Source organism: Streptomyces sp. BR1 (assembly GCF_052373795.1).
Taxonomy (GTDB): Bacteria; Actinomycetota; Actinomycetes; order Streptomycetales; family Streptomycetaceae; genus Streptomyces.
This window is the reverse complement of record NZ_CM126252.1, coordinates 902,939-1,364,311: the sequence shown is the minus strand read 5'-3', so window position 1 is coordinate 1,364,311 and position 461,373 is coordinate 902,939. Positions and strand designations below refer to the sequence as shown.

397 protein-coding genes, 1 tRNA gene, 3 rRNA genes and 5 pseudogenes (2 of these 406 only partly in view) are annotated in these 461,373 nt (G+C 70.2%); 186 read left to right on the top strand and 220 right to left on the bottom strand.

The features are described from left to right. A protein-coding gene (locus tag ACT1U9_RS06060) for a type I polyketide synthase (RefSeq protein WP_444537344.1) crosses the window boundary here: on the top strand, window positions 1-5,705 show its 3' portion. Its footprint begins 625 nt before the window's first position; only the last 5,705 of its 6,330 coding nucleotides appear in the window; the start codon falls outside the window, past its left edge; its stop codon occupies window positions 5,703-5,705. A 104-nt stretch (window positions 5,706-5,809) separates the two neighbouring features. Here the strand turns inward: ACT1U9_RS06060 and ACT1U9_RS06055 are convergent, their stop codons facing one another. The 3 genes from ACT1U9_RS06055 to ACT1U9_RS06045 form a co-directional block, all read right to left on the bottom strand. After that, complete coding sequence (locus tag ACT1U9_RS06055) at window positions 5,810-6,724, bottom strand: ACP S-malonyltransferase (protein ID WP_444539020.1); 915 nt, start codon at window positions 6,722-6,724, stop codon at window positions 5,810-5,812. Between the two features lie 251 nt (window positions 6,725-6,975). Further along, window positions 6,976-7,824 carry an ABC transporter permease gene (locus ACT1U9_RS06050; RefSeq protein WP_444537343.1) on the bottom strand — a complete coding sequence of 283 codons (849 nt, stop codon included), beginning with the start codon at window positions 7,822-7,824 and terminating at the stop codon, window positions 6,976-6,978. Continuing rightward, window positions 7,821-8,795, bottom strand: coding sequence for an ABC transporter ATP-binding protein (locus tag ACT1U9_RS06045; RefSeq protein ID WP_444537342.1), 975 nt, complete (start codon window positions 8,793-8,795; stop codon window positions 7,821-7,823). The genes ACT1U9_RS06050 and ACT1U9_RS06045 overlap by 4 nt, the downstream gene beginning before the upstream one ends. A 428-nt stretch (window positions 8,796-9,223) precedes the next feature. Between ACT1U9_RS06045 and rfbD the strand changes: the two genes are divergently transcribed. Genes rfbD through ACT1U9_RS06015 form a run of 6 tightly spaced genes read left to right on the top strand, consistent with a single transcriptional unit; the run spans window position 9,224 to window position 14,890 of the window. Beyond that, complete coding sequence (gene rfbD / locus ACT1U9_RS06040) at window positions 9,224-10,129, top strand: dTDP-4-dehydrorhamnose reductase (protein ID WP_444539019.1); 906 nt, start codon at window positions 9,224-9,226, stop codon at window positions 10,127-10,129. Further along, window positions 10,126-10,740: a dTDP-4-dehydrorhamnose 3,5-epimerase family protein gene (locus tag ACT1U9_RS06035; RefSeq protein WP_444537341.1), complete on the top strand. Its 615-nt coding sequence runs from the start codon at window positions 10,126-10,128 to the stop codon at window positions 10,738-10,740. The genes rfbD and ACT1U9_RS06035 overlap by 4 nt, the downstream gene beginning before the upstream one ends. Further along, window positions 10,737-11,804, top strand: coding sequence for a glucose-1-phosphate thymidylyltransferase (locus tag ACT1U9_RS06030; RefSeq protein WP_444537340.1), 1,068 nt, complete (start codon window positions 10,737-10,739; stop codon window positions 11,802-11,804). Before ACT1U9_RS06035 ends, ACT1U9_RS06030 begins: the two co-directional genes overlap by 4 nt. Continuing rightward, window positions 11,801-12,787, top strand: coding sequence for a dTDP-glucose 4,6-dehydratase (gene rfbB / locus ACT1U9_RS06025; RefSeq protein ID WP_444537339.1), 987 nt, complete (start codon window positions 11,801-11,803; stop codon window positions 12,785-12,787). The genes ACT1U9_RS06030 and rfbB overlap by 4 nt, the downstream gene beginning before the upstream one ends. Then, window positions 12,784-13,428, top strand: a complete 645-nt coding sequence (locus ACT1U9_RS06020) for a thioesterase II family protein (RefSeq protein WP_444537338.1) — start codon at window positions 12,784-12,786, stop codon at window positions 13,426-13,428. The genes rfbB and ACT1U9_RS06020 overlap by 4 nt, the downstream gene beginning before the upstream one ends. Before the next feature lie 58 nt (window positions 13,429-13,486). Further along, entirely contained in the window at window positions 13,487-14,890 is a 1,404-nt protein-coding gene (locus ACT1U9_RS06015; protein ID WP_444537337.1) for a class I adenylate-forming enzyme family protein, read from the top strand. A 93-nt stretch (window positions 14,891-14,983) separates the two neighbouring features. On the opposite strand, the gene ACT1U9_RS06010 is transcribed toward ACT1U9_RS06015, so the two are convergent. From ACT1U9_RS06010 to ACT1U9_RS05995, 4 genes are all read right to left on the bottom strand, one after another. After that, window positions 14,984-16,645, bottom strand: a complete 1,662-nt coding sequence (locus tag ACT1U9_RS06010; RefSeq protein ID WP_444537336.1) for a flavin monoamine oxidase family protein — start codon at window positions 16,643-16,645, stop codon at window positions 14,984-14,986. 207 nt (window positions 16,646-16,852) lie between these two features. Then, window positions 16,853-17,560, bottom strand: coding sequence for a 4'-phosphopantetheinyl transferase family protein (locus ACT1U9_RS06005; protein WP_444537335.1), 708 nt, complete (start codon window positions 17,558-17,560; stop codon window positions 16,853-16,855). After that, window positions 17,557-18,480, bottom strand: a complete 924-nt coding sequence (locus tag ACT1U9_RS06000; protein ID WP_444537334.1) for a metallophosphoesterase family protein — start codon at window positions 18,478-18,480, stop codon at window positions 17,557-17,559. Before ACT1U9_RS06000 ends, ACT1U9_RS06005 begins: the two co-directional genes overlap by 4 nt. After that, on the bottom strand, window positions 18,461-21,490 hold the full coding sequence (locus ACT1U9_RS05995) for an AAA family ATPase (RefSeq protein ID WP_444537333.1): 3,030 nt from the start codon (window positions 21,488-21,490) through the stop codon (window positions 18,461-18,463). Before ACT1U9_RS05995 ends, ACT1U9_RS06000 begins: the two co-directional genes overlap by 20 nt. A 516-nt stretch (window positions 21,491-22,006) precedes the next feature. On the opposite strand from ACT1U9_RS05995, the gene ACT1U9_RS05990 reads away from it, so the two are divergent. Further along, window positions 22,007-23,599 (top strand): acyl-CoA carboxylase subunit beta, encoded by a 1,593-nt coding sequence (locus ACT1U9_RS05990; RefSeq protein WP_444537332.1) that lies wholly within the window; start codon window positions 22,007-22,009, stop codon window positions 23,597-23,599. 128 nt (window positions 23,600-23,727) lie between these two features. On the opposite strand, the gene ACT1U9_RS05985 is transcribed toward ACT1U9_RS05990, so the two are convergent. Further along, window positions 23,728-25,254: a helix-turn-helix domain-containing protein gene (locus tag ACT1U9_RS05985; protein ID WP_444537331.1), complete on the bottom strand. Its 1,527-nt coding sequence runs from the start codon at window positions 25,252-25,254 to the stop codon at window positions 23,728-23,730. 469 nt (window positions 25,255-25,723) lie between these two features. Here ACT1U9_RS05985 and acnA point away from each other — a divergent pair, with 469 nt between their 5' ends. Next, the gene (acnA, locus tag ACT1U9_RS05980) at window positions 25,724-28,438 is read left to right on the top strand and encodes an aconitate hydratase AcnA (protein WP_444537330.1); all 2,715 of its coding nucleotides are present in this window, start codon (window positions 25,724-25,726) and stop codon (window positions 28,436-28,438) included. A gap of 861 nt (window positions 28,439-29,299) precedes the next feature. On the opposite strand, the gene ACT1U9_RS05975 is transcribed toward acnA, so the two are convergent. Next, a complete protein-coding gene (locus ACT1U9_RS05975; RefSeq protein WP_444537329.1) occupies window positions 29,300-33,352 on the bottom strand; it encodes a polymorphic toxin-type HINT domain-containing protein in 4,053 nt (1,350 codons plus the stop codon). A 304-nt stretch (window positions 33,353-33,656) separates the two neighbouring features. Here ACT1U9_RS05975 and ACT1U9_RS05970 point away from each other — a divergent pair, with 304 nt between their 5' ends. Then, window positions 33,657-34,187, top strand: a complete 531-nt coding sequence (locus ACT1U9_RS05970; protein WP_444537328.1) for a hypothetical protein — start codon at window positions 33,657-33,659, stop codon at window positions 34,185-34,187. 100 nt (window positions 34,188-34,287) lie between these two features. Then, the gene (locus tag ACT1U9_RS05965; RefSeq protein ID WP_444537327.1) at window positions 34,288-35,880 is read left to right on the top strand and encodes an FG-GAP-like repeat-containing protein; all 1,593 of its coding nucleotides are present in this window, start codon (window positions 34,288-34,290) and stop codon (window positions 35,878-35,880) included. Between the two features lie 362 nt (window positions 35,881-36,242). On the opposite strand, the gene tnpA is transcribed toward ACT1U9_RS05965, so the two are convergent. After that, the gene (tnpA, locus tag ACT1U9_RS05960; protein ID WP_444537326.1) at window positions 36,243-36,668 is read right to left on the bottom strand and encodes an IS200/IS605 family transposase; all 426 of its coding nucleotides are present in this window, start codon (window positions 36,666-36,668) and stop codon (window positions 36,243-36,245) included. Window positions 36,669-36,718: 50 nt separating this feature from the next. On the opposite strand from tnpA, the gene ACT1U9_RS05955 reads away from it, so the two are divergent. After that, window positions 36,719-37,918: an RNA-guided endonuclease InsQ/TnpB family protein gene (locus ACT1U9_RS05955; protein WP_444539018.1), complete on the top strand. Its 1,200-nt coding sequence runs from the start codon at window positions 36,719-36,721 to the stop codon at window positions 37,916-37,918. A gap of 264 nt (window positions 37,919-38,182) precedes the next feature. On the opposite strand, the gene ACT1U9_RS05950 is transcribed toward ACT1U9_RS05955, so the two are convergent. From ACT1U9_RS05950 to ACT1U9_RS05935, 4 genes are all read right to left on the bottom strand, one after another. Beyond that, window positions 38,183-39,121 (bottom strand): FG-GAP repeat domain-containing protein, encoded by a 939-nt coding sequence (locus ACT1U9_RS05950; RefSeq protein WP_444537325.1) that lies wholly within the window; start codon window positions 39,119-39,121, stop codon window positions 38,183-38,185. A 253-nt stretch (window positions 39,122-39,374) separates the two neighbouring features. Next, window positions 39,375-40,337: an FG-GAP repeat domain-containing protein gene (locus ACT1U9_RS05945; protein ID WP_444537324.1), complete on the bottom strand. Its 963-nt coding sequence runs from the start codon at window positions 40,335-40,337 to the stop codon at window positions 39,375-39,377. A gap of 228 nt (window positions 40,338-40,565) precedes the next feature. Then, window positions 40,566-41,501, bottom strand: a complete 936-nt coding sequence (locus ACT1U9_RS05940) for an FG-GAP repeat domain-containing protein (protein WP_444537323.1) — start codon at window positions 41,499-41,501, stop codon at window positions 40,566-40,568. Between the two features lie 154 nt (window positions 41,502-41,655). After that, window positions 41,656-45,507, bottom strand: a complete 3,852-nt coding sequence (locus ACT1U9_RS05935) for a GH92 family glycosyl hydrolase (protein ID WP_444537322.1) — start codon at window positions 45,505-45,507, stop codon at window positions 41,656-41,658. A 538-nt stretch (window positions 45,508-46,045) separates the two neighbouring features. Here ACT1U9_RS05935 and ngcE point away from each other — a divergent pair. The 10 genes from ngcE to ACT1U9_RS05885 all read left to right on the top strand — a co-directional run bounded on the left by ngcE (window position 46,046) and on the right by ACT1U9_RS05885 (window position 59,744). Next, window positions 46,046-47,497, top strand: coding sequence for an N-acetylglucosamine/diacetylchitobiose ABC transporter substrate-binding protein (gene ngcE / locus ACT1U9_RS05930; RefSeq protein WP_444537321.1), 1,452 nt, complete (start codon window positions 46,046-46,048; stop codon window positions 47,495-47,497). 58 nt (window positions 47,498-47,555) lie between these two features. Then, window positions 47,556-48,482, top strand: a complete 927-nt coding sequence (locus ACT1U9_RS05925) for a carbohydrate ABC transporter permease (protein WP_188272558.1) — start codon at window positions 47,556-47,558, stop codon at window positions 48,480-48,482. Then, window positions 48,479-49,396: a carbohydrate ABC transporter permease gene (locus tag ACT1U9_RS05920; RefSeq protein WP_444537320.1), complete on the top strand. Its 918-nt coding sequence runs from the start codon at window positions 48,479-48,481 to the stop codon at window positions 49,394-49,396. The genes ACT1U9_RS05925 and ACT1U9_RS05920 overlap by 4 nt, the downstream gene beginning before the upstream one ends. A gap of 217 nt (window positions 49,397-49,613) precedes the next feature. After that, window positions 49,614-50,813 carry an ROK family transcriptional regulator gene (locus tag ACT1U9_RS05915; protein ID WP_444537319.1) on the top strand — a complete coding sequence of 400 codons (1,200 nt, stop codon included), beginning with the start codon at window positions 49,614-49,616 and terminating at the stop codon, window positions 50,811-50,813. A gap of 120 nt (window positions 50,814-50,933) precedes the next feature. Next, entirely contained in the window at window positions 50,934-52,049 is a 1,116-nt protein-coding gene (locus ACT1U9_RS05910) for an ABC transporter substrate-binding protein (RefSeq protein WP_444537318.1), read from the top strand. Window positions 52,050-52,267: 218 nt separating this feature from the next. Further along, the gene (locus ACT1U9_RS05905) at window positions 52,268-53,056 is read left to right on the top strand and encodes an ATP-binding cassette domain-containing protein (RefSeq protein WP_444537317.1); all 789 of its coding nucleotides are present in this window, start codon (window positions 52,268-52,270) and stop codon (window positions 53,054-53,056) included. Further along, a complete protein-coding gene (locus ACT1U9_RS05900; RefSeq protein ID WP_444537316.1) occupies window positions 53,053-54,393 on the top strand; it encodes a sugar ABC transporter permease in 1,341 nt (446 codons plus the stop codon). The genes ACT1U9_RS05905 and ACT1U9_RS05900 overlap by 4 nt, the downstream gene beginning before the upstream one ends. A gap of 178 nt (window positions 54,394-54,571) precedes the next feature. Continuing rightward, the gene (gene dxs, locus ACT1U9_RS05895; protein WP_444539017.1) at window positions 54,572-56,521 is read left to right on the top strand and encodes a 1-deoxy-D-xylulose-5-phosphate synthase; all 1,950 of its coding nucleotides are present in this window, start codon (window positions 54,572-54,574) and stop codon (window positions 56,519-56,521) included. A 152-nt stretch (window positions 56,522-56,673) separates the two neighbouring features. Then, the gene (locus ACT1U9_RS05890; protein WP_444537315.1) at window positions 56,674-58,149 is read left to right on the top strand and encodes an amino acid permease; all 1,476 of its coding nucleotides are present in this window, start codon (window positions 56,674-56,676) and stop codon (window positions 58,147-58,149) included. A 50-nt stretch (window positions 58,150-58,199) separates the two neighbouring features. Next, a complete protein-coding gene (locus ACT1U9_RS05885; RefSeq protein WP_444537314.1) occupies window positions 58,200-59,744 on the top strand; it encodes an ArnT family glycosyltransferase in 1,545 nt (514 codons plus the stop codon). Here the strand turns inward: ACT1U9_RS05885 and ACT1U9_RS05880 are convergent. Next, window positions 59,741-60,127: an NTP pyrophosphohydrolase gene (locus ACT1U9_RS05880; RefSeq protein ID WP_444537313.1), complete on the bottom strand. Its 387-nt coding sequence runs from the start codon at window positions 60,125-60,127 to the stop codon at window positions 59,741-59,743. The two genes, ACT1U9_RS05885 and ACT1U9_RS05880, sit on opposite strands and share 4 nt — an antisense overlap. 159 nt (window positions 60,128-60,286) lie before the next feature. Here ACT1U9_RS05880 and ACT1U9_RS05875 point away from each other — a divergent pair, with 159 nt between their 5' ends. After that, window positions 60,287-61,444: a hypothetical protein gene (locus tag ACT1U9_RS05875; protein ID WP_444537312.1), complete on the top strand. Its 1,158-nt coding sequence runs from the start codon at window positions 60,287-60,289 to the stop codon at window positions 61,442-61,444. Between the two features lie 128 nt (window positions 61,445-61,572). Here the strand turns inward: ACT1U9_RS05875 and ACT1U9_RS05870 are convergent, their stop codons facing one another. From ACT1U9_RS05870 to ACT1U9_RS05850, 5 genes are all read right to left on the bottom strand, one after another. After that, complete coding sequence (locus ACT1U9_RS05870; RefSeq protein WP_444537311.1) at window positions 61,573-63,711, bottom strand: 3-hydroxyacyl-CoA dehydrogenase NAD-binding domain-containing protein; 2,139 nt, start codon at window positions 63,709-63,711, stop codon at window positions 61,573-61,575. Next, window positions 63,708-64,934: a thiolase family protein gene (locus tag ACT1U9_RS05865; protein WP_444537310.1), complete on the bottom strand. Its 1,227-nt coding sequence runs from the start codon at window positions 64,932-64,934 to the stop codon at window positions 63,708-63,710. Before ACT1U9_RS05865 ends, ACT1U9_RS05870 begins: the two co-directional genes overlap by 4 nt. 207 nt (window positions 64,935-65,141) lie before the next feature. Further along, window positions 65,142-66,428, bottom strand: a complete 1,287-nt coding sequence (locus tag ACT1U9_RS05860; RefSeq protein WP_444537309.1) for an HRDC domain-containing protein — start codon at window positions 66,426-66,428, stop codon at window positions 65,142-65,144. 213 nt (window positions 66,429-66,641) lie between these two features. After that, on the bottom strand, window positions 66,642-67,304 hold the full coding sequence (locus ACT1U9_RS05855; RefSeq protein WP_188272546.1) for a LuxR C-terminal-related transcriptional regulator: 663 nt from the start codon (window positions 67,302-67,304) through the stop codon (window positions 66,642-66,644). Window positions 67,305-67,653: 349 nt separating this feature from the next. Beyond that, complete coding sequence (locus tag ACT1U9_RS05850; RefSeq protein WP_444537308.1) at window positions 67,654-68,298, bottom strand: DUF3000 domain-containing protein; 645 nt, start codon at window positions 68,296-68,298, stop codon at window positions 67,654-67,656. Window positions 68,299-68,388: 90 nt separating this feature from the next. Between ACT1U9_RS05850 and hemE the strand changes: the two genes are divergently transcribed. After that, window positions 68,389-69,453, top strand: coding sequence for a uroporphyrinogen decarboxylase (gene hemE, locus ACT1U9_RS05845; protein WP_444537307.1), 1,065 nt, complete (start codon window positions 68,389-68,391; stop codon window positions 69,451-69,453). Window positions 69,454-69,459: 6 nt separating this feature from the next. On the opposite strand, the gene ACT1U9_RS05840 is transcribed toward hemE, so the two are convergent. Together ACT1U9_RS05840 and ACT1U9_RS05835 are read right to left on the bottom strand one after the other, a co-directional pair. Next, the gene (locus tag ACT1U9_RS05840) at window positions 69,460-70,836 is read right to left on the bottom strand and encodes an FAD-dependent oxidoreductase (protein WP_444537306.1); all 1,377 of its coding nucleotides are present in this window, start codon (window positions 70,834-70,836) and stop codon (window positions 69,460-69,462) included. Window positions 70,837-70,850: 14 nt separating this feature from the next. Then, on the bottom strand, window positions 70,851-71,870 hold the full coding sequence (locus tag ACT1U9_RS05835) for a DUF4349 domain-containing protein (protein ID WP_444537305.1): 1,020 nt from the start codon (window positions 71,868-71,870) through the stop codon (window positions 70,851-70,853). A gap of 152 nt (window positions 71,871-72,022) precedes the next feature. On the opposite strand from ACT1U9_RS05835, the gene hemG reads away from it, so the two are divergent. Both hemG and hemQ read left to right on the top strand, forming a co-directional pair. After that, the gene (gene hemG / locus ACT1U9_RS05830; protein WP_444537304.1) at window positions 72,023-73,453 is read left to right on the top strand and encodes a protoporphyrinogen oxidase; all 1,431 of its coding nucleotides are present in this window, start codon (window positions 72,023-72,025) and stop codon (window positions 73,451-73,453) included. A 4-nt stretch (window positions 73,454-73,457) separates the two neighbouring features. Beyond that, window positions 73,458-74,171, top strand: a complete 714-nt coding sequence (gene hemQ / locus ACT1U9_RS05825; RefSeq protein ID WP_188272541.1) for a hydrogen peroxide-dependent heme synthase — start codon at window positions 73,458-73,460, stop codon at window positions 74,169-74,171. A 76-nt stretch (window positions 74,172-74,247) separates the two neighbouring features. Here the strand turns inward: hemQ and ACT1U9_RS05820 are convergent, their stop codons facing one another. The 5 genes from ACT1U9_RS05820 to ACT1U9_RS05800 all read right to left on the bottom strand — a co-directional run bounded on the left by ACT1U9_RS05820 (window position 74,248) and on the right by ACT1U9_RS05800 (window position 79,876). Next, the gene (locus ACT1U9_RS05820; protein WP_444537303.1) at window positions 74,248-75,846 is read right to left on the bottom strand and encodes an alpha/beta hydrolase; all 1,599 of its coding nucleotides are present in this window, start codon (window positions 75,844-75,846) and stop codon (window positions 74,248-74,250) included. Window positions 75,847-75,970: 124 nt separating this feature from the next. Beyond that, the gene (locus ACT1U9_RS05815; RefSeq protein WP_444537302.1) at window positions 75,971-76,717 is read right to left on the bottom strand and encodes a TIGR04222 domain-containing membrane protein; all 747 of its coding nucleotides are present in this window, start codon (window positions 76,715-76,717) and stop codon (window positions 75,971-75,973) included. A gap of 74 nt (window positions 76,718-76,791) precedes the next feature. Further along, complete coding sequence (locus ACT1U9_RS05810) at window positions 76,792-77,574, bottom strand: DUF4142 domain-containing protein (RefSeq protein ID WP_444537301.1); 783 nt, start codon at window positions 77,572-77,574, stop codon at window positions 76,792-76,794. A 180-nt stretch (window positions 77,575-77,754) separates the two neighbouring features. Beyond that, window positions 77,755-79,023, bottom strand: a complete 1,269-nt coding sequence (locus tag ACT1U9_RS05805; protein ID WP_444539016.1) for a DUF692 domain-containing protein — start codon at window positions 79,021-79,023, stop codon at window positions 77,755-77,757. A 127-nt stretch (window positions 79,024-79,150) separates the two neighbouring features. Then, on the bottom strand, window positions 79,151-79,876 hold the full coding sequence (locus tag ACT1U9_RS05800) for a peptidyl-tRNA hydrolase (RefSeq protein WP_444537300.1): 726 nt from the start codon (window positions 79,874-79,876) through the stop codon (window positions 79,151-79,153). Window positions 79,877-79,946: 70 nt separating this feature from the next. Between ACT1U9_RS05800 and ACT1U9_RS05795 the strand changes: the two genes are divergently transcribed. From ACT1U9_RS05795 to ACT1U9_RS05785, 3 genes are read left to right on the top strand one after another with little or no spacing between them, the layout of a single operon-like run. Continuing rightward, a complete protein-coding gene (locus ACT1U9_RS05795; RefSeq protein ID WP_444537299.1) occupies window positions 79,947-80,624 on the top strand; it encodes an AIM24 family protein in 678 nt (225 codons plus the stop codon). Between the two features lie 5 nt (window positions 80,625-80,629). Next, window positions 80,630-81,448, top strand: coding sequence for an ABC transporter ATP-binding protein (locus tag ACT1U9_RS05790; RefSeq protein ID WP_444537298.1), 819 nt, complete (start codon window positions 80,630-80,632; stop codon window positions 81,446-81,448). After that, complete coding sequence (locus ACT1U9_RS05785; RefSeq protein WP_444537297.1) at window positions 81,445-82,113, top strand: ABC transporter; 669 nt, start codon at window positions 81,445-81,447, stop codon at window positions 82,111-82,113. Before ACT1U9_RS05790 ends, ACT1U9_RS05785 begins: the two co-directional genes overlap by 4 nt. 16 nt (window positions 82,114-82,129) lie before the next feature. On the opposite strand, the gene ACT1U9_RS05780 is transcribed toward ACT1U9_RS05785, so the two are convergent. After that, the gene (locus ACT1U9_RS05780) at window positions 82,130-83,017 is read right to left on the bottom strand and encodes a polysaccharide deacetylase family protein (protein WP_444537296.1); all 888 of its coding nucleotides are present in this window, start codon (window positions 83,015-83,017) and stop codon (window positions 82,130-82,132) included. A 532-nt stretch (window positions 83,018-83,549) separates the two neighbouring features. Here ACT1U9_RS05780 and ACT1U9_RS05775 point away from each other — a divergent pair. The 4 genes from ACT1U9_RS05775 to ACT1U9_RS05760 all read left to right on the top strand — a co-directional run bounded on the left by ACT1U9_RS05775 (window position 83,550) and on the right by ACT1U9_RS05760 (window position 89,777). After that, window positions 83,550-84,908, top strand: coding sequence for an MFS transporter (locus ACT1U9_RS05775; RefSeq protein ID WP_444537295.1), 1,359 nt, complete (start codon window positions 83,550-83,552; stop codon window positions 84,906-84,908). After that, a complete protein-coding gene (locus tag ACT1U9_RS05770; protein ID WP_444537294.1) occupies window positions 84,905-86,788 on the top strand; it encodes an alpha/beta fold hydrolase in 1,884 nt (627 codons plus the stop codon). The genes ACT1U9_RS05775 and ACT1U9_RS05770 overlap by 4 nt, the downstream gene beginning before the upstream one ends. Window positions 86,789-87,145: 357 nt before the next feature. Beyond that, window positions 87,146-89,074 (top strand): RiPP maturation radical SAM C-methyltransferase, encoded by a 1,929-nt coding sequence (locus ACT1U9_RS05765; RefSeq protein WP_444537293.1) that lies wholly within the window; start codon window positions 87,146-87,148, stop codon window positions 89,072-89,074. Window positions 89,075-89,102: 28 nt separating this feature from the next. Beyond that, window positions 89,103-89,777, top strand: a complete 675-nt coding sequence (locus ACT1U9_RS05760; RefSeq protein WP_444537292.1) for a DUF5825 family protein — start codon at window positions 89,103-89,105, stop codon at window positions 89,775-89,777. Between the two features lie 7 nt (window positions 89,778-89,784). Here ACT1U9_RS05760 and ACT1U9_RS05755 read toward each other — a convergent pair whose 3' ends face one another. The 4 genes from ACT1U9_RS05755 to zapE form a co-directional block, all read right to left on the bottom strand. Further along, window positions 89,785-90,651: a PPK2 family polyphosphate kinase gene (locus ACT1U9_RS05755; RefSeq protein WP_444537291.1), complete on the bottom strand. Its 867-nt coding sequence runs from the start codon at window positions 90,649-90,651 to the stop codon at window positions 89,785-89,787. 59 nt (window positions 90,652-90,710) lie between these two features. After that, window positions 90,711-92,087 carry an alkaline phosphatase PhoX gene (locus ACT1U9_RS05750; protein WP_444537290.1) on the bottom strand — a complete coding sequence of 459 codons (1,377 nt, stop codon included), beginning with the start codon at window positions 92,085-92,087 and terminating at the stop codon, window positions 90,711-90,713. A 185-nt stretch (window positions 92,088-92,272) separates the two neighbouring features. Next, the gene (locus ACT1U9_RS05745) at window positions 92,273-92,698 is read right to left on the bottom strand and encodes an OsmC family protein (protein ID WP_444537289.1); all 426 of its coding nucleotides are present in this window, start codon (window positions 92,696-92,698) and stop codon (window positions 92,273-92,275) included. 52 nt (window positions 92,699-92,750) lie between these two features. Then, window positions 92,751-93,821: a cell division protein ZapE gene (gene zapE / locus ACT1U9_RS05740; protein WP_444537288.1), complete on the bottom strand. Its 1,071-nt coding sequence runs from the start codon at window positions 93,819-93,821 to the stop codon at window positions 92,751-92,753. A 36-nt stretch (window positions 93,822-93,857) separates the two neighbouring features. On the opposite strand from zapE, the gene ACT1U9_RS05735 reads away from it, so the two are divergent. From ACT1U9_RS05735 to ACT1U9_RS05700, 8 genes are all read left to right on the top strand, one after another. Next, a complete protein-coding gene (locus ACT1U9_RS05735; protein WP_444537287.1) occupies window positions 93,858-94,622 on the top strand; it encodes a pyrimidine reductase family protein in 765 nt (254 codons plus the stop codon). A gap of 161 nt (window positions 94,623-94,783) precedes the next feature. Then, entirely contained in the window at window positions 94,784-95,269 is a 486-nt protein-coding gene (locus ACT1U9_RS05730) for an indole-3-glycerol phosphate synthase (RefSeq protein ID WP_444537286.1), read from the top strand. 203 nt (window positions 95,270-95,472) lie between these two features. Next, window positions 95,473-96,867: a UDP-N-acetylmuramate--L-alanine ligase gene (gene murC / locus ACT1U9_RS05725; protein ID WP_444537285.1), complete on the top strand. Its 1,395-nt coding sequence runs from the start codon at window positions 95,473-95,475 to the stop codon at window positions 96,865-96,867. Between the two features lie 13 nt (window positions 96,868-96,880). After that, window positions 96,881-97,294 (top strand): peptide-methionine (R)-S-oxide reductase MsrB, encoded by a 414-nt coding sequence (gene msrB / locus ACT1U9_RS05720; RefSeq protein WP_444537284.1) that lies wholly within the window; start codon window positions 96,881-96,883, stop codon window positions 97,292-97,294. Window positions 97,295-97,905: 611 nt separating this feature from the next. Next, a 16S ribosomal RNA gene (locus ACT1U9_RS05715) occupies window positions 97,906-99,431 on the top strand. A 280-nt stretch (window positions 99,432-99,711) separates the two neighbouring features. Further along, a 23S ribosomal RNA gene (locus ACT1U9_RS05710) occupies window positions 99,712-102,832 on the top strand. A 77-nt stretch (window positions 102,833-102,909) separates the two neighbouring features. Continuing rightward, window positions 102,910-103,026: ribosomal RNA gene (rrf, locus tag ACT1U9_RS05705) — 5S ribosomal RNA — on the top strand. Together the 16S, 23S and 5S rRNA genes form the textbook arrangement of a ribosomal RNA operon. Window positions 103,027-103,162: 136 nt before the next feature. Next, window positions 103,163-105,424: an ATP-binding cassette domain-containing protein gene (locus tag ACT1U9_RS05700; protein ID WP_444537283.1), complete on the top strand. Its 2,262-nt coding sequence runs from the start codon at window positions 103,163-103,165 to the stop codon at window positions 105,422-105,424. Window positions 105,425-105,479: 55 nt separating this feature from the next. Here ACT1U9_RS05700 and ACT1U9_RS05695 read toward each other — a convergent pair whose 3' ends face one another. Together ACT1U9_RS05695 and ACT1U9_RS05690 are read right to left on the bottom strand one after the other, a co-directional pair. Then, window positions 105,480-107,165: a hypothetical protein gene (locus ACT1U9_RS05695; protein WP_444537282.1), complete on the bottom strand. Its 1,686-nt coding sequence runs from the start codon at window positions 107,163-107,165 to the stop codon at window positions 105,480-105,482. Window positions 107,166-107,295: 130 nt separating this feature from the next. Then, window positions 107,296-107,682, bottom strand: a complete 387-nt coding sequence (locus tag ACT1U9_RS05690; protein WP_444537281.1) for a VOC family protein — start codon at window positions 107,680-107,682, stop codon at window positions 107,296-107,298. 105 nt (window positions 107,683-107,787) lie between these two features. Between ACT1U9_RS05690 and ACT1U9_RS05685 the strand changes: the two genes are divergently transcribed. The 3 genes from ACT1U9_RS05685 (at window position 107,788) to ACT1U9_RS05675 (ending at window position 110,688) form a co-directional block, all read left to right on the top strand. Then, the gene (locus ACT1U9_RS05685; RefSeq protein ID WP_444537280.1) at window positions 107,788-108,423 is read left to right on the top strand and encodes a nucleoside/nucleotide kinase family protein; all 636 of its coding nucleotides are present in this window, start codon (window positions 107,788-107,790) and stop codon (window positions 108,421-108,423) included. Between the two features lie 83 nt (window positions 108,424-108,506). After that, window positions 108,507-109,466: a hypothetical protein gene (locus ACT1U9_RS05680; RefSeq protein ID WP_444537279.1), complete on the top strand. Its 960-nt coding sequence runs from the start codon at window positions 108,507-108,509 to the stop codon at window positions 109,464-109,466. Window positions 109,467-109,539: 73 nt separating this feature from the next. Further along, complete coding sequence (locus ACT1U9_RS05675; RefSeq protein ID WP_444537278.1) at window positions 109,540-110,688, top strand: M24 family metallopeptidase; 1,149 nt, start codon at window positions 109,540-109,542, stop codon at window positions 110,686-110,688. On the opposite strand, the gene treZ is transcribed toward ACT1U9_RS05675, so the two are convergent. Continuing rightward, window positions 110,689-112,440, bottom strand: coding sequence for a malto-oligosyltrehalose trehalohydrolase (gene treZ, locus ACT1U9_RS05670; RefSeq protein ID WP_444537277.1), 1,752 nt, complete (start codon window positions 112,438-112,440; stop codon window positions 110,689-110,691). A gap of 117 nt (window positions 112,441-112,557) precedes the next feature. Between treZ and ACT1U9_RS05665 the strand changes: the two genes are divergently transcribed. Continuing rightward, the gene (locus ACT1U9_RS05665) at window positions 112,558-113,907 is read left to right on the top strand and encodes a GH1 family beta-glucosidase (protein ID WP_444537276.1); all 1,350 of its coding nucleotides are present in this window, start codon (window positions 112,558-112,560) and stop codon (window positions 113,905-113,907) included. Between the two features lie 41 nt (window positions 113,908-113,948). On the opposite strand, the gene ACT1U9_RS05660 is transcribed toward ACT1U9_RS05665, so the two are convergent. After that, window positions 113,949-114,908 (bottom strand): GNAT family N-acetyltransferase, encoded by a 960-nt coding sequence (locus ACT1U9_RS05660; protein ID WP_444537275.1) that lies wholly within the window; start codon window positions 114,906-114,908, stop codon window positions 113,949-113,951. Between the two features lie 158 nt (window positions 114,909-115,066). Here ACT1U9_RS05660 and ACT1U9_RS05655 point away from each other — a divergent pair, with 158 nt between their 5' ends. Next, window positions 115,067-115,615, top strand: a complete 549-nt coding sequence (locus ACT1U9_RS05655) for an FHA domain-containing protein (protein ID WP_444537274.1) — start codon at window positions 115,067-115,069, stop codon at window positions 115,613-115,615. A gap of 128 nt (window positions 115,616-115,743) precedes the next feature. Beyond that, window positions 115,744-116,223, top strand: coding sequence for a GNAT family N-acetyltransferase (locus ACT1U9_RS05650; RefSeq protein ID WP_444537273.1), 480 nt, complete (start codon window positions 115,744-115,746; stop codon window positions 116,221-116,223). Between the two features lie 58 nt (window positions 116,224-116,281). On the opposite strand, the gene lpdA is transcribed toward ACT1U9_RS05650, so the two are convergent. Next, entirely contained in the window at window positions 116,282-117,718 is a 1,437-nt protein-coding gene (gene lpdA / locus ACT1U9_RS05645; RefSeq protein WP_444537272.1) for a dihydrolipoyl dehydrogenase, read from the bottom strand. Window positions 117,719-117,810: 92 nt separating this feature from the next. Here lpdA and ACT1U9_RS05640 point away from each other — a divergent pair, with 92 nt between their 5' ends. Then, window positions 117,811-118,725, top strand: coding sequence for a LysR family transcriptional regulator (locus tag ACT1U9_RS05640; RefSeq protein ID WP_444537271.1), 915 nt, complete (start codon window positions 117,811-117,813; stop codon window positions 118,723-118,725). On the opposite strand, the gene treY is transcribed toward ACT1U9_RS05640, so the two are convergent. Further along, entirely contained in the window at window positions 118,705-121,098 is a 2,394-nt protein-coding gene (gene treY / locus ACT1U9_RS05635) for a malto-oligosyltrehalose synthase (RefSeq protein WP_444537270.1), read from the bottom strand. The two genes, ACT1U9_RS05640 and treY, sit on opposite strands and share 21 nt — an antisense overlap. An 81-nt stretch (window positions 121,099-121,179) precedes the next feature. On the opposite strand from treY, the gene ACT1U9_RS05630 reads away from it, so the two are divergent. Continuing rightward, on the top strand, window positions 121,180-122,475 hold the full coding sequence (locus tag ACT1U9_RS05630; RefSeq protein WP_444537269.1) for an MFS transporter: 1,296 nt from the start codon (window positions 121,180-121,182) through the stop codon (window positions 122,473-122,475). Here ACT1U9_RS05630 and glgX read toward each other — a convergent pair. Next, the gene (gene glgX / locus ACT1U9_RS05625; RefSeq protein WP_444537268.1) at window positions 122,429-124,549 is read right to left on the bottom strand and encodes a glycogen debranching protein GlgX; all 2,121 of its coding nucleotides are present in this window, start codon (window positions 124,547-124,549) and stop codon (window positions 122,429-122,431) included. The two genes, ACT1U9_RS05630 and glgX, sit on opposite strands and share 47 nt — an antisense overlap. 378 nt (window positions 124,550-124,927) lie before the next feature. Here glgX and ACT1U9_RS05620 point away from each other — a divergent pair, with 378 nt between their 5' ends. Next, window positions 124,928-126,163, top strand: a complete 1,236-nt coding sequence (locus tag ACT1U9_RS05620; protein WP_444537267.1) for an SAV2148 family HEPN domain-containing protein — start codon at window positions 124,928-124,930, stop codon at window positions 126,161-126,163. A 90-nt stretch (window positions 126,164-126,253) separates the two neighbouring features. After that, window positions 126,254-126,976 (top strand): 3'-5' exonuclease, encoded by a 723-nt coding sequence (locus ACT1U9_RS05615; protein WP_444537266.1) that lies wholly within the window; start codon window positions 126,254-126,256, stop codon window positions 126,974-126,976. An 84-nt stretch (window positions 126,977-127,060) separates the two neighbouring features. Here ACT1U9_RS05615 and ACT1U9_RS05610 read toward each other — a convergent pair whose 3' ends face one another. Then, window positions 127,061-127,972: a phosphotransferase enzyme family protein gene (locus ACT1U9_RS05610; protein WP_444537265.1), complete on the bottom strand. Its 912-nt coding sequence runs from the start codon at window positions 127,970-127,972 to the stop codon at window positions 127,061-127,063. 65 nt (window positions 127,973-128,037) lie between these two features. Here ACT1U9_RS05610 and ACT1U9_RS05605 point away from each other — a divergent pair. Together ACT1U9_RS05605 and mgt are read left to right on the top strand one after the other, a co-directional pair. Further along, window positions 128,038-128,359 (top strand): annotated as a pseudogene (locus ACT1U9_RS05605) (sugar ABC transporter substrate-binding protein); the annotation flags it as partial. A gap of 86 nt (window positions 128,360-128,445) precedes the next feature. After that, window positions 128,446-129,645, top strand: a complete 1,200-nt coding sequence (gene mgt, locus ACT1U9_RS05600; RefSeq protein WP_444537264.1) for a macrolide-inactivating glycosyltransferase — start codon at window positions 128,446-128,448, stop codon at window positions 129,643-129,645. Between the two features lie 184 nt (window positions 129,646-129,829). Here the strand turns inward: mgt and ACT1U9_RS05595 are convergent, their stop codons facing one another. Further along, the gene (locus ACT1U9_RS05595; RefSeq protein WP_444537263.1) at window positions 129,830-132,103 is read right to left on the bottom strand and encodes an MMPL family transporter; all 2,274 of its coding nucleotides are present in this window, start codon (window positions 132,101-132,103) and stop codon (window positions 129,830-129,832) included. 412 nt (window positions 132,104-132,515) lie between these two features. On the opposite strand from ACT1U9_RS05595, the gene ACT1U9_RS05590 reads away from it, so the two are divergent. From ACT1U9_RS05590 to ACT1U9_RS05570, 5 genes are all read left to right on the top strand, one after another. Then, window positions 132,516-133,718 (top strand): S8 family peptidase, encoded by a 1,203-nt coding sequence (locus tag ACT1U9_RS05590; RefSeq protein WP_444537262.1) that lies wholly within the window; start codon window positions 132,516-132,518, stop codon window positions 133,716-133,718. 76 nt (window positions 133,719-133,794) lie between these two features. Further along, window positions 133,795-134,343, top strand: a complete 549-nt coding sequence (locus ACT1U9_RS05585) for a DUF1697 domain-containing protein (protein ID WP_444537261.1) — start codon at window positions 133,795-133,797, stop codon at window positions 134,341-134,343. Further along, a complete protein-coding gene (locus tag ACT1U9_RS05580) occupies window positions 134,336-134,827 on the top strand; it encodes a nuclear transport factor 2 family protein (protein WP_444537260.1) in 492 nt (163 codons plus the stop codon). Before ACT1U9_RS05585 ends, ACT1U9_RS05580 begins: the two co-directional genes overlap by 8 nt. A gap of 42 nt (window positions 134,828-134,869) precedes the next feature. Further along, on the top strand, window positions 134,870-135,496 hold the full coding sequence (locus tag ACT1U9_RS05575; RefSeq protein WP_444537259.1) for a mycothiol-dependent nitroreductase Rv2466c family protein: 627 nt from the start codon (window positions 134,870-134,872) through the stop codon (window positions 135,494-135,496). A gap of 197 nt (window positions 135,497-135,693) precedes the next feature. Beyond that, entirely contained in the window at window positions 135,694-138,309 is a 2,616-nt protein-coding gene (locus ACT1U9_RS05570) for a fibronectin type III domain-containing protein (protein ID WP_444537258.1), read from the top strand. Window positions 138,310-138,448: 139 nt separating this feature from the next. On the opposite strand, the gene ACT1U9_RS05565 is transcribed toward ACT1U9_RS05570, so the two are convergent. Then, entirely contained in the window at window positions 138,449-139,732 is a 1,284-nt protein-coding gene (locus tag ACT1U9_RS05565) for an MFS transporter (protein ID WP_444537257.1), read from the bottom strand. 84 nt (window positions 139,733-139,816) lie between these two features. Between ACT1U9_RS05565 and ACT1U9_RS05560 the strand changes: the two genes are divergently transcribed. Then, window positions 139,817-140,800, top strand: a complete 984-nt coding sequence (locus tag ACT1U9_RS05560; protein WP_444537256.1) for a DUF5937 family protein — start codon at window positions 139,817-139,819, stop codon at window positions 140,798-140,800. Between the two features lie 35 nt (window positions 140,801-140,835). Here ACT1U9_RS05560 and ACT1U9_RS05555 read toward each other — a convergent pair whose 3' ends face one another. The 11 genes from ACT1U9_RS05555 to ACT1U9_RS05505 form a co-directional block, all read right to left on the bottom strand. Continuing rightward, window positions 140,836-141,591 (bottom strand): sirohydrochlorin chelatase, encoded by a 756-nt coding sequence (locus ACT1U9_RS05555; RefSeq protein WP_444537255.1) that lies wholly within the window; start codon window positions 141,589-141,591, stop codon window positions 140,836-140,838. 5 nt (window positions 141,592-141,596) lie between these two features. Continuing rightward, complete coding sequence (locus tag ACT1U9_RS05550) at window positions 141,597-142,523, bottom strand: ABC transporter permease (RefSeq protein ID WP_444537254.1); 927 nt, start codon at window positions 142,521-142,523, stop codon at window positions 141,597-141,599. Next, window positions 142,510-143,298 carry an ABC transporter ATP-binding protein gene (locus tag ACT1U9_RS05545; RefSeq protein ID WP_444537253.1) on the bottom strand — a complete coding sequence of 263 codons (789 nt, stop codon included), beginning with the start codon at window positions 143,296-143,298 and terminating at the stop codon, window positions 142,510-142,512. The genes ACT1U9_RS05550 and ACT1U9_RS05545 overlap by 14 nt, the downstream gene beginning before the upstream one ends. A 36-nt stretch (window positions 143,299-143,334) precedes the next feature. Then, a complete protein-coding gene (locus ACT1U9_RS05540; RefSeq protein ID WP_444537252.1) occupies window positions 143,335-144,450 on the bottom strand; it encodes an aliphatic sulfonate ABC transporter substrate-binding protein in 1,116 nt (371 codons plus the stop codon). A gap of 237 nt (window positions 144,451-144,687) precedes the next feature. Beyond that, the gene (locus ACT1U9_RS05535) at window positions 144,688-146,025 is read right to left on the bottom strand and encodes a sulfate adenylyltransferase subunit 1 (RefSeq protein ID WP_444537251.1); all 1,338 of its coding nucleotides are present in this window, start codon (window positions 146,023-146,025) and stop codon (window positions 144,688-144,690) included. Next, entirely contained in the window at window positions 146,026-146,964 is a 939-nt protein-coding gene (gene cysD / locus ACT1U9_RS05530) for a sulfate adenylyltransferase subunit CysD (RefSeq protein WP_188278697.1), read from the bottom strand. Next, window positions 146,961-147,530, bottom strand: a complete 570-nt coding sequence (gene cysC / locus ACT1U9_RS05525; RefSeq protein ID WP_444537250.1) for an adenylyl-sulfate kinase — start codon at window positions 147,528-147,530, stop codon at window positions 146,961-146,963. The genes cysD and cysC overlap by 4 nt, the downstream gene beginning before the upstream one ends. Next, entirely contained in the window at window positions 147,527-148,249 is a 723-nt protein-coding gene (locus ACT1U9_RS05520) for a phosphoadenylyl-sulfate reductase (protein WP_444537249.1), read from the bottom strand. Before ACT1U9_RS05520 ends, cysC begins: the two co-directional genes overlap by 4 nt. After that, complete coding sequence (locus ACT1U9_RS05515; protein ID WP_188278700.1) at window positions 148,246-148,425, bottom strand: hypothetical protein; 180 nt, start codon at window positions 148,423-148,425, stop codon at window positions 148,246-148,248. Before ACT1U9_RS05515 ends, ACT1U9_RS05520 begins: the two co-directional genes overlap by 4 nt. Then, window positions 148,422-150,119, bottom strand: coding sequence for a nitrite/sulfite reductase (locus ACT1U9_RS05510; RefSeq protein WP_444537248.1), 1,698 nt, complete (start codon window positions 150,117-150,119; stop codon window positions 148,422-148,424). Before ACT1U9_RS05510 ends, ACT1U9_RS05515 begins: the two co-directional genes overlap by 4 nt. 114 nt (window positions 150,120-150,233) lie before the next feature. Next, window positions 150,234-150,317 (bottom strand): putative leader peptide, encoded by an 84-nt coding sequence (locus ACT1U9_RS05505; RefSeq protein WP_310591794.1) that lies wholly within the window; start codon window positions 150,315-150,317, stop codon window positions 150,234-150,236. A gap of 177 nt (window positions 150,318-150,494) precedes the next feature. On the opposite strand from ACT1U9_RS05505, the gene ACT1U9_RS05500 reads away from it, so the two are divergent. Next, the gene (locus ACT1U9_RS05500) at window positions 150,495-153,104 is read left to right on the top strand and encodes an NACHT domain-containing protein (protein WP_444537247.1); all 2,610 of its coding nucleotides are present in this window, start codon (window positions 150,495-150,497) and stop codon (window positions 153,102-153,104) included. Here the strand turns inward: ACT1U9_RS05500 and ACT1U9_RS05495 are convergent. The 3 genes from ACT1U9_RS05495 to ACT1U9_RS05485 all read right to left on the bottom strand — a co-directional run bounded on the left by ACT1U9_RS05495 (window position 153,101) and on the right by ACT1U9_RS05485 (window position 156,913). Further along, window positions 153,101-153,664 (bottom strand): GNAT family N-acetyltransferase, encoded by a 564-nt coding sequence (locus tag ACT1U9_RS05495; protein ID WP_444537246.1) that lies wholly within the window; start codon window positions 153,662-153,664, stop codon window positions 153,101-153,103. The two genes, ACT1U9_RS05500 and ACT1U9_RS05495, sit on opposite strands and share 4 nt — an antisense overlap. Before the next feature lie 43 nt (window positions 153,665-153,707). Continuing rightward, window positions 153,708-154,958: a GAF domain-containing protein gene (locus tag ACT1U9_RS05490; protein WP_444539015.1), complete on the bottom strand. Its 1,251-nt coding sequence runs from the start codon at window positions 154,956-154,958 to the stop codon at window positions 153,708-153,710. Between the two features lie 320 nt (window positions 154,959-155,278). Further along, window positions 155,279-156,913, bottom strand: coding sequence for an acyl-CoA dehydrogenase family protein (locus ACT1U9_RS05485; protein ID WP_444537245.1), 1,635 nt, complete (start codon window positions 156,911-156,913; stop codon window positions 155,279-155,281). A 17-nt stretch (window positions 156,914-156,930) separates the two neighbouring features. Between ACT1U9_RS05485 and ACT1U9_RS05480 the strand changes: the two genes are divergently transcribed. Beyond that, on the top strand, window positions 156,931-158,100 hold the full coding sequence (locus ACT1U9_RS05480; RefSeq protein WP_444537244.1) for a YihY/virulence factor BrkB family protein: 1,170 nt from the start codon (window positions 156,931-156,933) through the stop codon (window positions 158,098-158,100). A gap of 70 nt (window positions 158,101-158,170) precedes the next feature. On the opposite strand, the gene ACT1U9_RS05475 is transcribed toward ACT1U9_RS05480, so the two are convergent. From ACT1U9_RS05475 to ACT1U9_RS05460, 4 genes are read right to left on the bottom strand one after another with little or no spacing between them, the layout of a single operon-like run. Then, window positions 158,171-162,001: an SAV_2336 N-terminal domain-related protein gene (locus ACT1U9_RS05475; RefSeq protein WP_444537243.1), complete on the bottom strand. Its 3,831-nt coding sequence runs from the start codon at window positions 161,999-162,001 to the stop codon at window positions 158,171-158,173. After that, window positions 161,991-163,010, bottom strand: a complete 1,020-nt coding sequence (locus ACT1U9_RS05470; RefSeq protein ID WP_444537242.1) for an AAA family ATPase — start codon at window positions 163,008-163,010, stop codon at window positions 161,991-161,993. Before ACT1U9_RS05470 ends, ACT1U9_RS05475 begins: the two co-directional genes overlap by 11 nt. A gap of 15 nt (window positions 163,011-163,025) precedes the next feature. Continuing rightward, window positions 163,026-164,765, bottom strand: coding sequence for a VMAP-C domain-containing protein (locus tag ACT1U9_RS05465; RefSeq protein ID WP_444537241.1), 1,740 nt, complete (start codon window positions 164,763-164,765; stop codon window positions 163,026-163,028). Continuing rightward, a complete protein-coding gene (locus ACT1U9_RS05460) occupies window positions 164,765-165,199 on the bottom strand; it encodes a CU044_2847 family protein (RefSeq protein WP_444537240.1) in 435 nt (144 codons plus the stop codon). The genes ACT1U9_RS05465 and ACT1U9_RS05460 overlap by 1 nt, the downstream gene beginning before the upstream one ends. Before the next feature lie 82 nt (window positions 165,200-165,281). On the opposite strand from ACT1U9_RS05460, the gene ACT1U9_RS05455 reads away from it, so the two are divergent. Beyond that, complete coding sequence (locus ACT1U9_RS05455) at window positions 165,282-166,004, top strand: helix-turn-helix domain-containing protein (RefSeq protein ID WP_444537239.1); 723 nt, start codon at window positions 165,282-165,284, stop codon at window positions 166,002-166,004. Here the strand turns inward: ACT1U9_RS05455 and ACT1U9_RS05450 are convergent. From ACT1U9_RS05450 to ACT1U9_RS05420, 7 genes are read right to left on the bottom strand one after another with little or no spacing between them, the layout of a single operon-like run. Further along, window positions 165,944-166,336: a VOC family protein gene (locus tag ACT1U9_RS05450; protein ID WP_444537238.1), complete on the bottom strand. Its 393-nt coding sequence runs from the start codon at window positions 166,334-166,336 to the stop codon at window positions 165,944-165,946. The genes ACT1U9_RS05455 and ACT1U9_RS05450 overlap by 61 nt on opposite strands. Before the next feature lie 57 nt (window positions 166,337-166,393). Continuing rightward, a complete protein-coding gene (locus ACT1U9_RS05445) occupies window positions 166,394-167,890 on the bottom strand; it encodes a hydrogenase large subunit (RefSeq protein ID WP_444537237.1) in 1,497 nt (498 codons plus the stop codon). Further along, entirely contained in the window at window positions 167,890-169,662 is a 1,773-nt protein-coding gene (locus ACT1U9_RS05440; protein ID WP_444537236.1) for a proton-conducting transporter transmembrane domain-containing protein, read from the bottom strand. Before ACT1U9_RS05440 ends, ACT1U9_RS05445 begins: the two co-directional genes overlap by 1 nt. Window positions 169,663-169,679: 17 nt before the next feature. Further along, window positions 169,680-170,342, bottom strand: a complete 663-nt coding sequence (locus ACT1U9_RS05435; RefSeq protein WP_188278712.1) for a hypothetical protein — start codon at window positions 170,340-170,342, stop codon at window positions 169,680-169,682. A 6-nt stretch (window positions 170,343-170,348) separates the two neighbouring features. Beyond that, window positions 170,349-171,317, bottom strand: coding sequence for a respiratory chain complex I subunit 1 family protein (locus ACT1U9_RS05430; protein WP_444537235.1), 969 nt, complete (start codon window positions 171,315-171,317; stop codon window positions 170,349-170,351). Continuing rightward, a complete protein-coding gene (locus tag ACT1U9_RS05425; RefSeq protein WP_444537234.1) occupies window positions 171,314-173,227 on the bottom strand; it encodes a proton-conducting transporter transmembrane domain-containing protein in 1,914 nt (637 codons plus the stop codon). The genes ACT1U9_RS05430 and ACT1U9_RS05425 overlap by 4 nt, the downstream gene beginning before the upstream one ends. Beyond that, window positions 173,224-173,697 carry an NADH-quinone oxidoreductase subunit B family protein gene (locus ACT1U9_RS05420; RefSeq protein WP_444537233.1) on the bottom strand — a complete coding sequence of 158 codons (474 nt, stop codon included), beginning with the start codon at window positions 173,695-173,697 and terminating at the stop codon, window positions 173,224-173,226. The genes ACT1U9_RS05425 and ACT1U9_RS05420 overlap by 4 nt, the downstream gene beginning before the upstream one ends. Before the next feature lie 184 nt (window positions 173,698-173,881). Here ACT1U9_RS05420 and ACT1U9_RS05415 point away from each other — a divergent pair, with 184 nt between their 5' ends. From ACT1U9_RS05415 to ACT1U9_RS05380, 8 genes are all read left to right on the top strand, one after another. Next, window positions 173,882-175,390, top strand: a complete 1,509-nt coding sequence (locus tag ACT1U9_RS05415; protein WP_444537232.1) for a hypothetical protein — start codon at window positions 173,882-173,884, stop codon at window positions 175,388-175,390. Between the two features lie 41 nt (window positions 175,391-175,431). Next, on the top strand, window positions 175,432-175,854 hold the full coding sequence (locus tag ACT1U9_RS05410; protein ID WP_444537231.1) for an ArsR/SmtB family transcription factor: 423 nt from the start codon (window positions 175,432-175,434) through the stop codon (window positions 175,852-175,854). A gap of 285 nt (window positions 175,855-176,139) precedes the next feature. After that, complete coding sequence (rsgA, locus tag ACT1U9_RS05405) at window positions 176,140-177,261, top strand: ribosome small subunit-dependent GTPase A (RefSeq protein ID WP_444537230.1); 1,122 nt, start codon at window positions 176,140-176,142, stop codon at window positions 177,259-177,261. 173 nt (window positions 177,262-177,434) lie between these two features. After that, window positions 177,435-178,865, top strand: coding sequence for an AlkA N-terminal domain-containing protein (locus ACT1U9_RS05400; RefSeq protein ID WP_444537229.1), 1,431 nt, complete (start codon window positions 177,435-177,437; stop codon window positions 178,863-178,865). 12 nt (window positions 178,866-178,877) lie between these two features. Next, window positions 178,878-179,471 carry a TlpA family protein disulfide reductase gene (locus ACT1U9_RS05395; protein WP_444537228.1) on the top strand — a complete coding sequence of 198 codons (594 nt, stop codon included), beginning with the start codon at window positions 178,878-178,880 and terminating at the stop codon, window positions 179,469-179,471. A gap of 82 nt (window positions 179,472-179,553) precedes the next feature. Further along, window positions 179,554-180,651, top strand: a complete 1,098-nt coding sequence (locus tag ACT1U9_RS05390; protein ID WP_444537227.1) for a calcium:proton antiporter — start codon at window positions 179,554-179,556, stop codon at window positions 180,649-180,651. 154 nt (window positions 180,652-180,805) lie between these two features. Beyond that, window positions 180,806-182,647 (top strand): asparagine synthase (glutamine-hydrolyzing), encoded by a 1,842-nt coding sequence (gene asnB, locus ACT1U9_RS05385; RefSeq protein ID WP_444537226.1) that lies wholly within the window; start codon window positions 180,806-180,808, stop codon window positions 182,645-182,647. Between the two features lie 57 nt (window positions 182,648-182,704). Continuing rightward, entirely contained in the window at window positions 182,705-183,160 is a 456-nt protein-coding gene (locus tag ACT1U9_RS05380; protein WP_444537225.1) for a MarR family winged helix-turn-helix transcriptional regulator, read from the top strand. 121 nt (window positions 183,161-183,281) lie between these two features. Here the strand turns inward: ACT1U9_RS05380 and ACT1U9_RS05375 are convergent, their stop codons facing one another. From ACT1U9_RS05375 to ACT1U9_RS05365, 3 genes are all read right to left on the bottom strand, one after another. Next, on the bottom strand, window positions 183,282-183,653 hold the full coding sequence (locus ACT1U9_RS05375) for a PPOX class F420-dependent oxidoreductase (protein WP_444537224.1): 372 nt from the start codon (window positions 183,651-183,653) through the stop codon (window positions 183,282-183,284). An 18-nt stretch (window positions 183,654-183,671) separates the two neighbouring features. Next, the gene (locus tag ACT1U9_RS05370; RefSeq protein WP_444537223.1) at window positions 183,672-184,154 is read right to left on the bottom strand and encodes a DUF456 domain-containing protein; all 483 of its coding nucleotides are present in this window, start codon (window positions 184,152-184,154) and stop codon (window positions 183,672-183,674) included. A gap of 158 nt (window positions 184,155-184,312) precedes the next feature. Next, the gene (locus tag ACT1U9_RS05365; protein WP_444537222.1) at window positions 184,313-185,293 is read right to left on the bottom strand and encodes a helix-turn-helix domain-containing protein; all 981 of its coding nucleotides are present in this window, start codon (window positions 185,291-185,293) and stop codon (window positions 184,313-184,315) included. 402 nt (window positions 185,294-185,695) lie between these two features. Between ACT1U9_RS05365 and ACT1U9_RS05360 the strand changes: the two genes are divergently transcribed. The 3 genes from ACT1U9_RS05360 (at window position 185,696) to ACT1U9_RS05350 (ending at window position 189,856) form a co-directional block, all read left to right on the top strand. Then, on the top strand, window positions 185,696-187,270 hold the full coding sequence (locus ACT1U9_RS05360) for a protein phosphatase 2C domain-containing protein (RefSeq protein ID WP_444537221.1): 1,575 nt from the start codon (window positions 185,696-185,698) through the stop codon (window positions 187,268-187,270). A gap of 28 nt (window positions 187,271-187,298) precedes the next feature. Further along, window positions 187,299-189,041, top strand: coding sequence for a pyruvate dehydrogenase (locus tag ACT1U9_RS05355; RefSeq protein WP_444537220.1), 1,743 nt, complete (start codon window positions 187,299-187,301; stop codon window positions 189,039-189,041). A 356-nt stretch (window positions 189,042-189,397) separates the two neighbouring features. After that, on the top strand, window positions 189,398-189,856 hold the full coding sequence (locus tag ACT1U9_RS05350) for an ATP-binding protein (protein ID WP_444537219.1): 459 nt from the start codon (window positions 189,398-189,400) through the stop codon (window positions 189,854-189,856). Here the strand turns inward: ACT1U9_RS05350 and ACT1U9_RS05345 are convergent. Both ACT1U9_RS05345 and ACT1U9_RS05340 read right to left on the bottom strand, forming a co-directional pair. Beyond that, window positions 189,853-190,917, bottom strand: a complete 1,065-nt coding sequence (locus ACT1U9_RS05345) for a DUF2637 domain-containing protein (protein WP_444537218.1) — start codon at window positions 190,915-190,917, stop codon at window positions 189,853-189,855. The two genes, ACT1U9_RS05350 and ACT1U9_RS05345, sit on opposite strands and share 4 nt — an antisense overlap. 194 nt (window positions 190,918-191,111) lie before the next feature. Beyond that, the gene (locus ACT1U9_RS05340) at window positions 191,112-191,948 is read right to left on the bottom strand and encodes a (2Fe-2S)-binding protein (RefSeq protein ID WP_444537217.1); all 837 of its coding nucleotides are present in this window, start codon (window positions 191,946-191,948) and stop codon (window positions 191,112-191,114) included. Window positions 191,949-192,073: 125 nt separating this feature from the next. On the opposite strand from ACT1U9_RS05340, the gene ACT1U9_RS05335 reads away from it, so the two are divergent. Continuing rightward, a complete protein-coding gene (locus tag ACT1U9_RS05335) occupies window positions 192,074-192,838 on the top strand; it encodes a GntR family transcriptional regulator (protein ID WP_444537216.1) in 765 nt (254 codons plus the stop codon). 147 nt (window positions 192,839-192,985) lie between these two features. Here the strand turns inward: ACT1U9_RS05335 and ACT1U9_RS05330 are convergent, their stop codons facing one another. Together ACT1U9_RS05330 and ACT1U9_RS05325 are read right to left on the bottom strand one after the other, a co-directional pair. After that, the gene (locus tag ACT1U9_RS05330; RefSeq protein WP_444537215.1) at window positions 192,986-193,753 is read right to left on the bottom strand and encodes a hypothetical protein; all 768 of its coding nucleotides are present in this window, start codon (window positions 193,751-193,753) and stop codon (window positions 192,986-192,988) included. Window positions 193,754-193,943: 190 nt separating this feature from the next. After that, complete coding sequence (locus tag ACT1U9_RS05325) at window positions 193,944-195,620, bottom strand: PucR family transcriptional regulator (RefSeq protein WP_444537214.1); 1,677 nt, start codon at window positions 195,618-195,620, stop codon at window positions 193,944-193,946. A gap of 258 nt (window positions 195,621-195,878) precedes the next feature. On the opposite strand from ACT1U9_RS05325, the gene ACT1U9_RS05320 reads away from it, so the two are divergent. The 5 genes from ACT1U9_RS05320 to ACT1U9_RS05300 all read left to right on the top strand — a co-directional run bounded on the left by ACT1U9_RS05320 (window position 195,879) and on the right by ACT1U9_RS05300 (window position 202,752). Continuing rightward, complete coding sequence (locus tag ACT1U9_RS05320) at window positions 195,879-196,769, top strand: FAD binding domain-containing protein (protein ID WP_444537213.1); 891 nt, start codon at window positions 195,879-195,881, stop codon at window positions 196,767-196,769. A gap of 2 nt (window positions 196,770-196,771) precedes the next feature. After that, entirely contained in the window at window positions 196,772-197,365 is a 594-nt protein-coding gene (locus ACT1U9_RS05315; RefSeq protein WP_101390754.1) for a (2Fe-2S)-binding protein, read from the top strand. A 5-nt stretch (window positions 197,366-197,370) separates the two neighbouring features. Continuing rightward, window positions 197,371-199,764: a xanthine dehydrogenase family protein molybdopterin-binding subunit gene (locus ACT1U9_RS05310; RefSeq protein WP_444537212.1), complete on the top strand. Its 2,394-nt coding sequence runs from the start codon at window positions 197,371-197,373 to the stop codon at window positions 199,762-199,764. A gap of 320 nt (window positions 199,765-200,084) precedes the next feature. Continuing rightward, window positions 200,085-201,542: an NCS2 family permease gene (locus ACT1U9_RS05305; protein WP_444537211.1), complete on the top strand. Its 1,458-nt coding sequence runs from the start codon at window positions 200,085-200,087 to the stop codon at window positions 201,540-201,542. A 58-nt stretch (window positions 201,543-201,600) separates the two neighbouring features. Then, window positions 201,601-202,752 carry an XdhC family protein gene (locus tag ACT1U9_RS05300; RefSeq protein ID WP_444537210.1) on the top strand — a complete coding sequence of 384 codons (1,152 nt, stop codon included), beginning with the start codon at window positions 201,601-201,603 and terminating at the stop codon, window positions 202,750-202,752. Window positions 202,753-202,906: 154 nt separating this feature from the next. On the opposite strand, the gene ACT1U9_RS05295 is transcribed toward ACT1U9_RS05300, so the two are convergent. After that, window positions 202,907-203,890: a DUF5937 family protein gene (locus tag ACT1U9_RS05295; RefSeq protein ID WP_444537209.1), complete on the bottom strand. Its 984-nt coding sequence runs from the start codon at window positions 203,888-203,890 to the stop codon at window positions 202,907-202,909. Window positions 203,891-203,945: 55 nt separating this feature from the next. On the opposite strand from ACT1U9_RS05295, the gene ACT1U9_RS05290 reads away from it, so the two are divergent. After that, window positions 203,946-205,265 (top strand): MFS transporter, encoded by a 1,320-nt coding sequence (locus tag ACT1U9_RS05290; protein ID WP_444537208.1) that lies wholly within the window; start codon window positions 203,946-203,948, stop codon window positions 205,263-205,265. Here the strand turns inward: ACT1U9_RS05290 and tsaA are convergent. Further along, a complete protein-coding gene (gene tsaA / locus ACT1U9_RS05285; RefSeq protein WP_444537207.1) occupies window positions 205,226-205,693 on the bottom strand; it encodes a tRNA (N6-threonylcarbamoyladenosine(37)-N6)-methyltransferase TrmO in 468 nt (155 codons plus the stop codon). The two genes, ACT1U9_RS05290 and tsaA, sit on opposite strands and share 40 nt — an antisense overlap. 204 nt (window positions 205,694-205,897) lie before the next feature. On the opposite strand from tsaA, the gene ACT1U9_RS05280 reads away from it, so the two are divergent. From ACT1U9_RS05280 to ACT1U9_RS05265, 4 genes are all read left to right on the top strand, one after another. Continuing rightward, entirely contained in the window at window positions 205,898-206,938 is a 1,041-nt protein-coding gene (locus ACT1U9_RS05280; RefSeq protein ID WP_444537206.1) for a ketoacyl-ACP synthase III family protein, read from the top strand. A gap of 90 nt (window positions 206,939-207,028) precedes the next feature. Beyond that, window positions 207,029-208,024 carry an FAD-dependent oxidoreductase gene (locus ACT1U9_RS05275; RefSeq protein WP_444539014.1) on the top strand — a complete coding sequence of 332 codons (996 nt, stop codon included), beginning with the start codon at window positions 207,029-207,031 and terminating at the stop codon, window positions 208,022-208,024. Further along, window positions 208,021-208,881: a hypothetical protein gene (locus ACT1U9_RS05270; protein WP_444537205.1), complete on the top strand. Its 861-nt coding sequence runs from the start codon at window positions 208,021-208,023 to the stop codon at window positions 208,879-208,881. Before ACT1U9_RS05275 ends, ACT1U9_RS05270 begins: the two co-directional genes overlap by 4 nt. Continuing rightward, window positions 208,878-209,147 (top strand): phosphopantetheine-binding protein, encoded by a 270-nt coding sequence (locus tag ACT1U9_RS05265; RefSeq protein ID WP_444537204.1) that lies wholly within the window; start codon window positions 208,878-208,880, stop codon window positions 209,145-209,147. Before ACT1U9_RS05270 ends, ACT1U9_RS05265 begins: the two co-directional genes overlap by 4 nt. Here ACT1U9_RS05265 and ACT1U9_RS05260 read toward each other — a convergent pair. The 3 genes from ACT1U9_RS05260 to ACT1U9_RS05250 are packed head-to-tail and all read right to left on the bottom strand — an operon-like array spanning window position 209,113 to window position 211,740. Beyond that, window positions 209,113-209,400 (bottom strand): muconolactone Delta-isomerase family protein, encoded by a 288-nt coding sequence (locus tag ACT1U9_RS05260; protein ID WP_188278740.1) that lies wholly within the window; start codon window positions 209,398-209,400, stop codon window positions 209,113-209,115. The two genes, ACT1U9_RS05265 and ACT1U9_RS05260, sit on opposite strands and share 35 nt — an antisense overlap. A 52-nt stretch (window positions 209,401-209,452) precedes the next feature. Next, a complete protein-coding gene (locus tag ACT1U9_RS05255; protein WP_444537203.1) occupies window positions 209,453-210,700 on the bottom strand; it encodes an MFS transporter in 1,248 nt (415 codons plus the stop codon). Then, window positions 210,700-211,740 (bottom strand): ketoacyl-ACP synthase III family protein, encoded by a 1,041-nt coding sequence (locus ACT1U9_RS05250; protein WP_444537202.1) that lies wholly within the window; start codon window positions 211,738-211,740, stop codon window positions 210,700-210,702. Before ACT1U9_RS05250 ends, ACT1U9_RS05255 begins: the two co-directional genes overlap by 1 nt. Window positions 211,741-212,283: 543 nt before the next feature. Here ACT1U9_RS05250 and ACT1U9_RS05245 point away from each other — a divergent pair. The 6 genes from ACT1U9_RS05245 to ACT1U9_RS05220 are packed head-to-tail and all read left to right on the top strand — an operon-like array spanning window position 212,284 to window position 218,381. Next, window positions 212,284-213,246 (top strand): chlorinating enzyme, encoded by a 963-nt coding sequence (locus ACT1U9_RS05245; protein WP_444537201.1) that lies wholly within the window; start codon window positions 212,284-212,286, stop codon window positions 213,244-213,246. A 45-nt stretch (window positions 213,247-213,291) separates the two neighbouring features. Next, a complete protein-coding gene (locus tag ACT1U9_RS05240; protein ID WP_444537200.1) occupies window positions 213,292-214,923 on the top strand; it encodes an amino acid adenylation domain-containing protein in 1,632 nt (543 codons plus the stop codon). A gap of 19 nt (window positions 214,924-214,942) precedes the next feature. Further along, the gene (locus ACT1U9_RS05235) at window positions 214,943-215,215 is read left to right on the top strand and encodes a phosphopantetheine-binding protein (RefSeq protein ID WP_444537199.1); all 273 of its coding nucleotides are present in this window, start codon (window positions 214,943-214,945) and stop codon (window positions 215,213-215,215) included. Between the two features lie 3 nt (window positions 215,216-215,218). After that, the gene (locus ACT1U9_RS05230; RefSeq protein WP_444537198.1) at window positions 215,219-215,998 is read left to right on the top strand and encodes a thioesterase II family protein; all 780 of its coding nucleotides are present in this window, start codon (window positions 215,219-215,221) and stop codon (window positions 215,996-215,998) included. Then, a complete protein-coding gene (locus ACT1U9_RS05225; RefSeq protein ID WP_444537197.1) occupies window positions 215,995-217,161 on the top strand; it encodes an acyl-CoA dehydrogenase family protein in 1,167 nt (388 codons plus the stop codon). The genes ACT1U9_RS05230 and ACT1U9_RS05225 overlap by 4 nt, the downstream gene beginning before the upstream one ends. Further along, window positions 217,158-218,381, top strand: coding sequence for a benzoate/H(+) symporter BenE family transporter (locus ACT1U9_RS05220; RefSeq protein WP_444537196.1), 1,224 nt, complete (start codon window positions 217,158-217,160; stop codon window positions 218,379-218,381). The genes ACT1U9_RS05225 and ACT1U9_RS05220 overlap by 4 nt, the downstream gene beginning before the upstream one ends. A gap of 18 nt (window positions 218,382-218,399) precedes the next feature. On the opposite strand, the gene ACT1U9_RS05215 is transcribed toward ACT1U9_RS05220, so the two are convergent. Next, on the bottom strand, window positions 218,400-219,380 hold the full coding sequence (locus ACT1U9_RS05215; RefSeq protein ID WP_444537195.1) for an aromatic ring-hydroxylating oxygenase subunit alpha: 981 nt from the start codon (window positions 219,378-219,380) through the stop codon (window positions 218,400-218,402). A 328-nt stretch (window positions 219,381-219,708) separates the two neighbouring features. Between ACT1U9_RS05215 and ACT1U9_RS05210 the strand changes: the two genes are divergently transcribed. Both ACT1U9_RS05210 and ACT1U9_RS05205 read left to right on the top strand, forming a co-directional pair. Next, a complete protein-coding gene (locus ACT1U9_RS05210; protein WP_444537194.1) occupies window positions 219,709-221,025 on the top strand; it encodes a cation:proton antiporter in 1,317 nt (438 codons plus the stop codon). A gap of 106 nt (window positions 221,026-221,131) precedes the next feature. After that, entirely contained in the window at window positions 221,132-223,198 is a 2,067-nt protein-coding gene (locus ACT1U9_RS05205) for a UvrD-helicase domain-containing protein (protein WP_444537193.1), read from the top strand. A gap of 4 nt (window positions 223,199-223,202) precedes the next feature. On the opposite strand, the gene ACT1U9_RS05200 is transcribed toward ACT1U9_RS05205, so the two are convergent. Next, a complete protein-coding gene (locus ACT1U9_RS05200; RefSeq protein ID WP_444539013.1) occupies window positions 223,203-224,501 on the bottom strand; it encodes a phosphatase PAP2 family protein in 1,299 nt (432 codons plus the stop codon). A 340-nt stretch (window positions 224,502-224,841) separates the two neighbouring features. Further along, window positions 224,842-226,026: a CorA family divalent cation transporter gene (locus ACT1U9_RS05195; protein ID WP_444537192.1), complete on the bottom strand. Its 1,185-nt coding sequence runs from the start codon at window positions 226,024-226,026 to the stop codon at window positions 224,842-224,844. A 183-nt stretch (window positions 226,027-226,209) separates the two neighbouring features. On the opposite strand from ACT1U9_RS05195, the gene ACT1U9_RS05190 reads away from it, so the two are divergent. After that, complete coding sequence (locus ACT1U9_RS05190; RefSeq protein WP_444537191.1) at window positions 226,210-227,361, top strand: winged helix DNA-binding domain-containing protein; 1,152 nt, start codon at window positions 226,210-226,212, stop codon at window positions 227,359-227,361. Window positions 227,362-227,376: 15 nt separating this feature from the next. Here the strand turns inward: ACT1U9_RS05190 and lysA are convergent, their stop codons facing one another. Then, window positions 227,377-228,708, bottom strand: coding sequence for a diaminopimelate decarboxylase (lysA, locus tag ACT1U9_RS05185; RefSeq protein ID WP_444537190.1), 1,332 nt, complete (start codon window positions 228,706-228,708; stop codon window positions 227,377-227,379). Window positions 228,709-228,723: 15 nt separating this feature from the next. Next, the gene (locus tag ACT1U9_RS05180) at window positions 228,724-229,173 is read right to left on the bottom strand and encodes an SAV_915 family protein (protein WP_444537189.1); all 450 of its coding nucleotides are present in this window, start codon (window positions 229,171-229,173) and stop codon (window positions 228,724-228,726) included. 206 nt (window positions 229,174-229,379) lie between these two features. Between ACT1U9_RS05180 and ACT1U9_RS05175 the strand changes: the two genes are divergently transcribed. The 4 genes from ACT1U9_RS05175 to ACT1U9_RS05160 all read left to right on the top strand — a co-directional run bounded on the left by ACT1U9_RS05175 (window position 229,380) and on the right by ACT1U9_RS05160 (window position 233,964). Further along, window positions 229,380-230,297, top strand: a complete 918-nt coding sequence (locus tag ACT1U9_RS05175) for a LysR substrate-binding domain-containing protein (RefSeq protein ID WP_444537188.1) — start codon at window positions 229,380-229,382, stop codon at window positions 230,295-230,297. Window positions 230,298-230,415: 118 nt separating this feature from the next. Further along, window positions 230,416-230,598, top strand: coding sequence for a 4-oxalocrotonate tautomerase DmpI (gene dmpI / locus ACT1U9_RS05170; RefSeq protein WP_188278755.1), 183 nt, complete (start codon window positions 230,416-230,418; stop codon window positions 230,596-230,598). A gap of 73 nt (window positions 230,599-230,671) precedes the next feature. After that, window positions 230,672-232,360, top strand: a complete 1,689-nt coding sequence (locus tag ACT1U9_RS05165) for an AMP-binding protein (protein ID WP_444537187.1) — start codon at window positions 230,672-230,674, stop codon at window positions 232,358-232,360. Continuing rightward, the gene (locus ACT1U9_RS05160) at window positions 232,357-233,964 is read left to right on the top strand and encodes an AMP-binding protein (RefSeq protein WP_444537186.1); all 1,608 of its coding nucleotides are present in this window, start codon (window positions 232,357-232,359) and stop codon (window positions 233,962-233,964) included. Before ACT1U9_RS05165 ends, ACT1U9_RS05160 begins: the two co-directional genes overlap by 4 nt. Window positions 233,965-233,973: 9 nt before the next feature. Here ACT1U9_RS05160 and ACT1U9_RS05155 read toward each other — a convergent pair whose 3' ends face one another. Both ACT1U9_RS05155 and ACT1U9_RS05150 read right to left on the bottom strand, forming a co-directional pair. After that, window positions 233,974-234,738 (bottom strand): TIGR04222 domain-containing membrane protein, encoded by a 765-nt coding sequence (locus ACT1U9_RS05155; RefSeq protein ID WP_444537185.1) that lies wholly within the window; start codon window positions 234,736-234,738, stop codon window positions 233,974-233,976. A 116-nt stretch (window positions 234,739-234,854) separates the two neighbouring features. Continuing rightward, window positions 234,855-235,538: a hypothetical protein gene (locus tag ACT1U9_RS05150; protein ID WP_444539012.1), complete on the bottom strand. Its 684-nt coding sequence runs from the start codon at window positions 235,536-235,538 to the stop codon at window positions 234,855-234,857. A gap of 1,207 nt (window positions 235,539-236,745) precedes the next feature. On the opposite strand from ACT1U9_RS05150, the gene gcl reads away from it, so the two are divergent. Continuing rightward, window positions 236,746-238,527 carry a glyoxylate carboligase gene (gcl, locus tag ACT1U9_RS05145; RefSeq protein WP_444537184.1) on the top strand — a complete coding sequence of 594 codons (1,782 nt, stop codon included), beginning with the start codon at window positions 236,746-236,748 and terminating at the stop codon, window positions 238,525-238,527. A gap of 315 nt (window positions 238,528-238,842) precedes the next feature. Next, window positions 238,843-239,064 carry a hypothetical protein gene (locus ACT1U9_RS05140; protein ID WP_188278760.1) on the top strand — a complete coding sequence of 74 codons (222 nt, stop codon included), beginning with the start codon at window positions 238,843-238,845 and terminating at the stop codon, window positions 239,062-239,064. Window positions 239,065-239,083: 19 nt separating this feature from the next. On the opposite strand, the gene ACT1U9_RS05135 is transcribed toward ACT1U9_RS05140, so the two are convergent. The 9 genes from ACT1U9_RS05135 to ACT1U9_RS05095 form a co-directional block, all read right to left on the bottom strand. Further along, complete coding sequence (locus ACT1U9_RS05135; protein WP_444537183.1) at window positions 239,084-240,430, bottom strand: MFS transporter; 1,347 nt, start codon at window positions 240,428-240,430, stop codon at window positions 239,084-239,086. Next, window positions 240,427-241,059 (bottom strand): ArsR/SmtB family transcription factor, encoded by a 633-nt coding sequence (locus ACT1U9_RS05130; protein WP_444537182.1) that lies wholly within the window; start codon window positions 241,057-241,059, stop codon window positions 240,427-240,429. The genes ACT1U9_RS05135 and ACT1U9_RS05130 overlap by 4 nt, the downstream gene beginning before the upstream one ends. A gap of 118 nt (window positions 241,060-241,177) precedes the next feature. Continuing rightward, a complete protein-coding gene (locus ACT1U9_RS05125) occupies window positions 241,178-241,600 on the bottom strand; it encodes a hypothetical protein (RefSeq protein ID WP_444537181.1) in 423 nt (140 codons plus the stop codon). 379 nt (window positions 241,601-241,979) lie between these two features. Then, the gene (locus tag ACT1U9_RS05120) at window positions 241,980-242,495 is read right to left on the bottom strand and encodes a hypothetical protein (protein WP_444537180.1); all 516 of its coding nucleotides are present in this window, start codon (window positions 242,493-242,495) and stop codon (window positions 241,980-241,982) included. Window positions 242,496-242,605: 110 nt separating this feature from the next. Continuing rightward, window positions 242,606-243,811 (bottom strand): helix-turn-helix domain-containing protein, encoded by a 1,206-nt coding sequence (locus tag ACT1U9_RS05115; RefSeq protein ID WP_444537179.1) that lies wholly within the window; start codon window positions 243,809-243,811, stop codon window positions 242,606-242,608. Between the two features lie 71 nt (window positions 243,812-243,882). Further along, window positions 243,883-244,539 (bottom strand): HAD family hydrolase, encoded by a 657-nt coding sequence (locus tag ACT1U9_RS05110; protein WP_444537178.1) that lies wholly within the window; start codon window positions 244,537-244,539, stop codon window positions 243,883-243,885. A 571-nt stretch (window positions 244,540-245,110) separates the two neighbouring features. After that, entirely contained in the window at window positions 245,111-246,568 is a 1,458-nt protein-coding gene (locus tag ACT1U9_RS05105) for a catalase (RefSeq protein ID WP_444537177.1), read from the bottom strand. Between the two features lie 189 nt (window positions 246,569-246,757). Further along, complete coding sequence (locus ACT1U9_RS05100) at window positions 246,758-247,648, bottom strand: 2-hydroxy-3-oxopropionate reductase (RefSeq protein WP_444537176.1); 891 nt, start codon at window positions 247,646-247,648, stop codon at window positions 246,758-246,760. Between the two features lie 63 nt (window positions 247,649-247,711). Next, the gene (locus ACT1U9_RS05095) at window positions 247,712-248,545 is read right to left on the bottom strand and encodes a TIM barrel protein (protein WP_444537175.1); all 834 of its coding nucleotides are present in this window, start codon (window positions 248,543-248,545) and stop codon (window positions 247,712-247,714) included. 137 nt (window positions 248,546-248,682) lie between these two features. Here ACT1U9_RS05095 and ACT1U9_RS05090 point away from each other — a divergent pair, with 137 nt between their 5' ends. The 7 genes from ACT1U9_RS05090 (at window position 248,683) to ACT1U9_RS05060 (ending at window position 254,592) form a co-directional block, all read left to right on the top strand. Then, window positions 248,683-248,934 carry a hypothetical protein gene (locus ACT1U9_RS05090; protein ID WP_444537174.1) on the top strand — a complete coding sequence of 84 codons (252 nt, stop codon included), beginning with the start codon at window positions 248,683-248,685 and terminating at the stop codon, window positions 248,932-248,934. Further along, window positions 248,931-249,308, top strand: coding sequence for a helix-turn-helix domain-containing protein (locus ACT1U9_RS05085; protein ID WP_444537173.1), 378 nt, complete (start codon window positions 248,931-248,933; stop codon window positions 249,306-249,308). The genes ACT1U9_RS05090 and ACT1U9_RS05085 overlap by 4 nt, the downstream gene beginning before the upstream one ends. A 158-nt stretch (window positions 249,309-249,466) precedes the next feature. Next, window positions 249,467-249,991, top strand: coding sequence for a 2-oxo-4-hydroxy-4-carboxy-5-ureidoimidazoline decarboxylase (gene uraD, locus ACT1U9_RS05080; protein ID WP_444537172.1), 525 nt, complete (start codon window positions 249,467-249,469; stop codon window positions 249,989-249,991). Continuing rightward, window positions 249,991-250,380, top strand: a complete 390-nt coding sequence (gene uraH / locus ACT1U9_RS05075) for a hydroxyisourate hydrolase (RefSeq protein ID WP_444537171.1) — start codon at window positions 249,991-249,993, stop codon at window positions 250,378-250,380. Before uraD ends, uraH begins: the two co-directional genes overlap by 1 nt. 5 nt (window positions 250,381-250,385) lie before the next feature. Further along, a complete protein-coding gene (pucL, locus tag ACT1U9_RS05070) occupies window positions 250,386-251,309 on the top strand; it encodes a factor-independent urate hydroxylase (protein ID WP_444537170.1) in 924 nt (307 codons plus the stop codon). A gap of 139 nt (window positions 251,310-251,448) precedes the next feature. After that, window positions 251,449-252,834, top strand: a complete 1,386-nt coding sequence (locus ACT1U9_RS05065; protein ID WP_444537169.1) for an 8-oxoguanine deaminase — start codon at window positions 251,449-251,451, stop codon at window positions 252,832-252,834. A 318-nt stretch (window positions 252,835-253,152) separates the two neighbouring features. Continuing rightward, window positions 253,153-254,592 carry a nucleobase:cation symporter-2 family protein gene (locus tag ACT1U9_RS05060; protein ID WP_444537168.1) on the top strand — a complete coding sequence of 480 codons (1,440 nt, stop codon included), beginning with the start codon at window positions 253,153-253,155 and terminating at the stop codon, window positions 254,590-254,592. Window positions 254,593-254,670: 78 nt separating this feature from the next. Here the strand turns inward: ACT1U9_RS05060 and ACT1U9_RS05055 are convergent, their stop codons facing one another. Next, a complete protein-coding gene (locus tag ACT1U9_RS05055) occupies window positions 254,671-255,519 on the bottom strand; it encodes a chitosanase (RefSeq protein WP_444537167.1) in 849 nt (282 codons plus the stop codon). A 134-nt stretch (window positions 255,520-255,653) separates the two neighbouring features. Here ACT1U9_RS05055 and ACT1U9_RS05050 point away from each other — a divergent pair, with 134 nt between their 5' ends. Further along, window positions 255,654-256,262: a TMEM175 family protein gene (locus ACT1U9_RS05050; protein WP_444537166.1), complete on the top strand. Its 609-nt coding sequence runs from the start codon at window positions 255,654-255,656 to the stop codon at window positions 256,260-256,262. Here ACT1U9_RS05050 and ACT1U9_RS05045 read toward each other — a convergent pair. Next, a complete protein-coding gene (locus tag ACT1U9_RS05045) occupies window positions 256,234-257,271 on the bottom strand; it encodes an Lrp/AsnC family transcriptional regulator (protein ID WP_444537165.1) in 1,038 nt (345 codons plus the stop codon). The genes ACT1U9_RS05050 and ACT1U9_RS05045 overlap by 29 nt on opposite strands. Window positions 257,272-257,404: 133 nt before the next feature. Here ACT1U9_RS05045 and ACT1U9_RS05040 point away from each other — a divergent pair, with 133 nt between their 5' ends. Continuing rightward, a complete protein-coding gene (locus ACT1U9_RS05040) occupies window positions 257,405-258,871 on the top strand; it encodes an MFS transporter (RefSeq protein WP_444537164.1) in 1,467 nt (488 codons plus the stop codon). Here ACT1U9_RS05040 and ACT1U9_RS05035 read toward each other — a convergent pair. From ACT1U9_RS05035 to ACT1U9_RS05020, 4 genes are all read right to left on the bottom strand, one after another. Then, the gene (locus tag ACT1U9_RS05035; RefSeq protein ID WP_444537163.1) at window positions 258,840-259,436 is read right to left on the bottom strand and encodes a TIGR03086 family metal-binding protein; all 597 of its coding nucleotides are present in this window, start codon (window positions 259,434-259,436) and stop codon (window positions 258,840-258,842) included. The genes ACT1U9_RS05040 and ACT1U9_RS05035 overlap by 32 nt on opposite strands. A gap of 76 nt (window positions 259,437-259,512) precedes the next feature. Continuing rightward, a complete protein-coding gene (locus ACT1U9_RS05030; protein ID WP_444537162.1) occupies window positions 259,513-260,679 on the bottom strand; it encodes an FAD-dependent monooxygenase in 1,167 nt (388 codons plus the stop codon). Window positions 260,680-260,808: 129 nt separating this feature from the next. After that, window positions 260,809-262,428 (bottom strand): malate synthase A, encoded by a 1,620-nt coding sequence (gene aceB / locus ACT1U9_RS05025; protein WP_444537161.1) that lies wholly within the window; start codon window positions 262,426-262,428, stop codon window positions 260,809-260,811. Window positions 262,429-262,665: 237 nt separating this feature from the next. Further along, complete coding sequence (locus ACT1U9_RS05020) at window positions 262,666-263,262, bottom strand: nucleotidyltransferase family protein (protein WP_444537160.1); 597 nt, start codon at window positions 263,260-263,262, stop codon at window positions 262,666-262,668. Window positions 263,263-263,435: 173 nt separating this feature from the next. On the opposite strand from ACT1U9_RS05020, the gene ACT1U9_RS05015 reads away from it, so the two are divergent. Next, the gene (locus ACT1U9_RS05015; RefSeq protein WP_444537159.1) at window positions 263,436-263,750 is read left to right on the top strand and encodes a DUF5955 family protein; all 315 of its coding nucleotides are present in this window, start codon (window positions 263,436-263,438) and stop codon (window positions 263,748-263,750) included. A 95-nt stretch (window positions 263,751-263,845) separates the two neighbouring features. Here ACT1U9_RS05015 and yczR read toward each other — a convergent pair whose 3' ends face one another. Beyond that, entirely contained in the window at window positions 263,846-265,333 is a 1,488-nt protein-coding gene (gene yczR, locus ACT1U9_RS05010; protein WP_444537158.1) for a MocR-like transcription factor YczR, read from the bottom strand. Between the two features lie 301 nt (window positions 265,334-265,634). Between yczR and ACT1U9_RS05005 the strand changes: the two genes are divergently transcribed. After that, window positions 265,635-266,129: a universal stress protein gene (locus ACT1U9_RS05005; protein ID WP_444537157.1), complete on the top strand. Its 495-nt coding sequence runs from the start codon at window positions 265,635-265,637 to the stop codon at window positions 266,127-266,129. A gap of 4 nt (window positions 266,130-266,133) precedes the next feature. Here the strand turns inward: ACT1U9_RS05005 and ACT1U9_RS05000 are convergent, their stop codons facing one another. From ACT1U9_RS05000 to ACT1U9_RS04980, 5 genes are all read right to left on the bottom strand, one after another. Continuing rightward, entirely contained in the window at window positions 266,134-266,715 is a 582-nt protein-coding gene (locus ACT1U9_RS05000) for a hypothetical protein (RefSeq protein ID WP_444537156.1), read from the bottom strand. A gap of 9 nt (window positions 266,716-266,724) precedes the next feature. After that, window positions 266,725-267,537 carry a papain-like cysteine protease family protein gene (locus ACT1U9_RS04995; RefSeq protein ID WP_444537155.1) on the bottom strand — a complete coding sequence of 271 codons (813 nt, stop codon included), beginning with the start codon at window positions 267,535-267,537 and terminating at the stop codon, window positions 266,725-266,727. 9 nt (window positions 267,538-267,546) lie between these two features. Continuing rightward, window positions 267,547-267,873 carry a hypothetical protein gene (locus ACT1U9_RS04990; RefSeq protein WP_444537154.1) on the bottom strand — a complete coding sequence of 109 codons (327 nt, stop codon included), beginning with the start codon at window positions 267,871-267,873 and terminating at the stop codon, window positions 267,547-267,549. A gap of 84 nt (window positions 267,874-267,957) precedes the next feature. Then, a complete protein-coding gene (locus tag ACT1U9_RS04985) occupies window positions 267,958-268,596 on the bottom strand; it encodes a response regulator (protein ID WP_444537153.1) in 639 nt (212 codons plus the stop codon). Continuing rightward, entirely contained in the window at window positions 268,593-269,795 is a 1,203-nt protein-coding gene (locus tag ACT1U9_RS04980; RefSeq protein WP_444537152.1) for a sensor histidine kinase, read from the bottom strand. The genes ACT1U9_RS04985 and ACT1U9_RS04980 overlap by 4 nt, the downstream gene beginning before the upstream one ends. A gap of 133 nt (window positions 269,796-269,928) precedes the next feature. On the opposite strand from ACT1U9_RS04980, the gene ACT1U9_RS04975 reads away from it, so the two are divergent. Then, window positions 269,929-270,966, top strand: coding sequence for an ABC transporter permease (locus tag ACT1U9_RS04975; protein WP_444537151.1), 1,038 nt, complete (start codon window positions 269,929-269,931; stop codon window positions 270,964-270,966). Next, on the top strand, window positions 270,963-271,652 hold the full coding sequence (locus ACT1U9_RS04970) for an ABC transporter ATP-binding protein (RefSeq protein ID WP_444537150.1): 690 nt from the start codon (window positions 270,963-270,965) through the stop codon (window positions 271,650-271,652). Before ACT1U9_RS04975 ends, ACT1U9_RS04970 begins: the two co-directional genes overlap by 4 nt. A gap of 170 nt (window positions 271,653-271,822) precedes the next feature. Here the strand turns inward: ACT1U9_RS04970 and ACT1U9_RS04965 are convergent, their stop codons facing one another. Then, the gene (locus ACT1U9_RS04965) at window positions 271,823-272,623 is read right to left on the bottom strand and encodes an IclR family transcriptional regulator (RefSeq protein WP_444537149.1); all 801 of its coding nucleotides are present in this window, start codon (window positions 272,621-272,623) and stop codon (window positions 271,823-271,825) included. A gap of 318 nt (window positions 272,624-272,941) precedes the next feature. Here ACT1U9_RS04965 and allB point away from each other — a divergent pair, with 318 nt between their 5' ends. The 5 genes from allB to ACT1U9_RS04940 all read left to right on the top strand — a co-directional run bounded on the left by allB (window position 272,942) and on the right by ACT1U9_RS04940 (window position 278,715). Beyond that, window positions 272,942-274,279, top strand: coding sequence for an allantoinase AllB (allB, locus tag ACT1U9_RS04960; protein ID WP_444537148.1), 1,338 nt, complete (start codon window positions 272,942-272,944; stop codon window positions 274,277-274,279). A gap of 3 nt (window positions 274,280-274,282) precedes the next feature. Next, entirely contained in the window at window positions 274,283-275,398 is a 1,116-nt protein-coding gene (alc, locus tag ACT1U9_RS04955; RefSeq protein WP_444537147.1) for an allantoicase, read from the top strand. A 182-nt stretch (window positions 275,399-275,580) separates the two neighbouring features. Beyond that, a complete protein-coding gene (locus ACT1U9_RS04950; RefSeq protein ID WP_444537146.1) occupies window positions 275,581-276,816 on the top strand; it encodes a sensor histidine kinase in 1,236 nt (411 codons plus the stop codon). Next, a complete protein-coding gene (locus ACT1U9_RS04945; RefSeq protein WP_444537145.1) occupies window positions 276,813-277,493 on the top strand; it encodes a response regulator in 681 nt (226 codons plus the stop codon). Before ACT1U9_RS04950 ends, ACT1U9_RS04945 begins: the two co-directional genes overlap by 4 nt. Before the next feature lie 37 nt (window positions 277,494-277,530). Beyond that, entirely contained in the window at window positions 277,531-278,715 is a 1,185-nt protein-coding gene (locus ACT1U9_RS04940) for a cytochrome P450 family protein (RefSeq protein WP_444537144.1), read from the top strand. A gap of 1 nt (window position 278,716) precedes the next feature. On the opposite strand, the gene ACT1U9_RS04935 is transcribed toward ACT1U9_RS04940, so the two are convergent. Then, window positions 278,717-279,472 (bottom strand): hypothetical protein, encoded by a 756-nt coding sequence (locus ACT1U9_RS04935; RefSeq protein WP_444537143.1) that lies wholly within the window; start codon window positions 279,470-279,472, stop codon window positions 278,717-278,719. A gap of 119 nt (window positions 279,473-279,591) precedes the next feature. Between ACT1U9_RS04935 and ACT1U9_RS04930 the strand changes: the two genes are divergently transcribed. After that, the gene (locus ACT1U9_RS04930; protein WP_444539011.1) at window positions 279,592-280,788 is read left to right on the top strand and encodes a cytochrome P450 family protein; all 1,197 of its coding nucleotides are present in this window, start codon (window positions 279,592-279,594) and stop codon (window positions 280,786-280,788) included. On the opposite strand, the gene ACT1U9_RS04925 is transcribed toward ACT1U9_RS04930, so the two are convergent. Beyond that, window positions 280,778-281,776 (bottom strand): Gfo/Idh/MocA family protein, encoded by a 999-nt coding sequence (locus tag ACT1U9_RS04925; protein WP_444537142.1) that lies wholly within the window; start codon window positions 281,774-281,776, stop codon window positions 280,778-280,780. The genes ACT1U9_RS04930 and ACT1U9_RS04925 overlap by 11 nt on opposite strands. A gap of 155 nt (window positions 281,777-281,931) precedes the next feature. Here ACT1U9_RS04925 and ACT1U9_RS04920 point away from each other — a divergent pair, with 155 nt between their 5' ends. The 7 genes from ACT1U9_RS04920 (at window position 281,932) to ACT1U9_RS04890 (ending at window position 288,689) form a co-directional block, all read left to right on the top strand. Beyond that, entirely contained in the window at window positions 281,932-282,651 is a 720-nt protein-coding gene (locus ACT1U9_RS04920) for a GntR family transcriptional regulator (RefSeq protein ID WP_444539010.1), read from the top strand. 130 nt (window positions 282,652-282,781) lie between these two features. Next, window positions 282,782-283,780: a sugar ABC transporter substrate-binding protein gene (locus tag ACT1U9_RS04915; protein ID WP_444537141.1), complete on the top strand. Its 999-nt coding sequence runs from the start codon at window positions 282,782-282,784 to the stop codon at window positions 283,778-283,780. A 98-nt stretch (window positions 283,781-283,878) separates the two neighbouring features. Next, window positions 283,879-284,892 carry a sugar ABC transporter substrate-binding protein gene (locus tag ACT1U9_RS04910; protein WP_444537140.1) on the top strand — a complete coding sequence of 338 codons (1,014 nt, stop codon included), beginning with the start codon at window positions 283,879-283,881 and terminating at the stop codon, window positions 284,890-284,892. Then, window positions 284,889-285,938 carry an ABC transporter permease gene (locus tag ACT1U9_RS04905; protein WP_444537139.1) on the top strand — a complete coding sequence of 350 codons (1,050 nt, stop codon included), beginning with the start codon at window positions 284,889-284,891 and terminating at the stop codon, window positions 285,936-285,938. The genes ACT1U9_RS04910 and ACT1U9_RS04905 overlap by 4 nt, the downstream gene beginning before the upstream one ends. After that, complete coding sequence (locus ACT1U9_RS04900) at window positions 285,905-286,771, top strand: ATP-binding cassette domain-containing protein (protein WP_444537138.1); 867 nt, start codon at window positions 285,905-285,907, stop codon at window positions 286,769-286,771. Before ACT1U9_RS04905 ends, ACT1U9_RS04900 begins: the two co-directional genes overlap by 34 nt. A gap of 176 nt (window positions 286,772-286,947) precedes the next feature. Next, on the top strand, window positions 286,948-288,099 hold the full coding sequence (locus ACT1U9_RS04895) for an ROK family glucokinase (RefSeq protein ID WP_444537137.1): 1,152 nt from the start codon (window positions 286,948-286,950) through the stop codon (window positions 288,097-288,099). Beyond that, on the top strand, window positions 288,099-288,689 hold the full coding sequence (locus ACT1U9_RS04890) for a hypothetical protein (protein ID WP_444537136.1): 591 nt from the start codon (window positions 288,099-288,101) through the stop codon (window positions 288,687-288,689). Before ACT1U9_RS04895 ends, ACT1U9_RS04890 begins: the two co-directional genes overlap by 1 nt. Before the next feature lie 18 nt (window positions 288,690-288,707). Here ACT1U9_RS04890 and ACT1U9_RS04885 read toward each other — a convergent pair whose 3' ends face one another. The 3 genes from ACT1U9_RS04885 to ACT1U9_RS04875 all read right to left on the bottom strand — a co-directional run bounded on the left by ACT1U9_RS04885 (window position 288,708) and on the right by ACT1U9_RS04875 (window position 291,241). Next, complete coding sequence (locus tag ACT1U9_RS04885) at window positions 288,708-288,914, bottom strand: acyl-CoA carboxylase epsilon subunit (protein ID WP_444537135.1); 207 nt, start codon at window positions 288,912-288,914, stop codon at window positions 288,708-288,710. Between the two features lie 102 nt (window positions 288,915-289,016). Continuing rightward, window positions 289,017-290,483 carry a DHA2 family efflux MFS transporter permease subunit gene (locus ACT1U9_RS04880; RefSeq protein ID WP_444537134.1) on the bottom strand — a complete coding sequence of 489 codons (1,467 nt, stop codon included), beginning with the start codon at window positions 290,481-290,483 and terminating at the stop codon, window positions 289,017-289,019. A gap of 11 nt (window positions 290,484-290,494) precedes the next feature. Then, complete coding sequence (locus tag ACT1U9_RS04875) at window positions 290,495-291,241, bottom strand: sigma-70 family RNA polymerase sigma factor (RefSeq protein WP_444539009.1); 747 nt, start codon at window positions 291,239-291,241, stop codon at window positions 290,495-290,497. A 281-nt stretch (window positions 291,242-291,522) separates the two neighbouring features. On the opposite strand from ACT1U9_RS04875, the gene ACT1U9_RS04870 reads away from it, so the two are divergent. The 7 genes from ACT1U9_RS04870 to ACT1U9_RS04840 all read left to right on the top strand — a co-directional run bounded on the left by ACT1U9_RS04870 (window position 291,523) and on the right by ACT1U9_RS04840 (window position 303,569). After that, a complete protein-coding gene (locus tag ACT1U9_RS04870; protein ID WP_444537133.1) occupies window positions 291,523-292,713 on the top strand; it encodes an aminotransferase class I/II-fold pyridoxal phosphate-dependent enzyme in 1,191 nt (396 codons plus the stop codon). A 16-nt stretch (window positions 292,714-292,729) separates the two neighbouring features. Beyond that, window positions 292,730-297,517 carry an SDR family NAD(P)-dependent oxidoreductase gene (locus ACT1U9_RS04865; RefSeq protein WP_444537132.1) on the top strand — a complete coding sequence of 1,596 codons (4,788 nt, stop codon included), beginning with the start codon at window positions 292,730-292,732 and terminating at the stop codon, window positions 297,515-297,517. Then, window positions 297,486-298,352: a 4'-phosphopantetheinyl transferase family protein gene (locus tag ACT1U9_RS04860; RefSeq protein ID WP_444537131.1), complete on the top strand. Its 867-nt coding sequence runs from the start codon at window positions 297,486-297,488 to the stop codon at window positions 298,350-298,352. The genes ACT1U9_RS04865 and ACT1U9_RS04860 overlap by 32 nt, the downstream gene beginning before the upstream one ends. Further along, a complete protein-coding gene (locus ACT1U9_RS04855; protein ID WP_444537130.1) occupies window positions 298,339-301,194 on the top strand; it encodes a beta-ketoacyl synthase N-terminal-like domain-containing protein in 2,856 nt (951 codons plus the stop codon). Before ACT1U9_RS04860 ends, ACT1U9_RS04855 begins: the two co-directional genes overlap by 14 nt. 4 nt (window positions 301,195-301,198) lie before the next feature. Next, a complete protein-coding gene (locus ACT1U9_RS04850; protein WP_444537129.1) occupies window positions 301,199-302,110 on the top strand; it encodes a hypothetical protein in 912 nt (303 codons plus the stop codon). An 80-nt stretch (window positions 302,111-302,190) separates the two neighbouring features. Beyond that, window positions 302,191-302,997 (top strand): lysophospholipid acyltransferase family protein, encoded by an 807-nt coding sequence (locus tag ACT1U9_RS04845; protein ID WP_444537128.1) that lies wholly within the window; start codon window positions 302,191-302,193, stop codon window positions 302,995-302,997. Between the two features lie 17 nt (window positions 302,998-303,014). Next, the gene (locus tag ACT1U9_RS04840) at window positions 303,015-303,569 is read left to right on the top strand and encodes a hypothetical protein (protein ID WP_444537127.1); all 555 of its coding nucleotides are present in this window, start codon (window positions 303,015-303,017) and stop codon (window positions 303,567-303,569) included. Here the strand turns inward: ACT1U9_RS04840 and ACT1U9_RS04835 are convergent. The 3 genes from ACT1U9_RS04835 to ACT1U9_RS04825 form a co-directional block, all read right to left on the bottom strand. Beyond that, window positions 303,560-303,976, bottom strand: coding sequence for a DUF3291 domain-containing protein (locus tag ACT1U9_RS04835; RefSeq protein ID WP_444537126.1), 417 nt, complete (start codon window positions 303,974-303,976; stop codon window positions 303,560-303,562). The two genes, ACT1U9_RS04840 and ACT1U9_RS04835, sit on opposite strands and share 10 nt — an antisense overlap. A 74-nt stretch (window positions 303,977-304,050) precedes the next feature. Then, on the bottom strand, window positions 304,051-305,604 hold the full coding sequence (locus ACT1U9_RS04830) for an acyl-CoA carboxylase subunit beta (protein ID WP_444539008.1): 1,554 nt from the start codon (window positions 305,602-305,604) through the stop codon (window positions 304,051-304,053). A 50-nt stretch (window positions 305,605-305,654) separates the two neighbouring features. Beyond that, entirely contained in the window at window positions 305,655-306,005 is a 351-nt protein-coding gene (locus ACT1U9_RS04825; protein WP_444537125.1) for an SCP2 sterol-binding domain-containing protein, read from the bottom strand. Between the two features lie 262 nt (window positions 306,006-306,267). Here ACT1U9_RS04825 and ACT1U9_RS04820 point away from each other — a divergent pair, with 262 nt between their 5' ends. The 4 genes from ACT1U9_RS04820 (at window position 306,268) to ACT1U9_RS04805 (ending at window position 311,637) form a co-directional block, all read left to right on the top strand. Then, window positions 306,268-306,447, top strand: a complete 180-nt coding sequence (locus ACT1U9_RS04820; RefSeq protein WP_444537124.1) for a hypothetical protein — start codon at window positions 306,268-306,270, stop codon at window positions 306,445-306,447. Next, window positions 306,444-308,720: a TOMM precursor leader peptide-binding protein gene (locus tag ACT1U9_RS04815; RefSeq protein ID WP_444537123.1), complete on the top strand. Its 2,277-nt coding sequence runs from the start codon at window positions 306,444-306,446 to the stop codon at window positions 308,718-308,720. The genes ACT1U9_RS04820 and ACT1U9_RS04815 overlap by 4 nt, the downstream gene beginning before the upstream one ends. Before the next feature lie 34 nt (window positions 308,721-308,754). Further along, the gene (locus ACT1U9_RS04810) at window positions 308,755-310,299 is read left to right on the top strand and encodes a SagB/ThcOx family dehydrogenase (protein WP_444537122.1); all 1,545 of its coding nucleotides are present in this window, start codon (window positions 308,755-308,757) and stop codon (window positions 310,297-310,299) included. A gap of 117 nt (window positions 310,300-310,416) precedes the next feature. Next, window positions 310,417-311,637 carry a sensor histidine kinase gene (locus ACT1U9_RS04805; protein ID WP_444537121.1) on the top strand — a complete coding sequence of 407 codons (1,221 nt, stop codon included), beginning with the start codon at window positions 310,417-310,419 and terminating at the stop codon, window positions 311,635-311,637. On the opposite strand, the gene ACT1U9_RS04800 is transcribed toward ACT1U9_RS04805, so the two are convergent. Continuing rightward, window positions 311,613-312,221, bottom strand: a complete 609-nt coding sequence (locus ACT1U9_RS04800; RefSeq protein WP_444537120.1) for a response regulator transcription factor — start codon at window positions 312,219-312,221, stop codon at window positions 311,613-311,615. The genes ACT1U9_RS04805 and ACT1U9_RS04800 overlap by 25 nt on opposite strands. Before the next feature lie 266 nt (window positions 312,222-312,487). On the opposite strand from ACT1U9_RS04800, the gene ACT1U9_RS04795 reads away from it, so the two are divergent. Beyond that, the gene (locus ACT1U9_RS04795) at window positions 312,488-313,306 is read left to right on the top strand and encodes an AfsR/SARP family transcriptional regulator (RefSeq protein WP_444537119.1); all 819 of its coding nucleotides are present in this window, start codon (window positions 312,488-312,490) and stop codon (window positions 313,304-313,306) included. A 15-nt stretch (window positions 313,307-313,321) separates the two neighbouring features. Here ACT1U9_RS04795 and ACT1U9_RS04790 read toward each other — a convergent pair whose 3' ends face one another. Together ACT1U9_RS04790 and ACT1U9_RS04785 are read right to left on the bottom strand one after the other, a co-directional pair. Further along, window positions 313,322-314,896 (bottom strand): multicopper oxidase family protein, encoded by a 1,575-nt coding sequence (locus tag ACT1U9_RS04790; protein WP_444537118.1) that lies wholly within the window; start codon window positions 314,894-314,896, stop codon window positions 313,322-313,324. 8 nt (window positions 314,897-314,904) lie between these two features. Then, window positions 314,905-315,336 (bottom strand): hypothetical protein, encoded by a 432-nt coding sequence (locus ACT1U9_RS04785; RefSeq protein ID WP_444537117.1) that lies wholly within the window; start codon window positions 315,334-315,336, stop codon window positions 314,905-314,907. A 137-nt stretch (window positions 315,337-315,473) separates the two neighbouring features. Here ACT1U9_RS04785 and ACT1U9_RS04780 point away from each other — a divergent pair, with 137 nt between their 5' ends. After that, complete coding sequence (locus tag ACT1U9_RS04780; protein WP_444537116.1) at window positions 315,474-315,599, top strand: hypothetical protein; 126 nt, start codon at window positions 315,474-315,476, stop codon at window positions 315,597-315,599. A 448-nt stretch (window positions 315,600-316,047) separates the two neighbouring features. Continuing rightward, window positions 316,048-316,354, top strand: a pseudogene (locus tag ACT1U9_RS04775) (hypothetical protein); the annotation flags it as partial. 214 nt (window positions 316,355-316,568) lie between these two features. Here the strand turns inward: ACT1U9_RS04775 and ACT1U9_RS04770 are convergent. Continuing rightward, window positions 316,569-317,702, bottom strand: a complete 1,134-nt coding sequence (locus ACT1U9_RS04770; RefSeq protein WP_444537115.1) for a hypothetical protein — start codon at window positions 317,700-317,702, stop codon at window positions 316,569-316,571. Between the two features lie 75 nt (window positions 317,703-317,777). On the opposite strand from ACT1U9_RS04770, the gene ACT1U9_RS04765 reads away from it, so the two are divergent. Next, window positions 317,778-317,900, top strand: a complete 123-nt coding sequence (locus tag ACT1U9_RS04765) for a hypothetical protein (protein ID WP_444537114.1) — start codon at window positions 317,778-317,780, stop codon at window positions 317,898-317,900. Here the strand turns inward: ACT1U9_RS04765 and ACT1U9_RS04760 are convergent. Then, window positions 317,859-317,987: pseudogene (locus ACT1U9_RS04760) on the bottom strand (transposase); the annotation flags it as partial. The gene ACT1U9_RS04765 and the pseudogene ACT1U9_RS04760 overlap by 42 nt on opposite strands. Window positions 317,988-318,172: 185 nt before the next feature. Here ACT1U9_RS04760 and ACT1U9_RS04755 point away from each other — a divergent pair. The 3 genes from ACT1U9_RS04755 to ACT1U9_RS04745 all read left to right on the top strand — a co-directional run bounded on the left by ACT1U9_RS04755 (window position 318,173) and on the right by ACT1U9_RS04745 (window position 323,067). Then, a complete protein-coding gene (locus tag ACT1U9_RS04755; RefSeq protein WP_444537113.1) occupies window positions 318,173-320,668 on the top strand; it encodes a tetratricopeptide repeat protein in 2,496 nt (831 codons plus the stop codon). Window positions 320,669-321,101: 433 nt separating this feature from the next. After that, window positions 321,102-321,857: a DUF5131 family protein gene (locus tag ACT1U9_RS04750; protein WP_444537112.1), complete on the top strand. Its 756-nt coding sequence runs from the start codon at window positions 321,102-321,104 to the stop codon at window positions 321,855-321,857. 100 nt (window positions 321,858-321,957) lie between these two features. Then, on the top strand, window positions 321,958-323,067 hold the full coding sequence (locus ACT1U9_RS04745) for a three-Cys-motif partner protein TcmP (protein WP_444537111.1): 1,110 nt from the start codon (window positions 321,958-321,960) through the stop codon (window positions 323,065-323,067). Between the two features lie 441 nt (window positions 323,068-323,508). Here the strand turns inward: ACT1U9_RS04745 and ACT1U9_RS04740 are convergent, their stop codons facing one another. The 3 genes from ACT1U9_RS04740 to ACT1U9_RS04730 all read right to left on the bottom strand — a co-directional run bounded on the left by ACT1U9_RS04740 (window position 323,509) and on the right by ACT1U9_RS04730 (window position 325,683). Next, window positions 323,509-324,342 (bottom strand): transposase family protein, encoded by an 834-nt coding sequence (locus tag ACT1U9_RS04740; protein WP_444537110.1) that lies wholly within the window; start codon window positions 324,340-324,342, stop codon window positions 323,509-323,511. 72 nt (window positions 324,343-324,414) lie between these two features. Next, a complete protein-coding gene (locus ACT1U9_RS04735; protein ID WP_444537109.1) occupies window positions 324,415-324,870 on the bottom strand; it encodes a hypothetical protein in 456 nt (151 codons plus the stop codon). 75 nt (window positions 324,871-324,945) lie between these two features. Further along, a complete protein-coding gene (locus tag ACT1U9_RS04730) occupies window positions 324,946-325,683 on the bottom strand; it encodes a phosphotransferase (RefSeq protein ID WP_444537108.1) in 738 nt (245 codons plus the stop codon). 507 nt (window positions 325,684-326,190) lie between these two features. Here ACT1U9_RS04730 and ACT1U9_RS04725 point away from each other — a divergent pair. After that, window positions 326,191-327,276, top strand: coding sequence for an IS110 family transposase (locus tag ACT1U9_RS04725; RefSeq protein ID WP_444539007.1), 1,086 nt, complete (start codon window positions 326,191-326,193; stop codon window positions 327,274-327,276). A gap of 28 nt (window positions 327,277-327,304) precedes the next feature. Here ACT1U9_RS04725 and ACT1U9_RS04720 read toward each other — a convergent pair whose 3' ends face one another. The 5 genes from ACT1U9_RS04720 to ACT1U9_RS04700 form a co-directional block, all read right to left on the bottom strand. Next, a complete protein-coding gene (locus ACT1U9_RS04720) occupies window positions 327,305-327,703 on the bottom strand; it encodes a restriction endonuclease (RefSeq protein ID WP_444537107.1) in 399 nt (132 codons plus the stop codon). 63 nt (window positions 327,704-327,766) lie between these two features. Continuing rightward, window positions 327,767-328,522, bottom strand: coding sequence for a hypothetical protein (locus ACT1U9_RS04715; protein ID WP_444537106.1), 756 nt, complete (start codon window positions 328,520-328,522; stop codon window positions 327,767-327,769). Between the two features lie 9 nt (window positions 328,523-328,531). Beyond that, entirely contained in the window at window positions 328,532-332,884 is a 4,353-nt protein-coding gene (locus ACT1U9_RS04710; protein WP_444537105.1) for a DUF6531 domain-containing protein, read from the bottom strand. Continuing rightward, window positions 332,881-333,252: a hypothetical protein gene (locus ACT1U9_RS04705; protein ID WP_444537104.1), complete on the bottom strand. Its 372-nt coding sequence runs from the start codon at window positions 333,250-333,252 to the stop codon at window positions 332,881-332,883. The genes ACT1U9_RS04710 and ACT1U9_RS04705 overlap by 4 nt, the downstream gene beginning before the upstream one ends. Window positions 333,253-333,551: 299 nt before the next feature. After that, window positions 333,552-333,625: transfer RNA gene (locus ACT1U9_RS04700), tRNA-Pro, on the bottom strand. Window positions 333,626-333,890: 265 nt separating this feature from the next. On the opposite strand from ACT1U9_RS04700, the gene ACT1U9_RS04695 reads away from it, so the two are divergent. From ACT1U9_RS04695 to ACT1U9_RS04680, 4 genes are all read left to right on the top strand, one after another. Beyond that, window positions 333,891-337,421, top strand: coding sequence for a HelD family protein (locus ACT1U9_RS04695; RefSeq protein WP_444537103.1), 3,531 nt, complete (start codon window positions 333,891-333,893; stop codon window positions 337,419-337,421). A gap of 177 nt (window positions 337,422-337,598) precedes the next feature. Beyond that, the gene (locus ACT1U9_RS04690) at window positions 337,599-339,254 is read left to right on the top strand and encodes a hypothetical protein (RefSeq protein ID WP_444537102.1); all 1,656 of its coding nucleotides are present in this window, start codon (window positions 337,599-337,601) and stop codon (window positions 339,252-339,254) included. Then, window positions 339,251-339,853 (top strand): hypothetical protein, encoded by a 603-nt coding sequence (locus ACT1U9_RS04685; protein ID WP_444537101.1) that lies wholly within the window; start codon window positions 339,251-339,253, stop codon window positions 339,851-339,853. Before ACT1U9_RS04690 ends, ACT1U9_RS04685 begins: the two co-directional genes overlap by 4 nt. After that, entirely contained in the window at window positions 339,850-341,901 is a 2,052-nt protein-coding gene (locus tag ACT1U9_RS04680; protein ID WP_444537100.1) for an Hsp70 family protein, read from the top strand. The genes ACT1U9_RS04685 and ACT1U9_RS04680 overlap by 4 nt, the downstream gene beginning before the upstream one ends. 1 nt (window position 341,902) lies before the next feature. On the opposite strand, the gene ACT1U9_RS04675 is transcribed toward ACT1U9_RS04680, so the two are convergent. From ACT1U9_RS04675 to ACT1U9_RS04615, 13 genes are all read right to left on the bottom strand, one after another. Next, window positions 341,903-342,868, bottom strand: coding sequence for a DUF2399 domain-containing protein (locus tag ACT1U9_RS04675; protein WP_444539006.1), 966 nt, complete (start codon window positions 342,866-342,868; stop codon window positions 341,903-341,905). A gap of 225 nt (window positions 342,869-343,093) precedes the next feature. Next, a complete protein-coding gene (locus ACT1U9_RS04670; protein ID WP_444537099.1) occupies window positions 343,094-347,038 on the bottom strand; it encodes a golvesin C-terminal-like domain-containing protein in 3,945 nt (1,314 codons plus the stop codon). A gap of 562 nt (window positions 347,039-347,600) precedes the next feature. Beyond that, window positions 347,601-348,506: a hypothetical protein gene (locus ACT1U9_RS04665; RefSeq protein ID WP_444537098.1), complete on the bottom strand. Its 906-nt coding sequence runs from the start codon at window positions 348,504-348,506 to the stop codon at window positions 347,601-347,603. Window positions 348,507-348,555: 49 nt separating this feature from the next. Beyond that, a complete protein-coding gene (locus ACT1U9_RS04660; RefSeq protein WP_444537097.1) occupies window positions 348,556-349,053 on the bottom strand; it encodes a hypothetical protein in 498 nt (165 codons plus the stop codon). 604 nt (window positions 349,054-349,657) lie between these two features. Beyond that, window positions 349,658-350,071: a hypothetical protein gene (locus ACT1U9_RS04655; protein WP_444537096.1), complete on the bottom strand. Its 414-nt coding sequence runs from the start codon at window positions 350,069-350,071 to the stop codon at window positions 349,658-349,660. Between the two features lie 138 nt (window positions 350,072-350,209). Then, window positions 350,210-351,484, bottom strand: a complete 1,275-nt coding sequence (locus ACT1U9_RS04650) for a peptidase (RefSeq protein ID WP_444537095.1) — start codon at window positions 351,482-351,484, stop codon at window positions 350,210-350,212. A gap of 665 nt (window positions 351,485-352,149) precedes the next feature. Further along, the gene (gene serS / locus ACT1U9_RS04645; protein WP_444537094.1) at window positions 352,150-353,433 is read right to left on the bottom strand and encodes a serine--tRNA ligase; all 1,284 of its coding nucleotides are present in this window, start codon (window positions 353,431-353,433) and stop codon (window positions 352,150-352,152) included. Between the two features lie 741 nt (window positions 353,434-354,174). Then, on the bottom strand, window positions 354,175-354,792 hold the full coding sequence (locus tag ACT1U9_RS04640) for a hypothetical protein (RefSeq protein ID WP_444537093.1): 618 nt from the start codon (window positions 354,790-354,792) through the stop codon (window positions 354,175-354,177). A 617-nt stretch (window positions 354,793-355,409) separates the two neighbouring features. Further along, complete coding sequence (locus ACT1U9_RS04635; protein ID WP_444537092.1) at window positions 355,410-355,547, bottom strand: hypothetical protein; 138 nt, start codon at window positions 355,545-355,547, stop codon at window positions 355,410-355,412. Between the two features lie 173 nt (window positions 355,548-355,720). Next, on the bottom strand, window positions 355,721-356,194 hold the full coding sequence (locus ACT1U9_RS04630) for a hypothetical protein (RefSeq protein WP_444537091.1): 474 nt from the start codon (window positions 356,192-356,194) through the stop codon (window positions 355,721-355,723). After that, complete coding sequence (locus ACT1U9_RS04625; protein ID WP_444537090.1) at window positions 356,191-356,724, bottom strand: hypothetical protein; 534 nt, start codon at window positions 356,722-356,724, stop codon at window positions 356,191-356,193. Before ACT1U9_RS04625 ends, ACT1U9_RS04630 begins: the two co-directional genes overlap by 4 nt. Window positions 356,725-356,918: 194 nt before the next feature. After that, complete coding sequence (locus ACT1U9_RS04620; RefSeq protein WP_444537089.1) at window positions 356,919-357,164, bottom strand: hypothetical protein; 246 nt, start codon at window positions 357,162-357,164, stop codon at window positions 356,919-356,921. 447 nt (window positions 357,165-357,611) lie between these two features. Then, the gene (locus tag ACT1U9_RS04615) at window positions 357,612-357,893 is read right to left on the bottom strand and encodes a helix-turn-helix transcriptional regulator (protein ID WP_444537088.1); all 282 of its coding nucleotides are present in this window, start codon (window positions 357,891-357,893) and stop codon (window positions 357,612-357,614) included. Window positions 357,894-357,988: 95 nt separating this feature from the next. Here ACT1U9_RS04615 and ACT1U9_RS04610 point away from each other — a divergent pair, with 95 nt between their 5' ends. Continuing rightward, on the top strand, window positions 357,989-358,876 hold the full coding sequence (locus tag ACT1U9_RS04610) for a DUF5655 domain-containing protein (RefSeq protein WP_444537087.1): 888 nt from the start codon (window positions 357,989-357,991) through the stop codon (window positions 358,874-358,876). 302 nt (window positions 358,877-359,178) lie between these two features. Here the strand turns inward: ACT1U9_RS04610 and ACT1U9_RS04605 are convergent, their stop codons facing one another. After that, window positions 359,179-359,463: a hypothetical protein gene (locus ACT1U9_RS04605; RefSeq protein ID WP_444537086.1), complete on the bottom strand. Its 285-nt coding sequence runs from the start codon at window positions 359,461-359,463 to the stop codon at window positions 359,179-359,181. A 200-nt stretch (window positions 359,464-359,663) separates the two neighbouring features. Here ACT1U9_RS04605 and ACT1U9_RS04600 point away from each other — a divergent pair, with 200 nt between their 5' ends. Then, window positions 359,664-360,503, top strand: a complete 840-nt coding sequence (locus ACT1U9_RS04600; protein WP_444537085.1) for a hypothetical protein — start codon at window positions 359,664-359,666, stop codon at window positions 360,501-360,503. 114 nt (window positions 360,504-360,617) lie between these two features. Here ACT1U9_RS04600 and ACT1U9_RS04595 read toward each other — a convergent pair whose 3' ends face one another. Genes ACT1U9_RS04595 through ACT1U9_RS04580 form a run of 4 tightly spaced genes read right to left on the bottom strand, consistent with a single transcriptional unit; the run spans window position 360,618 to window position 363,950 of the window. Further along, window positions 360,618-361,262 (bottom strand): hypothetical protein, encoded by a 645-nt coding sequence (locus ACT1U9_RS04595; RefSeq protein WP_444537084.1) that lies wholly within the window; start codon window positions 361,260-361,262, stop codon window positions 360,618-360,620. Between the two features lie 53 nt (window positions 361,263-361,315). After that, complete coding sequence (locus tag ACT1U9_RS04590) at window positions 361,316-362,437, bottom strand: DnaB-like helicase N-terminal domain-containing protein (protein WP_444537083.1); 1,122 nt, start codon at window positions 362,435-362,437, stop codon at window positions 361,316-361,318. Continuing rightward, window positions 362,437-363,675, bottom strand: coding sequence for a DNA cytosine methyltransferase (locus ACT1U9_RS04585; protein ID WP_444537082.1), 1,239 nt, complete (start codon window positions 363,673-363,675; stop codon window positions 362,437-362,439). Before ACT1U9_RS04585 ends, ACT1U9_RS04590 begins: the two co-directional genes overlap by 1 nt. Beyond that, window positions 363,672-363,950 carry a hypothetical protein gene (locus ACT1U9_RS04580; RefSeq protein WP_444537081.1) on the bottom strand — a complete coding sequence of 93 codons (279 nt, stop codon included), beginning with the start codon at window positions 363,948-363,950 and terminating at the stop codon, window positions 363,672-363,674. Before ACT1U9_RS04580 ends, ACT1U9_RS04585 begins: the two co-directional genes overlap by 4 nt. Before the next feature lie 214 nt (window positions 363,951-364,164). On the opposite strand from ACT1U9_RS04580, the pseudogene ACT1U9_RS04575 reads away from it, so the two are divergent. After that, window positions 364,165-364,604, top strand: a pseudogene (locus ACT1U9_RS04575) (transposase); the annotation flags it as partial. A gap of 44 nt (window positions 364,605-364,648) precedes the next feature. Here ACT1U9_RS04575 and ACT1U9_RS04570 read toward each other — a convergent pair. The 28 genes and pseudogenes from ACT1U9_RS04570 to ACT1U9_RS04435 all read right to left on the bottom strand — a co-directional run bounded on the left by ACT1U9_RS04570 (window position 364,649) and on the right by ACT1U9_RS04435 (window position 391,012). Beyond that, the gene (locus ACT1U9_RS04570; protein ID WP_444537080.1) at window positions 364,649-365,365 is read right to left on the bottom strand and encodes a hypothetical protein; all 717 of its coding nucleotides are present in this window, start codon (window positions 365,363-365,365) and stop codon (window positions 364,649-364,651) included. Window positions 365,366-365,958: 593 nt separating this feature from the next. After that, a complete protein-coding gene (locus ACT1U9_RS04565) occupies window positions 365,959-368,199 on the bottom strand; it encodes a tyrosine-type recombinase/integrase (RefSeq protein WP_444537079.1) in 2,241 nt (746 codons plus the stop codon). Next, window positions 368,196-369,242 carry a tyrosine-type recombinase/integrase gene (locus ACT1U9_RS04560; RefSeq protein ID WP_444537078.1) on the bottom strand — a complete coding sequence of 349 codons (1,047 nt, stop codon included), beginning with the start codon at window positions 369,240-369,242 and terminating at the stop codon, window positions 368,196-368,198. The genes ACT1U9_RS04565 and ACT1U9_RS04560 overlap by 4 nt, the downstream gene beginning before the upstream one ends. Before the next feature lie 34 nt (window positions 369,243-369,276). Then, window positions 369,277-369,804: pseudogene (locus tag ACT1U9_RS04555) on the bottom strand (hypothetical protein); the annotation flags it as partial. Window positions 369,805-369,915: 111 nt separating this feature from the next. After that, window positions 369,916-370,863 carry a hypothetical protein gene (locus ACT1U9_RS04550; protein WP_444537077.1) on the bottom strand — a complete coding sequence of 316 codons (948 nt, stop codon included), beginning with the start codon at window positions 370,861-370,863 and terminating at the stop codon, window positions 369,916-369,918. Between the two features lie 123 nt (window positions 370,864-370,986). After that, window positions 370,987-371,799 carry a hypothetical protein gene (locus ACT1U9_RS04545; protein ID WP_444537076.1) on the bottom strand — a complete coding sequence of 271 codons (813 nt, stop codon included), beginning with the start codon at window positions 371,797-371,799 and terminating at the stop codon, window positions 370,987-370,989. A gap of 103 nt (window positions 371,800-371,902) precedes the next feature. Beyond that, window positions 371,903-372,760 carry a hypothetical protein gene (locus ACT1U9_RS04540; RefSeq protein WP_444537075.1) on the bottom strand — a complete coding sequence of 286 codons (858 nt, stop codon included), beginning with the start codon at window positions 372,758-372,760 and terminating at the stop codon, window positions 371,903-371,905. 17 nt (window positions 372,761-372,777) lie between these two features. Next, window positions 372,778-373,056 carry a hypothetical protein gene (locus ACT1U9_RS04535; protein ID WP_444537074.1) on the bottom strand — a complete coding sequence of 93 codons (279 nt, stop codon included), beginning with the start codon at window positions 373,054-373,056 and terminating at the stop codon, window positions 372,778-372,780. Between the two features lie 80 nt (window positions 373,057-373,136). After that, window positions 373,137-374,933: a type IV secretory system conjugative DNA transfer family protein gene (locus ACT1U9_RS04530; protein ID WP_444537073.1), complete on the bottom strand. Its 1,797-nt coding sequence runs from the start codon at window positions 374,931-374,933 to the stop codon at window positions 373,137-373,139. 38 nt (window positions 374,934-374,971) lie between these two features. Beyond that, a complete protein-coding gene (locus tag ACT1U9_RS04525) occupies window positions 374,972-375,760 on the bottom strand; it encodes a DUF317 domain-containing protein (RefSeq protein ID WP_444537072.1) in 789 nt (262 codons plus the stop codon). A 5-nt stretch (window positions 375,761-375,765) separates the two neighbouring features. Next, entirely contained in the window at window positions 375,766-376,371 is a 606-nt protein-coding gene (locus tag ACT1U9_RS04520) for a hypothetical protein (protein WP_444537071.1), read from the bottom strand. A gap of 67 nt (window positions 376,372-376,438) precedes the next feature. Beyond that, window positions 376,439-377,272 (bottom strand): DUF317 domain-containing protein, encoded by an 834-nt coding sequence (locus tag ACT1U9_RS04515; RefSeq protein WP_444537070.1) that lies wholly within the window; start codon window positions 377,270-377,272, stop codon window positions 376,439-376,441. After that, on the bottom strand, window positions 377,269-377,988 hold the full coding sequence (locus ACT1U9_RS04510; protein WP_444537069.1) for a hypothetical protein: 720 nt from the start codon (window positions 377,986-377,988) through the stop codon (window positions 377,269-377,271). Before ACT1U9_RS04510 ends, ACT1U9_RS04515 begins: the two co-directional genes overlap by 4 nt. 39 nt (window positions 377,989-378,027) lie before the next feature. Beyond that, entirely contained in the window at window positions 378,028-378,837 is an 810-nt protein-coding gene (locus ACT1U9_RS04505; protein WP_444537068.1) for a DUF317 domain-containing protein, read from the bottom strand. Further along, entirely contained in the window at window positions 378,834-379,217 is a 384-nt protein-coding gene (locus tag ACT1U9_RS04500; RefSeq protein ID WP_444537067.1) for a hypothetical protein, read from the bottom strand. Before ACT1U9_RS04500 ends, ACT1U9_RS04505 begins: the two co-directional genes overlap by 4 nt. A gap of 271 nt (window positions 379,218-379,488) precedes the next feature. After that, window positions 379,489-379,911 (bottom strand): hypothetical protein, encoded by a 423-nt coding sequence (locus ACT1U9_RS04495; protein ID WP_444537066.1) that lies wholly within the window; start codon window positions 379,909-379,911, stop codon window positions 379,489-379,491. A gap of 28 nt (window positions 379,912-379,939) precedes the next feature. Further along, complete coding sequence (locus ACT1U9_RS04490) at window positions 379,940-380,677, bottom strand: hypothetical protein (RefSeq protein WP_444537065.1); 738 nt, start codon at window positions 380,675-380,677, stop codon at window positions 379,940-379,942. 20 nt (window positions 380,678-380,697) lie between these two features. Further along, entirely contained in the window at window positions 380,698-381,405 is a 708-nt protein-coding gene (locus tag ACT1U9_RS04485; RefSeq protein ID WP_444537064.1) for a hypothetical protein, read from the bottom strand. Between the two features lie 22 nt (window positions 381,406-381,427). Then, a complete protein-coding gene (locus ACT1U9_RS04480; RefSeq protein WP_444537063.1) occupies window positions 381,428-382,330 on the bottom strand; it encodes a hypothetical protein in 903 nt (300 codons plus the stop codon). After that, the gene (locus ACT1U9_RS04475) at window positions 382,327-382,686 is read right to left on the bottom strand and encodes a hypothetical protein (protein ID WP_444539005.1); all 360 of its coding nucleotides are present in this window, start codon (window positions 382,684-382,686) and stop codon (window positions 382,327-382,329) included. Before ACT1U9_RS04475 ends, ACT1U9_RS04480 begins: the two co-directional genes overlap by 4 nt. A gap of 192 nt (window positions 382,687-382,878) precedes the next feature. Continuing rightward, window positions 382,879-383,376, bottom strand: a complete 498-nt coding sequence (locus ACT1U9_RS04470) for a hypothetical protein (protein WP_444537062.1) — start codon at window positions 383,374-383,376, stop codon at window positions 382,879-382,881. Window positions 383,377-383,492: 116 nt separating this feature from the next. Continuing rightward, on the bottom strand, window positions 383,493-385,292 hold the full coding sequence (locus tag ACT1U9_RS04465) for a hypothetical protein (protein WP_444537061.1): 1,800 nt from the start codon (window positions 385,290-385,292) through the stop codon (window positions 383,493-383,495). Further along, window positions 385,289-386,431: an AAA family ATPase gene (locus ACT1U9_RS04460; RefSeq protein ID WP_444539004.1), complete on the bottom strand. Its 1,143-nt coding sequence runs from the start codon at window positions 386,429-386,431 to the stop codon at window positions 385,289-385,291. Before ACT1U9_RS04460 ends, ACT1U9_RS04465 begins: the two co-directional genes overlap by 4 nt. A 193-nt stretch (window positions 386,432-386,624) precedes the next feature. Beyond that, window positions 386,625-386,846, bottom strand: coding sequence for a hypothetical protein (locus ACT1U9_RS04455; RefSeq protein ID WP_444539003.1), 222 nt, complete (start codon window positions 386,844-386,846; stop codon window positions 386,625-386,627). Between the two features lie 269 nt (window positions 386,847-387,115). Next, window positions 387,116-388,357 carry an MFS transporter gene (locus tag ACT1U9_RS04450; RefSeq protein WP_444537060.1) on the bottom strand — a complete coding sequence of 414 codons (1,242 nt, stop codon included), beginning with the start codon at window positions 388,355-388,357 and terminating at the stop codon, window positions 387,116-387,118. A gap of 40 nt (window positions 388,358-388,397) precedes the next feature. After that, complete coding sequence (locus ACT1U9_RS04445) at window positions 388,398-389,327, bottom strand: hypothetical protein (RefSeq protein ID WP_444537059.1); 930 nt, start codon at window positions 389,325-389,327, stop codon at window positions 388,398-388,400. Between the two features lie 288 nt (window positions 389,328-389,615). Then, window positions 389,616-390,629, bottom strand: a complete 1,014-nt coding sequence (locus ACT1U9_RS04440; protein WP_444537058.1) for a hypothetical protein — start codon at window positions 390,627-390,629, stop codon at window positions 389,616-389,618. Between the two features lie 26 nt (window positions 390,630-390,655). Further along, window positions 390,656-391,012 carry a hypothetical protein gene (locus ACT1U9_RS04435; RefSeq protein WP_444537057.1) on the bottom strand — a complete coding sequence of 119 codons (357 nt, stop codon included), beginning with the start codon at window positions 391,010-391,012 and terminating at the stop codon, window positions 390,656-390,658. A 230-nt stretch (window positions 391,013-391,242) separates the two neighbouring features. Here ACT1U9_RS04435 and ACT1U9_RS04430 point away from each other — a divergent pair, with 230 nt between their 5' ends. Further along, entirely contained in the window at window positions 391,243-391,470 is a 228-nt protein-coding gene (locus ACT1U9_RS04430; RefSeq protein WP_444537056.1) for a hypothetical protein, read from the top strand. A 5-nt stretch (window positions 391,471-391,475) separates the two neighbouring features. Here the strand turns inward: ACT1U9_RS04430 and ACT1U9_RS04425 are convergent, their stop codons facing one another. The 19 genes from ACT1U9_RS04425 to ACT1U9_RS04335 form a co-directional block, all read right to left on the bottom strand. Further along, on the bottom strand, window positions 391,476-391,994 hold the full coding sequence (locus ACT1U9_RS04425; RefSeq protein WP_444537055.1) for a hypothetical protein: 519 nt from the start codon (window positions 391,992-391,994) through the stop codon (window positions 391,476-391,478). Beyond that, window positions 391,994-392,710 carry a glycosyltransferase gene (locus tag ACT1U9_RS04420; protein ID WP_444539002.1) on the bottom strand — a complete coding sequence of 239 codons (717 nt, stop codon included), beginning with the start codon at window positions 392,708-392,710 and terminating at the stop codon, window positions 391,994-391,996. Before ACT1U9_RS04420 ends, ACT1U9_RS04425 begins: the two co-directional genes overlap by 1 nt. A gap of 91 nt (window positions 392,711-392,801) precedes the next feature. After that, the gene (locus tag ACT1U9_RS04415) at window positions 392,802-393,377 is read right to left on the bottom strand and encodes a hypothetical protein (RefSeq protein WP_444537054.1); all 576 of its coding nucleotides are present in this window, start codon (window positions 393,375-393,377) and stop codon (window positions 392,802-392,804) included. A gap of 64 nt (window positions 393,378-393,441) precedes the next feature. Then, window positions 393,442-393,969, bottom strand: a complete 528-nt coding sequence (locus ACT1U9_RS04410; protein WP_444537053.1) for a hypothetical protein — start codon at window positions 393,967-393,969, stop codon at window positions 393,442-393,444. Window positions 393,970-394,132: 163 nt separating this feature from the next. After that, the gene (locus tag ACT1U9_RS04405) at window positions 394,133-394,606 is read right to left on the bottom strand and encodes a hypothetical protein (protein ID WP_444537052.1); all 474 of its coding nucleotides are present in this window, start codon (window positions 394,604-394,606) and stop codon (window positions 394,133-394,135) included. A gap of 58 nt (window positions 394,607-394,664) precedes the next feature. Then, the gene (locus ACT1U9_RS04400) at window positions 394,665-395,444 is read right to left on the bottom strand and encodes a hypothetical protein (RefSeq protein ID WP_444537051.1); all 780 of its coding nucleotides are present in this window, start codon (window positions 395,442-395,444) and stop codon (window positions 394,665-394,667) included. 436 nt (window positions 395,445-395,880) lie between these two features. Continuing rightward, the gene (locus ACT1U9_RS04395) at window positions 395,881-396,483 is read right to left on the bottom strand and encodes a hypothetical protein (RefSeq protein WP_444537050.1); all 603 of its coding nucleotides are present in this window, start codon (window positions 396,481-396,483) and stop codon (window positions 395,881-395,883) included. 2 nt (window positions 396,484-396,485) lie between these two features. Continuing rightward, window positions 396,486-396,911 carry a hypothetical protein gene (locus ACT1U9_RS04390; protein ID WP_444537049.1) on the bottom strand — a complete coding sequence of 142 codons (426 nt, stop codon included), beginning with the start codon at window positions 396,909-396,911 and terminating at the stop codon, window positions 396,486-396,488. 72 nt (window positions 396,912-396,983) lie between these two features. Further along, entirely contained in the window at window positions 396,984-397,763 is a 780-nt protein-coding gene (locus ACT1U9_RS04385) for a hypothetical protein (RefSeq protein WP_444537048.1), read from the bottom strand. Window positions 397,764-397,796: 33 nt separating this feature from the next. Further along, complete coding sequence (locus ACT1U9_RS04380) at window positions 397,797-398,210, bottom strand: hypothetical protein (RefSeq protein ID WP_444537047.1); 414 nt, start codon at window positions 398,208-398,210, stop codon at window positions 397,797-397,799. An 80-nt stretch (window positions 398,211-398,290) separates the two neighbouring features. Further along, window positions 398,291-398,863 carry a hypothetical protein gene (locus ACT1U9_RS04375; protein WP_444537046.1) on the bottom strand — a complete coding sequence of 191 codons (573 nt, stop codon included), beginning with the start codon at window positions 398,861-398,863 and terminating at the stop codon, window positions 398,291-398,293. Window positions 398,864-398,882: 19 nt separating this feature from the next. Continuing rightward, window positions 398,883-400,397, bottom strand: a complete 1,515-nt coding sequence (locus ACT1U9_RS04370; protein WP_444537045.1) for an ATP-binding protein — start codon at window positions 400,395-400,397, stop codon at window positions 398,883-398,885. Window positions 400,398-400,477: 80 nt separating this feature from the next. Next, entirely contained in the window at window positions 400,478-400,951 is a 474-nt protein-coding gene (locus tag ACT1U9_RS04365) for a DUF6238 family protein (protein WP_444537044.1), read from the bottom strand. 47 nt (window positions 400,952-400,998) lie between these two features. Further along, window positions 400,999-401,577, bottom strand: coding sequence for a hypothetical protein (locus tag ACT1U9_RS04360; protein WP_444537043.1), 579 nt, complete (start codon window positions 401,575-401,577; stop codon window positions 400,999-401,001). Next, a complete protein-coding gene (locus ACT1U9_RS04355; protein WP_444537042.1) occupies window positions 401,574-403,046 on the bottom strand; it encodes an SCO6880 family protein in 1,473 nt (490 codons plus the stop codon). Before ACT1U9_RS04355 ends, ACT1U9_RS04360 begins: the two co-directional genes overlap by 4 nt. Before the next feature lie 83 nt (window positions 403,047-403,129). Beyond that, complete coding sequence (locus ACT1U9_RS04350; protein ID WP_444537041.1) at window positions 403,130-404,491, bottom strand: SCO6881 family protein; 1,362 nt, start codon at window positions 404,489-404,491, stop codon at window positions 403,130-403,132. Window positions 404,492-404,526: 35 nt separating this feature from the next. Next, window positions 404,527-405,216 (bottom strand): hypothetical protein, encoded by a 690-nt coding sequence (locus ACT1U9_RS04345; protein WP_444539001.1) that lies wholly within the window; start codon window positions 405,214-405,216, stop codon window positions 404,527-404,529. Continuing rightward, window positions 405,213-405,527, bottom strand: a complete 315-nt coding sequence (locus ACT1U9_RS04340; RefSeq protein ID WP_444537040.1) for a DUF6112 family protein — start codon at window positions 405,525-405,527, stop codon at window positions 405,213-405,215. The genes ACT1U9_RS04345 and ACT1U9_RS04340 overlap by 4 nt, the downstream gene beginning before the upstream one ends. Before the next feature lie 378 nt (window positions 405,528-405,905). Beyond that, on the bottom strand, window positions 405,906-407,042 hold the full coding sequence (locus tag ACT1U9_RS04335) for a C40 family peptidase (RefSeq protein ID WP_444537039.1): 1,137 nt from the start codon (window positions 407,040-407,042) through the stop codon (window positions 405,906-405,908). A gap of 512 nt (window positions 407,043-407,554) precedes the next feature. Between ACT1U9_RS04335 and ACT1U9_RS04330 the strand changes: the two genes are divergently transcribed. The 19 genes from ACT1U9_RS04330 (at window position 407,555) to ACT1U9_RS04240 (ending at window position 422,051) form a co-directional block, all read left to right on the top strand. After that, on the top strand, window positions 407,555-408,310 hold the full coding sequence (locus ACT1U9_RS04330) for a DNA-methyltransferase (protein WP_444537038.1): 756 nt from the start codon (window positions 407,555-407,557) through the stop codon (window positions 408,308-408,310). Between the two features lie 205 nt (window positions 408,311-408,515). Further along, window positions 408,516-409,127 (top strand): DUF4913 domain-containing protein, encoded by a 612-nt coding sequence (locus ACT1U9_RS04325; RefSeq protein ID WP_444539000.1) that lies wholly within the window; start codon window positions 408,516-408,518, stop codon window positions 409,125-409,127. Beyond that, on the top strand, window positions 409,124-409,612 hold the full coding sequence (locus tag ACT1U9_RS04320; RefSeq protein ID WP_444537037.1) for a hypothetical protein: 489 nt from the start codon (window positions 409,124-409,126) through the stop codon (window positions 409,610-409,612). Before ACT1U9_RS04325 ends, ACT1U9_RS04320 begins: the two co-directional genes overlap by 4 nt. Further along, window positions 409,609-410,214, top strand: coding sequence for a DUF3631 domain-containing protein (locus ACT1U9_RS04315; RefSeq protein ID WP_444537036.1), 606 nt, complete (start codon window positions 409,609-409,611; stop codon window positions 410,212-410,214). Before ACT1U9_RS04320 ends, ACT1U9_RS04315 begins: the two co-directional genes overlap by 4 nt. Next, window positions 410,211-410,762, top strand: coding sequence for a GNAT family N-acetyltransferase (locus tag ACT1U9_RS04310; protein ID WP_444537035.1), 552 nt, complete (start codon window positions 410,211-410,213; stop codon window positions 410,760-410,762). Before ACT1U9_RS04315 ends, ACT1U9_RS04310 begins: the two co-directional genes overlap by 4 nt. Next, window positions 410,719-411,408 carry a hypothetical protein gene (locus ACT1U9_RS04305; RefSeq protein ID WP_444537034.1) on the top strand — a complete coding sequence of 230 codons (690 nt, stop codon included), beginning with the start codon at window positions 410,719-410,721 and terminating at the stop codon, window positions 411,406-411,408. The genes ACT1U9_RS04310 and ACT1U9_RS04305 overlap by 44 nt, the downstream gene beginning before the upstream one ends. A gap of 39 nt (window positions 411,409-411,447) precedes the next feature. Continuing rightward, window positions 411,448-412,173 carry a hypothetical protein gene (locus tag ACT1U9_RS04300; RefSeq protein ID WP_444537033.1) on the top strand — a complete coding sequence of 242 codons (726 nt, stop codon included), beginning with the start codon at window positions 411,448-411,450 and terminating at the stop codon, window positions 412,171-412,173. A 203-nt stretch (window positions 412,174-412,376) separates the two neighbouring features. Continuing rightward, a complete protein-coding gene (locus ACT1U9_RS04295; RefSeq protein ID WP_444537032.1) occupies window positions 412,377-412,712 on the top strand; it encodes an SH3 domain-containing protein in 336 nt (111 codons plus the stop codon). Between the two features lie 109 nt (window positions 412,713-412,821). Continuing rightward, window positions 412,822-413,265: a hypothetical protein gene (locus ACT1U9_RS04290; RefSeq protein ID WP_444537031.1), complete on the top strand. Its 444-nt coding sequence runs from the start codon at window positions 412,822-412,824 to the stop codon at window positions 413,263-413,265. Next, the gene (locus tag ACT1U9_RS04285) at window positions 413,262-413,705 is read left to right on the top strand and encodes a hypothetical protein (RefSeq protein WP_444537030.1); all 444 of its coding nucleotides are present in this window, start codon (window positions 413,262-413,264) and stop codon (window positions 413,703-413,705) included. Before ACT1U9_RS04290 ends, ACT1U9_RS04285 begins: the two co-directional genes overlap by 4 nt. 13 nt (window positions 413,706-413,718) lie before the next feature. Next, window positions 413,719-414,117 carry a hypothetical protein gene (locus tag ACT1U9_RS04280; protein ID WP_444537029.1) on the top strand — a complete coding sequence of 133 codons (399 nt, stop codon included), beginning with the start codon at window positions 413,719-413,721 and terminating at the stop codon, window positions 414,115-414,117. Between the two features lie 30 nt (window positions 414,118-414,147). Beyond that, the gene (locus ACT1U9_RS04275) at window positions 414,148-415,041 is read left to right on the top strand and encodes a winged helix-turn-helix transcriptional regulator (protein WP_444537028.1); all 894 of its coding nucleotides are present in this window, start codon (window positions 414,148-414,150) and stop codon (window positions 415,039-415,041) included. Continuing rightward, window positions 415,038-415,619: a hypothetical protein gene (locus ACT1U9_RS04270; protein WP_444537027.1), complete on the top strand. Its 582-nt coding sequence runs from the start codon at window positions 415,038-415,040 to the stop codon at window positions 415,617-415,619. The genes ACT1U9_RS04275 and ACT1U9_RS04270 overlap by 4 nt, the downstream gene beginning before the upstream one ends. Further along, window positions 415,616-416,857: an MFS transporter gene (locus ACT1U9_RS04265; RefSeq protein WP_444537026.1), complete on the top strand. Its 1,242-nt coding sequence runs from the start codon at window positions 415,616-415,618 to the stop codon at window positions 416,855-416,857. The genes ACT1U9_RS04270 and ACT1U9_RS04265 overlap by 4 nt, the downstream gene beginning before the upstream one ends. A gap of 54 nt (window positions 416,858-416,911) precedes the next feature. Next, complete coding sequence (locus ACT1U9_RS04260) at window positions 416,912-417,247, top strand: hypothetical protein (RefSeq protein WP_444537025.1); 336 nt, start codon at window positions 416,912-416,914, stop codon at window positions 417,245-417,247. 54 nt (window positions 417,248-417,301) lie between these two features. Continuing rightward, window positions 417,302-418,432 (top strand): GNAT family N-acetyltransferase, encoded by a 1,131-nt coding sequence (locus ACT1U9_RS04255; protein WP_444537024.1) that lies wholly within the window; start codon window positions 417,302-417,304, stop codon window positions 418,430-418,432. Further along, a complete protein-coding gene (locus tag ACT1U9_RS04250; protein ID WP_444537023.1) occupies window positions 418,432-419,697 on the top strand; it encodes an ATP-grasp domain-containing protein in 1,266 nt (421 codons plus the stop codon). Before ACT1U9_RS04255 ends, ACT1U9_RS04250 begins: the two co-directional genes overlap by 1 nt. Window positions 419,698-419,772: 75 nt before the next feature. Continuing rightward, on the top strand, window positions 419,773-420,990 hold the full coding sequence (locus ACT1U9_RS04245; protein ID WP_444537022.1) for a hypothetical protein: 1,218 nt from the start codon (window positions 419,773-419,775) through the stop codon (window positions 420,988-420,990). A 47-nt stretch (window positions 420,991-421,037) separates the two neighbouring features. After that, window positions 421,038-422,051: an MSCRAMM family protein gene (locus tag ACT1U9_RS04240; protein ID WP_444537021.1), complete on the top strand. Its 1,014-nt coding sequence runs from the start codon at window positions 421,038-421,040 to the stop codon at window positions 422,049-422,051. 138 nt (window positions 422,052-422,189) lie between these two features. On the opposite strand, the gene ACT1U9_RS04235 is transcribed toward ACT1U9_RS04240, so the two are convergent. Further along, a complete protein-coding gene (locus ACT1U9_RS04235; protein ID WP_444537020.1) occupies window positions 422,190-422,339 on the bottom strand; it encodes a hypothetical protein in 150 nt (49 codons plus the stop codon). Between the two features lie 407 nt (window positions 422,340-422,746). Between ACT1U9_RS04235 and ACT1U9_RS04230 the strand changes: the two genes are divergently transcribed. After that, window positions 422,747-423,496 carry a hypothetical protein gene (locus ACT1U9_RS04230; RefSeq protein WP_444537019.1) on the top strand — a complete coding sequence of 250 codons (750 nt, stop codon included), beginning with the start codon at window positions 422,747-422,749 and terminating at the stop codon, window positions 423,494-423,496. On the opposite strand, the gene ACT1U9_RS04225 is transcribed toward ACT1U9_RS04230, so the two are convergent. Then, on the bottom strand, window positions 423,473-423,817 hold the full coding sequence (locus ACT1U9_RS04225) for a hypothetical protein (protein WP_444537018.1): 345 nt from the start codon (window positions 423,815-423,817) through the stop codon (window positions 423,473-423,475). The two genes, ACT1U9_RS04230 and ACT1U9_RS04225, sit on opposite strands and share 24 nt — an antisense overlap. A 174-nt stretch (window positions 423,818-423,991) precedes the next feature. Here ACT1U9_RS04225 and ACT1U9_RS04220 point away from each other — a divergent pair, with 174 nt between their 5' ends. The 6 genes from ACT1U9_RS04220 (at window position 423,992) to ACT1U9_RS04195 (ending at window position 428,070) form a co-directional block, all read left to right on the top strand. Then, the gene (locus tag ACT1U9_RS04220; RefSeq protein ID WP_444537017.1) at window positions 423,992-424,351 is read left to right on the top strand and encodes a DUF317 domain-containing protein; all 360 of its coding nucleotides are present in this window, start codon (window positions 423,992-423,994) and stop codon (window positions 424,349-424,351) included. A 99-nt stretch (window positions 424,352-424,450) separates the two neighbouring features. Continuing rightward, entirely contained in the window at window positions 424,451-424,939 is a 489-nt protein-coding gene (locus tag ACT1U9_RS04215; protein WP_444537016.1) for a hypothetical protein, read from the top strand. Window positions 424,940-425,017: 78 nt separating this feature from the next. After that, window positions 425,018-425,704 (top strand): DUF317 domain-containing protein, encoded by a 687-nt coding sequence (locus ACT1U9_RS04210; protein WP_444537015.1) that lies wholly within the window; start codon window positions 425,018-425,020, stop codon window positions 425,702-425,704. Between the two features lie 79 nt (window positions 425,705-425,783). After that, window positions 425,784-426,005: a hypothetical protein gene (locus tag ACT1U9_RS04205; RefSeq protein ID WP_444537014.1), complete on the top strand. Its 222-nt coding sequence runs from the start codon at window positions 425,784-425,786 to the stop codon at window positions 426,003-426,005. 36 nt (window positions 426,006-426,041) lie between these two features. After that, entirely contained in the window at window positions 426,042-426,935 is an 894-nt protein-coding gene (locus ACT1U9_RS04200) for a hypothetical protein (protein WP_444537013.1), read from the top strand. A 121-nt stretch (window positions 426,936-427,056) separates the two neighbouring features. Then, complete coding sequence (locus ACT1U9_RS04195) at window positions 427,057-428,070, top strand: DUF6615 family protein (protein ID WP_444537012.1); 1,014 nt, start codon at window positions 427,057-427,059, stop codon at window positions 428,068-428,070. Between the two features lie 75 nt (window positions 428,071-428,145). Here the strand turns inward: ACT1U9_RS04195 and ACT1U9_RS04190 are convergent, their stop codons facing one another. From ACT1U9_RS04190 to ACT1U9_RS04145, 10 genes are all read right to left on the bottom strand, one after another. Then, complete coding sequence (locus ACT1U9_RS04190) at window positions 428,146-428,835, bottom strand: hypothetical protein (protein ID WP_444537011.1); 690 nt, start codon at window positions 428,833-428,835, stop codon at window positions 428,146-428,148. An 83-nt stretch (window positions 428,836-428,918) separates the two neighbouring features. After that, window positions 428,919-429,368, bottom strand: coding sequence for a hypothetical protein (locus ACT1U9_RS04185; RefSeq protein ID WP_444537010.1), 450 nt, complete (start codon window positions 429,366-429,368; stop codon window positions 428,919-428,921). An 80-nt stretch (window positions 429,369-429,448) separates the two neighbouring features. Next, window positions 429,449-431,164 carry a mobilization protein gene (locus tag ACT1U9_RS04180; protein WP_444537009.1) on the bottom strand — a complete coding sequence of 572 codons (1,716 nt, stop codon included), beginning with the start codon at window positions 431,162-431,164 and terminating at the stop codon, window positions 429,449-429,451. Then, window positions 431,161-431,793 carry a plasmid mobilization protein gene (locus ACT1U9_RS04175; RefSeq protein WP_444537008.1) on the bottom strand — a complete coding sequence of 211 codons (633 nt, stop codon included), beginning with the start codon at window positions 431,791-431,793 and terminating at the stop codon, window positions 431,161-431,163. The genes ACT1U9_RS04180 and ACT1U9_RS04175 overlap by 4 nt, the downstream gene beginning before the upstream one ends. Beyond that, a complete protein-coding gene (locus tag ACT1U9_RS04170; protein ID WP_444537007.1) occupies window positions 431,790-431,927 on the bottom strand; it encodes a hypothetical protein in 138 nt (45 codons plus the stop codon). The genes ACT1U9_RS04175 and ACT1U9_RS04170 overlap by 4 nt, the downstream gene beginning before the upstream one ends. A 195-nt stretch (window positions 431,928-432,122) precedes the next feature. Then, window positions 432,123-432,314, bottom strand: coding sequence for a hypothetical protein (locus ACT1U9_RS04165; protein ID WP_444537006.1), 192 nt, complete (start codon window positions 432,312-432,314; stop codon window positions 432,123-432,125). After that, on the bottom strand, window positions 432,311-433,696 hold the full coding sequence (locus tag ACT1U9_RS04160; protein WP_444537005.1) for a DUF2637 domain-containing protein: 1,386 nt from the start codon (window positions 433,694-433,696) through the stop codon (window positions 432,311-432,313). Before ACT1U9_RS04160 ends, ACT1U9_RS04165 begins: the two co-directional genes overlap by 4 nt. 68 nt (window positions 433,697-433,764) lie before the next feature. Continuing rightward, window positions 433,765-434,388 carry a WhiB family transcriptional regulator gene (locus tag ACT1U9_RS04155; protein ID WP_444537004.1) on the bottom strand — a complete coding sequence of 208 codons (624 nt, stop codon included), beginning with the start codon at window positions 434,386-434,388 and terminating at the stop codon, window positions 433,765-433,767. A 124-nt stretch (window positions 434,389-434,512) separates the two neighbouring features. Beyond that, window positions 434,513-435,268 carry an ATP-binding protein gene (locus ACT1U9_RS04150; RefSeq protein WP_444537003.1) on the bottom strand — a complete coding sequence of 252 codons (756 nt, stop codon included), beginning with the start codon at window positions 435,266-435,268 and terminating at the stop codon, window positions 434,513-434,515. Then, window positions 435,265-436,350, bottom strand: coding sequence for a hypothetical protein (locus ACT1U9_RS04145; protein WP_444537002.1), 1,086 nt, complete (start codon window positions 436,348-436,350; stop codon window positions 435,265-435,267). Before ACT1U9_RS04145 ends, ACT1U9_RS04150 begins: the two co-directional genes overlap by 4 nt. Before the next feature lie 762 nt (window positions 436,351-437,112). Between ACT1U9_RS04145 and ACT1U9_RS04140 the strand changes: the two genes are divergently transcribed. After that, window positions 437,113-437,976, top strand: coding sequence for a helix-turn-helix domain-containing protein (locus tag ACT1U9_RS04140; RefSeq protein ID WP_444537001.1), 864 nt, complete (start codon window positions 437,113-437,115; stop codon window positions 437,974-437,976). A gap of 81 nt (window positions 437,977-438,057) precedes the next feature. Here ACT1U9_RS04140 and ACT1U9_RS04135 read toward each other — a convergent pair whose 3' ends face one another. Together ACT1U9_RS04135 and ACT1U9_RS04130 are read right to left on the bottom strand one after the other, a co-directional pair. Continuing rightward, window positions 438,058-439,305 carry an MAB_1171c family putative transporter gene (locus ACT1U9_RS04135; protein WP_444537000.1) on the bottom strand — a complete coding sequence of 416 codons (1,248 nt, stop codon included), beginning with the start codon at window positions 439,303-439,305 and terminating at the stop codon, window positions 438,058-438,060. Window positions 439,306-439,314: 9 nt separating this feature from the next. Further along, the gene (locus ACT1U9_RS04130) at window positions 439,315-440,133 is read right to left on the bottom strand and encodes a hypothetical protein (protein WP_444536999.1); all 819 of its coding nucleotides are present in this window, start codon (window positions 440,131-440,133) and stop codon (window positions 439,315-439,317) included. A gap of 660 nt (window positions 440,134-440,793) precedes the next feature. Here ACT1U9_RS04130 and ACT1U9_RS04125 point away from each other — a divergent pair. Continuing rightward, window positions 440,794-441,444 carry an HAD-IA family hydrolase gene (locus tag ACT1U9_RS04125; protein ID WP_444536998.1) on the top strand — a complete coding sequence of 217 codons (651 nt, stop codon included), beginning with the start codon at window positions 440,794-440,796 and terminating at the stop codon, window positions 441,442-441,444. A 255-nt stretch (window positions 441,445-441,699) separates the two neighbouring features. Here ACT1U9_RS04125 and ACT1U9_RS04120 read toward each other — a convergent pair whose 3' ends face one another. The 3 genes from ACT1U9_RS04120 to ACT1U9_RS04110 form a co-directional block, all read right to left on the bottom strand. Next, window positions 441,700-442,284 carry a 2'-5' RNA ligase family protein gene (locus ACT1U9_RS04120; RefSeq protein WP_444536997.1) on the bottom strand — a complete coding sequence of 195 codons (585 nt, stop codon included), beginning with the start codon at window positions 442,282-442,284 and terminating at the stop codon, window positions 441,700-441,702. A gap of 71 nt (window positions 442,285-442,355) precedes the next feature. Further along, entirely contained in the window at window positions 442,356-442,850 is a 495-nt protein-coding gene (locus tag ACT1U9_RS04115; protein WP_444536996.1) for a hypothetical protein, read from the bottom strand. Between the two features lie 75 nt (window positions 442,851-442,925). Next, complete coding sequence (locus ACT1U9_RS04110) at window positions 442,926-443,681, bottom strand: hypothetical protein (RefSeq protein WP_444536995.1); 756 nt, start codon at window positions 443,679-443,681, stop codon at window positions 442,926-442,928. A gap of 1,078 nt (window positions 443,682-444,759) precedes the next feature. Between ACT1U9_RS04110 and ACT1U9_RS04105 the strand changes: the two genes are divergently transcribed. Together ACT1U9_RS04105 and ACT1U9_RS04100 are read left to right on the top strand one after the other, a co-directional pair. Beyond that, window positions 444,760-445,254, top strand: a complete 495-nt coding sequence (locus ACT1U9_RS04105; RefSeq protein ID WP_444536994.1) for a hypothetical protein — start codon at window positions 444,760-444,762, stop codon at window positions 445,252-445,254. Window positions 445,255-445,511: 257 nt separating this feature from the next. Beyond that, window positions 445,512-446,120: an SMI1/KNR4 family protein gene (locus ACT1U9_RS04100; protein ID WP_444536993.1), complete on the top strand. Its 609-nt coding sequence runs from the start codon at window positions 445,512-445,514 to the stop codon at window positions 446,118-446,120. Between the two features lie 61 nt (window positions 446,121-446,181). Here ACT1U9_RS04100 and ACT1U9_RS04095 read toward each other — a convergent pair whose 3' ends face one another. Further along, window positions 446,182-450,528 (bottom strand): golvesin C-terminal-like domain-containing protein, encoded by a 4,347-nt coding sequence (locus ACT1U9_RS04095; RefSeq protein ID WP_444536992.1) that lies wholly within the window; start codon window positions 450,526-450,528, stop codon window positions 446,182-446,184. A 147-nt stretch (window positions 450,529-450,675) separates the two neighbouring features. Next, window positions 450,676-451,731 carry a hypothetical protein gene (locus ACT1U9_RS04090; RefSeq protein WP_444536991.1) on the bottom strand — a complete coding sequence of 352 codons (1,056 nt, stop codon included), beginning with the start codon at window positions 451,729-451,731 and terminating at the stop codon, window positions 450,676-450,678. A gap of 1,152 nt (window positions 451,732-452,883) precedes the next feature. Here ACT1U9_RS04090 and ACT1U9_RS04085 point away from each other — a divergent pair. The 4 genes from ACT1U9_RS04085 to ACT1U9_RS04070 all read left to right on the top strand — a co-directional run bounded on the left by ACT1U9_RS04085 (window position 452,884) and on the right by ACT1U9_RS04070 (window position 456,113). Next, entirely contained in the window at window positions 452,884-453,582 is a 699-nt protein-coding gene (locus tag ACT1U9_RS04085; RefSeq protein ID WP_444536990.1) for an HNH endonuclease, read from the top strand. A 524-nt stretch (window positions 453,583-454,106) separates the two neighbouring features. Beyond that, complete coding sequence (locus ACT1U9_RS04080) at window positions 454,107-455,057, top strand: FG-GAP repeat domain-containing protein (RefSeq protein WP_444536989.1); 951 nt, start codon at window positions 454,107-454,109, stop codon at window positions 455,055-455,057. An 88-nt stretch (window positions 455,058-455,145) separates the two neighbouring features. Beyond that, window positions 455,146-455,364, top strand: coding sequence for a hypothetical protein (locus ACT1U9_RS04075; RefSeq protein WP_444536988.1), 219 nt, complete (start codon window positions 455,146-455,148; stop codon window positions 455,362-455,364). Window positions 455,365-455,426: 62 nt separating this feature from the next. Next, window positions 455,427-456,113 carry a DUF4328 domain-containing protein gene (locus ACT1U9_RS04070; protein WP_444536987.1) on the top strand — a complete coding sequence of 229 codons (687 nt, stop codon included), beginning with the start codon at window positions 455,427-455,429 and terminating at the stop codon, window positions 456,111-456,113. Window positions 456,114-456,229: 116 nt separating this feature from the next. Here ACT1U9_RS04070 and ACT1U9_RS04065 read toward each other — a convergent pair whose 3' ends face one another. The 7 genes from ACT1U9_RS04065 to ACT1U9_RS04035 all read right to left on the bottom strand — a co-directional run. Then, on the bottom strand, window positions 456,230-457,069 hold the full coding sequence (locus ACT1U9_RS04065; RefSeq protein WP_444536986.1) for a hypothetical protein: 840 nt from the start codon (window positions 457,067-457,069) through the stop codon (window positions 456,230-456,232). A gap of 128 nt (window positions 457,070-457,197) precedes the next feature. Further along, complete coding sequence (locus ACT1U9_RS04060) at window positions 457,198-457,716, bottom strand: NUDIX hydrolase (RefSeq protein WP_444536985.1); 519 nt, start codon at window positions 457,714-457,716, stop codon at window positions 457,198-457,200. A gap of 190 nt (window positions 457,717-457,906) precedes the next feature. Next, window positions 457,907-458,125 (bottom strand): hypothetical protein, encoded by a 219-nt coding sequence (locus tag ACT1U9_RS04055; RefSeq protein ID WP_444536984.1) that lies wholly within the window; start codon window positions 458,123-458,125, stop codon window positions 457,907-457,909. A gap of 17 nt (window positions 458,126-458,142) precedes the next feature. After that, entirely contained in the window at window positions 458,143-458,841 is a 699-nt protein-coding gene (locus ACT1U9_RS04050; protein ID WP_444536983.1) for an NUDIX domain-containing protein, read from the bottom strand. 163 nt (window positions 458,842-459,004) lie between these two features. Next, window positions 459,005-459,508 carry a LuxR C-terminal-related transcriptional regulator gene (locus tag ACT1U9_RS04045; protein ID WP_444536982.1) on the bottom strand — a complete coding sequence of 168 codons (504 nt, stop codon included), beginning with the start codon at window positions 459,506-459,508 and terminating at the stop codon, window positions 459,005-459,007. Window positions 459,509-459,552: 44 nt separating this feature from the next. Next, window positions 459,553-460,986, bottom strand: a complete 1,434-nt coding sequence (locus ACT1U9_RS04040) for a glutamine synthetase family protein (protein WP_444536981.1) — start codon at window positions 460,984-460,986, stop codon at window positions 459,553-459,555. After that, on the bottom strand, window positions 460,986-461,373 hold the 3' portion of the coding sequence (locus ACT1U9_RS04035) for an amino acid permease (RefSeq protein ID WP_444536980.1). It continues 1,139 nt past the right edge of the window; 388 of the gene's 1,527 nt are visible here — the last part of the coding sequence; its start codon lies beyond the right edge, outside the window; it ends in the stop codon at window positions 460,986-460,988. Before ACT1U9_RS04035 ends, ACT1U9_RS04040 begins: the two co-directional genes overlap by 1 nt.

The window sequence follows — 461,373 nt, the reverse complement described above, 5'->3', positions numbered from 1 at the left end:
TCGTCACGCTGCACCTCGCGGTGCAGGCGCTGCGCAACGGCGAGTGCGATCTCGCGCTGGCCGGCGGCGTCACCGTGATGGCCACGCCGGGCACGTTCGTCGCCTTCAGCCGCCAGCGCGGCCTCTCGGGAGACGGCCGCTGCAAGCCGTTCTCCGCCGATGCCGACGGCACGGCGTGGGGCGAGGGCGTCGGCATGCTGCTCGTGGAGCGGCTCTCCGACGCGCGGGCGAAGGGTCATCCGGTGTTGGCGATCGTGCGTGGTTCGGCGGTCAATCAGGATGGTGCGAGCAACGGCCTCACGGCTCCGAATGGTCCGTCTCAGCAGCGCGTGATTCGTCAGGCGTTGGCCAGTGCGGGTCTGTCGGCTGCTGAGGTGGATGTGGTGGAGGCGCACGGTACGGGTACGAGGTTGGGTGACCCGATCGAGGCGCAGGCGTTGTTGGCCACGTATGGCCGGGAGCGTTCGGATGAGAGTCCGTTGTGGTTGGGTTCGGTGAAGTCGAACTTCGGTCATACGCAGGCGGCGGCGGGTGTCGCGGGCATCATCAAGATGATCATGGCGATCCGGCACGGTGTTCTTCCCCGGACGTTGCATGCGGGTGAGCCGACTCCGCATGTGGACTGGTCGGCGGGTGCGGTCTCGTTGCTGACCGATTCGATGCCGTGGCCGGAGACGGGTCGTCCGCGTCGTGCGGGTGTGTCGTCGTTCGGTATCAGTGGTACGAACGCGCACACGATCATCGAGCAGGCTCCGGAGGAGCTTGCTGGTGTTGTGGGTGATGGGCCTGTTGGTTGTTGGCCGTTCGTGTTGTCGGCGAAGTCGGCGGGTGCGTTGCGTGGGCAGGCGGCGCGGTTGCGGTCGCGTGTGGAGGGTGTTTCTGGGCTGCGTCCGGTGGATGTGGCGTTCTCGTTGGCTGCCAGGCGGGCTTCGTTCGATCATCGTGCGGTGGTCGTGGCGGGGGACCGGGAGGAACTGCTGCGGGGTCTGTCCGCGCTGGAGGTGGAGGGAGCCGCCTCGGGTGTGGCGCGGGGTGTGGTGAGCGCTGGGAAGCTGGCGTTCCTGTTCACGGGTCAGGGCAGTCAGCGGCTGGGGATGGGGCGTGAGTTGTATGACGCGTATCCCGTGTTCGCGGAGGCGTTGGATGCGGTGTGTTCGCGTCTGGAACTGCCGTTGAAGGATGTGCTGTTCGGCTCGGACGCTGAGGCGTTGGATCGGACGGAGTTCACGCAGCCTGCGTTGTTCGCGGTTGAGGTGGCGTTGTTCCGGCTGGTGGAGTCGTGGGGTGTGAAGCCCGACTTCCTGGCGGGTCACTCGATAGGTGAGATCGCGGCGGCGCACGTGGCGGGGGTGTTCTCGCTCCAGGACGCCTGCGAACTGGTCGCTGCCCGGGGCAGGTTGATGCAGGCGTTGCCCGGTGACGGTGTCATGATCGCGGTGCAGGCGTCGGAGGACGAGGTGCTTCCGTACCTCACCGACCGGGTCAGCATCGCGGCCATCAACGGCCCGCAGTCGGTGGTCATCGCGGGTGACGAGGACGCCGCGCAGGAGATCGTGGCGCACTTCGAAGGCCGCAAGTCCAAGCAGCTGACGGTCAGTCACGCCTTCCACTCCCCGCACATGGACGGGATGCTCGCCGACTTCCGCAAGGTTGCCGAGGGGCTGTCCTACGAGTCCCCGCGTATCCCGGTCGTCTCCAACCTGACCGGCGCTCTGGTCTCGGACGAGATGGCGTCAGCCGACTTCTGGGTACGTCACGTCCGCGAGGCGGTTCGCTTCCTCGACGGCATCCGATCCCTCGAAGCGGCCGGTGTCACCACCTACCTCGAACTCGGCCCCGACGGAGTCCTCTCCGCCATGGCCCAGGGCTGTGTCACCGGCGGCGATGCCGCCTTCGTGCCGCTCCTGCGTTCCGGCCGTGACGAGGCCGCCAGTGCCGTCGCGGCCCTCGGGCAGGCGCACATCCGTGGCCTCGCCGTCGACTGGGAGGCGTACTTCTCCGGTACCGGCGCCCAGGGTGTCGACCTGCCGACGTACGCCTTCCAACGCGAGCGGTTCTGGATCGACGTGCCCCCGGCCCCCGCCGGTGACGTCGCCTCCGCCGGGCTCGGCCCGGCCGGACACCCGTTGCTGGGCGCGGTCGTCGAACTGCCCGACTCCGAAGGACTGCTGTTCACCGGCAGGCTCTCCCTCCACAGCCACCCCTGGCTGGCCGATCACGCGGTGGCGGGCGCGGTCCTGCTGCCCGGCACCGCCTTCGTGGAGCTGGCTCTGCAGGCCGGGCGGCGGGTCGGCTGCGAGGTCGTGGAGGAGCTGACCCTCGAAGCGCCGCTGGTGCTCCCGGAGCGGGACGGCATCCAGCTGGTGGTCTCGCTGGACGCCCCGGACGACACGGGCCGGCGCGCGCTCCAGGTGCACTCGCGCCCCGAGAACCCGGGCGACGAGGACGGCCAGGACCAGGACGTAGCGTGGACGCGGCACGCCAGTGGGGTGCTCGGTGCGGCCGGGAGCCCGGCCGGACCGGACACCGGGGGCCTGGAGGTCTGGCCTCCCGCGGGCGCCGAGCCGCTCGACGCGGACGATCTGTACGACCGGTTCGCCGCCGGCGGGTTCGCCTACGGCCCGGCGTTCCGCAATCTGCGGGCGGCGTGGCGGCGCGGCGACGAACTCTTCGCCGAGCTGGTGCTGCCCGAGGGCCCGCGCACCGAGGCCGCCCATTTCGGCGTGCACCCGGCGCTGCTGGACGCGGGGTTGCACGGCATCGCGCTCGAAGGCGGCTTCCTCGCGGGCGAGGACGCGGCGCAGGGCGGGAACGACGGCCGGATCCGGTTGCCGTTCTCCTTCAGCGGGGTCGGCCTGCACTCGGCCGGCGCGGGCGCGCTGCGGGTGCGGCTGGCTCCCGCCGGCTCCGGCGCGGTGTCCCTCACGGCATGCGACGAACAGGGCGCGCCGGTCGTGTCGGTGGAGTCGCTGCTGCTGCGGGTGCTCGACCCGGCGCGGCTGCGCTCGGACCGGCCGGTGTTCCACGAGTCGCTGTTCCGGCTTGAGTGGACCCCGCTCCGCGCGGAGTCCGCTGCCCAGGGCGGCCATTGGGCCGTGGTCGGCGCCGACGCCCTGCGCCTGGAGGCCGGCCTGCGGGGCGCGGGTGCCACTGTCGACGGGTACGCGGACCTGTCCGCGCTCGCGGGCGTGGTGGCGGCGGGCAAGCCGCTGCCGGACACGGTGCTGGTCTCGTACGGGCTCCCCGGCAGCGAGAACACCCAGAACACCGGCGACACGGCCGAAGCCGCCCGGCGGGCGGCCCATGAGGTGCTGGAACTGGTGCAGAACTGGCTGGCCGAGGAGGCCCTCACCGGGGCCCGGCTGGCCGTGGTCACCCGGGGCGCGGTCGAGGCCCGCCCGGGCGAGGGCGTGCCGGACCTGGCCCACGCGGCCGTGTGGGGCCTGCTGCGGTCCGCGCAGTCGGAGAACCCCGGGCGGTTCGTGCTGCTCGACCTCGACACGTCCGCCGGGGAAGCCGGGGCCGCGGGTCCCGCCCCGCTGCTGGCCGCCGCCATGGCGGTCGGGGAACCTCAGATCGCCGTGCGCGACGGTGTCCTGCGCGCCGCGCGCCTGGCCCGTGTCCCCGCCACCGCGCCGGACCACGAGCCGGAGCCGGAGACGGCACCCGCGGCGCAGGCCCCGGCCCTGGCGCCCGGGGGCACCGTCCTCGTCACCGGCGGCACGGGCGCCCTCGGCAGCCTCCTCGCCCGGCACCTCGTCACCGAGCGGGGCGTGCGGCATCTGCTGCTGACCAGCCGGCGCGGAGCCGACGCCCCCGGCGCCGCCGCACTCGTCACCGAACTGCGGGAGCTGGGCGCCGAGGTGAGCGTCGCCGCGTGCGACGTGGCCGACCGGGAGGCACTGGCCGCGCTGCTGGCGGACATCCCTGCCGCGCACCCGCTCACCGCCGTCGTGCACACCGCGGGCCACCTCGACGACGGGCTCGTACCGTCGCTGACCCCGCAGCGAGTCGACACGGTGCTGCGTCCCAAGGCGGACGCGGCGCTGCACCTGCACGAGCTGACCCGGGGACTGGACCTCGCGGCGTTCGTCCTGTTCTCCTCGGCGGCCGGCACGCTCGGCAACCCGGGGCAGGCCAACTACGCGGCGGCCAACACGTTCCTGGACGCCCTCGCCCAGCACCGGCGCGCGGCGGGGCTGCCCGCGGTGTCGCTGGCCTGGGGACTGTGGGACCAGCGCAGTGAGATGACCGGTGAGCTCGGCGACGCCGACGTCCAGCGGATGGCGAAGGCCGGACTCGCCCCGCTCTCCGCCACCGAGGGCCTGGCCCTCTTCGACACGGCCCTCGCCCTCAGCGCGGCCGAGGACGCGGCTGATGAGAACAACGGCGCCGTCCTCGTCGCCATGCGCCTTGACACCGGCCCCCTGCGGGCCCAGGCGGATGCCGGGGCTCTGCCGCCCGTCTTCCGCGGCCTGGTGCGCGGCGGCCCCCGCCGGGCCGCCGGGCAGCAGCCGGCGGGCTCCACGGCTGCGGCCTCCGCGCGGCTTCTCGCCGGCCTGTCCGGGCTGACCGAGGAGGAACAGGAGCGCGGCCTGCTCGATGTGGTGCGCACCCAGGTCGCAGCCGTACTCGCCTACCCGTCGCCGGACGCGGTGGGCGAGTCCCAGGAGTTCCTGGAGCTGGGCCTGGACTCGCTGACCGCCATCGAGCTGCGCAACCACCTGAACGCGGCGACCGGCCTCCGCCTGTCCGCCGCCCTCCTCTTCGACTTCCCCACGCCGGCCCTCGTCGCGCGGCAGCTGCGCGTCGAACTCGCCGGTGCCCTCGGCGGCGCGAGCACATCCGCGAACGCGGCCGGCGGCATGGAGGAGGAGCCGGCGGGGGTGTTCGGGGCGATGCTCCAGGAGGCCGGTGCGCAAGGCGCGTCGGGTCAGTTCATGGAACTGCTCATGCAGGCGTCACGGTTCCGGCCGTCGTTCGCCTCGTCCGCCGAACTGCGCAAGGCGCCGGGCCTGGTGCGGCTCGCTCGCGGGGAGGGCGGGCCGGCCCTGGTCTGCTTCTCCTCGATCCTGTCGATCTCGGGGCCGCACCAGTACGCGCGCTTCGCCTCCGCCTTCCGCGGTCGCAGGGACGTCTGGGCGCTCGGCGCGCCCGGCTTCCTGCGGGGCGAACAGCTCCCCTCGACCACGGAGGCGGTGATCGAGGCGCAGGCCGAAGCGGTGCTGCGGCAGGCCGACGGCGCGCCGTTCGTGCTGCTTGGCCACTCCTCGGGCGGCATGCTCGCCCATGCGGTGGCCGGGAAGCTGGAGAGCGCGGGAGTTTCCCCCGAGGCCCTGGTGATGATCGACATCTACTCGCACGACGACGACGCCATCGTGGGCATCCAGCCGGGTCTCTCCCAGGGGATGGACGAGCGGCAGGACACCTATGTGCCGGTCGACGACAACCGGCTGCTGGCGATGGCCGCGTACTTCCGGCTCTTCGGCGGCTGGAAGCCGCGGACCATCAGTACGCCGACGCTGCTCGTACGGGCCGGTGAGCAGTTCTTCGACTGGACCCGGGCCACGGACGGCGACTGGCGGTCCTACTGGGACCTGGAGCACACCGCCCTGGACGTGCCCGGCAACCACTTCACCATGATGGAGGAGCACGCCCCGACGACCGCCGGGGCCGTCGAGGAGTGGCTCGCCACCCGGCGCTGACCGGCCGGCGGCAGCAGGCGGGAAACCACAAGGGCCGGGCCCCATCGATGCGGTGGGGCCCGGCCCTCGTCGCGCGGGACGGTCCGCGCTGTCGGGGCGGAGCGTCAGGCGCCGCGCCCGGCGCGCTGCGGGCGCGGCTCCCGGGCTCGCTTCTTGGGCAGCCCGACCGCGACGACCTCGAAGGTGTCCTTGGTGAGGTCCAGCCGGTGGAAGAGGTTGTCCGGGCCGGTCACGCACACCGTGCCCACGCCCAGTTCCGTGAGCGACTTCACCACACTCGGCCAGTGGATCGGCCGGTCGAACGTGTCCAGCATCATCGTGCGCATCCCGGCGGCGTCCCGTACGACCGTGCCGTCCTGGTCGGCGACCACGGGCATGGCCGGGTCGGCGAGCTCGTAGGCGCCGAACACCTCCTCCTCGGCCTTGCGGCGCAGCGCCGAGAACGCCGCCGCGTGGACCGGGGGCCGCATCGAGTACATGGAGTAGCCGCCGGCCGCGCTGATCGCCGCCTTCAGCCCGTCAAGTTCCTTCTCCTGTACGGACACCATGTGGAAGCCCGCGTCCAGCCGGCCGGAGATGTCGTACCAGGCGCCGCGGTCGTCCAGCCCGGCGAGGATCTCGTCAAGGCGTTCCTGCGGGGTGCGGACGAAGGAATGGGTGACGACGTCCTCGTAGGCGCCGGAGAAGTACTCCTCCTCGCAGCGGGCCAGCTCCACGGTGAGCCGTACGACGTCCGCGAAGGGCAGGGAGCCGACGAAGGCGGCGGCGGCTTTCTGGCCGAAGCTGGGGCCGGTGCAGACGGTGGGGGAGATGCCCAGGGTGTCCAGAGCGCGGTCAGCCATCGCCATCGAGTTCACCAGGAAGGCGACCTGCGAATGGACGGAGTAGTCCTCCTCGGCCGTGCGGAACCGGTCGAAAACCGAATAGCCGAGTGCTTCGTCGGCCTCCGCGAGCCGTTGCCGTGCATAGGGGTCCATGAGCAGGAATTTCCCGACCTCGGCGAAAGCCGAGGGGCCCATGCCGGGAAATACGATCGCGGTCGCGGTTCGCTCGGCCGAAGAACCGGGCCGACCCGCCGCCGCGGCGGGCTCTGCGATACCTGCGGGGGCGGGACCGCCCGCGCCCGTGGACGCGGTCGCGGGAATCTGGTCGGAATCGCTCATAATCCGTGAATGCCTTTGCTTTCGGGATGAAGAAATGGCCTCGCACGCGGCCACGCGCGGGTGCGCGCGGCCGCCTGCGAGGCCGGGAGGGAAAACCGGGGGGTCGGTCAGTCCTGCGCCCTGCGGTGGAAGCCCTTGATGCCGATCAGCCCGAAGACCGCGATCGCGCCGGTCAGGGCGAGCAGATCGACCCACAGCGGGATGGAGGCCGGGCCGCCCGGCGGCAGCATCAGGTCGCGGATGCCCTCGCTCACATACGTCAGCGGATTGATCGCGCACAGCACCTGGAACCAGGGGATGGACGACAGTCCGTGCCAGGTGAACTGGGTGCACCCGGTGAACATCAGGGGGGTCAGCGTCACGGCGAAGATGACGCTGATGTGCCGGGGCGGTGCCAGGGTGCCGATCGTCAGCCCCACCGTGCTGCCCGCCAGGGCGCCCATCACCAGCACGCCCAGCGTGGCCGCGAAGCTGTCCATCGGCCAGGAGGCGTGGTCCAGGATCAGGAAGCCGACCGGGATCATCACCAGCGAGGCGATGAGCCCGCGCAGCGCGCCGAAGACCAGCTTCTCGATGGCGACCAGGCTGGTCGGGATCGGAGCGAGCAGCCGGTCCTCGATCTCCTTGGTCCACGAGAAGTCGATCACCAGTGGCAGCGCGGTGTTCTGCAGGCTGACCAGGAAGCTGTTGAGCGCGACCACGCCGGGCAGCAGCACCTGCTGGAACCCGCCGCTGGTGTAGCCGAGTTCCCCCAGGACCTTGCCGAAGACGAAGAGGATGAAGAACGGCTCGATGAGCACCTGGGCGAGGAAGGGGCCCAGTTCGCGGCCGGTGACGAAGACGTCCCGCCACAGGATGAAGAAGAACGTACGGGTCACCGTGCGCACGTCGGAGCGCGCGGGGCGCAGTTCCGCGGGGAAGTCGGCGACCTCGGGGGGCAGGGCGGTGGCCGTCATCGCAGCTCCCGGCCGGTGAGTTCGATGAAGACGTCCTCCAGGGACGCGGTGCCGACGCTCATGTCCTTGATGTCACAACTCGCTTCCGTCAGGGCCGTGATGGCGAGGGGCAGCACCGCGCCGGACGGCGCGTCGCTGTAGAGGCGCAGCCGGACGGCGGTGGGGGAGCCGTCCGCCGCGCCGTCCTCCTCCTGGAGCACCCGCTCGACGCGCTCGACGGCCTCGATCTTCTCCAGGAGCCGCAGGACACCTTCGGGATCCAGCTCCGCGGGCTGCACGGTGAGCGTGAGGGCGGTGCTGCTCAGGCTCTCCATCAGCGCCTGCGGTGTGTCGAGGGCGAGCAGCTTGCCGTGGTCGACGATGCCCACGCGGTCGCAGAGCTTGGCGGCCTCGTCCATGTCGTGCGTGGTCAGGACCGTGGTCACGCCGCGCGCGCTCAGCTCGGCGACCCGCTCGTGGATGAACAGCCGTGCCTGCGGGTCGAGTCCGGTGGCCGGCTCGTCGAGGAAGAGCACCTCAGGGCGGTGCATCAGCGCCCGGGCGATCATCACCCGCTGGGCCTGTCCGCCGGACAGCTCGTCGCCGCGGGACTTGCCCCGGTCGGCGAGCCCCACCCACTCCAGGCACTCGTCGGCGAGCCGGCCGCGCTCGGCCCGGCCGATGCCGTGGTACCCGGCGTGGAAGAGGAGGTTCTGCCGCAGGGTCAGCGACCGGTCGAGGTTGTTGCGCTGGGGTACGACGGCGAAGGCGCGGCGAGCCTGCGCCGGATGGGCCACGACGTCGACGCCCTGGACGAAGGCGCGCCCCGCCGTGGGGGCCACCCGGGTGGTGAGGATGCCTATGGTCGTGGTTTTGCCCGCCCCGTTCGGACCGAGGAATCCGAAGACCTCGCCCCGGCGGACCGAGAAACTCAGACCGTCCACCGCGGGGTGCTCACGGCCCGGGTATTTCTTGACCAGTCCATCGACCACGACGGCGGAATCCACGGGTCGTTTAAGGTTCATTTACGCCTGCGAATCAAGTGGGACGCGGCAACGGCGGCCCGGGATTCGCACAGGAAGTCGCGTGACCGGCCGCGCGTCGAGCGCCGACTGAATGGGACACAGAAATGGTGCAGAGCCTGTCTAACATGCGGAGCCGGGTGATGGTCCAACTCTGCGGCCGTCTAGGGGGAAAGAGGAAATCTTAGGGGGGATTAGGGGGTGTGGGGAGAGTGGCGAAGGTGGCGCACAGACGCCTGCACAACCAGGGAAAACCCTTTCGGTGAAGGGAGTTGCGGTTCCGTCGAGAATGCCCATAGCATCGGCGCGTGATTGCGCCGAATTGCTATTCGCAAAACAAGGCGCCGGCGTATCCTGCGCCAGCGGACTTTCCGGTGGATCCCGGATCCCTGCGGTGGATGGTGATCGGCGCGACCGGCATGCTCGGCGGCGAGGTGGCCGCTCAACTCGCGGCCCACGGCGCGGAACCCGTACGGGCCGGCCGGGCCGAGGCCGACCTCACCGACCCCGCGGCGGTCGCCTCGGCCGTGGCCGGCAGCCGTCCCGACATCGTCGTCAACTGCGCCGCCTGGACCGCCGTCGACCTCGCCGAGAGCGAGGAGGAGGCGGCCCTGGAGGTCAACGGCAGGGGGCCGGGCCACCTCGCCCGCGCCTGCGCCGCCGTCGGCAGCAGACTCCTGCACGTCTCCACCGACTACGTCTTCGCCGGCGCCCCGGCCGACACAGGCCGCGCCTACCCCGAGGACTTCCCGGCCGACCCGCGCACCGCGTACGGGCGCACCAAACTCGCCGGCGAGCGCGCCGTCCTGGCCGAACTCCCCGGCCGCGCGGCGGTGGTGCGCACGTCCTGGCTCTACGGACGCGACAGCGGTGGCTTCGTGCACACCATGGCCCGTCTCGCCCGGGAGGCGGAGCGGACCGTGGAGGTGGTCGACGACCAGCACGGGCAGCCCAGTTGGGCACCCGATGTCGCCGCCCGGCTGATCGCGCTGGGCGCCCTGCCCGCCGACCGCGCCCATGGCATCTTCCACGCGACGGGGGCGGGCCGCACCACCTGGCACGCCCTGGCCCGTGAGGTGTTCCGGCTGACCGGTCACGACCCCGAGCGGGTGCGCGCCATCGACAGCTCCCGGCTGAACCGGGCCGCCGTCCGCCCCGCGTGGAGCGTGCTCGGCCACGAACGGTGGGCCGCCGCCGGGCTGGGGCCGATGCGCCACTGGCAGGCCGCCCTCGCCGAAGCCCTCGCGGCAGCCCACCCTCCCCCCACCGCGGATTCCGCCGACCGAAAGGCTGCTCAAGGGTGAAACCCCTGTCGATAGAAGGAGCCTGGCTGTACGAGCCGACCCTCCACACCGACGAGCGCGGCACGTTCCTGGAGACGTTCCGCAGCGCGGACTTCCAGCTCGACACCGGTCGCCGTCTCGAACTGGCCCAGGTCAACCGCTCCGTGTCCCGACGCGGCGTCATACGCGGCGTGCACTTCGCCGATGTGCCGCCCGGCCAGGCCAAATACGTCACCTGTGTACGCGGCGCCGTGCGCGATGTGATCGTGGACCTGCGCACCGGCTCGCCCACCTACCGTGCGTGGGAGGCCGTCGAACTCGACGACCGCGACCACCGGGCGGTGTTCCTCTCCGAGGGCCTGGGGCACGCCTTCCAGGCGGTCACCGACGATGCCGCCGTCATGTATCTGACGACGTCCGGCTACGACCCGGGCCGTGAGCACGGTATCGACCCGCTCGACCCCGACCTGGGCATCGCCTGGCTCCCCGGCGTCGCACCGCTGCTGTCCCCCAAGGACGCGGCGGCCCCCACCCTTGCGGCGGCCGAGGCCACGGGCCTGCTGCCCGCCTACGAGGACTGCGTACGGTACGTGTCCTCGCTCGCCACCCCACTAAGCGAGGAGACCCCGTGAAGGCGCTCGTCCTGGCGGGGGGATCCGGCACCCGCCTGCGCCCCCTGACCCATACGACGGCCAAACAGCTTGTGCCCGTGGGCAACAAGCCCATCCTCTACTACGTCCTGGAGGGCATCGCCGACGCGGGCGTCACCGATGTCGGCATCATCGTGGGCGAGACGGCCAAGGAGATCCGGGCCGCCGTCGGTGACGGCTCCCGCTTCGGCATCAGCGTCACCTACATCCCGCAGCACCAGCCGCTCGGCCTGGCCCACGCCGTGCGCGTCGCGCGGGACTGGCTGGGCGACGACGACTTCGTCATGTACCTGGGCGACAACTTCCTGTTCGGCGGGATCAGCGCGCAGCTGGAGGAGTTCCGCACCCGCCGCCCGGCCGCTCAGATCATGCTCACCCAGGTGCCCAACCCCTCCTCCTTCGGTGTCGTCACCCTGGACGCGACGGGCCGGGTCGTCGCCCTGGAGGAGAAGCCGGAGTTCCCCAAGAGCGATCTCGCCCTGGTCGGCGTCTACTTCTTCAGCGCCGCCGTGCACGCCGCCGTGGACGCCATCAGGCCCTCCGCCCGCGGCGAGCTGGAGATCACCGACGCCCTCCAGTGGCTGCTCGAACAGGGCCTGGACGTCACCTCCTCCACCGTCAACGGCTTCTGGAAGGACACCGGCAACGCCACCGACATGCTGGAGGCCAACCGCTCCGTCCTCGACGGCATCACGCCCCACTGCGCGGGCACCGTCGACGAGGAGAGCGAACTGGTCGGCCGGGTGGTCGTCGAGGACGGGGCGGTGATCACCGCTTCACGGATCGTGGGGCCCGTGGTGATCGGCCGCGGCACTCGCGTGGAGGGCTCCTACATCGGGCCGTTCACCTCCGTGGCGGAGAACTGCCGGGTCGTCGACAGCGAGATCGAGTACTCCATCGTCCTGGCCGGCGCGGCCATCGACGGCGTGGGCCGCATCGAGGCGTCGCTGATCGGCAGGCAGGCGGAGGTCACCCCCACCCCCCGCACCCCCCAGGCCCACCGCCTGATCCTCGGCGACCACAGCAAGGTGCAGATCCGTTCATGAACATCCTGATCACGGGAGCGGCCGGCTTCATAGGCTCCCACCTCGTACGCTCGATCCTGGGGCCCGGCAAACCGCTGGGTGACGACATACGCGTCACCGTCCTGGACAAGCTCACCTACGCGGGCAACCGGGCCAACCTCGCCCCCGTCGAGAACGAGCCCGGCTTCTCCTTCGTCCACGGCGACATCACCGACGCGCCGCTGGTCGACCGGCTGATGGCAGCCCACGACGCCGTGGTGCACCTGGCGGCGGAGTCGCACGTCGACCGCTCCATCGAGCAGGCCGACGCCTTCGTGCGCACCAACGTGCTCGGCACCCACACGCTCCTGGAGGCCGCGCTGCGGCACGGCACCGGCCCCTTCGTGCACGTGTCGACCGACGAGGTGTACGGCTCGGTGCCGGTGGGCTCATCGGTGGAGAGCGACGTCCTCGCCCCCAACTCGCCCTACTCCGCGTCCAAGGCGTCCAGCGACCTGCTCGCGCTGTCCTACCACCGCACCCACGGCCTCGACGTACGGGTGACCCGCTGCTCCAACAACTACGGCCCCTACCAGTACCCGGAGAAGGTGATCCCGCTCTTCGTCACCCGCCTGCTGACCGGGGGTACGGTCCCGCTCTACGGCGACGGCGGCAACGTCCGTGACTGGCTGCACGTCGACGACCACTGCCGCGGGCTGCTGGCCGTCCTGACCCGGGGCCGCGCCGGCGAGACGTACAACATCGGCGGCGGCACCGAGCTGAGCAACAAGGAACTCACCGGGCTGCTGCTGGACGCCTGCGACGCGGACTGGGACCGGGTCGAGAACGTCACCGACCGCAAGGGTCACGACCGGCGCTACTCCGTGGACTGGACGAAGATCCGTACCGAGCTCGGCTACACCCCGGCCCACGACTTCACCGAGGGACTGGCGCGAACCGTCGCCTGGTACCGGGAGAACCGGCCCTTCTGGGCGACGCCCGAAGCCGGGCTGCCGAGCGCATGACCTATGGGCGCACCGAGTGCTCCACCAGGGAGACCACCCCCGCCGACGTCAGTCTGATCCAGATCCGGCAGCCGGCGGTCACCAGCAGCTACCGCATGATCTGCTTCCCGGGCTCGCGGAACTCCGCGGACTACTACCTCGCCATGTCCGAACTGCTGCTGCCCACCGTGGAACTGCTCACCGTGCAGTACCCCGCCCTGACCGCCGAGGAGGAGTGCGGGGGCGAGGCCGGGGCCGCACTCGTCGACAAGATCTTCGAGGCGGTCCGGTGCTGGACGGACCGCCCGCTGGCCCTCTTCGGCCACCGCCTCGGAGCCGAGCTGGCCTTCCGGGTCGCCCAGCGCCTGGAGCGGGAGACCGACGCGGGACCGCTGACGTTATTCGTCTCCGGCCGGACGGGACCGGGCCACGGGGGCAGCCTCGGGCCGCCCGCGCTCAACTGCCGCGTGGTCGCGCTCACCGGCGACCACGACCCGGCCGCACCGCTGACGGGGGTTCGCACCTGGCGGCGGAGCACGGCCGGCCGGTTCGACCTGGAGGTCTTCCCCGGCACCCGGGGCTACCTCGACTCCCACCGTCGCGAGGTCGTCAACCTCGTGCACGACCAGCTGATCTCGTACCAGGAACCCGCCCCCGACTGACCGGGGGCGGGACCGACCGAACCTCCCATCGTGTGAAGCTAAGGACTGAGTGCGACCGATGACCGCGAAGATCTTTGCAGCCGACTCGGTGCGGCCCGTCGACCAATTCGAACAGGACGCCCTCCGGGTCGCCGACGTGATCCGCGAAGGCGGTATCGGGCTCGGCGACCGGGTCATGCTGAAGGCCGGCAACTCGGCCGCCTATGTCTGTGTGCTGTACGCGCTGATGCACGTCGGCGCCTCGATCGTCCTCGTCGACCAGCAGGAGCACGTCGAGGCGACCCGGCGCATCGCCCTGCGCACAGGCGTCAAGGCCACCTACGTCGACGACGAGACGCCCATCGACGACGAAGCCGACCCCATCCACCTGTACGAGCTGATGGTCGCGACCGACGGCCGTGACCCCCTCGACAGCGCCCTGTCGTTCGACGCCTGGGGCGAGCTGCCCGACGGCCTGATCATGTGGACCTCGGGCTCGACCGGCTCCCCCAAGGGCGTGGTGAAGTCCGGCGGCAAGTTCCTGCGCAACCTGCGGCGCAACGCGGACCAGGTCGGCCATCGCGCCGACGACGTCCTGATGCCGCTGCTGCCCTTCGCCCACCAGTACGGCCTGTCGATGGTGCTCATCGCCTACCTGACGCGCTGCTCACTGGTGATCGCCCCCTACCGCCGGCTCGACCGCGCCCTGCGGATGGCCCGCGACTGCGGGGCCACGGTCATCGACGCCACGCCCTCCAGCTACCGCTCCATCCTGGGCCTGGCCACCCGCAAGCCCGCGCTGCGCGCCCACCTGACGGGTGTGCGGATGTTCTGCGTCGGCGCGGCCCCGCTCGACGGGCCGCTGGTGGAGAGCTACGTCCAGGAGTTCGGCCTGCCGCTCCTCGACAGCTACGGCTCCACCGAACTGGGCAACATCGCCTTCGCCACGCTGGACAATCCCGTCTCCTGCGGCCGTCCCATGGAGGGCATCTCGCTGCGGATCGTCGACGAGGACGGCAACCTGGTGCCCGCGGGCCGGCCGGGCGAGATCGAGGTCGACACTCCCGACGCGCTCGAAGGGCAGATCGCCGACGACGGCACCGTCGTGCCCGCCGCCACGGGCTGGCAGACCACCGGCGACCTCGGATACCTCGACGCGGACGGCAACCTCTTCGTCCTCGGCCGCAAGTTCGCCGTGCACCGCATGGGTTACACGCTCTACCCCGAGCTGATCGAGCGGAAGGTGGCCGCCGAAGGCTGCCCCACCCGGATCGTGCCGCTGCCCGACGAGCGGCGCGGCTCCCAGCTGGTCTTCTTCGTCGAGGACGACCAGCAGCGCGACGCCGCCTACTGGCGGGAGCGGCTGTGCGCTCTGCTGCCTACCTACGAGCAGCCCAACAGGGTCGTCGTGCTGGAGCAGTTCCCGCTCAACCGCAACGGCAAGCCGGACAAGAAGCAGCTGACGAAGATGGCCGCCGAGTAGGGGTTATACGACGGCGGCGCCCCCACCCGGAGGTGGGGGCGCCGCCGTCGTCGTACCACCGCACCCCGACGGGGCATGGTGACCGTGTTCCGCTCAGTCGTCGTAGGGGAGTTCGACCGGAGCCAGGGTGTCGAAGAGGTCACCGGGCCCGGGGTTGTCCGGATGGGTGGCACCGCCCAGGTGGTCCAGTACGCCCCACACCGCGTTGAGCGCCGTGGTGACCGCGCCCTCCGCGAAGCCGGCCGTCCAGGAGACGTCGTCGCCGCAGAGGAAGAAGCCGCGCTGCTCCACGGGCAGCCCCCGTTGCATGAACTGGGTGAACAGCCGCCGCTGGTACCGGTAGTGACCGGGCAGGTTGGACTTGAACGCGCCCATGAAGTGCGGCTCGCTCTCCCAGGTGATGGCGACCGGATCACCGATGACGTGTGCGCGGATGTCGACGCCGGGATAGATCGCGCCGAGCTTCTCCAGGAGCACGTCCAGGCGCTCCGCCGCGCTGAGCGTCGCCATCTTCAGCGAATCGTCGTTCCACGTGTACGACAGACACATCACGCCCGGTCCGTCCGGCCCCTCGTCGAAGAGGTAGACCCCGCGGGGCATCCGGTCGGTGAGGGTCATGCTCATCACCGGTGCGCCCGTGCGGGGGTCCGTGTCGTGCCAGAACGGCCGGTCCGTCAGGACGAACAGCTTGGAGGCGCCCATGTAGTGGGTGCGCTCGACCGCCGTCCACAGCGGCGGGCTCAGCAGTGCCGGGTCGCTGCGCACCCGGTTGAGCAGCGTCCACACATGCGGGGTGTAGACGACCGCGGCGTACCGCTCCCGCCGGCCCCGCGCGTCGGTGACCGTGAAACCGTCGCCGTCGCGGGCCACGTCCCGCACTCCCGGCCGGGGAGTGCCGCCGTGCAGGGCGGCCAGGGAGGTGCCCGCCGGCCAGTGCGCACAGTCCGCCGGGGCGTGCTCCCACAGCCCGCGCGGCACCTGCTGGGAGCCGCCGGCGATGCTGACCTGGTGGTCGTCGGCGTCGGTGTAGATCACCCGCAGGATCTCCAGCACCGAGTTGGGGAAGTCGGTGTCCCAGCCGCCGGTGCCGAACCCCACCTGTCCGAAGATCTCTCGGTGCCGGAAGGACCGGAAGGACGGGCTGGTGGCCAGGAACCCGTAGAAGGACTCGTCGTCGAACTCCCTGACCAGCCGGTTCCATATCTGCTTCAGCGTCTCGACGTCCCGCCGCGCGATGGCGTCCCGCACCGTGACGAACTCCGCCCGCTCGTGCAGGGCCTTCTCCCACGCGGCGGCCACCTCCTGGTAGACGTCCGGCAGCATCTCCGCGACGCTGACCCGGTGCCGTTCGCCCCCCAGGTCGATGAGGGTGCTCGGGGTGCTCGCCGCCAGCGGGTTGGGGAAGGGGCTGGTGCGCAGCCCCAGCAGGTCGATGTAGTGGAAGAGCGAGCGGGCGGAGAGAGGGAAACGCATCGCCCCCATCTCCGCCACGCGGTCGGGCCGCCCGGCGAAGGGCACCGACCGCATCCGGCCGCCCAGTTGCTCCGCCTCGTACACGACCGGGCGCAGTCCCAGCCGCATCAGTTCATAGGCGGCGGTCATTCCCGCCATTCCGCCGCCGACCACGGCCACCGGCGTCCCGGCGCGCTCCGCAGGGAGCGTGCCCAGGCCGGCCGGATGGTGCAGCCAGCCGTCGTAGGAGAAAGGGAAGTCCGGCACGAGCATGGTGACCGCGGCCGGGCTGGCTGACGTCATCTGGAATACCTCTCGGGCCGATTCGGCAGCGTTTCAAGGGAACCGGGGAGATTCCGATCGGAGCCGGAAATCACGGCGCCGAGCCGGACCCTGAACGGCGGCGCAGCGCTTGGCTGTACGCGGCCGTGCCGGTAAATCCACGCTAGGGACCGGCAGTTGACGCGACAACCCCTATTCACCCTCGTAACAGCCGGTACCCGAAAGGTTTTACGGAGTGACCGGATGGAAGGGAGGCAGCGTGATGGCCGTCACAACAATGCCGCGATCCGAGAGCCAGCGGCCGGTGAAGGAATTCACCGGCCGTCCGTCGGGGCCCCGTTCGGGGCGCAGAATGCGCGCGGTGAAGGTCCCCTGCGCCCGGCCCCCCGTGCCGCCGGAGTCCTGGGAGGAGACGCCGGTGAACGAGATGTCGGCCTCGTCGAAATCCAACTCGGTGCCCAGCAGCGGGAACCAGGTCTTGTACACCGCCTCCTTCGCGCTGAACAGCAATCGGTCCCGGTGCACGCGCGACCCCGGGCCCGCGGCCCGGACCCAGGCCAGTTCGCCGGGCAGCGCGATCGACTCCAGCACGCCGTCCGGCAGCGGCAGATCGGGTTCGGCGTCGATCCCGATCATCGCCAGGTCCGTGTCCCGCGCGAGCACCGCCGCCCGGTAGCCGTCGCAGTGGGTCATGCTGCCCACCACTCCGTCCGGCCACCGGGGTGCGTTGCGCCTGCCGGGCAGGACGGGGGAGGGCGGCAGCCCCAGCTGCGCGAGAGCGCGCCGGGCGCACGCCCGCACCGTGGTGAACTCCTCGCGGCGCTTGGGCACCGACCGGGCGATCAGCGCCTCCTCCTGCGGATGGAGCGTGGCGGAGCCGTCCGGCCCGAAGGACTCGCTCGCGGTGGCCGCCGCCGGCAGCAACGCCTCGATCATGCCCCCACCTCCTGCGGTTCCTTGCCGCCGGCCTCGGGCTCCGGCGTGTACGGCAGGATCTGCCGCAGCAGGCCCTTGGGGTGGCCGCGCCGGCGCCACTCGCGCGGATAGCCGATCGACACCTCCTCGAAGCGCACCCCGTCGTACCAGGTGGTGCGGGGGATGTGCAGATGTCCGTACACCACGGCGGCGGTGGGGAACCTGCGGTGCCAGTCGGCGGTCAGGACCGTTCCGCACCACTGCGCGAACTCCGGGTGCCACAGCACATCCGTGGGCTCCCTCACCAGCGGGAAGTGGTTGACCAGCACCAACGGCACCGAGGGGTCGTGCGCCACCAGCCGCCGCCTGGTCTCGGCCACCCGGGCCCGGCACCAGTCGTCCCGGGTGCGGTGGGGGTCGGGGTGGAGCAGGTACTCGTCCGTGCACACCACGCCCGCCTCGTGCGCCTTGGCCAGCGACTCCTCCTTGGTCGCGGTGCCCGCCACCCGGAACGTGTAGTCGTACAGCAGGAACAGCGGCGCCACCGCGACCGGACCGCCCGGCCCCCGCCACACCGGCCAGGGATCCTCCGGGGTCAGCACGCCGAGCCGTCGGCACATCTCGACGAGATACCGGTAGCGCTCCTCACCGCGCAGCGTCACCGTGTCCTCGCGCGGGCTCCACAGTTCATGGTTGCCCGGCGCCCAGACGACCTTGGCGAACCGCCCGGCCAGCAGACCGAGTGCCCACTCGATGTCCTCGGTCAGCTCGCCGACGTCCCCGGCCACGATCAGCCAGTCCTGCGGGTGGGAGGGGTGCAGCGACTCGGTGATGGGCCGGTTGTCGGCCATCCCGATGTGGAGGTCGCTCACCGCGAGCAGCCGGGGACCCGGCGGTACGGCTGCGGTGGCTGCGACGGGGTCACGCGGTGTGTGCGACATCGATGTCCAAACTGACGGGCAGGTCCTGGCGATGAGTGATGTTGATCTTCCGGTAGACCCGGGTCAGATGCTGCTCCACGGTCGAAACGGTGATGCAGACCTTCGCCCCGATCTCCCGGTTGGTGTAGCCGTGCGCGGCCAGGGCCGCGACCCTGCGCTCCGCGTCCGTCAGGGAGGCGACCGCCGCGGCCTGCGACAGCGTGCTCTGGGTCGTCGCGGTGGCGGAGCGGGACGGCGCCGGCTGCGCCGCCGTCTGCCCGGTCTGCAGGGAGTGGTACAGCTCCTGCGCGCCGCAGCTCTCGGCGATCCGCCACGCCCGGCGCAGGTGCAGCTTGCTCCGGGCCGCGTCGCCCAGTTGCTTGTACGCCTGTCCGAGGTCGCTCAGCGCGCGCGCCAGCCCGTACCAGTCGCCCTCCCTCTGCAGGAGTGTGACGGCCTTGCCGAGCAGGGCGGGGCGCTCGTCGAGCGGGCGGGCCCCCGCGAGCACCCGCAGTGTCAGGCCGCGTACCCGCGGCCCGGTGTCTCCGGTCAGCTGCTCTCGGGCGAAACGTTCCGCCTGTTCGTGGCCGCCCAGCGCGAGCCAGGTCTCCGCGACCCCGACCCGCCAGGGCGCCAGCGTCGAGCGGTCCATGCGCCAGCGCCGCATCAGCTCACCGCAGGCCGCGAAGTCGGTCAGCGCCGCGTGGTGGCGGCCGGTGGCCAGCTGGTGCCGGCCGCGCGCGTACAGATAGTGCAGCCCGTAGCGCGTCCGGAACATCTCCTCGGGCACCGGCCGGTCCACCAGCTCCGCCGCCGCCTCGTGGTCGCCCATCGCGGTGCCGGTCTCGATCAGGGCGGAGAGCGGCATGCCGATGCCCACCCCCCAGGCCTGCGGGGACAGTTGCTCCAGCGACTGCTCCGCCAGCCGCCGGGCGTGCGCCAGCCGACCCCGGCGCAGCGACATATGGGCGCGGGTGCCGCGCAGGGCCGCCGCCCACCCCGGCGCACCGCGGTCCGTGGCCTCCGCCAGCAGCCGGTCGGCCCACTGCGTCGCCGTGCTCAGCCGGTCCGCGTACACGAGCGCCACCAGGCACGCCCGCATCCCTGGGGCGGTCTCCTCGGTCAGCCGGGTGCTGCTCAGCACCCGCTCGGCCCGGTCGGCGAAGTCCTCGTCCGCCACGCCGGTCCCCGTGCCGTCCGGCCGGGTCGCGCCGTTCAGTACGCCGTACAGCGCGGTCGCCGCCGTCGGCCGGCTGTCCTCGGACGCCGTCGGCGGGAACCCGCTGCCGTGCACCGGGGCCAGCATGCCGCCGACCTGTTCCAGGACTGCCGGATAGGTACTGGCCAGGGTCAGCCGCAGCTGCCACAGCTCTGCGGCGAGCGTCGTGTCGGGGGCGTCCGGCAGGGCGTCGACGACCTGGCGGATCGCGGTCGCCGCGTCGTCCTCCCAGCCGTTCCACAGCAGATCGCACACCAGCTTCAGCGTGTCGGCGGCCGGCAGCCGGCCGGAACGCATGGCGCCGGTAAGCGACTTCACCTGCTGCGGCCACGCCCACGGCTCGACCCGCCAGATGAACTTGGCCAGCGTCGCCTGCAGCAGCATCCGCTCGTCCTCGTCCCGGCAGCAGCTCTCCGCCATCCGCAGACAGCGCACCGCGAGCCCGACCCGCTGCATGGCGAGGGCCGCGTGGGCGGCCTCCCGCAGCACCCGGGGCACCCACTCCTCGTCGGGAGCGTGTGTCTCGTGGCCCAGCAGCTGGGCCGCCACCACCAGGGGCGCCGCCCCGGCCTCGTACAGCAGCCGCGCGGCGCGCCGACGCAGCCCCGGCACCGCGTCGTCGGCCAGGCTCTCCACGATGGCCGCCTGCACGCGGCCGTGCCGGAACCGGGCCCCCTGAAGGATGCCCGCGTCCCCGAGCGAGGCCACCACCTGCCGTACGGTCCGCTCCTCCGCCCCCACCAGCCGGGCCAGCAGCGACGGCGAGCCGGCGCTGCCCAGCAGGGCCACCCCCTGCGCGATCCGGAGGCCGTCCGCGCCCGTGCGGTGCACGTAGATCAGCGCGCTGCGCAGGAAGTGCTCGCCCGCGTAGGGCAGTCCGTCGGCATGCTCCGCCGCAGGTGCATCCGCCCCGAGAGTCGGCGTATCCGTGCGGCCCGTGCCGTCCGGCGGGGTGGACCGCTGCCGGCCGAGGTGATCCTCCAGGAATCCCTGTACGAGCAGCGGGTTGCCACCCGTGGCGGCGTGCAGGGAGGCGGCCGGCGTGTCCGCGGGCGCGCTCTCGTCCGGGGTGGTGTCGAGGGGGACGGCCGCCGTCCCGGAGGCCGAGCGGTTCGCGCTCCCGGCCGCGGCGCCCAGCAGCCGGCCGACCCCCGCGACGCTCAGTGGACCGACCTGGATGTGCAGCCCGCGCGGCGGGTGGAGCAGTTGCCACAGGAGTTGCGAGGGTGCGCCGCCCGTGTCCGGGCCGTGCGTGACGATCAGCGCCCCCACGGCGGCGCGGCGCAGCGCGTACGCCAGGCAGTGCAGCGACTGGGGATCGGCGTACTGCACGTCGTCGACGGCGATGAGGACCTTTTCGCGCGCGCCGAGTTCGGCGAGCTGGGCGTCGAAGCCGCGCAGGATCTCGGTGGGGACGGGCGCCGCGTCGTACAACCCGTCGGTGCTCGGGTCCGCCTGTGCGGCGATCGCGTCACGGGCGGCGCTCACCTCGTCGTACGACCGGGTCTGCGACGGCCCGCCCCGCCCCGGCGACGGCGGACGTCCGGCGGCGGTCCGGGGGGCGTCGCGGAGCAACTGCTCCACCACACCGAACGGAATGCGTTGTTCCGCAGGAGAGGTGACGGCGCTCAGCACTCTGGGGCCCGCCTCCGCCGTCTGTTCCAGTACGCGATGGAGAAGTGCCGTCTTGCCCGACGCCACCGGCCCGCTGATCACGGCGATCCGGCCGGCTCCCTCGGTGAATCGCGACGCTGTGCCGGGGGCGCCGAATATGAAGGAGGTAAGCTTTTCGATCTGTTCATCCCGCTCCACCAACACAGCTGTAAAAGCCTCCCCGATGCGATGTGGCGTACGACAGGGTGTGATTTACGCAACCTCGCCAGTCACGCTGGTCAGGCGTGCGGGAGAAAGTCCGTCAACGCCTCGGGAGTGCAGGCGAATTCGCAGCACTCACCAAGGACGGACGCACCGCTGTTCTCCCCGACCGGCGGATCCAATTGAACTGTACCAATGTCCTGGCGGCCGATCGTCTGGCAGCCATCTCGCCCTCGTGCCAACGTGTTTGAGGGGTGATACAGCCGAATGAACGGTTGCTTACCCGGTGGTTTCGAGCTAGGTGGGGCCGACGCCCGCGGCGCCCCTCCAGGGAAAGGGAATCTCTCATTCCAGTTGTCCCCCGCGCCTTTTCTAGGGGTGGTCGCACACGGGATAGGGGGAGCTGATGGTGGAGAACTCATTGCGCCGGTCGTATCAATGGAGCGACGTGGGCGTTCGACGCCCGTGGACCGCAGAGGCGCCCGCACCGCCGGGCCGGGGTGGAGATGGCGCATGACGGCAACCCAGGACAGTTCCCTCGCGTACGGCGGCACCACGACGATCAGCGGGAAGACGGCGGAACTGCACGCCGTCCGCGAACGGGCGGTGCGGGGACCGAGCGACCGGGCGACCGAGGCGCAGCACGCGAAAGGCAAACTGACGGCGCGGGAGCGCATCGGGCTGCTGCTGGACGAGGGCTCCTTCCGCGAGGTGGAGCAGCTGCGCCGGCACCGCGCCTCGGGGTTCGGGCTGGAGGCGAAGAAGCCGTATACGGACGGTGTGGTGACCGGGTGGGGAACGGTGTACGGCCGGACGGTCTTCGTCTACGCGCATGACTTCCGGATCTTCGGCGGGGCGCTGGGAGAGGCGCACGCGGCGAAGATCCACAAGATCATGGACATGGCGATCGCGGCGGGCGCTCCGCTCGTCTCGCTCAACGACGGCGCGGGCGCGCGTATCCAGGAGGGCGTGTCGGCCCTGGCCGGGTACGGGGGGATCTTCCGCCGCAACACGCGGGCGTCGGGGGTGATTCCGCAGATCAGTGTGATGCTCGGGCCCTGCGCGGGCGGCGCCGCCTACAGCCCGGCGCTGACGGACTTCGTGTTCATGGTGCGTGAGACCTCGCAGATGTTCATCACGGGCCCCGACGTGGTGAAGGCGGTCACGGGGGAGGAGATCACGCAGAACGGCCTCGGCGGTGCGGATGTGCACGCCGGGACGTCCGGCGTGGCGCACTTCGCGTACGACGACGAGGAGGCGTGCATCGAAGAGGTGCGCTACCTGCTGTCGATGCTGCCGTCGAACAACCGGGAGCACCCTCCGGCGGAGGCCTGTGCGGATCCGGCGGACCGCCGGAGCGAGGCACTCCTTGAGGTGGTGCCGGCCGACGGGAACCGTCCCTATGACATGCGTCAGGTGATCGAGGAGATCGTCGACGAGGGGGAGTACCTGGAGATCCACGAGCACTGGGCGCGCAACATCATCTGTGCGCTGGCGCGGCTGGACGGCCAGGTGGTGGGGATCGTGGCGAATCAGCCGCAGTTCCTGGCGGGGGTGCTGGACATCGAGGCGTCCGAGAAGGCCGCCCGGTTCGTGCAGATGTGCGATGCGTTCAACATCCCGATCGTGACGCTGCTGGACGTACCGGGGTTCCTGCCGGGGGTGGACCAGGAGCACCGGGGGATCATCCGGCACGGAGCGAAGCTGCTGTACGCCTACTGCAACGCGACGGTGCCGCGGATCTCGCTGGTCCTGCGGAAGGCGTACGGGGGCGCGTACATCGTGATGGATTCGCAGTCGATCGGTGCGGACCTGACGTTCGCCTGGCCGACGAACGAGATCGCGGTGATGGGCGCGGAGGGCGCGGCCAACGTGATCTTCCGTCGGCAGATCCTGGAGGCGCAGGACCCGGAGGCGATGCGCGCCCAGATGGTGAAGGAGTATCAGACCGAGCTGATGCACCCCTATTACGCGGCCGAGCGCGGTCTGGTGGACGACGTGATCGATCCGGCGGAGACCCGGCAGGTCCTGATCGACTCCCTGGCCATGCTCCGGACCAAGCACGCCGACCTGCCCGCCCGCAAGCACGGCAACCCGCCCGCCTGACCGACCCGTTCACGGCCGCCCGGCATCCATCGGGGCCGGGGCCCGGACCGCCACCCTCCGGTGCGGTCCGGGCCGGGTGCTCCTGCCGGGTCGGGCAGGCGATACGCATCCGCCGGGGCGGTGCGCCATCAGATGTCGCGGAAGATCTCGATCTGCGCGCCCACCGAGTTGAGCCGCTCGGCCAGGTCCTCGTAGCCGCGGTTGATGACGTACACGTTCCGCAGTACGGACGTGCCCTCCGCCGCCATCATCGCGAGCAGGACCACCACCGCCGGGCGCAGGGCGGGCGGGCACATCATCTCGGCCGCGCGCCAGCGGGTCGGGCCCTCGACGAGCACGCGGTGCGGGTCGAGGAGCTGGAGGCGGCCGCCGAGGCGGTTGAGGTCGGTGAGGTAGATGGCGCGGTTGTCGTAGACCCAGTCGTGGATGAGCGTCTTGCCCTGGGCCACCGCCGCGATCGCCGCGAAGAACGGCACGTTGTCGATGTTCAGACCCGGGAACGGCATCGGGTGGATCTTGTCGATCGGCGCCTCCAGCTTGGAGGGCCGCACCGTCAGGTCGACCAGGCGCGTACGGGCGTTGTCGGCCACGTACTCCGCCGAGCGGTCGTGGTCGAGGCCCATCTCCTCCAGGACCGCGAGCTCGATCTCCAGGAACTCGATCGGCACCCGGCGGATCGTCAGCTCCGACTCGGTGACGACGGCGGCGGCCAGCAGGCTCATCGCCTCGACCGGGTCCTCGGAGGGGGAGTAGTCCACATCGACGTCGATGTTCGGTACGCCGTGCACGGTGAGGGTCGTGGTGCCGACGCCGTCGACCCGTACGCCCAGCGCCTCAAGGAAGAAGCACAGGTCCTGGACCATGTAGTTGGAGGACGCGTTGCGGATGACGGTCACGCCGTCGTGGCGGGCGGCGGCGAGCAGCGCGTTCTCGGTCACCGTGTCGCCGCGTTCGGTCAGGACGATCGGGCGGTCGGGGGTCGTCCGGGTCACCTCGGCGTGGTAGATGCCCTCGGTGGCCGTGATGTCCAGGCCGAACCGGCGCAGGGCGATCATGTGCGGCTCGATGGTCCGCGTACCGAGGTCGCAGCCGCCCGCGTACGGCAGCTTGAAGTGGTCCATACGGTGCAGCAGCGGGCCGAGGAACATGATGATGGAGCGGGTGCGGCGCGCGGCCTCCGCGTCCATGCCGTCCATGTCGAGGTCGGCGGGCGGCACGATCTCCAGGTCGACGCCCTCGTTGATCCAGCGGGTGCGGACGCCGATGGAGTTGAGGACTTCGAGCAGCCGGAAGACCTCTTCGATACGGGCCACCCGGCGCAGTACCGTACGGCCCTTGTTGAGCAGCGAGCCGCAGAGCAGCGCCACGCACGCGTTCTTGCTCGTCTTGACGTCGATGGAACCGGACAGCCGGCGCCGGCCGACCACCCGCAGATGCATGGGCCCGGCGTAGCCGAGCGAGACGATCTCACTGTCGAGTGCTTCACCGATGCGGGCGATCATCTCAAGGCTGATGTTCTGGTTCCCGCGCTCGATACGGTTCACCGCGCTCTGGCTGGTGCCCAGAGCCTCGGCCAACTGCGTCTGTGTCCAGCCCCGGTGCTGCCGGGCGTCACGGATGAGCTTGCCGATACGTACGAGGTAGTCGTCTGACATGGCGGCAGGTTATCTCACATATGAGATGAGATTCGCGCTGGGGTGCGCCGTTCGGGTGGGGCGTATGCGGAGAGCGTGTGTGGGGCTGGGGTGAGACACCGTCAGTTCCGATGCTGCGCCGCCGCCCGCCGGCCAGCAACCGGAAGGCGAGCATCCGACTCCACTCGGGTGCCGCTACCCACGTTCTTCCGTTCCACTCCGGGTGCGCGTACTCGTGCCGCCGGGCGAGCGTGAGGACGCGCTTCGGGTACCCCGGGTGCAGCAGGGCGCGTGGTCGCGCATGACCAGTGGCCGCCCATGTACTAGAGTTATCTCGACATCGAGATATCTGCCGAGGCGCACTGCAGCCGCACGCCATCGTCGAGTATGGCGGTAAGGGCTACCTAACTTAGCCTTACCTTAGCGGATTGGCTATCCGGCGTGGCGGCAGGATTGCGGTGGAACGCGCACATATATGAAGGAGACTGTCGTGTCGGCGAACAGCTTCGACGCCCGCAGCACGCTGCAGGTGGGCGACGAGTCGTACGAGATCTTCCGGCTGGACAAGGTCGAGGGCGCCGCGCGCCTCCCTTACAGCCTGAAGGTCCTGCTGGAGAACCTGCTCCGTACCGAGGACGGCGCGAACATCACCGCCGACCACATCCGGGCGCTCGGCGGCTGGGACTCCCAGGCGCAGCCCAGCCAGGAGATCCAGTTCACGCCGGCCCGCGTGATCATGCAGGACTTCACCGGTGTTCCGTGTGTCGTCGACCTCGCCACCATGCGTGAGGCCGTCAAGGAGCTCGGTGGCGACCCGGCGAAGGTCAACCCGCTCTCCCCGGCCGAGCTGGTCATCGACCACTCCGTCATCGCCGACAAGTTCGGCACCAAGGACGCGTTCGCACAGAACGTGGAGCTGGAGTACGGCCGCAACAAGGAGCGCTACCAGTTCCTGCGCTGGGGCCAGACCGCCTTCGACGACTTCAAGGTCGTCCCGCCGGGCACCGGCATCGTCCACCAGGTCAACATCGAGCACCTGGCCCGCACCGTCATGGTCCGTAACGGCCAGGCGTACCCCGACACCCTCGTCGGCACCGACTCGCACACCACCATGGTCAACGGCCTCGGTGTGCTGGGCTGGGGCGTCGGCGGCATCGAGGCCGAGGCCGCGATGCTCGGCCAGCCGGTCTCCATGCTCATCCCGCGCGTCGTCGGCTTCAAGCTGACCGGTGAGCTGAACCCGGGCACCACCGCCACCGACCTGGTCCTCACGATCACCGAGATGCTGCGCCAGCACGGCGTCGTCGGCAAGTTCGTCGAGTTCTACGGTGAGGGTGTGGCCGCGACCTCGCTCGCCAACCGCGCCACCATCGGCAACATGTCGCCGGAGTTCGGCTCCACCGCCGCGATCTTCCCGATCGACGGCGAGACCCTGAACTACCTGAAGCTGACCGGCCGCTCCGAGCAGCAGGTCGCGCTCGTCGAGGCGTACGCCAAGGAGCAGGGCCTCTGGCTCGACCCGGCCGCCGAGCCCGACTTCTCCGAGAAGCTGGACCTCGACCTCTCCACGGTCGTCCCCTCCATCGCCGGCCCGAAGCGCCCGCAGGACCGCATCGTCCTCGCCAACGCCTCGCAGCAGTTCGCGCAGGACGTCCGCAACTACGTGGACACCGCCGACGAGGCGGGCCAGGAGTCCTTCCCGGCCTCCGACGCCCCGGCCGCGACCAACGGCGTGCCGACCCGCCCGACCACGGTGGTCGCCGCCGACGGCACCTCGTACGAGATCGACCACGGCGCCGTCACCGTCGCCGCGATCACCTCCTGCACCAACACCTCGAACCCGTACGTGATGGTGGCCGCGGCCCTCGTCGCGAAGAAGGCGGTCGAGAAGGGCCTGACCCGCAAGCCGTGGGTCAAGACCACGCTCGCCCCGGGCTCGAAGGTCGTCACGGACTACTTCGACAAGTCCGGCCTGACCCCGTACCTCGACAAGATGGGCTTCAACCTCGTCGGGTACGGCTGCACCACCTGCATCGGCAACTCCGGTCCGCTGGACGAGGAGATCTCGAAGGCGGTCAACGAGCACGACCTCGCGGTCACCTCGGTGCTCTCCGGCAACCGCAACTTCGAGGGCCGGATCAACCCCGACGTCAAGATGAACTACCTGGCGTCCCCGCCGCTGGTCGTCGCGTACGCCATCGCCGGTTCGATGAAGGTCGACATCACGCGCGACGCCATCGCCCAGGACGCGGACGGCAACGACGTCTTCCTGAAGGACATCTGGCCGACCGAGGCCGAGGTCAACGACGTCGTGGCCAACGCCATCGGCGAGGACATGTTCAACAAGTCCTACCAGGACGTGTTCGCGGGTGACGCGCAGTGGCAGGCGCTGCCGATCCCCACCGGCAACACCTTCGAGTGGGACCCGCAGTCCACCTACGTGCGCAAGCCCCCTTACTTCGAGGGCATGACGATGGAGACCACCCCGGTCTCCGACATCGCCGGCGCGCGCGTTCTGGCCAAGCTGGGCGACTCGGTCACCACCGACCACATCTCCCCGGCCGGTGCGATCAAGGCCGACACCCCGGCCGGCAAGTACCTCACGGAGCACGGCGTGGGCCGTCGTGACTTCAACTCCTACGGCTCGCGCCGTGGCAACCACGAGGTCATGATCCGCGGCACGTTCGCCAACATCCGCCTGCGCAACCAGATCGCGCCGGGCACCGAGGGCGGCTTCACCCGCGACTTCACCCAGGCCGACGCGCCGGTGTCGTTCATCTACGACGCCTCGCAGAACTACCAGGCCGCCGGCATCCCGCTGGTGATCCTGGCGGGCAAGGAGTACGGCTCCGGCTCGTCCCGCGACTGGGCCGCCAAGGGCACCGCGCTGCTCGGCGTCAAGGCCGTCATCGCCGAGTCCTACGAGCGCATCCACCGCTCGAACCTCATCGGCATGGGCGTCCTGCCGCTCCAGTTCCCGGAGGGCACCTCGGCGTCCTCGCTGGGCCTGACGGGCGAGGAGACCTTCTCGTTCACGGGCGTGGAGGAGCTCAACAACGGCACGACCCCGCGCACGGTGAAGGTCACCACCGACACGGGCGTGGAGTTCGACGCGGTGGTCCGCATCGACACCCCCGGCGAGGCGGACTACTACCGCAACGGCGGCATCATGCAGTACGTGCTGCGGAACCTGATCCGCAAGTAGGCACTGCTCGGGCCTTGGCCTGAAATGCAGGAGGGCTGCATTCCCCTGGTGGAGTGCGGCCCTTCTCTGTTCAAAATCCGGGCAAGTTGGCCAGTCCGTGGTGCAATTCATCCTCACCGTGAGGCAGCGGGCCTGCGGCGTAGCTCCAGCTCTAAGCGAGCCGATGGCTCAGAACTGAGCGGCTCACCACGTATCAGGCCGCAATGACGCTGCGTCCGCACCGTCTCGACCCACGCCCGTTGCCAGTCGCTCCCTGCGTGTTTACCGCTTACTTTCACGTTGCTGCGGCCATCGTGCAATGGCACCGAGCGGTCTTGCCAGTTAACTGGTGTCGGCTACGCCATCGGTTGAGTCCGGGCTGTGCCAAGCACCCGTGAGCCCTGCCATACGAGTCACGCTAGCAGGGCTCACGGGGCATGCGGAATGCTCAGTGCTACCCGGCTGATGTCTCCGAATGAACTGCGACATGGCGTCTGCAGATGTCGGCACTTGTCAGATGTGGCACATTTAGAGCGGCTGAGTAGAGTTGCATTTCTCGAGCGGCGGAATCAAGTAGGAACCAGAACTGAATACTTGGCTCCAGGTCGTCGCCCGCAGCGACTAGCTCATCGAATGCAAGTTCAAGCTCGTTTCGAGAGAGAAAGTCGCGATAGTCGGCCAGAGCTTCGCTCGAACCATCGGGAACTAGGATGGAAGCTGCGGTTTCGAGAGTCTTTCTAACTCGATTCCACAGCGCCTCCTGCTCGGCGGAAAAATTGGTTCTACTCATCCTGCCCATGCTCCCTTCGATACCCGGCCTTGATCTTAGGCAGGGCAGTTGCATATGTATTATACTTCCCCACCCTCACTTCTCCGGGCCACCTAGGGCCAGGGATGCGCCGTGATAATTGTGTCGGTTAGGGGCTCGTAAATTACGCGTAGTTGCACACCGTCGACCGTTCCAAAGATTGCGACCCTCGATGGCAGACCCTTCTTCGTGAGGGTGGAGCCAGTTGCACCCCGCTGCCACGTCCAGGTTGAGTGCGGGTTAGTGGCAACCTCGGAAATATTATTGAGGATTTGACTGTCGCTCCAGCTCTGCGGAAACGGAGTCTTGCCCGGCAATCCAGGGTAGCGATGGCCGCCTCCGCTAGTGTCGCCATCGAGGATATGGGTAGCCCTCGTAGGCCCAACGAGGTCACAGTAGTCGCTGTTGTGTACCAGGACAGGTGTATCTTCAGCCAGCACGTAGTACGTGTGGATACCCTCGACTGTGAGGTTGTACGTGCGTGCGTGCTTGTCGAAGGCGCGGTTGGCCTCTACGGCAACGGAGTGCCCGTCGCTACTCAGAAGGCTCGTCCCGGGCTTGAGCTCATTGGCCGGGAGCCAGCGATGCCCCGAGGGGCTCCAGAACGGATGTTCGTAGGTGGCGATGATCTTTTTGGCCCCGTGCGCGGTGGCGATCGTCAGCTCGTTGAAGTGCTTATCGTCTTCCGTGACGATTAGGCGGGTTACTCTGCGTTGAGCCGATACTCCTGTGACCGGATTCGTCGCGAGAACTTCGTCCCCTTCTCGAATATCCTCGATGTTTTTCGTGGAGCGATTCCCCATTAGTACCTTGGTGCCAGCCAAGAAGCACTTTGTGCATTTGCTGCTAGGCCTGTGCGTCGCGTCATCGATCGCTTCTGCTGCCCTCTTGAAGAGTCGCATCTTCGATTTGAGGGTTGCGTCCTGCACGAGTTGGATGCAAGCACCCATATCGTAGTTCCCGCAGTCCTCGAGCTGGCCGATTCCAGCGAGATCCTTCTCTGTCTTCCACAGCAGATTGACTGTTGCTTCGACAGCTGGCGCTCGCGCGAGTACATCGCAGTATGCTTCGTGATGCTGGCACCAGCGGCCCGGGTTTTCCACAGCTTCGCACCCGAGGATTCCACAGCGATACCGCTCACGGGCTTCGGCCCCGGGATCCTGGGCAGCTTTCCGCTCGGCTTCTCGCTCGACTCTCAGCTTCGTCTTTGCTGTATTGAAAGCCTCGATGGCCGCCTTGTGAGCGGTTTCAGCGTCCTTGCCAGCAGCTGTGGCAGAGGCGCGGGCCTCGTTGGCCGCGCTCCACGCGGTGGCAGCGGAGTAGCGTGCCCCTTGCGCCGAGATCTCTGCCTCGGCCGCTGATTCAGTTGCCCTGCTCGATGCCTGCTCGGCGTCGGCTGCCGCCTGGCGCGCGGTCTTGGCGGAAGCTGCCGCTCTGGCTGCGGAAGCTTCCGCCTCCGCAGCGGAATTGGCCGCCTGCTTCGCGTAGTTCTTGGCTTGGTTTTCCGAGGTTTTGGCCTTCGCGGCATAGCCTGCGGCTTCTGTGTCAGCCTTGCGAGCGTCGGCCGCAGCCTTGGACGCTTCGGCAGCATTCTGCTGGGCGGTGGCCGCGACGCCGGCCGCTTCGGAGATCAGCTGCTGGATCTGCGCGGCGTGAGTGGTGGCGAGAAGGTCCTGCTGCTGTGCCTTGTACTGCCCCGATTCTATGAACGCGTGCAGCTGCTGAGCGGGACCTTCCAGCGCGATGCGAGCCGCCGCCTGCACTTCCGGGCCGCCGCTGTCGATCAGCTGCGCTGCGCGAACGCGCTCGTCCTCAGTGCGCTGGGTGTACTGAGTGGTGGCGATGAACTCGCGGAACTTGTCTGTGTTTCCGGAGTTGAGGGCGGCTCGGCCTGCCTCCTGTACCCCGCGGCCACCGGTGTTGATGATTTGGGCGATGTGGACTCTCAGGTCATCTGCGGATGCCTGGTACTGGCCCGTGGTCAGGAACGAGGTGATCGAAGCCGCATCGCCCTTGAGCGCCCCTTCCGCGGCGTCCCGTACCGACTTGAGCGGGCTTTCCTCGGCCAAGTCCTCGACTTGGTCGCGCTCGTCCTGCTCGTTGGCGTCCTTCCAACCCGTCCGTACATAGTCGGCGACGTCTGTGTCCGAGCCGGCCAGTGCGGCCTCCGCAGCAGCCACGCCCCACTGGCCGCGTACCTTCACCGCAAGCAGCGCGGCCATGCGGCCCTTGGCTGCTAGCGTCTTGAGGTCGGTTCCCGATTGATTCGCTTCGGCGGTCAGACGCTGTGCTTCGGCTTCGAAGTCCTTGGCATCCTGTGTCGCCTTCGCCTGCTTCTTCTTGCGCTTCTCGTCCTCGCCCTTGAGGTCCCGAGCCCGCTCAATGCCCTCGTTGGTCCGGGTGGTCAGTCCCTCGGTCTCGACCTGGCGGGCCAGATCGTGGGTGGACTGAGCCTTGGCGACGGCCGCACTTGCTGCGTCGGCGGCGTCCTGCGCAGCCTTGGCATGGGCTGCGGCCTCGTCTGCGGCGTGGGCGGCCTCGCCTGCATGGGTGGCTGCGTCGTCAGCCGCTTTGGCCGCGTTCTCCGCGTGTGTGGCGGCGGAGTTGGCCGCATCACGCGACTGCCCGGCAGCGGTCGCGGCCTTGCGCGCCAGCGCCTCTGCGGCGAGGGCGGCGCGATTGGCTTCCTTTGCGTGCCGACGGGCCGCTGAAGCGGCTTCCTTCGCCTCGGCGGCGCTGCCGTCGGCCTGGTTGAGATAGCTGCTGGCCTGCTCGGCCGCGTCCGCGGCGTCGTTGGCATTGCCGCCGGCGCTGAGCGCGGCGAGCGCGGCGTCCCCGGCAGCGGATGCGGCGACACTGGCCTGGTTGGCCGCGTCGGCTGCCAGATGCGCGCCCTTGGCTGCGGTACGGGCGCCCTCCGCTGCTTGACGCGCCGCTGATGCCTTCGTCTTGTCGTTGGCTGCTTCAGCGGCAGCACTCTGGGCTCGAGAGGCCGCCTGAGCCGCACCGGCGGCGGCTGAAGCTGCCTGGGCGGCAGCATTCGCGGCTATGCGAGCCGAGTTGTTGGCGGCACGTGCCGCATCGATGGCTTGCTGGGCTGCGGTTGCTGCTTGGTTGGCCGCAGTGGCGGCTTCCTTGGCCTTGGCCGCTGCTGTATCGGCGTCCCCCTTGGCGGCCGCAGTTTCAGCGGCCGCCTTCTCGGCGTCCTTCTTGGCCTGTTTCGAGGCGGTGACAGCGCGTGCGGAGGCATCCTTGGCCGCCTCGGTCTCGGCGGCGGCCTGGCGACCGGCCTCGCGAGCCTGGACGGCCAACTGGGCTACAGTGGCCTGTTCTTGGTCACGAGAACGTGCAACGTACTGGCCCACCTGAAGGAATTCTCGGACGTCGTCCGCCGTTCCCTTCAGCGCGATCCGCCCAGCGGCTAGCACATTGGGCCCGCCGATACTCAGGATCTGTGCAAGCTGAACACGGTCATCGTCGTCCCGTTGGGCGTACTGACCTTGCTCAAGAAACGCATCGATGTCCTCGGCAGAGCCGTTCAGCGCCTTGCGACCGGCTTCCTGGGCGCCCCGCCCGCCTGCATTGATGACCTGGGCCACACGGACCTTCTGGTCCTCTTCGAGCGGAGTTTTCCAGCCTTCTTTGAGGAACGCCTTCAGCTCATCCGGAGTGCCATGGAGGGCCTTCAGGGCCGCATCCTGGACTGCCCGCCCACCAACGTTGATGAGTTGAGCAGCGGCTACCTGGTTGTCTTCGAGTTCCTTCTCGCCCTTGACCTGCTCCAGGAAGTGCTTGACTTCGTCATCGGTGCCGGTCAGGGCGGCTTCTGCCGCGGCCTTCATGCCGGTCCCGCCGGTCTTCCACAGTTCGAGGACTTGCCCCCGATCAGTGGGAGGAATTGATCCGGCATCCGTGTCCGAAGCGCCGGTTCCAACGGCGATGACAGGGGTGGATCCGAGCAGGCCCACCAGAAGGGCGGTGGACAGCAGGCTCAGGTGCAGGGCGCGTATCGCACGCGATGCCCTCCCCCTGATTCCTCGCGAACGCACTCTTCGTTTCAAAGCGACACTCATCTCGCTGACTGGCAACGCGAGTTGCCAGCTGCCGCATTTCGGCGTCGAGAGCATAACTGTCAGTCTTTACTTTACCTTCACCTCAACTGTGCTGCTGACGGAGTATCAAGCCAAGATCTCTTAGGTCGCTCACTGGGCTACCTATGGGGCGAGGGCTTGAGTACGTAGGCACCGCACCAGCTGAGCCCCTGATCCAGCGAGTTTCAGCCAGAGATCTGACGACCTGTGAAGTTCCTGTGAAGCTTGTCACGTTGACATCCAGCGATGTTGGTCGGCTATTTTGAGCTCGGGGATTTACGTATTCATTACATGTGCTGGGGGGCGCAATATGCAGTCACCCATGCCCGGAAGGACATCGGTGACCTCTCTCATCCGCAAGCTGCTTATTGTCGGGGGTGCGGGCGCGCTGGCAGCTGCCATCAGTGTGCCCGCCTTGGCCTCGGCTCCGTCTTCGCGAGCGTCGGCCGGAGTGGTGGCTGATGCAGCGACGGCTCCGCCCTCGACGGTTGAAGACTTCGAATACCCCGGAGCGGCGAAGCTCGAGGCGGACAAGAAGATTAAGCTGATCAAGGGGGATGGTCACATCCTTCTGGCCGACTCCTGCGACGGCTCGCCTGAGCAGATCAAGGTGTGGAAGCGGAACGGTGGACCGGACTCGGGATTCTGCTTCCGGGTCACCGCCAAAACCGGGTACCTCACTCTGAAGATCGACGAGGTCTGGGCCTTGGAAACGGGAGGCCACCCCATCAGTGCTGACCTCAGCAGCGATGGAGGCAAGTCCCGTCAGACCGTCGATGTGAACATCGATGTGAACAAGGGCTACAAGAGTGTTGGTGAGGGCACTACTGGCGAGCCCACCATGCTGGTCGAACTCCGCGTCACCGGCTGACTCGCCTCACCTCACCTGCATCTCTGACACGGGTGGTCGAGCAGGGCCTGCAAGAGCTTGCTGCACATCCGTTGTCCCAAAACACTCCTAGAGGACACACATGCTTGCCAGAAGTTCACGCGCTGCGTGGACCACGGGCCTGCTCGCTGCCACCACGATGGCGGCAGGTCTGATTTCGGCCCCGCCTGTCGGCGCGGTTGCCGGTGACACCGCCCAGGACGGCGCCTACTCGTTCGCCGTCAAGATTCACATCGGTGACGGCCAGCGGACCTGCTCCGGTGCACTGGTGGACCCGCAGTGGGTGCTCACCGCAGCGAGTTGTTTCGCTGAGAACCCTCAGCAGGGGTTTGACATCCCTGCTGGCGCGCCCAAGATGAAGGCTCGAGTAACCCAGGAGGGCGGCAGCCCGGGAAGGCCCGTCAACGTTGAGGGGCAGATTGCCGAGCTTGTTCCAGCGAAGGGCCGTGACCTGGTCATGGCCAGGATGTATTCGGGCATAATCAACGGTGGCGACAAGTACACCGGGTTCGAACCGGCGCTCCGTCACGGCGACGGTGCCGTCCCAATTCAGATTGCTGCGACTGCCCCTGTGGAGGGTGAGTCGCTGCGTGTGGTCGGCTTCGGGCGAACCAGGGACGAGTGGGTGCCGGACAATCCCCACACGGGAACCTTCTCGGTTGGTGCTGTCGGCAGCGACAGCTTCAGCATCGATAAGCAGACTGACTCCAGTGCCAGCCTCTGCAAGGGTGACGCCGGTGCTCCAGCCTTCCGAGAGAAGGCCGGCAAAGTCGAGCTGGTTGGCATCAACAGCCGTTCCTGGCAGGGTGGTTGTTTCGGTGAGAGTGAGACCCGCACGGGGGCTGTCGAGACTCGTGTAGAAGATGTGAGCGACTGGATCCAGAAGACTCGTCGGCGTGCCAAGCCTCCGACTCTCAGCGCTCTGACGACGACCGCGGACTTCAACCGCGACGGCCGTACGGACATGGCGGCGGTATTCGACGACGGCTCGCTCAATGTTTTCTATGCGAACGCGAACGGCACTCTCGAGTACGGGCGTATGCTTTGGAAGTGGGATTTCAGCTGGGGTTCGGTGAAGCGGATTGTTGCTGGCGACTACAACGGTGACGGTCTGGCCGACATCGCAGCTGTGGCGGATGACGGAAGCCTGCGTCTGTACCTGGGCAAGCCGGATGGCGGTCTCGTCGACGGCAAGCAGATGTGGTCGGACAGGTCCTGGTCGACGATGCTGCAGGTTGCCCGCTACAAGGCAGACAGCTCTGGCCGTGACGGATTGGTTGCCGTCTGGGGCGACGGCTCGCTGTACTCGTACACCACCAACGCCGACGGCACTCTCAGCGGCCAGAAGCGTCAGATGTGGCGTGACAGCACGTGGAAGCCGATGAAGCAGATAGCTACCGGCGACTTCAACAGCGACGGTCGCGATGACATCGCCGCCATCACCAGTGACGGCGGACTGCGTGGCTACTACGGCAACGCCCAGGGCCTGCTCGACGATGGTGTCTCCATGTGGGCCGACAAGTCGTGGACCAACGCGAACGCCCTTCTCGGTGGAGACGTGAACGGCGACGGCAAGTCCGACCTCGTGGGACTGTGGACTGGTACGCAGGCACTGAGGCTCTACAAGGGCAACGGCAAGTCCGCGTTCGCGGACGGTGCATCCCTGTGGCCGTAGGCCTCCTGATGTTTGAACCCTCACTGGGGAAATAGTGAATGGGCCGCCCTCCTCGCAAGGAGGGCGGCCCATTCACCTGCTCAGGACTCCATGAGTCCCGTGGATCAGTACAGCTGGGCTGTACGTCTTCCAACCACCGGTGCCGATCTTCACGTGGGACTCGAACGGGGCAGAGGCGTCGCCCGCGCGAGTAGCGCCACAGTGTGCCGTCGTTGCCGCGCGCGATCAGGACGGTCTTGCTGTCACAGCGCATCTGTGGTCATTGCAGGGAATCTCTGTCCCAAGCCGGGAGGGAATGCGGTGTCTGGGGGCGGAGGCGCGGAGCACCGGAGTTTTCTGCGTCTGCGTCTGCGTCGTGACGGTCAGGTGGGCCGCTTCTGGTTCTCGACGTAGTCCTTCACGACCTGGAGCGATGCGCCGCCGCATGACCCGGCGAAGTATGAGGGTGCCCAGAGGCCGTGCGTGATCGCCTGGTTCGTTGTGCCGGTGTACTCCTGGCGCAGGTAGCGGGAGGAGACGCCCTTGAGGCTGTTGACCAGCTTGGACAGAGAGAGCTTCGGCGCGTAGTGCACGAGCAGGTGCACGTGATCCTCTTCGCCGTTGAACTCGCGTAGCTCGGCATCGAACCTCTCGCAGACATCGCGCATGATCTCTTCGCACCTGGTCAGCATGTCGTCAGTGAAGACATCGCGCCGGTACCTGGTGACAAAGACCAAGTGGGCGTGCAGGTAGCAGATGACGTGACGGCCCCGGCGTATACCGGGGTTTGGTTTCCACCGTGGTGACATAGACCAAACGTAGTATGGTCAACGAACCAGACCAGATGGGGGTGGGCTGGATGATCCGTGCGTACAAGTTCCTCATGCGGCCCACCGTGGGCCAGACGATCGCGCTCGGCGAGATGCTGCGTGATCACTGCTCGCTCTACAACGGCGCGTTGCAGGAACGCCGCGACGCCTACCGTCACCCCTCGAAGACGAGCATCACGTATGGGATGCAGTCCGTGCAGCTCAAGGACATCCGCGCAGTCGATCCCGAGCGTCAGGGCCGTTGGTCGTTCTCCAGCCAGCAGGCCACCCTTCGCCGTCTCGACAAGGCGTTCGCTGCGTTCTTCCGCCGGATCAAGGCCGGGGACAAGCCGGGATATCCGCGCTTCCGTGGCACCAACTGGTTCGACACCGTGGACTTCCCCAGGGATGGCGACGGCTGTCGCTGGGACTCGACTCCGCATGACCCGGTCATCCGCGTCCGCTTTCAGGGCGTGGGACACGTCAGGGTGCACCAGCACCGGCCGGTGGTCGGCAAGGTCAAGACGGTCAGCGTCAAGCGCGAGGGCTCACGCTGGTTTGTGGTCCTGACTGCCGAGCAGGAACAGCCGGAGCCGCTGCCTGCGACGGGCACCATGGTCGGTATTGACCTGGGCCTGACCAACTTCCTCGCCGACTCGAACGGCGCGTTCGTCCCCAACCCGCGTCACGGCCGCAAGGCCGCCGCGAAACTCGAAGCTGCACAGCAGGGACTCGCCCGGTGTAAGCGCGGATCGAAGCGGCGGCGTAAAGCTGTGGCGAAGGTTGCCTGGCTACACGGCAAGGTACGCCGCCAGCGGCTCGACCACGCGCACAAGACCGCGCTGGACCTGGTCCGTGAGCATGACTTCATCGCGCACGAAGACCTCAAGATCCGCAACATGAGCAAGGCCCCCGCGCCGAAGCCCGATCCCGAGACTCCGGGCGTCTTCCTGCCCAACGGGGTGAGCGCGAAGGCCGGGCTGAACCGTTCGATCGCCGATGCCGGATGGGGGGTGTTCCTCGCGATCCTGCACGCCAAGGCTGAAAGCGCCGGGCGAGAAGTGATGGCCGTGGACCCTCGCAACACCTCCCGGCGGTGCCCCGAATGCGGGCACATAGCCAAGGAGAACCGGCCCTCCCAGGAAAGGTTCCACTGCGTCGCCTGCGGCCACACCGCGCATGCGGACACAGTCGGTGCTCTCAACGTTCTACGGGCCGGGCTGGTCCGTCGCGAAGCCCAACCGGTATAGCGAGAAGCCCCCTTCTTGGAGAGGGGGAGGAGTCACGGAGTTGTTGAGACGTGGGCGCGCCTCATGGCATGAGGCCCGTCACGGGATCAACGAGATCGTTTCACGGGTTTCTCACATCTTCCAAACAGGTTTGTGCGGGAATCGTCACGTCCGGTTGGCGTTGCCTCCCCTGGCAACGCCGAAGGGCCGCACCGCCGAAGCGGTGCGACCCTCCGTCAAGTCGGATCAGATCTGATCAGGTCGGATCGACCGGATCGGATCGGATCAGAAGAACAGCCGGTACGTGTTCCAGCCGCCCGAGCCGATCTTCACGCGGGACTGGAACGGGGCCGCGGCGTTGCCGGTGCCCTTGTACAGCCACAGCGCACCCGCGTTGTCGCGGGCGATGAGGTCGGCCTTGCCGTCCATGTCGATGTCGCCCGGGGCGAAGATGGCGTTGTAGATGTTCCAGCCGCCACCGATCTTCGTGCGGGACTTGAACGGGGCCTTGTAGTTGCCCGTGCCCTCGTACAGCCACAGCGTGCCGTCGCCGCCGCGCGCCACGATGTCGGCCTTGCCGTCACCGGTCAGGTCGCCGTTGCCGGCGAGGGCCGTGTACTGGCCCCAGCCGCCGCCCACGGTGTAGCGGGACGTCATCTTGCCGTTGCCGTAACCCAGGTACAGGTACAGCATGCCCGAGTTGTCACGGCCGAGGAGGTCACCGGCACCGGCGCCGCCCAGGTTGCCCGGGGACAGCAGGGTGTTGTAGATGTTCCAGCCGCCGCCGACCTTCCAGGGGGCGGAGCCGTCGGCCGCGGCGTAGGACAGGTTGCCGTTGTAGTCGGCCTGCCAGATGCCGTCCGCCAGGTTGTCGGCGTCGTTGTCGACCTGGCCGACCCACTTGAGGTTCCAGCCGGTGTTGCCGTCGAAGCCGACGCGCGACTCCAGGCCGCCGTTGCCGTCGGGGGCGTAGAAGTACGCGGTGTCCGACTTGTCGATGCCGAACAGGCCGAACGCCGGCGCGTCGCCGGGCGCGGAGGCCGGGGTGTTGGCCGCACCCTTGAGCCCCTTGGCGGGCTTGGCGGTCGGAGCCTTGAAGGGCTTCGCCGTCGGGTTGTCGGCGGCGAACGCGGTGGCGCCGGTGCCGACGAGGGCGGCGGTAACCGCCGCGGCAGCGAGACGGGTAGCTATCCGCCCACGCTTACGGCCAGAGATCTTGGCCACGTATGTCTCCATTGGTTGAGATATGAGACGCGACACGACTCACGTGGTGAGCCGAGTCACGAGTTCAGCGGAATCGTTTCACGACTCCTTTACCTGTCAACCCGCACGAGGCTGAAGGGGACCAAGTCAACAGCCGTTTCTCGCCAGGTGTTTACCCCCTGTATCCCGATATGGAGCAAAAGAGCCGCACCCCCTGAGTCTGGAACACGACCCTCCGGTTGTGGCGACGGTCGGAACAGCAATCAAACAGCAATCAGAAGAGCAACCGGTAGGTGTTCCAGCCGCCGTTGCCGATCTTCACGCGAGGCTTGTACGGCGCCTCCGCGTCCCCCGTGCCCCGGTACAGCCACAGCGCGCCCGCGTTGTCGCGCGCCACCAGGTCGGTCTTGCCGTCGAGGTCCACATCGCCCGAGGAGACGATGGCGTTGTAGATGTTCCAGCCGCCGCCGATCTTGGTGCGGGGCTCGAAGGGGGCCCTGTAGTTGCCGGTGCCCTTGTAGAGCCACAGCGTGCCGGACTTGTCGCGCGCGACGATGTCGGGCTTGCCGTCGCCCGTCAGGTCGCCGTTTCCGGCGAGCGCGGTGTACTGGCCCCAGCCGCCACCGACCTTGTAACGGGAGGTCAGCTTGCCGTTGCCGTAGCCCAGGTAGAGCCACAGCGTGCCGGACGCGTCGCGGCCGAGGAGGTCGCCGCCCTGGGCGCCGCCCAGGTTGCCGGGGGAGAGGATCGTGTCGTAGATGTTCCAGCCGCCGCCCACCGGCACCGTGGTGAGGTCGGTGAGGGGCTCGAAGGTCATGTTGCCCTTCGTGTCCCACTTCCAGGTGCCGTCCGGGGCGCCGTCGGCGTCGTTGTCGACCTGCGCGGCGTTCTTGACGCCGCCCTGGCCCTCGTCCATCTGCATACGGGCCGAGAAGCCGCCCTCGAAGTCGGGCAGATAGGCGAACTCGTTGCCGGAGCGGTCCACGCCCCGGAGCGGGAAGACCGGGTAGGCGCCGTTCGGGTCGCCGTCCGCGCGCGCGGCGCCGCTCCTGGCGGCGATGGCCTTCTTCGCCGCGGCCCGCACCGACGCCTTGGAGACGGTGCCGGGGGTGGGGCTGTCGGCGGCGAACGCGGAGGCGCCGGTGCCGACGAGTGCCGCGGCGACCGCCGCTGCGGCGAGACGGGCGGATATCCGCCCACGCGTACGCCCAGAAATCTTGGCCGAAGTCTTGGCCACGTATCTCTCCAGAGTCTCGACGAGAGGTGACGCGGCACCGGCGCGCCATGGAGCCGTGCACCGGACACGTCACGCGATCATCGAGATCCTTACACAACTCCCTTACGTGTCAACCTGTTTGAGTGCGGACCGGCCACCAAGGGACGCGCTCACCACAGAGGGTCATGGCTCATGGCGAAGGGCCGCACTCCTTGTGGGAGTACGGCCCTCTCGTCGCGTGCGACGGGATCAGAAGAACAGCCGGTACGTGTTCCAGCCGCTCGTCCCGATGTTCTTGCGCGCCGCGAACGGCGCCGCCGCGTTGCCCGTGCCCGAGTAGCGCCACAGGCCGCCGTTGGTGTCCCGGGCCAGCAGGTCGGTCTTGCCGTCCAGGTCCAGGTCGCCGACGGAGAAGAGGGCGTTGTAGGCGTTCCAGCCGCCGCCGATCTTGGTGCGGGGCTCGAAGGGCGCCTTGTAGTTGCCGGTGCCCTTGTAGAGCCACAGCGTGCCGGACGCGTCGCGCGCGACGATGTCGGGCTTGCCGTCGCCGGTCAGGTCGCCGTTGCCCGCGATCAGGTTGTACGCGTTCCAGCCGCCGCCGATCTTGTAGCGGGAGGCGACCTTGCCGTTGCCGTACCCGAGGTACAGGTACATCGTGCCGCTTGCGTCGCGGGCGAGCAGGTCGCCGGCCGGCGCGCCGCCGAGGTTGCCGGGGGACAGCAGCATGTTGTAGGTGTTCCAGCCGCCGCCGACGGTCCACGGGTCGGTGGCGTCGTCCGGGGCGTAGTACATCGTGCCGTTGTTGTCCCACTCCCACCAGCCGTCGGCGTAGCCGTCGCCGTCGTGGTCGACCTGGACCGTGTTCTTGATCTTGTCCCAGCCCGTGTCGATCTTCGCGCGCGGGCTGAACGCGCCGCCGCCGTCGCGGATGTAGCCGTACAGGGTGTTGGCCCGGTCCGCGGCGAACAGGTCGAACTGCGGGGCGTCCGCGCTGGGCGCGGAGGTCACGCCGGAACGCAGCGACGGCGTCAGGGTGGTGGCGCTCGTGTACGGCTTCGGCGGGTTGTCGACGGCGACGGCCGACGTACCGGTGCCGACGATCGCGGCGGCCGCCACCGCGGCGGCGAGACGGGTGGCTATCCGTCCACGCCCACGGCCGGAATTCTTGGCCACAGTCTTGGCCACGTAGTTCTCCATGAGGCTCAGATGCGTCGTGGCGCGCCTCAGCAGACGAGACGCGCCACGGGTTTCACAGGAATCTTGTCATGACTCCTTTACATGTCAATCGGCTTGAGGTAAAAGCGGCCAACTCGACATCTGCGTCTGCCGGATGGAACCGTCACCGCAGAAGTTCCGTCTCCGCGAGGGTCGCCGGGCCGCCGGTGGACACCAGCCGGTAGTGCGCGTACGAGCCGGGGCGGGCCACCGAGAACACCCGGGTCTGCTTGTCCCAGGCGAACGACTCGCCGGACCTTCTGTCGAGATCGACCCATTTCGTCCCGTCGGTGGAGCCCTGGAGGACCCAGCCCGTCGGGGCCTTGGCGCGGTCGGACGACGTCAGCGTGTACTGCACCGCGCGCGTGGGCGACGCCACCGGCAGCTCGACGGAGTCGAACGTCGCCGCCGTCGCCGAGGTGTTGTCGAAGAGCGGGCCGCTCCCCGAGATCGCGTCGGACGGCGGCGTGGGCACCTTGTCGTCCTTCGTGATCGAGGTCGGCGCCGCGTTCTTGCCGCTGCCCCAGGCCGACGGACGCGGCCCCATGGCGAAGTCGAGCGTGCCGCCGCGGGCGAGCAGGGAGTGGGGGAGCGCGGTGGAGTTCCACGCCTTGCCGTTCACCCGCAACGACTGGACGTAGACGTTCCGGTCGCTGTTGCGCGGCGCCTTCACCACCAGGTCGCGGCCGTTCTCCAGGTGCAGCGTCGCCTTGGTGAACAGCGGCGAGCCGATGGCGTACTCACCGCTGCCCATGACCAGCGGATAGAACCCGAGCGCCGAGAACAGATACCAGGCCGACATCTCGCCGTTGTCCTCGTCGCCGGGGTAGCCCTGGCCGATCTCGCTGCCCGTGTAGAGGCGGCGCGTCACCTCGCGCACCTTCTCCTGGGTCTTCCAGGGCTGCCCGGCCGCGTCGTACAGGTACGCCACATGGTGGGCGGGCTGGTTGGACTGCCCGTACATGCCCATCCGTACGTCACGGGCCTCGGTCATCTCATGGATGACGCTGCCGTACGAACCCGCGAAGTCGGGCGAGGCGGTCTCCGGGGTCGCGAAGAACGTGTCGAGCTTCTTGGCCAGTCCGTCCCGGCCGCCGTACAGGTTGGCGAGGCCGCGCGAGTCCTGCACGGCGGTGAACGCCATGCCCCAGCCGTTGGTCTCGGTGTAGTCGTAGCCCCAGGTCCGCGGGTCGTACGTGCCGCTCGGCACCCGCCAGTCGCCCTTGGTGTCCCGGCCCTGGAAGAAACCGGGGGCGCCCGCACCGGCGCCGGCCGCCTTGGGGTCGAAGAGCTTGACGTAGTTCCGGGCGCGGCCCAGGAAGTACGTCGACTCGTCCTTGTAGCGGGACTTGCCCGTCTTCTTGTAGAGCGCCTGGCCCATCTGCGCGAGGCCGTAGTCGTTGAGGTAGCCCTCAAGCGACCAGGACAGGCCCTCGCCGGTCGAGGTCGGCGTGTAGCCGAGGAACGGTGAGGTGTCCATGCCCTTGCGGCCGACCCCCGGGGTCGGCGGGGCGACCGTGGCGTTCTTCAGCGCGGCCTCGTACGCGGCCTCGCCGTCGAACTTCACGCCCTTCACATACGCGTCCGCGAACGCCACGTCCGAACTGGTGCCGGTCATCAGGTCCGCGTAACCCGGCGAGGACCAGCGGGAGATCCAGCCGCCGTCCTTGTACTGCTGGACGAACCCGTCGACCATCTCGCCCGCCCGGCCGGGGGTGAGCAGCGAGTACGCGGGCCAGGTGGTGCGATAGGTGTCCCAGAAGCCGTTGTTGACGTACACCTTGCCGTAGACGATCTTCGCGCCGGTGCGGGTGGGGGTGTTCTCGCCGGTGCCGGGGGAGAAGGGGCTGGCGTAGACGTCCTTCGAACCGGCCTTCTCGGAGCCGGAGTTGGGGTAGAGGTAGAGCCGGTAGAGCGAGGAGTAGAGGGTGGTGAGCTGGTCGTGGCTGGCGCCCTCGACCTCGACCCGGCCCAGGATCCGGTCCCAGGCGCGCTGCGCCTGGTCCTTCACCCGGTCGAAGGGCGTCCCGGCGGGGATCTCGGCGGCGAGGTTCGCCTTGGCCTGGTCCACGCTGATGAGTGAAGTCGCCAGCCGCAGGGTGACGGTCCGGTCCTTGCCGGGCTTGAGGCGCAGATAGCCGGTGACGTCCGTGCCTCCGCCGCCGGGCAGTTTGGCGCCCGCAGTGGCCGGCGCATCGAAGACGCCGTACGCGAAGAGCCTGGTGGCGCCCGCCGACAGACCGCTCTTCACATCGGAGTAGCCGGTGAACGAGGACGTCGACGGGTCCAGGGTGAGCCCGCCGTTGTTGTTGACGTTGTCCAGGACGACGCTCGCGTCGTCACCGGGATAGGTGAACCGCATCGTCGCCGCGTGGTCGGTGGGCGCCATCTCGGCCTTGAGGCCGTTCTCGAAGGTGACCCCGTAGTAGTACGGCTTCGCCGTCTCGTTCTCGTGCCGGAACGGCAGCCCCCGCGCGGTCCGCGAGGCGTCCGGGGTCCCGGCCGCGGCGGACGGCATCAGCTGGAACGTCTGCCGGTCGCCCATCCACGGGCTCGGCTCATGGCTGGCCCCGAAGGCCTGCAACACGGGCAGGTTGTCCGCGTTGTTGCGCCGCGCGTAGTCGTACAGCCAGTCCTGGGAGGCGGCGTTGGTCATCGGGGTCCAGAAGTTGAACCCGTTGGGCACGGCCGTCGCCGGGAAGGTGTTGCCGCGCGAGAAGGAGCCGCTGGAGTTGGTGCCCCGGGTGGTCAGCGCGTAGTCGGAGAGGTGCGCGAGGCGCTTCTCCGGTTTCTTCGGGGCGATCGCGATGTCGTCGATCCAGCCCTGGAACTTCGCCGGGCCCTTGGGCGAGTCGTACGCAAGAAGGATCCGGTCGACGGTCTTGCCTGCCGCCACCGCGCCGATCCGGGACGAGACCTGGTTCCACTGGTTCACATAGAGCGTCTTCGCCGCGCCCTGGCCCTGCGGGCTGAGCAGCCCGCCGTGCGAGTCGACGGCCCGCAGATCACTCAGATAGGTGCCGTCGGTGAAGGCGAGGTCCACCGACACGTTCGTGGCCGGGTAGTTGAGGTCCGTCTCCGGCATCGACGGGAAGATCTTGTAGTCGAGCTCGGTGTCCCGGCCGATCCGGGTGTTCACGTGGAAGAGCTTGTTGTACGAGTACGCCCGGCCGTCCGCCTTGTGCGTACCGGCGTAACGCAGAGCCCTCTTTCCGGTGAATCCGGCGTTCGCCTTGGCGGTCGGTGATCCGCCCGGCCCCCGGTCGGGCAGGGTCCGCATGTCCGGCGGGACCGGGGCGTGGGTGTTCCCGTCGGAGAACTGGATGTCGGCCAACTGGGTGATGTCGGCGCCGCTGTTGCGGGTGATCTCCAGGCGGTAGTGCGCGTACGCCGTGGAGTTGGTGAAGTCGTACGACTTGGTCTGGAAGCGCGAGGAGAACGTCTCGCCCGACCGGGTGTCGAGCGTCGTCCAGCTCTTGCCGTCCGCTGACCCCTTCAGCGTCCAGTCCTTGGGGTCGCGGGGAGCGGCGTCGTTGGCCGAGGTCAGCGCGTAGGTGACGACCTTGACGGGGGCGTCGAGGTCGAACTCCAGCCAGGCGGTGGGGGCGAAGGCGAGCCACTTGGTGCTGGGCTGGCCGTCGACGAGGTTCTCCTTCACCTCGCCTGAGCCCTCGTTCTCGGCGCTCGCCCGGACCTCGGTCACCCGGTCGGTGACATTGCCCGGTATTCCGCTGGTGAAGGAGCCGTCGACGCCCGATGCGCGCTTGGCGCCGTCGGGGCCGCTGTCCACGGTGTTGAGCCAGTCGGGTTGCGGCTGGCCGGTTTCGAACGATGTCCGGAACGTGTCGCCGCCCGAAGCGGGTTCGGCGGCGGCAGGCTGGGCGGTCGCGGCCCACTGGGCGGTCACGACGAGCATGAAGGCGGCCGCCGCCAGGGCGGCCGCCGGTCCTTGTCTGTGCCGGGATCCGGTCGGCATAGGGGGCCTTTCGATTGGCGGGCACATGACACGCCTCGGCCGGAACGGGGACACGTCCGGCCGGCATGCGGCGGTCATACGATCTGGACAACGTTGTCAGAGGGAAAATGCAGGATCCAGTAGGAAGGCAAGTCATAGGTGGTGTCAAGGGTGTTGAGGGGGAATGGCGCGGTCGTTTCGGATCTTGCCGGGAGTGTCACCCGGGTCCGGCCGCCGTGCTCCGCCGCCAGATATCCAGGAGGTCTCAACTCGGGAAAGGATGCCGTCCAACCATGCTTTCGATCTTGCTCAGTTGACGGAAAGTGGACTATACCTGTCGGCGTCCGCTCCGCCGGGAAACCGACGGACCTGGGGGACGGAGGGCGTCGGGGAAGCAACGGCACGTCATCCTCCGCAAAGTCCGACGTATCCGCTGCGTACCCTGCACTACCCAAGCTTCAGCACAACTGACCGCGGTGGCGGGGCCCTTCGCCTGTTGGCGATTCGGTACGGGCGACCGGTACACCGCCTGAGTCCTGGAGAAGGCGAGGACTTGAGCATGGGATCCACCTCCGCCCACGACACCAATGAGGGCCTGGGCCGTCGCGATCTGATCAAGCGGTCCGCGGCGCTCGGTCTGATCGCCGTTCCGGCAATGGGCTTCCTGTCCGCCTGCGCGAGCGGCAGCGACGACAGCAGCACGAAGCCCACCAAGGGCACCAAGTCCGCCCAGAATCCGCTGGCCGTCAATGAGACGGCCCCCCTCGAAGTCGTCATCTTCGACGGCGGATTCGGCACCAAGTACGCGACCGACGCGAATGCCGTCTACCAGAAGGCGTTCCCGAAGGCAAAGATCAATTTCCACAAGACCCAGAAGATCCAGTCGGAACTCCAGCCGAAGTTCAACGGCGGCACCCCGCCGGACCTGATCGACAACTCGGGCGCCGAGCAGATGGACATGGGCGTCCTGGTCGGCAAGAGCCAGCTCACCGACCTCACCCCGCTGCTCGACGCGCCCTCCATCGACGACCCCGGCAAGAAGGTCCGCGACACGCTGCGGCCCGGCATCGTCGAGATGGGCCAGTTCGACGGCGAGCAGTGCTGGATCTTCTACTACGCGTACACCGTGTACGGCGTCTGGTACTCGCAGACCGCGCTCGACAAGCTGGACGCCAAGTACCCGGAGACCTGGGACGAGATGCTCGCCCTGTGCGAGAAGGCGAAGAAGCAGGGCATCGCCGGCTGGACCTACCCCGGCAAGTACCCGTACTACCTGCCGTTCTCGCTCTACCCGTTCATCGCCAAGATCGGCGGCAGGGAAGTCCTCGACGCCATCGACAACCTGGAGCCGAAGGCCTGGGAACACCCGGCCGTCAAGGCCGCGTTCGAGGCGTACTACGAGCTCTACAAGAAGGGCTACATCCTCCAGGGCACCCCGGGCATGACCCACATCCAGTCGCAGACCGCCTGGACCAAGGGGCAGGCGCTGTTCATCCCCAACGGCTCCTGGGTGGAGAACGAGGCGGCTCCCACCACGCCCAAGGACTTCAAGATGATGGTGGGCGCGCCCTCCAGCCTGGACGGCAACGACAAGATGCCGTTCGGCACCATCTGGGCGTCCGGCGGCGAGCCGTTCATCGTCCCGGCCAAGGCCAAGAACCCGGCGGGCGGCATGGAGCAGCTGCGCATCATGCTCAGCGAGGCCTCCTCGAAGAACTTCACCACCCAGGTGAAGTCGCTCTCCGCCTTCAACGGCGGCACCGACGGCCTCCAGCTCTCCACGGCGCTGCAGTCCGGTGTCGACGCGCTGAAGAAGGCCGGCACCAATGTCGTCAACCCGCGGCTCCAGGACTGGTATGTGAAGCTCCAGAAGGAGCAGATCGGTGTCTCCGGTCTCGGCGAGATGATGGCCGGCCGAGCGACCCCGGCCGAAACCATCAAGAAGATCCAGGGGTACGCCGACAAGGCCGCCCAGGACCAGAACATCAAGCACTACAAGCACAAGAAGTAGCGGCAGTGGGCAAGCGTCACCAGCGGCGGCACCCGCCAGCAGATCGGGGTCGGTAACCATGCAACACGGCAAGTACCGGTTCATCGTGGGATTTCTGGTACTCCCACTGGCGTTGTACTCACTCTTCGTCATCTGGCCGTTCGTCCAGTCCATCTACTACTCGTTCACGGACTGGACCGGTCTGAGCCCGGACTTCAAGATGGTCGGCTTCGACAACTACAAGCGGATGTTCCATGACGACATCTTCTGGAAGTCGTTGCGGCACAGTCTGCTGTTCGTGGCGCTGCTTCCGCTGGTGACGCTGGGTCTCGCGCTGTTCTTCGCCTTCATGCTCAATGTGGGCGGGCGGCGCCGGAAAGGCGCCGCCATCGCCGGAGTGCGCGGCTCCGGTTTCTACAAAATCGCGTACTTCTTTCCGCAGGTGCTCTCGATCGCCATCGTCGCCCTGCTCTTCCAGTTCGCGTACAACCCCAACAACGGCGTCATCAACTCGGCGCTCAAGGGGGTGGGTCTCGGCAGCGTCCAGCCGAACTGGCTGGGCGATCCGAAGCTGGCCCTCTACTGCGTGATGGCCGTGCTCGTCTGGTCCACGGTCGGATTCTTCGTCGTCCTCTTCTCGGCCGGAATGGCCTCCATTCCCCGGGACTTCTACGAGGCGGCGCTGCTCGACGGGGCGAGCCGCTTCACCACGTTCTTCCGGATCACCCTGCCGCTCCTGTGGGACACGGTGCAGTCCGGCTGGGTCTACATGGGGATCCTGGCGCTGGGCGCCGAGGCGTTCGCCTCCGTGCAGATCATGACGGTGGGCCCCGGCGGCCCCGACTACTCGACCACGGTGCTGCCGCTGTACGTCTATCAGTCGGCGTTCCGCGACGGGCAGGCCGGCTACGCGACCACGATCGGTGTCGCGCTCCTCGTCGTCACGCTGCTCTTCGCGGCGATCGTGATGCGGCTGGGGCGGCGCGAGCGGCTGGAGTTCTCATGACCACTGACACCTCGACCGCCGACCTCGCCGAGGAGGAGCGTCCTGACGTGACCGAGCAGAGCGCGCCCGCCGCCAAGGAGAGCAAGGGCGAGGGACGGATCCTCAACGTCTTCTCGCACGGTGTGCTGATCATCTGGGCGATCATGGTCGTGATCCCGCTGCTCTGGGCGGTCATGGCGTCGTTCAAGAACGACGACTCGATCCTGTCGACCCCGTGGGCGCTCCCGGACAAGCTGCACTTCGACAACTGGTCGCGCGCCTGGTCCCAGGCCCATATGAGCGACTACTTCGGCAACACCCTGATCGTGGTGGGCGGTTCGCTCTTCGGCACGCTGCTGCTCGGCTCGATGGCGGCGTATGTGCTGGCGCGCTTCGACTTCCCCGGGAACCGGTTCATCTACTACCTGTTCATCGGCGGGATGAGCTTCCCGATCATGCTCGCCCTTGTGCCGCTGTTCTACGTGATGAACAACCTGAGCCTGCTGAACACGACGCACGGGCTGATCCTGGTCTACATCGCGTACTCGCTGCCGTTCACGGTCTTCTTCCTCACCTCGTTCTTCCGTACGCTGCCGACCTCGGTCGCGGAAGCGGCGATGATCGACGGCGCCTCCCACACCCGTACCTTCTTCCAGGTGATGCTGCCGATGGCCCGTCCGGGTCTGATCAGCGTGGGCATCTTCAACTTCCTGGGGCAGTGGAACCAGTACATGCTGCCGACGGTCCTCAACACGGACCCGGACAAGCGGGTGCTCTCACAGGGCCTGGTCGAGCTCGCGACCAGCCAGGGGTACAAGGGCGACTGGTCGGGGCTGATGGCGGGCCTGGTGATGGCGATGCTGCCGGTGCTCGCCGCGTACATCATCTTCCAGCGGCAGGTCGTCGCGGGACTGACGGCGGGGGCGCTCAAGTAGCGGTACGTCACACTCCGTATCCACCACGGGACCGCCCGTCGGCGACACGCCGACGGGCGGTCCCGTGCTATGTCCCACTGCTCAGGTCTTGACGGGAGACAACCCGAAAGGCTCAGCTTAGAGTTCACATGTTGGAGATAGGACGGGGCCTCGGAGTGGCGGTCCCGTGCGGGGGCGGCCGTCGTGCCGCCTGCCTACGGCAGGAGTGGATGAGTCGATGGAGACTCCGGGGTCGCAGACGTCATTGCACCGGGCCAACCTTGAGCGGGTCGTACGCGCGGTCCGCATGGCCGGCTCGCTCACCCAGGCCGAGATCGCCAGGACGACAGGGCTCTCCGCGGCCACGGTCTCCAATATCGTTCGGGAGCTGAAGGACGGCGGAACCGTCGAGGTCACGCCCACGTCGGCGGGCGGCCGCCGGGCCCGCAGCGTCTCGCTCAGCGGCTCCGCGGGCATCGTGATCGGCGTCGACTTCGGGCATACGCACCTGCGCGTCGCGGTCGGCAACCTGGCCCACCAGGTGCTCGCCGAGGAGTCCGAGCCGCTCGACGTCGACGCCTCCTCCGCGGAGGGCTTCGACCGGGCGGAACAGCTGGTCAACCGCCTGATCGCGGCCACCGGCATCGGCCCCGACAAGGTCATCGGCGTGGGCCTGGGCGTGCCCGGCCCCATCGACGTGGTGTCCGGCACGCTGGGCTCCACCTCCATCCTGCCGGGCTGGACCGGCATCAACCCCAGCGAGGAGCTCTCGGGCCGCCTCGGCGTGCCGGTCTACGTCGACAACGACGCCAACCTGGGCGCGCTCGGCGAGCTGGTCTGGGGCAGCGGGCGCGGGGTCAAGGACCTGGCGTACATCAAGGTCGCGAGCGGTGTCGGGGCCGGTCTGGTCATCGACGGGCAGATGTACCGGGGCCCGGGCGGCACGGCCGGCGAGATCGGGCACATCACCCTGGACGAGTCGGGCCCGGTGTGCCGCTGCGGCAACCGCGGCTGCCTGGAGACCTTCACGGCCGCGCGCTACGTCCTGCCCCTGCTCCAGTCCAGCCACGGGGCCGATCTGACCATGGAGCGCGTGGTCCAGCTGGCCCGTGAGGGCGACCCCGGCTGCCGGCGTGTCGTCGCGGACGTGGGCCGCCACATCGGCAGCGGTGTCGCCAACCTCTGCAATCTGCTCAACCCCAGCCGGGTGGTGCTCGGCGGCGATCTGGCCGAGGCCGGGGAACTGGTCCTGGGGCCCATCAGGGACTCCGTGTCGCGGTACGCCATCCCCAGTGCGGCGCGCCAGCTTTCGGTCCTTCCGGGTGCCCTGGGCGGGCGCGCCGAGGTGCTCGGCGCGCTGGCTCTGGTACTGAGTGAAATGGGCGATTCGACCCTGTTGGAGAACGCTCTCCCGGCGACCAGGCCTGCCTTCACTTAGATAACGGATGGCACCGTTGTCATCTCGTTAAGGATTTACTCCTTGACGGTGGCTCCCCGGCCGAGTTGACTTCCAGCCACCTCGGCCGCAACGTCGCGGCCTCGTCAGGGAGGTTTCAGAATGAACACGCGTATGCGTCGTGCCGCCGTGGCCGTGGCCGCCACCGCGATGGCTGTCTCTCTCGCCGCCTGTGGCAGCGCCAAGGAATCCGGCAACAAGACGAAGGAGTCGTCCGGCTCCTCCAAGGGCGACGCCATCAAGATCGGTCTGCTCCTGCCGGAGAACCAGACCGCGCGCTACGAGAAGTTCGACAAGCCGCTCATCGAGAAGAAGGTCAGCGACCTGACCAACGGCAAGGGCCAGGTGATCTACGCCAACGCCAAGCAGGACGCGACGACGCAGACGCAGCAGGTCGACACGATGATCACGAACAAGGTCGATGCGTTGATCGTGGACGCGGTGGACTCGAAGGCGATCGCGGGTTCGGTGAAGAAGGCCAAGGACGCGGGTATCCCGGTCGTGGCGTTCGACCGTCTGGCCGAGGGTCCGATCGACGCGTACACGTCGTTCGACAACGAGCAGGTCGGCCATGTGCAGGGCAAGGCCCTGGTGGACGCGCTGGGTTCGAAGGCGAAGGACGGTGACATCGTGATGATGAACGGTGCGATCACCGACCCGAACGCGGCGCTGTTCAAGAAGGGCGCGCACGCCGAGCTCGACGGCAAGGTGAACATCGGCAAGGAGTACGACACCAAGGAGTGGAAGCCGGAGAACGCCAACGCCAACATGGAGGGCGCGATCTCGGCCCTGGGCAAGGACAAGATCATCGGTGTCTACTCCGCCAACGACGGCATGGCGGGCGGCATCATCACGGCCCTGAAGGCCGCCGGTCTCTCCAAGCTTCCCCCGGTCACCGGCCAGGACGCGGAGCTCGCGGGCGTGCAGCGCATCGTCGCGGGCGAGCAGTTCATGAGCGTCTACAAGCCGTACGTCCAGGAGGGCCCGATCGCGGCCGAGATGGCCGTCGCGCTCGCCAAGGGTGAGAAGCTGGACTCGATCGCGAAGTCCAAGGTCGACAGCCCGACCACCAAGGGCGTCCCGTCGGTCATCCTGCCGGTCGTCTCGCTGACCAAGGACAACATCAAGGACACCGTCATCAAGGACGGCATCTACAAGGTCGACGAGATCTGCACCGCGAACTACAAGGCCGCCTGCGACGCGATCGGTCTGAAGTAGTTCCCCGCCGGGTCCCGCCCGCGTACACGGCCTCCCGCTGCTGTACGCGACCGGGCTCCCGGCCCCCGAAGCCCCTCCGGCGCCCCGCCCTCCTTCTCAGCCCCCGCTATCGGGCGGGGTGCCGGACGGAACGCTTCTCCTCCTCGTTCTCTTCTGCTCAACCTTCGCGCCCCCTCTCCTCGGGGCGCGGCATCCCCGCCGGTCAGGCGGCGAAGGAGATGGTTCACGTGTCCGCTACGCCCGTGCTGGCGTTGCGCGGGGTCTCCAAGCGGTTCGGTGCTGTTCAGGCGCTCACCGACGTAGAGCTTGAGGTCCACGCCGGTGAGGTGGTCGCCCTGGTCGGCGACAACGGTGCCGGAAAGTCCACGCTGGTCAAGACGATCGCCGGCGTCCACCCCATCGATGACGGCGTCATCGAGTGGGAAGGGAAGTCCGTACAGATCAACAAGCCGCACGACGCCCAGAGCCTGGGCATCGCGACCGTCTACCAGGACCTCGCGCTGTGCGACAACATCGATGTCGTCGGCAACCTCTACCTCGGCCGGGAGCTGCGCAAGCGCGGCATCCTCGACGAGGTCGAGATGGAGCGCCGCTCGCGCGAGCTGCTCACGACGCTGTCGATCCGCATCCCGAGCGTGCGCATCCCGATCGCCTCGCTCTCCGGTGGCCAGCGGCAGACCGTCGCCATCGCCCGCTCGATGCTGGGCGAGCCCAAGCTCGTCATCCTCGACGAGCCCACCGCCGCCCTCGGCGTGGAGCAGACCGCGCAGGTCCTCGACCTGGTCGAGCGGCTGCGCGAGCGCGGCCACGCGGTCATCCTCATCAGCCACAACATGGCCGATGTGAAGGCCGTCGCCGACAAGGTCGCGGTCCTGCGCCTCGGCCGCAACAACGGAGTCTTCGAGGTCAAGAACACCTCGCAGGAAGACATCATCTCCGCCATCACCGGCGCCACGGACAACGCCGTGACCCGCCGTGCGGCGCGCAACGCGGAGGTTCAGAAGTGAGCACCGACAAGACCTCCCCCGTGGACCCGACCCCGCCGGCCGACCCGACGGAGCCCATCCACCTCGACAAGCCGCACGAGGCCCCGGTCGACGCGCCGCCCGCCGCGGGCGAGGCGGTCACCGCCGTCGACCCGCGCCTCCTGGTACGTGAGCAGGGCTTCGCGGGGTACCTCAACGAGTTCAAGCGCAAGATGAAGGCGGGCGACCTGGGGTCCATCCCGGTCGTCATCGGCCTGATCATCATCATGGCGATCTTCCAGAGCCTGAACTCGAACTTCCTGACCGCCGGCAACCTCTCCGACATCTCCGTCGCCATGGTCGGCACGGGCATGATCGCCACCGGCATCGTCTTCGTGCTGCTGCTCGGCGAGATCGACCTCTCCGTCGGCTCGGTCAGCGGTGTCGCGGGCGCCACCTTCGCGGTGCTCAACGTCACGCACGGCATGACCGAGTGGGTGGCGCTGGTCCTCGCGATCCTCACCGGCACGGTCGCGGGCGCGATCCACGGCTTCGTGTTCGCCAAGATCGGCGTCCCCGCTTTCGCCGTGACCCTGGCCGGTCTGCTGTTCTGGAACGGCTTCATGCTCCAGATCCTCGGCAGCAACGGCACGATCAACCTGGACTCCGAGGGCCTGGTCGCCAAGCTGACCAGCTACTACTTCAGCGATGTGGCGGCCGCCTACGGCCTCGCCGTGGTCGCCGTGGCGCTGTTCTTCCTCACCTCGTTCCTCGACAGCCGCCGCCGAGAGGCGGCCGGTGTGCCGTCGCGCCCGCTGAGCGAGATCGTGCTGCGCACGGTGCTGCTCGCGATCCCCGCCTTCGCCGTGGCCGCCGTGTACAACCAGTACAAGGGCCTCCCGCTCGCGGTGGTGCTGTTCCTCGCGGTCCTGGTGATCACGGACTTCGTGCTCCGGCGCACCGCGTACGGCCGCAAGGTCTTCGCGCTCGGCGGCTCCATCGAGGCCTCCCGTCGGGCCGGTATCAACGTCGTGATGATCCGCACCTCGATCTACGCGATCTCCGGCACCTTCGCCGCCATCGGCGGTCTCTTCCTCGCCTCGAAGATCACCGCGGCCAACCAGGGCGCGGGCAGCGGTGAGCTCCTGATGAACGCCATCGCGGCGGCCGTCATCGGCGGCACCAGCCTCTTCGGCGGCCGCGGCCGCACCTGGAACGCGCTGCTCGGTGTGCTGGTGATCACCTCGATCCAGTACGGCCTGGCCCTGCAGGGCATCGCCTCGCCGATCCAGTACATGATCACGGGTGGCGTACTGCTCGCCACCGTCGTGATCGACGCCGTCACCCGCAAGACCCAGAAGTCCGCGGGCCGCGCCTGACCGCGGTCCCCCAAGGCGTGCCCGGTGCCCTCGCGGCGCCGGGCACGCCTGTGCGTACGCGCGAATGTCGGCCATTCGCGGGACGTAGAACCCACCGCCCGATGAACGCCGTCGCGGGCGGAACATTAGACTCGGCCAAATCGGCATGCTCGACCAGCACGGATGCAAGGAGGCACGGGTGCCGCTGCTTACCCGTATCAGGGGACCGCGCGATCTCGACCGGCTCAGCCCGGAGCAGCTGGACCAGCTGGCCGCTGAGATCCGGACCTTTCTCGTGGACGCGGTCTCCAAGACCGGCGGGCACCTCGGACCCAACCTGGGCGTCGTGGAGCTCACCATCGCGCTGCACCGCGTCTTCGAGTCCCCCAAGGACAAGGTCCTGTGGGACACGGGCCACCAGAGCTATGTGCACAAGCTCCTCACCGGCCGCCAGGACTTCGCCAAGCTGAAGATGAAGGGCGGGCTCTCCGGCTACCCCTCGCAGGCCGAGTCCGAGCACGACGTCATCGAGAACAGCCACGCCTCCACCGTGCTGGGCTGGGCCGACGGTCTCGCCAAGGCCAACGAGGTCCTCAAGCGGGACGACCACGTCGTCGCGGTCATCGGCGACGGCGCCCTGACCGGCGGCATGGCCTGGGAGGCGCTGAACAACATCGCCGCCGCCAAGGACCGCCCGCTGGTCATCGTCGTCAACGACAACGAGCGCTCGTACGCGCCGACCATCGGCGGCCTCGCCAACCATCTGGCGACCCTGCGCACCACCGACGGCTACGAGCGCTTCCTCGCCAAGGGCAAGGACCTCCTGGAGCGCACCCCGGTCGTCGGCAAGCCGCTCTATGAGACGCTGCACGGCGCCAAGAAGGGCCTCAAGGACTTCATCGCGCCGCAGGGCATGTTCGAGGACCTGGGCCTCAAGTACGTCGGCCCGATCGACGGCCATGACATCGAGGCCCTGGAGTCCGCCCTGACGCGCGCCAAGCGCTTCGGCGGCCCGGTCATCGTGCACTGCCTCACCGAGAAGGGCCGCGGCTACCAGCCCGCGCTCGCGGACGAGGCCGACCGCTTCCACGCCGTCGGCAAGATCCACCCGGACACCGGTCTGCCCGTGTCGACCTCGGGCCTGGACTGGACCTCGGTCTTCGGCGAGGAGATGGTCAAGCTCGGCAAGGAGCGCGAGGACATCGTCGCGATCACCGCGGCCATGCTCCAGCCGGTCGGGCTCGACAAGTTCGCCAAGGCCTTCCCGGAGCGGGTCTACGACGTCGGCATCGCCGAGCAGCACGCCGCGGTCTCCGCGGCGGGCCTGGCCACCGGTGGTCTGCACCCCGTCTTCGCCGTCTACGCCACCTTCCTCAACCGTGCCTTCGACCAGGTCCTGATGGATGTCGCCCTCCACAAGTGCGGTGTGACGTTCGTCCTGGACCGGGCCGGGGTCACCGGCACCGACGGTGCCTCGCACAACGGCATGTGGGACATGTCGATCCTCCAGGTCGTCCCCGACCTCAGGATCGCGGCGCCGCGCGACGCCGACCAGGTGCGTGCCCAGCTGCGCGAGGCCGTCGCGGTCGAGGACGCCCCGACCGTGGTGCGGTTCTCCAAGGGCGCGGTCGGCCCGGCGGTCCAGGCCGTCGGCAGGATCGGCGGCATGGACGTGCTGCGCAAGGCCGACGCGGAGCTCCCCCATAGCCTTAAGGGCATGGGAGGTGCCCCCACCGACGTGCTGCTCGTCTCCGTCGGCGCGCTCGCCCCGATGTGCCTGGAGATCGCCGACCTGCTCGACGCGCAGGGCATCTCGACGACCGTGGTCGACCCGCGCTGGGTCAAGCCGGTCGACGAGGCGCTCGCCCCGCTCGCCGAGACCCACCGGGTTGTCGTCACCGTCGAGGACAACAGCCGCGTCGGCGGCGTCGGTTCGGCCGTCGCCCAGGCGCTGCGCGACGCGGGCGTCGACGTCCCGCTGCGCGACTTCGGCATCCCGCCGCGCTTCCTCGACCACGCCTCCCGTAACGAGGTCATGGCGGAGATCGGGCTGACCGCGCCGGACATCGCCCGCCAGGTCACCGGCCTGGTCGCCAAGCTCGACGGCAAGTACGACAGCGAGGCCGCCGTGGAGCCCGCGCGCGACTGACGCGGCCGAGCACACCGGTCAACGGGCCGGTCCGATCACCCTGTACGGGTGGTTGGACCGGCCCAATTGCGTGAATTACCGCCGCCGCCCGGTACCCGTACGGCCACTCCTCCCGATCATGGCGAGGACGTTGAGCTAGCGGAGGTGCACAGGTGGCCAGTAACGGTCTCTTCCGGACCAAATCCATTGAGAAGTCCATCAAGGACACAGAGGAGCCCGAACACGCACTCAAGAAGTCGCTGTCCGCGCTCGATCTGACGGTCTTCGGGGTCGGTGTCATCATCGGCACCGGCATCTTCGTCCTCACCGGCAAGGTCGCCAAGGAGAACGCGGGACCGGCCGTCTCCCTGGCCTTCGTCACGGCCGGTGTCGTCTGCGCGCTGGCCGCCCTGTGCTACGCCGAGTTCGCCTCCACCGTCCCGGTCGCCGGGTCCGCGTACACCTTCTCGTACGCCTCGCTCGGAGAACTCCCCGCCTGGACCATCGGCTGGGACCTGGTGCTCGAATTCGCCCTCGGCACCGCCGTGGTGGCCGTCGGCTGGTCAGGGTATGTGCGCTCGCTGCTCGACAACGCGGGCTGGCACATGCCGGAAGGGCTCAGCGGGCGCGACGGCGCGCACGGCTTCGGCTTCGACATCCTGGCCGCCGCCCTGGTCCTGGTGCTCACCGCGATCCTCGTCCTCGGGATGAAGCTCTCCGCCCGGGTCACCTCGGTCGTCGTCGCCGTCAAGGTGACCGTGGTGCTCATCGTGATCATCGCGGGCGCGTTCTTCATCAAGTCCGAGAACTACAAGCCGTTCATCCCCACGTCGCAGCCGCAGACCGCGGGCGGCACCCTCAAGGCGCCGCTCGTCGAGCTCATGTTCGGCTACGCCCCCACCAACTTCGGCGTGATGGGCATCTTCACCGCCGCGTCCGTCGTCTTCTTCGCCTTCATCGGCTTCGATATCGTGGCCACCGCCGCCGAGGAGACGAAGAACCCCCAGCGGGACATGCCGCGCGGCATCCTCGGCTCGCTCTTCATCTGCACCGCCCTGTATGTGGCCGTCTCCATCGTGGTCACCGGGATGCAGCACTACTCCAAGCTCTCCGTGGACGCCCCGCTCGCCGACGCCTTCAAGGGCACCGGGCACCCCTTCTACGCGGGCGTCATCAGCTTCGGGGCGGCCGTCGGTCTCACCACCGTCTGCATGATCCTGCTGCTCGGCCAGACCCGCGTGTTCTTCGCGATGAGCCGGGACGGGCTGCTGCCCCGGTTCTTCTCCCGTGTCCACCCGCGCTTCCGCACCCCGCACCGGCCCACCATCCTGCTCGGCGGGCTGATCGCGATCCTCGCGGGCTTCACCAGCCTCAGCGAACTGGCCGAGCTGGTGAACATCGGCACCCTCTTCGCCTTCGTCGTCGTCGCCATCAGCGTGATCATCCTGCGCCGCACCCGCCCCGACCTGCCGCGCGCGTTCCGTACCCCGCTGGTGCCCCTGGTGCCCATCCTGTCGGTGGCCGCCTCCCTCTGGCTGATGATCAATCTGCCGGCCGAGACCTGGATCAGGTTCGGGATCTGGATGGTGATCGGTTTCGTCGTCTACTTCCTGTACGGACGGTCTCACAGTCGAGTTAACGTACAGTGACGATTTCGAGTTCCCGGAGTTGATCGACCGGCCCCGTATGTCCCGCTTCGATGGGAACTGCGGGGCCGGATAGCGTGCTTCCCGTGCACCGTACGCTCGTCGAGTCCGCCGCCCCGTCACGCTCCGTACGCGCGTCTCGGGTGCCCCGGCCGCGGGCCGCGCCGGGGCCGGGGCGGTGCGCCGGGTACTGGACGCGGCTGCTGCCCGCGCTCGCCGCGCTGGCCGTGCTGACCCGGCTGCCGTCCTTCCGCCATCCCCTGTGGAACCCGGACGAGGGCTATCTCGCCGTCCAGGCGCGCCAACTCGCCGCCGGGGGAGCGCTGTACGACACGGTCGTCGACCGCAAGCCCCCGCTGCTGCCGTGGCTGTACGAGGCGGCCTTCGCGGTCTTCGGGGACACCTCGCTCAGCCCGCTGCGGCTCGCGGCGGTGGGGGCCCAGCTGCTCACGGCGGTGCTGCTGGCCTCCACCGCCCGCCGCCGCTGGGGCGACCGGGCCGGGCGGGTCGCCGGGGTCCTGCACCTGCTCGTCTCCATCGGCCTCAACCCCGAGGACGCGCAGGCGGCCACGTTCGAGGTGTTCATGCTGCCGTTCACGGTCGCCGCCGTGCGCTGCGCCGACCGGGGCCACTGGGGCCGCGCCGGGTTGGCCGTCGCCGGGGCGCTCCTGACCAAGCAGACCGGCGGCGCCACCCTCGTCCCGGTCCTGTGGCTGCTGTGGCGCACGGCCGCGCCGCGCCGAAGTGCCCTGCTGCGTACGGGAGTCGGGCTCTGCGGCCCGGTACTGCTCGGCGCGCTCGCCACCGGCCCGTCCCGCTTCCTGTTCTGGACGGTCACCGGCTCCGGCGCGTACGCCTCCTTCACCGGCTCCGAACTGCACGTACTGGCACGGGGGTTGGTGAACACGGCCCTGCTCGCGACCGCCTGCGCCGGGCTGATCCCGCCGGTGGTGCGGGTGCTGCGGATCGCGCGGACCGGCGCCGCCGACGTATGGCTGTGGCTCGCCTCCTCGGCCGGTGCCGTCCTCGTCGGCTTCCATTTCTTCGGCCACTACTACCTCCAGCTCATCCCGCCGCTGGTGCTGCTCGCCGCCGCCGCGCTGCAGATCCTGCCGCCGTACCGGCTGACCAGCGCGCTGCTCGCGTCCGCCTGCGGCTGCGCGCTCTTCCTCTGCTGGGGCCTGCTCGCGCCGCGCCCCGAACTCGCCCACGCCGAGCGCCTGGCCGCCGCCGTACGCGCCCGTACGGCGCCGCAGGAGCCGGTGCTGGTCTGGGGCATACACCCGGAGACGTACTGGCTCGCCGGCCGCACCCCCGCCACCCGCTATCTGACGGCCGGACTCCTCACCAACTACAGCGGCGGCCGCGACGGCCCCCAGGTCGGCGAGAAGTACGGCGTCGACGGCTCCTGGCCGGTCTTCCGCGCGGAGCTGACGACCCGGCCGCCAGCACTGATCGTCGACGACTCACGCGGCAAGCCGTACGCCCCCGAACGCCTCCCGAGCCTGCGCCGCCTGCTGGCCGCGCACTACGAACCGCTGGCGGGGACGGTCGACGGGGCGGTCCTCTACGTACGTACGCAGCCCGCTGGGGACTAACCGCCTGGCTGTCGCACCGTCCGGGGGCCCGCGCACTGGGCGCCGTGGGCCTCGACGCGGCGGCGCAGTTCGCGGTCGGCCGTCACCACCAGGCAGGGGCGGTCCGCCGCCCGGTCCGCGACCAGTTCCACGATCCTGTCGTCGCCGCTGCCGGGCGCCGGCTCGACCCGTACGCCCGTCACCGACTCCACGGCCCGCGCCGCGCCCTCGACCACCAGGACCAGCTCCACGGGGCCGGGAAAGCCGGGCAGGCCGGTCGTGGCGAATCCGGTGAGGTGGTCGCGCAGGCGCTCGGCGGCGCCGCGCCGGTCGCGCCACCAGCCGTCCGGAACCGAGCCCACCACATTGGCCGCGTCCACGATCACCAGCGAGGTCGTCACCATCCCGGCAGCCTGGCACGGACAAGGGGAAAATCGCACGTCGGGCCGGGGAAATCCCGCGAATTCCGGGCCCCGGACCGAGTGTTATTGTCGCTGGGTCTCATGGTGTGTCGCATCCGGCCGCTCATCGCGGATCTGGTAGGGAAAGGTGGTCGGTGAGCCATGGCGTTGAAGCCCGCGCGGACGTCGAAGGGTGGGTCGGGCCGGGAGCCCGGGCCCCCCGCCCCGAAGTCCACCGCCGCGCCCGGCCTCGCTCCCGTGCTCGCCACGCCGGACGGCCGTCCCACGGTCACCGGCTGGCTGCTGCGCGGCAAGGACGGCAGGCTCACGGCGTACGCGCCGACCGACGGCGGGGTGCTGCGCTGGACCGAGGTCTCGCCCGGCGGCCCCGAGTGGACCGGCCCCGAGCTGGTGGCCCCGAAGAGCGGCCTGGACCCGCGCCTCACCGTCGTCCAGGGCTCCGACGGGTATGTGCACCTCTTCACGCTGTGGCAGTCGGTCACGGCCGCCGGTGAGCCCCACTACGACGTGGTCCACGCCATCCAGTACCAGTCGGGCCGCCCGGTCAAGGACTGGTACCCGCTGGGCACCCCGTACCGCGACCAGTCGAAGGCCGCCAAGGTCGGCCACCCGGCCGCCGTCGTCGACTCCGACGACAACCTGCACGTGTTCGTCCGCAACGCCGGGACCGGCCTGTGCGCCCGTGTCCAGGAGTCCTCCGGCAAGTGGGGCAACTGGCTCGACCTCAACGGCTCCGGCTCGTACGGCACGATCTGCGCGGGCGCGGCCGACGACGGCAAGGTCGAGGTCCTGGCCCCGGCCAAGCGCGGTGTGATGCGCTGGACGAGGACCGCGGAGGGCAACGACTACGAGACGGCGCCCGACCTCAAGCACCAGCCCGAGGACGGCTCGGTGGCGGCCCAGCACACCGGTGAGGACCGCATCACCTTCCTGTGGCGCGAGAGCAAGTCGGGCGAGGTGCAGGCCGTGCGCGGCGACGACGCGCCCGTGCCGCTCGGCGGCGCCGCGAGCGGCCCCATCGCCGTGCTGCGCACCCCGGTCGACGGCCACGACTGCACCCTGATGGCCCAGCGCGGCGCCGACGGCCGCCCGGCGCTGGCCGCCTACCCGACCGAGGCCGAGTCGGCCGGAGCCGTGTGGGCCTCGACCGGCGAGGTCTGCGCCGGAGTGCCCGCGCTCGCGACCGACGCCGCCGGGCGGGTCGTCCTCGCCGCGTTCGGCACGGACGGCAGGCTGCGGATCACCCGCCAGAAGACCACCGAGCCGGGCCTCGCGATGGAGCCCTGGATCACGGTCTGACGCTGCGCGGTGCCTGCCCGGGGTGGTTCCGGGCAGGCGGGCCAACCGGCCGCCGCGGAACGGCTGTTACGCCAAGGAGGCCCCCGCTCTCAGAGCGGGGGCCTCCTCCTATGTGCTGCCCAGTGACGTTACGCCGGGACGCTCGCGACGCCCTGCGCCAGGAACTTCTTCCCGTTCACGCGCTCCGAGACGCCCTCGCGGTCCAGGTACGGCGTGATGCCGCCCAGGTGGAAGGGCCAGCCCGCACCGGTGATCAGGCAGAGGTCGATGTCCTGGGCCTCGGCCACGACACCCTCCTCCAGCATGAGCCCGATCTCCTGCGCCACCGCGTCCAGGACGCGGTCACGGGTCTGCTCCTCGGTCAGGACGACATCGCCCTGCTTGAGGAGAGCGGCGACCTCCGGGTCCAGCTCGGGCTTGAACCCGTTCTCGGCGGAGTAGACGTAGAAGCCGCGCTTGCCCGCCTTGACCACCGCGGCCAGGTTCTCGGAGACCGTGAAGCGGTCCGGGAAGGCGCGGTTGAGGGTCTCGGACACGTGCAGACCGATGGCGGGGCCGACCAGCTCCAGGAGCACCAGCGGCGACATCGGCAGACCGAGCGGCTCGATCGCCTTCTCGGCGACGGCGACCGGGGTGCCCTCGTCGATGACGTTCTGGATCTCGCCCATGAACCGGGTCAGGATGCGGTTGACGACGAACGCCGGGGCGTCCTTGGTCAGGACCGCGGTCTTCTTCAGCTTGCGCGCCACACCGAACGCCGTGGCCAGCGAGGCGTCGTCGGTCTGCTCGCCGCGCACGATCTCCAGGAGCGGAAGGATCGCGACCGGGTTGAAGAAGTGGAAGCCGACGACCCGCTCGGGGTGCTTCAGCTTCGACGCCATCTCGGAGACCGAGAGCGACGAGGTGTTGGTGGCGAGGATCGCGTGCGCCGGGGCGACCGCCTCGACCTCCGCGAACACCTGCTGCTTGACGCCGATCTCCTCGAAGACGGCCTCGATGATGAAGTCGGCGTCGGAGAAGCCCTCGGCCTTGTCCAGCACACCCGAGACCAGGCCCTTGAGGCGGTTGGCCTTGTCCTGGTTGATACGGGACTTCGCGAGCAGCTTGTCGATCTCGGCGTGGACGTAGCCCACACCCTTGTCGACGCGCTCCTGGTCGATGTCGGTCAGCACGACCGGCACCTCAAGGCGGCGCAGGAACAGCAGCGCGAGCTGCGAGGCCATCAGACCCGCGCCCACGACGCCGACCTTGGTGACCGGGCGGGCCAGGTTCTTGTCCGGCGCGCCCGCCGGGCGCTTGGCGCGCTTCTGCACGAGGTTGAACGCGTAGATGCCGCTGCGGAGTTCCCCGCCCATGATCAGGTCGGCGAGCGCGGTGTCCTCGGCGTCGAAGCCGGCCTGGAGGTCACCGTTCTTGGCGGCCTCGATGATCTCCAGGGCGCGGTAGGCGGCCGGGGCCGCGCCGTGCACCTTGGAGTCGGCGATGAAGCGGCCCTTGGCGACGGCCTGGTCCCAGGCCTCGCCGCGGTCGATCTCGGGACGCTCGACCGTGACGTCGCCCTTGAGGACGTTCGCGGTCCAGATCAGCGACTGCTCCAGGAAGTCCGCACCCTCGAACAGCGCGTCCGCGATGCCGAGTTCGAAGACCTGCTTGCCCTTGAGCTGGCGGTTCTGGTTCAGCGAGTTCTCGATGATGACCGAGACGGCCTTCTCGGCGCCGATCAGGTTGGGGAGCAGCGTGCAGCCGCCCCAGCCCGGGACAAGACCGAGGAAGACCTCGGGCAGCGAGAACGCGGGCAGCGCCTTGGAGACGGTGCGGTAGGAGCAGTGCAGTCCGACCTCGACACCGCCGCCCATGGCCGCGCCGTTGTAGTACGCGAAGGAGGGCACGGCCAGCGCGGCGAGACGCTTGAAGACGTCGTGGCCGCTCTTGCCGATGACCAGCGCGTCTTCGTGCTTCTTGAGGATCTCGACGCCCTTGAGGTCGGCGCCGACCGCGAAGATGAACGGCTTGCCGGTGACACCGACGCCGACGATCTTGCCCTCGGCCGCCTCCTGCTCGACCTGGTCGATGGCGGCGTTCAGGTTCGCCAGCGAGCCGGGGCCGAAGGTGGTCGGCTTGGTGTGGTCGAAGCCGTTGTCCAGCGTGATCAGCGCGAACTTGCCCGCGCCGAACGGCAGGTCGAGGTGGCGCACGTGCGCCGAGGTGACGACCTCGTCCGGGAACAGCTCGGCCGCACCCTTCAAAAGCTCAGCGGTGGTGCTCACTTGCTGCCTCCGGCGTCCTTGTGGTGCGGGTTCTCCCAGATGACCGTGGCGCCCATGCCGAAGCCGACGCACATGGTGGTGAGGCCGTAGCGGACCTCCGGCTGCGCCTCGAACTGCCGCGCCAGCTGGGTCATCAGGCGTACGCCCGAGGACGCGAGCGGGTGGCCGTAGGCGATGGCGCCGCCGTACTGGTTGACGCGGGCGTCGTCGTCGGCGATGCCGTAGTGGTCCAGGAACGCGAGGACCTGGACGGCGAACGCCTCGTTGATCTCGAAGAGGTTGATGTCCTCGATCGAGAGGCCGGCCTTGGCCAGCGCCTTCTCGGTCGCCGGGATCGGGCCGTAGCCCATGACCTCGGGCTCGACACCCGCGAAGGCGTACGAGACCAGGCGCATCTTGACCGGCAGGCCGTTCTCGCGCGCGAACTCCTCGGACGCGATGATCGACGCGGTGGCACCGTCGTTGAGGCCGGCCGCGTTGCCCGCGGTGACGTTGCCGTGGACGCGGAACGGCGTCTTCAGGTTCGCCAGGCTCTCCAGGGTGGTGCCCGGGCGCATCGGCTCGTCGGCCGTGACCAGACCCCAGCCGGTCTCGCCCACCTCGGCGTTGGTGTTGCGCACCGAGATCGGCACCAGGTCCTGCTGGATCTTGCCGTCGGCGTACGCCTTGGCAGCCTTCTCCTGCGAGCGCACGGCGTACTTGTCGGCGCGCTGCTTGGTGATCTGCGGGTAGCGGTCGTGCAGGTTCTCGGCGGTCATGCCCATGAAGAGGGCCGACTCGTCGACGAGCTTCTCGCTCACGAACCGCGGGTTCGGGTCGACGCCCTCGCCCATCGGGTGGCGGCCCATGTGCTCGACACCACCGGCGATGACGGCGTCGTACGCGCCGAAGGCGATGGAACCGGCGACCGAGGTCACGGCGGTCAGCGCGCCCGCGCACATACGGTCGATGGAGTAGCCCGGCACGGACTGCGGCAGACCCGCGAGGATGCCCGCGGTGCGGCCCAGGGTCAGACCCTGGTCGCCGATCTGGGTGGTCGCGGCGATAGCGACCTCGTCGATCTTGGCGGGGTCGAGGGCCGGGTTGCGGCGCAGCAGCTCCCGGATCGCCTTGACGACGAGATCGTCGGCGCGGGTCTCGTGGTAGATGCCCTTCGGGCCCGCCTTGCCGAACGGGGTGCGGACGCCGTCGACGAAGACGACGTCCCTGACGGTACGAGGCACGATGGCTCTCCTCCAGGGTGCGGGGTGGCACTGCTGCGCGTGGCGCGGACGCCTGAGCGCGCGCTCACCCCGACATGCTACTTGCGGGTAACCAAACTGCCCAGTCCCCTCGGCCAGAGCGGCGAAGGTCACACTCCGGATGGCCCCCACAACGGCCGTACCCCCTGATGACCGTGGTCGTCAGGGGGTACGTGGGCGCGGTGCGGGTCAGGCCGTCTTCGCCGTCAGGGCCTGGGACAGGAGCGGGGTGACCTGCTCGATCTGCCAGCGGCGGGCGCCGTACGCGGCCAGGGCCTCGGCCACGGCCGCCTCCGAGCGGTCGCCCGGGGGCTCCCAGCACACCCGGCGGACGGTGTCCGGGGTGATCAGGTTCTCCTGCGGCATGTTCAGCTGCTCCGCGAGCTCGGAGACGGCGGCACGGGCCGCCGAGAGGCGCGCCGCGGCCGCCGGGTCCTTGTCCGCCCAGGAGCGCGGCGGCGGCGGGCCCGTCACCGGCTGGCCGGGCTGCGGCAGCGCGGAGTCCGGCAGCGCCTTGGCCTTGTCGACCGCCGCCTGCCACTGCTCCAGCTGCCGCCGCCCCATCCGGTGCCCGTATCCGGGCAGCGCCATCAGGGCCTGTACGTCGACCGGCAGCGCGAGCGACGCCTCGATGATCGCGGAGTCGCTGAGCACCTTGCCCGGCGAGACGTCACGGCGCTGGGCGACCTTGTCCCGGGCCGTCCACAGCTCCCGCACGGCGGCCATCTGGCGGCGCCGGCGCACCTTGTGCATCCCGGAGGTGCGCCGCCAGGGCTCCTTGCGCGGCGGTGCGGGCGGCGCGGCGGCGATGGCGTCGAACTCCTGGCGGGCCCAGTCCAGTTTGCCCTGGCGGTCCAGCTCCTTCTCCAGCGCGTCGCGCAGGTCGACCAGGAGCTCGACGTCGAGGGCCGCGTAGCGCAGCCACGGCTCGGGCAGCGGCCGGGTCGACCAGTCGACCGCGGAGTGGCCCTTCTCCAGGGCGTATCCGAGGACGCTCTCGACCATCGCGCCCAGGCCCACGCGCGGGAAGCCCGCGAGCCGGCCGGCGAGCTCGGTGTCGAAGAGTCTGGACGGCACCATGCCTATTTCCCGCAGGCACGGCAGGTCCTGGGTCGCGGCGTGCAGGATCCACTCGGTGTCGGCGAGCGCGTCGCCGAGTGCGGAGAGGTCGGGGCAGCCCACCGGGTCGACGAGCGCGGTGCCCGCGCCCGCCCGGCGCAGCTGCACCAGATAGGCGCGCTGGCCGTACCGGTAGCCGGAGGCGCGCTCGGCGTCGACGGCCACGGGGCCGGTGCCGGCCGCGAACGCGGCGACGACTTCGGCGAGCGCCTCGTCGGTGGCGACGACGGGCGGAATGCCGTCTCGGGGCTCCAGCAGGGGAGTCGGCAGCCCATCAACCGGGACGTCGTCGTCCGGGGGAGCGCCCCCGGTGGTTCGCAGTGCTGTCTCTGCTGCGGTCTTATGGGCGTCGGTCACCTGTCAAGGGTACTTGTGTATACGCCGCGTCCGTCGACGGAACGTTCCGTCGACGGACGCGCGAGGGGCGCACGGCGCTTTGTGGGGGGAGCATGCCCCTCGGGACCGGTGGGTCGGCAGGTGATCAACAGGTGATGCGGGACCCCGGTCGGTGGACGGTTCGGGGTCCCTGAATCCGGTCTTCGCGTCAGTGTCCGGGTCGGTCCGTCCGGGTCAGTGGATGATTCCCGTACGCAGGGCCACGGCCACCATGCCGGCCCGGTCGCCCGTGCCGAGCTTGCGCGCGATACGGGCGAGGTGGCTCTTCACGGTCAGCGCGGACAGGCCCATGGAGACGCCGATCGCCTTGTTCGACTGGCCCTCCGCGACCAGCCGCAGCACCTCGACCTCGCGCCCGGAGAGCTCGCGGTAGCCGCCCGGGTGGCTCGGGGCACCCGGGGGGCGGCGGTGCATACGGGCGGCCGCGGATCCGATGGGGGCGGCGCCGGGGCGGGTGGGGTGGCCGATGTTGGTGCGCGTACCGGTGACGACATAGCCCTTCACGCCGCCCGCGAGGGCGTTGCGCACGGCGCCGATGTCGTCGGCGGCGGACAGGGCCAGGCCGTTGGGCCAGCCCGCCGCCCGGGTCTCGGACAGCAGGGTGAGCCCGGAACCGTCGGGCAGATGGACGTCGGCAACGCAGATGTCGCGCGGGTTGCCGACGCGGGGACGTGCCTCCGCGATGGACGACGCCTCGATGACGTCCCGTACTCCGAGGGCCCACAGATGACGGGTGACGGTGGAGCGGACTCGGGGATCGGCGACGACGACCATGGCCGTCGGCTTGTTCGGGCGGTAGGCGACCAGGCTTGCGGGCTGCTCAAGAAGAACGGACACCAGGCCTCCTGGGAAGGTGCGGGACGGGGCCGGCTCGGGGATGAAGCCGGGGCGAACCGTGCAGATAGGGTCACAGACCTCTTCGGCAGGCAGCCCGTCCGGCTTTAGGGAATGATCACGATTTGGTGAGAAACATTTAGGGCAATTAGGACAGGTGACCGATGGGGGAGTGACCGGACGAGTCCCCTCGGGGCGCAGCCCCGAATCCCCCGCAGGGCGCGGATTGCCGGTGCGGACCGTGCGTGGCTGGTCGCGCAGTTCCCCGCGCCCCTTATAGGGCAGCTGGTCGCGGCCAGGATCCAGCAGAGCCGCACCTGCTTGCGGGCACCGGCCCTGCGAAGCGCAGCGCTCAGCGGGGATCCCGTCGCTGCGGCAGTGACACCACACCCGCGTCAGTCGAAGGCGCCGGCGGCAATCCCGCGACCTGGCACAGCAGATCGCACCAGGCCGAAAGATGCGCGGCGGAATCCGGCACCCCGCCACGCCCCTCACGCGGAGTCCACGACGCCCGGATCTCGATCTGCGTGGCGGGCCGCCGCTGCGAGAGACCGCCGAAGTAGTACGAGCCCGCACGCGTCACGGTCCCGCTCGCCTCCCCGTACGAGAGGCCACGGGCCTCCAGCGCGCCCGTCAGCCACGACCAGCACACCTCGGGCAGCAGCGGGTCCGCCGCCATCTCCGGCTCCAGCTCCGCCCGTACGAGCGTGACGAGGCGGAACGTTCCCTGCCAGGCGTCGTGCCCCGCCGGGTCGTGGAGCAGCACGAGGCGCCCGTCCGCCAGGTCCTCGTCGTTCTCGACGACCGCCGCCTCCAGCGCGTACGCGTGCGGCGCGAGCCGCTGCGGCGGTCTGGTCGGGTCGACCTCGATCTCGGGCCGCAGCCGCGCCCCCCGCAGCGCGTCGACCGCCTGGCGGAAGGCGGGCGGAACGGTCCTGCCGTCCGCACTGTCCGTGCCGCCGGCGCCATCCGAAGTTCGTCCCTGAGCGGCAGTCATGCCGGAAGACTAGGCGGAACGGGCGCCTCGCGTCGGTAGAGACACCCGGGCCCGGCTGACCGCTTGGGGGCGCGTGCGAAGATTCTGGGCGTGACCGCCAACGAACGCCCTTCGGGCCCGCCGACGCAAACCTATGACTCCGCCTTCCTGAAGGCCTGCCGCCGCGAGCCGGTGCCGCACACGCCGGTCTGGTTCATGCGGCAGGCGGGGCGCTCGCTGCCCGAGTACCTGAAGGTGCGCGAGGGCATCCCGATGCTGGAGTCGTGCACGCGGCCCGAGCTGGTCACCGAGATCACGCTCCAGCCCGTGCGCCGCCACAAGGTGGACGCGGCGATCTACTACAGCGACATCGTGGTCCCGCTCAAGGCCATCGGCATCGACCTCGACATCAAGCCCGGCGTCGGCCCGGTCGTCGCCGACCCGATCCGCACGCGCGCGGACCTGGCGCGGCTGCGCGACCTCACCCCCGAGGACGTCCACTACGTCACCGAGGCGATCGGCATGCTCACCGCCGAGCTCGGCGAGACGCCGCTGATCGGTTTCGCGGGCGCGCCGTTCACCCTCGCGAGCTACCTCGTGGAGGGCGGCCCGTCCCGCAACCACGAGCACACCAAGGCGCTCATGTACGGCGACCCGCAGCTGTGGGCCGACCTGCTCGACCGCCTCGCCGAGATCACCGGCGCCTTCCTGAAGGTCCAGATCGAGGCCGGCGCCTCCGCCGTCCAGCTCTTCGACTCCTGGGTGGGCGCGCTGGCCCCCGCCGACTACCGCCGCTCGGTGATGCCCGCCTCGGCGAAGGTGTTCCGGGCCGTCGAGAAGTACGGCGTCCCGCGCATCCACTTCGGCGTCGGCACCGGCGAACTGCTCGGTCTGATGGGCGAGGCCGGGGCGGACGTCGTCGGCGTCGACTGGCGCGTCCCGCTCGACGAGGCCGCCCGCCGTGTCGGCCCCGGCAAGGCGCTCCAGGGCAACCTGGACCCCGCGGTCCTCTTCTCGACGCCGGAGGCGGTCGAGGCGAAGACCCGCGAGGTCCTGGACGCGGCGGCGGGCCTTGAGGGCCACGTCTTCAACCTGGGCCACGGCGTCCCGCCGACGATGAACCCGGAAGCCCTCACGCGCCTCGTGGACTACGTCCACACGCAGACGGCCCGCTGAGCCCGGCTAGTTTCCCGCCGCCCGCACCGCCGACACGGCCTTGCGGGCGGCGACCAGGACCGGGTCCCAGACCGGGGAGAACGGCGGGGCGTAGCCCAGGTCCAGGGTGACCAGCTGCTCCACCGTCATCCCCGCCGTCAGCGCGACCGCCGCGATGTCGACGCGCTTGGCGGCCCCGTCGCGGCCGACGATCTGCACGCCGAGCAGCCTCCCCGTACGCCGCTCCGCGAGCATCTTCACCGTCATCAGGGCCGCCCCCGGGTAGTACCCCGCGCTGTTCGTCGACTCGATGGTCGCCGTCACGAACTGGAGACCCGCCACGCGCGCGTCCCGCTCGCGCAGCCCCGTACGCGCGATCTCCAGGTCGCAGACCTTGCTCACCGCCGTACCGACGACGCCGGGGAAGGTCGCGTAACCGCCGCCCACGCCCGAGCCGATGATCTGGCCGTGCTTGTTCGCGTGCGTGCCGAGCGCGATGTGCCGTTCGCGGCCCGACACCAGGTCCAGGACCTCCACGCAGTCGCCGCCCGCCCAGATGTCCTCGTGGCCGCGCACCCGCATCGCCAGATCCGTGAGCAGCCCGCCGTACTCGCCGAGCGGCAGCCCCGCCGCGCGCGCCAGCTCCGTCTGCGGCTCGACACCGATGCCGAGGACCACCACGTCCGCCGGATACTCGGCGTCCTCGGTGGCCACCGCCCGCACCCGGCCGTCGTCCCCGGTGAGGATCTTCGTGACCTCGGCGCCCGTCACCGTCGTGATGCCGAGGCCGTCCATCGCCTCGCGCACCAGGCGGCCCATGTCCGCGTCGAGCGTGGACATGGGCTGCTCGCCGCGGGTCACCACCGTCACCTCGTAGTCGCGGTGCAGCAGTGCCTCGGCCATCTCCACGCCGATGTAGCCCGCGCCCACGATCACCGCACGGCGGCCGGGCGTCGAGGCCAGCGTGTCGAGCAGCGCCTGCCCGTCGTCGAGGGTCTGCACCCCGTGCACACCCGGCGCGTCGATCCCCGGCAGCTGAGGCCGCACCGGCCGCGCACCGGTCGCGATGACGAGCTTGTCGTACGAAGTCCAGTACTCCTCGCCCGACTCCAGGTCCCGCGCCCGCACCCGCCGCCCCGCCGTGTCGATCTCCAACACCTCGGTACGGGTGCGCAGATCGATGTCACGCGCGCGGTGCTCCTCGGGGGTACGGGCGATCAGATCGTCCCGCTCGGGCACGTCGCCGCCCACCCAGTACGGAATGCCGCACGCGGAGTATGAGGTGAAGTGGCCGCGCTCGAACGCGACGATCTCCAGCTCCCCGGGCCCCTTGAGTCTGCGGGCCTGGGACGCGGCGGACATCCCCGCCGCGTCCCCGCCGATGACCACCAGTCGCTCCGCCATTGCGCACCCCTCGCTCAGTCCGTCCCGCTGTCTCCTTCGGAAGATACGTACGGGGGTCGCGCGGAATTCCCGGACGCGGCCGGGACCTTGACGGGTCCGGCCTGCACGGGCGTGGCGGAAGGCGTCGCGTGCCGGGGCAGCCGCGGGCGCACCACCCAGCGCCACAGCGCGTACAGCGCCGCCAGCGCGCCCGCGAACGGGGCCACCGCGCCCAGCACGATCACGAGCCACCGCAGCGCGGTGACGAACGCGTGCCAGCCGCCCGACAGCGCGTCGAGCACGCCGGGACCGTCGTCCTTCGCGGACTTCTTCGCGGGCGCCGCCTCGGAGAGCGCGAGGGTGATCGTCGCCAGGCTCGTACGGTCCTTCAGCGACGCCTGCTGGGCCAGGAGCGCCTCCAAGTCGGCCTGCCGACGGCCCAGTTCGCTCTCCAGTGTGACCACGTCGCCGATCGCGCCCGCCCGGTCCATGAGCTCACGTACGCGCGCGACGCTGGCGCGCTGGGAGGCGATCCGGCTGTCCACGTCCACCACCTGGTCCGTGACGTCCCGCGCCTCCGCCTTGCGGCTGAGCAGGTGCCCCGAGCCGGACAGCGCGGCGAGGACGTCGTCGTAGTGGGCCTCCGGGATCCGCAGGACGACGTGCGAGACGGTACGGCCGTGTGCGTCCCGCTGGGTGCTCTCGTCGCCGACGAAGCCGCCCGCCGCCGTCGCCGCCGAGCGGGCCGCGGTGAGCGCCTTGGGCACGTCCACCACCTCGACGCTCAGCTCGGCGGTGCGCACGATGTGGGCCTGGGCGGGCGGTGCGGGCGCCTTCGACGGTCCGGCCGCGCCGCTCGCGGGGCCGCCGGGCCGCTTCGCGGCGCCGTCCGCCGCGCCGCCTTGTGCCGGCGCGGCGGCCTTGCCCCGGTCGCCCGCGGCGGACTTGTTGTCGCCGGAGCCCGCACTGCACCCCGCGAGGGCCAGCGAGGCGGTCAGGAGAGCGGCGGCCAGGGCGGCCAGCGGCCGGTGCCCGGTGGTACGTCGTCCACGCATATCGGCTCCCTCGGGGGCGCGTTGGGTGTGGTGGGCGTTGGACGGACGGGGTGGGCGCGCGGGTTGCCGCATCCCGGTTCCGAAGCGATGACGGTCGGGACTCGGAACGGGCTCGGCGGCGGAGTGTCGGAGGCGTCTGAGACAGTGGAGGCATGGACAACGCCGTCGCAGGAACACCGCACATCGTCGTCGTCGGAGGCGGCATCGCCGGGCTCGCCGCCGCCCACCGGCTGCTGGAGTCCGGTGTGCGCGTGACCCTGCTGGAGGCCACCGACCGGCTCGGCGGCAAGCTGCACGCGGGCGAGATCGCGGGCGCGCGCGTCGACCTCGGCGCCGAGTCCATGCTGGCGCGTCGCCCCGAGGCCGTCGGCCTCGCGCGCGAAGTCGGCCTCGGCGAGCGGCTGCGGGCGCCGTCGGCAACCGCCGCGATCTGGACCCGGGGCGCGCTGCGGCCGATGCCCAAGGGGCATGTGATGGGCGTCCCGGCGGACCCGGCCTCGCTTTCCGGCATCGTCTCGGTCGAGGGCCTGGCCCGGATCGCCCAGGACCGCGAGCTCGCGAGGACCGAGGTCGGGGACGACATCGGCGTCGGCGAGTTCGTCGCCCGCCGCGTCGGCCGCGAGGTCGTCGACCGGCTCGTCGAGCCGCTGCTCGGCGGGGTCTACGCGGGCGACGCCTACCGCATCTCGATGCGGGCCGCCGTCCCCCAGCTCTTCGAGGCCGCCCGCAGCCACACCTCGCTCCTCGACGGCGTCCAGGACCTCCAGGCGAAGGCCGCCGCGCGCCCCCAGGAGAGCGGCCCCGTCTTCATGGGCCTCGACGGCGGCATGGGCGCTCTGCCGCTCGCCGTGGCCGACGCCGTACGGGCCAAGGGCGGCGTCATCCGTACCGAGGCGCCCGTCGCCGCCCTCTCCCGGACCGCCGACTCCTGGCGGATCCGCACCGACCACGAGGTGATCGAGGCCGACGGCGTGGTCCTCGCCGCCCCCGCCTGGTCCGCCTCCGCGCTGCTCGCCGCCGAGTCCCCGGCGGCGGCCGCCGAGCTGGCCGGTGTCGAGTACGCCTCCATGGCGCTGGTCACGATGGCCTTCCGGCGCGCGGACCTCGAACACCTGGAGCGCAGCTCCGGCTTCCTGGTCCCGTCCGTGGACGGCCGCACGATCAAGGCGTCCACCTTCTCCTCGTACAAGTGGCAGTGGGTCACCGACGGCGCCCCCGACCTGTTCGTGCTGCGCACCTCGATCGGGCGCTACGGCGAGGAGCAGCACCTGGAGCGGGACGACGCCGACCTGGTGGACATGTCGCTGCGCGACCTCGGTGACGCGGTCGGCCTCGCCGCGAAGCCGGTGGCGAGCGAGGTGACGCGCTGGACGGGCGGTCTGCCGCAGTACCCGGTGGGCCACCTCGCGCGCGTGGCGCGGGTGCGCGCGGCCGTCGCCGAACTGCCCGCGCTGCGGGTCTGCGGGGCCGCGTACGACGGCGTCGGCATCCCCGCGTGCATCGCCAGCGCGCGGCGCGCCGCGGACGAGATCATCGCCACGTCGACCCTGGCGCGGAACACTCAGCGTGACGCGGGACAATAGCCTCATGAGTGCACCGGAAAAGAGCCCGAACGCAGGGAAGAAGGCGAAGGACCTCAACGAGGTCATCCGCTACACGCTGTGGTCCGTCTTCAAGCTGCGCGATGTGCTGCCCGAGGACCGCTCCGGCTTCGCCGACGAGGTCCAGGAGCTGTTCGACCAGCTCGCCGCCAAGGACATCACCGTCCGTGGCACCTACGACCTGTCCGGCCTGCGCGCGGACGCCGACGTCATGATCTGGTGGCACGCGGAGACGGCGGACGAGCTCCAGAGCGCGTACAACCTCTTCCGCCGCACCAAGCTGGGCCGCGCCCTTGAACCGGTGTGGTCGAACATGGCGCTGCACCGCCCCGCCGAGTTCAACAAGTCGCACATCCCGGCGTTCCTCGCCGACGAGCAGGCGCGGGACTACGTCTCGGTCTACCCGTTCGTGCGCTCGTACGACTGGTACCTGCTGCCCGACGAGGACCGCCGTCGCATGCTCGCCGACCACGGCAAGATGGCCCGCGGCTACCCGGACGTGCGCGCCAACACGGTCGCCTCGTTCTCGCTCGGCGACTACGAGTGGCTGCTGGCCTTCGAGGCCGACGAGCTGCACCGCATCGTCGACCTCATGCGTCATCTGCGCGCCTCCGAGGCCCGGATGCACGTCCGCGAGGAGGTCCCGTTCTACACGGGCCGCCGCAAGTCGGTCGCGGATCTGGTGGCGGGCCTGGCCTGACGGCCGCCCATCACCTCGTATGCCCGGTGACCGGGCCCGTTCAGGACGGGCCCGGACTCACCCCTGACCCGGAAGATCAGAGAGCGGACGGCCGCTGCCCAGCCCTGGGCGCCGACCGCTTGTCCAGCGACACCGGGTTCGGCTCCGGGTGCGGCGCGCACGCAGCGCGCCGCACCGGCGTCCGTCCATTGAGGAGATAGTCCTCCAGATAGCCGTTGACGCACTTGTTGGCGCCTCCGCCGATGCCGTGCGTACCGGCGTCCTTCTCGGTCACCAGGACCGACCCGGGCAGCCGCCGCTGCAACTCCAGCGCCCCCGGATACGGCGTCGCCGCGTCCCGCTCGGCCGCCAGGATCAACGTCGGCGGCAGCGCCCCGCGCGCGGTGCCCACGTCCACCGGCTGCTGCCGGGGCGCGGGCCAGTAGGCGCACGGCAGGTTCATCCACGCGTTGTCCCAGGTCTCGAACGGCGCGATCTCCGCGAGTTCGGTGTTGTCCCGGTCCCAGGTCGCCCAGTCGGTGGGCCAGGGAGCGTCGTTGCACTCCACCGCCGTGTAGACCGCGTTGCCGTTCTCGTCGTCCCAGGCGGTCTCCGGCCGTGGCGCGGCCTGCGCGATCAGCGGCTTGGGGTCGCCCTTGAGATACGCCGCAAGCGCGGTCGCCCGCATCGCCCAGAAGTCGTCGTAGTAGCCCGCCTTGAGGAACGCGGCCTGGAGCTGCGCCGGCCCGACCGTTCCGCCCGCCGGCTCCTGGGCCAGACGCGCGCGCACCTTCTCGAAGTTCTCCAGGACCCGCTCAGCCGTGGTGCCCAGGTGGTACACGCCGTCGTGCCGGGCGACCCAGGCGCGGAAGTCCTCCCACCGGCTCTCGAACGCGAGCGACTGGTCCAGGTTGTCGCGGTACCAGATCTTGCGCGGGTCCGGGTCGACCGCCGAGTCGAAGACCATCCGGCGTACATGCGAGGGGAACAGCGTCGCGTACACCGCTCCGAAGTACGTGCCGTAGGAGGCGCCGATGAACGTCAGCTTCTTCTGGCCGAGTGCGGCCCGCAGCACATCGAGGTCGCGCGCGTTGTTGAGGCTCGTGTACTGCCCCAGCGCCGCCCCCGCGCTGCGCGCGCACCCCTGCGCGTACGCCTTGGCCTGCGCGATCCGCTCCAGTTTGTACGAGGGGGACGGGTCGGTCGGGGACTGCGTGGGCGCTTTGGCGAAGTCCTTCGGGTCCTGGCAGGACAGCGGCGCGGAGCGGGCGACCCCGCGCGGGGCGTATCCGACCAGGTCGTAAGCCCGCGCGAGCCGCTTCCACTCGGGCAGCGGCGCGACCATCGGGAAGTACATGCTGGAGGCGCCCGGGCCGCCGGGGTTGTAGACGAGCGCGCCCTGGCGCTCGCCGGGCTTGCCCGACGCCTTCACCCGGCTGACCGTGAGGGCGATCTGACGGCCTTTCGGGTGGGCGTAGTCGAGCGGGACCCGGACCGTGCCGCACCGCACGGTGTCGGGCAGCATCTCCGCCTTGGGGCAGCGGCCGAAGGCGATCCCGGCGGCCGCCGCGCGCTCGGCCGCGATCACGGTGCCGCGCGCCTCGGCGGTGCGCGGGTCCGTGCCGGCGGCCGGCGCTGCGGCCAGGGCGGACAGAACAAGGGAACCGACGGTTCCGTACAGCGCTGCTGCTCTCATCCCACATCGATCCCTTCGGGCACATGCAGTACAAAAGGGATGATTATGGGGCTAATTGATGAAGTAAAGCACCGCAGTGCGGTGCGCCGGGATCAATGTCCCCGGCGTGGCGCCGTCCGGAGGGTCAGCGCCCGCCGCGCAGCGCGGTCCTGAGCGCCGGGTCGTCGACCGCGCTCACCCCGCGTACCGCGACCGCCGTCAGCGGGTCGCCCGCCGGGTCGATCCGGCCGAGGAGCCGCTGGCCGTCGGGGGAGGCCCAGCGGGTGTGCGGGTGGACCTCCACGCGCGCGATGAAGAGGCAGCCGAGGGTGAGGACCAGCGGCAGCGAGAACCAGGCGGCGATCTCGGCCTGGGTGGAGCGGTCCTGACCGGGCATCAGCAGCGCGACCGCGCCGAGGAGCAGGGTGAGCGCGGTGGCGCCGCGAACGGCCCGTACGGAGGCTGTGATGCCCGTCCTGGCCGCGTCCGGGACGGCGAGCCCGGCGGCGGCCAGCCGGTCGGCCAGCGCGTGCACGGCGTCGGCGGCGGCCGCGGTGGACCGTATGGCCGCTATCCGCGCCTGTCCCTCCGGCCCGATCGCGCCGATCACGGACCGCTCCAGGTCGTCCCGGCCCTCCGGGTCGACGACGGTGGCCCAGCCGGTGTGCGCGACCAGCAGCCGACGGGCCCGGTGCATCGCGACCAGGGTGAGGTCGGTGACCCGCAGCGGCCCGCCGGAGAGGAACGCGGCCTCGTACAGCGAGAGCTCGGTGTCCCGGGCCCGCGGCCGCACCGCCGCCGGATCGGCCGCCGCCGACGCGGCGAGGCACAGCCGCGCGCAGCTGAAGGCGGACGCGAGGCACCCGACTACCAGGAAGAGAACCCAGAACATGGCCGAGTTGTATGCGACGCGACGAGCCCTGCGCCATGGCTTTCCCATGATGTGGACATGCAGTTATCGGTTCGTTACGGAGTGTCGGTGGGGCTGTCGGTGGGAACGGGGGCAGGGGTGTCGGTGGGCAGGGCGCGACTGGCCGCGGGCGGCAGCGGGAACGACGGGGTGACGGGGACGGGTGAGGCGGGCGTGGCTCCCGGGGTGGGCGGCGGCGGTCCGCTGGGCGACGTGGTCGCGGTGGCGACGCTGTCGCGGGCCAGCGCGTCGAAGTCCACCAGGCCGGTGGCCTCCAGCATCTTGATGTGGTCCAGGACGGTCGTGTTGGCGTCGTCGGCGAGCGCGCGGACCAGGGAGTTCCGGGTGTTCGCCCGGATCTGCGCGACGAGCGAGAACACCTTGCCGTGCGCGGAACGCAGGATGTTGGCGAAGTCCTTCTCGTACGCGGTGCCGCTGTCGGCCGTCAACGTCCGCAGCCAGGACTGCTGCTGGGCGTTGGGCTGGTCGGGCAGCTCCATGCCGAGCTGGGCGGCGACCTCCCGTACGCGCGCGTCGAGGAAGGCGTGGCCGTCGACGAGGTGATGGCCCGCAGCGGTGACCGCCTCGCTCGGGGCCCGCTCGACGGCCTGCTGACCTGCGGGCAGTTCCCACAGTCCGGCGAGTCTCACCCGTACCACGAAGTCCCGGTCGGCGGCCGACAGCGGCCCCCAACGGGTGGGCACGGAACCGGCGTTGAGATTGGCGAGCCCGGTCCCGGAGCGGTCGGCGTACGACCACACGGGGAAGAGCAGGGCGGCGATGGTCGCGGTCAGGGCGACGGCGACCAGGCCGGTACCGGAAAGGAATATCCGACGCATGAAAGCCTCCAGGTGCGGTGCGCACGGTAATGCGGAGGCGGGTGATCCGGGGAGGGGTTCGGGGAAATCAGTGACGGTGTGGTGTGGGAGGCATCACGTGTTGGGCGAGTACGGGGCAACTTGGTGGCGCGAGTGGTATTTTGCCCGCCTTCACGAGGCGGCTCCATGTACGGCTGTGCGTCAGGCGGCCCGGACAAGTCCGCGCAGGAACCGGGTCGTCCGACCCGGCGGGCGCGCGCCGGAGCGCTCCTTCCACCAGCGCGCGAGGCGGCGCCGGGTCTCGGCGTCGGGCTCCCTTTCGAGCAGCGACTCGACGAAGTCGAGGGCGTCACGGCGGTATCCGTCGCGCAGCGGATGGCTGCGGGCGTACGCGAGGAACGCGGGGCGGTAGCCGTCCCCGAGGATCACGGGCAGTTCGGGCGCGACCTTCGCGACGACGTCGGCTCGCTTCGCGGCCAACGCACGCGCCTGTACGCGCAGTCGCGCACCGTCGAACCCGTACGGGACGGGGGTCCCGGCGACGAGGGCGGACAGCAGCGCCGTCTGCGCCAGCGCGAGCCGCTCCCGGGCGCCGGTGCGCGGGCCGTCCGCCGCCGACGCGTACGCGCGCGTGGCCGGGGCCGCAGGCGTACCGGCCCGCACCACGTCCCGTATCGCCGCGAGCTCCCCGGCCAGCTCGGCCTCGGGCGGGAACGCGTCGTCGCGCTCCAGGAGCACCCCCGGAGGCGAGACGCGGGACACCAACTCGGCTAGGACGTCCAGGACTTCACGCCCCACCGGATGCGCGTGCGTGTCGTGCCAGACGCCGCCCTTCTCCACCCCGCCCGCCACATGGACGTACGCGATCGCCTCCACCGGCAGCTCCGCCAGCGCCTTCGCCGGGTCCTCGCCCCGGTTGACGTGGTTGGTGTGGAGGTTCGCCACATCGATGAGGAGCTTCACGCCCGTACGGTCGACCAGCTCCGCCAGGAACTGACCCTCCGTCATATCCTCGTCCGGCCAGTTGATCAGCGCGGCGATGTTCTCCAGGGCGAGGGGCACCGGCAGGGCGTCCTGCGCGATCCGTACGTTCTCGCAGAGCACGTCCAGTGCGTCCCAGGTGCGCGGCACCGGCAACAGGTGCCCGGCCTCAAGCCGGGGCGAGGCGGTGCGCTCGCCTCCCGCCCGTACGAAGGCGATGTGCTCGGTGACCAGCGGAGCCGACAGCGCCCGCGCGCACGCCGCGAGGTCGGCCAGGCGCGCCGGGTCGGGGTGGTCCGCGCCCCCGAGCCCCAGCGAGACCCCGTGCGGCACGACCGTCACCCCGCGCTCCCGCAGCCGTACCAGTGGCTCGGGAAGGTGGCCCGGGCAGAGGTTCTCGGCCACCGCCTCCACCCAGTCGACGCCGGGCAGCCCTTCCACCGCGTCGGCGATCTCGGGCCGCCAGCCGATACCGATGCCCAGCTCCATGGTCCGCCCCCCGGTCGATGTGGTCATGACGCGTGGAGTGGTCATGGCCCCGCCGGGCGCCCGCCAATCCGCAGGGGCCCGCCTTCAGAGCTTCATTTGAGGTTGGGAACGGTCGGACCGAGGGGCGTCAGCCGCGCAGCGCCGGATGGTCCGCCACCACCGTGCAGGAGCCCGGCGCGATCTCCGTGAAGCCCGCGTCCCGTACGACCGGCAGCCCGCTCGTGGTCAGCGCCGCCCACTGCGCGCGTGCCGCGACCCGTACCGACAGCGGGAAGTCCGCGTCCCGCCACGCCCGGCGGTCCGCCTCCGACAGGTCCCACCACGCCAGCTGCGCACCATGTCCGGCCTGGGCCATCGCCTTGCCTGCGGACATGTCGAGCTCCGGGTTGAGCCACAGGACCGGCGCGAGGGGGTCGGGGGCGCCGGGGGCGGCCGGGTCGTCCAGGTCCGTGCCGGACACCTGGAGCTTGGCCAGCTCCTTGGGCCAGCCGTCGAGCGGGACCGGCGGGAAGACCCGCACCTCCGCGGACTTCCCGGTGACCGTGATACCCGGCAGCGTCGACGCCTTGCGCCACTCGGCGCCGCGCGCCCGGCGCACCACCTTGCGGATCCGGGCGTCCTGCCAGTCGCGCATCGCCTGCGCCCACTCGCCGTCCCCGAGCGCGCGCTCGTCGCTGAGCATCACCAGGACGGCCCGGGCCGCGGTCTCCAGGGCGTCGGTACGGGCGGGCGGTTCCGCCTTCTCTATGCGGACGACCAGCGGAAGCACGTACTGGGGCGCCTCGTCGCGGGCATTCGGCTCCTGGTGGAACGGGCTCTCGGGGGTCGTCTCGGGGGGCTCGTCGCTGCTCACCCGCCCAGTCTGCCAGCCGCGTCTTCCCGGATTCTTGGCGGAATGAACCCTTCCGGGTCAGGATGCGCGCATGAAGAGCGATCTTTTTGCCACGGACACCATGGCGCAGCCGGCCACCACCCCCGGCATGACCCTGCAGAACGCCAAGTCGATCAAGTACGCGGTCGACGGCGAGATGCTGGCGCGCCAGGGAGCGATGATCGCTTACCGGGGCAAGCTCCAGTTCGAACGGCGCGGCCAGGGCATCGGCGGCATGCTCAAGCGCGCGGTCACCGGCGAGGGCCTGCCCCTGATGTCGGTCTCGGGCCAGGGCGAGGCGTGGTTCGCGCACGAGGCGCAGAACTGCTTCATCGTCGACATCGAGCAGGGCGACAAGCTGACCGTCAACGGCCGCAACGTGCTCTGCTTCGACGCGTCCCTCTCGTACGAGATCAAGACCATGAAGGGCTCCGGCATAGCCGGTGGCGGCCTCTTCAACAGCGTCTTCACCGGCTGGGGCCGGCTCGGCCTGATCTGTGAGGGCAACCCGTTGGTGATCCCGGTGACCGCGCAGCAGCCGGTGTACGTGGACACCGACGCGGTCGTCGGCTGGACCGCCGACCTGGCCACCTCGCTGCACCGCTCGCAGTCCATCGGCTCGATGATCCGGGGCGGCTCCGGCGAGGCCGTCCAGCTGATGCTCCAGGGCGAGGGCCATGTCATCGTCCGCCCGAGCGAGGCCACCCCGAAGAAGGCCGAGCAGCACTGATTCCCGTGCTCTCGCTCGACGCGGTGGGCCGCCGGTACGGCATCGGCGGCCCCTGGGTGCTGCGCGGGGTCGAGCTGGAACTGCTGCCGAGCACCCTGGTCCGCGTCGAGGGCACCAACGGCACCGGCAAGTCCACCCTGTTGCGCCTGCTGGCCCGGATCGACGCGCCCACCGAGGGCCGCGTCGTCGGTCGCCCGCGCACCGCGTATGTGCCCGAACGTTTCCCCGCCGCCCTGCCGTTCACGGCGACGGGCTATCTCATCCACCTCGGGCGCATCCATGGTCTTTCCCGGCGAGCGGCCGCCACGCGCGCGGGGGAGTGGCTGGAGCGGTTCGGCGCGGGCGCCCACGCCCGTACCCCGCTCTCTGAGCTCTCCAAAGGCACCAGCCAGAAGGTCGCCGCCGCCCAGGCGCTGCTCGCCGGGCCCGAACTGCTGGTGCTCGACGAGGCCTGGACCGGCCTGGACACCGCCGCCCGAGCCGAGTTGGACCGCGCGGTGGCCGAGCGCGTCGCGGACGGCGCCGCCGTGGTCTTCGTCGACCACGACCCCCGGCGGCTCGCCGACGCGGTGGACACGCGGTACGCGGTCGAGGACGGCGGCCTGGTCCGCCGGGCAGGGGGGACCCGGGCGCAGGGTGATCTCGTACGCATAGACGTCATCGGCCCCGTCCCGCCCGACGGGCTGCCCGGCGCGCCCGTGCTGACGCGCGGCCCGGACGGGGCGCACACGCTGACCGTCGAGTCCGCCCACTCCGACGCGCTGCTGCGCACGCTGCTCACCGCGCGGCCGCCCTGGCACATCCGAGGAGTGTCGCGCCCATGAGCCCGCTCGTGCGCTACCAGACGGCCCTGCTGCTGCGCTCGCAGCGCTGGCTTCCGCCCGTCCTGCTGTACGCGGCGTTCGTCGGCATCGGCATCCAGCCGGGCAACCCGGTCCTGGACTCCCTCGGGTACGCGGCCGCCGGGCTGCTCCCCGTCGGCGCCTGGCTCGCCCGGGTCTGCGTCACCCAGGAACCGGCCGCCGCCCGCGACTGCGCGGCTGCGGCGGCGAGCCCCGGCCGGGTCCATCTCGCCGCGCTGCTCACGGCGTTGGGGGCGACCGGGGTACTCGGTGCGGCCGGGACGCTCTACGTGGTGGCGGTGGGCGACCCGGCGAGCGCCGATCACCGGGTCGCGGTACCGCTCGGGTCCGCCACGGCCGCCGGGCTGCTCGCGGGCGCGGTGTGCGCGCTGCTCGGCGCGGCGGTCGGGGCGCTCGGCAGCCGCCCGCTGCTACGCGCGCGTGGCTGGTCGATCTGCCTCACCACGCTCGCCGCACTGCTCGCCCTGGTGGTCGCGCCCTCACCCGCCCGGTACGCCGTCAACGGCCTCGTCACCGGCTCGCACACCGGCGCGGTGCACCTGCCGGTGATCCCGCTGCTCGCGGCTGCGGCCGTCACGGCCGCCGCCTGGGCGGCCGCGTGCGCGCTCAGTTCACGACGCGGGTGATGTTCCGGACCCGTGGTTACCCTTCGGCCGCCGAGCCGATCAGGTCGGACACCTTCACGAAGCGGTAGCCGCGCTTGCGCAGCTCCGGCACGATCCGCTTGACGACCGTGTCGGTGACGGGCGCCGCGCTGCGGGTGCAGTGCATGACCACAAGGGAGCCCGGCTTCACACCGGTCAGGACCTGCTCGGCCACCGCGTCCGCGTCGTGAGCGAAGGCGTCGCCGCTAACCACGTCCCACTGGATGGCGGTCATCTTCAGCGGGGCCAGCGTCCGCAGCACGTCGTCGTTGTAGCAGCCGCCGGGGAAGCGGAAGTACGGGACGGTGTTGCGTACGCCCGCCTTCTTGAAGGAGGCGGGCGCCTTCTCCACGTCGGCGCGCATCTCGCCCTCGGGGACGACCGGCAGGCCGTAGCAGGGGGACTTGAAGGCGTAGTGGCTGTACGAGTGGTTGGCGACCTCGAAGTTCGGGTCGGCCCCGATGGCGCGCGCCTCGGCCGGGTACTCGTCGGCCCACCGCCCGGTCATGAAGATGGTGGCGGGCACTTTGAGCCGCCGCAGATCGTCGATGAGCGCCGGGTTGTCGAAGTGCTCGCCCCGAGCCGCACGCGGCCCCTGGTCCGCCGTCATGTCCGCGTCGAAGGTGAGTGCCACGATCTTCTGCCCGCCCTTGGGTGCACGCTCGAAGACCGGGGTGAGCCCGCCGGGCCCGGGCGCGATCGTCGGCACCTGCTTGCCGGGCTGCGGCGCGGATGCGGCGGGGGACGAGGAAGCGGAGGCCGAGGGTTTGCCAGCCCCCGGCGCCGCCTTCGCGCCATGGTCGGACGGGGCGGGATCCGAGCTGCAGCCCGCGAGCGCGGCACCGAGAACGGCGACCGCCAGCAGCTTTCGTACAGAAATGGTCACGGGCGGAAACTATCCGATCAATGGGTGGGTGGCGGTGCGCGCCGCCGCCGGGCCGCGCACGTTTCCGGCCAATGAGTGAACCGGAGCGTCGGCTCGGCCCCGATCCGCCGGAGGCGCCGAAGAACGCGCGGCGACCCGTGGCCGGACGGCCTCGCGCCGCACCAGGGTACGGATTTCGTAGCTGTGCGGGGTTTCCCGCCGGGAAGTGCATATGCCCCACCGACCTGCGTGTGAACGTGCCCGTCCGGAGCCGGTGTTCGCCGACGTGAAGCGGTGGTCCGGCGAAGGGGTCCGCCGTCCGCCCGGTACGGCTGCGGATTCCCTCGTCCCCCGGGTGCGGACCCGGTAAGAACCGCCGGATGGAGTGAGGCCTACAGGGCAATCGGTTTCTTTGCCCGGCGCTTACGAAGTCGGAATTCGGCCGTCGCGGCAGACCTCTTGTGACCGGCGCGACGTGCTGGTTAGGCTCCGGCTCGTTTCGTTTCGATTCCTGCACATTTCCTTCGCAAGTCTGACTAACTGTGAGGTAGCTGTGGAGATTTCGAATGCCCCGGGCTCCGGCTCGTCGGCACCGCGCTCCACGGAAGCGGCCGCCGACGGGACCGCCGGACCTCCCGGGGAAGCCGCCGGACCTCCGGAGGGAGACGGGGCCGACCGGCCTCACTTACCCCGCGACGTCCGGCTCTTCTGGACCGCGCACGCCGCCGACGCCCTCGGCACCCAGGCGTCCGGAGTGATCCTGCCGCTGCTGCTCCTTGGCCTCGGCCACTCGCCCGCGACCGTCGGGCTGATCGCGGGAGTCTCCACGGCCGCCGGGCTGCTCCTCGCCCCGTTCGCCGCGATCCCGGCCGACCGGGGCGCCCGTAAGCCCGTGATGGTCTGGTCCGCCACCGTCTCGGCGCTCGCCATGGCGGGCGTGACCCTCTCGGTCGCCACCGGCACCCCGCCGCTGGCCCTGCTGATCGCCGTCGTTCTGGTGGAGCGTTTCTCCGCAGCGGTGTACGAGGCCGCCGCCACCGGCACCGTCGCCATGATCGCGCCGCCCGCCGACTACCCCCGCGCGGTCGCCGGGCTGCAGGCGGGCGAACAGGGCGCGCTGATCCTCGGCCCGGCCCTCGGCGGCGCCCTCTACCAGGTCTCGCGCGCCCTGCCGTTCCTGGCGGACGCGCTCTCGTACACCGTCGCGGCCGCTCTCGTCCGCTCGCTGCGCTCGGACCTGCGGCCGGAACGCGACCCGGACACTGCCGTGACGGGAACTCCCGCCGACGCGCGCCCGCGCCGCCTCGCCGCGTTCACCGCCGAACTCGGCGCCGGGCTCGCCCTCGTGCGCACCTCGCCCTTTCTGCGTCTGGTCCTGCTCTGGAGCACCACCGTCAACGGCGTGATCGTCACGCTCTTCTACGGCGCGGTGTTCACCCTCCAGAAGGGCGGCCACGGCGGCGCCCCGATGGGCCTGGTCCTCGGGCTGGCGGGGGCCGCCGGGCTCGCCGGATCGCTCGCCGCGCCCCGGCTCGCGGGCCGGATCAGCGCAGCCCGCCTCCTTGTCGCGGTGTCCTGGCTGCTCGTCCCGCTCGCGGCCGGGCTCGCCACCGCCGAGGGGCCCTGGACGTACGGGGTGCTGTTCGGGGTGTTCTGTCTGCTGATGCCGCTCGTCGTGGTGGTGCTCCAGTCCCGCGCCATCCAGGAGACACCGCCCCACCTCCAGGCCCGGGTCGGCGCGGTGCTCGCGACCTCGGCCGGGGGAGCCGCCGCCCTCGCGCCCGTCCTCGCCGGGCTGTTCGCGGCCGGAGCCGGGACCGCCGCGCCCGCCGTTCTCTGCTCGGGTGTGCTGGCCCTCCTCGCCCTGCGGACAACGTCCGTACGCGGGCGACTGCGGGGAGCGGCCGGATGAGCCGCGGCTACCACCTCTATCTGGCCGCGCTGCCCGAGGTATGCGCCGCCGACCCGGGCCGGATGGTGTTCACCGCCGACGCCGGGGGCCGCTGCGAGGTCTTCACCTGGGACGCGGTCACCGGCGCGGCCCGCCAGGTCACCGACCGGCCGCGCGGCACCCTGCACGGCGCGATCGACCGGGACGCGCACATCTGGTGGTTCGACGAGGACGAACACGGCCGGGGCCGCTGGATGTTCCAGCCGTTCCAGGGGGGAGCGGACCGTCCGGGCCTTACAGGGGTGGGCCCGGGTGAGCCGCGCGGCCTCGCGGTCGCCGACCGGGCGGTCGTCGCCGTGGGCATCGGGGACGCCCGGACGACCGCCGTCCACCTCGGCCCGCGCGGCGGCGAGGCCCGCGAGGTGGCGCGCGTCGACGGCCACGCCGCGCTGAGCGGCATCACCCCCGACGGCCGCTACCTCGCCCTCACGGGCGCCGCGGGCTCGGCCCGGGCCGTCACCGTGCTCGCCGACGACGGCACCGTACGCGCGGTGCTCCCCGGCGACGGGGGCCACGGCAGACTCTGGTGCCTGGGCTTCGCACCCGTGGCCGACCGGGCCGAACTGCTCCTGGTGCGCGAGAGCGGCGACCGCTATCTGCTGGCCAGTTGGCGGCCCGGCAGCGGTATCACCCCCCACTCCTGGCAGCCGTTCGACACCGAGATCACCGCCCGCTGGTACCCCGACGGCCGCTCGGTGCTGGTGCGCCAGGACCGCCACGGCCGCAGCGCGCTCCGCCGCGTACACCTCGTACGGCGCACGACACAGACCGTTCCGGCGCCGCGCGGCACCCTGCTCGATGCCGCGCCCCGTGCCGCGGACGATGTGCACTACCTCTGGACCGACACCGCGACCCCGCCCAGGATCGCCTCCACCAAGGGCACCCCGCTGCCTCCGCCGCACGACCCCGCGAGCCAGGTGCCGGGCGAGCACCGGGACCTGTGGACGCCCGGCCCCGACGGCCCGGTGCACACCCTGCTGAGTCTGCCCGAGGGCCGAAGAGGCCCGGTTCCGGCGGTGTTCCTGGTGCACGGCGGACCCGCCGACCACGACCGGGACGCCTACGACGGCGTGGTGCACTCGCTGGTCGTCTCCGGGTTCGCCGCAGTCCGCGTCAACTACCGGGGCTCCACCGGCTACGGGCCGCGCTGGCGCCGGGCGTTCGGCGAGGGCGTCGGGCTCACCCAGGTCGCGGACCTCGTCGCGGTACGGGCCGACCTCACCGCACGCGGCCTCGTCCGGGCCGACGCGGTGGGCCTGTGGGGCTTCTCCTGGGGCGGCTATCTCACCCTGCTCGCCGCCGGGGTCCACCCGAAGCTGTGGCGGGCGGGCGTCGCGGTCAAGCCCGTCGCCGACTACCCCGCCGCCTACCGCACCACCACACCGGCCCTGCGCGCCCTGGACGAGCGGCTGTTCGGCGGCACCCCCGACGAGGTGCCCGAACGGTACGAGCGGAGCTCACCCCTCCACTACGCCGCCGCCGTGCGGGCGCCGCTCCTGGTCGCCGCCGCGACCCGGGACGCCAAGTGCCCGCCCGGCCAGGTGCGCGGCTATCTCGCCGCGCTGCGCCGCGCGGGCGTGCGCCATGAGGCGATGTGGCTGGACACCGGCCACAACGGCTACGCGGCCGACACCCATGTCGCCGTCCTGCGCCGCGCCATGGTCTTCCTCGACCGCGAACTGCGCGGCGCCACCCCCCAGACCCCCCGCCCGCACCGGAGCGGGGACCCCGGACGGGCCCGTGCCACCACGACGCCCGCCGGGGCCGGCACCACCCGACACACAGAAAGGAGGACCGGTCATGCAGAAGGACATCATCCAGAACGACCCGCTCGCGGGTGACGACGAGAACCGTGCCGTCGGCGTCAGCGTCAAGGTCACCGTTCCGTTCCGCAACGCCGAGGACGACGAAGAGCAGTGATCCCCGTCGGCCCGGCGGACTTCCGCCGGGCCGACGCCCCACCGCCAGAGAGGGAGTTCCGGCGTGCAGAAGGACGTCATCAAAAGCGACCCGCTCGTCGACGACGAGGAGATGCGGTCCGTGGGCGTGAGCGTCAGCGTCAGCCGGCGTCGCAACGATCCCGCCGACGAGGAGTGATCCTCGCCGGCCGGCCCGGCGGTCCGCCGCCGGGCCGGCCGGTCCCCGCCGTGCCTCTCTCAGTGCGTTCCTTATCTCTCCGCAGGGCCCGAGGAGCCGATATGCGAGTACTGCTGGTCAATATGCCCTGGTCGCCGATCGACCTTCCGTCGCTGGCCCTGGGAATCCTCAAACGCAGTGTGACCGAATGCGTGCCCGACGGCTCGGCCGAGGTGCTGCACGCCAATCTCGAATACATCGACTGGATCACCGAGCACACCGAATTCACCGCCAAGGACTACGAGTTCTACTCGCTCTCCTCCTATTTCATGGGCTGCGGCGACTGGGTCTTCTCCTCCGCGCTCTACGACGACCCCGAATGGCGTGTCCAGGAATTCACCGACGCCATGGAGGGCAAACTCCGCAAGGGCCGCCTCGCCATGTCGTACGAACTGCACCGCACGGCACCGGAGTTCGTGGAGATGATCGCCCGCCGCATCGTCGAGTACGCGCCGGATGTCGTCGGCTTCACCTCCACCTTCCAGCAGAACACCGCGGCCCTGGCCGCCGCCAAGCACGTCAAGCGGCTCGCCCCGCACATCGTGACCGTCATGGGCGGCGCCAACTGCGACGGCGAGCAGGGCGAGGCCGTCCACCGCAACTTCCCGTTCGTGGACTACGTCGTACGCGGCGAGGGTGAGGCCGCCTTCCCGCAGCTGCTGACCGCGCTCACCGAAGGCGGCGACCTCGGTGCGGTGGCGGGCCTGTGCCACCGCGCCCCCGACGGCACCAGCACCGCCAACCTCATGGCGACCCGCCCGCTGCCGCCCGCCGCGATCCTCGGTCCCGACTACAGCGGGTACTTCGAGCGCCTGGCCGCGTCCGTGGCGCACAACTGGATCGAGCCCAAGCTGGTCGTCGAGGGTGCGCGGGGCTGCTGGTGGGGCGAGAAGCACCACTGCACCTTCTGCGGCCTCAACGGCTCGTTCATGCAGTACCGCTCCAAGAGCCCGGAGACGTTCTTCGAGGAGATCATGGAACTCGCCCGGCAGCACCGGGTGCTGGACATGTACCTCGTCGACAACATCCTCGACATGGGCTACCTCTCCACGGTGCTGCCGCGCATCATCGAGAGCGGCTACGACCTGCGGATGCACATCGAGATCAAGGCGAACATGCGCCGCAGCCAGCTCCGTACGCTCGCCGAGGCCGGACTCATCTACGTACAGCCCGGCATCGAGAGCCTCAACGACCGGGTGCTCGACCTGATGGACAAGGGCGTCAGCGGCTGCCAGAACGTCCGGATGCTCCGCGACGGCGCCGAGACCGGACTCTCGGTCTCCTGGAACTATCTGCACGGCTTCCCCGGTGAGACCGTCGAGGACTACGAGCCGGTCATCGCCCAGCTCCCGGCCCTGGAGCACCTCGACCCGCCGGTCGACCTCTCCGCCCGCATCGCCATCGAACGCTTCAGCCCGTACTTCAACCGGCCCGAACTCGGCTTCGACGGACTGCGCCCCGAGGAGCACTACCGCTTCACCTACGACCTGCCCGAATCCGAGCTCTACGACCTCGCGTACGTCTTCGAGGCCCCCCAGCGCGGTATCGGCGAACCCACGGTCACCTCGCTCAACGACGCCATCGACGCCTGGAAGAAGCACCATTCGGCCGCCCGGCTCACCCACACCGACCTCGGCGACCGGATCGTCCTGGTCAGCAGGCGCCGGATGTTCGCCTGGCGCGCCCTGGAGCTGACCCGCCCGTTCGAGCTCGCCGTCTTCCGCCTGCTCGACCAGCCGCACACCCCGGCCGCGCTCGCCCGCAAGGCCGCCGCCCGGGCCGGCGGCGAGGCCCCGGACGAGAGCGGGATGCGCGCGCTCCTCGACTCCTGGGTGGCGCTCGGCCTGGTCTTCACCGACGGCGGCCAGTACGTCCACATCGCGCCCGCCGCCGTCAACGAGGACCTGCTGCGCCTCGACTTCATGCGCCACGCCGACGACGCCACCGCCCCGGGCGAGCGGCCCGCCGCCCCCGAGCCCGTCGGCGTATGACCAGCGAGCACACCGGAGGACACCACCGATGACCACCGCCCTCACCACCCGCCCCGCGCTCACCGTCACGGCCTGGCGCGACTACGACCCCGAGGCCTGCGTCCTGCGCGGCATGGACCTCGGGGAGCTCGAACTGACCGGTCCCGTCGACGCCGAGAGCGACGGGCTGTGGGAGCTGGGCGCCCGCCGCGTACGGCTCGCGCGGCCCGTGGACCTCTCCGGAGTCGGGGACCCGGACACGGCCGAACATGCCGTACGCGCCCTCAGCCTGGTCCGGGACCTCACCGCCCGGGCCGTCCTCGTCGAGTGGGAGCTGCTGCTCGATGCGGCCGCGTCCGACGACGCCTGGCGGGCGCTCGGCCACCTCCAGCCGCCCCGGCGCCTCGAAGGTCCCGGGGAGGCGGCCCAGATGCTGGAGTCCTGGCGGCGGGGCCACTATCTGGGCAAGTGCCTGTGGCGCCAGGGCCCGGGGTTCGTCCAGATCCGCGACCGCCGCTGGGGCGATCTGCGCCGCTTCACCGCGGACGAGCCGGAGTACCGCCGGGCCATCGCGGACCTGTCCTACGGCGCCCCGGCCGCCGACGTCCCCACGGCCGTCCTCGCCGACTTCCTGGGCGAGCAACTGGTCCTCAGGGTCGGCGAGCTGGCGTGGTGGCTCCCGTACCGGGTGAGCCGCTGGCTCCAGGAGGGGATGGTTCTCTGACGATACGTCAGACCAGCAGCCGCCGTCGGCACTCCGCCACATCGAAGTCGCCCGCCGGATACTTCGGGTCGAGCTCGCGCAGCTGCTCCAGGAGCAGCCTGCTGATCGCCCAGTTCCGGTACCACTTGCGGTCGGCGGGGACCAGGTACCAGGGGGCCACGTCCGTCGAGCACCGCTCCAGAGCGATCTCGTACGCCTTCTGATACGCGGGCCACAGCGCCCGCTCGTCGATGTCGCCCGGGTTGAACTTCCAGTGCTTCTCGGGGTTGTCGAGCCGTTCGAGCAGTCGGCGGCGCTGCTGCTCGTAACCGATGTGCAGAAAGACCTTGATCACGCTCACCCCGTCGTCCGCGAGCGACTCCTCGAAGCGGCTGATCTGCCCGTAGCGGCGGCCCAGTTGGCGGTGCGGGACGAGTTCGCGGACGCGGGCGATCAGGACGTCCTCGTAGTGCGAGCGGTCGAAGATGCCGATCTCGCCGGGCTGCGGCAGCGCCCGCATGATCCGCCACAGGAACGGGTGGTTCAGCTCTTCCCGGGTGGGCGCCTTGAACGACCTGATGCGGCAGCCGGACGGGTTGAACAGGCCGATGACGTGCTTGACCGTGCCGCCCTTGCCGCTGGTGTCCATGCCCTGGAGCACGAGCAGGACCCGGCGCCGGTCGCCCGCCGTGCTCGCCGCGAACAGCCGCTCCTGGAGCTCGGCCAGCTCCTCGCCCATTCCGGCGGTCGCCGCCAGCCCCTCGGCCTTGCCCTTGGGCCCGCCCGGAGTGGCGTCGGCGGGATACGCGGTCAGGTCGACCGGCTTGCCCACCGGGATGCGCAGCAGCGAGCGGAGATCCTGCCGCCCGGGCTTCTTCTTGCCCTTCTTGGCCACTGCGCACCCCTTCGGTCGGTTCCCTCGATCGTGCGACGGAACGGAACGCGGCGCGAGCGCTAATGGGCGAACGGGCCCGTCACCGCGAAGGTCGTCCCCGGTGTGTAGCAGTTGACGTACATCGTCCGCCGGTCGGGCGCGAAGGTGACCCCCGCGAACTCGCCCCATTCGGGGCTTCCCGGTTTCCCGATGTCTTGGCGGCCGCGTGCCATCGCGTACACCTCGCCGCGCCGGGTCAGGCCGAAGACGTGCTGGGCCCCGTTGCCGTCCTCGCACACCATCAGCCCGCCGTCCGGCGCGAGGCAGATGTTGTCGGGGGAGTCCCCGGGCAGCTGGACGTCGGTGCCCGGGCCGAAGACGACCACGAGCGTGAGCCGGTTGCGGCGCGGCTCGTAGCGCCACACCTGGCCGAAGTGGTCGGCGCCCGCGCCCTCGGCCACGCGCGCGTAGCTGGAGACGAAGTAGACGCAGTCGCCGCCCCAGTAGCAGCCCTCCAGCTTCTGCGCGTGCGTGATGCCGCCCGGGCCGAAGTCCTGGAACCGGACCGGGGTGTCCCGGGCGAGCGGATCGGGCACCGGCACCCACTCGATCCCCTCGAAGCGGGCGCCGGGCCGCTGGACCACGGAGAGGTCGGGCACGTCCGGTACGCGCATCGCGGTGAGCTCGCCGCCCGCACGCAGCGAGCCCGTACCGCCCAGCGGCCGGTTCGGCAGGAAGCGGTAGAAGAGCCCGAAGGGCTTGTCGAAGGCGTCCTCGGTCTCGTACACGGCACCGCTGCCCGGGTCGATCGCGATCGCCTCGTGCTGGAAGCGGCCCATCGCGGTGAGCGGGACGGCTCCGGTGCGGTGCGGATCGGCGCCGTCGACCTCGAAGACGAAGCCGTGGTCCTTGGTGTAGCCGTTGGTGCCGGCCCGGTCCTCGGTCTCCTCGCAGCTGAGCCAGGTGTTCCAAGGGGTGCGCCCACCCGCGCAGTTGACGGCGGTGCCGCTGAGGGCGACCCGCTCGGAGAGCACCCGGTTGTGCGCGTCGAGGTCGAGGGCCGTACAGCCGCCCTTGCCGCCCGGGTCGTAGACGAGTCCGGCGACATGCGGGACGGGAATCGCGGCGGTGACCCGGTTCTCGTGGTTGCGGACCAGCCGCACCCCGCCGCGCCGGCCCGCGAACGCGGCCATGCCGTCGTGGTTGCTGGGCACCCGGCCCTCGCCGGAACGCAGCGGATCGCCCTCACGGGACAGCACCCGGTAACGGAATCCCTCGGGCAGATCGAGCAGCCCGGCCGGATCGGGAATCAGCGGGCCGTACCCGCGACGACTGGCGGCGGCCGACGCCGGTCCTCCGGCGAAGAGCTCGGTCACCGCACCCGTGAAGGCGATCGCGGCCGCCGAGGCGCCGGTGCGGGCCAGCAACTGACGTCGTGTTGCTCCTGCTTCGGACATGAGGCAACTCCCCTGTTGGCGGACAGGAAGACGTGACCCGCATGATCAAATCACGCGTTCGGTGATCCGTGAATCATGCGGGTCGTGTCGCCTCGAAGTGGCCGAATCCGGCCGTAACCCGGGCAGTTGCCAGGGCGAGATCCGGCCACGGTTCAGGCTGTCGCGCAGCCCGGCCGGGGCGTGCGTCAGACCAGCTCGGCCGAGAGCGTGATCGTCGTGCCCGTCAGCGCCTGGCTGACCGGGCAGTTCTTCTTGGCGTCCTCGGCGGCGGCCTGGAAGCCCTGCTCGTCCAGGCCCGGCACCTCGCCGCGCACGGTGAGGTGGATGCCGGTGATGCCCTCGCCCGGCTGGAACGTCACGTCGGCCTTGGTCTCAAGCCGGGTGGGCGGGTTGCCCGCGCCGGTCAGGGCGTGCGAGAGGGCCATGGAGAAGCAGCTGGAGTGGGCCGCCCCGATGAGCTCCTCCGGGCTGGTCTTGCCGTTGGCCTGCTCGGCGCGGGACGCCCAGCTGACCGGCTGCGAACCGATGCCGGACGAGTCGAAGGTGACGGTGCCCGAGCCCTTGATGAGCTCGCCTTCCCAGACCGTGTGCGCCGTACGCGTGGTGGCCATGATGTTTCCCTTCTGGTGGCTAAGGGGGATTTGGGCCCCCCGTGCGCCAAACCTACTGCCCCACAAGGCCCTTCGCGTCGCGGGCGAGGGCGGTGAGGCGGGAGATGGCCCGGAAGTACTTCTTGCGGTAGCCGCCGTTCAGCATCTCGTCACTGAACAGCTTGTCGAACGGGACGCCGGAGGCCAGCACCGGTATCTCACGGTCGTACAGGCGGTCGGCGAGCACCACGAGCCTGAGCGCCGTCGACTGGTCCGGAACCGGCTGCACATCGGTGAGGCACACCGCCTTCACCCCGTCGGTCATCGCCCCGTAACGGCTGGGGTGGACGCGCGAGAGATGGTCGAGCAGTCCGGGGAAGTCGTCGAGCGCCGCGCCCTCGGTCGCGTACGCCGTCTTGGCGACCTGCTCGTCGGAGTACGGCGGCGGGGCCTCGGGCAGCCCCCGGTGGCGGTAGTCCTCGCCGTCGATCCGCAGTGGCTTGAAGTGCGCGGACAGGCCCTGGATCTCCCGCAGGAAGTCGACAGCCGCGAACCGGCCCTCGCCGAGCTTGCCGGGCAGCGTGTTGGAGGTGGCGGCCAGCGCGACCCCCTCCTCGACCAGCTTCGCGAGCAGCGAGGAGACCAGGACGGTGTCGCCCGGGTCGTCGAGCTCGAACTCGTCGATGCAGAGCAGCCGGTGCCCGCTCAGGGTGCGCACGGTCTGCTGGAAACCCAGCGCGCCGACCAGGTTGGTCAGCTCCACGAAGGTGCCGAAGGCCTTGAGCGCGGGCTCGGCCGGGGTGGCGTGCCACAGCGAGGCCAGCAGATGCGTCTTGCCGACGCCGTACCCGCCGTCGAGGTAGACTCCGCGCGGCGCGACGGGCGCGGCCGGCTTGCGGCCGAACCACTTGCGGCGCCCGCTCCCGGTGGCGTGCGCCCCGCCCAGACCCGCCGCGAAGGAGCTGAGGACCGTGACGGCCTCGCGCTGACTGGGCTGGTTCGGATCCGGTACGTACGTCTCGAAGCGGACCGAGTCGAACCGCGGCGGCGGCACCATCTCGGCGACGAGACGGTCGGCGGGGACATGCGGCTCGCGGGCGCAGAGCGAGAGCGGGGCCGCTTCGATTATCGGGCTGGTCGACACAGTTCCCCACTGTATGCGCCGTGTAAGACTGCACGGATGCGACGCCTGTTCCCTGTGACCGACCAGACACCGTCCGAGCCGGAGGGCGAGTGGTCGTTCGACGCGCTGGCCGAGGCCTACGCGTACCCCAAGACGGACGGCCCCTGGTTGCGGGCCAACATGGTCTCCTCGCTCGACGGCGCGGGCCAGCACGAGGGCCGCTCCCAGCCGCTGTCCTCCGACACCGACATGCGTATCTTCGGCACGCTGCGGGCGCTGGCCGATGTGGTCGTGGTCGGCGCGGAAACGGTACGCCAGGAGGGTTACCGCCCGGCCAGGGCGCGGGAGGCCTTCGCGGCCCGGCGCGAGGCGGCGGGCCAGGGCCCGGTCCCGGTCATCGCGGTGGTCACGGCCAGCCTCGACCTGGACTTCGGCCTGCCCCTCTTCACCTCGCCGCTCGTCCCCACCCTCGTCCTCACGGGGGCCGCCGCGCCCCCGGAGCGGGTGCGCGAGGCCGAGCTGGCGGGCGCGGGGGTGGTGGTCGCGGGCGACGGGCCCGGCGTGGAGCCCGCCCGGGCCGTCGAGGCGCTGGCCGGGCGCGGTCTGCGGCGCATGCTGACGGAGGGCGGGCCCCGGCTGCTCGGCCAGTTCGTGGCCGCGGGAGTCCTCGACGAGCTCTGTCTGACGGTGTCCCCGCTGATGACGGCGGGCACCGCCCAGCGCATCGCGGGCGGACCCCCGGTGAGCGTCCCGGAACGCTTCGGCCTGGAGTCCCTGCTGGAGGAGGCCGGGTTCCTCTACACGCGTTACCGTCGGATCTGACAATCAGCGGAATTTGCCGTTCCGGTTAGCTTCCGGTGGGCACACTTACTCACGCAGACCCCGTGCGGGCACGGGGAAGGATGGTTTCCGCAGGGGCCGGGCCGCCGCCGAAGAGGATTCGAGGCGGCACCGGCCACGGAGAGAAGAGAAGGGCGCCTGTCGTGTTCACAAGCGTTTTGATGATCGAGAAGCCCCTGACCTCCGTCGACGTGGAATTCGTCACCACCCTGCACGGCGACGAGCCGGTCTCCTTCGTCGTCCTGATGCAGCCCAGGGGCGACCAGGACCGGCTGCTGCGCGCCATCGACGACGTGGCGCTCGGCGAGCTCGACGAAGCCGTCCACGAGGCCGACGAACCCGAGGGCAGCGAGGCCCGCCAGCCCGCCGAGGTGGGCCTGCAGTACTCGCTGAGGGTCCTGCGCGACCAGGGGTGCGAGGCCGTGGGCCAGATCGTCGAGGACCACCCCCTGGACCTGCTGAAGTCCGTCGTGGACGAGGTGAACGCGGACGAGGTGATCGTGCTGACCGCGCCGCACTACGTCGAGGAGTTCTTCCACCGCGACTGGGCCTCGCGCGCCCGCCACAAGGTCGGCGTACCGGTCCTGAAGCTGTTCGCACACAGCGAGGAGGCGCACAGCGAGCAGTGAGCCCTGGCTTTGCGTGCGGCGCTCGCGGCCTCTGCGCAGCGCTTGGCGACGGGCGTGCGCCGCTCAGGGCGCGGCCCCGAGGGCGAGCCACCGCGCGCGTGGCGAGCGCCACCGCACGACGAGCGGTGCCGGACCGCGACCGGCCGGACACCGAATAGGCTGATGCTCAACCCTGTACGTCGCACCCCCGGGAGACACACGCAATGGCACCCGCGATTCCCACCGCCATGGAACGGCCGCACTTCATCGGCATCGGCGGTGCCGGAATGTCGGGGATCGCGAAGATCCTGGCCCAGCGCGGTGCCAAGGTCGCGGGCAGCGACGCCAAGGAGTCCGGCACGGCCGAGGCGCTGCGGGCGCTCGGCGCGACCGTCCACATCGGGCACGCCGCCGACCACCTCGCCGTCGACGCCAGCTGCGTCGTCGTCTCCAGCGCCATCCGCGCCGACAACCCGGAGCTCGCCCGCGCGGCCGAGCTCTCCATCCCGGTCGTCCACCGCTCCGACGCGCTCGCGTCGCTCATGGGCGGCCTGCGCGCCATCGCCGTCGCCGGCACCCACGGCAAGACGACCACCACCTCGATGCTGGCCGTCGCCCTCACCGAGCTGGGCCTCGACCCCTCGTACGCGATCGGCGGCGACCTCGCCGGACCCGGCACCAACGCCCGCCACGGCGAGGGCGACATCTTCGTCGCCGAGGCGGACGAGAGCGACCGCAGCTTCCAGAAGTACGACCCCGAGGTCGCCATCGTCCTCAACGTCGAGCTCGACCACCACGCCAACTACGCCTCGATGGACGAGATCTACGACTCCTTCGAGACCTTCGTCGGCAAGGTCGTCCCCGGCGGCACGCTCGTCGTCGCCGCCGACCAGCCGGGCGCCGCCGAGCTGACCCGCCGGGTGCGCGACCTGTCGTCGCTGAAGGTCGTGACGTACGGGGAGGACCCCGAGGCGGACGTACGCGTCCACAAGGTCACCCCGCGCGGCCTGACCAGCGAGGTCACCGTGCTGCTCGGCGGCAAGTTCCTCACCTTCACGGTCTCGGTCCCGGGCCGCCACTACGCCCACAACGCGGTGGCCGCGCTCGCCGCCGGTGTCGCCCTCGGCATCCCGGCGCACAACCTGGCCTCGGCGCTCGGCAAGTACACCGGCGTCAAGCGCCGCCTCCAGCTCAAGGGCGAGGCGGCCGGCGTGCAGGTCATCGACTCGTACGCGCACCACCCGACCGAGATGACCGCCGACCTGGAGGCGATGCGCTCGGCCGCCACCGACTCGCGGCTGCTCGTGGTCTTCCAGCCGCACCTCTTCTCCCGTACGCAGGAGCTGGGCGCCGAGATGGGCCGCGCGCTCGCCCTGGCGGACGCCTCGGTCGTCCTCGACATCTACCCCGCGCGCGAGGACCCGATCCCCGGCATCACCAGCACGCTGATCATCGACGCGGCCCAGGCGGCAGGCGCCGACGTCACGGCCGTCCACGACAAGGCGACCGTGCCGGACGTCATCGCGGGAATGGCCAGGCCGGGAGACCTCGTTCTCACCATGGGCGCGGGCGACGTGACGGACCTGGGCCCCGAGATCCTGGCCCGTCTGTCCAACTGAGGGAGTCCCTGCCATGTCGTACGAGGTCGAGAAGCCGGACGAGCAGTGGCGCGCGGAGCTGAGCCCGGCGGAGTACGCCGTGCTGCGGCAGGCCGGCACGGAGCCCGCCTTCGTCGGTGAGTACACGGACACCAAGACGAAGGGCGTCTACTCCTGCCGGGCCTGCGGCGCCGAGCTCTTCACTTCGGAGACCAAGTTCGCGTCGCACTGCGGCTGGCCGTCGTTCTTCGACCCGAAGGACACGGACGCGGTCGAGCTGATCGCGGACAACTCGCACGGCATGGTCCGCACGGAGGTGCGCTGCGCCCGCTGCGGCTCGCACCTGGGCCATGTCTTCGAGGGTGAGGGTTACCCGACCCCTACGGACCAGCGGTACTGCATCAACTCGATCTCGCTGCGGCTGGAGCCGGCGCCGGATGAGGCCTGAGCGGGTCGGCCCGGCCTCGGCCGGGCCGACTGGTGCCGAGTTGACGTGAGTTCAACGGGCGCGTAGTGTTCTCCGAGTTGTCACGGAGCCGGAACGGTTCTGCGACAGCCGTCCGCCGCAGACTTGCGGCAACCCAACTCCGCACGACCTCCCGACCGGGATGAATTTCGGCATGCCGAATTCCATTTCGAACGGAGTGGAAGTGTACTGGTGGATCGGATGACTCGCTCGATTAGGAGTCGCCCGGGAAATCAGCTAGAGTCTGGGACGTCGGAACGGCCCAACAGCCGGAAAGACAAAACGACTTGAACCTGGGAGACCGGGAATCGGACACGAAAGAGTCTGATAGAGTCGGAAACGAAGGAAGCGCCCGGAGGGCCCGGAAACGGGAACAAAGGAAGCGTCCGTACCTTGAGAACTCAACAGCGTGCCAAAAGTCAACGCCAGATTGACAACCCCGGCCTGCCAGTGATGGTGGGTTGGAGGTTCCTTTGAAAAGTCCATCCGCTTGCGGGTGGCAACAACACAGCGAGGACGCTGAGGACAACTGGTCATATTCCGACCGGGTTGTTCCGCTCTTTCGTGTGTGTGCACCGGATTACCGGTAAACATTCATGGAGAGTTTGATCCTGGCTCAGGACGAACGCTGGCGGCGTGCTTAACACATGCAAGTCGAACGATGAAGCCCTTCGGGGTGGATTAGTGGCGAACGGGTGAGTAACACGTGGGCAATCTGCCCTTCACTCTGGGACAAGCCCTGGAAACGGGGTCTAATACCGGATACGACCTGGAAGCGCATGCTTCCGGGTGGAAAGCTCCGGCGGTGAAGGATGAGCCCGCGGCCTATCAGCTTGTTGGTGGGGTAATGGCCTACCAAGGCGACGACGGGTAGCCGGCCTGAGAGGGCGACCGGCCACACTGGGACTGAGACACGGCCCAGACTCCTACGGGAGGCAGCAGTGGGGAATATTGCACAATGGGCGAAAGCCTGATGCAGCGACGCCGCGTGAGGGATGACGGCCTTCGGGTTGTAAACCTCTTTCAGCAGGGAAGAAGCGCAAGTGACGGTACCTGCAGAAGAAGCGCCGGCTAACTACGTGCCAGCAGCCGCGGTAATACGTAGGGCGCAAGCGTTGTCCGGAATTATTGGGCGTAAAGAGCTCGTAGGCGGCTTGTCACGTCGGATGTGAAAGCCCGGGGCTTAACCCCGGGTCTGCATTCGATACGGGCTAGCTAGAGTGTGGTAGGGGAGATCGGAATTCCTGGTGTAGCGGTGAAATGCGCAGATATCAGGAGGAACACCGGTGGCGAAGGCGGATCTCTGGGCCATTACTGACGCTGAGGAGCGAAAGCGTGGGGAGCGAACAGGATTAGATACCCTGGTAGTCCACGCCGTAAACGTTGGGAACTAGGTGTTGGCGACATTCCACGTCGTCGGTGCCGCAGCTAACGCATTAAGTTCCCCGCCTGGGGAGTACGGCCGCAAGGCTAAAACTCAAAGGAATTGACGGGGGCCCGCACAAGCAGCGGAGCATGTGGCTTAATTCGACGCAACGCGAAGAACCTTACCAAGGCTTGACATATACCGGAAAGCATTAGAGATAGTGCCCCCCTTGTGGTCGGTATACAGGTGGTGCATGGCTGTCGTCAGCTCGTGTCGTGAGATGTTGGGTTAAGTCCCGCAACGAGCGCAACCCTTGTTCTGTGTTGCCAGCATGCCCTTCGGGGTGATGGGGACTCACAGGAGACTGCCGGGGTCAACTCGGAGGAAGGTGGGGACGACGTCAAGTCATCATGCCCCTTATGTCTTGGGCTGCACACGTGCTACAATGGCCGGTACAATGAGCTGCGATGCCGTGAGGCGGAGCGAATCTCAAAAAGCCGGTCTCAGTTCGGATTGGGGTCTGCAACTCGACCCCATGAAGTCGGAGTTGCTAGTAATCGCAGATCAGCATTGCTGCGGTGAATACGTTCCCGGGCCTTGTACACACCGCCCGTCACGTCACGAAAGTCGGTAACACCCGAAGCCGGTGGCCCAACCCCTTGTGGGAGGGAGCTGTCGAAGGTGGGACTGGCGATTGGGACGAAGTCGTAACAAGGTAGCCGTACCGGAAGGTGCGGCTGGATCACCTCCTTTCTAAGGAGCACAGTACCGATTGCAGGCAAATGTTCTGCACGGTCAGCTCATGGGTGGAACGTTGACTATTCGGCATCATCACCTGGTTGTTCCCAGTACTGCTTCGGCGTGGAACAGAACAGACCAGGGGTTGAGGCCGGGCACGCTGTTGGGTGTCTGAAGGTGCGGCCGGTAAGGCCAAAGTCTTCAGTTGCCGGCCCCAGTGCACTCACTACTTGTTGGTGGGGTGATGGGTGGCTGGTCGTTGTTTGAGAACTGCACAGTGGACGCGAGCATCTGTGGCCAAGTTTTTAAGGGCGCACGGTGGATGCCTTGGCACCAGGAACCGATGAAGGACGTGGGAGGCCACGATAGTCCCCGGGGAGCCGTCAACCAGGCTTTGATCCGGGGGTTTCCGAATGGGGAAACCCGGCAGTCGTCATGGGCTGTCACCCATGCCTGAACACATAGGGCATGTGGAGGGAACGAGGGGAAGTGAAACATCTCAGTACCCTCAGGAAGAGAAAACAACCGTGATTCCGGGAGTAGTGGCGAGCGAAACCGGATGAGGCCAAACCTACGACGTGTGAGACCCGGCAGGGGTTGCGTCGTGGGGGTTGTGGGATCTCTCTTTCACAGTCTGCCGGCTGTGAGACGAGTCAGAAACCGTTGATGTAGGCGAAGGACATGCGAAAGGTCCGGCGTAGAGGGTAAGACCCCCGTAGCTGAAACATTGACGGCTCGTTTGAGAGACACCCAAGTAGCACGGGGCCCGAGAAATCCCGTGTGAATCTGGCGGGACCACCCGCTAAGCCTAAATATTCCCTGGTGACCGATAGCGGATAGTACCGTGAGGGAATGGTGAAAAGTACCGCGGGAGCGGAGTGAAATAGTACCTGAAACCGTGTGCCTACAAGCCGTGGGAGCGTCGCATACGTGCTTGCACGTATGTCGTGACTGCGTGCCTTTTGAAGAATGAGCCTGCGAGTTAGCGGTGTGTAGCGAGGTTAACCCGTGTGGGGAAGCCGTAGCGAAAGCGAGTCCGAACAGGGCGATTGAGTTGCACGCTCTAGACCCGAAGCGGAGTGATCTAGCCATGGGCAGGTTGAAGCGGAGGTAAGACTTCGTGGAGGACCGAACCCACCAGGGTTGAAAACCTGGGGGATGACCTGTGGTTAGGGGTGAAAGGCCAATCAAACTCCGTGATAGCTGGTTCTCCCCGAAATGCATTTAGGTGCAGCGTCGTGTGTTTCTTGCCGGAGGTAGAGCACTGGATAGGCGATGGGCCCTACCGGGTTACTGACCTTAGCCAAACTCCGAATGCCGGTAAGTGAGAGCGCGGCAGTGAGACTGTGGGGGATAAGCTCCATGGTCGAGAGGGAAACAGCCCAGAGCATCGACTAAGGCCCCTAAGCGTACGCTAAGTGGGAAAGGATGTGGAGTCGCAGAGACAACCAGGAGGTTGGCTTAGAAGCAGCCACCCTTGAAAGAGTGCGTAATAGCTCACTGGTCAAGTGATTCCGCGCCGACAATGTAGCGGGGCTCAAGCGTACCGCCGAAGTCGTGTCATTGCAGCATGAGGGCCAACGCCCGCTGTGATGGGTAGGGGAGCGTCGTGTGCCGGGTGAAGCAGCAGCGGAAGCTAGTTGTGGACGGTTCACGAGTGAGAATGCAGGCATGAGTAGCGATACACACGTGAGAAACGTGTGCGCCGATTGACTAAGGGTTCCTGGGTCAAGCTGATCTGCCCAGGGTAAGTCGGGACCTAAGGCGAGGCCGACAGGCGTAGTCGATGGACAACCGGTTGATATTCCGGTACCCGCTTTGAAACGCCCAATATCGAATCAGGCGATGCTAAGTCCGTGAAGCCGTTCCGGACCCTTCGGGGAAAGGAAAGTGGTGGAGCCGACGAACCAGACTTGTAGTAGGTAAGCGATGGGGTGACGCAGGAAGGTAGTCCAGCCCGGGCGGTGGTAGTCCCGGGGTAAGGGTGTAGGGCGCTGTCTAGGCAAATCCGGACAGCATGAAGCCTGAGACCTGATGCCGAGCCGATTGTGGTGAAGTGGATGATCCTATGCTGTCGAGAAAAGCCTCTAGCGAGTTTCATGGCGGCCCGTACCCTAAACCGACTCAGGTGGTCAGGTAGAGAATACCGAGGCGTTCGGGTGAACTATGGTTAAGGAACTCGGCAAAATGCCCCCGTAACTTCGGGAGAAGGGGGGCCATCACCGGTGATGAGTCTTGCACTCTGAGCTGGGGGTGGCCGCAGAGACCAGCGAGAAGCGACTGTTTACTAAAAACACAGGTCCGTGCGAAGCCGTAAGGCGATGTATACGGACTGACGCCTGCCCGGTGCTGGAACGTTAAGGGGACCGGTTAGTCACATTTCGGTGTGGCGAAGCTGAGAACTTAAGCGCCAGTAAACGGCGGTGGTAACTATAACCATCCTAAGGTAGCGAAATTCCTTGTCGGGTAAGTTCCGACCTGCACGAATGGCGTAACGACTTCTCGACTGTCTCAACCATAGGCCCGGTGAAATTGCACTACGAGTAAAGATGCTCGTTTCGCGCAGCAGGACGGAAAGACCCCGGGACCTTTACTACAGTTTGATATTGGTGTTCGGTTCGGCTTGTGTAGGATAGGTGGGAGACTGTGAAGCAGCCACGCCAGTGGTTGTGGAGTCGTCGTTGAAATACCACTCTGGTCGTGCTGGATGTCTAACCTGGGTCCGTGATCCGGATCAGGGACAGTGTCTGATGGGTAGTTTAACTGGGGCGGTTGCCTCCTAAAGAGTAACGGAGGCGCCCAAAGGTTCCCTCAGCCTGGTTGGCAATCAGGTGTTGAGTGTAAGTGCACAAGGGAGCTTGACTGTGAGACCGACGGGTCGAGCAGGGACGAAAGTCGGGACTAGTGATCCGGCGGTGGCTTGTGGAAGCGCCGTCGCTCAACGGATAAAAGGTACCCCGGGGATAACAGGCTGATCTTCCCCAAGAGTCCATATCGACGGGATGGTTTGGCACCTCGATGTCGGCTCGTCGCATCCTGGGGCTGGAGTCGGTCCCAAGGGTTGGGCTGTTCGCCCATTAAAGCGGTACGCGAGCTGGGTTTAGAACGTCGTGAGACAGTTCGGTCCCTATCCGCTGTGCGCGTAGGAATATTGAGAAGGGCTGTCCCTAGTACGAGAGGACCGGGACGGACGAACCTCTGGTGTGCCAGTTGTCCTGCCAAGGGCATGGCTGGTTGGCTACGTTCGGGAGGGATAACCGCTGAAAGCATCTAAGCGGGAAGCCTGCTTCGAGATGAGTATTCCCACCTCCTTGAGAGGGTAAGGCTCCCAGTAGACGACTGGGTTGATAGGCCAGATGTGGAAGCCTCGTAAGGGGTGGAGCTGACTGGTACTAATAGGCCGAGGGCTTGTCCTCAGTTGCTCGCGTCCACTGTGTTTGTTCTGAAATAACGAACAGCTGTGTCAATGCCAGCTTCGTTAATTTCATAGTGTTTCGGTGGTCATAGCGTTAGGGAAACGCCCGGTTACATTCCGAACCCGGAAGCTAAGCCTTTCAGCGCCGATGGTACTGCAGGGGGGACCCTGTGGGAGAGTAGGACGCCGCCGAACAATCATTGCGGGAAGCCCCGCACCATGATCCGCAAGGATTAATGGTGCGGGGCTTTTCTGCGTTCCGGCATCATCGACGGCTGCCACCCGTCTAGCCTGGGGCCCCATCGTGCCGTACGAGCGAGGAGCCCCGAGAATGACGCAGCACGCGGCAGACGGTCACCACGAGATCCAAGTGCGAGGAGCACGGGAGAACAACCTCAAAGGTGTCGACATAGACATCCCGAAGCGGCGGTTAACCGTCTTTACCGGCGTATCGGGCTCCGGCAAGTCCTCGCTGGTCTTCGGCACCATCGCCGCCGAGTCGCAGCGGCTGATCAACGAGACGTACACCGCCTTCGTGCAGTCCTTCATGCCCAGCGCCGCCCGCCCGGACGTCGACGCCATGCACAATCTGACCACGGCCATCGTGCTGGATCAGGAGCGGATGGGCGCCAATTCGCGCTCCACCGTGGGCACCGCCACCGACGCGTTCACCATGCTCCGGATCGTCTTCAGCCGTCTCGGCGACCCTCATGTGGGAACGTCGAGCGCCTTCAGCTTCAACACCCCCGAGGGCATGTGCCCGCGCTGCGAGGGGATGGGCGAGGTCACCGCCATGGACCCCGACCAGCTCGTCGACCGGGAGAAGTCCCTCAACGAGGACGCGATCACCGTCCCCAACATGGGCGTCAGCACCTACAACTGGGAGACCTTCGCCAGCACCGGCCTGTTCGACCCGGACAAGAAGCTCAAGGACTACACCGACGCCGAGTGGGAGGACTTCCTCTACAAGCCGGCGACCAAGGTGAAGATCGGCACCAAGAGCTTCAACTACGAGGGCCTGGTAGTGAAGATCCAGCGGGTCTACCTCAACAAGGACCGCGAGGCCATGCAGTCGCACATCCGCGCCTTCGTGGACCGGGCCGTGTCCTTCGCGGACTGCCCTGACTGCGGAGGCAGCCGCCTCAGCCAAGCCGCTCTCGGCTCCCGTATCAACGGCGTGAACATCGCCGAATGCGCGGCCATGCAGATCAGCGACCTCGCCGCGTTCGTACGAGGGCTCGACGAGCCGTCCGTCGCCCCGTTGCTCGCCAACCTCATCGGCCTCCTGGACTCCCTCGTCGAGATCGGGCTCGGCTACCTCAGCCTCGACCGGAGCACTGGCACCCTCTCCGGCGGCGAGGCCCAACGGGTCAAGATGGTGCGCCACTTGGGCTCCAGCCTGACCGATGTGACGTACGTGTTCGACGAGCCCACCACCGGACTGCACCCGCACGACATCGCCCGGATGAACGACCTGCTGATCCGGCTGCGGGACAAGGGCAACACGGTGCTGGTGGTCGAGCACAAGCCCGAGGTCATCGAGATCGCCGACCACGTCGTCGACCTCGGGCCGGGAGCGGGTCAGCACGGCGGCGAGATCTGCTACGGCGGCGACGTCGCCGGGCTGCGCGCTTCCGGCACGCTGACCGGCCGACACCTCGACCACCGGGCACGGCTGCGCGAGACGTTCCGCAAGCCGAGCGGCCACCTCTCGATCAAGGGCGCGGCCCAGCACAACCTCCGCGACGTCGACGTGGAGATCCCGCTCGGCGTCCTGACCGTCGTCACCGGTGTCGCGGGCTCCGGCAAGAGCTCGCTGATCCACGGCAATCTGGCCGGGCGCGACGGTGTGGTCGTCGCCGACCAGTCACCCATCCGCGGCTCCCGGCGCAGCAACCCGGCCACGTACACCGGACTCCTGAACCCGGTCCGTAACGCCTTCGCGAAGGCCAACGGCGTCAAGGCCGCACTGTTCAGCGCCAACTCCGAAGGCGCCTGCCCGACTTGCAACGGCCTCGGCCTGATCTTCACCGATGTGGCGATGATGGGCCAGGTCACCTCGGTGTGCGAGCAGTGTGAGGGCCTGCGGTTCACGCCCGAGGTGCTGACGTACACCCTGAACGGCAAGAACATCAGCGAGGTGCTGGGCATGCCCGTGGAGGAGGCGGTCGAGTTCTTCCCCTCCGGTCAGGCACACGCCATCGTCTCCCGCCTGGCGGACGTCGGCCTCGGCTATCTGCGCCTCGGCCAGCCGTTGAACACCCTCTCCGGCGGTGAGCGCCAGCGGCTGAAGCTCGCGATCCACATGGCGGAGGACCGCTCGGTGTACGTCTTGGACGAGCCGACCACCGGCCTCCACCTCGCCGACGTCGACCAACTGCTGGCCCTGCTCGACCGGCTGGTCGATTCCGGCAACACCGTCATCGCCATCGAGCACCACCAGGCGGTGATGGCCCACGCCGACTGGATCGTGGACCTCGGCCCCGGGGCCGGCCACGACGGCGGCCAGGTCGTCTTCACCGGCACCCCGGCCGAACTGATCTCGGATGCGGATACTTTGACTGCGCGTCACCTCCGTGAGTACGTCGCCTAGGTTGTTGGTCCTGCTCTAGTGATCGGGATAGGGCCGCTGCGGAGCGGGAGTTCTGTCAGGTGGCGGCGCCGGGAGCCTCGGGCACAGACGCACCCGGCGCCGCCGTCACTGCGGCCTCAGCCTCCTTCGCCAGCTCGGCGCAGCCCGCGCGGCCCGCCGGAGTCAGCCGCCGGAACAACTGCTCGCCGGTGGCGTAGGCGGCGGAGGCGAGGACGGGCATCCCCGCGTTCCCGGCCGCTATCGCCAGCCGGAAGTGCTCCCCGACGACGCTCATCCCCAGACCATAGTTATGCCAGCCCTGGGCACTCGTGTCCTCGGCCGCCTCCGGACCGGCCTTCGGTATGGGGATGTCGAGCGCGGTCTGTACCGCGTCCGACCCCGCCGCCGAGCCCGACCCCGATCCGGGAGCCGTCTCCGGATCGCCCGCCCCGAGCGCGGTCACCACTCCGCGCAGCGCCGCCGCAGCCGATTCCAGTGCCTCCCGCTCCCGTTCCAGCCGGGCGAGCGTGCATCCCTCCGATGCCCTGTTCCAGGCCGTGTCCTGGAGCGAGACGTAGAGCTTCTGGGCGCGGGCGGCCTGGGCCAGGTCGCCGATCAGCTCCAACTCGTGGCTGAGGGTGCGGAGCCGGGGCCGGTCGGCGCCCGAGTACGGCCCGGGCTTGTGCCCCGAGCGCAGGGCGCGCAGTATCTCGGCGTCCGGCCCGGTGTCGTCGAGCATCCGTATCAGCGCGGCCCGGGCGTGCTCGATGAGCCCCTGGCGGGCAGCGAGCGCGATCCAGGCCAGCTCGCCCTCGTCGTCCGGGTCCGTGCCGTACTCGGACTCGTCGAGGTCCCGCGCCCAGGCTGCCAGCGCCGCCGCATCCTGCGGCATGCCACCGAGGCCGCACCACGTGTCGTACGTCGTCTCATGGACCTCGCGCAGCAGCGGCAGATCCTCCGGCAGTCCGTGCAGCCCCACCAGCACAACGGCGAGGCGCAGTTCGTCGCTCATCCCGGCCTCGTCCGCCTCGCGCTTCATCAGCAGGCGCAGGAACGGCAGATCCTCTTCGCTGCGGTCGTACTGCGCCGCCCGCAGCACCACCGCCCTGCGGGTGTCGTCCCCGGCCACGTCCTCCCAGGCGGCGGGGTCGGTCCGCAGCAGCGCCAGGTCCGCGCGGCCCGGACCGAGCACGGTCTCCCACAGCGGCGGACGGGGATGCCGGTCCAGCGGCTCGTAGGCGAGCAGTTCATCGGCGTTGAGCAGCAGGTACTCGGGCTCGGTGTGGATCAGGGCGTCGTACAGCCGGGCGACCAGCTCGGTGGGGGAGCGGTCGGGCAGCCCGAGCCCGGCGCGCAAGTCGGCCCGGAAGGTGGCCAGTTCCGGAACGTACTCAAGGACCTCCTCCTCCAGCTCGGCCAAGTCGTCCCGGATCCGTTGCTCGCCGTCGGGATCGTCCGCCGGGGCCAGCGAGACGCAGTCGTGCCAGGACGGCAGCCCGATGATCACCTCCAGCGCCTCGGTGACACTGTTACCGATCAGCCCGGCCTGGCCTTCCGACGATGCGTACAGCACGCGCCCGCCGTCGCACACGAAGTACGTGCCGCCGGTGTCGTCGCCCGCTATCGGCACCAGCGAGCCCCCCGAGGCCAGCCGGACCGCTTCCACATGATCGGCCCGGTCCAGGTCGAAGTTGAAGGGGTACGCGGCCAGTTCGGCCAGGTCGGGTCGCTGTCGCAGCAGGTCGAGTGCGTGATCGGTCATGTCACAGAACGTAACAGCCTCCACTGACAACGCCGTTGCGCAGCCGCTGCCCGGGCCCGCTCGCGGTGGGATCCGCGCAGGTGGCAGGGCTGGAGCAGAGGTTTTCCACAGGTTCCCGGGCTGCGGGGTTCTACACGGGCTGGAGCAGGTCCCAGCGGTTGCCGTACAGGTCCTCGAAGACCGCGACCGAGCCGTACGCCTCGTGCCGGGGCTCCTCCAGGAACCGCACCCCGGCCGCCGTCATCCGGGCGTGGTCGGCCGCGAAGTCCTCGGTGTGGAGGAAGAAGCCGACCCGGCCGCCGGTCTGGGCGCCGATGCTCGCGCGCTCGGTCTCGTTCTTGGCGCGGGCCAGCAGCAGCGACGCGGTGCCGGTGCCGCGCGGCCGGACCACCACCCAGCGGGAGCCGTCGCCGCGGTCGGTGTCCTCGACCAGTTCGAAGCCGAGTGCGTCGGTGTAGAAGGCGATGGCCTCGTCGTAGTCGCGGACGACGACGGCAATGAGTGCGATGTGGGACATGGGGCGAGGTTATACGTATGACTCAGGCCGAGCCAAGCCGCCACGAAACGGAACACGCTCGGTACTGGAATCCGAAGCCTGTTCGGTGCTGGAACAATGCCGCGCATGGAGCCCGTCCACCTCGATCGTCTCGTCGAGCGCGCCCGGCTGCTCGCCGTGCCCGGCCGCCGATGCATCCTCGGCATCGCCGGGCCGCCCGGAGCCGGGAAGTCCACCCTGGCCGATCGGCTGGTCGAACGGCTGGGAGGGCAGGCCGTGCTCGTCCCCATGGACGGCTTCCATCTCGCCCAGGCCGAACTGGTCCGCCTCGGACGTGCCGGCCGCAAGGGCGCACCGGACACCTTCGACGCCGTCGGATACGCGGCCCTGCTCACCCGGCTGCGCACCCCCGAGCCCGGCACGGTGGTGTACGCGCCCGCCTTCGACCGTTCACTGGAAGAGCCGGTCGCCGGGAGCATCCCGGTCGACCCTGAAGTGCCGCTCGTGGTGACCGAGGGCAACTATCTGCTGCACGATCAAGGTGCGTGGGCGCCGGTTCGTCGGCTGCTCGACGAAGTCTGGTACCTGGACATCGACGGGGAGGAACGGGTGCGCAGGCTCGTCGAGCGGCATGTCCGGTTCGGGAAGGCCCGCCCGTACGCCGAAGGGTGGGTCAGGGAGTCCGACGAGGCCAACGCGCGCGTAGCGGCCGGTGGCCGGGACCGCGCGGATCTTGTCGTGAGCACCGTAGGGGCTGGGTAGGCTCGGCCTTCACCGGGCGTGGGAACAGCGTAGGGATCTACCACGGGGCTACCGTGTGACCCGTGTGACGGAAGGCAGCTGACGTGGGGATATTCCGACGAGGGCCGAAGCGGGACCGGAGCGACACGCCCCGGGACGCGGAGTTCGCCTATTTCTCGGCCGACGAGGGCTCGCGGTTCCGTGCCCAGGCGCGCGAGGCGTTTGCCGAGCAGGGCCTGGAGGTGACCGTATACGCCGACTTCGTGAAGGACAGCGGCGGCCGCCAGTTCGGCCTCGGAAACCTCGCCGCGGTCTGCCACAACGACCGCCGCGGACCGCGTGTGTGGCCGGAACTGATTCGTCGCCATGTCGGCATGGTGCTGCGCACCATGGACGGGCCCTCCGCGCTCGACACCCTGTCGCCCGAGCAGATCCGCGCGCAGCTCTACCCGCGCGTGATCAGCCAGGCGGGCCTCGACCCGCAGACCTTCAGCTACGCGCGCGGTATTGCTCCCGGCCTCTACGAGATCCTCGCGCTCGACCTCCCGGAGAGCGTCATGATGCTCACCGACGAGGCGCTGGAACCGCTGGGCCCGATCCCCGAACTGCGCGCCCAGGCCCTGGCCAACCTGCGGAATCTGCCCGTCGAATCGCACGAGACCGTCAAGGGCGAGGAGGGCATGCGGTTCGAGGTCGTCGTCGGCGACTCGTTCTACACGGCCAGCCGGGTGCTGGCGCTCGACGCCCTGGTGCCGAAGCTCACCGGCCGCGAACTGACGCGGGACGGTGCCCTCGTCGCCATGCCGTTCCGCCACCAGCTCGCGTTCCACGTCATCCGCGACTCCGGCATGATCCCCGCCCTCAACGCCATGGCGTCGTTCGCCGCGTCCGGCTTCGAGGACACTCCTGGCTCCATCAGCCCCTTCGTCTACTGGTGGCGCGATGGCACGTTGACTCAGCTCAGCGACCGGGAGGACCACGGCGACGGGCTGCGCATCGTGGTTGGCGACGACTTCCAGGAACTCCTGGAGCGGCTGGTGGGGGACAGCCAGGAAGGCACCTGAGCCGTTGGCGGCCGCTCCTTGTCCGCCGCGAATCCCGATCGCGTTCGCCAGGGTGCGAGGGCAGGATGAGGCCATGTCGATCTCACCCGCACCCGCGCCCTTCACCGCCGACGACTATCGCGCCCGGATGGCGCGCGCCACCGAGTCCGCCGCCGCTGCCGGACTGGCCGGTCTGCTCGTCGCGCCCGGGCCCGACCTGGTCTATCTGACCGGCTATCAGCCGACCGCGATCACCGAGCGGCTGACGGTCCTGGTGCTCGCGGCCGGGCAGGACCCGGTCCTCGTCGTGCCGAAACTGGAGGCGCCCGACGCGGAGCACGCCCCCGGAGCCGCCGCGCTCACCCTGCGGGACTGGACCGACGCCGTCGACCCGTACGCTCTGACCGCGCCCCTCCTCGCGCCCTCCCGGACCGCCGGTTCCGCACCGCGGTTCGGGGTCAGCGACAACGCCTGGGCGTTGCATCTGCTCGGCTTGCAACAGCGGCTTCCGGAGACTTCTTTTGCGGCGCTCACCGAGGCGCTGCCGATGCTGCGGGCGGTCAAGGACGAGCACGAGCTGGCGCGGCTGGAGGCAGCGGGGGCAGCGGCCGACGAGGCGTACGGAGAGATCCTGAAGGTCCGGTTCGCGGGCCGCAAGGAGACGGACGTCGCGGCGGATCTGGCCGCTCTGCTCATCAAGTACGGCCACTCGCAAGTGGACTTCACCGTTGTCGGCTCCGGGCCCAACGGCGCCAATCCGCACCACGAGGCGGGCGACCGGACCATCGCGCACGGCGACATGGTCGTCCTCGACTTCGGCGGCCTCAAGCACGGATACGGCTCGGACACCACCCGTACCGTCCACGTCGGCGAGCCCAGTGCCACCGAGCAGCGCGTCCACGACGTCGTCCGTGCGGCCCAGCGGGCGGGGTTCGAGGCGGTGCGGCCGGGTGCGGCCTGCCAGGACGTCGACCGGGCGGCGCGCGCGGTGATCGAGGAGGCCGGATACGGCGAGTACTTCATCCACCGCACCGGCCACGGCATCGGCGTCACCACCCATGAGCCGCCCTACATGATCGAGGGCGAGGAGCAGCCGCTGGTGCCCGGCATGTGCTTCTCCATCGAGCCGGGCATCTATCTGCCGGGCCGCTTCGGCGTACGGATCGAGGACATCGTCACGGTCACCGAGGACGGCGGCCGCAGTTTCAACAACACCGCGCGCGAGATGGCAGTCGTCGAATAGTCAACCGATCGCGGGGCCGAGCACCGCGCAGCTCTCGGGCGGCAGCAGGAATTCGCCGTCCGGGCGCGGCGGTTGCACCGGCTCCCACGCGGCAAGCACCTGGCAGTTGGTCCTGCCGAGGGGGATCACGGCGGGCTCCTTGGCGAGGTTGACCACGGTCCTGAGGTCGCCGCGCCGGAAGGTGAGCCAGCGCGCCTCCTCGTCGTGGACGACCTTGACGGCGGCGATGTCCGGGTCGGTGAAGTCGGGCCGTGAGCGCCGCAGCGCGATCAGCTCGCGGTACCAGGCGAGCACGCGCGCGTGGGGCTCGTTCGCGAGCTCGCTCCAGTCCAGACAGGAGCGCGCCCTGGTGGCGGGGTCCTGAGGGTCGGGGATGTCCTCCTCGGCCCAGCCGTGTGCCGTGAACTCCCGCCGCCTGCCGCTGCGTACGGCCTCGGCGAGCTCGGGATCCGGGTGGTCGGTGAAGTACTGCCAGGGCGTGCGGGCGCCCCACTCCTCGCCCATGAAGATCATCGGGGGGTACGGCCCGGTGAGCACCAGCGCGGCGGCGCAGGCCAGCAGCCCGGGGGAGAGGGCGGCCGAGAGCCGGTCCCCCAGGGCCCTGTTGCCGATCTGGTCATGGGTCTGGGAGTAGCCGAGAAAGCGGTGGGCGGGGGTTCTCGCGCGGTCGACGCGGCGGCCGTGGGTGCGGCCCCGGAAGCTCGAATACGTGCCGTCGTGGAAGAAGACCCGGGTGAGCGTCTTGGCGAGGGCGGCGAGCGGGGCGCGCGCGAAGTCGGCGTAATAGCCCTGGGATTCGCCGGTGAGCGCGGTGTGCAGGGCGTGATGGAAGTCGTCGTTCCACTGGGCGTGCAGTCCGAGCCCGGCCTCCGCGCGCGGGGCGGTCGTACGCGGGTCGCACCGGTCGGACTCGGCGATGAGGAAGAGCGGGCGGCCGAGCTGGACGGAGAGTACGTCGACGGCCGTGGAGAGCTCTTCGAGGAACGGCAACGCGCGCGTGTCGACGAGGGCGTGCACGGCATCCAGCCGCAGTCCGTCGAGCCGGTAGTCGCGCAGCCAGGAGAGCGCGCTCTCCAGGAAGTACGCCCGCACCTCGTCCGACCCCGGGGCGTCCAGGTTGACGGCGGCGCCCCAGGGTGTGTGGTGGGTGTCGGTGAAGTACGGGCCGAAGGCGGGGAGGTGGTTGCCGGACGGGCCGAGGTGGTTGTGCACGACATCGAGGACGACCCCGAGGCCGTGTTCGTGGGCCGCGTCGACAAATCGTTTCAGCCCGTCGGGGCCGCCGTACGGCTCGTGCACGGCCCAGGGCGACACGCCGTCGTAGCCCCAGCCGTGCCGCCCCGGGAAGGGGCACACCGGCATGAGCTCCACATGCGTGACCCCCAGTTCCGCCAAATGGGCGAGGCGGGCGGCCGCCGCGTCGAAGGTGCCCTCCTCGGTGTACGTGCCGATGTGCAGCTCGTAGAGGACGGCTGTGGGCAGCCTGCGGCCCTGCCAGGGGGTCTGCCAGGTGAAGAGCTCGTGGTCGACGACGGCGCTGAGGCCGTCGGGCCCGTTCGGCTGGCGGCGCGAGCGGGGATCGGGCAGCGGCGGGCCGCCGTCGACGACGTACCCGTAGTGGTCGCCGTCCCGCGCCTCGGCCTCGGCCAGCCACCACCCCGGCCGGACCGGATGCGGCTCCATGTCATGACGCGCGCCCGCCAGCAGGAGGGCGACCCGGTCCGCCTGCGGTGCCCACACCTCGAACAACATGCTCCATACCTTCCGTTGCCCGCGTACCGTCAACCGTGGAACAGGGCATCCAATAGTCGGCGGAAGGCGGGATCAAGGGCTGGAGGTTGTGGTTACCCGCCATTAAGGTCCGGATCCATGACCCTGCCGCCGTTCCCGCACGGCTTCCTCTGGGGAGCCTCCGCTTCAGCCTTCCAGACCGAGGGAGCCGCCGCAGCCGAGGGCAAGGGCCCCTCCGGCTGGGACGCCTTCGCCGCCGAGCCGGGGCGGATCAAGGACGGCTCCGACGCCTCGCGGGCCACCGGCTTCCACGCCCGCTACCGCGAGGACGTCGCCCTGCTCGCGGGCCTGGGTGCCGGAGCCTTCCGCTTCTCCGTCAGCTGGCCGCGTGTCGTCCCTGGCGGCAGCGGCCCGGTCAACGCCGCCGGGCTCGACTTCTACGACCGGCTCGTCGACGAACTGTGCGCCCACGGCATCGCCCCCGCCCCGACGCTCTACCACTGGGACACCCCGCTGGAGCTGGAGGAGCGGGGCGGCTGGCTCGACCGCGACACCGCGTACCGCTTCGCCGACTACGCGCGCGTAGTGGCCGACAGACTCGCCGACCGCGTCCCCATGTGGATCACCATCAACGAGCCGGCCGAGGTCACCCTGCTCGGCTACGCGCTCGGCGAGCACGCCCCCGGCAAGAAGCTGCTCTTCGACGCGCTGCCCGCCGCTCACCACCAACTGCTGGCACACGGCCTCGCCGTCGGGGCGCTGCGCTCGGCGGGCGCCGACAACATAGGCATCGCCGTCTCGCACACACCGGTCTGGGCGGCCGGCGAGAGCGAGGAGGACCGTTTCGGCGCGGATCTGTACGACACCATCAGCAACTGGATGTTCGCCGACCCCATCCTGACCGGCCGCTACCCCGACGACGGCTTCGCATCCCTGATGCCGGGCCCGGTCGCCGACGACCTCGCCGTCATCTCGACACCCCTCGACTGGTACGGGGTGAACTACTACAACCCCACGCGCGTGGGCGCGCCCGCGCCCGAGGCCGTCGACAACTTCGCGGGCTTCCGGATGCCCGCCGAACTGCCCTTCGGCATCAGGGAGATCGAGGGATACGAGACCACCGCCTTCGGGTGGCCGGTCGTCCCCGACGGGCTGCGCGAGATGCTCGTACAGCTGAAGAAACGGTACGGGGACCGTCTGCCGCCGGTGTACATCACCGAGAACGGCTGCTCCTATGACGGAGTCGAGGACGCCGGCCGGATCCGTTATCTCGACGGGCATCTGCGCGCCCTGCACACGGCGATCGCCGAAGGCGTCGACGTACGCGGCTACTTCGTCTGGTCGCTCACCGACAACATCGAGTGGATCGAAGGGGCATCGCAACGCTTCGGGCTCGTTCACGTCGACTACGAGACGCTGCGGCGCACCCCGAAGGACTCCTACCGGTGGTACCGGGAGGTGATCCGCGCCCAGCGCGCCGCGCAGTGATTTTATGAGGGCCGCTGTCGCGGCGCCGGTGCGAGGCTCAACTATTGCTCTGACCAGACCATGTTGATCGCCCGCTCGAAGGTCGCGTAACCGGCGCGCGCGAAGGCGTTCGCCATCGGTACGTTGCCGAGGTCCGTCGCGGCGCGGATGCGCGGGACGTCCTCGGCGGCCAGGACGCGGGTGCCCTCGGCCAGGATGTCGTCGATGTAGCCCTGACCGCGGTGGGCGGGCAGTACGCCGATGTACGCGATGATCGGGTGGTAATTGTTGCGGGCTGCAATGACGAAGCCCACCGGGCTGCCACCGTCCTGGAGTTCGGCGATCCGCCACCACTCCCGTGGCGTCCTGAAGGTGGCGAATTCCTCCTCGTACATCAGCTCGGCCGACTCGCGCGGCGTCATGGTGAGCAGTTCCGTACGGCTGTGCTCGTCGAGCGTGTTCTCCAGGACCAGCGTCATCAGCGAGAGGAGCTCCTCGCGGTCCGTCGCCGGGCGGAAGGTGAGCCGGGTGGACTGCGCGGGGACCGGAGTTCCCGGTCGCCATTCCAGGCGCAGCCGCTCGACGAGTACGCGCGCGCCGGTCTCGGCCAGGATGTTCATCCGTGTCTCGACCACCTCGCGCGCGTGCGGGTCCTCGCGCCAGTCACCGGGAGCGAAACGCCCGTACTCGGGACGCGGTGCACCGGCCGGGATCACCGCGGCGGTGGCGGTCTCCAGGAGTCGCAGTCCGATGGCGTGACGCTCGGCGGGCGGCAGCGTGTCGTCGACGTCGAAGAAGTCGAGGGTGTACGGGGCCTCGTGGTCCGGCGGAGTCCACCAGGAGAGGCGGGCCAGCACGCGGTCCTCGCGCAGGGCCACCCACATCCACTCGGGACGGCGGCGCCCGGTGGCCAGATCGTCTTCGACCTCGTGGTCGAGTACGTAGGAAAGCTGCTGGAAGAGCCCGAGTTCCTCGGGCCCGGCGAGCGGACGGAAAGTGATGTCCGACGCGGATGTCGTCAAGGAGTTCCCCTCAGAGGTGTAACGGTCGGCAGAACCTAACAACAGCGCCAAGGCGTCGGGCAAGGGGATTACGTGCAGGTCAGTGGGGATGGCGGCGGGAGCCGGCAAACCGCGGCTCTGCTGGACACGCCGAGGCCGTCGGCCCGACAATCGCTGCTGTGACGTCGTCCTTCGAGTTCCACACGTATCCCGCGCGGCTCTCCGACGCCGAGCGCGACCGTGTGCTCGACGTGCTCAGAGAGGGCGCCGCCCAGGGCAAGCTTTCGCACGACACCTTCTTGCGGCGGATGGAGCTGGCCCTGTCCGCGCGCCAGTCCGACGAGCTGGCCGCGCTCACCGCCGATCTGGAGTCGGAGAGCCGCTGGTCGCGGGCGCTGTACGGCGCCGTGAGCCGCGTTTCCGGGTTCACCGTCGCCATGCGGCGGGCGTGGCAGTCCGAGCGGCTGCCGAAGCTGCTGTTCCCGGTGCCCGGGCCCTATCCGCTGCGGATCGGCCGTGATCCGCACAACGGACTGCGGCTCAGCCACGAGACGGTGTCCCGGGTGCACGCGGAGCTGACCCACCAGTCCGGCGTGTGGGTGCTGCGGGACCTCGGCTCCACCAACGGCACCAGCGTCAACGGGCGCCGCGTGACCGGCGCGGTGGTCGTCAATGACGGGGACCAGGTGAGCTTCGGGCGGATGAGCTTCCGGCTCGCCACGCACTGAGCCACGACGGCCTGAGCTGGGAACCCGAGCTGATCGGAAACCCGAGCCGGGGGCCTGAGCTGGGTACCTGACCAGCGAGAACGCCCCCGCAGACGCCGTTGTCAGTGGTGCCCCTCATCATGGCGGGTATGAACGACGACCAGCAGCCCCGTGTGCGGCACGCCCGCCCCGCCGATCTGCCGCGCCTGGCCGAACTCGCCGCGGAGCACGCGGTGTACGAGAAGGCCGCGCCGCCCGCGCCCGACCTCGCGGAGCGGCTCGGAGCCCTGCTCTTCGGCACCGGGACTCCCCGGGTGCGCTGTCTGGTCGCCGAGACGCCGGACGGCGAGGTGGTCGGATACGCGAGCTGTGCGCCCGAGTTCTCCACCTGGCAGGCGCGTGAGTACCTGCACATGGACTGTCTCTTCCTTCGCGACGGCCAGCGGGGCCTCGGCCTCGGCGCGCTGCTGATCGACGCGGTGAAGGCCGAGGCGCGGGCGCTCGGTATCACCGAGGTGCAGTGGCAGACGCCGGTCTGGAACGAAGGGGCGCGCCGGTTCTACGACCGAATAGGCGCGACCGGCCGCGAGAAGATCCGCTACGCAATGCCCGTCGGCTCGGAGGCGTAACGGGGGCCTCGGACGCGTAACGGCGCCCGAGACCATCGTCCGGCCCACTCGACCGGCCTTACTGCTGGTGGAGGCCGCGTCCCGCCAGGGTCAGGAACGTCTCGCCGACCGCTTCCGACAGGGTCGGGTGGGCGTGGATGTGGCGCGCCACATCGGACGGTTCGGCGTCCCAGCCGACGATCAACTGGGACTCGGCGATCATCTCGGAGACGTTCGGGCCGACGAGATGGACACCGAGGACCTGACCGTCGCGCTCGGCGACGACCTTCACCACACCGCCCTGGCCGTGCACCATCCCCTTGGCGACGGCCGTCAGGGGCATCGTGTTGACGACTACGTCGTGCCCGCGATTGCGGGCGTCCGCCTCGGTCAGCCCGACCGACGCGGTCTGCGGAGAGGAGTACGTGACACGGGGCACCGCCGCGTAGTCGACCGGCGGTGACGCCAGACCGGCGAGGGTCTCGGCCACGAGCAGGCCCTCGGCGAACGAGGCGTGGGCCAGGCCGAGGGAAGGAGGGGGCAGCAGATCGCCGACGACATGGATCCCGGGCAACGGGGTTTCCAGGCGCGCCCAGTCGGCGGGGGCCACGAACCCCCGCTCGTCCGTGGTCAGTCCGGCCGCCGCCAGGCCGAGGCCGTCGGTCACCGGGGCGCGGCCCACGGCCACCAGCAGACGCTCCGCCTCGATGGCCCGGGTCTCGCCGCGTGAGGTGCGCACCGTTGCCCGTATGCCGTTGTCCAGAACCTCGGTGGCCAGGAAGCGGGCACCCGTCTGCACATCGATGCCGCGCTTCTTCAGGCCGCGGGTCAAGTGGCGGCTCACATCGGTGTCTTCCAGCGGGACGAGGCGGTCGGCGGCCTCGATCAGGGTGACGTCGGCGCCCATCGAGCGGTGGAAGGAGGCGTACTCGACCCCGATCGCGCCGCCGCCGAGGACGAGGACGGACTGCGGCAGTCCGGGGGCGAAGAGCGCGTCGTCGCTGGTGACCACGCGCCGCCCGTCGGCCTCCAGGTCCGGCAGCATCCGGGGCCGGGAGCCGGTGGCGAGGACGATGCCGCGCCGGGCGGTGAACTCGCCGTACCCGTCGACGTGCACGGTCCGCTTGCCGGTCAACCGGGCGCCGCCTCGGATGACTTGGACCCCTGCGTGCGAGAGATGGCCTTCCACGCCCTTGTGGTTGCGGGAGACGATGTCGTCGCGCGTGGCCACCAGGGCGGACCAGTCCACCGAGTCGAGCGTGGCCTTCACGCCCCAGCGCTCGCGGGCCTCGGCGATACCGTCGACGAGTTCGGCGGCGTGCAGCATCGCCTTGCTCGGGATGCAGCCGCGGTGCAGGCAGGTGCCGCCGACCTTGTCGCGTTCGGCGAGGACGACGGTCAGGCCGAGGGCGGCGGCGCGCAGGGCGGTGGAGTACCCACCGGTGCCGCCCCCGATCACGATCACATCGGCCACTCGGTTGTCGGCCGTCACAAGGGTCACAGGGTTCTCGGTCATGGGTCCAGCTTCCGGCCGGACCTTGCCATGAGTCCAAGGCAATGTTCTTGTGGGATCGATGCACAACGCTTATGGGAGGGGCGGGGATCGACATGAGCCTGCGTCAGATGGAGTACTTCGTGGCCGTCGTCGAGGAATCCTCCTTCACGCGCGCGGCCGAGCTGCTGCATGTCACCCAGCCCGCCCTCTCACACCAGATCAAGGCGCTGGAGAAATCCGTCGGCGGCGACTTGCTCGAACGGCTTTCGCGCGGGGTGCGCCTCACCCCCATGGGGCGCGCATTCCTGCCGCACGCCCAGCTCGCCGTGCGCAGCGCCGCGCGCGCCCAGCGAGCCGCCCGCGCGAGCGCCGGGGCGGCGGGGGGCGAGTTGCACATCGCGTCGGTGCACTCGGTCGCCGTGGGGGTACTTCCGGACGTCTTCGCGCAGTGGCGCCGCGAACACCCCGGGGTGGGGCTCGTCCTGCACGAATACGCGTCCACCGAGGCCCTGGAGGAAGAGCTGGAACGCGGCACCGCCGACCTCGCCGTGGGGCCCCGGCCGCGCCGCTGGGACGGACCCGTCGTCGAGGTCGGCGAGGAGGAGATCGCGCTGATCGTCCCCTTCGACGACCCCCTCGCCGGCCGCTCGTCGGTGCGGCTCGAAGAACTGGCCGACCACAACTGGGTGCGGTGCGCGATGGAGCCGGTCGTCGACGGGATGCCGTTCCTCGACCTGGTCTGCGGCCGGGCGGGCTTCGCGCCCCGCACCGCCCTGCGCACCGAGCACACCTCGACCGCGGTACGGATGGCCGCGGCGGGCGTCGGCATCGTCGCGGCCCCCTCGCACGTCGTACGGGGCGGGCTCGGGGAGGACTGCGTGGTGCTGCCGGTCGACCCGCCCTGGAGCCGGGCCCTGGCGGTCTTCTCCCGCGTGGAGCTGACCGGGGCCGCGGCCGCGTTCACCGATCTGCTGCGCAGGTCGGCGCCGTACGGAGGCAAGGGCGAGTCACCCACCACCGGTTGCTAGAGCCCCGCCTCCCGCGACCCGCCTGAGCAGCGCGACGGGACGGTCGGCGAACAGGGTGCCCAGCCCCACTGCCCCCGTGAACTCCCGCCCGGCGCACAGGACATCGGCCCACATGCCCTGCGGCAGCGGTAGCTCTGTCGTGCCCCAGCCGCCCGACTCGGCCAGCCGCAGCGACAGCCGGGTCACCGCCGTCACCACCTCGCCGGAGCGGCAGAACGCGAGGCAGTGAGCGGCCGACGGCCCGGTGGCGGTCAGTGGCTCGTATGTACCCAACTCCCCGAACACCTGCGGAAGTTCCCGGCGCAGCCGAAGAGTCTCGACCGAGATCTTCCACTTCTCGTCTGGAGCGGATTCCGGCTCGGACTCCAGCGCGGCTTCGGGGAAGTCCACCGGCCGCCGGTTGTCGGGGTCGACCAGCGCCAGGTACTCGGACTCCGTGCCCTGATAGATGTCCGGCACGCCCGGCATCGTCAGGTGCACCAGCGCGGCACCCAGCACGTTCGCGCGCGTGGCTGCGGTCAGGCCGTGAGAGAACTCCTCGATCTCAGCCGAGAGCGGCCCGGCGGGCCCCGCCGCTACGAAGCGGGCCAGCGCGCGCTCGTACTCCGGATCCTGTTCGGTCCAGCCGGTGCGCAGCCCGGCCTCGCGCGCGGACTTGAGCAGAGCGCCGCTCAGCCGCTCTTCCGTCACGCCGGTGCCGCCCAGGCCGACCGCCGTCTGCCAGGCCGTCCATGCCAGGTGCGGATCGGGCGCGGGGCCATCGGGCACGCGCGCGCTGGAGAGCCGGTCGAGGAGGGCCGCCCATCGCCCCGGGCACTCGGACAGCGCCGTGATCCGGGCCCGTACGTCCGCGCTGCGCTTCGTGTCGTGCGTGGACAGTACGGTCCCGGTGGCCGGCCAGTCGCGGGCGATACAGGCGCAGAAGGCGTGGAACTCGTCTGGGGTGACGGCGGGCCGGTCGGGGGCGCCGCCCACCTCATTGGCCGAGAGCAGCGGCACATAGCGGTAGAACGCCGTGTCTTCGAGGGACTTGGCCCGCAGCGCCGAAGCCGTCTGCGCGAAGCGGACCCGGAACGCGCGGTGCCCGGGGCCGTCGCCGTACCGCCCGAGCGCCAGGTCGCGTACGGCATCGACCGCCGAGGCCTCCTCCGGCACGGCGAACGCCTGCCTCGCCCGGCGTGCCATGTCAGCGGTCAGCACGTCCTCGGCGTCGAGCCCGTACGGCCGGTAGACCGGGATCCGGATCAGGAGCTCGCGCAGGGCGAGCCGCAGGGCCCAGGGCGCATGGTCGCGCAGTGCGGTCTCGCGGGCGCACAGCCCCGCCGCCGTGCGCGTGAGGCGGTCCACTTCGGCGGCCAGCTCATGCGTGACCACTTCGTAGGCAGCGCGGCGCGCCGTCGGCTGCCAGAGCCCGCCCAGATCGTCGGCCTGACCGATGAACTCCCGGTAGAGGGCGATCAGTTCCGCATGACCGGCCGGATCGGTGAAGAGGCCGTCGATCCGTCCGAGCGCGTCGTAGCCGGTCGTGCCCGCGACCGCCCATCCCGTCGGGAGCGGCTCCACGCGCGCGAGGATCTTCTCGACGACCGTCCAGCGGCCGTCCGTCGCCTCGTTCAGTCGCCGCAGATACGTTTCGGGGTCGGCCAGCCCGTCCGGGTGGTCCACCCGCAGCCCGTCCACCACGCCGTCCCGGATCAGCTCAAGGACCTTGGCGTGGGTGGCGGCGAAGACCTCCTCGTCCTCCACCCGGAGGCCGATGAGCTCCGAAATGGTGAAGAAGCGCCGGTAGTTGAGCTCGGTACGGGCCAGCCGCCACCAGCCGAGCCGGTACCACTGCGCATCGAGCAGCTCGCGCAGCACCAGCCGCTCCGTACCGGCGCGCAGCGGGAACTCGTGCGCCTCCCCGTACGCCAACACCCCATTCCGACGGTCCACCGCGAGCCGGTCCAGCTCGCTCCCGATGGGCCCGGCCAGCACCGGCAGCAGCACCTTGCCGTCGCCCGCCGCCCAGTCGATGTCGAACCACTTGGCGTACGGCGAGTCGGGACCGTCGCGCAGCACTTCCCACAGCTGCCGATTGTGGCGCGGCGCCGCTGCCATGTGGTTCGGGACGATGTCGAGCACCAGGCCGAGCCCGGCCGCCCGCGCGGTGCGGGCGAGCCGCCGCAGTCCTTCCTCACCGCCCAGCTCCGCACGTACGCGCGCGTGGTCGACGACGTCATAGCCGTGCGTCGACCCCGGCACCGCTTCGAGGACCGGTGACAGATGCAGATGGGACACCCCTAGCGAGGCGACATAGGGCACGGCGCGCTCGGCGGCACGGAACGGGAAATCCGGCTGGAGCTGCAGCCGGTAGGTCGCGGTGGGTGTCATGCGAACGTACGTACCCCGCTGGGCGGCTTCTGTGCCTTCGGCCCATACGTCCGCACCCGTCTGCCGCGTTAGCTTCGCCTGATGTCCGGAGCGTTGCACACCTATCGCAAGGTCATCGCCCTCACCGGGCCCGTACTCCCCGTCGTCTCCTTCCTCGGCAGGCTGCCGACGGCCATGTGTCAGCTGGGCAGCGTGCTCCTGGTCGCCGAGACCAGCGGCAGCCTGGCCACCGCGGGGCTCGCGGGCGGTGCCCTCGCGCTCGGGCAGACCGTCGGCGGCCCGCTCCTCGGCCGTACCGCTGACCGCCACGGTCAGCGCACCGTGGTGCTCGTCGCGGCGCTCGTCAACGCCGTCGCGGTCACCGCGCTCGTCGTTGCGGCCCTCGCGCACGCGGGTACCGGCTGGCTGGTGCTGCTGGGGGCGCTCGCCGGGGCCAGCGTGCCGCAGGTGGGCCCGCTGGCCCGGACCCGGACGGTGGCGCTGGCCCGCCGTGCCGGCGCCGACGAGCGGACCGTGGCCGCCGCGCTCTCCTTCGAAGGCACCCTCGACGAGGTGTCGTTCGTGCTCGGCCCGGCTTTCGTGGGCCTGGCGGCCGCCCTCGCCCACCCGGCCGTGGCGCTGCTCGCCGCCGCCTGGCTGCTCGCCGTCTGCGGCACCGGCTTCGCCCTGCACCCGACGGCCGGACAGGTCATGGCCGAAGAGCGCGTCTGGGCGCCGCGAACCCGGCTGCCGAGTGCGGCGTACGCGCTGCGCGTCACGATGGTCCTTCAAGGCGCCATGTTCGGCGCCTCCCAGGCGGGCATCACCGCGCTCACCGAGCGGCTCGGGCAGCCGTCCCAGACCGGGCTCGTCTACGCCGCGATGGGCGTGATGAGCGCGGCGGCGGGCCTCGCCATGGTCGCCGTACCGGAAAGACTCGCGCTACGCGCGCGGTGGCGGATCGCCACCGCCGCTCTGGTGGTGCTGTCCGTCCCGCTGCTTTTCGTGGGCTCGCTGGGAACTCTGTACGGGGTGGTGGTCGTTCTCGGAGTGGCGTACGCCCCGCACCTGATCACCCTGTTCGCGCTGACCGAACGGATCGTCCCCGCCGCCCGGTTGGCCGAGTCCATGGCGTTCCTGACCAGCGGGATCGTCGGCGGCCAGGCGCTCGCTCTCGCTCTGTCGGGGCGGCTGGCCGAGGAACACGGTCCGGGTGCGGCCTTCGCGGTCATGGTGGTCGCGGGGGCGCTCTGCGCGGTGCTCTCATGGTCCGTGCGCGGCGTGGCGGACGCCGGGCCGCCCCACGACACCCTCGCCGCGCAACCGCAACCGCAACCGCAACCACACCCGCTCACGCCGGGCGTTGCAGCACCGCCAGGCTCCGTCCCACGAGGGTGATCCGCTCGCCGGCCGTCACCTTCGGGCCGTCGCCCGGCGGCACCCCTTCCGGACGGCCGGTGTCCACCACCACCTGCCACTGTCTGCCGTGGTTGACCGGGACCAGGAAGTCGATGACCTCGGCGCTCGCATTGAACATCAACAGAAAGGAGTCGTCAGCGATCCGCTCGCCGCGCGGGCCCGGCTCGGAGATCGCGTTGCCGTTGAGGAAGACCGTGAGGGCCTTGGCGCTCGCCGCCTGCCAGTCCTGCTGCGTCATCTCCTCACCCTCCGGGGTGAACCAGGCGATGTCCGACAGCTCGTCGTGCGTGCCCTGCACCGGCCGGCCGTGGAAGAACCGGCGGCGGCGGAAGACCGGGTGGTCTCGCCGCAGCCACACCATGGTCCGGGTGAAGGCGAGCAGTGTCCCTTCCGGGTCGCCGCCCGCGTCGGGCCACTTCACCCAGGTCAGCTCGCTGTCCTGGCAGTAGGCGTTGTTGTTGCCGTGCTGGGTGCGGGCGAACTCGTCGCCGTGGCTGAGCATCGGCACGCCCTGCGACAGCATCAGGGTGGCGATGAAGTTGCGCATCTGGCGCTCGCGCAGCTCCAGGACCTCCTCGTCGTCCGTGTCGCCCTCGGTGCCGCAGTTCCAGGAGCGGTTGTGGCTCTCGCCGTCCCGGTTGCCCTCCTTGTTGGCCTCGTTGTGCTTGTCGTTGTACGCGACGAGGTCGTGCAGGGTGAACCCGTCGTGGCAGGTGTGGAAGTTGATGGAGGCCAGCGGCCGACGGCCGTCGTCCTGGTACAGATCGGAGGAGCCGGTGAGCCGCCCGGCGAACTCGGCGAGCGTGCGCGGCTCGCCGCGCCACAAGTCCCGTACGGTGTCGCGGAACTTACCGTTCCACTCGGTCCACAGCGGCGGGAAGTTGCCCACCTGATAGCCGCCCTCGCCCACGTCCCAGGGCTCGGCGATCAGCTTGACCTGGCTCACCACCGGGTCCTGCTGCACCAGGTCGAAGAACGAGGACAGCCGGTCCACCTCGTGGAACTGCCGGGCCAGCGTCGCCGCGAGGTCGAAGCGGAAGCCGTCCACATGCATCTCGGTGACCCAGTACCGCAGCGAGTCCATGATCAGTTGGAGGACGTGCGGCGAGCGCATCAGGAGCGAGTTCCCGGTGCCGGTGGTGTCCTCGTAGTAGCGCTGGTCGTCGGCCAGCCGGTAGTACTGCGCGTTGTCCAGGCCCCGGAAGGAGAGCGTGGGGCCCAGGTGGTTGCCCTCCGCCGTGTGGTTGTAGACGACGTCGAGGATGACCTCGATGCCCGCCTGGTGCAGCGCCCGTACGGCCTGCTTGAACTCCAGGACCTGCTGGCCCCGGTCGCCCCACGAGGCATAGGCGTTGTGCGGGGCGAAGAATCCGATCGTGTTGTAACCCCAGTAGTTGGACATCCCCTCGTCCGCCAGCCGGTGGTCGTTGACGAACTGGTGCACCGGCATCAACTCCAGGGCGGTGACGCCAAGTTCCGTCAGATGGCCGATGACGGCCGGGTGCGCCAGCGCCGCGTAGGTGCCGCGCATCTCCTGGGGCAGCGCCGGATGGAGCATCGTCAGGCCCTTCACATGGGCCTCGTACAGCACGGTGCGGTGGTACTCGGTGCGCGGAGGGCGGTCGTCCCCCCAGTCGAAGTACGGGTTGACCACGACCGACGTCATGGTGTGCGGCGCCGAGTCCATGTCGTTGCGGGCCTCGGGGCGGTCGAAGTAGTAGCCGTACACCGCCTCGCCCCAGTCGACGCTGCCGCTGACCGCGCGCGCGTAGGGGTCGAGAAGCAGCTTGGCCGAGTTGCAGCGGTGGCCCTTGTGCGGCTCGTACGGGCCGTGCACGCGGAAGCCGTAGCGCTGACCGGGCATCACTCCGGGCAGATAGGCGTGGCGGACGAACGCGTCGCTCTCGCGCAGCTCCACCGCCGTCTCCGAGCCGTCGTCGTGCAGCAGGCACAACTCGATCCGGCGGGCGGCCTCCGAGAAGACCGCGAAGTTGGTCCCGGCGCCGTCGTACGTGGCGCCGAGTGGGTACGCCTGTCCCGGCCACACCTGCATGGGCAAGACTCTTCCACTTCTGATCCGGGTACTGAGGGGCACTTGACGCAGATCCTTCCGGAAAAGACGGCCGTCCCATAGGACGCCGGAGTGCTCCGGAGGGTGATCCGGGCGCGGGAACCCCAGGTCGGGACAGCGGGCACCCGAGGTGATCCGGACGGCCTTCGCGGTCGGATCCGGCCATCGGGCGGGTGCGGCGGCGGTCCCGGCCCTGGTGGAACCGCTATGAATCCGCTCACTCCCCTCGACCCCGGCCCACAGAACGCGTCGGGTCGACAAAGGAGTTGGGAAACCAGCCTCTCCATCCGGCTGCACCGCCTCCCGCTCCCGGAGTAGTCTTCCTTGATCGTTGGAGGGGGACCGGAAGGCGGTGCGCGGGTGAGCTCGGGAGGGCTGGAGCTTCCCCCTGGTGACGCCGGTCACGAGGGGGAGTCCGGCGACATCCCGCCCGGGGCGGTCTCCCTCGCACGACCGGTGGAGATCGGGGCGGAACTGGACTGGGGCGCGGACGCCTGGAGCGAGGTGCGTACGCGCGCGCAGCGGGCCGGACGTGCCTACATCTGGCTGAATCTGGTGGAACAGCGGCTGCGGGCCGTGGTCGCCGCGGTGCTCCGCCCGATCTACGAACCGGTCCACGGCGACGACTGGGTGGTCGCGGCGGCGGGCCCGGCCGGGCAGGAGTGGGTGCAGCGCGCCGTCGCCGTACGGGAGGTCTCGCGCCGCAAGGGCTATCTGCTCGACCCGGCCGACGACAACGTGCTGAGCTTCCTCACGCTGCCGCAGCTGCGCGAGCTGATGGTGCAGCACTGGCCGTGCTTCGAGCCGTACGTGGACGACCGGCGCGATGTCGAACTCGCCCTGGACGAGCTGGAGGTCGCGCGGAACGTTGTCTCCCGCAACCGTGCGCTCAACGAGGCGGTGCTGGCCCAGGCCGAGCGGGCCTCCGCGCGGCTGCTCGACGTCCTGGGCGGCGGAGCCGGGGCGCCCGCCGCGCACCGGCTGCCCATCGACGCGGTCGAGGACCTGGTCGGCGACCGGTACGCGGACGTGGTCTCGGTCCACTCCGACCGGGTGCGGCTCCAGCGCCAGCTTCCGGCCGAGGACCTGTTCAGCAACGCGCGCCGCCTCGACGCGATAGGTATCGGCCTCAACCTGCTGGTCCAGAACTACTCGGGCCGTCGGCTGGTCCGGCTCGCCGAGTCGGGCTGCCGTGTCCGGCTGCTCTTCCTCAACCCGGCGAGCAGCGCGGTCAAGCGGCGCGAGCGCGAACTGGGCCTGAAGAAGGGCGAGCTGAGCCGTTCGGTCGAGATGAACATTCTCCATATGCGGCGAGTGCGCGCCCGGCTGCGCGACCCCGGCGCCTTCGAGATCCAGGTCTTCGACGAGACACCGCGCTTCACGGCGTATCTGGTCGACGGGGACGGCACGGACGGACTCGCCGTCGTCCAGTCGTACTTGCGGCGGGCGCGCGGGATGGAGGCACCGGTACTGGTGTTGCGCGGGGGCGCGCGGCGCGGTGTCGTACGCCCTGACCAGGATGATGAAAACGGGCTTTTTGAGACATACCGCGAGGAGTTCGAGTCGGTGTGGGCCGACTCCCGGCCCGTCTCCTGAGCGGCGGTCGGGCGGTCCGGGACCCCGATGTCAGTGGTGCGTGCGAGGCTGGTCGTCAACTGGGGGAAAGCACCACAAGGGAGGGCCAACATGGGGTGGCACCACGCACCGCTGGTCGGATTCGATCTGGAGACGACCGGTACGGACCCGCTGGAAGCGCGGATCGTGACGGCGGCGATCGTCGGCGTCCGCGACGGCGAGGCGGTCCGGCAGCGCAGCTGGCTGGCCGATCCCGGGATCCGTATCCCGGCCCAGGCCTCGGCGATCCACGGCATCAGCAACGAGCGGGCGACGGCGGAGGGCCGCCCGGTGCGCGAGGTGGCCGACGAGATCGCCGAGACCATCACGGAATACTGGACGCAGGGCGTGCCGATCGTGGCGTACAACGCGGCCTTCGACCTCACACTGCTCGCCGCCGAGCTCCAGCGGCACGGGCTGCCGTCGCTCACCGACCGCCTCGGCGGCGCGGGGACGGGCCCGGTCGTCGACCCGTACACGATCGACCGCGCGGTCGATCGGTACCGCAAGGGCAAGCGGACGCTGGAAGCGGTCTGCGTCGAGTACGGCGTGGTGCTCGACGGCGCCCATGAGGCGGGCGCGGACGCGCTGGCGGCGGTCCGGGTGGCCGTGGCGATAGCCGACCGCCATCCGCAGGTGGCCGGTCTGCCTCCGGCGGAGCTGCACGACCGGCAGGTCCAGTGGTACGCGGAGTGGGCCGCCGACTTCCAGCGATTCCTGCGCAGGAAGGGCACGCCGGACGCGACGGTCGACCCGGCCTGGCCGATACGGGAGTTGGCCCCGGCGAGGGGCTGACGCGGGCAACAGCCGGCTCTGTCGGGGCTGACGCGGGCAGCGGCAAGCTGCGGGCGACCCGGGCGGCGAGCAGCTGCGCAACGCTCAGAACGGGTACCAGCGCACCTCGGCGTCCCCGTCCCGCAGCGAGGCGACCCGGCGGCGGAACTCGTCGAGGGCCTTGGGGTTGGACGGGGCGTGCTGGGCGACCCAGGCGCAGCTGGCCGTCTCCCGGGCGCCGCGCAGCACCGCGCAGCCGTCCCACTCCCGCACGTCCCAGCCGTACGCCTCGACGAACGCGTCGTACTGCTCGGCCGGCATCCCGTAGCGATCCCGGGAGAGGGCCATGACCACCAGGTCGTGCTCGCGGAAGTCGGCGGAGAAGGTCTCCAGGTCGACCAGGACCGGACCGGCGGGGCCGATGTGGACGTTGCGCAGCAGCGCGTCGCCGTGGATCGGGCCGGGGGAGAGATGGGGGGTGAGTGCGGCGGCCGCGTCGGCGAAGCCGTCCCGCCGGGCCCGCAGATAGGCCGCGTCGGCGGGGTCGATGGCGTCCCCGGCGAGGCGCAGCCAGCGCTCGACCCCGCCGAGCAGTTCACGGCGGGGCAGGGTGAACGGGGGTGAGGGAAGGGAGTGGACGAGCCGCAGCAGTTCGGCGAGGTCGCGCGGCCCGGCGGGGCGGAGCGCGGCGGGCAGGCGGTGCCAGACGGTCACCGGGTGCCCGGCCACGAGCCGGGGCGCGGTCTCGGCGGCCCGCACCGCCGGGATACCGCACTCCGCCAGCCAGCCCGCGATGGCCACTTCGCGTTCCGCGCGCGCGAGGAGTTCGGGATGGCGGGTGGCGTCCCGGCCGACCTTGACCACCAGGTCGCCCACCGCGAAGACCGCGTTCTCGCCGAGCGCCAGCAGCTCCGCGGGGTCACCGTCGACGGCCGCCGGGCCGGCTGTCGCCCCGCCCGCTGTCGCCGTGCCGAACCCCGCCGTGGCCAGCACCTCGCGTGCCCGTGCCTCGTCCACTGTTCTCTCCCGGTGATCGTTCCGTACCGGTCAAGTCTCGCACTCACGCAGGTTGCCGCAGTGGGGCGGCCGAGTTCATCGGCTTCCTGCTGCGGGCGCCGAACATGGTCCGGCTCGCCGAGGGGGACTGGATGCTGCCCACGGGGACCCGGGCGCTAGCGGACCCGGCGCTGCATCCCGCGAAGTACGGCTGGTCCCACCGGAGCCGCGCCGGCGCGGTATCTGCGGCCGGCGCCCGCGCAGTCCGTACATGGGTATCCGGAGTGGAAGGACAAGATGGCGACCCCCGCGTTCCAGGAGTGCTGCAGCGGCGCGATCGGAGCCGAGGCGCTGCGTGAACGCCTGGTCGACGACGGGAACTTGGTGCTGGCCTGCTCCCAGCGCTGACCGCCGTCGCGTCGTCAGAACGTTCACTCGAACGAGCGAGCTAAAAAAGCTTGCACGAGACGTCTCGTCTTGCTTACCGTCAATGTATGAGCGAATCGAAGCGTGCCCACATCGCCATGTTCTCCATCGCTGCCCACGGGCACGTGAACCCGAGCCTTGAGGTCATCCGGGAACTCGTCTCCCGTGGGCACCGGTTGAGTTACGCGATCCCCGCGTCCTTTGCCGACAAGGTCGCCGAGACCGGCGCCGAGCCGGTGATCTACCGGTCGACACTGCCCACGGAGGAGCACCCCGAGGAGTGGGGGACCGAACTGATCGACAACATCGAGCCGTTCCTCGACGACGCCATCCAGGCACTGCCTCAGCTGGTGGAAGCCTTCGACGACGACCGGCCCGACGTCGTCATCAGCGACATCACCTCGTACCCGGCCCCGGTGCTCGCCCACCGCTGGGGCGTCCCGTATCTCCAGCTCTCACCGAACCTGGTGGCGTGGGAGGGGTACGAGGAGGAGGTGGCGGACCCGATGTTCGCCGAGCTGCGTGCCTCCGAGCGCGGCTGGGCCTACTACGCCCGGTACCAGGCGTGGTTGGACGAGCACGGGATGGACCACACCGACCCCGACCGGCTCGTCGGCCGCCCCGGCCGGTCGCTCGTCCTGATCCCGCGCGTGCTCCAGCCGCACGCCGACCGGGTGGACGAGTCCGTCTACACCTTCGTCGGCGCCTGCCAGGGCGACCGGGCCGAACAGGGGGAGTGGCAGCGGCCGGCCGGGGTCGAGAAGGTGCTCCTGGTCTCGCTCGGCTCCACCTTCACCAAGCAGCCGGGCTTCTACCGGGAGTGCGTGAAGGCTTTCGGGGATCTTCCCGGGTGGCATGTGGTGCTGCAGATAGGCAAGTTCGTCGATGCTTCCGAGATCGGCGAGATACCCGCGAATGTGGAGGTGCACCACTGGATTCCGCAGCTGGCGGTCCTGCGCCAGGCGGACGCGTTCATCACCCACGCGGGCGCTGGCGGCAGCCAGGAGGGGCTGGCCACCGCGACGCCGATGGTGGCGGTCCCGCAGGCCGTCGACCAGTTCGGCAACGCGGACATGCTCCAGTCGCTCGGCGTCGCCCGCCATATACCGATGGAGGAGGCCACGGCGGAGACCCTGCGTACGGCGGTCCTGGCCCTGGTCGACGACCCGGAGGTGGCCGAGCGGGCCGAGACGGTGCGCCGGGCGATGGCCGACGAGGGCGGCACCCGCCAGGCGGCGGACCTGATCGAGGCGGCGCTCCGGGACTGACGGGGTTGTGGACTCGGGGTGGGGCGCGGTGACACGGCGGCGCCCCAACTGACGGGGGTCCAGGGGAGACCAGTTGGCACACCCCAACGGGCAAGGGCCCTGGGGCAACCCACCAGAGCGCCCCAACGGGCAAGGGCCCGGGGAACGTTGCTCCCCGAGCCCCTGCTCGTATCACCCCGATGGGTCAGACGTGGACCACCCGGTCCCGGTCCTCGTCGCCGTAGGGGGTGGCGGCAGGCTGTACCGCGGCCGACTCGTCGTGGGTCATGTCCGGGAGCCAGTGCAGCCACTTCGGCAGGTACCAGTTGCGCTCGCCCAGCAGGGCCATGACCGCCGGGAGCAGTACACCCCGGATGATCGTGGCGTCGATCAGTACGGCGGTGGCGAGGCCCACGCCCATCTGCTTCATGGACTGCATCGACAGTGTGCCGAAGATCGCGAACACCGCCACCATGATGATCGCCGCGCTCGTCACCACGCCCGCCGTCGTCACCACACCGTGCTGGATCGCGTCGCGGGTCGAGCGGCCCTGGAGCTTGGCCTCCCGGATCCGCGACACCACGAACACGTGGTAGTCCATCGACAGGCCGAACAGGATCACGAAGAGGAAGAGAGGCAGCCAGGACACGATCGCGCCGACGCCGGCGGCGCCCACCAGCGAGGCACCCCAGCCGTGCTGGAAGACAGCGGTCAGGATGCCGTACGCGGCGCCCACCGAAAGGAGGTTGAGCACGATCGAGGTGATCGCGATCGTCAGCGAGCGGAAGCAGAGCAGCATCAGCAGGAAGGCGAAGACCACGACGAAGGCGAAGACCGGGGTCACCGCACCGACGATCTTGGCGTTGAAGTCCTTGGACCCGGCGACCTGACCCGTGATCGGCGCGTCCAGGCCGTGCACCTTGCCCAGGGTGTCCGGGCGGACATGGTCGCGGAGCAGATTCAGGCTCTTCTCCGCCTTCTTCTGATCGGAGCCGCCGATCAGCGGGACATCGATGACGGCGACGTTCTCGGCGTCGTGCATGGTGACCTTCACCGGGCCGTCCGAGGCGCCGCGGCTGATCGCCTGCGTACGGAAGTCCGCGATGGCCTGCTTGACTTCCGGGGCGTTGATGTCGGCGGCCTTGATCACCACGTTGGCCGGGCTGGCGCCGCCGGGGAAGGTCTGGTTGACCCGGTCATAGGTGCCGACGATGGGCAGCGAGTTGCCGAACTCCTGGTCCAGCGTGAGGTTCTGGGTGTGCATACCGACCGCCGGAACGGCGATCGCGATGAGCGCGCCGGCGGCGATCGCCAGCGCTGCCTTGGGGCGGCGCAGTACGACGCCGAGGACCGCGCGCCAGATCCGGCTCTCGCCGTTGCGGTTGCGGTTGTGGTTGCCCTTGCGACGCTTGATGCGGTTGAGGAACGGCAGCCGGCCCTTCTCGACGCGCTCGCCGAGGAGCGACAGCAGGGCGGGCAGTACGGTCACGGAGCCGACCATCGCCACCGCGACCACCATCAGGGAGGCCAGACCCATCGCCTCGAACTCGGCGAGCCCGGTGAAGAGCATGCCCGCCATGGCGACGCAGACGGTCACACCGGAGACGATGATCGCGCGTCCGCTGGTGGCGGCCGCGATGCGCAGCGCCGTCTGGGCGTCGCGTCCGGCCGCGCGCTCCTCGCGTTCGCGGCGCAGATAGAAGAGGCAGTAGTCGACGCCGACGGCGAGACCGACGAGGAGCATCACCGAGTTGGCGGTGTCGCTCATCGGTTGGAGGTGGCTGACGATGGCCATCAGACCCATGGTGGCGATGATCGCCGTGAGCGCCAGGGCGACCGGGAGCAGCGCCGCGACCAGGGCGCCGAAGGCGATGAGGAGGATGCCGAGGGCGACGGGCACGGCCGAGTACTCGGCCTTCTTGAAGTCGTCGCCGAAGGCGTCCTTGAACGTCTTGCCCATGCTGGCGCTGCCGATCTCCTCGATCCGCAGCCCCTGGTGCTCGCCCTGCACCTTCTTCACCGCGTCGAGCACGGGAGCTATTCGGTCGGGCGCGGTGTCGGCGTCGCCGCGCACATCGAACTGGACCAGTGCGCTGCGGCCGTCCTTGGAGAGGGTCTTCGCCGTATACGGCGAGGTCACCTTGGTGACCTGACCGGTGCTGTCGACCGCCTTCATCACGGCGTCGACGGCGGAACGGAACGCCGGGTCGGTGGCCTTCGTGGTGTTGTCGTTGGCCTGGATGAAGATGGTTTCGCCCGCCGGTTCCTTCAGGCCCGCGTCATCGATGATCTTCTGCGCCTGGCCGACCTCGCCGGGGAGCTGGTTGTTCTTGACGTTGACCCGCCCGGTCGCCGAGCCGATGCCCATGGCGAGGACGACGAAGAGCACCCAGATCACCACCGCCGCCCAGCGGTGCCGGGCACTCCAGCCGCCGGCTCGCGCGGCTACGCCACGCACTCTTGTGACCCCATTGACCATGACGAGTAAGCCCCCTGGTTGAGCGGTGGCAGCCCCGCGCCGCCATCCCACTACGACGCTAGGGGCACTATCCGGCCGTCTCGTCGTGCTTCTCGGTGAACCGGTGGCCCGGTATCTACTCCCTGCGATGTGGGGGCATCCCCTAGAAGTCGGATTCAAGCCCCTTACACGTAAAGGCGATTGAGGGGGAAGTTCCGGTTCCGTGTCAACACAGAGTATCCACGAAGCCTGCACAAAGCCCGAGTTGCCCGGGCCTGGCCGGTTTTTTATTACGAAACCTTGTTGCCTAAGTCACAGCTGCGTGGAGCCCTTGATCTGTGCTCATCAATCGGCAAGGGTTTCGAAGCAGCCCCGGAAACTTTCCGTCCGGTAAGCAAACCCCCCACAAAGAATGACGAGGAGAGCCCTCTTCATGGCAACTCACAAGCGCAAAAGCCGTCTTAAGCTCACTGCCGCGATAACCGCTGTAGCGGCCGCGGCCGGAGTGACGCTCATGACGTCCGAGTTCGCCGGCGCAGCGCCGGCGGAGGGCACGGTCTACGGGCTCGACGCCAAGGGCGCCATCGACGGCAGCTACATCGTCCTCATGGACGGGCAGGCTTCCGCGGACGCCAAGAAGAAGCTCGCCGACGAGTACGGCGGCAAGCTTCAGCGCGACTACTCGGCCGTCAACGGCTTCTCGGCCAGCGGGCTTTCGGAGAAGGAGGCCAAGCAGCTGGCCGCCGACCCGGCCGTCGGCAAGGTCGTCCAGAACAAGAAGTTCCACATCGAGGCCACGCAGGCCAACCCGCCGTCCTGGGGGCTTGACCGGATCGACCAGGCCGAGACCGCCGGTGACGGCAAGTACACCTACCCGGACAGCGCGGGCGACGGTGTCACCGCGTATGTCATCGACACCGGCGTCCGCATCAGCCACAAGGACTTCGGCGGCCGTGCCTCGTACGGCTTCGACGCGGTCGACAACGACAACAACGCCGACGACGGCAACGGCCACGGCACGCATGTCGCCGGGACCATCGCCGGAACCGCGCACGGTGTCGCCAAGAAGGCGAAGATCGTCGCCGTACGCGTCCTCGACAACCAGGGCTCCGGCAGCACCGAGCAGGTCGTCGCGGGCATCGACTGGGTCACCAAGAACCACAAGGGCCCCTCGGTCGCCAATATGAGCCTCGGCGGCTCCGCCGACCCGGCGCTGGACGCGGCCGTGCAGAAGGCGATCGCCTCCGGCGTCACCTTCGCCGTGGCGGCGGGCAACGAGTCCACCGATGCGGGCAACAGCTCGCCGGCCCGGGTGCCGGAGGCGATCACCGTGGCCTCCTCCACCAAGGACGACAAGCAGTCCGACTTCTCCAACTTCGGCTCCGTCGTGGACCTCTACGCCCCCGGCTCGGACATCACCTCCGACTGGAACACCGACGACAACGCCACCAAGACCATCTCGGGCACGTCCATGGCGACCCCGCACGTCGTCGGCGCCGCTGCCGTCTACCTCGCGGGCCACAAGGACGCCACCCCGGCCCAGGTCTCGGCGGCGCTCACCGGTGGAGCCACCAAGGACAAGATCTCCAACCCGGGCGCGGGCACCCCGAACAAGCTGCTGAAGATCGTCGAGTAACCGTCCCTCAGCAGACGTGACCGGCGGTCCCCGTGCCATCCCCCACGAGGCACGGGGGCCGTCCTATCGTGTGCGCATGACGACGATGTACGCCGCACTGCTGCGCGGTATCAATGTGGGCGGCGCCAAGAAAGTCCCGATGGCGGAGCTCAGAGCGCTGCTGGGCGAGCTGGGCCACGGCGCCGTACGCACCTATCTGAACAGCGGGAACGCTGTCTTCAGCAGCGCATCCGACGATACGGACGCGCTCGCCGCCGACCTGGAGCGGGCCATCGCGAAGCACTTCGGCTTCGACGTCGCCTGCATAGTGCGCACCGGCAGCTATCTGAAGGCCGTGCTCGACGCCTGTCCCTTCCCCGCCGAGGAGCTGGAGGGCAAGCAGCTGCACGCCACGTTCTTCTCCGGCCCGGCCGAGCCGGAGCGCTTCGCGGCGATCGACCCGAAGGCGTTCGCACCCGAGGAGTTCCGCCTGGGCGACCAGGTCCTCTACCTTTACGCGCCCGACGGGCTCGGCAAGTCCAAGCTGGCGGAGGCGTTGTCGAAGCCGTCCCTGCTCAAGGGCATCGACGCCACGTCACGTAACTGGAACACCGTGAAGGCGCTCGTGGAGATGACCCGTGACTGAGCCCACGCCTGCCGGGGAGTCGGCGCGGTCCGCCGAATCCACGCCGTCCGCAGAGCCCGAGCCCGCCCACGCCGATGGGTTCATCCCGGCCGTCGAGGCCGCCATCGAGAGTGAGCTGCGGCTGCTCGACCCCGATGTCCGCTCCTCGCCCGAGCTGATGGGGTCGTATCTGCATCCGGAGTTCACCGAGTTCGGCGCGTCCGGGCGGCGGTGGGACCGGGCGTCGATCCTCGCCGTGCCCGCGAGTGAGGTCACCAACTGGGTCCGTCCTGTCACCACCTCCCATATGACCGGGGTGCAGCTCGCCCCCGACCTGGTGCATCTGACCTTCGACACCGAGTACAACGGACGGCTCGCCCACCGGAGTTCCCTGTGGCGGCACACGGATGCGGGGTGGCTGCTCTACTTCCATCAGGCGACGCCGTACGGCCTGCGTGAACCGGAGGAGCAGGATCCCGAAGTGGCCCAGTCGGACGATGCGTGAATGGCCCGTACGTCCGTGCCAATAAGTGGCTACGGTCGTCTCATGAACACCACTGAGAACACCGCTGCCACCACCGTCGACTTCTACTTCGACCCCGCCTGCCCGTTCGCCTGGATCACCTCCCGCTGGATGCTGGAGGTCGAGCCGCAGCGGAACATCGACCTTCGGTTCCGGGTGATGAGCCTGTATCTGCACAACATCGGCAATGAACTCCCGGACTGGTACCGGGAGTTGGTCGACAACTCGATACGGCCGGTCCGGGTGGCGGTCGCGGCTGCGCAGGCGCACGGGGACGGGGTGCTGCGGGACCTCTACACCGCGTTCGGCACGCGGATCCATCAGCAGAAGAACAAGGACTTCGACGCGGTCATCGCCGAATCGCTCGCCGAGCTGGGGCTGCCCGCGGAGCTGGCCGACGCCGCGTATGACTCGGCGTTCGACGAGGCGGTGCGGCTGAGCCACGATGCGGGTAAGGACCCGGAGGTGGATGGGTATGTCGGTACGCCGACTATGCATCTGGATGGGACGGTTTACTTCGGTCCCGTGCTGAGCTCCATCCCGCGTGGTGAGGAGGCGGCTCGTCTCTTTGACAGCTTCCGGGTTATCGCGGGGTACCCGGACTTCTTTGAGCTGAAGCGGACGCGGACCGGGTCTTTGAACTTCGACTGAGTCTGCGGGCTGGTGGGGGCTTGTCGCGCAGTTCCCCGCGCCCCTAGGCGATCGGCGGCAGCCCGTAACGTTAGTGATCCGATGACTGGTTCAACTCGCTGGCCTTTCCTAGGAGTTATGGGCTCACCTGTTGACCGTAGCGCATCAATGCTCCTATGTTTCCCGGGACTCATGAGGCTGATCCCATGGGAGGGAACATGCCCGCCAGATCCGCAGTGGTCGCCGCGCTCGCCGCCCTCGTGATCGGCGGGCCCGGCCTGGTGCCGTTCGCCGGGGCCCACGCGGTGTCCGGCGCGGCCGACGTCTACGTCTCCCCGGTCGGGCAGGACGCCGCCGACGGCACCGGGGCGCATCCCGTCCGTACCCTCGCCCGGGCCCGCGATCTGGCGCGGAGTCGGGCCGCGCGCTATGACGGGGACCTGACCGTTCACCTCGCGTCCGGTACGTACCGGATGAGCGGGCCGCTCGTGCTCGACGGGCGGGATTCCGGGCGGAGCGGGCGTCGGATCGTGTGGCAGGGGGCCGGGGCCGACTCCACCCTCATCAGCGGCGGCCGCAAGGTCGACGGGTGGCGGCCCACACCGGGGCGTCCCGGGCTCTGGTCCGCTCCGGCGCCTCAAGGGCTCGACGACACACGGCAGTTGTACGTCGATGGCGTACGCGCACAACGTGCTCGGGGTGAGGTGCCGGTCGGGCTGAGTGTGACGGCGACCGGGTACACCGCCACCGCCGATACGATCGCCCGCTGGCGGCATCCGGCCGACGCCGAGTTCGTCTACACCGGCGGCGAGCCCTTCTGGAACGTCGAGCGCAACGGCCTCGGTCAGTGGACCGAGCCGCGCTGCCGGATCGCCGCCGCGCAGGGCACCACGATCACCATGGCCCAGCCGTGCTGGGACAACTCCAACAAACGGGTGGAGTTCCCCGACCGGCCCGGCCGGACCGTCAGCATGGTCGGGCCCGGGCGGCTCACCGACAACGGCAAGGCGTCGTACGTCGAGAACGCCTATGAACTCCTCGACCAGCCCGGCGAGTGGTACCTCGACCGGTCCGCGCACACCGTCTACCACCTGCCGCGCGCGGGCGAGGATCTGACCGGCGCGGATGTGGAGGCGGCGGCCGCCGAGAAGCTGGTCGACGGGCGCGGCACCCCGGCCGCGCCGCTGCACGATGTCGCCTTCCAGGGGCTCCAGTTCGGCTACGCCACCTGGCTCACCCCGTCGAAGCCCGAGGGGTTCTCCGAGATCCAGGCCGGTTACACCATCACCGGGCCGACCGGCTGGGCGACGCAGGGACTCTGCGGCTTCGTCGACGGCGGCACCTGCCCGTTCGCGTCCTGGACGAAGATGCCTGGCAATGTGTCCTTCACGTATGGCCAACGTATCGACATCGAAGACAGCGCCTTCGCGCATCTGGGCGCCGCAGGGTTGGAGCTCGGTGCGGGGACCATGGATGCCCGCGTGCGCGGGAGCGTCTTCACCGATATCTCCGGGAACGGGGTGGAGATCGGTGGTGTGGACGGTCAAGCCGTCGTGTCCGGCGTCGAAGTGACGGACAATCATCTGTACGGGCTGCCCCGCGAGTACCGCGGTGGCGTCGGCATCCTCGACGGTTACACCCAGCACACCACCATCGCCCACAACCAGCTCGACCACCTCGGCTACAGCGCGGTCTCCCTGGGCTGGGGCGGCTGGCCCGACAAGATCGGCTCGCCCGCGACGCCCAACCCGAGCCATGACAACGTCGTACGCGACAACCTGATCCACGACTACATGCAGCTGCTCGACGACGGCGGTGGCGTGTACACCCAGGGGTTGACCGGGACTTCTATGGGTGATGGCGAGAAGGTCACCGGGAATGTCATCCATGACCAGTGGGGCCTCGGCAAGAGTGTGTACACCGACAACGGTTGTACGTACGAGACCGTTCAGGGCAACGTCCTGTACGGGGCTGCGTACGCCAATGTCGCCAGCCGCCACACCGACTACCGCGACTCGCTCGGCAACAACGACCCGACTCTGATCAAGGACAACTGGTGGGAGGAGGGGACGGGCGACAGCTCCAGCAAGGGGCTGGTGACCAGCGGGAACCACATCATGGCCGGGCTCTCGGATGCGCCCGCTGATGTTCTCGCCAATGCCGGGATCGAGCCCGCGTACCGGGGGATCCTCGACCGTGCGGTCGGGGCGCCCTCTGTGCCGGAGGCGCCCTCGCGTGTCGGGACGAGTACGGGTGGTGCGGACGGGTTGTACGTGACGTTCAATCCGAGCTTCGTGGAGGGCGGTTCTCCGGTTACGGGGTACACCGCGTATGCCTTGCGGTCGGACGGGAGCGAGGCCGCGCGGGCGAGTGTTGATGTGGCGGAGTTCAGGCGGCTCGCGTATGTACGTGTCGGTCAACTCCCGGTGGGACAGGGGCCGTTCCGGGTCGTCGTGACCGCGCGGAACGCGAACGGTGAGAGTGCGGCCTCGGTTGCCTCGGCGCCGCTTACGCCCACGGCGGCGTCCGTGTTGCCCGGTGCGCCCGCCGGTGCACGGCTGCGGACTGCCGCCCGCGCGGCCACGGTTGCCTGGACGCCTCCCGCCGTCACGGGGGATGCCAAGGTGATCGGTTACCGGATCACCGTCTCGGACGGGCGGGTTGTCGCTGTTGGCGGGCGGGATGTGCTGGTTACGCAGGCGTCTGGGAAGGGGATGTTCCGGGTGCTCGGTGGGTTGGAGCCGGGGACCTCTTATACGGTCTCGATTGCTGCCGTGACGGCGGCGGGGGTTGGGCCGGGGGTGACGGTTTCGGGCACCACGGCGGCCGGATAGGTCGGCGGTTTTGTCTGCGGACCGTGCTGGGCTTGTCGCGCCCACGCGGCGGAGCCGCAAATTGACACAGCCCCGCGCCCCTAGCGGTAACGGGGTCCGGTCCCGATGAAAGGGCAGGGGAACGGGGCGGTCGCGCCCCCTAACGGGAGCCCGCCTCCCCCCTCCACTCCCCATCCCTCTGCGCCCACCGCACCGCCGGGCGTACCCCCAGGCCCGCCGCTGCGAACAGTGCTGCCAAGAACGCCCAGCCTGCGAAGCCGTGGCCCACCGCCGTTACCGTTACCAACGCCGGGCCCGCCATCATTGCTGCTGCCGCGCCCGAGCTGAAGACGCCCTGGTAGACGCCGTGGGCGCGGGAGTCGGCCAGTTCGTAGCCCAGGGTCCAGCCGCCGGCCGAGGACAGGACCTCGCCGAACACCTGGATCACCGAGCCCGCCGCGAGCACGGCCACCGCCCAGATCGGGGAGAGGCCGGCGGACAGGGCGAAGACCACACAGGCCGCGCCGAGCAGCAGTCCCGCCCGGCTCATCGCCCGTACCGATGCCGCCACGTCCTTGACGCCCCGGGTCGCGCGTACCTGGAGCAGCGCCACCAGTACACAGTTGACGATCATCACGAGTGCGACGGTCCAGCGTGGGGCGTCCGTATTCTCCGCGATCCACAGGGGCATGCCTACCTCAAGGAGGCTGAACTGGAGCATCGTCACGGCGTTGAGCATGGTCACCGCCAGATACGGCAGGTCGCGGACCGCGCGCCAGCGGCTCTCGGCCGGGGTGTCGGCCTTGCCGTCCGCCCCGCGCGCGGCCGTGGCGGCCTCGTTGAGCGGCAGCGCACGGACGAGAAGGGCGGGGATCACGAAGGTCGCCGCGTCGAAGAGGATCAGGGCGACATAGGCGCCCCGGGTGTCGAGCTGGAGCGCCACCGCGCCGATCCCGCCACCCAGGCCCATGGACGCGTTGGTGACCATGCGCAGATAGCCGCGCGCCTCGACGCGGGTCGCGGCGGGCAGTACGTCCGCGAAGAGCGCGCCCTTCACGCCCCAGCCCGCCTGGTTGAGCGCGCCGAAGCACACGGCCGCCACCAGGAAGCCGGCGTACCCGTGGACCAGGGAGTATCCGGCCATCGCCAGTCCGGAGCCCAGCCACAGCACCGCGATCACCCGGCGGCTGCCCCAGCGGTCCGAGGCGCGCCCGGCCGGGATGCCGGCCGCGACGCCGAACAGCCCGGCGATGGTGAGGCCGAAGCCGACCTGGGTCGCCCCGATACCGCAGATGCGGGTGAAGTAGAGCACGCTGACCGGGAAGAAGAGGCCGTTGCCGAAGGAGTTGAGGGCGGTCATCACGGCGAGGCGGCGCAGCACCGGCTCGGTCGGGAGGACGCTGGATCTGGCCGAGCGGGGGCGGGTCTGGGTGGTGGCGGTCATACGGTCACTCAACCCGTTGTGCACACGCCAGGGGCAGTCATTTAGTGTCCGGCTAAAAGCATGGGACGCGGGGGGCGGCCGGAAATGATCGAGTTCAGGTTCGGTGTGGGGGATCTGGCCAGTACGTCGTTCGCTTACTCACCCTTCCAGGAGGCCGTGTTCTCGCTGTGGGGCTGGTGGGACGTCTCCCGGTTTCCGCATCAGCGGCCGTGGCTGCGTCGGCTGCGGCCGTTGTACGAGCGGCAGGACACCGCGCTGTTCGCCGCGCTCATCGCCCCGCACGGTTTCATCCCCGACTTCCTCACGCCCCGTCCGGAGCGCGTGCGGCCCTCGTTCGCCGAGCAGTTGGCGCAGTTGCGGGCCACGCCGCTGGACGTCATCGAGCCCGATTTCCGGCGTACGTTCGGTCCTGACGCGGACCTTCCGCCGGTCATCCGCGAGGGCCTCGCCGACCCGGCCGCGCTTCTGGAGCGGATCGCCTGCGCCTTCGACCGGTACTGGCACGAATGCCTCGCCCCCGACTGGTGGCCCAGGGTCAGGGCGGTCCTGGAGGCCGATCTCGCGCATCAGTCACGGGTGCTGGCCGAGCAGGGCGCGGCCGGGCTCTTCCCGGACCTCGACAAGCGGCTGACCTGGCGTGCCGGGGTGCTGCGGCTGAGGCACCCGGTCCCGGACAGGTGGCCGGAGGCCGACATCCAGGTGGCCGGACGCGGCATGGTGCTGATCCCGACGACGTTCGCGCGCGGTGCCATGACGACCGTAGACGCCACCCTGCCGCCGGTGCTCAACTACCCGGCGCACGGCCGGGGAACGCTCTCCGAGACGCCGCCGCCGGTCAGCGACCGCGCCCTGGTCCGCCTCCTCGGCCCGGCCCGGGCCCGCCTGCTGACCCTGCTCGCGGAACCGGCCACCACCACCGAACTCGCCCGGCGCCTCGACGTCACCCCGGGCGCGGTCAGCCAGCACCTGTCCGTCCTGTACGACGCGGGACTGCTGCACCGGGCCCGGCGCGGCCGGGGCGTCGAGTACGCCCGCACGGCACTCGGGGAGGAACTGGTCAGAGGGTGAGCCGGTCTCCCAACGTGCCGATGGGACCGGCCCGGTCAGGCGCTGAGCACCTGCGGCCGCCTCGCCCGCACCCGTGCCTCGTCGTACCGTACGAGCAGCAGTCGGGCCAACTCCGGGGCCGCGCCCAGGACGTCGGCCAGCACGTCCGCGTCCTCGGCGCCCCGGGCGATGCGGTCCGGCAGGAAGCCGGGGGCGATGACGTACGGGGCGACGGCGACCTGTCGTACACCCGACGCCCGAAGTTCCCGTACGGCGTCCTCGGTACGAGGTAGAGCAGCGGAGGCGAACGCAGGTCGCACGGCGCACCAACCGGTGTGCCGCAGCTCCCGCGCGATTTCAGCGATCACTGCGATCGCCTCCGGGTCCGTGGAGCCCGCCGAGGCCAGGACGAGCCCGGTCGAGCGTTTGTCGGCGGGGGAGAGCCCCGCCCGGTGGAAGGCCTCGTCCAGCCGCCGCTCCAGGGTCGCGAGCAGCAGCGGCGAGGGGCCGAGGACATCGGCGAGCGCGATGTCCAGGCGCGCCGGTGCCTGGCCGAGGACGGCCGGGATGTCGGCCTTGGCGTGGAAGGCGCTGGTCAGCAGCAGCGGCAGCGCCACCACGTCCCGTACCCCTTCGAAGGCCAGCCGTTCCAGCACCTGCGGCACGGCCGGTGCGTTGAAGTCCAGGAAGCCGGTCTCCACGCGCAGCCCCGGCCGCAGCGACCGCACCCGCCGTACCAGGGCGTGCACGGTCGCCGCGTGCCGCAGGTCGCGGCTGCCGTGGGCGACGAGGAGGAGGACCGGGACGGACATCGGGATCAGCCCCTCACCAGCAGTCCGCGGCTGCGCAGCACATAGCGCTCCAGCGGGCTGAAGATCAGCAGGTCGATGGCGATGCCGATGACCAGGATGAGGAAGATGGCGAGGAAGACGCCCGGCATATCGGAGTTGTTGCGGCCGTTCTCCAGCAACTGGCCGAGCCCGAGGCCCAGATCGGGCGAGGAGGCGATGATCTCGGCGGCCATCAGCGAGCGCCAGGAGAACGCCCAGCCCTGCTTCAGACCCGCCAGATAGCCGGGCAGGGCGGCGGGCATCACGATGTGCCAGGTGCCGCGCAGGCCCGTGGCGCCCAGGGTGCGGCCCGCGCGCAGGAAGAGCGGCGGGACCTGGTCGACGCCGGAGACCAGGCCGTTGGCGATCGACGGGACCGCGCCGAGCAGGATCACCGCGTACATCATCGAGTTGTTCAGCCCCAGCCAGATCACCGACGGGGGCACCCACGCCACCGACGGCAGCGACTGGAGTCCGGACAGGATCGGGCCGATCGCCGCGCGGATGAACTTCACCCGGGCCACGATCAGCCCCAGCGGGGTGCCGATCGCCAGCGCGAGCAGGAAGCCGAGCAGACCGCGCGAGACGCTGGTCCACACGATGTCGAACAGGGTGCCCTGGAGCCACAGCTCCTTCAGGCCCGACCACACCGAGGACGGCGAGGGCAGCTTGGTGTCGTCGGCGACCTTCGCCCACACCAGGCCCTGCCAGACCACCAGGACCAGCGCGATCGCGGTCAGCGGCGGCAGCACCTTCTTGAGCAGCACCTCGCGCACGGGCGTGCGGTGGGACTGCACGGCGTCCAGGGCGTCGAGGCCCGCCTCCAGACCCGCGAGGTCGTCGCGGGGCCCGGCGTTCTCGGCGCGGGGATCGTCGGGGGATTCCTCGACCGTGCCGGTCTCAGTGCTGGCCATGGCGGCGGATCTCCCCACGCAGTTGTTCGGTGATCTCTACGGAGAGCTCCGCGACGGCGGAGTCCTCGATACGGCGCGGCTGCGGGATGTCCACGGTCCACTGGTGCGCCACCCGGCCGGGCCGGGACGACAGGAGCACCACGCGCTGGGCGAGGCGGACGGCTTCGCGCACGTTGTGCGTGACGAAGAGGACCGACAGGTTCGTCTCGCGCCAGATACGGGTCAGCTCGTCGTGCAGCACGTCCCGGGTGATCGCGTCGAGCGCCGCGAACGGCTCGTCCATCAGGAGCAGTTGGCTGTCCTGGGCGATCGCGCGGGCCATCGCGACCCGCTGGCGCATACCGCCGGACAGCTCGTGCACCCGCTTGCCGTACGCGCCGCTGAGCCGCACCAGTTCGAGGAGCTCCTCGGCGCGGGTGCGGCGCTCCGCCTTGGCCACGCCCCGCAGGCGCAGCGCCAGCTCGATGTTCTTGCCCGCGGTCAGCCACGGGAACAGCGCGTGCTCCTGGAACATCAGGGCGGGCCGGCCGCCCGGCGTCTCGATCGACCCCGAGGTCGGCCTGTCGAGCCCGGCGACCAGGTTGAGCAGCGTCGACTTGCCGCACCCGGAGGCTCCCAGGAGGGTGACGAACTCGCCCGGCGCCACGTCGAGCGTGATGTCGTCGAGCACGAGCTGCGGGCCGGCCGGTCCGGAGAAGGACTTCGATACGTGCCCGATCCGGGCCGCGTACTCGACCGTCGCGCGGTCCTCGGCCTTGGCGAGAGCAGTGGCCATGGTCGTCACCTCCTGGGAACTGGTGCGGGTGCGGGCTTACTTGGGGCCGAAGCCGGCGTCGGCGACCTCGGGCCGGCCCAGGTCCTTGAGGACCTTGTTGAGCGGGGCCAGGTCGTAGATGCCGTCCAGGTCGGGCTTCTTGAGCAGACCGGCCTTGACCGCGTGGTCGGCCTCGATGCCGAGGGTGGCGGCCAGTGGGTCGTCGAGGGTCTTGATGGACTGCCACGCCGGGTCGAGGACGTTCGCCGGGAGCGCCTTGCCGCTGAGCGACTTCAGGGCGGCGTTGGCCGAGGCCTTGGCCTTGTCGGGGTTGGCCGAGATCCACTCGTTGGTCTTCACCGAGCCGCGCAGCACCGCCTCGACGACGTCCGGGTGGGCCTTGAGGAACTTCTGCGACACGATGACGTTCGTGATCACGAACTCCTTGTCGGCCCACAGGTCCGCCTCGTCGAGCAGCACCTTGGCGCCCTGCGAGACCAGCTTGGACGCGGTCGGCTCCGGCACCCAGGCGCCGTCGACGGAGCCCGACTTGTAGGCGTCCGGGGTGATCTTGTTGTCCGTGCGGACGACGGAGACGTCACCCTTGCCGCTCTGCGCGTCGACCTTCCAGCCCTTGCCCGCGATCCAGTTGAGGAAGGCCACGTCCTGCGTGTTGCCGAGCTGCGGCGTGGCGATCTTCTTGCCCTTGACGTCGTCCAGGGTCTTGATCTTGTCCGGGTTCACCACCAGCTTCACCCCGCCCGAGGCGGAGCCCGCGATGATGCGCAGGTTCTGGCCCTTGGACTTGGTGTAGCCGTTGATCGACGGCGAGGGGCCGATCCAGCCGATGTCGATCGCCCCGGCGTTCAGCGCCTCGATCTCCGAGGGGCCCGCGTTGAACGTGGAGGTCTTCAGCCGGGTGCCGCCCAACTCCTTCTGGAACAGGCCCTCCTGGACGCCGACCAGCGCGGTGGCGTGCGTGAGGTTGGGGAAGTAGCCGATCTTCACGCTGTCGGCCGAGAGCTTCTTGCCGTCGGCGACGGACCCCGCGTTCTGGCCGTCGGACTTCTTCTCGGAGCCATAGCTGCACGCGGAGAGCGCGCCGAAGAGCACGGGGAGAGCGGCGGCGGCGACGAGGCCGCGGCGTAGGAGCTGAGAGCGGATGGCAGGCACGGGAGGGTTTCCTCTCGTTGGCCCGGCGGTCAACTACCCCTGGGGACAAGGGCATTGGCCGGGAGGTCGGCAGGTCTTCGTCTTTGTCTGAAACGGCGGTGCGAGTGGAGCCGCGGTGCGCGCGAGCGGTGCGCGTACGTCATCACGCACATCGCCCGACTCCGCCCTCGCCGCTGCCGACGGCGCCGCTGCCGACGCGGCCGCCCTCCTTGGCGAACGTGGCGTAGACGTCGGTCATCAGAAGTCCCACCCGTCCTCGTCGGCCGCGACCGTGGCCTTGGCCGTCGCGAACGACTCGCCCGCCATGCCGGCCGTCAGCGTGGTGCCGTCCGCCGGGTCGATCAGCAGGAAGGAGCCGGTGCGGCGCGAGTCGGCGTACGCGTCGAGCGCCACGGGCTCGGCGGTGCGGATCCGCACCCGGCCGATGTCGTTGGCGACGAGCAGACCGGGCTCGGGGTGCTGGGAGAGGTCGTCCAGGGTGAGCCGGGACGGGATCTCCTTGACGATCGCCTTGACCGTACGGGTGGTGTGCTTGAGCAGCACGCGCTGGCCCACCGTGAGCGGCTGGTCGGCCACATGGCAGACGGTCGCCTCCACGTCCTGACCGGCCACGGGCGCGTCCCCGCTCGGCACGATCAGATCGCCGCGCGAGATGTCGACGTCGTCGGCGAGCAGCAGCGTCACCGACTGCGGGGTCCAGGCGACGTCCACGGACTCGCCGAGCAGATCGATCCCGGAGACCGTGGTCGTACGGCCCGAGGGCAGCACGGTCACGGACTCGCCCACACGGAACGTGCCGGCCGCGATCTGACCCGCGTAGCCCCGGTAGTCGGGGTGCTCGGCGGTCTGCGGGCGGATCACGTACTGCACGGGCAGCCGGGCGTGGCAGCCGGTGAGGTCATGGCTGACCGGGACCGTCTCCAGGTGCTCAAGGACGGTGGGGCCGCCGTACCAGTCCATGTGGGCGGACGGCTCCACCACGTTGTCTCCGGCCAGCGCCGAGATCGGGATCGCGGTGATCTCCGGGACGCCCAGCTCGCCCGCGTACGCGGTGAACTCCTCGGCGATCGCCGCGAAGACCTTCTCCTCGTAGCCGACCAGGTCCATCTTGTTGACCGCGAGCACCACGTGCGGGACGCGCAGCAGGGCGGCGACCGCGGCGTGGCGGCGGGTCTGCTCGACGACGCCGTTGCGGGCGTCGACCAGGACCAGGGCGAGGTCGGCGGTGGAGGCGCCGGTCACCATGTTGCGGGTGTACTGCACATGCCCGGGGGTGTCGGCCAGGATGAACCGGCGCCGGGGCGTGGCGAAGTAGCGGTAGGCGACATCGATGGTGATGCCCTGCTCGCGCTCGGCCCGCAGGCCGTCGGTGAGCAGCGCCAGGTCGGGGGCGTCCTGGCCGCGCTTGGCGGAGGCGGCCTCGACGGCCTCCAGCTGGTCGGTGAGGACCGACTTGGAGTCGTGCAGGAGCCGGCCCACCAGGGTGGACTTGCCGTCGTCGACGGACCCGGCGGTCGCGAAGCGCAGCAGGGTGGTGGCCGACACGTCGGCCAACTGCTCGGTGGTGCTGGTCATTTAGAAGTACCCCTCGCGCTTGCGGTCTTCCATCGCGGCCTCGGACATCTTGTCGTCGGCGCGCGTCGCCCCGCGCTCGGTGAGCCGGGAGGCGGCGATCTCGGCGATCACGGCGTCCAGCGTCGTGGCGTCGGAGTCGACGGCGCCGGTGCAGGACATGTCGCCGACCGTGCGGTAGCGCACCAGGCGCTTGACGACGCTCTCGCCGGACTTGGGCCCGCCCCACTCGCCGGCGGTCAGCCACATGCCGGAGCGCTGGAACACCTCGCGCTCGTGCGCGAAGTAGATCTCGGGCAGCTCGATCTCCTCGCGGGCGATGTACTGCCACACGTCCAGCTCGGTCCAGTTGGAGAGCGGGAAGACCCGGACGTGCTCGCCCGGCGCGTGCCGGCCGTTGTAGAGCTGCCACAGCTCGGGGCGCTGGCGGCGCGGGTCCCACTGCGAGAACTCGTCGCGCAGTGAGAACACCCGCTCCTTGGCGCGCGCCTTCTCCTCGTCGCGCCGCCCGCCGCCGAACACGGCGTCGAAGCGGTGCTGCTGGATGGCCTCGGTCAGCGGCACGGTCTGCAGCGGGTTGCGCGTCCCGTCGGGACGTTCGCGCAGCACACCGCGGTCTATGTAGTCCTGTACGGAGGCCACATGCAGGCGCAGCCCATGTGCGGCGATCACACGGTCGCGGTACTCAAGGACCTCGGGGAAGTTGTGTCCCGTGTCCACATGCAGCAGCGTGAAGGGGATCGCCGCGGGGGCGAACGCCTTCAGCGCCAGATGCAGCATGACGATCGAGTCCTTGCCACCGGAGAAGAGGATCACCGGCCGCTCGAACTCGCCCGCCACCTCGCGGAAGATGTGCACCGCCTCGGACTCCAGGGCGTCGAGGTGGCTTAGCGCGTACGGGCTGTCGGTGCCCTCGGTCAGGGCGGCGGCGGTCGTCGTCATGCGAGACCCCTCTCGGTGAGCAGCGCGTGGAGCGCGGCGGCGGACTCGGGGACGCTCTGCAGATGCGACTCGATCCGCAGGTCGGGCGACTCGGGCGCCTCGTAGGGGTCGTCGACCCCGGTGAGCCCGCTGATCTCGCCGGCCGCCTGCTTGGCGTACAGACCCTTCACATCGCGTACGGAGCAGACCTCCACCGGGGTGGCGACATGCACCTCCAGATACGGGGTGCCCTCGCTCTGGTGGCGCCCCCGCACCGCGTCGCGGCTGTCGGCGTACGGGGCGATCACCGGCACCAGCGCCTTGACGCCGTGCGAGGCGAGCACCTCGGCGACGAAGCCGATGCGCTGCACATTGGTGTGGCGGTCCTCGCGGCTGAAGCCGAGGCCCGCCGAGAGGAACTCGCGGATCTCGTCGCCGTCGAGCACCTCGACCCGGTGGCCCTCCGCACGCAGCCGGTCCGCCAGTTCGTACGCGATGGTGGTCTTGCCCGCGCTGGGCAGCCCGGTGAGCCACACGGTGGCTCCGGTGGTGTGCCCGCTCACTTGGTTCTCCTGGGTGTTCGTCATCCGTGCAGCCCGCACTCGGTCTTGTTGCGCCCGGCCCAGCGCCCGGCCCGCGCGTCCTCGCCCTCGGCGACGCGGCGGGTGCAGGGCGCGCAGCCGATGGACGGGTAGCCGTCCATGAGCAGCAGGTTGGTGATCACGCCGTGCTCCGCGATGTACGCGTCCACGTCGTCCTGCGTCCAGCGGGCGATCGGGGAGACCTTGACCTTCTGCCGCTTCTCGTCCCAGCCGACCACCGGGGTGTTCGCCCGGGACGGGGACTCGTCGCGGCGCAGCCCGGTCGCCCACGCCGCGTACGAAGTCAGGCCCTCCTCAAGGGGCTTGACCTTGCGCAGGGCGCAGCACAGGTCCGGGTCGCGGTCGTGCAGCTTCGGGCCGTACTCGGCGTCCTGCTCGGCCACGGTCTGACGCGGGGTCAGCGTGATGACGTTGACGTGCATGACGGCGGCGACCGCGTCCCGGGTGCCGATGGTCTCCGGGAAGTGGTAGCCGGTGTCCAGGAACACCACGTCCACGCCGGGCAGCGCGCGCGAGGCGAGGTGGGCGACGACCGCGTCCTCCATCGAGGAGGTGACGCAGAAGCGCTTGCCGAAGGTGTCGGCCGCCCAGCGCAGGATCTCCAGCGGGGAGGCCTCTTCGAGGTCCCGCCCGGCCTGCTCGGCGAGCTCCTTCAGCTCGGCCGGATCCGCAGGCAGCTCGCTCTTCGCCTGAGTGGTCGTCATATCTCTTCCCCTCCACCGTCGTTGCGCCGAAGACCCCGGGCGAGGAGCCCGAGGAACTTCAACTGGAATGCGCGGTTGCAGCTCGCGCATTCCCACGCTCCGTGGCCTTCTTCGGACGGACGGAGGTCTTCGTCCCCGCAGTAGGGGCAGAAGAAGGGTGCCGCTCGCTCGCTCACGACAGGGCCTCCTCGCTGGCCCGCGCCGCCCAGGTGGCGAACCGCTCGCCGCTCTCGCGCTCCGCCTCGAAGCGCTTGAGGACGCGCTCGACGTAGTCGGGAAGTTCGGCCGAAGTGACCTTCAGGCCACGGACCTTGCGGCCGAAGCCCGCGTCCAGGCCGAGCGCGCCGCCCAGGTGCACCTGGTAGCCCTCGACCTGGTTGCCCTCGTCGTCGAGCACCAGCTGGCCCTTGAGACCGATGTCCGCCACCTGGATACGGGCGCAGGCGTTCGGGCAGCCGTTGAGGTTGATGGTGATCGGCTCGTCGAAGTCCGGGATGCGGCGCTCCAGTTCGTCGATGAGCGCGGCGCCGCGCGCCTTGGTCTCGACGATCGCCAGCTTGCAGTACTCGATGCCGGTGCAGGCCATGGTGCCGCGGCGGAACGGGGACGGCTTGGCGGTCAGGTCCAGCGCCTCCAACGCCTCGACCAGCGACTCGACCTGCCCCTCCTCGATGTCGAGGACGATCATCTTCTGCTCGACCGTGGTACGGACCCGGCCCGAGCCATGGGCCTCCGCGACCTCGGCGATCTTCGTCAGCATGGCGCCGTCGACGCGGCCGACGCGCGGGGCGAACCCGACGTAGAACCGGCCGTCCTGCTGGCGGTGCACACCGACGTGGTCGCGCCAGCGCTGGGTGGGCTCGGCGGGCGCGGGGCCGTCGACCAGGGTGCGCTTGAGGTACTCGTCCTCCAGGATCCGGCGGAACTTCTCCGGGCCCCAGTCCGCGACCAGGAACTTCAGCCGGGCGCGGGTGCGAAGGCGCCGGTAGCCGTAGTCGCGGAAGATGCCGATCACGCCCGCCCAGACGTCCGGGACCTCCTCCAGCGGGACCCAGGCGCCGAGCCGGACGCCGATCTTCGGGTTGGTCGACAGACCGCCGCCGACCCACAGGTCGAAGCCGGGGCCGTGCTCGGGGTGCTCGACGCCGACGAAGGCGATGTCGTTGATCTCGTGCACCACGTCGAGCAGCGGCGAGCCGGAGATCGCGGACTTGAACTTGCGCGGCAGGTTGGAGAACTCCTTGCTGCCGATGTACCGCCGCTGGATCTCGTCGATGGCCCAGGTGCCGTCGATGATCTCGTCCTCGGCGATACCGGCGACCGGCGAGCCGATGACGACACGCGGGCAGTCGCCGCACGCCTCGGTCGTGGAAAGCCCGACGGCCTCAAGGCGGTTCCAGATCTCCGGGACGTCCTCGATGCGGATCCAGTGCAGCTGGATGTTCTGCCGGTCGGTGATGTCCGCGCTGCCGCGCGCGAACTCCTGCGAGATCTCGCCGATCACTCGCAGCTGCTGCGTGGTCAGCCGGCCGCCGTCGATGCGGACGCGCAGCATGAAGTACTTGTCGTCCAGCTCCTCCGGCTCCAGGATCGCGGTCTTGCCGCCGTCGATCCCGGGCTTGCGCTGGGTGTACAGACCCCACCAGCGCATACGTCCGCGCAGGTCATTGGGGTCGATGGAATCAAAACCACGCTTGGAGTAAATCGTCTCAATACGTGTCCGCACATTGAGACCGTCGTCGTCCTTCTTGAACTGCTCGTTCCCGTTCAGCGGCGTGAAGTGACCGACGGCCCACTGACCCTCACCACGGTGGCGCCCGGGCTTGCGCCGGGCGGTGGCGGGGGTGGGCTTCTCGGGGGTGGCGGCCATGGGGATACGTCCTTCGGGACTGCAGGAGGGCGGCTCTGACCTGCACACTCGCGCTGCGGGCGCGGCGGTGCGCAAGAACTGTGGAGAAAAGCTGGGGCGGCGGTGCTGGGTCTCTCAGCGGGCCGGACAGATGGCGCTGGACATGCGGCCGAGATCGACGTGTCGTCGACTCACCAAGGCGATTCCAGTTCCGGACATGACGGAAGCGTGTCACGCGCATCTCGGGCCAGTCCACCACTATCCATAATGTGGACAACAATGTCCCGAGGGGTGAGACAGTGTGCTGTGGGTCACCTCGGCCGTACGCCGGACGCGGGAGTACCGGTGCTCCTATCCTGCCTCTGCCGGGAGGGGCACGGGCGAGGGGGCACGCTCATGTGGAGACAGTTTCCGTCATGGATCCTGGCGACGGGAACCTTCGTCCTGGGTGTCCTGGTCCTCAAGCTGAAGGACTGGTTCAAGACGCTCGTCGACAAGGCGGCGGCCCTCCTCTACAACCGGCTCGCCGGCAGCGCGCTCCTCGCCCGCACGGCCCTGCGCCGCTACACCGCCAGGACGTACGAGCGCCACCAGCGCTTCTCCGTCTCCTTCCGGGTGGACGACCCGCAGGCGATGGACATGGCCTCCGTGTATGTCCCGCTGCGCACCGCGTCCGGGTTCGGCGCGGGCGCCGAGCAGGGCGAGGCGGCTTCCACATTGCGGGAAACCCGGCGGGCGGTCGTGCTCGGCGTGCCCGGCGCGGGCAAGACGATGCTGCTGCGCCACACCGTGCTCGCCTGGTGCCGCGAGCGCTACCGCCCCGAGGGCCCGCCGCGCCGGACCTGGTACGGCCGCCGCCGCCCGCCCCGGGTGGAACTGGGCGAGCTCACCGACGTACCGGTCCTGCTGAAGCTGCACACGGTGAACCTGGCCGCCATGGACCTGCGCGGGCACTTGGTCAAACACTTCGCGGACCATGACTTCCCGGGCGCCGGGAAGTGGATCGACCGGGCGCTGGCGGACGGCCGTCTCGCGGTCTACTTCGACGGCCTCGACGAGGTAGCCACCGCCCAGCGTACTGAGGTGGCCGACGCGATCCGGGAGTTCATGACCGTCCACTCCGGCTGCCGCGCGGTGGTCACCTGCCGGATCGCGGTGTACCGGGGCGAGTTCACCGAGGACGTCGACCACACCCTGCGGGTCCAGGAGTTCGACGAGCGGCTCATCCGCCGCTTCCTGCACGGCTGGCCCTGGCCGGAACATCTGGCGCCCGACACCGTGGAGCAGCTGCTCGGCGCCCTGCGCGACACCCCGCAGCTGATGCCGCTGGCCCGCAACCCGCTGCTCCTGACGATGATCGCGTACCTGTACAGCAATGTGTACGCGGGCACGGACCAGGTCCTTCCGCATACCCGCGCCGACTTCTACAAGCAGGTGACGGACAGCCTCCTCGGCGACCGCCAGCGCCGGGCGCGGTTCTCGCACCCGGTGAAGAAGGCGGTGCTGCAACGTCTGGCGTTGGCCGCCCAGGACATCCCGTCGGATGTCCACGACCGCCTCGCCCTGCCGGAGAAGGATGTGCTCGCACACGTACGGGAGGCGCTGGCGGAACAGGGGCGTCCGGTCGAGCGGGCGCAGGAGGTGCTGGAGGAGATCGTCGAGCGGAGCGGGCTGCTGCTGGCGGTGGACAACGGGGAGCGGTACCAGTTCGCGCATCTGACCTTGCAGGAGTACCTGGCCGCGACCCGCCTCGCGGCGGACCCGTCGGGCCTCCTAGACCGCTACCACCGCGACCCGACGGCGTGGCGCGAGACGGTACGGCTGTGGTGCGGGGCGGAACCGCGTGACTGCACGGAGGTCGTACGGGCGGTGCTGGCGCGGGACCCGGTGCTCGCGTTCCAGTGCCTGGCGGATGCGCAGGTGGTCGACGACGCGCTTGCCGATGAGATCGTCGGGATGTTCCGGGAGCGGCTGGGACGGGAGCCGGAGGGCGCGGACCGGCAGGCGGTGATCGCCGCGTTCGGGGCGGTGGCGGGGGATCGGCGGCCTCGGGGGGCGGCCGTGTTCGAGATGCTGTCGGTGTTCGCGGCGGACGGACGGCGGGCCGAGCGCCGGGACGCGGCGGTTGCTGCGCTGGCCGCGACCAACTTGGCGAGAGCGGCGGACCGACTGGCCGAGTTGCTGCGGACCACGCCGTCGGCGGGGAGGGCACTGGCGGGGATGGGGGACTTGGCGGTTCCGGCGCTGCGGCGGGCGATGCGCCAGGGGGAGCGGGTGGTGGCGTCGCATGTGCTGTGGCGGGTGCGCACCCCGCGCGCGGCCGTGGAGCTCGCGAATTTCCTGCTGACGGCGGGCCCGCAGTCGCGCTCGGTGGAAGTCGCCTACTACCTCGCCGATCTGCTCCGGGAACGGGAGATCGAGGAGGAGCTGCGGGCCATGGCCCTCGGCTCCGGCATGCCGCCGGTGTGGGACTGGGTGTGGAAGCCCTTCGCCACGGGGAACGGGGATCGCCTGGTCACCTGCGTGGCTGTCATCGCTGAGCAGATCGCGCTTGAGTGGACCCCACCCCCTGGCGTCGAGGTGGACCCGCGGATCCTCGCGGCGCTGAGCCTGGTGGATTCACGCGCGCCGTCCTTCGCTCTGAGCATCGAGGTGCGCTGTCCGGCGCTGGCGACAGAGATGGGGAGCGATCCGGAGGAGGAGATCCTGCGGCTCCTGGCAGCGCACTTCCTGGAGTCGGCGGCCGAGGACGAGCCGCCCGGACAGACCTCGCAGGAGCACCTGGCCCAGTTGGGGCAGGAGTACCTGCTCCGACTGGGCCTCCCACCGTTCCAACTGAGCATGCTCGCCCTGCTTCCGGCCCCCTTGCGGATACGGGCCGCCGCCGTGCTCTGCCGACAGGGCGTGATCCCCATCGCCGACTGGGAGCGGGTCAACGTTCCCAGCCGTCGAGCCGACACCTCCAACACCGCACTCCGCCGCTTCGTACAGCAGCACCTGACCTAGTACGCCCCCGGCCAAGGCCCCGGCGCGTCCACCTCCGCCTCGTCCTCCACCTTCGTGTCGAACAGCCGGAACCCGCGCCGAAGGTAGTTGTCCATCGCGTGCTCGCCGTCCAGGGAGCAGGTGTGCAGCCACACGCGCTTCGTCTCGGCGCGGTCCGGCCAGCGGTCGGCGAGGTCCCAGGCCCGGGCGACTCCGTACGAGAGGAGGTGGCCGCCTATGCGGCGGCCGCGGAACGACGGGACCAGGCCGAAGTAGACGATCTCCACCGCGCCCTCGTCCTGCGCCTCCAGCTCGACGTAACCGGCCGGCGTGCCGTTCTCGTACGCGACCCAGGTCTCCACGCCCGGCCGGGACAGGAACTGCTGCCAGGTCGCGTACGACCACGACAGGCGGTCGATCCAGCGGATGTCACCGCCGACCGCCGTATAGAGGAAGCGGCTGAACTCCGGCGAGGGCACCTCGGCGCGGACGATCCGGATGTCTCCGGTGGGCTCGGCGGCGGGGCGCAGGTCGGCCGGGGACGTCTGCTCCAGGGACCAGGTGGTGACGGGGATCTTCATACCGTCACCGAATCATGGCCGTGGGCCGACCTTCAAGCGCTGGTCAGTGCGGGTGGTCGCGGGCGCCCCGTACCGCCGGGGCCGTCGAGTGGGGGAGCAGGGCCGCCGGGTGGGCGGGGCGGATCACCTCCACCTCGACGTCCTCCGCGAAGCGGTACGGGCGGTGGGCGAGCACCTCGGCCAGATGGCGCCGCAGCCGGGACATCTCGGCCCGTACCGTCACCGTCCGCGTCGGGTCCTCGAAGATGTCGTGGGCCAGCTGGGCCGCGGTGCGGCCGGTGCGGTGCAGGGCCAGTACATACAGGAGTTCGGCGTGGCGCGGGCTCAGCTCCTGGGCCCAGCTGCCCGCGTCCCCGGCGACCGTCACCGACCAGCGGCGCGGGCGGCTCAGATCGAGCACCACCTTGGTGGGGAGCGCGTCCGCGTGCGTCTCGTCGCCCACCACCTGCACCAGCCAGCCGCCCGGCAGCGGCTCGACCGCGCACATGCCGAGCGACGGCAGCCACACCCGGCCCGCCCGGAACGACTTGGGCAGCGGCAGCCGGTCCACCGGCGGCATACCGGTCACCGCGGCCGTCCAGCCGTTGGTGTCCACAGCGAGCGCCCGGCCGCCGAGCCGGCAGAGCACCGGGGCCGCGACCGTCCGCAGCCGCTCCACCGCGCACAGATGGCGGGTGCGCAGCTCGGCCTCGGCCAGGCGCGATACGGAGGTGACGAACGACAGGGTCGCCGGGTGCATCGTCGACAGCGGGCCGCTGACGTCCACGACGCCGAGGAGGCGTCCGTCGCGCGGGTCGATGATCGGCGCGCCCGCGCACGTCCAGGCGTGGTGGCTGGAGACGAAGTGCTCGGCCGAGTACACCTGCATCGGGCGGCGGGTGATCAGCGGGGTGCCCACCCCGTTCGTACCGACCACGCCCTCGCTCCAGTCGGCGCCGACTTCGAATCCCAGCGCGTCCGCCTTCTTGAGGACGGAGGCGTGTCCCTCGCGCCACAGCAGCATGCCGTCGGCGTCGCTGACGACCATGATGTGCTGCGCGGCGTCCGCGACCGTCACCAGCGCGTCCCGCAGCACCGGCAGCACCTCCTTGAGCGGTGAGGCGTTGCGGCGCCGCTCCACCTCCGCCAGGGGCAGCAGCCCGGCGTGATGGTCGCCGTCCGGGTCGACGCCGTGGCCGAGGACCCGGCGCCACGAGGCGTCGATCTCCGCGCGGGGCGCGACCTTCGAGGGCCGTCCGGCGAGCGCTGCCGCCCGCATGCCCTTCAGCAGCCGGGTGGCCTCCCGTACGTCCATGGCGGCCAGCCGTGCGGGGTCGAGGGCGGTGGTGTCCGGCACTGGGTCCTCCTGTCGACACCGGCGTTCCGAGGGGGAGGTGAACGCGGGTGTCACGAATTCATCGTGCCCGCCCGGGCGTTCGCGCGCGGCGATATGCCGCACAAGGCTGCAACCCTTTGCAACTCTCGCGAACAGCCGTGCGTGTGTACGAAGGTGGTGGAACACCGGACGTCCGGTCGTCATGGCCCGCGAGGGCGCATGGGAGTGCGGGGGTGGTGCCGTGTCGGCGCAGCACCACCCCCGACGGACGTTCCGGTCCCTCTTATGACGTCCCGGGCTCAGACCCGGGCCCGCGCCCGCTCCACCACCGAGCCCAGGTCCAGCGTGTGCGGCAGCGTCCCGAACGCGCTGCCCCAGTCGCCGCCGAGCCGGGACGCGCAGAACGCGTCCGCGACCTCGGAAGGCGCCCAGCGCACCAGGAGCGAGCCCTGGAGCACCAGCGCGATGCGCTCGACCAGGCGGCGCGCCCGGGCCTCGATGCCGTCCAGGTCCGCCAGCTCCGTCAGCAGGTTCTTGATCGCCCCGTCCAGGCGGTGATCGGCGCCGCGCGCCTTTCCGACCTCCTGGTGGAACGCGTCGAGCGCCTGCGGCTCGCGCTGGAGCGCCCGCAGCACGTCCAGCGCCTGGACGTTGCCCGAGCCCTCCCAGATCGAGTTGAGCGGCGACTCGCGCAGCAGCCGGGGCAGCCCGGACTCCTCGACGTAGCCGTTGCCGCCCAGGCACTCAAGCGCCTCGGCGACGACCGGCGTACAGCGCTTGGTCACCCAGTACTTGGCGGCCGGGACCGCCAGCCGCAGCAGCGCCCGCTCCTCCTCGGTGCCCGAGTCGTTGGCGGCCGCGAGGCGCAGCGCGAGCGTGGTCGCCGCCTCCGACTCCAGGGCGAGGTCGGCCAGTACGTTCTTCATCAGCGGTTTCTCGATCAGCAGCCCGCCGAACGCGCTGCGGTACGCCGCGTGGTGGATCGCCTGCGCCACGCCCTGGCGCATCAGCGCCGCCGAGCCGACCACGCAGTCGAGCCGGGTCGCCGCCACCATCTCGATGATGGTGCGCACCCCGCGCCCCTCGTCCCCGACCCGGCGCGCCCACGTCTCGTCGAACTCGACCTCGCTGGACGCGTTGGACTTGTTGCCCAGCTTGTCCTTGAGGCGCTGGATACGGAACGTGTTGCGGGTGCCGTCCTCCAGGACGCGGGGCACCAGGAAGCAGGTGAGGCCGCCGGGCGCCTGCGCGAGCACGAGGAACCCGTCGCACATCGGCGCCGAGCAGAACCACTTGTGCCCGGTGAGCAGATACTCCCCGCCGTCGCCGAGCGGCTTGGCCTGGGTGGTGTTGGCCCGGACGTCACTGCCGCCCTGCTTCTCCGTCATGCCCATCCCGAAGAGCACCCCGCCCTTCTGCGAGGCAGGCCGCAGCCCCTCCTCGTACACATGCGAGGTGAGCCGGGGCTCCCACTCGGCGGCCAGCGCCGGGTCGGCCCGCAGCGCGGGCACGGCCGCGTGCGTCATCGACAGGGGGCATCCATGACCCGCCTCCGCCTGCGTCCACACCAGGAACCCGGCCGCGCGGCGCACATGCCCGCCCGGCCGCCCCCAGGCGTCCGTGAGCCCCGCCGAGACGGCATGCCCGAGGAGCCGGTGCCAGCTGGGGTGGAAGTCGACCTCGTCGATGCGGTTGCCGTACCGGTCGTGGGTGCGCAGCTTCGGCGGGTTCTCGTTCGCGAGCACCCCCCACTCCTGGGCCTGGGCGGAACCCGCCGTGCGCCCGAGCGCGCTGAGTTCGTCCCGCGCGCCGTCGCGGAGTTCGGGCGCGAGATGCCGTTCGACCCCCTCGGCGAGCGCGCGGTCGGACGAGAAGACGTCGTATCCCACCAGGGGCGGAGCCTGGTTGGTCACTGTGTGGGTGGTGGCTGCCATGCCGATACGGTAAGGAGGTGCAGCCAGCAAATGAAACACCCGAGCGGCCATCGGGCCGACTCCACCGGGCCCCGAGCCGACTCCACCGGGCCCGTGTCCTCTACCGCAACGTCTCGAAGCGGAAGATGGCCTGGCTGCTCCTGAAGGACACCGTCAACTCGTGCATCGAGTACCGCATCCTCGGACTCGCGGCCGAGGCGGCGTTCTTCACCCTGCTCTCACTGCCCCCACTGCTGCTCAGCCTTATCGCGCTGCTCGGTTACGTGGACGGCTGGACCAACACGCACACCGTCGCCAGCATCGAGGAGAACATCCTCACCGCCGCCCAGTCGGTCCTCTCCGACCGGGGCGTCCACGATTTCGCCAAGCCGCTGCTCGAAGACGTCACCAAGGGAAAACGGCCGGAAATCGTCTCCCTCGGCTTCGCCTTCGCGCTCTGGTCGGGCTCGCGGGCGGTGAACGTCTTCATCGATACGATCACCGTGATGTACGGGCTCGACGGCCGTCGGGGCATCGTGCGCACCCGGATGCTCTCGCTGCTGCTCTACATCGCGGCCCTGCTGATCGGCGCACTGGTGCTGCCGCTGGCGGTGGTCGGCCCGAACCGGGTGGTCGAGCTCGTCCCCTGGGGAACGAACCTGATCAGCGTCCTGTACTGGCCGGTGATGATCCTGCTCTCGGTGGCGTTCCTGACGACGTTGTTCCACGTCTCGGTGCCGGTGCGCTCGCCGTGGATCGAGGACGTGCCCGGGGCGCTGGTAGCCCTGGCGATGTGGGTGCTCGGCTCGTTCCTGCTCCGCATCTACCTCACCAACACGGTCGAGGGCCCCACGATCTACGGCTCCCTGGCCGCGCCCGTCGCCGTCCTCCTGTGGATCGGCGTGTCCGCCTTCGCGGTCCTGGTGGGCGCGGCGGTCAACGCGGCGATCGACCGGGTGTGGCCGTCGGTGGCCACGGCGGCGGCCCGCGCGGCCAACGAACGCGTCAAGACGGCCCAGGCCGCGGAGATCGTCGCCCGCGCCGCCCAGGCCCGGGCGGCGTACCCCGACGACCCGGAGGACTTCGACCCCGGCGACCCCGGGATGCCGTCGGAGTACCCCGAGCGCTGGTCCCGCTTCCTGCCCCCGGACGACGTGAAGTCGCGGCTGCATGGGGGGCGGGATGCGCAGGGCCGGGATAAGGGCTAGGCACCGGGCAACCTAAGGGGCGCGGGGAACTGCGCGACCAGCCACGCACGGTCCGCAGTCGAAGAACCGCTCACGCGTCAGCGAGCGCATCCGTGATCGCCCCGAGCGACGTGGTCACCAAAGTGGCCCCCGCCGCCCGCAGATCCGCCGCCGAGGCGGCATCGTCGGCCAGGCCGACGAACGGGACGCCGAGGCGGACGGCCGTCGCCGCGGCGTGCGGCATCCGCCCGATCACCAGCACCCCGGCGACGTTCCCACCGGCCCCGAGGACATCCCGTACGGATGACTCCGTACCGCCGGTGACGACGATGACCTGACGCCCTGAGTCGACGAGCGCACGGGTCACGTCGCGCGAGAGCGTGCCGTCGTGGTCGACGAGGACCCTGCGTACGGGGGCGAGGAGGGTGCGCAGGGAGGCGAGAGAGGGCCGGAGGGTGACCCGGAGGGCAAACTTGGGCCTGCTCCCCGAGGTCGCCGGATAGCCCAGATGCTCGTCCACGCACGCCTGCGCCAGGTCGAGCTGGGCGAGCCCGAAGCCACGTACTGCGGGGCCGAGTTCGTCGCTCAGCCAGTGCGCGACCCGCTCCATCTGAGAGGCGTCTTCCGGCCCCGACCGCCAGGTGACATCCGCCTCGGCGATGAAGGCGAGGCTGTCGAAGGCACTGGGGAGAGGGAACTTGAGGTTCATGGCGAGCCGACTGTCCACCACCGTGATCCGCCGGAACCAGACGGGGACACCGGCCTTCTCGAAGCGCTCGTAGTCGGCGGCGGGCCGTTCGAGGGTCTGGAAGAGCGCGTGCGGTACACACGCCTCGACCGTCGCGTAACCGCTCCCCTCCTCGACCGGTTCGGGTGGGATCCCGAGGAGGAACCCGGCCTCCTCCGGCCGGTGGGACGCTTGCACCAGAACGCGCAGCCGCAGGGGATCGAGCGTGCCCCGCCCCATGGCGTCGCGCAGCGCGTCCGGCAGCGCGTCGACGACCAGGTCCAGAACGGCACGTGCAGGGGCGGCGGTGCGCAGGACGAGGCGGGCGGCGCCGTACGGATCCTCGATCTGCGGTCTCACGCCGAACACCGCTCCCACGGTGTCGAGCAGCGCGTCGGGGACGAGTCCCGCGCTCCGGGACCGCACCCTGATCACCACCATGGTGAGCCGTGGGCCATCGCGCAGCACGTCCCGCCGCTCCACCACCGTCCGCAGCAGCTCCGCCAGCTCCCCCCGGTGCCGCGCGGCCCAGTATCCGGGCATGCCCTCCAGCGGTTCGCCCGCCCACAGGCCGAGCGCGGTCTCGTACCGCTCCAGGGCCAGGGCATGGTCGCCCGCGGAATCGGCCGTCTCCGCCTGGAAGACGAGCTGTTCGACGCCGAGGAAGTCGACGTCGGCGCCCTGGAGGGTCAGCCGGTACGTCTGGTCGGCCTTGCTCTCGACCGGGTGGCCCCTGCGCTTGAGGCGGTCCGCGACGGCGTGGACGTCGTCCCGCCACTCCGGCTCCCACAGCTCCGTGCCCGCCACCCGCTCGCCGCGCGCCAGCACCAGCGCGCACAGCATGCGCAGCTCGGGTCCGTCGCCGTCGGGTGACGGGACGCCGTTGACCCAGGCCTCGGGCGGGCCGAGGAGACGGTAGACGCGGCGGGCGTCGGCGGGAGTGGCCAGCAGTGCGGCGGCGGCGCGGCGGCGTACGGCGGGGGACTCGTCCAGGAGCTGGGCGATCGCCGCGTTGAGGGCGGCGGGGAGCAGTCCGACGCGTACCGCGCCCGCGCTCACCTCGACCGGATCCGTCGCCCGCCAGGCGGTGTTGAACGGTGTCCCCAGGGCCATGTCGTACAGCAGGTTCCCGACCGCGAGGAGGTCGTCCTCGGGCCTGGGGGCGGCGGAGCCCGGCACCTCGCAGAGCAGCGCCCCCCGGTCGGGCGAGAGCAGGATGTTCTCGGCGCGCACCAGACCGTGCACGATGCCCTCCTCGTGCAGGGCCTCAAGGGCGGAGAGCAGGTCCCGGCCCGTGCGCGCGATGTCGTCCGCCGGGAATCCGTTCGGGTGATCCTGCATCGCCTCGCTCAGCGTCGGCGCCTCCACCAGCTCGGTCACCAGGCACAGGTCGGCCCCGTCGCGGAACGCGTCGAAGTTCAGCAGCAGGTGGGGATGGTGGATCCGCGCGATCTCACGGGATTCGGCGAGGAACCTCTCGGTGGGGTAACCGAGTTCGGGCGCGTTCAAGTAGGAGCGCAGGGTCACCGCCACCTCCCGTCCCGTCGTCACCTCGACCGCCCGCCACACCTCCCTCGACGTCCGCGCCCCGATCCGCTCCCGCAACTCGTACCGCCCCGCCAGCACGCGCCCCTCACCGCTCGCCCCCGACGGCCCCCGCAGCAACCGCACGCTCTCCCGGCTCACCAGCGCGAACGGGTCCCCCGGCACCGCCCCCACCGGCCCCCCGCGCGCGGCCACCAGGGCGCGGAACTCGCCCGGGACCGCGCCCGCCAGCGCCTCGATGCGGGCGTTCACCCGGCTCAGCAGACCGGCCGTGCGGACATGGGCGGTGTGCGGCAGGGTGCCGAGCAGGACGTCGCGTACGCCGGGGCGGAACTCGTACGCGCCCGCCGGGCCCGGCACGGACGTCAACATGCCGCTCAGGACGACCTCGGCCAGATGCTGCGGCTGCGGATGCGGCTCGACGGCCGCGTGGACCAGCCGCATCACCGGCAGATGCGCACACCCCACCGCCAGATGCGCCGCCAGCCGGAACGCCGCCGGGGAGGCCACCGAGCGGAACCGCAGGACGAGTTCATCGGCGGCAAGGTCGGGTACGGGCGCTTCGTGCGGCTCGGCCGACAGGGGTGGACGCGGCCCCAACAGCGCCACCGCCCCCGGCACTTGCGCCCCGCCCCGCGCCCCCACCAGCTCCGCCCAGTTCCCCAGCCACCGCGCGGCGGGCTCCAGGACCGGCACCGGGATGGCGCCGGGGACGGCGGGGGCCGCGTCGGTGTCGTACGGGAGGAAGGTCAGCAACGCGCCCGCCGCGCCCGGGCCCGGGGCGCTCAGGAGGCCGGCGGTCGGGGCGAACGCCGAGTACTGCCAGAGGCGTTCGGGCAGCGGCTGCACGACGGCGACCGGCAGCGTGCGGGCCCAGCCGTGCACCGTGCGGTACCAGCGGCGGCCCGCCGGGCCGTCCCGCCACTGCGGGCCCATGCAGTCGCTGAGGACCAGGACGGCCGTACGGCTCGTCGCGGCCGGGCGCACCGGCACACCGCCGTCGGTGGCCAGCGGCAGCCTTTCCACCGTACGGAACGCGCCCGTCTGCGCCAGCGCCCGGTGCAGATCGCGCAGCAGCGGCCGCCACATCGTCATGGTCGGGCCCGTGTCGAAGACGATCCGCAGATGCAGCCAGCGCTCCGGCCGGGGGCGCAGCACCGGGAGCCACCACTCGGGGCGCGCGCCGAACAGCGCGCCCCGGTGCGCGGTCGCCGTCTCGTCGAACTCCCGCTCACGCGCCGACGGCACGCGCCGCTTCAACGGGCGTACGGCACGCTGGAGCGCGAGCGGATGCGCCAGCATCGCGGGCGCGGGCGCCAGCAGGGGCGCGTGCTCGCCGTCGCGCTCCGGCGCGGGCGTGGGGCGGTTCGGTGGAGGGGTGCGCAGGGGTACGCGTTCGGGCGCGTCGGGCCGCTCGGCGGGGGCGGGCGGTGGTTCGTCGCCCTCCGGGATATCGGGTCGCGGGGTGTCCTCGGGAAGGCTTGGTGGCGGCAGCCGATTGCCTCCCGTCCGGAACTCGGGCTCGTCGCGCATGTGCCGGGCCAGCCACAGCAGTTCGGCGATCTCCTGGCCGGTGGGCGCGCGGGTGCCCGCCGCGCCGAGCACCCGCCGCAGCGCATCCGTATGCCCGAAAGGCCCGTCAGAAGTCATCGGGCCGGGGTTCGCCGGGCTCCAGGCCCTGGCTCAGATACGGCATCAGATACTCGGCGAGCTGGCTGCGCGAAGCCCCCGTAAGCCCCGAAGTACGCGTCAGATACACCGCGTTGAGCAGCTGGTCCGTCGCCAGCTCGCCGCCGGACGCACGATGCAGGAACCGGTCGACCAGCTCAAGCGCGTCCGGGTCCAGCTCGCCCAGATGCGCCTCCACGATCGCTTTGAGCTGGCTCTCGTCGGGCTGCCGCAGCTCCAGCGTCACACAGCGGCGCAGGAACGCGGGCGGGAACTCGCGCTCGCCGTTGCTGGTGAGGACGACGAAGGGGAAGGCGTTGCACCGGACCCGGCCCCGGCGCACCTTCGCCCGCCAGTCCCCGCCCGACATCAGCACCTCGGCCTCGGCGCTGCGATGTGCCGTCCGTACGAGCTCCGGGATCTCGAACTGGCCCTCCTCCAGCACGTTGAGCAGGTCGTTCGGCAGGTCCAGGTCGCCCTTGTCGATCTCGTCGATCAGCAGGACGCGCGGGTTCTGGTACGGCAGGAGCGCCGTGCCGAGCGGGCCGAGCCGCAGATGGTCCTCGATGCTGTTGTGCGAGAACGCCTCGTTCTCCCGTGACGCGTACAGCCGCGACAGCGGGTCGTACTGGTACAGCCCGTCGGTGAGCGTGCTGCGGCTGGTGATGTTCCAGCGCAGCACCGGCCCCAGCATCAGCTCGCGCGCGACCGCGTACGGCAGGCTCGACTTGCCGCTGCCGGGCGGGCCGGTGACGAGCAGCGGGCGTCTCAAGTACAGCGCCGCGTTGACCAGTTCGACGCTCCGGTCGGTGACGACGTACGTCTGGGCGCGGTGGGTGCGGTCCGGTGACGCGGACGCGTCGTCCGGGTCCTCGGACGGCGGCGGCAGCAGCGGCCTGCCGTTGAAGGCGCGCCAGGGCGGTGGCGGGGGCAGCTGGCTGATCCCGGCGTGCGGTTCGCCGCCGCCGGTGTACACGGGCCACAGGGACACAGGGGCTCCAGTCGGTCAGCTCAGCGGGGAGCGGTCGGGCGGGGTGACGGGCGGGAAGCGGCGCGGGTCCTCCCAGACCAGCGTCAGCCCGGCCGCCCAGTGCGGCGCGTCCTCGTCGTGCACGAACGCCTCCTTGCGCAACTTCAGTACGTGGCCGGGGAGTTCGCCGGGTGCGAGCCGGGTAAGCCGCTCGGCCAGCGCGTCCAGGAAGCCGCTGCCCCGGCAGCCGCCGTCGCAGGACGCCCCGGCGCAGCCCGTGTGCGGCCACAGCACGATCGGCGAGGGCGCATCCAGCGCGGCCCCGTGCGGGCCGGTCGCCGCGCGGCCCGGGTCCGGCGGCCGGGCGAACCCCACCGGCCCGTACACATCCTGGAGTTGTACGGAGAGCTTGTCCGGGCGGGGCGCCGCGCCGCACTCGATGCGGTGCACCGGGGACGTGTGCCGGCCGTCGAGGATTTCCCACATCTGGCGCAGCGTCCATTGCAGCCTGGGGTTGCGGCGGCGCAGCCGGTCCATCACGACGACCGGCGAGACACAGCCGAGCGGCGGCTCGATGCCCTTGCGGCGGACCCACTGGTCGACCGGCTTGTTCAGCCAGTTGCGCGGCAGCGCGAAGGCGACGAGCGCCCGGCCCCGGTCGTCGAGATCGCCGAAGGCGTCGTCAACCCGGTCCAGGACCCAGTCGCGCAGCTGCTTCTCGCCGGTGACGGTGGTCGCGTCGACGAGCCTGCGGCTGCCGTCGCGGTACGCGTACACCTCGACCAGGAGCGCGTTCCTGCCCTCGCCGCTGCGGTTGATGTCGACCAGGACGGGCGACCAGCCGAGGTCGGGCGCCCGGCCGCTCGGGCCTGCCGGGGCGTCGCGACGGGACCGGTACGCCTGGGCCCACGCCCGCAGTTCGCGTCCGAGCTCCGGGTCGGGCGAGGGTCCTTCGTCGACCGCAGTCGCCAGCCGTACGGTGAACTCGGCGAGCGGGAAGGCGCCCGCCCGGGGCGCCGACTCCGCCAGCAGATGCCACACCGCCTCCCATACGCTCGCGAACCCGCCGTCCGGGGGTGCGAGTCCGAGCGGCCCCACCGCCTGCCGGAACAGCCGGTCCGGCTCGGCCGCGCCCTCGGGCACGCGCGCGACGAGCGCGGCCAGCGCGCGCTTCTCGCCGGGGTCGTGGCCGGGGGTCGGGACGTGCTCGGCCAGCGGCGGCCAGGACCGGGCGAGGACATGCGCCGAGACCATCCGTACGGGCTCCATCGCGCACACCATGCCGACCACCTCACCGCCGTCCGCCAGACTCACCGCCGACCCGCTGAACCCGCCGCTCACCGACGCCCCGTACCCCTTCCAGTCCTCCAGCTGGGTCCACTCGTTGGCGGTCAACCGGTCGGTGGACGCGCGGAGTTCGCTGATCAGGCCCTCTTCGTAGTCCTGCGGGAAGCCGTGGGCGAGGAGCTTGGGGGCGGGGTACGCGTACGGCGCGTCCAGGCGCGCGAAGCGGACGGGGCGCACCGGCACCGGCCCGGGCAGCTCCAGAACGGCCCAGTCGCCGGGGTCCCGGCTGTCGCCCGCCCAGCAGCCGCGCGCCACCACGCGCGCGAGGACGGGCTCATGGCCCGGGAGGCCGGGGAAGCGGATCTCCACCTGCTCCTCCTGCCACACCACATGCGCGCAGGTCAGCACATGGCGGTCGGTGAACAGGAACCCGGCGCCGACCGTGCCGCCGCCGCAGGAGATGTGCGCGTGCCAGGAAGGTGACGCCATCACCGCGCTGCCGTGGCTCCGGGGTCGGAGGCCGCTCCGGGGCCGACGTCTCCCGCGTCCGCGGCGGGCAACGCGGCCGGATCCGCGGCGGGCGCCGGATCGACGGCCTGCCGCTCCGCCCCCGGCGCCCACGACAGCTTCACCACCAGATGCCCCTCCACCGCCGTCTTCGCGATCACCGCGCCCGCCTCGGCGGTCAGCTTCACGCCGAACTCCAGCTCCACCGCGTCCGGTCTGAGCCGCCCGTCCCGGAAGACGTGCAACGCCGACTCGGCGGCCGCGCGGATGCCCTCAAGCGCGCTGTCGAACGTACGGGTCGCCTCCGCCACGGAGTTGTCGCCCCGGCGCACCAGCTTGGCGCCGGACGCGTGCCGTTCGACCTCCACGGTCACCTGTGCGCCGTCGTCCGTGCGGAACTCCATCAGCGCACCCATCGACGCCCCCTCGCAGACCGTGCCGGACCGGCGTCCATTGTTGCGGAGCGGTCCCGTCCCTGTCCGGGTTAGCCTCGAAGACATGTACCGAGAGCGTCCTTCACGGCTGGCCGGTGCCGTCGTCTGGGCGCGCACGATGGAGGCGGGCGTCGCCCGTCCCGTCCTGCCGGACGGCTGCATGGACCTGCTGTGGCACGACGGGGAACTGCTCGTCGCCGGACCCGACACGCACGCGTACGTGCCGTACTCGGCCACCGGGGTCCGCTACGCCGGGGTGCGGTTCGCGCCGGGCGCGGGGCCCTCAGTCATCGGCATACCGGCGCACGAGCTGCGCGACCGGCGCGTGGCGCTCGACGCGCTCTGGCCCGGCGCCGAAGTGCGCCGCCTCGCCGAGCGCATAGGGGAGGCGCCGGACCCGGCAGCCGCACTTGAGGCCGTGGCGCTGGCGCGGGCCGAGGAGCCGGATCCGCAGATCCGGGCGGTCGTGGCGCTGCTGGACGCGGGCCGCTCGGTCACCGCGACCGCCGACGCCGTCGGGCTCGGCATCCGCAGCCTGCACCGCCGCTCGCTCGAAGCGTTCGGCTACGGTCCCAAGACCCTCGCGCGCGTGCTGCGGCTCCAACGGGCGCTCGCGCTCGTACAGGGCGGCATGCCGTACGCCGAGGCGGCACTCGCGGCCGGGTGCGCCGACCAGGCTCATCTCGCCCGGGAGATGCGCGACCTGGCCGGCACGACCCTCACGGCCTACGCGGAGGCGGCGAAGAGCGAGATCTCCACCCCGTCCGGGTCGTGGAGCGTCGCGTAACGCTGACCCCAGAAGGCGTCCCAGGGCTTGAGATGGCCGGAGTACCCGGCCGCCATCAGGCTCTCGTACGTCGCGTCCACCTCGGCCGGGCTGTCGCAGACGAAGGCGAACCCGGTACGGCCGCCGCCCTGCGGGCGGGTCCACTCGGGGTCGAAGGAGCGCACCACGTCCTCCGTGTCCCAGAGGATGCGGTTGCCGCCCGGAAGCGTGTATTCAACATGCGGTTCGTTGTCGGCGTCGGCCGGGATGTCCAGGCCGAGGCGGCGGTAGAAGGCGAGCGAGGCGGCCATGTCGGAGACGACCAGGCCGATGGCGTCGAAGCGTGCGTTCATGCCGTCACCGTAGGCCGGGCCCGGCGGGCCGGTCTTGAAGGAAACGGACACCACGGGCTACAGGTCGTTGCCCGCGTACGACAGGTTGAAGCTCTTGTTGGCCAGCGGGAAGTCCGGGACGATCGTCTCGGCGAGCGCGACCGGCAGCGCGGGCCAGTTGAAGAACGACGGGTCGACCACCTTCACCCGCGTCAGCCGTCCGTCCGGGGCGAGTTCGAGGCGGGTGGTGATCGCGCCGCGCCAGCCCTCGACGATGCCGGTGCCCGAGGTGTGCCCCGGGTGCCCGGGCAGCTCCACCACCGTGTCGCCCGGCCGGACCTCCGCCGCGAGCGCGCCCGCGAGGGCGACCGACGCCCGCGCCTCCTCGGCCCGTACGAGAAAACGCGCGAGCACATCACCCGTCGTCCGCACCACGAGCTCGGGCGGGCGCACGCCCGGCGCGAACGGATGCGAGACGCGCGCGTCCGTGCCGAGCCCGCTGGCGCGTGCCACATAGCCGAGGCACCCCAGGTCGCGGGCGTCCTGGGTGCTCAGCCGGGCCGTGCCGGTGAAGCGGTCCCGTACGGTCGCGTGGCCAAGGGCCAGGTCCGCGATCTCCTGGACGTCGGCGCCCACCCGGGCGAGCTCGGCCGGGTCGGGGACGGTGAGCAGCCGGGCGCCGCCGGGGACGACCCCGCCGCGCAGCAGCCGGTGCCCGGTCGTCGCCTCGTTAAGGCGCAACAACTGCTCACGTACGCGCAGGGCATGGGAGTTGAGGACCGAGTGGCCGACGTCGTTGCAGAGCGCGCCGAGGTCGGTGACGTGGTTGTGCAGCCGCTCCAGTTCGAGCAGCAGCGCCCGCGTGTGCTGCGCCTCGGCCGGGACCTCGGCGCCGGTGGCCTCCTCGACGGCCAGGCAGTACGCGAGCGCGTGCCCGACGGCCGTGTCCCCGCTGACCCGCTCGGCCAGCGGCAGCCCGGCCTCGGCGGTCCGCCCCTCGAAGAGCTTCTCGATGCCCTTGTGGACGAACCACAGCCGCGCCTTGAGCCGGATGATCGTCTCGCCCACCACCGAGAAGCGGAAGTGCCCCGGTTCGATGAGCCCCGCGTGCACCGGCCCGACCGGGATCTCGTACACCCCGTCGCCCTCGACGGCGAGAAACGGGTACGGGCCTTCCTGCTCCCCGAACGGCGGCGCGGCGCCCGCGTCCGGCCGCATCGGATACCAGCCGCGCGGCCAGTGGAAGTGCCGCACCAGCCGGTGGGGGAGCGGATGCCCGAGCGGTACGACCCCGTGCAGATCCCGCATCTCCCGCTCGAACCGCCCGGCGGGGAAGGACAGTTGGGCGAGCGTGGGCACGGCGGGGCGCGCCGGGTCCAGACGTACGTGGAGTTCCGTACGGGTGTCGGGCGGGCCCGTGACGAACAGGTACACCACGCGCACCGCGTCCTCGTCGTGGTGCGCCGAGACGAGCGCGAGCCGGTGCCCGCCGGCCAGCAACTCGGCCACGTGGTCGGGGAGTTCGCGTACGGAGAGGTCGACGCCCGTGGTGATGGGGGTGGTCGTCCGGCTCATCACTGCCCTCCGGCGATGTGGGCGGCCGCGGTGAGCAGCTGGGCGAGGGGGTGGACGGTCAGGCCGAGCGCGGCGCAGCAGAGGAGGCCGAGGGCGAGGGGGGTTCCGGCGGCGGGGCCGATGCGGACGGGGGCCGTGGTTGTGGTGGTGGTTCCAGTTCGGGCTGCCGGTCCGGCTTCGGCGTTGGCTCCGGCTCCTGGTGCTTCGGTTCTGGCGGTCGTCACGTGGCCGTCCGGTGCCGGGCCGAGGAGCATGCGGGCCGTTCGGACGGCCAGGGCCGCGTACGCGGCGAGCGCGAGGGCGAGCGCGGCGGTGACCGGTACGCCCATCCCGGCCGCGAACCCGGCCCGGGCCAGGGCGAGTTCGGAGGCGAACAGAGCGAAGGGCGGCAGCCCGAGCAGGGCCACCACCGCGAGCGCAAGCGCCGTTCCCAGCCCCGGAGCCCAGGCGATGAGCCCGCGCACCCGGCCGATCCGGGACGTACGCCGCAGCTGGAGCAGCTGACCCGAGGCGCAGAACGCGACCGTCTTGGCGAGGCCGTGTCCCGCGATGTGCAGCAGTACGGCGGCGGTGGCGAGCGGCCCGCCGACGGCCGCGCCGAGCGCGATAAGGCCCATGTGCTCCATGCTCGAATACGCCAGCATCCGTTTGTAGTCGCGCTGTGCGAGCAGCAGTCCGGCGGCGAGGGCGAGCGTGAGCAGCGCGGCGGTGGCGAGGAGCGCGCGGACGAACCCGGGGCCGAGGGCGGCGTCCGCGATCACCTTGTAGCGCAGTACGGCCGTGAACGACACCGCCAGCAGTACGCCCGACATCAGCGCCGAGACCGGTGCGGGCGCCTGGCTGTGGGCGTCCGGCAGCCAGGCGTGCAGCGGTACGAGCCCGGCCTTCGCGCCGTAGCCGAGGGCGACCAGGGCGATGCCGAGGCGTGTGACGTCGGGGTCGAGGCGGTCCGCGTGCGCGACGAGCACGTGCCAGTCGAGCGCGCCCGCCTCGGGGATTCCGGCGCGCCTGGCCGCGTAGTACACGAGGACGGTGCCGAGGAAGGCCAGCGCGATCCCTGCCGAGCAGATCACGACGTACTTCCAGGCCGCCTCCACGGACGTACGGGTGCGGCGGTGGCCGACGAGGAACGCGGTGACGACGGTCGTCGCCTCGACCGCGACCCACAGCACGCCGAGGTTCCCTGCGAGTACGGCGAGGCACATGGCGGCGAGGAAGGCGTGCACGAGGAGGTGGTAGCGGTGCGCCGTTCGGTCGGCGGCGCGTCCCGCTGCGCGTTCTCCGGCGAGGTACGCGGGGCCCGCCGCCACTGCGAGGGTGGCGACGGCGCCGACCACCAGCAGCATCCAGATGGTCAGGGCGTCGGCCCTCAGTGTGTCGCCGTACGCGGAGACCGCGGGGTGGGCGCGGTGCGCCAGGGCGAGGGCGGAGCCAAGGATCGCGGCGGGCGCGACGAGCCCGGCGTAGCTGGCCCCACCCCGCCCCTTCCCGGCTGTGACATTTGCGGCTCCGCCGCGTGGCCTGGGCGGGCGGCTCTGTGGCTGCGCCCCTTCAGGGGCGCGGGGAACTGCGCGACCAGCCCACGACGGCTCGCAGTCGAACCGCAAGCCAGCGGGGCTGCGCCCATGCACCTGGCGCATGGCCTCCGCCAGCGGCACCCGCGCCGCCGGAATCCGCACCCGCGCATCCGCCCGCTGCGCGGCAACCGCGTACACCCCCGCCACCCCCAGCGGCACACCCACCGGAGCCGTCAGCAGCAGCTCGGGCACCATCGAACCTCCAGGGAGCATCAGTCGTGCAGTTCGTGCAGATCGTCGATATGCGCCACGGACCCGAACGCCTCCCGCATCCGTACCGCGAGAATGTGCAGCACCACGACGGCGAGCAACAGGTCGAAGGAGACGCCGAGTTCGACGATCAGGGGTACTCCGGACGCCGCCAGGAACGCGATCGCCGTGATGCCGTTGTCCAGGAGCAGGAAGCCGATCACCTGGGCCGCCGCGTGGCGGCGCGTCGCCAGGACGAAGAAGCCGATCAGGACCACGGCCAGGCCCACCGGGAGCGCACGGGTGACCGGCGTCGGGTTCAGGGCGACCAGTGGCCGGGCCACCGCGTACGCGAGGAGCGTCAGCGCCGCCGCCGTGAGCAGCGAACCCGCGCCGTTCACCAGCGGCGGCGAGTCGGACGCGTCCGCGACCCCGCTCGGCGCGCGCCGCAGCAGATACGGCAGCACCCCGGCCCGCAGCACCCCGATCCCCACCGCCACCGCGACCAGATCCGCCCGTGCCTCGTGCAGCCCGATCAGCGCCGCGACCGCCGCGAGAGCGATGCTCTGCAACGCGAACACCCGCACCACCGCCGCCAGTTCACGGCGCCACAGCATCACCACCGCCGCCAGCAGAAACGCCCCGCAGGCCAGGTCGAGGAGTTGGGTGAAGACACTCACGCCCACGCCGGTTCACGCTCCGCTCAGGAAGTATGAAGTGGTTACGGCCAGCAGCGACAACAAGAAGGATCCGGCCAGGAGTTCCGGCACCCGGAACAGCCTCAGCTTCGCCCAGAACACCTCCGCCGCCGCCAGCGCCGAGCCCAGCAGCGTCGCCTTCACCGCGAAGCACGCCGCTCCCAGGAGCAGCGCGCCCGCCGAGGCCGTCGTCGCGATGCCCCAGGGGGCGAAGAGCGAGACGAGCAGGCCGAGCAGGACCGCGAGCCGCATCTGGGCGCCGAGCTCGACCAGCGCCAGGTCGGGGCCCGCGTACTCCAGGACCATCGCCTCGTGGACCATGGTCAGTTCGAGGTGCGTGGACGGGTTGTCCACCGGAAGTCGGCCTGTCTCGGCGAGTACTGCTACCGCCAGCGCCGCAGTGGCCAGGAGTCCGGCGGGCGAGGCCAGCCGCGCCGGGTCGCGTACCGCGCCCGTGACGATCACCGGCAGGTTCGTGGATCCGGCCGGAAGCGACAGGGCGAAGACCGAGAGCAGGATCGTCGGCTCCACAAGCGCCGCGATCGTCATCTCGCGCGACGCCCCCATGCCTCCGAACGCCGTCCCGCTGTCGAGCCCGGCCAGCGCCAGCGTCACCGTGCCGAGCGCAAGGAGCGCCACCACCACGATCAGGTCCGAACTCCCGCTCACCGGCGTCCTGGTGGACGCCAGCGGCACCAGTGCCGCGACCACGGCGGTGGTGGCGACGAGCAGGACCGGGGCGGTCCGGAACGCCGGGCCGGTGCCGACCGAGGTGATCGCCTGCTTGCGCAGCTGCTTGCGCAGATCCCGCCACGGCTGGCCCACCCCGGCCCCGGCCCGCCCCTCCAGCCTCGCCCGTACCTGCCGCATCACCCCCGTGAGCAGCGGCGCTCCCGCCACGACCAGTCCTACTTGGAGGATCGTCGCCGTGAGTCCCAGTGCGGTCGGTCCGTTGCCGCTCACCAGCCCACCGCCAGGACGACCAGCAGCGAGACCAGGCCGAAGAAGCCGTAGCCGAGGTAGAGGTGGACCGAGCCGGACGCGAGGCGCCGCGAGGACCGGCCCGCCCAGGCCATCGCCTCCAACACCGGCCGGTACAGCCGGTGTTCGATCCGGTCCGGCACCCGGTGCCGGAACCGTACGCGTTCGATGAGATACGCCGATTCCCGTACGGGCGTGACGCTGACGTCCTGTTCGGGCGCGAGCACCTGGTCGAAGACGCGTTGCAGCGGCTCGGCGAACGAGGTCGCGGTGTACGCCATGCGCGGGGTCGGCGCGCCGCCGCCGCAGTCCCACAGCCGGGCCCCGGTGCGGCGGGGGCGGCGCGCCACCACCCGTACCAGCGTCACCGTGCCCACGACCGCCGCCGTCAGCGCGGCCGCGACCCACAGCGGCGAGAGCGCGGCCGAGACCGCCGTCAGGCGAAGGCCCGCGCCGCCGCCGAGCGGAGGCTGAGCGCCCGCGACCCGTACGACTCGGTCCAGGGCGGGCCCCAACGCCCCGGGAAACAGGGCGAGTCCGGCGCAGGCCGCCGCCAGGAGGCCCATTCCGGCGAGCATCGGCGGCGGGCTCTCGTACGCGCCCGAAGCGGCACCACCGCGTGGGCGGGCGAAGAAGCCGACGCCCAGCGCCTTCACGAAAACCGCCGCCGAAAGGCCGGCCGACAGGGCGATCACCGCGACGGCGAGCGGCAGCACGACCGCCGTGGCGACGCCCGGCACCGCGAGTCCGTGGATCAGCGACTGGAGCAGGAGCCACTCCCCGGCGAAACCGTTGCCCGGCGGCAGCGCCACCGCGCCGAGCGCCCCGAGCGCGAAGAAGGCCGCCGTCACCGGCATCCGCGCCCGCAGCCCGCCGAGCGCGTCCAGGTCCCGTACGCCCGTGGCCCGGACAACAGATCCCGCCGCGCAGAACAACAGGCCCTTGAAAGCGGAGTGGTTGATGAGGTGGAGGAGGGCTGCGGCGAGCGCGAGTCCGGCGAGGCGGCGGTCTCCGTCGACCGCGAAGAGACCGCCCGCGCCGACGCCGATGAGCACCAGGCCCATGTTCTCGCTGGAGGAGTACGCCAGGAGCCGCTTCAGGTCGGCCGCCATCGCCGCCTGGAGCACCCCGTACACCGCGCTCACCCCGCCCGCCGCGAGCAGCCCCAGCCACCACCAGGCCGAGCCGCCGCCGAGCAGGTCCAGGCCGAACCGGACGATCCCGTACACCCCGAGGTTGACCATCGTCGCGCTCATCAGTGCCGAGACCGGGCCGGGTGCCTCGGCGTAGGCGCGCGGCAGCCAGGCGTGCAGCGGGACGATCCCGGCCTTGGAGGTGAACGCGATCGCCAGCAGCACGAACACGATCCCCCGCGAGAGCGGGCCCATCCCGGACGCCCCGGCCCGCAGTGCGTCGAACGTCTCGCCGCCGGACCTCGCCGCGTACAGGCCGAGCCCGGCGAGGAGGAGGACGAAGCCGAGCTGTGTCATGACCGCGTACCAGACCCCGGCCTCCCGCACGGCCCGCCGCTCGCGGTGCTCGCCGAGCACGAGGACCAGCGAGCCGACCGCCATCAGCTCCCAGAGCAGGAGGAAGGTGCTGACGGAGGCGGCCGCCGGGACGAGGATCAGCACCGCGCAGAAGCAGGGGAGCAGCGCCCCGGACCCGGGGCTGTCCGCGAACCCCGCCGCGTACACCGCGACCGCCAGGATCACCGCGCCCGCCACCGCCATGAACAGGCCCGACAGGGCGTCGACTTCGAGGCGCACCCCGCCGAGCGGGAGCAGCCAGGCGTACGACGCCGACCACCGGACACCGGCGAGCGCGGCGCAGCCGGTGGCCAGGCCCGCCGCCCCCACGCCCGCCGTCGCCAGCGACCCGGCCGCGCTCACCGGCCCGTCACCGTGCGCAGGGCCTCGACGATCCGCTCGGGCCGGGGCGGGCAGCCGGGGACGGTCAGGTCGACGTCGACGACATCGGCGACGGCGCCCTCCACCCCGTAGCCCCCGGCGAACACCCCGCAGTCGAGCGCGCAGTCGCCGACCGCGATCACCACGCCCGGCTCGGGCATCGCGGCGACCGTGCGGCGCAGCGGCCCGGCCATGTTGCGCGTCACCGGGCCGGTCACCAGGGCCACGTCCGCGTGGCGCGGCGAGGCGACCAGACGGGCGCCGTAGCGCTCGGCGTCGTACACCGGCCCGAAGGCCGCCGCGATCTCGATCTCGCACCCGTTGCACGACCCGGCGTCCACGCACCGGACCTGCGCGGATCCCGCGAGCAGCGGGAAGTCCCCGGGGGCCGGCCGGGGCGGGGCGTCCTCGGCCACCCGTCCGGTGTCACGGATCTTGCGCAGCAGGCTCATGCCCCGCGTAACCCGCCGCATATGCCCCCCGGTTACGAGCGGGACGGGAGTTTTGACAACCTTTGGGGCCGTCCAGGGCAGTGGTTGGGACCGTCCAGGGCGGGCGTTGGTACGGGCCCGAAGTGATCCACTCCGTTGGCGCAGAGGTCCTGCCAGGGCGCCCCCGGCCGCGTAACGTGACCACATGTCTGCCGCCGATCAAGTAACCGGGACCCTGTCGAGCCGCGCGGCCGCCCGCCCGCTGCGCCGCGACACCGTCCGCCTCGCCCTGGTGGGCGTCGCCCTCGCGCTGGTGTGCGGCGCGGTCCAGCTGGCCACCGGCGCGTGGCGGCTGCCGCTGGGCTGGGACGAGACGGTGTACGTCAGCCAGGTCGACCCCCGGGTGCCCGACGCGTTCTTCAGCGAGCCCAGGGCGCGCGGCATCAGCTGGCTCGCCGCGCCCGCGGCCCAGCTCACCGGCTCGGTGCCGGTGCTGCGCGCGTGGATGCTGCTGCTCGCCGCCGCCGGACTCGCGATCGCCTTCCAGCCGTGGCTGACGCTGGTGGGCCGCCGGGTCGTCATGACGGCGGCGGTGCTGTTCGCCGGCCTGTGGGTCGTGCAGTTCTACGCGGGCGAGGTCATGCCCAATCTGTACGTGGCGTACGGCGCGGTGGCCGGGGCGGGCTGGTTCCTGCGCGGCGCGGCCGACCCCGACCGGCGGCGCGGCCCGCTGGTCGCACTCGCGCTGAGCGTGGCGTTCACCGCGCTCGTCCGTCCGTACGACGGCGGCTATCTCGCCGTCGCGCTACTGCTCGCGGTCCTCGCGGTACGGGAGTGGCGGCTGCCGCGCCTGGCCGTGGCCGTGCTCGCGGGCCTGGCCGCCGGGGTGCTGCCCTGGGTGATCGAGGCGTACGCGCGCTTCGGCGGTCTGCTGGAGCGGATCAAGGGCGCGGGCGACGCGCAGGGCGGGCTCAGCCTGCACAACGCCCTCGGGATGAACCTGAAGACGCTCGACGGCCCGCTGCTCTGCCGCCCCTGCACCTCCGGCCTGCCCAACCCGTCCACCAGCGCGGTGTGGTGGCTGGCCCTGCCCCTGCTCACCGCGCTCGGCGTGTTCCTCGCGTCCCGTGCGGGGCGCGCGCGTCCGGCGCTGCTCGCCGTGTGGTGCGCGGCGGCGCTCGGGGTGCCGTACCTCTTCGGCATCGGCTACGCGGCGCCCCGCTTCCTGATCCCGTCGTACGCGCTGCTCTCCTTTGTCGTAGCCGAGTGCGCGGTCGGGGCGGTGCGGTCGGCGAAGGGGCGGTGGCGGATCGTCGCGGCCGTCGCGGTCACGGTGTGCGTGGCGCTCCAGCTCTCCAGCCAGTACACGATCATGGCCAAGCGCACGGCCCGCCAGCAGGACCTGCGGGCCGACGACAAGTGGCTGGTGGCCCGGCTCGCGGACGACGGCATCCGGCCGCCGTGCACGATCGTCGGCGACGAGTCCCAGCCGCAGGCCTTCTACGGAGGCTGCTCCTCGCAGGCCAGCGACCGCCGCAACACCACGGCGACCGTGCCCGGCGTCCTGGCGGCGGCCCGCCGCACCCCGCTGGCCCTGGTCCAGTACGGACCGCAGCCGCCCGCGTACGCCCGCACCTGGCCCGGCCACAAGGTGGTCACGCCCCGCACGGCGACCGTCTGGTACGTCTTCCTCGCGCCCCGGCCCGGCGCGTGAGCCGAGGGGTCGCCGAGGGCGGTCTCCGTTAGGATATTTGCATGGGAGCGCAAGTTGAGAGCTGGGACGCGGAGAGCGCGGACCGTGCCGTCGCGGTACTGAAGGCGGTCGCCGATCCGTCGCGCTACCGGCTGCTGTGGGCACTGAGCGGCGCGGAGCTGCCGGTGAGCGCCCTCGCCGAGCTCCTGGGCGCCCATGTCGCCGCGACCTCCCAGCACCTGGCCCGGCTGCGGGCCGCGGGCCTGGTCACCTCGCGCCGCGAGGGCACCCGCATCTACTACCGCGCCGCCGGCCCCCGCGTACGCGGCCTCCTGGAGGAGGCGTCCCTGGTCGCCCAGGCGTCCTCGGCCGCCGAGTCCCCGGCCGCCGACGCCGCGACCCCGGAGGCCGCCCCGGCCACCCAGGAACGCCCGGCCCGGGCACCGCGCACAGTGGGCGTGCGGCGGGCGGCACTGGGCAAGTGAGCTGATTCCGCAGGGGAGTCGACGGGTCCGGCCGCGTGTCGGCGGGCCCGGAAATCCACGCGCGGAAAATCAGTTGGCCGCCGTTCGGGGGCGGCGTTATGGTGACTGAGTTCCGTGCGGCGGCCGTTGGCCGCTGCGCTCGACCCTGAGATCGATACGGGAGGTGTGACACATGGCTGTCGTTGCGATGGGCGCTGCCCTCACCCAGATATGCGTCACCTCCACTCCCGTGGCCGCCGGCTGAACCTTTCGCAGTGCCGGGGCCACCCTTCGAAGGGTCACCCCTTGTCTTCCTCTTCTGCTTCGCAGCAGTCGCAGCACGTCTCCAACTCCCGCTCCGCGCTGGTTCCTTACGGCTGGGACGACGCCTGGGCCGCCGAGTTCGCCCCGTACGCCGACCGCGGGCTGCTGCCCGGGCGGGTCGTCCGGGTCGACCGGGGGCAGTGCGACATCGTCACCGAAGGCGGGCTCCTGCGCGCCGACACCGCGTACGTCACCCCGCACGACCCGATGAGGGTCGTCTGCACCGGTGACTGGGCGGCCGTCGACCCCGGCGGCGACCCGAGGTTCGTACGCGCGTATCTGCCGCGCCGTACCGCCTTCGTACGCAACACCTCCTCCAACCGGTCCGAGGGGCAGATCCTCGCGGCCAACGTGGACCACGCGATCATCGCGGTCTCGCTCGCCGCCGAGCTCGAACTGGGACGGATCGAGCGGTTCCTGGCCCTGGCCTGGGAATCGGGCGCGCAGCCGCTCGTCGTCCTGACCAAGGCCGACCTGGTGCCCGACCCGGCCGGGCTCGCCCACCTCGTCCAGGACGTCGAGACCACCGCGCCCGGGGTCTCGGTGCTGGCCGTCAGCTCGGAGACCGGCGAGGGCGTCGACGTGCTGCGGGCGATCGTCTCGGGCGGCACCAGCGTGCTGCTCGGGCAGTCCGGCGCGGGCAAGTCCACGCTCGCCAACGCGCTGCTCGGCGCGGAGGTGATGGAGGTGCAGGCCATCCGTGACGTCGACGGCAAGGGCCGGCACACCACCACCACGCGCAACCTGCTCGCGCTGCCCGGCGGCGGCGTGCTCATCGACACGCCCGGGCTGCGCGGGGTGGGCCTGTGGGACGCCGAGACCGGCGTCGGACAGGTCTTCGCCGAGATCGAGGAGCTGGCCCGCGACTGCCGCTTCCACGACTGCGCCCATGAGGCGGAGCCGGGGTGCGCGGTGCTCGCGGCGATCTCGGACGGGTCGCTGGCCGAGCGCCGCCTCGACAGCTTCCGCAAGCTGATGCGTGAGAACCGGCGGATCGTCGCCAAGACCGATGCGCGGTTGCGGAACGAGATCCGGCGTGACTGGCGGCTGAAGTCGGCGGAGGGGCGCGCCAACATGGAGGCCAAGCGAGGACGCGTCCGCTGAGGGTGCGGGAATCGGATGCGGTGTTCTGAGAGCGGCGATTCGGCTGCGGGTCGGTGGGGGCTGGTCGCGCAGTTCCCCGCGCCCCTTAAGTGGCCCGGGACCGTAAGGGCGCTCGGAAACGCCGTGTCCGATTCCCGCCAGCCCGGCCGTCCCCGGCCCCGCACACTGGACGTATGACGCACGACGAGGTGACCCGGCCCGGCGCATACGAGACGGTTGCCGACGACTCCGACCGCACCCGGTACGAAGCCGTCAGCAGTCGGGATGCCCGGTTCGACGGGGAGTTCTTCTTCGCTGTTTCCACCACCGGCATCTACTGCCGTCCCAGCTGCCCGGCCGTCACGCCCAAGCGGCAGAACGTCCGGTTCTTCCCGACCGCGGCTGCGGCCCAGGGGCACGGCTTCCGGGCCTGCCGTCGGTGCCGTCCCGACGCGGTGCCGGGGTCGGCGGAGTGGAACGTGCGGGCTGACGTCGTGGGCCGGGCCGTGCGGCTCATCGGGGACGGTGTGGTGGACCGCGAGGGCGTGCCCGGGCTCGCCGGGCGGCTCGGGTACAGCACCCGGCAGGTCCAGCGGCAGCTCACCGCCGAGTTGGGCGCGGGCCCGGTCGCCCTCGCCCGGGCCCAGCGCGCCCACACCGCGCGCGTACTGCTGCAGACCACCGGTCTGCCGGTCACGGAGATCGCTTTCGCGGCCGGATTCGCCAGCGTGCGGCAGTTCAACGACACGATCCGGCAGATCTACGCCCGTACGCCCAGCGCGTTGCGCGAGGAGGCGGGCACCAAGGCCGCCCGGGGGCATACCGCGTTCGCCGCCGGGATCCCGCTGCGGCTGGCGCACCGGGGCCCGTACGAGACCGGCGCCGTCTTCGACCTGCTCGCCGAGGAGGCCGTCGAACGGGTCGAGGAGATGACCGGCGCCCCGGGCGCGCGCACCTACCGCCGCACCCTGCGCCTGCCGTACGGCACCGGCATCGTGGCCGTCGACGAGGCGCGCCCGCGCCGGGGCGGCTGGCTGGAGGCCCGTATCCACCTCACCGACCTGCGCGATCTCACCACTGCAGTCCAGCGGCTGCGGCGCCTGTTCGACCTGGACGCCGACCCGTACGCGGTGGACGAACGGCTCGCCACCGACCCCCGGCTCGCCCCGCTGGTCGCCGCCCGCCCCGGGCTGCGCTCGCCGGGCGCGGCCGACCCGGACGAGTACGCGGTACGGGCGCTGGTGGGCCGGGAGGCCGCCGGGGAGCTCGTCGAGGCGTCCGGGAAGCGCCTGGACGTACCGTGCGGCGCCCTCACCCACCTCTTCCCCGAACCCGCCACCCTCGCCACCCACCCGGACCCGTCCCTGGCCGCCCTCGCCACCGCGCTCGCCGACACCACCCTGCGGCTCGACGCGGGCGCCGACCGGGACGAGGCCGTACGAGTGCTGCGCGCACTGCCGGGCCTCGACGCGCACACGATCGCGCTGATCCGGACGCGGTCGTTGGGCGAGCCGGACGTCGACCTCACCGGCGACGGGGGCGAACTCTGGCGGCCCTGGCGCTCGTACGCCCATCGGCACCTGCTCGCCGCCGCACCTGCTCGCCGCGGCCGCGAAGGGCTGTGACAGGCTCGGGTCGTGATCACGACTGCCCGTCGGGCCGCCGTCGCGGCCGCCCTGTGTCTGCTGACGCTGTCGGCGTGTTCCGGCTCCGGCCACACCGCCGCACCGGCCCCTTCCGGAGCCTCCGCCTCCGCCACCAGCGCCCCGGGGATCACCACCGTGGCCAAGGCCGAGCGCAAGCCCGCGCCCGTCCTTGAGGGCAAGGACCTGGACGGGAAGCCGCTGAGCCTCGCCGACTACAAGGGCAAGGTCATCGTCCTGAACATCTGGGGTTCGTGGTGCCCGCCCTGCCGGGCCGAGGCGAAGCACTTCGGCAAGGTCGCCGCCGAGACCAAGGGGCAGGGCGTCCAGTTCGTGGGCATCAACATCCGTGACCCCGACAAGGGCCCGGCCCAGGCGTTCGAGAAGGACCACGCGCTCGGCTACCCGAGCTTCTACGACCCGATCGGAAAGCTGATCCTCCGCTTCCCCAAGGGCACGGTGAACCCCCAGTTCATCCCCTCCACGCTCGTCGTGGACCGGGACGGCAGGATCGCCTCGCGGGCGATGACGGGCCTGGACGCGGAGCGGCTGCACAAGATGATCGACCCGGTGGTGGCGGAGAAGTAGTACGGGCAGCCCCTTCCCGCCCGCAGACCTCACGCACGGCCGCCGACGCGCGCACCCCGCCCCCATCTGCGAACGTCGGAACATGATCCGTCTCGCCCGCCTCCCCCTGGAGCGGTGGTCGGCGTTCGTGCCGGCGCTCGCCGTCGTGCTGCTCGCGCTCACCTGGGGACGGTCGCTGCCGTCGTGGCTCGTCGCTCTGGTGGCCTGCTTCCTGGCGGGCGCGGTCCTGGCGGCGGTGCACCACGCCGAGGTGGTGGCGCACCGGGTCGGCGAGCCGTTCGGCTCCCTCGTGCTGGCGGTCGCGGTGACGATCATCGAGGTCGCGCTGATCGTCACCCTGATGTCCGACGGCGGCGACAAGAGCGCCACGCTCGCCCGGGACACCGTCTTCGCCGCCGTGATGATCACCTGCAACGGCATCGTCGGCGTCTGTCTCCTCATCGGCGCGGTCCGCCGCAAACTGGCCGTCTTCAACGCCGAGGGCACCGGCGCCGCCTTCGCCACGGTCACCACGCTCGCCGGGCTCAGCCTGGTCCTGCCGACGTTCACCACCAGCAAGCCGGGCCCGGAGTTCTCGCCCGCGCAGCTCGTCTTCGCGGCGCTCGCCTCGGTGGCCCTGTACGGGCTCTTCGTCGCCACCCAGACCGTGCGCCACCGGGACTACTTCCTGCCCGTCACCCAGCAGGGCGAGGTGATGGAGGAGGAGCACGCCGATCCGCCGTCCGCCCATACCGCGTGGATCAGCGTCGGCCTGCTCGGGGTGGCCCTGATCGCGGTCGTGGGCCTCGCCAAGGGCGTCTCGCCGACCATCGAGAGCGGGGTCGCCGCCGCCGGGCTGCCCGCGTCGGTCGTGGGCGTGGTCATCGCGCTCCTCGTGCTGCTGCCCGAGACCATCGCCGCGAGCCGGGCCGCGTCCCGTGACCGGGTGCAGACCAGCCTCAATCTGGCGCTCGGCTCGGCGATGGCGAGCATCGGTCTGACCATTCCGGCCGTCGCGCTGGCGTCGGTCTGGCTGTCGGGGCCGCTGGTCCTCGGGCTCGGCGCCAGCCATATGGTGCTGCTCGCGCTGACCGTCGGGGTGGGCATCCTGACCTTCGTCCCGGGCCGCGCCACCCTGATGCAGGGCGGCGTCCATCTGGCCCTTTTCAGTGGGTATCTGGTGCTCGCGATCAGCCCCTGAACCTGCGGCCGATTCTCGCCCCTCGCCAAGTCACCATCGCGGCAGGCATGTTGACGCACCCTCACCCGATGACGCACGATCGAAATATAGATGCTAGATACATCTGAATCGGCCGGGTCAGGGACAGCCCCGGCCGGGAAGCGGGAGGCACCCCATGTGCGGCATCACCGGCTGGATCTCCTTCGACCGCGATCTGCGCGCCGAGCAGGGCACCGTCGACGCGATGACCGAGACGATGGACTGCCGGGGCCCCGACGACCGGGGCGCCTGGATCAGCGGCCCGGCCGCGCTCGGCCACCGCAGGCTCGCGATCATCGACCTGCCGGGCGGCCACCAGCCGATGACGGCCCGTACCGAGCAGGGAAGCGTCGTCCTCGTCTACTCGGGGGAGACGTACAACTTCACCGAGCTGCGCGTCGAACTGGTCGCGCGCGGGCACCGGTTCACCACTCGGTCCGACACCGAGGTCGTGCTGCGCGGCTACCTCGAATGGGGCGAGGCCGTCGCCGACCGGCTCAACGGCATGTACGCGTTCGCCGTCTGGGACGAGCCCCGGCAGCGCCTGGTCATGATCCGCGACCGGATGGGGATCAAGCCGTTCTACTACTACGAGACGCCCGACGGCGTGCTCTTCGGCTCCGAACCCAAGGCGATCCTCGCCAACCCGCTGGCCCGCCGCACGGTCGGACTCGACGGGCTGCGCGAGCTGTTCGTCATGGTCAAGACGCCCGGCCAGGCCGTGTGGGACGGCATGAAGGAGGTCGAGCCCGGCACCGTCGTCACCGTCGACCGCAGCGGCCTTCGCCGGCACGTCTACTGGTCGCTGGAGACCCGGCCGCACGACGACGGGCGGGACGCCACCGTCACCCATGTACGCGACCTGCTCGACGACATCGTCCGGCGCCAGCTCGTCGCCGACGTACCGCGCTGCGTGCTGCTCTCCGGCGGGCTCGACTCCTCGGCGCTGACCGCGCTGTCCGCCCGTCGCCTGGCCGCGAAGGGCGAGCGCGTGCGCAGCTTCTCGGTCGACTTCGCGGGCCGCACCGAGAACTTCATCGCCGACGAGCTGCGCCCCACCCCCGACAGCCCGTACGCCCACGACGTGGCCCGCAGCGCCGGGACCCGGCACCAGGACATCATCCTCGACTCGCACGCCCTGGCCGACCAGGAGTTACGCGCCAAGGTCATCCGCGCCCGCGACCTGCCGACCGGTCTCGGCGACCTCGACAGCTCGCTCCACCTGCTCTTCCAGGCCGTTCGCGAGCACTCGACGGTCGCGCTCTCCGGCGAGTCCGCCGACGAAGTGTTCGGCGGCTACCGGCAGTTCTTCGACGAGGAGGCCCGTACCGCCCGTACGTTCCCCTGGCTGGTGCACCACAAGGACCACTTCGGCGACGGGACCTCGCTGCTGCGGCCCGAGGTGAACGCCGCGCTCGACCTCCCGTCGTTCGTCCGCGACAGTTACGACACGGCCGTCGCCGGGGTCCGACGCCTCGACGGCGAGAGCGACTTCGAATACCGGATGCGGGTGATGAGCCATCTGTATCTGACCCGGTTCGTACGCGTGCTGCTCGACCGAAAGGACCGGGCCAGCATGGCCGTCGGCCTCGAAGTGCGGGTGCCGTTCTGCGACCACCGGCTCGTGGAGTACGTGTACAACGCGCCCTGGTCGCTGAAGTCGTTCGACGGGCGGGAGAAGAGCCTGCTGCGGGAGGCGGCGGCGGATGTGCTGCCGCAGTCCGTCTACGACCGGGTGAAGAGCCCGTACCCCTCGACGCAGGACCCCAAGTACGCGGTCGCGTTGCAGGAACACGGCAAGGACCTGCTCGCACGTGGTGATCACGCGGTCTTCGAACTCGTCGACCGGCAGCTCCTGTTGGCGGCCGTACGGGATGAGGCGCCGCAGACCACGCAGGCCGCCCGGACTGGCCTTGAGCATGCGCTCGACCTGGCCCTCTGGATCGATATGTACGGGCCCGGGATTACACTCGCCTGACTTTCCGGGGGGCTTTCCTCGGTGCGGGCGATTCGGTGCGGGGGCGGCGGACGGGCGATGATCATCGACGACGATGCGGCGCTGCAGCTCGTGATCTCGCTGCACCGGCTGTTGCGGGGGCTGCGCCGGGCCGCGCCCGCCGATGGGATCCAGCCGACGCAGATAGTGGTGCTGTCGCTGCTCACCGAGAGCGGGCCTGCTCGCATCGGTGAGCTTGCGGCCCGGGTGCCGTGTTCGCAGCCGACGGCCACCGCGGCCGTCGCGGGTCTGGAGGCTTCCGGGCTTGTGCTGCGGCAGCCCGACCCCACGGATGGGCGTGCCGCGCGCATCGTGCTCACCGAGCGGGGTGCGCGGGCGCTGGTGGATGCGGCTCGGGCCGAGGCGGAGGTTTTGGCGTGGCGGCTCGGTGCGCTGGCCGACCATGAGGCTCGGGCCGTCGTGGCCCTTGGGCCGTTGCTTCGCCGGCTGGCGGAGGTTGCGCATGACGGGTCCGACCCTGCGAGTCGGGGCTGACGCGTCGGGGGCGCGGTGATTTGTCCGCGGACCGTGGGTGGCTGGTCGCGCAGTTCCCTGCGCCCCTGAAGGCAAGGTGGCCCGGGAAGGCGAGGGTCCGCCACCACGGGCTCGGGCCCGCTCACGCGTCCTCCAAGCCCCAGCTGTGGATCTTTCTGGGGTGGATGCGGATCAGTTCTTCGCTGAAGTGGGGGCCCAACTCGTGGGGGCCCGTGAGGAGTTCCGCCTCGCCTCGGATCTCTACTCCGCGTACCTTCCACGGCCTGACGCTCACCACGTCGTCCACGACCAGGGACAGCCTCGGGTTGGCCAGGAGGTTGCGCCACTTCTTCGTCGTGCCCAGGGCGAAGCCGCCGATGAGGATCGTGTCGTCGTCCTGGGGGAAGTAACCGACCGGGTTGGCCTGGGGCTGGCCCTTGGGGTCCACGGTCGCCAGGCGTCCGAGGCGCTGGGACCGGAGGTACGCGCGCTCGGCCGCGCTGAATTCGCTCATGCCCCCAGCGTCACAGGCTCAGCCCCAGATGACCACGCCCACCCACGCCCCCACCACCAGCAGGCACGCAAGCAGCTCCATCAGGACCGAGTAGCCACCGGCCCGCAACACCGTACGGGCCGACGTCCAGCCCGCCCCGTGACTGCCCAGCCGTACCCGTTCCGCCCCGTAGAGGCCGCCCAGGAAGCCCGCGACCGCGCCCACCACCGGGAGCAGGAAGAAGCCGACGATCGCCGCGACACCGCCGGTCAGGAGGGAGCGCCGGGGTACCCCGGCCTCTTTCAGGCGCCTCGGCGGCAGTACGAGCTTGAGGGACTGGGCGATCAGGAGCAGCGCCGTGGACCCGGCCAGTACCGCCCAGGCCGGGCCCGTCGTGTCGGTGAGGGCCCACCACACCACGGCCGCCCAGACGATCGCCTGCCCCGGCACACCGGGCACGAGCACGCCGAACAGGCCGAGGAGCATCACCACACCCACCTCTAGGAGCTGCCACACGCCCACCAGCCCAGCGTGCAGGAAACGCAGCGTGTCCGCAGTTCTGTGGCGGGCGTGTACCCGGGGCACGGCTTGATCTGGCCCCCGCATCCAAGGGGCGCGGGGAACTGCGCGACCAGCCACGCACGGTCCGCAGTCGCCCGACCACGTCACCCGGCACACCGCTACCGCGCCACCCAGCCCCTTTCATACGCATGCCACCCCAACTGCAACCGAGTGGTCACCCCCGTGAGCTCCATCAGCCCCTTGACCCGCCGCTGCACCGTCCGCAACCCCAGCTCCAGCTGCTTCGCCACGCTCGCGTCCGTCATCCCGGCCAGGAGCAGCGACAGGATCTCCAGGTCCGTCGGATCCGGGCCGACCGACTCCTCCCGTACGACCGCACCCCCGCCCGCCAGCCGCAGCGGCAGCGCATCGCGCCAGACCGCCTCGAAGAGGCCCATCAAGGACTCCAGGAGGCCGCTCGCGTGCACCACCAGGGCCGCGGGCTCCGCGCCGTGGCCGGTCAGGGGCACCATCGCGAGGGTGCGGTCGGCGACGACCAGCTTGGTGGGGACCCGGTCCACCGTCCGTACCTGCTCGTCGCGGCCGAGCGCCGCCGACAGCTCGGTGATACCGGCGGGCGACGCCAGGACCGCGCGCTCGATGACCACGCGGTAGGCCACGCCCCGGGCCGCCGCCCGTTCCTCGGACTCGTTGTCCATGCCGGTCACCGCGACCGGATTCCCGGTGACCAGGGCGCACACCTCCTCGGTCGCGCCCAGTTGCAGCTGGTGGAAGCGGTGGGCGACGGCGGACGCGCCGGTCACCACCTCCACCAGGTCGTGCACGGCGGGTTCGGCGGCCTCCGCCCGGTACTCCTCGGCGAGCAGCGCGGCCGCCAGCTCCGCCCGCTCCAGCTCATGGCGCTGCTGGGTGAGCAGGGCGCCCAGCGCGACCCCCGGCGGGGCCGCCACCCAGCGTCCGGTGCGGGCCGACGACTGGGCCGCGAGGCCGTGGCGCTCCAGTCGCCGCAGCGCGCGCTCGGTCTCCGTCTCGGGCAGCGCCAGTCGGTGCGCCAGGTCCGCGACCTCCGCCGCGCCCACCGCCACCAGCGTCCGGTACGCCGACTCCTGCGTCTCGTCGAGGCCTATCGCTCCCAGCACCCTCGTCCGCCCCCTCTCGTGCCGGGGTCCGCGCCTGGCGGAAAACGGCCACGGCGCAAACCCGCCTCACAACATCATCCCCGCACCTTCCGTCGCTCTGCGAAGGTTGCGCAACCGCAGCACCAACAGCCGTCGGCAACAAGGCATTTGTGCGCTTTGCGCGCGGACTGTTTTGTTCCGGATTCACCCGGGGGATGCGATGCGCCCGATATCGCGTATCGCGCCCCTCACGGGGCGCGGCACCGGTCACAAAAGTTTCGTCGGGCGGCTCTCCTGTGGGGGGAAGAGCCGCCCGGCGAAGTCCATTTCGCTCGTGTCCGCGTGCGGAGTGCGCATTTGTGTGCTGACCACTTTTACCCGATGCACCGTTTTCGTACGGCCCGTGCGGTGGACAATAAGGGCATGAGTCAGCAGGGGGAGAGGCGCACCTCGGACGACGACTGGTGGACTCGCCTGTACGACGAGCCCGCCCCGGACAACGCACCCGCCAAGGCGGGCGACACCCTCGACGACCGTTTCGACTCGGCCGCGCAGGCGGTGAGTCCGGCCGTGCCGGACCCGAGGTCGGGGCGCAGCGGTCCCCGGCACGCGGCGCGCGTGCCCCAACAGCCCGTAGCGAGCGAACGAATCGATCCTGCGGACCGGCCACCCGATCCGATGCCCGCCGCGGCTCCTGATCCGATGCCCGCCGCGGCTCCCGAAACGCCCCCGGCCGCCACCGGCCCCCGGGCGCCCTGGCAGCCGCCCGCCCCCACGGCCCCGCCCGACGCCGGTCGCTCGGCCGCCTGGTGGGAGCCCGCCGACTCCGTACCGGCCACGGCCCCGCCGCCGCCCGCGTACGAGCCCCGGGCGATCCCCGAACCGCCGTCCAAGCCGCCGACCGCACCGCCCGAGTCCGCCGCCGCGCCGCCCCCGTCGGAGCCCCCCGTCCCACCCGAGTCCGGCCCGCCCACAGTGACCGACGCGGCGCCCCCGCCCGAACCGGAACCCCCGGCCCCGCGCCCCCGTACCGCCCATGTGGGTGACGGTCCGCCCACCTATGACCCCGAGCCCACCGCGCTGCCCTTCGCCCGGCCCGACAGCCTCGGGGAACTCGTCGCCGACACCGTGCTCGACGGGGCCCGGTACGGCTCGTACGTACTGCGGGCCGCTTCCGTACGCGGGGACTCCGCGCGCTACCGGGGCGAGCCGAGGCGGGACGCGCTGCTCACCGCGCGGTTCGGGAACGGCCCGGACGCGCTCGTGCTGGTCGCCGTGGCCAGTGGCGTACGGGCCGTCGGGGACGCGCACCTCGCCGCCGCCGACGCCTGCCGCTGGATCGGCGGGGCCATCGGGCGCAGCCATGCCCGGCTCGCCGACGACATAAGGGCGGGGCGGCGCGGCGACCTCAAGTCCGGCCTTCACCGGCTCACCGACCGCAGTTACGGACGGCTGCGCGCCCGCGCCGCCGAGCTCGGGGCGGAGCCCGAGCAGTACACCGCGAGTCTGCGCTGTCTGCTGCTGTCCGCCGATCCCTCCTGCCGTACGCGGGTCTTCTTCGGCGTCGGGCACGGCGGGCTCTTCCGGCTGCGCGCCGGCGCCTGGCAGGACATCGAGCCCGCGCTGCCCGAGCCGGGGGAGGTCTCCGGCGAGCCCGTCGTGGGGTTCGGCTCGGCGCCCGCCGAGTCCGTCGAGGGCGACCGGCTCACCATGGACCTGCACACCGTGGAGCCCGTCCGGCCGTTCATCGACGCGCCGCCACCGCCCGCCGAACCGTTCCGCTTCCGTGCCTCGGTCGCCCGCCCGGGCGACACGCTGCTCCTGTGCAGCGGCGGCCTCGCCGAGCCGCTGCGGGGCGAGCCGGCGCTCGCCAAGGAGCTCGCCGAGCGCTGGGCCGGGGACGAGCCGCCGGGCCTCGCCGCCTTCCTCGCCGACACCCAGCTGAGGGTGAAGGGGTACGCCGACGACCGTACGGCGGTCGCGGTCTGGGAGGCGTGAGGCGCCTGCCCATGGCATGAATGGAGCCATGGGCAAACAGAATGTGGCAGAGCAGTTCGTGGACATCCTCGCCCGGGCCGGGGTGCGGCGGATGTACGGCGTCGTCGGCGACAGCCTCAACCCCGTCGTCGACGCCATCCGCCGCAACTCCGCCGTCGACTGGATCCAGGTCCGCCACGAGGAGGTCGCGGCGTTCGCGGCGGGAGCCGAGGCCCAGCTCACCGGGAGCCTCGCGGCCTGCGCGGGCTCCTGCGGCCCCGGCAACCTCCATCTCATCAACGGGCTCTACGACGCCCACCGTTCGATGGCCCCGGTCCTCGCCCTCGCCTCGCACATCCCGTCGTCCGAGATCGGCCTCGGCTACTTCCAGGAGACCCACCCCGACCAGTTGTTCCGCGAGTGCTCGCACTACAGCGAGCTGATCTCCAGCCCCAGACAGATGCCCCGGCTGCTCCAGACCGCCATCCAGCACGCGATCGGCCGGGGCGGCGTCAGCGTGGTCTCGCTGCCGGGCGACGTGGCCTCCGAGCCCGCCCCGGACAAGGCCGTCGAGCACGCGCTGGTCACCGCCCTGCCGTCGGTGCGCCCCGGCGACGCGGAGATCGAGAAGCTGGCCCGGCTCGTCGACGAGGCCGCCAAGGTCACCCTCTTCTGCGGCAGCGGCACGGCCGGGGCGCACGCCGAGGTGATGGAGTTCGCCGAACGGATCAAGGCCCCGGTGGGGCACGCCCTGCGCGGCAAGGAGTGGATCCAGTACGACAACCCGTACGACGTCGGTATGAGCGGGCTGCTCGGCTACGGGGCCGCCTACGAAGCCACCCATGAGTGCGATCTGCTGATCCTGATCGGCACCGACTTCCCGTACAACGCGTTCCTGCCCGACGACGTCAAGATCGTGCAGATCGACGTCCGGCCGGAGCACCTGGGGCGGCGCTCGCAGCTCGATCTGGCCGTCTGGGGCGACGCGCGCGAGACGCTGCGCTGTCTCACCCCGCGCGTGAAGGCCAAGACCGACCGCCGCTTCCTCGACAAGATGCTGAAGAAGCACACGGACGCGCTGGAGGGCGTCGTCAAGGCGTACACGCGCAAGGTGGAGAAGCACATTCCCATCCACCCCGAGTACGTCGCCTCCGTACTGGACGAACTCGCTGCCGACGATGCGGTGTTCACGGTGGACACCGGGATGTGCAACGTCTGGGCCGCCCGTTACATCTCGCCCAACGGCAAGCGCCGCATCATCGGTTCGTTCAGCCACGGCTCGATGGCGAACGCGCTGCCGCAGGCGATCGGCGCGCAGTTCGTGGACCGCGACCGCCAGGTGATCTCGATGTCCGGCGACGGCGGTTTCTCCATGCTGATGGGGGATTTCCTCACCCTCGTCCAGTACGACCTGCCGGTGAAGATCGTGCTGTTCGACAACTCCTCGCTCGGCATGGTCGAGTTGGAGATGCTGGTCGCGGGTCTTCCGTCGTACGGGACGACCAACCGCAACCCCGACTTCGCGGCGATCGCCCGCGCGGCCGGTGCGTACGGCGTACGCGTCGAGAAGCCCAAGCATCTCGCGGGCGCGCTCAAGGACGCCTTCAAGCACAAGGGTCCGGCCCTGGTCGACGTCGTCACCGACCCCAACGCGCTCTCCATCCCGCCCAAGATCAGCGCGGAGATGGTCACCGGGTTCGCGCTCTCCGCGAGCAAGATCGTGCTGGACGGCGGGGTCGGGCGGATGCTGCAGATGGCGCGCTCGAATCTACGTAACGTGCCCCGTCCGTAAGGAAGTTGTCCACTCGCGCGTCAGTTGATGGGGTGATTGTCTACGGTCAGCCCGTCTGGGACGGGGGTGGCCGGAAGGCGTGCGGAACTGCAGGGATCCGTGGGCCTTCACCCGCGAATCCCGGGTTTATGGGCCCTTTAACCCTGTAAGTCGCCCATGGGTAAGGGGTGCCACCGTCGAGTGCCTGCTCCGGTCGTTTCCGGGGCGGAACCGATGCCGCCGGGCGTGGAACCGCTCCCGCGCCGGTTTCCGTCGGTCGTTGCGGAATCACCATGCGTGACGGGGGGTCACCGGGGCATGCATCTCGTGAGGGTGTTCGAGACGGGAAGGGACGTTGCGACGTGCGGGTGGGGGTCATGACAGGACGTCAGGGAGGGGCCGGATCCGATACGGACGGATCGCTCCAGGGGACAGGTGCGCGCGCCGCGCTCCAGGGACAGCTGCGGCGCCGGGTGGGGCGGTCTGATCTCACGGCGGTGCCGGAAGTGCGGCGAGCGCTGCGGGAGTTGCTCGGTCACTGGGGGCACTCGGAGCCGGCCCATGTGGCCGAGCTGCTGACGTGCGAGCTGGTGACCAACGCCCTGATACACACGGACCACGGGGCGGTGGTGACGGCCACGGTCGCACCGGCCGGGCTCCGCGTCGAGGTCCATGACTTCATGGCCGCGCTGCCCAGGCCGCACGTACCGTCCGCCGACGACGGTACGCACGGCAGGGGCCTGCTGCTGGTTCAGGCACTCGCGGACGCCTGGGGCGTACGCGCGCACGAGGCGGGAAAGGTGGTCTGGTTCGAGCTGAGGCTGGGGAGCGCCTAGCCGAACTGCTGCTCAAGGTCCTTCAGCTTGCGCTCCAAGTGGTCGAGCCGGGGCAGGGTCTGGGTGTCGTCCTCGGCGGTGAGGTCGACGGTCCGGGACGTCGCGGGCTCAGCGCCCGTGACGGCCTGCAGGGAGGGCCGGTTGCGTAGAGGCAGTTGTCCCGGCTCGGCTATGGCGGGCTCCGCGACAGCCTTCGGCTGCGCGGAGCCCGAACCACCGGCGATGGACTGGACGTCGACCTGTCGGCCCCCGGGCCGCACCCGGCCAAGGGCCCGGCCCTGCCGGGTGAGCGCCTTCAGATGCGCCCGCTCCAGCTTCTCCTGCTCGCGTCGGCGCAGCCGGTTCTGCTCCTTGGCCCGCCGGTCCTCGCGCACCTCGTCGACCGCCTCGTCCAGCGTCCGTACGCCCTCCAGGAGCATCAGCGACCAGGCGCCGAACGTCTCCCGGGGCGCGCGCAGCCACCGTACGATCCGGATCTGCGGCAACGGCCGTGGCACCAGGCCCTGTTCGCGCAGGGCCGCCCGGCGGGTCTGCTTCAGCGCGCGGTCGAAGAGGACCGCCGCCGACAGCGACATCCCGGCGAAGAACTGCGGGGCGCCCGCGTGGGCGATGCCGCGCGGCGCGTGCACCCAGTTGAACCAGGCGGCCGCGCCCGCGAACGTCCACACAAGCAGGCGCGAGCCGAGTGCCGCGTCGCCGTGGCTGGCCTCGCGCACCGCGAGGACCGAGCAGAACATCGCGGCCCCGTCGAGGCCGAACGGGACGAGGTATTCCCAGCCGTCGGTCAGGCCCAGGTTCTGCCGGCCGAAGCCGACCAGGCCGTGGAAGGAGAGCGCGGCGGCGACGGCCGCGCAGCAGAACAGCAGCCCATAGGAAGCCGTGCCGTACACGGCCTCCTTCCTTCTACGGCGATCCTCGCTGCGTTCCCAGGTGTCGTCGCCGGACGCGCCCTCGCCGCCGACGCGCTTGCCGCGTGCGAGGACGACCAACGCCACGACGACCCCCACGATCATCACGCCGCCCGGAAGCAGCCAGTCCAGAGATATGTCGGTCAGTCGCATGCGGTGTCCCTTGAATCACGTAAGGCATTTCGTGCGCCATAGTGCTCCTGCCGTACGGGGCCGCAGGGGGTTTTCGGGGCAAGAGACCGTCATTGGACGGCCGTGGCATTCGGATAGGTGCGATCTGATCGAACTTGCGTGGCCGCAGAGCGAGTTGGGTTCGAATACGACTCACTCCGACGGGTGGCGTGGATTCAGGACGCCGTGCCGAGCTTGGCCACCCGATCGGCGTCGCAGGTACGCGGACAGGTGACGCAGGTGTCCTCGGGGCGCAGGGTGTAGAAGAGGCAGCAACTGGCCCGGTCGCGGGTCGGCAGCGGCTCGCCCGCCGGTTCCGTCAGCTCACGGAACCCGGCGCCGCCGACGTACGGCTTGGTCGAGCCCGGCAGCAGCCGTTCGAGCTCGCCCATCGCGCGGCGCTCCTCGCCGAGCAGCGCCGCCACGTACCAAAGGCCCTCGACGATCTCGTCGGTCGCCATGCCCCACAGCGCCCGCCGGCCGCGCCGCATCCGGGGTCCGAAGCCGTCGAGCACGGGGCCGAGGTGCTCGGCGACGGCCGCGCGCACCTCGGCCCGCAGCGCCTCCTCGTCCGGTACGACCCGGGCGCCGGGCAGCACGGCCGCCGGGTCGCCGGGCAGACACGCGAACTCCCGCACCCGTACGGTCAGCCGCCCCAGCGTGCGCTGGAAGGCCACCTCCTCGACGGGTACGCGCGGCACCCGGCGGTGCAGAAACCAGGGGACCGTGATGAGCAGACAGGCCGGCCAGGCGTACCGGTGGAAGCCGAACGAGGCGATGACGTCGGGGCGGGCCTCCTGCCCGTAATCGCGCAGCACCTGCTCCTCGTCCCAGCCGAGGAAGGTGTCCAGGGCGTCTCCGCCCTCCGCGAGCCGGTGCGCGCCGACCCAGCCGGGGGAGTCCGGGGCCTGTTCGCCGTCCGCCAGCTCCGCCACCCGAAGGCCCGGGTAGACCTCGGCGAGGCGCGCGTAGGACGCCGCCAGGGGGCTTTGGAGCAGCGTGGACACAGTCATGCAGGGACCACCGAATCACGATCGTTTGCAGGTAAGGCTTACCTTAGCGGAAGAGTGCGAGGTTTGAACTGTCGCTTTGTCCGCCTATGGTGCTGGGGAGATACCGAACGGTAGGAGGGCATGGGGTGGAGCAGGGCAGAGCGCGCGAAGCGGCGGTGGCGCCGTTCGGGTTGCCCCGCGTCCCCGCGCAGGCCCGGGCCGAGGGCGACCCCAGCGCACGCGGGGAGCACACCCACAGCGAGCCGCCCGCCCCGCAGCACCAGGTCCGCCGGCACTCGGTGCGCGGCCAGATCCTGGAGGCGCTGCGGGCCGCGCTCGTCGACGGCGAGCTGGTGCCGGGCGAGGTGTACTCGGCGGTGGCGCTCGGCGAGCGCTTCGGCGTCTCGGCGACTCCCGTACGCGAGGCCATGCAGCGCCTGGCCTCCGAGGGCGCGGTCGAGGTCGTCCCGAACCGGGGCTTCCGGGTCACCGAGCGCAGCGCCGTGGAGCTCGCGGAGCTCGCCGAGGTGCGGGCGCTGATCGAGGTGCCGGTGATGCTGCGGCTCGCGCGTTCCGTCCCGGCCGCCCGGTGGGCCGAGCTGCGGCCGCTCGCCGAGGCGACGACGCAGGCGGCGGCGGTCGGTGACCGGGCGGGGTACGCGGAGTCGGATCGCGCGTTCCATCGTGCGGTGCTGGCGCTTGCCGGGAACCAGCAGTTGCTCCAGGTCGCGGAGGATCTGCACCGGCGGTCGCAGTGGCCGCTCACGGTGACCGCCGCGCCGGTCGCTCGCCATGCGGAGTTGGTCGCGGACGCGGCGGAGCACATGGCGTTGCTGGACGCGTTGATCGCCCAGGATCTGACGGTTGTTCAGTCCCTGGTGCGGGAGCATTTCACCGGATCTGCGCTGTAACGCTGCGCGGAGGGTGCGGGCCGGTGGGGGTTGCTCGCGCAGTTCCCCGCGCCCCTACAGGAGGGCCCGAAGGGCCCATTCAGGGGCGCGGGGAACTGCGCGACCGGCCCAGCACGGTCCGCAGACAAAAGCACGCCCCCAAGGGGGTCAGGTCGTCGCCGGCGCCGGGGCCAGATGCGCCGCGAGCCACGTCGGCACTCCGCCCAGGAGACGGAACAAACGCGCCGCCTCCGTGCGCAGCCTCGTCGCCTCCGGTTCCGGTTGTGCCTCGGCCAGGGCGGCCAGGGCCGGGGCCGTGCCCACCAGGTAGCCCAGCTCCTCCCGGATGCGCAGGGACTCGGTGAAGCCGTGGCGAGCCTCGGCCAACTCGCCTTCGCGCAGGGCGAGTCCGGCCAGTTGGCGCCAGGTGAACGAGAGTAGCAGGGTGTCGCCGTGGGCCGTGGCGCCAGCGTGGGCGCGGCGGTAGGCGGCCCGGGCCGCCTGCGGCGCGTCGGTGACGTTCTCGGCGAGCAGCCCGCGCCGGAAGTCGAGCAGCGCCCGGCTGCGCGCGGCCGGGGCGATCAGCGCGGCCGCCCGGCCGAACGCCGAACGTGCTTCGTCGGCCCGGTCCCGTACGCCCAACAGCGTTGACGCGTACGCGAGTTGGCCGCGCTCGCAGGCGGCGGCGCCGCGCTCCTCGTCGTCCCCGGCCACCGCCTCGGCGCCGCGCAGCGCCTCCTCGGCCTCGGCCCAGCCGCTCTCGGTGTACAGACAGCGCTCGGTGAGCAGCGCGGCCCGTTGGAGGGCGGCCGCGGGCTCGGCGCAGTGTGGCTCCAGCAGGGCGGCCGCGTCGGTCCAGCAGCCGCGCGAGCGCAGCCGCCACACCGCGGTCTGGAGCGGATCCCCGTCATCTGCAGTCGTTCCGGAACCAGACATGGCGGGATACGCCACGTTGCCCTCCCCGAGCGCGCCATTGAGCTGATGAGTCGCGGGCCAAACGTCGTGGCCGCATCTCAGCACGGATTGGCACGCCGGGCCAAGGGCCATGCGTGAATTCCTTCACAAACGGCGGGTTGCCGTACGTCGGGGTGGTGTTCCCGGCCGTACGCGCCGCTTTCGCGCCCCCTCAGCTCATCCGCAGGGCCAGGAAGAAGTCCAACTTGTCCTCCAGGCGCGAAAGGTCACGACCCGTCAGTTGCTCGATCCGGCCCACCCGGTAGCGCAAGGTGTTGACGTGCAGATGCAGACGTGTGGCACAGCGGGTCCAGGAGCCGTCGCAGTCGAGGAACGCCTCCAGGGTCGGGATCAGCTCGGCCCGGTGGCGCCGGTCGTAGTCGCGCAGCGGGTCGAGGAGGCGGGCGGTGAAGGCGCGGCGCACGTCGTCCGGGACGAACGGCAGCAGCAGGACGTGCGAGGCCAGCTCGTGGTGCCCGGCGGCGCAGACCCGGCCCGGGCGGGCGGCGGCGACCCGGCGGGCGTGCCGGGCCTCCTCCAGGGCGCCGCGCAGCCCCTCCGCCGAGTGCACGGCCGCGCTGACACCCAGTGTCAGGCGTCCGTCGTCGGCGAGACCTGCCGAGAGCGGCGCCTGGACGGCGGCGAGCAGCGCCTCGGCGTGCAGCCCGCTCTCGGAGCCCTCCGGGCCCACGGAGGGCAGCGGCACCAGGGCGATCGCCTCGTCGCCCGCGTGGGCGACCGCGATGCGGTCCGAGGAGTCGGCTCCGGCCACCGCCGGGTCGACCAGGATCTCCTCCAGGAGCGCCTGGGCGACCGGGCCGCCCGCGATCTCGGCCGCGCCGGTCGCGGACTGGCTCCAGTCGACCCGGGCCACGATGACCTGCCAGTGCGGCGCGGAGCCGAGGCCCGGCAGCAGCACGGGGGCGGCGACCCGCAGCCGGGCCGCGATCTCGGCGGGCGCGGCGCCGGTCTGCACCAGTTCCAGGACCTCCTGGGCCAGCCGCCGGCGTACCGCACGGGCCGCGTCGCGGCGGTCGCGCTCCACGGCGATCAGCTGGGTGACGCCCTGGAGCAGATCCAGCCGCGCGGCGGGCCAGTCGCCCGCGTCCGCCTCGACCGCGAGCAGCCAGTCCGACAGGACCGTCTCGCGCACGTCGCGGGCCGCGGGGGCCGCTCCGCGCCCGCTGTGGCGGATCGGGAACAGCGAGTACGTGGTGCCGTTCACCACGGCCCGATGGGGGCCGCGGCGGCCGGTGCGGGTCGCGCCGAGATGTTCACCCGCGAGAGTGGCGCCGACCGCGGCCTCCAGTGGGTCGCCGGCGCCCGCGATCTGTCGGCCGGTGGGGGAGAGCACCCAGGCCCGCAGGTCCAGGTCGGAGCCGAGCAGGTCCAGGACGACCTCCGGGCCGCCGCCCGCCGGGCCCGACGTCATCAGCCGCCGGTGCCGGTCGACGACCGCCGCCAGGTCCCCGGCCCGCTCGCCGGACACCTGGCGCACCACGTGCTCGGTGATGGTCGCGAAGGCGACCGACTCGTTGACCGCGAACAGCGGCAGCCGGTGCTGTGTACATGCACGGATCAGGTCATCCGGGATCGCGCCCAGCTCGGCCTCGCCGGCCGCCAGGCCGACCACCCCGGCTCCGGCCAGGATCCGTACGAATGGCTCGGAATCGTCGGCGTCCCGGCGCCAGGCGAGCCCGGTGAGGACGAGCTCGCCGCCGGAGAGATAGCGGCTCGGATCGCGCAGGTCAGTGGTCATCACACCGCGTACGGTGCGGTCCAGCTCGTCCTCGCCGCCGAGCAGCCGCAGCCCCAGCGCGTCGGTCTCCAGAAGTGCGCGCAGCCGCATCGCGTGTCGCCGCCGATCTGTCTTGTTGTTGCCGGTGGAAAGCGGTGGGGTTTCTGAGCACCGCCTTTCATACGAATCTACAAGACGTAGATGGAGACCAGCCAACTCCTTCATGGTTTCGGTGACTGCACCCGGCGGAGTGAGGCTTGTGTACTGGGGCCACACAGCGTTAACAGCACATGAACGACTTTGAAGCCCAGGCCCTGCCGTCACCGGGACCCGCGCGAACGACCCCGATTGAGAAGAAGAGAGCCACTCATGGACTTCCTTCGCCCCGCCAGCTGGGAGGAGGCGCTCGCCGCCAAGGCCGAGCACCCCACGGCTGTGCCCATTGCGGGTGGCACCGATGTGATGGTCGAGATCAACTTCGACCACCGCCGGCCCGAGTACCTTCTGGACCTGAACCGCATCGAGCTGCTGCGCGCGTGGGAGGTCGGCGAGGAGACCGTACGACTCGGCGCGTCCGTTTCGTACACCCAGATCATGGAGAACCTGCGGGCCGAGCTGCCGGGTCTGGCGCTCGCCTCGCACACCGTCGCCTCCCCGCAGATCCGCAACCGCGGCGGCGTCGGCGGCAACCTGGGCACCGCGTCCCCGGCCGGTGACGCCCACCCGGCGCTGCTCGCCGCGGGCGCCGAGGTCGAGGTCGAGTCGGTGCGCGGCTCGCGCCTGATCCCGATCGACGAGTTCTACACCGGTGTGAAGCGCAACGCGATGGCGCCGGACGAGCTCATCAAGACGGTCCACATCAAGAAGGCGGACGGCCCCCAGCAGTACTCCAAGGTGGGCACCCGCAACGCGATGGTCATCGCGGTGTGCGCCTTCGGTCTGGCCCTGCACCCCGAGACCCGCACGGTCCGCACCGGCATCGGCTCCGCCGCCCCCACCCCCGTGCGGGCCAAGGCCGCCGAGGAGTTCCTGAACGCCGCGCTCGAAGAGGGCGGATTCTGGGAGAGCGGCAAGATCATCACTCCCTCGATCGCCAAGCAGTTCGCGGAGCTCGCCTCCGCCTCCTGCAACCCGATCGACGACGTACGAGGCACCGCCAAGTACCGCCGGCACGCCGTGGGCATCATGGCCCGCCGCACCCTCGGCTGGACCTGGGAGCAGTACCGCGGCACCGGCCGCTCGCTTGAAGGAGCTGCATAACCATGCGCGTCAATTTCACGGTCAATGGCCGCAAGCAGGAAGCCGACGACGTCTGGGAGGGCGAGAGCCTTCTCTACGTCCTGCGCGAGCGCATGGGTCTTCCGGGTTCGAAGAACGCCTGTGAGCAGGGCGAATGCGGCTCCTGCACGGTCCGCCTGGACGGTGTGCCGGTGTGTTCCTGCCTGGTCGCGGCCGGTCAGGTCGAGGGCCGCGAGGTCGTCACCGTCGAAGGCCTGGCCGACTACGCCAAGCACCGGGACGACGCCCACCCGGGCGGTGCCTGCGCCTCCGGCGCCTGCGGCACCTCGGTGGACGCGGCCCAGCGCTGGCAGGCCAAGCCCCAGGACGGCCGCAGCGCCGAGTCCGGGGACCTCTCCCCGATCCAGCAGGCGTTCATCGACGCCGGCGCCGTGCAGTGCGGTTTCTGCACCCCCGGTCTGCTGGTGGCCGCCGACGAGCTCCTGGAGCGCAACGCCTCCCCGTCCGACCAGGACATCCGCGAGGCCCTCTCCGGCAACCTCTGCCGCTGCACCGGTTACGAGAAGATCCTCGACGCGGTCCGCCTCGCGGCCGCCCGTCAGGAAGAGGCGGTCTGACGATCATGGCCACCACTGGTACTCCCACCAACATCACCCAGGGCTCCAAGACCAAGGGCGGCATCGGCGAGTCGACGCTGCGGCCCGACGGCACCCTCAAGGTCACCGGTGAGTTCGCGTACTCCTCGGACATGTGGCACGAGGACATGCTCTGGGGCCAGACCCTGCGCTCCACGGTCGCCCACGCCGAGATCAAGTCGATCGACATCTCCGAGGCCGTCGCGATGCCAGGCGTCTACGCCGTGCTGACCTACGACGACCTGCCGACCGACGTGAAGAACTACGGCCTGGAGATCCAGGACACCCCCGTCCTCGCGCACGGCAAGGTACGCCACCACGGCGAGCCGGTGGCGCTGGTCGCCGCCGACCACCCGGAGACCGCGCGCCGCGCCGCCGCCAAGATCAAGGTCGAGTACGTCGAGCTGCCGGTCATCACGGACGAGGCGTCCGCGACCGCCCCCGGCGCGGTCCTGGTCCACGAGGGCCGCGACGACCACCACATCGGCCATGTGCCGCACCCGAACATCGTGCACCGCCAGCCGATCGTGCGCGGCAACGCCGACGAGGCCGCCAAGCGCGCCGACGTCATCGTCACGGGCGAGTACACCTTCGGCATGCAGGACCAGGCCTTCCTCGGCCCGGAGTCCGGCCTCGCCGTGCCGTCCGAGGACGGCGGCGTCGAGCTGTACGTCGCCACCCAGTGGCTGCACTCGGACCTCAAGCAGATCGCCCCGGTCCTCGGCCTGCCCGAGGAGAAGGTGCGCATGACGCTCTCCGGCGTCGGCGGTGCCTTCGGCGGCCGCGAGGACATCTCGATGCAGATCCACGCGTGCCTGCTCGCGCTGCGCACCGGCAAGCCGGTCAAGATCGTCTACAACCGGTTCGAGTCCTTCTTCGGCCATGTGCACCGCCACCCGGCGAAGCTCTACTACGAGCACGGCGCCACCAAGGACGGCAAGCTCACGCACATGAAGTGCAAGATCGTCCTGGACGGCGGCGCCTACGCGTCGGCCTCCCCGGCGGTCGTCGGCAACGCCTCCTCGCTGAGCGTCGGCCCGTACGTCATCGACGACGTCGACATCGAGGCGATCGCGCTCTACTCGAACAACCCGCCCTGCGGCGCCATGCGCGGCTTCGGCGCGGTCCAGGCGTGCTTCGCGTACGAGGCGCAGATGGACAAGCTGGCGGCGAAGCTGGGCATCGACCCGGTCGAGTTCCGCCAGATGAACGCGATGGAGCAGGGCACGATCATGCCGACCGGACAGCCGGTCGACTCCCCGGCCCCGGTCGCCGAACTGCTGCGCCGCATCAAGGCCCGCCCGCTGCCGCCCGAGCAGCAGTGGGTGACCGCAGGCGAGGCGGCGGACGTCCGCGCGCTGCCCGGTGGCCTCTCCAACACCACGCACGGCGAAGGTGTCGTACGGGGTGTGGGCTACGCGGTCGGCATCAAGAACGTCGGCTTCTCCGAGGGCTTCGACGACTACTCCACCGCCAAGGTGCGCATGGAGGTCATCAACGGCGAGCCGGTCGCGACCGTGCACACCGCGATGGCGGAGGTCGGCCAGGGCGGTGTCACCGTCCACGCGCAGATCGCCCGCACCGAGCTCGGCGTCACCCAGGTGACCATCCACCCCGCCGACACCCAGGTCGGCTCGGCCGGTTCCACCTCGGCCTCGCGTCAGACGTACGTCACCGGCGGCGCGGTCAAGAACACCTGCGAGAACGTCCGCGAGGCGGTCCTGGAGATCGGCCGGCGCAAGTTCGGCTCGTACCACCCGGCCTGGGCGACGGCCGAACTCCTCCTGGAGGGCGGCAAGGTCGTCACCGACGGCGGCGAGGTCCTCGCGGACATCGTGGACGTCCTGGAGGACGAGGCGGTCGAGCTGGAGCTGGAGTGGCGCCACCGGCCCACCGAGGCGTTCGACCTGCGCACCGGCCAGGGCAACGGCCATGTCCAGTACTCGTTCGCCGCGCACCGCGCGGTCGTCGAGGTGGACACCGAGCTCGGCCTCGTCAAGGTCGTCGAGCTCTCGGTCGCCCAGGACGTCGGCAAGGCGCTCAACCCGCTGTCCGTCGTCGGCCAGATCCAGGGTGGCACCACCCAGGGCCTGGGCGTGGCGGTCATGGAGGAGATCATCGTCGACCCGAAGACCGCGAAGGTGCGCAACCCCTCCTTCACGGACTACCTCATCCCCACCATCCTCGACACCCCGACCATCCCGGTCGACGTGCTCGAACTCGCCGACGAGCACGCCCCGTACGGGCTGCGCGGCATCGGTGAGGCCCCGACCCTCTCGTCCACCCCGGCCGTCCTCGCGGCGATCCGGAACGCGACGGGTCTGGAGCTCAACAGGACCCCGGTACGCCCCGAGCACCTCACGGGTACCGAGTCGTCCTGACCCCCGAAACCCTCCGGGCGGTGCGTGCCTCCCAGGAACGTCACACTTCCGCGACCGCCCGCGCCGCCCGGAGTACAGGAGTACCGCACCGCTCGCGGTCCTTCGCACCACCAGCACCACCCGTAACACCAGCACCACCGCTTCTGAGCCGCACTGCGGTACCGGAAAGGAACCGGTACCCCCGCAGTCCGCGGAAACGTTCGTCTCGGGCCGTCCCCCGGGTCGTGCAGCCCACGCACCATCCCAAATCCCGCAGCTTGTCTGACTGAGATCCCCCAAGTCTTATGCGGGTGCCCCTTTGAACCTTGGGAGTAGGCACCATGACCCAGCAGTCCCTGGAGCCGCAGACCACCGCCGAGGACGCGGGCTCCGGCTCGCTCGTCCCCGCCGGCAGATCCTGGCTCGACCGGTACTTCCACATAACGGACCGAGGATCGTCGGTCGCGCAAGAGGTGCGCGGCGGCATCACCACCTTCATGGCGATGTGCTACATCCTCCTGCTCAACCCGCTGATCCTGTCGACGCCCGACGTCGACAAGCACACGCTGGGCCATGCGGGCCTGGTGACCGCCACCGCGCTCGCGGCCGCGGTCAGCACGCTGCTGATGGGCTTCATCGGCAAGGTCCCGCTCGCACTCGCCGCCGGACTGAACGTCTCCGCGGCCCTGACCACCCAGGTGGTCCCCAACATGACCTGGCCGCAGGCCATGGGCATGTGCGTCATGTACGGCGTGGTCATCATGCTGCTGGTCGTCACCGGCCTCCGTGAAATGATCATGAACGCCATCCCGCTGCCGCTCAAGCACGCGATCACCATGGGCATCGGCATGTTCGTCGCCCTGCTCGGCCTGGTGAAGGCCGGGTTCGTGGGGCGCGGCAAGGGCGGCCCCGTCACCCTCGGCGCCACGGGCGAACTGGTCGGCTGGCCGGTCCTCTTCTTCGCGGTGACCCTGCTCCTGATCTTCGCCCTCCAGTCGCGCAACGTCCCCGGCGCGATCCTGATCGGCATCGTGACCGGCACGGTCCTCTCGCTCGTCGTCACCAAGGTCGGCGGTCTGACCGACAAGGACTGGGGCGGAGCCGCCCCCGGCCTGAGCGGCAGCGCGGTCGCCAAGCCCGACTTCGGACTCTTCGGCCATGTGGAATTCGGCGGCTGGGGGCAGATCGGCGCGATCAGTGTCGGCATGATCGTCTTCACCCTGGTGCTCGCCGGCTTCTTCGACGCGATGGCCACCATCATCGGCGTCGGCCAGGAGGCCAAGCTCGCCGACGACAAGGGCCGGATGCCGGGCCTGTCCAAGGCGCTGTTCATCGACGGCGCCGGCGGCGCGATCGGCGGCGTCTCCGGCGCCTCCGGCCAGACCGTCTTCATCGAGTCCGCGACCGGCGCCGGTGAGGGCGCCCGCACCGGCCTCTCCTCGGTCGTCACCGGCCTGTTCTTCGCGGCCTGTCTCTTCTTCACCCCGCTCACCCAGCTGGTCCCGGCCCAGGTGGCCGCCGCCGCGCTGGTCGTGATCGGCTCGATGATGATGAGCGCCGCCAAGCACGTGGACTGGAACGACCGCGCGGTGTCGATCCCGGTGTTCCTCACCGTGGTCCTGATGCCGTTCACGTACAACATCACGGCCGGTGTCGGCGCGGGCGTCATCGCCTACACCGTCATCAAGGCGTCCCAGGGCAAGTGGCGGGAGATCGGCGGGTTCATGTGGGCCCTGTCGGGCATTTTCCTCGTCTACTTCGCGCTGAGTCCCATTGAGAGCTGGCTGGGCGTCAAGTAGGTCACCATCGGGCGTACGACCGTCGCCCTCCACTGATCCGTTCCGTTAGGAGACCGACATGCTGGACATCGCCGAAGAGCTCAACCGGTGGGTCGAGCAGGGCCGTGACTTCGCCGTCGCCACCGTGGTGGCCGTCGGCGGCAGCGCGCCCCGCCAGCCCGGTGCGGCGCTCGCCGTCGACGGCGAGGGCACGGCGATCGGCTCGGTCTCGGGCGGATGTGTGGAGGGCGCGGTGTACGAGCTGTGCCAGCAGGCGCTGGCCGACGGCGAACCCGTACTCGAACGTTTCGGCTACAGCGACGAGGACGCCTTCGCGGTCGGCCTGACCTGCGGCGGCATCATCGACATCCTGGTCACACCGGTACCGGCGGACTCCCCGTCCCGGGCCGTGTACGCGACCGCGCTGGCCCACGCCTCGCGCGACGAGGCAGCGGCTCTGGCCCGCATCACCGAGGGCCCGTCCGACCTGGTCGGCCGCCCGTTGCTGGTCCGCCCCGACGGTACGTACGAGGGCGCCCTCGGCGGTCACCCCGAGCTCGACCGGGCGGTGGCGCAGGAGGCCCGGGCGATGCTGGACGCGGGCCGCACGGGCACGCTGACGCTGGGCGCGGACGGCCGCCTGTGCGGCCAGCCGCTCACTGTTCTGGTCGAGTCGAGCGTCCCGCCCCCGCGCATGATCGTCTTCGGCGCGATCGACTTCGCGTCGGCGCTGGTGCGGGTGGGGAAGTTCCTCGGCTACCGCGTCACGGTGTGCGACGCACGGCCCGTGTTCGCCACGCCGGTCCGCTTCCCGGAGGCGGACGAGATCGTGGTGGAGTGGCCGCACAAGTACTTGGCGTCGACGGAGGTGGACGCGCGTACGGTGCTGTGCGTCCTGACCCACGACGCGAAGTTCGATGTCCCGCTGCTTGAGGCGGCGCTGCGGCTGCCGGTGGCGTACGTGGGGGCGATGGGCTCGCGGCGCACCCACGAGGACCGCAACGCGCGTCTGCGCGAGGTGGGCGTGACGGAGCTGGAACTGGCCCGCCTCCGTTCCCCGATCGGCCTCGACCTGGGCGCTCGTACGCCGGAGGAGACGGCGCTGTCGATCGCGGCGGAGATCGTGGCGAACCGGCGCGGCGGTACTGGGGTGTCGCTCACGGGTGCGCACACCCCGATCCACCACGAGCGCTCCGAGGGCCCGGTGGGGCGGATAGGTTCGGTGGCGTAAGCGGATCGTGCGTGGCTGGTCGCGCAGTTCCCCGCGCCCCTTGATGGGCCCTTCGGGCCCTCTTCAGGGGCGCGGGGAACTGCGCGAACAACCCAGCACGATCCGCAGCCGAACGACACCTCTCGGAGAGTTTCGGGAAGGGGCGGGGTGGGGGTCAATCCTCCGCGGACAGCAGCGCGTCCCCCACCCCCGTCCGGGCGTACAGCACCACCCGACCCGCCCGAGCCCGGCTCACCAGGCCCGTCCGGTGCAGTACAGCCAAGTGGTGGGAGACCGCGCTCGGTGTGACGGACAGGCGGCGGGCCAGTTCCGTCGTCGACGCCGGGCCGTCCAGGGACAGAAGCAGGGCGGCCTTGGGCGCGCCCACCAGCAACGCCAGCGCCCCCGGCGGCCGCGGCGGCCGCGACTCCCACAACGTCCCCACCCCCCGCGCCGGATACGCGATCGTAGGCGGCTCATCAGGCCCCACCGGACTGATCGCATGCTGCGCGAACAGCGTCGGCACCAGCCACAACCCCCGCCCCGCCACCGCCGCCCCGAACTCCAGGTCCTGGTGGACGAAGAGCGTCAGCTCGCCCGCCCGCCACACCGCCGTCGGATCGAGCGACGTGAGCACCGCCGCCGCCCCGTCACGGGCCAACAGCTGTGCCCGCCACACCATGTCCGCCTCCAGGACCGACCGCATCCGCCCCCAGTGCGGCGCGATGGCCGTATGCCAGTAGGCCTCGACCACGTCCGCGATCGCGTTCCTCAACTCGACCGGATCCGAAGCCAGTCGAGACAGCCTCAGCGGCAGGGGCCGCGACGCGTACGCCGCCCGCACATCCGCCAGCGCCTTCTCCGGCGGAGTCTCCCGTACCCGCCGAAGCTCGTCCTCGACGTCCGGCAGCGGGGAGTCCGGGCGCGGCGTGATGAAGTCCGGTATCCAGCCGCTGCCGCCCACCGTCAACTCGCCCAGCAGTGAGGTGTCGAGGTCTCCGGCGGCAAGCGCCGTACGCGTACGGCGGATCCACGGCAGATGCAGCGCGTACTTGTCGGGCCGCTTCAGCGCCCACAGACTCGTCGCCGTCTCAAGCAGCGGCGAGCAGGCGAAGCGCATGTCGGCGAGGTCGTCGACGCCGAGTCGGTAGCTGAGCATTGAGCCATAGCCTAAATCTCTGTCGGCCCGGCACGGAAGGGCGTTGGGTGGACGCATGTCCTCCACCTCCTCCGGGGTGGCAGCCGTGCTGCCACCCCGCGGTCCGCTGCGCGCGTACGCCGCCACCACGCTCGCCGACTGGATCGGCAACGGCCTCTTCCACACCGGCGCCGCCCTCTTCTTCACCCGGGTCGTCGGACTCTCCGCCACCCAGGTCGGCCTCGGCCTCACGATCGCCGCACTGCTCGGCCCGGCCGTCGCCGTCCCGGCCGGACGGCTCGGCGACCGGTTCGGCCACCGTCGCGTCTATCTCGCCACCGTGCTCGTACGGGCCGTCGCCTTCGCGGGATATCTCCTCGTCGACAACTTCGGCGGATTCCTGGCCGTCGTCTGTGTGATCGCGCTCGCCGAGAGCGCGTCCCGGCCGGTCCGCAGCGCCTACCTCGCCCGGCTCGCCGACTCCTCGGCCCTGGTCGCGGCCAGCGCGTACAGCCGGGTGATGCTCAACATCGGCTTCTCGCTGGGGAGTCTGGGTGCGGGCGCCGCCCTGGCCGCCGACTCCCGTACGGGATACGCGGCGCTCGTCGTCGGCAACTGTGCCTCGTACGTGGTCGTCGCCCTCATCGTCGCGCGCATGCCCGACGGCCAGCCGCCCGCCCAGCGGGCCGAACGCGGCGGCCCCCGCCTGCGCGCCCTGCGCGACCGCCGCTTCCTCGTCCTCGCCGCGCTCTCCGGCCTTCTCTACATCAACGCCGACGTCCTCAACCTCGGCCTCCCGCTGTGGATTTCGCAGCGTACGCAGGCGCCCACCTGGTCGATCGCGGTGCTGATGCTGCTCAACACCGCGCTCGCGATCCTGCTCCAGGTGCGCGCCGCCCGGGGCAGCGACACCGTCACCGGCGCGGCCGTCGCGGGCTGGCGCGCGGGCTGGGCGCTGCTCGCCGCCTGCGCGGTGACCGCGACGACGGCGAGCCTCCCGCCGGTCTGGGCGGTCGTCGTCCTCGCGGTCGGCGTGGCCCTCCTGACGGCGGGCGAACTGCTGTCCTCGGCGAGCGGCTGGGGCATCTCCTACGGCCTCGCCGACCCCCACCGCCAGGGCGAGTTCCTGGGCGCCTGGAGCCTGGGCTCGGACCTGGCGAGGGCGGGCGGCCCGCTCTTGGTGGCGGCCTTGGTGACCGGGGGCGGCGCTCCCGGCTGGCTCCTGTTGGGCACGCTCTTCCTGGCTGCGGGAACTGTCACGGTCCCGGTGGCCACGCCCGGTAAGGGGCGCGGGGCTGTGACATTTGCGGCTCCGCCGCGTGGGCGCGAGCAACCACGCACGGTCCGCAGTCGACTTCAGTCATCTTCCGGAGGTGTGTCCGATGTAGTCGAATAAGGCTTGATATCGAGGACGGGCGTGCCGTCGACAAGGTCCACCCCATCGAAGTACAGGACGTTCTCCTTCACGTCCCGGATCCGGACAAGGCTCAACCCGATCCGGTTGTGCCGATTCGGCGTACGCGTGGCGTACACACCGGTAGTACGCCCGCTCTTCTCCCACCCCCGAGGCACCACCCGCAGCGGCGTGGTCTCCTCCTCCGTCTGGTCGTGCAGCCAGGTCAGCAGCCAGACGTACCAGCCCGGCGCGAGCCCGTCGAGGCCCGGGGCGTACGGCTCGAAGAGCACGACATGGCCCTGGTCCTCGTACGCCAACGTCGCCTGCGGAGGCGCCTGTTGGGGCCGGGCGTACTCGGTCACGACGTACCCGATCGGCGACATCGGCACGACCGCGTCGGCGGTGGGACGGGCGGGCTGTTGGGACACCACGTATCTCCTCACACTCCGGAACCAGGACACCCCATGCTGACCCGGCGCGGGCTGAGTGAAACGCGCCGGTTGTGCGCGAAAGTTGAGAGACAGATGCCTGACAATCAATAACGCTGACAATATAGTGGGCAGCCGGGAGGGACGGCCCGCGTCGTCCGGGAGTGCGGCCCGAACCGTCGGGCCGGTACGAGGAGGCAGCCCGTGAGACTGAGTCCGCCGTTACCCGAACCGCCGGGCATAGCCGCCGCCGTGCTCTGGCTGCCGTCGCGGCGCCTCGACTGCGGTGAGGCGGTGGCGGCCGGCCGGCTCGACCAGGAGACCGCGGACCGGCTCGGCTATCGCGCGCTCAGCGAGAGCCCCGACCGCGCGGCCCCCGAGATGGCCGTCCTCGCCGCCCAGAAGGCGCTCGCCGACGCGGGCTGGTCCGGTGACGACCTCGGCCTGGTCGTCCACTCGTGGATCTACCACCAGGGCCATGACTTCTGGTCCGCGCCCCACTACGTGGCCCACGGCGTCGGCGCCCGGCACGCGACCCCGCTCGGGGTGCACCAGACCTCCAACGGCGGCGTCGCGGCCCTCGAAGTGGCCGCCGCCCGGCTCGCGTTGGACCCGACGGTGAACCGCTGCCTGGTGACCACCGCCGACCGCTTCGTGGAGCCCGGCTTCGACCGCTGGTTCGGCGACATCGACGTGGCGTACGGGGACGCGGCGACCGCGCTGCTCCTCGACCGCGAGGCGGGCCCGTGCCGGCTGCTCGCGATCTCGTCCGTCAGCGTCCCCGAGTACGAGACCCTGTACCGGGGCGGCGACGCCTTCACCCCCGCGCCCCGCACCGCGTACGAGACCATCAGTGCCCGGCGCACCAAGCTGTTCTTCCGGGCGGCGGGCGGCTGGCCGAAGTTCGTGGCCGTACTGCGCCGCTCGGTCCAGCGGGTGGTGCTCGACGCCATCGCCGACGCCGGGCTCACCCCGGCCGACCCCCGGCTGCGCTGTCTGGTCCTGCCCCGGCTCAGCACGGGCGCGCTCACCCAGTTCTACGAGCCGTCCGTACGTGAACTCGCCCTGCCCCACACCGAGATCCTCGACCTCGGCCGCGACACCGGGCACCTCGGTGCCGGGGACCCCGTGGCCAACCTCGCGACCCTCCAGGCCGACGACCGGCTCGCGCCGGGCGAGGTGGCGCTGTTCCTGAGTGCGGGGAACGGCTTCACCTGGTCGTGTGTCGCGATAGCCCATGAGTAGGACGGGCGCGTCACACCTGCCGCCCGGGGCACGTCTTTTCCGTACGAATGTCCGTCACGTTGAAACAGTGAGAGGTGCAGGCGAGTGACGATGCGCAACGAGGCCCTGGTCATCGGTGCCGGTGTGGCCGGGCTGACCACGGCGGTATGTCTGGCGGAGCGGGGTTACACGGTCCGGGTGGTCGCCGAGCGGCCGCCGCGCAAGACGACCTCGGCGGTGGCCGGGGCGATCATCGGCGGTCCGGCGATCGCCGACGAGGTCGAGGCGGAGGCCAAGTTCGCGCCCACCGCGATCACCCGGCCGTGGCACCAGGCGAGCCTGGCCGAGTTCACCGCGCTGGCCAAGCAGCCGGACAGCGGCGTCCATCTGACACGCGGCCGACTCGTCAACCGGCAGCCCGACGGCGGTCACGAGTGGGCCGCCCATCTGCCCGGCTACGAGCCGTGCGGCACCGAGGACAGCGGCGGGTTCCCGGTCGCCTTCCGGGTCGACCTGCCGACCGTCGACATGCCCGTCTATCTGGAGTACCTGGCCGGTCGTGTCACCGCCACCGGCGGCAGCGTCGAGGTGGGCGTGGTGGCCTCATTGGAGGCGGCGGCCGCCGAGTCGCCGCTCGTCGTCAACTGCACCGGTGTCGGGGCGCGGGCGCTCGCGGGCGACCCGAAGGTGTTCCCGGTGCGCGGCCAGCACGTGATCGTGGAGAACCCGGGCATCGAGGAGTTCTTCTTCGAGCAGAACCCCGGCCCGAACTCGACGAGTTACTTCCCGCACGGCCGTCGTCTGGTGTGCGGCGGCACCGCCGAGCGCGAGGTGTGGAGCATGGACCCGGACCCGGCGCAGACGGAGGAGATCCTGGCCCGCTGCATCGCGGTCGAGCCCCGGATCGCCGGGGCCGAGGTCACGGGCATCGAGGTCGGCCTGCGCGCCTCCCGGCCGCAGACCCGCCTCGAAGTGGAGCAGATCGGGTCCGCCCGGGTGATCCACAACTACGGCCACGGCGGTATCGCGGTCGGCCTGTCCTGGGGCTGCGCCCAGGATGTGCTCCGCCTCGCGGTCGGCGGTGCCACCGCCGAAGTCGTCTCATGACGGCGGCCCCGCCGGACGGCCCGGGCCTCGCGGCCCTGTCGTCCGGCGCCACCGTCCTGCTGCAACGGCTCGACGCGCTCTTCGAGGGCTGGGGGACCGGCAGCGGCGCCTTACCCATGATCATGCCGCCACTGCTGCCGGTCGCCTCGCTGGCCAAGCTCGACGTGTACGACAACTTCCCGCACCAAGCGCTGGTGGTCAGCACCCTTGACCTGACGCAACATCAACGAGACGTGCGGCATGAGGAGTTCGACGGCCAGGTCCTCGAACCCGCCCGCTTCGGGCTTCCCTCGGCGGCCTGCTTCGCCGTCTATCTGCATCACGAGGGCCGCGCCCTCGAAGACGGTACGACGGTGACGGTGCTTGGCCGCTGCTTCCGGCGCGAGGAGCACTACGACGGGCTGCGGCGCCTCCTCGGGTTCCATATGCGCGAGATCGTGGCGCTGGGCTCGTACGAGTTCACCCAGGAGCATCTGCGCCGCTTCGAGGAGCGCATCCTCGCGCTCGCGGCGACCCTCGGTCTCGCGATGCGCAAGGAGGCGGCGACCGACCCGTTCTACGACCGGGGCGGCCAGCGGGCGCTGCTGCAGAAACTCGCACCCGTCAAGCACGAGTTCATCGTCGACGACCTGGCCATCGCCTCCGTCAACGTCCACCGCAACTTCTTCGGCGAGCGCTGCGGCATCACCCTCGCCGGCACCGGCAAGGCCGTCCACACCAGCTGCGCGGCCTTCGGCCTGGAGCGCTGGCTGTCGGTGCTGCACACGAAGTACGGGAGCTGGGAGGCGGCGACGGTGGCCGTGGAGAAGGCCGCCCTTGAGCAGACGCCCGTGGCGCTCGGCGGGGCGGAGCGGTGAGCGCCGCCCGGGCCGCCGAGCTGGCGGAGGTCGTCGCCTGGATCAGCGGGCGGCACCCGGAGGCGGCCGAGATCGGCCCCGACGACGACCTGATCGAGAGCCGGCTCATCGACTCGCTGGGGTTCCTGGAGTTCATCGTCCTGATCGAACGGCTCAGCGGGCGGCCCGTCGACGTCGAGAACCTCGACCTCGACGACTTCCGCTCGCTGAGCCGGATCGACGAGGTGTTCTTCAGTGGGCCGTCGGGTCGTAGCTCGGCGGGCTGATCAGGGGATAGACCTCGAAGTCGAGGTGCAGCCCGGCGGGGCTGCGGTAGAGCAGCTGCATCAGCTGCTCGTGCGACTCCACGTCGTAGATGTTGAGCCCCGCCGAGGCCCCCACGAGGATCCAGCGGTTCTTGATCAGGCCCTTGTCCTCAAGGTCCTTGGTGTACTGGAAGCCCTCGGCCAGTTTCTCCTGGAACTCCTCGATGCTGATTCCGATCGGGGCCCGCTTGGCTATCACCGCGAACAGCGCCATCGACTTCTCCTCGGTTCGTTGGCTACTTGGGTCAAGTCGGCTGAAAACAAGGTCAGTTGAGCGAATTGGGGGCTTCCCGGTCCACGGCGGGCGGTGGCCCGGCGGGCATCGTCATGGCCCGGTCGGAGTTGGCGAAGCGGATCCGTGCCAGGGTGCCGATGATCGACACCGGTACGGTCGCGGCCGCCGCGATGGTGAACAGCAGCCCGAAGTCGCCACGGCTGGCCAGCGGACCCACGGCTGCCGTGCTGATGGCGGCGCCGGTGAACACCGAGCACGCGATGAGCGCGGTGGCGCTGCCGCGCACCTCGGGCGCCGCCGCCTCCAGGATCCACGCCTGAAGGGCGGACTGGCCGACGGCCAGGGCGAGTCCGGCGAGCGCGCTGGCGATGAGGATGCCCGCCACCGACTGGGTGAGCGCGGCCGTCAGATAGCCGGTGAACAGCAGGCCGGTGCCCCAGCCGAACATGCCCGCGCCGGTCGCCCGGGCGTCGATGGCCTTGACGACCACACTGCCGCCGATGGCCGCCACACCGTACGCGCTGGTCACCAGGCCCGACATGAGGACGCTGCTGCCGTGCTTCTGGAGGGCGGCGTTGAAGAAGTTGAACAGGCCCATCATCGCCGCGCCCTCGATGAAGGTGAACGGGATGAAGAAGCGGAACCAGCCGTCCCCGAGGACCTGGGCGAACCGCTCGCGCGCGCTCGGCCCCGCGGCATCCCGGACCGGTGGCGTCTCCGGCAGCCGCGCGTACACCACGGCGAGCAGCGGCGCCGCTATGGCCGGGATCAGCAGCGGGGAGCGCCAGTTGAGCAGATCGGTGAGGATGCCCGCCACCACGGTCGCGGAGGCCGCGCCGACCGCGCTGGACGACATCAGCGCCGCCATCGTTCTCTGGCGGCGCTCCATCGGGATGTGGTCGCCCACGTACGCCACGGTCACCGGGATCAGCGCGGCCGCGAAGCCGCCCGCGATCGCGCGTCCGACGATCAGTAGGGCCACGTTCGGCGCGAGAGCCGCGCCCAGGTCCGCGACGCCGAGCCCGACCAGCGCGGTCCGCAGGACGCGCACCCGGCCCACCCGGTCCGAGACCGAGCCGTGCACGGGCTGCATGATGCCGACCATGGCCAGATAGCCGGTCAGCGCGAACGCCACCGTCCCCAGGCCCACCCCGAAGTCCTTGGAGACCGGGACCAGTACGGGGTTGATGACGACGAGGTCGAAGTCGAGCAGGAAGAACCCGCCGCACAGCACGGCCACGATCGCGCGGTCGGAGAGCGCCCCTGCCTTGCCCGCCATCAGGCGGCCGCCCGTACGGCGACGCAGGACCAGCTGAACCCGCCGCCGAGGCTGAGCAGCAGGGCCACGTCCCCCTCGGCGAGCCGCTTCTCCGCGTGCAGGGTGGCGAGGTTGGCGGCGGAGTCGCCGGCGCCCAAGTGGCCTGTGCTGCCACCGAGGTTGAGGATCTCCGCGTGACGCAGACCGAGCCGGTTCACCGCCGGGTAGAAGAACTCCTCCAGCGGTCCCGCGCCGAGCCGGGGCAGCGTCAGGAACCGCACCGCCGGGTCGTCGGCGGCGAGCCCCGCCTCGGCGAGCGCGGTGGTGACCGCTTCGAGGACGGCGTCGATGAGCGCCTTCGCGAACCCGGGCTCCGCGCCCGAGGCGACGAACGCCCGCTTGGTGCGGCGCACGTCGACCTGCGGCAGGGTGCGCGCCATCGAGCTGAACTCGTCGTCGCCCCGGTGCATCGTCTCGTACTCCGAACGGACCACCGTCGCCACGGACAGCAGCTCGTACGGTCCTTGGGCGCGGTCGAGGAGCAGGGCGGTGCCCGCGTCCCCGTAGACGAGTTCGTAGTCGCCCAGCCAGCGGTCGAAGGCGGGGGCGAGGAAGCGGTCGCCGGTGGTGACCGCGCTGCGCGCGACCGAGGGGTCGGCGATCATCCTTGCGGCCGCGACTTCGAGTGCGGCGGCTCCGCCGTTGCACATCTGCTGGACGCCGACGGCGGTCGCGGTGGAGGCGCCCATGTGGTGGGCGACGTAGTTGGCGGGGGACCAGAAGTCATGGCCCTGGTGGTACGTCCAGGCATGCGTCACCATGTCCACGCTGGCGCCGTCCCACCCGGCCGCTTCCAGCGCGTCGGTGGCGGCGGACACCGCCATCTCGGGCGCCGAACGGTCGGGGCTCACGGTGACTTCGCGGTAGCCCAGACGCGTCGCCGTCTCCTCGTCGACCCGTCCGGCCGCGAGTGCCGCCTCGGTCGTGTCCCGTCGGTCGGGGAGCCACAGGCGGGCGGCCGCGATCCGCAGGGGCGAGGCTAAGGGTGGGGACAGACGCACTGGGTCCTCCCGGAATGGGCCCCGGAGGGCATCGTCAGTGATGCGGATTATCAGCAGGAGTCTTCTCCACCCCGGGATGCCGCGTCAAGGGCCGAAAGGCGCAAGTCGCGCGCCCTTTTCAGGCGCCGCCGCACGCCCCCGCGAGGGTCGTCGGCGCCTGACGAATGCGGAGTGCGAGCGCGCGGGCGGTCCGGCCCGGCGCCGGTCTTCCGCTTTATGCGAGGTTTCTCTACGTAGAGGAGCTTAGGTCCGAACCTCTCGTACGCGGCTGATTGTGCGCGGTCCCGGCGATGTACGTCGCCCGGCCGGGCGAACAGGCGGTGCTTGACAGCTACAACGATCCTGTCGCCGCCCGGGCCCCGCGACCCGCGGGAATCGCGATGCGGCGAGAGCACCTGTGCAACTCCGGGGAATAGAAGCTTCCGGAGGTGGTCCTGTGTTAAACAGGTCACAACTCGCCCTGTACTGGCGAGAGTTGACCGGAACAGCGCGCATTTACCCATCCGCTGCCGCAGCGGAGTGTCGATTACACAGAGGTGATGCATGGACAACCTGGCCGGCACCACGAGCACCGACTTCTCGCTGACCGAGCGGGAGGTCGAGCAGTTCCACCGGGACGGCTACATAGGCCCGTTCGACCTGTACGAGCCCGCCGAGATGGAGAAGAACCTCCGCGCCCTGCGCCCCAAGCTGCTCAACACCAAGCGGGCGATCTACGGCCAGGAGAAGGCCGTCTCCGGTGTCACCAACCTCGCCAACTACGACCGCCACCTCGATGTCGACTTCCTGGCCGGCCACATCACCCGCCCCGAGATCGTCCACCGCGTCGCGTCCCTGCTCGGTCCCGACGTGCTCTGCTGGCGTACCGAGTTCTTCCCGAAGTACCCCGGCGACGAGGGCACCGACTGGCACCAGGCCGACAACTTCTCCAACGTCGCCGGGTCCAAGCACCCCCAGATCGTCTGGCCCGAGGACTCCGAGTTCGGCGGCACCATCACCGTCTGGACGGCGTTCACCGACGCCAGTATCGAGATGGGCTGCCTCCAGTTCATCCCCGGCTCGCACAAGACGATGAACTACGACGAGTCCAAGGTCATGACGTACGACGCGGACTCCATCGGCAAGGTGGAGAAGGGCGGCGTGCGGCGCGGCTTCTTCGGCTACGACTACCGCCAGCTGCAGAAGGACCCGAACTGGAGCCCCGACGAGTCCCAGGCCAAGTCCATGGTGCTCAAGCAGGGCCAGTTCATCGTCTTCTGGTCCACCCTGATGCACGCCTCGCACCCGCACGCGGGACTCACCGACAATATGCGGCTTGGCTACGCGTCCCGCTATCTGCCCAACCAGGTCCAGGTGTACCCGTACTCGGACGCGCTCCAGGAGTTCGGCGGCGAGGCCAGCCTCGACCGGTTCGGCTGTGTGCAGGTCTGCGGCCAGGACACCCACGGGCACAACCGGTTCGTCGGCGAGACCGTCAACGGCACGCCCTTCAAGCCCGCCGACTGAGCGCAACCCGGCCCACTCCCAGTAGACGTCGACACATCCCGAGGGGTGTCTGCGCTGGAACCACCAACGGGGATCCAACTCACCGGCACCGAGGCGGCGTTGGCCGTCCACCGCCGGATCAACCGGACAGCGGTCGCCTATCCGCGCGACAGCGCGGTGCCCGCGCTCTTCGCCGCCGTGGCCGCCCGCACCCCGGACGCGCCCGCAGTCGTCCAGGGCGACCGTACGTATACCTACCGCGAGCTCGACCGGCTCTCCAACGGGCTCGCCCGACGGCTGCTGCGGCGGGGCTACACCCCCGGGTCGACCGTCGGCGTCTGCCTGGCGCGCTCCCCCGAGCTGATCGTGGCGCTGCTCGCGGTCCTCAAGTGCGGGGGCGCGTATCTGCCGTTCGACGCGGGCTGGCCCGAGGAGCGGCTGAAGGGGTTGTTCGCCGACGCGGACTGCCGGTGGGTGATCCGGTCGGAGGCGTCGGCCGTACGCCCTGGTGGGTGCCAAGTCGTGCTGGTGAATGGCGAGTTGGACCTCGAACAGGACGCGCACGACGACACCCCGGCGATCGACGTGCCCGCCGACGCGATCGCGTACATCAACTTCACCTCCGGCTCCACGGGACGGCCGAAGGGCGTGCCGATCCGGCACCGCTCCATCGCCCGGCTGGTGTGCGGCGCGCGGTTCGCCCGGCTCGGCGCGCACAGCCGTCTGCTGCAACTGGCACCCGTCACCTTCGACGCGGCCACCTTCGAGATCTGGGGCGCGCTGCTCCACGGCGGCACCTGTGTGCTCTACCCGGACGCCCTGGTGCGGCTCTCGCGGCTCGGCCAGGTGGTCGAGGAACACGGCGTCACCGTCGTCTTCCTCACCACCGCCCTGTTCAACGCGGTCGTCGACGAGGCACCCGCCGCGCTCGCCGGGACCGACACCGTCCTGATGGGCGGCGAGCTCCAGTCGATGCCGCATGTGGCGGCAGCGCTGCGGGCGTACGGACCGGGCCGCCTCGTGCACGTGTACGGCCCCACAGAGTCCACCACCTTCGCCACCTACCACCCCGTCGACCAACTCGCCCCCGATTCCAGCCAGTTGCCGATCGGCCGACCGATCCAGAACACCCGCCTTTACGTGATCGACGGCGACGCCCTGTGCGAGCCGGGCCGGACCGGGGAGATCTGTCTGGCGGGTGACGGTCTGTCACCCGGCTATCTGGGCATGCCGGAGCTCACCGCCGAGCGGTTCGTCGAGCGGGTGGTCGACGGCGTCGCCGAACGCCTCTACCGCACCGGCGACCACGGCACCCTGCTCCCGGACGGCTCGCTCGTCTTCCAGGGCCGCGCCGACGACCAGGTCAAGATCAACGGTTTCCGTATCGAACTCGGCGAGATCGCCCACCACCTCGACCGCCACCCGGCGGTCCGGCGCAGCCATGTCGCCGTGGCCACCACGCACACCGGCAAGTCACTGGTGGCCTTCGTGGTGAGCGACGACCCGGCCGCCACGACGGCGGAGCTGCGCCGCCATCTGCGCGACCGGCTCCCCGCGTACATGGTGCCGGCCCGTATCCACCTCTGCGAGGCGCTGCCGCTGACCGCGACCGGCAAGGTCGACGGCCGCGCGCTGCTCACCACGTACGACACACCACCCGCGAGATGGGCCGCACAGCCGGTGGCATCCCGCGACTGACCAGATGGAGGAGAGGACGATGAGTTCCCACGACGCGCAGACGGCGCAGGGCGCCCCGCCCATGTCCGCGACCGAGCAGGCGATCGCCGAGATCTGGCGGAGCCTGTTCGGCATCACCGAGGTCGGCGTCGGCGACGACTTCTTCGAGCTCGGCGGCAATTCGCTCACCGCCATCAAGTTCCTCTCCCGAGTGGAGGAGCGCTTCGGCGTCGACGTCCTGCTGCCCGAGACGCTGTACGAGGACGCCAGGCTCAGCAGTCTGGCGAAGGCCGTCGACGAGGCGATGGCGTAGGCCATGCGCTCGACACCCCGCGCTGCCAGGCCGCCCACGAGCGAGCTGTTCGCCCGGTTCTCCGGTGCGGCCCCCGTCGGTGTCCAGCTGCTCTGCTTCCCGTACGCGGGCGGCGGCACGCAGGTGTTCCGTAGCTGGCAGTCGCGGGTGCCGTCGGGCGTCGGGGTGACCGGCATCCGACTGCCCGGGCGCGAACAGCGTTTTCGTGAGCGGCCCTTCGACTCCTGGCCCGAGACGCTCGAAGCGCTGACCGAGGCGCTGGTGCCGGAGACCGAGCGCGGCCCGTACGCCTTCTTCGGCCACAGCCTGGGCGCCCGGCTCTCGTACGAACTCACCCACCGGCTCACCGCGGGCGGCCACCGTCCGCCCGAGCTCCTGGTCGTCTCCGCCTGCCGCGCGCCGGGCGTGGAGCCGCGCTGGCCGCCGATGCACTCGATGGACGGCCCGACCCTGTACGAACGGCTGCGCGTGATGGACGGCGTCCCGGCCGAAGTCCTCGCCAACGCGGGTCTGATGAGGCTCCTGGAGCCGGTGCTCCGCGCGGATCTGCGGCTCGCCGAGACCTGGGAGCCCTCGCCGGGCCGGGTCGGGGCGCCGATCCTGGCGCTGTGCGGCGATGACGACGACATCGACCCGTACGAGGACATGATCGACTGGCGGCACCACACCACGGGCGGCTTCGCCATGCGGTCCTTCCCCGCCGGGCACTTCTTCCCGCGCGACGAGGAGGAGGCCGTGCTCGCGGCGATCTCGGAGCGGCTGACAGGGGGCGGGCGGCAATGATCGAGGGGTCGCCGTACTTCACCGAGGAGCACCAGGTGTTCCGGGGTTCGGTGCGGGCGTTCTTCAAGAAGGAGATCGTGCCGTACGCGGCCGAGTGGGAGCGGCGCCGCGAGATGCCGCGCCCGGCCTGGCAGGCGTTCGCCGCCGAGGGTCTGCTCGGCCTCAACCACCCGGAATCGGTGGGCGGTTCGGCGAAGGACTTCTTCCATTCGGTGGTCTTCCTGGAGGAGCTGGGCCGGATCGGCTTCGGGGGAGTGCGCTTCGCGGTCGCCCTGCACGCGTACATGGGCACCAGCTATCTCGCCACCAATGGCTCGCCCGCGCTTCAGCAGCGCTATCTGCGCCCGGCCGTGTCGGGTGACCTGATCGCCGCCCTGGCGATCACCGAGCCGCAGGCGGGCTCGGACCTGGCCGGGCTCGCGGCGACGGCCGTCGAGGACGGCGACGACCTGATCGTCGACGGCGAGAAGCGCTTCATCGTCAACGGCTCCTTCGCCGACTTCTTCGTGACGGCGGTACGGACGGGAGGGCCCCAAGTCCGTTCCCTTCAAGGCGACTTGAGCCTGGTGGTGGTCGACCGTACGGCTGAGGGCGTCCACGTCCTGCCCAATGACTCGATCGCCTGGCGGGCCTCGGGCATGGCCGACATCAGCATGCGCGGGGTGCGGGTGCCGAAGGCGAACATGATCGGGCGGCGCAACTCCGGCTTCGTACAGATCATGAAGAACATGCAGCTGGAACGGCTCGCGGCGGGGATCTCGGCGATCGGGGACGCCGCAAACTGCCTTGATATGACCTGGAGTTACCTTAAACATCGCGGCATGTTCGGCTCGACGCTCAGCGCCAAGCAGGCCGTGCGCCACACCATGGCCGACCTGCTCACCGAGGTCGAGGCTACCCGTATGCTCGCCTACCACGCGGCCTGGAGCTACGCCCGCGACCCGCTGTCGATCACCGCGTGCTCGATGGCGAAGCTGAAGGCCACCGAAGTCGCCCGGGCGGTGGCCGAGGAGTGCCGGCATCTGCACGGCGCCGAGGGGTTCCGGGAGGGCGCGGACATCGTGCGGATCGTGCACGACGCCCAGGCGGCGACGGTCGCGGCGGGCGCCAGCGAGGTCATGCGCGACATCGTCGTACAGAGCGGATACGAGGAGTTCCATTGACGACGTCGCAGACGGAGGCGGCCAGTTCGCCAGGTCCGCCGGGGGAGCCGTCGGGGGCGGCGTCCGACCTGGTCAGGGCCGGGACTGCGGGTCTGATCGCCGCGTTCGTGGGGTTCTCCAGCTCGTTCGCGATCGTCCTCGAAGGCCTCACGCACGTCGGCGCGAGCCGTGCCGAGGCGGCGTCCGGTCTGATGGCGCTCTCGGTCTCGATGGGCCTCTGCGCGATCTTCCTCAGCTTCCGGCTGCGGATGCCGATCAGCGTCGCCTGGTCCACCCCGGGCGCGGCGCTGCTCGCGGGATCCGCCTCGGTCGACGGCGGATTCGGCGCGGCGGTCGGGGCGTTCCTGGTCACCGGCGTCCTGATCGTGGCGACCGGACTGTGGAAGCGGCTCGGCCGCTGGGTCTCGGCCATCCCGAAACCGCTGGCCAACGCCATGCTCGCGGGCATCCTGCTGCCGCTGTGCCTGGCTCCCGCGAAGGCGGTCCAGGAGAAACCGGCGGTGGGTCTGGCCATCGTGCTCGTCTGGGCGATCGTCGGCACCTTCCGCAAGCTGTACGCGGTACCGGCGGCGGTCGTTGTCGCAGTCGTCCTGATCATCGCGACCACCCATATCTCCGCCGACGACCTCGGCCCGCTGTGGCCCCGGCCGGTCCTGGTCGCCCCGCACTTCACGGCGGCGGCCCTGATCGGCATCGCCCTGCCGCTGTACGTGGTGACCATGGCGTCGCAGAACATCCCCGGCATCGCGGTCCTCAACGTCAACGGCTACCACCCCGAGCCGGGCCCGCTGTTCGGCTGGACCGGCGCGTTCGGCCTGGCGTCGGCGCCGTTCGGCGGCCACGCCGTCAACCTCGCCGCGATCACGGCCGCGCTGTGCGCCGACGAGAACGCGGGACCCGACCCGCGCAAGCGCTACCGCGCGGCGGCGATCGGCGGCGCCGCGTACCTCCTGATCGGCCTCGGCGCGGGTGCGGCGGTCGCGTTCGTCGGCGCGGCCCCGCCCACGCTGATCGAGGCGGTGGCGGGCCTGGCGCTCCTGGGCGCGCTGGGGAACTCGCTGGTGGGGGCGGTGGCCGAGCCGGGCGACCGGGAGGCGGCGGTGGTCACGCTGGTGGTGACGGTGTCGGGCGTGCAGTTCTTCGGGATCAGCGGGGCGTTCTGGGGGTTGGTGGCGGGGGGTGCGCTGTATGGGGCGAAGAGGTGGGTGCGGGTGAAGTGAGGTGAGGTGCGGGGGGCGTCACTCGTCCGCGAACAGCTGGGCCTCGATGGCCTCGTTGTACTTCTGGAGCGCGAACTCCTGCGTACCAAAGCAGTGTTCGTCATTGGCGCCGCTGGTGAGGCCGATCTGGATCTCGCGGTAGATTTCCAGGTCCTCGTACTGCACCTGATAGGTGAGCTGCCGGTTCTCTTCCCACTGCTCGGTACCGCCTTCCGTGACCGACCCCTTCGGCACGATCAGGCGGAGTTTCACGAGCGTACGGGTCGGTCCGAGCGGATGACTGGTAATCCACAGGAAGTGGTCCGACTGATGCAGCACCGTCTCGTTGGGAAAGATGGTGTGGATCACGTTGGCGACCGACAGCAGACGCCGTTCGCTGCGCTCGGTCTTCGAAATGAAGTTTATCGACCGCTTCGGCAGGATCGACCGCAGATGGGGTCCGAAGCTGTCGAAGAAGAACGTGCTGTTCTCGAAGAGCGGGTTCGCGCTCTTCGCATGCAGAAACGGGAAATGGTATCCCTCAAGCGTGCCCTCGACGACGAGCTTCCAATTGATCTCCCACTCCTGGCTCTCCGCGCCGTAGATCTCGTACGAGGCGAGATCGAGATCCGCGATATCCGGGCGGAAGTCACCGAGGAACGCGTCGAGGTCGGCCCGGCCCGGAGCTTCCTCGGGCATCAGCCAGACGAACCCGTACGCCTCCACCGAGGGAACCGCCACCAGATTGCGTTTTCCCCGCTCGACGCCCGGAAAGCAGTGCGGGCTCGGGATGGCGGCGAGGGTGCCGTCCAGGTCGTAACGCCAGGCGTGATAACCGCAGGTGAACTGTTTGCGCTGGCCGGACGGGTCCTTTTCGAGGCGCGCCCCGCGATGCCGGCAGGCGTTGAGGAAGACATGCGCGGATCCGTCCTGGTCCCGGCTGAGCAGCAGTGGCCTGCCGAAATGCTCCAGGGTCGCGAAGGTGCCGGGCTCCGGTATCTCGGAGCTGTGCACGAGCATCGACGGCAACTTACGGAAAATGCGGTCGAGTTCGGCCCGGTACCACTCGGGGGACTGATAGCGGTCGACACTGACCCGGGTGTCCGAGTCGGTCAGCGGGAGTCGCTTGTCGCGAAGGTGCTCCAGGGCACGGTCAAGGATCCGGAGTTCCTCGTCGCGATTCATCCGCCAACCCCCTCCACCTCATACGGTGATCGGCTGCAATTCTAGAGCTGTGGCGACGACTGTTCAATGTCAAAGCAGACGCGGTTGAACGGCGGTTGCGCGATGCGCATTCCGTCGCTAGAACAGCGGGACACCCTGCGGCCCGACAGGAGTGAGCACGGACGTGCAGACGCATCTCGAACTCGCCGGATCCGCCGCGCCCTCCACCGGACGCTTCCTCCTCGCCCTCGCGCTGATTCTCGCGGTGGCCTTCGCACTGGCGCGACTCGCGGGGCGATTACGGCAGCCGGCGGTGATGGGGGAGATCATCGGCGGCATTCTGCTGGGCCCGAGTCTGCTCTCCCTCTTTCCGGGCGAGCTGGAAAAGCGCCTGGTGGCGCCGTCCGTACTCCCGTACCTCCAGACGCTCTCGCAACTGGGCCTGGTGCTCTTCATGTTCGGTGTGGGCTACCAGTTCGACGTGGTCCATCTGCGCGCCCCGAGCGCGCGGCGCCAAGTGGTGGCGGTCTCCCTGAGCTCGGTGGCGCTGCCGTTCGCGATGGGCATGGGCCTGGCGTACTGGCTCTACCCCTGGCTCAGCAAGTCCCAGCTCAAGGCGGACGGCCCGCTGGGCCCGGCGCTGTTCCTGGGCGCGGCGATGTCCATCACCGCGTTCCCCGTACTCGCCCGCATTCTGGCCGAACGCGGCCTGTACAAGGACCCGTTGGGCGCGGTAGCGCTCGCGTCCGCCGCCGTGCAGGACTTCCTGGCGTGGTGCGTGCTCGCGGTGGTGGTCGTGGTGGTCCGCTCCGACGGACCCTGGCCGCTGGCCCGCATGGCCCTGGAGTCGGCGCTGCTGCTGGCCGCGCTGGTCCTGTTCGTACGACCCGCTCTGGCCTGGCTCCTGGACCGGGCCAGACCCTGGGCGGGCGGCACGGCCCTGACCCACTCCGTCCTGGTCGTCGGCGTACTGCTGACCGCCGCCGCGACCGACGAGATCGGACTGCACGCGGTCTTCGGCGCCTTCGCCTTCGGGGCGATCGCGCCGCGCCGCCAGATCGACGAGACGGCCCCGCAGGTCCCCGAACGCATCGAGCAGACCAGTCTGCTGCTGCTCCCGGTCTTCTTCACGGTCACCGGCATGTCGGTGGACATCTCGGGCCTCGGCGGCCGGGGCCTGATCATGACGGCGGCGGTCCTGGCGGTCGCCTGCACGGGCAAGTTCACCGGCGCGTTCGGAGCGGCCCGCCTGACGGGCGCGACACCCCGCGAGGCGACGGCCCTGGGCGTCCTGCTGAACGCCCGCGGCCTGACAGAACTGGTCATCCTGAACGTCGGCCTCGGCCTGGGGGTCATCGACACCCGGCTGTTCACGGCGATGGTGGTGATGGCGGTGGGGACGACGCTGATCACGGGGCCGCTGCTTGACCGGGCGCGACCGCCGAAAGGACCGACCCCGACAATTTCCCCGGTGGACCGGCCCCTTCGCGATCGGGCGTAGCACTCGGCTGAACCGAGCCGGATCCCTGCCTTTGCCGTCGCGCACCCTGCCGTTCCGGTCGCGGACCGTCCTATGATCGCTACTCCGCGTACGAGGGGGGCTGAGTATGGCGGCAGGCGGTTCGGCGTCGAGGCGGGCGCAGGAGGCGCGGCGGCAGGAGCGGTTGCTGCGCGAGCAGTGGCAGGCCGCTCGTCGGCAGGCGCGTCGGTGGGAAGCGGCGAGCGAGGGCGAACGGCGGGTCGCCGCCCAGCTGTTGGTGCTCACGGAACGTGGATGGCGGCTCCTTGTGGACCGCCGATGGCCGGGGACCCGTACCGCCAACGTGGACATGCTCCTGGTGGGACCCGGCGGGGTCTTCGTCATCGACGTCAAGAACTGGCGCTCCGCTCCAGAGGTCTCGGAAGGCAAGCTCCGCGCAGGGGGCGAAGCGCGGGACGAGCACGCGACCAAATTGCTCGCGGTCACGAAGGCGGCCGAGGGCGCGGTCGCGTCACTCGGTCTGTCCCCGGTGGCGGTCCAGCCGCTCATGGTGTTCGCGGGGCAGCGGATCGACACCGGCCTCGGCCGGATCCGGCTCCTGGGCGAGCGCGAGGTCGGTCCCGCACTGCTGTCGGAGTGCCGCAGACTGCGTACGGAGTCGGTCCGCGCGATAGCCGACCACCTGGAACGTGTCTTTCCCGAGTACGAGGGATCGGCGGTCGCGGTCCCGCTGGAGCAGCCGCAAGAAGCCGTATCCGACGGACTGTTCGACCTGGAAGGCCTGCGGGACGCAGCCCTGGAGGAGGCGTTACGGGCCCCGATCGAGCAGTGGATGACGTTCCTCCACCCTGATCAGGTCGCATTGGTACGCCGCAACTGGTCGGGTCCGGCCCGCATCAGCGGCCCGGCGGGCACGGGGAAGACCGTGGTGGGGCTGCATCGCGCGGCCCACCTCGCCAGGCGCACCGGCGGCCGGATCCTGTACGTCACGTTCGCCAACAACCTGCCCCGGGTGCAGGCCACCTTCCTCAAGACGATGTCCCCGGCTGTCGCGGACCGGGTGGACTTCCGCAGCCTGCACTCCTGGGCGCAGGAGTTCCTGCAGGGGCGCGGTGTCCCGGTGCGGTTGCACGGCGACAAGGCCCGAACCGCCTTCAGCCTCGCCTGGACGCATGTGGGGCGGGACAGCTGCCTGGCCGAGATCGATCCGACCCCGGGCTACTGGCAGGACGAGATCGCCTACGTCATCAAGGGCCGCGGCATCACCACCTTCGAGGAGTACGCGGCCGTGTACCGCCGTCGGCGCCGGACGATGCTGCGCCGCCCGCACCGGCAGGCGGTGTGGGCGCTGTACGAGGCGTACGAGTCGCTGCGGGTCGAGCGGGGCGTGCAGGACTTCGACGACGTCCTCTCGCTCGCCCTGGCAGAGGCGACGCGCCACACGGACCGGCCCCCGTACGCGGCCGTCATCGTGGACGAGGTCCAGGACCTCACCCTCGTCGGGGTGCGTCTCCTGCACGCCCTCGTCGGTGACGCCCCCAACGGGCTGCTCCTGGTCGGCGACGGCCAGCAGGCCGTATACCCGGGCGGGTTCCGCCTCTCCGACGCGGGGATCGACATCCGCGGCGACCGAGGACAGGTGCTGCGCACCAACTACCGCAACAGCAAACAGATCCTGGACGCGGCGCTCGCCGTCGTCGCCGACGACTCGTTCGAGGACATCGACGGCATACGCACACCTGGCCGCCGTGACGTCGACCTCACGTACTACGAGGGCGAGGTGGTCCGCGTCACGAGGCCGACCGTGGACGCCCACGATCAGGCGCTCCTGGACGCCCTGCGCGCCCTGCCCGCAGCCGCGCGGGCAGACGCAGCGGTGCTGTGCCCTTCCCGGCGTTCCATCGGCCACTACCAACGCGTGCTCACCCAGGCGGAGATCCCGGTATGCCTGCTTGAGCAGTACGACGGCCGCCCCATCGAAGCCGTCAAGCTGGGCACCTACCGCAGGGCGAAGGGCCTGGAGTTCAAGCAGGTGTATCTGCCCCAGCACGATGCCGCCCTGCCCGGGGGTCCTGGCGTCGCTCAGGCGCCGCCCGAAGCGGCCCGCGAGCGCGAAGAGCTGCTGCGCAGCCAGCTCTTCGTGGCGATGACGCGGGCGCGTGATGTGCTGTGGTTGGGCAGGGTGGCCCGGTAGGGGATCAGACCAGCTCGGGCTGTGGTTCCGGTCGGAGCACCGGGGCGGGCTTCGGTTCCCACTCTCTGGTGGTGCGTACGTAGCCGTAGATCACCGAGAGCATCGCCAGGATGACCAGGGGGCCGAACAGCCATGGATGTGCGGCCATCTTCATCGGCAGCCAGCGGTACGACAGCAGGAGTGCGACGAAGACCGCCGTGCCGTGGGCGATCAGCTGGAGTCCCGCGCGGTCCCAGCCGCGGTCGTATGTGCGCAGGGCCGTCTCGACGGTCAGCGAGAAGACGACGCCGGCGACGAGGTCCACGCCGTAGTGGTAGCCGAAGCCCAGCGTCGCGCTGAGCGTGGCGACCAGCCAGAACGTGCCCGCGTAGCGCAGCAGGCGGGGGCCCTTGCGGGAGTGGATGAAGATCGCGGTGGCCCATGCCGTGTGCAGGCTGGGCATGCAGTTGCGCGGGGTGATCCCGTCGTACGGCACCGGGTGCGGGAGGTGGATCGGCGGCGGTGTGTTGGGCCACAGGTTGGCCACCGCCCACTGCACGCCGCCGGTGCCGGAGGCGCCCGGGCCGTACGCGAAGACCGGGCCGACCACCGGGAAGATCATGTAGATGGCCGGCCCGAGGAGGCCGATCACCAGGAAGGTGCGCACCAGATGGTGGCGCGGGAAGCGGCGCTCGGACGCCACGTTGCGCAGCTGGTACATGGCGACGGCCACCGCGGCCACCGCGAGCTGGGCGTAGACCGAGGCGAGGATGTGGCTGCCGATCGGGCCGATGGCGTCGAGTGCCCGGCCCGCCGCCCACGACGGGTTGCCCAGTGCGTGATCAGCCATGGCCACGTACGGGTCGAGCACGGTCGGGCGGGTCTTCGACGTGATGAGCAGCCAGGTGTCACCGGTCTTGCGGCCGGTCACCAGGAGCAGGCCGAGGCCGACGCCCTTCAGCAGCAGGAGGCGTTCCTGGCCGGTGCGGCGCGTGATCGCGAAGACCGCACAGCCCAGCATCGCCCACAGCGCGCCGTTGCCGAAGAAATGGTCCGCGGGCACCTTGACGCCGGCCGCCCACCGCCCCAGCACGAAGACGGCGTCGATGCCGATCGCGGCACCGGCCGCGAGGAACCGCTGCCGCCAGGTGAGCACCACCATCATCAAGGCAAGCCCGCCGTACAGCGGCCCCGGCTTGGGCGGGAAGACCAGTTCTCGCGCCTGGGTGGTGAGCGGCCCCGGCACACCGGCGCAGCGACGCGCGACGATCTCCAGGGCGGCGAGCAGCCCGAGAGCCACCACACCCGCCGTGGCCCACAGCACCACGCGCGGCTGGGACCACGGGCCGAACCTGGCTCTGCGGCTTATTCGCTGAAACGTCTGCGAAATTGTAGGTATCAATTGATTTGGCCGATTTGGTAGATGCTGTTTGAGTGGGTCACCCTTCGCGTGGCACAGCGTCGTTCTCCGGTGAAGGAAGGGTGAAGCGGGCGTGTGTCGAGAGCTCGATCATGCCATCGGCGCGGTACGGGTGGTTTGGCGGGTATCATCCGGCGCCTGACGGGGCCGGAGAGGCTGCGGCAGCAACGGCTCCCGCCGTGCGGGTGGAGCTCCCTCAAAGGCGTTCGCGCACGCGAAGCCGATCAAAGCTTCATGATCGCCGCTACAGCCAGTCCCGCCGCTTGAAAATGAAGTACAGCCCCACGCACACGACCCCCATCAGCCCGATCGCGAACGGGTATCCGAAGCCCCAGTTCAGCTCGGGCATCTCGTGGAAGTTCATCCCGTAAATCGTTCCCACCAACGTGGGAGCAAACAGAATCGCCGCCCACGACGAGATCTTCTTGATCTCCTCGTTCTGTTCGAAGCCCGCCTCCGCCAGCGCGCGCATCTCGGCGTTCTGTTGCTGGGTGACCAGGGTCGCGTTGACCGTGAGGATTTCTGTGAGGGCCTGGCGGAAGCCGTCTACTCGTTCGCTGGTGTGGGTTACGTGGTCGGCTACATCGCGTAGGTAGCGCTGGAGTTCCTCGTCCGTGCCGTACTTCGCGAAGCCGGCCATCAGGGCGTGGAGCATGCCTACCAGGGGGCGGGTGGCGCGTTGGAACTCCACGATTTCTCGCGAGAGTTCGTAGATACGGCGGGAGACCTCGGGGTCGCCGCGGAAGACTTCCGTCTCGATTTCGTCGATGTCGTTCTGGACGCCGGAGACGACGGGGACGTAGCCGTCGACCACCGCGTCCAGGATCGCGTACAGCACCGCCTCCGGGCCGAGGGCAAGCAGCTCGGGCGTCTCCTCCATGCGGCGGCGTACCGCCGACAGGTCGGGGGCGGCGCCGTGGCGGACCGTGATGAGGAAGTCGCGGCCGACGAAGACGTGCAGCTCGCCGAAGTCGACCTCCTCCGGGGCGTCGAGGTAGCGGGCCGCGCGCAGGACCACGAAGAGGGTTTCGCCGTACCGCTCCAGTTTCGGGCGCTGGTGGGCCTCCAGCGCGTCCTCGACCGCCAGGGGGTGGAGGTCGAACTCCTCGGCCAGGGAGAGGAGTTCCGCCTCGGACGGGCGGTGCAGGCCGATCCATGCCATGCCGTCGGGCGTCTCGCGCAGCCTGCGGAACGTGTCGGCGAGCGTGTCGGGGGACGAGGCCCTGCGGCCGTCCCGGTACAGCGCGGACTCCACCACGCTGCGGTGCTCGACCCGTGCGGGGTCGGGAGTGTGTGGTGGCCTGGTCGCCGGCGGAGCTTGCACCGGCGGTGGCGTGACCGGCTGGCGGCGCCAGGAGTTTTTCCTCGCCTGCGGCGCTGATGGGGGCGGCTCCGCGCGCCCGGAGTCGCGGGCCCTTCGGTCGGCCATGCCTCACCTCCCGCGCGTTCCCGTCCGGTGCGCATGCGTCTGCCTGGTCTCGGAACAGTCTCGGAGCAGGATATACGGATCAAATGTCACAGGCTCGGCGTTCCGGACAGCCCTCAGTCCGTGACCCGCACGGCTTCTCAATGAGGACAGAAACTGTCCTCCATCGGCGATAGCGTGCATCGCATGGCCCCGCAAACGCCCCAGCCCTCGCGCACCGCCACCTCCACCGCCCCCCTCCTCATCCCCCGCGCCCTCAACCGCGCCACCCTCGCCCGCCAGCACCTGCTCCGCCGTACGGCCGCCCTGACCCCGAAGGACGCGGTCGCCCACCTCGTCGGGCTTCAGGCGCAGAACGTGAAGCCGCCGTACTTCGCGCTGTGGGCCCGGCTCGAAGGGTTCCGGCCCGAAGACCTCTCCGCGCTCATCGAGGCACGCGAACTCGTCCGGATCGTCACCATGCGCTCGACCATCCACCTCCACACCGCCGACGACGCCCTCACTCTGCGCCCGCTCGTCCAGGCGGCCCGCGACCGGGAGCTCAAGATGTTCCGGGGCGGCCTCCAGGGAGTGGACCTCGACCGGCTCGCCGCGACCGTACGTGCACTCGTCGAGGAGCGGCCGTACACCATGAAGGAGATCCGGGACGTACTCCTCGAAGAGTGGCCGGACGCCTCGCCGCAGGCGCTCTCGATCGCCGCGCGGTGTGTGCTGCCGCTGGTGCAGGTCACTCCGCGCGGGCTGTGGGGGCGCGGCGGGCAGGTCGCGCTGACCACCGCCGAGCACTGGCTGGGGCGGACCCCGGGGCCGGTCCCGGCGCCGGACGGCACCGTGCTGCGCTATCTCGCCGCCTTCGGGCCCGCCTCGGTCAAGGACATGCAGACCTGGGCGGGACTCACCCGGCTGAGCGAGGTCTTCGAGCGGCTGCGGCCCGGGCTCGTGACCTTCCGGGACGAGAACGGCGTCGAGCTCTTCGACCTGCCGGACGCGCCCCGCCCGGACCCGGACACCCCGGCGCCGCCCCGCTTCCTGCCCGAGTTCGACAACCTGCTGCTCTCGCACGCCGACCGGACCCGGGTCATCCCGGCCGAGTACTGGGGCCGCGCCTGGAAGGGCAACCAGGCCTTCCGCACGCTCCTGGTCGACGGCTTCCTCGCCGGGGTCTGGAGGTTTGAGGAGGACGCGAAGACTAAAAGCGCCACCCTCACCGTTCAGCCGTTCGGGACGCTCGGGCGGGCCGCCCGTGATGAGGTGGTCGCCGAGGGCGAGCGGCTGCTCGCCGACATGACCGGGGCGACCACCTCGTACGACGTCCGCTTCGGGGACGTCATCGGCTGACCTGCCGGGAGCGGCTTACAACCCCACATCCCGCGACCGATGGTCCTCGAACGTCTCCCTCCGCATCAGCAGTCGCGACCGCCCCTGCGACACCGCCACCACCGGCGGGCGGCCGGTCATGTTGTAGCCGGACGCCATCGACACCTGGTACGCGCCGGACGCCGGTACGGCGAGGATGTCGCCGGGGCGTACGTCCTCCGGCAGCTCCACGTCCTGCGCCAGGATGTCGCCCGCCTCGCAGTGGCGGCCGACCACCGTCGTCGTACGCATCGGCGCGGACGTGCTGCGGCCGACCATACGGACGGTGTAGCGGGCCCCGTACAGCGCCGGGCGCGGGTTGTCGCTCATGCCGCCGTCGACCGCGACGAACACCTGCTGGCCGGTGCGCTTCACCGACAGCACCCGGTACAGTGCGACCCCGGCCGGAGCCATGATCGAGCGGCCCGGCTCGACCGTCAGGCGCGGTGTCGGTATGTCGAACTCGGCGCAGGCGCGGGCCAGTTCCTCGGTGATACGGCGGGCGTACGCGGCCGGGGACGGCGCCGGGTCGCCCGGCAGGTACGCCGCAGCGAAGCCGCCGCCGAGGTCCAACTCGGGCAGGGTCACGCCGTGCCGGTCGCGGATGCGGGCGAGCAGGGCGACCAGCCGGCGCACCGCCTCCCCGTACGGCTCGGGCGAGGTGATCTGCGAGCCCAAGTGGCAGTGCAGACCGGCCAGTTCGAGGCGGGGCTGGCCCAGGACGCGCGCGATGGCGTCCTCCGCGTCGCCGTTGGCGATCGACAGGCCGAACTTCTGGCCCTCGGACCCGGTCTGGATCTTCCGGTGCGCGCCCGCCTCGATGCCGGGCAGTACGCGGACAAGGACGCGCTGGGCGTCGGTCCCGGGCACCTGGGCCGCGATCCGCGCGATCTCGCAGTCCGAGTCGATGACGATCCGGCCCACGCCGAGCCGCAGCGCGGTGCGCAGGTCCTGCGGGGACTTGGCGTTGCCGTGCATCACCACGCGCTCGGGCGGGAAGCCGCGGGTGGCGGCGAGCTCCAGTTCGCCCGCCGAGCAGACGTCGAGGCCGAGGCCCTCCTCGGCCATCCAGTCGACGACCGCACGCGACACGAACGCCTTGGCGGCGTAGACGATCTCGGCGTCCGGCAGCGCCGCCCGCCAGGCCCGCGCCCGGGACCGTACCTCCTCCTCGTCGAGTACGTACGCGGGCGTCCCGTGCCGTTCGGCCAGCTCGGCGAGGGAGACGCCGGAGAGGGCGACATCGCCGCCGGGCGCGCTCACGGCGGAGTCCGGCCACACCGAGGGCGCGCTCAACTCCCGTATGAAGAGGTCGGGTTCAGTGGTCATGTGGAGGTACCTCGCTCAGTCGACGAATGCGTGGATCGCGGTCACGGCGGTCCAGACGGCGGCGGCCGCGCCCGTCACGCGCAGCACGCCGACCGTGTCCGGGTGCAGTCCGGAACGGCGTGCGCAGGGCTGCTGCTCGACGGGCTTGCGACGCCTTTTCGCGGAGACCGGCGCCGGGGCCGTGAGCTGCGGGTCCACCGTCACGGTGGTCACCCCGAGCGGTTCGGCGAGTGAGCGCAGCGCGGGCTCCGCCAGCCTGATCCAGCGCTGCTCGCGTCCGAGCACCGCGCACAGCCGCTCGGGGCTGGTGAAACCGACGGCGGTCCGTACGCCGAGCGGGGTGCGCAGGAAGCGCAGCTGCTCTCCTCCGGCAGAGCCGAGCCGAACCGGCACGTACAGGGGCCCTGCCGGGCGGCGTTCGTCGGGGTCCGCGTCGGCGACGTCGCCGATGGTGAGGCTGTCCATGGTGGTGCCCTCCGGGGGGAGTCGAAGCCGAAGCCGTTGTCTGCGGCGATTTCGACGCTAAGCCCGCGCCCGGGCCCCGGCGTCGCGTCCTGACGCGGCGCTGACTCCGTGCCGCCCGACTTTGACGCCTCCCTAGCGCCGCCCCTTTCCGCCGCCGTGTCAGGAGTCGGAGAGGACCGCGCAAAACCCCTGGTTAGAGTCCCTGTATGGAACTGCGGCAGCTCAGCTACTTCGTCACCGTCGCCGAGGAACTGCACTTCGGGCGGGCCGCCGACCGGCTGCACATCGTGCAGTCGGCGGTGAGCCAGCAAGTGCGGAGGCTGGAACGGGAGTTGGGCGCCGAGCTCTTCGACCGCTCGCCCCGGCACGTCCGGCTCACCGGTGCGGGGGAGCGGCTGCTGCCCGAGGCGCGGGCCGTGCTCGCGGCGGCGGACCGGGCGCGGGCGGCGGTGCGCGGCCGCTCCGGGCTGCGCCTGGGCACCAGTACGGGCCTGGGCGCCCACCTCGACCGGGTGCTGGCCGAGCTCGCCGTACTCGCCCCCGGCACCGCCGTCGAGCTGGTGTCCGCCGCGACCCGGGACCGCCTCGAACAGGTCGCGGACGGGCGCCTGGACGCCGCGTTCGTCCGCTCCCCGGACCCGGTGCCGGGCGTACGGATCCTGCCGCTCTGGGACGACCCGCTGGTCGCGGCGGTCCCGGCGGCGCATCCGGTGGCCGGGGCGGCGGAGCTCGCGATGGCCGATCTGGCGGGGCTCGGCCTGTGCATCACGGCCCGCCGCAACCATCCGGCGCTCGTGGACCTGGTCGTGGGGGCCTGCCACGACGCCGGGTTCGAGCCGCTGCCCGGACCGGTGAGCGGCTCGCTCCAGGACACGCTGGCCACGATCGGCGCGGGCGGGCGGCCGCTGTGGACGGTCGTGTACGCCTCCCACGCGCGCGTCCTGCACAGCCCCCGGATCGCCTTCCGCCCCTTCGGCGCGCCCGGCCTCACCCTGCCGACCGGCCTCGCGGTGCACGCGAGCACGCCCCCGGCGGAGCTGGACGTACTGCTGCGCGCGTGCGCGGCACCCACCCCCGTACAAGCGCCAAAACCCGCTCCCACCTCACACGATCACGAAAACTGATCGCTGTCGTCGCGGTCTGCTTCTTGGTCGGGACCGGCGGATCGGATGGACTGGGGTCATGCCAGGCGAGCGGCCCGGAAGAGCCGGGAAGCCGCCGCGGACAAGGGAGTTGACCGTCATGCCGATCGTCACCATTCACCAGGGCCCCCGCGACGTCGAGCTCAAGCGCGAGCTGGTCAAGCGCGTCACGGACGCCTTCGTCGACGCGTACCGCATCCCCGCCGAGACCGTCCAGGTCTGGATCCACGAGGTCCCCACCGACAGCTGGGGCGTGGCGGGCAAGCTCACGGCCGACAAGTAGGGTTCGCCGCCTTCCCCGGACGGTGCCGAGGTCTCCAGGATGGTAGAGAGAGGCCAGGCAACGAGGAGGGCATATGGACGCACACGGCGCCACGGAGGAGTTCCGGGCCGCGCGGGATTTTCTGCTGGAGCACCGGGACGACTACGCGACGGCCTGTCAGGGGTTCGCCTGGCCGCGCCCCGAGCACTTCAACTGGGCGCTCGACTGGTTCGACGTGATCGCCGAGGGCAACGCCGCGACCGCGTTGCACATCGTCGAGGAGGACGGCCGCGAGACCGTCCTGTCGTACGCCGAGATGTCGCTGCGCTCCGACCAGGTCGCCAACTGGCTGCGAGCCCAAGGCGTACGGGCCGGGGACCGGGTGGTGGTGATGCTCGGCAACCAGCAGGAGCTGTGGATGACCGCGCTCGCGGCGATGAAGCTGCGCGCGGTCGTCATCCCGGCCACGCCCCTGCTGGGGCCGGTGGACCTGCGGGACCGGATCGAGCGGGGGCGGGCCCGGCATGTGGTGGTGCGGGCGGAGGACACGGGGAAGTTCGGGGAGGTGCCGGGGGAGTACACGCGGATCGCGGTGAAGTCCCCGGGCGCCGCCCCCGTTCCCGGGTGGCTGGACTTCGACGAGGCGTTCGGGATGGACGCGTCGTTCGAGCCGGACGGTGTCACCCGGGCCGACGACCCGCTGATGCTCTACTTCACCTCCGGTACGACCGCCCGGCCCAAGCTGGTCGAGCACACCCATGTGTCGTACCCGGTCGGGCACTTGGCGACCATGTACTGGATCGGGCTCAAGCCCGGCGACGTACACCTCAACATCTCCTCGCCCGGCTGGGCCAAGCACGCGTGGTCCAATCTGTTCGCCCCGTGGAACGCCGAGGCGACCGTCTTCATCCACAACTACACGCGCTTCGACGCGGCCCGGCTGATGTCCGCGATGGACGCGGCGGGCGTCACCAGTTTCTGCGCGCCGCCGACGGTGTGGCGGATGCTGATCCAGGCGGATCTGAGCGCGTTGCGGACCCCGCCGCGCGAGGTCGTCGCGGCCGGTGAACCGCTCAACCCCGAGGTCATCGAGACGGTCCGGCGGGAGTGGGGCCGTGTCATCCGGGACGGCTTCGGGCAGACCGAGACGGCCGTCCAAGTGGCCAACACACCGGGCCAGTTGCTGAAGGCGGGTTCGATGGGTCGGCCGAGCCCGGGCTACACGGTGGAGCTCCTGGACCCGGTGACGGGCGAGCCCGGCGCGGTCGAGGGCGAGATCGCGCTCGACCTGTCCACGCACCCCGTCGGCCTGATGACCGGCTACCACGGCGACCCTGAACGTACCGCCGAGTCGATGGCCGGCGGCTACTACCGCACCGGCGACATCGGCGCTCGGGACGCCGACGGCTACATCACGTACATCGGCCGCGCCGACGACGTCTTCAAGGCGTCCGACTACAAGATCTCGCCGTTCGAGCTGGAGAGCGCGCTCCTGGAGCACGAGGCCGTGGCGGAGGCGGCCGTCGTCCCCGCGCCCGACCCGCTGCGCCTCGCCGTCCCGAAGGCGTACATCGTGCTCGCGGAGGGCTGGGAGCCCGGTCCGGACACCGCGAAGGTGCTGTTCGCGCACTCGCGCGCGGTCCTCGCACCGTACAAGCGGATCCGCCGACTTGAGTTCGGCGAGCTGCCCAAGACGGTGTCCGGCAAGATCCGCCGTATCGAGCTGCGGGAGGCGACGGCGGAGGGTTCGTCGGCGGAGTACGACGAGGGGGACCTGCGGTGACGGACCTCTCGTATGCCCACGGTGTGAGCGGTACGCCGCTGCTCGGCGACACGATCGGACGCAATCTGGACCGGGCGATCGCATTGTACGGCGAGCGGGAGGCGCTGGTCGACGTGGCGTCGGGGCGGCGCTGGACGTATGACCAATTCGGCGAATCCGTCGGCGAGTTGGCGCGTGCCCTGCTCGCCTCCGGCGTCGCGAAGGGCGACCGGGTCGGCATCTGGGCGGTGAACTGCCCGGAGTGGGTGCTCGTGCAGTACGCGACCGCCCGGATCGGCGCGATCATGGTGAACATCAACCCGGCGTACCGGGCGCACGAGCTCGCGTACGTACTGAAGCAAGCCGGGATCTCGATGCTGTTCGCCTCGCAGGAACACAAGGGCAGCGACTACCGGGCGTTGGTCGAGCAGGCGCGCCCGGAGTGCCCGGCGCTGCGGTCGGTGCACTACATCGGGGACGAGTCGTGGGGCGGGTTGGTGAGTCGCGCGGGGAAGGTGACGGAGATTCAACTGGTCGCTCTTGAGGCCGAGTTGACGTGCGACGACCCGGTCAACATCCAGTACACCTCGGGCACGACCGGCTTCCCGAAGGGGGCGACACTCTCCCATCACAACATCCTCAACAACGCGTATTTCGTGGGGGAGTCGATCGCGTACACCGAGCGGGACCGGATCTGTGTGCCGGTGCCGTTCTACCACTGCTTCGGCATGGTGATGGGCAACCTCGCGGCGACCTCGCACGGCGCTTGCGTCGTCATCCCGGCGCCGTCCTTCGACGCGGCGGCGACGCTGCGGACGGTCTCGGAGGAGCGGTGCACCTCGCTGTACGGCGTCCCTACGATGTTCATCGCCGAGCTGAACCTCCCCGACTTCGCCTCGTACGACCTGTCCTCGCTGCGCACCGGGATCATGGCCGGGTCGCCGTGCCCCGTGGAGGTGATGAAACGGGTCGTCGCCGAGATGAACATGGCCGAGGTGTCCATCTGTTACGGCATGACGGAGACGTCCCCGGTGTCCACCCAGACCCGCCGCGACGACGATCTGGAGCGCCGGACGGGGACGGTGGGGCGGGTGATGCCGCACATCGAGGTGAAGGTGGTGGACCCGGCGACCGGTGTCACGCTGCCGCGAGGCGAGGCGGGCGAGCTGTGTACACGCGGATACAGCGTGATGCTCGGCTACTGGGACGAGCCGGAGCGGACCGCCGAGGTGATCGACGCGGGGCGCTGGATGCACACGGGTGACCTGGCGGTGCTGCGCGAGGACGGTTACGTACAGGTCGTCGGCCGCATCAAGGACATGATCATCCGGGGCGGCGAGAACATCTACCCGCGCGAGATCGAGGAGTTCCTCTACACGCATCCGAAGATCGCCGATGTGCAGGTGGTGGGCGTGCCGGACGAGAAGTACGGCGAGGAGATCCTGGCCTGCGTCATCCCGCGCGACCCCGCCGACCCGCCCACGCTCGACGACCTCGCCGCGTTCTGCCGCGACCGGTTGGCGCGCTACAAGGTGCCGCGGAGGCTGCGGATTCTTCGCGACTTCCCCATGACGGTGAGTGGGAAGGTGCGGAAGGTGGAGTTGAGGGAGGGGTACGGGGAGTAGCCGCCTCTTTTACGTGTGGGGGCTCGGCGGGACGACTTGGCGGATCGGGGTGCGGCTCACGTTCGTGCCGCCCCGGTCGCCGAGGAGTCCCGCCTCCCGTGCGAACCGGGGCAGCAGTTGGCTCAGGGCCCGGTCGCCGTGCAGGGCCACGAGCATCAGGATCTCCCCGTCGGGCAGGCGGGGCCGGGTCATGGGCAACGGGTGCGCGGCGCGCAGCGAGAAGAGCAGGGCGTGCGCGGCCGGGGTGCGGCGGGGCAGACAGAGCAGCGCGGTGGCCCCGGTCAACAGCACTGCGATGAAGGCGAGTTGGGTGTTCGTGGGGTGGCGCGGCCCGAACACCACGGCCACGACGAGGTTCAGCGGGATGGCCGCGAGCAGGATCTGGGCGGCGGTCCATCGGGTGTGGCGGCGCAGCAGGCCGTCGGCGGTGAGGCCGTCGAGCAGGTTGCCGAGCGCCTGCCGCACCCTGGGGCGCGCGATGATCGCCCGCACGTCCATCGGCGTCCGGAGCGAAGTGGCGACGGCGTGCTGAAGCGGATCGGGCAGCCGTACGGGGAGCTCTTGGACGCGTACGGATACGGTGCCGGGGCGGTCGACGCCGATCGTCCCGCTGAGGTGGAGCCCGGTGAGGGCCACGGTCACGGCGGCCCGGGGCCCGCCCCGTACGCATGCGGCGGCCACGGCATCGAGCGCGGCTCGCCGGGCGGGAGCGGGGCGCAGCAGTGCCGCCGCTGTGACCAGCTGGATGCCCGCCGCCCCGATGAACCACCACATGGCCGTCCGCCTCCCCCGAGGGTGCCCGTGGGGGGAATGTCCCCGGGGTGGGGAGGTCCGAAGCGGTGGGGGCGGGTTCTCAGAGCTTGATTTGAGGTTCGGGGGTTTGTTGATCTCTAGGGCCCGGTGACGATGAGCTCGTCCGCGGCGTCGTTCACCGGCTGCGGGGTGCCGGTGAGGTCCATGACGAAGAGCGGGATGCGCAGCTCGTCGCCACGGGTGCGGGCGTCCTTGGTGTACCCCGCGAGCGAGAAGTACACGCTGGTGGACGAGTTGCTGAGCCCGTTCAGCCACAGGCATTCCACGGCCCGCAGCGAGGCCGGGCGGGTCGTCGGGTCGACCTGGGCGACCAGTCCGGGACCGCGCAGATCGATCCCGGAGGCTGGGCGCGCCTCGGACTGCAGTACGTCGCGGAACCCGAGCCACTTCAGATAGAGCGCCGCCGCCGTCACCGCGTCGCGGGCGGTACGGATGGTCACCGGACGGAACGCCGTACGCGGTGCCGGGGCGGTCGGCGGGACCGGGATGTGGACCGGCAGCGGGACGGGCGGCGCGGTGACCGGGCGTACGGGGATGCGCAGCACCGTGCCGCACGAGCACCCGAGCTCGGGCTGCGGCCACTGGTCCTCCCGCCCGCAGGCGGCGCAGCGCACGAGGACCCAGTCCTCGTTCCAGGTGCGATGAGTGATCGGCTCGGGCGAGCCGCCGCGTGCGAGCGGGGGTGCGAGGGGTGCGCCGCAGGGGCAGGGATAGGAGGTGGGGGTGTACCGGTGCTCGCGCCGGCAGGCGGGACAGCGGATGGCGACACCGTCGCCACCGGACCCGCGCCCGCCACTGGACCTGGGCGGCCGGTGGCCACCGCCGGGGCCGTGCGGGTTGCCGGGCCCGCTGGTGCCGCCGGGACCGTTCATGTTGCCCGGGCCGCTGCTGTTTCGGCTGCTGCCTGTGCCGCTGAGGCCACCGCCGTTTCGGCCGACGCCTGCGCTGCCGGGGTCGCCCGTGCCGCGAGGACCGCCGGGGCCGCTGCCGCCGCTGGACTCGGGGCCGCCGCCGGTCCACCCCATTCGGTTGCCGCCCGTGGGGCCGCTACCGAAGTGTCTGGTGCTGGGGCCGTCGATTCCGCCTCCTGGCGCACCGGTGCCGTCGCTCGTGCCGCCGCCTTCGGTCCGGCTGAGGCCGTCGGCTTCGCGGTCGCTGAACCATCCGCCCTCGCTGATGTTTCGGACGGCGTCGCTCCAGCTGCTCGTGCGCCCGTCACCGAGGCCTCCGGTTCTTGCGTCGGGGCCGAAGCCGCGCCCGCCGCCGATGTCTCCGGCGTCTGCGGTTTGGTCGAAGCCGCGCCCGCCGCCGATGTCTCCGGCGTCTGCGGCTTGGCCGAAGCCGGGCTCGTCACCGAAGCTCCCGGTCCGTGCGGTTTGGCCGAAGCCGGGTCCGTCACCGATACCTCCGGCACCTGCGGCCCAGCCGCTCGCGTACCCGTCACCGAGGTTCCCCGTGTCTGCGGCGTGCCCGCTGCCGAGCCCGTCACCGACGCCCCCGGCATCTCCGGCCTGGCCGAAGCCGCCCCCGTCCCCGACGCCTCCCGCACCTGCGGCCCGGCCGAAGTCGCCCCCGTCACCGACGCCCCCGGCATCTCCGGCCTGGCCGAAGTCGCCCCCGTCCCCGACGCCTCCCGCACCTGCGGCCCGGCCGAAGTCGCCCCCGTCACCGACGCCCCCAGAACCACCGCCCCCGCCGAAGCCGCCCCCGGTACCTGCGGCTCCGCCGAAGCCGACCCCGTCGTCCACCCCGTCGCTCATGCCCTTCACCCCGCGCTCGCCCGCCCGATCCGCCCATCGTCCTCCACGGAGGGCCGTGCGGGAGGCGACTTCGGGGATCCCTTGACGCGCCTGCGTACGCCCCTTATGTTTCTTCCATATCGCAGAACTAAACTTCCGCATTACGGAATCAAGGCTCTCAGGTGGCGCGACAGAGCCCGACTCCGCCAGGCCGAAGCAGGAGCACTCCATGCCTCGTATGACCGCTGCCCGAGCGGCAGTTGAGATCCTCAAGCGCGAAGGCGTCACCAACGCGTTCGGCGTGCCGGGCGCGGCGATCAACCCCTTCTACGCGGCACTCAAGGCCGGCGGCGGCATCAAGCACACGCTGGCCCGCCACGTCGAGGGCGCGAGCCACATGGCCGAGGGGTACACCCGGGCCGACGCCGGCAACATCGGTGTCTGCATCGGTACGTCCGGCCCCGCCGGCACCGACATGATCACCGGCCTGTACTCGGCGATCGCCGACTCGATCCCGATCCTCTGCATCACGGGCCAGGCGCCGGTCGCCAAGCTCCACAAGGAGGACTTCCAGGCGGTCGACATCGCGAGCATCGCGAAGCCGGTCACCAAGGCCGCGACCACCGTCCTGGAGGCCGCGCAGGTCCCGGGCGTGTTCCAGCAGGCGTTCCACCTGATGCGCTCCGGCCGCCCCGGCCCGGTCCTCATCGACCTGCCGATCGACGTCCAGCTCACCGAGATCGACTTCGACCCGGACACGTACGAGCCGCTGCCGGTCTACAAGCCGTCCGCGACCCGCGCGCAGATCGAGAAGGCGCTCCAGCTCTTCCTCGACGCCGAGCGCCCGCTGATCGTCGCCGGCGGCGGCATCATCAACGCCGACGCCTCCGAGCTCCTGGTCGAGTTCGCCGAGCTGACCGGCACGCCGGTCGTCCCCACCCTCATGGGCTGGGGCATCCTCGCCGACGACCACGAGCTGAACGCCGGCATGGTCGGCCTGCAGACCTCGCACCGCTACGGCAACGCGAACTTCCTGGAGTCCGACTTCGTCCTCGGCATCGGCAACCGCTGGGCCAACCGCCACACCGGCGAGCTGGACGTCTACACCAAGGGCCGCAAGTTCGTCCACGTCGACATCGAGCCGACCCAGATCGGCAAGATCTTCGCGCCGGACTACGGAATCGCCTCGGACGCCAAGGCCGCCCTCACCCTCTTCGTCGAGGTGGCCAAGGAGCTGAAGGCCGCGGGCAAGCTGCCCGACCGCAGCGCCTGGGCGGCCTCCACGCAGGAGCGCAAGGCGCAGCTCCAGCGCCGTACGCACTTCGACAACGTCCCGCTGAAGCCGCAGCGCGTGTACGAGGAGATGAACCGCGCCTTCGGCCCGGAGACCCGGTACGTCACCACCATCGGCCTCTCCCAGATCGCCGGCGCGCAGATGCTGCACGTCTACAAGCCGCGCCACTGGATCAACTGCGGCCAGGCCGGCCCGCTCGGCTGGACCATCCCGGCCGCGCTCGGTGTCGCCACGGCGGACCCGGAGACCCCGGTCGTCGCCCTCTCCGGCGATTACGACTTCCAGTTCATGCTGGAGGAGCTGGCGGTCGGCGCGCAGCACAACGTCCCGTACGTCCACGTTCTCGTGAACAACTCCTACCTGGGCCTGATCCGCCAGGCCCAGCGCGGCCTGGACATCAACTTCCAGGTCAACCTGGAGTTCGAGAACATCAACTCCCCGGAGCTGGGCGTCTACGGCGTCGACCACGTCAAGGTCGTCGAGGGCCTGGGCTGCAAGGCGATCCGCGTGACCGAGCCGGACCAGCTGCTCCCGGCCTTCGAGGAGGCCAAGAAGCTGGCCGCCGAGTACCGCGTCCCGGTCGTCGTCGAGGCGATCCTGGAGCGGATCACCAACATCTCGATGGGCGTCAAGATCGACGCGATCAACGAGTTCGAGGAGCTCGCGACGGAGCCGGGCCACGCCCCGACGGCGATCCGCCCGCTGCAGAAGTCATGATACTTCGTACATAACGGACGTACGTCACGCACGTACGACTCCGTTGCGTACGTATGACTCCGTTACGTGAGCGAGCTCGCCCGCAAGACCGACGGCTCCGGTGTTTCCCGTGGGGGGTGGCATCGGGGCCGTCGTCGTTCACTCGTTAGCGTTCACCCCACAGGAGACGCCGCGCACGATGCACCATCCGCCTATTCGCACCTGTTCCGGACATGCTTTGAGCCCGGCATTGCTGAGCCCAGAGGCCAATCGTGTCGAATCCGAGACGAGTGAAGGCCAGTGGGACGGGCCCCGACGGCGCATACTGGTACGACCATGACGCAGCCGTCCGCGCCGAGGCGCCACCTGCCCACCAGTCCCTTCAAAGCTCCGGTCGACCCGCAGGCCAAGACCTTCGAACTGGGCGACCGGGTCTCCCACGACCAGTTCGGCCTGGGCAGGATCGTGGGCGTCGAGGACGGAGTCGCCATGCTCGTCGACTTCGGCTCCCGCCGCGCCCGCATCCTGAGCCCCTACACACGTATGCACCGCCTCTGAACAGAGCCGGGACAAACGATCAGGGCCCCGTCCGCGATGAGCGGGCGGGGCCCTGATGCGTATCCGTCGAGGTCGCGCCCCTCGCGCGTGCCCGGTCCATGTCCCGCCACTCGGGCCGCAGCGCGGTCAGGGTCGTGGTGAGGAAGTACGCCGCCCCAGCCGCCAGCAGGACCGCCGTGAGCCCGAACGAGGCCACGCTCGCCCCGGCGATCAGCCCGCCCAGGGGGATACCGGCCCAGGCCAGCGAGTCGCCCAGCGCGTTGACCCGGCCCAGCAGCGGACGCGGCACCCGCTCGAAGGTGATGGCCCCCAGGATCGGATTGAGGAAGCCCGCGCCGAACCCGCTCGCGGCGAACACCACCAGCACCGCCCACATCGGCGCGTCGGCGGCGAGCACGAGGAACCTCGGCGCTCCGGCGAGCAGAAAGCCGCCGAAGAACACCATCCGGCGCCGCATCCGGTGTGCCACGGCTGCGGCGATCAGGCTGCCGCCCACCGCCGCGAACCCCATCACGCTGCCGGCCAGGCCGATCGCGGAAGGGCCATGGCCGGACTCCCGCGCCCAGACCGGCATGAGCAGCGCGGAGAACGCCGCGTCGAGGAGGTTGAGGATGCCGACGGTGACGATGATGGTGAGCAGCACCGGCTCCTGCCGCAGGAACCGGAAGCCGTCACCGAAGCGCTTCCAATAGCCGGGCTCAGGCTCGTGCTCGGGACCCCCGTCCGCCGCAGGTGAGGCGTGCGCACTCCTCCGAGGCAGAGCAAGAGCGATGATCACCGAGCCCGACGCGAAGCACACCGCGTCGGCGGTGAGGGCGGTCAGCGGCCCGAGGAGCGCCACGGCCGCACCTCCGATCGCCAGGCCGACCGTGGTGGCGAGCCGTTCGGTCACACCGGCCAGTCCGGCGGCCCGCTCCAGCGGCATCCGAGCGCGTTCGGCCGCCTCCGGAACCATGACCTCCTTGGCCAGGTCGCCGGGGCCTCGGGCCGCGCCGATCACCGCGACGAGAACCAGCAGCGGCCAGAACGACAGCACGTCGAGGACATGGAGCAGCGGGATCGCACCGGCGGCGCTCGCGCTGACCACATCGGTCACCCATGACACGGAACGCGGCCCGGCCCGGTCAACCAGCGGTCCGGTGAACGCCTTGACCACGACGTACGGGACCATCTCGCAGAAGGCCACCAGTCCGGTGCGGGTGGCGCTGCCGGTGGTGGCGAGCACGAACCAGGGCAGGGCGATGGCGGAGATCCGGGTACCGGTCAACGAGACGGCCATCGCGGCCAGTACGCCGCCGAGCGGCCGTAAGGACCGCTCGCCGGATATCCGTTCCGCGCCCGCCGCTTCCGTCACTTCCGTCGTCACGACGCCTCGGTCTCACCGAGGTCGGGCAGGATGTGGACGATGACGGAGACCCGCTCGGCGCCCTCGGGGGCACCGGCCGCGCCCTCCGGCACGGCCCGCCGGTAGCGGTTGATGACGGCCCTCAACTCCTCGTCGAGGGAGGTGGCTTCCTCCGTCGTGAGCTGCAGCGTCCAGTCGCTCATGTCGAAGGTGTCCCGCCAGGGACGGGGCATCGTGGCGAGCTCGTTGATCGCACGCTGGGCGCGCTGGGCGTACGTGGTGGCCACGGACTGCATATACGTCAGCGCGGCTTCGGGCTCCTGCTCGGCCAGGTCGCCCTCCTCGAACCATGTCGTCTGATGCACCGAACGCCACCAGCGCTCCCGTGCGTTGCCGCGCTCGGCGTCCTCCTCGACGAACCCCGCCGCGCCGAGCTGGCGCAGGTGATAGCTGGCCGTACCGGAGTTGACCCCGAGCCGCTCCGCCAGCCGCGTGGCCGTCGAGGGCCCGTGCCGCCGCAACAGCCCGACGAGCTGCACGCGTACGGGATGCGCCATGGCGCGCAGCCCCTTGGCGTCGAGGACGACGGCACTGGGCCCAACGCCCGGCGCCTGCTCGCTACTTGAACCGCTCTCGCGTGAATCACTCATGCCACGCACGATAGACCGCAAAGAGTCCTTCGCAAAGAGTTCTTCGAGAAGAACTCTTTGCGGTTCCGGCCAATCAACTATCCGGTGTCACAAGGGGGTCGGGGGCGGGATGGTTCGATCACTTCACCTCGGCCGTGACCTTCCACAGCAGGACGGCCCCGGGGCAGATGCGGCCGGGGTCGGGGCGGCAGTGGCGTGTTCCGGTGATGGTGGCGACGCCGAGGTGGTCGGCGTGGAGAACTCCGCTGGCACTGCCCGTCGGCGTCGTGCCGCCCGCGGTCCGGTGGAGCACGTCGGGGGCGCTGGACCGCGGAATGCTCCAGGTGTAGTTGAGCCCTTGGCTGCGGTAGCCGGTGAGCGTGACGCTGACGTCGTCCCCGGCGGCCAAGGCCACGCTCCGGCCGTTGTCGGCGTTCGTCAGCGTCACGCGCTGGGCTGTTGGAGCATGGTGGGACTGGGCAGCCGCCGGTACGGCAGCGGTGACCACGGCGAGCACCAGCCCGGCAGTCAGCGGAACGGCACGGTACTTCGATGTCTTCATGATTCCCCAAGGTCGGTCGGACCAGGCAGAAGGGGCTCTGCGCCCAGGACCAGCTTGGCCCGCACTCAAGCTCAAATGGCAACTTTTGCGGTCGAACGCCCGGAAGTGGTGATGGCGGGCATCGTGCCTTTGCCGACGCTCGCGCCCGGACGGCAACCGTTCGAGAAACGGATCAAGGCTTCACCCCGGATACCCCGGTGCGCCATTCGATCCAAAGGGAGCCTTGCAGCGCACCCGCCTGAAGGCAAGGCGCGCCCGCTCCATGGGCAGTGAATCAGCCCATCTCGATTGCCCAACCGACAGTGGCCACCGGCGTCACCTAGACGGGAGCACTGGCTTGATCCGCTCGGACGCGGGGTCGAGGCACCGGACGGCCGTCTCACCAGGCGACGGGCTGCCGCGCCCCCAACTCGCCCAGAGTGGCCAGGTTTCGGCGCCCCAGCGCGATCACTTCGTCGACGCCGTCCGGAGCGCACAGGTACTCCTGGTACACGGGCGGGTTGATCCAGTAGGCGCCGGGGCGGGCGGTGCGGTGCACGGCGGGGACACCGAGCCATGTGGACCGCGGAGTGAGGAGCAGGGCGTCCGGGGTGAGATGTCGGGCGCAGCTGCCCAAGGGGACCATGGCGTAGTACCGGACGCGCACGTCGTACGCGTCGTGGATCACGGGACCGTCCATGACGTTGCTGAGGTACGCCCCGACGAACCTCGGATCCCGGCTCCCCGCGGCGGCGTGGATGATCTCGGCGGAGACGCGGACGGCGTCGAAGGCGCGCCCGGTGGGGAGCATCGCGATGCCGCCCTCCTGCCACTCCGCCCAGGCCGTCGACGGCGTCGGGTGTGCGGAGGCGAGCCAGTCCGAAATCGCTCTGTCGGTGTCGGTGTCGGCGCTCATGCTTCACCCCACCGGGCAAACTCGTGCACTGGGTCCCCTATCTGCTGTCTCCTGCGGACAGTCAGATGGTGGCCTGGGGAAGGGGCACAAGTACTACAGCTCGTATCCCCTCAGATCCCTTGTCGGGGTTGCCCGATCGCGCCGATCCATTCCGCATAGTGCGTCAGTGCTTCGGCGTCCGAACGCTTCAGACGTCGCAGTGTCCCAGCCGTCTCGCGCGCCCACGGATGCTCACGGGTGTGCTGCGGTGCGATGACCCGTGCCACCTTCAAGGACTCGAACGCCGGGTCCATGAGTCCTGCCCACATCTGCGCCCTGGCTAGTTCGATGTAGAAGCCGCTGCGCCGTTCGGCCGGCATGTCGATCGGGGGTTTCCACGAGCGGGCGACGGTGAGGGCGTTCTCGACGTGGTCGCTCCCCAGACTCACGGCCACGGACAGCCGATGGATCGCGACGGAGTCCGGGCCGAACGCCGTGCCGTCGTAGATGTTTTCGCGAACGCGATTGCTGTGGCGCAGAGCCTCGGTGAGGTGGAGATCCGCTGCGTCGGCGTTCCCCGCTCGTCCGGCAATGACGGCGGCCCGCATGTGAAGGGCGCCCCGGGCGGCTGACGTGCGGTCCGTGCTGGGGTTCGGAGCTGCGTCGATGGCGGCTTCAAGGGCTCGCAGGCCCACGCGGTGCGCGCGGGCGACGAAGAACGTCTCGGTGCGTACGTAGGCGACTGAGGCGGCGAGGAGGGGGTCCTCGGCTTGCCGTGCGGCCCAGCGCATGAGTTCGATGAGGCGTGCTGACAGGTCGTGCGCGCTGTACTTGAAGGCGATGGAGTCAGCCGCGCGTGCGGCCGCGACGACCAAGGCGGCGGCGTCCCTGTGTTCCGGCCCGCGGCTTGCGGCGTGCAGGGTCCGCAGGCTGTCGTCGAGCAGACTCGCGATCCTCTGGGAGAGTCGCCCGTACTGGGCGGAAAGGCGCCAGGTGACGGCCTCGTCGACAGCGGCCCGTAGCTCGCGCAGGGCGCGTGTCGGTGGGTTGAGGGGGACGTCGTACGTGGCGATGGCGGCGGAGATCGCGGGCAAGGCACGGTGCACGCGGTGCTCGGTGCGGGCATAGCCGGTGCGCAGGGCGGAGGGATCTACGGCGAGGGTGTCGGCGAAGGCTTCCAGAGTGGAGTCGCTGGGCATCCGGGCGCCGCGCTCGACGCTCTTGACCATGGAGAGGGAGACGAAGGAGGCGCGGGCGAGGTCGCTTTGGGTCATACGGCGGGAGCGGCGGACGGTGGCGATGCGCTGCCCCACCTCGCCTGCGCTGACGACGGACATGCTGGACTCCGTTCGGGGGTTGCACCCCGAACCGTACCCATGTGAACACGGTGTGGATGCGCCAACAGACCCTACTGTCCTAGCAGTTGCTGCCCATCGACGATCTCTACCACGTCGTGCAGGGAGTCGACGCGCCAGTCAGCGGCAGCCGCCTCGGGGGTGTCCGCCCACAGGTATCCCCATGGGCCGCGTCGCAGGTGTGCGGTGCGCAGGCCCGCGGTGCGTGCGGGCGCAAGGTCGTTCGCCGGGTGGTCGCCGACGTAGAGCGTTTCGCCCGGCGCCGCCCCGGCCGCTTCGAGGACGTGGGCGAAGAACTCCGCCGAGGGCTTCGCCGTGCGCCACTCGCCGGACGTGGCGATCACGTCCGCGGGCAGATCGAGAGCCCGCAGCAGTTCGGCCACGCGGGCGGTCTGGTTCCCGGCGATGACGACACGTACGCCGTGCTCCCGCAGTGCCGCGAGGGCAGGCCGTACGTCCGGGTACAGATCCGTCTCGTCCAGATACTCGCCACGCCCGGCTGCCTCGCGCGCCGCGTACTCGGCACCGATGTCGATGCCGGGCCGGATGAGCCTCAGCGCGTCCGCGTTGTCCCGGCCCTGGGCGACCACGGCACCGACGAGCGCGGCCACCGTGTGCCGGGGCGCGTCGAGCCAGTCGGCCCATGCCGCCCAATAGCGATCGTCGCGTACCAGGGTTTCACCGATGTCGAAGGCCACTGCGCGGATCATGAGCGGATCCTATGGCGCCGACGCCGGGCCGTCCCAGACCGTGTGCTGTTGGTTCAAACGATCAAGGCCCCACCCGAGAACACCCAGGTGAAGCCTTGATCGTCGAGCGCTCGATTCGGGACCGTAAACCGAACCCAGCGCCCTGGCTGTGGAGTTGTGACCGCCCGACGGGGCGAGGCTGGCGCGACAGGACGTTCGCACCGCCGGGCGGAGTCTTGGGGAAGGGGCTGCGCCGGGCCGGCGGACGGAGTCCGACGCAGCCGGGCGATGCCTGCGAAGCAGTGCGAGGGCGGCGTGCGGGATGGGGCGTTCGCACCGCCGGGCGGAGTCTTGGGGGAGGCGTCCGGGATCGCGGCGGCCAGTGATTGGCTCGTCCTCCGCGCGCCCTTCCTTCAGGTCAAGAAGGGGCCGGGACGGACCTTGACCACCGCACTGGCATCACGAGTGCCGCCGCGATCCTCGGCCTGTCCGGGGCCGCCGGCCACCCCTCATCGGGCCGGCGGTCCGGACGGCGCCCAGAAATTTGACCTCCCGTCAGATTTCCGAGCGCGGTCCAATGGAACGAACCTGCTCAGTCCTCGCGCAGCGCGCGGACCGCCTCCTCCACGCGCTTGCCGTACTCGGCGTCCGCGGCGTGGAAGTGGGCCAGGTTCTTCTCGATGACGTCGTCGCGGGAGACCTGCGACAGGCCGCCGGCGATGTTCGCGATCAGGCGCGACTTCTCGTCGTCCGACATCAGGCGGTACAGCTCGCCCGCCTGGAAGAAGTCGTCGTCCTTGACGTGGGACGGAGCGGCGTGGGTGCCGGTCCAGCCGGTGATCGCCAGCGGGGCGGACAGCGCCGCGTCCGTCTGCGACGGGCCCGCGTACGAGTTCGGCTCGTAGTTCTTGTCGGTGCGGCGGCCGTTGCGCGTCGCCATGGCGCCGTCGCGGCCGTAGTTGTCCGCGACCGTCGCCTTGGGCGCGTTCACCGCGAGCTGGGTGTGGTTGACGCCCAGGCGGTAGCGGTGCGCGTCCGCGTACGCGAACAGGCGGCCCTGGAGCATCTTGTCCGGCGAAGGACCGATGCCCGGAACGAAGTTGTTCGGGGAGAACGCGGCCTGCTCGACCTCGGCGAAGACGTTGTCGGGGTTGCGGTCCAGGACCAGACGGCCCACGCGCTGCAGCGGGTAGTCGCTGTGCGGCCACACCTTCGTCAGGTCGAAGGGGTTGAAGCGGTACTCCGCCGCCTCGGCCGCCGGCATGACCTGGACGTAGAGGGTCCACGACGGGTTCACGCCGCGCTCGATCGCCTGGAGGAGGTCGGTCTGGTGCGAGTTCGCGTCCTGGCCGACCAGCTCCGCCGCCTGCTCGGACGACAGGCTGCGGACGCCCTGGTTGGTCTTGAAGTGGTACTTCACGAAGAAGGCCTCGCCCGCCTCGTTCGTCCACTGGTAGGTGTGCGAGCCGTAGCCGTTCATGTGGCGGTACGACGCCGGGATGCCGCGGTCGCCCATCAGCCAGGTGATCTGGTGCGTCGCCTCGGGGGCGTGCGCCCAGAAGTCCCAGACGTTGTCCGGCTCCTGCTTGCCCGTGAACGGGTCGCGCTTCTGGGAGTGGATGAAGTCGGGGAACTTGATCGGGTCCTTGATGAAGAACACCGGGGTGTTGTTGCCGACGAGGTCGTAGTTGCCGTCCTCGGTGTAGAACTTCAGCGCGAAGCCGCGCGGGTCGCGGACCGCGTCCGCGCCGCCGAGCGAGTCCGCCACCGTGGAGAAGCGGATGAACGTCTCGGTGCGCTTGCCCACCTGCGAGAGGAAGTCGGCCTTCGTGAAGCCGGTGACGTCGTCCGTCACCTCGAAGTAGCCGTACGCGCCGGAGCCGCGGGCGTGGACCACGCGCTCCGGGATCCGCTCACGGTTGAAGCGCGCGAGCTTCTCCAGCAGGTGCTGGTCCTGGAGGAGGATGGGGCCACCGACGCCGGCGGTGGCGGAGTTCTGGTTGTCGGCGACGGGGGCGCCGGACTCGGTCGTAAGCACGCGCTTCGACATCGTGACCTTCCGTACGGGAGCTGCACTGCTGAACGGTCTGCGGTGTCAGGAGCGTAGGTACGCCCCGAAGCGAACGTCAACAGTTTGTTGAAAATGAAGTGGGGTGTTCCGGGCGACGGCGACGCCTGGGCGCGACAGGACAGGTGTCAGCGCCACCGCCGCCCGGAAGTCAGGGAGAGCCTTGAAGGCTCAGATCTGCGCGCCCGACAGGCGCTCGACCGCGCGCAGCAGCGCCGAGTGGTCCAGGCCGCCGTCGCCCTGGGCGCGCAGCGACGCGACCAGCTGGGCCACGACCGCGCCGACCGGGAGCGCCGCGCCGACATTGCGGGCGGCGTCGGTGACGATGCCCATGTCCTTGTGGTGCAGGTCGATACGGAAGCCCGGCGCGAAGTCGCGCTTGAGGAAGTTGTCCTTCTTGCGGGTCAGCACGGTCGAGCCGGCCAGACCGCCGTTGAGGACGTCCAGAGCAGCGGTGAGGTCCACACCGGACTTCTCCAGGAAGACCACGGCCTCGGCGCACGCCTGGATGTTGACCGCCACGATCAGCTGGTTGGCGGCCTTCACCGTCTGGCCGGAGCCGTGCGGGCCGCAGAGCACGATGGTCTTGCCCAGCGCGTCGAAGATGCCCTTGGCCTCGTCGAAGTCGGCCTTGTCGCCGCCGACCATGATGGAGAGCACGGCCTCGATCGCGCCGGCCTCGCCGCCGGAGACCGGGGCGTCCAGGACGCGCACGCCCTTGTCGGCCGCCGCCTTCGCCAGGTCGACGGAGGTCTGCGGGGTGATCGACGACATGTCGATCAGCAGGGCGCCCGCCTTGGCGTTCGCCAGGATGCCGGCCTCGCCGTACGCGATGGCCTCGACCTGCGGGGAGGCCGGGACCATCGTGATGATCACGTCCGCGTCCTTGACCGCGTCCGCGATCGAGGCGGCGGCGGTGCCACCGGCGGCGGCCAGGCGGTCCAGCTTGTCCTGCTCAAGGGTGAAGCCGGTGACGGGGTAACCGGCCTTGATCAGGTTCTCGGACATGGGCGAGCCCATGATGCCGAGGCCGATCCATGCGATCTTGGGAAGGGTGCTCATTGGGGGCCTCTCTCAACTGCTGTGTTACGTCAGGAAGTTCAGGGGGCGGCTAAGCCCAAAGCCTCAGCGCGCCGCGCGGGCCTCGGCCGGCAGCCACGCGAAGGACGCGGCCGCGTCGGCGGCCTTGTACTCCAGGCCGACCCAGCCCTCGTAACCCGCCTTGGCGAGCTGGTCGAGCAGGGCCTCAAGGGGGAGCTCGCCGGTGCCCGGCGCGCCACGGCCCGGGTTGTCGGCGATCTGTACGTGGCCGGTCTTGTCCGCGTACGCCTCGATGACCTGGGCGACGTCCTCGCCGTTCATCGACAGGTGGTAGATGTCGAGGAGGAACTTGGCGTTGCCAAGGCCGGTCGCCGCGTTCACCTTGTCGACGACCTCGATCGCGGACGGCGCGCTGACCAGCGGGTACAGCGGCGACTCCGGCTTGTTCAGGGCCTCGATCAGGAGGATCGCGCCGACGCGGTCGGCCGCGCGGGCCGCCAGCACCAGGTTCTCCAGCGCGAGCGAGTCCTGGACCTGCGGGTCCACGCCCTCGACGCGGTTGCCGTACAGGGCGTTGAGCGCCTTGCAGCCCACCGAGGCGGCGAAGTCCGCCGCGACCTCGATGTTGGCGCGGAAGCGGTCCGACTCCTCGCCGGGTACGGAGAGGGCTCCGCGGTCGGGGCCCGGCAGGGCGCCCGCGTAGAAGTTCAGCCCCACCAGCTGGGTGCCGGCGTCGTCGAGCGCCTTCTTCAGGGCGTCGAGCTCGGCCTGCGCCGGAGTGGGGGTTTCGATCCAGGGCCACCACAGCTCGACCGCCGTGAAGCCCGCCGCGGCCGCGGCCGCGGGGCGCTCCAGGAGCGGGAGTTCGGTGAAGAGGATCGAGAGGTTCACATCGAAGCGCTGGTCCGAGTATCCCATGGGGGTCGGCGCTCCTTCCGTATTGCGGAAGTTACTTTCTGCTTGATGGAAGGTTGCAGGCAGAGGGTCGAGCTTGTCAAGGGGGCCCTGTCCGATTGGCCTCCCGGATTTCCGAATCCGCGCAGTAGGTTGTGCGCGTGCGATTGAGAGTGGAGTTCACGACCGAGCCCTTCGACCTGGACGAGGCGCCCCCGCATGCGGTGGCCGCCCGTGAGGTCCTGCAGACGGCGGCGCTGGACGCCGTGGACGTGGGCCCCTTCGGCAACACCGCCGAGGGTGGCGCGGACGAGGTGCTGACCGCCGTCGACGCGCTGCTGCGCAAGTCCCTGGCCGCCGGCGCCACCCGCGTCTCGCTCCAGGTCAACGTGATCGGGGAGGGCGAGAAGTGACCGAGCCCGCCGACCACCCGCTGGTCACCGCGGTGAAGCCGCTGGTCGACGCCATGGGCGCGGAGATACTGGGGCCCGACCAGGCCCAGCCCGACGACGTGGTGCTCAGCTGGGAGGGCGAGGACGTCATCGCGGTGCGGCTGCCGCAGCTGTCGGACTCCCTGGACCACATCCTGGCCGCCATGGAGCGGCGCCACGGCATGCCGCTGGCCGAGCTCGACCGCAAGGCCAAGCAGTCGGTCGTACGGACCCTGGAGGCGCGCGGAGCGTTCTCCGTACGCCATGGGGTGGAGACCGTCGCGTCCGCCCTCGGGGTCAGCCGCTTCACCGTGTACAACTACCTGAACAGGCAAAACGCCGCCAAGGGCGAGTGAGCGCGGCGCGCCGCAGAGCCTCGCGCGCAGAGCCGCCGTCCACCGAATGGGACGGCGGCTTTTTGTTGCTCCAAGTTTTCAACAAAGTGTTGACGGGATGTTTCCGAGGGCGTTAGCTATCCGCAGCCCGTCCAGCACCAAGGCCACGGAGGCCGTTCGTGACTTCGACCTCGACGCCGGGCCTCGCCCGGTTCAACACCTCCGACGACAGTACGGCGCTCGCCGCGCTCCACGAGGTGTGCGCCAGCTCGGTATGGGGGAGCAAGCTGCTCGCCCAGCGCCCGTACGCCACCGCCGACGAGCTCTTCCTCGCCAGCGACGCCGCCATGGCCGAGCTGGACGCGAAGGACCTCGAAGAGGCGATGGCGGGGCACCCGCCGATCGGGCGGCCGAAGCCGGGCGATCCGACGTCCGCCCGGGAACAGCGGGGGATGGCCGGAGCCTCCGAGGAGCTCAAGGCCGAGATGCTCGAACTCAACCTGGCCTACCAGGACACGTTCGGCCATGTCTTCCTGATCTGCGCCACCGGGGCCACCGGTGAGCAGATGCGCGACGCGATGAAGGCCAGGATCGGCAACACCGCCGAGGCGGAGCGCGAGATCGTGCGCGCCGAACTCGGGAAGATCAACCGGATCCGGCTGACCCGTCTCGTGGAAACAGCGGAAGAAGAGGGCGGCAACTGATGAGCACCGCGACCACCGCGTCGGTGTCGACGCACATCCTCGACACCAGCATCGGCCGCCCCGCCGAGGGCGTCGCCATCTCGCTCGCCGCCCGCTCGGGCCGCGACGCCGGGTGGGTGACGCTCGGCGGCTCCGCGACCGACGCGGACGGGCGCTGCAAGGACCTTCCGGCGCTGCCGGAGGGCACGACCCACGTACGACTCGACTTCGAGGTCGAGTCCTACTTCGACAAGAAGCAAGCCGAGGCGCAGCAGGACGCCCCCCGCGTAAGGGACAGCGGTGCGTTCTTCCCGGAGGTGGCGATCACGTTCGCCGTCGTGCCGGGCGAGCACTTCCACGTACCGCTGCTGCTCAACCCGTTCGGCTACTCCGTTTACCGAGGGAGCTAGCAGACATGCCCACGATTCTCGGCCAGAACCAGTACGGCAAAGCAGAGAACCGCGTCGTCAAGATCACGCGGGACGGCGACACGCACCACATCAAGGACCTGAACGTCTCGGTCGCCCTCTCCGGCGACATGGACGACGTCCACTACTCCGGCTCGAACGCGAACGTCCTGCCGACGGACACCACCAAGAACACGGTGTTCGCCTTCGCCAAGGAGTACGGCATCGAGTCCGCCGAGCAGTTCGGCATCCACCTCGCCCGTCACTTCGTGACGTCGCAGGAGCCGATCCACCGGGCGCGCATCCGCATCGAGGAGTACACCTGGGAGCGCATCGCCACCTCGGACGCCAACTCCAGGTTCATCGGCTCGGACGAGGTACGGCACTCCTTCGCCCGCAAGGGCCAGGAGCTACGCACCACCCAGATCACCTTCGACGGTGAGAACTGGGAGATCATCTCCGGTCTCAAGGACCTCACGGTCATGAACTCCACCAACTCGGAGTTCTGGGGCTACGTCAAGGACAAGTACACGACGCTGAAGGAGGCGTACGACCGCATCCTGTGCACCGACGTCTCCGCCGCCTGGCGTTACAACTGGACCAGCGACGAAGACCGGATGCCCAACTGGGAGAAGTCGTACGAGCAGGCCAAGAAGCACATACTCCAGGCCTTCGCCGAGACGTACTCGCTCTCGCTCCAGCAGACCCTCTACCAGATGGGTTCGCGGGTCATCAACAGCCGCAGCGAGATCGACGAGATCCGCTTCTCGCTGCCGAACAACCACCACTTCCTGGTCGACCTGGAGCCGTTCGGGCTCAAGAACGACAACGAGGTCTACTTCGCGGCAGACCGCCCGTACGGTCTGATCGAGGCCACCGTGCTGCGCGACGGCGTCGAGCCGCGCATCCCGGTCGACATGACCAACCTCTGACGCGGAGCGCCCCCGGCCCCCGCCGCCCGGGGGCGCTTTTCCACCCACTCGGCACCCGTGGGCCACCCGGCCCCGGCACTCAAATCCTCTAGGGTCCTGCCGTGCCCGCTCTGCATGTCGAAGAAGAAGAGGAAGCACGATGGCACCATCGGCAGCCCAGCGCATCGTCATCGAGAACTGTGCGATCGCGACCGTGGACGCCGACGACACCGAGTACGCCTCCGGGTACCTCGTCGTCGCCGGCAACCGCATCGAGTCGATCGGCGCGGGCCGGGCCCCGCAGAACCTTGAGAACGTGGTCCGCCGCATCGACGGCACCGGCCACCTGGTCACCCCCGGCCTGGTCAACACGCACCACCACTTCTACCAGTGGATCACGCGCGGCCTGGCCACCGACCACAACCTGTTCAACTGGCTGGTGGCGCTCTACCCGACCTGGGCGCGCATCGACGAGCAGATGGGGCGCGTCGCCGCGCAGGGCTCGCTCGCGATGATGGCCCGCGGCGGTGTCACCACCGCGATGGACCACCACTACGTGTACCCGCAGGGCGCCGGCGACCTCTCCGGCGCGATCATCGGCGCCGCCGCCGAGATGGGCGTACGGTTCACGCTCGCCCGGGGCTCCATGGACCGCAGCAAGAAGGACGGCGGTCTGCCGCCGGACTTCGCCGTCGAGACCCTGGAGGGCGCGCTCGCCGGGACCGAGGAGACCGTCGACCGGTTCCACGACGCCTCCTTCGACTCGATGACCCAGGTCGCGGTCGCCCCCTGCTCGCCGTTCTCGGTCTCCACCGAACTCATGAAGCAGGGCGCCGAGCTGGCCCGCCGCAAGGGCGTGCGGCTGCACACCCACGGCTCGGAGACCGTCGAGGAGGAGCAGTTCTGCAAGGAGCTGTTCGGCATGGGTCCGACCGACTACTTCGAGTCGACCGGCTGGCTCGGCTCCGACGTGTGGATGGCGCACTGCGTCCACATGAACGACTCGGACATCGCCGCCTTCGCCCGCACCGGAACCGGCGTCGCCCACTGCCCGTCCTCCAACGCACGTCTGGCCGCCGGTATCGCACGCGTCCCCGACATGCTGAAGGCGGGTGTCCCGGTCGGCCTCGGCGTGGACGGCACCGCCTCCAACGAGTCCGGCGAGCTCCACACCGAACTGCGCAACGCGCTCCTGATCAACCGCCTCGGCGCCCACCGCGAGTCCGCGCTCAACGCCCGCCAGGCGCTGCGGCTCGGCACGTACGGCGGCGCCCAGGTGCTCGGCCGCTCGGCCGAGATCGGTTCCCTCGAAGCCGGCAAGCTCGCCGACTTCGTGCTGTGGAAGCTGGACACCCTCGCCCACGCCTCCATCGCCGACCCGGTCATCGCACTGGTCTTCGGCGCCGCCGCCCCGGTGACGGCGTCGTTCGTCAACGGCAAGCAGATCGTCGAGGACAACCGCCTCCTCACGGTCGACGAGGACGCCATCGCCCGCGCCACGCGGGACGAGGCGCAGCGCCTCGCGCGGATCGCCGCGCAGGCCTGATCCCGACCGGGATTCCTGCCCAGGAGTCCGGCCGAGGGGGACGGCCCTCGGCCGGTCGCCGTGGACCCGAGCGGGGCCCATGGCAGCCGCGCCCGGGGGGTGCGCACCACAGGAAGGTGTGCACCCCCCGGCACGGTGACTCGTGCCAATCCCCGCACGAGGCAGGTCTTTCCGCCGTACGAGCTGGTGGTACGAGAAAGATCTTTTCGCCGTACGAGACCGAACCGTACGCCCCACGAAACACAGCCGCACCACACTGCACCACCTCCCTGACACCCGCGTCGCCGCCGACGCGTTACCCGACCGGAGGAACCGCCCGTGGCCGCCCTGCCCGCGCCCCGCAACGACGCAGTAACCGAGGGAGCAGTCGCCCCTCATGTCCCGGCCGCCGAAGGTGCCACGCACCCGGTCGACGAGACCCTCCCCCCACTGAAGATGTTCACCAGTGGCCTCCAGCACGTGGCCGCGATGTACGCGGGCGTGGTGGCCCCGCCCATGGTCGTCGGGCCCGCCGTCGGGCTCAGCGCCAAGGAGACCGCGTTCCTGATCGGCGCGAGTCTGTTCACCGCCGGACTCGCGACCCTGCTCCAGACCATCGGGTTCTGGAAGGTCGGCGCCCGCCTCCCGTTCGTCAACGGCGTCTCGTTCGCCGGAGTCACCCCGATGATCGCCATCGGCAAGGACCGCGGCCACGAGGGCATGGCGGTCATCTTCGGAGCGGTGATCGTGGCGAGCGTCCTCGGCTTCGTACTCGCCCCGTACTTCAGCAAGTTGCTCCGCTTCTTCCCGCCCGTCGTCACCGGCACGGTCATCACGCTGATAGGTGTCTCCCTGCTCCCGGTGGCCTTCCGCTGGGCGCAGGGCGGCAATGCCACCGCGCACGACTACGGCTCGATGAAGAACATCGGGATGGCCGCGCTGACCCTGGTGATCGTGCTGGCGCTGCGCAAACTGCTGCGCGGCTTCCTCCAGCAGATCGCGATCCTGCTCGGCCTCGTCGTGGGCACGCTGATCGCCGTGCCGTTCGGCATGACCAGCCTGGACGCACTCCGGGGCGCCGACGTCGTCGGCTTCCCCACGCCGTTCCACTTCGGCGCCCCGCACTTCGAGATCGCCGCGATCGTCTCCATGTGCATCGTGATGCTGGTCTGTATGACCGAGTCGACCGCCGACATGCTGGCGCTCGGCAAGATCGTCGGCCGCCCGGCGGACGAGCGCACCATCGAGGGCGGCCTGCGCGCCGACACCCTCGGCAGCGCCGTCAGCCCGCTCTTCAACGGCTTCATGGCCAGCGCCTTCGCGCAGAACATCGGCCTGGTCGCGATGACCAAGGTGCGCAGCCGTTTCGTGGTCGCCACCGGCGGCGGGATCCTCGTCCTGCTCGGTCTGTGCCCGGTGGCCGCCTCCGTGATCGCGCTGGTCCCGCTGCCGGTCCTCGGCGGCGCGGGCATCGTGCTCTTCGGCTCGGTCGCGGCCAGCGGCATCCAGACGCTGTCCACGGCCGCCCTCGACCAGGGCGAGAACGCGCTGATCGTCGCGGCCGCCCTCGGCGTCGGCCTCATCCCGATCGCGGCGCCCACCTTCTACGACGCCTTCCCGCAGAACGTCCGGGTCGTCCTCGACTCCGGCATCTCCACCGGCTGCGTGATCGCGATCGTCCTGAACCTGGCCTTCAACCACCTTGGCCACAGGAAGAGTTCGGCGGAGTCGGAATCGGAAGCGGGGGTGCTGGCCGAGCCCGCGGTGGTCGCGCACTGACCCCGTACGTACGACACAAGAACGCGAGCGGCGTGCACGGTACCGTGCACGCCGCTCGTTTCTCTCTACCGGCTCACATCAGTCGATGTGGTACGGGTCGCCGTAGACATGCCAGTCCAGCGGCGTGTCGAGGTTCAGGTTGCCGTTCCTGAGGAACACCCGCTGCTCGGTGTCGACGCGGCTGGTGTCGCTGTGCGCCTCCTCCTGCTTCATCGCCCAGACGCGGGCGTCGAGGAAGGCGTTGAGGTACGTCGTCTCGTCGCCGCCCTGGGACGGCGGCTTGGCCTTCTTCAGCGCCTTCTTGCGGATGCCGCTGAAGGTGGTCGGGTCGCTGCCGTCGCCGTGCATCACGAGGGCGTCGTAGTAGATGAACTGGCCGAGCGTGCCCACGCCGTCGGCCCTGCCCTGCCGGACCGCCGGGTCGAAGTACACCCGGTCGCGCTCGTCGTTCTGGGCGTTCTTGAAGGCGGTCTCGGAGGCGGCCGTCTTCCAGTCCTTGGTGAAGTGCGGGTCGAGCCCGGCGTGCGAGTCCGAGCCGTTCACCTTGCGCAGCGCGGGCAGGTACTTCTCCAGTACGTTCCCGGGCTCGCGGTCGCTGTACAGCTGGACCAGGTCCAGCATGTCACCGGTGCCGGAGCAGAACCCGATGATCCCGGCCGTGTAGCCCCGGCCGTCGTGGATGTCCTCGATGTACTTGTACTGGGCCTTCCAGTTGAGTGAGGAGTTCTCCGCGCTGGAGACGAGCTCCATCGCTATTTCCTTCTTGGCCGGGTCGTCGAGCCCGGTCGCCGCAGCTGCCATGGGGGCATTGTGGCTGGTGGCCGCAGTGGCGGTGGCGGCGGGTACGGCAAGCACGGCGACGCCGAGCAGAGCCGTGGCGCTGATCCTGAGACGACGTACGGTGGCGCTGTGGTGGGGGGTGAGCACCGGACCTCCTGGGGGGGAGTTCGTCGTTTCACTATTTTGTTAGGAAACTTTCCTACCAGCTCTCGGGCGGACCCGTACACCCTTGCGGCACAAGGAAGTTGAAGAATCGGGCCGGGTCGGGTTCAGTTCACCCGGTGAATGAATCAAGCCGGGTCGAGGCGTTCAGCGACGGCGTGTTCGCCATCGCGATCACCCTTCTCATCCTGGAAATCAAGGTGCCCCGGCACTCCGGCGACCACCTGTGGAGCGACCTGGGCCACCAGTGGCCCTCGTACGCCGCGTATGTGGTGAGCTTCCTGGTCATCGGCATCATGTGGGTCAACCACCACACGGTCTTCAGCTATGTGGCCCGCGTCGACCGCACGCTGATGTTCCTCAATCTGCTGCTGCTCATGACCGTCGCCGCGATCCCCTGGCCGGCGGGGCTGATGGCCGAATATCTGCGGGAGGACCACGCCTCGCATGTCGCCGCCGCCGTGTACAGCGGCTTCATGGTCGTCATGGCTCTCAACTTCACGGCGCTGTGGTGGCATCTGACCCGCACCGGCCACCTCTTCGACTCCCGGGTCGACGTACGCGCCGCCCGCGCCACCCGCGCCCGCTTCGCGATCGGCTCGCTCGCCTACCCGGCGACGGTGGGCCTCGCCTTCGTCTCGGCACCGCTGACCCTCGCGGTGCACGGTCTGCTCGCGGTGTATTACGGCTTCAATCAGCTCAAGGTGCCTGTACGGGAGGCTGGTTGAAGGTGCGCGCCCTTGGGGAGGCGCGCCGGGAGGGCGCGGGGGCGAGCCGGGAGGTCATCGGCGCGAGGGGACCCGCCGCCTTCACCGTGCGCAGCACCGGCGCGGTCTCCAGGGTGCGGATCGCCTCCAGCGCGCCGAGCCGTTGGGTGAGGTAGTGGTGCAGCGCGGCCGGGTCGGGGCAGAGCGCCTGGGCGACGAGGTTGCTCGGGCCGGTGGTCGCGGCGACGAAGGCGAGCTCGTCGTGGCGGGCGAGCTCCCGCGCCACCGCGTCGAGGTGCGCCGGGGTCACCGCCATCCACAGCAGCGCCTGCGTGCCACCGCCGAGCTGGCTCCCGTCGACCTCGACGTCGAAGAACAGGGCGCCGCCGGAACGGAGTTCGGTGATGCGCCGCGCGACCGTCGCGGGTGACCAGCCGGTCGCGGTGGCGAGTTCCGCGAGAGTGGCCCGGCCGTCGTGCCGCAGGGCGGCGAGGAGGTGGTCGTCGGCGGGTGCGGGCAGCGCGCGTGATGCCTCAACATCCTTGTTCAGTACGCCAGTTGGAGTAAGTGCCTGCTGCTGCTCGGCGTCCAGGGCGCGGGCCCGGCCGTGCCAGGCCGTGGGGCCGCCGAGGTACATGTGCAGCACATAGTGCGCGGACACGGCGGTCACCCCGGCGGTCCGGGGGATCTCGCGCAGCAGAAGCGACTGCGGGGCGTGGACGATCGCCACGATCTCGGTGCCGCCCGAGGCGAGCTTGACCCAGGAGGTGTCCTCGCGGCGCGCGAGCGCCTGGGCGAGATCCTGCGCGGCACGCGGCACGGCGCTGAGCCGCACCATCCACTGGGCGAGCCCGGCCTTCGCCGGATCGACGAGCCCGACCACCCGCAGCCCCGCCTCGCCCCGCAGCCGCCGGTAGCGCCGGGCGACGGTCTGCGTCGACACGTCCAGGACCGCCGCGATCCGCGCGAACGAGGCCCGCCCGTCGAGATGCAGGGCGTGGACCAGAGCACGGTCGATCTCGTCGAGCACGTGAGATTCCTTTATCTGAGTCGTATGGATGGAACGAATCGATGGATCCGGCGCTGTGGATGGAACCTCCAGCGTACGCGTCGGCAGGCTCGGGGGAGGCCGGGGAGCCCGGCGGCGTACGGAAGGAGTGGCTGTGTCGAAGGTGTCGAAGGTCGTACGACGGGGACCGGTGCGGGGGTACTTGGGGGAGGCGCCGGGGTCGTCGTCCGGTCCGTACCGGTGGCGCTGGGCCGCGCTCGCCGTGCTGCTCGTCGCCGAGGCGATGAACCTGCTCGACGCGACGATCGTGCAGGTCGCCGCGCCCGTCATCCGGACCGACCTGGGCGGCCCGGACTCGGTGATCCAGTGGTACGCCGCCGCCTACACCCTCCCCTTCGCCATGTTCCTGATCACCGGCGGACGATTGGGTGACATCCTCGGGCGCAGGCGGGTGTTCAGCGTCGGGGTGGCGGTGTTCCTCGTGGCCTCGCTGGCGTGCGCGGCCGCGCCCTCGTACGGGGTGCTGATCGGCGCCCGGGCCGTGCAAGGAGCCGCTGCCGCGCTGGTCATCCCGCAGACCATCGGCTTGATCCGGGCCATGTTCGACGGCGACGAACTGGCGCGGGCGCTCGGCAGCATCGGGCCGGTGATGGGGCTCGCCGCCGTCTGCGGGCCCGCGCTCGGCGGGTTGCTCACCCACGCCGACCTGTTCGGCTCGTCGTGGCGGTCGGTGTTCCTGGTGAACCTGCCACTCGGCGCCGCCGTCCTGCTCGCGGCACCGCTGCTGCGCGAGGACCGGGCGGCGCGGCGCCCGCGCCTGGACCTCACCGGCACCGCGCTCGTGGTGACCGGCTCCGGCGCGGTGGTCTACCCGCTGATCCAGGGCCAGGACGCCGGATGGCCCGCCTGGACCTGGGTGCTCCTCGCGGTCGGGTTGGCGGTGCTCGGGCTCTTCGGGGTCGACCAGCGCCGCAAGAGCCGCCGGGGCCGCAGCCCGCTGGTCGAGGCCGGACTCTTCCGGCACCGGGGCTTCCCGGCGGCCCTGGTGACCTCCACGCTCTTCTTCGCGGTGCTGAACGGCCTGATGCTGGTGGTCGTCCTGCACCTCCAACTCGGCCTGGAATCAGATGTGTTGACGGCCGGTCTCACTCTGCTGCCATGGTCCTTCGGCATGGCCGTCGCCTCTTGGGTCGCGGGCACCCGCCTCGTACCCCGGTACGGGCCGCGCCTGATGTACGCCGGACTCGCCATCTTCCTCGTGGGCGTCCTGGCCGCGACGGCGGTGTACGCGGCGAGCGACCCCGCCCGCTACCCGTGGCCGCTCCCCGGTGCGCTCGCGGTGTGCGGTACGGGCGTCGGGCTGTTCACCGTTCCGTTCTTCACCGCCGCCCTGCACCGCGTCGGCCCCGCCGAGACCGGCTCGGCCGCCGGGCTGCTCAACGCGGTGCAGCAACTCGGCGGCACCCTCGGCACGGCCCTGCTCGGCAGCGTCTTCCTGAGCGCGACGGACCCGACGGCGGGAGCCCGACGTGCCTTCTGGGCAGCCGGGTTGCTGCTCGTCGCGACGGGGGTAGCAGTGGCCGCCGGGCTCAGGCGGCCCAGCCCGGATCCCGCCCGCTGAGCCCGACGACCCGGTCGAGCAGCGGGGCGTCCTCGGGCACCTCGACGACCGGCCCGAACGCGGGGGCGCGCAGGGCGCTGTCCCGGTTGGCCTCGAAGAAGCCGTACGTCGCCTCCAGGCCAGCCGCACCCGGGTCGTACGCCTGGCCGGTCGCGCGGGCCAGGTCCCAGCCGTGGACGACCAGTTCGTTGAGCGCGACCACGCCCGCGATCGCGGCCGGGAAGGTGACACCGCCTGCCTGTGTGTCCCCGTCCCACGCCTGCGTCGCGCGCCACGCCTCGGCCAGCGCCGTGAGCCGCCCGGGCAGCCCGGTCCGCCAGTCCTCGGGCAGTACGGGCGTGACGGACCCGGGGTCGGTGCCGGTCGCGGGTCCGAAGTCCTTGTGCGCGGCCGCGGTGAAGGCGACGGTGAGCCCGGCGATGTGCCCGACGAGCTCGCGTACGGCGTACTTGGGGCAGGGCGTCGGGGCCGCGAGCTGGTCGTCCCGTACGCCGTCGATCAGGCGGGCCACGGCGTGGGCGGCGGGGGCGAGGTCGGGTCGGGGGGTCTGCGTGTGTGCGTCCATACAGGGGAGACCGGTGGGGCGGGTGGAACTCATCGGCGGCTGAACGATTCCCCTGGACTGTTCACGATCCGACTGTTCACGACGTGAGGCGGCGGCCGCCGAAGCCGCCCGAGCCGTCGGCCTGTTGCCACCACTTCTCCAGGCCCCGCTGGTCCATCGTACTCCAGTCGGGCGTCTCCTGGACGAGCCCGAGGCCGAGTTGACGGCCGAGTTCCACCATGGAACGGCCGGTCGCGGCGCGGCTCTCGTCGTAGGTGCGCAGGGCCGTCTCCCAGTCGGGCGCGCTGGTGAGACGGGCCTCCAGGGTGGTGGCGTCCTGGAGCGCCTTGACCGCGCCGCCGCCGGTGTGCGGGCGGGCCACCGTCGCCGCGTCGCCCGCGAGGACCAGCCGGCCGCTGGCGTAGTGGGGCGCGGTGAAGTCGTACATCGGCTGGACGAACAGCTCCTCGGCGGTGGTCGTACGCACCAACTGTCCCCAGTACGGCGCCAGTTGGGTGTCCGCGATATGCGCGAGCCGGGTGTGCAGGGTCTCGGCGAGGGTGCCCGGCGGCAGGCTGGTCGGGTTGTCGAAGCGCAGGTCGAGGTCCGGGGGAGGGGCGGTGTAGAGCACCCAGTTGATCCGCAGGCCGCCCTTGCCGTCCGGGATGCGGTAGATGATCGTGTGGCCGCCGGGGAAGACCGCGTACACGCAGTCCTCGTCGGGCCAGAGCTCCGGGGCCATCAGCCGCTCGGCCGGGAAGGCGCCGCGCCAGGCGAGATACCCCGCGTACTCGGGCCGCACCTCGGCGAACGCGGCCGTGCGGACCGCCGAGCGGTAGCCGTCGGCGCCGATCACCAGGTCGAACCGCTCGCTGCCGGAGGCGGTGGTGACCTCCACCCCGTCCGGGTCCGCCTCGACACCGGTCACGGTGGCGCCGTTGCGGAACTCCGCCGACTTCGGTACCCGGTCGCGCAGTTCATGCCAGAGCGGACCCCAGTTGTACGTACGGAACGGGAACGGCAGCACGCCGATCCGGCGGCCGAGCGGTGCCGAGCCGTTCTTGACGTACCAGCAGCGCCGGCTCAGCTGGAGCCATGGCATCTCGGCGTCCACATATCCGGCCGACTCCAGCTCCGCGTACCGGTCGTTGTGCATCGCGAGCCCGACGCCCCGGTCCGCGAGTTGGCCCGCGGCGCGCTCGAACACGGTGATCTCCGCGGCGCCGCCGCGGTGCGCTGCCAGCGCCGCGGCACATCCGGCCACGCTTCCGCCGACTACGGCGACCCTGCCTCCACGTAACATTCACTCATTCTGACAGGGGCGCGGGTCCGAAGCGGTGAATTCGCTCCGGACCCGCGCCCCTTGAGACCGTGTCGGCCGCTGAAGTGCTGGTCAGCCGACCAGTTGCTCGTAGGCGGGCAGTGTCAGGAAGTCCGCGTAGTCCGCGTCGAGCGAGACCTTGAGCAGCAGGTCGTGGGCCTGCTGCCACTTGCCGGCCGCGAACGCCTCCTCGCCGATCTCGGCCCGGATCGCGTCCAGTTCCTCGGCGGCGACCTTGCGGGCGAGGTCGGCGGTGGCCCGCTCGCCGTTCTCGAACACGACGCCCGCGTTGATCCACTGCCAGATCTGCGAGCGGGAGATCTCGGCGGTGGCCGCGTCCTCCATCAGGTTGAAGATGGCGACCGCGCCGAGGCCCCGCAGCCAGGCCTCGATGTAGCGGGTGCCGACCTGGACGGCGGCGACCAGACCCGCGTACGTGGGCTTGGCGTCCAGCGAGTCGATGGCGATCAGATCACCGGCGGCGACGGAGACGTCCTCGCGCAGCCGGTCCTTCTGGTTGGGCTTGTCGCCGAGGACCGCGTCGAAAGACGCCATCGCGATCGGGACGAGGTCCGGGTGGGCCACCCACGAGCCGTCGAAGCCGTCGCCCGCCTCGCGGTCCTTGTCGGCCTTGACCTTCTCGAACGCGACCTTGTTGACCTCGGCGTCCTTGCGCGACGGGATGAAGGCCGCCATGCCGCCGATGGCGTGCGCGCCGCGCTTGTGGCAGGTGCGGACCAGGAGTTCGGTGTACGCGCGCATGAACGGCGCCGTCATCGTCACCGCGTTGCGGTCCGGCAGGACGAACCTGGCGCCGCCGTCGCGGAAGTTCTTGACGATGGAGAAGAGGTAGTCCCAGCGGCCCGCGTTCAGCCCGGCCGCGTGGTCGCGCAGCTCGTAGAGGATCTCCTCCATCTCGTACGCGGCCGTGATCGTCTCGATGAGGACGGTGGCGCGGACGGTGCCCTGCGGGATGCCGACGTAGTCCTGGGCGAAGACGAAGATGTCGTTCCAGAGGCGGGCCTCCAGGTACGACTCGGTCTTCGGGAGGTAGAAGTACGGGCCCTTGCCGAGCTCGATCAGGCGCTTGGCGTTGTGGAAGAAGTAGAGGCCGAAGTCGACGAGGGCGCCCGGCACCGGACGGCCGTCGAAGCGCAGGTGGCGCTCCTCCAGGTGCCAGCCGCGCGGCCGCATCACGACGGTCGCGAGCTCGCCCGCGTCCTTGAGCGCATACGACTTGCCCGACTTCGGGTCGGTGAAGTCGATCTTCCGCTCGTACGCGTCCATCAGGTTGAGCTGGCCGAGGACGACGTTCTCCCAGGTGGGGGCGGAGGCGTCCTCGAAGTCGGCGAGCCAGACCCTGGCGCCCGAGTTCAGCGCGTTGATGGTCATCTTGCGGTCGGTGGGGCCGGTGATCTCGACCCGGCGGTCGTTCAGCGCGGCCGGGGCCGGGGCGACCTTCCAGTCGCCCTCGCGGACGGCGGCGGTCTCGGGGCGGAAGTCCAGCGTGGAGGTGCGGGCGATCTCGGCGCGGCGCTCCTGGCGGCGGAGCAGGAGCTCGTCACGGCGGGGCGTGAACAGCCGGTGCAGCTCGGCCACGAAGGCGAGGGCCGCGTCGGTGAGCACCTCGTCCTGCCGGGGCAGGGGCTCGGCGTCGACGATGGCCAGCGGGGACGGCGCTGGTGCGGACATGTGCTGTCACTCCTTCGCGGGCGGTGCCCTCGCCGGCCGCCGGGAGGCAGAAATGGCACTGAGTGCCATCGCCCCGGATACGACTGGGGGCGCCGTCTCAATCAATCGGGCGCTTCTGAACAGTGGATACTAGTTTCCTCATAGTGGAAGTTCAATGGTTTGTTGATGTCGAGATTCTCCGGGTCGACAGACCGTGGCGCTCGGTGCCACCCCGTTCACTCCAGGTGTACCGGAGTATCAGTCGAGCCGCTTGAGATCCGCCTCCGTGTCGATGTCGTACGGCTCGGCCACATCCCCGCACTCGACCAGCGTGATCGCCGACTCGTGCGCCTTCAGATACGCGCGCGCCCCGCGGTCGCCCTCGGCACTCGCCGCGATGTCCGGCCACCGGTCGGCGCCGAAGAGCACGGGGTGGCCGCGCTTCCCCCCGTACGCGGCCGTGACCAGCGACGCGGGAGAGTCATAGGCGGCCCGTACGCGGGCGACGGCCGCCGGGCCGATGCCGGGCTGGTCGACCAGGGAGACCAGGGCCGCCTTCGCGTCCGTGTCGGCGAGCGAGGCGAGGCCCGCGCGCAGCGAGGAGCCCATGCCCTCGGCCCAGTCCGGGTTGTCGACGAGTACGCAGCCCTCCAGTCGGGCGCGCGCCCGTACCTCGTCGGCCGAGGCGCCGAGTACCACGTGCACGGCCGTGCAGCCGCCCTCGCGCAGCACCCGTACCGCGTACTCCACGAGCGGGCGGCCCCGGTGCGTCAACAGAGCCTTCGGGCGTCCGCCGAGCCTGCGTCCGCCGCCCGCCGCCAGGAGCAGACCCACGACCTGCGATTCGTCGTTCATCGGTGGTGTCATGGCCCCACGTATACCGAATGGGGGCGCCGAATTCCGTCCGCACAGTGGCGCGCGCCGGGCGCGATGGCGTTAACTTGCCCGCAACTCCCGTCAGTTGACCTTCGCTGACGGGCTGTGAACGCCGGCCCGACGGTGTGCGTGGGGCGCCTGGGGAAGGACTTGTGTTGCGACGCGTGGAGCAGAGGCCCGTGACCGGCAGTGGTGAGGACCCCAGAGTCGCCGAACTGCGGGTGGCCGTGGCGCGGCTGCGGCGGGAGCTGGCGGGGCATCCGGCGGAGTTCCGGGACCGAGCGGTGGCCGAGGACGAGCTGGCGGCGCTGGATGCCATGGCCGTCACCGGTGCGCCGGAGGTTTTGCGGCTGCGTCGCTCTCTGCTGTTGATCGCCGGGTCGATCGGGTCTGTGAGTGCGTTGTCCCTGGCGGTCAAGGGGTTGCGGGAAGCGGTTGACTTATTCGGGGAGCCACCGCAGCGGTAACGCTTCGCTGGAGGTGCGGATATTTGGCTGCGGACCGTGCGTGGCTGGTCGCGCAGTTCCCCGCGCTCCTGGGGGGACGGGGTGACGCACGCCGTTCACGCGACCCAGTGCGGTTGCGTCGGCTGCGTTGTCGATGTCGGCAGGCCCGCTTCCAGCGTTGCCGCCAGGCGGCGTACCGCCTCGCGGGTCATCTCCGGCGGTAGGCAGTACGGGATCCTCAGGCGGTGTTCGTGGGTGCCCGGGTCGGCTGCGAATCTGGCGCCGCCCTGGAGCAGGACCCCGTGTGCGAGGGCTGCCTGGGCCAGGGCGCCCGCTATCGGGCGGCCCAGGTCGACCCAGAGTGTCAGGCCACCGGGTGGCAACTGCCAGCGCCATTCGGGGAATTGGACTGTCAGTGCGTCCGCCAGGGCCGCGCGCTGCTCGCGCATTCGGCGCAGGCGCTCCACCAGTACGTCGTCCATGCCGGGCAGCAGATTCACCGCCACCAGCTGGTCCAGGACCGAGGACGCCATGTCCTGGTGGATGCGCGTTCCCGCGAGTTCGGTGATCAGGCGTGATCCCGCCCGTACCCAGCCGATCCGCAGCCCGCCCCAGTGCGTCTTGCTGAGCGAGCCGACCGTCACGATCTGCTCGGCCTCGCCGTGGTGCGCCAGCGACGCGAACGGTGCGGGCGCCGGGACGTCGAGCGCCATCTCCGCCATCGTCTCGTCGATGAGCAGCCAGGTGCCGGTGGCGCGCGCCGACCGCAGCAGCCGGGTGCGCTGCTCGGTCGGCATCAGCGCGCCGGTCGGGTTGTGGAAGTCCGGGATCAGATACGCGAGCCGGGGCGCGGTCTGCCGCAGCGCGCACTCCATCAGCTCGCCGTCCCAGCCGTCGTCCGTCACCGGTACGGGAGTGATGCGCAGCCCCGCGTGGCGTACGGCGTCCAGGCCGTTGGCGTACGACGGGCTCTCGACGATGACCCGGTCGCCCGGGCGGCCGAGCAGGGCCACCACCAGGGAGAGCGCCTGCTGGGCGCCCGTGGTGATCAGGATCTGGTCGGGCAGGGTCGGCAGGCCGCGCCGGGTGTACCGCTCGGCGACGGCCGCGCGCAGCCGGGGCAGGCCGAGCGGGTGGTAGCCGGGTGTACGCAGATGGCTGGGCAGCTCGTCCGCCGCCAGGGCCAGTGCCTCGGCGTACTCGGCCTCCGGTGCCGAGGGCGCCGCCATGGCCAGGTCGATGAGGTCCGAGCCGTCCGCGAAGCTGGCCACATTGGCCGGGCGCTGGCCGTCGGGCAGCTCGGTCCAGGTGCCCGCGCCGCGTCGGCTCAGCGCGTACCCGCCCTCGCGCAGCAGGTCGTACGCGGCCGTGACGGTGGCCCGGCTGACCCCGAGCGCGGTGGCCAGCTCCCGTTCGGCGGGGAGCCTGGTGTGCAGCGGAATCCGGCCGTCCAGGAGGAGTGTGCGTACGCCCTGGGCCAGCGGGCGGTAGCCGGGGCGCGTCCCGGCTGTGGCGGCGACCAGCGTGGCCAGCTGTCGGCTGCCGAGCGTCCGACTGGTGTCCGTCGTGCTGCCCACGGAGTGGACCATGCGGATCCCTGCCATACCAACTCCCCTTGATTGGCTCTGCTGGCCAGTCCAATCAGCGTACAGACTCGGATGTAGTCAGCGTGATTGGCCTTGGCGGCCGGCAGTAGTGGGAGAGGGCGAGTGTCATGTACGGCGTGATGACGGATCGCTTCGAGCGAGCTATGCAGCGGCAACATGAGGAAGCGCCGAACGGGGTGTCGCTGGAGTGGGTGCGTTTGCGGCTGCGGGCCGGTGGGGGCTTGTCGCGCAGTTCCCCGCGCCCCTCAACTGAGCCGGGGACGCGTCGCGCTGCCAGGAGTCGGCTCAGGAGGCCGAAGTGAGCTCGCCCGGTCGCGTCGTCGTCGGTGTCAGCGGGTCGCTCGGCGGGCTCGCCGCCCTGCGCGCTGGGGCAGAGGAAGCGCGGCGTAGTGGGCGCGTGCTTCTCGCCGTGATCGCGTGGGAGCCGCCCGAGGGGCGGGCCCTGTATGTGCGTCATCCTGAACCCGCCTGGGCCGCGCACTGGGAGCTCGATGCGCGGCAGCGGCTCGGCCGGGCCTTTGAGGATGCCTTTGGCGGGCTGCCCGAAGGGGTCGAGGTGCGCAAGGTGGCGGGGATGGACCGGCCCGGTCGGGTGCTGTGTGCCGTCGCCGGGCGGCCCGATGATCTGCTGGTCGTGGGCGGGCGGCCGGGTGCCTGGTGGGCGCCGGTGCGCCGGTACGTATTGCGGCATGCCGAATGCCCGCTCCTGACCGTACCGGCGCCCCGCCCGCCGAAGGGCGCCGCCCGGGAGCTGCGCCATGCGACGGCGGAGGATTTCACCCTGCGGGGGTGAGGACTCAGCCGCCGCCCCGGTCGTCCCCCGCCTCCGGCGGCAGGATGTCCTGCGGGGCGTCGCGGGCCAGGAGCGTGAAGAGCTCCGTCGCCGGATACGCGTGGTCCGCCTCGACGCCCGGCGGGGCCGGGGCCGCCGGGATCAGCGTGTCCGAGGCCTCGCCGTGCAGCCAGACCGCGATCAGGTGGACGGCCGGCAGATGCAGCAGACGTACCTCCGCGTCGCCCTGTTCATGGTCCGCCGCGTCGAGCGCGGCCGCCGTTCCGGCCACGAACGGGCCGTAGTTGAGCTGGCTGAAGACATGGCCGCCCGCCTCGTCCCGTACCGTCTCGGCGAGCGCGACCGGGCCGGAGGCGTGCTGGACGAGATAGCGCCAGGCCACCGGCCGGGCTCCGGCCAGACCGCCCGGCAGATCGGCGAGCCCGATCACGTACATCTGAAGGGGATGGGCGAGTTGGAGTTCGTCGGCTCCGGCGGGCACCAGCGTCTGCGCCGGGCGGACCCGGCCGAGGCCCGCGAGGAGCTCGACCCCGGCCTCGGCGGCGGAACGCGACTCCTGGGGTGGCTGCGGTACTTGAAGCGCCATGGTCCGTCCCTATGCCCGGGTGTAGTAGCTGTGGGTCCAGGTTCCACTGCCCTGGTAGTTGGTCGCGAGGGTGTTGTACACCTGGTCGGACCGGCCGTAGATCGGGTCGTCGACGGCCACGATCGCGTCCGAGTTGTTGTACGGCGCGTCCACGCCCATCGCGGTGAGGAAGTGCCCGCCGCCGGTCGACCAGCCGATCCTGATGCAGAGCGGGCGGCCCGCCTTGATCTCGGACTCGACGGTCGCGAAGTCCACCTGGTTGGTGACCATGTGGTCGAGGTGGCCGACGATGCTCAGCGGGTTGTCCAGCGGCTGCTGGGAGTTGCAGCCCGCGCCGCTCGCCCCGCCCGCGCAGCAGTCGGTGCGCCCGGTCTGCGAGTTGGCCACCGCGCACTGCGTCCATGTGCTGCCCGCGTTGTAGTAGAGCGCGATGCTGGTGGAGACCGCCGCCCAGCACCAGTTGGTCTGCTGCTGGTGCTGCATCACGAAGGCCAGTCGGCCGCCCTCCCACAGGCTGTACACCGGCTTGTCGTCGAGGACCGTGATGTCGGTGACGATGTGCAGCGGCGCGCCCCAGTCGACCGTGACCACGAACGTCACGCCGTGGTTGGGGTCGTACGGCGGTGAGTGCGGGCTGATGTTGCTCACCCGGACCGGCGCCGCGCCCACGAACCTCGGGCTGTGCTTGAGGTCGTTGGGATCGACGCTGTACTCGGAGACCGTGACGATCACGGTCGAGTCGTGGTCGATGATGCCCCAGTTGAAGTTCAGTGCCGTCCGGCCCTGGAGACCGGCCCAGTACTGACGTGCGGTACGCGGCATCGGCCCCCCTCAGCCGTTCTGGTACTCGATGTCGACGGGTGGCCCGTCGAGCACCGTGATGTCGGTGACGATGTGCAGCGGGGAGCCCCAGTCGACGTTGACCGTGAACGTGACGCCGTGGTTCGGGTCGTACGGCGGCGAGTGCGGGCTGATGTTCTCCACGGTGATCGTGGCGGCGCCGACGAACCGGGGGCTGTGCCGGGGGTCGTTGTTGTCCACGCTGTACTCGGACGCGGTGACGATCACGGTCGAGTCGTGGTTGATGATGCCCCAGTTGAAGTTGAGCGTCGTGCGTCCCTGAAGGTTCCACCAGTACTGGCGTGCCGTCTGTGGCATATGGGCCTCCGCGCGGAGTCAGGCCGGGCAGATGACGCATCCATGCCCCGCTCCACGGCCCCTGACGCGGGGGCGTAGACGAATTCACCCCGGTTGGCGAATGAGCCTGCGCGCCGAGGCGGCCGCGACCGCCGCCGTACGCGACTCCACTCCCAACTTGGCGTAGATATGCACCAGATGGGACTTGACGGTCGCCTGGCTCAGGAAGAGCCGTTTGCTGATCTGCTGGTTGGAGAGCCCGTCGCCGACGAGTTGCAGCACCTCCAGCTCGCGGCGGGTCAGCGCCTCGGCCGGGGTGCGCATCCGGTCCATCAGCCGGTGCGCCACCGCCGGGGCGAGCGCCGACTGCCCGGCCGCCGCCGTCCGTACGGCCGCCGCCAGCTCCTCCGGCGGTGCGTCCTTGAGCAGATACCCGGACGCGCCCGCCTCCACGGCCGCCAGGATGTCGGCGTCCGTGTCGTATGTGGTCAGGACGAGCACCCGGGGCGCGCCCGGCCGTGCGGTGATCGCGGCGGTCGCCGCCGAGCCGTGCATTCCCGCGCCGAACTGGAGGTCCATGAGGACGACGTCGAAGCCGCCCTCGGCCGCGAGCTCCACCGCCCGCTCGGCGGTGGCGGCCTCCCCGGCCACGGTGAAGTCGGGCTCGGTGTCGAGGACGGCCCGCAGCCCGGCTCGTACGATCGGGTGGTCGTCCGCGAGGAGCAGCCTGATCGGATCGCTCATGATGTGCCCCGGTCGAGCGGGAGGGTGACCGGCTCGGTCGTGTACGTTCCCCTGTCGAGCGGCAGCGTGATCGCGACCGCCGTGCCCTGGCCCGGTGCCGACTCGACGCTCAGGGTGCCGCCGAGCGAGCGCGCCCGGGAGCGCATCGCCGGGAGCCCGAAGCCGCCCGTGCCGGAGGGCCGTACGCCGCGCGGGTCGAAGCCGCGTCCGTCGTCGACGACATCCAGTGCCACCGAGGTGTCCATGAAGCTGAGGGTGATCTCCGCGCGCTCCGCCGCCGCGTGCTGGACCGTGTTGGCGAGCGCCGACTGGGCGATCCGCAGCAGCGCGACCTCGTACGGAGTGGGCAGCTCGACCGGTGTGCCGCTCACCCCGAACTGCACGGCGGGACCGGGCGTGGAGGCGCAGAGCCGTTCCAGCGCGCCGGGCAGCGAGGCCCGCTCCAGATCCGGCGGGGTCAGCGCGCGGACGAAGCGGCGGGCCTCGGCCAGGTTGTCCTGGGCGGCCGTACGGGCCTGCTCGACATGGGCGCGGGCCGGGTCGTCCGGACCGAGCGCGCGCTCGGCGGCGCGCAGGAGCAGCTGGATGGACGACAGGCCCTGGGCCAGGGTGTCGTGGATCTCGCGGGCGAGCCGTTCGCGCTCGGCCACGGTGCCCGCCGCGCGTTCGGCGTCGGCGAGTTCGGCGCGGGTGGAGACCAGCTCCTCGATGAGCTCGCGCCGCCGCTCGCTCTCCCGGTACAGCGCCTCGTAACCGCGTACGGTCGCGACCGCGACGGCGGCACCGAGCAGCGGCCCGATGAACGTGCCGGGCGTGACCTGCTCGCCGTGGAGCAGGAAGCTCGCGATGGCCGCGCCCGCCGTCGCCGCCACTACGGGGGTACCCCAGCGGGCCGGGAGCAGATGCAGCTGGAGGAAGTAGAGCGGGAAGGCCAGCCAGAGGGCGTCCGGCGAGAGCGCGAGCAGCACCAGCCAGACCGCGCCCAGCGCCCCGAGCCACCACGCCGCCTCCCGCGTCCGGGGCCGCACCCTGGGAACCAGCACCCCCGCCGCGTACACCGCGGCCAGCGCGCCCACCGCGATCAGCACGGACACCTGGCCCAGCGACCGTACGGCCACCAGCACGAGCAGCCCGCACAGCAGCGCGTGCAGACACAGGCGCAGCAGCCGGGCGACCGGGGTGTGGGGGAGGGGGCTCATAGGACTTCCAGCGTAAGCGGGCCCGGCCCCGGCCCGGTCAATCGAAAGTTTGATATGCGGATCCGTCCTTCGATCCGGGGCATGCGTGCTGTGGCGCGATGCCCCGGCGGGCCCGGGCCGCGAGGCTGGAGCCATGTTCGTCGCATGGAGAGATCTCCGGTTCGCCAGGGGCCGGTTCGCGCTGATGGGGACGGTGGTGGTGCTCATCACCCTGCTCGTCGGCCTGCTGTCCGGGCTCACCGCCGGGCTGGCCCGGGACAACACCTCGGCCGTCACCGCGCTGCCCGCCGACCGGCTCGCGCTCGCCGCCCCGCCCGCCGGCCAGTCGGTCTCCTTCACGAGCTCGATACTGCGGCCGTCGGTGTGGGAGCGCTGGGGCCGGGTGCCCGGGGTGCGCTCCGCCGAGCCGATCGCGATCTCCACGGTGAACGCGAAGGCGGGGGAGCGGACGGCCGCCGTGTCGGTCTTCGCCGTCCGCCCCGGCTCGGGTCTCGCGCCGGTACGGGACGGGGGCGCCGTGCTGTCGCGGGGCGCGGCGGACAAGCTGCGCGCGGCGGTGGGGGACACGGTGGTCCTGGGCGGGCGCGCGCTGAAGGTGTCGGCGGTGCGGGGCTCGGACTCGTACAGCCATACGCCGGTCGTCTGGACGCCGCTCGCGTCCGGGGCCCCGGCGACGGTGGTGGCGCTCCGCCTCGACGACGGTGTGCCGCTCGCGGCGACGGACCGGGAGCTGGGGACGACGACCCGCACGCTGGACGGCGCGCTGTCGGCGCTGCCCTCCTATCAGGCCGAGAACGGGTCGCTCCAGCTGATGCGGGGGTTTCTGTTCGTGATCTCGGCGCTGGTCGTCGGGGCGTTCTTCACGGTGTGGACGATTCAGCGCAGCGGGGACATCGCGGTCCTGAAGGCGCTGGGTGCGTCGACGCCGTACCTGCTGACGGATGCGCTTGGGCAGGCCGTGGTGATGCTCTGCGTCGGGACGGCGGCGGGGACGGGGCTCGCTGCGCTGGTCGGGGGGCTGGTGGAGGACTCGGTTCCGTTCGTCCTGGATGCCCGTACGACTTTGATCCCCGCCCTGGTCCTGATCGCCCTCGGCGCGTTCGGCGCCGCTCTGTCCATCCGGCGGATCACCGCCGTCGACCCGCTGACCGCGTTGGGAAGTGCCCGATGACCGCGCCGCTGCTCCTGGAATCCGTGACGCTGACGTACCCGGACGGGGACGGTCGGCTCACCGCGCTCGACGACGTGAGCCTCGCCGTGCCGGCCGGAACTCTGACGGCGTGCGTGGGGCCGTCGGGGTCGGGCAAGTCGAGCCTGCTGGCGGTCGCTGCGACGCTGATCGCGCCGGATCGGGGGCGGGTGGTGGTGGCGGGGGCCGAGACGGCTGCGCTGAGCGCGGGGGAGCGGGCGGCGTTGCGGCGGAGTCACGTGGGGATCGTGTTTCAGCAGCCGAATCTGCTGGCGTCGCTTACGGCGGCCGAGCAGTTGCAGGTCATGGCGCATCTGTCGGGGGCGAAGCCCTCGGCCGCGCGTGCCCGGGCGCTCGAACTGCTCGATGCGGTCGGGCTCGCGGACCTTGCGGACCGGCGTCCGCATCAGCTGTCCGGGGGGCAGCGGCAGCGGGTGAACATTGCTCGGGCGTTGATGAACGGGCCGTCCGTGCTCTTGGTCGACGAGCCGACCAGTGCGCTCGACCATGCGCGGGGCGCCGCCGTCCTGGACCTTTTGGTCCAGCTCACCCGGGAGCGCGCCACCGCGACCGTGCTTGTCACCCATGACGTGGGTCACCTGGAGCGGGTGGATCATGTGGTGGAGATGGCGGACGGTCGGCTCGGCGCCGGGCGCGTGGTCGGCTGACGGCCGGTGGGGGCTGATCGCGCAGTTCCCCGCGAGGCCCCTCCGGGGGTGCGGGCGCTTTGTCTGCGGGCCGGTGGGGGCTGGTCGCGCAGTTCCCCGCGCCCCTTAAAGCATGGGGCACCGCACCTCCTAGGGGCGGGGCCAGCCCCCACCGGCCCGCCCCTGAGTGCTCACCCCTGGTTCGTGTTGGCCAGCGCCGTCGACAGTTCTACCGCGATCCCCTGGAGGATCGGGACGATCTTCTCCGTCGCCGCCTCCGTCACACGCCCGGCCGGGCCGGAGATGGAGATGGCTGCGGCCGTGGGGGAGTTCGGGACCGACACCGCGAGGCAGCGGACTCCTATTTCCTGCTCGTTGTCGTCGACCGCGTACCCCGCGCGCCGCACCTGCTCCAGTGCGTCGAGGAAGCCCTCGGGCGTGGTGATGGTCTTCTCGGTGGCCGCCGGCATGCCCGTACGGGCGAGCAGCGCGCGCACCTCCTCCGGCGGGGTGTGCGCGAGCAGGGCCTTGCCGACGCCCGTGGAGTGCGGCAGCACACGGCGGCCCACCTCGGTGAACATCCGCATCGAGTGCTTGGAGGGCACCTGCGCCACGTACACGATCTCGTCCCCGTCGAGCAGCGCCATGTTGGCGGTCTCGCCGGTCTCCTCGACGAGGCGGGCCAGATACGGCCGCGCCCAGGTGCCGAGCAGCCGGGACGCGGACTCGCCGAGGCGGATCAGGCGCGGGCCGAGCGCGTACCGCCGGTTGGCCTGCTGGCGGACATAGCCGCAGGCCACGAGCGTACGCATCAGGCGGTGGATGGTCGGCAGGGGCAGGCCGCTGCTGGCGGAGAGCTCGCTGAGGCCGACCTCGCCCCCGGCGTCGGCCATCCGCTCAAGGAGGTCGAAGGCGCGCTCAAGGGACTGGACGCCACCGCTCGCGGCGGATGGCTTGGAGGCGTCGGTGGTGCTGGCGCTGGACGTCGGCACGGCGCGGTCCTTTCATGCTGGCAGGGGAGCAGCCTACTGGGCGGATTGTCGCCGTACCCTGCGTAGGTAGGGCGTCCTTGCCGGTCAGGGCTGGTTTGTCCGGTCGGCGTGTGCGCCCCGTGGCGATAGCTACATTCTGGGAAGTGAAATTCTAATTCCATTCTGTGGAAACCTCCAAGACCCACGCCGTTCGCGGTCACCGGAGCCGGGACACCCTTGACGGCTCCCTGATCGGCGTGAAGACTCCTTCAACAGTTCGTTGAATTTCGCTGGCTGAGTCAGTTGCATCAGTCGAACCACTGGGAAGTGAGGGCTCGGGTGTCCGACGTCAACCTCGTACTGCGCTCCTCGCGCGTCATCACCCCCGAGGGCACCCGCCCGGCCTCGGTCGCCGTGGCCGGTGGCGTGATCGCGGCGGTGCTGCCGTACGACGCGGACGTCCCCGCCGGGGCGCGCCTGGAGGACTTCGGCGACGACGTCCTGCTGCCCGGTCTCGTCGACTGCCATGTGCATGTGAACGACCCCGGCCGTACCGAGTGGGAGGGCTTCTGGACCGCCACCCGCGCCGCGGCCGCCGGTGGCATCACCACCCTCGTCGACATGCCGCTCAACTCCCTGCCGCCGACCACCACCGTGGCCAACCTGCGCACCAAGCAGGAGGTCGCGCGGGCCAAGGCGCATGTGGACGTCGGCTTCTGGGGCGGCGCCCTGCCGGACAACGTCAAGGACCTGCGGCCGCTCCACGACGCCGGGGTCTTCGGCTTCAAAGCGTTCCTGTCGCCGTCCGGCGTCGAGGAGTTCCCCGAGCTGAACCAGGACCGGCTGGCCCAGTCGCTCGCCGAGATCGCGGGCTTCGACGGCCTGATGATCGTGCACGCCGAGGACCCGCACGAGCTCGACGCCGCGCCCCATCTGACCGGCCCCAAGTACGCGGACTACCTCGCCACCCGGCCCAGGGTCTCCGAGAACACCGCGATCGAGGGCCTGATCGCGGCCGCCCGCCGGGTCGGCGCCCGGGTGCACATCCTGCACCTCTCCTCCTCCGACGCGCTGCCGCTGATCGCCGCCGCCAAGCGCGAGGGCGTACGGCTGACGGTGGAGACCTGTCCGCACTACCTCACCCTGACCGCCGAGGAAGTCCCGGACGGGGCCAGCGAGTTCAAGTGCTGCCCGCCGATCCGCGAGGCCGCCAACCAGGACCTGCTGTGGGCCGCGCTCGCCGACGGCACCATCGACTGCGTGGTCACCGACCACTCGCCGTCCACCGCCGACCTGAAGACCGACGACTTCGCCACCGCCTGGGGCGGCATCTCCGGCCTCCAGCTCAGCCTCTCCGCGATCTGGACCGAGGCGAGGAAGCGCGGCCACAGCCTGGAGGACGTGGTGCGCTGGATGTCGTCCGCGACCGCCTCCCTCGTCGGGCTCTCGCAGAAGGGCGCCATCGAGGCGGGCCGCGACGCCGACTTCGCGGTGCTCGCCCCCGACGCGACCTTCACCGTGGACGCCGCCGAACTCCAGCACCGCAACCGTGTCACCGCGTACGCGGGCAAGACCCTGCACGGTGTCGTCAAGTCGACCTGGCTGCGCGGTGAGCGCATCCAGGAAAACGGCACCCTCACCGAGCCCACCGGCCGCCTGCTCGAAAGGAACAACTGAACCGTGAGCGAGATCCCTTCCTACACCGGTGACGCCAGCCCCTACGGCGGCGGCGACCCGTACGCGGACTACCGCACCGCCGACTTCCCGTTCACGCGGTACGCGGACCTCGCCGACCGGCGCCTGGGCGCGGGTGTCATCGCCGCCAACGACGAGTTCTTCGCCGAGCGCGAGAACCTGCTGAAGCCCGAGGCCGCCGAGTTCGACCCCGAGCACTTCGGCCACAAGGGCAAAATCATGGACGGCTGGGAGACCCGCCGCCGCCGCGGTGTCTCGGCCGCCGTGCCGCACCCGACCGACGAGGACCACGACTGGGCCCTGGTACGCCTGGGCGCCCCCGGTGTCGTACGCGGCATCGTCGTCGACACCGCGCACTTCCGGGGCAACTACCCGCAGGCCGTGTCGGTCGAGGCCACCTCGGTCGACGGCTCGCCCTCGCCCGAGGACCTGCTCGCGGACGACGTGAAGTGGGTAATGCTCGTTCCCCGTACGGCAGTCGGCGGCCATGCGGCCAACGGGTTCGCCGTCGACGTCGAGCAGCGCTTCACGCATCTGCGCGTCAACCAGCACCCGGACGGCGGCATCGCGCGCCTGCGTGTGTACGGCGAGGTCGCCCCGGACCCGAAGTGGCTCGCGGCGCTGGGCACCTTCGACCTCGCGGCCCTTGAGAACGGCGGCCAGGTCGAGGACGCGTCCGACCGCTTCTACTCGCCCGCCACCAACACCATCCAGCCGGGCCGCTCCCGCAAGATGGACGACGGCTGGGAGACCCGGCGCCGCCGCGACAAGGGCAACGACTGGATCCGCTACCAGCTGGCGGCCCAGTCCGAGATCCGCGCGGTCGAGATCGACACCGCGTACCTCAAGGGCAACTCGGCGGGCTGGGCGGCGCTCTCGGTCCGCGACGGCGCGTCGGGCGACTGGACCGAGGTCCTGCCGCGCACGCGGCTGCAGCCCGACACCAACCACCGGTTCGTACTCGCCGCCCCGGCGGTCGCCACCGACGTCCGGATCGACATCTTCCCCGACGGCGGCATCTCCCGCCTGCGCCTGTTCGGCTCGCTCACGACCGACGGCGCGGCGCGGCTGACCGCCCGCCACCAGGAGCTGGGCGGCTGACGACACAGCCGCCCATGCGCGGGGCGCCCCGGCCCGACAGCACCGGGGCGCCCCGCGCCGCACCACCCGCGCGCCGTCTTCGGACGCGCCCCGTGATGCGAAAGTCTCGGCTCGTACGACTTTGGTAGCGCGCTGCCGCCGGATCCCGCCGCACCGCCTGCGACCTGCGTACTTTGGTCGTCATGACACGCCCAGGTACCGAATACCGCTGGCTGCTGCCCTCGGCCGTCGCCGCCCCCGAGCTGCCGGGCGACCGCTCCGGGAAGAGCAGGCCGCGCCGTACCGTACGGGACTGGGTCGTCGACACCCTCGTCTTTCTCGCCGCCGTGCTCGTCGGCCTGCTCGCCGCCGACGCCATGAACTCCACGGCCGGCTACTCGGACTCCCCGCTCCAGGCCGTGGACCTGCTGGTGGGCGCGGTCGCCTGCGGCGCGGTGTGGCTGCGCCGACGCCATCCCGTGGGGCTCGCCTCGGCACTCGTCGTCATCACCGTGGGGGCGCCCGCCGCCGTCGGGGCGCTGCTCGTCGCCCTGTTCAGCCTGGCCGTGCACCGGCCGCTCAAGCCCGCCGTCGCGGTCGTCGGCAGCGCCGCCGTGGTCAGCTCGGTGCTCCAGCCGGTGGTCCGCCCCGATCCGACGTCGAGCCTGCTGGCCAACGCCCTGGTCGGCATCCTGATCGTGCTGCTCGTCATCGGCTGGGGCATGCTCGTACGCGCCCGGCGCCAGCTCGTCGTCGCGCTGCGCGAACGGGCCGCCCGCGCCGAGGAAGAGGCCGCGCTGCGGGCCGAGCACGCCCAGCGCCTGGCCCGCGAGGACATCGCCCGCGAGATGCACGACGTACTGGCCCATCGCCTCACCCTGCTCAGCGTGCACGCGGGCGCCCTGGAGTTCCGCCCGGACGCGCCCCCGGCCGAGGTCGCGCGCGCCGCCGGGGTCATCCGGGACAGCGCGCACGAGGCGCTTCAGGACCTGCGCCAGATCATCGGCGTGCTGCGCAGCCCGGGCGAGGGCGCCGAGGACCGGCCGCAGCCGACGCTCGCCACCCTGGACGCGCTGGTCGCCGAGTCACGGCAGGCCGGGATGAAGGTCACCCTGGACAGCCGGATCGGCGACCTCGCGGCGGTCCCGGCGGGCACCGGACGCAACGCCTACCGGATCGCCCAGGAAGCCCTCACCAACGCCCGCAAGCACGCCCCGGGCGCCGAGGTCACCGTCCGCGTCACCGGCGGCCCGGGCGACGGACTCACCGTCGAGGTGCGCAACCCCGCACCCGTCGGCGACGTTCCGAAGGTGCCCGGATCCGGGCAGGGGCTGATCGGCCTGACCGAGCGCGCCATGCTCGCCGGGGGCCGCCTGGAGCACGGCGGCACCCCGGACGGCGGCTTCCGGGTCGGCGCCTGGCTACCGTGGCCCTCATGACCATCCGGCTCCTCGTCGTCGACGACGACCCCCTCGTCCGTGCGGGACTCACCTTCATGCTCGGCGGCGCCGACGACCTGGAGATCGTCGGGGAGGCATCCGACGGTTCGCAGGTCGGGGAGCTGGCGGACCGGCTGCGCCCGGACGTGGTCCTGATGGACATCCGGATGCCGACCGTCGACGGCCTCACCGCGACCGAAGCCCTGCGCGCCCGCCCCGACGCGCCCGAGGTGCTGGTCCTCACCACCTTCCACGCCGACGACCAGGTCGTACGGGCGCTGCGCGCCGGAGCCGCCGGGTTCGTCCTCAAGGACACCCCGCCCGCCGAGATCGTCGCCGCCGTCCGCAGGGTCGCGGCGGGCGAGCCGGTGCTCTCCCCGGCGATCACACGCCAGTTGATGCACCAGGTCGCGTGCGGTACCGGTGGAGTGGCCGACCGCGCCTCGCGGGCCCGGGCGAGGATCGGCCAACTCGGCGAGCGCGAACGGGAGGTGGCGGTCGCGGTCGGCCGGGGCCAGTCCAACGCCGAGATCTCCGCCGCCCTCTTCCTCAGCGTGCCCACCGTGAAGACCCATGTCTCGCGCGTCCTGGCCAAGCTCGGCCTCAACAACCGTGTCCAGATCGCGCTCCTGGTGCACGACGCCGGACTCCTCGATGAGGACGGCGACGTACGCTGAAAGCGACCTCAAACGGCGGGGGAAGGCGGTCAGTGCCATGACGGTGGTGGACCTGCGGGACCACGCGGACTTCACCGCGAACCCGTATCCGTACTACGCGAAGCTGCGTGCCGAAGGGCCCGTGCACCGCGTCCGCACCCAGGACGCCGACGAGGTCTGGCTGGTCGTCGGCCACGAGGAGGCGCGGGCCGCGCTCGCCGACCCCCGGCTCTCCAAGGACTGGCGCGAGTTCGGCGACTGGGAGTACGAGGACACCCCGGTCAGCGCCAACATGCTGGAGTCGGACCCGCCGCGCCACACCCGGCTGCGCAAGCTGGTGGCACGGGAGTTCACACCCCGCCGGATCGAGGCACTGCGCCCGCGCGTGCAGCAGATCACCGACGGGCTGCTCGACACCATGCTGGCCGCGCCCGGCCGCCGCGCCGACCTGGTCGACTCGCTGGCCTTCCCGCTGCCGATGACCGTCATCTGCGAACTGCTCGGCGTGCCCGACCTGGACCGGGAGACCTTCCGCAGACTCTCCAACGAGGCCGTCGCCCCGACCGCCGACGACGGCAAGAACACCTCCGTACGGGAGATGGGCGCGTACCTGGTCGAGCTCATCGAGGACAAGCGCTCCACGCGGCCCGCCGACGACCTGATGAGCGCCCTGATCCGCACCCGGCACGAGGACGGCGACACGCTCTCGCCCGACGAACTCATCGGCATGGCCTTCCTGCTGCTCGTCGCCGGACACGAGACCACCGTCAACCTGATCTCCAACGGGGTACGGGCGCTGCTCGCCCACCCGGAGCAACTGGCCGCCCTGTGCGCCGATCCGGACGGCCTGATCGACGGCGCCGTCGAGGAGATGCTGCGCTACGACGGCCCGGTGGAGACCTCCACGTACCGCTTCACGACCCAACCGCTCGACATCGGCGGCACGGTCATCCCGGCCCGCCAGCCGGTTCTCGTCGCCATCGCCTCCGCCGACCGCGACCCCGGCCGCTACCCGGATCCCGACCGCTTCGACATCACCCGCGCCCCGCAGAGCCATCTGGCCTTCGGCCACGGCATCCACTTCTGCCTGGGTGCGCCGCTGGCCCGGATGGAGGGCCGGATCGCGGTCCGTACGCTCCTGGAGCGCGCGCCCGGCCTCGAACTCGACCCAGATGGCGGCCCGTTGGAGTGGCTGCCGGGCCTGCTGATCCGGGGCGTACGGCATCTTCCGGTGCGGTGGTGACTCACGCCTTGCGCGCGGCCGCCGCCCTTTTGCGGTGCTCGCCGCGCAGGACCAGGCCCGGCCATTCGTCCCCGTACGCCCCGCAGACCGAGACCGACCACAGCGACCACTGCTGCGGCACCGAGTAGTACGGCACCAGCATGCGCACCGTCCGCAGCCGGGACACCTTCACCGGGACCAACGCGGGCAGCACGTCCGGCTGCTGGCCCGCCAGGATCGCCTTGCGGCACGACGGGCAGGCGGGACGGCGGTCGGCGGCCGCCTCGCGCGGGCCGGTCCGGCGCCGGGCCTGTCGGCGGTGCTGTTTGCGCGCGGGCGAGCCGGTGTGCTCGGCGGCCGCGTGCAGCGGGTTGTAGTAGCAGCGCTCGGCGGGCCGGGGCACGTGCTGCCCGGCGCGGCGGGCGTGCACGGCGGCGAACCGCACCAGCGCGCGCTCCGCGAGCACCGCCGCGGCCGCCAGATCGGGCAGGTCGGCCCCCTCGTCGAGCAGCTTGCCCGCGGCCTGGAACGCGTCGAGCGCCCAGGTGTAGTCGAGCTCGCCGACCGGGTCCAGGGCGGCCCGCTCCACCGGGAGTTCGGCCTGGCGCAGCACATCGCCGACGGCCGTCACCCGCGCCGACACCAGCCGCTCAAGGCGCTCGCGGGCCGTCTCCCACTCGTCCAGGATCCGCTGCTGTTCTTCCTTCGACGGCTCCCGCGCCGTTTGTACGGGACCGCCCGGGCGCAGCATCCCCATGAACCACCAACGCTTCAGCACCGAGCCTCCCCTCGCTGCGACCAGGGTAGAAGCCCCCGAAGCTACCGGAGAGTTAGGGTGTGCCGACCACCACGGTGTGCACGCCGGGCGGCGTGCACTACGTCCTGAAGGGACCCGCGTTGACCAGCGAAGCCATTGTCGATCTCACCGCTCTGGGCGAGGACTTCACCCGTGACCCGTACCCGGTCTACGCGGAGCTGCGCGAGCGCGGACCGGTGCACCGCATCCGGATGCCCGAGGGCTCGGACGCCTGGCTCGTCGTCGGCTACGAGGCGGGCCGCGCCGCCCTCGCCGACCCGCGCCTGTCCAAGGAGTGGCGCAACGCCTCGCCCGACCTCGGCGTGCAGCAGGTCGCCTCCGGCACCACCATGCTCAGCTCCGACGCCCCGGCCCACACCCGGCTGCGCAAGCTCGTCACCCGCGAGTTCACCCCGCGCCGGGTCGAGCAGATGGCCCCGCGCGTCCAGGAGATGACCGACGCGCTGCTCGACACCATGCTGAAGGAGCCCGGCCGCGCGGATCTGGTCGAGGCGCTGTCCTTCCCGCTGCCGATCACCGTCATAGGCGATCTGCTGGGGGTGCCGAGCCTGGACCAGGACAGCTTCCGCGAGTGGTCCAACGCCTCCGTCTCCGCGACCGCGCTCGCGGACCGGCTGGCGGCGGCCAGGTCCATGTCGGAGTATCTGACGGCGCTGCTCGCGGACAAGCGCGAGAACCCCGGCGGGGATCTGATGAGCGCGCTCATCCACGCGGCCGACGAGGACGGCGACCGCCTCTCGGGTCCCGAACTGCTCGGCATGGCCTGGCTGCTGCTGGTCGCGGGCCATGAGACGACCGTCAACCTGATCTCCAACGGCGTGCTCGCCCTGCTGAGCAACCCCGAGCAGCTGGCCGCGCTGCGGGCCGACTTCGACGGGCTGATCGAGGGCGCGATCGAGGAGATGCTGCGCTACGACGGCCCGGTGGAGACACCCACGTACCGCTTCACGACCGAACCGGTCGACATCGGCGGCACGGTGGTGCCCGGCGGCGGGGAGCTGGTGCTCGTCGCCATGGCCGACGCCAACCGCGACCCGGCCCGCTACCCGGAGCCGTCCCGCTTCGACATCCGGCGCGACGCGCGCGGCCATGTGGCGTTCGGCCACGGCATCCACTACTGCCTGGGCGCCCCGTTGGCCCGCCTGGAAGCCCGCATCGCGATCCGCTCGCTGCTCGAACGCTGCCCCGACCTGGCGCTCGACATCCACCCGGCGGCGGTCACCTGGCGCTCGGGGATGCTGGTGCGCGGGCCGGAGAGCCTGCCCGTCAGGTGGTGAACTCCGCGACGGCGACCGGGCGGCGCTCGCGTCGTGAGCGCTCGCACGCCTCGGCGACGCGCAGCGCGTACAGCGCCTCCCGCCCGTCGCAGGGGTTGGCCCGCTCGCCCCGTACGACCTGGACGAAGGCGTCCAGTTCGGCCCGGTAGGCCGGGGCGAACCGCTCCAGGAAGCCGGTCCAGGGCTTTGCGGCGGGCGCGGGCACATCGGGCTCGGCCGAGACGATCGGGGTGCGCTCGCCGAGGCCGACCGCGAACTGGCCGAGATCCCCGGCCAGTTCCATGCGTACGTCGTACCCGGCGCCGTTGCACCGGGTCGCCGTCGCCGTGGCCAGGGCGCCGTCGTCGAGGGTGAGGACGGCGGCGGCCGTGTCCACGTCCCCGGCCTCGCGGAACATCGCGGGCCCCGCGTCCGAACCGGCCGCGTACACCTCGACCACCTCGCGGCCGGTGACCCAGCGCAGGATGTCGAAGTCATGGACCAGGCAGTCCCGGTAGAGGCCGCCGGAGAGCGGCAGATACGCGGCGGGCGGCGGCGCCGGGTCCGAGGTGACCGCCCGTACGGTGTGCAGCCGCCCGAGCTTTCCGGCGCGTACGAGCTCGCGGGCGGCGGTGTACCCGGCGTCGAAGCGCCGCATGAAGCCGATCTGCAGGACGGTCCCGGCGGCCTCGACCTCGGCCAGCGCCGCCAGCGTCCCGGCCAGGTCCAGGGCGATGGGCTTCTCGCAGAACGCCGGGATCCCGGCCCGGGCCGCCCGGGCGATGAGCTCGGCGTGCGCGGCGGTCGCCGAGGCGATCACCACCGCGTCCGGGCGGTCCGTGAAGAGCCGGTCGACCGAGGCGGCCGTGGCGCCGGTCCGGGCGGCGGCCTCCACCGCGCGCACCGGGTCGGCGTCGGCCACCACGAGCTCGGTGACCGAGGGATGGCGGGTGAGGGCCTCCGCGTGGAAGGAGCCGATACGTCCCGTTCCGATGAGTCCGATGCGCATGGCCAAAAGGTGACGTCGCCGGGACGTCCTGTCAAGAGTTTGTCCTGACAATCTGACTTCCGGACTTCCCGTCAACATGCCCCGCGCACTACGCTCACTCCGTGTCCAAGCAGCCCAGAACCGTGCCGGAGACCGCCGCTCCGCTCCAGCTCAGCGTGGACCGCACCAGCCCGGTCCCGCTCTACTTCCAGCTCTCGCAGCAGCTGGAAGCGGCCATCGAGCGCGGCACCCTCACGCCCGGCAGCCTCCTCGGCAACGAGATCGACCTCGCCAACCGGCTCGGCCTGTCCCGCCCCACCGTCCGCCAGGCCATCCAGGCCCTGGTCGACAAGGGCCTCCTGGTGCGCCGCCGAGGCGTCGGTACGCAGGTCGTGCACAGCCAGGTCAAGCGACCCCTTGAGCTGAGCAGCCTCTACGACGACCTGGAGGCGGCCGGGCAGAAACCGGCCACCAAGGTGCTGCGCAACGCCGTCGAGCCGGCGAGCGCCGAGGTGGCAGCGGCGCTCGGGGTGCCCGAGGGCGCCGAGGTGCATCTGGTGGAGCGGCTGCGGTACGCGCACGGCGAGCCGATGGCCCGGCTGTGCAACTACCTGCCCCTCGATCTGTGCGCCCTGGACACCGCGCAGCTGGAGGCCACCGGCCTGTACCGGCTGATGCGCGGCGCGGGGATCACCCTGCACAGCGCCCGGCAGTCGGTCGGGGCGCGGGCCGCGACGGCCGCCGAGGCGGAGCTGCTGGCCGAGGTCGTGGGCGCGCCGCTGCTGACCATGGAGCGCACCACGTTCGACGACACCGGCCGGGCCGTCGAGTTCGGCTCGCACATCTACCGCGCCTCGCGGTACGCCTTCGAGTTCCAGCTGCTCGTACGGCCGTGAACCGCTCGTACACCATGGGCCGCTCTCGAACGCCGCGTAAGAATGTTCGGACAAAGTATTGACGGGGTCGCGCGCCCGCCGCTAGAACTCACGTGCCGCAACCGGGCGGCCCAGGCGGAAGGCGGAACCCATGCGCACACCCCGCACGGCCCTCACGGCGGCCGTCGCAGCCCTCGCGCTCACGGTCGCCGGATGCAGCAGCTCGGGCGGCAAGAGCTCGGAGGGCAAGACGAAGGACGCCGCTTCCGGCGGCAAAGGCGTCTCCACACCACGGCTGAAGATCGCGATGGTCACCCACTCGGGCGAGGGCGACACGTTCTGGGACATCGTCCAGAGCGGCGCGAAACAGGCGGCCGCCAAGGACAACGTCGACTTCCTCTACTCGGCCAACAAGGAGGGCCAGCAGCAGTCGCAGCTGGTCCAGGCCGCGATCGACCAGAAGGTCGACGGGATCATCGTCACCCTGGCCAAGCCCGAGGCCGTACGCGACGTGGTGAAGAAGGCGGTCGCGGCGGGCATACCCGTCGTCACCATCAACTCCGGCGCCCAGTACTCCAAGGACCTCGGCGCGATCGGCCACATCGGCCAGGACGAGGGCGTGGCCGGAGAGGCGGTCGGCGAGCAGCTGAACGCGAGCGGCAAGAAGAAGACCGTCTGCGTCATTCATGAGCAGGGCAACGTCTCGCTCGAAGAGCGCTGCGCGGGAGTGAAGAAGACGTTCCACGGCACGGTCGAGAACCTGAACGTCGACGGGACCAACACGCCCGCCGCCACGTCCTCCATCGAGGCGAAACTCCAGGCGGGCAAGGACATCGACTCGGTGGTCACCCTCGGCGCGCCGATGGCGGCCGCGGCCGTGAAGGCGAAGGGCGACGCGGGCAGCTCCGCGGAGGTCGACACCTTCGACCTCAACGCCGCCGTGATCAAGCAGTTCAAGGCCAAGGAGATCGGCTTCGCGGTCGATCAGCAGCCGTATCTCCAGGGGTATCTGGCGGTGGACGAACTATGGCTCGACAAGACCAACGGCAATGTCGTCGGCGGAGGCAGGCCGGTCCTCACCGGGCCCGCGATCGTCACCGAGAAGGACGTGCCGACGCTGGAGAAGTACACCGCACGCGGTACCCGATGATCGCCCGCCGACCTCACGTGACCCATACTTGGGCGGCCGGGGCAGGTCCGTACCCGTCCCGGCCGCACCTGGCAGTACAGCAAGAGGAGCACGGCGTCGTGGCAAGGGTTCGGACAGGGGTACGCGCGGTGGGCGCGGTGCTGGCGGCGGTGCTCGGAGTTTCCCTGGTGGGATGCAGCAGCACCGGTGGCAAGCGCGCCGAGGACGCGCGCAAGGCCGCCTCCGCCCAGGGCAAGGCGGCGGTGAACACCCCGCGCTGGAAGATCGCGATGATCACCCACTCGGGCGATGGCGACACGTTCTGGGACATCGTCCAGAACGGCGCCAAGCAGGCCGCCGTCAAGGACAACATCGACTTCCTGTACTCGCACAGCGACCAGGGCCAGCAGCAGGCGCAGTTCGTGCAGACCGCCATCGACCAGAAGGTCGACGGCATCATCGTCACGCTCGCCAAGCCCGACGCCATGAAGGACGTCGTCGCCAAGGCCGAGAAGGCCGGCATCCCGGTGATCACGGTGAACTCCGGCTCCGAGAAGTCCAAGGAGTTCGGCGCCCTCACCCACATCGGGCAGGACGAGACCGTCGCGGGCGAGGCCGTCGGCGAGGAGCTCAACAAGCGCGGCAGGAAGAAGGCGCTCTGCGTCCTGCACGAGCAGGGCAACGTCGGCCATGAGCAGCGCTGCGCGGGCACCAAGAAGAGCTTCACGGGCGAGCTGCAGAACCTCTACGTCACCGGCACCAACATGCCCGACGTCCAGTCGTCCATCGAGGCCAAGCTCCAGGCCGACAAGTCCATCGACGCCGTCGTCACCCTCGGCGCGCCCTTCGCGGACACCGCCGTCAAGGCGAAGAACTCCGCGGGCAGCTCCGCCGAGGTCGACACCTTCGACCTCAACGCCAAGGTCGCCTCCGAGCTCAAGGACGGCACCCTCGGCTTCGCCGTCGACCAGCAGCCCTACCTCCAGGGGTACGAGGCCGTGGACCTGCTCTGGCTCTACAAGTACAACGCCGACATGCTCGGCGGCGGACTGCCGGTGCTGACCGGGCCTCAGATCATCACCAAGGACGCGGCCGCCCAGCTGGAGGAATACACGAAGCGGGGGACCCGATGACCGCCACTGCACCCGCGCCCGCCTCGGCGGGCGACGAGCGTCTGATCCACCGGTCCGTACTGCGCAAGATCATGGGCCGTCCGGAGCTGGGCTCGGTCGTCGGCGCGATCGCCGTCTTCGTCTTCTTCTCGATCGTCGCCGACAGCTTCCTGCGCGCCTCCAGCCTCTCGACCGTCCTGTACGCGGCGTCGACGATCGGCATCATGGCGGTGCCGGTGGCGCTGCTGATGATCGGCGGCGAGTTCGACCTGTCGGCCGGTGTCCTGGTGACGACGTCCGCGCTGGTCTCGTCGATGTTCAGCTACCAGATGACCGCGAACGTGTGGGTGGGCGTCGGCGTCTCGCTCCTGACGACGCTGGCCATCGGCGCCTTCAACGGCTTCATGCTGACCCGTACGAAACTGCCCAGCTTCATCATCACGCTCGGCACCTTCCTGATGCTGACCGGCCTCAACCTCGGCTTCACCAAGCTGATCAGCGGCACGGTCTCCACGAAGTCCATCTCCGACATGGAGGGCTTCTCCTCGGCGAAGAAGGTGTTCGCCTCCCAGCTGTCCATCGGCTCGGTCAATCTGAAGGTCACCATCCTGTGGTGGTTCGGCCTGATCGCGGTCGCCACCTGGGTCCTGCTGCGGACCCGCTTCGGCAACTGGATCTTCGCGGTCGGCGGTGAGGCGGACGCGGCCCGTGCGGTCGGCGTCCCGGTCTACAAGACCAAGATCGGCCTGTACATGGGTGTGGCCTTCGCCGCCTGGGTCTCCGGCCAGCACCTGCTCTTCTCGTTCGACGTGGTCCAGTCCGGCGAGGGCGTCGGCAACGAGCTGATCTACATCATCGCGGCCGTCATCGGCGGCTGTCTGATCACCGGCGGCTACGGCTCGGCGATCGGCTCCGCGGTCGGTGCCTTCATCTTCGGCATGACGAGCAAGGGCATCGTGTACGCGGAGTGGAACCCGGACTGGTTCAAGTTCTTCCTGGGAGCGATGCTCCTGCTGGCCACCCTGCTCAACGCATGGGTACGCAAGCGGGCGGAGGCGACGGCATGACTGCGGAAGCGACAGAGGAGCGGACGGCTCTCGTCGAGCTGGACGACGTCAGCAAGTACTACGGCAACATCCGGGCCCTCGAAGGCGTCTCCCTCGAAGTCCACGCGGGCGAGATCAGCTGTGTGCTCGGCGACAACGGCGCCGGCAAGTCCACCCTCATCAAGATCATCGCGGGGCTGCACCGGCACGACGCCGGCGCCTTCCGCATCGAGGGCGAGGACGTCTCGCTCAGCAACCCGCGCGACGCGCTCGACCGGGGCATCGCCACCGTCTACCAGGACCTCGCGGTCGTCCCGCTGATGCCGGTCTGGCGCAACTTCTTCCTCGGCTCCGAGCCGACCAAGGGCGCCGGTCCCTTCAAGCGCCTCGATGTCGAGCTGATGCGGGAGACCACCCGCTCGGAGCTGCTGCGCATGGGCATCGACCTGCGCGACGTGGACCAGCCCATCGGCACCCTCTCCGGCGGCGAGCGCCAGTGCGTGGCGATCGCCCGCGCGGTCTACTTCGGCGCCAAGGTCCTGGTGCTCGACGAGCCGACCGCCGCGCTCGGCGTCAAGCAGTCCGGCGTGGTGCTCAAGTACGTGGCGGCCGCCCGCGACGCGGGCCTCGGCGTGGTCCTCATCACTCACAACCCGCACCACGCCTACCTCGTCGGCGACCGTTTCGTGCTGCTCAAGCGGGGTGCGATGACGGGCAGCCATCTGCGCTCGCAGATCACCCTGGACGAGCTCACCCGCCAGATGGCGGGCGGCAGCGAACTGGAGGAGCTCAGCCACGAGCTCCAGCGCGCCCCCGAGCCCACCCACCTGGGCGGGCACCCCACCGACGCCTGAGTGACGGCCGGGGCCGCGGAGGCACACGAGGTCCGGTCCCGGCCGGGGTGGCAGAATCGGGCACGGCGGGCGCCGTCCGCCGCCGGTCACCCCGGCCCCCCGAGACCTCCAGGGACGACACGAGTCGTGCGAGCACTCCAGGACACCCCCCTCCCGACGCGAAGGGGTGCGGCCCGATGAACACCTCCTACCGGGGCTCCGCCCGGGCCACCGTCCTGCGCACCGTCGGCACCCGCGAGCGCCGCTCGCACCTGACCGCCCCGCGCGTGCCCACCGTGGGCATCGACATCGGCGGTACGAAGGTGATGGCGGGCGTCGTCGACGCCGACGGGAACATCCTGGAGAAGCTCCGCACCGAGACGCCGGACAAGTCCAAGAGCCCCAAGGTCGTCGAGGACACCATCACCGAGCTGGTCCTGGACCTCTCCGACCGCCACGACGTGCACGCCGTCGGCATCGGCGCGGCCGGCTGGGTCGACGCGGACCGCTCCACCATCCTGTTCGCCCCGCACCTCGCCTGGCGCAACGAGCCGCTGCGCGACGCCCTCCAGTCCCGGCTCGCCGTCCCCGTCATGGTCGACAACGACGCCAACACGGCCGCCTGGGCCGAGTGGCGGTTCGGCGCGGGCCGGGGCGAGGACCACCTCGTCATGATCACGCTCGGCACCGGCATCGGCGGCGCGATCCTGGAGGACGGCCGGGTCAAGCGCGGCAAGTACGGCGTGGCCGGCGAGTTCGGCCATATGCAGGTCGTGCCCGGCGGCCACCGCTGCCCGTGCGGCAACCGGGGCTGCTGGGAGCAGTACAGCTCCGGCAACGCGCTGGTCCGCGAGGCCCGCGAGCTCGCCGTCGCGGACTCGCCGGTCGCGTACAACATCCTGGAGCGGGTCAAGGGCAACATCCCCGACATCACCGGGCCGCTGATCACCGAGCTCGCCCGCGAGGGCGACGCCATGTGCGTCGAGCTGCTCCAGGACATCGGCCAGTGGCTCGGCGTCGGCATCGCCAACCTCGCGGCCGCCCTCGACCCGTCCTGCTTCGTCATCGGCGGTGGCGTCAGCGCGGCCGACGACCTGCTCATCGCCCCGGCCAGGGACGCCTTCAAGCGCCAGCTGACCGGCCGCGGCTACCGGCCCGAGGCCCGGATCGCCAAGGCGCAGCTAGGCCCCGAGGCCGGCATGGTCGGCGCCGCCGACCTGGCCCGCCTGGTCGCCCGCCGCTTCCGCCGCGCCAACCGCCGCCGCGTGGAGCGCTACGAGCGGTACGCGCAGGTCGCCGAGGCCGTACGCAAGTCCGGCCCGGCCCGCAACACCCAGAGGTCGGCGTGATGGCCCCGGCGGAGCGGCCCGCGGTGCCGCGTCAGTCGCCCTCCCCGGACGAGAGCGGCCAGGCCGAGGACCGCCGCCATATGATCCGCCGCCGCTGGCTCACCGCGATCATCATCGTGCTGCTCATCGGGGTCCCGGCCGGATACCTGGCGATCTCGGCCGGCCAGAGCCGCGACAGCGGCCGCGACAAGGAGGCCGAGGCCTCGGCGACCGGCCTCCAGAACGACTGGCCGTCCAGGACCCAGCGCCGCATCTACGACGTACCGGTCCCGTCGGCCGCCACCGCCGTCAAGTACTACGAGACCAACAGCTGGGCGGTCAGCAAGCTGTATGTGCAGTTCAAGACCACGGCCGCGGGTCTCGCCGAGTTCCTGAAGGACTCCGGCACCAGTACGGCGGCGCTGCGGCCCGGCTCGGTGGCGATCGGCGCCTCCGACGCCAAGAAGGTCGGCTGGACGTTCCCGCCGGGCCACGACTGGGCGGGCACCACGCACGCCCAGAAGGACCCGCTGCCCACGCAGGACATCACGGTGAACGAGAGCGACCCGGACAACCCGGTGGTCTTCGTGGTCTCGACGGCGACGCCGTAGCCGCTTTACGGGGGAGCGTCAGGCCGCGCGCCAGGAACCGCTGGTGACGGGTTCCGCCTGGTGGCGCCAGCGGGCGACGGGGACGACCGTGGCCAGGGCGGGGCCCGGCGCGGCCGCGCGGCGGGCGCAGGCGGTGAGCACGACGGCCACGGCGGCCAGTTCCTCCGGGCTCGGGCTGCCGCGCACGATCTTCCAGAGCGTGGGTTCGACGGGTTCAGCGGACATGGTGCTCCTGCCATGAGATGGGCGGCCGGCCCGCGGGGGTGTGGGCCGGCCGCCCGGTCTTCGGGTGGGTGGTGCTTGGCGCCGGAGCGCCCTGGTCGCGGCTCAGGCCGCCTGCGGGTCCGGCGTCTTCTTTCCGGCGGCCCCGGCCGCGAGCGCCGCCTCGGCCGCCTCAAGGCGGGCGGCCTCGGCGCCGACCGGCCGCAGTCCGCTCGGGATCAGCATCGACGCGGCACCGGCCGCCAGGACGACCGCCGCGCCCAGCCAGACGGCGGGAACGAGGCCGTCGACGAAGTTCTGCGGTGAGGCGTAGCCGCCGCGCGCCGCGAACACCGCCGCCAGTACGGCCACTCCGAGCACCCCGCCGAGCTCACGGCCCGAGTTGTTGACGCCCGAGGCGATGCCTTCCTGGTCGCGCCGGACCGAGGAGAACACCATGTTCACCACCGGCGCGTAGAACAGCGACATCCCGACGCCGAGCACCGCGAACGGTGGCACCAGCGTCATGTACGCGACGTCCGGATCGGCCACGAGCGCGAACCAGCCGAGCCCGATCGCCTGGAGCACGAAGCCGATGGCGAGGATGATCCGCCCGCCGAACCGGTCGGAGAGCACCCCGGCGATCGGGGCGACGGCCATCGGCATGGCGGTCCACGGCAGTGTGCGCAGCCCCGCCTCCAGCGGCGAGTAGCCCTGTGCGGTCTGCAGGAACTGGGCGATCAGGAAGATCGAGCCGAACATCCCGAAGTACATGAACAGCGAGGCCAGATTGGTCATCGCGAAGGCGCGCCCGCGGAACAGGGTGAGCGGCACCATCGGGTGCTCCACCCGGTTCTCCCAGGCCAGGAAGGCGATCAGCAGCACACCGCCCGCGAGGAAGCCGGCCAGCACCTCGCCCGAGGTCCAGCCCACGGTCCCGCCGCGCACCAGGCCGAGCACGATCCCGAACAGCCCGAGGCTCAGCAGCACGGTGCCGACCACGTCCAGGGTGGCGCCGGTGCCCCGGCTCTCGGCGAGCCACGCACGCGACAGCGGCAGCAGCACGAGCCCCAGCGGCACGTTGATCCAGAAGATCCACTGCCAGGAGAAGCCCTCCACGATCGCCCCGCCCACCACCGGGCCGAGCGCGATGGCGAGCCCCGCGATCGCGCCCCAGGCACCGAGCGCCGCACCGCGTTTGGCGGGCGGCACGGCGGCCGAGAGCAGCGTCAGGGTCAGCGGGACGACGATCGCGCCGCCGATGCCCTGCACGGCCCGGGCCACGATCAGGGCGTTGGCGCTGGTCGACAGGGCCGCGCCCGCGGACGCCAGCGTGAAGAGTGCCGTACCGATCATGAAGAGCCGACGCCGCCCGAACCGGTCGCCCAGGGCCGAGCCCGTCATCAGGAGCACGGCGAAGGTCAGGGTGAACGCGTTGACCGTCCACTCCAGTTTGTCGAGTCCGGCGTTCAGATCCTCGCGGATCGCGGGCAGCGCGGTGGTGACGACGAGGTTGTCGAGGGAGGTGATGAACATCGCCACGGCGGCGATGACGAAGGTGCGTACGGGATGGCCCTGTGTCTGGGCGCTCATGGTTCGTCCTCTCACATGTCGCGCAGGAAGTCCCTGGCTTGCCGGAGAATGCGGTTGCGGGTGGGGCCGATGGAGCCACGCGGGATCGACAGGGTGGCGCTGATCGCGTCGTAGCTCATGGGCGGGTCGCGCAGCAGCAGGCCGAGCAGGACCTGGTGCCGCTCCGGGAGATGCCGGATCGCCTCGCGGGCGAGATCGCCCTCGGCCCGGCGCACGGCCGCCTCCTCGGGGCCCGCCTGGTGCGGGACGGCCTCGGGCACATAACTCGAAAGGTCGTCCACGAGGTGGTACTTGACGCCGGCGCCGCACACCCGCAGCGCCTCGCGCCGTGCCGTCGTCACGATCCAGGCGCCGACCTTGGCGGGGTCGTGGAGCGAGCCGAGGTTCTCGATGACGCGCAGCCAGGTGAGCTGGCAGACGTCCTCGCAGTCGGCGGGGCGCAGCCCGTGCGAGCGCGCCACGCTCCAGACGGCCGCGCGGTAGCGGCGCACGAGCCGCACCCACGCCGACTGCTCCCCGGTCAGGCATGCCGCGACGAGCTCGTCCGCGCACTCCACCGGCCGGGCGGCCCGCGCCGGCCCGGCCTGCCGCGGTATCCCGGCCGGTCCCGGTGACACCGTCGGGCCGACGGCCTGCACCGACCCGGCCGGTCCCGGCAGTCCCACCGGTCCCGGTAGTCCGGTCCGTTCCGCCAGCGCCGTCGGGCCCGCCCGGTCCGGCGGCGTGCCGGTGTCCTTCCGGATGTGTTCCCCCGTCATCTCGGCCACACCGATTCCTCCTTGAGTCCTCCCCGCGGGGACCGCTCGCCCAGGCGGGGACCTGTCGCATTCCCTTGTCCCATCTGCGGGTAGCCGAGCGCCCGACCCCCTGCTCGCGCAGGACTGGACAGCCGGTAGCGCGCCACCGGCCATGGCGCGAACGGGGCGCGTGTCCGGTATCCGCACCGCGCCGGGGCGCCTCTGTCGGATGACGGTCGCGCCACCGCACCCCGGCCCAGCCGGGCCTGCCGTGGGCGACGTACCGAGAGGGGACATCACGGATGATCACGGATGAGTACGCCCGGACCTTCGCGTCCGTCAACGACCGGATCGGGCAGCTCAGGGAGAGCGGCTTCTACACCTTCGAACAGCCCTTCACGGCCGCGCCCGGCGGCCGGTCCGAGATCGATTCGCGCGAGGTCATCATGCTGACCAGCGGGAACTATCTGGGGCTCGTCGGACACCCGGAGATCAACAAGGCGGTCAAGGAAGCCCTGGACACGTATGGCTCAGGTGCCTGCGGTGCCCGGCTCAACAACGGCACCACCCGGCTCCACCTGGAGCTGGAGGAACGGCTCGCCGAGTGGATGGGCACCGAGGCCGCGCTGACGTACAGCTCCGGCTATCTCGCCAACCTCGGCACCATCTCCGCGCTCTGCGACGCCGACACCGTCGTCATCACGGACCAGTTCAACCACATGAGCATCCTCGACGGCTGCCGTCTCGCCGAGGGCAGCGTCAAGATCTTCGCGCACAACTCGATGGAGAAACTGGAGTACGTGCTCCAGCGCAACGCGGACGCCGCCAAGAAGTTCGTCGTGGTCGACGGCGTCTACTCGATGGACGGCGAGATCGCGCCGCTGGACGAGATCCACCGGCTCACCGAGCGCTACGGCGCGCTGCTGATGGTCGACGAGGCGCACGGCACCGGGTTCCTCGGCGCCAACGGGCGCGGCGCGGGCGAGCACTTCGGGCTCGTGCCCGACATCACCATGGGGACCTTCAGCAAGACGCTGGGCGGCGTCGGCGGCTTCGTCACCGCGAGCCACGACATCGTCGAGTTCCTGCGCCACTCCGCGCACGCCTACATGTTCAACGCGAGCCTGCCCGCGCCGACCGTCGCCGGGGTCCTCAAGGCCCTGGAACTGATGCGGCGCGAGCCCTGGCGCACCGAGAAGCTCTGGGAGAACACCATGCGCTTCCGGTCCGGGCTCATCCGCCTGGGCTTCGAGGTGATGGGCAGCGTGACGCCCGTCATCCCCATCCTGATCGGCGACGACGAGACCGCCCTGCGCATGTCCAAGGAGCTGATGGCGGACGGACTCTACGTCTCCGGCGCGATCTACCCGGCCGTCCCCAAGGGCAAGGCCCGGTTCCGCGCGACGGTCACCGCCGCCATGACGAGCGAGGACGTGGACAGCGCGGTCGCACTGCTGGGTGACGCCGCACGGCGGCACAACGTACTGGCCTGAAGGGGGAAGAACCGCCGTGACCATCACGACCACCACCGAGGACATATCCACCACCGAGAGCGCGGGGCAGCTCGACGCGCCGTCCGCCGCGCAGAGCCGGCGGGCCCTCCAGGCCCAGGGCGTCTACCTCGGCGCCGCGGGCCCCGCGCCCCGCGCCGCCTTCCTCTTCCCCGGCCATGGGGCGCAGTACCCGGACATGTTCGCGGACCTCGCGGCCGAACAGCCCGTCGTCGCCGAGACCTTCGAGCGGATCGACGAGACCTACCGCGAGCTGACCGGACGCTCCCTGACCGGCCGTATCTTCCGGGCGCGCGGGGGCGACCCGGCCAAGGAACTCCAGGACCCCGAGGTCATGCAGCCCGCGATCTTCGCGGGGAGCATCGCCGTGTTCCGGCTCCTCGAACACCTCGGCGTCGCCCCGGAGATGCTGATCGGGCACAGCCTCGGCGAGCTGAGCGCGCTGGTCGCGGCGGGCGCGCTGTCCGTCGAGGACGGGGTACGGGCCGTGTACGGCCGGGGCGCGGCCGTCAAGACGATCCCGGCCGACCGCCGGGGCGGCATGCTCAGCCTCCAGACGGACAGCGAGGGAAGCCGCCGCGAACTGGCCAGGCTGCTGCTCCTGATGGGCAGTCAGGACGGCTGCCTGAGCCGCTCCATCGTCAACTCGCCCGACCAGACGGTGCTCTCCGGCGACCTCGCGGCGCTCGTCCGCGCCGAGGAGTACTGCCGTGAGCACGGCATCAAGGCCACCCGGCTGCGGGTCTCGCACGGCTTCCACTCCGCGCTGCTCGCGGACGCGGTACCGCACCTGGAACGCACCCTGCGCGCCCTCGACTGGCATGCGCCGAAGATCCCCGTACTCTCCACCGTCATCGGGGACCACTACACCGAGCGGGACCTGCCGGACCTGCCCGTCCTGCTCGCCCGCCAGCTCGTGACCCCCTTCAGCTTCCAGGAGCTGATCGGACGGATGCACACGGGCGGCATCGACACCTTCGTCGAGGTCGGGCCCAAGTCGATCCTGTCCGGCCTGGTCGAGCGCATCCTCGCCGACCAGGAGGTGCTGGTCACCCCCACCAACATCCAGTCCCTGGGCGGCGTGGAGAGCATCCGCCGGTTCACGGCCTTCGCCGAGGTGCACGGGTTGCGTACGGACAAGGCCACGCCGCCGGAGCCGAAGCAGGAGTCCGACAGCGCCCGCCCGACCACCGACCAGATCCGCGCGCGACTCCTGGAGACGGCGGCCCGCACCACCGGCTATCCCGTACGGCTGCTCGACCCGGCACAGCTGATGGGCGCGGGCCTCGGGCTGAGCCCGCGGGTCCGCCAGGAGCTGGCGGCGGCGCTCGCCGCACAGCTGGGGCTCGACACCATCGCGCTCGACACGGAACGGGACGCGCCGCTCGGCGAGCTCCTGGACCGGATCGTGGAGGCGTCCCGTACGACGGCGGAGCCCGCGCCGACGCCGTCAACTGCTCCAACTCCAGTTGTTGAGGCGCCTGTTGAGGTGTCGGCGGAGGTCGACCGTGTGGTGTGGGAGGTGACGGAGGCGAAGACCGGGTATCCGGCGGATCTGCTGGAGGCGGATCTGGATCTGGAGGCGGATCTGGGGATCGACTCCGTGAAGCAGGCGGAGATCCTGGGCGAGGTGCGGGAGGTGTTCGGTCTGCCGGTGGTCGAGGATCTCGACACGGCCGAGCTGAACACGCTGCGGAAAATCGCCGGATTCGTCAACGGTTTGCGAGCGGCGAACGCTCCGACTGCCATTACGGAGACGCCTGTTGAGGTGTCGGCGGAGCTGTCGGCCGAGGTGGACCGTGTGGTGTGGGAGGTAACCGAAGCGAAGACCGGATATCCGGCCGATCTGCTGGAGGCGGATCTCGATCTGGAAGCGGACCTCGGCATCGACTCCGTCAAGCAGGCGGAGATCCTTGGTGAGGTGCGGGAGGTGTTCGGTCTGCCGGTCGTCGAGGACCTGGACGCGGCGGAGCTCAACACCCTGCGGAAGATCGCCGGGTTCGTCACCGGTCTGCGGGCCGCGACCGGTCGTAGCCCGCGTACGCCCGCCGACGGTGGCGGCGCGGACGACGACAGTCACATACACGAGGCGGCACCCGAGGGCCCGGTGCTGCCGCCGATCCTGGAGCGTACGGTCGACCGGATCGCCGGGCGCTATGTGCCGCTGGCCGTGGCGAGTCCCCTCGACCACCCCGGCGCCCGCCCGTTCGCCCTTGACGGCAAGACCGTCGTCGTCATCACCGGTCGCGACAGCGGGCTCGCCGAGGCGCTGCTGCCGCTGATCGCCGGGTACGGGGCCCGGCCCCGCGTGGTGGCCGAGCAGGGCGCGGCCGTCGACGGCTGGCCCACCTTCCACGCGGACTTCGCCGACCCCGACTCACTGGTGCGGGCGCTCAATGAGGCCCGTGGGGACGGCGTACAGGTCGTCGTCAATCTGCACCCGTACGGCACCGGGCCCCTGAAGGCGGGCCCGACCTCCTTCGACCTCGACGGCCCGGAGTGGAGCCGCCTCTCGGATCAGCACTTCACCGTCAACCTCCTTGCCGCCAAGGCGTATTACGCGGATCTGGGGCGGGCCGGGGCGGAGGCCGGCTACTTCGCCGCGACGGCTGTCGGAGGCGTGCTCGGCCTGGAGTCGGACGGCTCGCTCGACCCGCTCGGCGGGCTCACCGCGGGCTTCGTCAAGAGCCTGGACCTCGAACTCCCCGACGCCCGCGCCAAAGTCGTCGACTTCACCGACGGCGACGCGACGGCCGCCGCGACCGCGCTGATCGAGGAGATCACCACCGTCGCGGAACCCACGGTCGAAGTCGGTTACGTACGCGGGGTGCGCAAGACCGTGCAGGTGCTCCCGCACGAGATCGAGCACCATCCGCTACGGGAGCCGCTGCGGCTCGATCCCGGCAGTGTGGTCGTCTTCTCGGGCGGCTCGCGCGGCATCACGTACGAGTGCGCGAAGGAGATCGCCCGCCTCAAGGGCGTCCACATCGTCATCCTCGGGCGCACCCGGCCCGCCGACGGCACCGAGGAGTGGATGCGGCTCGACGACGACGCGTTCGAGGCACTGGGCCGCGAGTGGTTCCAGCGGGCGCGGGCCGAGGGGCGGGAGATCACGCCGGTGGCGGCCCGCAAGGAGTTCGCGGCGCTCGCCAACTCCCGTTCCCTGTACCGCAATCTGGCCGAGCTGCGGTCCCTGAACGAGCTCACCTCGTACGAGATCTGCGATGTCGCCGACGAGGCGCAGGTGGCCGGGGCCATCGGGCGGATACGGGCGCGGCACGGGCGTATCGACGGGATCGTGCACGCGGCCGGGCTCGAATCGGTGGCCACCGTGCCGAAGAAGTCCCTGGAGCACGCCCGGAACGTCGTACGGGTGAAGGCGGACGGGGCGCACCACCTGTGGCACGCCGTGCGGGACGACGAGCCGGCGTTCTTCTGCTTCTTCGGCTCCTTCCTCGGCCGCTTCGGGATGGACGGGCAGGTCGACTACACGGCGGGCGCCGATCTGGTGTCCAAGCTCTCCGCCCTGCTGGCCAGGGAGCGGCCGCGGACCAAGGTGTTCACGCTCTGCTGGACCGGCTGGGCCGAGGTGGGGATGGCCGCCACCGAGGCCGTGCGGCACATCCAGGAGGAGGTACGCGGGCTGCGGTATCTGTCGGTGGAGGAGGGCGTGCAGCACTTCGCGCGCGAGCTGTTCCACGGCGGCGACGACCCCGAGGTGCTGGTCTTCGGGGAGATCGGCAAGAACAGTTACGGCGGCCAGGACGCGAGCATGGACGCCGGAAGGACCGCCGTCGCCGTACCGGTCGGCCCCGACGGAAGCGTCCGGGACCGGATCGCGCTGCCGCTGATCGACGCGGTGGACGAGCTCTCGGCGGACCGGGTGCGGGTGCGCAAGCGGCTGGATCCGGGCGGCGACCGCTATCTGGGCGACCACCTGGTGAAGGGGGCGGGCACGTTCCCCGGTGTCCTGCACATCGAGGCGCAGGCGCAGACGGCGGGCCTGCTGGCCCCGGAGTACGTACTGGCCGGGGCGGAGAGCGTCGAATTCCTCAAGTTCATCCGGTATCTGCCGAACTTCCCGGTGGAGTTGAGCCTGGAGGCATATCCGCTCACCCACCACGAGATCGCGGGCGACGGGCTCCACCGGATCGCCACCGAGATCCGCTCCGACCTGGTCACGGCGGACGGCAGGGTCCTGGAGACCGGCCGGCTCCACTCGCGCGGCACCCACCTGTTCGCCGGGGAACCACTCGTACCGCCGGAGCCGGATCACTCGATCGCTCAACTCCTGGAATCAGAAAGGGAGTTCGACCTTGAGCGGTTCTATGAACGGGTGCGCCGGCAGATCACCTTCGGGCCCTCCTTCCGCCAGGTCCGGCGGGTCGCGGCGGTGGGAGACGTGGCGGACGGGCGGCTGGTGAGCGAGATCGGCGTGGCGTCGGGCCGTGGCCTCTTCTCCTCGGTGGCCACGCCCCGGCTGCGCACCCTGCCGGTGGTGATCGACAACGCCTGGCGGTCGGCGCTGGTCTGGGCGTACCACCAGCTCGGCATCCATGTGGTGCCCATCTCCGTCGCGGCGATGCGGTTCTACCGCAACCCGCTGGCGGGGGAGACCGTGTACGCCGACTCGACGGTCACCGACAGCGGGCAGGGCGGGCCGGGCAGGCTGCGGATCGACACGCGCATCGTCGACGCCGGGGGCGCCCTGCTCTGCGACATCCAGGGTCTTCTCGCGGCACAGGTGGGGCGTGATGAGGGCGATACAGGTCTCCTGGACCGATAGTGCCGTGCCGGGCAGCGGGCGGCCGCTGCCCGGCGGCGGGCGGGTCGTCACGGAATGGCTCCCGCTGGTGCGGACGGGCGAGGCCCGCGCCGCCTACCTGGCGGGCTACCTGGGCCCGGCCGAGCTCTCGGTCCTCGCCTCCATCGCCGCACCGAAGCGGCGGGCCGAGTGGCTGTCCGGGCGGGTCGTGGCCAAGCGGCTCGTCTGCCTGGTCCTGGAAGGGGCCGGGGTGCCGGTGCGGCCGCGCGAACTCGTCCTGCTCGGCGGCAAACCGGGCGGCCGGGCGGGCAAGCCCCAACTCGGCTTCGTATCAGGCGTGTTGGCGGACCGGGCCGCGCGCCATGTCTCGGACCTCTCCCTCGCCCACACCGAGAAGTACGCGGTGTGCGGGGTGGCCCGGGGCGGGCGCGTGGGAGTCGACGTCGAACCGCTGCGCGTCTTTAGCCCCGCACTGCGCCGCACCGTCTTCACCGAACGCGAACTCGCCCTGTCGCAGCGCGCGTTTCCCGCCTTCGCCCCCGGCCATCGCGCGACCGCGCTGTGGGCGGTCAAGGAGGCGCTGCTCAAGGCGTACGGCATCGGCTTCGCGCACGGCTGGGGGACCGCACGGCTGCGCGAGGCCACCCCGTCCGCCGGGATCTTCGACCTGGCGCTGCCCGAACGGGCCGACGCGCTGCCCGAACCGGCCCGCGTACGTCCCGAAGGGCCCGACCCCGCACCCCGGGTGAGCGTCCACTTCGGCCGGCTCACCGACCACGTTTTCGCCATCGCCTCCGTCGTCCAGCGGACCGCGGCAGGCCACTCGCAGAAAGGGCAGCTCCGTGCCTGGGACTGACTCCGAGGAGTTCGATCCGATCGCCGTGGTGGGTTACGGCTGCGTCTTCCCGCCCGACTCCTACGACGCCGACACGTTCTGGAAGAACATCCTCGACGGCCGTATCGGCATCGCCGCACCGCCCGAGGACCGCTGGGACTGGCGGGACTACCACGACGACGACAAGAACCTCGTCGACAAGACGTACTGCCGCTGGGGCGGCTTCCTCGACGGCTACCGCGCGCCGGACGGCCTCGGTCAGCTGAGCGCCGGGAACCGGGAGGCGGTCGGCGACTTCAACCACACCCAACTGATGGTGCTCGACACCGTCCTTCAGGCGCTGGGGAGCGCGGGCTACAGCCTGGCGCGCCTGGCCACCACCGACACCGGGCTCTTCGTCGGCAACATGCTGGGCGACGAGGCGGTCATGGAGTCCTCGCTGGCCTTCCGCTCCCGCGAAGTGCTGCACCACATACGGCGGGGCGAGGCGTTCCGGGCATTGCCGGAAGACCAACGCGCCGCGATCGAGAGCGGGTTCGCCGAGGCGGTCGGGCAGCGGCTGTACGACGCCGATCAGCACCGCGCCGCCAATGTGTTCCAGGTCAGCGTGGCCAAGGGCGTCGCCCGGGTGATCGGTCTGCCGGGGCCCGCGGCGATCGGGGACGCGGCCTGCGCCTCCGGGCTCACCGTGATCGACACCGCCGTCAAGTACCTCCAGGACCGCAGCCACGACATGGTCCTGGCCACCGGCGTGCAGGGCAACATGAACATCACCGGCAACGTCTGCTTCGCCAAGATCGGCGGACTCTCCGCCACCCGCAGCACCCCCCTGGACGCGGGCGCCAGCGGGCTCATCAACGGCGAGGGCTGCGGCACGGTCCTGCTGAAACGGCTCAGCGACGCGGTCCGCGACGGCGACCGGATCAGCGCGGTGATCCGGGGCATCGCCACCCGCTGCGACGGCAAGGGCAAGGCGATCTACGCCCCGTCCTCGCGCGGCCAGGTCGCGGCCATGCGCCGCGCCCTGGAACTGGCGGGCGCCGAGCCGGAGGAGCTCGACTACATCGAGACGCACGCCACCGCGACCTCCACCGGCGACCTCGTCGAGGTCGGTTCGCTCCAGCAGCTGTACGAGGGGAGGGGTACGGCGGCCGGATCCGTTCTGCTCGGTTCCGTGAAGGCGCAGATCGGGCACACGTTCTCGGCCGCCGGGATGGCCAATCTGCTCAAGATCCTGCTCGCGTTCGAGCACGAGACGGTGCCGCCCACCCACGCCTTCACCCGGCCCCACCCCGATATGCGCCTGGAGGGCTCGCCGTTCCGGGTGCCGGTGGCGGCCGAGCCCTGGCAGGTGCCGAAGGAGTGCCGCCCGCGCCGGGCGCTGTCCAACGCGTTCGGGTTCGGCGGCGTCAACACCAGCGTCGTCGTGGAGCAGTACGACGCGGTGCACCACGCGGACGCGGCCCTCACCCAGCAGAGCCACGCGGCCCGGCCGCCCGCCGGGGCGCACACACCGCTCGCGGTCCTCGGCGTCGGCGTCATGACACCCGCAGCCCGCGACACGGCGGCGCTCGCCGCCGACCGGCCCGCCGACGCGGGCGTCACCGGCTTCCCGCGCGACCGCTGGCACCCCGACGCCGCCGAGATCTACGACCCGGACGGCACCTGGCGGGCCGGGATCGTCTCCGATCTCGACTTCCCCTGGAAGGTGTACCGCATCCCGCCCAGCGTCCTCGAAGACCTCGACCGCGCCCAGCTGTTGTCGGTGATGGCGGCGGGCCAGGCCCTTCAGGACTACGGGGTGGATCCCGCCGACCGGGTCGGCATGGGCGTCTTCGTCGGCGCGACCTGCGGACTGGAATCGGGCCTGAACCGCAACTTCCGTATCCGCCTGGTGGAGTTCGAGCGGGCGCTGGAGGCCGTCCCCGCGTTCCGGGAGCTGGACGAGGAGACCCGCCGGGCCGTAGTCGAGAGCTACACCGCCGAAGTGCACCGCTACATCCCGCAGACCCGGGAGAACGCGCTGCCCGGCTACATGGACAACATCACCGCGGGCCGCATCCAGAACATCTTCGACCTGCGCGGCCCGGGCGTGGTCATCGACGACGACCTGTGCTCCTTCGGTACGGTCCTCGGGCTCGCCCAGCGCAACCTCGTGCAGGGCGAGTGCGATGTCGCCCTCGTCGGCGGTGTGCACGCCAACCTCACCCCGGAGTTCACCCGCCTCTTCGAGCGCCGCCTGAAGGAGGCGGGCCACAGCGTCCAGGACCTCGTCCCGGGCGAGGGCGCCGCCTTCTTCGTCATCAAACCGCTCGACCGGGTCACCGAGGACGACAAGGTGTACGCGGTGATCGACGGGGTCGGCTGCGCGGACGCCGACATCCCGGTCGCCCGGCCCGGCGTGCCGTTCTTCTACGGCGCCGACGGCGCGATCCGCGCCGCCGAGCTCATCGTCCGCCTCGACGGGGCCGACCACGACACCGTCCGCCTCAAGCTCCCGCAGATCGAGAGCGGGCACGGATACTCGCTGCGCATCCGTCGCAGCGCCGACGTCCCCGACGACGAACAGCCGCCTAGCGCCGAGGAGTTCGGGCCAGCTCCCGTCGGAGCACCGGCCGACGACCCCGGCACCGGCTTCCTCACCGCCGCCACCTACGGCCAGCTCATCGACCGGCTCGAAGCGCTGGCCCGGGGCGAGTCCGTACCGCTGGAGCGCATCCCGCCCACCGAACGCGGCGGCTACCGCATCGGCTTCAGCTACGCGTCCCGGATGGATCTCGCCCGCAAGACCCAGCTGACGCTGCGGCTGCTGCGCCCCGACAGCACCACGTCCCCGTCCACCCCTTCCGCCACCACGAGGTGACCCCATGACCACCGTGACCACACCGGCGCTCTCCATACGGAGTGTCCACCGGCCCGTGCACCGCTGGCTGCGCAGCCTGTTCTTCTGGCCGGTGCTCATCCACTGCGTCGCCTGTCTGGTGCCGCTCTACCTCTTCAGCTCCCGCACCGGCTCGGGCTTCGCCTGGAGCGCCGGGTCGCCGCTGAGCGCCGCGGTGCTCGGTGCCGGGTACGGCGGGGCCTGCACCATGTTCGTGCTGACCCTGCGCGAGCGGGACTGGACGAGCGCCCGCGGCACCGTCTTCGCCCCGATCACGCTGCTCGTCTCGGCGCTCGCGCTCACCTTCATCTACTGGGACGACTTCCACTTCACCAGCGGCGGCGCGCTCGCCCGCGCCTTCGCCTGGCTGTGGCTGGCCTCGCTGGCCTGCTTCCCCCTCACCGCGTACCTCGTGTGGCAGGTCCACGACCCGAAGGCCAGGGCCCGCGAGGAGCGCGGACCGGCCCCGATGCGGGCCGATGTGAGCATCCCGACCGCCGTCATGGGCGCCGTGCTGTGGGGTCTCGCGTTCGCGCTGTGGATCGCCCCGGGCGCGGTCGGCCGCCACTGGGCCTGGAACCTCGACGCGCTGGACGCCCGGATGCTGGGGGCCTGGTTCTTCGCCTTCGGCGCCGGGGCCTGGCAGGCGCTGTGGGAGCACGATCTGCACCGGATGCGGGCCGGGTTCCTCACCGACGTCACGCTCAGCACGCTGTCGCTGATCGCGCTGGTGCGCTACTCGGACGAGGTGCACTGGGGCCGGCCGCTCACCTGGGTCTATCTCGTGGTCCTGGTAGGCCTGCTCACCGCCGGGCTCACCGGCCGCTTCATGGCGCTCCCGGAGGCCCTGGAGCACGAGCGCGAGGCGCGCGCCGCCCGGGAAGCGCAGACGGCCTGAACCGTCCGAAGTCCCGTACGGCCGCCGGGGATCCGGCGGCCGTACGGACGCGGCTCCCCCAGGGAAGGGATGTACCGACCGTGAACCCCCACAAGGGCAGCTTCAGGATCCACGAGACGCTCACCACCTCGTTCCGGCAGTGGGTCGCCCACCACCACGTGGACGCGGTGGAAGGCCTGGACCACATCCCCGCCGGCGGGCCGTTCATCGTGACCGCCAACCACCTGAGCTTCTTCGACCACTACCTGCTGGAGACCGCGCTGTTCGCCGCCCGGGGCCGGTATGTGTACTTCCCCGCCAAGGCCGCGAACTTCGGCCACCCCGTCAAACGCCTGCTGCGGCTGAGCGTCGGCTGCGTGCCGCTGGACGGCGACCGACCCGACCGGCACGCCGTCGCCGCCCTGAAGGAGGTCGTCGACGGCGGCGACGTGCTGTGCACCTACCCGGAGGGCACGCGCGGGACCGGCGGCACCATGCTGCCCTTCCACGACGGGCCGTTCTACTTCGCGGTGCGCTGCGGTGTCCCCGTCGTCCCCGTGATGCTGTGGGGTTCGGACCGCATCCTGCCCAAGGGCGCGGCGATTCCGCGCCGCGTCAGGGCCCGCCTGGTCTTCGGGCCCGCGTTGACGGCCACCGCAGACGGGGCCAGGAGCGCGCGCATCGCCGATCTGCGCACGCGGGCGAGGGCGCGGATGGAGGAGCTGGGCCGCCGGGCCCGCACGGCTTTCGGCAGCCCGGACGCGGAGAGCGTACGGCAGTGTCTGCGGCGGGCGGACCGGATCGCGGCCGGGGCCCGCGCCGAGGGCCGCCCGCTGGCGCGCGGGGAGCGCCGCAGGATCGCCGTGCTGCGCGGCCTCGCCCGCGCGGCCGCCGCCGAGGCGGTCTGATCCGACGAGGAGAGTGCATGATCACAGAACAGAACCCCTTGACCGCGCCGACACCGGCGGCGGTGTTGTACGGCGACACACTCGTCGTCTTCGAGGGCCACAGACGGCTGTTGTGGGACCGGCCGGGGCCCGGGCGGTGGCGGCCCGTCGGCCTGTGGCCCGGGCCCGCCGAGGCCGCGGCCCTCGCCGCCCGGCTGGCGTCGGGCCACAACGTCCTGGTCGTCCTCGGCCGCGACCGCCAGAGCGTCCCGCTGCTCGCCGAGGAGCTGGCGGCGGCACCGGCCGAAGTGCGGTGGCTCGCGGCGGCGGGACCGGGCACGGCCGAACCGTACGACGTACGCATTCCGTTCCTCGACTGGCTGCCGCCGGCCGAACGGCTGCGGGGACTCGAACTCCTCGCCCAGGGCGCCGAGTTGGTGCGCAGCACCCCGGCGGCGCTGCTTCCGGCGCTGCTCGCGGACACGGTGGGTCCGACGCGGTCCCCGGTGCGGTTCGTCCTGTGCACACGCGCGGCCGGCCCCGGCGAGGAGCACATCGCCGGGGCTGCCGCGCGGCTCTTCGGTCACCCCTGACGCGCCGCCCGCTCCTGCGCGCGCTCCTGTTCGGCCAGGCGCCGGTCGGCCTCCGCCCAGGAGGGCGCCACGGCCGCGTCCTGGCGCCAGGAGACGAAGAGCGAGTCGCGCATCGCGGGCTTCAGCCGGGACATGGTGGAGAAGTGCGGCTCGGCCTTGATGTACGCCTGCATCGCCTTGCCGCTCTCCCACGCGGAGAGCGTCCAGAACGTCTTGTGCCAGGGGTCGGCCCGTAACGAGAGACCCACGGCACCCTCCGACGACCGGGCCTGCCGGTAGACTCCGCCGGACAGCATGAAGAAGCGCGGCACGCGGACGAGGGACTTGAGCCTCAACCGGGATGCCAGGACGACGACTTCACCTTGGTAGCGGGCCGCGGGCCCGGACGACCAGGGGAGCGTGTGCATATGTCCTCCTTCGCGACGGAGCGGCACGACCTGAGCGGTCGTGCCGCCATGGTTTCGCAGGGGCCCCGCGGCCGCTACATCGGTGGATTGCCGTGCTTGCGGGACGGCAGATCGGCGTGTTTGGCGCGCAGCGTCCGCAGCGAGGCGATCAGCAGCCGGCGGGTGTCGCGCGGATCGATGACGTCGTCGACCAGACCGCGCTCCGCCGCGTAGTACGGATGCATCAGCTGCTCCCGGTACTCGGCGATCAGCCGGGCGCGCGCCGCCTCGGGGTCGTCCGCGGCGGCGATCTCCCGGCGGAAGACGACGCCCGCCGCGCCCTCCGCCCCCATCACCGCTATCTCGTTGGTGGGCCAGGCGAACGACAGGTCCGAGCCGATCGAGCGGGAGTCCATCACGATGTAGGCGCCGCCGTACGCCTTGCGCAGGATCAACTGGACGCGCGGCACGGTCGCGTTGCAGTACGCGTAGAGGAGCTTGGCGCCGTGCCGGATGATGCCGCCGTGCTCCTGGCCGACGCCCGGCAGGAACCCCGGCACGTCGAGCAGCGTGACCAGCGGGATGTTGAAGGCGTCGCAGGTCTGCACGAAACGCGCGGCCTTCTCCGACGAGTGGATGTCCAGGACCCCGGCCTGTACGCACGGCTGGTTGCCCACGATGCCGACGACCTGGCCGCCGAGGCGCGCCAGGGTGCACACCACGCTGCCCGCCCAGGCCGCGTGGACCTCGAAGTGCTCGCCGTGGTCGACGATCTCCTCGATCACCGCGCGCATGTCGTACGGGCGGGCCGCGTCCGCCGGGACGAGGTCGACCAGCGCGTCGCACGGCCGGTCGTCCCGGTCGTCGCCGGGCAGGGCGGGCGGCAGCTCCCGGTTGTTCTGCGGCAGCAGCGAAAGCAGGTAGCGCACCTCCTCCAGGCAGATCCGCTCGTCGTCGTACGCGAAGTGCGCCACCCCCGACAGGGCGGCGTGGACATCGGCCCCGCCCAGGCCGTTGTGCGTGATCTCCTCGCCGGTCACCGCCTTGACCACATCGGGTCCGGTGATGAACATCTGCGAGGTCTCGCGCACCATGAAGACGAAGTCGGTGAGCGCGGGGGAGTAGGCCGCGCCGCCCGCGCACGGGCCGAGCATCACCGAGATCTGCGGGATCACCCCGGACGCCCGGGTGTTGCGGCGGAAGATCCCGCCGTATCCCGCGAGCGCCGTGACGCCCTCCTGGATCCGGGCGCCCGCCCCGTCGTTGAGGCTGACCAGCGGGGCGCCCGCCGAGTCGGCGAGGTCCATCACCTTGTGGATCTTCTGCGCGTGCGCCTCGCCGAGCGCGCCGCCGAAGACGCGGAAGTCATGCGCGTACACGAAGACCGTACGGCCGTGGACAGTGCCCCAGCCGGTGATCACGCCGTCCGTGTACGGCTTCCTCGCCTCCAGGCCGAAGCCGGTCGCGCGGTGCCTGCGCAGCGGTTCGAGCTCGGTGAAGGAGTCCATGTCGAGCAGCAGCGCGATGCGTTCGCGCGCGGTCAGCTTGCCCTTGGCGTGCTGCGCCTCGGTCGCGCGTGCGCTCGGCCCGTCGAGCACGTCCCGCTTGATCTGCCGCAGCTCCGCCAACCGGCCGTGGGCACCGACCAGTTGGGCTTCCGGATCGACCGGCGGCGGGACCGTCTCCTCGCTGAGGACGCTCACTTGGACTCCCTTCCCCACTGGTCGACCCAGCTCATGGCGAACGCGACGTCCCCCTCGATGCTCAGCAGCCCCGCGGCGAAGGCCACCGAGCCGCGCTGCTCGCCCAGGACGATCCGGGTCAGACACTCCTGGCCCACCCGGACCGTCGCGTTGGGCTGGTGGAAGACGGCCCCGGCCGGCGAGCAGCCCTCGTCCGTGGCGACCACATAGCGGTCCCGGTCCCCGGCCGGGGTGTCCACGACCAGGCGCACCACCCCGGGCCGCACCGGCCGGGTGTGCCGGCAGGACCAGGCGAGCAGCCGGTCCAGCGTCTCCTCCACCGCACGCGTGCGCACCGCGGCGACCATGGCGTTCCCCCTTCCGCCGCGCTCCTGGGCGCACGGCTCGTCGGCCGACGATCGCCCCGGGCGCCGGACATCCGGATGGACCGCCGCTGGACCGGCTCCCGCGCGGTCCGGAGACATGAATTCCTCACACGGCGCGGGTGACGACGGCACACCCGGTTGGTGAGGACGGCACTGTCGGACGGGGAGCGCCGACGCACATCCTGAGTGCTCCTATTCCAGTCGCCGTCCGCGCCGGACGGCGACGCCGACGGGGGAGTCCTCAATGTCGATGTTCGGCCCGCTCTCCGCCCAGGAACACCGCACGACACCCAACGCCCAGGCCGCCCGGCTCCCGCTGCTGCCCGAGGAGGAGCCGCTGGAGCTGGTCATCGAAGTGCTCAGCGCCCCCAGCGGGCGGCCCGCGCTGTTCTCCCTCTGCTGGGCGGGCGACCTGACGTCATGACCTCGCTGCGGATCGGGTTCCGGCGCCACCTCCGCGCGGAGGTGGTGCCCGACGACGCGACGTATCTGATCTCGGAACACGGGGTCACCGCTGTCAGGGCGCCGCATCTGGAGAGCCTCGCCCCCCTGCTCGACGGCAGCCGCGACCTCGCGGCGCTGCTGCGGGAAGCCGCCGGAACGCTCTCGCCCCGGCGCCTTGAGGCACTCATCGAGCGGCTCGCGGAAGCGGGCTTCATCGAGTACCGCGAGGCCGGCGCGGCCGTGGGGCCCGCCGAGCACAGCGTCGAGGCGTACTGGGAACTCGCCGGCCTCGACGGGCAGAGCGCCCGCGGCCGCAGCGCCTCGGCGACCGTGGAGCTGCGCGCGGTCGGGGAGTTGGACCTCGACGCGGTCGCGGGAGCCCTTGGCGCGGGCGGCGTGCGGGCCGCCGTGGGCGCCACTCCGGGCGCGGCGCTGACGGTCGTCGTCTGCGACGACTACCTCAGCGCCGCGCTGCCCGCCATCGACGCCGAGCACCGGGCCGCCGGCCGCCCCTGGCTGATCGCCAAGCCGACCGGCGCCACCGTCTGGGTCGGCCCGGTCTTCCACCCGGACGGCCCCTGCTGGAGCTGTCTGGCGCACCCGCTGCGCCGCCACCGTGCGGTGGAGTCCCGCATACGGGCCGCCACCGGCCGGGTGCCGGACCGGCCGCACCCCGCCGCCGGGCTGCCGTCGACCTGGGCCACCGGCCTCCAGCTCACCGCGGTGGAGACCGCCAAGTGGCTGGCCGGGCACCGGTATCCGGGCCAGGAGTGCGTGCTGACCTTCGACACGCTCACCCTGGACTCCCGCAAACACCGGCTGCGCAGGCGCCCGCAGTGCCCGCACTGCGGCACCCCGAGAACCCCGGCCGCCACGGTGCCCATCGTGCCGGTGCCCCGGCTCCGGGCGCCCGACGCGGGCGGCTGCCGGGCCCGCTCCGCCGAGCGCATGCTCGATGCGTACGGCCATCTGGTCAGCCCCATCACCGGAGTCGTCGCGGAGGTCAGCCGGGTCGAGGGCGGGCCCGCGTTCCTCAACAGCTACAGCTCCGGGGCCAATCCGGTCGGCGGCGGCCAGGGCCTGAGCGCGGTGCGCGCCGGGCTGCGCCAGCTCAACGGCGGCAAGGGCGTCACCGCGCTCGACGCCAGGGTGAGCGCGCTGTGCGAGTCGGTGGAGCGCTACTCCGGCTGTCTGCACGGCGACGAGCCCCGGATCAGGGCGAGTTACCGCTCTCTCGGCGAGCGGGCCGTGCACCCGGGCAGCTGCCAGCTGTACGCGCCGGAGCAGTTCGCGGACCGGGCCGCCTGGAACGCCTGCCACGGCGGGTTCCACCATGTGCCCGAGCCGTTCGACGAGGACGCCGAGATCGACTGGACGCCCCTGTGGTCGCTCACCGGGCAGTGCGAGCGGCTGCTGCCCACCGCCCTGCTCTACTTCCCGCCCGCCGACGACGGCGTGCGCCCCGCCGCCGGGCGGGAGTTCTGCCGCGCCGACTCCAACGGCAACGCGGCGGGCACCAGTCTGGAGGACGCCGTCCTCCAGGGCTTCCTGGAACTCGTCGAGCGCGACGCCGTCGCCCTGTGGTGGTACAACCGCACCCGCCAGCCCGCCGTCGACCTCGACGCCACGGGGGACCTGTGGACCGGCGAGCTGCGCGAGGTGCACCGGAGCCTGCGCCGCGAGGTCTGGGCCCTCGACCTCACCTCCGACTTCGGCATCCCCGTCTTCGCGGCGCTGTCCCGCCGCACCGACAAACCGGCCGAGGACATCGTGTTCGGCTTCGGCGCCCACTTCGACGCGCGTATCGCCCTGCGCCGGGCGATGACCGAGCTCAACCAGCTGCTGCCCGCCGCCCTCGGCGCCTGCCGCCACGGCGACGGCTACCGCCTCACCGATCCCGCGCCCCTTCAGTGGTGGCGCACCGCCACCCTGGACAACCAGCCCCATCTGCGGCCGAAGGACGGCGAACGCGCCCGCCCGGTACGGGAGTTCCCGCGCCACGCGTGCGTGGACCTCGCCGAGGACGTCGCCGCCGTGACCGCGTCCGTACGGGAGAGGGGCCTCGAACTGCTCGTCCTGGACCAGACCCGGCCCGAGACCGAGCTGCCCGTGGTCAAGGTCCTGGTCCCGGGGCTGCGTTCGTTCTGGGCCAGGTTCGCCCCCGGCAGGCTCTTCCACGTGCCGGTCGCGCTCGGCCGGCTGGCGTCACCGACTCCCGCCGCCGACCTGAATCCGCTGCCGCTGTTCGTCTGAGCCCCGACCGCCTCCGCCCCACCAGGAGCCCACCGTGTCGCACCCCAGCACCCCCGACCGCCGCCCCCAGGAGGCCACCGCCCTGTGGTCGCTGCGCGAGGACGTACGGGTCGAGCCCTCCGACGACGGCCACACGGTGGAGATCCACGGCCGCTGGCTGGACCTGCGCATCAGCAGGCCGGGGCCGGTGCTCCTGGAGGCGCTGCGCCGGATGACCCTGGGCCCGGTGAACCTGGCGAACATCCAGGGGATCCGGGCCGGCGACGGCGTCCTCGCGGAGGTGCTGCGCAGCCTGCACGACCTGGTGGTGCGCTCCCTGGCGCTGCGTGACAGCGGACAACTGCTGCTCTCGGTGGTGCCGCTGGCGCGCACGGCCCGCTTCGATCCCGAACCACCGCCCGAAGGTCGTCTGTTGAAGCTGTCGCGGTTCGCGGTGCTGCGCCGGGACGGCGACCGCTTCGTCCTGGAGTCGCCGCTGTCGCTCCACCGCGTGGTGCTGTGCGCGCCCGAGGCCCAGTGGGTGGTCGCGGCGCTCGGGCGGCCCACTCTGCCCGAGGACGCGGCCGCCCGTACCCCGCTGGCGCCGCCGGTGGTGCGGGAGATCCTCGGCCATCTCATCGGCACCGGCATGGTGCTGGTGTCGCAGTCCGGCGGGGAGGAGTTCGAGGAGGACGAGGACGCGGCGCTGCGCACCTGGTCGGCCCCCGACCTGCTGTTCCACACCCGCTCGGTCACCGGACGCGACGACGGCGACTTCGGCGCCACCTTCGCGCACGCGGGGAGCATCGACCCCCAGCCCGCCGTCAAGAAGCGCCCCGCCGGGCCCACGGTGGCGCTGCCCCGCCCGGACCTGGGTGAACTCCTCAGCCGGGACCCGCAGTTCACCACCGTCCTGGAGGGGCGCCACTCCACGCGGGGCTACGGCTCGGCGCCGCTGTCACTGCGTACGCTCGGCGAGTTCCTCTACCGTACGGCCCGTGTACGTTCCGTACGGGAGACGGGAGCGGACACCCTGGCGCACGCCGTCAGCGACCGGCCCTACCCGTCGGGCGGCGCCGCCTACGACCTGGAGCTGTATCTGACCGTACGGGGCTGCGAGGGCGTGCCGGACGGCATCCACTACTACGCGCCGGACGAGCACTGCCTGGTCGCCGTCAACGAGGAGTGGGCGGCGGCCGAGGAGCTCATGGCGGGGGCCGTCGCGGCCGCCGCGCTGTCCGGGCCGCCGTCCGTGCTGATCACGCTGACCTCGCGGTTCCAGCGGCTGTCGTGGAAGTACGGGGGCCTCGCCTACGCGCTGGTGCTCAAGCATGTGGGTGTGCTGCTCCAGACCTTCTACCTGGTCGGATCCGCGATGGGCCTGGCCGCCTGCGCGGTGTGCAGCGAGGACATCGAGCTGTGCGCGCGGGCGTTCGGGCTCGACTGGCGCACGGAGTCGGCCGTGGGTTCCTTCGTGCTCGGCTCCGCGCCGCAGGAGGCCGAGCGCTGTCGCCCGCAGTGGGTCGACGTCAACGACGCGCACTGGCACGACCGTTCGGCCGTCGAGCTGCGCGAGGGCCTGCGCCCGCCGGCCGCGTAGGCGTAACGAAAGGCGAGAAAGAACCGGCGTGAGAGTGACCCTCTCATGTGCGCGCGGTACCCCTATCATGACGGCGTCGCTGTATACGGCGTACCTGTTGACGTTCAGGGGGAGAGCGTGACGGTGCCGCGTTTGCCATGGCTGTCCGGCCTTGGGATCTCCGGTCAGGACCAGCGGGAGAAGCTGCCCCCGAGGCTGGCCTTCGCCATTGTCCTGATCGTGTTCTTCGGCTTCGCGCTGATCGCCGTACTGAATGTGGTCAGCGCCGATCCGGGCCCCTTGCTGCTGACCTTCTGCGCGCTCTCCAGCGTCGCGCTCCTCGGCCTCCAGGCGGTGCACAGCGCGCCCGGCGCCTGGCGGATCCGGGCGCGGTACGGCTTCTGGACCCTCGGGGCACAGGCCGTGCTCACCTTCGTCCCGCTGCTGTTCTTCAAGCTGACCTGGGGCGGCATGGGAGGCTTCCTCGCCGGGTCCTGCCTGCTGGTCGTCGCCGCACCGCTGTGCTGGCTGATGTTCGCCGCGATCGCCCTCGGCACCGCAGGCACCGCGGCGGCGCTGGGCAGTAGCTGGATCGACACGTCGTATCTCGCGGTGTCGACCGTGCTCACCGGACTCATCGTGTACGGGATGACCCGGCTCTCCAACCTCGTCTCCGAACTGCACCGTGCCCGCCAGGAGTTGGCCGACCTGGCCGTCTCCGAGGAGCGGCTGCGCATCGCCCGGGACCTGCACGACCTATTGGGCTTCGGGCTCTCCGCCATCACCCTCAAGAGCGAACTCACGCTGCGGCTGGTGCAGCAGCGGCCGGAGCGCGCCCGCGAGGAGCTGGGGGCCATCCTGCAGATCTCCCGGCAGGCGCTCGCCGATGTGCGCGCGGTGGCCAGCGGCTACCGGGCCATGTCGGTGAACGCCGAGGCCGCGTCGGCCGAGGAGGTGCTGGCCGCAGCCGAGATCGACGCCCGCATCGACCTCGACCTCGGCCCGGTCTCCCGCGAGGCCGGCACGGTCCTGGCCGTCGTGATCCGCGAGGGCGTCACCAACATCCTGCGCCACAGCAAGGCGCAGCACTGCGTCATCGAGGCCCACTGCGTGGGCGCCGGGAACGGCGGCGAGGGTGCCTCGGTCCGTATCACCGTCGCCAACGACGGCGTCTCACAGGACGGACCGGGCAGCGGGCGCGACGGCGGCAGCGGCCTCGGCAACCTCCGGGTGCGGGCCGCCCAGTTGGGCGGCCGGCTCACCGCGGGCCTGTCGGACGACGGCTGGTACCGGCTGGTCGTCGAGGTGCCGCGCGCGGGCTGCACGCCGGGCGCTCAGGTCAGCCAGCCGTTCTCCTGAGCGATACGGATCGCGTCGACCCGGTTGCGCGCGTTGAGCTTGGTCACCGCCGTGGTGAGGTAGTTGCGCACGGTGCCGATGGAGAGGAAGAGCCGGGTGGCTATCTCCATCGCCTCCGCGCCGTCGGCGGCGAGCCGCATCACCTCGATCTCCCGCCGGGTCAGCGGGTTCTCCTTGACGTCCCAGGCGGCGAGGGCCAGCTGGGCGTCGATGACCCGCCCGCCGGCCGCCACCTTCCGTACGGAATCGGCCAGTTGGTCCGGCGGCGCATCCTTGAGCAGGAAGCCCGACACCCGCGCGGCCAGCGCCCGGCGGTAGGTGCCCGGGCGCCCGAGGCTGGTCAGGATCAGCGCCCGGCACTCGGGCACGGCCGTCCGCAGCTGGTCGGCGGCGCTGATCCCGTCGAGCCCCGGCAGATCGATGTCGATGATGGCGACATCGGGCCGCAGTTCCAGCGCGGTCGGCACCAGCTGGTCCCCGGAGGAGAGCTCGGCCACCACCTCAAGGTCGTCTTCCATCTCCAGCAGGGCGACAAGCGCCCCTCTGACCATGTGCATGTCTTCGGCGATCACGATCCGGATCAACGGAACCCCCCAGGTGACCCGCGACTCGTCCTCTTGACGACAGACCCTAACCGACAAAGGTCCGAACCTCTCCCCGCCGACGCGCCAAGTACGCATCCCCAACTGCGCGGCGGATATGAAGGATTCACGGTCCGCACCCTGTACGGATCACCGAGGACCGGGGAGCGTCGCACTGGTTCCGACCGCCCCGAAGTGACACCTTCGAGGTGCGGGGCGATCCACGCGTTCCCCGCATCGCCACTCCCCCTTCTCGGCCTGGAGTCCAGATGGAGATCACGCTGCTGGGACCGCTGAACGCAGAGGCGGCCGGTTCCCCCATCCTGCCGACGGCCGCGAAGACCCGGCAGATCCTCGCCCTGCTGGCCCTGCACGCCAACCGTGTGGTGCCGGTGCCGATGATCATGGAAGAGCTGTGGGGGTACGACTTGCCGCGCAGCGCCCCGACCACCCTCCAGACGTACATCATGCGGCTGCGCCGGGTGATCGACGCCTCGGTCGCGGGCCGCCCCTGCCCCCCGGCCAAGGACATCCTGGTCTTCCGCCACGACGGCTACTGCCTGTGCATGCCCGACGGTACGGTCGACGCGATCGAGTACGACCGGCTCGCGGCGCGGGGCCAGCGGATGTTCGAGGCGGGCGACGACGAGCGGGCCGTGGAGGTGTTCCGGCAGGCGCTCGGCCTCTGGTACGGAGCCGCGCTCGCCGGCATCCGCAGCGGCCCCCTCCTGGAGATCGAGCGGGCCCGCCTCGAAGAGAGCCGCCTGGGCGTCCTGGAACGCTGCATCGACGCCGAGCTGTGCCTGGGCCGCCACGCCGATCTGCTGGCCGAACTCTCGGTGCTCACCGCCCGGCACACCCTGCACGAGGGCCTCTACGGCCAGCGGATGATCGCCCTGTACCGCTCGGGCCGCTCGGCCGAAGCCCTGGTCACTTTCGCCCAGCTGCGCAACCGCCTGGTCGAGGAACTGGGCCTGGACCCGTCGCCGAGGCTCCAGCGCCTCCAGCGGGCGGTGCTGTCCGGGGACGAGATCCTGGAGCGGCACCGGGAGCCGGGCCGCAGGCTGCTGGACATGTTCGCGGCGTAGCCGGTCGCAAGTCGCTCAGACGATCTCGAAGTTGGCCATCATCGCCATGTCCTCGTGCTCCAGGTTATGGCAGTGGATCATTGAGCGCCCGGTCCGGGGCGCGAACCGGGCCAGTACGTCGACGACTTCGTACGGCCGCACGTCCACGGTGTCCTTCCAGCCCGCGTCGGCCGCCCGGGGCGCCTTGCCGTCGCGGGCGACGACCCGGAAGCGGGCCAGGTGCAGATGGACGGGATGGTGGAAGTCGCTGGAGAACCGCCACCGCTCGACGGTCCCGGCCCCCGGCGCGGCCAGCGACTTCGCGGAGTCGAACGGCTCGCCGTTGATCGTCCACATCGCCCCGCCGTCCCCGTTGGTACGCCGGAAGTCGAACTTCCGTACAGCTGCGGGAGACGGAGTACGGGGAGCCTCGGCCCGGGCGAGCAGCTCCGGCACCGGGGCGGACTCCTCCCGCTCCCGACGGCTGATCCGGAACCGCATGACGTTCCGACTGCCGCCGCTTTCAAGGGCATTGACCAGTGTGACGGTCGATCCGTAAGGGAAGGCGGCGAAGTCGACCACGACGTCGAAGCGCTCGCCGGGCGACACGGGCAGTACGTCATGGCGTACGGGGTGCTCAAGCAGCCCCATGTCGCTGCCGATCTGCGTGAAAGCCGAGCCGTCACGCGGGCCCGGTTCCAGGGCGAGCTGATAGCGCCGGGCGTTGGAGGCGTTGAGGATCCGCAGGCGGTGCCGCGTACCGGAGACTTCGAGCTCGGGCCAGGGCGCGCCGTTGACGAGGACGACGTCGCCGGTGACTCCGGACATGAACTCCTCACGTACGCCAGGCGTTTGGGTCAACGAGGGATCGAGGGAGGGGTAGCTCAGTGAGCCGTCCTCGTCGAAGGAGCGGTCGCAGATCATGAGGGGGATGTCCTTGTCGCCCTTCGGCAGCGGGAGAGCGTCCTCGACGCCGTCGCGGACGAGGAACATCCCGGCGAGCCCGCGCCAGACCTGCGGGGCGCTGAAGCCCATGCGGTGGTCGTGGTACCAGAGGGTGGCGGCGGGCTGGTCGAGCGGGTACCGGTAGATCCGGCTGCCGCGGGTGTACGTCCAGTCCTCGGGGGCGACACGCATGGACGGCATATCGGCCATGGATCCCATCGAGCCGCCGTCGGCCATGTGCTGATAACCATCGGGCACGAGCAGATCGGTCGGATAGCCGTCGGATTCGGGCGCCTGGAGGCCGCCGTGCAGATGGGTGGAGGTCGGTACGGGCAGCTCGTTGCGGACCCGGACGACGACGGGATGCCCCGAACGCCCCTCGATCAGCGTTCCGGGAAACCGCCCGTCGTACCCCCACACGGCGGTCCGCAGCCCGGGCAGGATCTCGATCCGGGCCTCGCGCTGGACGAGTTCGTAGTACGCGGTGCCGTCGGTCGTCCGCAGGGGCTTGGCCACGACGGGCCGGGGCAGCGGCACCCGGAACGGCTCGGGCAGCCGCGCCCGGCTCCGCACGGTCCGCCCGGAGACCTCGCGCGTGAGGACACCGCACCCGGAGGCGGCGAGAAGGGCGGCGCCGGACGCGCCGAGGAAGCCCCGTCGACTCAATGGCGCCTTCACCGGGTCCGCCGCTGGCTGAAGACCCAGTACGTGAGGGCGGTCGCGGCAGCGGTGAGGCCGACGCCAAGGGGCAGATGCAGGGCCAGCGTGCGGGAGTAGCCGAACCCGCTCTGCGCCTCCACGAGCCCGCCGATGACCAGCGTGAGCCCGACGGGCCACAGCGGCCCGCGCCCGAACCGCCACACGGCAGCGGCGGCGCCGACGTTGAGCCAGCTCGCGGTGGAGATGAACGTGGCGTTCAGCGCGTGCAGCCGCAGCATGTCCGTGTCACCGGTGATGAACAGCCCCGCCAGCACCGGCTGAACCAGCACGAGCAGCAGAAACAGGCAGGTGACGGTACGCATCACGACGATGGGCCAGCGGGGCACGGCGGCCGGAACAACGCGTTCCTCGACCTGCGGCCGTACGGCCACCCGTAATCGGGCCATGGGTCTCACCTCCGGGATATGCGGTCCCCTCAGCGTCCCGCCCCGGACTGGACGCGGACCCGACAGGAGGCTCGCCCCGCGAGGGCGTCGGGACCCCGTGGCCGGAGCGTGACACTGCGCTCACTACCCTGGAGCGAGTGAGCGAAGTGACTGAGACGCCCGAGACGACGAAGACCCCGACCCTGCAGTACCGGATCGACGGCCCCGACGACGCCCCCGTGCTGGTGCTCGGCCCCTCCCTCGGCACCACCTGGCACAGGTAGGTAAAGCCGTCTTAGGGCGTCCAGCCAGTCCAATGCGGACACGTATGTCTAGTTCGGGGCCGTTGGGTGGGAGGGTGTTTATGGGGTTGGTGACTCGCCCGTGACACGAAGAGACTCCACCGATTGCTCATTGCTCCGGCGGGGCCTCTTCGGGGGCTGGTCAAGACGGTATCCGGCATCGTTCGTGGGCTCCGTTGTGCTCGGGCTCGCCGCTGTCGAGCACCCGAAGCAGGGACGCGGTGGGACCCGCGTGCTGCGGCCGATGCGGAAACACAGGGCACGGAAACTTCCCCTGGCGAACCAGGTCGTAGCCCTTCGCCCGCGAGAATCAGAACGCCTTGGATGCTTCCTCCACGCTCCCTGTCCCGCCCCAGGTGGCACGGATGTGCAGAGCCTCGTCCAGGCGCAGATGGAGATGGTGCCGGGCGTTACATACCTGGCGAGCGGGAAGATCATCGGTTGCGTCGACGACGCGCTGGTCGGCCTCGGTGAAGGTGTCACCCGAGACCAGCGCAAGCCGTACGCGGCCTACCTGCGGCTTCCGAACTTCGCCTGGCGCCTGCCCGCTGCAGCAGACCAAGCTCCTCGTCTACCTCAAGGTGAACCAGGAGGAGGTCGACCTCGCTGCGTGCTTCACCCGGGAGATGGCCGGTCTCGGTCACTACGACACCGGCGCCCTGGAGCTGCAGCTGCGCACGGAGCGGGTTCTTGAGAATGCCCAGGACCTGTTCCGACTCAGCTATGCAGCGGCGTAGGACGCCGGAGGTCAGGACGGTCGTGCGTGGCCGGGATGCGATGTTTTTGGATTGCTGTCGTGGTGCTGCCTTTTGACGGCGCGGTCAGGGCGTGGCGGTGGAGTTATAAGGATGCGGCGGATCCCCGGTTTCGGTAACCGGGCATCCGCCGCTATATTTCCGACGCGCATGCAGCTGCTCGGAGTCCGTGCACCTGCACCGAAAATGCGCGCAGTCAGGATGAATTCCTCCCGGTCTCGTCGTTGGAGCGCCCGGCTCGGGTGTCCCCGAGCGGAGAGACGTTGAGGACGAGGCCATTCTTGATTTGGACGAGAACCGGGGCGATTACTCGCGTGTCGTACAGCATGTGCGAATCCATCTGTACCTCCCCGTCTCTGTCGATCTCGTAAGTCCACACTTCAAGATCGGCAAGAGCCTCCACCGTCGCTTCGGCGGTGCCTGAGGTGACCTGCTTGCCGGCAGCCGACGAGCTCTGCGCTGCAATGGTGGTATCAACGCGGACATCAGACACTGCTACTACGCGATCGAGGTGACGGACGGACACATCGTGGATCTGCATCTGCGGCCAGCGGTAGCCGTCCAGGAGGACCGGATCGACCTCGATGGTCCCGAGGTCGAATTCGGGATGAGCGGGAACACCTTCGCGGGAGAGTTCGTGCAGCTCGACAATGACGTTCGCGAAGTAGGTGGTGATCAACTTCGAGATGTGGCCCGGATCCGCCACGAACCCGAGAACGGACTGGGCAAGGTCACGCACAGTCAGCATGGTTGGAGGAGCGATACCCAAACCCTGGCAAGCCGCATGGATGTCAGCTCTGTCCTGGGTCAGGAGCAGGATGCCCGCGAACGATCCGCCTGCGGCCGTAAGGACCTCGCGCAGCCATGCGGAGTCGGATGCACCGGTCTTGATGCCCTGCTTGCGTCGCCCCGGCCCCGTCTGCATGATCTGATCGCGTAACCCCGCGCGGGCCGCGTCGCCGCTGAGAGGCAGTACCGTCAGATGGGGGATGTCCCCAAGTTCCTTGAGGAATAACCCGGTTGTTTCGGCCGGGTCTGCGGTAGGCAGCACGGGGACCTCGGCAGTGATCCCGCCTCGCTCCATACGCTTGATTACTGACCCGGCTGCGGAGCGGTACGCCTCGACCTCTTTGGCAAGGTGCTCCGCCCATTCCCAGGCGACCGGCTCCGGAACCCAGGTCTCAAGACCGGCTTCGCCCATCTGCGCAGCAGTGAGGCGCAGTTGCCTCAGATCGGGTAGGCCGTGACCGAAGGCGTTCGTGTCGAACACGACTGCCTGTAGGCGTGAGCGAGAAGCGGCGTCGAGCGGTTGGCGCGCAGGTGTGGTCATCAGCCCATCATCGAGGATCTCTACGGCGCGTGGAGCTGGTGAGTAAGGCAGGGCGCGGCATGTCCGATCGGGACCGTGGCCTGGAGCGGGCTGGCCCGTTTCTTTGCGGAGTGGGGGCAGCTCGGTCCGCTCCCCGGTGGTCGGCGGATCGGGCCGGTCGTCCTGGTCCGCCTCGGCTTGGCGGACCTGCTGTCGTAGGGCCTCTTCGCGGATCCTCAAGTCCTTTGCGACTTGGGCGACCGGACTGCCGGAGGTGTGGACTTCGCGGACGGCTCGCTCACGCAGCTCGTCGGGGCGCTCCCATGGTGCAGGCGTCGGACCTGTGTTCTCCCATCTGCTGAGGCGATCACGCGTGGCTTTAAGGCCGCTACAGAATCCGGGTCAACTCAACCCTGCCTGTCCAGGGGAACCAAAACCAGCAGTGGGGCATTCGCCCGCGCGGTGGTCCGCATGTGCAGCACACTTCGAACATGGCGAGATGGACATGGTGGGAAGAACTCGCTCAGGACCCCCAGGCGTTTGAGGATGGGGTGGCTACGCTCCTTGGGATGGTGCATCCCGGCCTTCGCCACGTGGACGGTGCCGGCGGTGACCGCGGGGTGGACGCCGTGCTGGTGCTGCCGGATGGCAAGCGGCACGTCTTCCAGGTCAAGAGCTTCACCCGGCGCCTAGATGCCAGCCGACGCCGTCAGATACGCGACTCGCTGGTTCGGGCAGCGCAGGGCGACCTCGCGTGTTGGACTCTCATCATTCCACTCGACCTCACGCCGGGCGAGTGGGACTGGTTCGACAGCTTGCGCGGTGCCTACCCGTTCTCACTTGAGCTGCGCGGCTTGCTCTGGCTTAAGGCCAAGTCGCTCGAACACCCTTCCATCGAGGGACTGTTCCGCACCTCGTGTCCGCGGCTGGACGTGCTTGGCCAGCCTTGTGTGTCAGGCATCACGCCAGTGGAAGCCGGAGTGGCTCTTGGCGAAGGCGGCACGCTGACCGCCTACGTGGAGCGTGACATAGACAGTGTGCTCCGGAAACGGGTGCGTCTGGCGGGGGAGTCGGGCGGAGCGCTTCTCCTGATGGGCGATTCCGCTGCGGGCAAGACCCGTGCACTTTACGAAGCCATGCGAGCCGAGTTGCCCGGTCACAGCTTTGTGCGGCCCGCGCATCCGGCCGAGGTGGCCCAGTTGGTCTTGGACATCGCTGCGGCATCGCAGCCTTGCGTACTCTGGCTGGACGAATTGCACCGCTACCTCGAAGGCAGATGCCTCGGTGTGCGCGAGATCGGGCAGCTGCTCCGCTCAAAGTCCGTTGTTCTCGCTACCCTTGATGCGACAGCGCATGAGCATTGGAATGGCACCGCCGTCCTGGAACAGATGGAGCCGCTCGTACTTGAACGGCGCTGGAGCGCGGCGGAACGTGTCAGGGCGCGCCAGTCTCAGGACCCTCGTGTGGCGCGGGCAGCGCAGGCTGGCCCTGCCATTGGGGTTGCCGAGAGCCTCGCCGTAGCGCCTCGGCTCTGGCGCGAGCTCAGGCTGGCCGATCGCGCGGGGGGCAGTCCACGCGGTGCGGCCTTGACGTGGGCTGGAATTGATCTGGCCAGGGCCGGCCTCAAGGGGCCTCTGTCCACCAGCCTCTTACTCGACACCCATCTGCTGCATCTCGCTGACGGTGGCGGATCCTTGCTTCGTCCGGAGTCGCCGGGAGATGCATTGGCCTGGGCCGGGAGGGTGCGCTGCGGGGTCAGCAGCATGCTTCTTCCTGCGGGAGGAGACGCCTGGGAAGTTCATCCTCAGCTGGTAACTGCAGCGCAGCGGGCGGACGTTCCGGTTCACGAGCTCATCTGGTTTAAGGCCATGGACGGAGCCAAGGATCTCAACGACATGTTCGCCGTGGCGCTCAGCGCGAATCAGCAAGCTCCTTCGGCTGCGGTGTTTCTCTGGCGGGCGATGGCCGATGCTGGCATCCTCCGCGCCGCGAATAACCTCGGCGTCGCCCTGGCCGACCTGGGCCGGCATGAGGAAGCCGAGCGGGTGTACCGGACGCAGGCAGACATGGAGGACCCCACCGTCCTGCTGAATCTGGGGAACCTGCTGCGGAAGACCGGCCGGTACCAAGAAGCGATTGGGACGCTGCAGGAAGCCGGAGCCCGCGGGAACGCCGAGGCGTGGAACAACCTCGGATTGCTCCTGCGGGAGCGGGGAGAGCTTGCCCACGCCGAGACGTGCCTGCGCAGCGCCGCGCTGGCGGGCGCCGCCGACGCCGAGTTCAACCTCGGGGTGCTCCTGGCAGACCAGGGCAGGACGGAGGAGGCCATGGCCGCGTACGCACGCGCGAACGCGGCCGGCGACCCGGACGGTGTGCTCAACTGGGGCATTCTCCTGACGGAAGAAGGCCGCTGGGCGGAGGCCGAACCATTGTTCCGCAGCCGCGCGGAGGCGGGAGACAAAGAAGCGGTCTTCTGCCTGGCCAACCTCCTCAAGGCGAACCGCCGGCTGGAGGAGGCGGTGGCTTGGTATCACCACGCGATCGGCATGGGAGACACACGCGCCCAGTACAACCTGGCGAACCTCTACCGGGATACCGACCGCTCAGACCTTGCTGAGCCCCTCTACCGCGCAGCGGCCGATGCCGGGATCAGTGCCGCCCTGCTGAACTGGGGCCTTGCCCTCAAAAGGCAGCAACGTCTCGGTGAGGCAGAGTCCATCTTCAGACAGGCTGCAACGCAAGGGCACCGCGATGCTCTCCTGCACCTTGGCGATGTGCTGCGGGAGACCGGTCGGCCCGATGAGGCAGCGACACAGTGGCGACTGGCCGCTGACGCAGGAGACACCACGGCAGCTATCGCTCTCGTCACGGTCCTTACCAGTGATGCTGACCGGCCTTACCTCCGTTCAGTGCTCCAACGGGCGGCGGACGCAGGAGATCACGACGCGGGCGTGGTACTCGAAGCGCTGAACACCGGCTCCTCGTAACCAAGTTGGCGGTCCCGATCTTGCGTATTTGGCTGCTTTGGCTCCGGTGCGGGGCCCATCTCTTTGGTCAAGGTGGATGGGAGCTGGTTCGGGCGTCTGGAACGATGCGCCCGTGAATGTTGATCAGCAGGTTGGCGAGGGTGTCGCTGCGGACCTCACCGTGCTTCTCCGGAACATCCCCGTCGACCGTCCGGTGAAGATCGTTCCTCGTGGCTCCCGACGGCGGCCCGGTCCCGTACTCACACGGCCGTGCCACAAGACAACTTCTCTCACCAGCCGAGGAGTTGAGGTGCTGCACCCCCTATTCGGAACGTGTGTTCGAAGTGGATGATGGGCGGGTCGCGTGCCAGTTCGGTGCGCCGTTCGTTAGGCAGCGCACAGGAAGCGTCCTGGTACGCAAGGCGCTTCGAGGCTCACGGCAGGAGAGGCAGCGATGAGCGATCGAAGCGCGATCGAGTGGACCGAAGCCACCTGGAACCCCACGACCGGCTGCGATCGAGTCACGCCAGGGTGTGACAACTGCTACGCCTTAGTCCTCGCCAGGCGCCTCAAGGCGATGGGGACAGCCAAGTATCAGAACGACGGCGACCCTCGAACCTCCGGCCCTGGCTTCGGACTCACGCTGCACCCAGGTGCCCTTGGGGTTCCCTTCCGCTGGAAGGCGCCCCGCATGGTCTTCGTGAACTCGATGAGCGACCTCTTCCATGCAAAGGTGCCTGTGGCCTTTGTGGAACAGGTATTTCAGGTCATTGCTGCGACACCGCAGCACACGTACCAACTGCTGACCAAGCGCGCCAGGCGCCTTCGCCGCCTTGCGGAGCGTCTCGAGTGGCCGCCCAATCTCTGGATGGGCGTATCCGTCGAATCGGAAGATCAGCTCGACCGCATCGACGATCTCCGTCAAGTCCCCGCCGCCGTACGCTTCCTCTCCTGCGAGCCGCTCCTGGGACCGCTCTCCAGCCTCAACCTGCAGGGAATCGGCTGGGTGATTGCCGGCGGCGAATCCGGCCCCAACCATCGGCCGCTGAAAGAGGAATGGGTCACAGAGATTCGCGACATCTGCCGCGAAGCCGAGGTGCCGTTCTTCTTCAAGCAGTGGGGTGGCCGTACGCCGAAGGCCGGCGGGCGAGAGCTGGCCGGTGAAACCTGGTCGGAGATGCCTGTCAGGCTTCAACCCTCGATTGCGTGAGCGAAAGGACCCAGCCAATGGCTGTACGAGGTCTGGCGCCGGTTGAAAACGCTGTGTGATCCTCGGCCGCGGGGAGCGGTTTCCGCAACGGGGAGGGAACATGGCTGTACCGAGAGCTGTCGTCTGGCCACGAGACCCGCATACGGCAGCCAAGCACGACCTGCTGAAGAAGTACCTGCAGCCGTGGGCGCGCATACTGCTGACCCACCACGACAGCGTCACCTACGCGGAGGGCTTTGCCGGCCCCGGGGTCTATGAAGGTGGCGAACCTGGGTCTCCCGTCGTCGCTCACCGGGTCTTCGTGGAGGCCCTGCAGCAACGCCCCAAACGGGCCCGTATGGTCCTCGTGGAAGAGGACGCCCGTCGGGTGGAGAAACTGCAGCGTCAGCTGGTGCTCGCGCGCGAGCGTACTCCGGATGAGATCAGCGCCCGCATGCAGACTGAGCTTCACACCGGAACCTGCCACCCCGCGCTCCTTGACGGACTTCGGGCAGGTGGGCACCTCGGTAAGCCGCTCTTCGTGCTGCTGGATAGTTACGGTGGCCCGGACATTCCCTTCTCTCTGTTGCAGCAGCTGGCCCAGTTCCAGCGGACCGAGGTGATGCTGACCTTCGTCCCGAACTTCCTCACCCGCTTCGCTGAGAAGAACGACGGTCATCGGGCCGCGGGTGACGCCGCGTTCGGTGGCACCGACTGGCATGGCGTGTTCACGCAAGCTGCGGTGCACAAGTTCGCATACCTGCGTGACCGGTACCGCGAGTCGATCAAACGCGCTGGATTCACCCACACCCTGTACTTCGAGATGGTGGATGAAGGCGGGCACCCGCTCTACCTCCTCTACGGAACTTGTCACGCGCTGGGCGTAGAGAAGATGAAGGACGCCATGTGGAGTGTCGATCCCGCATACGGCGTTCAGTACCGAGATCCCAGGGACGTGCAACAGCAGGCCCTGAACCTGGAGTTTGAGCCCAACACGGATCCACTGCGGCGAATGCTATTGGAGTTCATTGCTCGCAGGCCCGGTGGGCGGATGGTCGAGGACCTTCAGCAGTACACGCTGCTCGAGACGGTTTACCGTCCCGCGCAGGTCATCTCGCTCATCGAGAAGATGCGGGATGGCAAGGTCGTCGCCACAGAGCCACGCCGTGTCACCAAGAAGACCCGGGTGTTCCCGTACGCCGAGAAGCCTGGACAAGGCGAGCTCTTTTAGGGCTGATACGTCGCGTTGGCGGGTTCCGTGACCTGAGCTTTGTGCGCGGCGGCGAAGACAGCCCGGGCACTGAGCGGGTCGTGGGTCGAGGGCAGCCATGGGTGGGTCGCCAGTACGGCGGCCAGCCGCCTGCACTCTTCCTGGGCCTGCGAGCCACCGCTCCCGTTCTGCGTGCGTGATGTCGATTCGTCCCGTTGTCCCGCCGCTGCCGGTCGGGGTTCCTGTGTTCGGGGACGGCCGGGATGAAGCCCGAACGGGGCGGTTGGGCAGAAGAAGTCTCGGGGCGCATCGTGGCGGCTGGGGCTTGCGATGCGCGCGGGCGCGCGGTTGCGCACCGATGAGCCTCCGCCAACTTGAAGTCGCAGGTCAAAGGGCTGGTGTGACCGGTTCTCGGGTTGCTCACGCTGGTCGTAGGCGGCTGTCTGCGGAGTAGATCGTCTGTCAGCGGTTGACTTCGAGGTTCGTCAGAACGAGCAGGGCGCGCAGGAGGCGGGTCGCGTGGGCGGGGTCGGTGCGGAGCTTGGTGAGGGTCCGCCAGTCCTTGAGGTGGGCGAAGCCGTGCTCGACCGGTGCCCGTCCGACGGCGAGGACGCGGTTGGCGGTCTTCTGGCCGGGTGTGAGCTTGTGGGTACGGCTGGCGTGGAAGCCGGTGACGATCACGGGGTCGCGTACGTCGTTGTCCAGGCCGCGGAATCCGAGGTCCGCGAGGGCGCCGAGGCCGGCGGCGCGCAGGTGGGTCAGGATGTGGTCGTGGCGGGCGGCGGTGATGTCGTGGGTGCGGCCGGGCCGGGCGGCGGATATCCAGATCAGGCGGCCTTTCTCGTCGGTGAGAGCGAGGAAGTGCAGGCCGTGATGGTGGTGTTTGCCGGAGTAGTTCCGCCGGTTGGCCTTGCCGGTGCGGCGCTGAGTGGGGATGAGGGTGCCGTCGATCAGGACCACCTCCCCGCCCTGCTTGGCAACCTTCTTCAGGACGCGGTCCAGGCGCGGTGCCTGCGCGGCGAGCAGGGCGATCAGCTCGTCGCGCCATCGGCGGACGGTGGACTCGGAGACATTGTTGCCGCCGGCCATGTCGGCCAGGCGCTGATCGTGCCGCAGCACGGCCAGGACGATCACCGCGATCTTCCCGGGCGGCAGGACCCGCCACCTGGACCGTATCGCCTTCAGATGGCGACGCAGCAGACCGGCGAGGTGGTTGACGGTCCGCGTGGACAGCGGTAGACGGCACTGGTAGACAAGCGGGCAGGTGCCCTCGGCGCGTTCTTTGGTTTTCGTCACACAATTCCAACGGCCGCCGGGGGCACCGTGGTTACGCCCGTGGCGCAGCACTCCGGGCGATGGCGTCCCCGGTCACAGGCGGGTGGTGAAGCGGCCGTCGGGCAGTTTGCGCAGCCAGCCGCGATCAACGAGTCTGACCTGCCTCCCTCGCAGCGGTTCCAGCCTGGCCCGCACGGTGACGTCGACTCCCAGCACCTCGCCGACCTGGCGGGCCATGACCGGCCCGGCGGCCTGCCGCACGGCGGCAAGGATGCGCTGGTAGTCCGGCGGGAGCATGGTCTCTTCCACATCCGGCGTGCGGTGCGGGATCAGCATCACCGCCCGGCCGCACACCTGCCCGGGCGCCGGCGCGGCTGAGGCGCGTTCGGCGGCAAGCTGCTCGCTCACCCGGTCAAGGACACGTTCGGCGACGGCGAGTTCGTCGCGCTCGGCCCGCACCTCCGCCAGCTGTTTGGCCAGCTGTTCTTCGAGTTCGTCCAGTTCCGCACGGCGCGCGGTGATCCGTTCCAGGAGTTCGGGATCCAGCATCCGTCGGATCGCAGAAGGCCGTCCGACTGCCACGGGATGGAATCAGCGAACCGGCTGCGGCCGTTGCCCACACGCTCACCGCACTGAGCGTTCCAATGCAGCCCGATGATCGGAAACCCACTGATAGGCCGTCTGAACTTGCGTCACCGCCCCTGCGTCCCGGAGCCGGGCCATGGCGACGTCACCCGCATCGGCCTGGGTCTTGATGCCCCGCCAGCACCGGTCCTGCCACCACAAAATCGTAGACACGAGACGTTGCCGGTCCAACAGCACGTAGCTGTCAACGATCAGCCTCATGCGCCGGGCTGCCTCCTCGACGTCGGTGACCGAAGGGCCCAGATCGAGGTACTGCCAGCAGACATGAGCGATGTCGTGGATCCGCGCGCCCGGCGCAGCAAGGTCCCAGTCGATGAATGCCGCCGGGCGAAGCTCGCCACTGGACTGGCGATAGACGGTGTTCTTGGGCGACAGATCGTTGTGACATACGACCTCTTGGTCTCCGGCCAGCGGGGTGCCGGCCGTCAGGTCGTGGAACTCACGCACGAGCCGGGCGACCGTCACCAGACTCTCGTCCGATGACACAACAGCAGGTTGTTGCGGCTCCCATGCCACATGGCCATCGAGGTAACTGAGGACCTCACGGCCCTCGTCGTCCACACCGAGATACCGCGGAGCACCATTCCAGCCACTGGCTTCAAGCAACCTCAGAAGATCACCCACGAACTTCGTGCGAACCGAGGCTGGACGGCGCACCGTCTCCCCGACACGAACAACCGCATTGACAAAACCTCCGGGCAAAAACGACTCAGGCATCCGTCCACCCTGCCCGATCACTACCTCCAACGCTCAACAAATTGTCCCGACGCTTGATCCACCCCCGAGACAACTCCGCCAGATGATCTACTCCGCAGACAGCCGCCGACGACCAGCGTGAGCATCTCGAGAACCGGTCACACACCAGCCCTTTGACCTGCAATTTCAAGTTGACGGAGGCTCGATGCAGATCACAGGTCGCGCGGGGTGGGGTTGTGCTTCCGAGGGGGTTCACTGGTGCAGAAGTAGCGGTGTGCTGGCGCTGGGTGCCGGGAAGAATGGCAGCAATACTGCCGTTAACCGGGGCCTGGCTCCTGACATTTCTGACCGCAGTGTCCTAACCATCCTACGTCGATCACCGGCGCAGGGCAGTGGGCACGAGACTGTCCCGGGGGAGTGTGTCTAGAGCACTGCCTTGCGTGAGGAATGCGCACTGTCTCACTGGCGACCGCTCCTCCGGGCCAGCGGCGACGCTGACGTGTAACTATCGGCGGGGGTGGAGGAACGATCGGTGCGAGCACTGTCTCCGACAACGGTCCTGCGGATGCGGACGAGGTGATTCTTGGTGTCGACACGCACCGGGATGCCCATGTAGCCGCCGTGATTTCTCTGACGGGGAAGACCGTCGCTGTACAGGGCTTCGCGGCCACCGCGCTCGGATATCGCCAACTTCTCCAGTGGGCAGCCCGATTGGGTGTTGTTCGGCGTGCCGGGGTGGAGGGGTCGGGCAGTTATGGGGCGGCCCTGTCCCGGTATCTGCTGTCGCAGGGAATCGACGTGATCGAGGTCCCTGGACCGGGCCGTTCAGCTCGTCGTCGACGAAGTAAGTCTGATCAGGGCGACGCACAGGCTGCCGCCCGTTCCGTGCTCAGTGGCCGCGCGTCATCTCGTGTGAAAGCAGGGAACGGCCCGGTGGAGATTGCCCGCATGTACAACGTGGCCCGGAACTCCGCCGTCAAAGCCTGTAGGCAGGCTACCAATCAGATCAAAGCCGTCTTGGTCACCGCCGAGCCGGCACTGCGGGAAGAGCTGGCAGGACTGAGTCGTCGAGCACTGATCCATGCGTGCATAAGGCTCAGCGACGGTGACACGGGTGGCGATCCTGTACTGCGGGCTACGAGGTTCACAGTGCGCACGTTGGCTGAGCGCATCGAGCAGCTCACCGTGCAGGCCCGGGAACTGGAACGGCGCCTCGCGGAGTTGATCGAGCGGCATTACCCCGAGTTGCTCGCCACGGCGGGGGTCGGGCCGCACAGCGCCGCCGTTCTGTTGATCACCATGGGGGACAACCCAGAACGCCTGCGCAGTGAAGCGTCCTTCGCCGCATTGTGCGGGGCAAGTCCTGTGGAGTATTCCTCGGGGAGCAGATGCCATCGCCGGCTCAACCGAGGTGGCGACCGGCAGGCGAATGCCGCTCTGCACCGGATCGTGCTGACCCGGCTGCGCTGGGACCCGCGCACCCAGGCGTATTACGAGCGGCGTGTGGCGGAAGGGAAGACCCGGCGCGAGGTCATTCGCTGCCTGAAACGCTACGTTGCCCGGGAGGTCTTCCGCCTCGTCGTCCGGCCCGTACCCGTACGACCCCAGGTATAGAGACTCCGCAGAGCGTCGCGCGGCGTGGTCATGCTGCCAGCCCAGCGGTTTCTTCGAGTTCGAGGATGTCGAGCAGGGGTTCGCCCCAGGTGGCCCAGCGCACGAGCACCCACCGGCTGAGCAGGATGATGTTCTGTTGCTGCGCGAACTTCGCGGAGGGTTTGCTGAAGGTGCTGTTGGTGACCAGGATCGCGATGTCAGCGTGGTATACGGGGCCGGTGATGCCGTTCAGTTCGCGGACTGCCGAGATTCCCACGGGCGTTTCTTTCGTGGTGTGCTTGCATTGGACGGCCAGCTTGTCCCCGCCGGGCGTCGTGGCGATGACGTCGACGCCCCCGTCGTGAGGCCCGCCGCGCCGCTGGTTGACGTCCAGTCCTTCGCGGGCCACCAGGTCGGAGATGAGCCGCTCGAATTGGTGGGGGGACATAGCGCGGCTCTGACACAGGCTCGTGCTCGCCGGTGAGGCAGGAAGACCTGGGCCTTGCGCCGTTCAGCTGTCGCCGTACCAGTTCTCGCGGAGGTCGATCACTTGGTCGTGCAGTACGTCTCGTCTGGGGTCTGCGGGGAGGGCGGCGATGTGGGCGAGGAGGGTGTCCAGTTCTGTGAGGAGGGCGGGGTCGCCGTCCTGCATTCTGTCGATCTTGGGTTCGATGACCGTGGTCAGGTAGTTGTGCAGCACGGATGCCGTGCTGGCCGGTGCCGGGGTCGGGGGGGCGGGTTCCCATTCGCGTACGAGGTGGTCGGCCGGGCGGTTCAGAATCCAGCCCGCGTAAGCGCGGTCCGTGAAGACGAGGTCCAGATCCGGTGCGATGCGCAGGCGCAGGATGCCGTGTACTGGAGCGGGCGACCTGCGGTGGGCGCACACCAGGTGGTCGCCGGATTCGCTCACCCACCTCACCGACGTGGGCTGCGCGTCGAAGTTGGCCTGGGTAAAGGCCGTCATGCTCCCGGCGGTGGGGGGGACGTCGGTCCAGGCATGCGGATCCCAGCCCGCGAGTGCCTCCTCGGGAACTGTGAGCGTGCAGCCTCTGAGTGAGCGGTCGCGTTTGTCGAAGCGGAATTCGTCGTCGCCGGACCACAGCCAGTCGACGCTCCCGAATGTCTCGGACAGGAGCACCTCGTGGCTGGGTTGGTCGGTGTGCGGAGATGCAGTGACGTATGCGCCCGAGAGGGAATAGCGGGGGGCGTGGGTCAGGGGTCGGTCGGTGAGGGTGACGGCGAAGTCCGCTGCCAGATCGAGTCGCATGGTGGTTCCTTATCGAAGCTGTGTCGCCGGAGGCAGGGAGCCGCCCTTGGGAGTGGGGATGCCTCCGTTGACGATCTGCTCGCGTGTGACGGGCGGTCCGGGGTCGGTCGGTGACCCGCCCCACGCGGCGGCGCCGCTGTCGTTCTTGGGGCCGGACGGTCCGTAACTCGTAATGACGTTTCCGGCCTTGCCGCCCTTGCTCTCCATCACGACGATGTCCTCGCCCTGGTGGAAGATGAGCCGCTCGGCGCCACCGCTCGATATGTATACGCCATCTGGACTCTTGAGGATCTCCAGTTCGCGTTCCGGTGTGAGGTGCCCGTGGTATCCACTCGCGGTCCTGCGGCGCCCGGCCCCCGCGCGCTCGATGGACTGGTCGATGACCTTGTTCACCTTGGTGCAGTCGTACAGCCCCAGCGGGTCCGATCCCGTGAACGGGTTGCGGACGTACGCCACCGGGTTGGGATCCGGGGCGAGGCCGAGCGGGTCCGGTGAGAGGTATCGGGCGGTTTCGGGGTCGTAGTAGCGGTGGTGGTTGTAGTTCAGGCCGGTTTCGGGGTCGGCGTACTGGCCGGGGAAGCGGAGGGGACAGTCGAGGGCTGTGGCGCCCAACGTGGTGGGGAAGCGGGTGCCCCACAGGGTGGTGCGGTGCTGCCACACCACGTCGCCGTCGCACGAGACCAGTTCGGTGGGTGTGCCGACGGGGTCGGTGATGACGGCGTGGAAGCGGGTGGCGTAGTCGGCGGTGGTGCCTTCGGCCAGTTTGGACAGGAGGGAGCCGCCCGGGTCCCGGACGAGGGGGTGGTGGTCGGTCTGGGCGAGGAGGCGGTGGGTGCCTGGGGTGTAGTCCCAGGTAGTGGCTTGTCCGTCGGGGGTGGTCTGTTCGGCGAGGCGGGTGTCGTCCCAGGTGAAGTCGGTACGGTCGGTCACCGCGCCGTCGCCGGCCACTCGGTACTTGGCGGTGCGGCGGCCCAGAGGGTCGTACGTGTACCGCCAGCGGTCACCGTCCGGCGTGACCGCCTCGACGAGCCGGTCCTCGGCATTCCAGGCGTAGGTCCAGGTGTGCCGCTGCCCGTTGAGGAGTTTGCGGGTCTTGCGGACAAGTCGACCTTGCGTGTCGTGTTCGTACGTCGTACGGCCGGCCCGGCGGATGAGGGTGCCCTCGAATTCGCGGTCACCGGCGGCCTCGTGGGCGGGGGCGGTCGCGTGGGTGAGGTTGCCCGCCACGTCGTAGGCGTAGGTCTCGGTCCAGCCGTGGGCGCGCACACCCGTGACCCGACCCAGCGAGTTCAGGTCGAACTCTCTTGTGCCGGAGGTGAGTTCGCGGATCTCGGTGAGGTAGCCGTCGGCGCGGTAGGTGTAGGTCCGGTGCTGGAGGAGGTGGTCGGCCCCTGCCGGGTGACGGGCGGTCAGGGACTGAGTTGCCAGATGGTCGGTGGCATCCCAGGTCTGGGCGAGGGTGACGGTGTTGCCGAGGCGGCGCTGGGTCTCACGCCCCGCTGCGTCGTGGGTGAAGGCGAGCGTTCCGGCACTGGAGCGTAGTTCGACGCCGCGGCCTGCGGGGTCGAAGGTCCATTCCGAGGTCAGACCGGATGGGGTGGTGCGCTTGGTTCGCCGTCCCAGCAGGTCGTGTTCGTACGCGGTCGTGCGGCCGTTGACGGATTCCGCGAGGACGCGACCGAGTGCGTCCCGTTCGACGATGACCTCGGTGTCGGCGCTGACCGCCTGGATGATCCGACCCGCCGGGCCGTAGGTGAAGGTCGAGACGTCGTCCGCGTCCGTGCGCTGCTCGGTGATGCGGCCCAGAAGGTCGCGGGTATAGCGCAGGGTCTCGCCGGCACCGTTCGTGCGCCGTATCAGGGAGCCCGCCGCGTCATGCGCGTAAGTCAGGGTTCGGCCGTCGAAATCGGTCTCCGAGATGAGCCGTCCGGCTTCGTCGTAGCTATAACTCCAGGTCAGGCTCTGCGGGTTGGTGACCTGGGTCAGGCGCAGCTCGGTGTCGTAGGCGAAGGTGTACGTCGTGCCGTCGGGGTCGGTTCGGGTGGCGGGGACGCCGAAGTGGGTGGCGGTGTGGCGGGTGATGTTGCCCGCCTGGTCGGTGTGGGTGAGCGGGTTTCCCTCGCCGTCCCAGGTCCAGGTCTCCCGTGTACCGTCGGCGTGCTCCCGCCAGGCGGGCTTGTTCTCGGTGGTCCATCCCATGCGGGTGGTGCGGCCGAGTGGATCCACCGCCTCGCTGATGCGGCCGAAGGCGTCACGGCGCACCATAGTGGAGTGCCCGAGTTCGTCGGTGAGCGCCACGGGCAGTCCGGCCGGATTCGTCGTGACGGTGCGGACCTGGCCCAGAGGATCGGTGATCGAGCGCAGGTGCCCCGAGTCGTTGTAGCGGTACTGGGTTTCGGCACCGATTGGGTCAACTGTACTGAGGAGATTCCCCCGTTCGTCATAGGCGTGGCGCCATGCCGCTCCGCCCGGTTCCATGACCAGGGTGATCTGGCCGAGCCTGTTGTACTCGGCTTCGACCCGCGCCCCGTCCGGCAACACGACTGCGGTGAGATGTCCGTCCCGGTTGTAGTGATAGCGGGTGGTCCGCCCCAGCGGGTCGGTGGTCGTGAGCGGCCTGTCGCCGTGTTCGTCCCACTGGGTGCGGGTGATGTGGCCGAGCGGGTCGGTCTCCTCGACGACCAGGCCCTCGGTGTTGTAGCGGTGGGTGGAGACGCGGCCCAGGGAGTCGGTGTACGTCGTGGTGCGAGCCGCGTCGTCGTAGGCGAGCGTGCCGGAGAGGGTGCCTCCGATGCCCTCGGTGCGTATCACCCGGCCCAGCGGATCGTAGACGTAGGAGAACCAGGTGCCGTTGCGGTCGGTCCACTTGGTGACCCGGCCCTGCTCGTCGTAGGCGAAGCGCAGGGGTTCGCCGCTGGAGTCGATGACTTCGGTGAGGTTTCCGGATTCGTCGTAGCCGTAGCGCATCACGACCGTGCCCGCGTCCTCGGCCGGGCGTTCACCGGAATAGCGCGAGGGGGCCTCTTCGAGGAGCCGGAGCGCGGTGATGCGGGGGCCGTGGGTGTCGACGGCGAGGTAGTAGCCGCCGCAGTGGCGGATGCCCTCGGGGATGCCCGCTGCGTTGCGCTCGATGTCGACGCGGGCGCCGTTGCGGTCGTGGAGGCTGTCCAGCGGCAGGTGGAAGATGCCGAGCCGGCCCGAGGGAATAGGGGTGCTGAACGTGCGTACGACCCCGGTGGCCGGGTCGGTGACGGTCATGGCCCCGTCCGGCTTGCCGTCCCACTCCAGTGGCCAGCGTGCGCCCTTGACCGGCAGCACCGGCTCCCCGGGCGTCGGCACCGGGTAGACCAGGCGCATGCCGTCCGCGCCCGCGAAGACCACGCCCTCGCCGTCGATCTGGACGCACTCGTCCAGGGTGGAGATCCACGTCGGGCCGAAGCACACCCCTCCCCGGTAGGAGGAGAGATGGGTGCGTTCGAAGACGAGCGGCAGGGAGGCGGGCAGCGTCACGTCGGTCTGCGACATCAGCATCGCGCCGGTCGCCACGTCGATGGGCTCGCCTACGCACGGGGTGCGTTCGGCGTTGCGGGCGGCCGGGCCGAGTTCCACCAGGTCGGGGCGGAGCGAGGGCGGGCGCAGCATGAAGGGAGTGGGGTTGGTGAATGCGCCCTCGGCTCCGGCCTTCAGCACGCCGCTGCCGGCGCCCAGCGCCCCGCCGTAGATCATGCCGTCCTTGGCGGCCTGGCTGATCTCGTCGAGGCTGAGGCCCTTCTGGAGGCCGGTGGCGATCTTCAGTGGCTGGGCCACGGCCAGGTCGACGGTGACCGACTCGATTCCGCCGAACGCCGCCGCCACCAACGTGCCCGCCGCGATCTCCGCCACCGTGGTGGAGACCGCGACACCCAGCGTGGCCCCCAGCTCGATGATCGCGTCTGCCGCCGCCACCGCCGCACCGGAGGCCAGACCGGCGGTGAAGAAGGCCAGGGCGATACCGCCCGCGATCACCGCCGCGTCGATCCCGATCTGCGTCCACAGCTTGTTGATCGCGTCATCGACCGCGTCCGCGAACTTGTCGAGGGCCTCAGCCATCTTCCGCGCCGACTTCGACAGGTCGCTCAGCCAGCCCGCGTCCTTGCCCTTGGCGTACCGCTCCCAGAAGGTGGTGAAGGTCTCGATCGCCTCACCCTTGTTGTTGTGGATGAGCGAGGCCGCCGTGTTGTTGACCGGAGCGCGGACGTCGTCGACCGCATCGGCGAAGGTCCGCCAGGCCCCGGCGGCGTGCCGCAGCGTGCCCGAGTTGGCCTCCGGCCACCACATGCCCAGCTTCAGCAGGATCTTCTTGGCCTTGCCCTCAAGGCTCACTTGGCGCCCTGGTCCCCGGACCCGTCGGCCGCTCCGTCAGCGTGCGTCTTCACCTTGGCGAACATCCCGGCGATCAACTCGTCGTTGTCCACATGCCCGTCCGACATGTCGACCATCGCCTCGTGGATGCTGGTCAGACCGAGGATCAGAATGCCCGCCGCCCTCTCGATCGCCCTCTGCTGCGGCTCGTAGGCGTCGCCGAACTTCTCGCCCTGCTCGTCGCCGCCCCAGGGTTTGCCGAACCCATCCAGCGCCGTCACCAGATTCGTCAGCGCCGTACTCAGATTCTTCGCCTGCTCGTGGAAGACCGGCGCCGACAGCTTCAGATCAGCCGTCTTGATGTCCAGCACCTTGCCGTCGTCACCCACGCACAGCCTCCCCCGTCGTCCACACAGGCAACTCCCGACTCTAGGACAACCAGGTCAAGAGATTACCAAGTGCCCTCCCGCGGTCGCGGCCTGCTCACCAACCATGCTCCCGACGGGACGTGCCTGTGGGCGGTCATCGACCTCACTGCGCTCACCGGGCAGAAGAACAGTCAACTCAGGCCCAGGAACAGGCCGCCGTCCGACCCGCGCTGACCACCCCGGTCCCCAGCTGGCCCCAAACGATCTTAGGGCCGTATCAGATGCTTTCCGATACGGCCCTCGACCTGCATAGATGCAAGTCGGGACGACAGGATTTGAACCTGCGACCCCTTGACCCCCAGTCAAGTGCGCTACCAAGCTGCGCCACGTCCCGATGCCCGTCTGACCTGGGGATTCCACCGGCCACTCGTGCATGAGAACAATATCAGGGAGCCTGTACGTCCTCAGCCGATCGAAGCGGGTGCCGGAATCCGGCCGACGCGGCCGGGTGCCTGGGAGCCCTTCGCCCGGGAGAGGGCGAATCGTCCCGTAGCAGCCAAGGCCGCTCAGAATTACGATCAGCGCGCCTAAAGTAGGAAGTGGGGGCTAACTGTGTCCGCCGCCCCGTTGCGGAGCATGCAGAAAGAGGGGGAGAAGGGATGCCGAAGCATGTTCGGCGCGCGGCCGTGGTCGCTGCCGAACAACGCGCGGTTGACCGCGCGTACTCCTGTCTGGAGCGGACCCGACAGGAGGCGTCCACTCTCAGCCACCTCGACGCTGCAGCCAGCGGCAAGGACTCCATCGACGCCCGACGTACCTGGAAGCGGGAGCTGGCTTCGCTCGACATCGGCGGCAAGTCCCTCGTCTTCATGCGGGCCGACGTGGACGAGGGGGACGGCCGCGAAACGTTCTATGTTGGGCGCCGTGTGGTGCGCGACGAGCAGCGGAATCCCGTCGTGGTCTCCTGGAGTTCGCAGGCCGCGGTGAATTGGCGGCTGACAACCGAGAGAGACCCGGGGCACGTGCTGCTGTTGCGCCAGATTGTCTGCGAGCAGCAGGTGGTCAAGCGCTATCTCGACCTTCACGGCTCCGATGCAGAACCACTGTCGTCGGCCTCCGCCGTGCCGGACGTGGTGGTCGACGAACGGGCGTGGCGTGATCCGCTCCTTGAGGAGATGGACCGCGCGCGCGATGGCGCGATGCACGACATCGTCGAGACCATCCAGAGGGAACAACTCCAGCTTGTGGCGGAGGAGCCCACAGGCGTACTGGTGGTTCAAGGAGGCCCTGGCACGGGCAAGACCGCGGTCGGCCTGCACCGCGTGACCTGGCTGCTGGACAACAAGCACCTGGCAGCCAAAGACATCCTCGTCGTTGGTCCCAACCGGGGATTCCTCGACTACGTGAGCGTCACCCTGTCCGAACTCGGCAGCGATGACGTATCGATGCTCGAACTCCCCGCGCTCTGGTCGGCAGCCGCAGCGCCCCGCGATCCACGTCCGGTTGCCGAGGTGAAGACGGATCAGCGGATGGCCGCCATGCTGCGCAAGGCCGTCGACTGCGAGACGACGACGTCGGTGGAACGACTGACCGTTTTGGTGGGCGGTCCGGTCTTCACCTTCGAACTGAACCGCCGTGAAGTCGTCGTCCCGGTGGAGGAGATAGCGGAGATCGCTGCCACAGCACTGGCCGGCGACAGCCCTTACCAGGTGCGCCGGGAACGGTGCATCCAGCGGATCACGCAGCACCTGACCGATGTTTACGTCGGCCTGCTGCCGGGCCCCGCTGACATCGACTACCTGGCCGAGACGGCCAGGTGCCGGCCCGTTGTACGCCTCCTCAAGCGGATCTGCCCCAGCCTCACAGCCCAGGACGTTCTGCGGAGCCTGTACTCCGGCGGAAGTACCCTCGGCAGGGCAGCTGACGGCATTCTGTCGACCGCCGAACAGGACTTGCTCAGCGCACCCCGTCCGGGTGCCGCGCCAGGCACCCGGACGGCGCGGTCGCGGCCCGAACTGAGCCGTGAAGACTTGGTCTGCCTCGACGAGCTGGAGTATGTGCTGGCCGGGCGGCCCCGCAAGCTGTATGGACATCTGGTCATCGATGAGGCCCAGGACGTCACCCCGATGGAGGCTCGGGCCCTGGCCCGCCGCTGTCCCAGCGGTTCGATGACGGTCCTCGGAGACCTCGCCCAGTCGACTGGGCCCTACCTCTACCAGGACTGGGACGAGCTCGGTCAATTGCTGGCGGGCCGGGATGGGGCGCGGATCGCCCAGCTTCTGACGGGGTTTCGTGTACCGAGGGAAGTCATGGACTTCGCTGCCAGGCTAGGGGCGGACTGCGCGCCTGGTGCGGCCGTCCCCCTCTCGGTGCGCGACACGGGCAGGGATGTTGCGGTGGTCCAGGGCTCAGAGGTCGTCTCTCTGGCCGCTGAGGCTGTTGCACGGCTGCGGGCGAGTACACCCGGACGCGTGGGCGAGCGCTCCATCGGGGTGATCGTGCCGCAGGACGGGGCGTGGGGCCGCGACATGGCACGCGCTCGCGCGCATGAGGGTTTGGGGAGCGTTGCCATCCTGACTCCGGTCGAGGCGAAGGGGCTCGAATTCGACCACGTTGTCGTGGTGGAACCTGCCGGGATCGTTGCAGGCGAGTCCGTGGGGGTGAGGCATCTCTATGTCGCGCTCACGCGGTGCACCCAGTCGCTAACCGTGGTACACGACCTGCCACTTCCTTCGCAGATTGGCGGCCCGGACGAGCTTCACGTCCTCGCGTCCATCCCCGGCGTTCTCACGGAGCTCGCCCTGCGTATGGAGGAGGGCTCCGCTGATGATCCCGCGGCCAGCCTGTGCAGCCGTTACTACGCCGACGGAACTCCCTGCACCAACTCCACGCATCACGCGGACAAGTGGTGCAGGACGGAGCCCTGTGGGGGATTTCGTACCGCTGAACCCGTGGCCGTGGCCAAGCCCAGGCACCTTGCCCCACCTGACGGCACGCAGGACCATGGCCGGCTCGGCCTCGACGCTCGGCAGCGCGCGACCGTGCGGGTGAGCTCGGGAGCGTGCGCGTCGTTTGTTGCCCGCCACCGGGGCAGTCTGCGGGAGGCGGCGGTGGAACTGCACTGCATGCTGTCCCCGTTCGTCGCAAGGGCCGGGCACCTGCGCGCCTCAGACGGCAGTTGGATGCTGGACCTGGCGGGATTCCGCATCGTGCTCAGCCCCGAGGCCGACATGATCACAGGCTACGACGCGGTGCACGCGGAGCGGAGCTTCGCACAGCTCGACGCAGGCATCGCGTCCCGGTTCAGCAAGGACGCCCGGGCCGCGCGGAGGTCGATGGCAACCGCGCCGAAACGGGAGACCGGCCCGCCACTCGACGACGTGGAGCAGGTTCGCCAGCTTGACGCCTCGGCAATGCATGCCACAGCCCCGGCCTGCGCCGGATACGAACAGGTGGGGCAGATCCATGGGACTACCGACGCAGCCTTCGTGCAGGAGATGTACAGAGCACTCGCCGATGATCTGCGCACCGCGGACATTGAGCTTTCCGAGTCGCGTGTCATCGTCCACGGAGACCGCTTTCAGTGGCGCCTCTCGGGCGACGGCTGCTCCCTGCTCGAGGTGCGCCAGCCGGACATGGAGGTGGGCCAGAGGCAACCCGCCTGCCTCGACTCCGTCCCGGGCTTCGAGCCCCGAAGGGCAACCATGCTGACCACCGACCAGTCACACCAACCTGTAGCAGAGGAACGGCCGGTGGACTTGCCCGCCGAGGCGAAGGACGGCCTGGAGCACCTGGTCGCCGCGCGTACGGTGGCGGCGCGGGCAGACCGGTCCCACGAAGCCCTCCGGCATCGCCTGCTCGCTGACCTCTACGACACCACGCCAGAGGTCGGGGAGAACGGCTTCGTGGACGCCTGGTGCAGGCGCGCCGACGGCATCGTGCTCTTCGACGTCCTGGGTAGCCAGGAGGACACATACGGCCCCATCCGGGAGTCGGCACTCCACCTCATGGAGGTCTCCCACTTGCGTACGGAAGGCCAGGCGGAGTTCCTTGTCATCGTGTTGGGCAGCAGTCCGCCCGAGCCGTGGGTGGCCGACGCGGTCGATGGCGCCTTCAGCGTGCTCCTCGCCTGGCGCGAAGGCGGGACATGGGCCGGGCCGGGTGCCCGGCACATCGCCCCCGGGCATTAACCGCAGCACACCATCCGGGGACGCGGGGGCCCTACGACTACCAGGCAGAGACCTGTCAAAATGTGACGCGGGTGTGTGAACGCGGGAGACGAGCGGGGTCGTATGGGGAACGAAGACGCGTCGGCCGGCTGGCCCGGCGGCGGATTCGGCGGGGGGAATTCTCCGATCACAGGGGCGATGACGCGCGCTGAGATGATCGAGGCGTGGCGGACACACCGGGCCGCCCGCCGCACTGCTGCGGCGACCGGTCCCGAGGACCGGGTTGACGGGTTCGTCCTGCGTAAGTGGCGGAGGGCCGGGGTTTTCGGCGTGGAGGCAGTGGCCCGCGTCGAGGACGTGCTGCGGGCGCTCTTGGCGTCCGTGGATGCCGAGGATGACACTCTGCGGTGGGGCGCCGACACTATTCGCGCCTGTCTGGACGGGCACCCAACGCCCCAACTGCTCCCCGCGGTCAAAGCCTTGTTGGAAGCCGCCGAACCGAACCGGGCCGTCGCACAGACCGCCGCCGTGCTGTCCGTCGTCCACGAATCCGGCATGCCGTGGCTCTCGCCCGCTGGTGAGCGTCGCCTCACAGTCATCGCCGGGCGAGTCCCGGCGTCCGAACTTGGACCGGACGACGTCCCCCGCAACGAGGACGACCCCGTTGGCGCCTACGCGCTGCATCACGCACTCATCAGGGGGAGCCTGGACGAGCTGTCGGCACACCACCTGCGGGCCGTCATACCGTGGGCTCCCCTCGGCATCATCGACGACCTCATCGACGCCGACGTACTGCACCGCGGGGATCAGCCGTGGAACCTGCGCGCGGACACTGCCGAACAGGGCTACCTGCTGGCCAGACTTGCACCGGAGAAGGTTGATACTGCCCTCGCCCAGTCACTTGGCTGGAACGAGCCCCGCGAGCGGGAGGCGTTCCTGGCCGGCCAGCCGGTCGATCCGGAACCCGGCAGCCTCTACGACCTGCTCCTGCGTGTGGCGGACGGTGAGACGGAGGTTCTCAAGAACCTCGAAGAGCTCTTGCCGCGCGACCTGGTGGTGCGACTGCGCAAGGTGCGGGCGGGTGCCATGACCGGCTCATGGGACCTGGACATCCCTGCCGATCGTGGACTGTGGCGACTGATGTGCGCGTTGTGGGAGCCCAGGGCCGCAGTCAAGCCGGCCCGCGGCCCGTTCTACGGCCTCGTTGCGCTGCGGCACGCCTACGACCTCATCTGCCAGGGCGAGCGGAAGAAGGCCCAGGCGCAGGTGGACAAGCTCGTCGATCACGAGGGCGCGGACGCTGAAGCCGCAGCTGAGGCTTGGAACATGTTCGCCTACCTTGCTCTGCTCGATGACAACCTTGACCTCGCCTACGTCTCGCTGGCACGCGTCGCCCGCACTGACCGGAGGGTTGAGGACAACCTGGCCCTCCTGGAGCGTCGACGGCGGACCAAGCGCAACGACCGGGACCAGCCGGCCAACCCGTACTTGGAGCTGGGGCTGCCGCACAAGAGTGAGCAGTGGAAGCACCAGTGGCGCGAGCGCCGCCGTGCCGACCGCGACGACCTCGACCTGGCGGCACAGGCCAACTGGGCCAAGCGCCGTATCGAGCAGGCCGAGCGGACCGAGGACTGGTCCGACTTCTTCGTACTGCCGTTGGATCTCGCGGCTCTACAACTGCCGACCGTGCGCCCGAGGTCACTGACTCCGCAAGCCACTGCGATGCCCCGCCGAACCGCACCAGGGGCCGCCGCAGACCTCGCGGCGGTACGCGACCGCGCATTGGCCGCCCTCCTTCCCACCATGCTGTCCGCGCCCAGGCGCCCCGATCACGACCACAGGACAACGTCATGACAAGCCAGCCCGCAGACCGAAAGAACCATCCGGGCGCGGCCGGACAAGCGAAGAAGCCCACCGGGCGCATTCGCCGCAAGGAAAAGCGCGAGTTCGTCGAAGAGATGAAGCTGCGTACCCTCAGGCCCGAAGAGCTGCTCCACCCGGCCCAGCTCCTTGCCCGATTCACCGAACGGGCCGAAGAGCTGCTTGCGCAGCTTCCGCAGGAGTCCCGGCCCACCCCCGCAATGGTCAGCACAGCGCTACGACAGGGCGTGCTCGACGCATTCCGGACACGAGACGAGCACATCGCGCGGCTGGTTGAGACCGACCTCCTCGCGAGCATGCCCGAGCAAGGGGCCAAAGCCATCCGCCGCGCGGTCCGGGCCTCGCTCGTCGACATGGGCGTCCGCGTGGTTGAGGAGGCTCACGAGCAGGAACTCTTCGTCGTGGTCGAAGGAGATGGCCAGGGTTTCGAACTGGTCCGGCCGGCCTACGTGGACCAGGCAACCGGCAAGCTGCTGCTGGCCGGACAACTGCGCCGAATCCCGACGCCGAGGGATCTGCCAGCGCAGGAACAAGCCGACGAGGTGGACGTCCGGGGAGGCAGTGCCAAGTGACCTCGACAGGAATCGACTTCGGAACGACCAACTCAGTCGTGGCCCAGTGGCAGGGGGACGACGCCGAGGTACTGCCGCTCGACGCCCACCACATCGACGCCGACTGGCGGCATCCAGGGTTCGAGCAGCTCTTCCCCTCAGTCGTGGGTCTCAGCTCGCTCCGGCGCGGTCCTCTGTTCGGCTGGGAGGCGAAGCTCCGCTCGGAGGAAGCGGCGGAAGCCTGCAAGCGGCTCCTCAAGAGTGACGAGTACGTGACCATCCAGGGCAGGCGGTTCGCAGCGACCACCGTCGCGGCGGGTGTCTTCACCGCCATGCGCGATGGCGCCCAGCACAACCTCACCGACATTGATCGTGCCGTCATCACGGTGCCCGCCAACGCGACGGGAGCCGCCCGCTACCGCACCAGGGCAGCGGCGCGGTTCGCCGGCATCGAGGTCCAGGCGCTGCTCAACGAACCCACCGCCGCTGCCATCTCGTACGTCCACGACTTCCGCGAGGACTCTCAGATTCTGGTCTTCGACTGGGGCGGCGGAACCATCGACGTCACCGTGCTCGACTACGCGGATGGGTTCTTCGAGGAACGCGCGTCACGCGGGGTAACGGAGCTCGGCGGCCTGGAGATCGACCGGCGGCTGCGTGAACTGATCCTCGAACGGGCGCCCGCCCGCAGGGCGTGGACACCGGCGCAGGAGCGGCAGTTCCGGCTCGATGTGGAACGGAACAAGATCCTGCTCTCCTCCCAGCCGAGCGTCACGGTGAACACCCCGGACGGCGTCGGCGTCGAGATTTACCAGGGCGAGCTGGAGGAGGCGATCGGCGACCTGGTCGATCGCGCACTCGCGCCGGTGGAACAGTGCCTAAAAGACCTGCACATGGCGCCGCTCGACGTGGACGAGATTCTCATGATCGGCGGTACGAGCCAGATCCCCAGCGTGCGGGCCGCAGTGGCCGAAGCCCTTCAGACAGAACCCGTCCCTACAGAGCTCTGTGATCCGATGACGGCGGTGGCGCGTGGTGCGTCCATCGCGGCGGCGGTTCTTGCTGGCGAGACCGAGGGCGTCATCCAGGTCGCCACCAGCCACGCGCTCGGCACCATGGTCAAGGACTCCTCGGGGCAGAAGCGGTTCAGTCAGATCATCCCGAGGAACTCGCCGCTGCCCTGGAAGGAGCGCAAGAGCTACACCCCGCAAAAGGACCACGCGCGGAGGCTGTCAGTGGAGATCTGGGAGGGGGACCCGGACAAGGAGCTCGCCCACAGGGACAACGTGCAGCTCACCGAGCTCACCCTCACGTACCCCACTCCGCGGGTTCGCGACGAATCCCGCTTCGACCTGGAGTACACCTACGACTCCAACGGTCTGCTCCATGTCAAGGCCACCCTGGAGCACACGGGGGAGGTAGTGGTCGATCAGGAGGTCGAGAGCTTCGGATCAGGTGGCCCCACGCCCGAGGTCCGGGAAGAACTGGACCGGCTGATGAAGGCCAACTCGGACCCGGTACCTCTGGGAGCGGCTCACTCGACTGAGGGAACCCGCCCCGTGCCCGCGCCTCCCAAGGCACGGCCTACGCCGGTCGACGGTGGCCCGCACACCCTCGTGGTGGACGGCTCCAACCTTGCCTGGATCGGCCGTTCTCCGGTTCGCCCGGGGGCCTACGAGGACGGCGACCACCCGAGCTTCACCCAGCTGCAGGACGCACGGGCAGCCCTGGCGAAGAAATACCCCGAAGCCGAGATCCACGTCGTGGTCGATGCCAGCTTCAGGCACAAGGTTGCTGCGGTAGAACGCGAAGCAGTGGAGGCTGCGCTCAGCAAGGGCGACATCATCCAGCCGCCGGCCGGTACCGAAGGCAAAGGGGATGCCCTCGTGGCGGCCATTGCGGACGACTCCGGCGCGATGGTCGTGACGAACGACAACTTCGCGGAACTGCAAAGCCGCTATCCGTGGCTTCGGGAGAAGGGGCGGGTCCTGGGTGCGACCCGCTCCAAGGGGGGCTGGTATTTCACCGAACGAACCTGCGTGGCGCCGCGCGGAGCGTACCGCGGCTGATTCAGGCTCCCTGGCCCGGATTGGTCTGCGAAGCTGGTGCTCGGGCACGCGAAGGGGCACAGGTTTCTGTGGTCGGATGTGGCGTTGGGCGGGAGCAGGGGAGAGGCAGAGGATCTGCGGGGTCGGGTCCCAGAAGCCGGTCGAGGACGATGGGGTGCTCTTGGAAGATGGCTGATCCCGAGAAGCCGGTTCCTGTGCCGCTCCCGGTTGCCGCGGCTTCCGGAGCGGGCAGAGGGGGAACGGCAAACGGCCCCTCGTAGAGCGTCCCTGCGCCGACTGCGGCGTTACGGGTCTTCTCGTCCATTTCTCGGCTCGGGACCTCATAGCGGCGTAGTACCGCTTCGGCTATGTGCCGCCCGCCTGTGTCGATGTCGCCGGAGTACTCCATGGGGACACCGGAGGTGTGGGCCAAGGCGAGGAGCGCATGGTCGATGGCGGTGAGTGTGCCCGAGGTGCAGACGATGGGCGTCGTGATCCCGCGCATCAGGGCTTCGTGAATGACGGAGGGGTTCTCTACAACGAGCCACGGTTGTGTCCGTGAGAGCGTGGGCGGGTGTGCGGTGAGGTCGTGAAATGTGAGGTGAACGGGGCGCTGGTCCTCATGGGCCAGACGCAGGGCCTGGTCCGTAGGGCCGTCTCCGTCCGCGTTCACGTTCAGCAGCAGCACGGTCTGGGACTGGCTGCCGGCGACGATCCCGACGCGGGCCAACAGCGCACGCTCGGCCGCGGGCGTGTCGGGCAGCGGGGCATCCAGCAGGTCAGCCACGAGCAGGACGAGGCGGGCTCCCTGGCCCGCGTCGTTGAGGTCGAAGTGGTGCGGGTTCCCTGCGCAGTTGTGAGAGAGCCGCGCCAGCGTAGCGGGCCTTGAAAGAGGCAGCACGGCTCTGACGCGGGCCAGCGCGTCGATGAGCCTGCGCAGCTGGTCGGCCTTGTCGTCGACGACTCCTCCAGCTCGTAGCCGGGCGATGAGCCGCGGCGTGTCGGGAATGGCGTATCAGCCGACGCCGGTGCGGCGAATGCGCCGCACCGGCGTGCGTGTGCTGATCGGCGATCTTCACCAGGGGATTGCGCTCGAGTGCTGGAAAGACACCAGGATCCAGATGATCAAGGGGATGAGGATCAGGAGTATGAAGCAGCCCAGTGCCTTGGCCCAGGTTGCGGTCTGTCCTCGTGGTTCAGGTGGCACTCTGCATCACAGTTTCGTTATGGCGCGGGTGAAGGCTTGAGCGTAGGCGGTGGTGCCGACGCTGTTGGGGTGGTAGCTCTCGCGGCTGACGCACCAGGTTCCTCCGATCGTGCAGCGGAAGTCTCCGTCGCCGTGGGGCGCTGTGACGACTTTGTTGATTCCTTCCGGATTGTCGCAGGCGCGCTTGTACGCGAAGTCATCATCGGGTGATTCGTAGGTAACGGGAAGACTCTTTGCTTGAAGGGAGGCGACGAGCTGCCCTTGTTGGCTCGCCATGTAGCGCGCCATCGCGTTGAGACGTGCCATTCCCGCTCCGCCGACTCCGCTGACGCAGGCGACGGCGCTCTCATCGAAGAGCTGCGGGTATCCCATGAGGATGATCTTGGCGTTGCCTGCCTTGCCGTGGATCTCTTCCAGCACTTTTTGGATCTTGGGTATCGTGCCGTCGATATCGTGCTGGACGTCGCTTTCCGACGGGCAGCCGGTGGTGGCACACATCCGTACCACGTTGGGGAAGCCGGCGTCGTTTCCGCCGATGGTGAGGGCTACGAGGGTCGTGTCGCTGCTGAGCACTCCGGATTTGAGCTGGGCTGCCTCGTGGAACTGGCCGTCGCCTTGCAGGTACTTGCTGCGGTCGTTCCAGGAGAGGGGCCATGTATCGATGTCATTGCCGCTGGCGTCGGTGTATTTTCCTCGAACGTTCCAGGTCAGGGCGCCGGAGCAGCTGGCGTTTTGGAGGTCGATTGATCCGTCGGAGGAGCTGATGCGTTCGCCGATAGTGGAGCCTGGCTTGTCGGGAAGGGCTGACTTGAGTGCCCAGGAGTTGGCGCTACGTCGGCACGCGTTCCAGGTGGGATCGTCATGGCTGGTGTCGGATTCAGGCGAGTAGCTGCCGGCGCCTTCGCCGGAGGAGTAGGAGTCGCCCAGGACGGCGACCATGTTCCGCGGCTTCTGGCCCAGGGGTTGGAAGGCGACGGCGTCCCAGGCGATGTCGTCGTCTGCGGTCCCGTCGTCGGTCTCGTTGGACAAGCTGACCTGGGGGCTCCCGTTGAACTGGTATGCGCCCAACTCGACCCAGGTGTTCGCCTTGGGGTGCTGGTTGAGGTACCGGTCCCGGGTGCCGCCGCTGGTAAGGCCGCTGATCTGATAGTGGGCCTGCTGGGTCTGGGCACCGGTGTCCGGGACGTGCACGAAGACACGGGCCCACTGGTTGTCGAGAGTCCTGTTGAGCGTCCAGTTGCCGGTGACCTTCATCAGGTCGATACCGGTGCTGGTGTTGCGGGTGTGGGCGTACCAGAAGTGGTCTCCGAAGCCTCCGCCGATCTGGTGCAGGTCGCCCTTGGCCTCGTAGTGGTTCTTCGTGTCGGCCTGGAACGGGCTGAAGCTGAAGGTACCTTCATTGGTCCAGTTGGACTTGGAGCATCCATCAGTGAAGGTCGGGACGCCGGTGGGCACGTCGTCCACGACCAGCATTCCGGACGCCGGCCTTGTGTTGTTGCACATGGAGCCCGCGCCGTTGTTGCCGTTACCCAGCTCGGTCTTGAGAGTCTTGTACGTCAGGTACTCATGCCCGCAACTCGACGGGCAGTTGACCTTCCAGCTGGTCTGAGGGACGTGGTACCAGTGCGGGGGGTCGCAGTCCGGCCCCATGTGGTCGATCTCGCAGCGTGGCGGGTTGGCCGGGTCGCACGCGTTCTCGGTGGGCTTGCAGAAGGTGTCCAGGCCGGGCTTGACGGTGGAGCGGTTCCCGTCGGAGCTCCACCAGGCGGGTGAGTAGCCGGCGGTGTTGCCCTTGTTGGCCTCACCGGTGTCGGCGTAGGAGCGGCCGGTGTCGATTGGCCAGGCGCCCCAGCCCAGGACCTTCTCCGCGTACGACCACTGCTGCGGGTGGGCGGCGTCGGCGTAGCTGTTGTGGTCGAGGAAGGCGTGCCGGTCCGGCGGGTAGAGCGGGTTGGAGGGGTTGTTCAGGTAGCCCAGGCCCCACGGGGCGGTCGGATCGGCGGGGACGTAGGGGTTCATGCCGGAGTTGTAGTTCCACAGCGCGGCGAACCAGTTCTCCGGGGCCACGGGGTCATCGGTGTTCAGCTTGATGGCGTTGGGCTGGGGGTTGACGGTGTGCAGTTCGTTCCACTTCTTCGCGAGCGTCTGTGCGGCGGCCGCGATGTTGGAGGTGTAGTCGAGCGCGATGGCCTTCTGTTGGCCGGCAGGCAGCTCGTTGGGCTCGCCGATCTTCATGCCGTCGGTCTGCTGGCCGATGCCGTAACCGCAGTCGGTATGGTCCCAGTCGATCTGCCAGTGGTCCTGAGGGGTGGCCGGGCTGCTCGGGTGGCCGTAGAAGCCGTTGGTGCTGGCCAGGGTGGAGCTGGTCTGGCCGGGCAGGGCACCGCCCTCGGCCTGCCAGAGATTGGACTCCTGGGCCAGCACCCCGAGCAGCACTTGCGCCGGGATGCGGCCGCCGTTCGTCCCGGCGAGCGCGGGCAGCGGGAACATGCCCTGCGGGTCGACCGTGCCCAGGCCGGCGGCGCTGCGCCAGCCGCCCTGGCGGACGTAGGCGCTGGTGAGGTTGCCGCGGATGGCCATGTCGGCAGCCCACTCGACCTGGTTGGGGGTCGGCTGATACGCCTGCTGTGAGGGATCGTTGCGCGGCATGGAACACGTGCGGTCGGTGTCGACGGTGGAGCTGGGATCACCGGCCGCCGCCGGGGCAGGCGCCCCGGTCGTGCCCTTCGCCTCAGGGGCGCGGGAGCCAGTCAGCGCTGGGGACGCGCTCTTGCCCGCGCCCTTGGGGCGGGAACTGTCCTGGCCCGCGGTGAAGGAGATCTTCTTGCCGGTGGACGGAACTTCGGTGGTGATCTGCAGGGGAGCGGCCGCGTTCCACGCGGTGGCCGCCAGCGGATTGCTGACGTGACTGCGCAGGCTCTTGGAGACCGCCTGGTCGACGGCGAGCGCGCCGGTCGAGGACACCGTCGCGTCCGCAGCCACCTTCAGCTGCCGCACCGGTGTGGGCAGCGTGGTGGTGGAGGCTGGCGTGCCGGTGAGGAAGACCCGCCCGGACGTGCCGGCCTGCAGGCCCAGTGCGCCGATCGGCCCCTGCGCGAACGTGGTGGTGCGGCCGTCGGCGGTACGGCGGGCGCGGGCCGTGCTGCCGGTCCGGTCGAGGAAACTGACGCCACCCTCGCCGTCGGCGCGCAGTTGGAAGGCCGGGCCCGCGGTGGTGGCGAGTTCGGTGGCGCGCTTGTTCCGCTCGAAGGAGACCAGCCGCCCCGCGGCGGCGCCGACGACGCGGTCGCCGACGGGGACCGCGGAGGTGACCTGAACGTTCTCAGTCTGCTGGTGGGTGATGCTGCCGGTGGTGGCATCCACCGTCAGCAGCCTGGTCCGGGCATCCTTGTCGCCGCCGAGCTGCGTCAGCACGGCGGTCTCACCGGTGCCGCAGCCGGGGTTGAAATACGCCAGCGACACTGTGTCGGCGAGCTTGGTCACCTTGCCCTCGGCCAGGTCGACGACGGCCGCAAAGCCCCCGCGTTCCATCAGCTCCGGCTTGTTAGTGAAAGCCCGTGGTGCGTAGACGACGACGGCGCGTTTGCCAGATCCGGTCACGCAGGCGTTCCCGATCCACAGATCGGTGCCGAAACCGGGCTCCGCGAGTGTGGCAACGGTACGCCACTGATAAGCCTGATTACTGTCGGCGGCCAGCACATGCAGGCCGGAGCCATCACCGGCCACCGTTACTGCACGGTCGGTGGACGTCTTCCACGTCTTGGGCAGCACGCTGTTCGGCGACAGTACGCGGGGCGAGTCCTCTTGGCGTGGCGGTTGCGGCTGTCCGGCGCCGTTGCCGCCCGAGACGTCCAACGGCGCGCTGGCGCTCGCTGCCTCCCGGGCCGGTTGTCCGGCCCATGCCTGTCCGCCTTGCATCAGGCTCATGACCACCACGGTGGCGGTGGCCATCGCCAGGGGTAAGCGTGCTCGGTGTCTTGATCTCAAGGATTCTCCAAGGTTGTGAAGAGGCATGCGACACGGCGGTTACCGTCCGATTGGTTGCGCCGCGGTGAACGCGAGCCTTCCGTTGTTGCTTCGCGTCTCCCGGGACGCGGGCCAGGGGACCGCACTGATCTTCAGAGGTGGCTCTGCCGCCCGCTGCAGACGGTAGGACTTGCCAGCGATAGCCAGCTCCTTGGTGTCCCGCTGGGCGGGACGTACAGCCTGCTGTCCGTTTCGGCGGAGTCGATGGTGGGCTGGCCACCAGACAGGTCGAACCAGAGGTGGTCATAAGTGCTCTGGGCTTCGGCCCGGACGTCCAGGACACACACCCAGTCACACGTCGCGGATGTGGCCGTGGCAACCCGCGCGGATTCCGGAACGGCGACAGCGAAGGCAGCCCGCCGCCGCCGTGGCCATGGCGATCCGATGAAGGGCACGGTTCTTTAAAGTGACTGCCTTCTCGGGGATTTCGGCAGTGAAAGGCTCCGGCCCCGCTTGAGGAGGGGCCGGAAACCAACATGGGAACGGGCTAGTGGGCTGCGGCGGCCGCAGATGCCTTGCTGACTGTGTCCTTGTTGGCGGTCTGGACCTCGTTCAGGGCCGCCTGGTTGGCCTTGATGGCCTTGGTCTGCAGCGCTGCCTCGGCGTCGAACCAGGTCTTCTCGACGCGGTGTTGGGTGCGGCACGCGACGTCCGCCTTGGCGGTGGCGATCTCCACGTCGGAAACGTTGTGGGGGTCGTTGAAGCGCGGGTCGTCGTTGGCGTCCATGGGCTTGCCGTATGAGTAGCCCTTGGCCTTCATGCACGCGGACCACTGCGCGAAGACCGCGGTCACCCTCGGGTCCTTCGCGGATTCCTTGTAGGAGTCACCCTTGATCTGCTCCACCAGGTCCGAGCGCGTCACCGTCGGCACGGTGGTTCCGGCCGACTCGGCGCAGCCCCGCAGCACCTTCGGGTCGGCGCCGGACCTGTCCACCGCGCCGGCCATCATGGCCTTGTCGTACGCCTGCTGCTCGGCAGCGTCCGGGTGGTAGCCGCGCTTGGCCGCCTGGGCGGCGTCGTGGATCCCGTACCGCCAGTCCGTCTCGGTCTTCCCCCCGACGGCGGGAAGATCCGGTGCCGGGACCCAGTTCGGGAACCCGGCCCTCTTCATGCACTCGGCGATCACACGGTCCCGGCCGCTGCTGACCAGCCGGGCATCGGCCCTGGAGACCATGTATGCCTCGATGGGCAGCTTCCACGTCGCGGGATCGCCGGGGTCGCTCACCGCTGCGGGCACCGCCGGAGCACCGCCGGAACGGGACTCCGCCTTGGCTTTCGGCTTGCCATCCTGGGACGGCGAGTTGGCAGATAACGCGCCCACCGCCACCGCGCCCACCGCCACCGCAGCCAGGACGGGCACTGCTGCCTTCACCAGCGTCTTCCTGGTACTCATCGCTGCTCTCCCCTATCCTTCCCCTCAACCTGGAACGGCATGTTGACCGTCAGACAGTCCACTGGAACGACGCGTTCTCGTTGTAGACGTTCCGGAACTGATCGATGTGCTGGTAGGGGCCCATCGCGTCCTGGTTCCCCTTGTAGCCGCTGTAGTAGTACACCCTGGCTGTGTACTTGTAGTGCGTGTTCTCGCCAGAGGCTGCATTGTTCTTGATGTTCTGACCGGATCCCGGCCACGGTGAACTCGCACCGAGGTAGCAGAACTTGAGCGGATGGGTGTGGCCGTCGCCCGGTCGCAGCGCGTCAAAGTCGTAGACGCTGTAGCCGATGTTCCGGTATGAGCCGTTTTCACCGGAGTTGTAGTAGATGTGGAAATCGAACGAGGAACCGGAAGGGTCTCCGCAAAGCACCTCGCTGCTTTCCCCCAGGTTCAGGGTGTCGGCATCCGGCGGCTGGGGGACTGGCGTGTCTGCGGCCGCCGGGCTGGCGATGAGCAACGCCGTCGCCAGGCCGACCACCGCCGATATCGCTCTAGCTCTGCGCATGTTCCTCTGCTCCTCCTCGTAACGAAGGTGTGCTGGGATCACCAATGCAGGAAGCGAGCCGCTTCCTTCTGCGCTGTACGTGTAGGAACCGCCTGAGCCGCTTGGGGTGGCACCGGTTCAGCTCCGCCTCGTCATCGAGGCTGGGGTTCCAGAACCCCTGACCGGGCACCGGCGGAACGGCGCAACGGTAACCGTCCGCCGAGCGGCAGGCTTGGCGCGAAAGAGTGACCGTGGCCGACACTGCCGCTCTGCTTCATGGCGGCAACAGCCGGGGTCCCACCCCGGACCGCCTCCTGGCCTGGACCAGTACGGGTGAGGCACCAGTGACACATGCGGCGAATGCCCCATTCCGCCGGGCTCAGATCTGTCTCATTCCGCTGCCGTCGGCAACGGCTCGGCGGGACCGTGCGATCGCGCCAGCATCGGACCGTGAAGGGGCCGACGACAGCCCGGTCGCGAGGCGACCTCTTGAGTCACCGTTGGAGGGATCGGCCCGGCACCCGGTCAGCCGCATCCCTTCCTGCCAGCCCTGACGAGGCTTCTGGTCGGCCAACTTGGCTATATGGCGCCCCTTTTGGAGGGTGTCGTCTTACTCTCGGGCAGGCTACTTCTTGGTAATGGACAGCGGCTTGCCGGTGGCCTTGTCTACGACCGTGCGGTTGTGCAGCGGGGCCCGGAGCTTGAAACTCACGTGCTCGAGTCTGATGTTGGCCGCGCAGACTTCGCCCGCCTTCTGATGCGTGGTCAGTGTCAGGGTCAGTTCCACCGCTGCTTCGCTCTCGGTTCCGGTGAGCTGTCCCTTCTGGCACCCTCCGACTGGGATCACTGTGGTGATGGTCTGGCCGTCCGCGTCGAGGACCGCATCTCTGGTGATGGGCTGGATGGTTGAGGGCGTAGTCGACTCGGGGGTGGCTACCTTGTCCGCCTTCCCGCATGCGGTGACCGCGAGGCCGCTCACCAGGATGATCGCGATGGCGAGCGCATGGCGTGGGCATCGGTTCATGCCGGTGGGACGCATAGCGGATACTCCCGGTTCCGGTGGGGATGACGCGACGGCCGGACTGGTGGTGCGAGTGGAACTGCATGTCGGCGCACACTCGAACAAGTGAACGCCGACACTGCACGCCTACCACCAGTCCTTGTGCCACTTTGCCGACTAGGTGGTCGGGTTCAGTTTCAGCCCGAAGTGATTGAAGATGTCGGTTGCTTCAGTCCAGAAGACATAGTTCCCGGCGTAGGTCTGGTACGGGTCGGCGAGCGAGGAGACGACCCCGCGGGCCTGGCGGGACGAGCCGGTCGTGGAGTAGACCATCGTGCCGCTGTCACCATGGGCCACAGCCCACGGGCTGGTGGGAAGCCGGGTCCCCTCCACTCCCCTTACGGTCCAGCCATTATCCATGTTGTACGTGATGTCGTCATTGATGACCTGGATGCCGCAGACGGTGCCCTGCTGCATGAAGAAGGATGCCGCGCCGTCCTGACAGACGTAGTCGCCCTTGCGCGAGTAGGCGACGCTCGTGACGGGCACGTAACCGGTGGATTCACTGGCATCGGCGTTGTTGTCGGCGCCGATGAGCTGTTCGGCATCCCAGCCGGGGGCAACCCCGCTCACAGTGCCCACATAGTTCCCCGTCTGGCCGTTCAGACCGCCGTAGTAGTTGCCGAACGAAGGCGTGGTGCCCGCCCCGGTGTAGATCTTCTGCCCGTCGGAGAAGCAGTGCCCGGCGGTCACCATGACGCGCGTGTTGTCGCTCTTGCGCACGGCGGGCAGGCCGGCCGAGCAGTAGCCGTTTCCATCCGTGATCACGTCCCCCGCGATGAACGGGGAGCTGTCGTGCCACTTGACATCGGCCCAGCTGGCGGGAGCGATCTTCTGGCCTTGGGTGAAGTGCAGCGGAACGTCACCGGCGGACAGCGGCTGCGGCGTACTGGCGCTGGCCTTGGCCGGCGCGTCGACGGCCACATCGAGCGAGGACCCCTCGGCGTTGACGGCCACGGAGTGAATCTTGTAGGGGAGACTGTTCGCTTCGGCCTTGGCCAGGAGCTTGCTCCGTGCGTCGTGGAGGGCACTGAGGTTGTAGCGGACCTTCTCGACGGCGATCCTCTTCGGGTCGATGCTGGAGTCGGCCTTACGGGCCGCGGCGACGAGCTTCGACGTCCGGGCCGAGTCCGTCACATAGACGTGCACAACATTCTGCGGGGCGTCGATGCGCAGCCCCGCGTAGACGTCGGACTGGCTCGCCTTGCCTGCGCTGTCGACGGCGTTGGCGATGTGGCGCAGCGGCTCCAGCAGCTCGGCCTGCTGTGCAGGGTCCATGGTTGCGATCTGAGCCTCGGTGTACCTCGCCGGGGTGGGTTCGGCTTGCGCTCCTGGTGCTGCCACGGCGAGCAGCGCCAGGCCGGCCGAGCCGAGCCCGATGGCGGATTTCACAGTTCTCTTCACTGGCCCCCCAGTTGATGAGTGTGTCCGGCCCCCTGTGCGCGTTCGTGCCCGGCTTAGTGCCGGGCGCGAACGAGGTGCGAGGGCCGTGTGATGACAGTGAGACCCTAGAACAAGATGCGAACGGATGTTCGTATATTTGTGGGTTATGGCCGCTCGGATCGGCATGACTGGCTCAAAACGCTTGGCATTGCTCCGGGTTCCTTGGCGGGGAGGTGATGCGGGGATGACCGGTCAGCACAGGTGGTGATGTGTACGGCCATGCCCGGGCGCGAGACGGTGAGTCGGAAGCCGCCTGGTTGCGGCCGGACCGAGATGGCAGGATTCGCGCGGCAGTTGCGCACGGATGCCCGGTAGATCAGCGCCCGACCCGGCCCCGCCGACTCCTCGTGTGTAGCGCAACCTTGAAGGCCCGCATCTTCTCGGCGACCGCCGGCCGGCGGCTCTGACTGGCGGGTCAGCCACGACGGCGACCAGGACCCGCTCCGCCGTCAGCACCGCTGTGGGATGGGTACCTGCCCGGGCTCGGTGCGCCCGCCGTCGGGAATGTTTTCCGTCGGCTGCCGCCGGGATTCCGGTGGAGTGGAGGCTTCACCGGGCCGACGTGTGGCTGCCTGCCGAGGGGTGCCCGGCAGGCAGCCACAGGGATGGGGGAGTTACCGCTCGCCGAGCACCTCGGCCGCGCCCCAGCGCCGCAGTGGCTGGGGGACGGTGACGGTTCCGTCGGGGCGCTGGTGCTGTTCGAGGATCGCGGGCAGCAGGCGGCTGGTGGCGAGGGCCGAGGCGTTGAGGGTGTGGACGTAGGCCGCTTTGCCGCTGCCGGCCGGGCGGTAGCGGATGTTGCCGCGCCGGGCCTGGTAGTCGCGGGCGTTCGACACCGAGCTGACCTCCACGTAGGCGTCGATGCTGGGCAGCCAGACCTCGACGTCGTACGTCTTGGCCATGGCGGCGCTGGTGTCCTCGGCCGCCAGCTTGGTGATCCGGTAGTGCAGCCCGAGCCCGGCCACCAACTCCTCTGCTCTGGCGAGCAGTTCCAGCTGTGCCGCCGTCGAGTCCTCGGGGCGCACGAACTGGAACAGCTCGACCTTGTCGAACTGGTGGCCGCGCAGCGTGCCGCGCTCCGCCGACCGGTAGCCGCCGCTCTCCTTGCGGTAGCAGGGCGTGTACGCGAAGTACTTGCGCGGCAGCTCGCTCTCCGCGAGCGTCTCGTCGCGGTGCAGATTGACCAGGGCGGTCTCCGCGGTGGGCAGCAGGAACCGCTCCGGCCGACCGTCCTCGCCCTCTTCGAGTACGAAGACGTCGTCCGTGAACTTCGGGAACTGCCCGGCGGCGTACCCGGCTTCGTAGGTGAGGATGTGCGGCGGCAGCACGAACTCGTACCCGGCCCGGCGGTGGGTGTCCACGAAGTAGTTGAGCAGCGCCCACTCCAGGGCGGCGCCCTCGCCCCGGTAGATCCAGAACCCGTTGCCACCGAGCTTGGTGCCCCGCCGGTAGTCGACGAGATCCAGGTCCTGGGCGATCTCCACATGCCCCTTGGCCGGGAAGCCAAAGGCGGGCCGCACTCCTGTGCTGCGTACGACCGCGTTGTTCTCCTTGCCTCCCGCGACGACGTCGTCGTCCGGGAGATTGGGCAGCAGGTCGAGGAACTCCCGGTGTTCTGCGCCGAGTTGGGCTAGCCGGGCCTCTGCGACCGTGACCTGATCGGCCAGGGCCTTCGCCGTCGCCTGGAGGTCTTCGGCGGCCGTGCCCGCCCGGCGCAGCGCGGCGATCTCGGCCGAGATCCGCTTGCGCTCGCCGCGCAGCTCCTCCACGGTCGTCCGGGCCTGTCGGTACTCCGTGTCCAGGGCGAGGAAGGCCGGGACATCGACGTCCACGGCCCGTTTGAGCAGGGCCTGGCGAACCCGCTCGGGGTTTGCTCGCATTGCGTTGACATCCAGCATGGCGGGTGTGCTCCGTTCGACCGGCCGGAGCTTCGCCCCGGCGCTGATCCCTGGGAGCGTGGGCGAGAGGGTGCTCGCGGTGCCACCACGCCTTCACCACCCCGCGGGGCAGCCTCGTTCGAGCCCGGTGACGGGGGCCGGCCGGCGGGGCATGAGGTGCGCCGGATCAGGCGCGGCCGTTCCTCCCCGCACTCAGGAGGGGATTCACCCCGGGGCGTGAGACCGCCTTCTCAGCTACCGGCAGCTCTCTTCACTCACGTGATCCCGGGGATACTTGGCTCCGTCGACGCGTTGCACCCGAGGCTAGAGGGGATGCCCAGCAGGACGGAAACGAATTTCCGGGCCCGGTGTATCACCCGTCTCCTGCTGATTGCACAGCCCACTTGTGGGGTGCCAGGCGGGCTGGAGTGAGACAAGTCCCTTCGGACGCCGGGGGCACAGGAGAGCGGGACACGCCAAGGCGGGTGGCTCTTCGCGGCAGAACCCACCGAACGACGTCACTGCCCGGCAGGGAAGGAGCCGCTGGCTCGGAGGGCTTGCTCGGCAGTGGCAGCGATGCACTTGACGTACTCGCGTAGAACGTGCAGTTCCGTGGCCTGCTGCTGGCTTCGCAGAGCCTGGGTGAGAGCGGTGATGACGGTCTCCTGATGGCCGGTGGTTCCGAGTGCGCATGCCGCACGGTCGAGCAAGGTGATGTCCAGCTCGACGGAGCATGTCGCCTCTGCGGATGAAGTGGGTAAGTTATCGGGAACGCTTACGAACGCTAAGGCCCTGCCTGATCCCAAGGTTCTCCAGCCAGCCGATGCTGGACAGCCAACTGTCGCGTGAGGGCCAGATGACAGCAGCGTGTCGGCTGTGGGCCAGCTCGATGAGTTCGTCAGGCGGGCGTTTCTGCAAGAGGACGGCACGCTTAGGGTTCTCCAGGAACCGCTGGTAATCGTCCATCTGCGACAACGCCATACGCACGTTCTCCCGTGTCGGTTCTACCTTCGCTTCGATCAGTAGGTAGGCAGAGTCGACCCAAATGTCGGTGAACATGGGGGCATGGTCGGGTGTATGACGGATCTGTACTCTGAGGGTGGGATGCCCGTGGCGATGAAGGTGTCGGCAGAACCTGACGACCAGTTTGTTCTCTGGGCGTAGAGGGGAAGCGTCCAAGTCCGCGTCGTTACACAGCATGTCACTGCGCTCTATCGGTCGGAAAGATACGATCTGCCGGTCGCATACGGCTGCCAGCTGGCCGGGGATGTGAGCAACAGTCTCAACGGGGCGCATTTTGAACATAGGCGGGTAGGCGAACTTGCCGTCCTCGGTGGGGATTTCCTCCTCTTCGATGCCCTCCACGATGAACTCGTCCATATACCGAGCTGTCACCCGTCCTGCTTCGAAGACGTGTATCGGCTTGCCTTCTGCGGCGGCCCTGCGGAGACGACCGTTGTCCCTTGACCTCCAGGGGCTTGGCCGCTCGCTCTGGTGCCTGACGACTGGCGAGGAGCCTGCGTAGTAGTAGAACCCGTCAGATCTCCAGCCTCCCCATAGCGGCCTATAGCTGGTAGCTCTCGTGATGAGCCCAACATGGGATTGCAGTCGGTCTGCTCGAATCCCTCTCATCCTGTCGAGTACGCCGAACTCCCTGAGCATGTCCAGGTTCTGGAAGTCCCCTGGACGCATCCTGAGATGCCCCGAGCTGGTCAATGGGTTGATTCTCGGCACGTGCGCCCCCTTGTACGGCCCCAACTGACCCAGCTTGCCCATCGCATATTGAGAGTACGTCGGTGACGACGGCAGGTCAGTGGCCGTCCTTGCCTGCCGTGACGAACCCCCGTCGGCAGGTGCCGACGGGGGGCCTTGGTTCGGTTTCTGCCGCCAGATCCGTCGGTGGGGGTGTAGAGCGTGACGGGCAAGGTCTGTTCGCCGACGCGGCCAGTAGTGCGCATGGCAGTTTCGCGTGCTGAGGTCTGCGAGGGGCGGTGCGGTTACTGGGGGTAGAAGCCGGTGATGCGGTAGAGCTGGTGGCGGTAGAGGACGCTGAAGCCCATGACCCACTGCTCGGATAGGTTGTCCACGACGATCAGCCGCGGGTCGGTGCGGGCGGTGGGGCGGTGCAGGGGCATGGCCGTCGGCACTGGGCACTGGCCGAACGGAGACTGTGCAAGGAAGGCAGGGGCGGTCACTATGCGCCCCACGAGCGCACCGGTCGGGTGGTATTCGGCTGGCATCTGCCGCAGGAGACCGTCGAGTTCGATCGTGACGGTGCGGTGGCGCGGCCTGGGGGAGAGGGCTGGGTTCATAGTGCCACCGCCGGGTGCCCTGAGGGCGGGAGGCCGTAGCGCATCCAGGACCGGAGGGCGGTGGCGGTGTGGATGTGGCCGGCGCCCGCGGCCCGGTATCTGTCGAAGGCACAGCCGGTCACCTTCAAGAAGGTGCCGTGGCCAGTGCGGAGGTCGAGTTCAAGGTTGAGGAAGACGGGGCGCTTGGAGACGGCGAAGCCCCGCCAGGGACGCTCCCAGCGCAGCAGCGTACCGAACTGCGGGTCGCTCCAGACCATCAGGCGCCGTGCGCGGTGGGCAGTACGGCAGTCCAGGATCCACATGTCGGTGTGTGCCTCCCGGCCGGCGACTTCGGCGGGGGGAAGCGGGCGGGCCTGTACCTCGGCGCGCTTGCCGCAGTGCAACAGGCAGTCGGCCCGGCGGTTGCCGAGGGAGATCTCGGTGGCCACACCCCATGCCTTGATCTCCTTGTGCCACGCAGACTCGGTCACAGGGCACCTGCGTAGCGGAGGAGTTCGGCGTCGTCCTCGTCCAGGCCGAGGGCCTGCGGCCCGACTTCCGTGAGCAGGTCTGTGACGGTGAAGATGCCGGGCAGGTTGTCGATGCCGGCGACCAGGCGGTCGTAGCGTTTGACCAGGGCGAGGATGCGGTTTCCGCGGGCCCGGTGCCTTTTCGCTCCCTGGGTGGACTCTTTGGCCTGCTGGTCGAGCCGGTCGGCCTCTCTGAAGTCGCGTTCGGCTAGCGGGGGCAGGACGTCGATGATGCGGTCGAGGTCTTGCAGCACGAGCTGGCGGGCGGTCTTCTCCGTCAGTTCGCCGCCTTCGCCGAGTACGACCTTCGCGACGACGTTGTCGTCGGTGGCGCCGGCGCGTGGACCGGGAACGCTCGCATCGTCTGGCCCGTTGGGGGCAGTGCCGCAGCCGGGGCCCTGGAGGATCGGTTCGGGGGGCGTAGGCCCGGCGGTCCGGCCATGGCAGCGATTCGGATCTCTTTGGAGACCTTGTTGAAGGAGGTGGTGCACATCGACTTCACCGCGCGGTCGAACACCGCGTGGTACTCGGCCGACAGCACCTTGACCTTCGATCGGACGGTCCCCTGCAGCCGGGCGAACTGCTCACTCTCGCTCCCGCCCGCGAGGATGCAGCGGAGAGCTTCACGGTCGAGGACGTCGCGCACGGTGTTGGAGTAGCGGCCTGCGGCGCTGGGCATGGGTGTCTACCTGCCTGTCAGGAGTCGGATAGCGCGGGGGCGTTGCTGCAAGACCCGGTCGGCCCAGGACGTGACCGAATCGCGGATGGACTCGACGGACTCCCACACCGCGGGGTCGTTGACGTCCACGAAGTCCTCGGGACCGAGCAGCAGGATTTCTCTGGCCTTGTGGACCAGCCCGAAGTAGCGGATGGTCCAGTCCGCGTGCGGGTCGCATTCCTCACCGCCGACGAGCTCGCTCGGCTGCGGCACTCGACGAACCCCTCTGACCTGCGGAGTTAGGTGCTATCGCACGGTCCAGCAACATTCGACGTCACAGATTGCCCGTCCCACCGGACCAATCGGAGGAACGGACTACCGAGTCGAGCGCTGGCGTGCAGGCGTCGTCACCAGTCACAGACTGATCCCTTGAGCCGATGAACCCTCATCGACGATGCCCCGACCTGCTCGAACTCCTTTAGCACGTCAGCGGTGGCGATCCGGACCGCTGGTCGCGGACCAGGGCGTGTTCCGCCGGATCGGCCACGGCGGCAGCGTGCGGAGCTGGTCCGATCACGGACGTGGTGAGACGCAAAGCACTTCGCGAAATCGTCCGCTGCCCCAAGCCCTATGCGGCTGGGGGGCTTCCACCTGGCTGTGTGACTCATGTGACACGCAGAGGCCCCCGCCGGATCCGGCGGGGCTTTTGCACGCAGTGGGTCACGCCGACACGGGGCCTGCGCTGTGGGTTGCACTGTACTCGGGCTCGCCGCTGTCGAGGACGCGGAGCAAGGATGCAGTGACGACGCGTGTGCTGCGGCCGATGCGCAGTACGCGGCAAGGGAACTCCCCACGGCGAACGAGGTCGTAACCCTTCGCCCTGGAAAACCCGAAGGCCCGGGAAGCGTCCTCGACGCTGCCGGTCCCGCCCCAGGTGGCGCGGATCCGCGCGGGGCTGTGCTGGGCGTCCGTATCCGATATCGCGTCGTTCTGGCTGTGCATGTGTGACTCTTCGGTCCTTTCAAGACGGCTTCGGTCGCGGAAATATCCCTGAACTCTGGGACGTTGCCCTCTGGCAACGTGATCGCGGAGGGGGAGTGGTCGGACTGAAGTTGTTCAACACGGCGGGCGGCGTGAGTGAGGTCATGCCGCGTCTGGCTGAGGTCGAGGCGGATGTGCAGGACCTTGTCGAGGCGCACATGGAGAAGATGCTGGGTGTCAGGTTCCTGGCGAGCGAGTTCGTCATCGACTGTGCCGACGGCGGGCGGATCGACTCGCTGGGGCTCGACGAGAACGGGGCGCCGGTGATCGTCGAGTACAAGCGAGGCACCGACGCCGGTGTGATCAATCAGGGCCTCTACTACATGGCCTGGCTGACGAACCACAAGGATGCCTTCCGGAACCTGGTCCGCGACCGGCTCGGGGTGACGGCCGCGTCCCAGATCCTGTGGAGCGCGCCCCGGCTGATCTGCGTGGCCGGCGACTTCACCCGCTACGACGCGCACGCCGTACGTGAGCATCGGCGCAGCATCGACCTGGTCCGCTACCGGTACTTCGGCAGCGATCACTTCGGCTTGGAGACGGTGGCCTCGGTCACGGGGCAAGCCGGGGAGGCCAAGAGGGTACGCCGCCGCGCGCCCGGGGCGCCGCCGGTTGGACAGCAGGGCGGTGCGATGGCCGAGCTCGCCCAAGCGGTCGACGAGGTCCTCGTCGGGCTCGGCGATGGCGTCACCCGGGTGCAGCGCAAGCAGTACCGCGCCTACCGACGGCTGCGGAACTTCGCCAGCGTCTGCCCGCCGCAGCAGACCAAGATCCTCGTCTACCTCAAGGCCGACCCGAAGGAGGTCGACCTCGTCCCGGGTTTCACCCGGGACGTGACGGGGCTCGGCCACCACGGCACGGGAGACCTGGAGCTGCAGCTGCGCACGGAGCGGGACCTGGAGCGTGCCCAGGACCTGTTCCGCCTCAGCTACACGGCGGCATAGAGATATCTCGCTGGAGCGCCGACGGAGTGTGGAGCTGTGCGCTGTCGTCGTGACGCTGCCTTTCGACGTGACGGGCAGGGAATGGCGGTGGACCACTAATGGTCCGGACGATCCCCGGTTTTGCTAACCGGGGATCGTCTGCTATGTATCGCCCTGCCGCTCGTGGGGGCCAGACGGGCTGTCCGCACCGCAGAATTGCTTGGTCACCAGCGGGCTTATCCCGCCCGACGGTTCGCTGTGTTGGTGCTGCGGTTCGTGACCGCAGAGTCGGCAGCAGGGGCAGCCCGTCCGGGGTGACGGTCTCATCGTCCCAAGTAGGCGGAGAGGAGGAGCTCGGACTGCGGCGAGAGCGTGACGAGGCGGACCTGGCCGCCGTCGCGATAGGTAAGGGTGCCCGGCACGTCGCCAACGGCCGGGTGGTAGTCGCCTCGAGCCAGTGAGGCAAGGACCGTTGTCCGCAGACCCTCACGGAGCGCGAGCGACATCCCGAGGGGGACGGCAAGGCCGACCGAAGGGTCCGTGAGCGTGGTGTTGATGAGAGCTCGGGTCTCCTGCGTCGTCATCGGCTTGTGTTCTTCGGAGGGCATGGAGCCAGTATCGGAGCCCGGCGACCAACCTTGAAGGCGTCAGAGGGGCCGAGTTGAGCCGATGACGACAAGCGGTTCTGTGTAGGAGCCGCTCGACGTACTGAACTGGGCTCGTACGCTACGTGAGTCCGCCGCAGGGCCGGCGCCAAGCGCCGCGAGGGGCCAGACTGCTGCGACTGGGGCTTGGTACGTTCTGCCGTATGACGCTGCGTTCGGTGGACCTGCGTAGAGAGCCGGTGGAAGCCGTACTGGACCGGGTGGAGCACATGCTGGGGGTACGCCTCGATCACGAGACGGTGGTGCGTAAGCGCCGGTCGGTGGGGGCGCGTACGGACCGCGGGACGTGGGTGCGCGTCGAGCGGCGTGGGCTGGACCGGATCGGGGTGCAGGGCGGGGACGGTACCGCGTCCGCGGAGGCCCTGCGCGGGATCGCCAAGCCGGCCTGGCTCGCCGGTGTCGCGTGGCGGGACGATGCGGAGGCGGTGATGTGGCGGGCGGACGAGACGGGACTGCTGCCGGGTGCCCCGGTGGGGAGCGCCGTGGTGGCCAAGGACCCGGGACTGGCCGAGGAGTGGTGGGCCTCGCTGAACGCCTCACTGGAGGCCCTCGCCGCGCAGCACACGAACCGGATCGCGACACCGGATACCGAGACCCTCACGCAGGAACTGGTCACGGGAACGATCCACAGTGTTTTCCCCGGCGTGGATACGGCGGTTGCCGATTGGCGTCCGGCGCATGCGGATCTCAACTGGGCGAATGTGACGGCGCCGGTGTTCTGCGTGTTCGACTGGGAGGACTGGGGCATGGCTCCGCGCGGCCTGGATGCGGCGAATCTGTGGGCGGCCTCCCTTGCCGTCCCGGCGCTGGCCGACCGCGTCCGCCGCGAGCGGCGGGAGGATCTGGCGAGCCGGGACGGCAAACTGATGACGCTGTTCGTCGCCGCGAAGATCCTCGGTCCCTATGCGGATCCGGAGGACCCGCGCCTGGCCCCCGCGCGGAAGACCGGGGAGCAGATGGTGCAGGAACTTCAGGCAGGCTGACGGGCTTTGAGGAGCTGCCGGTACTCCTGGACCACGTTCTCGTCTACCTCGTACGGCAGGGCCCCGGTCAGCTCCCGCAGGTGGTCGACGTTGTCCGTGCCGACCGCGACCGCGTCAATCGGCGGTGATGGCTTCCTCTGATGTCGATAGGGCGGCGAGGGCGTGGGCGGCCTGCTGTTCGGTGTCGGTGGGCGGTGGCGGGCCGGGGCGGACGGCGTCGCCGTACAGGCGCTCGAAGGCGGCGATGGCTTCGCCGGGAGTGTCGTAGGTACCGCTGACGACCCGCAGGTGGTTCTCGCCGTGGAGGTGGACGCTCTCGGCGTGCTGGTATGTGCCGACGGCGACGGTGGTGTGGCCGTCGAACGCGTGGAGGTGGAGGGCGAGGCGGCCGGAGGCGATGTCGTCGTGGATCTTCTGGGCGTCGGCGGAAGCGAGCCGGATCTCGTCGCGGTCGAGCCAGGCCATGGGGTGGTTGGCCCAGGTCCACTCGGTGTCGATCTCCTCCTGCAGCTGGTCGGTGACGTGCACGGTGATACCGGCGCTGCGCAGGAGGTTGGCGGCGATGTTGGCGTAGTGGGGCTCCTCGTGGTCGATGCGTACGAGGAGCATCGTGGTGTCGTTGACCGGCCTAAAGCCTTCCGAGGCGAGGGTGGCGCGGGCGGTGTGGAGTTGAGGACCGTCGAGGTGGGCGACGACGGCGCTGGAGTGCTCGGGGTGCAGCGAGAGGTCAACGTGGACGTCGGATGCGGCGTTGGGCATGGATCTCGTCTCGCCGACCGGGCCGACGAGGCGGTCGGCCCGGACCGGAGGGTCTAGCGGGTGGCTCGGACGGGGGTGGGGGCGGTCCACGGTGGCGGCCCGGCCCGCGGGGCAGCCGGGGTTCGGGCCGGATGGGCGGTACGCGGCGGGGCTGGGCTGGTGGCGTGGTGCCAGCGGGCGCGCAGGGCGGTGAGGTCGGCCAGGGCCCGCCGGCTGCCGGTGATCAGCTGGTGGGGGCTGTTGGCCGGGTCGTCGGTGAAGGCGGTGATGCTGACGGCGACGGTCTGCGCGCGGGTGAGCAGGGCACGTTGCAGGACCTTCTCGCCCCAGTGCTCAGGGGAGCCGGCCGGCGTGGAGAGCAGGGTCAGCAGGTCTGTGGGGGCGACGTGGCCGGTGAGCAGGCCGCGGTGCTGGGCTTCCCAGAGGACGGTGATCGGGTCGATCGGGTCGCCGCGGTGCGTGAGTGCGGTGAGGCACTGCCACAGTGCCGCGTGCAGGGGGAGGGCGAAGTCTTCGGGAACGAGCCAGCGCATCTGACGGGTCTGGGCGGGGTACGCGGTCGCGGTGGCGATCAGGAGGCGTTCCTCGGCGAGGGCCTCCTCGCTGGTGTCCTTGGCGGGTGCCGGCGGCAGCGCGGTGCGGGGCAGGGAGCCGGGGTGCGCGGCGAAGCGGCCGGAGAGGTCGTCCAGGAACCGGGCGAGGGCGTCGGCCTGCTCGGCGGTGGCCTTCGCGCGGTGGGGCAGGGTGGCGTCCAGCGCGGTCTGGGCCAGGCGTTCGGCGTGGATGCGCAGGCTGCGACGGGCGTGGTCGGCGCGGACCATCCGGGCGTACGTGGCCGCGTGCTTGGGCCAGGGGCAGACCTGGACGAGGGTGTGCAGGTAGGTGGCGGTCAGCCCGGGGGCGTGCGCGCGGGCCGCGTCCAGGACCGTGTTCAGCCAGGCCGGGCTCGTGCGGTGCTGCTCGGCGTCGGGGGCCGGCGCGGTGCGCATGGCGCGGAACAGCTCGCCGTGCGTGTGGTTGGAGAAGTGGCCCGGATCCAGCGGGCCGATCTCGTCGAGGCGGTGGGGGTCCAGCAGCAGGGCGCCGAGCAGGGATTGTTCGGCGTAGTGCACGGGTGGGAGGGGCGGAAGGTCGTCCAGGTCGTCGTTCTCGTCGGCAGTGGAGGGAGGGGGCATTAGGCGGCCAGGGTGAAGTCGTCGGGGGTGAGGGTCTTGCCGAGGTGCGGGGCGAGCAGGTGGGCGGCGAGCCGGGGCGGGACGGCGTTGCCGACCTGGCTGAAGATTTGGCCCTTGTTGCCTTGCCAGGGGTAGTCGGCGGGGAAGGTCTGCAGGAGGCCGGCCTCGGCGGCGGTGATCCGGATCGGATCGGGGGCTGGGTCGGTACCCAACGTTGCGGGGGCGACCGGTTCGGCCTGCCACACGCACTCGTTGGCCCGGTGGCCGAAGAACAGGGTTCCGGCCGGCTCGTCGATGGTGCGGACGGTGGCGTTGGCCTGGTTGTTGTTGCGCAGCGTCCAGCGCCACGCCGTGGGCATCGCTTGGGTGGCGGGGTGCTCGGCGTGGCCGGCCTTCTCCGCCCGGCAATCCGTCACGGTGACGGGTGAGTTGGCGGGCGGGTGCGGTTTCCAGGTGCCGCGGTCGCGGGCGTCGCTGAGGGTCTTGCGGGCGCCGGAGGGGAAAGGTTCGGGCCCGCCGCCGGGTCCGCCTCCGGCGCAGACAGTGGGGACGGGACGGTCGGTGGCGCCCCAGCCCAGGGCCTCGGACATGGAGATCCAGCGGGCGCGGCCCGGTCCGAACAGCGAGTCGGGCTCGGCGAGTTTGGCGTGGGTGGGCGGCGGCGGTGCGGCGGTTTGTGTGCGTGAGGCGAGCAAGATTGCCCGCCGCCGCGTTTGCGGTACCCCGTAGTCGGCCGCGTTCAAGACCCCGGTCCAGACCGAGTACCCCCAGGTCCGCAGGATCGCGGCGTACTGGCGCCACAGGGGCAGCACGTCGGGGACCTCTTCCATCGCGACCCACTCCGGCTGCCCGTGCCGGTGGAGGGCGTGCAGGTAGCGCATGGGCTCGGCGGCGAGCAGGGAGCGTTCGTCCCGGCAAGCGGCGAGCAACTTCGCGCGGGTATCCAGACCCTGGGCGAGGTCGGCGACGGCCTGGTGGACCAGGGGCTGGTCGAGGAGCCCGAGGCGTTTGCCGGCCATCGACCATGCCTGGCACGGCGGGCTCGCGATCAGCCCGGTGATCCTGCCGAGGAACGGCCACAGGGGATAGGCGGCGACATCGGTGCGGATCGTCAACTGCCCGGCCGCCGCCCGGGTTTTGCACGCCCATTCATCCCATTCCAGGCCCACGTCCCGCACGCCGAGCACGGTCAGGGCCTGGCTCCAACCCCCGGGACCCGCGAACAGATCAAGAATCAAGAGGCCAGTCCGAAATCGTCCTGGACCGGCTCGACTTCACCACGGCAGGCCCACGGGGAGCAGCCGTCGATAACGCCGTCCTCCAGCTCCTGGGCGTCTGCTTCACTGTCATCGAGTTCCTGCTGCAGGGCAGCCCATTCGGCGGCGGTCACATGGTCGATCGGCGCCTGGTCGAGCGGTACACGCGAGCGGTGGAGGAACGCTTGGCCCAGCAGCTGGTTGCCGGTGGCATTCGCGCGGGCATTTCCCTTCCGGATGGCCGCGTCGAAGGCCACCACATCCTCCCACTCCTGCGGAGAGGAGTCCCGGATGGATCTCCACTGCGCGTTTCCGTGAAATGGGCAAGTTATTGAGAATCGAGACAGGGTTGTGACCTTTCGTATGGGGGGAGAAGCCCTCCCCGGGGTGCGGGATGCGTGGAGGGCATGGCTGCGTTCATGGCGTTCTGCGACGGCTCGAAGCCTCGAGCTTCATGAAGCGGTCTGTCCGATAGGTGTCGGGGGCGCCGACCGCTCGTTGGTCTCGCAGGCCGGGAGTGTGTTGCTGGCGGAGACGGTCCACAAGACCGGTCTGGACACGGCGATATCGGAGGCCCTCCCGCCCTGGCACAGTCGAGGGCAGTGCACGATCCGGGCCGTGGCACTCGCCCTGGGCGGGGACCGTCTGGCCGATGCGGCAATGCTGCGGCCAAGCCGGCCATGTTCGGGCCGGTGGCCTCCTATCCGACCGTTTCCCGGCTCATCGACGCCCTCGCTGGCGCTGTCGAGGGTCCGAAACGCGGGCTGGAATGCGTGAACGGGCTATGGAAGCTGGCCAGTGACACGGCACCCGATGCGGGTGTCCGGGCGGTCGTGGGCTTGGATCCCGTTCGGGTGATCGCGCACTCCGACAAGCGGGACACCGCCGCGACCTGGAAGATGACCTACGGATCGGCTAAAGAGTCCGGTCTGGCCCCATGTTGGGCCACGCATTGTCACTGGGCACTGCGCTTCCCGCACCTCTTGAGTGCCCGGTAGGCACCGTAGCCTGCGATTGCACCTATCACCGCAAGTGACCTTCTTCTCTTTCCTTTGCCAGGCTCCCTGAAATCCAGAGCGGCCCGCTGAGTCTTAGAAAGAGGCTTCAAATGTCGTGTTTTGTATGGCCAATCGTCCAGTCGCGGGAAAAGTCTTTGGGTAAAGAATCTGGCGCGCCTGCGGAGTTGAGAGAGAAGGGTGATGGTGAAGGCGACCCCAATAGCCGCCGCCGCGAAATATACCCCCCAGGTGTCATCCGTTGTTAGCAACAAAAATGCCAGCCCGGCCAGCGTGAATAGAATTCCCCAGGTTATTGCCCAGTTCTTGCGCTTCTCGTATAGGTCCAGCATCCATTCATCTTGCCGCTGCTTGCGGCGCAGCATTTCAAGGGCGTTAGTGTCGTATTTAGCCTCCGGGTGCCAGGAAAGTCGCTCATCCGGGCTGGCGATGTACGGTGCTGCTTCTGAAATAAAGATGAGCCCCAAGAGGAAACACACGACTGCTGCACTGAGTGTGGCGGTAGCCAAATCGCGCCAGATGGTTTGGCATGGCACCCTGGCCGCGGTGATGGCTGCCGTGAGGGTGAAGCCACCAAGCACAGAGATGGGCGCGCCGCCTACAGAGCCGAGAGCGCGGGCAGACCCAAGTTCTCGCGGGTGGTCCCAGGTGGGCATTTCCTAATCCCAACCGTGGAGGGGGCAGGGCCTCGTATTGTCGCAGCCAGGCTCGTCGCAAGTCCGTGAGAGTATCTCTGGGTTCCGGAAGTCGGCTTCAGAAAGCAAAGATTGCACTCGGTGAAGGTTCCCGGATGATGGGTCATGCACCGCCTTCTCGATCGCCTCCGAAAACATTCTGGATGTGTCCGATTCGCTGATGAGGCGAGCGACGAACGTGCTGCCGGTCTGCTGCTCTCGCACCTGTCCTGCAATGACCCCGCTCAGATCGACCACGTCACCCGTTCGCGGCAGCAGCACTCCGTATTCGTGATGCTCCTTCGTCCTTGGGGTTCCGGGCTGTCCGCGATCGATGATCACGCCGACTTTGACCCAGCTCCGGTCCCGCCAATCCCCTTTCGAGGCAACTTCGATGTCGCCAACAAGGAAAATGTCACCGGTTCGGAATGGCTCATTCATGATCGGCCCTCTGCTCGAGTGGGCACCACTGGGCGAAGGCGGCCGCTTCCTCCAGAGAGAATGACCTACCTATTCAGTGTCTCTTCAACGCAAGGGGATCGCACCCCGAGGAGGCTCTGTGCCCTGGGCTCTAGCTAGCTTTCATCCTTTCTCTCTTGGGCGGCGGTTCCCGTGAGCTGGGTGAGGGGGATGAAGGCGGACTCTGTCCCTAGTTCCTTGGGCGTGGGCCCCGCAGGGGTCGGGATGTCGGCAAGCCTCTGGGCGAGGGCTGCGACAGCCTCACGGTCGCCTACGAGTGCTTCGCGTTCATCGTCGGTGAGGTCGACTTGTTCGAGCATCTTGTTGATGCCGTCCTTGACCGCGAGGAGCTGGCCCTTGGTGGACTCCTTGGGGACGTAGAAGGGGCAGCGTGCGCAGGCCATGCGGTGGGGGCATTTGGCGAAGAAGTCGTAGCTGCAGTAGCCGTCGCCGAGGTCGTAGTACTTCCAGGGCTGTTCGCCGCCTGCGGCGGCGCCGGTGAGGATGCTGTCGCGGTCGATCAGGACCTCGATGGTGCGGACGTTGCGGGCGAAGTAGTCGGCCTTTTTGTAGGCGGCGGTCAGGGTTCTCTGAAGGATCTTCGCGTAGTAGCGGGTGCTGGCTGGGTGCTTGTGCCCGAGCCATTGCTGGAGGTCGCCGAGGGTGAGGGGGTCTCGGGCGTTGAGGAGCTGGGTGGCGATGGTGCTGCGGGCCCGGTGGCTGGTGAGGGCGCCGCGGGAGTCTTCCGCGGGGACGCCGGCTTTCTGGCAGAGCGCCGGGATGATGGTCTCGTTGAGGTAGGCGTTGCCGACGAGCTGCCCGCGATGGCAGAAGAGGTGCTGGCGCGGCAGGCTGGTCTTCCGGTCAGCGAGGTCGGGCTGGGGCGGCCGAACCAGCTTCCAGGCGTCGATGAGTTCGCCGACCAGCGGATCGACGGGCTTGGCGAAGGGGAGGCTGGTCTTGTTCTGTGGGATGTGCAGCAGGCAGATTGGGTAAGTCTCGCCGGTCCGTTGGTCGGTTCCCTCGTCCCAGGTGATGCAGTCCAGGTCGAGGCGGCGCAGCTCGTCCATGCGGCAGCCGGCGAAGAGCCAGACGCCGACCATGGCCCGGAGCATCTCGATCGGGTAGTAGGTTGCCTGCCAGCCTGCGGAACGGGCGCGCGGGGTGCCATAGGGCTTGAGGTCTTCGCTGTTCAGGGTCAGTCCGGCGGCCATGAGTTTGGCCCACGTCGCGTCGTCGATGATCCGCGGGTTGGGGCCCATGAGCGCGCGGAGCGACAGCGGCATGCTCAGAACCACGCGAGGGTCGAACCTCGGTTTGATCCACTCCCACTCGATGAGGTCGGAGAAGAAGCCGCGGACACTGTCGATGCGGCTGGCCTTCCCCCCTGGACTGAGAGGCTGGCCGAAGCGGGTGCGGTTGCGGCTGTGCCCGGCCCACTGCCCGACGACCGCGGTCATGGTGTCGGCGATGTACTCGGCGGCGATGTCACGGGTCCACTGCTCGGGCGCGACGGCCTCCGGGTGCTTCTCCGCCGCCCAGCGGCCGGCGATCAGGATGGCCGAGAACATCGACCGCTTCGTCCCGCGCTCGTGGGTGACCAGCTTCATCCACCGCAGAGCCGCATCCCGCCACTCGGGTGGGACGGTGGCGAGGGCCGCGGCTTCCGGTCCGGCCTTGTCCTGGTTGGTGCGTAGGGGTGAGGCGATGATGCCCTGGTCGGCCAGAACACGGGAGATCTTGAACAGGCCGCGGCGCCTGCCCTTGGCATCCGTGGACTGGTAGTGCTCCAGCAGGTCCTGCAGGAGTGGTTCGCGCAGGTCCTCCAGGCGCGGGCTGTTGTTGCTCAGCAGTACGTCGATGGTGGTGTTGCGGACCTGCCAGGGCAGCAGATGGGTGGAGTTCCGCCAGGCGGTGAGGGTCGCCTCGATCGACTCGACCGCAGGCTGGATGGCCTGGGGGCCGAAGACGAGGTCGGCGAACCGGGCCAGGCTGGTGAGGCCGGTGGTGCCGTGCAGGCGGTGGTGGCCGCCGAGCTGGTGGCCCAGGGCCACGAGATGGAACCGGAAGTCGCGTGCGTCCGCTGCGGCCTCGGCCCAGGTCGCCTCGTCCCAAGTCCAGTACGGACTCTGCCGGCGGTGGACCTCCTTCAGCAACCGAAAGCGCGCCGAGCTGGCCTTCTTGGGATCCCACTCCGTGGTGATCTTGTCGATCGGGATGATCAGGCGGGCGAGGTCGCCCGCCGGTCCGGCGTGCATCGCTGTCAGCGGGGCTATGTGTTCAAGTGCGGCCACCTCCTTCGGGATCAGGGCGGGCAGCAGGTGCCGGGTCAACGGGTGGGCGGGTGTGAGGTTCACGGTGTCTCCAGAAGCTGGGCGAGGAGTCGCTCGCGGTCGGCGTGGAGGGTGGTGTTGGCGCGGTGGAAGCGTGCGGCGAGTTCGCGGCCGGAGAGGTGGATGTATCGCATGGTTGTGGCCAGGTCGCGATGGCCCGCGTACTGGGCGATCTGGTCGATGGTCCAGTCGGCACGGGCCAGGTCCGTCAACCGCAGGTGCCGGAAGGTGTGCGTGGACAGGCGGCTGACGCCGGAAGCACGGCTCAATCGTTCGACGATCTTCGACCAGCTCGACGCTCCGAGCGGACCACCAGGGTTCCGGTTCGACGTCGACCGCAGCAGCGGGCCGCCGAGCCGACCGAAGCTTTGACGACGCTCGGCGAGGTAGGCCATGAACAACTGGCCGGAAGCCGCCCCGTAGGCAACTTCCCGTGACCGTTTGGACTTGGTCGTCTCGGCCCTCAGCCGGATCAGGCTGTAGGCGGGATCGAAGTCGTCCCCGGCCAGCTGGACGAGTTCCTCACGCCGCAGAGCGCCGTCGTAGGCGAGCGAAAGCATCAGCCGGTTCCGCAGCGGCTCGGCCCTGGCCGCTTCCAGGATCCGCTGCCAATCGCCCTCGGCCGGTATCCACGGCGCCTGCTCAACGCGCCGCACCAGGCCCCGCTTGGGCCGGCGTCCACTCCTGCCCGCCTGACCGCGGCGGACCGGGTTCCTCTCCCGCAGCCCGTCCTCCACCATGAACTCGTAGAAGGAACGGACCGCCACGATGCGCTGCTGCACCGTCGCGTTCGCCAGCCCCGGACTCGCCCGGCTGGCACCCTTCCCGCGTGGCCTGCCGGCAGGGCGCTCCAGCATCTCCCCGATCCACGCCGCCACTGTGTCCGCCTTCGCGTACAGCGGCTCCGTACCCTCGGCGGCGCAGAACCTCAGGTGATCCTCCACCGCGCGGCCGTACGAGTCGATCGTGTTCGGAGCCCGGCCGATGTTGGCCATGAACTGCAACCACCGGCGGGCCTCTTGATCCAATGCCAAGGTGGGGAACTTGCCCCACGGGACTTCGACCATGGCCCCAAGCTAGACCCGGTCGATTCCACATAAGGCATCCGAGGCAGCTCGATTTGGGTGTGTCCGCCAGCCCGAGCGACGTCAAGTATTTGACGCAGTCGGCTCTTGACCAGCCGATGTCGATGAGAGGGTGGCGGTTGTGCATGTATTTGACGTCCGAGTCCTTGGCCCGGTGGAATTCGTCGGTCGAAATGCCGACCCACTGCTCCACAAAGACGTCTCTGGGAATGCGCGCCGGATAGGGGTAGCCGAGGAGTTCACGCACCTGCTTCTTCAGTGGCTTAATTTTGTACTCACCAGTACATTGACGCCTGGTCATCCCGGGCTTGCCGTCCTGGTTCAGAATGTACAAAGGCATTGAAGCGAATCTGTGCTGCGGGTCGAGTGCGTCTTTCCGAATGTTCCCGGAGGAGACGCGCAGGATGGGAATTCCAGCTGGTTCGGCTATGTCCCGCTCCAGTCGGTCGAGATGTCGATAAACGGCCTGGGGCTCCCACCCGGTATCGGCGAATATCGCGTAATCAACCTTCGGGAGGACGCCCTTGGCGGACAGGGCAAGCATGACGCTGGATTGAACTCCAGCACCTAGAGAAATGCACTTGAAGGCAGGGGATTTGGAATCAGAAATGGTGCGTCCTTAAGGAATGAGGCAGGGGAAGAGGGGTAGGAAGGGTCAGCGCCGTGGGGGTGGCGGAGACGGCACGGCGGGCGGCACGAGCACGGGCGGTGCCGCCAAGGCGGCTCCGGGAGGCGCGGGGAGCGTGCTGATCCCGTCGGCGATGCCGCGCACCGCTCGGGCGGCGCTGCCCAGCCGGGCGTGCACGTCGCGGGGCAGTTGACGCCAGTGGGACTCGTGCTGGGCCCAGGTGAGGATGTCGCCCGCACTGTGCAGCTGACCGGAGAGCCGGACGAGGGCCGCTGCCTGCTGGCCGGCCGTGGCACGCGCGGACCGGTCCGGCACGTCCCACGGCTCCAGCGGCGCTGCTGCGGCTTCCAGGCCGTGAAGCCGGGCATGCAGGAGTGAGCCGAAGGTGGTCGTGGGGGCCTCGCGCGTGGTGAAGCGCCCGTCGGTGCGCGGGTGGGGGCGAAAGGTGAGCAGGACGTCGTCCGGCGCGATGTCCGGCGAGATGAAGTCGGCGAGCGCCCGGGTGACGTCCTGCGGAGCAGGATCAGGGCCGGGCACCGTAGGGGCCGGGGATGACTGCTCCGGCGCCGTGTCGGGAAGGGCGAAGGCGGGACCCACCCGGTGGATCTGGGCGGCGAGTTGGCGGAGCGATCGCTCGGCGTTGTGCAGCCAGGCGCGGGAAGATGCAGGCCAAGAAGGCTCGTGCAGCGGGTGCTTCAGGAGCTGGACCGTACGAGGCAACTGGGCGGCGAGGCCGTCGAGAACGGCTCTCTGCTGATGCTCACCGGCGTAGGCGAGGGCCCACAGTCGCAGCTCGTCCAGGTCGGCCGGCAGCGGACCGTGATCGGCGGCCGGGCCGTAGAGCCGGGGGTGCAGCGTGGTGACGTAGTGGTGGATGGACCCGCCGCCACTGCGGTAGCCGAAATGGGAGGCGACCCGCGGGCGGGTCCGGTAGCTGATGAGGACGTCACGGACCGCGATGTCGGGCGTGATCATGTCGGCCAGAGCGCGGGCCAGTTGGTAGGGGGTCGGGTGAGCGGGGAGCGTAGGGATCTCCAGACGGAGCGAGAGGACGGGGCCGTGCGACCGGGGTACGGCAGGCGCAGGCGGGGCCGCGTGTCAGCGGGAGCGCGCGGGCGCGGCGGCCTTGAGCGGTACCGGGCGGGCGGTCGTCAGGGCCGGGGGCTGCACAGGGCCGAGACGCGCCGCCAGGGTGCGGCAGCCGTCGGCGGTCAGGTGAACGCGTTCGTCGTGCAGGACCCGTGGGGTCTCCTCGCGGCCGACGAGCCCGCGTGCTTCCAGGGAGCGGAGGGTGCTGATGCTGATCCGGAGATCGTCGCGGCTGACCCGGGTCTTGTCGTTGTGGCGGTCGATCGTCACGTGGCCCTGGGCGACGGCCCGCAGGGCGGTGTGCTGTGCGGGCGAGAGGTCGAGCCGCTGGCCGGCGGGCATCAGGCGCTGGCGCCGCATCTCAGTGGTCAGGAGTTCCGCGGTGGTCAGAGTGTCGTCGGCGCCGAGGGCGGTCAGGTCCCGTACGAGGACGAGCCGGTCGCGCACCTCGGAGCGGGCTTCTTGGAGTGTCAGGGGCGGGCCGTCCTCGCTGGGGGCGCCCGCGCGGGCGTCGTCGAGGATGTCCTCGGCGTCCAGGAGGTGATCGGCCGCGTCCAGGGCGAGATGGGCGAGCTGCCGGATGCGTGCGTAGACCGAGCGGATGCCGGGGCTGTGGTAGATCCGCTGGTGGTTCAGCGCGTCGACGATGTGGAGCGATGAGTGGGCCAGGTGCTGGGTGTGGGGGATCTGCCGGCCGATCGCGGTCGCGGGGCGGGGGCCGTTGATCTCCAGGATGGACAGGGAGTTGAGGGCGTCGTTGTGCCGGGTGTAGTCGGCGCCGAGTGCCAGCAGTGCTTCGGGCGGGGAGAGTTGGACGGTCATCGGGAGGCGCAGAGCTCCAATCGGTGCGGGATGTGTTCAGCGGCGGTGCGCCCGGCAGGTGGGCGGGAGCCGGGCGAAGTGGTCCTCGACAGAGCGGCGTTGCTCATCGGCGGGGCGTCTGCGCCGCGGGAGTCCTGGGCGCCGGCACTGCCGCTGCGGTGGACAGAGCGGCCGGGCGGTGCTGGGCCAGCGAGCGCTGCCCCTGCTCGGTGACCGCGATGTCCTGCCCGACGAGCAGGGGCTTGCTCGTGTCGGTGGTGACGAGACCGTGCTTGGCCAGGGCCCGGAAGGTGGCGATGGAGATACGGGTGCCGTCCGTGGCTGCGACCCGGGTCACGCTCACCCTCCGGTGGAGCACCTTCTCGTAGAGGCGCCCCTCGCCCTGGGCCAGCGACTTCAGCGCCTTGTGCTGGGTGTCGTTCAGCCGGGCCACGGCCTGGTGCTGGGCGGCATGCGGCGGGCGGGGCGCGGCGGCGGGCAGGCTGCGGCTGATGCGGGTGGCGAGGTAGTGACAGGCGGTCGCCGCCACATCGAGCTGCAGGGCGGCGTCCTTGAGGTGGCTGTTCATGAGAGGGATGGCCTCGGCATGGCGAGCCGCGCGGACCTGGTCGTCATCGGCCGGATGCCCGCCGAAGGGCGCCCCCTCGTACGGGTTGGCGGAGATCGCCGAGGCGAGGTCGGTGCCGGCCAGGGAGGCGCCGAAGACGGCGGCGGACAGGGACTCCAGTCCGGCCAGGCTGCCGGTGACGCTCGTGTACGCGCTGTCGTTGTCCAGCGCCGTCAGGCGCCCGAGCATGGCAGCGGTCAACTCCTGGGCCTTGAGCAGGAGCGGAGTGATCTGGTGCAGCGCGTCCGTACCGGGAGAGTAGGAGAGGTCGCGCACGCGTTCGTGCAGCTGCTCGAACCCCTGGGCCAGAGTGCGGAGTTGTTGTGACTGTGTGTTCAGGTCGAGCGGGGGCATGGGGTGTCGGGGCGGGGTCATCGGCTTCGGGCGGCCGTCTGCGTGCGGGTTGCGCAGGACGGTGCCGACGCGGTGGCGAGCTTCGGCGCCTGCCCGGCCGCCGCGTGCGGCGCGGGGGCAAAGGAATCGAGGACGGCGGCAACGTCCGCGAGGTGCCGGGTGCAGGCGAGTGCCTGCTGGTTCGTTGCGGGGTGAGTGAGGGCCCGCAGCGTGACGTCGGGATCGCTGTTGCCGCATTCAAGACAGCAGCGGTAGCGGGGGTTCCAGTCGTCGGGGACGTCGTGGATCTGTGGCATGGGCGGTTCCAGGTGTGCTGACGCTCGGCGCGCAGATACGGAGGGGCGCTGCGGGAAGCCGGGCGGATGGAGGGCGAGTTCTAGGCGGCGGGGCCGTAGTCGGACTGTTTCGGGGCGGCCTTGGCGACGGCCCGCTCGGTGATCCCTCTTGATGCGCGGGCGGAGGCGGCGGACAGCTGGTCGGAGCCGGGCTCCAGGTACCAGGGGCGCAGGTCGAGCATCGCGGCGCGCATACCGGTGGCGAAGGCGAGCGCGGTGCCTTTGGGCAGGGCGCGGATCGCGTCGGCGGGCAGGATACGTTCCTGCCGCATCGAGACCGAGGTGGACTTGCCGGACTCCGAGTGCGAGGTGGAGGTGGTCTCGACGTCGTGGTCGCCGATGAGGCGGGAGAGCTTGTCGGCGAAGTCCGGGTCGTCGATTCCGCTGCCGATTACCTTGATCGTGGAGGCGGACCATAGCGCGTCCATGCCGGCGTCCCCCCAGACCTTCTGGCCCTGGCGGTATGACTGCAAGATCGTGATCGGGATGATCCCGCGGCTGCCGAGATGGGAGTACAAGTCCGGAAGGTCGCTGATCTTGCACACGTTCGCGGCCTCGTCCAGGATCGCGAGCATCGGCGGGTCCAGGCGTCCGCCGGCGCGCTCGGCCTGGGCGGTCGCGGCCCGCATCACGGAGTCCGCGCACGCGGCGATCAGTGCGCTGGCTCCTCCGCCGCCGTCCTTGGAGAGCAAGAACAAGGTGTCGGTCGAGGTGACGAACGCCTCCGGCCGGAACTCCTCGATGTCCTTCTGCGGCGTCACCCACGCCGCGATCTCGCTGTTGAGCAGCGCGGCGGCGTACTGCCGGGCGGTCTCGTAGATGCCGTCCCTCGTTTCGGGCGGCCCCTCTACGGTGCCCTTGAGCTGGGAGGCGACAGCAGTGAAGCCGTGGTCGCGCAGGATGTCGAGCGGCGTGCGGTCGGCGGGGAAGGCCAGCCACTGCATCACGTCGGTGATGGGGCGCTCGTCGAGGGCGGCGGCCAGAAACAACTGGCTCAGGATGTTGGATCCGGCCTTCGACCAGAAGTCGCCCTGCTGGCTCGCGTCGACGCTCGCGGCGAGGAAGTGCCCGGCGAGGCGGCCTGCCCCGTCGAGGGTCTTGGCGGTGGCCAGCGGGTTCCACCACATCTCGCGCTGCGCGTGGGCGATCTGCTGCGGGTCCATCGACCAGGTCCGGCCGACCGCTGCCCGCGCGTCGAGCGTGGTGGTGAAGGCATCGCCGGCCGCCTTGTTGGAGGTGAGCAGGACCGGGCCGGGGGCGTTGAGGATGGAGGGGATCGCCAGGGAGGTGGTCTTACCGGAACGCGGCGCCATGATCGCCACGGCGACGTCCTCGTACCCCATGCGCACCTCGTACTTCGTGCCCTGGAGATTGCCGAGGAGGATGCCGGTGTCCTTGGCGTCGATGTGTTTGGCGTCCTTCAGACTCGGGCGCAGCGAGCGGGCCTTGGCGGTGATGGCCTTGGACATCAGCGGCTCGATGTCCGTGTGCTTGGCCATGCCGTCGATGCGCTTCTTGCGCCCGCCGCCGGTGCCCTTGTTCCGCTTGTAGAGCATGGCGGCGGTGATGCCGAGGGCGAGCAGCACGGCGCCGGGCAGGATGCGCGTGCCCACCAGGAGGGACGTTTCTTCCAGGCCGGGCCAGAGCTGGTCGGGGTGCAGGAGGGCTTGAACGGGCTGGTAGGGAGCGCCGGGCCCGGAGTCGGTGGCCCAGGCGGTGATCTGCCCGCCGAGCCAGGCGAGATTGGACAGGGGGACCGCGACGGCGATGGCCCCAAGAAGGATCTTGAAGGCGATGTCGGTGGCGTCGGTGGACTTGGCGGAAGAGGGCTGGGGCAAGAGGGCAGTTCCAGAGGGGAGTTGATGTGGCGGGCCGGTCAGCGGGCCCGGCGCTGCTTGGGCACGTGCGGTCCGCTGGGCGGCGTGGCCGGCGGCGGGGTGGTGCGCTGGGCGAGGGCGGTGGTGCGGTGCTCCAGTGCGAAGGCGAGGGTCCCGGCGGCCACCCGGCCGGTGGTGGTGCGGCCGTGGGTGGCCGCCAGGTGCGGGACGCGGTGCGGTTCGCGGACCAGGGGCGTCTCGTCGGCCAGCGCGCCGAAGAACGCGGCGACCAGGTGGGGCGGGGTGTCGCCGTCCAGGCAGGCGCGCCAGACGGACGGCAGGTCGTGGACGGACACTTCGGCGATCCAGCTGGCGGTGCGTCCACCTTCTTGGCCGAGGCGGTCGACACGGGCCAGGCCGTTGGGTGAGGTCATGCCCTGGGGTGAGGGGCGACCGTCGTGGTGGCGGGGAGCGTGCCAGCCTGCCGCGCGCAGCGTCTCGTACGGGTCGACGGAGGCGGCCTGTGGTGCGGCGGGGTCGGTGAGGGCGTCGGTGACCGCGGCGATGATCTCGACCGGAGTGCCGGCGTTGAAGGTGACCGACCAGGCCCGCTGGTCGCCGTGGTGCGCGTGACGCAGGGTCCACCGCGGTTCGGCCGGGTCCGGGTCCGGGACGATGCGCAGCTGGGCGAGCTGGTCCGGGCTGGTCAGGATGACCCGGGGCACGAGCGGGTCCTCGCCGGTGCTCCAGCGGCAGGCGCGGTGGAGCGGGACGGTGACCCAGGCAGGGTCGCCGGGGCCGGCCAGGTAGCGGGGTAAGACCAGCGTGATGTCGATGTCGTGCGGCACGCCGCTCACCTGCGGGCCATGGAGGACGGCGCTGCGACGGGAGCCACGGGGCGTGCGTGCGTCGTGGTGGAGGTCAGAGCCGGTGAGCGCGGCGGGAGTTCCTGGACGGCGGACTGGATTTCGAGGAGCGCATGGCCGTGGGTGGCCCAGTCGTCGAGGTAGGACCAGGCTTCCTCGTTGCGCTCGGCGAGCGCGTCGTCGTACGCGAAACTGCCCGGCCGGGCGGTCGGGGGCAGCGCGTCACGGGCTTCGAGCCACTGCTGCTGCAGCGTGCCGAGCTGCGTCAGGGCGTCATCGAGGACGCCCAGCTGCCAGGGCCAGCGGGACTGGAGGTGCGAAGCGTTGAGCTGCTGTACCTGGACCTCGGCGGTGGCCAGCAGGTCCTTGGCGAAGGAGCGGACGCGGTTGAAGGACCGCCAGGTGTCCGCGTCGCGCTTCACGGCACGTCGGCCGTGCTCGTCGTCGTCGAGGGGCCAGCCGTCGAGGTCGCTGTGCTCCTCGCGCCAGGCGTCGAAGTCGGCGAGGATCTGCTCGCTCTCGCGCAGGAAGGCGGCGAGCTGGTGCAGGCGCTCGCGGTGGATCTCATCGGGGGCAGGGGCAGTTGGGGACAAGGCGCTCTCAGACGGATGCGGGAACAGGGGAAGGCGGTGAGCCGGGCGGGAGCGCCGCCCGGCTCGTTCAGCGGGCCCGGCCAGCGGCGGGAGCGGCCGGTGCGGCAGGGGCCGACGGCGGGGCCGTGGCGAGTGCGGCCTTGCGGCGGGCCTTGCGCGCGGCGGCACGCGTCGCCTTGAGCCGTACCTCGTGCGCGGCGGCGAGCTGCTCGCCCTGCGGACCGCGCTGCTCCTGGGTGACCAGGTGGGAGTGCGGCACGTCGTACATGCCGCGCTGCACGGGTGCGCCGTCGGCCAACGCGTTGGTGAACGCGGCGATCAGGTGGGGCGGCATCTGCTCGTCGAGGTAGGCGTGCCAGATGCGCTGGAAGCCTCCGCCGCCGGTGGGCAGGGCGGCCTGGGCCCGCCAGTGGAAGCGCTCACCCGGCTCGACGGCCCACCGCTCCAGGCTGAGGATGCCGTTGGGGTGGTGGGCGGTCTCGTTGCCGTGTTCGTCGCGCTCGTAGGACCAGCCCGCCGCGGTGAGGGACGACCAGATGGGCGGAGCCTGCTCCGGGGCGGGCTCGAGTAGCGTGTCGGTGAGGTGGGCGAGGATCTCCACGGGGGTGTTCGCGCCGAACTCGGTGTACCAGCGACGGCCGTCTTCTTCCCGGCCGCGGATACGCCACCATGCCCCGTAGGGCTCGGGGTCGGGTTCCAGCACCACGCTGTGCTGGTAGTCGGGGTTGACCAGCAGGACGTGCGGGAAGTCGGGGTCGGACCGGTTCGTCCAGCCCGCGGCCCGCAGCGCCTGGGTGATGTGCCTTGGATCGCCGCGCCCGGCGAGATGGCGGGGCTGGGTCTCGAACCAGATGGTGCTGTGCGGGTCGTTGGCGCGGGTGGGGAGATAGGGATCGTTCATCGCCTCGGGGCGCCGGTCTGCGTACGCAGCCGCTGGACGTCCCAGTGCAGGACGTGCCAGTCGGTGGCCTCCTGGGCGGCTTCGCGGAAGGCTTCCGTGGTCTGGCGGGTTTCGTCACTGTCGGGGAGCGCGGCCTGCTGGCCGATGATGTGTTCGCTGCAGCGCAGGATGTTGCCGAGCTGGATCGGAACGCCGAAGTCCTCGTTGAGCAGCGGGGAGAGCAGCGGCAGCACGTCGTTGAGCGGAGGGTGTTCGCGGAGGTAGGCCGCGAGGTCCGCGAGGGTGTCGGCGGCCTGACGGATCCGCATGCCGCTAGGGGCCTGGGGCCCGTCGTGGGAGGCGGAGTCCTGGGCATCCGGGGACGGCCGACGGTCTCGGGGTGTGCGGGTGACGTGCGGGGCGAAGGTGCGGAACTGCGCATCAAGGCCGTTGACCTTGTTCAACAGGTTCCTCAAGGAGTCGAACGCCTCGTCGCTCTCGCCCTGCAGCTCGGAGGCGAAGGGGTCCTGGAGGACGAAGTCGTTGCAGATGTCGCCGATCGCTTCGAAGATCTGCGTGAGGCGGCGAATGGCTCCGTCATGGCGGTCGACGATCGGGGCCAGGACCTCGGCGATGTCTGCGGGGCATTCGGCGCGGTCGATTCTCTGGCTCAGGCGGAGCAGTCCGGTAGTGATGGCCGTGATGTCGCTGGGGAGGGAGTCGTCGTGCTGGGGCAAGGGTGATGGGCTTTCGATCGGGAGGGAACGGGGGGCTGGTCAGCGGCGGGCCCGGCCGCCCGCGGCGGTGTACGGGCCGGCGGTGGGGGTTTGGCGTCGGGGCCGGGTGGAGGCCCAGGAGTTGCGGGCCCAGGTGGCGGCGCGGGCGGCCCGGATGCGGGGCTGCTGCCAGGCGGACAGCTGGTCGGGCCGCACGGACACGGAGGTGGTGCGGATGCGGGTGGAGGGCGGCACGTGCCCACGCGGGCGCATGACCTGCTGCGGGTCGGACAGGGCGGCGCTGAACGCCTGGACGAGGTGCATCGGAGTGGAGGCGGTGAAGGAGGCGTCCCAGACGCGCCCGTGCTCGTTGCGGGCCCCTGCCCACCACAGCGCCTCGCCGGGCTTGGACTGGTGGAACTGCATCCAGGCACCGCCGTCGGGGCTCATGGCGGTGACGTGCTGGCCCTGCTCGGTCTTCCAGTGCTGCTCCTGCAGGGGCGCCCACACGTTGGGCGCGTGTGCGGAGCGGGGGCGCGTGAGGGCGTCGGTGAACCCGGCGACGATCTCGACGGGCACCTGGCGGGTGAAGGTCGCGTGCCACGCTTCCTGCCCGGGGGCGGCCTTCGCGGAGATCGTCCACCCACCGGGCTGGACGTGCGGGTTGTAGCCGATGCGGACGGACTTGTCCGGGCTGTCGAAGACCAGCGGCCCGCCGGTCGTGGACTTGTCATGCCAGCCGGAGGCCCGCAGGAATTCGCTGACGTAGCGGATGTCGCCGCCGCCGGCGAGGTAGCGGGGCTCCACCAGGTAGTGCTGCTCGGCTTGCTGGGCGCCGGGGCCCCAGCCGGTCCACTGCTGCTGCTTCACCGGCTCCTCCTGACCACCATGGCGGAGGCGACGGGCTTCGGCGGTGCGGTACTTGCGGGTGGTGTCCCGAGTTGCTTGATGGTGGTGGCGTGCTCGTCAAGATCCGTGCCGACGCTGTGGAGTTCGTTGGCGGCCCGGCCCATCGCGAGCCACACCTCGGGCGGGAGCATGCCGCGGTGGGCCTGGCTCTGGGCGAACCGGGAGCCGCTCTCCACCAGATGGGTCACTCCGGTCAGGAGTCCCTCTTCGAGGTCGAGGACCTCGCTGAGGATCGCGGCAGCCTGGCGGGGGGTGGCCTCGGTGAGGTACTCGTCCAGGACCCTCAAGCGCAAGGCGATGTCCTTGGCGAGGTTCGCGGCGGAGTTGGACGGGTCGGTCATGGGCCTCCTGGGCAAGGGAGAGAGTGGTCAGCCGCGTCGGCCGAGGCGACGGGCTTCACTGAGGACGGCCTCTGGCCGGGCGCCGGCCAGAGGGATGGGGCGCTTGGTACTGCCGACGGCGACGGCGCGCAGGTAGTGGCGGAACAGGGCTGTGGCCAGGCGCGGCTTTCGCGTGGCAGCGATGGGCGGGGGCGTGCGGTCGGGGGTGGGGATGTGCGGTCTCTCTCGGGTGGCGGGCCGGCCCCCGGCGGGGCCGGCCGAAGAAGAATGGTCAAGGGGATCGGCGGGAGCGGTCTGCCGAGGGCGGGGGCACCGGGGCTGGGGCCAGTGGTGAGGGCCGTGATGGGACGGCGCCGGGGTGGCGGTGGTTGCGGATGTCGGCGACCGCTTGCTGATAGGCGGCGGGGTCGAAGAGGTCGTCGGGGATGTTGACCACGTATCCGGCCAGGAGCAGGGAGGGCAGGGCCCGGGTGGCGGCCTGCTTCTGCTCGTCCTCGCTGAGGTGGCCGGGGACTTCGTGCCAGACGTAGACGGGTCCGGCGGTGGTCACGGTCTTGCGTTGCAGGCCGAGGGCGTCGAGGAGGGCCAGCAGCTGCTCGGGCGCACCGGTGGGCGTCTCGGCATAGATCGCGTCGGTCAGGGGCTTGCGGTAGATCTCGACGTCGCTGCCGTAGTCGTCGGCTCGGTTACCCACGGGCGGGGCCTCCTTCTTTTTCCGAGGGCTATCGCCGCCGGGCAGGCGACTTGGACGGGGCCACGACCGGAGCGGTCTCCAGGGCGGGCTTGGTCTGCGGGAGGCGCACACTGACGCCGATACCGAGCCGGTCCAGCTGCGCTGCCGCGCGCTGGATCGCCTGAGCCTGCGTGGCGGTGTCCTCGCCGGACAGCACGAACGCGTCCTGGTCCTGGTCGTAGACGCAGCCGTTATCGGTGAGGATCTGGGCGGCATCAGCCCGTTCGGGCTTGGTGACGTGGAAGTCCCGCCCCGCCAGCGTGATCACGACGAGCTCCGGGGGCGCGGCCGGTGCCAGACGCGCGGCATGGTCGTGGACCTGGGCGAGGGCCTTGTCGTAGCGGGGCAGCAGGTCGGTGGTGATGTCCGCGGCGGCCTGGACCGGATCGTCGGGAACGATGATGCCGTCGGGCTCTCGTACGTCACGGAAGGCTTCTGCGTCGATGCCGGCCGGGGCGACGGCGCCGACGAGGAACTCCTCGCCGCTGCGGGGGCGCGCGATGACGTACAGGCGGGTGCCGTCGTCGCGGGTGAGGACGGCGTCCTGGTCCAGGACGTGCTCGGCAATCGCGTGCGCGAGAAGGTCCATGTCCCAGACGTGTTCGGCGCGGGCGAACTGGTCGGGGTACTGCGTATGCGTCTGGTGCTCGCTGGTCCAGTGGCCGGGGAGTTCGTCGGCCAGGGCGATAGCGAAGGACGCGAGGTCGGGTGCGGATTCGTCGTGCATGGGTTCCTCGGGGATGGGGGTCAGCGCCGCCGTCCGGCGGGGGCCGGGGATGCGGGCGGCGGGCTGGGTGTGGTGGTGGTCCGGGGCGGGGGCGGGCAGCCGCAGACGGCGGAGGCTTCGCGCTCATTCGGGCCGACGTCGGCGCTGCACGCGCTGCGCTGCGGGTGCGGTTGGTGCCGGTCGGCGAGGTCGGCGCGTACGCCGGCGAGGTCGGAGCGGATGACGTTCAGGGGTTCTTCGGCGAGGTAGCGCAGCCGTCCGGCGGTGGCGATGTCGGCCGCTCCGCCGAGGCTCAGGTGGAACTCGGCCGTTGCCGCAAGGATGTCGTCGAGGGCGGCCAGGACACCGTCGTGGGCGGCGGTGAGTTCGGTCAGGACGTCTGCGACCTCCTCGGTGGTGGTCGCCTGGCGGATGCGTTCGGCCTGGTGGGCGACCAAGGCGCCGAGGGGGAGGTAGTGCGCCTCGCGCAGTTCGGTCTCGAACGCCGCGTCGCAGTCGACGTCGTACCGGACGGCGCGCAGCCGGGCCACGGCCCGGGTGGCCAGACGCTCCTCTTCGGCCTCGTCGAGGCCGATGGGCAGCCGGTGGTAGTGCTCGTGTGGGCGGACGATGGGGACGAAGCCGGTGCGCTCAAGGATGCTGTGCGCTTCCGGGTCGCCTCCGCGGGCGAGGACTTCACCGGAGTGCACGTCGCGTTGCAGGGTCAGGTGGCGGTCGGCAAGGGCCAAGGGCGGGACTTTCTGGGAGTGTTCAGCGGGAGCGGCGCGCCGGCGCCGGGCGTGGAGCGGCGGGCGCGTGGGTGGTCAGGGCGGCGCGCTGGCCCGCTCCGGGCAGATCCGCGGCGGTGGCTTCCAAGTTCTGCTGGATGCCGTACAGGCGCCGGGCGATCAACTCCAGTTGGTGGGCCGCGTCGGGCCCGTAGGCGTGGGGCAGCTCCTGAAGCCGGTGGGCGGCCTGCTCGACCAGGCCGCGCACCGCGGCGATTGGGCCGTTGGTCTCGTTGGCGAGCTGGCACATCACCGTGGCGAGCTGCGCGGCCACCGCGGGTGGGGACTGCTCCGCCACCGTCCGCGGCAGCACCGGGCGTTGGGCCGGAAGCTGCACAGACAGCGGACGCCCGCCGTGGGGCTGGGCGGGCACCAGACCCAGGTCGGCCTCGATGCTCCGGCACTCTTCCATGAGCGTCCGGGCGAGCGGATAAGGCTGCCGGGCCCAGGCGCCGTCTTCGCGGATGAGGTTGGCGATCACGTCGAGTCGGCCGGGGCGGACCTGGAGGGCGACCCAGCGGCAGGCGTGCTCATCCCCCGCGGGCGCCAGACCGGCGATGCGGGCCAGCCGCTGGGCGATCTCCGCCCACTCCGGTGGGCGCAGGGCCCGGTAGGCGGGGTGCAGCCGCACCGCCATATGGAAGATCTCGGGATCGTTGGCGTTCGGTCCGCCGGCGTAGGGGTGGAGGCTCCGCGGCGCAAGGAGGTAGTCCTCCCAGTCGGCGAACATCCACCCTGCCGGTCTGCCCCCGGCGATGCGGGAGGGCAGGGGTGGGCTGGCCACCACGAGATCACCCAGCACGTCCTGCTCGGCGACCGGGCGGTCCAACGCCCGGGATAGCGGGATAGAGGGGAAGAACTCCGCCTCGTTGACGTACGGGATCACCGGCCGCCCCGGGCATCGGCGATGTGCACGAGCTGGTTCAGTGCGGTGGTGGAGTACCAGGCGCAGTCGATCACGGTTCCCGCGTCGGCGAACTTCGGGACCAGGTAGTCCTCCAGGGCGCGCAGGTAGATGAGGCAGTCGGGGCAGCGGCGCGAGAGGTGGACCAGGTAGCGGGGGTGGGCGGTGACGAAGGTCTGCTGCCCGCCGTTGGGGTCGCGCAGCCGCCACCCGTCCTCGTCGGTCGGCGTGTGCCAGGACGGCGTCACCACCGTCATGGCATCGCCCCACAACTCCCCGCCGGCGACTCCCTTGAGGATGACGACCTGGTCGCCGGGCCGGAAGTGGCCATGGGCCATGTCCCGGTCGGGCGTGAGGATGTCGGCGGGAACGTACGGCGGGCGAACAGCTTCGGGCACAGAGGGGTCCTTCCACGAACGGCACTGGGTGGCGGCGGGAAGGACAATGGTCCGGACGATCCCCGGTTTTGCTAACCGGGGATCGTGGGGTATAAGGCATCCCTCGCCTGCCCCGAAGCGGTCGCCGACGTCCTAGCGGAAGGGGTTCTCCGTGCCCCGGTCGGCCTCGGTGGCGGCATCGAGAAGCTCGGGCAGGTCGGTTCCTTCGGCGTCCCGCTGGTCGATCCACCACCCGGCGCGGGTGATCGTGCGGATCTTCTCTTCGAGGGCGGCCCAGTCCGCCTCATCCCAGGTGCCTTCGACGACCAGCGCGGTGTAGGCGGCGGTGACCAGCTGGTGGCGGGAGCGCTCGCCCCACTCCAGGGCGCGTTCGGGGCCTTCGAGCGCGGGCATGTCGAACTGGGCGGCCCAGTCGGCAGCCGCCTGCTGTTCGGCGGCACGACGGGCGGCGAGCCACTCCTCCTTGCTCGCGCTGTCGCCGTCGCGGGCGGCCTTCCAGCAGTCGGTGCAGTCACGCCCGGCGAGCCAGCGGGCGAAGGAGGCCCGCCTGTCGGCGGGGCGGTCGGACAGGTTGTGGGTTACGGCGTGTCCACAGGTGTGGACAACTTCATAGGACGTTCGGACGGCCATGGGCGAATTTCCTTGCGGGTAGGGGGTGTTCAGCGGGCAGTGTGTGCCGGTGTGCGGCGGTGCCGACCCCGGCGGCGGGCGGTGGTCTCGGGGACGCTTCCGCCTTCTGCGTCGTCTCAGCGTGTCCTGCGGATGGCGTCTGTGGCCGCCGTGGCGATGGCGGCGGGGGCGCTGGAGGGCTTGGGCAGGTGCAGCAAGGTGGTCCCCGGCAAGTGGCGGGACTTGGCGGTGAGGGTGAGCTGGAGTACGGCGCAGCCGGCGGTCGTGAGCTGCTTGACGCGGGTGACGGCCTGAGCGGTTTCGTCGCTGCCGTAATGAGCATCGGTGACGATCACGAGGAGGCGGCCAGCGCCGGGCCGGCTGAGTTCGAGGCCGTGGTCCAGTGCGTCGATGGCGTCGCCGAGGTTGTGGGCGCCGCCGTTGGCATTGAACGTCGTCACGCGCTCTGGTGCTCGGTGAGTGGGCCGGATCAGTGCGGTCAGGTGCTGGTCGTAGGCGATGGTGGCGGTGAGGGAGTCGGGGTCGGTCAGGGCTGCTGCGCGTGCCACGATCCAGGCAGCGGACGCGACGGGCGCGCAGGCGGCACGCATGGAGCCGGAGACGTCGACGGCGATACCCACACGCAGCGGTGGGGTGGGGGAGTTCCGGCGGCGAGTATGGGTGAACGGTTCCGCGGTGGGGACCGACCCGGCCGCGCGCTGAGCGTCGCGGGCGAGGGCCGCGCGCATGTTGAGGCGGCCGGGCGGGGCGGGGCTTGTGGTCCGCTCCTCGGTCCGCTCGCGGTAGGCGGCGGCACGCAGGGCACGGCTCAGGCGCGCGGCGGCACTCTGCTCGGCGGCGGTGGGCCTGCGGGTGCCGGTGACCGGATTGCTACGGGGTGCCGGTGTGCCGTCGGGGGTGACGGTGGTGCCACGGGCGTTGAAGACCGACTTGGCGGTGGCGGCGGCTTTGCGTCGCTGGCCGGCCCGCTGGGCGCGGTTATGAGCCTGCGCCTTGGACTGCGCGGCCATGGCGTTGGCCGCTGCGGCCTGTGCCGCGAGGTCGGCGGCGTCGGTGGCGGCCGTGCTGTCCATGACGACCCCCACGGCGCTGGACAGCAGATCGGTGAGGTTCTCCGGTACCGGCAGGGCAGGGGCCGCGGTGTCCAGAGCGTCGCACCAATCTTGGGCGTGCGCGAGCATGGTCGTGGCGTCGTGGTCGGCGCACTGGTGGGCTGCGGTCCAGATGCGGGTGAGGGTGGCCAACAGGTTGGCGCCCAGCACCTTTTCGCACAGATCGGCGACGGCCCGCGTCTCGCCGGCGTCCAGGATGCCGACGTCACGGCGGCCGAGGACCAGGGCCGCCACCGCGGCGGCCTGCTCGATGCCCTGGAGGGTGGGGTGGGCGAGGTCGGGCATGACCAGGGTTCGGGCACTGGTGCGCAAGTACGTGCGATCCGTGGGCCGCCTGATCAGGTGTGCGCCTTCGACACGGCTCTCCTCCAGCAGGAGCGCGGCCTCGACGACACGGGGGTCCGCTCCGGCAGGCTCCGTCCACACGGAGTGGGCCGCGTGCGCGGCCTCGTGGACGAACACCCCCCAGGCGGCGGGATACCGCTCCTCGTCGCCCACGATCCGCGGATGGATCTCGTGGGGCTTCAGCGGGGCGAACAGGCCGGCGTCGAACTCGACCTCGCCCAGCGTGGGGAAATACGCGGCCGGTGCACCGCTGCGCGTGCCGGGGCGGCAGGTGACGAGGAGGTCCTGGCGGCCGGAGAGGGCGACCAGCCGGTCGCCGAGTTCGGCTCCCACGCGCAGCCACAAGTGCGGGGAGGAACGGGGTTGCGCGGGCGGGGCGCCGTCGTCGTCCCATCGCGCGAGGTCGGCGTCGTCGTCCCGCGTGGTGGCGGGGGACTGGACGTGGTGGTGGGCGCTCATCGCGAGCGGCCCCGGTGCGCGGAGCCGATGCTGCCCGGGGGCTGCCGGATGGCCGAGGCGGACAGCTGCTTGCCGAGGGTGAGGGGCGCGACCTCCTTGACGCCGGCAGCCTTGATGACGGCAGCGGCGACGATGTCGCGATCCTCCACAGGAGCGATGCCGACCAGGTTCGCGAGCGCGGCCTTTGTACCGAGGACGGCCTCGGTCTTCTGGTAGCTGAGCAGCTCCCGCAGTTGGGGGGCCCAGCCCAGCTCGCCGAGTTCGACCTGGCGGGCGAGGTGCCGGGCGACCCGGACCACCCGGGCATCGATCCTCAAGGCCAGGGCGAGGTCATAGTCCGTGCCGATCTGGATCTGCACGCTGAACCGGCTCGCGAGCGCCTCCGTCAACACCGCCCCGTGGACGCCGGGATTGTGGCCCGCCACCACGTAGAAGCCCGGCTCGGCCTTGATGGTCTCGCCCTTGTGGGCCTTGACCTGGATCTGCCTGCGCCCGTCCATCGCGGGATACAGCGCCGCCAGGACCTTCGGTGAGATCAAGGTGGCATCGTCGATCAGCAGGGCGCGGCCCTCGGTCATCGCGGTGACCAGCGGACCGTACTGGAAGACGTAGCCTCCCGCGTCGTCCTGTGTGTACTCGCCGATCAAGTCGCCGACCGTGGTGTCGCCGTCACCGGCGACGGTGAGCAGGTCCGGGAACGCCGCCTCGACCAGACTGGTCTTGCCGGTGCCCGGAGGGCCGTAGAGCAGCACCGGCACATCGGCGTCGCGCAGGCGATTCAGCGCCTCGACGTCGGGCAGATCGGCCAGCTCGCGAGGGTGGTAGAGCTGGCCCCCCGCGCGGCGGATCGGGCCGGTCTGCTTCGGTGTGGCTGCTGCGGGAGTGGTCGTGCGATGCGCTGCCGATTGGGCGCGGGGAGAGTGGGTGCCCGGTGGGCTGATCACAGCGGTCTGCGCGGCTGCGGCGGTCTTCGCGTTCGCTCGGAACTCCGGCTGCCCGCTTCCGCTTTGGTCGGCCTCACCACGTGTCACCAAGGTGAGGGCCGCGTTGCGGACGGCGCCGTGGGAGTGGCCCAGCTGCCGGGCCATGTCCCCGATGGTGAGCGTGTCCGCCGGCCGGTCGGCCAGCAGTCGGGCCACCTTGGCCCGCAGTTCGCCGCCCTTGGTCCGCGCTGGACTGGTAGGCGTTCCGGGTGTGGTCAAACGAGGTCCCTTCAACAGGTGCGGGTGCGGGCGGGGTTGGCGATGCGCTGGAGAGGCTGACCGCTCTCGGAGCGGATCACGGACTGTGCCGACATCGGCGACCGGGCCAACCGGGGCGTACCGTCGGCGCTCACCGGCCGACCGAGAGCTCGGTCCAGGGGCAGAGGCTGGTCGGCGACGAGCAGCTCGCTGGCTGCCGAGCAGGCCCGTGCGTCCGCTCCGTACCGGGTTCCGTCGCTCGGCAGGCGCAGCCTGGCGTCTCTTCGAAGCCGGACTGGAGCAGGATCCGCCGGGCGGCGGCGTTGTAGCCGGTGGTGGTGATCTCGCCGGTGATGGTGTGCCGGATCGTCATGAACGGCTCTGCTGGTGCTTCGGGCAAGGCGGAACTCCTATCGGTGGTGGCGGAAAAGGGGTGGGGTGTGGGGCGAAGGTGAGGCGGGCCCGGAGCTTCCAGCACATCAACGGTGCGTGGCTGGACCACGAACGATGGGCAATGACTGCCGACGCGCTCCAGGGCGGGCCTCACCGCCCCGCAGCTACCTGACTCGCCGCTCCGCACGTTCCGATAGCCGGGCGTACCAACAATGACCACGGGTGAATTTCCTTGCGGATAGGGGGTGTTCAGCGGGCGGCGTGTGCCGGTGTGCGGCGGTGCCGACCCCGGCGGCGGGCGGTGGCACCAGGGACGGACAGGTGCCGGTGGGCGGCGAGCAGCACGATCAGGGTGACCGCGGCGCCCGCGGCGGGCAGGGCCGCACCGAGGTGGGGATGTTCGGCGAGCGCGCCGGCCAGGGCGGTCCCGGCGGCCTGGCCGGTGCCGACGGCGGCGATCAGCCACGCGTACGCCTCGGTCGTGGTGCCGGGTGGGGCGAGCGCGTCCACGGCCAGGAACGCCGAGGTGATCACGGCGGTGAGCAGCAGACCGGGCACTGCCGTCAGCGCGACCGAGCAGACGGGGCCGGTGGCCGCCGTCAGTGGCAGCCATCCGGCCGCGAACAGGGCGGCTGCCGTGAGGAGTTGCCCGGTGAGCGAGCCCGGCCAGGTCCGGCGCCCGTAGAGGAAACCGCCGACGAGGCTGCCGAGGGACAGCGCGGCGGGGATCAGCCCGGACAGCAGGTCCATCCCGAGATCCGTAGCGAGCGAGACGGCCCACACGTTCATCGCGCCCAGGGCGAGACCGGTGCCGCTCACCGCGACGAACAGCCACCGCAACCCCGGGTGGACCAGGGGGCCGAGCGCCCCGGTGCGGTGGGGTACGGGGGCGGGGCGCCAGCGGCGCGAGGGCGCGGCGCTCAGCACCACCACGGCACCGAGCAGCCCGAGCGCGGCGCTCACCACCATCGCAGTGCGCGGCCCGGTCGTCGTGGACAGCACGGCGACCAACGGGGGCCCGGTGACGTAGATCAGCCCCTGGGCGCCGGTGTCCAGCGCAAGCGCGGCCCGGCGCCGCGCCTCGTCCGGCAAGACCACGGGCCACAGAGCCCGCAGTCCGGCCTCCAGCGGCGGAGTGCTCAGCCCGGCGAGCGCGACGAGCGCGGCGGCCAGGCCCGGCCGGGCGGCGGCCTCCACCACCGGCAGGACCAGCAGACAGGCCGTGGTGAACACGACCGCCGTCGCGGTGACCAGCGTCTGTCCGCGCCGGTCGACCATCCGGCCCAGGACCGGCTGCCCGATGGCGGAAGCCAGTCCGTACAGCGCACACAGCAGGCCGCCCGTCTTCAGCGATCCGCCCTGGTCGGCGACGAGCAGGAGGATCGCGACGGGCGCCATCCCGTTCGGCAGACGCCCGATCAGCGTGCCGAACAGCAGGCGGGCGACGTGACGTTGCGCGAGCAGCGGGCCCGAGCCGGTGGTGGAGGTCAACACGTACTTTCTGGGGTGAGGCACCCCGATACGAGGGGTGCTAGCGGCGCCGGGCGGTGCCGGGGGTGCGGGGCGCGGCCGGTCCGGCGGGCGGTGTGACCGGCGGTGCCGGGAGCGTGGGGCTGGTGTGGAAGGCGGGGCGTGGAGTGCGGTGGGGCGGCAGGACGCCGGCCCCGAGGCTCTCGGCGGCGGACTCGATCTCCTCCCTCAGTGCGCCCAGTTGCCTGGCGAGGACGGACAGGCGCGCGGCGGAGCGCTGGCCCTGCCGCGTCTCCAGCGCGTCGGCGAACTTCGCAGCCCGGTCCAGGAGTTCGGTCAAGCGCGGCAGCGGACCGCGGGAGAAGCCGGAGTCGTCGACGGCGTCGAGCAGCGCCATATAGACGTCCCCGGTGTGCCGCGCCTCGTCGACCTGCCGGACCAGCTTCGCGACCGGGGCCTCCGCGGTGGGAGCCTGGGGCGCGAAAGGGGCGACGTCCGGGTGCAATACCCCTGCGGGGACCGCCGGCGGGGACGCCTCGACCGCGGTGTTCACGGTGTCGTAGTGGCCCAGTACCCGCATCTGCTCGCTGCCGACTTCGCCCGCCAGCACCACCACCGTCTGCTCGCCGTGCTCGACGAGGTGGGCCAGGGTGATCAGCTCGTTGTCGGCGCTGTACCAGACGTCGTCAACATCCAAATCGCCGCGCCGCCAGGCCGCCTGTGCCAGGTCCGTCCACAGCTGCTGTTCCTCATGTGTCAGCGGCGCTCCGGTGGGGCGGTGCTGTCCGGCGAGGTCACTGACGATGAAGGAACGCTCGGCCCAGGCCAGGACATAGGGCCACAGCTGGAGGTGACGGACGCGGGAGGCATCGGGCTCGGGCTGGCCGGTGGGCGCGGAGTGGATGCGGTGGATCTGGTCGGCGGCGTGGGCCATGTCGTCGACCAGCTCGCGCCAGGCGGCATGATGCCGGGCCGGCGGCATGGCGTCCACGGCGCTCCGCGCGGCGGCCAGCAGCGTGTTCGTGTGCGGACGTACGTGGCGCTCGAACGCTTCGGCGGCTTCCTGGCGTCTGCCGCGCGCAAGGTCCGCGGCGGCGGGCGAGGCATCTGCGGCATCGGCTGCTTGGGACCAGGCGCGCTCGTAGCGCGCATGGATCAGCGCGAACTGCGTCTGGAAGGTGTGCAGTTCGTGGAGGGCGGTGCCGAGGTCTTCGGCGGGGGTGTCGGTGATGAGGTGCTCCGGGACAGGGAGGGGCGGCGCGGTGGCAGCGGGCGAGGTTCAGCGGCGCGGGGCGGGGGTGACTGCGGTTACTGCTGGCGGGGGCAGCGCGGCGGTGGAGAGGGCCTTGGGCTTTGCCGGGGTGGGGTATGCGGGGGGTGTGGCGGCGCGGGCCATCTCGATCAGCTCCTCGCCGTCGTGGAGCCACACTGTCCCCGCCTCGGCGAGGGCCTCGGGATCCGGGCCGTCCAGGTCGTCGAGGCTCAGGCCCTTCTCCACGCGGTCGAGGAAGACGGCCTGCTCGACCGGAAGCGGCGTGGTCGCGCGCAGGGTGGCGATGAACGCGGTGGCGTGGGCGCGGAACCGGTACAGCGCCGCCTGAAGGTCCACGGTGTCGTACGGCCCGGCCTCGCTCTCCTGGGCCCAGCGCAGGTCCTCCTCGGCTTCGGCCAGGCGTGAGAGATGGACGGCCCGCTCGTAGTCGGGCAGCAGGCGCGTCTGGATGAAGCGGGTGGCGAGCCGGGCGTTGGAGGCGATGACGCTGCGCGGAGCCGGGGCTGTCACGCGGACGTAATCGGGGCTCGGGGCCAGGGCGCCGACGATGTAGGAGCCGTCCGAGGGCCGTTCGGCCAGTAGCAGTTCGGTGCCGCCGCCGTCGCGCAGGATCGCGGTGAAGCCCAGCCGGTTCGTCTCCAGGAGGCCGTGCAGAGCACCGGTCTCCCACACGAAGTCCCGCAGGTAGTGCTGGTCCCGCTGCTCTCGCAGCGGCTCGATGTCTGCCATCCAGTGTCCGGGCAGCGCGGTCACGATCGCCTCGGCGATGTCGCCGAGGTAGGGGCGGGGGTGGGTGGTCACGGCGACCTGGCAGTTGAGGGCGGCTTGGTGCAGGTGCGTGAGGGCGTGGCGAGCCTGGGCCTGGTCTTCCAGCGCCAGGGTGTGGAGGCCGTCGGGGGTCTCGGTGAAACCGGCCAGGTCGAGGGCGGTCTCGGCCCACCTGCGGCCGGTCCCGCTGGTCAGGGCGACGATCTTGTCGCGGGCGCTCAGGTACAGCGTGATCTCGGCGGACGGGGACAAATGGGGGCCTTGTGTCGTCGAAGGGGTCAGCGCCGGGGGCGCTGCGGAGGATGGGGCGCGGGCTGTGAGGGCATCGCGGTCACCGGGCGGTGAGGCCACCAGTTCACGGGCCCGGGGTGCCCGGCGGTGGGAAGCAGGTTCGGGTCGAGGTCGACCGGGTAGCCCGCGGCGCTGAGCATCTGGGCGGCGCGGGTGGCCTGCCGGTTCTCGTTGTCCTGGCCGGTGTCGAAATGGAGCCGGATCCAGAACCCGCCCAGCGCGGGCTGGAAGATGAACCCGGCGTGTTCGAGGAGGCGCCGGGCGAGTTCATCGACCGGCCCGTTCACCTCGACCTCTCCGGTGTCCTGGCGGGTGATCCGGATCGGCTCGGTGGGCGGGCTCACCGGCCCCGCCCCTGACCTGTGTACGTGCTGGGGAGAGAGACGCCGGCCGGTGGTGCCGGGGACCGCGCCGGGGTGGTGGACAGCGCGGGGGCGTGCTGAGTGGAACGTGCTGCCGCGGCCTGGGCGATGCGGTGCTGTCGTTCCATCAGCCCATTGCGTACGTACGGCGGGCCCGGAGGCCCGGGGGTGAGCGCGGGGTCGAGGGAGTAGTCGCCCTGCACGGTGAACCCGTGGCGCCGCAGGTCCAGTACGGCCTGGCGCGTGCGGCGCTGACCGTCCTGCTCAGGGTGGGTGAGCCGGTACAGGCCCGGCAGGTCGGGGACGGGTTCGAACTGCTCGCGGGTGAGGAGCCACTCGGCCAGGTGCGCGGTGATGGCGGCCGTGGGGGCGGCGACGAAGCCGTGCTCGGGATGGACGGCAAAGTGAAAGTGGTCGGACAGGAGGCGGAACCTTTCTGATGGGGTCAGCGGTGTGCCGCAGACGACCGGGGCACGGCGGGGGGCACCGGGACGGTGGCCAGCCGGGGCTGTTGGGCTCTGCCTCCGGTCTCGGTGTGGAGCTGAGCGGCGGTGGCGATCAGCTCGGTCCGGGCCGTGCCGCACTTCTCGGCCGCGATGATCCGCAGCGCCTTGGGGTCGCCTCGCAGGTGCGAGGTCTCCACCCCGGGGATGGCCTCCCGGTAGAAGCCGGTGGACACGCAGTCGAGGGCCTGGGTGAGGTGGCCCATGGCGCTGGTGATGGCGGCCATCGCCTCGGCGAGCCGCATCAGCGTGTGGCGTTCGGGGAGGTGGACCGTCTCGGGGGCGGCAAAGCGTTCCTGCGCGCGTTCGCCGGCGTAGGTGAGGTGATGGGCGAGCAGGGCGATATCGTCGGTGAGCGCCGCCGGGTCCACCTCCCCATGGGTGCTGGGAAGCTGTGCAGCAACGTCGTTGAGCCGACGGGCGAGGTAGTCCAAGGTCGCCTGGGTGATGCCGTACGCCATCAGACCGCCAGCCCCAGCCCGTCGGTGCGCGAACGTTGCAGTGCGGCGCGCAGTGCCCGGCCGTGCCGGAACGCGAACTCGCGGGCGGGGCCCTCCAGTTCCAAGAACGAGGCGCCGCCGGCCGTCATCTGGGCGGGATGCTGCCGGTAGTAGTAGACGACGTGCGGCAGCAGCTCCCCCGGCGCGAGGTTGGTGACGCCGTTGACCATGACGAAGTCCTCGCCCTGGGGCAGCCCTCCGTGTCCGCCTGCGGCGATGACCAGTTCGGTACGGGCCAGGAGCATGGTCTGGCCGAGCGGGATCTGGGCCTCGGGACTGGCCCAGTATCCGGTCACGTCACCGGGCCGGTGCACGCCGGGAGGCGTCGGGCAGCGCCAGACCGTGGTGGAACCGTCCGGGTGCAGGTCGGCGCTCCAGCCCGCCACCCAGCCCAGACCGGTCTCGGTGATCCTCTGGTGCCGGACGGCGAGGCTGTCGTCCGGCACGAGATCGTCGTCGTCCATGTAGCACACCAGGGGGGTGCGGACGGCGCGCAAGCCCAGGTTGCGGGCGGCGGCAGCACCGACCGGGCGGGGCAGTTCGACCACGCGGATACGGGCATCGGTGGCCAGCTGTTCGGGCAGGAGCGCCGGGTCGGCCCCGTCGAGGACGAGGACGGCCTCCCACGGCACGGTCTGCCGGGTCAGGCTGGTGTGCAGTTCGGCGAGGTAGCCCAGGCGTTCGGGCCGCAGCCGGGTGGCGATGACGGCCGTGATGTCGGGCCGGGAGTGCGAGGACAGGACATTCTCCAGAGACGAAGGGGGGAGATCAGCGGTGGGTGGCGGGCCGTGCGGCCGGTGAGGCGGGGGACGGCGCGGCGGGGGACGGCGCGCTGCGCGGCGGCCGTGTGGCAGGCGCCGGTTGTCCGGGAAGCCACAGGGAGAGATGGTCGCTGAACCGGGTGTGCGGGTCGGTGTTCCAGTCGATGACCGGCCCGCGGGTGGCTTCCGTGAGGCTGATCACCTCGATCCCTTCGGGGCGCAGGACGTAACCCCACTCGACGAGAGAGCGGGAATTGGCCTCGGTGATGACCTCTCGCTCGGCCGGGGAACCGTCGGCGTTGACGACGTTTTCCATCTGGCGGCTGGGCCACCGTTCGCGGCCGGCCAGCTGGGTCGCCAGGGACTTGGGGGCGCCGTCGAGGAGGTCGGTGCCCAGCTCGTCCCAGGCGATGGTCACCTCGTCGATGAGGTGCACGCTCATGGCCTCGACATCGCGGTTGAACCGGTACTGGTAGGCCGCCAGGAGCAGCGGGAGGCGACTGCTGGGGTAGCCGTCGAAGTGGACGTAGATGCCGGCGTAGCCGGTCTCGGTGGGGCGGGCGACGAACGAACGGGTGGACAAGGAACCTCGCAGGGGCAGACGGGCGCGGAACGGGCTGCCGCAGGAGTGGCGGAGCGGGAGTTCCTCAGCGGCGGCGGGGAGGGGTTGCGACGTGTGCGGGGCAGACGGGCGCTGCGGCGGATGCCGGCGCGGCGGTGGACGGTGCGGTGCGCGGTGGCCGTGTGGCGGGCACAGGCAGCTCGAATCCCCACAGGAACTGCTGGTCGCTGAAGCGGCTGCGCGGATCGGTGTCCCAGGTGACGAAGGGGCCGATGTCGGTCTTGTGCAGCGGGACGACCTCGATGCCGTGGGGGTGCAGGATGTAGCCCCAGTCCAGGCCGTCGGTGTCGTAGTCGGTGATGCGTACAGGCGGATCCCCTGCGGGGCGGTCGTCGTACTGGGTGCCGGGCGCGGTCCAGTTGACGGAGAGATCGGCCCGCAGGTGCGCGGGCATTCCGGTGAGTAGATCGTTGCCGAGCGTGGACCAGCCGACGGGTACCCGGTTGATCAGGTACGCGGCGAGGGCTTCCACGTCACCGCCGAAGCGGTGCTGGTAGGCGGCGAGGAGCAGGGGGAGGCGGGCGCTGGGGTAGCCGTCGTGGTGGACGTACACGCCGGTGAAGCCGACGCCGTTGGGGCGGGCTATGTAGGAACGCGTGGACAGACGGAGCCTCCGTCGGGCAGGGGCGAGTGGGGGCCGGCCGTCGGCTGCGGGACGAGGCCGGGGTGAGGCGGATCCGGGGAGATGCAGGGGTGAGGCGGGCGGCGTCTGTGAGTCAGCGCTCTGGGGGGCCGACGGCTGCGAGCCCGTGTGCGGTCAGCTCGCCGAAGCCCGCGACGGCGAGGACAGCGGTGATGCCGACGATGCCGGACAGGGCCAGGTGCGGGGTGCCGAGGAGCGATGCCGTGAGATGAATCCCGGCCAGGGCAAGGCAGGTGGCCCACATCGTGAACCGGGGCACCGGGGATGTACGGCCGGTGGCCGGGAGGCGCTGGCTGATGAGGAAGGGCCCTGCGGAGAGTAGAGCGATGAGGGTGAACACGAACGCGGTCTGGTAGGCGCCGGATTCGTCCCACGGCCGCGAGGTGCTGAGGGCGTAGGCCATCGACGTCGTGTAGAGGGCTGCGGACAGGAGCGCGCAGCCACCGCTGAGCCAGACGGTCAATTCGCTCAGGGGCAACCAGGGGCTGGTGGCCGGCTCGTCCGCCGGGGCGTTGTCATGGCCGCTGTCGGGGTGGGTGGTTGTCACTGCGTACCGTGGTCCTTCGGCTGGGATGGGAGGGTGCGAAAGCGGGGGAGAGGCCGGGTCAGGGCGTGACGGGCGGGCCGGAGGCGTCGGTGCGGGCGCAGGTGTAGGCCAGGAGCGTGGAGGGCGCGGCCTTCGCGGGGACGGTGGCGGCGTCGTTGCAGACGAACTCGTAGCGGATGCTCGTGCGCGGGACGTCGTGCAGCCAGGCCCGGTCGTCCTTGCCGGGGTTGAGCTGCAGTCCGGGGCGGGCGACCGCGTCGGTCTGGGTGTGGGTGTGGGAGAAGAAGACCAGCGCGCCGCCGTCGGTGGTCTTGAGCGCGTACGCGTCGCGGTAGCGGTTGGTGGCGTCGGCGAACGTGCTGGTGCCCTGGCTGCCGTACTGCTTGACGGTCTCGTCGTGGACCTTGATCTGCTGGCTGCTCGCCTTGCTCTCGGTGAAGACCTTCTTCCCGGAGTTCTGGCCGCCGGTGGCGAAATTGTCCAGGATGGCGCTGCGCAGCAGGTCGGCGCCCGCGGCCAGGTCCTTGTTGCCGTCGGCGGCGACGGCGGTGGCGTATCCGGCGGCGTCCAGGGCGACCTTGGGCAGGTCCGTGCCGTACAGATCGGCGACGGAGACCAGCTCCCACCGCTTGTGCTGGCTCTGTTCGGCGAAGACGGCGAGCCGGTTGGGGGCCTTGCCCGGGGTGGCGGAGAGCACGGCGGCGAACCAGCGCGGCTGGCCGGCCTCGATCCGCGGGATGTACAGCTGGGCGTTCTGCGTGTCGTACGCCCACGGCTTGTACGCCGAGCGCTCGGACTTGGTCAGGCCCTCGGACTCCTTGTAATCGGAGACCGACATGGCATACATCGGTCCGTCCTCGACGGTGTCGAGCAGGTCGCGGTCGTTGTCGGTGTTGGCCTTGTTGTTGACCGCCGAGTACCGGTCGATCGCATCGAGGGCCTGCTGCTTGGTCAGCGCGGGCGGCAGCTCCTGCTGCTTGGAGGCGCTGGCGGACGGGGCCGGGGGCTTGGCCTCGGGGCTGTCGCCGCCGCTGTCGCAGGCGGTCGCGGCCAGGGCCAGGCAGGCAGTGGCGATGGCCAGAGGGAAACGGTGAAGGGTGCGGCGGATGAGGTGCTCCTCAAGACGGGGATGGTGGGTGATCCGCCTCTAGAGTCCGGACAATCCCCGGTTTTGCTAACCGGGGATCGTCGGCTATGTTGCCGCCTTCACCCGCGCGGTCGCACGGGCGCGAAGCTGTGCCCCAGGGCGGGGCATGGCGCGGCGTCTGCGCAGGTCAGCGGAGGGTTCTAGAGGCGGTCGGCGACACGGGCGCGGGCAGCACGGCAGGTGGCCGGTTCGGGTGAGCGGGCGGGGCAGTTGGCGCGCGCCGTGCCCCGGATACGGCCTTGACGAGCAGGTCGGCGTCCCGGTGCAGGGTGCCGGACGCGGCGGTCAGATGCCGGTGGGCGCTGAACAGCCGGTCGCCGAGGGCCGCGCGCGCGGTGTCGATCGACCGTGCTTGTTCGGGGGTGCGTGGGCCGGCGCTGATCTCATGGAGACGGCCGATCTGGGCGACGGCTTCGCCCAGCTTGGCCAGCGCCCAGCCGAGAGGATCGGCCGCCCGCGTCAGCAAGGCGACCTTGCGGTGGGCAAGGGAGTCTTCCGCGCCGGAAAGTCGCTTCGCCGGGCGGCCGTGGACGGCGGCTTCATGAGCGAGGGAGGCGAAGATGCCCGCGATGACGCGGACTTGATCCTCGACTTCCGCGCTGATGCCGGCGAGCGAGTGGGCGCATTCCGGGGCCGGCAGGTCGTCGGCGGCGTGGTGGATGCGTTCGGCCAGCGAGTGCAGGTGCGCAGCCTGCTCCAGACCGGCGAGCGGACCGGGAGTCTCTTGCACTGTCACCGCGTGCGGCCGGGCGGGGGCAGCACCGCCGTCGGCAGCCCGATGCCCGAGCCGGTGACGGTCGCCTTGATGCTCTGGCGTGCCGAGGGGCGAGGGTCCAGGGCGCGCATGCGGTCGACGGCGACGTGCAGGTCCTCAACGAGCCCGCGCAAGGTGGACGCGGCGTCCTGAAGGTCGTAGTGGAGGTCGAACCCGTCGTCGTGGTCGGAATCCTTGGCCTTCTCGGCCGCCGCTTCGAAGAACTCGGCCAGCCGCTCCAGCAGGCCGTCGATCGGGTCCAGGACCTGATCGGTCAAGGCAGCGGCGCGCTCGAAGGACGTCGTGCCGTTGAGCTGATCAGTGAGCGCGAGAATCTGACGGCCGTACGGATAACGGCCATTGGGGTCGGTGGGGGTGGTGACGCCCGCCGTGGCGGGGACCACGGGTCGGGCGGAGGACGTGGACAGGCGGGATCTCCTCAAAGCAGGGGGCGGGCTGCGAGGCCCGGCGCGGGGCTAACGGCGGTGGGCGACGGGCGTCAAGCCCGGCAGCGTGGCGCGGGTGTTCAGCGCGGGCGCCGCGGCGGGCGGCGGCGGGCTGTGCCGGAGGTTGACGCCGATGCCTCGGGCGGCGAGCTGCTGCGCGACGGCCTGGAAGCGCAGAGCCTGGCCGATCGGGCCGTATGAGGCGGGCAGCAGGAAGGCGCCTTGGTGCGGGTGGTACTGGAAGCCGTGGATGTAGAGCGCGTCACGAGCCTCGGCCGGGACCGTCGGGTACGGCGCGCCGAGGGCGCCGTCGGCGTACCGGGTCAGGGTGAGGACGTGGTCGACCTCGGGCGGCGCGGGGCGCAGCGGGGGCTCGGGCTGTACTCGTGCGTTGTGGCGTACGGCGGCCAGCGCGTTCTGGTAGCGGGGCAGGACGCGGCGGGCGACTGCGGTGGCGGCACGGAGTGGGTCGTTGCCGACCTTGATGCCGTTGGGTTCGGCCACGCCGGCGAAGTGGTGCGGCTTGACGCCGTCCTCGGGTTCGAGGGGGGAGACGAGGAACTGGTCGAGGTGCAGCGGCCGGTCGATGACGCACAACTGCTGTCCGTCGGGCCCGTGGAGACGGGCGTGGTGGCGGAGAACGAAGACGCCGACGGCCCAGTGGACGTGGCCGACGTCCCAGACCTTGTCGTCGAGGGGGAACTGGTCGCCGTAGGCGGCGTGTTGGCGGTACTCGCTCGTCCACGTGCCGGGCAGGTGCGAGGCGAGCGCAGCGGCGAACGCGGACAGATCGGTGCGAGGCGGGGGCATGGGCTCCTTGAGGTCGGGTGCGCAGGGGCACTGTCACCGAGTGCGTGCGGGACGGGCGGATGCCGCAGGGGCGGCAGGCGCCTGAGCCGGTGCGGTGGTGAGCTGGTTGGAGGGAGGGGGGACGGCGCCAGCGGGAGGGGCAACGTGCCGGTAGGCGTGGATCAGTTCCTTGAGGCGGTCCACTGCGTCGGCGCGTCGTGCTGCCAGGATGTCGATCTGGGTGGCGCTGTTCTGCAGGATGCCGAGCGAGTTGATCACCGTGTTCCCGGCGGCGACGCGGGTGAGGTCGTCGGCGGCTTGCTGGGCCCGGGTGGCGAGCTGCTGGTCGAGGTGGTCCAGGCGTTTGGCGGCCATGGCCACGAGCTGCGTGAGGAGGTCTTCGGCGCTGTCGGGTGTGTGGAGCTGGTCGAGGTGGCGTGGAGGGATGCCGAGGGCATCGATGACCATGCGGGAGCCGGGAGCCGTCGTTGGACGCGTACTCGCGGAGGTGTCATTCATGGAGAGCCTGTCGTCTGAGAGGTGTTCCGCTACCGGGTGCGTGGACTCGGTGTGGGCGGTGGCGGTAGAGGTGTGGCGCCCTGCCGCATGGACGCGGGAAAGAAGCGGTGCAGGTCGAGGTGCTCGTTCAGCTCCTTGACCGCAGAGTTGAGGCACCGTGCGGCATTGCGCAGATAGGCGCGGGCCGTGGCGTGGTGGACCACCATGCGTCCTTCCCGCTGCTGCCGGTCCGTGACCCCGTGTGACCCGGGCAGGGCCAGGGCGATCTCCGCGGTCTCGGCGAACAGTGGGGCCGCGGAGCAGGACATCGTGGCCGCCGTCGACAAATGGGCAAGGACAGCGCTCCCGGCCCGGTTCGTGCTGTGGGCGGTCTTGGCGAACCCAGACGTCAGCTGGACGACGTCGCGGGCGAGCGCCTGGGCGGCCTCGGCATGCTGCAGGAGCACCGCAAAGTCCGGCGACCCCGGTACGTGGCCCGTGTCGTCGAGCAACTCCAGCTGGTCGGCCGCGTTCTCGAACCGGAGCGCCAACGCCTGCAGTTCCTCGATCATGTGGACGGTGTCGCTGCGGGGTATCAGCATCCGTTTGATGTCGTGCTTCATGAAGCCTTCGCTCCCTTTTTCAGTGCATGCGGGCGTCGGTGTCGAACAGCGCCAGTTCCGCGGGGTGCAGGAGGTGCTGGACGATGAAGGACCGGCCGGCGACCTTCCACAGGCCGCGTCCGCGGTTGAGGTGGGAGATGGCGTCGCTTTCCACCGAGGTGAGTCCCAAGAGGGCTGCGGCGGCGTGGAGTTGGTCGGTCTCCTGGCGGTAGATGATGCGGGTGGAGCAGTCGGCGAGCAGGCCCTCGGCGAGTGCGCGACCGCGGGATCCGGCGTCTCCGGCGGTGAGCAGGTCGGACAGCCGGTGGATGACCATGAGGTTGGCGATGCCCAGGCCGCGGGACAGCTTCCACTGGGACTGCATGCGCTGGAGCAGGCCGGGGTGGCGCATCAGGCGCCATGCCTCGTCGTAGACGATCCAGCGCCGGCCGCCGTTCGGGTCGGAGAGCGCGGACTCCATCCAGGCGGAGGCGCAGGTCATGGCGAGGACGAGGGCGGTGTCGTCGCCGGAGCCGCCCAGGCGGGACAGGTCGATGGTGAGCATCGGTGAGCTGGGGTCGAACGCGACGGTGGAGGGCGCGTCGAACATGCCGGCCAGGTCACCGTGGACGAGGCGGCGCATCGCGTGGGCCAGGTCGCGGGAGGCGTCGCCGAGGCGGCCGGACATCAGTCCGCCAGCCGCGTCGAGTTCGGCGGGGCTGTTGAGCATGGTGGCGATGTCGCCGAGCAGCGGGGTGCGTCCGGTGGCGGCGGCGCGGGTGACCACGGCGTCCAGGGCGACGTCCAGTCCCGTGTGTTCCATCGGCAGCAGGTCCCGTCCGAGCACGGTGCGGGCCAGGGAGCCGAGCAGTAGCAGGCGCCGCTTGCGGATCTCGTTGGCCCAGTCCGTCTCGGAGACCGACGGCGGGCGCGGGGCCGCGTCGAGGGGGTTCAACTTGCCGGGCAGGCCGGGGCCGAGCGCGATGGAGGTGCCGCCGAGGGCGGCGGCCACGGGGGTCCATTCCCCTTTGGGGTCACACGGCACGTAGACCCGGTAGCCGAAGGCCACCGATCGCAGGGCGAAGGATTTCGCCAGGGCGCTCTTGCCCTGGCCGATCACTCCCGCGAGCAGGACATTCGGGTTGGTGAAGCCCTCGATGCGGCCGTACAGGGCGAAGGGGTCGAAGCAGAAGGAGGCTTCGGCGTGCATGTCGCGGCCGATGTAGATGCCTTCGGCGCCGAGTCCGCCTTCGGCGAGGAAGGGGTAGGCGCCCGCGACGGTCGCGGTGGTCATGCGGTGGGCGGGCAGCTTGAGTTTGCCGCCGCGTGCGGAGGCGGGGCCGGGGCGGCCGTGGGGTGGGAAGAGGGCAGGCGGCATCTCCTGTTCGGCCGGCTCGGCGCCAAGTGGGTGCTGGGTGGCTTCGGCGCGTGCCTTGGCGGCGGCCTCGGCGAGTTGGCGGCGTGCGGCCTTGCGGCTGGCGCGGTCGGTGCCGTGCGGGGTGAACAGTGGAGAGGCCGAGGCGCGGCGGGCGCGCCGGGCGGGCCGGTGGGTCATGGGGGAGCGGCTTTCAGATGACGGCGGGCGACGTGGAGCCGGTGAACAAGCGCGAGTAAGTGCCGACCAGGTGCCGGGAGTTACTGGACACAGGCGGTGGTGTGGCCGCGCGAGGGGCGACCCAGGTCGCTGGGGGTGGTGGTGCGGCGCACGAGGTGTCCGGCGGCGAGGTGGCGCTGGCAGATGGTCAGTACCGGGGGGCCTTCGGGGAGCCGCTCGGGATGGCATTCCGCGTCATCCGGGGCTGGTTCGTGGACGGGCGGTACGAGGTGGAAGGCGTCGTGGACGGCGGCACTGGCCTGCCACAGCCGGTTGCCCGCGGTGGCCAGGTGACGCCCGGCGGCCGGGTGCGGGGCCCGGGTCGAGGTAGCGAGCTGGTCCAGCAGCTGGTGCAGCGCGATCAGATGGGAGTGCAGTACGTCCAGGTGGGCGCGGTCCGCAGGAGCGGGAGCGGTCTGTCCACGGTGGGCCAGAGCGCGGGTGTGGTGTCGGACGCCGGCACTGGCGGCCCGCAGATACGGGTGGGCGTCGGCGACGGGAGAGGGAGTGGTCAAAGAGGAGTCCTTCTTGCCGGGCGGCAGGGGGCTGGAGGGGGGAGAGATCAGCGAGCGCGTCCGGGCGCGGGCGGAGGTGGTGCGGGGGGAGTGAGGGGGCTGCGCGCGGGCGCGCGCCTGGTCAGGACGCGGGCCTGCTCACGGCGCAGGTCGATGTACGTCCCGGGCCCGCGCACCCCGGGGTGGCTCTGGCCGGCGACGAGGTCCTTCTCACCGTCGCTGGAGGTGCCGGGGTAGCGGACGTCTTCCCACCACTGGTGGAAGGAAGGCAGCCGGGTCAGCTTCTGGTAGGCGTCGTCCAGGTCGGTGCCGTTGACGACGAACAGCCAGGGCATGTGGCCCTCTTCAGCGCCGGGGCCACGCAGGACGAGGGTGAAGGCCCGGGGAGGCGGGTCGGCGACCAGCAGTTCGAGCTGCGCCACGAGGCTGTCCAGGGCGTTGCTGGCCTCGATGGCGGCCTCAAGACGGGCGTCGTCGTACGCGACGTACTGGTCCTCGATCACTTCCCCGTCCTCGGTGCGGTGGGCGTCCAGCTGCTGCTGGTGGCGCCGCTGGAGTTCCTGCACCGGGGCGAGCAGGCTGCGGAGTTCGTCGAAGAGGTATCCAGGGCGCGGGCGGGGCGTCACAGCGCGGTCCGGGCGAGTGGGAGAGCGCCGAGGGTGAAGGCGTCGGGCTGCTGGTAGAAGAGGCGGCGCAGGTCGACCTGGGCGGTGACGGCGGAGGTCTCGATCTGCGCGCACGCGGCATCGAGCGCCGCGTCGGTCTCGGCGGAGACGGTGAGCAGGCCGGTCAGGGCGACGTCCGCGTGTCCGGCGATCAGCTGGCGCTCGCGCATTTTGACGTCGGCGTACTCGACGTTGTCGGCTTCGGAGTCGACCTGCCCGCGGCGCGAGCGCTCGGCGGCATCGGAGATGATCGCGGCCTTTTTGCGCCGGACGTCGCGCATCGCGGACTCGAGTCCCTGGGGCACGTAGATGAGGGACAGGCTGCGCCGCACGCCGGCGGTGAACATCAGCCCGTGCAGGAATCCGGCGCCGGTCTCCGTGCGCGGCCAGTCCTCGACCCAGTAGGTCGCGTGCCGCGCGGAGTCGGTGGCGAGGCGGTCGTACTCCTCGACCTGGACGACGGGCCCGGCGGCGGCCGGGTCGGCCTCGGCGCGCCCGTTCTCGGACCACTGCTGCAGCCCGGAGAGCGCCTTGGGGTCGTACGCGGTGCGGATCACGGCGGCGATCTCCCGCGCGCTCAGCCAGCCGGTCACCATCAGCCCCGCGCTGCGGGCGGCCTGGGCGATGGCCGAGGTGGTCTGCTCCATCACTGTGAACGCGCCGGGGAAGCCGCCGCCCGCCTGACTGATCAGGCGCTTGGCGGCCTTGAGGTCCAGGGAGATGGCCAGGTACGCCTCGTGCGGGGCGGCGGCCGGGCCGGCGGAGGCGACGAGGTCGGAATACACCTGCCCGGCGACCGGGGTGTGGGGGTAGCCCTGCTGGGTCCAGTGGCGGGCGAGGGTGTCGCCGCTGTCGGGCACGGTGCGCTCCAGGACCTGCACGGAGGCGACGTGCCCGGTCCGTGCGATGCCCGCCAGGGCCCGCCCCCAGCTGCTGACGTTGTGGTTCTGGGTAGCGGGGTCGAGCAGGGCGAAGGCGCGGGAGGAGACGCGGGCGACAGCGGTCAGGGTCTGGTGGTGCGGGTCGTGGACCGCGGCGGCGCCGCCCGCCGAGTCCGAGGGGGTGACGACGCGCAGGGAGGCGGCGGTGCCGGGCAGGTGGAGGGTGCCGTCGTGGCGCGGGCGGGTGACCGGACGGGCCAGCCACAGGGTCTGCCCACTGCGGCGGCGCCTCGCGAATCGGACGACGATCGGCGCCCAGTCGATCAAGGACTTGCCGTTGCGGCGGAGGGCGACCAGGGCGGCGACCGCGGCCCACAGCGGGGCGAGCACGATCGCGCCGAGCAGTCCGGTACTGACAACCGTGGCCAGCAGCAGCGCCAACGCCGAGGAAACCAGGACCAGTTGGGGAAGGGTGAGGCCGAGCAGGATGCCGCGCTTCGACCTGTGGGGGAATTTGACCGTGAGGGGAGTGATGACAAGTTCAGACAAGGGCCGTTCCGGTGGTGCGCGGGCGGGGCCGGAGCGGCACACACGAGGGCGTGGTGCGTGCCGCTCCGGCGTGAGGGACAGGGTCAGATGCCGGTGGGCGGAGGCGGCGGCGGGGGCGCTCCGGCGCCAGAGGTGGAAGCGGAGTTCGGCGCCGGGGGCGCACCTTGCGGCGGAGGCGTGGACGAGCCCGCCGGGTTCGACAGGAACCCGCCGCCGGACGGAGATCCCGCTCCGGGGCTGCCCTGGCCGGGCCCGCCGCCGAACTGGCCGCTGGTGTCATCGCTGGGGCGCGTGGGCGGTGGCTGGACGGCCTTCTCCAGCCCGTCCTTCATGCCCTGGCCACCGGAGTTGCCGGAGTCCTGGCCGCTGCCGCCGGTGGGGTTGGCGGCGATGTCGCCGGGGAAACCGCCGCCCGGCACCGAGTCGGGTCCCTGGGGGGCTGCGCCTGCCCCGGCTGCCGCGCCGCCGGTTCCGGCGGTGGCCGCCATCGCGGCGGCCTTGCGGCCCGCGCGCTCGGCGTGCTGCTTGGCGAGCTGGGCTCCGGCACCGCCGGCGCGATGGATGTCCTCGCCGGATGTGCCCTCGGCGGCCCAGTGCACGAACTTGAAGGTCGCGTACGGGCAGAGCAGCACCAGGACCATGATGACGATGCCGGACATGACGTCGGCGAGCGCACCGAGCCCGTCGGAGGCTTCGGTCTTGCCCATGGCGGAGATGCCGAGCACGAAGATCACGGTCATCAGCAACTTCGAGACGACCAGGGTCGCGGTGGCCTCGATCCAGCCGCGCCGCCAGCGGCGGGCGACTTCCCAGCCGCCGCCGGCTCCGGCGAACACGGCCAGGGTGACCATGACGAGGATGCCGACCTTGCGGACCATCATCACGCACCAGTAGAGGAACGCTCCGAGAGCGGCTCCGAGCGCGGCGAAGACCGCGACGAGCCAGCCCATCCCGGCCAGGGTGGGGATGGCGGTCACCTTCACGATGCGGCGGACCGCCGATTCGATCGACAGGTTGGACGCCTTGAACAGTCCGTCGGACAGGGCGTCGACGACTTCGATGGCGACGGTGGTCAGGGCGATGGCACTGAACGCGAAGATCACGCCGCTGGCAGTGCCGGTGAACGCCTGGGTGAGGGCCTGGCCGTCGCGTTTCATCGCGGCCCGTACCAGTTGGGCACAGAAGGTGGCGACGAGGATCACGAGGCCGATCGGCAGCAGCAGCTCGTAGTTGTCGCGGAACCAGCCCGCGTTCAAGTCGACCTTGGTGGTCGCGTTGACGGCCTTGGCGGCCAGGTCGGCTGCCGCGGCGGCGAGTTCACCGGCGGACTTGGCCATCCAGTCGCCGATGACCTTGCCCGGATCGGTGGCGAAGTCGACGGCGCCCTTGGTGGCGCCGGCGATGCCGCACACCTTGTCGGCGAGGGGGAGATCACAGAACCCCACGGGGAGTTGTCCTCCTTTCTTGTCTTAGGCGCGGGTCACTGCGTGACGCTCGGGGCGATGGCGGCCAGGGAGCAGTCGTGGCCGGGGCGGCACTGGACGGCCAGGGTCACGGCGCGTTCCTCGGCTCCGCCGCCGTCGTTCTTCCAGGTCAGCTGCTGCTTGCCGTTGACGGTGACGACGTAGATGTACGCCTTGGTGATCGCGGACGGGTCATCGGCCAGGGCTGCCTTGAACGCCGAGGGGAAGTGGCCTTCGGTGACCGTCGCGCTGGCGTGCTGGGCGTTGTCGGCCATGCGCGACCACAGGGTCGGATCCGGTACCTGAGCGGTGACGGACGTCCAGTCGGCGTACGTGGACTCCTTGGTCATCCACGCGTTCATGCCGGCCAGTTGCTGGTCCCGGGTGGTGTCGCGGGTGTCGTAGGACCAGAGCATCTGGGCGGCGGCCTTGGCGAAGGCGACCGGCTCGGCTACCTGCGGCGGCTTGGGCACCGACCCGGTGCCCGTGCCCGCCTTCGGCGCCTGTTCGGAGGGAGAGGCGCTGCTGGCGGCGGACGGTGAACTGGCCCCGGAGTGACTGCCGTTGCCGCGTCCGGTGAAGAACGCGACGGCGGCGGCCAGGGCCAGCAGGACGGTGAGGGTGATCGCGATGATCGCGATGCGGCGGTTGGCCGACCAGCCGACGCCATAGGAGGACAGGGAGAGTGAGGGGGAACGTTTCATCAGTGGACCTGCGACCCCAGGGCGCTGAAAAAGGTCACGATGCCGTTGGCGGCGCCCAGTCCGAGCGCGGCGCCGGCGGCGACGATTGCGCCCTTCTTGCCGTTGGCCTCGGCCTGGTGTCCGCCGGTGTGGTGGCCCCAGGCCCACACGCCGAGGGAGACGGCCAGGGCGCCGACAACGGCGATGATCCCGAACATGTTGATGCTGTTGACGACGTTCTTCAGGACGGCGAGGCCGGGCAGGCCGCCGCCCTGGGGCGAGATGCCCGGGTCGTAGGCGAGCTGGATGACGTGGTCAGCGAGAGGTATGGGCATGGGTGTGGCGGGACTCCTTGCGTGCGCAGGCCGAGTACGGCCCGGCGAACGGGGGAAGGGGGAGAGGGGAGTAGCGCGAGCGGCGCCGAGAAGTGGCCGGCCCAGCCCCGCGGTGCGCGATCCTGGGCTGTAGGTTCCGATCAGACTTGGCAGTCGCCCGTGCTGTGACCAGCAGGTTTCGGTGAGCGTCCGGACGATCTGTCAGTGGATTCGTCCGGCAGACCTGTCAGAATCCTCAGCCCGTCGGCCTCAACAGGCCGCACTGACAGATCGGTTGGACGCGTGACCTGCGACGTTCCCCGTCGCGCTGACAAGTCGATGACAGAACGTCCGGACACTGACATCTCTAACCGGAAGCTACATGGGCGGGTGGCGGCGTCAGAGGACGCGGCGGACGGCGAGAATCGCCCAGTCCTTCAATGGGGTGATACGCACTGGTTTGCTGGTTCTTGGGGCTTCGATGACGAGGCCCGCCCCCATGAACATCCCGACGTGTTCGGGTACGGCAGCCGTGCCCCGGCTGAAGATCAGGTCGCCGGGCTGCAGCTTGTCGGGCGAGATCGCCTTGCCCTCATTGACCTGCGTGTACGTGGTGCGGGTCAGGTTGATACCGGCCTTGGCGTACGCCTGCTGCATCAGACTGCTGCAATCGCAGCGGCCCATCGGATCGGGGCCGTGCGCGGCGGTGCAACTGCCGCCCCACTGGTACATCGTGCCGAGCTGGTGCATCGCCCAGTCGATGGCCGTACGCGCCTTGGGATCGGCGTCCTTGGGGATGGTGTAGCCCTTAGGCACGCTGCCTTCGGGGATGCGCCCGTAGGAGGAGCCGTCCTCGGCCGGACCGCATCCGGCGGCCGGGGCCTTGGCGTCCTTGTGCTTGTCGCCGTCCTTGGCGGGCTTGTCCTTCTCCGCGCCGGGGAATGTGGCGGCGATGGCTTTCTGTAGGGCGGTGGCCAGCGGCTCCCACTGCGCGTACGCGTCCGGGAGGCCAGATTTCTGCACGGCCTGGGCGGCCTGGGTGACCGTCATCTGCTGCCAGCCCTTGACCTTCAGCAATGCCTTGTAGAACTGCTCTGAGGCGTAGACCGGGTCGTGGATCTGCTGGGCGGTGCCCCAGCCCTGGCTGGGCCGCTGCTGGAACAGCCCGAGGCTGTCGCGGTCGCCGGAGCCCAGGTTGCGCAGCCGTGATTCCTGCATCGCCGTGGCGAGCGCGACGATCTGCCCGCGTTCGGGCACGTCGAGGGAGAGACCGGTGGCGACGATGGTCTCCGCGTTGGGCACCTGCTCGGCGGGCAGGGACAGGCCCTCGACCTTCACGTCCTTGCCGGACGCGCCGTCGAGGATCTTCGTCACCTGCTTGGTGACGGCGTCCGTGTCGACGTCGCCCAGGCATTCGCTGAATGAGCGGGTGGTTGTGGAGGCTTCGCTGGAGGCCGCAGCCACCGTCATCGCGGTCCCGGCCAGCAGCAGGGGGGAGAGGAAGACGACGCCGATGCCGGCGGCTATCGCCTTCAATCCGGCACGCCTCCCGGCGGACGGGTTTCAGGCAGGGGAGGGTAGGGAGTTGTCACAAGGGCGTCCTTGAGGGGTGAAGTCCCGGCCGCGCGGGCGTGCTTGAGGAAGGCCGCGGCGGCCGGTGGTGGGTAAATCAGGGCCTCGGCGCACGCGGCGAGTTGCACCTCGCTTGCGCGTGCGTCGGTCAGGTTCAGGTGGGGCCGGGCACGGTGGACCTCGGTTCGTGAGGGCGGGCAGGGAGGGAAGCCTTCGGCGGAAGCTGCCGGGCTCCAAAACAGTAGGCGCAGATCCCCGGTGAGCGGCATAACGCTCCGTCAGGAAACAATTCCACGGGAATTTCGCCCAACGGCACCGCTCCACCGGGAATCGTGCCCTACAGTTTGGGCTCCTCCCCCTCGCACCCCGCATCGCGGACCGTGGGCACCGTCGTGCCCACGTCTGATCCGCCGGGTTTCGTGTGCGAGCCGGAGTGATTCAACCCTCCCTCACCTGAACCGAATTGGGGTATCCCCTTGCCTTTTTCCCTGCACCAGGGCGACGCGCTGAGCGTGCTTGCCACGCTGCCGGACCACTGCGTGGACTCCGTCATCACCGACCCGCCGTACAACAGCGGCGGCCGGACAGCCAAGGAGCGCACCAGTCGCAGCGCGCGGCAGAAGTACACCTCCGCCGACGCGCAGCACCAGCTGCCGGACTTCACCGGCGAGAACATGGATCAGCGCAGCTACGGCTTCTGGCTCACCCAGATCATGACCGAGGCGCACCGGCTCACCAAGCCCGGCGGCACCGCGCTGCTGTTCACCGACTGGCGCCAGATGCCGACCACGACGGACGCGCTGCAGGCCGCCGGCTGGCTCTGGCGCGGCGTGCTGGCCTGGCACAAGCCGCAGGCCCGCCCGCAGAAGGGCCGCTTCACCCAGAACTGCGAGTTCATCATCTGGGGCTCGAAGGGCGCCATCGACGGCTCCCGCAACCCGGTCTACCTGCCCGGCCTCTACTCGGCCTCGCAGCCCAGCGGCAAGAACCGGCAGCACATCACCCAGAAGCCGGTGGAGGTGATGCGGGAGCTGGTCAGAATCTGCCCGGAGCAGGGGACCGTCCTGGACTTCACCGCCGGATCCGGGTCCACCGGGGTCGCGGCCCTGCTGGAGGGGCGCTCGTTCATCGGGGTGGAGAAGACCCGTGAGTACGCCGAAGTGGCCGCCGACCGGCTGACCGCGACCGTGCAACAGACCCTGTCCCAGGACGATTTCGTCCTGTCTGCCTAGGCATTTCCCCGCTGCCCGGCACGAGGTGATAGCGGCCTTCCGGCCTGCCCTCCTCCGTGCCGCGCGACGCGTTATAGCACCGGATCCCCGGTTAGCGAAACCGGGGATTCCCCGGATCGTAGAGCCGTCATTCACCCCCGCAGGCCGCGGCCTCAAGGAGACCCATTTCGTGCCCGACTCCATAGACCTCCCCGACGACGGGGAAATGGAACCTGTCCGGCTGCCGGACTCGAACCTGGAAAGCGTCGAGGCCACCGTCCGCAAACTCGTGGAGGAACAGGCCGAGCAGGCCCGGCAGCTCGACGCCCTCTCCGCACCTGTGGACCCCTCGCCCTTCGCCGCATTCGGCTTGCCCAGCCTGCCCGGGATGCCGGGGATTTCCGGGGCGCCGATGCAGGCACCGCCCGAGCCACGCCCGATCATGGAACTGGAGGGCGATGAGTACGAGGACGAGCTGGACGCGCTCACCGACTGGGTGGACGACTACCTCATCCGCATCTACGGCGCCGAGGTCACCACCGCCGCCCCGTGGTGCAAGCAGTGGCAGGAACACGACGACGTCGTCGCCTGGCTCCACGCCCTGTGGATGGCCTACCAGCAGCACAAAGACCCCGAAGCGGGACCGTCCGGGATGTTCGTGTGGCACCGCGACTTCCTCACCCACTGCCTGGCCCATGTGCGGGCTGCCGGCGGCCCGCTCTCGGCCTGCCAGACCGACCCCGACCGCGACGCGCACCGCCTGCTGCCCGGCCCCACCTCCTCCGACCGCTCCGCCACCACGGACCAACCGGAGCCCGGCGAGCCGGACCAGGCATGAGCGGGTCCGAGCACCAGCCCGCCTTCGGCCTCTCCTTCGACCCGCGCGCCCTGACCGACCTGCTGGCAGCCCCCAGCGACATCCGCGACCTGGCCCTCGCCCAGCTCCAGGACGTCGTCAACGCCCGGCAGTTCGGCCCCAAGCTGCTCGGCGAACTCGCCGACTACCGCAAGCTGTACGTCGACAGCCGCAAAACCTGGCGCATCGTCTACGCCCAGCGCCCGGCCCCGCCGACTTCGGCGCACCGCGCCGAGATCCATGTGGTGGCCGTACGCCCGCGCGAGCGGCACGAGGTGTACACCGTCGCCCGCCAACGCCTGGGCATCACCCGCCGTCCCACCAGTGCGCTCGCCCACGCCGCCCGCTCGCGCTCTCCGCAGCTGGAGGCACGCCGCGCAGTACCCAAGCCGGGCCCGCCGCCGTACGCGGTACCAGGTCTTCCCGGCCCCGCCCTGCCCCCGACCTCGAAGGACCACACTCTTTGACGACCCACTTCCCCTCCGGCCTCGACGACCTCACGGCCGCCCTCACCGGATTCGACATCCCGCAGGAGAACCCGCACCACCGGGCCATCGTGGACACCCATCGCCGAGTCCAGCAGCTGGACGCGCGGCTCCTCGCCGTGGCCGGCGGCGAGCCGACCGGCCGCCTTGCCGACACCGGTGAGCAGCTGGAGCAGCTCACCGACCTCCTCATCCTGCGCGTGCTGGCCGGCGCCGAGCTGACCCGGCTGCTGAGCACCGCGTGCTGCTGCGCCCCAGTCGGCGAACAGGACGCCGCGTATAAGGCGGCGGACTGCCGTTCCTGCCCGCAGGCCGCGCACACGATCGTCCACGCGTGCCTCGACGCCTTCGCCGCCGCCGGCGATCCGGCCGCCATGTCCTCGGCCGAACTCACCGACCACCTGCGCCAGCTGCCCGGTACGGCGGAAGACCGCTGGGCCTACGCCGAACTCACCCCGAAGCGTCTGGGCTATCTGCTGACACCGTACGGCGCACGGTCCCGCAACATCCGCTTCGGCGCCTGCCAGCTCAAGGGGTACCTGCGCAGCTCCCTCACGGCCGCGCTGCCCGACTGCTCCTGTTGAGACACCCCGCCCTCACGGCCCTTCGCCGCGTGAGGACCGAGGACGTCCCGCTCGTCGACGCCTTCCACCAGCGCTGTTCCCCTGCGCAGTTGCTGCACCGCTGGGGACGTACGCAGCTGCCGCACCGCACCCTGGGCCAGCTGCTGGCGCAGGCCGACTGCTGGCTGGGCCTCGGTGCCGGCGACGAGCCGCTCGCGCTGGTCTGCACCGGCCCCGTCAGCCGGGAGACGGGCGTCTTCGACCTCGGGCTCCAAGTCGCCGACGCCCACCAGCGCCGCGGCATCGGCACCGCGCTGGCCCGGCACGCCGCCCAGCACGCCCACGCGCGAGGCGCTCACACCCTGAGCACCTACACCCAGGCATCCAACCGCCCGATGCTCCGCCTGCTTCGGCGTCTTGGCACCGTTCGCGAAACGCGGCACGGAGCGCACCTCGACGTGCGCCTGCATCTCGGCGTGAGCGGCCTCGCGCGTCGGTCCTCGCCCCACCCCAAGGAACCTCTCTATGCCCCGCAATGCCCCGGTCAGGAAGTCGCTGCCCCAGCTTGACCAGCGCATCGAGGCGGCCGTGGGCCACAGCATCGACCGGCTGTGGCAGCACCGCGACCGCGACCTGCTCGACGAACCGCACACGCAGCTGGCTGACGCCCACCGCGCTCTCGTCCAGGCCGAGACCACCGTGGTCTTCTACCGCTCCCAGCTCAGTAGCCTCTCCTCCGGCGAGTACCCGGTCGATGGCGCGCTGTTCGAGCGCATCGAGCGGACCGTCGCCCTGCTGGAGGACGCGGCTCGCACCCGGGATGAACGGCAGGCACATGCCGTTGCCGCGCTTGAGCCCATCGAGGCCGCCGCCCAGGACAAGGCGCCCCGCGACGTGCCAGACCTGCCGGCGCCCGACATCGCCGCGCTGCTCGCCATCACCCAGGGCGCCAAGCTCCACCAGAACCTGCTCACGCAGCAGCTGTATGTCGTCACCGCCTCCGGCACCCGCATCCCCCACAGCCAGCTGCAACGCCTCGAAGAGGACCGCCTGGTGGTGCGCGACACCTCCCACTCGGTCACGGCCGGCCAGCCCGTCACCTTGACCGACACCGGCCGCGCGGTCTTGACCGCCCCGCGCTCGCCCAGGGCGCCCGGCGCTGTCCCCGCGCCCCGGCCCGGCACCTGGCCCGCGGCTACTCCCGCCCGCCGCTGAACCCGCACCGCCCCGCGTGCCCCGTCCCCGAAAGCCCCTATGCCCTCATCCCCGGACTTCCGCCTCGACGGCTTTGATGCCGTCAACGACCGTGTCGCCGAGCAGTTCTGGCAGCACATCGACATCGAGGCAGCCGACCTCACCGTGCTCGCCGAGCACCACACCGACGACCAGCGGCACAGTTACTACGTCATGCACAACGACTCGGTGACCTGGGGAATCCCTGGCGAGCCGCAGCTGGTGGCCCTCTACCTGCAGCGCGACGTCAAGGCCCGCACCTTCCGCTTCCAGCACGTTGAGCTGGCCTTGGTGCCCATGGCGCAGAGCTGGCTGATCGCCCGCGGCTGCCCCAAGGACGCCATCGCCCTGCCCCCGGACATCGGCACCGACGCCGCCGACGAGGTCACCAAGGCGCTGGAGGACCGCCTCACCTCGGATGGCGACCACTTCGCGATCGTCACCAGCTACACCTCGGACGATGACCCAGACCGCGTGCAGATCGCGGTGCTCCTGGCCGCCATCGACGAGAGCGCGTCGCTGCGCTTCCGGGTCCTGCTGCAAGAGGTCGACATGGAGCACTGGACGCACACCCTGCGCGAAGGCGGCTTTTCGACCTACGAGCAGGCCACCACCTGGTGGCAGGCCCACTGGTCCGGCGACGACGTCCCCCTGCCGAGCGCCCAGACAGCAACCCGGCGCAGCGCACCGTCCATGATGCCCGGTCTTCCCGCGGCCCCGGCTCCGCGTACGGGTCCAACTCGCTGACAGTGAACCTGAATTGATCCCGAGCAGGGTCTCCTGTGGGCGGAATCTGCGATGCGCCGGCGTCCGGCGAAGGGCGAAACATAGCAGCAGATCCCCGGTTAGCAAAACCGGGGATTCTCCGGACTCTTGAACCACTGCCCGCCGGCGTCAGCCGCGGGGGTGTTTCCCCGTTCCCTTCTCTCCTTCCTGGGGGTCAATTCCTCATGCGCTCATCCCGCATAGCCGTCTGCGCCGCCGTTGTCGGCGCACTTGCCCTGCCGCTCGTCGGCGCCGCGACCGCGAGCGCGGCCCCCGCGCAGATGCTGGCCAGCCGCGCGTGTGACCGGCCCGGACCGTGGGCCGTGCACACGCAGGCGGTCACGATCCGCTCCAGGGCCAGCGCGCAGTCCACCGCCGTCGGCGTGCTCTACCGCAGCCACCGGTTCACGGTCCACAAGACCAGCGGCAACTGGCACTACATCACCGACACGAGCACCGGCGTAAAGGGCTGGGTCTCCGGCTCATATGTCTACCGCGACGCCTACATGTGCCTCGACTAGCCGCCCGACTCCGCGAATTCCCCGCACCGGCACCGTACTTCGCCGCTGCGCAGAAAGCCACGCCCCCTTCTTTTATTCGACCCGCATTTCCAAGGAAAGGAGCCATGTCGTGTCCGACACCGCCGACGACGTGATGGGCGTCATCACCCAGCAGATCGAGGCCCGCTTCCAGATGCCGCTGGCCGACCTGCGCCGGGCGGTGGCCGCCGCCCCGCACGCCAACAACGACGCCACCGTCGTCGTGAAGTGGTACGGAATGCTCGCCGAGGCCCAGGCGGTACTGGAGAAGGCTGAGGACGCCCTCGTCGCAGCCCTCGACAGCGCCCCCGGCGACGTGCTGGACGACCCGGTCATGGCGCTGGCCCACCAGGTCAACACGGCCGTGGCGGTGCGCGACGGGCGGGCGATGGTGGTGCGCCACTACACCGACCCGAACTCCCCGGGCCGCCGCGGACCGGGAGCCTGGCGGGGAGCCGCAGCGGCCTCCCGGCGCAGCCCGGCCCTGCAGACCGCACCGGTGCCGACCGTGCCGGTGCGAGGAGCGCTGCGGTGAGCGGCGTGGACAGGCCCACCAGCCAGGACGAGGCGCTGGCCCGAGCCTTCGGCGCCTCGCTGAATGAGCTGTACGCGCAAGCCGCCAGCCCCGGGGCGTTCGCCGCCCTGACGCGCGCCCTGGAGCTGCGCTCCTGGCTGGCGGTGGCCGAGGAACAGGTCGCCCGGGTCCGCGACCGCATCCACGACGCCACCGCCGCCGACCGCGACATGGGCGAACTGTCCGCCGACGACCTGCGGTTCGACGCGCAGTGGCTGGAGGCGGCCCTGTCCGCCCGCGACGGATACACCGCCGCACTGACCGGGCTGCTGAACAGCATGCCGACGCCCGTAACACGTCCCGAACGTCCGGCACGGCTCGCCCAGCCCAGGCTCACCACCACGCTCCCGCCCGCCCCGGCACCCGTCCGTGCCGGGGCGGTGCGGGCCCGCCGACCGTGAAAGCCCCTGCCGATTGACTCACACCGCCTCCCAGACCATCGCCGAACGCATCGAGGACCTGTACGGCCAGCCGATCGCCGCGCTCGAAGCCCACGCCGATACCCACCCCCGCGGCACCATGCTCGCCGCCCTGACCAGCAGCCACACCGATCTGCAGCTCGCCGAGCGCAATATCGCCTTCCAGCTCCAGCGACTGCGTGAACTCGCCCACCCGGAGCGGGAGATCGGCAAGTTCGAAGCAGGCCACCTGCTCGACTGCGCCCGCCGGATCGCCGAATCCGTCGCCACCCGGGACGCCCACGCCAAGACCGTCAGCGCCGTCCTCGCCGGCCTGCACCGCGTCCCCGCCGCCCCCTCCCCGCCATCGGCGGCGCCCGCCGCCCCGGCTGCCGCTGCCGCCCGCACTCGCTGATCCGCCCGCCCGCATGAGGAGTTACCCCCATTGGCCACCACCGGTCTGCCCCGCTCCACCCAGGTCGACGTCGCCCGCGTCACCGAGTCGCTGGAGATGATCGCCCCGCTGTGGAGCGTGTGGATCTTGATGACACTGTCCGCCCAGCCCCTGCGCTACGCCGAGGTCAAGCCGTGCCTGCCCTGGCTGAACGACGGCACGCTCCACCCCAAGCTGCGCAAGCTGTCCGATGCCGGGCTGGTCGAGCGCACCGAAGTTGCCCAGGGCCACGTCACCTACGGCCTGACCGCACGCGGCGCCGACCTGATGCCCGTCCTGACGGTGATCGCCGCCTGGGGCGAGAAGCATCTGGAAAAGCCCCTGGTGAAGAACAAGGACACCGGGAGTCTGGAGCTGCGCAAGGTCACGCCCGCGGAGAACATCGAGGACGCCCTCGCGCTGATTAGCCCCCGGCACGCCACGCCGATCCTGTGGGCGCTCAAGGCGCGCGGCGCCTCCAGCGCCAAGGCGCTGTCCGCCGCGGCGATGCCGAGCCACCGGCTCAGCAACGTCTATCCCCAGGTGGATCGCCTGGTCGCGGACGGCCTGGTCCGCAAGGAGGGCCGCGCCTACGAGCTGACCATCACCGGCCATGCGCTCGCCCCCGTCTACCGGGCTCTGAGTGCCTGGGCCAAGGGGCGCCCGCTCGCCGACGCCGACACCCACCCTCTGTGGGGCACGGTCCCGGTGGCGCAGCTGGCGACGTCCGGGCCGTGGCTGACCACCCAGCCCCGCGTACCGGCACCCGCCACGCCCGCGCCCCCGGCTCTGTCCACCCAGCCTGCGGCCACGCCGGTCACGGCCTGGCAGGGTGGCGACCTTTTCTCACATCAGATACCGGCACGTCCCATCGCCCTCCCGCAGGCCGGGGGACCGCGCCGATGACCCACCTCACCACCACCGGCCACCCGCAGACGCGCCGTGAGATCAAAGCCCTATCCCTGCCCGCACTGATCCGCCTGGTCACCGAGATCGACGACAACGGCCCCATCAGCCACCAGAAGGGCAGCCTGCAGAGCACCTTCGATGACCTGCGCGCGCCCCAGCTGCGCTACGCCATCGACCGGGCCCGCGAGTTCGGCCTCGTCTACGGCGATGAGGACGAACGAGTCCGCTACCGGCTCACCGGCAGCGGCGAGGAACTCGCCGAGGTGTACGACACGGCCGCACGCTGGGCACGCACCCATCAATTCCCTTCAGCGGCCTGCGACTTCACCACCCGGGTCCAGCGCACCCTCCACCTGCTCGGCCACGCTCCGGCGCTCGCAGGCGCAACCGCCCGGCTCGGCGAGTCGATCGGGACGGCCGTCCCCGGGGGCGCAGTCCTCGGCCGAGAAGCCCTCGTCGCCCTGGAGGACCCGCAGCGCGAGCTGGCTGCCTGGCTCACGGCGCATGCGCACGTCCTGCACGAAGCGGCCCTCCACTCCTCCTACGCGGCGGATGAGATGGAGCCCGCTGCGTGAGATCCCGTGTCGGACCCCGGCATGCCCGCCGACCGGTCCCCACCCTGCTGCGCGGCATCTACCTGCCCCGCAGCATGGACGCCGGCGCCTTCGCCATGACGACGTACGGCATCCCGCTGCTGGTGCTCGCCACCACCGACTCCGCGTCCCTGACCGGCTTGGCGTTCGCTCTGGAGTGGGTGCCCCGCCTGGGCGCGTTCGCGGTCGCCGGGGCGATGGTCGACCGCCACGGCACCACCCGCGTTCTGCGGACGGCCTCCCTGCTGCGGGCGGTGGTGGCCGTGGCCGCCGCCCTTGTTCTGCCGCAGCTGGAGGCCGGGCTTGCCACCACGGCCGCCGTCATGCTGCTCGCCGCCTTGAGCGGCGTGCTCACGGAGTTCTCCTACATTGCCGCCGAGACCGCGGGCGGTATCGCCAGCCGCCAGGCCGGCGAGCGCGCCCACCGGGTGCAGTCGGTACTCCTGGGCATCGACCAGGTCGGCACCCTGGCCGGTCCCGCCATCGCCGGCCTGCTGCTGGAGCGGGCCGGGGCGGTCGGGATGCTGGCCACGATCGCCGTCTTCTCGCTGCTGGCCTGCGCCCTCGCCCCGAGGCAGTACACCACCGTGCCCGCCGGGATGCCGGAGCCGGTCCTTGCGGGACTGCGCACCGGATGGACGACGTTGCGCTCGCTGCCCGCGCTGGGCTGGCTGGTGTGCGGACTGACCCTGTCCAACCTCGCGGTCGGTCTGCTCCAGGCCGCGGCGCCGGTGATCGTGGTGAAGGAGTTCGGACACTCCAGCGCGGATGTGGGCCTGATCTGGTCGGTGGCCGCCGTCGCCTCCCTGATCACCGTCGCCCTGTGCCGCCGCGCGATCGAGCGCTTCGGCCTGTGGCCCGTCGGCGCGCTGTCCGCCTCCGTCGCGGCCTGCGCGTGCCTGGCCGTCTCCCTTTCCCACACCTACACCGCCTACCTCGTGCTGATCGCGGTGCTCATGGCCGGCGAGGGCGGCATGACGGTGGTCCTGCGCACCCTGCGCTCTCACCTCATCCCCGCGCCGGTGTTCGGCGCCACCCTCTCGATGACGATTCTGCTGCTCCTGCTGCCTTTCCCGCTGGCGGGAGCCCTGGTCGCCGCGGTGCCGCCCGCCCTCCTCGGCCATGTGATCACCGGCTGTGCGGTGCTGCAGGCCCTCGGCCTGTGCCTGGCCTTCCTCCGCCTGCGGACCCTCCCCGCTCTGCGCACCCGCCTCGCCTGACCACGCCCCTGCCCGGCTCGCTCCGGCCGCCCGTACTCCTGGAGATCCATTCCCATGACCCTGCCCGCTGCGCCCGCTCAGCCCGTGATACCGGTTGCCCGCCCTTCTTTCCGCGCGGGAGCCCGGCCCACGATCACCGACCAGTTCCTCGCCTTCGACGCCGCCCACCCCTACGTCTACCGGGCCCTGGAGAAGCTGACGGCAGAGAGGCTGGCCGCCGGAGCCACCCGCATCGGGCTCAAGGAACTGTTCGAAGCGCTGCGTTGGCGACTGCCCGCGGGGCTGCGCGGACTCAACAACAACTACACGGCGTTGTACGCCCGGAAGTTGATCGAGGACCACCCCCACTGGGCGACCGCCTTTGAGCTGCGCCGCCGCCGCACCCCCTGAACGCGCACCGGCATCCGCCCCGTTGCTCACCGATCCCTTCCGGAGCCCTGCCGCATGACCGCCCCTTCCGTCTCCTCACTCCGCGTTGCCTGGCGCAACCGCGCCGAGCAACCTCCTCAACCGGCCCTGGCCGCCTCTCCGTTTCACAGCGCGGCCTGGTCGCGCGCGTGGGACCGCGTCACCACCGAACCCGTCCTGCGCCGCCGCCACCTGCACCTCGACAACGGCCCGGTACAGCACCGCCTCGCCCTCGACCTGGTCGACGACAGCCCGCTGTGGCGGGCGGCGACCGCCGACACCGGCCACGGTGCCTTCTGGGACAAGCCGGTGGTGTACGCGCCGAGCTTGTACGGCCTGTACGGAGGGCTGCCCGGAGCAGGCCCGCAGGTCCTGGCCGCCGCCGTCGACCACGGTCTTGGCCTCGTGGCCGAGTGGGATGCCGCCGCCCTCGTCGTCGGCAACCTCACTCCCGCAGAGGCCGAACGCTGGCGCCAGGCCCGTACGCCGGATGCAGAGGTCTGCCTGTACTCCACCAGCCGCGCCCCGGCCGGTGCCTCGCTTGTGGACTTCGCCGACCGCATCCCCTCCCGCAAGATCCGCAGCGAGTTCCTGCGCCAGCACCGACGCGGTGCCGACGCCGGACTGCGCCTCACGGTCGTCACCGGCTCCGAACTCGCGGCCAGGGCAGAGGAGTTCACGCCAGATGCGCAGCAGACCGCGCAGCGGCACGGCCCGGCCCTGTACGGCGCCGACATCTTCACCGGCCTGGCTGGCGTCCCCGGCGCGGTCGCGCTGCTCGCCGAACACGACGAGTACGGATTCGCGGGCGGCTTCTGGTGCTTCCTCCACGACGGCGTGTTCTACCTGTGGGCCGCCGCGATCCACCAGGCCACCAAACGGGACCTGCACACCTACGGCTGGCGGATGGCCGAAGCCGTCCTCTACGCGAGTGCCCACGGTGCCCACACCATCGACGCCGGCCGCGGCAACTACCGCTACAAGCACCGCCTCGGCTTCACCCACACCCCCCTGACCAGCGCTGTCTATCTGACCGCACCCGACCCCGGCCTCGTGGCACGCCTCGGGGTGCTGAACGAGGACCTGACGCGCCTCACCCACCCCACCCCGGCCACGCCGGTGCCGTCGCACCGCGAGCTTGCCCCCCTTCGTACGGAGACCCTGTGATGACCGAGTCCACCACCCGAAAGCCGACGCTCCTGCTGGTCTGCGCGACCGGCAGCGACATGGAGGCGTATCGGGGCTATTGCCTCGAAAGCGTGGCCGGCGCCTACGACGTCGTTCTGATCTGCCAGGCCGAACCCACCTGGGAGCGCGCCTACATCAGCGACTTCGAGGTCGCCGACCCGATGGACGCCCACGCCCTGGCCGAGGCCGGGCGCGCGCTGGCCGCCCGGCACGAGCTGGCCGGGGTGGTCACCTGGATCGAGTGGTACCTCGTCCCGGTCGCCCGCCTCGCCCGCCAGCTCGGTCTGCCGGGCCCCAGCCCCGAGGTGATGGAAGCGGCCCGCAACAAGGCCACCGCCCGCACCCTGTTCGCACGCCACGGGGTCCCCTCCGCCGCGGCGATGACCGCGCGGTCCCTGCTGGAGGCCGCGCTGGCCGCCGAGACGATCGGCTACCCGGTCGTCCTCAAGCCCGCCGCCCGCGCCGGCAGCATCGGCGTCATCCGCGTCAACCAGGCCGAAGAACTCCCGGCCGGTTTCGCGTTCGCCTCCGCCGGGGCCAGCGCGGGCACCGAGAGCACCCGTGTCCTGGTCGAGGAGTACCTCGACGGTCCGGAGGTCTCCGTTGAATGCGTCACCCACCAGGGCCGCACCACCGCGGTCGCCGTGACCCGCAAGACGCTGGGCGCCGAGCCGTACTTCGAGGAAGTCGCCCACGCGGTGGACGCCGCCGACCCCCTTCTGGCCACGGTGGCACCGGTCGCGGCGGCGGCCGTCAAGGCGCTCGGCATCACCGCCGGTGTCCAGCACGTCGAGATGCGGCTGGTGGACGGCCGCCCCCGTCTGATCGAGGTCAACGCCCGGATCGGCGGCGACATGATCGGCCATCTCGCCCACCTCGCCACCGGCATCCACCTGCCGCTCGCCGCCGCCGACACCGCCTGCGGACGCACCCCCGACCTGACACCGACACACCACCGGGCCGCCGCGATCCGCCTGCTGTACCCCGAGTATTCGGGCACCCTCACCGCCCGCCACCTGGATCAGGAGTTCGCCGCCGGCGCCCCGTGGCTGGAACAGGTCAGCTTCCAGCGGGAGACGGGCGACCAGGTCCTGCTGCCGCAGGACGGCGGCGACATGTTCCGCGCCCGTATCGGGTTCCTGATCACCACCGGGCCCACGGGTGAGATCGCCCAGGCGCGTGCCGACGAGGCCCTTGGCCATCTGACCCTCGCCGTCGAACCCTCAGCGCCCGCCCGCGTGTAGCAGGCGCACCCGCCCCTGAGCGGTCCTTCCCGAAGCCCTTCGTTGCTCTGCCCCGCTGAACAGGAACCACCCCTCATGCCTCAGCCCTCCCGCCCCACGCCGTATGAGCGGCGCTCCCTGCGCCTGGCCGACCTCGCGACCATGGGCGCCGCGAAACTCCAGCCGCTGCTGCAGGACAGTTTTGGCAACCTGGTCACGGCCGCCATCGCGGACGCGACCGGACACCTGCCCCGCAGCTCCCGCAAGCTGCTGCACGGACCGCACTTCCGCGACGACCTCGTCGACGCGCTGCGCTTCGCCGAGGGCGAGATACAGGTCTCCTCCGAGCGCATGACCTGGACCGGTGACCCGCGGGCCGAACGCACCACCCGCCAGCTCCAGCAGATCCGCGCCGCCCTGGCCCAGGCCCAAGAGGAGGAGGCCGAGCGGCGCCGCGCCGAACACCGCGCCTCTGCCGCACACCAGGTGGACACCGACTCCGCTGCCACCGCCCGGCTCTGGCTGCGCTGGGCCCAGCCCGACCGCTTCGAACAGCTCCTCGCCCAGGAGTACGCCACCGCCCAGCTCGAACCGCGCGCCGAACGGCGTGATCGGGCCGATGTGTTCGACGCTATCGAATGGGGCGCGGGCGAGGGCTACCTCTTCGCCACCATGACCCCGGCCGTCCACGCGCTGCTGGCCAAGAGCCCCCTCGCGTTCCGCAACATCGTCGCCGACGATGCGCGCGAGCAGGACGAACGCAACGTCGAACTGCGCCACCCGCTGCTGCTGCGCCGCTGGCGCACCGCGCTGGACGAACTCGCCGAGATGACCGCCCCGCTCGCCGGCGCCACCAGCCCCACGCTGCTCGGCCCGCTCACCACCGACCTGGACGCCCTGCCCCGGCAAGCCGCCTTCGCCGTCCTGGGCGCCCGGCGCTTCCTCGTCGCCGTCCACCAGCGCACCGCCGAGAACACCCGCCTCGCCCGCCAGTACGCCCAGACCATCACCCAGCGTGAACAGGACGAGCCCGACCACGGCGCCCACCGGCGCGTCTTCGCCCAGGCCCTTCACCGCCTGGCCGACGAGCACCCGGCCGCCTACGACCACATCCGCCACCGGCTCGCGCCCTTCGAGACCAGCCCCGGCCGCCTCGATATGTCCGTTCTGAACTCCGACCAGCGCGGCGCCCTCAAGCGCCAGGTCCTGGCCGAACTCGCGCCCCCGATCCCGGCACCGGTGACACCGCACCTGTCCACAGCCCGCGTCGTGCCGAGGCCCTCGCCCGCCGCCCGCCCGGCATCCGCCCGCTGAACACCCCCTCACCCCGGACCAACCCTTCCTCGACCTGGAGTTCCTCCTTGCACACCCGATCCGCCCGCCCACTCTCCGCCGCTGCCCTCGCCGTCGCCACCACCGTGACCGGCACGCTCGCCTGGGCCCCGACCGCCTCGGCCCACGCTCCCGAGCCCACGCCGACCACCCCGAGCACGCCCGCCCCGCGGAGCATGGTCGAGTACGGCGGCATCAAGCTCCTCAAGAAGGACCCCGGCGGCGACCTGATGGCCGGCGCCGCCTTCACCCTCCTCGACTCCTCGGGCAAGGAGGTGGCCACCGGCAAGACCGACGCGGACGGCCAGCTGGTCTTCAAGGACCTTGCCGCAGGCGTCTACCGCCTCAAGGAGACCAGCAGCGGCAGCCCTCTGCACAACACCGTCGCCGACCAGGACGTCATCGTCACCCCCGGCAACGGCACGCCCCTGACGGTCATCGACCCCTTCAAGCCCGCCGACCTCACCGTCACCAAGACCGACAAGGTCAGCGGCAAGCCGCTGCCCGGCGCAGTCATCAACATCATCCCGGCGGGCAGCGGCGGCGACCCGGTCACCCTGACCACCGGCAAGGACGGCACCGCCAAGGCCCAGCTCCCGGTTGCCGCCCGCAACGGCACCGCCTACACCGCCACCGAGACCAAGGCCCCCGAGGGCTACCAGCTCGACTCCACGCCGCAGAAGTTCACCGCCAAGCCCGGCTCACCCGTCGCCGTCACCTTCACCGACACCAAGAAGGAGAAGCCCACTCCGCCGCCCACCGTCCCGCCGACGGTGCCGCCCACGAAGCCGCCGGTCACCCCGACGGACAAGCCGACCCCGGACACCAAGCCGTCGGTCTCCGCCTCGGCCTCCGCCACTCCGGCCCCCGACGAAACCGCCTCCAGCACCACCGCGCCCACGCCGCCGGGCTCCCTCGCCCACACCGGCGCCGACGCCACCCCGTGGCTGCTCGGCGGCGCCGGCGTCCTCCTCGCCGGCGGCGGAGGCGCCCTCTTCGCAGCCCGCCGACGCCGTACGGGCGACTCCACGGACGAGAGCTGACCTCTCCCGCATCACCGCCGAAGGCCCCCGGAATCACTGATTCCGGGGGCCTTCGGCGTGGGCGCGTGGGGAAGCGGACCGGTGGACCAACGCCCGACCAGTGCTCCAGCCCGTGGCGCGGCCTCGGCTCGGAGCGCCCTACCGGGATCGGAGGATGATCGCCAGGAGCCGTTCGGCGCGCGCCCTGACCTGCGGTTCGGGGTGCGTCAGCGCCACGGCGAACAGCACCGTCAGCAACGCCAGAAGTGGGCTGGAGAAGGTCATGAACTGCGTATCAATCGTCGTCATGCACAAGAAGCTACTCGAAGCGCCTTGACATGAACGTTTCACTAATGTACCCCGCAAGGGGGGCGGATTAAGCTAAAAGGATCAAATATCAACACTCTTGCTGGTGAGGTGTGTTGATGTCCGACAGGCCCCCCGGAGTCCCGCGGTGAAGACCGTAACTCGACTGTTATCGAGCCTGCTTGGGCTCTCCCGACTTCGAGATCGGCGGCGGCCCCTGGTGGCGATGCGGACGGCTGCGCCCAACCAGGTGCGGCAGGCTCGGCCCCCGCGCAGCCGCCGAGCGGTCACTACTGACGGGCGGCGCCGCGCACCTAACGGTGGCCGGTGTCTCCATGCCCGCGTCGATCGACGGTAAGCATGCGGTCCTGGAGGTCATTGCGCAGGAGGTCAGCGTCTAGGTTTACCGGGTGAGTGCGCGGCCCCAGCTTCCAGGTGATCCCTCCGACCTGCGCTTGCGCATCTCCTACGACGACGAGCTCTGGGACACCCCGCAGGCCGACACGATGGAGCGATGGAGCGTGACCGTCCTGCACCGTCGGCGTGTGCACGACGGAGACCGGGGGTCCGCGGCCACGTGCAGTTGCGCCGCAGTGGATTGCCCCTCGTGCACGGTCGAGGACGCCGTCGTGGGGTCGATGACGTTCTACCGGGTGCACCTCGACCGCGGCCGGAACGCCTACTGGGCCATGGAGGAGGAGGGCGAGGATCTCTTCGAAATCGCCCAGGTGCTCCTTGATCCCGCGACGGGCTCGTTCGCCAGCGAGGTCAGCGAGCGTCTGGAGTACGTCGGCTCCGGGCTGCTCATCATGGACCGGGTGACGCTGGATCCGGCGTGGCGGGGGCATGGTCTGGCGGCCGTGCTCGGCTGTGAGGTGATCCACCGGCTCATGATCGGCTGCCGGGCGGTCGCGTGTTCTCCGGGGGTTACTGACCTTAGTAGCCAGCGGCTCACCGACCGGTCCGAGTGGGACCGTGTGAACGCCAAGATTGCCCAGGGCTGGGAGAGTCTCGGATTCCGCCCGTACCGGGACAATGTGTATCTGCTCTCGCCCACCTCGCAGGATCTGGAGGAGCAGCGCTCCGTACTTCGGGGGCGGCTTGCGGCGCTCGGTGCATCCTGGAGGGCCGGGGCATCACGAGGGGCGGCGCCGCTGTGAGAGGCGGGTGCTCCAGAGAAGGCTCCAGTCACGGCGGCGGGTCGGCGCCTCGCTCTGGTCTGGCGTCGCCTTTGGGGGCGGCACGATTCTGTCGGGCTCCAGGCCGATCTTGTCCGGGTGGACGCAGGCCGGCACGGTCTCGTCGTAGGTGTAGCGGTGTCCGTTCTCCGGATGGAACGGGCACTCCCAGGACGGCCTGCTGTAGACCACGAACTGCTCGCGCGGGTACCGGGTGGCTGGGCAGATCCCGCAGACGGGCCGCTTGGGGTCCGCGCGGTCCGGATCGATGTACGGCGGACCGGCGGGTTCCGGGATCTCCATAGCTGCCACAGAGTAGCGGGCCGAGCTCGCCGCGTTGCCCGAGCCGCAGCCAAAGGGTGTGCAGGACGACAGTTCGCCGGGGGCAGACAGGAAAGATCGCGAAAGGACTAGTGGAAGCCGCCAGGGGCATGTCAACGTGGACGACCTTCCCCGAAACCCCAGGTCAGAGAGGTGATGCCTGTGACTGTGGACGCGTCCACACCCGGATTCTCCACCACCACTGATGCCCTGCGGCTGCGCTCGTGGCAGCTGGGCCCCGGCCAGCCGACGATGGTCACCGACCTGTTCACGGCGGAGCTCTTCCACCTTGTCGTGGATGACCGGGCCGATGTCCACGTCAGCAGCAAGGACGGCCGCTTCTACCTTGGGTGGTTCCCGCTGGGACGCCCCGGCACCGACGGCGACGGCTGGACCCTCGCCGTCACCGGCACCGCCACGGTCCCCGGCTACCGGATCCGCTTCGACACCGAGACGCCGGCGGAGATCGTCGCGGCCACGGTCCAGCGCGTACTGGCCACTTCCCGCCCGCTGTGAATCCGTGTCACCGCGCGGCTCGGAGCTGCTGCTCACGTACGGCACGTAGCCTGCCCCTCGGCCCCTGACGGGGCGCCCATTACTACAAGGAGATGCGTCTTGGCCCCGGAGCTGACCGTCAGTGACCTGCTGGACCGTCTGTCCGCCACTGATCGTGACGTGGTGGTCCGTCTGTGGATCAACCCCTTCGCCCGCACCACCCGCCGTCTGGGCGGCGTGATCCCCACGCGCGACGACGCCGACCGGCCGGTGGTGTTCATCGCCGAGGCCAAGGACACCGAGCCGCTCGGCACACTGCCCGAGCCGACCGTCGGCGACCTGCTCGACCAGCTGTCGGCCTGCGACCGCAATGCCGCCGTACAGTTCGCCCTCAACCCCGCCTTCCCCATGGCCCACCGTGCGGGCCCCGTGGCCGACGCCCGCGACGACAAGGGCCGCCCCGTGGTGCTCCTCACCGAACCGGACGTGGACGAGGCCGAACAGTTCGGCCCGCTCCTGCCCCACGTCGCGGTCGCCCTGACCTGGCACGCACCGACCGAGGCCCCGCCGCGCCACCGGCGAGGCACCCGCCCCAGCGGCGGGCAGTGAACCACCCACGAGCCCACGGAGGCGCCCCTGCACCCGCACCATCCCTCTGACTCCTCCTACCCCCTGCCGCCTCTCCCGGTGCACTGGGTCACCCCACGCCACCTGGCCGGCGACGACGACGTCCTCGCCGAGCGGATCGGCGACACCGTGACCGGTCTGGGCTGGCGCATGTGGCCGACCTCCCGCGACACGCTGCTGTATGTGAGCCCCGACGGGCTGCGCGCAGCCGAATGGACTCTGGTCAGCAGCCCGTTCACGCTCGGCGGCCTGGGGGTGGCCCTGCAGATCTCCGCCCGCCCGGACGCCGACAGCGTGATGGTGCAGTGGAACGCCTACTTCACCACCGGCGTGCCGCACGAGGCACTGCACGACTTCCTCGTCGCGCTCGACGCCAGCGCGCTGCCCGATACCGGCTTCGCGGAGCCCGAGGCAGTGGTGGTGGCACTGAGCGCGCAGGGCTGGATCCGTGACGTGGACCGCCCTGGCGCCGCCGCCATGGACCCGGGCTTCGCCTCGCACGTCTCGCTTGAGCTGCCGCCGGACTCGATCGCGGACGCCGACGTGCGGGAGGACCTGATGGGCTGGCAGGCATGGGCCGAGCCCATCTTCGGCGCCCCCTACCTGTGGTGCGCGAACTTCAGCCCGAGCGTCCCCAACGAGCTGGTCGCGGTGTTCGCCGCCTCGCTCGCCTCCCCGGTCCCGGTGGCGCGCCACCGCCTGCCTCACAGCACGGAAGAGCGCCTCACCATCGTCCACCGCGGCTGACCCCGGGGGCGGCCCGGCCGACAACCCCGGCCGGGCCCTGCCGCCCGCGGGCCGCATCCCGCCTCAGCCCTTGGAAGAGGTGTCCCTGACGAACGCACCCCCTGCCGTCGGCGCGCAGTGCTGCGAGCGCTGCGGCGCCATCGGCTTCCTCGCCCGCAACCGCGACCTCGCCCCCTCGCCCACCTGGTGCATCAGCTGCCACGAACGGGCCGACACCACCCAGGCCCGCGCGGGTCACCCCTGCGAGGACGCCTGCGCCCTCGCCACCGACCACGACGGCCTGTGCACCGTACGCGTCTGACCGCTATTTCCCCGCCGCCTACCTCACGGAGGTCTCTTGTCCCTGTCGTTGATCCGCCTCGCCATCGGCCGTACGAGCGGCACCGTTCATTACGGCGTCCTGCTCGACGGCGCCCAGCCGCTGGCCGCGTGTGGCACACGCGCGCCCGGCCTCCAGCCCGTCGGCGAGACCACGGCTCACACCCTGTGCCAGGGCTGCACGCGCGCCTGGCTCATCATCACCACGGCGCCGCACCCCGGCGGTGAACCGGACTTCCGCCCGGCTGCGGGCGCGGGCAAGAGCGCCGCAGCACACCGGCCGATACCCGGGCATCTGCTGGGCTACTGCGGCAAGCCGCTCGATGACCGGCCGTCCACCGCGCGGCGCGTGTGCGCCAACTGCAGCGCGCTCGACACCGTCCTCGACCGCTTCCGCCGCACTGCCGGCGAGCTGACGCTGCCCGGTGGCGAGCCGTGCCATGTCGACGACGCCTTGCTGTGGGCCCCCAAGGGCCGCGGCAACCTCGTCATCGGCCATCACCGCGACGCGGCCACCGGCACGGCGTACTGCGGTCAGATGCTGGAGCGCCCCCATCCCGGTGCCCAGGCGTGCACGGCTTGCCGGCGCCGCTGGGAGGAGGCGGAGGTGCTGCGGCAGATCCAGACCCTGCCCCGAATACGGCAGGAGACGACCGGCTGGCAAGACCGGGCACGGGAGACGTTCGACGACGTTGCCGCCGCGCTGGAACCCGGCGACGCCTACACCCTCTCCGGGTGCGCCCAGCGCCACCATGTGGCCCACGTCCTCGGCCGCGGCGGCATGGGGCCCACTGAACTGCTCGTCTACCTCACCGGCGAGGACCGCCTCAGCGAGGTCCGCTTGCGCCGCGAGCGCCTGGTCGCCGTGGAGCGCCCCGGTCCCGGAGGGCCGAGGGCGAGTAGTGAACTGTAAGCGTCAGAGCATGCGTTGACCCAGCCCGTAGCCCGGCAGGCCCTTGGCCTGCCGGGCTTTCGCCGTACGCGCAGTGATACCCGCTCTTGGAACTCGAAGGGTGCGGTGGTCTGATGAGTCCATGATCATGCCGCTCCGTCCTGGCCTTCCTGAGCAGACCGTCTGGCCCGGATCGCGTCCGTCGCTGTGCGGCCTTCTGAAATGGATGGCTTCCGACACTTACCACTGGCTCCGTGACGGCTACGGACCACATACTCCGCCGCCCGGCGAAGAGACCTTCACGGACGTCCATATCCGTCATCTGCGCCAGGCCATGGGCAGTCGCGTCAAAGTCGTTCAGTTCAACAAGGAGCAGGAGAGCTTCAACGGGGCGGACTGGGAACTGTGGATCCACAACCGATCTCACGGACTGGGGTTTCGGATCCAGGCCAAGAAGGAGTCCAAAGAAGGGCAATACGGCTTCCGGTACTGGCTGGATGAGCGCAAGGCGTTCCAGTGCGACCTGCTCATTCACGATGCGCAGGCCGTGGGGTGCATCCCGGTGTATCTCCTGTACAACCACGAGGCGTGGGCGATCCGAAAGGACGCGGCGCGGTTGCTGTGCGGGCATACGGCCGATGACCGTTCGCACTACGGCTGTTCGCTCCTCTCCGCCCACCAGGTTCAGGCGCAACTCTTCTCTCAGGCTCTCGGCGTCAGGGGGCGGATTTCCCATGTGCAGCTCAGGGAGATCTCCGCGCCGTGGAATCAGGTGCTGTGTGATCTGAAGGGCAAGGCCGGTGCGCGAGACCCGCGTGGCACCGGCACGCTGCAGGCCATCCAGCGCCGGGCCGAGGCCGTGGAGCGCGCCGGGTGGGCGACGCTGTCGAGCGTCGACCGCGGTGAGTTCGCCTCCCCGAGCCACGCCTGTGGAGGGAACCCCGAGGTCCGCGTCGGGACCTGGCTCGGTGATCAGGCGACCGAGGAGCGACCCGAGCCGGTACTGCGGGCGCTTCCGGACCGCGTGCTGCGCTTGCTGGAGGCGGACCCGTTGCGCCCGCCGGAGCAGCCGATCCCCACCCGCGCGGTGGTCCTGTACGACGTGAGCGACGCCGAGGAGACCGTGAACCACCTCGTGGGGTGCGTGCGCTACTAGCGGGGGATGGCGATACGACGGTGCCCCGGATGCTGCTGTGGCAGCGTCCGGGGCACCGGTATGGGAGGCGGGGGCTTAGCGGGACTGGGCCTTGGCGAGCGCCTTGTCCAGGTGGGCATCGACGAGGGCCGGGGAACCGGCGACGATGACCACCACGGTCCCGGTGCGGATGGCCGTCTGCTTGACGACGCTGCGCTGTCCGCCGGTGGAGTAGGTGAGCAGCTGACTCCACTGCTCCTCGCCGAGCTTGGGAGCCGTGGTGGCCTGGGCGGTCATGTCGATGGCCGTGGTGCCCGAGACGACCTGGTACGTCGGGCAGGAGGCCATCGCGTCGAAGATGCGGCCGACGCCCGCGGACAGTTTGGGTGCGGTGTCGCTGTAGAGCTCCTCGCTCACCTCGGAGGTGCCGTCGGCGCCGTAGGTGAACGCGGCCTTCGCCTTGCGCGGGAAGTCGAGGCTTGCGCCGGTCGCCGCGTCCCCGCCGAGTTTCTCCAGCGCGGGGCAGCCGATCACCGAGACATCGTCGTGCTGGGCGCGCTCGGCTTTGCGTACGTAGCCCTCGCCCAGGTCCTGCTCGGTCAGGAGCCGTGTGCTCAGCGCGGCCGAGGACAGCGGTGTGGCCCCGGTGGTGCCGCTTGTACCACGAGGCGAGGAGGCTGCTGCCGGTGAAGCCCCCGGGGAGCTCGAGCTGTCGTCGGAGCAGCCCGTAAGGGCGAGGGAGACGAGTGTGGTCAGGACGAGTGCGGTCGTGGTGTGGCGACGCATGCGGAACCCCTTGGTGTATGGCACGGACGGTCTGACTTGGGCCGACGCGGGATCCGCTGCCGGCGGGTAGGGGTTACGGGTGGTCAGTGGCCCAGGTGGCGCAGGCCCTCGTCCAAGGTGGGGTGGAAGTGGTCCACGGGACCGGAGTTGCGGTTGTACCAGGCCGGGTCGAGGCGCGGCTCGGCGGTGTTGTGGCCGGCGCGGCAGCGCAGCCAGATCGTGTCGTCGCGCATGCTGAACACGATCCAGTCCCGGTAGGCGCCGCACTGCGGGCACTCGCGGACCTCGCCGTCGATGACCAGCGGCTGCTCCCAGCGCATCATCAGTCCTTCGACCTCGTGGCGGGAGGGCACGCGAAGGTCCGGCGGCGGGAAGTCGGGCACCTCCCCGATGCCCTCGCCGTGGGCGGGCGGTACAGGCTCGGCGGCCGGGCTGGCGAAGTCGGGTGCCTGCCAGGTCGCGTGCATCTGCAGCAGCGCCTGGCCGGCGCGCTGGGCGTCACGGAACTCGCGGTCCGCGCGGCGTCGAAACATATGTCCCCCTCTTCGTCGTTCATCGGCCACACGGAGAGTGCCCCAGGGGTCTGACCTGCTGCAACTTGTGCATTCGGGAATCATCTCGTCTTCCTGGGCGGGGTGTTGCGGCCGGTGGAGGGCCGCTTCGGGCGCCCGGCGCTCTGCGGTGTGGCGGTGTCGGCCTCGGGCATGGCGGAGGCGTCGGCGGGAAGGTCGGCCAGGCGGCGCAGCCGCCAGACCAGAACGTCGCTGACTGACTCGGCGGTGTCGAGTTCGCGGCGGGCGACGGCCTTGGCGAGCAGCGCACCGGGCTCGTGGCCGGCGGCTTCGACGTCGGCGAGGGTGGCGGCGAGCGCGTGCCAGCCGGGCTCGGCAAGGATCTGCTCGGCCAGATGCGGCACCGCCTGGCGCAGGTGGGCCGCCTGGCGGCGCTGGAGCGGCTGGGAGAGGCGGCGGCCACGGTGGCGCAGGACGGCCATCGGGTGCTGGGCGGCGGACTGGTAGGCGGCGCGCAGGTGTTCGGCTGCCTGGCGGGCGGCAGCGGCCTGCTGGGCGTGGTTCTTGCGGCCGTGCCAGTGGGCCGCGGCGATGACCAGGAAGGCGACCATATCGATCACCATGGCGGTGGTGGCGCCGTCCTCGCCGCGCCCCTGCGCGGTGCCGCCGTAGACGAGGTCGCGGGCGGCCTGGCGCAGAGCGCGGTCGTGGCCCCGCTCGGCTTGGACGTGGGAGCGGGAGGCCCGCTCGAAAGCGCGTGCCGCTTCCTGGAGTTGTTTACGGGTGTGGGCAGCGGAGGTTTTGGCGAGGGCGTCGAGGATCTCGCCGACCGCCGCGATGTGGGCTGCGGTCTGGTGGTCGTTGCCGTGGTCGATGATCAGGAGTGCCTGCCAGGCGGCGGCTGCCGTGCGCCGCCGGGCCTGCGCCGGACCGGCCGGCGTGCCCATGTGGTGTTCGGGGGCGGGGTCGTGCTGGGCGGCGGACCAGCGCTCACGGATGCGGGGCAAGGACAGGTCGGGGGCGAGCGTGGAGCCCGCGAAGTAAACCGGCTCGGCGTCCCCGGTGCGGTCATCAACCAGCGCCACCGTGTAGCCCAGCACGTCACCGGACGGCGCGGTGCGCTTGCGGATGAGCAGGCCGGCGGCGGCCAGCCGGTCGAAGAACTCCTCCTCGCTGGTGGCGCCGGCCACCGCCCGGCGGACCGTCTCGCGCAGTTCCTCGCGGGCGGTCCGCTCTCGGCCCTGGCGCTCGGCCTTGTGGCGCTCCGCGCTGGTGGGGCGCTTGGCGGCGGTGCCGTCGCCCGCGTTGACCAGGGTCAGGCCCAACTCCTTCTCGATGAGTCGGCATTCGGCCTGGGCCCGCATGCCGGAGCGGAAGTCGTCGGGGCGGCTGCCGTCCTCGCATACGAGGGTGGCGACGATGTGGATGTGATCGTCGGCGTGGCGTACGGCCGCCCAGCGGCAGCCGGGTTCCCCGTTGCCGGGGTCGATGCCGGTGGCGGCGACAATCCTGCGGGCGATGTCCGCCCAGTCGTCGTCGGACAGGATGCGGTCGCCCGGGGCGGCACGCACCGAGGTGTGCCAGACGTGCTTGGTGGGGCGGGCATGGGCCGGCAGAGCTTGGACGGGCTGGTCGAGCAGGACCGCCAGTTCTTGCAGGGTGGCGTCGTAGTCATGGGTGCGGCCGGGGTCGGGGGCCATGCCGTCGAAGGACGCGACGAGGTGCGGGTCGACATGCTCCTCGGCTTCCCCGGGCTCGTACAGGTAGTAGAGCAGGCCCCTCGTCCGGTCACCGGTGTTGTTGATGCTGGGGATCATGCCGGGGTCTGCTGGCGGTCGATGAGCTGTGCGGCGGCCTCGTGGACGCGGTCGGCCGCGGCGCGGACGGCGGCGATGGCGGCATCGAGCTGCGGTGCCGCGGCGCCGGAATTGAGTGCCTTGACGGCCTGGTTGAGGTTGCTGCCCGCCCAGCCGAGACGGCGGCGGGAGTCGAACAGGGCGGTCAGGACTTCGCGGTCGTCGGCGATCTCGGCGGCGGTGCGGTCAGCGTCGCGGGCGGCGCGCAGGGCGGAGCGGGCGAGGAAGCCGGCGACGGACAGATTCGACTGGGCGGCGGCGGACTTGATCAGGGCGAACTCTTCATCGTTGAAGCGTGCATTGGGCTGGTGCAGACGCTTCTTCTCGCGCGGCTGGCGCGGACGCTGACGGGCGCGCGGCGCGGCGGACGAGCGGCGACGGAGGCGGTTAGCTTCGTTCTTCCCCCCAGGCTTCGGTCCGCCCTCGGTCGAAGCCTGCCGGACCTGCGCCCCCTGGTGCAGGTCCGCTCCCGCCCCCTTCGGGGCGGGGTCGGCGGAAGCTACGCTTCCGCCCCAACTTGCTCCCCGCGAGAGGGAGTTGGTTGCCGCCTCGTCGCGGGTGTGGGGCTGGGGGGCGTTCGGGTTCGTCATCGGGTGTGGTCCCTCATGGTGCGGGTGTGGTGCTGGATCTGGGCGGCGAGATCGACCAGGGCGGCGGCCCCGTCCAGGACACGGACGGGGGCCTCGGGCGCGCTCTGCACGAGCCACTGCCCGTTCGGGGCCAAGACAGCGGCGTGCAGGAAACGGTGCCGGACCAGGACCTCGGCCCAGGCGCTCGCTTCGTCTGCGGTCGGGATCGACGTACGGGAGTGGCGGGAGCGAATGGCAGGTCCTCCAGGGCTGGGGCGGTGGCCCGGCACCGGACCGAGCCACCGCGTCATCGGGGGCGATAGGGCCATTGACCTGCGGTTATCGCCTGGTCATCCGCATATCGGGCAGCCTTCGAAGTGCCGGCCGAGGGCCCTGGCCATGCGGGACCTCACGGCCAGCGCGTTGGTCGCGCTGGTCTTCGCGGCCTTTGTGCCCGCGCTGCGCTGGGAGTGGTTGCGCAGGAAGGTGATGTCCCGCTCGTAGCCGCTCTTGATGCGCTCGAAGCGCTCGCAGGTCTTCATCGGGCTCTCCTCGTGTCTCGGGGCAGGTGGGCGAGCGCCGGGTCTGCGTACAGGGCGGCCTGGATCTCGCTGAACAGCTCGTTGCTGACGGTGATACCGGCGTTCCGCAGGTGCGGGCGGATGGCCCGGCGGGTCATCCGGCCTTCACCGAGGGCGGCCTCGCGCGCGACTGCGACCTTGGCTTCCCACGGGACTTCGTCCTGGTCCGCGGGCTTGGTCCGCTGGTCCGACGCTGGGATGCCAGGGGCCGTGCTCCGCACCCCCTGCGGTCCGCCCGAGGAGCCGTCCTCGACCTGGTCCGCCGGCGGTTCCAGAGGTTGGTCCGCTTCGTGGTCCGGGCGGTTCGGTGCGGGGTTGGTCCGCTGGTCTGTAGGGGCGGAGTCGGCCGGTTGGTCCGCGGTCGGTGTGTCGTGGTCCGCGGTCTGTGGGTGCTCGCGGTCCGGCACCTGGTCCGCTGGGGCGCCGTGGTCCGCGCCCACCGGACCAGACCCGTCGGCCGGACCGTGTACGCGGTCCGCCCGCTCGTGGTCCGCCGGACCATCCGGTCCAGAGGCCACTTGACCTGCGGAGCTGCTGGTCCGCCCCTCGCTGTCGGCCTCCTGCGGACCAGCGGCGATCTGCTGGTCCGCAGCGGGCGCACCGTCGTCCGCGACCCGGTCCGCTTCGTGGTCCGGGCGGTTCGGTGCGGGGTTGGTCCGCTGGTCCGTAGGGGCGGAGTCGGCCGGTTGGTCCGCGGTCGGTGTGTCGTGGTCCGCGGTCTGTGGGTGCTCGCGGTCCGGCACCTGGTCCGCTGGGGCGCCGTGGTCCGCGCCCACCGGACCAGACCCGTCGGCCGGACCGTGCTCGTCGTCGGCGAGGGTGGAGACCGTCGGTTGGTCCGCGGACCGCCAGCGATCGCGGTCCGATATCTGGTCAGCCCAGGCACCCGGAGCCGCGCTCTCCGGACCGGTCTGGTCCGCTGGTCCGTCGGCGTGGTCCGCCGAGGGCCTGGTGCGGTCGGTGGTGACGGTGGCACCGAGGTGCACGGCCAGTGCCGCGGCGAGCGGCGGCACGGCCGAGACGCCGATCACCAGGTACGGGCTGGCGATGAGGTGCCCGGTCGACACGAGGTGGCCCAAGGCGTTGAGCAGGACGGAGACAGCGACGGTGAGAAGCGTCAGGACGCGACCGAGGCGGCGGCCGGTGCCCGCGGCGATCCAGGCGAGGCCAGCGACCAGAGCCAGGACGTCGACGCTGACGGGAAGGGCCCAGGAGAGCACGTATCCCCAGCCCACGGCACGGCCAAGGCCGGCGAGGGTGGCAGCAGAGGCCGCCATGGCGACAACAGCGACCAAGGCGGCACCGCCGATGATCAAGTTGCGGTGGGTCCTGGCGATGCTCACCGGTGGCACCTCACGGTCTACGTGGTCTCGATGGCGAAGTGGTCCCAGGCTCTGGAGCGGTGGGGTGGTCATGCAGCCTTTCGGAGGGAGGCGATCAGGGCGTGGGACTGCACCTCGCGACCGTGCGTCGCCATGTGCTGCTCGTTGTCCGAGCGGGGCTCGCGGAGGGTGCCGTCGTCTTCCTCCACGAGGTCCCAGAACAGGTCGCGGGCTTCGACGGCACGGGCGGCCTCGCGCATCAGGTCCCGGATCCAGTTGAGGTCGGCGTTCAGCCGGTGGGCCACGCGTTCCGGACTCCAGCCGCGCAGGCACAGCTGGTGGATGACGGTGCTGCGCTCCGCAGTGCTCAGGGGCACATCACGGCCCTGGAGGGTGGCGCGTACGCGGTCGTAGTCCAGGCGCTCGCCACGCTTCTCCAGCCACTTGTGGCGCTCCTTGTCGGTCAGGCCGCCCCAGATGCCGAAGATGACCTGGTGGTCGATCGCGTAGTTGAAGCAGTCCTTCTTCACCGGGCAGACGGCGCACATCCGCTTCGCCTCGGCGATGGACCTGCGGTCCCGGACCGTGTGGAAGAACAGCTTGTCGGCGCGGGCCGGGGCCATGCCGTGGCAGGCGCCCCGGGCGTGCCAGCTGTGGTCGCCGGTTCCCCGCAGGTCCGGCGCGGGGGAGTCGTTGGTGGTCTTGTAGTGCAAGGGAGTCTCCGAGGTCGCCTCGCGGGAAGGCGGCAGGGCAGCACCGCGGTGCGGCGGTGTGCGGCGAGGCGGGACAGGGTGCGACGGGCAGGGCCGCACGGTGGGATCGGTGGCGCGGGGAGGGTCAGCGGCGCTGGAAGCGGCGGTCGGGCCCGGTGAACTCGACGGCGGTACACATGCCGGACAGCCGGGAGAGCACGCGGTCGCCGACCTTGTCGCGCAGCACCGCCTGGCGCGCGGGCATCCGCTCGGTTCGCACGGGCGGCATGTTGCTGGTGAAGATCGTCGGCAGCCGGTTCTGGCAGCGCCAGTTGATCAGCCGGAAGGTGATCTCCTCGGTCCACTCGCTCGGCTTGGCCGCGCCGAGGTCGTCGAGCAGCAGCAGCGGGATCCGCATGATCCGCCGCAGCATGTGCTCGGGGTCCACCCCGGCGCGCGGACGCAGGTCGGCGTACAGGTCGGCGGCGGTGGTGGCGTGCCAGTGCACCCCGCATCCGGCGGCGGTCAAGGCGCGGATCGCGCCGAACGCCTGGTGCGTCTTGCCGGCGCCGGTGGAGCCCCACAGCAGCAGGCTGGGACCGTGGGTGATCTCCCTGCGCCCGGCGGTGCCGAAGTGCGGGTTGACGCCCTCGGCATGCGGAGCCACGGCGTTGTCGGCGATGGCGCTCACCCACGCGGCGACGTCCGGGTGCTCGGGCAGGGCGGCGCGGTAGTCGACCGGGATGCGGGCCTGGGCTGCTTCCAGGGCCGGGATGGGCTCCGGGGTGTCCGGCAGTGGCTGGTCCAGGTCCAGGCCGCGCTCGGCGAGTTTGGCCTCCAGGCGCTCACGCAGCCGCTCGGAGATTGCGGGCTGGGGGTCGGCGTAGCGGGCGCGGCTCACAGGCGGCCTCCAAACGTCGTCGGCTCGGTGGTGGGGTTGAGGTAGGGCGTGTAGGAGCTTCCGGTGCTGGCCCAGGGCCCCGCGCCGGAGGCGGACGACAGCGCGGCAGCCGACTGCGGCGCGGCGTTGACGACCTCGTTCACCAGGCTCGGCAGGACGCTGGGGTTGAGCCCCTTGGCCCGCAGCTTGTCGAGCGCGGCGCGGATGTCGTCGGCCTCGAACCGCTCGTCGAGCAGGGCGTTGACCTTCCGGCCCAGATGCCCGAGGAAGTCCTCCGGCGGGCGGCGGTTGCAGCCTCTGACGTACTCGGCCACCAGCTGCTTCGCCGAGACCTTGCCCAAGGAGGCGTCGGGCGCGGGCGCCTCGCGCCCCTTTAGGGAAGATCCAGGATCCAAGATCCTAGATCCAGACGCCGAGGGCTCGTCGAGGCTTCGGCGAGGAGTCGACGAGCCCTCGGCGAATTCCTCCTGACCTGCGGAAACGCCAGGCTGCCGGGTATGGGGACCGGCCGTGTCGTGCACATCGGCGAGGGCGGTCTCCACCGGAGCCGCCGGGGGCCCGGACAAGGCCGCCGACCTTGCGGGAGTCGCCTCCGACGCCCGAGCGAGGGTTCCACGAGCCTTCCACGAGTCCTCGGCGAGGACTCTACGAGGCGTCGCCGAAGCACCACGGGAAGGGGGCTGCGTGACGCCGCCAGGGCACTGGGCAGCACCGCACCCACCGCACTTGAGGCCCGCCTGGTGCTGAGTGCACCGCGGCAGACGGGAGGCCGACGGGCGGTCGATCTTCTGGTGCCGCTCCCAGGTGGTGATGTGCAGCCAAGTTCGCCCGTCGCAGCCGGGGTAACGGCAGATCAGCCCGGCGGCGGCCAGCTCCTCCAGATCCTGCGCAACGTGCGTGGCAGTGTGCTCCGGGCGCAGGGCCCACAGCCGCCCGGCGATGATGGCGGGGTGGTCGCGGTGCCGGCCGGAGTCATCGGCCTGCGTCAGCAACCCGATGAAGGTGAGCATCGCGGTGACCGAGCACTCGGCCAGCGACTCCGACTCGAACATTTCGGGCTTGACCGTGCGGATGCGAGCCATCAGGCGACACCTCCGCCATTTTGCGGAGCCAGGCTCCCTGCGGCTGGCCTTTGACCAAGGCAGGTGGACGGGGCTGAGACTGCCGTGCCGGCCGGGCGGATCGGCCTTTTGCACAGGGCGGGGGGCATGCAACACTCTCCTGTGACGTGAAGCCCGCGCCGGGACCTGTTTTGAGAGAGTCCGGTGCGGTGAAGGTGGGTGAACCTCTGCCCTTGTACGGGCAGGAGTTCCATCGAGCGTTCGGCGTCGGGGAGTTGCACCTCCCGGGCGCCGTCGCTGTTTCCCAGGGGGCTAACCGGACAGCCTGGGTCGCGCGTTCCGCATATCGCTCCTTACGTCCGTTGTCGCTGTGCGGGCGGTGCGCCCGGCGAGGGACGACGAACATATGCAGGGTCTGCCGCAAGATCTAGACCTTGCTCAAGGGCTCCGTACAAGTCGCCCAGGTAGGTGGCAGCCACTGCCTGCCGGGCCATCCCTGGGGTGGCCAGAGCGAAGGGTGTCCTCGTCGGTCCTGTGATTGCGCCACCTAGACAATGCGGTGCTCATGGCCGTCTCCGCCGATGGCTGCCGATAAGGCATGGGCTCCCCGCCAAATATGCTGGCACTGTGCATGGAGGACTCCGCGGCGGTACGCAGGGATGGAAGGAGTGCGTGGACACCCGGCCGGATCTCCGATGCGGAAACTTACCTGAGTTCGGTATCGGTATCAATGCTGAGGTTAAAGTGGTCTAGCCCTCGCCGCCCTAGTGTTTGGAGTGTCTGGTGTCGTCACGCCAGTTCAGTGGTCGGGGTCTACGTGTGGCACGCCGAGCCGCGGGTAAGCGCCTGCAGGATGTCGGCGCCTCTTTGGGGGTTAGCAAGGTATCGGTCGCCGACTGGGAGAACGGCAAGTCGGTGCCCCAGCCGGAACGTCTGCCAGCCATCGCTCGGGCGGTTGACCAGGATGTTGATGTGTTGTTCCCGCGGCTGGGCCCCCCGGACCTCGCTGACCTGCGAGCAGACACCGGGCATTCCCAGACGCAAGCCGCCCTTGCGCTCGGTGTCAGCCGCCTCCCACTGAGTAATGCGGAGACAGGGAAGCGGCGCCTTGCCCCTGATCTCGCCCAGCGCGCTGCTGTCCTGTACGGGGTGACGGCCGAGGACCTCGCGAGCGCTCAGGACATCTCATTCGGGATCTTGCCATCGAGGCACCTGATCCAGGAGGAGTCTGTGCCGCACACCGTTGGGGAGAAGCTCCGGACGTTGCTGCGCAAGCGGCCTGTGAGCGATGAAGACCTCGCCGCCGCCATCAACAGGAAGGCGCAGGCCGACATCATTGAGCCTGCACTGATCGAGGCGCTGCGTACCGAGGTGCAGCCGACTGAGGAGATCCTTGCCGGTCTTCCGGTGGGCACGGTCTATGAGGGCCTCGCCGAGGCTCTCGACGTGCCGCCGTTCTTCTTCCAGTCGGGCGAGCAGGTAGAGCAGGAACTCATGGCGCGTCTGAGGTTTCTGACGCAGGTACGGGAGGGGGGCGTGTCGCTCGCCGCTCGCGGTGCGGGCAAGGGTATCTCTGACGAGATGCTCGCGGTTGTCACCGACCTGCTGATACGTGAAGCGGGCAAGGGCGATCCTGGGAGTCGGTAGGAGCGCCGACCGATAGCGGAGGGTTTACTCGTCCGTTGCATGCACCGGTCGCCTGTGAGGCACCGGCAGCGCGGACGATCGTCACCCTGGCGACTGCACCAGCTCGCGGTCGTCGCGCGGTTGCCCCGCGCGGGCGAGGATCTCGTCCACCGCCCGCGCCGGTACCTGGGCGTATACGCTCTGGACGCTCAGTAGCCAGTGGGCTTCGGACTGACTGTCGGCGAAGGGTTTGGCAGGCAGGGGAGCGGCAGGCAGCGATGCGCGTCGTCCTTCGCGGGCAGACCGCAGTGCTGCCGCGATCCAGTACGCCTCGGCCGCGGCCTGCGGGTGGCGATGCTGAGCCGTAGCCTCCTCGACCACCTGCCACAAACGCTCAGTTGCGTGGTGCCGCAATTGCTCGACTGCGTCGCCGCATTCCTGGATCGTCCGATCCAGCCGCACGTCCACGGGGGGCGACAAGCGGGTGGCTTCCCGAAGCCGCCAAGCGATGGGGTGTATGGACAGATGGGGAAACTCGCGCGCCAGGTCCTGGCGCAGGGGATGCAGGCGACAGAGCAGTCGCCATGTATGCCACCGCTGCGCGACGACTCCCGTGGTGGGCAGGCTGGCTCCCGTGGCGAAGAGAGTGGCTGCGGCGACGTTGAGCAGGTCGCCCAGGTTTCCGGCTGCCCGATCCACGGGTGGGGTGATGTGCACAAACAATGCCAGCCACATGAACGACATGCGGACCACCGCATAGGCCGTGTAGAGCCAGGTCGCGGCTGCGCCCAGGGCAAGGCCGGTGCGCAGCGTCAGCGACTCCGCTCGGCGGCTGACGGCTGCCCACTGGTATGCACACGTCGCGGCAGACGAGCCGAGGTATGCGTAGAACAGGCTCATGAACACAGCCGCTCCCCATTGGCCCGCATGGTCGGCAGCGAAGTCGTGGCTGGGCTGGGAGCGGTCCACCACGGTGAAGAACAACAGCACCATCGCGGGGATGACGACGACAGTGGCCCGCCGCGAGGCGCGTGCCACCTTGCGGCAGATTGCGATGTGGCGCGGCGGATTGCTTCCGCTGACGCCGTAACTGGTGACCGCGTAATTCAGCAGGGCCAGCGACGCGGCAATGGAGAAGAAGTACTTCACCAAAGCGCTCAGATCGGTCACCCCAAGGCTGTCCAGGGCGGCCTTGACCGGGGGAAACCGCGCCCACAATGCCACGGCGAATCCGGCACTGCAGCCCCACAGAGTGCGCCGGAGAGGATCTCCGTAACGAAGGGCCGGCAGCCGCCACAGGGCCACGACCGTCATCTCGATACAGACGACGAGGATGAAAACGCCCAGCATGCGGGGTCCTTACAACGGGCGGTTGAGCCGCGGCGGGGCGACAGGGTGGGTGAGGCTGGCCTCCATGACGCTGAGGAGGTCTGCCCCACGAACGGCCTGTCGGTGTATGAGGTGACGAATGAGTGACGCGGTTAGCTCCGCTTCGCGCTCCTGGCGGCTCTCGTAATGTGCCCGCGCGTGCACTGTCTCGGTACCCAGCTGTTCCGCGAGGAACGCTTCAAAGATCTCCGGCAACCCGAGTCCGTCCGGAACCGAAAGGTCACTTCCGTGGTCGAGCCAGAGGTGGGACAGCTCATGGAAGATTGTGTGAAGGGTCTGGTTAGGGGTTGGACGCGGCCGGTACAAGATCACGTTGACGCGGCCCGCGCGGACACGCAGACCGCAAGCGGTGCGCAGATCAGTCGCCGCGGATCCCACCGGCACGAGCTGGATGGAGCAGTCACGCACCTTCTCAATGTTGGAGATCAAGCCATCGAGGGTGAACGGATCGGGCAGTGGAAAGTCCACCAACCGCCTCGTGCAGTGCTTGCTCAGCTGACGCACTTCGCCGCCCGCGAGCAGTCGGCGAATGGCCCCCAACATGTGCCTTCCGCTTGCCTGGGCACGCTCCGCTCGTACGGACATCGCCGTCCTCGGCGGTGGGGTGTCCGAGTCGGCGCAGGCACACCCTGGCATGTCAGCGCCCGTGCTGAGGCCGGAGCCGGTGAACAAGTCGCTTGTGCCTGGCCGTGGGCCCGCGCCGATCCGGGCTACTGCGGAATCGGAGTTTCTCCAGCTCTGCGGCGCGTTGCTTTGCGCACCAGCAGATTGCAAATCGATGATCGCCATGCCGGGGTGGCTCATGCGGGCGCCCCGCTGTATGTCGTCGATGAGCTGAGTCTGGTGGTGAGTGCACCCAGATCGGGTGGAACGCGACACGGCGGTTCCTTCAGCGGCAGGCGGCAGCGGTGGCCAAGAGTGATGATCTTTATCTGGAAGGCGACTGTGGGTACGGTCGAGTGCGGCGAAACAACGGCACTGGCGCCACGAGCGGGGCCTTCCTGCCTCGCACCTTATCGATCGGGTGGCGTGATTCAGTTGCCCGCTACCGGAGACGAATTCACGTCGTCTGGCGTGGCAGGCCCACAGAGATAGTGCATCTGACCTGCATGTATGCAACTCCCGTAGTGGTCCGCTTGCCCTGGATCTTCATTTTGGGCGCCCTGGAGGGGCCGAAAGTGTGGCTCAGAACTCACTCGAATTACGCGCGCATTTTTGTCGTTCTGCCCCATTTCTTGTCGGTGTGTGCTGCGTGCACCGCCCCTCGGTGCGGCTGTGTGTGAACAAGCGTTTGGTCTCCGTGCCGCGCGGCATTTCAAGGTCCAATTTGAGATCACGGGCGTGGCCTGCCGGCCCTGCCGCTTTCGTGGGGGATTGCCGCGTGGCAGGTGAGGATCCTCAAGCAGTTCCCGATGATGCGCGTACGCAAATACCGTGTACGCTCCCCGGGTGATGTTTTCAGCCGATGCCCTGCTGTTCGACAGTGACGAGACCCTGGTGTCCACGATGCGTTCCGTCGTGCGCTGCTGGACCCAGTGGGCTGCGGACTATGGCATGACGTTGCAGGACGTGACCCGCGTCGAGGTGCACGGCCGTCCAGCTGCCGCGATCGTCGCGGATCTCCTGCCGGCTGAACAGGTTGCCGAGGCGGTGGCCCGGCTGGAGAATGCCGAGGTCGCGGATGCGATTGCCGGCGGCGTGGTTCTGGTGCCAGGTGCCAGCGATCTACTGGCCAGGCTCCCAGCGGATCGTTGGGCGGTGGTGACGTCGGGCACCCGACGCGTGGCCGAGGCCCGCCTCTCCCAGGTCGGTATCCGGCCCGAATGCCTTGTCACTGTTGAGGACATCACCCACCACAAGCCCCACCCCGAGCCGTTCCTCCTGGCCGCCGAGCGACTTGGCGTCGACCCGTCGCGGTGTGTGGTCTTCGAGGATGCGCCGGCAGGGCTCACCGCTGCACAGGCGGCTGGTATGCGCACCGTGGCTCTGACCACGACGCACCGTGCCGATGCGCTGGATGCCGACGCCGTCGTCTCCGACTTCAACGCCGTATCTGTCCGGACCACCGCAACCGGCCTTGAGGTCGCTGTCGGCTCCTGACATCGCTGCAGTCTGGGCCTCGTCTTTGGTGTCACCTGCCAGCCGGAAACGGGTCGCAGGGCCTTCGTCAACAAACGCCAAGCCCGGTTGGTCCTCGTCCGGTGGCTGTACTGCTCAAGCAGCGACCGCCGCCACTCCCGCTCCGGGGGCCGCAGCCTAAACGTCTCCGAAACGGTCGGAGTCACCAGGTGGCTTGCCGACGTGAGCACCCGCTTTCGACCGGGAGTTACGCACACACTCGGAATCGCACTTCAGCTACTCACTCGGCGGCCCCTTGCCGCCGAGGGGAATCGTCGCTACGCGCTCCCACGTGATCGTCTTCGTTGTTCCGCTGGTGGTAGCGGTGACGTCCACGAGATGGACGGCACGGATATGCAGGGGGGCGTGGCCGGGCCGTACGCGGCGCAGCAGGCGCTGCGCGGCGTCGGAGTCTGCCGTGCCGTATGCGTAGGCGACAGTGAGGTGGGGGATGCCCCAGGGGTAGTCAGTGGCCGCGGGGCCGCAGATAGACGAGATGGTCTCGCGTACGGCTGCGTGGAGATGAGCAAGGTGCTCGTCGGGATGCAGATCGGCGACGACACCGCTGTGGTAGGTGAGCAGAGAGCCGACCATGATGTCGAGTGGGGGAACGTGCGCGAGTCGCCGCTCCAGCGCGGCCGCCAGGGCGTGCCTCTCCTCTTCGGAAACGTGATCGGCCGCGCGGCCCGTGACCTGGTCGAGGGTGATGTGCAGCCAGGGCGGCTCGACCGGGCACAGTGGGTATCCGGCGTCCGTGAGCGTCTTGTTCGAGTCGGTTACGAGCCGGACGAGAGTGTGGTGCCGGGGGTCAGTGAGATCCACCTCCGCATAGACATGCAGGATGCTCGGGGCCTGCCACTTCTGATCACCATGCTGGAACTCGAACGGCCGCATCAGATGGCGATGTTGAAGCGGGCAGCGCGCAGCATTTTCATCCCCTCGAGGAAGCCTGGTCCCCACCGGGTGAAGCTGGCATCGAGAAAACGGTCGTCGAACGGGTCGGGCGGTGTCTGGTCCCGGTGGTCGGCGGCGATGATCCACCACAGAGCGACCACGGGATCCGTGCCGTCAGTGAGGTCGTGGCCGAGGGCGATGAGGCGACCCTCCCACTCCTGCCGTCGTTCTTCCACCGTGGCCCCGATCGAGTAGAGGGCCTCGATCTGCGCGCCGGTGACTTCCTGGGGGCGCACGCCATGTTCGCCGGCCAGCACATACAGTGCGGTGGTGAGTCCAGCCGCTCCCTCGGCGATCACTACCCCGTCGATTACTACCCCGTAGTCGCCCAGCGGTTCTTCAACGATCTCGAAGCTACGGGTCCAGGCCGCCTTCCACAGCTCCGGACCGCCCCTGTTCCGCCACGCACGAAGCTGGTCGAGCACCGTCGTCACGGTTCCCCCTCTGGTCGTGCCGATTGACTGAGATGAGCTTGGCATGCCGAGCAGCCCCACTGCGGGATTATCCGTTCACGACTCCGCCGCTGGGCCGAGCATGTGGGCGTTCGGCGCGCGGGCTTCTTCGGCCACACCGGGCAGTTCATCGACCGTGACGCCAGCCGAGCGGAGCGCTTCTACTCCGATGCAGTCGGCGACGAGAAGATCCGGCTCCCGCCACGCAATGACAACGCGACGGACCCCTGAGCGCAGCACATGCTGCACGCACGTGACTGGCCGGGACTTGCGCTCTGAACAAAGTTCCAGGGTGCTGTAGAGCGTGGCCCCGGCAAGTCGCGGATCGTCGTCGGCGACCTTGCCGAACGCCGCTTCCTCCGCGTGGACGGTCGGGTCAGTCTCCCGCGAGTAGCCACGCGCGATCTCCCGGCCGTTGGCGTCCACGAGCACCGCGCCCACCGCGTAGGCCCCCCGGGAGGGCGGGCAGCGATAGGAGAGATCGATGGCCACCCTCATCCAGCCGTAGTCGACGTAGGCAAGGACGTCGTCGAGGTGCTGCGCCGCCCGGTCGAGCAGTACCCGGTGGCGCTCGGCTGTGTCGCGGAACGCCGGGCCGCCGCGGTCTAGGTCCCCCAGGAGCCAGCTCAAACTGAACTCGATCCGCTGTGCGACCGGCTGATCCACCAACACGACGACCCCGCCAGGAAGCTGACGATGCGGCCTGGGCCACAGGTCAGGGCCCATCTCAAGGGTGATACCAGCAGCACGGAGCCGCTGGGCGAGCGCGAGATGACCGCTGCGGTCCAGGGGATCAAGCGCGCGCAACGCCACCGCAACCTCAGCGGCGAGCCGAGCTCGATCACCTGGAGTATGAGCCTCGGACGGCGCGCCAACCATGCGTGTAGACCCCCTAATCCAGACTGTCTTGGCCACGCTACGACGCCCAACGGGCCCCGGACAGCACATCAGTTGATAAAGATGGTCGAGACCCGAAGGGCAAGGACCCCGTTGATCGCAGCTTCACGGCACTGACGCCAAGATCGTGACAGCACGGTGCCTCGCCGCCTCTGGGAGGCGGCGGGGCACCGAAGTAGCCCACCAGCAGCCAACGGGTGGATTGACGTGATCAACGCTATCGGCAGCCTGTGACACCAGGACGAGTTGCCCTCCCTGGCCTCTACTGAACGGAACTTCCCGTTGCTGCGGACCTCGGGGACCCGGACAGCCGGGACGTGGTGACCCTCTAGCCGGGGACTCCCGTCACCGACTCCCGCATCGCTGAGCAGATCACCCATCCCGATGCGTGGGAGGACGGCGACCCGCCTGGGCAGGAGAACGCGGCGACGGATGAGAGCTCGGTGACTGGCGACGTCGAGGGTGAAGAGTCCGCGAGCCCCAGTAGCACGACTGTGCGCACCACCCGCAAGACCAAGTAGAAGCCTGCCCGGACGGCCGCATCCCCCGAGCACTGGGGAATCGGCTGTCCGCTGTTCATATGAGGCCAAACGCATGGCGCTGACTGAGCCTGCTCGCCCACCTGCGCGCCCAGATCGGCACAGTCAACAAGGATGATACTGAGAGCCGGTTAAGGCGTCTCGGCGACATCTGGATGGTCGTGGTCGAGATCCTTCGTGAACGGCGTGCGACGTTGGTGGCCGCCCCTTTGATCGTCACCGTGCAGGGCGTGGCGACAGTCAACAATGCAGAGAACGTAAGGGCCTTGGAGCGCCAGATCGCTGATATCTCAGAGGCGGAAGGGGGTGGAGGCGCGGAGCTTGCCGTCCCCGTCGCTACGGTGCGCCGAAGGACCCGGTAGCAGTGCGCACGACAGGGGGCGCGCTCGATGCGTGTTCACGCCAGCATTCTGGTTCGGGCAGCAGACTGCACGGAGTGCGCCTACATTCAGCCCATGGCCATGGAGACGCTTCAAGAACTCGCAACCGTCCTTGCTGACTTGTCGGTTACGACGGAGCGACGCGCTCAGTGGCAGTCGGCCGTCGCAAGGTCCGTGGAACTGCTGGCCCCTGTCTGGCCCACTGATCCTGATCCGCTCTTCGACGCGGATCTACCCAACGTCCTCCCGACGGTCGTGTTCGCCGTCTACCTCGACGAGGGGCCAGGTGGCCACAGGTTCGTGCAGAGGCTGACCGCCCGGCTTCAAGACGACCGCGAGCTGGAGTCCTATCTTCGGGTGGGCCTGGCCGGGCGGGGCCACGTCGTGACGGAGGCGACGACTGACCCTGTCGTCCGCCTGTTCCATGTTCTGGCCGTGTCCCACGACGTGAGCACGGCCATGGATCTGCCAGCATTTCTCCAGCCCAAGGAGGGCCCCCAGCTCGCGTGGGCCGCGAAGAGCGCCGTGTGCCTGCTCGGCCGCCAGGACCAGGGCCATCAGCTGTCTTGAGGCTTTAGTACATCTCGTGCCACAAGGCGAGCCGCGCCGAGCAAGCCGCACCATCGAGGCCATCCACGTGCTCTTGACCTGCACCTGGACAGGATGAAAGAGGCTCAGTCAAGGGCGCCTGGAGTAGCGCAAAGCTATTCTCACCGTACTAATCTCGGCCTGTTGTCCTGGTCCCTCTGCGAGCCGTCGTGGGGCCTACCCCGAGTCTCTGTGGTGGTGCGCCTTCTCGGTCTCACTCGCAGAAGGAAGGAAGCAGTGTGGCAGTGGTGAATATTAATGGGTTGGCCGAGGAATGGGGGCGGTTTGAAAGCTGGCTCAGAGAGAACGCTCCGGTCACCTACCGTACTCTGCTGCCTCCGGCGGATGTTGAGGCCATTCATCAGATCACGGGTGGGCGCTTTGCCGTTCATTCAGATCTTGGACAGCTGCTTCTGCTCCACGACGGATTCGACAGCCTTGACGAAGGGGGAGCGCCGGAGGCGTTCTTACCCCAGTATTATGCTCCGTATAGTGCTCGACGTGCCGCCATTGCCTACTCGTATATGCTCCGCAATATAGATTTGAGCACCGAGGATGGCACGATCGAGCACTGCATCGGTCAGACGCTTCATCCTGAGTGGGTTCCATTTGCGCGTACCGTTTCAGGTGATGAGTTGGTGGTGGACCATAGGGCGGGCGACACTTATGGAGCGGTGCTTCAGTACAGCGAAGGGGATGGGGTATATCAGATGGTTTGGCCTTCGCTCGGCGCGATGATCGCCGAGATGAATGCGGCCCTGCGAGGCGAGGGGACCGCCGGCGGCTACCATCCCCGACTGCACGCAGATTCCTTGAGTCTTGAATGGTATCACCCACGTTTCCCTTAGTTCAAAAAAGTGGGGGCATACGCTTGCGTATGCCCCCACTTTCATTCCGGCGACTGCTGGCTTACTTTACTGTGCAGACAGAGTCGACGCTGCATCCTTCATATCTGGGCGCCTCGATATAGTAGCCGTCATTGTCCAGCAGTCGCATGTCGGTATAGAACTTCTGGAGTCCGGGTGTTCTTCCCGCATCCATGTTCTGGATCGCAGGGATTCCGGCGCGTCCACAGATCTGCGGCCACGTGGCACCCGTCGGGGCGTCGTAGCGGTCGTCGTTGTAGAGGTGCCAGCCATTATTCTCCTGCTTGGCGTAGAGCTGGACGCAGGATTTTCCGTTGGCCAGTGTCTGGCCGCCGCTTTCCTTGGTGCTTGCGAAGGGGAACTCATCGCACTGCACCTCGTCGTTCTCGTCTCCGGTCGCATCGGGGTGGCGGCTCCACGGCTCCAGCAGAGCCTTGGTCCCGCGGTCGCAGACCTTCGCGCGGTTGCTCTTTGCTGCTTCGGAGTCTCCCTCCTTGTGTAGAGGTGTCTTCCGGGCCTTGCTGCCTGGGTGGGTCGCCATTTTTTCGCGCATCATCCAGTAGTACGCGGCGGCGGCGGGGTACCTTTGGTCGTTCATCTTCCACGTAGGCTGGTATGCAACGTTGACGCATCCCAACGAGTTCGCGGGATATTTGGAGTCGCAGCGGATCGGGCCTAGATAGAGGGTATTCCACCCCGCGTAGGGCTCGACCGCCTGAGCGCCGTCCATGGAGAATGCGATCTTCGTGAAGAGATCGAAGTTCTGCATGGTGCTGGGTGTGCCGTTTGTCCACTTGATGCCCGCGAAGGCGGATGCTTCGTGCGAGTCGGTTACGTTGCCGTTGTTGACCCACGTGGCTCCCTCCCGCCATTGCAGAGCTGACGGTACGGTTGCCTCGCATTCAGCGATGCTGCAGGAGGGTTTGAACTCTCCTGCGGTGATGTTCGTGACGCCTGCCGCCCAGTTGATGGGTTTGATCGTGACCTGTGTATTAAAGCTGGGTGACCAGGCGGGATCAGATTGCCTGTCGGGGATCTTGATTTCTTGCAGCGCGTCGAACGTGACCCAGCCCACGACCTTCCCCTGCTTATCAACCAGTGTGGCGGTGAAGTTCGTCTTCATGCAGGAGTCGTACCGGGTCCGGGTCATCGTCGTGGTCATGGTGGCACATCGGGGTACCAGCGGTGTCGCGGCCGCGCCAGCGCGAAGACCCTTGCTGGGGGCGGAGCGGAACGGGGTGCCCTCCCGAGGGATTCCCATGGTGATGCAGGTGCGAAGCCCCCGGCTGTTTACCGGCCCGCAGGACCGTTCCCCGGCAGCTCGCAGCGCTGCCGCCTTGGGCGGGGTGAAGTTCTCCGGTTCCTGCTGCATATCGTCGGGATCCGGGGCATTCGGATCGGGATTGGGGATGTTGATACCCGGCAGCGGGTTGTAGTCGCTTGCCGCGAAAGCTACCGCATCGAACGCGATATCCTCATCCCCCGTGCCATCGGCAGCGATCGTTGAAAGGCTCACTGCTGCCTTGTTGTTGAAGCGGAAGTATCCGAGAGGGACCCACCGGTTCGAGCTGCCAGCTTGATCGATTGTCCGGCTTCGTGTCCCGTAGCCTGTGTCGATTTCGTACGTGGCCTTGTGTGTCTGCGCCCCGTGGTCCGGGATGTGGACCAGGACTTGGGCCTGCCCCTTCAACGGGGTGCCGAGCGTCCACGTGCCGGTGATCTTCAGGCGTTGGCCCTTGGCGTCGTCCTGGCGGGTGTGGCCATAGTAGAAGTGGCCGCCGAAGCCGGCGCCGAGCTGGTGGAGGTCGACCTTGGACGGGTAGGCCGATTCGGTGCCGTTGTTGCCGAAGGCGAAGGAGAAGGTACCCGAGTTGGTCCATGAGTTCGTGCACCCAGGACGCATCACCGGGGTTCCGGCGGGGACGTCGTCGACGATGAGGGCGTTGGAGGGCAGGCCGCTGGTGGTGCAGTTGGGCGGGTAGGCGGTGCCGTCGGCTTCTTCGGGGTACGTGTTGTTGAAGCGCATGAACTCATACCCGCAGGTGGTGACGCAGTCGGTCTTCCAGGTGGCGGGCTTGCTCCACCAGCATTTGAAGTCGGTGCGTCCGCACGGGCCGCTGGTCGCGGAGTCGTTGGTGGCGCTGTCAGAAATCTTGCTGGGGTCGCAGTTGTTGGAGCTGTCGCAGAACAGGTCCTCGGGCGCCTTCACGTGGGCCCGGTTGTACTTGGCGCTGCCCTTGGTGGTGACGCCGTCGTTGGTGCCGTTCCAGGACGCCGGGCGGAAGGCGGGCACCATCTTGCCGGGGGATTCGAGGAAGGCCGGCGGGTGGGCGGCGAAGCCGAGGACCTTTTCCTGGTAGGGCCAGTTCTGCGGGTGGGCGGCGGCGCTGGCGTCGTCGTCGCCGTTGGCGTTCTCCATGAACGGCAGGCGGCCGGCGTCCCATTCGGGGTTGGCGGGGTTGTTGGCCCAGCCCAGGCCCCAGGGGGAGCCGTCGGTGGTCTTGGGGTGGAAGCCGGAGTTGTAGGCCCACAGGGCGAAGTACCAGTTCTCCGGGCGGGCTGAGGAACCGTGGTTGGCGATGAGCCCGGCGGCGCGGGTCTCGTTCCACTTGGCGATCAGGGTCTGCAGGCCGGCGGATATGTTGGCGGTGTAGTCCAGGGCCGCGGCGCGCTGCTTCTGGTAGTCCCACGCGGGCCCGCCGTGGCCGTCCTCGCGGCCGGCCATGCGCATGTGGTCGGTGATCTGGGTGATGCCGTAGCCGCAGTCGGCCTTGGCGAAGTTGACGTCCCAGTCGTTGCTGGGGTCGCCGTCATAAAGGTTGATGCCGTAGTAGTTGCCGATGAGCGGGTTGCCGGTGACGCCGGGCACGGCCTCGCGGCCGGCCTGCCACATGTTCGACTCCTGGGTGGCCACCCCCAGCATCACCTGCGCGATCGCCCGGTCTCCGCCGTCCACGACGGGGTTGAGGAACAGGCTCTGCGGTGCGTACTCGGGCATGCCGAGGTTCTTCCAGTTCGCCGGCCGCTTCACCAGCATGTTCAGGTTGCCGGTGACGGCCTGGTCCACGGCCCACTCCACCTGGCGGGGCTTGGGCTGCATGGCCTGGTTGCGCGGATCGTTGCGCGGCACGGAGCAGGTGCGCTCATCGTCGACGGGATCGGTGGGTGAACTGGCCGCCGCGACACCCTTCGCCCTCGCTGAGGCGGGGCGCTGGGTGTGGCTGCTCAGGGCCGGGGATGCCTCACGCCCCTGGGCCGCGTTGGATGTGGTGCGGCTGGCCGGGTCGACGGTGAACGCGGCCTGACGGCTGGTCTTGGCCATGGTGAGGGCCAGCTTCACCGGGCGGGCCCGGTCGGCCTCTCCGGGGGACAGGAGCGTCCCCTTGCCGTCGCCCCACTCGGGCGGGCTGAGGAAGCCGTCGCCCTCCGTGGTGACCAGGGCGTTCTTGCGGGCGCCGGTGAGCTGTCGCACGGTGGAGGGCAGCGCCGTCTTCGGAGCAATGCGGGCGTTGCCGGTCAGGTAGACGGTGCCGGCGCTGCGTACCAGGCCCGTCTCGGTAGCCGGGCCCGCGGCGAGCACGGTCGGCTGGGTACGGCGGGCATCAGGATGGGTCACGGCCGCGGCGGTGATCCGCTTGACGGTGCTGGTCGTGCCCTTCTTGTCCAGGAACACGACGCCGCCGTCACCGTCCGGGGTCATCCGGTAGGGCACACTCGTGGTCCGGGCCAGCGCGGTGCGGTGGCCCTGGGCGTCGACCTGGACGACCTCGGTACCGGACGCGGCAACGATTCTGCCGCTGGTAGCCGGGATAGCGGAGGTGACCTGGCTCTTGGTCTCGATCGGCGCGGAGAGCTTGCCGGTGGCGGCATCGACTTGGATCAGCCGGGTGCCGTGCTTGTCCTCACCGCCGGATTGGGTCAGCACGGCGCTCTCGCCGGTCCCGCAACCCGGGTTGTAGTACGACAATGACGTCAGCAGATCGAGTTTGGTGACCTGGCCGGTATCCAGATCGACGATCGCGGTGAAGCCGCCCCGCGCCATGAGCTGCGGCTTGTTGGTGAACGTGCGCGGCGCGTACACCACCACCGCCCGCTTGCCGGACGCGGTGACACACGTGTTGCCGATCCACGCGTCCGCATCGAAACCCGGCTCGGACAAGGTGGCCGCCGTCTTCCAGGCGTAGCCATCCTTCTGATCAGCCGTCAGGATATGAAAGCCGTCGGCATCCCCGCTGGCGGTCCACGCCCGGTCCCCCGACCGGTTCCAGTCCTTGCCGAGCAGCTGCGCACGCTGGCCCGGCGGGACCGCAGCCAGGTCGGACGCCGGTCCGGGCTGCTCAGACGCTGCCGAGTTGGCAGGGGCAGCGACAGATACCTGGGTCAGGCTCATGAGCACGGCCGTCGCGGCTAACACCGCTACGCAGGCCCGTTTTCTCCCTGTATGTTTCAACATCATCTCCTCATGGTGAAATCCGGCATGAATATGCGGGTTGCCTTGTCTCCACAGAAATTTCAGCCAAGGCAACCTGGCGCGGCGTCAGTTACGCGAGCTCACCGATTCTGCGACCCTGAGTGCAGAATCCTTGTCCTGCATGATCTGAGCAAGTTCCGCACTGTGTTCTTGCATGAGACGCTCCTGGATCTCTACGTCAACGGAATGCCAGACCTTGATGAGATCCACTTTCCCCTTACAGGCGGCGTCAGCCTTGGCGGTTTCGATCTCTGCCGCCGTAGCAGTCTTTGCGGAGAACTTCGGATCGTCGTTCGCCTTCATCGGATCCGCGTAGGAGTATCCCTTATCCTTCATACAGGATGACCAGGCGGCGAAGACATCCTTAACCCGGCGGTCTTCAAGGGAAGACTTGAAGCTCTGACCGCTGAGCGCGGTGACGAGATCCGCGATCAGTGGCTTTCCTCCAGTGACTTTCTGGAGAGACTGGTAAAGGCAGCCGCCATACGGCACGGTCGCACCGCTTTTCAGCTTCGTTGCGGCCAATCCGCTCTGCGGGCTATCACTGCGTTCCTTCTTCGTCCCGGTCAGCGCCAGCCACTCCTCCGGACTGCGCTCCGGCTCAGCGGGGGGAGCAGCGAAAGCGTTCGTCCTGTTCACCACAAATTCTGGCTTATAGCCGTATTTTGCGGCTTGCGCTGGATCGTAGGTGCCGTAGCGAAGCTCGTCCAGATCCTGCATGCCGTCTGCACCGTCACGCCCGGGGCCGAGAGACTGCACCGGCGCGGGCTGGAATCCTGTGAACCCCAGCCCCTCCATGCACTGGCGCGTAACGTCAGCCTTGGCCTGATTGATCCGCGTGTACTCCGCGCCCGTCGGACGGTAAGCAGTGATAGGTAGCTGCAAACCAGCGGTGGCTTTCCCCGTAGCCGCGCGTTTCGGAGCATCGGTGCTCTTGGGAGCCGCCTTGATGTCAGGGGCCCCGCGCCCCGGCTCCTGAGCAGGCTTCACCCGCGAGGCCCCGTCGGACTCCGAGCTTGAGCAGCCAGCCAGCAGCAGCACGGACAAGGCCGCGACTGAAAGAGTACCTAAGGATGATTTGGCAACATCAAGTTTTCGCATTTTCCTGCCTTTCGGTTTCATTAGCTCAGCCCCAGGGTGCACAGTCGTACGCAATTGGAATCAGCGGGGCTCAATGGCTCCATCCGTCCTCATGTCGGGGAAACCAGTTCGTCGACGCATTATTATTCCTGGTCGTTTCCATGATCAGTCGACTTTGCGCAGGAACATACTCCCACGGGCCTTTCCATCCACTGTTGTAGTGGATGCAGTAGTCCGAGCTTTCCGACCGGTTGTCTGCGGAGGCCGCAGCATTCTTCACCGGCAACCCTGCACCATTTCCTGTACCTGGGGAAAAGACATAATCGAGCTCCCACCATACAATTGTCGTGATAGGCGCCACCGCCCCCGTCCATCCCTGATTGTAGTAAAAGCAGGCACGGCCGGGCCAGCAGCGCTCCGTTGGTATCGGCTTGATGATGCCGGCATTCGCGGTAGAGGCAAGGCCGAGTGTGATACCAGCAGCGCAAACAGCCGCAGCTAATAACCTGGCAGTTCTCACAACTTCTCCTCTGCTCGACAAACGGAAATAAGGCCCCGCTCCAGGGCAGGGCCCCATAGACTTCGAAGCACTCACCCTCGCACGCGGTTGACTTCAGTTGGTCCGGGTGCGCGACCTTTCCCGTGCCAACCGCACTCCGATGTCATATGGCATAGACATTCATGCTAAACGCCGAGTTACTCAATATGGGCCGCGAGTATCCCCAGGTGATCGACGACTGACACCTATGAGACAGACCTGATCAAGCCACTCATGATCACCGGTCAATCGCTCCACCTGCAAAAATACCGATTTACCCCATAGGTACACGAACCAAATGAGCCATCCCGTCGATCATGGCGGGTCTCATTCCGCACCTCACCAGCGGGCACACATCGCGTGATTCAGCCATTTCTTACGCCACTTCAAGTCGCACTCGCCGCGGGGTTCGACATCGGAACCGCGACGGTGTCCCGCGACATATGCGAGGAACTACCTGCTTCAACGCCGTCCCGACCAGGCGCCCGCCGAACTCCGCTGCCCCGACCACCCCGAGGTGCGGCTCATCCACATCCTCGGCGGCGCCTGGATCTCTCCCCCCCCCGGCGGACACCTCGGCCAGGTCGATGGTGCGCGCGTCGCATGTCAGTGCCGCCCCTTACGATCCTCGCGACTGATCAGAGGGAGGGTGTGGGGTGGGCGTAATCCGTCGCGGCGAGCGGGGTAAGCAGAGGACCTGGGAATGGCTCATGGTCCTGACAGCGCAGCGCGGACTGTGTACCTACTGCGGCCGGTCGGCTGCTACGACGATCGACCACGAGGAGCCGATCGCTGACGGGGGAGCGGACACCTGGTGGAATTTTGTTCCGGCCTGCGACGACTGCAATCGCTGGAAGAAGGGCCGCAGTGCAAGGCGCTGGGTAGTGGACATGGACTTGCACCACAGGTATCCGAAGGCGGGTTTTGCGACGCGGGCTATGCGGCCAGAGGTCTACGCCGGCATCACGAGGCGCGTGGAGCGTGTGCAGCGGGAGATAGCGGACAGTGATCGCCGCGAGTGGTTCCGCCTACACTATGGGGGCAAGAGGCATCGGAACAAGCCCGAGCTGTTCGAAATCCTTGCATGTTGCAAGGCGGAGTTGCGGGGGTACCCGCACTATCCCTGGCGCACACCGAAGCTCGGCACGTCTCGGAACGTCTGCACCCACTTGATGTGTTGTGGCTACCAGCACCCGAAGGCTGAGCACATGGTGGCCTTCCTGGAGCGTGAGGAGCGCGACGCCTTCCGACGAGCCGTCTTCAACGAACGCGCTCACGAGGGGGATGTACTGGGTCGGCTCGTCAGGGAGTACCTCCTCGGGAAAGAGCACGGGGGCGACGACGGCGCGGCATAGTCATGTAGGGCGGCGGGATTAACCCCGGCGTTCCGCCAGCAGCCTGTGGCAATGCAAGGTGAGACCGGGGCTGCGGCGGCACCTCGTCGACCTCGGAGCCGGCAGCATCCGAGCGGCCATGACGTGGCGGTCCGCGCGCATACACCGGGGTCACCCCCCACCCCTGGCGCCCCGTCGCTTCTTGCGCAGCGATAGGCCCGGACTTCGGTGCAGCGGGCAACACCTCGGTCTCGTGCCTCCTACGCCTCGTCCCTCGACCTGGCAGAGCCCACGACATCGTCCGCAGCTGTTCCGGCGGTCCGGCTCGGAGACGGGGTGAAAACCTCGCGAGATCTGCTCCTGCGCGGACCGGATCACCTCACACAACATCACTCTTCACCCTTAGCGTGTGCGACCACACGAGTCGGATCGGCTCGAAAACCCTAAATGTGCAGCTGTGGGGCGCCTGTGTGTAGGGTGCGGGAAACCTTCCAGCGCGGTCCAGGCCAATCGCGCCCTATGCCGTAACTCCCAGGGGGGATCCCATGAGTTTCATCAAGCGTGGCCGCGCACTCAAGAGCGCGCTCGCCACCACAGCCATCGCCGCCGCGATGGCCGCCACCGCCGGCAGTGCGTTCGCGGCCGGGAACCCGGCCGCCGCCGCCACCCAGAGCGCCCAGGCCGCCGAGCAGCACAACGCCCCGGCCGTGAAGGGCAAGCTGGCCGCTCCGCGTGCGGCGGCCAGCACCTCGGAGCAGACAGCCCGTTTCTCGATGGCGGCGGTGCAGCGGGACGGGTGGCTGAACTGGTATCACCAGGACGGCCGGGGCGGCTTCGAGGCGTCGTGGCCCACCCTCGCCAACCTCAGCAACTTCACGAACTACATCCAGGTCGACCAGGACAAGAACGGGAAGATGGACGGTGCCTGGAGCGTCCTGAAGAACGGCACCCTTCAGTACACCACCGCCAAGCCCAACCAGAAGGCGTCCACCAAGACGATCGGCGGGGGCTGGCAGATCTACAACAAGATCCTCTCTCCCGGCAACCTCGCCGGAGCCGGTGAGTCCGACCTGCTCGCCGTGGACAAGTCCGGCGTGCTGTGGATGTACCTCGGCTACGCCGACGGCCGCGTGACGGCGCGGACCAAGGTGGGCGGCGGCTGGGGCCAGTACACCGAGATCGCCGGCCAGGGCGACCTGAACGGCGACGGGTTCACCGACATCGTCGCCCGCGACAAGGCCGGTGTGCTGTGGCTCTACACCGGTAACGGCGACCGCCAGGACCCGTTCAACCGTCGCGTCAAGATCGGCGGCGGCTGGAACACCTACAACCGCATCCTGTCCGTCGGTGACCTCGACGGCGACGGCCGCAGCGACCTGGTCGCGCGCGGCAACGACGGCACGCTGTGGCGCTACTCCGGCAACGGCGACACCCGCGACCCCTTCGACAACCGCGTCAAGATCGGTTGGGGCTACAACTCCCTCAACCTAATCTGACCGAACCGGTCACGTGCTTCCGTGCCGCCGGGGGCCAGTCCCCCGGCGGCACCACCAGCGGTCTAGGACAGAGGCAAGGGAGGCGGGCATGCGGACCGTGTGGCGGACGGCCGTTGTTGTGCTTTCGACGTGGGGGATCCTGATCGTGCTCCTGCTCGCGCCGGCCCCGTTGCCCGAGAACTTGCGCTACCAGATCTACTCACCCGCCAGCGTGGGCCTGTGGTTCCTGTCCATGCTCGTCACCCCGTTCGTGACCGTCTTCCTCAGATGGGACTGGATCACGAAGCCCCGCCGCCGCGCGGCCTGAGCCAGGCCCCGCCCGGCGGGCGCTACCCCCCTTGCCGACATCCACCCTTGGAAATTTCCCTCGTGCTACCTCAGCCCGGCGTCCTGCCACCGCCTACGACCGTCCTGCGATCGCCGCACCAACTGGCCACCGCCACCAGCATCCTGCTCGCGGTGGTCGCCACCATCGACGTGTTCGCCCTGTACGCGGGCATCACCATGCACAACGTCACCGGCGACCTGCTCACCCGCAGCAGCGACGAGATCGACCGGGCCGACGACCTGTACACGGCGGCGGGCTACCTCCAGCTGTTCGCCATGCTCGCCACGGCCATCGTGTTCATCACCTGGTTCCACCGGGTCCGCTGCAACGCCGACGCGTTCGCCGCCGACGTATGCACCCGCAGCCGGGGCTGGGCCGTCGGCGGCTGGCTCATCCCCGTCGGAAATCTCTGGATTCCCTTCACGATCGCCCGGGAGGTCTGGACTGCCAGCACGCAGAGGGCGCCGGACGGCTCGTGGCGCGAGATGTCCCAGCGGCCCATCAAACTGTGGTGGACGATGTGGCTGGCTGCCCTGGCGATGAACCGTTTCGCCTCCACTATGTACCAGCACGCCGACACCCCCGACTCCCTCCAGCGCGCGGCCGACGTCACGATGCTCGCCGACGTCCTCGACCTCGCCGCCGCCCTCCTCGCCATCGCCTTCGTCCGCAAACTCACCGCGATGCAGCACACCAAGGCGACCCAGGGCCCCGCCGCCACCGCCTGATCCCCCGCCCCCGCAGCAACCTGAGCGCCGCCCCGGCCCCGCCGAGGCGGCGCCTCGTCTCTCCTGCGAACAGAGCCGCTCTTCCCGCGTGTTGCTCCCCTGGCCGGGTGGGTGCGTCAGGCGTAGGTGCGGGTCAGGGCCGTGTCCACGCGGGGGAGCTGGAGGGTGAACGCGATGCCGTAGTGGTCGGAGTGCTCGCCTGGGTCGATGCGCCGGTAACTGTCGAGGGCCGGGAGCAGCGCGGGGGTGACGTGGGTCTGGTCGACCCGGACCCGGCCCGCTTTCCCCGTGGGTTCCAGCAGTGACGGGTCGCCGTGCAGTGCGGCCTGGATCGCGGCGACATCGGTGAGGTCGGCGTCGCGGAAGACCTGTCCGACGATGCGGTTGCCCCGCCACGGCTCGTCGGGATGCTGGCGGCGCAGGCAGCGCGAGGCGCGGTTGTAGGGCGGGACAAGGTCCCAGTCGGGCTCCGGATCACCCAGCGGCATGTGGTTGATGTCCCCGCCGATCAATCCGATGCCGCCGTGCCGGTAGACCCGCGCACACAGCAGTTGCGCTTCCTGTCCGGCGGCTTCGGCGGAGTACGGGGTCAGATGGGTGCTGATCGCCACCAGCGGCACCGGCCACGCGGCGGGCAGGCCGAGGGGCCGCAGTTGGAGTGCGCAGTAGCCGTGGTGCAGGTCCGTGGTGCTGTACTTCGTCTCGGTGTCTATCAGTTCCAGGCGTTCGGGGTCCCATGCGACAGCGGTGGGCAGATTCCGGGACGGAGCGACGGCCAGGCGCAGCCCCAGCGACTTCTCCGCCGTCGCGGCCTGCTCGGGGTCGGCGAGGAAGTCGACCTCCTGGAGCAGCAGGAGCTGCGGCTGGACGGTACGGATGAGGTCGACCAGCCCGTCCCATCTGCTGGTGTCGGCGGCTCCGTACTGGACGTTCTGGCTCATCACGGTGAGTGTCATATCTTCCCCCTCATTTCGAATGCCATGACCTGGTAGCCGACTTGCGCTGCTGAGACGGCCGGCGGCAGACCGACAAGCCTTGGCCGAGGATCACTCTGCACAGTGGTCAAAGGATGCGCTGGGCACTGTCACTGGACTGGTTGGGGCAGGTCGGTGGCCAGTAGACGCTCGTGAAGTTCACTCAGAGCTGTGCGGTTGCTGTCGAATCGCAGCAGTTCGCTGGCTTCCTTGTAGTCCAGCCACTGGACGGCGGTGTGTTCCTGAGAGAGCTTGATCTCTACGCCGGTCAGGTCCGCAGCGAACGCGTACTCAGGTACAACGTAGGTACCCGTCGGCCAGCTGTCTCGGTCGGCGAAGAATCGTGCGGGGATGCTGGCGGTGGTCTGCAGCGGGTAGAGCGCGACTGTCCGGTCGAGGCCGAGCTCTTCACGTGCTTCGCGGACGGCGGCCTGCTGCGGACTCTCGCCTGACTCCCCGCCGCCGGCGACTGCCTGGCAGACATCCGCGTCCTGGCGGCGGAGAACGGCGAACTCGATCTGCTCGCCGACCCGGCGGAACGGTACGACGAGGATTTGGAACGGTGCTCGGGGCATGTGGCTCTCCTTGGCCAGGAATCGGATGGCTTCTCTGATCGCGATGGGCGCCATCGTGATCAGTGCCAGGGTGGCGGGCGCGAACAGCTGAACACGACGGGCTGGAGGACCGTCCTGGAGTGGGAAGCGCTGGATTGTCCGCCCTCTCTAGCCGCCGGTGTGGCGGTGCCAGACACAGCTGTTCCTCCCGGATACCGGAGCCGTCCGCCATTGGCGTACTCCTCATGGCCCGCCGTGCGTGCGGTCAGTTGAACGCGGTGATGAGCAGCCACGTGAAAGCGAACCACAGTGCCATGATGGTCCCGAGCACCAGGAATGCCGCAACCAGCGCCGGACCGTTCCGTTCGCCTTCCTGCTCCTTCGCCAGGGCCTTGGCCTTCTCTTCCTCCCGTGCGGCTTGCTGCTCCAGGTAGCACGCGTGGCAGTGCGAGTTGGGGCCGGCGGGCGGTATGTGGGTGTCCATGCTCTCCTCGTTGGTGGTCAGGAACGCGGGATGCCGGAGTGCAGCTCGACGGGGCCGGTGTTGTTCCACAGCGCCGTCAGGCACGCATCGAGGCGCCGGAGCAACGGTTCGCGGACCATGCTGGTGATGTCGTTGCTGCTGGTCATGTGCCATTCGGTGTGCTGGTGGGGGGTGAGGCGGATGCGGGCGAGGTCGTGTTCGCCGAGGGTGGCGCCGTGGAAGGTGTACGTGATGCGGGACAACTGGGGTGTGCCGTTGGTCCAGTCCACGGCCAGCAGCCGCCCGACGGGGAGGTCGAGGTTGAGCTGGTCGCGCAGAATACGGCGGGCGGCTTCGCGTGGGCCTTCCCCGGTATCGCTGTCGATCCCGCAGCCGGGCAGGTGCCAGGTGTGGTCGCGGGTAGAGGTGGGGTGGAGCAGCAGGGCGCGCCCGGCCGGGTCGGTGAGCAGGACGTTTGTCTCGGCGAGGACTTTGGGGCGCAGGGCCTGGTGGAGGTCGGGGTCGAGGGCGCGGGTGTCCTCCAGGTGGGTGCGCTGGGTGGGTGGGAATGCGGCGGGGGAGCCCAGCTGCGCCTGGCCGCCGGCCAGGTAGGCGATGGAGCCGGTGTGCCAGGCCGCGACGGCGGCCCGTAACCGCCCGGCAGCGGGGGCGGGCAGCAACAGGGCCGCCGCCTCGGGCGCCAACCACTGCCCCGTCACCGCAGGCGGGGTTTTCACGGCGCGGACCCGGTGCTTATCGAGCGGGCCGAAGAGGTAGAGGTGGCAGACGACGGTGAGCAGGGGGGACCACTGCTCACCGTCCTGGACGCCTCGGTCAAGGGCTGGGGGTTGTGGGTGGGTGTGAGGGCGGGCACGGGATGGACTCCTTGGGGTGGTTGCGTCACGGACGGGTCTGGACGGACGTAGCGGGAGGGGTGAGCTGGTGGCCGGCGGTGCCGCGGGAGGCGTTGAGGACGCCATAAGCCCAGCCGAGCGTGATCAGGTGGGACTCGTTGGCCGCGTTCCACCGCTTGCGTATCACCTGCAGTCGGCTCTGCATCGCGGTCACCGACAGGTGGCAGTGCGCGGCGACTTCCGCGTGGCTGTCGTCCAGGGCGAAGCGCCACAAGATCGCTACCTCGTGCAGTGCCGCACCGCCGTCGGGGGGTGGGGCGGGGACGGGGCGGGGCAGGAGGTTGAGGACGTAGCAGGCGTGGATGAAGGCGTAGCGGTGACGCACACCGAGCCGGTGGTTGGCCATGGTCTGGTGGGCCGAGACGGTGCCGGTGGCGAGATGGAGCTTGGCGGCGGCTTGAGCGGTAGCCAGCCCTTGCGCGAGCACGGCGGCGATCCGCAGCTGTGATGGTGTGGGCAGCAGATCCGATCTGGGGGGACTGAGCATCATGCGGACGGCGCCTTTCTTCTCCTTGCCGAATGCGGGGTGGGTGTTCATGCGCGGGTGAACCAGCGGTGCTGTTCCGCGTCGGTGACGGTGTGGCGCTGGTGGTCGATCTCGATCTGCGCCAGCTGCGCGTAGTGCTCCACCACCTCCTCGCCGAACGCCTCCCGCGTGATGGGGCTGTGGCGGAACGCGGAGCGCGCCTGCTCCAACGTCAACGGCACCAACGGCGCCTCGGAGGCTTCGAATGCGTTGGAGACACACTGCCGGGGCGGGACGAGGTCGTGGCTGATCCCATGGACGATGCCGGCCACAGCGGCGGACAGCGCCAGATAGGGATTCGCGTCCGCCCCACCGACGCGCACCTCCACATGAAGTCCCTCGCCGTGTCCGACGACGCGTACCGCGCAGGTGCGGTTGTCGAACCCCCACGCCATCCGGGTCGGGGCGAACGCCTCGCCCAGGTACCGCTTGTACGAGTTCACGTTCGGCGCGTACAGCGGGGCCAGCCCCGGCAGGGCCTCCAACAGACCCGCCACCGCGCTCTTCCCCATGGTCGAGAGTTCGCCGTCGGGGGTGGGGAGCATGGGGGTGCCACTGCGGGTGAGGGAGAGGTGGAGGTGCAGGCCGCTGCCGATGCCGGTCTCGGGCGCGGCCATGAACGTCGCCGTCATCCCCGCCCGCGCCGCCAGCGTGCGCGCGGCATGCTTGAAGACGAGATGCTGATCGCAGGCACTGAGTGCGCCGCTGTGGGGGAAGGTGACCTCCACCTGGCCGGGGGCACCTTCGGTCTTGACCGCCTCCACCGGCATCCCCGCCCCGGCCAGAGCAGCCTGAAGACGACGGAAGTAGCGATCGAGACCAGGGGCGTGGTCGAGGGCGTAGTCCAGATTCACGTCGGCGGCCGGAACCAGCCCGCCGGGCCCGATGCCGGCGATGGGGGTGTAGGCGCCTTGGTAGAGCAGGAACTCGGTCTCCAGGCCGACCTGGGCGTGCAGGCCGTGCGCGGCGAGCCGAGTGAGCTGGGACCGCAACACCTGCCGGGGAGCAACCCCCACAGGGGCGTCAGCCGCGTCCACAGCGTCCCCGAGAACGAGCACGGTGCGGGGCATCCACGGCACGAGACGCAGGGTTGCGAGGTCCGGGACGACACCAGTGTCTTCGAAGCCGCTGTCCCACGAGGTCAGGTCGAAGCCATGGCGCGGACTCATCTCGACATCGGTGGCCAGCAGGTAGGCGCACATGTCCGCACCGTCGAGTGCGACCTTGTCCAGGAAGTGCCGGGCCCCGTACCGCTTCCCCTTCAACTGCCCCTGCAAATTCGGCAGCGCGAGGACGACCGTGTCGACCAAGTCCATGTCGACCGCATCCCGCAGATCGGACAGTTCCAGTTTCCCGGTGAACGCGCGCCTCCTGCGCGTACCGGCGGCGGACGGGGCACTGAGCCGGGGTAGCTGAGAGAACGAGCGCGGAGTGGTGGCCATCAGACTATCTCCCCCTGGATCTTGGACAGTTCCTTGTCGGCGGCAACCGCCGGCACCTTGTAGTCGCGCCCCGCGATCCGCCACCACACAGCGGCCAGCAACAGGGCGGCGGCGAGGGCGATGGGGGCGTAGTTGAAGGTGTCCACCGTGACCAACCCGCCGCTCGCGGGTTTGGTTTGCGGCAGGCAGAACAGCACGGTCACGAACGCGACCCACACGACGGCGACCACGCCGATGGGGATGCTCCAGCGGCCGAGGTTCCAGGGGCCGGGGGTGAAGCGGTCGCGGTGACGGATCCGCAGATAGACGGGGATCGCGTAGGCGGGGGTGATGCCGATGACGTTGATCGCGACGACCGCCCCGTAGGCGGTCGGGCTGTAGAGCGAC

Coding starts and splice junctions, on each gene's coding strand:
- ACT1U9_RS05110 (WP_444537178.1), bottom strand. CDS start 244,539: ATGATCCGCGCAGTGGCCTTCGACATCGGTGAAACCCTGGTACGCGAC.
- ACT1U9_RS05935 (WP_444537322.1), bottom strand. CDS start 45,507: ATGCCGACCGGATCCCGGCACAGACAAGGACCGGCGGCCGCCCTGGCG.
- ACT1U9_RS04990 (WP_444537154.1), bottom strand. CDS start 267,873: ATGCCACAGACGGCACGCCAGTACTGGTGGAACCTTCAGGGACGCACG.
- ACT1U9_RS04260 (WP_444537025.1), top strand. CDS start 416,912: ATGACCCTGCCCGCTGCGCCCGCTCAGCCCGTGATACCGGTTGCCCGC.
- ACT1U9_RS05390 (WP_444537227.1), top strand. CDS start 179,554: ATGATCCGTCTCGCCCGCCTCCCCCTGGAGCGGTGGTCGGCGTTCGTG.
- ACT1U9_RS05245 (WP_444537201.1), top strand. CDS start 212,284: ATGGACAACCTGGCCGGCACCACGAGCACCGACTTCTCGCTGACCGAG.
- ACT1U9_RS04300 (WP_444537033.1), top strand. CDS start 411,448: ATGCCCTCATCCCCGGACTTCCGCCTCGACGGCTTTGATGCCGTCAAC.
- ACT1U9_RS04095 (WP_444536992.1), bottom strand. CDS start 450,528: ATGAGCCTGACCCAGGTATCTGTCGCTGCCCCTGCCAACTCGGCAGCG.
- ACT1U9_RS05380 (WP_444537225.1), top strand. CDS start 182,705: ATGATCATCGACGACGATGCGGCGCTGCAGCTCGTGATCTCGCTGCAC.
- ACT1U9_RS04635 (WP_444537092.1), bottom strand. CDS start 355,547: ATGCCCCTGCACCGCCCCACCGCCCGCACCGACCCGCGGCTGATCGTC.
- ACT1U9_RS05330 (WP_444537215.1), bottom strand. CDS start 193,753: ATGTCTGGTTCCGGAACGACTGCAGATGACGGGGATCCGCTCCAGACC.
- ACT1U9_RS05455 (WP_444537239.1), top strand. CDS start 165,282: ATGTACCGAGAGCGTCCTTCACGGCTGGCCGGTGCCGTCGTCTGGGCG.
- msrB (WP_444537284.1), top strand. CDS start 96,881: ATGTCGTACGAGGTCGAGAAGCCGGACGAGCAGTGGCGCGCGGAGCTG.
- cysD (WP_188278697.1), bottom strand. CDS start 146,964: ATGACGACGACCGCCGCCGCCCTGACCGAGGGCACCGACAGCCCGTAC.
- ACT1U9_RS04940 (WP_444537144.1), top strand. CDS start 277,531: ATGACGGTGGTGGACCTGCGGGACCACGCGGACTTCACCGCGAACCCG.
- ACT1U9_RS04655 (WP_444537096.1), bottom strand. CDS start 350,071: ATGCGTCCCACCGGCATGAACCGATGCCCACGCCATGCGCTCGCCATC.
- ACT1U9_RS04325 (WP_444539000.1), top strand. CDS start 408,516: ATGGAACCTGTCCGGCTGCCGGACTCGAACCTGGAAAGCGTCGAGGCC.
- ACT1U9_RS05585 (WP_444537261.1), top strand. CDS start 133,795: ATGACGACGATGTACGCCGCACTGCTGCGCGGTATCAATGTGGGCGGC.
- ACT1U9_RS04985 (WP_444537153.1), bottom strand. CDS start 268,596: ATGAGCGATCCGATCAGGCTGCTCCTCGCGGACGACCACCCGATCGTA.
- ACT1U9_RS05460 (WP_444537240.1), bottom strand. CDS start 165,199: ATGGGTGCGCTGATGGAGTTCCGCACGGACGACGGCGCACAGGTGACC.
- ACT1U9_RS04590 (WP_444537083.1), bottom strand. CDS start 362,437: ATGCCCCCTCCCTCCACTGCCGACGAGAACGACGACCTGGACGACCTT.
- ACT1U9_RS05140 (WP_188278760.1), top strand. CDS start 238,843: ATGACGCAGCCGTCCGCGCCGAGGCGCCACCTGCCCACCAGTCCCTTC.
- asnB (WP_444537226.1), top strand. CDS start 180,806: ATGTGCGGCATCACCGGCTGGATCTCCTTCGACCGCGATCTGCGCGCC.
- ACT1U9_RS05810 (WP_444537301.1), bottom strand. CDS start 77,574: ATGCGTCGGATATTCCTTTCCGGTACCGGCCTGGTCGCCGTCGCCCTG.
- ACT1U9_RS05465 (WP_444537241.1), bottom strand. CDS start 164,765: ATGGCGTCACCTTCCTGGCACGCGCACATCTCCTGCGGCGGCGGCACG.
- ACT1U9_RS05785 (WP_444537297.1), top strand. CDS start 81,445: ATGAGCCCGCTCGTGCGCTACCAGACGGCCCTGCTGCTGCGCTCGCAG.
- ACT1U9_RS05440 (WP_444537236.1), bottom strand. CDS start 169,662: ATGGTGCCCGAGCTGCTGCTGACGGCTCCGGTGGGTGTGCCGCTGGGG.
- ACT1U9_RS05235 (WP_444537199.1), top strand. CDS start 214,943: ATGAGTTCCCACGACGCGCAGACGGCGCAGGGCGCCCCGCCCATGTCC.
- ACT1U9_RS05875 (WP_444537312.1), top strand. CDS start 60,287: ATGGCGTTGAAGCCCGCGCGGACGTCGAAGGGTGGGTCGGGCCGGGAG.
- ACT1U9_RS05115 (WP_444537179.1), bottom strand. CDS start 243,811: ATGTCCGTCGTCAGCGCAGGCGAGGTGGGGCAGCGCATCGCCACCGTC.
- ACT1U9_RS05665 (WP_444537276.1), top strand. CDS start 112,558: ATGACCCTGCCGCCGTTCCCGCACGGCTTCCTCTGGGGAGCCTCCGCT.
- ACT1U9_RS04670 (WP_444537099.1), bottom strand. CDS start 347,038: ATGGCCACCGCCACCGTGGTGGTCATGAGCCTGATGCAAGGCGGACAG.
- ACT1U9_RS04295 (WP_444537032.1), top strand. CDS start 412,377: ATGCGCTCATCCCGCATAGCCGTCTGCGCCGCCGTTGTCGGCGCACTT.
- ACT1U9_RS05750 (WP_444537290.1), bottom strand. CDS start 92,087: ATGTCCGAAGCAGGAGCAACACGACGTCAGTTGCTGGCCCGCACCGGC.
- ACT1U9_RS05000 (WP_444537156.1), bottom strand. CDS start 266,715: ATGGCGCTTCAAGTACCGCAGCCACCCCAGGAGTCGCGTTCCGCCGCC.
- ACT1U9_RS04250 (WP_444537023.1), top strand. CDS start 418,432: ATGACCGAGTCCACCACCCGAAAGCCGACGCTCCTGCTGGTCTGCGCG.
- ACT1U9_RS04270 (WP_444537027.1), top strand. CDS start 415,038: ATGACCCACCTCACCACCACCGGCCACCCGCAGACGCGCCGTGAGATC.
- ACT1U9_RS05315 (WP_101390754.1), top strand. CDS start 196,772: ATGCGCGTCAATTTCACGGTCAATGGCCGCAAGCAGGAAGCCGACGAC.
- ACT1U9_RS05795 (WP_444537299.1), top strand. CDS start 79,947: ATGAAGAGCGATCTTTTTGCCACGGACACCATGGCGCAGCCGGCCACC.
- ACT1U9_RS05985 (WP_444537331.1), bottom strand. CDS start 25,254: ATGTCAGACGACTACCTCGTACGTATCGGCAAGCTCATCCGTGACGCC.
- ACT1U9_RS04135 (WP_444537000.1), bottom strand. CDS start 439,305: ATGCTGGGCGTTTTCATCCTCGTCGTCTGTATCGAGATGACGGTCGTG.
- ACT1U9_RS04695 (WP_444537103.1), top strand. CDS start 333,891: ATGCCGAAGCATGTTCGGCGCGCGGCCGTGGTCGCTGCCGAACAACGC.
- ACT1U9_RS04380 (WP_444537047.1), bottom strand. CDS start 398,210: ATGGTCATCGATGCCCTCGGCATCCCTCCACGCCACCTCGACCAGCTC.
- ACT1U9_RS04640 (WP_444537093.1), bottom strand. CDS start 354,792: ATGGACGAGTTCATCGTGGAGGGCATCGAAGAGGAGGAAATCCCCACC.
- ACT1U9_RS05640 (WP_444537271.1), top strand. CDS start 117,811: ATGAGCCTGCGTCAGATGGAGTACTTCGTGGCCGTCGTCGAGGAATCC.
- ACT1U9_RS04465 (WP_444537061.1), bottom strand. CDS start 385,292: ATGAGCGCCCACCACCACGTCCAGTCCCCCGCCACCACGCGGGACGAC.
- ACT1U9_RS05915 (WP_444537319.1), top strand. CDS start 49,614: ATGGAGACTCCGGGGTCGCAGACGTCATTGCACCGGGCCAACCTTGAG.
- tnpA (WP_444537326.1), bottom strand. CDS start 36,668: ATGTCACCACGGTGGAAACCAAACCCCGGTATACGCCGGGGCCGTCAC.
- ACT1U9_RS04915 (WP_444537141.1), top strand. CDS start 282,782: ATGCGCACACCCCGCACGGCCCTCACGGCGGCCGTCGCAGCCCTCGCG.
- ACT1U9_RS05195 (WP_444537192.1), bottom strand. CDS start 226,026: ATGGCCGACCGAAGGGCCCGCGACTCCGGGCGCGCGGAGCCGCCCCCA.
- ACT1U9_RS04720 (WP_444537107.1), bottom strand. CDS start 327,703: ATGTCCCCCCACCAATTCGAGCGGCTCATCTCCGACCTGGTGGCCCGC.
- ACT1U9_RS04815 (WP_444537123.1), top strand. CDS start 306,444: ATGACCTCGCTGCGGATCGGGTTCCGGCGCCACCTCCGCGCGGAGGTG.
- ACT1U9_RS05065 (WP_444537169.1), top strand. CDS start 251,449: ATGGCACCATCGGCAGCCCAGCGCATCGTCATCGAGAACTGTGCGATC.
- ACT1U9_RS05095 (WP_444537175.1), bottom strand. CDS start 248,545: ATGGGATACTCGGACCAGCGCTTCGATGTGAACCTCTCGATCCTCTTC.
- ACT1U9_RS04550 (WP_444537077.1), bottom strand. CDS start 370,863: ATGATCACGCCCGACATCGCGGTCCGTGACGTCCTCATCAGCTACCGG.
- ACT1U9_RS06020 (WP_444537338.1), top strand. CDS start 12,784: ATGACCTATGGGCGCACCGAGTGCTCCACCAGGGAGACCACCCCCGCC.
- ACT1U9_RS04660 (WP_444537097.1), bottom strand. CDS start 349,053: ATGCGCAGAGCTAGAGCGATATCGGCGGTGGTCGGCCTGGCGACGGCG.
- ACT1U9_RS04995 (WP_444537155.1), bottom strand. CDS start 267,537: ATGCCGCGTACCGCACGTCAGTACTGGGCCGGTCTCCAGGGCCGGACG.
- ACT1U9_RS04615 (WP_444537088.1), bottom strand. CDS start 357,893: ATGCACAGCCAGAACGACGCGATATCGGATACGGACGCCCAGCACAGC.
- ACT1U9_RS04570 (WP_444537080.1), bottom strand. CDS start 365,365: ATGCCCACCTGGGACCACCCGCGAGAACTTGGGTCTGCCCGCGCTCTC.
- ACT1U9_RS05035 (WP_444537163.1), bottom strand. CDS start 259,436: ATGGACGCACACACGCAGACCCCCCGACCCGACCTCGCCCCCGCCGCC.
- ACT1U9_RS05105 (WP_444537177.1), bottom strand. CDS start 246,568: ATGTCGAAGCGCGTGCTTACGACCGAGTCCGGCGCCCCCGTCGCCGAC.
- ACT1U9_RS04175 (WP_444537008.1), bottom strand. CDS start 431,793: ATGACGAACCCGAACGCCCCCCAGCCCCACACCCGCGACGAGGCGGCA.
- ACT1U9_RS04785 (WP_444537117.1), bottom strand. CDS start 315,336: ATGGCCCGATTACGGGTGGCCGTACGGCCGCAGGTCGAGGAACGCGTT.
- ACT1U9_RS05345 (WP_444537218.1), bottom strand. CDS start 190,917: ATGCGACTGACCGACATATCTCTGGACTGGCTGCTTCCGGGCGGCGTG.
- ACT1U9_RS04340 (WP_444537040.1), bottom strand. CDS start 405,527: ATGCCCATACCTCTCGCTGACCACGTCATCCAGCTCGCCTACGACCCG.
- ACT1U9_RS04040 (WP_444536981.1), bottom strand. CDS start 460,986: ATGGCCACCACTCCGCGCTCGTTCTCTCAGCTACCCCGGCTCAGTGCC.
- murC (WP_444537285.1), top strand. CDS start 95,473: ATGGCACCCGCGATTCCCACCGCCATGGAACGGCCGCACTTCATCGGC.
- ACT1U9_RS04255 (WP_444537024.1), top strand. CDS start 417,302: ATGACCGCCCCTTCCGTCTCCTCACTCCGCGTTGCCTGGCGCAACCGC.
- ACT1U9_RS04835 (WP_444537126.1), bottom strand. CDS start 303,976: ATGCACACGCTCCCCTGGTCGTCCGGGCCCGCGGCCCGCTACCAAGGT.
- ACT1U9_RS04130 (WP_444536999.1), bottom strand. CDS start 440,133: ATGGCGATCATCGATTTGCAATCTGCTGGTGCGCAAAGCAACGCGCCG.
- ACT1U9_RS04475 (WP_444539005.1), bottom strand. CDS start 382,686: ATGGCCCATGGCCACTTCCGGCCCGGCGACCAGGTCGTCATCCTCAAG.
- ACT1U9_RS05495 (WP_444537246.1), bottom strand. CDS start 153,664: ATGAAGATCCCCGTCACCACCTGGTCCCTGGAGCAGACGTCCCCGGCC.
- ACT1U9_RS05760 (WP_444537292.1), top strand. CDS start 89,103: ATGACCACCGCCCTCACCACCCGCCCCGCGCTCACCGTCACGGCCTGG.
- ACT1U9_RS05420 (WP_444537233.1), bottom strand. CDS start 173,697: ATGAGCCTGCTGCGCAAGATCCGTGACACCGGACGGGTGGCCGAGGAC.
- ACT1U9_RS04795 (WP_444537119.1), top strand. CDS start 312,488: ATGGAGATCACGCTGCTGGGACCGCTGAACGCAGAGGCGGCCGGTTCC.
- ACT1U9_RS04755 (WP_444537113.1), top strand. CDS start 318,173: ATGGCGAGATGGACATGGTGGGAAGAACTCGCTCAGGACCCCCAGGCG.
- ACT1U9_RS06005 (WP_444537335.1), bottom strand. CDS start 17,560: ATGATCGAGGCGTTGCTGCCGGCGGCGGCCACCGCGAGCGAGTCCTTC.
- ACT1U9_RS05745 (WP_444537289.1), bottom strand. CDS start 92,698: ATGGCCACCACGCGTACGGCGCACACGGTCTGGGAAGGCGAGCTCATC.
- ACT1U9_RS05850 (WP_444537308.1), bottom strand. CDS start 68,298: ATGACTGCCGCTCAGGGACGAACTTCGGATGGCGCCGGCGGCACGGAC.
- ACT1U9_RS04105 (WP_444536994.1), top strand. CDS start 444,760: ATGGCCATGGAGACGCTTCAAGAACTCGCAACCGTCCTTGCTGACTTG.
- ACT1U9_RS05485 (WP_444537245.1), bottom strand. CDS start 156,913: ATGGCAGCCACCACCCACACAGTGACCAACCAGGCTCCGCCCCTGGTG.
- ACT1U9_RS04490 (WP_444537065.1), bottom strand. CDS start 380,677: ATGCACGACGAATCCGCACCCGACCTCGCGTCCTTCGCTATCGCCCTG.
- ACT1U9_RS05490 (WP_444539015.1), bottom strand. CDS start 154,958: ATGGACGTACGGGAGGCCACCCGGCTGCTGAAGGGCATGCGGGCGGCA.
- ACT1U9_RS05100 (WP_444537176.1), bottom strand. CDS start 247,648: ATGAGCACCCTTCCCAAGATCGCATGGATCGGCCTCGGCATCATGGGC.
- glgX (WP_444537268.1), bottom strand. CDS start 124,549: ATGCAGGTGTGGCCGGGACAGGCGTACCCACTCGGCGCCACGTACGAC.
- ACT1U9_RS05560 (WP_444537256.1), top strand. CDS start 139,817: ATGATCGAGTTCAGGTTCGGTGTGGGGGATCTGGCCAGTACGTCGTTC.
- ACT1U9_RS04195 (WP_444537012.1), top strand. CDS start 427,057: ATGATCATGCCGCTCCGTCCTGGCCTTCCTGAGCAGACCGTCTGGCCC.
- ACT1U9_RS05415 (WP_444537232.1), top strand. CDS start 173,882: ATGTCTGCCGCCGATCAAGTAACCGGGACCCTGTCGAGCCGCGCGGCC.
- ACT1U9_RS04180 (WP_444537009.1), bottom strand. CDS start 431,164: ATGATCCCCAGCATCAACAACACCGGTGACCGGACGAGGGGCCTGCTC.
- hemG (WP_444537304.1), top strand. CDS start 72,023: ATGGACAACGCCGTCGCAGGAACACCGCACATCGTCGTCGTCGGAGGC.
- ACT1U9_RS05295 (WP_444537209.1), bottom strand. CDS start 203,890: ATGCTCAGCTACCGACTCGGCGTCGACGACCTCGCCGACATGCGCTTC.
- ACT1U9_RS06010 (WP_444537336.1), bottom strand. CDS start 16,645: ATGACGTCAGCCAGCCCGGCCGCGGTCACCATGCTCGTGCCGGACTTC.
- ACT1U9_RS05595 (WP_444537263.1), bottom strand. CDS start 132,103: ATGGTCAATGGGGTCACAAGAGTGCGTGGCGTAGCCGCGCGAGCCGGC.
- ACT1U9_RS04245 (WP_444537022.1), top strand. CDS start 419,773: ATGCCTCAGCCCTCCCGCCCCACGCCGTATGAGCGGCGCTCCCTGCGC.
- ACT1U9_RS05325 (WP_444537214.1), bottom strand. CDS start 195,620: ATGCGGCTGCGCGCACTTCTGGAGACCGACGCGCTGGGGCTGCGGCTG.
- ACT1U9_RS04190 (WP_444537011.1), bottom strand. CDS start 428,835: ATGCGTCGCCACACCACGACCGCACTCGTCCTGACCACACTCGTCTCC.
- ACT1U9_RS05360 (WP_444537221.1), top strand. CDS start 185,696: ATGAGTCAGCAGGGGGAGAGGCGCACCTCGGACGACGACTGGTGGACT.
- ACT1U9_RS05020 (WP_444537160.1), bottom strand. CDS start 263,262: ATGAACGACGAATCGCAGGTCGTGGGTCTGCTCCTGGCGGCGGGCGGC.
- ACT1U9_RS04080 (WP_444536989.1), top strand. CDS start 454,107: ATGAGTTTCATCAAGCGTGGCCGCGCACTCAAGAGCGCGCTCGCCACC.
- ACT1U9_RS05575 (WP_444537259.1), top strand. CDS start 134,870: ATGAACACCACTGAGAACACCGCTGCCACCACCGTCGACTTCTACTTC.
- ACT1U9_RS04885 (WP_444537135.1), bottom strand. CDS start 288,914: ATGTCCGCTGAACCCGTCGAACCCACGCTCTGGAAGATCGTGCGCGGC.
- ACT1U9_RS04145 (WP_444537002.1), bottom strand. CDS start 436,350: ATGGCTCGCATCCGCACGGTCAAGCCCGAAATGTTCGAGTCGGAGTCG.
- ACT1U9_RS05550 (WP_444537254.1), bottom strand. CDS start 142,523: ATGGCCAGCACTGAGACCGGCACGGTCGAGGAATCCCCCGACGATCCC.
- ACT1U9_RS04950 (WP_444537146.1), top strand. CDS start 275,581: ATGACACGCCCAGGTACCGAATACCGCTGGCTGCTGCCCTCGGCCGTC.
- ACT1U9_RS05340 (WP_444537217.1), bottom strand. CDS start 191,948: ATGACTGTGTCCACGCTGCTCCAAAGCCCCCTGGCGGCGTCCTACGCG.
- ACT1U9_RS04925 (WP_444537142.1), bottom strand. CDS start 281,776: ATGCGCATCGGACTCATCGGAACGGGACGTATCGGCTCCTTCCACGCG.
- ACT1U9_RS04745 (WP_444537111.1), top strand. CDS start 321,958: ATGGCTGTACCGAGAGCTGTCGTCTGGCCACGAGACCCGCATACGGCA.
- ngcE (WP_444537321.1), top strand. CDS start 46,046: ATGGGATCCACCTCCGCCCACGACACCAATGAGGGCCTGGGCCGTCGC.
- ACT1U9_RS06055 (WP_444539020.1), bottom strand. CDS start 6,724: ATGGGCCCCTCGGCTTTCGCCGAGGTCGGGAAATTCCTGCTCATGGAC.
- ACT1U9_RS04605 (WP_444537086.1), bottom strand. CDS start 359,463: ATGCCCTCCGAAGAACACAAGCCGATGACGACGCAGGAGACCCGAGCT.
- ACT1U9_RS04875 (WP_444539009.1), bottom strand. CDS start 291,241: ATGACGGGGGAACACATCCGGAAGGACACCGGCACGCCGCCGGACCGG.
- ACT1U9_RS04770 (WP_444537115.1), bottom strand. CDS start 317,702: ATGACCACACCTGCGCGCCAACCGCTCGACGCCGCTTCTCGCTCACGC.
- ACT1U9_RS05820 (WP_444537303.1), bottom strand. CDS start 75,846: ATGAGAGCAGCAGCGCTGTACGGAACCGTCGGTTCCCTTGTTCTGTCC.
- ACT1U9_RS05205 (WP_444537193.1), top strand. CDS start 221,132: ATGGCGGCAGGCGGTTCGGCGTCGAGGCGGGCGCAGGAGGCGCGGCGG.
- ACT1U9_RS04850 (WP_444537129.1), top strand. CDS start 301,199: ATGACCACCGTGACCACACCGGCGCTCTCCATACGGAGTGTCCACCGG.
- ACT1U9_RS05475 (WP_444537243.1), bottom strand. CDS start 162,001: ATGACTTCTGACGGGCCTTTCGGGCATACGGATGCGCTGCGGCGGGTG.
- ACT1U9_RS05555 (WP_444537255.1), bottom strand. CDS start 141,591: ATGTCCGTCCCGGTCCTCCTCCTCGTCGCCCACGGCAGCCGCGACCTG.
- ACT1U9_RS05650 (WP_444537273.1), top strand. CDS start 115,744: ATGAACGACGACCAGCAGCCCCGTGTGCGGCACGCCCGCCCCGCCGAT.
- ACT1U9_RS05520 (WP_444537249.1), bottom strand. CDS start 148,249: ATGACGACCACTCAGGCGAAGAGCGAGCTGCCTGCGGATCCGGCCGAG.
- pucL (WP_444537170.1), top strand. CDS start 250,386: ATGCCCACGATTCTCGGCCAGAACCAGTACGGCAAAGCAGAGAACCGC.
- ACT1U9_RS05165 (WP_444537187.1), top strand. CDS start 230,672: ATGGACGCACACGGCGCCACGGAGGAGTTCCGGGCCGCGCGGGATTTT.
- ACT1U9_RS05975 (WP_444537329.1), bottom strand. CDS start 33,352: ATGCTCTCGACGCCGAAATGCGGCAGCTGGCAACTCGCGTTGCCAGTC.
- ACT1U9_RS04075 (WP_444536988.1), top strand. CDS start 455,146: ATGCGGACCGTGTGGCGGACGGCCGTTGTTGTGCTTTCGACGTGGGGG.
- ACT1U9_RS05120 (WP_444537180.1), bottom strand. CDS start 242,495: ATGAGCGCCGACACCGACACCGACAGAGCGATTTCGGACTGGCTCGCC.
- ACT1U9_RS05175 (WP_444537188.1), top strand. CDS start 229,380: ATGGAACTGCGGCAGCTCAGCTACTTCGTCACCGTCGCCGAGGAACTG.
- ACT1U9_RS04560 (WP_444537078.1), bottom strand. CDS start 369,242: ATGGTCGAAGTCCCGTGGGGCAAGTTCCCCACCTTGGCATTGGATCAA.
- treY (WP_444537270.1), bottom strand. CDS start 121,098: ATGACACCCACCGCGACCTACCGGCTGCAGCTCCAGCCGGATTTCCCG.
- ACT1U9_RS05805 (WP_444539016.1), bottom strand. CDS start 79,023: ATGGAGCTGGGCATCGGTATCGGCTGGCGGCCCGAGATCGCCGACGCG.
- ACT1U9_RS05410 (WP_444537231.1), top strand. CDS start 175,432: ATGGGAGCGCAAGTTGAGAGCTGGGACGCGGAGAGCGCGGACCGTGCC.
- ACT1U9_RS05690 (WP_444537281.1), bottom strand. CDS start 107,682: ATGTCCCACATCGCACTCATTGCCGTCGTCGTCCGCGACTACGACGAG.
- ACT1U9_RS05355 (WP_444537220.1), top strand. CDS start 187,299: ATGGGCAAACAGAATGTGGCAGAGCAGTTCGTGGACATCCTCGCCCGG.
- ACT1U9_RS04890 (WP_444537136.1), top strand. CDS start 288,099: ATGGCCCCGGCGGAGCGGCCCGCGGTGCCGCGTCAGTCGCCCTCCCCG.
- ACT1U9_RS05510 (WP_444537248.1), bottom strand. CDS start 150,119: ATGGCCGCCACCCCCGAGAAGCCCACCCCCGCCACCGCCCGGCGCAAG.
- ACT1U9_RS05215 (WP_444537195.1), bottom strand. CDS start 219,380: ATGCTCGTGCACAGCTCCGAGATACCGGAGCCCGGCACCTTCGCGACC.
- ACT1U9_RS05290 (WP_444537208.1), top strand. CDS start 203,946: ATGTCCTCCACCTCCTCCGGGGTGGCAGCCGTGCTGCCACCCCGCGGT.
- ACT1U9_RS04375 (WP_444537046.1), bottom strand. CDS start 398,863: ATGAAGCACGACATCAAACGGATGCTGATACCCCGCAGCGACACCGTC.
- ACT1U9_RS05920 (WP_444537320.1), top strand. CDS start 48,479: ATGACCACTGACACCTCGACCGCCGACCTCGCCGAGGAGGAGCGTCCT.
- ACT1U9_RS04860 (WP_444537131.1), top strand. CDS start 297,486: ATGAGGGCGATACAGGTCTCCTGGACCGATAGTGCCGTGCCGGGCAGC.
- ACT1U9_RS06000 (WP_444537334.1), bottom strand. CDS start 18,480: ATGTCGCACACACCGCGTGACCCCGTCGCAGCCACCGCAGCCGTACCG.
- ACT1U9_RS05990 (WP_444537332.1), top strand. CDS start 22,007: ATGACGGCAACCCAGGACAGTTCCCTCGCGTACGGCGGCACCACGACG.
- ACT1U9_RS04690 (WP_444537102.1), top strand. CDS start 337,599: ATGACGCGCGCTGAGATGATCGAGGCGTGGCGGACACACCGGGCCGCC.
- ACT1U9_RS05735 (WP_444537287.1), top strand. CDS start 93,858: ATGCGACGCCTGTTCCCTGTGACCGACCAGACACCGTCCGAGCCGGAG.
- ACT1U9_RS05225 (WP_444537197.1), top strand. CDS start 215,995: ATGATCGAGGGGTCGCCGTACTTCACCGAGGAGCACCAGGTGTTCCGG.
- ACT1U9_RS04880 (WP_444537134.1), bottom strand. CDS start 290,483: ATGAGCGCCCAGACACAGGGCCATCCCGTACGCACCTTCGTCATCGCC.
- ACT1U9_RS05630 (WP_444537269.1), top strand. CDS start 121,180: ATGTCCGGAGCGTTGCACACCTATCGCAAGGTCATCGCCCTCACCGGG.
- ACT1U9_RS04470 (WP_444537062.1), bottom strand. CDS start 383,376: ATGGCCGTCCGAACGTCCTATGAAGTTGTCCACACCTGTGGACACGCC.
- ACT1U9_RS04225 (WP_444537018.1), bottom strand. CDS start 423,817: ATGGAGATCCCGGAACCCGCCGGTCCGCCGTACATCGATCCGGACCGC.
- ACT1U9_RS04750 (WP_444537112.1), top strand. CDS start 321,102: ATGAGCGATCGAAGCGCGATCGAGTGGACCGAAGCCACCTGGAACCCC.
- ACT1U9_RS05955 (WP_444539018.1), top strand. CDS start 36,719: ATGATCCGTGCGTACAAGTTCCTCATGCGGCCCACCGTGGGCCAGACG.
- ACT1U9_RS05565 (WP_444537257.1), bottom strand. CDS start 139,732: ATGACCGCCACCACCCAGACCCGCCCCCGCTCGGCCAGATCCAGCGTC.
- ACT1U9_RS04515 (WP_444537070.1), bottom strand. CDS start 377,272: ATGAACGATCCCTATCTCCCCACCCGCGCCAACGACCCGCACAGCACC.
- ACT1U9_RS04455 (WP_444539003.1), bottom strand. CDS start 386,846: ATGACGATCCGGCACACCATCACCGGCGAGATCACCACCACCGGCTAC.
- ACT1U9_RS05155 (WP_444537185.1), bottom strand. CDS start 234,738: ATGTGGTGGTTCATCGGGGCGGCGGGCATCCAGCTGGTCACAGCGGCG.
- ACT1U9_RS05835 (WP_444537305.1), bottom strand. CDS start 71,870: ATGCGTGGACGACGTACCACCGGGCACCGGCCGCTGGCCGCCCTGGCC.
- gcl (WP_444537184.1), top strand. CDS start 236,746: ATGCCTCGTATGACCGCTGCCCGAGCGGCAGTTGAGATCCTCAAGCGC.
- ACT1U9_RS04665 (WP_444537098.1), bottom strand. CDS start 348,506: ATGAGTACCAGGAAGACGCTGGTGAAGGCAGCAGTGCCCGTCCTGGCT.
- ACT1U9_RS05350 (WP_444537219.1), top strand. CDS start 189,398: ATGACAGGACGTCAGGGAGGGGCCGGATCCGATACGGACGGATCGCTC.
- ACT1U9_RS04600 (WP_444537085.1), top strand. CDS start 359,664: ATGACGCTGCGTTCGGTGGACCTGCGTAGAGAGCCGGTGGAAGCCGTA.
- ACT1U9_RS05685 (WP_444537280.1), top strand. CDS start 107,788: ATGGAGCCCGTCCACCTCGATCGTCTCGTCGAGCGCGCCCGGCTGCTC.
- ACT1U9_RS05230 (WP_444537198.1), top strand. CDS start 215,219: ATGCGCTCGACACCCCGCGCTGCCAGGCCGCCCACGAGCGAGCTGTTC.
- rfbB (WP_444537339.1), top strand. CDS start 11,801: ATGAACATCCTGATCACGGGAGCGGCCGGCTTCATAGGCTCCCACCTC.
- ACT1U9_RS05590 (WP_444537262.1), top strand. CDS start 132,516: ATGGCAACTCACAAGCGCAAAAGCCGTCTTAAGCTCACTGCCGCGATA.
- ACT1U9_RS05880 (WP_444537313.1), bottom strand. CDS start 60,127: ATGGTGACGACCTCGCTGGTGATCGTGGACGCGGCCAATGTGGTGGGC.
- ACT1U9_RS05255 (WP_444537203.1), bottom strand. CDS start 210,700: ATGGCGGGCAAGGCAGGGGCGCTCTCCGACCGCGCGATCGTGGCCGTG.
- ACT1U9_RS05700 (WP_444537283.1), top strand. CDS start 103,163: ATGACGCAGCACGCGGCAGACGGTCACCACGAGATCCAAGTGCGAGGA.
- ACT1U9_RS05500 (WP_444537247.1), top strand. CDS start 150,495: ATGTGGAGACAGTTTCCGTCATGGATCCTGGCGACGGGAACCTTCGTC.
- ACT1U9_RS04840 (WP_444537127.1), top strand. CDS start 303,015: ATGATCACAGAACAGAACCCCTTGACCGCGCCGACACCGGCGGCGGTG.
- ACT1U9_RS04500 (WP_444537067.1), bottom strand. CDS start 379,217: ATGACCGACCCGTCCAACTCCGCCGCGAACCTCGCCAAGGACATCGCC.
- rfbD (WP_444539019.1), top strand. CDS start 9,224: ATGGTGATCGGCGCGACCGGCATGCTCGGCGGCGAGGTGGCCGCTCAA.
- yczR (WP_444537158.1), bottom strand. CDS start 265,333: ATGGCAGGGATCCGCATGGTCCACTCCGTGGGCAGCACGACGGACACC.
- aceB (WP_444537161.1), bottom strand. CDS start 262,428: ATGTCCGCACCAGCGCCGTCCCCGCTGGCCATCGTCGACGCCGAGCCC.
- ACT1U9_RS05615 (WP_444537266.1), top strand. CDS start 126,254: ATGGGGTGGCACCACGCACCGCTGGTCGGATTCGATCTGGAGACGACC.
- ACT1U9_RS04730 (WP_444537108.1), bottom strand. CDS start 325,683: ATGCCTGAGTCGTTTTTGCCCGGAGGTTTTGTCAATGCGGTTGTTCGT.
- uraH (WP_444537171.1), top strand. CDS start 249,991: ATGAGCACCGCGACCACCGCGTCGGTGTCGACGCACATCCTCGACACC.
- ACT1U9_RS05675 (WP_444537278.1), top strand. CDS start 109,540: ATGTCGATCTCACCCGCACCCGCGCCCTTCACCGCCGACGACTATCGC.
- ACT1U9_RS04385 (WP_444537048.1), bottom strand. CDS start 397,763: ATGCCCCCGCCTCGCACCGATCTGTCCGCGTTCGCCGCTGCGCTCGCC.
- ACT1U9_RS05965 (WP_444537327.1), top strand. CDS start 34,288: ATGCTTGCCAGAAGTTCACGCGCTGCGTGGACCACGGGCCTGCTCGCT.
- lpdA (WP_444537272.1), bottom strand. CDS start 117,718: ATGACCGAGAACCCTGTGACCCTTGTGACGGCCGACAACCGAGTGGCC.
- ACT1U9_RS05840 (WP_444537306.1), bottom strand. CDS start 70,836: ATGGCGGAGCGACTGGTGGTCATCGGCGGGGACGCGGCGGGGATGTCC.
- ACT1U9_RS05765 (WP_444537293.1), top strand. CDS start 87,146: ATGCGAGTACTGCTGGTCAATATGCCCTGGTCGCCGATCGACCTTCCG.
- ACT1U9_RS04825 (WP_444537125.1), bottom strand. CDS start 306,005: ATGGTCGCCGCGGTGCGCACGCGTGCGGTGGAGGAGACGCTGGACCGG.
- ACT1U9_RS04060 (WP_444536985.1), bottom strand. CDS start 457,716: ATGGCGCCCATCGCGATCAGAGAAGCCATCCGATTCCTGGCCAAGGAG.
- ACT1U9_RS05300 (WP_444537210.1), top strand. CDS start 201,601: ATGCTGGACATCGCCGAAGAGCTCAACCGGTGGGTCGAGCAGGGCCGT.
- hemQ (WP_188272541.1), top strand. CDS start 73,458: ATGAGTGCACCGGAAAAGAGCCCGAACGCAGGGAAGAAGGCGAAGGAC.
- ACT1U9_RS04165 (WP_444537006.1), bottom strand. CDS start 432,314: ATGAAGACCTGCGAGCGCTTCGAGCGCATCAAGAGCGGCTACGAGCGG.
- ACT1U9_RS05450 (WP_444537238.1), bottom strand. CDS start 166,336: ATGAACGCACGCTTCGACGCCATCGGCCTGGTCGTCTCCGACATGGCC.
- ACT1U9_RS04425 (WP_444537055.1), bottom strand. CDS start 391,994: ATGGCGTACGGCATCACCCAGGCGACCTTGGACTACCTCGCCCGTCGG.
- ACT1U9_RS05910 (WP_444537318.1), top strand. CDS start 50,934: ATGAACACGCGTATGCGTCGTGCCGCCGTGGCCGTGGCCGCCACCGCG.
- ACT1U9_RS04535 (WP_444537074.1), bottom strand. CDS start 373,056: ATGCCACAGATCCACGACGTCCCCGACGACTGGAACCCCCGCTACCGC.
- ACT1U9_RS05375 (WP_444537224.1), bottom strand. CDS start 183,653: ATGAGCGAATTCAGCGCGGCCGAGCGCGCGTACCTCCGGTCCCAGCGC.
- ACT1U9_RS04400 (WP_444537051.1), bottom strand. CDS start 395,444: ATGTCGGTCTCCGATTACAAGGAGTCCGAGGGCCTGACCAAGTCCGAG.
- ACT1U9_RS04945 (WP_444537145.1), top strand. CDS start 276,813: ATGACCATCCGGCTCCTCGTCGTCGACGACGACCCCCTCGTCCGTGCG.
- dmpI (WP_188278755.1), top strand. CDS start 230,416: ATGCCGATCGTCACCATTCACCAGGGCCCCCGCGACGTCGAGCTCAAG.
- ACT1U9_RS05260 (WP_188278740.1), bottom strand. CDS start 209,400: ATGGCGCTGTTCGCGGTGATAGCCAAGCGGGCCCCGATCGGAATCAGC.
- ACT1U9_RS04305 (WP_444537034.1), top strand. CDS start 410,719: ATGCCCCGCAATGCCCCGGTCAGGAAGTCGCTGCCCCAGCTTGACCAG.
- ACT1U9_RS06050 (WP_444537343.1), bottom strand. CDS start 7,824: ATGACGGCCACCGCCCTGCCCCCCGAGGTCGCCGACTTCCCCGCGGAA.
- serS (WP_444537094.1), bottom strand. CDS start 353,433: ATGCTGGATGTCAACGCAATGCGAGCAAACCCCGAGCGGGTTCGCCAG.
- ACT1U9_RS04715 (WP_444537106.1), bottom strand. CDS start 328,522: ATGCGACTCGATCTGGCAGCGGACTTCGCCGTCACCCTCACCGACCGA.
- cysC (WP_444537250.1), bottom strand. CDS start 147,530: ATGACGAACACCCAGGAGAACCAAGTGAGCGGGCACACCACCGGAGCC.
- ACT1U9_RS05545 (WP_444537253.1), bottom strand. CDS start 143,298: ATGGCCACTGCTCTCGCCAAGGCCGAGGACCGCGCGACGGTCGAGTAC.
- ACT1U9_RS05310 (WP_444537212.1), top strand. CDS start 197,371: ATGGCCACCACTGGTACTCCCACCAACATCACCCAGGGCTCCAAGACC.
- ACT1U9_RS04820 (WP_444537124.1), top strand. CDS start 306,268: ATGTCGATGTTCGGCCCGCTCTCCGCCCAGGAACACCGCACGACACCC.
- ACT1U9_RS05305 (WP_444537211.1), top strand. CDS start 200,085: ATGACCCAGCAGTCCCTGGAGCCGCAGACCACCGCCGAGGACGCGGGC.
- ACT1U9_RS04735 (WP_444537109.1), bottom strand. CDS start 324,870: ATGCTGGATCCCGAACTCCTGGAACGGATCACCGCGCGCCGTGCGGAA.
- ACT1U9_RS04055 (WP_444536984.1), bottom strand. CDS start 458,125: ATGGACACCCACATACCGCCCGCCGGCCCCAACTCGCACTGCCACGCG.
- treZ (WP_444537277.1), bottom strand. CDS start 112,440: ATGTTGTTCGAGGTGTGGGCACCGCAGGCGGACCGGGTCGCCCTCCTG.
- ACT1U9_RS05925 (WP_188272558.1), top strand. CDS start 47,556: ATGCAACACGGCAAGTACCGGTTCATCGTGGGATTTCTGGTACTCCCA.
- ACT1U9_RS05815 (WP_444537302.1), bottom strand. CDS start 76,717: ATGTTCTGGGTTCTCTTCCTGGTAGTCGGGTGCCTCGCGTCCGCCTTC.
- ACT1U9_RS04895 (WP_444537137.1), top strand. CDS start 286,948: ATGAACACCTCCTACCGGGGCTCCGCCCGGGCCACCGTCCTGCGCACC.
- ACT1U9_RS04540 (WP_444537075.1), bottom strand. CDS start 372,760: ATGCCCCCGCTCGACCTGAACACACAGTCACAACAACTCCGCACTCTG.
- ACT1U9_RS04185 (WP_444537010.1), bottom strand. CDS start 429,368: ATGTTTCGACGCCGCGCGGACCGCGAGTTCCGTGACGCCCAGCGCGCC.
- ACT1U9_RS04685 (WP_444537101.1), top strand. CDS start 339,251: ATGACAAGCCAGCCCGCAGACCGAAAGAACCATCCGGGCGCGGCCGGA.
- ACT1U9_RS04975 (WP_444537151.1), top strand. CDS start 269,929: ATGTTCGTCGCATGGAGAGATCTCCGGTTCGCCAGGGGCCGGTTCGCG.
- ACT1U9_RS04090 (WP_444536991.1), bottom strand. CDS start 451,731: ATGAAACCGAAAGGCAGGAAAATGCGAAAACTTGATGTTGCCAAATCA.
- ACT1U9_RS05400 (WP_444537229.1), top strand. CDS start 177,435: ATGACGCACGACGAGGTGACCCGGCCCGGCGCATACGAGACGGTTGCC.
- ACT1U9_RS04370 (WP_444537045.1), bottom strand. CDS start 400,397: ATGACCCACCGGCCCGCCCGGCGCGCCCGCCGCGCCTCGGCCTCTCCA.
- ACT1U9_RS05275 (WP_444539014.1), top strand. CDS start 207,029: ATGCGCAACGAGGCCCTGGTCATCGGTGCCGGTGTGGCCGGGCTGACC.
- ACT1U9_RS05320 (WP_444537213.1), top strand. CDS start 195,879: ATGGACTTCCTTCGCCCCGCCAGCTGGGAGGAGGCGCTCGCCGCCAAG.
- ACT1U9_RS05190 (WP_444537191.1), top strand. CDS start 226,210: ATGGCCCCGCAAACGCCCCAGCCCTCGCGCACCGCCACCTCCACCGCC.
- ACT1U9_RS04980 (WP_444537152.1), bottom strand. CDS start 269,795: ATGAGCCCCCTCCCCCACACCCCGGTCGCCCGGCTGCTGCGCCTGTGT.
- ACT1U9_RS05445 (WP_444537237.1), bottom strand. CDS start 167,890: ATGAGCCGGACGACCACCCCCATCACCACGGGCGTCGACCTCTCCGTA.
- ACT1U9_RS05180 (WP_444537189.1), bottom strand. CDS start 229,173: ATGGACAGCCTCACCATCGGCGACGTCGCCGACGCGGACCCCGACGAA.
- ACT1U9_RS05505 (WP_310591794.1), bottom strand. CDS start 150,317: ATGTCCGGAACTGGAATCGCCTTGGTGAGTCGACGACACGTCGATCTC.
- ACT1U9_RS05770 (WP_444537294.1), top strand. CDS start 84,905: ATGAGCCGCGGCTACCACCTCTATCTGGCCGCGCTGCCCGAGGTATGC.
- ACT1U9_RS04970 (WP_444537150.1), top strand. CDS start 270,963: ATGACCGCGCCGCTGCTCCTGGAATCCGTGACGCTGACGTACCCGGAC.
- ACT1U9_RS04235 (WP_444537020.1), bottom strand. CDS start 422,339: ATGACGACGATTGATACGCAGTTCATGACCTTCTCCAGCCCACTTCTG.
- ACT1U9_RS05905 (WP_444537317.1), top strand. CDS start 52,268: ATGGTTCACGTGTCCGCTACGCCCGTGCTGGCGTTGCGCGGGGTCTCC.
- lysA (WP_444537190.1), bottom strand. CDS start 228,708: ATGACCACTGAACCCGACCTCTTCATACGGGAGTTGAGCGCGCCCTCG.
- ACT1U9_RS04320 (WP_444537037.1), top strand. CDS start 409,124: ATGAGCGGGTCCGAGCACCAGCCCGCCTTCGGCCTCTCCTTCGACCCG.
- ACT1U9_RS04545 (WP_444537076.1), bottom strand. CDS start 371,799: ATGACCGTCCAACTCTCCCCGCCCGAAGCACTGCTGGCACTCGGCGCC.
- ACT1U9_RS05535 (WP_444537251.1), bottom strand. CDS start 146,025: ATGACCAGCACCACCGAGCAGTTGGCCGACGTGTCGGCCACCACCCTG.
- ACT1U9_RS04220 (WP_444537017.1), top strand. CDS start 423,992: ATGCCTGTGACTGTGGACGCGTCCACACCCGGATTCTCCACCACCACT.
- ACT1U9_RS05885 (WP_444537314.1), top strand. CDS start 58,200: ATGGGAACTGCGGGGCCGGATAGCGTGCTTCCCGTGCACCGTACGCTC.
- ACT1U9_RS05695 (WP_444537282.1), bottom strand. CDS start 107,165: ATGACCGATCACGCACTCGACCTGCTGCGACAGCGACCCGACCTGGCC.
- ACT1U9_RS04045 (WP_444536982.1), bottom strand. CDS start 459,508: ATGATGCTCAGTCCCCCCAGATCGGATCTGCTGCCCACACCATCACAG.
- ACT1U9_RS05125 (WP_444537181.1), bottom strand. CDS start 241,600: ATGAAGACATCGAAGTACCGTGCCGTTCCGCTGACTGCCGGGCTGGTG.
- mgt (WP_444537264.1), top strand. CDS start 128,446: ATGAGCGAATCGAAGCGTGCCCACATCGCCATGTTCTCCATCGCTGCC.
- ACT1U9_RS04900 (WP_444537138.1), top strand. CDS start 285,905: ATGGGTACGCAAGCGGGCGGAGGCGACGGCATGACTGCGGAAGCGACA.
- ACT1U9_RS04065 (WP_444536986.1), bottom strand. CDS start 457,069: ATGACACTCACCGTGATGAGCCAGAACGTCCAGTACGGAGCCGCCGAC.
- ACT1U9_RS05570 (WP_444537258.1), top strand. CDS start 135,694: ATGCCCGCCAGATCCGCAGTGGTCGCCGCGCTCGCCGCCCTCGTGATC.
- ACT1U9_RS06015 (WP_444537337.1), top strand. CDS start 13,487: ATGACCGCGAAGATCTTTGCAGCCGACTCGGTGCGGCCCGTCGACCAA.
- ACT1U9_RS05130 (WP_444537182.1), bottom strand. CDS start 241,059: ATGAGTGATTCACGCGAGAGCGGTTCAAGTAGCGAGCAGGCGCCGGGC.
- ACT1U9_RS05270 (WP_444537205.1), top strand. CDS start 208,021: ATGACGGCGGCCCCGCCGGACGGCCCGGGCCTCGCGGCCCTGTCGTCC.
- ACT1U9_RS04905 (WP_444537139.1), top strand. CDS start 284,889: ATGACCGCCACTGCACCCGCGCCCGCCTCGGCGGGCGACGAGCGTCTG.
- ACT1U9_RS04595 (WP_444537084.1), bottom strand. CDS start 361,262: ATGCCCAACGCCGCATCCGACGTCCACGTTGACCTCTCGCTGCACCCC.
- ACT1U9_RS04870 (WP_444537133.1), top strand. CDS start 291,523: ATGATCACGGATGAGTACGCCCGGACCTTCGCGTCCGTCAACGACCGG.